Below are 461,373 nucleotides of genomic sequence, written 5' to 3'. Positions count from 1 at the left end.
CCGCCGCACGCTTTCGCACGACGAGACGGGGGCGCATCGCTGCGCCCCTTTCTTTTTGTCTCGACGACAAACGTCAGCATCGCTGTCGCAAGATTTTTCGGATCATCCAATCCAGCGCTTGACGATTGGCATTATGTATACCACACTTCTTCCAACATTCACCCAGGGAGGTTGCAATGCTGGTCGGAGACATTCTGCGCAAGAAGACACCGCGCGTTGTCACGGTGCGAATGAACGAAACGGTGGGCATCGCCGCCAAGCTGATGCGCGCCAACAACATCAGCGCTCTCGTGGTCAAGGACGTGGTCCGCTCCGAGGGTAACACCGCGGTCGGCATGTTCACCGAACGCGACGTGGTGCGCGCCGTCGCCGAGCACGGCGCGAACGCCGTCAACGTCAAGGTCTCGCAGCTCGTCTCGGTGCAGCAGCTGGTGTCCTGCACCTCGAGCGACACGATCGAGCACGTCCGCCATCTGATGAATCGTCATCACATCCGCCATTTGCCCGTGATCGACGATTACAGCCTCGTCTCCGTCATCAGCATGCGCGACATCGCAGCTGCCATGGACGAGGCCATCAACGGCAAGCCGCAAGCAGCCGCCTAAGCGATACACTTCCAGCCACGGAGAGGACGCGCCCCCTCTCCCGCTTGCGGGAGAGGGTTGGGGAGAGGGTGTCTCCGCTGGGGAGACTCCCCAAGAGGACAGAGCCCTCACCCGCCGCGCTCTCCGAGCGCGTCGACCTCTCCCGCAAGCGGGGGAGGTGCAGCGGCCCCGTGGCCCCATCGATCGAACCAACTGCCAATTCGGCTCCTTCGCGAGGACTTCATGAAGATCTGCATCTACGGCGCCGGCGCGATCGGCGGATATCTCGGGGTTCAGCTCGCGCGCGCAGGCGCCGATGTCAGCCTCATCGCACGCGGCGCCCACCTTGCCGCGATGCGCGAGCGCGGCCTGACGCTGCTCGTGGGCGAGGAGACGCACACCGTACATCCGCGCTGCACCGACGATCCCGCCGAGCTCGGCGTGCAGGACTACATCATTGTCACGCTGAAGGCGCATTCGATCACCGGCGTGATCGAGAAGATGCAGCCACTCCTGGGCCCGCACACCCGCATCGTCACTGCCGTCAACGGCATCCCCTATTGGTACTTCTACAAGCACGGCGGCCAATACGAGAACTCGACGCTGGAGAGCATCGATCCCGGCGGGCGGCAGTGGCGCGAGATCGGCGCCGAGCGCGCCATCGGCTGCATCGTCTATCCCGCCACCGAGATCGAGGCGCCCGGCGTGATCCGCCACGTCTACGGCAACAATTTCCCGCTCGGCGAGCCCTCGGGTGAGATTACCTCGGACGTCACGCGCCTCGCCGATCTCTTCGTCGCCGCCGGCCTGAAGGCCCCGGTGCTCGACCGCATCCGCGACGAGATCTGGCTGAAGCTCTGGGGCAATGTCTGCTTCAACCCGATCAGCGCGCTCACGCACGCGACGCTCGACGTGATCTGCACCGATCCGGCCACGCGCTCGCTGTCGCGCGCGATCATGGTGGAGACGCAAGGCATCGCCGAGACCTTCGGAGTCAAATTCCGCGTCGACGTCGAGCGCCGCATCGAGGGCGCCCGCAAGGTCGGCGCCCACAAGACCTCGATGCTGCAGGATCTCGAGCGCGGCCGCCCCATGGAGATCGACCCGCTCGTCACCGTCGTGCAGGAGATGGGCCGCCTCACCGGCATCGCCACGCCAGCGCTCGACTCGGTGCTGGCGATGGTGACCCAGCGCGCCCGCATCGCCGGCCTCTATGACGGCGTCTCGACGCTGTCAGATCCCCGCGCATTGGCGGTGGCGTGATGACAACCGAGGTGAAAAACTGGCTGCGCTTCCGCCATGCCGGCACGACCGGTTTCGGCACGCTGACGCCATCGGGGATCAGCGTGCATGAGGGCGAGATGTTCGGCCGCAACGCCCCGACCGGCAAGAGCCTGGTGCTGTCGGAGGTCGAACTGCTCGCCCCGTGCGCACCCAGCAAGATCGTCGCGCTCTGGAACAATTTTCACGCGCTGGCCGCCAAGCTGAACCAGCCCGAGCCGCCGGAGCCGCTCTATCTGCTCAAGGCCACCACCAGCATCACGACGCCGGGTGCGGTGATCCGCCGTCCCTCTTATTACGACGGCAAGACCACCTATGAGGGCGAGCTTGGCATCGTCATCGGCAAGACCTGCGCGCGTGTCTCCCCGGGCGAAGCCGACAGCTTCATCTTCGGCTACACCTGCGTCAACGACATCACCGCCAACGACATCCTCACCAGCGATCCCACCTTCCCGCAATGGGCTCGCGCCAAGGGCATCGACGATTACGGCCCGTTCGGCCCCGTCATCACAACCGGCCTCGACCCGGCCAAGCTCGTTGTCCGCACCATCCTCAACGGCGCCGAGCGGCAGAACTACCCGATCTCCGACATGATCTTTTCGGCGCAGGAGCTGGTCAGCAAAATCTCCCACGACATGACCCTGCTCCCCGGCGACCTCATCGCCGTCGGCACCTCGGTCGGCGTCGGCGTGATGAAGGAGCCGGTGAACACGGTGACCGTCGCGATCGATGGCATCGGGGAGCTGACCAACGAGTTTCGGCTGTAACTCGTCTTTCGCAGGCACGCCTCCATCGTTTCCCGAATGATGGCCGACCAAGCCGTTTTGCCGCAGCGCGGCAAAATTGATCCTGCGCAAATCGCACCTTCCCGGCCTCCGCTATCCTCTCCGGCGACAGATCGATTTCTGATGCAAGGGAGGACGCCATGACGACTGCCGGTAATGCACTTTTGTGGACGGCTCTGTACTTTGCCCTCGCGTTCGCTGCGATCTTCGTCGTCTGGCTCGCCGACAAGATGCGCTCGAACTTCCTCGGGAAGTGATCGCGAGCACGACGCGGTAGTCCGGAAAGCGGAGCGACATCCGGGACGGGCCTTGACGTGGTCCGCATATCGCTGCGCTCATGCGGGCTACAGGCCTCGCGTCTTCGGGAAAACCCGGCAACCCACGCCGCTCTCCACTGATCGGCTGCTCGGCCAACGCCGGGCCCAGCTCGAACGCTCGCTCGCTGATGTCGAGACGGACGCCGACGGCAAAACCCTCACTGAGCGCCAGAACGCGCTGAACGATTTCGTCCTCCAGTCGCGCCAGCGCCTCGGCGCGCTACAGGAGACGCTGGCGACACTGAACGCTTTCAAAGCTGAGCTATCGAAGTCGCAGGCCGACCTCGTCCCGCTCAAGGCGCCGGTGTTCGGCATCGAGGCCATGATCGCGGACGTCGGCACCACCCGCGACCTCCTCGCGAAAACCATCGGCGAGATCGAGGCGAACGGCGACGTCACCCTCGCCTCACGCGTCGAGACGCCAAGAGCAAGCGCGAAGTCGAAGACCGCCTCGCCCGCATCTTCGACAATTTCAACGCGCTCGATGCCCTGCGCAAGGACATCGGCGGCATCTTCGCGACGATCAGGAACAGTTTGGACCGGATCGGATCAATTGCTGCGTAGGATGGGTAGAGCGCAGCGAAACCCATCATCTCTCCTCGCGCAAACAGCCGACGGGTTTCGCTGCGCTCCATCCTACAGACCCGCATCACACACCCCTCCGAAACAGCCGTACATCACATCTTCGCGCGCCAATGCCGCCGACATGCCCCGCGCACGCCGCAACTTGGTCGCATTCGGACGCCCTTCTGTGAGGCGTGTCTGGGGGCACGGCATGGCCGTGTTTGGACCAAACCTTCTAGGGGTATCGCTGTGAAGAAGATTGTAATTGCTCTGGGTGCCACGCTTGCTCTGGTGACGGCCGCGAACGCCGCGGATCTGCCGCGCCGTCAGCCCGTGCCGGCCTATCCGGCCGAGCAGGCGCCGATCGGCAAGATGCCGATTGGCAAGAGCCCGGTTGGAAAGGCCCCGATCGGCAAGGCGCCGGGCCCGGTCGCAGCGCGCTACTGACGCGCTAGCGCAAGGCGCGCAAGACCAGCGTAAGCGGCCGACAGTCGAGGGGCACAGCGTGACGAACAGACCTGATCGATCGGGATCCTGCATCCTTGCAGGGCTCGCGCTCGCGGCGATGATCGCGTGCCTGATGCCCTCGGCTTCGGCGCACGAAGCGAACAAGCGCGTTGCCGACGCCAATGCGCTTGCCACGACCGGCTCCACATCACGGCCGGCGCCGCAATCGACGCGGCGCTCCCTGGCGCGCGTGGAGAAAGGCCCGTATTACGTCGACTTCCGCGCCCGCACGGCCGCAAGCTGGGGCCATGCTTTCGTCTGGTACGGCAAGACCAGCGAGAAGGCGGTCGAGGTCGCAGGCCTCACGCCGGCGGGCGACACGCTCGCCTACGTGCTCGGTCACATCACCTTCGTGCCGTCCGAGACCGGCGCGAGCTACGGCGATCTCGATCCAGACTATCTGACCGCGAGCTATCGCGTCTATCTGAACGAGGCCGACGCCAAACGCGTGTTCGCCTATATCAAGAAACTGCAGGCGAGCTCGCCGGTCTGGAACGCCGAGACCGCCAACTGCACCGGCTTCATCGGCGACATCGCCGAGTTCATGGGCTTGCAAGTCCCCAACCGCTGGCAGCGCCCGGAAAACTTCGTCAACCGCCTCAAGGAAATGAATGGCGGCCGCCAGATGGTGCGGCTGTCGGCGGAGTAGACGCCCGTTCCAAACTCGGTGTCATTGCCCGCGAAATGTTTAGTCCGGAGACATGGCTGACACCTGTTCGGACACATCACTGACAGGTTGGCCATTGGTCAAGTCGATCGATGCGACCTGCCAGCTGGCGAAGAAGATGCCGTAATGGCCATCGCGGTCCAGCGGCCGGATGGCGAGGCGCTCGCGGGCGAAGGCCTGGGGAACCTTCCAGAAGCGCCCCTTGAAGGAGATGTAGGGTCTTGTCGATGAGACTCTGCGCACGATCTCACCGCTGTCGTATTCGACGATCGGAACGCGAGCCGGCATGGCACGGGTGCTCGGCCGGAAGCGATCGGCGGGGACGTGCATATCGAGGCCCTGGTGGGGACGTTCCAGATTGTAGACTGGCCGCCAGGCGTCGAAGGCGCGCTGGACCTCCGGCAGAGTGCGGAAGCGACGCATGGCAAGAACCTCGGCCTTCAGGGTGCAATGGAAGCGTTCGTTCTTGCCGCGCGCCTGCGGGTGACAGGGCCTGGCATGCACCACCCTGACACCGAGCTTGAGCAGCCACACCTTCAGCCCGGTCCAACGAACACCTGACGTATCGCCCCACGGTGAGCCGTTGTCGGTGTAGAAAGCCTCCGGCAGGCCGTAGCAGCGGAACGTCGTCGTCAGATGATCCTGCACGGTAAGACGCTGCTCGTCGGCGCAGGCCTTCAGGCACAGGACATAGCGCGAGTGATCGTCGACAATTGTCAGCGGATGGCATCGCGTCCCGTTGGCGAGCGGCAGGTGTCCCTTGAAGTCCATCTGCCACAGCAGGTTAGGAGCTTCCTTCTCGAAGCGATGCCCCGGATTGGGCGGTGCATTCTCGCTTGGCTTGACCCGACCGTGCCGACACAGGATCTGGTGCACCGTTGACGGCACGGGCACCGTCTGCCCGCGCCGCTTCAGGCAGTGAGCGATCTTCCGCGCTCCCCAAGCCGGATGCTTGTCCCGCACGGCCAGAACCTGTGCCTCGACCGCAGCCTCACTGCGCTTGGGCATCGCATGCGGGCAACGGCAGCGGTCGGCCAGCTCTCGATCGCCAGCCTGCCAGCGCCGCAGCCATTTGTAGCCCACGTCAGGGCTGATGTTGAACCGTCGGCACAACTCGCGCCGATTGGCGCCCTCCTGCAAAGCCAGCCGCACGAACTCGTGACGCTGATCCATTGCTGACACCTCACTCCAGGGCATGGACGGCCTCCCGAATCGGACCAATCCAGCCAATGTTGATGTGTCAGCTATGTCTCCGAACACCCGTCAGTGATCTGTCCGGGCTAAACAGAAAGCGGGCAATCCAGTATTCCAGAGACAGCAAGGCTGAAACCGACAAGCCGCGGCGTACTGGATGCCCCGGTCAAGCCGGGGCATGACAGTGTTTGGGGTGGCAACATTTTGCTCACCCGTCGGGCAAAACACCCCGCCAAAGCCCCGCCGGCGCAAATATTCCACTTTACCGAAATTCGGATTTGTCGTACAAGCGAAACACCCTGGCCCGAGACAAGGGGCGGATCGCGATCGTCACGAACCGCGGGCTGGGCAGCGATGGACGCGACGGCGTCGGGCGCGAGGCGCTTTGCAGGGCGGGAAACCGTGAGCAAAAGGGCTTTCCGCGCATACGACCCGGCGCCGACAGCGTCTTCGCATGGCTTCGGGCGTGAGCACGCGCCAGCACTCGAAGCGACATGCGAGGACGTGCGCGGACGGCCAAGTCGTGTGGTCCTGACGCCCGGGGTCTGTGCGTCAAGTCCTGCGGTGATGCGGCGACCAACCGGCGCGCGCATCGATCATCTGCATGGCGACGGGGGCAATAGTGCATCGCTCCCCGGGGAGAGCACGAAGTACGCCGTAAACCATCGCGCAGGGAAGGCCGGGCGTTCGGCCAACCTGTGGTCCACCCCGTGTGCATCTTTTCGCGCACGGACTTACGGGTGCCGCCGGCGCCCGGCCTTCCCTGCCCCCTTGTCTCGATAAGGGCGATGCAATCAAGCAAGACTCGGGCGAGATGAGCCGCGAGAGGGCGAAGGTGTGTCTGCTATTTGAAGCGTGAATTGGAGAGCGATGGCCTTGCCCCGTGCTCCGTCATTGCGAGGAGCCCTTGCGACGAAGCAATCCAGCATCCCTCCGCGGAAGGATCCTGGATTGCTTCCGCCTTGCCGAGGCTTCGGCGGACAATGCCGCGCTCGCAATGACGATGTTGAAGCAGCAACTCCGATCCATGACCGTCACCCTGAGGCGCGCGCTCGGGGGCGCATCGCGCCACTGAGCAAGCCTCGAAGGGCGACAGCCGGCTCTCGCAGCGTGGCCGCTCATCCTTCGAGGCTCCCGGCGCGATGCTAAGCATCGCGCCACTCGCACCTCAGGATGACGGAACACAGATCCCAATTATCCGCCCCGCGGAATCCCCCTCACCCCCGCATGATCGCCCTGCTCTCACCGCAAGCCGATCCAATAGACATTTTCCGACCCCGGCGGCATCCTGCCGCCATCAACCGATAACAAAGCGCCACGAGAGGCGGGGGAAACACATCATGTTGCAGACACGGTTCACCAAGCTCGTCGGCGTCGAGCACCCGATCGTCCAGGGCGGCATGCAATGGGTCGGCCGCGCCGAGCTGGTCGCCGCGGTCGCCAATGCCGGCGCGCTCGGCTTCATCACGGCGCTGACCCAGCCGACGCCGGAGGACCTCAGGAAGGAAATCGCGCGCTGCCGCGACCTCACCGACAAGCCGTTCGGCGTCAACCTCACCATCCTGCCCGCGATCAAGCCGCCGCCTTACGCCGAGTATCGCGCCGCCATCATCGAGAGCGGCATCACGGTGGTCGAGACCGCCGGCAACAAGCCGCAGGAGCATGTCGACGAGTTCAGGAAGCACGGCGTCAAGGTCGTGCACAAATGCACCAGCGTCCGCCACGCGCTCTCGGCCGAGCGGATGGGCGTCGACGCCATCTCGATCGACGGCTTCGAGTGCGCCGGCCACCCCGGCGAGGACGACACCCCCGGCCTGATCCTGATCCCGGCCGCCGCCAACAAGATCAAGATCCCGATGATCGCTTCGGGCGGCTTTGCAGATGCCCGCGGCCTCGTCGCGGCGCTGGCGCTGGGGGCCGACGGCATCAACATGGGCACGCGCTTCATGGCCACGAAGGAAAGCCCGATCCATCAGCTCATCAAGGAGAAGATCGTCGCCAATGACGAGCGCGAGACCGAGCTGATCTTCCGCACCATGCGCAACACCTCGCGCGTCGCCAGGAACGAAATCTCGACCAAGGTGGTCGCGATGGAGAAGGAAGGCGCCAAGTTCGAGGACATCCGCGAGCTCGTTGCGGGGGCCCGCGGCAAGATGGTCTACGCGACAGGCAATTCCGACGAGGGCATCTGGTCGGCCGGCCAGGTCCAGGGCCTGATCCAGGACATCCCGACCTGCGCCGAGCTCATCTCGCGCATCGTGCGCGAGGCGGAGGCGATCATTCGCGGCCGGCTGGAGGGCATGATCGTTCAGCCGCAGCGCGAAGCAGCGGAATAGTCACTTTAAGAAGCGAGAGCAATCCATGAAGGCTTACGTCTACGGCCCTGAAGGCGCTCGGATTTCCGACGTCGCTCAACCAAAGCCGAAAGGCACGCAGGTGCTGGTCAAGGTCCGCGCCTGCGGGCTCAACCGGGCTGACACCGGCATGCGCAAAGGCCACGCCCATGGCGCGGCCGGGGGCGCCGGCACCGTGCTGGGGATGGAATGGGCCGGCGAGGTCGCCGAGCTCGGGCCGGATGCCAAGGGCGTCAAGATCGGCGACCGCATCATGGGCTCGGGCGGCGCGGCATTTGCCGAATACACACTCGCCGATCACGGCCGGCTGTTCCGCGCGCCGTCGAACATGAATTTCGAGGAGGCGGCCACCCTGCCCGTCGCGCTCGCGACCATGCACAACGCCGTCGTCACCGTCGGCGGCGTGCAGCCGGGGCAGAGCGTGCTGATCCAGGGCGCCAGCTCCGGCGTCGGGCTGATGGCGATGCAGATCGCCAAGCTCAAGGGCGCGAAGTTGGTGATCGGCTCGTCGACCGATGCCGCGCGCCGTGGCCGGTTGCAGGAGTACGGCGCCGACCTCGCGGTCGACTCCTCCGACCCCAAATGGGTCGACGACGTCCTGAAGGCGACCGGCGGCGAGGGCGTCGACCTCATCGTCGACCAGGTCTCGGGCAAGGTTGCGAGCCAGAACCTTGCGGCGACCAGGGTCAAGGGCCGCATCGTCAATGTTGGCCGGCTCGGCGGCACCCATGCCGACTTCAACTTCGACCTGCACGCGGCGCGCCGCATCGACTATGTCGGCGTCACCTTCCGCACCCGCACCATCGAGGAGATCCGCGAGATCTTCGAGCAGGTCCGCAAGGACATCTGGGGCGCGGTGGAGTCGCGAAAACTGCAGCTGCCGATCGACAAGGTGTTCGCGTTCGACGACATCGACCAGGCGTTCGAGCACATGGAGGCGAACAGGCATCTGGGGAAGATCGTGGTGACGGTATGAGGCGCAGACTCGGCCAAAGCGGCGGTGCCGTAGGGTGGGCAAAGGCGCGTTAGCGCCGTGCCCACGTCCTTCTTCATGAAGGACGAGACCGTGGGCACGCTGCGCTTTGCCCACCCTACGGGACTGACGATCGACAAGGTCGTTCGCGTTCCACGACATCGACAAGGCGTTCGCGCACATGGAGGCGAACAGGCATCTGGGGAAGATCGTGGTGACGGTATGAGGCGCAGACTCGGCCAAAGCGGCGGTCCCGTAGGGTGGGCAAAGGCGCGTTAGCGCCGTGCCCACCTTTCGTCAGTGATGGATACAGATCGTGGGCACGCTGCGCTTTGCCCACCCTACGAGACTGGCGCACGCGGCCGCTCAATTCGGAAGCATTCGCAATTGCTTCGCTCCTGCAACTCACTAGCGACTACTTCTGTGGATCATCGCTTGATGTTCACCCACGCCCTGCTAAATCCCCCGCCATGACCTCCCAGCACGACAAAACCTCGGTCGCCGCGATCTCGATCTTCGCCAGCGGCGGCATGGCGGCGGCCAAGTTCGTGGTCGGGATCGCGATCGGCTCGCTCGCGCTGATCTCCGAGGCCCTGCACTCCTCGATCGACCTGATCGCGACCATCATCACCTGGGCGGTGGTGCGGGTGTCCGACAAGCCGGCGGACGAGGAGCACCATTACGGCCACGGCAAGCTGGAGAGCGTCTCGGCGCTGGGCGTCACCGCCCTGCTCTACGTGCTCGCCGGTGGCATCCTGGTCGAAGCCTATAGCCGGCTGCGCGAGGGAACCCCGCCGCCAACCATCTCGGCCGTGCCCTTCGTGGTGCTGGTGATCGACATCATCGTCAATCTTTGGCGCGCCCGCGCCCTGCACCGCGCCGCGCGCGAGACACGGAGCCAGGCGCTCGCGGCGGACGCGCTGCATTTCGCCTCCGACGTGATGGGCTCGTTCGCTGTGATCATCGGCCTGATCCTCGCCGGCCTCGGTTTCTGGTGGGGCGACGCCGCCGCGGCCGCCGCGGTCGCCGTGATGATCGCCCTGCTCGGGCTGCGCATGGCCGGCTCGACGGTGCAGACGCTGGTCGACCGCGCCCCGGAGGGCGCGCAGGAAAAGGCCACGGCCGCGATCCGGAGCGTGCCCGGCGTGATCGACGTCGAGCGGCTGCGGGTGCGCATGGTCGGCGCGACCACGTTCATCGACACCATCGCAAAGGTGCCGCGGACCTATCCGATCGACCGGGTCGAGGACATCAAGCGCAACGCGCAGACCGCCGTCGCCAAGGCGTTCGGCGATGCCGACCTCACTTTCGCTGCGGTGCCTGTCGCGCGCGACAACGAGACCGTGCGCGACCGCATCATGGTGATCGCGCGCAATTCCGGGCTCGCCATCCACCACGTCACGGTGCACGATCTCGGCGCCAAGCTGATCGTCAGCATCGACCTCGAGGTCGACGGCGGAATGCAGCTCGATGCCGCCCATGACGTCGCCAACACCCTGGAGCGTAACATCCAGGTGGAGTTCGGCGAGGACGTCGAGGTCGACGTCCACATCGAGCCATTGGAACCGGAACTGCCGTTCGGGGTCGATGCCACGCCGGAACGGGTGCGGACGATCGCCGCCGCGCTGACGGAATATGCCGCCGGCGGCGACATCCACGACATCCATAACGTCCGTGTCCGCAACACCGATGCCGGCGAGATCGTCAATTTCCACTGCCGCGCCACGCCGTCGATGAGCGTGATCAAGGTGCACGAGCATGTCGACGCGATCGAGCGCGCGTTGCGCCGCGCGTTCCCGAGCGTGAAGCGCGTCATCAGTCACGCCGAACCGCCGCGCGCGTGATGCGGCGCACGAGACGAGGAACGTGCGAGGAGTCACACGTTCTCGTTTCGGACTCCTCGCGCCCGTGACTTTGCGGACGCATGATGCGCAAACTGCGCGTGGGATAAGAATAATTTCGCGTTAACGATTCGTTGACTCTCGACAGCCCGCGAAAACTGGATTCAAATCGCTGTGATTCGGAAGCGATGTGGGGCTGCTTCCGGACTTCAGTTGCAAGCTGGTTTTCAGGGGGCCGAAGGCATGTCGCGTGCAGACGCCGCGAACGCGTGCGTCCAATCCGATTCGATCAAGGGATTGGCGCAATCGATCGCGAAACCTGCCTATCATCGGCTCTTGATCGCAGAGCCGGCGCTTCGTCGCGCCGTGCCGACGCTCATCATCGCGTTCCTGATCACGATCTGCCTCGGCGCGTTCGTGCAGGTCGTCGATCAGACGCGCCAGAAGCGCATGGTGATCCGCCACGACATCTCGGCGCTCGCCGATCTGCTCGCCGAACGCATCGACCGCCTCACCTCCGTGCGGCAGGAGCGGCTCAAGAACATCGAGAGCCTGCCGGCACTGCTGCCCGATCTGATCCCGACCTGGGGCACGGCCACGGGCCGCCACGTCATCGTCACCTCGGCCGGCATCGACCGCCGCGTTCTCGCCCGCATCCCGATCGACAGCGATCCTTCAGGCAACGACCGCCTGCTCGATGCCATTACCACGGCGCAACTGCTCGCGGCGCCGACGCGCGACGGCAACATCTCCGACATGACGCTGCCGAGCGGCAACGCCGCGATGGCGACCTCGCGGCAGATCAAGTCGATGCCCGGCTTCGTCACCGTGATCCAGGAGCGCAACGAGCCGATCTGGGGTTCGGACGCCGCGCTCTCGGTGACGCTGTCGGCGACCACCGGATTCGTCGTCCTGATCCTCGGCTTCGCCTTCCACTGGCAGTCCACCCGCGCCCGCGAGGGCGACCTCATCAACGACGCCGTGCGCGGCCGGATCGACACCGCGCTCAACCGCGGCCGCTGCGGCCTGTGGGACTGGGACCTGTCGCGCGGCCGGATCTTCTGGTCGCAGTCGATGTTCTCGATGCTCGGCCTCGACGGCCGCCACGAGCTCCTCACCTTCGGCGAGGTCAACGCGCTGGTGAAGTCCGACGACATCGACCTGTTCGCGATCGCCGACCAGCTCATCTCCGAGAAGATCGACCACATCGACCAAACCTTCCGCATGCAGCATGTCGACGGCCATTGGATCTGGCTCCGCGTCCGCTGCGAAAAGACGCGCGGGGCGACCGATTCCAGCGTGCACCTGATCGGGATTGCCGTCGACATCACTGAGCAGAAGAGCCTCGCCGAGCGCACCGTCGAAGCCGACCTCCGCCTGCGCGACGCCATCGAGACCATTCCGGAAGCCTTCGTGCTGTGGGATGCGAGCGACCGCCTGGTGCTCTGCAACTCGCACTTCCAGCGCCTGCACAAGCTGCCTGACAGCGCCGTCATTCCCGGCACCTCCTACGAGACCGTGCTCGAGGTCGGCCGCATGCCGGAGGTGCGCACCCGCCACAACGAGACAGCGAGCCAAGGCCCGGGCGCGCGCACCTTCGAAGCCCAGCTCGACGACGGCAGCTGGCTGCACATCAGCGAGCGCCGCACCAAGGACGGCGGCTACGTCTCAGTCGGCACCGACATCACCCGCATCAAGGAGCACGAGCAGAAGCTGGTCGACAACGATCTGCGCCTGCGCGCCACCGTCATCGACCTGAAACGTTCGCAAGCCGCGCTGGAGCGCCAGGCGGTCGAGCTCGCTGATCTCGCCGAGAAATACCAGCGCGAGAAGACCCGCGCCGAGGAGGCCAACCAGACCAAGTCGAAGTTCCTCGCCAACATGAGCCACGAGCTGCGCACGCCGCTCAACGCCATCATCGGCTTCTCCGAGATCATGGGCTCGGGCATGTTCGGCGAACTCGGCAGCGAAAAGTATCAGGAATACTGCCAGGACATCCTGACCAGCGGCCACTATCTGCTCGAGGTCATCAACGACATCCTCGACATGTCCAAGATCGAGGCCGGCCGCATGAAGCTCGACCTGGAAGAGCTCGACCTGGCGCAGACGCTGGCGGAATCCCTGCGCGTCGTCACCGGCCGGGCCCAGGACAAGCACCTGACACTCGATGCCGACATCGCAAAATCCATCTCCGTCGTCGCCGACCGCCGCGCCACCAAGCAGATCATCGTCAATCTGCTCTCCAACGCCGTGAAGTTCACGCCCGACGGCGGACGCATCGTGGTGCGCAGCCGGCAGCTCGACGACAGGATCGTGCTGATGATCGCCGACACCGGCATCGGCATCGCGCCGCATTCGCTGACACGGCTCGGCCGCCCGTTCGAACAGGTGGAGAGCCAGCTCACCAAGACCTATCACGGCTCGGGCCTGGGCCTCGCGATCGCCCGCTCGCTGGCGCAGCTCCATGGCGGCTCGATGCGGCTGCGCTCCAAGCTGGAGGTCGGCACCGTCGTGCGCGTGACCCTGCCGCGCGACGCCGTCAAGGCTGTGTCGGGCATATCGGCCGCAGCTTGATCCGCTACAATTGCAGCGTCGGCGCCACTTCGCGCGCGACATTGACCAGGGCTGCGATCAGCGGCGTCATCGGATCGCGCTGCGGGATCACCAGGCCGATGCTGTAATTGACCTCGGGATCGGTGATCGGGATCGAGCGCACCGTGTCGGAAAGACCGAGCGTCTCGGCGAGCTTGGCCGGCATCACGCTCGCCCAGCGCCCGGTCTTGACATGCGTGAACAGCACCAGCAGCGAGTTCGAGGTCAGCGTCGGCGTCGCCTCGGCGCCGACCGAGCGTAGCGCGCGGTCGATGATGCGGCGGTTCTGCATGTCGGGCGTCAGCAGGCATAGTGGCACCTGCCCGACCTCCGTCCATGTCACCGTCTCGCGGTCACCGAACATCGCATCCGGCGCGGTCAGGAGACGATAGCTCTCATTGTAGAGCGGAATGGTCCGCACCTTGCCGATCGGCTCGTTCTCGATATAGGTCAGCCCCGCATCGACCTCGAGATTTTCGAGCAGCCCCAGCACCTCGGACGAGGTGGTGGACTGGATGCGGAAGCGCACCTCCGGATGCCGGGCGCGGAACGGCGTCGTCAGCGCGGCGACCATGCCGAGCACGGTCGGGATCGCAGCGATGCGGATCTCGCCGGAGAGCTGATGCTTCAGCCCGTTGATCTCGTCGCGCATCGCGCGGGCATCGCCCACGATCCGCCGCGCCCAATCCAGCGCTCGCTCGCCTTCCGGCGTAAAGCCTTGGAAGCGGGACCCGCGCTGGACCAGCATCACCCCGAGGATCTCCTCGAGCTGTTTGAGTCCGGTCGACATCGTCGGTTGCGTCACGCCGCAGACCTCCGCCGCGCGTCCAAAATGACGCTCCTTCGCCAGCGCCAGCAGCAGTTCAAGCTTGTCGATCAACCGGGCGTCCCCTCGAATTCCATCGTGGCATGCAAGCTAGCACGCCGGGCCTGCGCCAACACGCAAAAACCGGCAGACCGATACAACTTTCATTGCCATTTCGCATCGATCGATTGCGGTTGCAAATCGATCCGAATTCGCAATCGCAGCACGGGACAGCTTTATTGATCTTCGAATGATTCCAACTAGTTTGCGCCAAAGGAAACGCTCAGGTTGAGAACGAAGAATGACAGCGGTTTTTGAGCCTTGGAACGAGACGCGCGGCGCCGAAATCATCGGCGAACATGCCAACCAAGAGGGTGCGACGCTGGTCATCTTGCATGCGCTACAGGAGGCATTCGGCTACGTGCCGGAGGCCGCCATTCCCATGGTGGCGCAGGCGCTCAATCTGTCGCGCGCCGAAGTGCATGGCGTATTCACGTTCTACCATGATTTCCGCCACAAGCCGGCCGGCCGTCATGTGCTCAAGCTCTGCCGCGCGGAGGCCTGCCAGGCCGCGGGCGGCGATGTGCTGGCTGCGCGCGCAGAAGCCAAGCTCGGCGTGTCGCTCGGCAACACCACGGCCGATGATCGCGTCACGCTGGAGCCGATCTACTGCCTCGGCCTGTGCGCGACGGCGCCGTCCGCGATGCTCGACGGCCGCCTGATCGGCCGCCTCGATCAGAAGCGCCTTGATGCGCTGGTCGCGGAGGCGCAACGATGAGCATGCGTCTCTACGTCTCACGTGATGCCGGTGCGTTGGCCGTCGGCGCCGACGAGGTCGCGCTGGCATTGGAGCAGGCTGCCGCGAAGCGCGGCGTGGCCATCGAGATCGTCAGGACCGGCTCGCGCGGCATGTACTGGCTGGAGCCGCTGGTCGAGGTGGCGACGCCGCAGGGCCGCATCGCCTTCGGCCCTGTCACCGAGGCCGATGTGCCTTCCCTGCTCGATGCGCTCGCCAGCAACACGCCGCATCTGCTGCGGCTGGGGGCGACCGACGAGATCCCCTGGCTGAAGCGCCAGACCCGTCTTACCTTCGCCCGCTGCGGCGTGATCGATCCGCGCTCGCTCGACGACTACCGCGCGCACGACGGTTACAAGGGACTTGAGCGCGCCCTGTCGCTCGGCACGGATGCGATCCTCACCGAAGTCACGGCATCGGGCCTGCGCGGCCGCGGCGGCGCGGGCTTTCCGACCGGCATCAAGTGGAAGACGGTCGCGCAGGCCAAGGCCGACCGCAAATTCATCGTCTGCAACGCCGACGAAGGCGACAGCGGCACCTTCGCTGACCGCATGATCATGGAGGGCGATCCCTTCCTGGTGATCGAGGGTATGACCATCGCCGGCATCACCGTCGGCGCGACCAAGGGCTACATCTATATCCGCAGCGAATATCCGCACGCGGTGGAGGCGATGAATGCCGCCATTGTAGCCGCCAAGCGCGGCGGCTATCTCGGCGACAGGATCGGCGGTTCCACGTACAGCTTCGATCTCGAAGTCCGCGTCGGTGCCGGCGCTTACGTTTGCGGCGAGGAGACCTCGCTGCTGGAAAGCCTCGAAGGCCGCCGCGGCATCGTGCGCGCCAAGCCGCCGCTGCCCGCCCATCACGGCCTGTTCGGCAAGCCGACCGTCATCAATAACGTGCTGTCGTTCGCCGCCGTCCCCTTCATCCTCGCCGAAGGCGCCAAGGCCTATGCCGATTTCGGCATGGGCCGCTCCCGCGGCACGATGCCGATCCAGCTCGCCGGCAACATCCGCCATGGCGGCCTGTTCGAGACCGCGTTCGGCGTGACGCTCGGCGAGCTCGTCGATGACATCGGCGGCGGCACGTTCACGGGCCGACCGGTCCGCGCCGTGCAGGTCGGCGGGCCCCTCGGCGCCTATTTCCCGCGCGCACTGTTCGACACGCCGTTCGACTACGAGGCCTTCGCCGCGCGTGACGGCCTGATCGGCCATGGCGGCATCGTCGTGTTCGACGACAGCGTCGACATGCGCAGGCAGGCGCGCTTCGCCATGGAGTTCTGCGCCGTCGAATCCTGCGGCAAGTGCACGCCCTGCCGGATCGGCTCGACCCGTGGCGTCGAGACCATCGAGAAGATCATCAACGGCGAGCGCGTGCACGAAAATCTCGCGCTCGTCGAGGACCTCTGCAACACCATGAAATTCGGCTCGCTCTGCGCACTCGGCGGCTTCACGCCCTACCCCGTGCTCAGCGCATTGAAGCACTTCCGAGAGGATTTCGCACCCGTGCCGACCACGCTTCAAGCCGCGGAATAGGAGAACGACAATGTCTCTGATCGAGGAAATCGACTTCGGCACGCCGGCTTCCAAATCGGAAACGATGGTGACGCTGACCATCGACGGCAATGAGGTCACAGTGCCCGAGGGCACCTCCATCATGCGGGCCGCGATGGACACCGGCCACCAGATTCCAAAGCTCTGCGCCACCGACATGGTCGACGCGTTCGGCTCCTGCCGTCTTTGCCTCGTCGAGATCGAGGGTCGCGCCGGCACGCCGGCGTCCTGCACCACGCCGGTGATGTCCGGCCTCGTCGTGCACACCCAGACCGAGCGGCTCAAGAAACTCCGCAAGGGCGTGATGGAGCTCTACATCTCCGACCATCCGCTCGACTGCCTCACCTGCGGCGCCAATGGCGACTGCGAATTGCAGGACATGGCCGGTGCAGTCGGCCTGCGCGATGTGCGCTACGGCTATGAGGGCGAGAACCACGTCTTCGCCAAGTCGGACGGTTGCAGCAACGACCACTGGATGCCGAAGGACGAGTCCAATCCCTACTTCACGTACGATCCGTCCAAGTGCATCGTCTGCTCGCGCTGCGTCCGCGCCTGCGAGGAGGTGCAAGGCACCTTCGCGCTGACCATCTCCGGCCGCGGCTTCGACAGCCGTGTCTCGCCGGGCATGAGCGAGAGCTTCCTCGGCTCCGAATGCGTCTCGTGCGGCGCCTGCGTGCAGGCCTGCCCGACCGCAACGCTGACCGAAAAGTCCGTGATCGAGATCGGCCAGCCCGAGCACTCCGTCGTCACCACCTGCGCTTATTGCGGCGTCGGCTGCACCTTCAAGGCCGAGATGCGCGGCGAGGAAGTCGTGCGCATGGTGCCCTACAAGGACGGCAAGGCCAATCGCGGCCATTCCTGCGTCAAGGGCCGCTTCGCCTGGGGCTACACCAACCACAAGGAACGCATCCTCAACCCGATGATCCGCGAAAGAATCGAGGATCCCTGGCGCGAAGTGTCCTGGGACGAAGCGTTCTCGTTTGCCGCCGCCAGGATGCGCGGGATCCAGAAGACATTCGGCCGCGACGCTATCGGTGGCATCACATCGTCCCGCTGCACCAACGAAGAAACCTATCTGGTGCAGAAGCTGATCCGTGCCGGCTTCGGCAACAATAATGTCGACACCTGCGCCCGCGTCTGCCACTCCCCGACCGGCTATGGCCTCTCGACCACGTTCGGCACCTCGGCCGGCACGCAGGATTTCGACTCGGTCGAAGACACCGACGTCGTCGTCATCATCGGTGCCAACCCGGCGTCCGCTCACCCGGTGTTCGCCTCGCGGCTGAAGAAGCGGCTGCGCCAGGGCGCCAAGCTGATCGTGATCGATCCGCGTCGCACCGAGATGGTGGAATCGCCGCACGTGAAGGCGCTGCACCTGCCCCTGATGCCCGGCACCAACGTCGCCGTCATGACCGCGCTGGCGCATGTGATCGTGACCGAAGGCCTCGCCAACGAGGCTTTCGTGCGTGAACGCTGCGACTGGAGCGAGTTCGAGGAATGGGCGGCGTTCGTCGCCCAGCCGAACAACAGCCCGGAAGCCACCGCCATCCTCACCGGCGTCAATCCGAAGGACCTGCGCGAAGCAGCCCGCACCTACGCGACCGGCGGCAATGGCGCGATCTATTACGGCCTCGGTGTCACCGAGCATAGCCAGGGCTCGACCACGGTGATCGCAATCGCCAACCTCGCGATGGTCACAGGCAATATCGGCCGTCCCGGCGTCGGCGTGAACCCGCTGCGCGGCCAGAACAACGTGCAGGGTTCCTGCGACATGGGCTCGTTCCCGCACGAGTTGCCCGGCTACCGCCACATCTCCGGCGATGCCGTACGCGACCAGTTCGAGGCGCTGTGGAACGTCAAGCTCAATCCTGAGCCGGGTCTGCGCATTCCCAACATGTTCGATGCCGCGGTCGAAGGCACGTTCATGGGGATCTACGTGCAGGGCGAGGACATCCTCCAGTCCGATCCCAACACCAGCCACGTGGTGGCGGCGCTGTCGGCGATGGAATGCGTCATCGTCCACGACCTCTTCCTCAACGAGACCGCGAACTACGCCCATGTCTTCCTGCCCGGCTCGAGCTTCCTCGAGAAGGACGGCACCTTCACCAATGCCGAGCGGCGTATCCAGCGCGTGCGCAAGGTGATGACACCGAAGAACGGCATGGCCGACTGGGAGGTCACCATCGGCCTTGCCAAGGCGATGGGCTTCGAGATGAACTACAGCCACCCGTCCGAGATCATGGACGAGATCGCAGCCCTCACTCCGACCTTTGCCGGCGTCTCCTACGCCAAGCTCGACGAGCTCGGCTCCGTGCAGTGGCCCTGCAACGACAAGGCGCCCGAGGGCACGCCGGTGATGCATATCGACGGCTTCGTCCGCGGCAAGGGCAAGTTCGTCGTGACCGAATATGTCGCAACCGATGAGCGCACCGGCCCGCGCTATCCCCTGCTGCTCACCACCGGCCGCATCCTCAGCCAGTACAATGTCGGCGCGCAGACCCGACGCACCGAGAACGTGGTGTGGCATGCCGAGGATCGCCTCGAGATCCATCCCCACGATGCCGAGCAGCGCGGCGTGCGCGAGGGCGACTGGGTGCGGCTGAAGAGCCGTGCCGGCGAGACCACGTTGCGTGCGGAAATCACCGACCGTGTCGCGCCCGGGGTCGTCTACACCACCTTCCACCATCCGGACACGCAGGCCAACGTCATCACGACGGAATATTCGGACTGGGCGACCAATTGTCCCGAATACAAGGTCACGGCGGTGCAGGTATCGCCCTCGAACGGCCCGTCCGACTGGCAGAAGGCCTATGATGCGCAGGCGCGCCAATCGCGTCGCATCGCGCCGGCCGAAGCCGCGGAGTAAGCGCATGCACGTAGCGGTCCAGGCGATCGATCGCGGAATCTGGCGCAACGGTGTGGCGTCAGAAGGAACGCGATTCATTCCGGAGGAGACACCGCTGGCGCTGACCTATAATGGCGGCACCTACGCCGTCATGATGGGAACGCCGCAGAACCTGGAGGATTTTGCCGTCGGCTTCAGCCTGAGCGAAGGCATCATCAAGTCAGTCGACGACATCAAGTCGCTCGAGATTGTTCGTCTCGATGACGGCATCGAGCTCAGGATGTGGCTGGCGCCGGAAGACGCGGCGCTCATCAGCGAGCGCCGTCGCCATGTCGCGGGACCCACCGGCTGCGGCATCTGCGGTATCGAGTCCATCGCCGAAGCCGTGCGGCCTGCGGCGGGGGTGCCGCAAGGGCAGAGCTTCACGCCGGAAGAGATCATGGCGGCGATGCAGGCGATCGCGCCGCTGCAATCGATCAATCTGCAAACCCGCGCGGTGCACGCCGCGGCGTTCTGGTCCCCCGCCGGCAACATCGTCGCGTTGCGCGAAGACGTCGGCCGCCACAACGCGCTGGACAAGCTCGCGGGCTCGCTAGCACGCAGCCGCACGGATGCGCGCGGCGGCATGGTGTTACTGACGAGCCGCGTCTCGGTCGAGATGGTGCAGAAGGCGGCCGCGATCGGCGCACCGGTGATGATCGCGGTGTCCGCGCCGACCGCGCTCGCGGTGCGCACCGCGGAAGCCGCCGGCATCACGCTGATCGCGATCGCCCGACAGGACGGATTCGAGATATTTACGCACGGCAGCCGGATCGCGGCTCGCCATGCCACGGAGGTTGCCGATGTCGCCTGACCGCCTGATCTACATGGCCAACCAGATCGGCACCTTCTTCCGCAGCCAGGGCCACGACAAGGCCGTGCCGGGAATTGCCGAGCACATCAAGAAATTCTGGGATCCCCGGATGAAGCGCGCGATCTTCGCCCATCTCGATGCCGGCGGCGCGGGCCTGGAGCCGAACGTACGCGAGGCGCTCACCTCGCTGAAGCAGGCGACGTCCCTTCCAGCAGCGCCGTAAATACGCGCCTCACCTCGCCCTGCGTTTCCTTCACGCGCGCTTCCAGCGACGAAAAGTCGGGCGCATCGCCGGCCCGCGCCATCACGCGCAGGAGGTCGGTGCCCGCGGTTTCCGGCTTGAAACGGTCGCTGACGCAGAGCCGCAGGATCTGCGTCAGGTCGTGATAGAGCCGTGCGGCGGCACGCAAGATTTCGGTCTCCGACTGCGGGAGCACGCCGAGCCTGCAGGCATTTTCCAGCACCTGCAGCGTACTGACGTCGAGAATCTCCGGCTTGTCGTGAGCGTGCACGAGCTGGAGATATTGCGCGATGAAGTCGATATCGACCATGCCGCCGGCGGCGTATTTGAGATCCCAGCAATCGCCCTCGCCCTTCTCCTGAGCGATCGCGCGCCGCATGTCGGCGACGTCGTTGGCGGTGATGGCGAGGTCGCGGCGGCGGGTCAGGACGCCGCGAATGACCCGCTCGATCCGTTCCCGGAATTCGGGCGAGGCCGACACCACGCGCGCGCGGGTCAGCGCCATATGCTCCCAGGTCCAGGCCTCGTTGGCCTGATAGTCGGCGAACGAGACGAGGCTCGAGGCAACGGGGCCGGCGCGTCCCGACGGCCGTAACCGCATGTCGATCTCGTAGAGCACGCCATAGTTGGTGCGCGTCGTGAATGCGCTGATCAGGCGCTGGGTCAAGCGGGCGAAGTAATGCGCGCCCTGAAGCGATTTCTGCCCATCGGAGTCCGGATTGTCGCTGTCGAAATCGTAGAGCAGGATCAGGTCGAGATCGGACGAGGCCGTCATCTCGCGGCTGCCGAGCCGGCCCATCGCGATGATCGCGGTCTCGTGGCCCTTGATGCGGCCGTGCTGGGCGGCAAAGCGCTCCTCAACGAGGCCATGCACGGTGTGCACGATGCCTTCGGCGACATCGGCAAAGGCCGTGCTCGCCTGCTGCGCCGAGACGGTGCCGGAGAGGATCCGCGTGCCGATCAGGAACAGGCTCTCCTGCCCGAACAGGCGCAGGCGATCGAGGAACTCTTCGTATGAGCCGGCATCCTGCACGGTCGCAGCTAGCCGTCCCGACAATTCCTGCCGGTCCGGCATGGCGCCGAAGAAGCGCGGATCGATCAGGCCGTCCATCAGCTGCGGCTGCCTTGCCAGCATCTCGCCGAGCCGCGGCGCTGCGCCCAGCACCAACGCCACCAGCGCGACGAGGTCGCGGTTCTGACCGAGCAGCGTGATCAGCCGGCCGCCGCGCTGGAGCGCACCGAGGAAATGATCGAACGCCACGACGGCGCGATCCGGTTCCTCGGCATGGGCAAGCCCGTCGATCAGGGCCGGCACGAATTCGACGAAGGCGTTCCGCGTCGCCTCATTGCGGAACACGCGATAGTCGCCCGTGACCCAGTCGCGCACCGTCTGCGCGACGGCGGCAGGCTTCTTGAAGCCGAGCGCCACGAGGTGCTGGAGCAGGCGCGGATCGTCGGGACCTGCGCTGTAGTCGAGCGCCGGCAGCTTGGCCGTGCCGGTCGGATCGTCGCCCTCGAATAGTTTTTCGTAGTGCCCCTGCACGATCTTGAGCTGCCGCAGCAAGTCGCTCGCAAAGGCTTCGCGATCCGCATAGCCGAAGAAGCGCGCGAAACGTTCGACCGCGTCCTTGTCTTCGGGCAGCGTATGGGTCTGCTCGTCGGCAATCATCTGGATGCGATGCTCGACCCGGCGCAGGAATTCGTACGCAATGGTCAGCTCGTCGCGCGCAGCGGAGGTGATCCAGTTGCTGGAGGCGAGAATGTCGAGCGCTCTCAGCGTCGGCCGCACCCGCAATTCCGGATGACGGCCGCCGGCGATCAATTGCTGGGTCTGGGCAAAAAACTCGATCTCGCGGATGCCGCCGCGGCCGACCTTGACGTTGTGCCCCTCCACCGCGACCTCGCTCTGGCCGCGATAGGTCTGCATCTGCCGCTTCATGTCGTGGACGTCGGCGAGCGCCGCGAAGTCGAGATGCTTGCGCCAGACGAAGGGCGCGATCTCGGCGAGCAACGCCTCGCCCGCCCGGGGATCGCCGGCGCAGGCACGCGCCTTGATCATCGCGGCGCGCTCCCAGGTGCGCCCTTCCCGCTCATAATAGTTCAGCGCGGCGTCCCGTGAGATAGCCACCTGGGTCGAGGACGGATCGGGCCGCAGGCGCAGATCGACGCGGAAGACGTAGCCGTCGTAGGTGCGCTGCTGCAGGATACGCGCCATGCCTTGCGTGACCCGGACGAAGAACGGCTGCGGCTCGATGTCCGCCGCCAGCGTCGTCGCATCAGGATCGAAGAACACGATGAGATCGATGTCGCTGGAATAGTTCAGCTCGCCCGCGCCCATCTTGCCCATGGCGAGCACGATCAGCCCGCAGCCCTCTTCGGGCGCCTCGGGATTGGGCGGCGAGAGCTTGCCGCGTGCGGCTTCCTGCCGCAGCAGATATTGCAGCGCCGCCTGCACCGAGGACACAGCGACCTCGGTCAGCGCCGCCGTCACCCGCATCACCGGCCATACGCCGCCGATGTCGCACAAGGCCGTCAGCAGCGCGGCCTCCGCTTTCATGCGACGAAGCAGCCGCATCACCTCGGCCTCATCCGCCGCCGCGAGCACCGCGCCCCTGGCATCCGCGATCAGCGCCGTCAGATGCGAATCCGGATCGCATTCGAGCAGCCGGATCAGGCGCAAGGCATCAGCGCGCACCAGATCGAACAGATAGGGCGAGAATTCCGCAATACCGGCCAGGATATCCCGCGCGAAGGGATGAGCCAGCAGCGCTTCGAGACGGGCCGATTGGGCCGGCTCGAGCTCGCTCAGCCAGCTTTCGAAACGTCGTTCGTCGGTTGTGGAAGCGGCAATATGGGGAGCTTCCGCAAAGCGCGCGGCCAGCCTCTCACCATGCTTGTCCGCGTTTCCCGGCGCGGAGTGGTTCATGCCACCTTCTGTGGCACATCCGGTATTGGCGGAGCAACCCTGTCGCCGGCGCCCGCGCGCGCCGGCAGCACCAGCGTGGCGACGAGACCGGGCTGGGCGTCGCCCAGCCGCAATTCGCCGCCGTGCAATGTCGCAACCGCGGAGGCGAGGCTGAGGCCGAGGCCGGAGCCCGGCAGCGTGCGGCTCGCTTCCAGCCGCACGAATCGCTCGACCGCATGCTTGCGGTCGGCCTCGGGGATGCCGGGGCCGCGATCGGTGACGCTGAGCAGCACTTGGTCGCCGTCGCGCCTCGCCTCGATCGTGATCGGCCTTGTGTCCATGCTGACCACGGTTCCGCCGGTCTGCGCCGCCGGCTTGCCGTATTTGATCGCATTCTCGACCAGATTGGCGAGCGCCTGGCTGATCAATTCGCGGTTGGCGTGAACCGGCGTCGGCTCGGCCCTGACCTTCAAGGTCATGCCGTCGTCCTCGGCGAGCGGCTCGTAGAGCTCATGGATGCCACCCGCGACCTCGGCGGCGTCGAAATCGTCCATGTTGCCGCGCGCCTGTCCGGACTCGGCGCGCGCGATCATCAGGAGCGCGTTGAAGGTGCGGATGAGACCGTCGGATTCCTCGATGGTCCGCTCCAGTGCCGCCCGGTAATCGGCCTCGCAGCCCGATTTCGCCAGCGCCTCCTCGGCGCGGTTGCGCAGGCGCGTCAGCGGCGTCTTGAGATCATGGGCGATGTTGTCGGAGACCTCCTTCAGCCCCGCCATCAGCGCCTCGATCCGCTCCAGCATGGCGTTGAGATTTTCGGCGAGGCGATCGAGCTCGTCGCCGCTGCGTCCCACCGGCAGGCGCTCGCTGAGGTCGCCGGTCATGATGCGCTGCGCGGTCCCCGTCATGGCGTCGATGCGTCGGAGCACGCGGCGCGCGACGAAGACGCCGCCGCCGAGGCCGAGCACCACGACGATCAGGACTGACCATTGCGCGGCCTTGGCCACGATGCCGAACAGCCGCCGCCGCTCGGCAAGGTCGCGGCCGATCAGGAGGCGGAATCCGTTTTCCAGTTCGGTGACGCGCACCAGCGCGCGATGGTCGCGGTCATCGGCGTCCTCGATGCGGCGGTAGGCGGTCTCCGACCAGCCGCGCGTCGCCATCACGCCGGGCGCCAGCGAGCCGACATTGCCGGCAATCGCCTGCCCGGTCGGCGTGGTCACGAGGTAGAGGTTGGCGCCCGGCCGCAGCGCCCGATACTCGATCGCCAGCACCAGGCCGCGCAGGCCGCGGCGGCCGTAGATCTCGGAGATCTCCGAGGTCTCGGCATTGACCGTCTGCGTGATCTCTTCAGTGATCAGCCGCCGCGTATTCCAGGCAAAATAGGCCAGCAGCGAGGCCGCGAACATCGCGAACAGCAGCAGATAGACCAGCGTGAGCCGGAACGCCGTGGTGCGGACGAGTTTACCGAATGCCGTCACGGATCATGTACCCGGCGCCGCGGATCGTGTGCAGCAGCGGCCGCTCGAAGCCCTTGTCGATCTTGGAGCGCAGCCGCGAAATGTGCACGTCGATCACGTTGGTCTGCGGATCGAAATGGTAGTCCCAGACGTTCTCCAGCAGCATGGTACGCGTCACCACCTGTCCCGCATGCTTCATGAGATATTCGAGCAGGCGGAATTCGCGTGGCTGGAGCGTCAGCTCGTCCTTGCCGCGGGCAACGCGATGGGAGAGCCGGTCGAGTTCGAGGTCGCCGACGCGGTAGAGCGTGTCCTCGGCGGGACCACCGCGGCGGCGCGACAGCACCTCGACCCGGGCGAGGAGCTCGGCGAAAGAATAGGGTTTTGGCAGATAGTCGTCGCCGCCGGCACGCAGGCCCTTGATGCGGTCGTCGACCTGTCCGAGCGCGGAGAGAATCAGCACCGGCGCCGTGTTGCCCTTGTCGCGCAGCGCGCCGATCAGCGACAGGCCGTCGCGCTTGGGCAGCATGCGATCGACCACCAGCACGTCATAATCGCCGCTCTCGGCCATGGCGAGGCCTTCCTCGCCGTCGGCGGCGTGATCGGCAATGTGTCCGACTTCGCGAAACGCCTTCACGAGGTAGTCGGCGGATTCACGGTCGTCTTCGATAATGAGCAGGCGCATCGTGCGTTCGGCGGCGGTCAAGGAGGTCAACCTTCTCTAAACATGGCGCGAGCGGCAATCGCATGCAAGCCGAGGGGGAGACTCTGGCATCGAGAAAAAGGCGGGCGGTGAAGCTGGGGGGACTCCACCGCCCTAGGCCTTCCGACGGAGGGGGGCGTAATTCCACCGGAAGGTAGATAGGGGAAGCGAAAATTACGCTGCTTCCCCGAAGGGCGCCGACGGCGGGGGCGACTGATGCCGGCGACACCCTTCATCTCAAAAACCTCCTGAGGCTTACCCCTTGGCGATGGGCACGGCGACGAAGCGCGACTGGCCGCCGCTCTTCACGCGCATCAGGACGCTGTTCTTGTTGTCGGTCCGCGCCGTACTGATGGCATCGCGGACTTCGCCGGCGGTAGCGACGCTCTTGCCGCCGACTTCGAGAATCACGTCGCCTTCCTTGAAGCCGCGTTCGGCCGCGGCGCTCTTCGGATCGACCTGGGTGACCACAACGCCTTCCTTGCCGGCACCGGCCACGGAATTGGCGGGCGCGACGGTCATCCCGAGCTTCGGCACGTCGGTGCCCTTGTTGGCACCCTTGCCGCTGTCAGTGTCGGTGTCGGCCTTGGCTTCGACCGTGTTCGGCAACTGGCCGAGTGTGAGGTTGATGACCTTGTCCTGGCCCTTGTGCAGCACGTTGAGCTTCACGGTCGCGCCGGGCGCCATGCCGCCGATGGTGCGGGCAAGCTCTCGGGCGTCCTTGACGGATTCGCCGTTCACCGAGGTGATGACGTCGCCGGACTCGATGCCCGCCTTCGCGGCCGGACCGTTGGCCTGCGGCTCCGCCACCAGCGCGCCTTCGGCCTTCTTCATGCCGAGGCTGTCGGCGATGTCGGACGTGACGGGCTGAATCTGCACGCCGATCCAGCCGCGGCTGACCGAGCCCTTGTCCTTGAGCTGGGCGACCACGCTCTTCACGGTGCTCGCCGGAATCGAGAACGCGATGCCGACGCTGCCGCCGGAGGGCGAGTAGATCGCGGTGTTGACGCCCATCACCTCGCCATTGGTGTCGAAGGCCGGACCGCCGGAATTGCCCTTGTTCACGGGCGCGTCGATCTGGATGAAATCGTCATAGGGACCGTTGCCGATGTCGCGGCCGCTCGCCGAAACGATGCCTGCGGTCACGGTGCCGCCGAGGCCGAAGGGATTGCCGACCGCGAGCACCCAGTCGCCGATCCGCGGTTTGCTGTCGGCGAGCTTGGCGAAGGGGAAGGTCGAGCTGCCCTCGACCTTGATCAAAGCAAGGTCGGTGCGCTGGTCGGTACCGATCACCTTGGCGGTGTAGGTCTTGCCGTCGTCGGTGGTGACCTCGACCTTGTCGGCGCCGTCGACCACATGGTTGTTGGTCACGGCGAAACCGTCGGCCGAGATGAAGAAGCCGGAGCCCTGACCCTGCACGACGCGGCCGCGGCCGCCACCCTTCAGACCGGGGATGCCGTCCGGACCGCCGAAGCGGCGGAAGAAGCGCTCCATCGGCGAGCCCGGCTGGAACGGCGACTGGGCGTCATCACCATCGTCATTGCTCGCGGTCTTCTCCTTGATGTTGACCTTCACCGAGATCACCGAGGGCTTCACGCGCTCGACGATGTCGGCGAAGCCGATGGGACGTTCGACCTTCCGGACCTCGTTGTTGACCTGCGCATGCGCCGGGCTCGAGAACAGGTCGGCCGGCGAGGTCGACGGGCTGAAGCCATAGACGGCCGCGCCGAGGCCGGCGACGACCGAGGCCATCAGCGCGAACTTGCGCGCAGAGAAGACCGAGCGGGTCTGCCGGTAGGACGGAAGGTTCGAAAGGTCGGGACGGTCGGTCATGCAGAGATCTCCAGGGCCTTGAAATCCATTTGGTGCCTGAGGGCGGCGCCTTACGGACCTGAAGATGGGGGCTCCCGCCTTACCGCGCGCTGGCGAGCGGGTTAAACTTTTGTAATGAAGGGACTGAGCGGATGCGGCAGTTCAGCGCAGGCGGAAAATCGTGGCCTTACAGGAACTTAATCGAGTTCCTGTGACGAGCGCGAAGGCAGCTTTTTTGGGGCTCTCAGCTCGCCCTGACGGTGACGATGAACACGTCGACTTCGCGCTTCAAGGTCGCCGCCTGCTGCGACAGGTCGACCGCAGAATCACGCGCCTCGGCGGCCATTCGGCCCGTCTCGGCGGAGGTCGAGGTGATCTGGACGATGTGATTGGAGACGTCGAGCGTGCCGCGCGCGGCGTCCTGGGCGCTGCGCGTGATCTCCTGCGTGGCGTCAATGAATCAATCCACTTCAAAAGCCGCAATGGGTAGCGAGTTTGAGCCTAGCCGAGCGTGGTCCGAAAGTGCGCTGCGACCCGATCGGCAGCCTTATGCACCGAATCAGCTTGGTCGTAAAAGTCGAAGTGCGCTCCCTCCGTCCAGTGCAATTCTTTTGGCCCGGCTAGACGTTCATGTACCTTGCGTGCTTGGTTCGGAAATGCAGCTCCATCCGAGTGAATGACAAGGGTCGGCGCGACCACGCGCGAAGCCTGCGACACAGGATCGAAGTCGAGCCAGGACTCCCATGCCATGACCGCGAAGGCGTTACGCCAGGCACGCACACCACCACCACGAGTCTGATCCATATAGTATTGGCTCGGGGTCGTGCTCACCGCGGTCTGGTCGTTGGGATCGTAGGCGGAAATGAGGTCGATGACGCCGGTCTCGTCGAAACGCTTTCGTGCCGCGCGACCTTCGGCACGGCGGCGCTCAACGCCGTCCGCTCCCTTAAAGATCATCTGCACTATTGCGGGGTCGGAGAAGAAGCCTGCCACGGTCGCCACAGCGCGCACATTTCGGTCTTCGGCCGCCGCGTAAAGGGCGGTTCCACCCGAAGTGCATATCCCTAAGAGCCCTGTACGAGATACATCGGGACGCTTCGTCAGAAAACGCAGCGCAGCCGACAAATCCACGACTTTGGAAGCCTGGTCCTCGCACTGGCGCATCGCACCGCTGCTTTCCCCGTAATTGCGGTAGTCAATAGCTAGAGCCATCACGCCGCGCAGGGCCATCTCGCCTGCGTAGATGCCGCCCATTTGCTCCTTCACGGACGTCAGGGAGCCTCCGACGGCCACCGCTGGGTAACGCCCGCTAGGTTCATAGCCCTCAGGCAGATAGAGGTGGCCAACGACGAAGCCGTCGCCGCTTGGAAAACTGACTGTCAGCGGCTTGGGTCCACTGCGTGCCTGAAGGCTCTGCGCCACGCTGGCTCCTGTCGGAAAAGAAACGGCAAGTGGGGCTGATGCCGCAGCCCCAAGGATCGCTCGACGGCTTAGGGGCATTAGCGGTCCCTTCTCTCATGCGTGGGAATATGGGCACAAGCACCGGATTTACAATGCGGAGACCGTGTCATGCCCAAGCTACGCGCTTTTCTAGCCTTCTGAGGGGCGTGTGCGGCGGCGCATCGAATTGATAGGTCCTGAGCCTAGGTCAGACGGCTACGAAGACTTCGCTTCGTCCGACATCAATGCGGCGAGACGCGCTTCTTCCTCGGGCGTGAGCGGCGGAGCTGGCACGTCCGCACCGCTTCGCGCGCGCCGGCGGATTTGCAGCCACAGCGCCAGCCCGCCGCCGATCAGCAGCAGCGGCCCGAGCAGCCACAGCAGCAGGTTCTGACGCGCGAAGCGTGGTTTCAGCAGCACGAATTCGCCGTAGCGCGCGACCAGGAAGTCGAGCACCTGCGAGTTGCTGTCGCCTGCGCCGATGCGCTCGCGCACCAAGAGCCGCAGATCGCGCGCCAGCGGTGCATCGGAATCGTCGATCGACTGGTTCTGGCAGACCATGCAGCGAAGCTCGCGCGACAATTCTCGTGCACGGGCTTCCTTGGCGGGATCCGACATGATCTCGTCGGGCTGCACCGCGTGCGCCGCAGGCAAGGCCAGCAGCATCAGCAGGGCGAACGCGGCCATCATCCGGCGCATCGGATCACTCCGCCGGCTGAAGGCGCTGCTTGGCCCGCGCCGGTTTCGGCGCGCCGACCCGCAGGCGTCGATCGGACAGCGACAGCACGCCGCCGAACGCCATCAGCACCGGCCCCCACCAGATCAGGAGCACCAGCGGCTTGTGATAGATGCGCACGGCGATGGCGCCCTCGGCGGTGGCATCGCCAAGCGAAATGTAGAGCTGGCTCGCGCCGCGCGTCAGCAGCGCGGCCTCGGTGGTCGACGAGCCGCGGGTGGTGAAGCTGCGCTTGGAGGGCGTCATGACGCTGAGGGTCTCGCCATCACGGCTGACGTTGAACTCGGCGATCATCTCGCGGTAGTTCGGGCCCTGACGCTGCAGCAACCCGTCGAGCTTCACGTCGAAGCCGGCGATGTGGGCGACGTCGTTCTGCTTCATCGTCGCGATATGTTCGCTGTTCCAGGTGGTCTCGCAGACGATTCCGATCAGCGCCACGCCGAGGCCGGCATGCGCAAACGCCGTGCCCCAGGCCGAACGCGGCAGGCCACGCGCCCGGTGCAGCACCGTTGCGAACGGCAGCCGCACGAGGCCGGTCCGCTCGACGATGTCGGTGACGGCGCCGGCGATGACGAAGATGCCAAGGCCGATCGCCAGCGGCGCCAGCGCACTGCCGCCGCGCGCCCAGCCCCAGGCAATGGCGACGGCGACGAGCCCGGCAACGCCGGCCGCGAGCAGGCGCTGCGTCACGCCGAGCAGATCGCCGCGCTTCCACGCCAGCATCGGGCCGAACGGCACGGCAAGCAGCAACAGGGTGAAAAGCGGCGCGAAGGTGAGGTTGTAGAAGGGCGCTCCGACCGACATCTTGAAGTCGGCGAGCATCTCCATCGCCAGCGGATAGAGCGTGCCGAACAGCACGACCGCGCAGGCGACCGTGAGCAGCAGATTGTTCAGGACCAGCGCGCCCTCGCGCGAGATCGGCGCGAACAGGCCGCCCTGCTTCAACGAGGTGGCGCGGCCCGCGAACAGCGCCAGGCTGCCGCCGATGAACAGGCAGAGGATCAGCAGAATGAACACGCCGCGGGTGGGATCGGTGGCGAAGGCGTGCACCGATGTGATGACGCCCGAGCGCACCAGGAAGGTGCCGAGCAGCGACAGCGAGAAGGTCAGGATCGACAACAGGATGGTCCAGACCTTCAGCGCGTTGCGCTTTTCCATCACCAGGGCGGAATGCAACAGCGCGGTGCCGGAGAGCCACGGCATCAGCGAGGCGTTCTCAACCGGATCCCAGAACCACCAGCCGCCCCAACCGAGCTCGTAATAGGCCCAGTACGAACCCATGGCGATGCCGAGCGTCAGGAAGATCCAGGCGACCAGCGTCCACGGCCGCACCCAGCGCGCCCAGGCCGCGTCGATCCGTCCCTCCATCAGCGCCGCGATCGCGAAGGAGAAGGAGATCGAGAAACCGACATAGCCGAGATAGAGCATCGGCGGATGCACGGCGAGCCCGATGTCCTGGAGCACCGGATTGAGATCGCGTCCCTCGATCGGCGGATTGGCGATGCGCAGGAACGGATTCGATGTCACGAGGATGAAGAGGTAGAAGGCGCTGGCGACCCAGGCCTGCACCGCGAGCACATGCGCGCGCAGCGACAGCGGCAGATTGTTGCCGAAAGCCGCGACCAGCCCGCCGAACAAGGCGAGGATCGCCACCCACAGCAGCATCGAGCCTTCATGGTTTCCCCACACGCCGGTGATCTTGTAGAGCAGCGGCTTCATCGAGTGGGAATTCTCGTAGACGTTGGCGACGGAGAAGTCCGAGTTCACGTGCAGCATGACGAGAGCTACGAACGAGGCACCGACGAACAGGAGCTGCGCCAGCGCCGTGGAGCGCGCCACGTTCATCAGCGCGGCATCGTGCAGGCGCGCACCGATCAACGGCACGATCGACTGGATCAGTGCGAGCCCAAGCGCCAGCACCAGCGCGTAATGTCCTGATTCCGCGATCACCGCACCGCTCCCTGCGGATTGCCCTGCGCCGTCGTGGCTTGAGTCTTGCTACCGCCCGAAGCTTTGCCGTCGTAATCGTCCTTCCAGTGCCCCTGCTTCTTCAGGGCGTCGGCGACGTCCTTGGGCATGTAGGTCTCGTCATGCTTAGCGAGCACGGTGTCGGCCTTGAACACGCCATCGGCGTCGAGCGCGCCTTCGGCGACGACGCCCTGACCCTCGCGGAACAGGTCGGGCAGGATGCCCTTGTAAGCCACCGGAAGCTTGGCGCCACCGTCGGCGACCTCGAAGGTCACCGCGAGATTGTCGCCGCGATGGAGCGAACCGGGCTGCACCAGCCCACCGAGGCGAAACCGCTTGCCGGGCTCGACATGCTTCTCGGCGACCATGGTCGGGGTCGAGAAGAACACGATGGAATCGCGCAGTGCGTTGAGCACCAGCGCGGCCGCGAGCGCGAGCACGGCGAGCGAGCCGCCGATGATGGTCATACGTCGCTGCTTGCGCGTCATGGCGTATCAATTCTCCGCTCGTCTCGTCCCGACATCGTCATCCGCCGAGCCCGAGAGTCCTGAGGCCTTCGTTGAGCTGGCGAAGCCGCTCGGCGTCGCTGGCAACCGCCTGCCGGGCGTCGGCCGATGCCCCCATGGCCTTGTCCCGTTCGCCCATCACGAGATAGGCGCGCACCAGGCGCAGCCAACTCTCGACGTCGTCGCCGTTCTGCTTCAGCCGGGTGGCCAGACGTTCGACCATGCCGCGCACCATCGCGTTGCGATCGCCTTCGGCCATTTCCTTGGAAGCAGCAATCGTTTCATCCGACAGCGCCGGCATCGTGCCGCCGCCGCCGACGCGCACCAGCGAGGACTGCACCAGGGCACGCCACGGCGCATCCGCCGGCGCCTTCGCAAGCAGCGCGCGCCAGATATTGGCAGCATCGTCCTTGCGGCCGTCCTGCTCGGCGGCGAGGCCGAGGAAATAGTTCGCCTTGGGATCGTCAAGGTTCAGGGCGCGTGCACGCTCGAATTCAGTCTTGGCCTCGGCGGTCACCACACCGCCGGCGGCGGCCGAGAGCGCTTCGCCGAGATCGGACCGGCGCTCCGCGCTCTCGCCATTGTAGGTGAGCGAGTTGCGATAGGCGCGCACCGCGTCGTCGAAACGGCCGAGCCGCTCCAGCACCGGCGCGAGCACGTTCCAACCGCGCCCGTCGGTCGGATTCTTCTCCAGATGGTCCTGGACCTGCGCCACGAGATTCTCGAGCGACTGCGCCATGCCGGACCCGGATCCGCGCTCCCGCTCCGCCAAGGGAAAGTCCTGAAGCTGGGGCGAACCGAGTGGCATGTAGACGCCGATCGCAATGAGCGGCAGGCCGGCGAGCGCCAGCACCGCCGCCGCGCGACGCCATTTGAGATTCGACGTCGGCGCCACAGCGGATTCGCTCGCGGCCGCGGCGAGCAGCCTGCGGCTGATTTCGACGCGCGCCGCCTCGGCGTCTGGCGCGGGGATCAAGCCTGCGGCGAGATCACGCTCGATCTCGGCCAACTGGTCCTTGTAAACCGCGACCTCGCTGCCCTGGTCTTGCGCGCGTCCGTTGCGGCCAAGCGGCAAGAGCACGGCGAAAATCGCCGCGACCGTCATCAGCGCGAACACGAACCATAGCGTCATCTGGCAAGCTTCCGGCAGCGCACGAACCGCGCCCATAGCTGGCTTTACACCACGGCCGGACGATGCGGCAATTGACAATTGTCAATTCGACGCGACCGCACACAGTCCCGAAACGGTGAAAATCCAACGGCTTAGCCGATTTCGAACTCCGCGCTTTGCGCGGCGTCCTCGCCGTGCCCGTTGAAGGCCTTCAGGAAGTATGTTCCCGGCTGGACTGCATCCGGCAATTTGATGCGCACCGCACCGACCGGAACCGGAGACGCAACCCTTGTGATCGTCTCGGACAGTTGCCGACCGCTCGCCTTCTCGACCACCACCACCTTGGCGCCGACCATCAGTCTTTGATACTTGGCAACAATGACGCGGTTCTCAATTTCGATGGAGCTGATAACGGGTTTCATGCGCCCACAAATAGAAGTTCCCCGGACTTGCACGGGGACCGTACGGCGCGCCACCGGCACCGTCAACCACAAATTGTGATCACGAAAATATGCGCTTGGGTCAGCTTGCGCGCGACGATTTGCGCTCGCCGGTCGCCGCGTTCTCCGCGGCCCGGCTCATCAGCGAGGCGTAATCGTCGCCGAACAGCACCTGGCAAAAGCGGATCGCGGCCTGCACCTGCTGTTGCCGATAGGTGCGGACCTTGTGATCGGCGGCGCGCAGCGACTGCACCAATTGCTCGGTCGAGCGTTCGACATACTGCTGAAGGTCGGAATAGGTGCGCAGCGTCACTTCGTTGATCGCAAGCTCGCTCGCATAGTTGCGGCAGGTCGCGACGAAATCGATCAGCGCCGCGGTTTCCTCCACCTCGGTGCCGTCGATCCGCGCCCCCGGCGGAATATCTTTCTCGGGTCGCTGGCGCAGGATGCGGCGAACGCGGCCGGGAACGCTGTCGATCTCGGATTGCAATGCATTGGAGATGTCGGCCCGGATCGAGGTCAACTGCTTGCCCCAGGCGGAATCGTTGCGCAGGTCGAGCTCGGTGCGCAGGCCGCGCACGCCGTCGTGCAACGCCTTGAGATTGCCGGCAACGTTGTCGAAATGGCCGCGCTTGATGTCCATGCGCAGGGTTGCGGCAACACAGGACAAGTCGTGCAGCGCGATCGTGACGGCGACGCCATAGGGCGTCGCCGCGACGCGGATCTCGTCGTCGGACGCAGCAATCTTGATGGCGAGGCGAATGATCTGCCACGGGGCGGTCATCCGCTGCACCACGGTCGACAGCGCGAAGGGCAGCATCTGCGGGGTCTGAAGCACCGGAATGTTGAGCGCCGACGTCACCGAGGCGATCTGGGAATCGCCGAAAGCGCGCAGGGTGCGCGGCAGCTTCTCGTTCAGGCTGGCGATGGCCTCCCGGACCTGAAGCAACGCTCCGATCGAATAGAGGTCCTCGATCACGTTGGGCGGGCCGACCCGAGCCAGCGCGCGCGACTTGTCGCCGCCGCCGGGACCCGTCAGCTCGAAAATGGCGTCCGCAGCCACCGCTTGGAGCCTCGAGGCCAGCGCCTCGACCTGCCCTGCACTGTCTGCCGGCATGCGCGCCAGCGCCGCCTCGAATTCCTTCACCTTGTCCGGGGCGCCGTCGCGGCCGAGCCATTGCCAGATCGGATGCAGCGAGGAGCGGCGAATCTGCCCGACCCGGGTCGGGGGGCCCGCCTCGACCAGGAACGGTTCCAACACCTGGAACAGCAGCCGCGACAGATCATCCGTCCGCGGCGGCGCAGCCTCGTCGGCTTCGGTCTTGCGGACGATCTTGCGCAACTGATCGAGTACGAGGGTCGCGACAGCCGTGTCCTGGCCGCGCTCCAGCGCGCGCTCGAACTCCCGCATCAGCAGGGCCTGCGCCTGCGGCGGGAGCTGCGCGAGATATTCCCTCAGCCGCTCGATCGATGTCTGGCTCATGCGCCCGGGTAATGCACGGTAAAATGGCGGACATGGGATGCGTCCGGGCGCGATCATAGGAGGGCCCACTTAAGAAGCCGTTTAGGAAGTCGGACGGAATCCCTCCGGTTGGCTTTGGCCGGGACTTGGCGAAGACGAAAAAGCGCGACGGAACAAGGGATTATACTCCCGGAAGGACCAGGTCGGCGCGCAGGCCGCCGGTCGGCGCGCCGCCGAGCGAGAGGCTGCCGCCATAGAGCGCGGCGAGGTCGGTCACGATCGAGAGCCCCAGGCCCGAGCCGGGCTTGGATTCGTCGAGCCGCTGGCCGCGCCGGGAGACCTGGGCGCGCTCGGCCTCCGACAGACCGCGGCCGTCGTCGTCGACGATGATGCGCAGACGCGGGCCGGCCCCCGCCTTGTGCGGCGTCTCCACCAGGACCTCGATGAAGACGCGCGAGGCCGCCCATTTGCATGCATTGTCGACGAGATTGCCGACCATCTCCTCCAGATCCTGGCGCTCGCCGCGAAATTTTGCCGACGGATCGGCCTTGGCTTCGACCACGATGTCGCGATCGCGATGGATCTTCTCCATGGTCCGCCGCAGCGCCTCGATGGCAGGCGCCACCTCCGTCACGGTCGCGACCACCGAGACCCGCGCGGCGATGCGCGCACGCTCCAGATGGTGGGCGACCTGGTCGCGCATCACATCCGCCTGCTCCATCACCTTGGTCGCGAAGGGATCGGCGAGGTGGGCGCCGGCCTCGTTGACGATGACCGAGAGCGGCGTCTTGATCGCATGGGCGAGATTGCCGACATGGGTGCGCGCGCGCTCCACGATCTCGCGATTGGCATCGATCAGGGCGTTGGTCTCGCGCGCCAATGGCGCGATCTCGACCGGGAATTCGCCCTCGAGCCGCTCCGCCCGCCCGGAGCGGATGTCGGCGATCGATTCGGAGATGCGTTTCAGCGGCGCCAGGCCGAAACGGACCTGGAATACGGTCGTCAGCAGCAGCACGATGCCGAGCGCGGTGAAGGTGCCGCCGAGATAATAGTCGAAGCTGCGCGTCTCGTCGAAGATCTCGGTGTCGTCGCCGGCGACGCTGACCAGAAACTTGCCGTCGGCGCCGAGATCGACGGGACGTTCGACCATGCGCAGGTTCTGCCCCTCGGGCCCGTCGACATAAGCCAGCCGAATGCCGGCGGCGGTGAGTTCGGCGCCCTGCTCTTCAAGCTTCGGCAGCTTCTTGTCCCAGAGCGAGCGCGAGGAGCGCACTTCCGGCTTTTCGGTGTCGGTCCGCGTGATCTGCCAATACCAGCCCGACAGCGGCAGCTCGAACAGGGGTTCACCAAGCGACTGGAACTGACGGTCCGGCGGCTCGTCGGGGGTCGCGACCTCGGCGATGAGGGTGCGGAGATAGAGATTGAGCCGGCGGTCGAAGGCGCGCTCGGTGGCGCTCTTGTAGACCGACGACAGCACCACGCCGGTGATGGCCAGGATCACCACGAGCCAAGCGGTCGCCGACAGGAACAGGCGGTTTGCAAGCGAACTAGCGCGCATCGGAATGATCCCGGGAGGCGCAGGATGGCGGGGCGTCAGAGCTCATGTCCGGACCAAGGCCCCTGTCGGGCTGCCCGTCAAGCCCGAACGCGTCAGGCGGTCGGCGGGGTCAGGAGATAGCCGAGGCCGCGGACGGTCTGGATGATGTCGACGTCGAGCTTCTTGCGGATGCGGCCGACGAAGACTTCGATGGTGTTGGAGTCGCGGTCGAAATCCTGGTCGTAGAGGTGCTCGACCAGCTCGGTGCGCGAGACCACGCGCCCGGAATGGTGCATCAGGTAGGCCAGAAGCCGATATTCGTGCGAGGTCATCTTGATCGGATTGCCGGAGACGCTGACCCGGCCGGTCCGGGTGTCGAGGGTAACAGGACCGCAGCTGAGTTCGCTCTGGGCATGGCCGGTCGAGCGGCGCAGCAGCGCGCGGATGCGCGCGAGCACCTCCTCGAGGTGGAACGGTTTGGGGACATAGTCGTCGGCGCCGGCGTCGAAGCCCTGCACCTTGTCGCTCCAGCGGTCGCGTGCGGTGAGGATCAGGACCGGCATGGTGCGGCCGTTGCGGCGCCAGGCCTCCAGCACCGAGATGCCGTCCTTCTTCGGCAGGCCGATGTCGAGCACGACGGCATCATACGGCTCGTTGTCGCCGAGATAATGCCCCTCCTCGCCGTCGAAGGCGCGATCGACGACATAGCCGGCGTCGGTCAGCGCCTTGGTGAGCTGGCGATTGAGATCGGGGTCGTCCTCAACAACGAGCAGGCGCACGCTTCTCTCCAGACATAGGCCGCATCAACACGGCACCAGATGAGCAATTCCGGCGTGAACCCAATATGAACGCCGGGAACCGGCCGCGTTACTTTTTGGTCATATACGATGAGTTTGCAGCCAACGCGACTGCGCCCGCCCTGCGACCGGACGAGCCGGCAGCATGGCGGGCGCAATGTGCCGCATACCGCGGCGCGCCGGAAGGTCCGCCCTTCCCGTGAATTCGGCCGTCAGGTCCGGAAGAACACGAACCAGACGACGGCGAGGATCAGGATCGCAAGTCCGGTCGAGATGGCGAGCAGCGCCGCCACCGAAGGCCCAGGCTCGCCCTGACGCGCCTCGGTCGGAGTTTCCACGATCTGATGCTGCTCTCGCGTGGTTGCCATGATGACCTCAATCTCTGGATGTCGCTTTCGATAGCCGCGACCTCCTCGCAGCCGATGTCCGAAGCCAACGCGTGATTGGATATGATGTTCCGGCTTTTGCGCTCGGATCGGGCAGCGGCAGCAGGCCCGGCGGCCGGTTAACGCAGTTGCAAGATTCAGCAACCGACCTTGCTTTGATTCGTTGTTCCCCGATGGTATCCTAGTCGTCTGTCCCTGTTGCGTTTGGAGTAGCCCATGGCCCCCCGCGCCAATTGGAAGGGTTTTCTGCGTCTGTCGCTCGTGACCTGTCCGGTTGCGCTCTATCCGGCCACTTCGGATACTGAGAAGGTCTCCTTCAACCAGATCAACCGCAAGACCGGCCACCGTATCAAGTACCTCAAGGTCGACGCCGAGACCGGTGACGAGGTGACCTCCGAGGACATCGTCAAGGGCTACAAGGTCGACACCGACACCTATATCGAGGTCACCAAGGACGAGCTCGACGACATCGCGCTCGATTCCACCCACACGATCGACATCGACGAGTTCGTGCCGAAGGCCGACATCGACAATCGCTATCTGATCCGCCCCTATTATCTCGTGCCGGACGGCAAGGTCGGCCACGACGCCTATGCCGTGATCCGCGAGACCATCCGCAGCATGGACAAGGTCGCGATCGGCCGCGTGGTGCTGACCAACCGCGAGCACATCATCGCGCTCGAGCCGCTCGAGAGCGGGCTGATGGGCACGCTGCTGCGCTATCCCTACGAGGTTCGCAGCGAGCAGGAATATTTCGACGACATTCAGGACGTGAAGCTCACCAGGGACATGCTCGACCTCGCAAAACACATCGTCGAGAAGAGGTCCGGCGCGTTCGAGCCCGAGCTGTTCGAGGACCATTACGAGTCCGCCCTGATCGATCTGATCAACAAGAAGCGCTCGGGCATGCCGATCGCAGCCAAGGCCACGCCGAAGAGCGGCGGCAACGTCATCAATTTGATGGACGCGCTGAAAAAGAGCATCGCGAACGAAAAGGACACAGCGCCCGCGGCGAAGGTCGCCAAGGAGACTGCGAAGGAGACCGCCAAGGCCAAGAAGCCAAAGAAGCGCGTCGAGGGCCAGCGCGAGATGCTGCTGCCGATATCAGGCAAGGGCGGCAAGGACGCTGCGGCGAAGACGGCGAAGGAAGCCCCGAGAAAGGCCGCCGACAAGCCGGTGCGCGCGCCGGCGCGGGCGAAGAAGGCGGGCTGACAGCATCGCATCTGCAATCACGCCGTGATGTCACCCCTCGCGGATCAGGCGGCCTGACATGCCCTGGTCGACGGCGTTCGACGATCCCGTTCGCGTGGACAACAAACGCGAGCTGCTCACGCTTCAACAGGCGGCGGACTACATCATGCACCTGCCCGAGGACGCCCAGCACGAGGCGCACTGGCAGACCGCCATCGAGACCTTGATCAAGGCAGCCGAAACCGGCGGCGGCTGGGTGATGTTCGCCCGCATTGCCATGTTGCGGGCGCTGAATGCGGGTGGCCGGCGCGGATGAGCGATGGCCGACAAACAGCCTCAACAAACCGTTAAGCGGCACTCCCTTCCCGGTGCGGCGAGCGGCCCCGCCGCGCTTCGCCGCCCCTGCCGGCGAGGGTCCGCCGATTTGAATCCATTTGGACGCACCGATGGAACCTTAATTTAATGGATGCCGTCGTATGAGCGGAGGCGCGCTCGCCCGGGCTTAATTCTTTTGGCGCGCATAAAGACTTATTCGATCTATTTACGAGTCCGATGACGACGCGACCATACGTTGGATCGGATGAACAGGAGTTGGCAATGCGTTTGCTTAGGTCGTTCCTTGCCGATGAGAATGCTGCAACCGCGATCGAGTACGGCCTGATTGCCGCGGGGATCGCGCTCGCGATCGTCACTATCGTGAACAGCACGGGCGGCGCACTGCTCAACAACAAGTTCAATTCGATCGACGCCGCGGTGAAGTAACCGGCCGGATGCGGCCATCCTGAGAGACGCCGAGCTCTCACGGTTCGCATGTTCATCTGCGGACAAACCTTCACCTTCTCGCGGCGTGTTTTGCCCGAGCTTTGCTGTCTTCTTCCGCCCTCTTCGAAAGCAAGGGCGCAGGGAAGGCCGGGCGCCGGCTGGCACCCGAAGTCCCGCGTGTGCGAGTAAACGCGCACGGGGTGGACGACAGGTGACGCCGGAACGTTCCCGGCCTTCCCTGCGCGATGGTTTTCACGGTGTCCTTCGTGCTCTCCTCGGGGAGCGATGCACTATTGCCCCCGTCGCCTTGCGGATGATCGATGCGCGCACCGGTTGGCCGCCACATCTCCGCGAGGCTTGACGCACAGACCCCGGGCGTCAGGACCACACGACTTCTCCGTCCGCGCACATCCCCATCCGCATTCCCGACGGCTGGCGTGCGCTCGCCGTCGGAGCCGAACGAAGGACGCTGTCAGCGCCGTGTCGTATCGCGCCTGTCGCTGCTCACGGGTTTCCCCGCCCTGCAGCCACATCGCGCGCCGACGCCGTCGCGGCCACCGCATCCCGGCCCGCGTCCCGTGACGATCGCGAAACGCCCCTTGTGGCGGGCGGGATGTCTCGGCTTGTACGGCAAAACCGAACTTCTGTAAATTCGAATATTTTTGCGACGGGCTATCGACCCAGCGCTGGCGTGTTTTGCCCGTCGGGCAACACAACGCTTAGTAGGCAGCAGGCCGAGCCGCAGCGAAACACGGCTGCGTGAACTGCCGTTTCGCCCTGCCCGTCCCGAAAATCAAGCGGCTCTCAAGAAAAACAGGAGCCCGTCCGAAGACTTCAGCCAAGCTGGAACTGCCATCCGGGCCTACAGACGAGATCGTCTGCCGTTCGCCCCGGCATCGCGAAAAGCGTCACGATCCCGCCGCACGGCCTATTTCGATCACGTCAAGCGAGAAGCACACATGGCTGTCACAGCGAATTTTTCCGCCGGAATCCTTACCGTCCTTGGCAACGGCAACAACAACGCGGTCACGTTGGGCCGCAATGCAGCCGGGACGATCGTCGTCAACGGCGGCGCGGTCGCGGTCAAAGGCGGCCCCGCCACGATCGTCAACACCAAGTTGATCCAGACCTTCGGCCAGGACGGCAACGACATCATCACGATCGACGAGAGCAACGGCGCGATGCCTGCGGCGAACCTGTTCGGCGGCGCCGGCAACGATAGGCTGACCGGAGGATCCGGCGGCGACATGCTGTTCGGCCAGTCCGGCAACGACACGCTGCTCGGCAAGGGCGGCAACGACCTGCTGTTCGGTGGCTCCGGCAACGACGTGCTCACAGGCGGCGACGGCAACGACCAGATGTTCGGCGAGGCCGGCAACGACCGCATGATCTGGAATCCCGGCGACGACAGCGACCTGATGGAAGGCGGCGAAGGCATCGACACCGCCGAGGTGAACGGCGGCAATGGCGGCGAGACCTTCGCCATCACGGCCAATGGCTCGCGCGTGCGCTTCGACCGCGCCGATCCGGCACCGTTCTTCCTGGACATCGGCACCACCGAAAACCTCGTGGTCAATGCCGGGGGCGGCGACGACGTCATCACCGCCGCCGGCAATCTCGCCGCGCTGATCACGCTGACGATCGACGGTGGCGCCGGCAACGACACGATCCTCGGCGGCAATGGCGCGGACCGCCTGCTGGGCGGCGAGGGCAACGATTTCATCGACGGCAACCAGGGCAACGACACCGCCCTGCTGGGCGCCGGCAACGATACCTTTCAGTGGGACCCGGGCGACGGCAGCGACAAGGTGGACGGACAGGCCGGAACCGACACATTGCTGTTCAACGGCTCGAACATCGGCGAGGACATCACCCTTTCCGCCGCCAATGGCGGACGGACGCAGCTCGCCCGCAACGTCGGCGCCATCACGATGGACCTCGACAGCATCGAGACCATCACCATCAACGCGCATGGCGGCAGCGACAACATCGTCGTCAACAACCTGGCCGGAACCGATGTCAGGCAGGTCAATATAGATCTCGGATCAGCCGGCGCCGGTGACGGTGCGGCCGACACGGTGACGCTGGTGGGCACGAACGGTGCCAACGCGATTGAGGTGTCCGGCTCGGGCACCTCGGTTGCGGTCGCAGGGTTACCGGCCGCCGTAACCGTCATCAATGCGGAAGGCGCGAACGATGCGCTCCTCATCGAAGGCCTCGGCGGCAACGACACCATCTCGGCGGCCGCGCTTGCGGCCGGACTCGTGCACCTGACGATCGACGGCGGCGCCGGCAACGATACGATCCTCGGCAGCGCCGGCAGCGACACGCTGATCGGCGGCCACGGCAATGATTTCATCGACGGCAACCAGGGCAACGACACCGCCCTGCTGGGTGCCGGCACGGATGTCTTCCAATGGAATCCCGGCGACGGTAGCGACACCGTCGAGGGCGGCGCCGGCGTCGACACGCTGCGGTTTTTCGGCGCCAGCATTGCCGAGACCACCGCCGTTGTGGCGAACGGCGATCGCGCCCTGCTGACGCGCGACGTCGGCAACATCACCATGGACCTGCACGGCGTCGAGCATGTCGATGTCCACGCCTTGGGCGGCGCCGACCATATCACCGTGGGCGACCTGACCGGGACGGACGTGACGCGGGTGAACATCGACCTCGGCGGTTCGACCGGAACGCCTGACGGCGCCGTCGATACCGTCGCAACCGATGCCACCCAGGGCGCCGACGCCTTCGGCGTCAGCGGCAATGCCGGCGGCGTGACGGTATTCGGCCTGCATGCGGCCACCCACCTGACCTCCATGGACGGGGCCGATCAGCTGACGCTCAATGGCCTCGGCGGCGACGACGTCATCGACGCGAGCGGGCTCGCTGCCGGCGTGCTGCAACTGACGATCAACGGCGGAATCGGCAACGACACCGTCCGCGGCAGTCAGGGTGACGACCTGATCACCGGCGGCGACGGCAACGACGTCGCGCTGATGGGCGCGGGGAACGACACCTTCGTCTGGAATCCGGGCGACGACAACGACACGGTCGAGGGCCAGGCCGGCAGCGACACCCTGCTGTTCAACGGCGCCAATATCGCCGAAACCATCAATATCTTCGCGAACGGCGCGCGCGCCGAGCTGACGCGCGACGTCGCCGCCATCACGATGGACACGCACGGTGTCGAGACGATTGCGTTCAATGCCCGCGGCGGCGCCGACAAGATCATCATCGGTGACATGAGCGGCACCGACGTGACGCAGGTGAAGATCGATCTCGGCGCCGTCCCCGGCACCGCGGGCGGCGACGGCGCGGTCGACAACATCACAATCAACGGCACCGGGGGCGACGACGTCATCACGCTGTCGCTCAACAGCAACGGCGCGCTGGTGATCGACGGCCTGGCCAGCCAGGTCGTGATCGAGAACTTCGACTTCAACGACACCATCACCATCAACGGCCTCGGCGGCGACGACGTGATCGAGGCGTCGGGCGTCGGCCCGGGCGGGCCGCACCTTCTCTTCGACGGCGGCGCCGGTGACGACGTGCTCATCGGCAGCGCGGGCAACGACACGCTGCTCGGCGGGCTCGGCGACGACGTGCTGATCGGCGGCGGCGGCGTCGACGTGCTGGACGGAGGGCCCGGCGACAACGTCGTGATCCAGTCGTTGCTCGCTCATGCGAGCTTGCACGCGGGCACGCTTGTCTGAGCCGGCGGTCGCGAGTGTCTGAAGCGCGGCGTGACGGCGGAAAAGCGCTCCTTTCGCGCGACGGCCCTCCCATTTGCGCGGGCTTTGACGTCGATGCGAGTCCTGATATCCTTCAACACAGCGCCGCATCGACGAGCGATGCGGTCAATCGATGAACAAGAGCAGCTTGAAGGATGCGGATGAGAAGCGTGACGCTCTTGGCTCTCGGCCTCATGTTGATCGGCGTCTGGTCGCAGGACAGCGCGAGCGGGCAGACTTCGGTCGCGCCGCCGGTTTCGCTGGTTCCGCAAACTGCCTCGCCGCCGCGCGCGAACACCAAGAACTCCAGGATTCCGCCGGCGGCCTCCGGCAGAGAGGCGTCACCATCGGTCGTCGGTCAGCCGGCACCGAATTCGGCGGCCGATTACGATGGCTTCAGCGCCGCGGACGACACTGACACCCCAAGTCAGGTGACACCGCCTGTGAGATCCCGCGCCAAAAGGGACTCCAGCTCCTATCCAGAAGCAGGCAGCCTCGACCAGGAGGACGAGGCGTTGAAGCGCAAACTGACGATCTGCCGAAATTGCAAATAGCAGGCTCTTCGCCCGGATGGCGCGAGGCGAAATCCGGGGAGCAACTCCAGCGGATGCGGTTATCCCGGACTACGCCGCGCTCGATCCGAGCTATAGCAATCCGCTGCATAGCTGACTGTCGCCTGCCCACGCTTTACCCACCCGGCATTTCCTGATCCTCTCTCCCCAATCGCCGGACCAACCGGCCAAGCCTCGAGGAGAGAGACGCCATGAAGCTCGGCACCGCCATTGCGGAAATCATGAGGCGCGAGGGAATCGAGATCCTCTGCGGCTATCCGGTCAACCACCTGATCGAGCATGCGGCCAAGGCCGAGATCCGGCCCGTGATGGTGCGGCAGGAGCGCGTCGGCATCCACATGGCGGATGCGATTTCGCGGGTGACGTCGGGCCGCAGCATCGGCGCGTTCTGCATGCAGCATGGGCCGGGCGCCGAGAATGCGATGGGCGGCGTTGCGCAGTGCTTTGGCGAATCCGTGCCGGTGCTGGTGCTGCCGATGGGCTATCAGCGCCGGCTTGCGCATATCGAGCCGAACTTCAATTCCAGCGAGGCGATGAAGCCGTTCGCGAAATCGTCGGAGCCGATCATCCTCGCCGCGGAAGTCGCCAACATCTTCCGCCGCGCCTTCACGAAATTGAAGAACGGCCGCGGTGGTCCCGTGATCGTCGAAATCCCCTCCGACATGTGGAACGAGGAGGTGCCGGAGCCGCTCGACTACACGCCGGTGCTGCGCACCCGCTACGGCGCCGACCCGGTTCACGTGAAGGAAGCAGCTAATCTGCTCGTGAACGCGAAACGACCTGTGATCTATGCCGGCCAGGGCGTGCATTACGCGCAGGCCTGGCCGCAACTGAAGCGGCTCGCGGAGCGGCTGGCGATCCCTGTCACCACCAGCTTAGGGGGCAAATCGTCGTTCCCGGAAACGCATCCGCTCTCGCTCGGCTCGGGCGGCCTTGCAGTGCCGCGCGCGGTGCCGAAGTTTCTGAGCGAAGCCGACGTCATCTTCGGCATCGGCTGCTCGTTCACTGAAACAAACTTCGGCATCGCGATGCCGAAGGGCAAGACCATCATCCATTCCACGCTCGATCCCAATCATCTCAACAAGGACGTGGAGGCCAAGATCGGCCTCGTCGGTGACGCCGGCCTCGTGCTCGACGCGCTGCTGGAGGAGATCGGCAAGACCGTCACCGCGGATCGCGATGCTTCCGCCGTCGCCGCCGAGATCGCGGCCTCGCACAAGGAATGGCTGGCGAAATGGATGCCAAAACTCACCAGCAACGATGCGCCGCTCAGCCCCTATCGCGTGCTCTGGGATTTGCAGCACACCGTCGACATCGAGAACACCATCATCACGCATGATGCCGGCAGTCCGCGCGACCAGCTTTCGCCGTTCTGGAAGTCGGTCAAACCCCTCACCTATCTCGGCTGGGGCAAGACGACGCAGCTCGGCTACGGCCTCGGCCTTGCGATGGGCGCCAAGCTCGCAAAGCCCGACAAGCTCTGCATCAATGTCTGGGGCGATGCGGCGATCGGCTTTACGGGCATGGATTTCGAGACCGCGGTGCGCGAGCGCATCCCGATCATGTCGATCCTGCTGAACAATTTCTCGATGGCGATCGAGCTGAAGGTGATGCCGGTCTCGACCGAAAAATATCGCTCGACCGACATTTCCGGCGACTATGCCGCAATGGCGCGCGCCTTCGGCGGCTATGGCGAGCGGGTGTTGAGGCCGGAGGACATTGTCCCCGCGATCAAACGCGGCATCCAGAAGACGAAAGAAGGCGTCCCGGTGCTGCTGGAGTTCATCACCAGCAAGGAGACCGAGGTGTCGCGGCCGGGGACGTGAGACGGGCCGGGCCTCAGCGACACGGCCGCGGACGGCTGGCTCCGGCCGCAGAAGATGTGATAATCCGGCCCGGTGCCGCGCCTGTCGCGGCATCAAGCCGGATCAGGAATGACGCCCCCTTCCAACGAAATCGAGGAACTCGAGCGCCGATTGCAGTCGGCTGCAGCCGAGACTGCGCAGCTGCGCAGCGAGCTGGCGATTGCGCGGGATCGCCAGAGCGCGAGCGCCGAGATCCTGCGCAATATCGCGGCATCGCCCTCCGATGCCCGGCCGGTCTTCGCGGCGATTGCATCCAGCTCCAAGCGCCTGCTCGACGGCTTCTCCGCCACCGTGCTTCAATTCATCCGCGACGAGCTGCACCTCGTGGCGTTCACGCCGACCAGCCCGGAGGCGGACCAAGGGCTCGAGGCCTCGTTCCCGCGCAAGATTGCGGATTTCCCGACCTTTGCCCTGGTGCGGGGCGGCGAGACCATCCAGTTTCCCGACAGCGAAGCCGATGACGTCCCACAGCTGAACCGCGAGCTGGCGCGCCTGCGCGGCTTCCGCAGCGTGCTGTTCATGCCGCTGATGAACCGGGGCACGCCGGTCGGCATGATCAGCGTCACGCGCGCCGAGCCGGGCGCATTCGCGCCCGACCTCGTGCAGCTGCTCCAGACCTTTGCCGACCAGGCCGTGATCGCGATCGAGAATGCACGCCTGTTCAACGAGACGCGCGAAGCTCTCGAGCGCCAGACCGCCACCGCCGATATCCTGAAGGTGATGGCGGCCTCGCCCTCGGACGTGCAGCCGGTGTTCGACGCCATCGCCGCCAACGCCAACCGGCTGATCGGCGGCTTTTCCACGGCGGTGCTGCGTTATGTCGACGGCGCCGCGCACCTCGCCGCATTCACGCCGACCGATCCGGCCGGCGATCGCGTGCTCCAGGCCTCCTTTCCGGTGCCGTTCGCGCAATTCCCGCCCTACCCGCTGGTGGCCGATGGCGCGGCGGCGCAATTGCCAGACACCGAGCTCGAGCCGGCGGCGCGCGATATCGCGCGTGCGCGCGGCTATCGCAGCATGCTGTTCACGCCGCTGATGAGCGAGGGCGAGGCCCTCGGCATCATCATCGCGACGCGACGCGCGACCGGCGCGTTCGGCGATCATCACGTGCGGCTGCTGCAGACCTTCGCCGACCAGGCGGTGATCGCGATCAAGAATGTCAGCCTGTTCAACGCCACCAGGGAAGCGCTGGAACGCCAGACTGCGACCGCCGACATCCTCAAGGTGATCGCGGCCTCGCCCGCGGATGTGACGCCGGTGTTCCAGGCGATCTCCGACAGCGCCAAGGCCTTGGTCGGCGGACACTCCTCCGCCGTCACGCGCGTCATCGATGGCATGCTGCATCTGGCGGCCTTCACCACCGACAATGAGGCCGGCAACGCCGATCTGCTTAGCTCATTCCCGGCGCCGTTGTCGTCGTCAGGCATCCACAGCCGGGTGGCGACGAGCGGGGAATATGCCTTCCGCAGCGACATGCAGAACGAGCCAGACCTCACGGACGCCATGAAGGAGCTGGCGCGGACGCGAGGCTATCGCAGCATCCTCGTGGTGCCGATGCTGCGTGACGGCGTTGCGATCGGCACCATCGGCGTGACGCGGCCGGAGCCCGGTCGCTTCCCGGACAAGGCGATCAACCTGCTCAAGACCTTCGCCGACCAGGCCGTGATCGCGGTCGAGAACACGCGCCTGTTCAACGAGGTCCAGGACCGCACGCGGGAGCTTACCGAGTCACTGGAGCAGCAGACCGCGACATCGGAGGTGCTCAGCGTCATCAGCCGATCGGCCGGCGATCTCAAGCCGGTGTTCGAGGCGATGCTCAGCAAGGCAATGCAGCTCTGCGGTGCCAGTTTCGGCGTGCTCAACACCTACGATGGCACGCAGTTCCACACAGCCGCCACTTACGGTCTGCCCCCCGCCTACGATGAATTCCGGCGCAGGGCGCCCCTCAACTATGGTCCGGCCACCGCGCCCGCGCGCCTGTTGAGGGGCGAACCGTTCGTCGAAATGGTCGACCTTCTGGAGTCGGACGCCTATCGCAGCGGAGAGCCGAACCGTCGGGCGCTGGTCGATCTCGGCGGCGCGCGCTGTCTGCTCGCTGTGCCGTTGCTCCAGGACGAGCGCATGGTCGGCAACGTCATGATCTTCAGGCAGGAGAACCGACCCTTCTCGAAGAAGCAGATCACCTTGCTGAACCAGTTCGCGGCGCAAGCCGTGATCGCCATCGAGAACGCGCGGCTGCTCAGCGAATTGCGTCAGCGCACCGAGAATTTGACCGAGTCACTGCAGCAGCAGACGGCGACTGCCGACGTGCTCAAGGTTATCAGCCGCTCGGCGTTCGACTTGCAGGCTGTGCTCGATACGCTGGTCGAATCGGCGGCGCGACTATGCGAAGCCGATATGGCGGCGATTACCCGCAAGACCGGCAGCACCTATTTCCGGGCGGGCTCCTACGGCTTCCCGACCAAATTCGTCGAATATATAAGAGATCTCCCGGTCCGGCCGGACAGGCGCACGATCACGGGCCGGACTTTGCTCGGGGACAAGGTGGTCCATGTCACCGACGTGCTCGAAGACCCCGATTACTTCTTTGAAGGCCAGGAATTGAGCGGCAATCCGCGTAGCTTCCTCGGTGTGCCCTTACTGCGCGAGGGCAGCACGGTTGGCGCTATTGTTCTCGCACGTCGCGCAATCCGGCCGTTCAGCGAAAAGCAGATCGAACTCGTGACCAGCTTCGCCGACCAAGCCGTCATCGCGATCGAGAATGTGCGCCTCTTCGACGAGGTGCAGGCCCGCACGCGTGAGCTCGCCGCCTCGCTCGAGAACTTGCGCGCAGCGCAGGACCGGCTGGTCCAGACCGAAAAGCTGGCCTCGCTCGGCCAGCTCACCGCCGGCATCGCGCATGAGATCAAGAACCCGCTCAACTTCGTCAACAATTTTGCGTCGCTCTCCGCCGAATTGACCGACGAGCTGAACGAGGTGCTCGCACCCGCCGTCCTTGCGGACGATATCCGCGGCGAAGTCGACGAGCTCACGGGACTTCTGAAGGACAATCTCGAAAAAATCGTGCAGCACGGACGGCGCGCCGATTCCATCGTCAAGAACATGCTGTTGCATTCGCGCGAGGGCGGCGGCGAGCATCGCCTGAGCGACATCAACGCGCTGGTCGAGGAGAGCCTCAACCTCGCCTATCACGGCGCGCGCGCCGAGAAGCCGCAGTTCGACGTGACGCTCGAACGCGACCTCGATCCGGCTGCAGGCTCGGCCGATGTGTTCCCTCAAGAGATCACCCGGGTGTTGCTGAACCTGATCTCGAACGGATTCCATGCCGTGGCCAAGCGCAAGGCAGAGAACGAGGCGGCCGGTTACGCGCCGGTCGTGACCGCCGCGACCCGCGACCGCGGCGATCACATCGAGATCCGCATTCGCGACAACGGCACGGGCATCCCGGACGAGGTGAAGGAGAAGATGTTCAATCCGTTCTTCACCACCAAGCCGGCCGGCGAAGGCACCGGGCTCGGACTGTCGATGAGCCACGACATCGTGGTGAAGCAGCATGGCGGCACGATCGACGTCGCGACCGAGCCCGGCAAGTTTACCGAATTCAGAATCGTGCTGCCGCGCAAGAGTGGTCTGTCAGACAACGGCTGAGGATAGTTCGCCCAGTGGGTGCTTTCGGCAAACTGGCGTGGCTCATTCGGCGGCAATTGCTGTCGTTGTCCGGCGTCGGCCTCATGCTGGGTGCTCTGTTCTTCGCGGCCGCGCTGACGCCGACGCTGATCCCGCGGAGCTATCTCACGCAAGGCGCCATCGCCGGCGCCTGCTTCGGGATCGGCTATCTCGCCGGCAATGTCTGGCGCTGGCTGTGGCACTATCTCGAATTGCCCGAGCCGTCGGCGCGCCTGAGATCGACCGCAAACGCGCTGGTCGCGGCCGCCTGCCTGCTCGTCGTCATCCTTTTCCTGTGGCGGGCGGCCGGATGGCAGAACTCGATCCGCACTGTGATGAAGATGGCGCCGGTCGAGACCGCCCATCCGCTCAAGGTCTGCGTCATCGCCCTGATCACGTTCGTCGTGCTGCTGGTGCTGGCGCGGCTGTTCGCGCTTGCCGCCGGCTTCATCGCCGCGCGTACCAGGCGCGTCGTTCCGCGGAGAATCGCGAACGTCATCGGCGTGCTCGCCGCGGGTCTGTTGTTCTGGTCGATCGCCAGCAATGTCCTGATCCGCACGGCCTTCAACGCGCTCGATTCGTCATTTCGCGAAGTCGACGCCCTGCTCGAGCCCGAGCGGCCGCAGCCGACCGCGCCGGAACGGACAGGAAGTCCCGCCTCGCTGGTGAAGTGGAAGCAGCTTGGACGCATGGGGCGCAGGTTCATCGCCTCGGGGCCGACCGCAACTGAGATCAGCGCCGTTGCGCGAAGGCCCGCGAAGGAGCCCGTGCGGGTCTATGTGGGCCTTGGCGGCGCCGCGACGGCGCAAGCGCGCGCCAAGCTTGCGCTCGACGAACTCAAGCGGCAGCACGGTTTTGAACGCAAGACACTCATCGTCGTCACGCCGACCGGAACCGGCTGGATCGACCCTGCCGCGATGGACACCGTCGAATATCTCCACCATGGCGACGTCGCCAGTGTCGCGATGCAGTATTCCTATCTCAACAGTCCGCTGTCGCTGCTGTTTCAGCCCGAATTCGGTGCCGAAGCGGCGCGCGCCCTGTTCTCCGAAATTTACGGCTACTGGACGACGCTGCCGAAGGACCGACGGCCGAAGCTGTACCTGCATGGACTGAGCCTCGGCGCGATGAACTCGGAGAAATCCGCAGAGCTGTTCGAGACGATTGGCGATCCGATTGCGGGCGCACTTTGGAGCGGCGCGCCGTTCGAAAGTCGCATCTGGCGCTCGATCACCGCGAACCGCAATCCGGGCACGCCGGCCTGGCTGCCGGAATTCCGCGACGGCCGCTTCGTGCGGTTCATGAACCAGAATGGACCGACGGTACCGGCAGATGCGCCCTGGGGTCCGATGCGCGTCGTCTATCTGCAATATGCGAGCGACGCGATCACCTTCTTCGCCTATCGCGACGCCTATCGATCCCCTGACTGGATGACGGCGCCGCGCGGGCCGGATGTGTCACCGGAGCTGCGATGGTATCCGGTCGTGACCATGCTGCAGCTCGCCCTCGACATGGCAGTCGCGACCAATACGCCGATGGGCTTTGGCCACGTCTACGCGCCCGAACACTACGTCGATGCCTGGGTCGCCGTCACCGATGTCCATGATTGGTCCGCCGAGGCGCTGTCGCAGCTCAAGGCGCATCTTGCAGCGGCGGCGCGAAAGGCGGCCGAGAGCAACGTCGCAGAGGAGCCTTACGCCGATCGGGGCGGCTAGCCTACTCCGCCATCTCGACATGCTTGGTGACGGAAGGGCCAGCCAGCGGCCGCTCCTCCATCATGATCAGGCAGAGTGCGGCACTGGTCATCAGCGCGGTGGCGGCGCCGAAGACGTAACGAAACGCGTGCCGCATGTCGTCGGCGGGAATCGCGACGGCGCCTGCGGCGTGATGCTCGCCGGCCAGCGGAACGTCGATGCCGAGCGCGATCAGCAGGATGGCTGCGAAAGCGGCGACCGTGAAGGACGACATCAGCGAGCGGAAGAAGTTCAAGGCGCCGGTGATGGTGCCGACCTGCGGCCGCGCGACCGAGTTCTGTACTGAGACCACGCAGACCGGAAAGGTGGTGCCGAGGCCGAGTGCAAACGCCGCCATCAGCGTCAGCAGGCCCCATAGCGGGAGCGTTGTCAGCGTGAGGCCGAGGCCACACAGCGCGGCCCAGGACGTGCCGATGATGGCGACGCGCTTGTAGTGCTTGGCCCGCGCCATCGTACGGCCGGCGATGGCCGCACCGCAGGTCGAGACCGCCGCGAGCGGAATGAGCGCAAGGCCCGCCTCGCTGGCGCTGAGGTGATAGACGGATTCGTAATAGAGCGGGAGCTGGACCGTGAGGCCCGTGATGGCGCCGAGAGCGCAACCGCCGGCCGTCAGCCCGAACGGCACGACACGTCCGCCGAGCAGCGGCAGCGGCAGGAACGGCTCGTCGGCGCGACGGGCATGCCACACGAAGCTGACCGCGAGCGCGACGGCGCCGCCCACCATCGCCAGCACCGTCGCCGACAGCCAGGGAAACCGCGTGCCGCCCCAGGTCAGCACCAGCATGAAGACCACGGCGGAGGCCATCAGCAGGACGCCGCCGAGCCAGTCGACCTTGCGCTTGCGGTGGAATACCGGGATTTTCTTCATCTTCGGCAGCAGCAGCGCGAGCGCCGCGGCCGTCAGCGGCAGATTGATCCAGAAGATCATCGACCAGTGCAGATGCTCGGCGAACACACCCCCGATGACCGGGCCCAAGATGCCGCCGACCATCCACACGCTGGAGAAATAGGCCTGATACTGGCCGCGCTCGCGCGGGCTCACGACGTCCGAGATCACGGTCTGCACGACAGGCATGATGCCGCCGCCGCCGAGCCCCTGAAGGCCGCGGGCCAGGATCAGCATCGGCATGTTCGGCGCAATCGCGCACAGCACGGAGCCCGCGACGAACAGGCTGAGCGAGATGATGATCATGGCGCGCCGGCCGTAGATGTCGCTCAAGGTGCCGAACACCGGCGCGACCGCGGTCGAGGCGAGCAGATAGGCGGTGATGACCCAGGAGAGATTGGACACGTCCTGGAATTGGCGTCCGATGGTCGGCAGCGCGGTCGCCACAATGGTCTGGTCGAGGGCGGCCAGGAACATCGTCAGCATCAGGCTGATGACGATGGTGCGGACCTCATCCTGTGACAGCGGCGCGGGCGGCGCGATCGACGGGGCGTCATCGACGCTGATGACTTCACTCGGAAGCCGGGACAGCTCTTCGGCGATATCGTCGGGCAAAGTCTGGATATCGGCAGAACTGCTCTGCCGTTCGAACTTGTTCATCTCGATCGGACGTCGTGGGGCGGCGCAACGCCGCGAAGGATTCGTTCTACCGGAACAACATAGACGGCAAAGTCCTTCTCCGGCAGGCACCGCCGCGCATGGGTGCATCCCACCGACGCACCATCGCGTTTGCGTGAGTGACGTTCCTGGCCTCCCAGGTCCGGGCGGCTCGAGATGGCTTTAGACAGCCGCCCCCGTAAAGTCCCGGACCCTACAGGTCCAGCGGCTCGAGCAGATCGATCAGATGCGGCTTGTCGGGATTGACGATCACTACTTTCCCGGCGAGCTTGGGATTGTTCTTGAAGAGAGCGCCAAGGCTGTGTTTTGCCGGCGACCAATTCTCCCTGATCGGCTTCTTTGACGCCGGATTTTTCTTCTTTCGGGCCTTTTCCTTGGCTTGCTCCTTTTCCCAGTCTGCTTGTCGCGCGATATCGATTTCCTCGACCGGATACGTAAGGTGGATCGTGTAGTCAGCGTCGGCGCCCCGAGCCTGCAGCAGCATCTCGAGCGTGGCACGTTCGGGATTGCCATGCTCGCCATCCCCGGAGAAAACGTAGTGATCGGCCGGCACGCGGTTGAAGAAGATCGTCTCCATGTTGTTGTCGCTGCCGTGGTGCGGAACCTTCAAGAGATCAACATGCTTTTTGCCGCCCGCTTTCAATAGCCCGGCCTGCTCCATTCCCTCCAGAATCTTGTCGCCTCGGGCGTCGCCCGTCAGCAGCATCGTCTTGCCCCCGAGTTCGGCGAGGACGACGATGCTGGACAGGTTCGGAATGGATTCGTCGACGAAAGCCGCCAGCGCGGCTTCGGGCGATTTCTTTTTCTTCTCCTTTTGCGCGCGCAGCCATTTGTCATGCTCTGCCTGCAAGGCAAGCAGTTCCGGCTGCATCGGCCCAACCACCGTTATCGTCAGATCGCCGAGCGTCACTGGCTTCGCGGTTTCGGCCGCAAGGATCAGCTTGCCCTTGAATTTGTGGTTGGGCTTCCAGCCGAGGGCCCTGGCATCGTCCCGCAAGGTGCGCCCCTGCGGAATGCTGGACAGCACTTCGACCGTTTGATGCATACCCTCCTCTTCGATGTCGGCGTCGTCCCTGAGCATGCTCTTTCCGAAGCTCGCCAGCACGCTCCCGGAATCGATGCCCGCCTCACCTGCCGCAACCGTCGTCTCAACCGACGCGGTGCCGAAACCCGCCACCAGTTCATGGGGCTTGGTCTTGAGCAGATCGTCGAAACTGTTGTGCCACAGGCTGGTCACGGCGAGACGCACGTCGGGGCTGTTGGTGCGCTGCTCCCTGGTGAGGTCGAGAATTCCCTTGATGTGGTCGTCGTCGACATGGCTTACCATGACGACGTCGACCGGTAGCGCCTCCTCGCCCAGATCCCGTGTTTCGTGGATCTCTTGCAACCGCGGCTTGAGAAAGGGCTCGTACACATTCGAAGGACCGCCATCGATCAAGATCAGATGTGGATCCTGCTCCGATCCGAAATGAAGCATCAGACAATCGCCCTTGCGCGCGCGTAATACATCCAGACTGAAGAACATGTGCCGTCTCCCTAGATGGATTGAAATGCGCGCAGCACGTCGAGCATGCCGTGGCCCTGAAAACTTCGTTCGCGACCGAGATCAGTCGCGCTTTCGCACAGGATGCGCTTCACCCGCCGAGGCTGGCCGATCAGTTCCTCGTAGCGCGCGAGCAGCATCGCCGCGGCGCCACTGACGTGTGGCGCGGCCATGCTGGTACCGGATTCAGGGCCCCACTCCTGGTGATTGCCGCCGATGATACATGATTGCACCCGCTCCCCCGGCGCCACCAGATCAGGCTTGAGGCGACCATCGCCCGTCGGGCCACGGCTCGAGAAGAAGCTCACGCCATAGGTGTGCGGCCAGTTGCCGTGCGTGGACCCGACCGTGATGACGCTCTCGCTATTTCCGGGATCCGTGATGCTGAACGCGGCATAGCTTTCGAAAACGCCGCCGTCGGTTGTCGTGAGCTTCTGGAAGCCGCGATTGCCCGCCGCGGCCACGACAACGACCCCGCTCTCCACGAGCCTCTCGCATTCGTTGCACACCGGCGTGCGCCCACAGGCGTAATTGCGAACGTTGTGCGGGATCGACAGGCTGAGATTGGCGCCGTGAATCGTGATGTAGTTGTGCCGCTCGTTCACGTAGCGAATGTATTGTAGCGCGGCGATGACCGCGAATTCAGTATCATCGATGGTCTTGCCCAGAACACGGAAATCGTAGATGCGGATGTCGGGGCACATGCCGTCGGGATGGTTGGTCCTGCTTCCATCGGCGCCGATGATGCCCGCGACGTGGGTGCCATGCAGGCTGACCGGCTGCGGTGGGTTCTTGAGCGTGATCAGCTTTTCGACGACTCCCCAGTTGATGGGACGTTTTGCCCTTGCGTTCGCGGCAATCTCCTTCAGATAGTTCGACGCCGCGGCGGGTTCGATGCCGGCGGCATTCGCAATGTCCTCGAGTTCGGCCGCGGCGATGTCGTCCTCGTCGTTGCTGACGATCTCGCGAATCCTCGTGAAGTCGAACGTCTTCCTGACGCGCGATCTGTCGGGGTTGTCGTGCTCGGCGAAGGCCTCGTGGTCGGCGTCGATGCCGGAATCGAGCACCGCCCAAATGATGTTCTTGCAGTTCACGTTGAACAGGGAGTGCGCGGCATCGGCCTTCACGGCCGGCACGGAGCGGTCGAGCGCCGCCGCCGCGACGCGGTTGAGCGAGACCTGGAAGATGTAGCCTTCGCTCCCGGCTTCGTCGTCGTCGGGATCGCCCGATGCAAGCGCTTTGGGATTGGCCTGAATCACTCCGTAAAGCTCGAACATGCCCGCGATGATTTCGGGGACATGGGGCAGATAGGCGCGGAATGCCTCATCGATCTGCAGCCGCGGCAGATGCGGCACCGGCTCAGGCGGGGCGCTGCCCGGAATGGTCGGACGCTCGAGCTTGCCGATCCAATAAATCAAGCCCGCGAGCGCGATGTACCTTTCGAGTGACGTAAAGTTCTTCTGATCGTCGCCGCGCTGATCAGGCTCTCGTTGGAGCAAAGCGTGCAGGTTTGCCTGGTCGATCTTCAGTATTCTTTCCTGAAGCTTCGACTGGCTCCACCATTGCGTCAGAGGCACGAGGATGCGGAGCACTTCGTCGAAATACAGCCTCGCTCCCACGAGGCCCTGCAGATAGGCAACCTTCGCCCTCACCTTCGGCCGCTTCGATGGCGGTGGATCTTCGGCCTGGCGCTCCTGCTGGCGCAGATCTATCCCCCGCGGGATGATCTGGGCAACGGCCGCGGCGGTGACGTTCTTGTGCGGCGTTATCAGCACGTCCTGAACGAGGCCCGGATCAAGCGCATAAGCGGCCCAGACGTCACCCAACAAGGGGGAATCCTGGAGCACGCGGCGGTCGTCGACCGGACCTAACAGGATATGCTCGACGAGTTCTGCCGGAACCGAGAACTGCAGGGGCCTGTCCGCCTTGGTGGCAGCATCGCCCGGCGGAGGCTGCGTCGTGCCGGACTGCGGCTTTGCAGTCGCTGCATTTGCAGGTGCGCTCGAACCGGATGTGGCACTCTCCGTCGCGGTCGATAGGGGCGCATCTGCCGATTTCGGCGTGCCCCGGCGCGATCCACGTCCTTGCTTGCGTTGCTTTGCCACGTTCGGACCTCTGCGTCAGACCCCAGACTGCGGATAGGGAAAGGCCGGCGGCGGCCCGACCGCCGCGACATGCTTGCGCACAGCCGCATCGCAAACCGCGTAACCCCAGTTGATCAACTGTTCCTGGGTCTTCGGATCGAGCTTCTTCAGCCGCGTCGGCAACTCGGCAAGCCGCATCGTGCGATCCGGTGGACAGTTGAGTGCATCAGACAGCTGGTAATCGGCAATGTCGGTGCGGATGCCCCAATAAGCGCCCTTGCGCGTTCCCGACTTGAAGGAGTCGACGACCTGTCGCTTGCGCAGCGAACGCACCTGGTTGTCGATCAGGTTGAGAACCCTGTAGGAATGCCGCGGCCAGTCCGTCTCCGGCCGTTCCTCTTCCTGGGTCTTGCCGCCGGCATCACTGACCAGAACGGTCTGGTGCCGCTTCCATGCTGTTTCCAACCCGAGATTGTCATAGATCCCACCGTCGCTGAGAACGACGCGCGTCGTGAATGGCGGGCGTTGGAGATCGAGCCCGGTGCCCGGCACGAAGTCCGCGTCCTTGAGGCGCAGTTCGAACGGGGACAGGACCGGTGGAAACGCGGACGACGCAGCGACCGCCTGCGCCAGGGAAATCTTCGGATTCTTCACCTCGCCAACTCGGTAGTCGCGCATATAGGGCTTCATGAAACGCCAGAGAACGCCCGATTGCACATTGGTTGCGTTGATCACGAAGCGCGGCTCGTCAGGCATGTCCTGCAGCGTCTTGCCGTGAAAGAGGTGATCGTCATACGCCTCGGCGATACGGTCGCCGATGCTGCCCGGTAACAGCGCGCCCAGGATGACCGACTCGGCGTCGATTGTGACGCCGGCGAAGGCGCGCAACGGCGCGACGAATTTCGGAATGAAATCGCTGTTGACGCTGCCAGGTTTGAAACTGAGGCCGCGCCACGCCAGCGCCAACATGCCGGCAGTGATCGACCCGCCTGAAACGCTCGATATGCGCTTGACGTTCTCCAGCAGCCCCGTCTCATAGAGGCGCCAAAGGACGCCGATATGAAACACCATTGCGCGATATCCTCCGCCGGAAAGGCAAAGCGCGGTGGTCGGTTCTGGTGGCTTGCTCTCGTCGTCGGTCGGTATCGGGTGAACCGGATCAATATTCATCGGACCCCTCAAAAATTTAGGGTACCTCAATAACTTTGCAACAACCTGAATAATTACCGTCTTAAAACTACAACCAGCTTAGCGTCTCAACCCTTGAATGTGAAGTGCCTCTGCATGCGACCGCTGCGCACAGCGGCTCAGGGCCGCTTCTTCAGGCGAGCCCGCTTCGGCAGCAAGGCCGGCCATTGCACGATGTGGTCCTCGAGCTCCTCATCCGGGATCTCCTCCTCGCTGCCTTCGACCCGGCCGCGCACGGAGACGCCGGCTTCGTGCACGGTGTTGGGATCGCCTGATACCAGCGGATGCCACCAATAGAGGTCGCGGCCCTCGGCAACGAGCTTGTAGCCGCAGCTCGGCGGCAGCCAGTTCAGGGTGCGGACATTGGCCGGCGTCAGGCGGACGCAATCCGGAACCTTGTCGGAGCGATTCGGATAGTCCTTGCAGCCGCAGCTGGCACCATCGAGCAGCTTGCAGCCGATATGGGTGAAATAGATCTCGCCGGTGTCCTCGTCCTCGAGCTTGTTCAGGCAGCAGCGCCCGCAGCCGTCGCACAGGCTTTCCCATTCGGGCCCCGACATCTCTTCCAACGTCTTGGTTTTCCAGAAGAATCCTTCCTGGCCTGAAGGTCGTTTGGGAACTGCGGTCATGCGCCTCAACAAAAGTTCAATAGAGCTACGGCAACGCCATCTAGGGCGTACGGCCGGGGTGGTGCAAGCAACGCGCCTGTGAGGCCCGTAATGACCCGGGGGCAATTAGGCCTGTTGTTCAAAATCGCGAGCGTGACCATTGGTTTATGGGCTCCGCTCGGCTAGAAGGAACAGCAAGTCCCTCGGATGCTGGCCGGGCGCCTTGGGTTTGCCGCAACATTCCCCCAAGACGTCTCGATGCCGCCCCCGCCGGGTGCTTGAACGCTTTCGAAGCGAGCCTCAAGGGTTCTAGGTGCGCCAGATCATACCACCGCATTGGAAGCAGAAGGTCCGGAACTTCTTCCTGGACCTCGATGCGCGCATCGACTCCTCGCTGTTCTCCTCGGCCAAGGGCATCCGCGAGCTCTACGAACGCTACTCGACCTTCATGGACCGCTTCTATGTCGGGCGGTGGAAGCGCTGGGTGTTCATCGAGCCGCTGTCGGAAGCCGCGACCCTCGGCCTCGGCGGCCTGGTCGTGATGCTCACCCTCGCCATCCCCGCCTTCCGCGAGACCGCGGACGAGGACTGGCTGAAGAAGTCCGATCTCGCGGTGAGCTTCCTCGACCGCTACGGCAACCCGATCGGCAGCCGCGGCATCAAGCACAACGACTCGATCCCGCTGGAAGATTTTCCGGACGTGCTGATCAAGGCGACGCTGGCGACCGAAGACCGCCGCTTCTATGAGCATTTCGGCATCGACATCGCCGGCACCGCGCGCGCGCTCGTCACCAACGCCCAGGCCGGCGGCGTCCGCCAGGGCGGCTCATCGATCACCCAGCAGCTCGCCAAGAACCTGTTCCTGAGCAACGAGCGCACCATCGAGCGCAAGGTCAACGAGGCCTTCCTCGCGGTCTGGCTGGAATGGCGCCTGACCAAGAACGAGATCCTCAAGCTGTATCTCGACCGCGCCTATATGGGCGGCGGCACCTTCGGCGTCGACGGCGCGGCGCATTTCTACTTCAACAAATCGGCGCGCGACGTGACGCTGGCGGAAGCTGCGATGCTGGCCGGCCTGTTCAAGGCCCCGACCAAATACGCGCCCCACATCAACCTGCCCGCCGCCCGCGCTCGCGCCAACGTCGTGCTCGACAACCTCGTCGATGCCGGCTTCATGACCGAGGGCCAGGTGTTCGGTGCCCGCCGCAACCCCGCCTTCGCGGTCGATCGCCGCGACGAGGCTTCGCCGAACTACTATCTCGACTACGCCTTCGACGAGATGCGCAAGCTGGTCGACACGTTCCCGAAATCGTACACCGAGCGCGTCTTCGTGGTTCGTCTTGCCATGGACGCCAACGTGCAGAAGGCCGCCGAAGACGCGGTCGAGAACCAGCTGCGCCAGTTCGGCCGCGACTATCACGCGACGCAGGCCGCGACTGTCGTGTCCGATCTCGACGGCGGTATCCGCGCCATGGTCGGCGGCCGCGACTACGGCGCCAGCCAGTTCAACCGCGCCACCGATGCCTACCGCCAGCCTGGCTCCTCGTTCAAGCCCTACGTCTACACCACCGCGCTCCTGAACGGCTTCACGCCGAACTCGATCGTGGTCGACGGCCCGGTCTGCATCGGCAATTGGTGCCCGCAGAACTATGGCCATTCCTATTCCGGCTCGGTGACGCTGACGCAGGCGATCACGCGCTCGATCAACGTCGTGCCGGTGAAGCTCTCGATCGCGATCGGGCAGAAGGAACAGCCGAAGGCGCCGAACCCGGCCAAGATCGGCCGCGCCAAGATCGTCGAGGTCGCACGGCGCTTCGGCCTCAAGGCGCCGCTGCCCGACACGCCGTCGCTGCCGATCGGTTCGGACGAAGTCACCGTGCTCGAGCACGCGGTCGCCTACGCGACCTTCCCCAACCGCGGCAAGGCGGTGACGCCGCATTCGGTGCTCGAAGTGCGCACCGGCGCGGGCGACCTCGTCTGGCGCTGGGACCGCGACGGCCCGAAGCCGCGCCAGGCGATCCCCGCTTCCGTTGCCGCCGACATGGCCGGCATGATGAGCCACGTCGTCAGCGAAGGCACCGCGCGCCGCGCAGCCCTCGACGGCATTCCGACCGCGGGCAAGACCGGCACCACCAACGCGTATCGCGACGCCTGGTTCGTCGGCTACACCGGCAATTTCACCTGCGCGGTGTGGTACGGCAACGACGACTATTCGCCGACCAACCGCATGACCGGCGGCTCGCTGCCGGCACAGACCTGGCACGACATCATGCTCGCGGCGCATCAGGGCGTCGAGGTTCGGGAGATCCCCGGCATCGGCATGGGCCAGAAGCTGCCGCCGCAGCATGTCAGCAACGCGCAGGCCAATGCGGCGCCGAAGATCCTGGAGACCAAGCCGGGTCCGCCGCCGGTGCTGACCAAGCGCGGCGCCGACATCCTGGTGCGCGTCGAGAAGCTGCTGGATGACGCCGCCAAGACGGCAAAGAAATCGGCCGATGCCGACACTAAGCCGGCCGGACCGTCCTCGGCGACGAGCGCGCTCGCCTTCCCGCAGAACTATGCGGAAGAGAATGCCAACGCCTCCGTCCCGCGCAAGAACTGATCGAAACCCGTGCGGCTGATCCTGATCACATTGACGGCCCTTCTGCTCGCGACCGTGGTCGGCGTCGGCGCCACCTGGATGACGACGACGCGCGGCACCGAGATCGGCGCGCTGACCATCGGCGCCTGGACCGCGCGCCCGCGCACCGGCACCGCCGACGTCGATCCCTATTCGCGCGCGACCATCGTGCGCAACGGCGAGCTGCCGATCGGCACCGGCGACGGCGTCGCCTTCACCGCCACCACTGACGACAAGAAGAAGGCGCTCGACGGCCGCTGCGACGTCGTCGTCTCCGGCGTGACGCCGCCGGCGCGGTTCTGGACCCTGACGCTCTACGACCGCAAGGGCCACCTCGTCGCCAACTCGCTCCAGCGCTACGGCTTCACCAGCCAGGAGATCGTGCGGCAGTCCGACGGCTCGTTCGAGATCCGCATCGCCTCGCGCTCACGCGCCGGCAACTGGTTGCCGACCGGTGGCATCGAGCGCTACGCACTTATGCTGCGGCTCTACGACACCCCGGTTGGCGTGGCGACGCGCACCCAGCGCGATGCGCCGATGCCCACCATCACGACGGCGGGCTGCTCATGATCCGGCTGCTGTTCACCATCGTCGCCGGCATCGTTCTGGGCCTCGTGGTCCATCTCGTCAGCGTGCTGGCGCTGCCGCGGATCGCGACGCAGGATGCCTATTCGCGGCTGACGCCGATGACGAAACTCAACGGCGTCAGCCAGCTTCCCCTCGCCGATCCGCAGACGTCACCGATGCCGTTCATGGACCCGGCCTTTGCGCTGGCGATCTGCCGCTACGACCTCACAAGCGGGCCGATCAAGCTCACGGTGCCGGTAAGCCAGGCCTACACCTCGGTGTCGTTCTACACCCGCAACGAGATCGCCTATTACGCCATCAACGACCGCTCCGCGGGCCGCAAGGTGATCGAGCTCGACCTGATGACGGAAGCGCAGCACAACGACCTGCCGGAGGACGAAGAGGTCACCGCGGCCGACCGCCTGATCATCGATTCCCCCTCTGCCACCGGCCTGATCGTGATGAAGGCGCTCGCCCCCGAGCCCGGCCTGATGCCGCAGGCGCAGGCAACGCTTGCGGCCGCGAGCTGCGGCCCGCAGACCGAGCAGCCCGCCAAGGCCGAGGCACCGCGCGGCCGGCGGTGACGCGCGGCTGTTCGGCAGCTTCAAGACGAAAAGCGCGAAAACAACCCCATCCACAGTAGCGTGGGTATTGAAATCATTGGGCTTGTGCCGCGGAGTAGCGGCGCGAAAGCGACCGCCGCTGAACTGCGCCTTTGGACCGGATTAGCGGCAAATCGGGCTTCAACCTGACCCGCCGTCGGCGATCCTGTCGAGGTCTCTTGACCCAGATCAAACATCCCAGTGCGGCCCAAAATAGCGTTTTTGGCGCACCGCCTTGCTTGACCGAAATCGCTCCCGGACACCGATGCCCCTTCCAGCGCGCCCGATGCGCTCGCGAATGCGAGAACCAGCCTCATGGCCGCTTGCTCGCGCACTGTTCCGGATCGCCGGAATTGTGCTGCTCTGGATTGCTCCCGGGCAGGCGCATGCGCTTGAAAAAGTGTCCCTGCAGCTCAAATGGCTGCATCAGTTTCAGTTCGCCGGGTACTACGTTGCGCTCGAGAAGGGCTTTTATCGGGACGCCGGGCTTGATGTCGAGATAAGGCCCGGCGGTCCCGGCATCGATGCGACGATCGACGTTGGCTCGGGCAAGGCCGATTTTGGCGTATGCATGACGGGCGTGCTTTTGCCCCAACCCGGCCTTGCGAAGATGACCGTGCTGGGCGTGATCTTTCAGCACTCCGCGGCGAACATCCTCGTCCCCAGCCGCGCCCGCATCAACGCCCCTTCGGAACTAACCGGCCACCGCCTGATGGACGCATCAGGCAGCGACGATCTCGCCGCCATGCTCAAGCAGCAAGGCGTGGATTACGCGGCCCTGCCGCGCGTCGAGCACACGGGCAACCCGCTCGACCTGGTCGCAGGCAAGGCGGACGCGATGGTGTCGTATGTTACCAACGAGCCCTTTGTGCTCGAGCAGAACGGCATTCCCTATCGGTCGTTCACGCCGAGGACTTTTGGCTTCGACTTCTATGGCGACAATCTCTGCACCACGGAAGAATTGTCGCGTCGCAAGCCGGAGATGGTGCAGGCGTTTCTCGCCGCGAGCCTGAAGGGCTGGGAGCGGGCGCTGGCCGACAAGCAGGACACGGTCGAGCTCATCGTGCGCAAATATCCCGTGATCAAGTCGCGCGAAGCCCTGATGTTCGAGGCTGTGCGAACCGAGGCCCTGATCCAGCCCGGATTGATCAAGCTCGGCAGCCAGACGGCCGAGCGCTGGAGGGCCATCGCAAAGATTTATCAGGATCTCGGCCTGCTGCCCAAAGGCAGGTTGCCGCCTCCGCCTTTTCACGAAGCCTTTTCAGACAGGCTCGATCGCTGGATGCAGCTCGCCTCGATCGGTGCGATCCCGATACTGGCAATCGCCGGGGCCATCGGCGTATATCGCCGGTTCGGCCGGTCTACTTCCAGGCAGGTGCGATTGAGCCTCGTGATGGCCGGCCTGTTCGTATGCCTCAGCATCCCGATCCTCATCTTCATTCTCGGCTTCAATCACCAGAAGAACAGCGAAGCGATCGTATCGCTGCTGAAGGAGCAGATCGAGAAATCGCGCTTCGCCACCATCGAGAGCATCGAAAACCTGATGCGTGGCGTCAACGGCATGCTCGGACTACTCTCCGAAGCAGTGGCGGCGCAACCTTCCTTCTTCAGGACCGAGGATAGTCGCGACGCGCTCTACCGCGTTCTCACCTCGTCGAGCCAGATCGATGCCGCCTATGTCAGCTTCGAAGACGGCTATCACCGCGTCGTGACGCGCGTCGACGCGGACCGAAAACGATCCGACAGGCAAATTCCGGCGGACGCCAACTGGCATTCGAGCTATGTCGACGCATTCTCCCTGGAAAGCGATCGCAAGCGCTACCGCACGTTCTACGACACTTGGCCGCACGCAATCGCCGCTTATGACGCGCCATCCTCGCTCGACGTGCGGACGCTTCCGGGCTACGGCGCAGCGCGAGACTCCCGAGCGCTCTACGTCACCACCCCCTCGATCAACCCTGATACCGGCTATCCCATCATCTCGGCGCGCTATCCGATCTACCGCGGCGACGGCCAGTTCCTCGGCTGCGCATCCGTCAACATCACCTTCGACGTCCTCTCGCGCTATCTCGCCAAGCAGCGGCCAAGCGTGAACAGCATGACAATCATCGCCGATCCCAACGACGGCAAGGTGGTTGCCTCGTCGGAACGCGAGAAGGTCATCAGCCTTGCGACGGGCTCGCTGCAGATCGCGACGCTGGCGAACATCGACGATCCCGACGTCCGCGAGGCCTACCGGCTGCACATCGAAACCAACCGGGATGATTTCGTGTTCGACTCGCCGCGGGACGGCCGCGAGATCAGCGCGTCGTTCGCGCGCTTTCCCGAAAGCTTCGGCAGCCCGTGGCAGTCGGTCATCCTGACACCGACGAATGATTTCGTGGGGCAATTGCGCGAGACGAACCAGAAAATTGTCCTGACCATCGTCCTTTTGACGATGATCGAATTGATGCTCATCTTCCTGCTGGCCCGGCGTTTGACTCGTCCACTGGAGAAGGTCACGCGCGAACTGGAGGCCATCGAGGATCTCTCCTTCGAAAAGCGGGCCGCAACCTCCTCGAGGATCAAGGAGATTGCCCAGCTGCAGAGCGCGGCAACGCTGCTGCGGAGTTCCCTGCAGTCCTTCTCATCCTTTGTTCCGGTCGAGGTCGTGAAGGGATTGGTCAAATCAGGCATTCCCCTCGAGCTCGGCGTAGAACGACGCTGCCTGACGATTTTCTTCTCCGACATCGAGAACTTCTCGACTCTGGCCGAGCAGAAGGATTCCGATGTCTTGCTGCAGCAGATGTCCGCCTATTTCGACGTCGTGTCACGTGCAATCGGCGAGGAAGAAGGTACCGTCGACAAGTTCATCGGCGACGGTGTGATGGCATTCTGGGGCGCGCCTGCCGTTATGCCCGAGCCGGCCCTGAGTGCATGCCGTGGCGCCCTTCGGTCCCAGCACCGGATCGAAGGACTCAACGCCGGCTGGGTCGCGCAGGGGCTCCCGCCCTTCCGCGTGCGAATTGGCTTGAACACCGGCGACGTGCTGGTTGGGAATGTAGGCTCGACCGAACGTTTCAGCTATACCGCGATGGGCGATTGCGTGAATGTCGCGTCACGGCTGGAAGGGCTCAACAAACAGTTTGGTACCGCCATCTGTGTGAGCGCAAGCGTCGTGAGTGCAGCGGGCGACGCCATCCTGGTGCGGCCGCTTCGCCGCGTGACGGTCAAGGGACGCGAGCAGCGGTTCATGATCTACGAGCTGCTCGGCATTGCCGGAACCGACGATCCCGAACTGAGTCCTCCGCCCGACGTCGCCCAGCGAATACGATTGACTTCGAAGGCCTCTGCCCTCTTCGAGGCCGGCAAGTTCTTCGAAGCAACCATCGCTTACCGAACGCTGCTCAGGCGATTTCCTGAGGACCCCGTCGCAAATGCGATGCTTTTGGAGCCCGAATTGCTTGTCAACGCGCAAAGCGCCGTGGAATTGCCGGAGAGGTAGGATGACATCGTCGATGCTGATGACGCGCCTGCAAGCGTCGCAAGGGGTGCCCGCCAACGCAGTCTAAACGCTAGCCGTTACTCCAGCAATTATCGGGCCGCCGCCCTATCGAAGAGGAGCTTAGTGACGCTGACAGTCCACTTCCCGAAGTCGCTTGCGGTCAAGAATGGTGATCTGGCGCTGCGTATTCCCGACAAAGTCAAGCAAACCCCCGCGACGGAGGCGCGACAGCGCACGAGAAACAGTCTCGAGTGTCAGCCCTAGATAGTCCGCAATGTCGCGCCGCGTCATCGGCAGCGCCATCACCTGTGAAGTCCGAATACGTTCATCCATTTCGACCAGGAACGTTGCGACCCTTTCAACGGAGTCCTTGCGGCCCAAAAGCAGCATATGGTCCTCCGCGTGTTTCAGATTCAAGGTCGTCATCCCGAGGAGAGTGCGTGTCACTACGGGATCTGTCTCGGCCACCCTATCGAGCGCCTCTCGCTTGATCAGACGCAGAGTCGTGTCCACAATTGCTTCGGCCGTGAAGCGGTGGGCACTTCCGTTCGCGAGCCCGAAAATGTCGCCTGCGAGGTGAAACGCGCCGATCTGGCGGCGTCCATCAGAAAGCAGCTTGTAGCTTCTCACCGCGCCGATCTTGACCTGGTAGACGTACTCGGATGGCTCCTTTTCTCCGTATATTTCGATCCCTTTCTTATAGAATATCTCGTTGAGACTAATGATCGCATCGGAGCCGCTCGTCATTCCAAAGTCGTCGAGTGTTGTATTGCGGTTCTTGCAGTCCGTGGTGATGCGCACGAACATTATATGCCTCCAAACACAACCAGCTTTGCAGCCGGTCTAACGCGATCAGGCTACCGAGGCATTCACTCAGGCGACATTGTCCCAGAGGACAATGCCCCAAAGGACAGGTTCAAAGCGCCCTCGAAACTCAGTGCAAGCGCCCTCTGAGCTTCTTGAGGATCTCTCGCAGCTCGCTCGCGTATTCCGCAATGACCTGGAAAGCCTCGTCGACCCGGCTCGGTTTCGGGACCGGCTTATCCTCACGCTCGCTTTCGAACCGCGGTGATTTCATGGGCACAAGTGAGAAGCAGCCATTCCGCAGACTGTTGAGATAGATCAACGTCTAGTCGGAGGTCGAAGATTGGTTCTGCCCGCCTGTTCGATTGCTCGCTCGATCTCGTCTGCAAGGCGCGTGAAATGATGATTTTGTCTGTCGACGAGTGGTGTCAATTGGCGGTCATTGAGGCCGCCCGCGACCCTTTGATCTGCGTCAAGACCACGTATCTGCGTTGGTCAATACAACGAGCGGAGACCTATCGATCATTTTGACGTCTCTAGCGCAGCCACTCCTTGATCTGCCGCGTCACTTCCGCGGTTGAGATGCCGTAACGGTCGTGCAACGTCGGCAGCGCGCCGGCGGCCAGGAATTCGTCGGGAAGCCCGATCTGGCGGAATGCCGGATGGACGCCCGCGCGCATCAGCAGCGCGGCCACGGCTTCGCCGAGGCCGCCGATCACGGTGTGGTTCTCGGCGACGACAACGAGGCGGCCGGGCTTGCCGGCTTCGCGCAGGATCGCCTCGGTGTCGAGCGGCTTGATCGTGGGCACGTGCAGGACAGCCGCATGGACGCGATCGTCCGACAGCGCCTTGGCCGCCTCCAGCGCACGCATGGTCATGATGCCCGAGGAGACGATCAGAACGTCGGCACCATCGCGCAGCAGCGCGGCCTTGCCGAGCTCGAAACGGTAATTGTACTCGTCGAGCACCAGCGGCACCTGGCCGCGTAACAGGCGCATGTAGACAGGCCCGCGATGCGCAGCGATAACGGGTACGATCTGCTCGATCTCGTGCGCGTCGCAGGGGTCGATCACGGTCATGTTGGGCATCGCGCGGAACAGCGCGAGGTCTTCAGCAGCCTGATGGCTCGGCCCATAGCCCGAGGTCAGGCCCGGCAGCGCGCAGGCGATCTTCACGTTGCGGTCTTCCTCCGCGATGGTCTGATGGATGAAGTCATAGGCGCGGCGCGAGGCGAACACCGCATAGGTGGTGGCGAACGGCATGAAGCCTTCGGCGGCGAGACCCGAGGCAGCGCCGAACAGAAGCTGCTCGGCCATGCCCATCTGATAGTAACGATCGGGAAAGACCTGCGCGAAGATGTGCAGATCGGTGTATTTGCCGAGATCGGCGGTCATGCCGAGGACGTCTTCGCGGCTGCGCGCGAGCTCGACCAGCGCGTGGCCGAACGGCGCCGGCCTGGTGCGCTGCCCTTCCGCCGCGATCGAGGCGATCATGGCCGACGTCGTCAGCCGCGGCTTTGCCGAAGTGGTTGGTGCGGCGGACTTCATGGCTGCTCTCCAGCGTCCAGTGCCGACAGCGCGAGCTGCCATTCATGCGGCTCGACGCGAATGAAGTGGTTCTTCTCGCGCTGCTCCAGGAACGGAACGCCCTTGCCCATCAACGTGTCGGCGACGATCATGCGGGGCTTCGGCTCGGAATGAGCCATCGCGGCATCGAAGGCGCCGACCACCGCGTCGAGATCATTGCCGTCGACCCGTTGCACGAACCAACCGAACGCCGCGAGCTTGTCCACCAGCGGCTCGAAGCCGAGCATCTGCTTGGAGGGACCATCGGCCTGCTGATTGTTGACGTCGACGATCGCGATCAGATTGTCGAGCTGGTGGTGGGCCGCCGACATGATGGCCTCCCATTTGGAGCCCTCGTCCAGCTCGCCGTCGGAGAACAGCGTGAAGATGCGCGAGGCCGACCGTTTCCGCTTCAGCCCGAGCGCCATGCCGACGGCGATGCCGAGGCCAAGGCCGAGCGAGCCGCCTGACATCTCCATGCCCGGCGTATAGGAGGCCATGCCGGACATCGGCAGGCGGCTGTCGTCGAAGCCGTAGCTTTCCATCTCCGTCTCGGGGATAAACCCGGCCTCGATCAGGGCTGCATAGAGCGCGATCGCATAATGTCCGTTCGACAGCAGGAAGCGATCGCGGCCTTCCCAGGCGGGATCTTCGGCGCGAAAACGCATGGCGTGAAAATAGGCCACCGCCAGAACGTCGGCGATGTCGAGCGCCTGGGCGATATAGCCCTGGCCCTGGACCTCGCCCATCAGCAGCGCGTTGCGGCGGATGTTGCGGGCGCGCTGGGCGAGCGTCGGCGCGTTTGCGAGCGTTGGTGTTGCCATCATCGTCTGCCCTGCTCCGCTCAGTGGATCAGCATGCCGCCGTTGACGTCGATCACGGCGCCGGTGACGTAGGCCGAGAGGTCGGAGGCGAGGAAGGTGTAGATGCCGGCGACGTCGGCGGCCTCGCCGAGCCGGCCGAGCGGAATGCCCTCGAGGATCTTCGCCCGCATCTCGTCGGTGAGCTTGCCGGCGGTGATGTCGGTGCCGATCAGGCCCGGCGTCACGCAGTTGACGCGGATGCCGTCGGGCCCGAATTCGCGCGCCATCGCCTTGGCGAGACCGAGCACGCCGGCTTTCGCCGCCGAATAATGAGGCCCGCCAAAGATGCCGCCGCCGCGCTGGGCGGAGACCGAGGACATGCAGGCGATCGAACCGCCCCTGCGCTTCTGCATGTGCGGGATCACGGCTTGCGACAGGAACAGGATGCCCTTGAGATTGACGTCCTGGATGCGGTCCCAATCTTCCGGCTTGATGTCGAGCAGCTTGACGGGCTGGGTCACGCCGGCGTTGTTGATGAGGATGTCGATCTGGCCGAATTTGGCGATGACCGCGTCGACCGCGCTGATGCAGGCCTGCTTGTTCGCGACGTCCAGGGCAAGGCCGAGATGCGGCTCGCCCACGGCCAGTTCGAGGCCGCGCGCGGCAGCTTCCGCCGCCGGGCCGTCGATGTCGAGAATGGCGACGCGGGCCCCCTCGGCCGCAAAGCGGCGGGCGGTTGCAAGCCCGATGCCGCGAGGAGACGCAGCTCCGGTGATGATGGCTGTCTTGCCGCGCAGCAGCATGATGATCCTCCCACAATGGCCTTGCCGGGCACCTGACGGTGCCGCCGTTCTTGCCGTGATTATGCGGGCGTCGGCTCATCCGACAAACGCGCCGTTGTCTTGCATGGGTGAATTTGGTTCACTTGTCGGATGTTGCTATCCAGCATTCCGATATCCGCCATCCGCGCCTTCGAGGCCGCCGCACGCACCGGCTCGTTCCGGGATGCGGCGAACGAGCTTCACCTCACGCCGAGCGCGGTTAGCCACGCCATTCGCAAGCTCGAAAGCGCGATGGGCACCGTCCTGTTCGAGCGCAGCGCCCGCGCGGTCCGGCTGACGCCGGCGGGCGAGAACCTGATGCGCCATGCCGGTGCCGCGTTCGACAATCTGCGGCGCGGCATCGAGGAGGTCGCAGGCCGCGGCCCGCAATTGCTGCGGGTGCACTGCGCCCCGAGCTTTGCCGCGCAGTGGCTCGCCCCGCGCCTCGCCCGCTTCATGGCCGCCGAACCCAGGCTCGAGGTGCGGCTCGCCGCCAACACCGAATATGCCCGGTTCAGCAACGACGATTTCGACATCGACATCGTCTATGGCCAGCCGCGGGCGGAGGGTGTCGAGGTGATTTCTCTGGGCGAAGAAACCGTGACGCCGCTGTGCGCGCCCGAGCTCGCGAAGAAAATTCGCAAGCCGAAGGATCTGCTCGACCAGGTGCTGATCCGCTCGGACGTCAAGCAGGTGCAGTGGCATCAATGGTTCACGGCCAACGGCCTCGAAGCGCCGGCCATCCACGGCATGCGCTTCGATCGCAGCTTCCTGGCGATCGCGATGGCCTCGAGCGGACTTGGCGTGACGCTGGAATCGACGCGGCTCGCCGAACGCGAGATCGCGACCAAGCTGCTGGTGGCGCCGCTTGCCGGACGTTCCACCGACATTCGCTATGTCGGCCATCATCTGGTCTTCCCCCGCGCAGGCCAGCAGCGTCGGGCCATCCGCGCCTTTACCGAGTGGATCACCCGCGAGCTTGCGGCCGGTCGCTCGGCTTGAGCAGCAGCCGCTCGCGATGGCAGCAGCTGTCAGGCGACAGTAGGACGCAATCGCAAACCGATTGTGCCATTGATGCTGCACGCCTCGGGAGCTATCGATCTGCAAAACTTGCTCTCAAACGGGAGAAACGCATGAGCACCATCACCGGCGGCTGTCACTGCGGCGCAATCCGTTACCAGATCGAAGGCGAACTGATCGTGCACGCGCTGTGCCACTGCAGGGATTGCCGGCTGCACGCCGGCGCCCCGGTCGTCGGCTGGACGATGTACGCGGAGGATGCCGTCAAGGTCACCAAGGGCGAGCCCAAAGTGTACCGGTCTTCGGAACACGTGCGGCGGCAGTTCTGCGCCGACTGCGGAACCGGCCTGTTCTACGCCAACGCCAGCATGCCTGGGATTATCGACGTGCAGAGCGCCACCAACGACGATCCCGATGCGATCCCGGCGACGATGCAGATCCAGGTTGCCGAGCGCCTGCGCTGGATGGAGCATGCGCACGAGCTGCCAACGTTCGACCGTTTTCCTCCGCAGCCGTAGCGGCGCGCCAAGCGGCTCGGCAAGCCCTTGCCTCACTCAGTTTCATTCTTGACGACGCGTTTCGGACCCGCTCCCCGCGCCCAGAGCAGCGCCAGCGGGCCCAGCGCAATTCCGCCTGCGAGAACGATGAACGCCAGGAGCCAGCCGTTTGCGTTCTGCGGTCCGCCGGCGATGTCGAGCGCAACGCCCGTCCCCCAGGCGCCCACCGCTGACAGGCCGAAGCCGACTGTCGAGTGCAAGGCCAGCGTTGCACCACGATGCTCGGTGAGGGCCGCAGCGGACATGCCGGCGGTCAACGCGCCGGAATCCGCCGGCACCGTCAGGCCGTAGATCATCAGCAGCAGCGCCAGCACCCAAGCCGGCGCCGTCGCGTTGAGCCCGATGACAAGCGCAACGCAGGCCGACGCGATCATCACGATGGTGATCGCCCGATGCCGGCCGAATTTCAGCGCGGCCTCGTTGCCAAGGATGCTGGCCGGCATCGAGATCACCGCGAAACAGAAGCTCAGCACAACGGGGCTCAACCAGGACGGTGCGCCTTGATGCGAGATGACGAAGGTCCAGAATCCGACCAGCCAGGTGCGGATACCGTAGAGCTCGAAGCAATGGGCGCCGTAGCCGAAGATGTAACCGAGCGCCTCGCGATTGGCGAAGACGGGCGCAAAATTCAGGAGGCGACCCGCTTTCGGAGCGGGCCGACGCTGCGCGATCAGAAGGCACGCGATGACCATTGCGATCGGTCCGATGCCCGTCACGAGGAAAGCGATGCGCCATCCCCAGGCATCCGCGACGAGTTGCGCAATGAGGAACGAAATGCCGACGCCGAGCGAGAAGCTCGACGTGTAGAGCGTGATCGCGCGCGAGCTGTCGCCGGCCGGCAGCCGGTCCGTGAGCGCCTTCAGTCCGGGCATGTAAGCGCCCGCGAAACCGAGGCCGGCAAGCGACCAGATCACTGTGCCCGACCAGAATCCTTGCGCGAAGATGCCGAACGCCATGGTCGCAACCCCGCTGACGATCGAGCCGCATAGAAGTACGAGCCGGGCGTCGATGCGATCGGTCAACGTCGTCAGCACGGGCACCGCGAGCATGTAGCCGAACGCATAGCCGCTCGCCATCAGGCCACCTTCGGCAGCGGACAGCCCCCAGGCCGGCATCAACTGCTGTGCTAGATTCGCCGAGAGCGTCACGTGCGGCAGCAGATTGCCGATCTGGCCGATGCACATCACCGCAATCAGTGGCCACCCGCTCAGCTTACGAATTTTCATCTCCCGTCTGGAGCGGCTCCGATGTCGTCCGATCCGCACGAAGGAGCAGAAGGGCGACGAACGCGGAGACGGAGGCTAGCGCGCTGATCCACAGCGCGCCACGGCCGATATGCTCCACCATCAGGCCGAGCAGCAGCGGCGCGAAGGCACCTGTTGCGCGCGACGGGAGTGAGATCATGCCGACACGCTTGCCGAATCCGACCGGCCCGAACAGGGTCAACGGCAGCGTGCCGCGCGCGATCGTGATGATCCCGTTGCCCGCGCCGTACAGCACCGCATAGACCGGCGCAAACAGAGCGCCTCCCGCGACCAGCGCTATCACACCGATCGGGTTCGTGAGTGTCGCCAGCCTCGCCGAGAACAGCGGGTGAAAGCGGCCGAGCCATCCTGCTTCGAGGAGACGGGCCCCGACCTGGGCAGGTCCGACCAACGCTCCCGCAAGCAAGGCCTCCCCCGGCGTTGCGCCGAACGCGACCAGCATGGTCGGCAGGATTGCCGAGACTCCCGAGCTGACGAAGCTTGCGGCTGCGAACACGTAGGCCAGCAGCACCATCGCGAACGTCTCGCTCTGGCGTCCGGCGCGTTGCCCCGATGCCGGTCCCGGTCGCGCCTCCTGATCCTGCGGCACGGCGCGCGGCAGCAAGAGGTTGAGCGGCAGCGCCACGAGGATGTGTATCAGCGCCCAAACCTCGCACGCCACGCGCCAGCCGTACTCGGAATGCAGCCAGGTCGTGAGCGGCCAACCGAGCGTGCTGGCAAAGCCGGCGATCAGGGTGATGCCCGTGATCGATTTTCGCGCGCCGGCGCCATAGATGCGGGCCAGTGTCGCAAAGGCAGCCTCATAAAGGCCCATGCCCATGCCGATCCCGAGCAGCATCCAGGCGGCGATCAGCACCACCACCCCTTGCGCAAAGGACAGCATGAGCAAGCCCGCCGCGAAGACGAGGTTCGAGATTGCAAGCAGACCGCGCCCGCCGAACGTATCGATGGCATGACCGACACGGGGACCGAGAAGGCCAGAGATGACGAGCGCGCCTGACAGCGCTCCGAACACGTAAGTCGGCGCAAGGCCAAGGTCGCGCGCGATCGGCGCAGCAAGGATGGCGGGAAGATAATAGCTCGACGCCCACGCAATGGTTTGCGTGGTGCCGAGTGCGATGATCAGGGCAAGCGGACCTGTCGCCGGGCCGCCGACAATTTGCCTCATGAGCAGCCGCAGCCGGAAGCGCCTGCCTTCTTCGCGGTCTCGTCGGCGGCGCACCACGCCGAGACATCTTCCTTGGCCGGACCGCCGCAACATCCCGCCGCAGCCCCTGACTCAACGCCGCCGCGGGTGCAGACGCCGGTCTCCGGCAACACCAGCTCGACCCGTGCCGCGGCCTTCTTGTCGCCGGCAATGTCGGCGGCGATCGAGCGGACCTGCTCGTAGCCGGTCACCATCAGAAAGGTCGGCGCCCGGCCATAGGATTTCATGCCGGCGATGTAGAAGCCCGGCTCGTCATGCGCAAGCTCGCGCGCGCCGTGGGGACGGACCGTGCCGCAGCTATGTTCGTTGGGATCGATCAGCGGCGCCAGCGCGACCGGCGCCTCGATGGCCGGGTCGAGCCGAAGCCGCAGCTCGGACAGAAATGAAAAGTCCGGACGAAAGCCCGTCGAGACGATCAACTCATCCGCAATCACGCTGCGCGCGCCGCAGCAGGCGCCGGCCGAAATCCTGAGGCGGCCTTCGGGGTTCGACAGATGCGTGACGCCGAATCCGGTCTCGACCTCGATCTTGCCGGCCGCGACGAGCGCGGCGAAGGTCGAGCCAAGCTCGCCGCGTGCGGCAAGCTGGTCGTTGCTGCCGCCGCCAAAGGCCTTTGCCGGCTCAGTGCCGCGCAAGAGCCAGACGGCCTTGGTACCGGGCACTTCGTCGGCGAGTTGCACGAGATCGATCAGCGTGCCCACGGCGGAATGGCCGGCACCGAGCACGGCGACAGTCTTCCCGGCATATCTGGCGCGATGTGTGCCCCGCACGTCCGGCATGCCGTGGGCGATGCGGTCCGCGCGCTCGCGTTCGCCGATCGCGGGCAGACCGTTGCTGCCGGCAGGGTTGGGCGAGAACCACGTGCCTGACACGTCGATGACGGCATCGGCGCGCAGCACCTCGGGACCCTTGCCGTTCTGATAGCGGATCTCGAACGGCGCCTGCTCCCTGCCCTTCGTCTTCGCCTTGTCGAAGCCGGCGCGGCTGATCGCGGTGACACGGCTCGAGGTCCGGATCGCCTCGCGCAGCGGCGTTCGCGTCGCGAGCGGCTCGAGGTAGCGCTCGATCAGCTCGCCGCCGGTCGGATAGGATTGCGGGTCCGGCGAATTCCATCCCGTCGGCGCGAGCAGGCGCGCCGCCGCCTTGTCGACATTGTATTCCCACGGCGAGAACAGCTGCACGTGCTGCCACTGACGGACGGCGTGGGCGGCCTCACCTCCGGCCTCGAGCACGATGGGAGACATGCCGCGTTCGAGCACGTGCGCGGCCGCCGCGAGACCGACGGGCCCTGCCCCGATGATCGCAACCGTCTTCTCGTTCATTCGGCTTCTCCCATTTTTCTAGAATCATGGAATAAATCGGCAAAAAAATCAGGCCGCCGTTTGCGTGCCCTTGCATTCGGCCTCGTCGGCACAACACTCCGCCGCCATGAAATCCAGCAGGCCTCGCATCGTCTCGTAGTTCGCATGACAGACCAGGCTGGTGGACTCGCGAACCTGGCTGACGAGCCCGACCGAAACCAGACTCTTGATGTGGTGCGACAGGGTCGAGGCCGGGATCTTCAGTTTTTCCTGCAAGCGGCCGACGGGCATGCCTGCGTGCCCGGCCCGGACGAGGGCCCGATAGATCTGGAGCCGGGTCCGGTTACCCAAGGCTTCCAGCCGTGCTGCTGCGTCATCGATCTTCATGGCAGTGAACATGCCCCTGGCACTCCTCCCTGTCAACGATATTTCTAGAATATTCGAAATAGTGCGCCACTGATTTCGGATTGACGCCAGGCTAATGATTCCATAAGTCTGGATATATGGAAACCGAAGAAGCCGTCCTGGCGCTCGCAGCGCTGTCCCAAGCGACCCGGCTGGAAGCTTTCCGGACCCTGGTCCGTCACGAGCCTGACGGACTTGCGGCAGGCGATCTCGCCCGCCTGCTGGAAGTCCCCCAGAACACGCTTTCGGCGCACCTGGCGATCCTGAGCCGCGCGCGCCTCGTGTCCTCCGAGCGGCACAGCCGCTCGATCATCTACCGCGCCAACCTCGGCGAATTTCGCGACATCGCGGTTTTCCTGCTGCGCGATTGCTGCGGCGGGCGCCCTGAAGTTTGCGAACCCGTCGTTCAAACCCTGCAATCCTGCTGCTCGCCGAAGCGAAAGGAGCGAAGCCGTGGCTGACCAGATCTACAACGTGCTGTTCCTGTGTACCGGCAATTCGGCCCGGTCGATCCTGGCCGAGTCGATTCTTCGCAAGGACGGCGCCGGCCGCTTTCAGGCATTCTCCGCCGGCAGCACGCCGAAAGGCGCAGTGCATCCGCTGGCCCTGCACACGCTCCAGACGATGGAGTACCCGACCGACGGAATGCGCTCGAAGAGCTGGCTCGAGTTCGCCGCGCCCGATGCGCCGGTGATGGATTTCGTCTTCACCGTCTGCGACAACGCCGCGGGTGAAGCCTGTCCGATCTGGCCGGGTCAGCCGATGACGGCACACTGGGGCATCGAAGATCCTGCCGCCGCGGAAGGCACAGACCTCGACAAGCAGGCCGCGTTCATCACGGCGTTCCGCTATCTGAAGAACCGGATCGATACGTTCGTAAGCCTTCCGCTGAGGAGCATCGACAGCCTCTCGCTCGGCACCAGGCTGCGTGAGATCGGCCGCTCTGAGGGCGCGACACATCCAACGCCGAAGGCCGGCTGATGGACAAGTTCGACCTTTCGCGCCGCCTCGCGGCCGAGGCGCTCGGCACCGGCATTCTGGTCGCCACCGTGGTCGGGTCCGGCATCACGGCGGAAACCCTGACCAAGGATGTGGCGCTTGCACTGCTCTGCAACACCTTGCCGACCGGGGCCATTCTGGTTGTCCTGATCACGGTGCTCGGTCCGATCTCCGGCGCGCACTTCAATCCGGCCGTCACCCTCGTCTTCACCGGCAAGCGCGAATTGCCTGTGAACGAGGCCGTGCTCTACGTGATCGCGCAGATCGCCGGCGGCATCGCCGGAACGCTGGCGGCGCATCTGATGTTCGGACTGCCGCTGCTCGACCTCTCGACCAAGGTCCGAACCGGAGGGCCGCAATGGTTCGCCGAAGCCGTCGCCGCGTTCGGATTGGTCGCGACGATCCTGGCCGGCATCCGCTTTCAACGGACGGCGGTGCCCTGGCTGGTGGGCCTTTACATCACGGCGGCCTATTGGTTCACGGCTTCCACGTCGTTTGCCAACCCGGCGGTCGCGATCGCAAGGTCGCTGACCAACACCTTCGCCGGCATTCGCCCCCTTGACCTGCCCGGGTTCATTCTTGCAGAGCTCTGCGGCGCGTTCGCTGGCATGCTGCTGATGAACTGGTTGCTCGGCGCCTCGCAAGCCCGAGGCTCTGTTGCAATTGCGGAGACACCTCGATGAGCGTCACGATCTATCACAACCCCGCCTGCGGCACCTCGCGCAACACGCTGGCGATGATCCGGCAGAGCGGCACTGAGCCCGTCGTCATCGAATATCTGAAGACGCCGCCCTCGCGGGACAAGCTCAAGGAACTGATCGCGGGGCTGGGCATTCCGGTCCGCGCGCTGCTGCGTGAGAAGGGAACGCCGTACAAGGAGCTCGGCCTCGACGATCCCAAATGGACCGACGAGCAACTGCTCGACGCCATGATCGCACATCCCCTCCTGATCAACCGTCCGATCGTGGTGACGGCAAAGGGCGTGCGCTTGTGCCGGCCCTTGGAGGCCGTGATCGATCTCTTGGATGATCCCGTCGGCCGCTTCGTGAAGGAAGACGGCGAAGTGGTGGAAGCGCGATAGGCTGGCTTCGCGGGAGGGCGACTACAGACGCCTCAAATGCCGGCTCGACCGAAGCGGGCTTCGTTGAGGCTCTAAAAGCCGCTGGCGGGATTCCGGCGGCATGTTAGCATCACGTTCTTGCAGGTTCGTGAGCAAACGTCATGCATCGCACAATCTCTCGTCGCGTGGTGCTTATCGGCTGCTTGGGTTTGGCAATGCAGAAGGCGGCTGCGCAGCGATCCCGGATCTGGCGCGTGGCCTACCTGGTGTCCGGGAGGGGCTCGGCCACGGCTCCCGTCATAAAGGATACACTCCGCTCCCTCGGCTACGAGGAAGGCAAGAATCTCGTTTTCGATGTTCGCGAAGCGAATGGCCGATATTCGGAACTTCCGGAATTGATGCAGCAGCTTCTCCAGTTGAAGCCCGACGTCATCATCGCCGAGGCCACTCCGGCGATCGCCGTTGCGCAGAAGGCCACATCGACCATTCCGATCGTCATGTCACCATCGACCGATCCGATCGGCTCCGGCTTCGTGAGGAGTTTCGCCAAACCCGGCGGCAACATCACCGGGGTCGCCAACATGTTCGGCGACCTCACCGCCAAGACGCTCGACATCGTTCGGCTCGTCTTCCCCGGCGTGGGGAAACTGGGAGTCCTGACGTCCAATAACCCGACCCACCCCGCGCTCTTCGAGGTTGCCCGCGAGGCTGCGGCGAAAATCGGGATTTCGGCGGATCGTTATATCGCACCAGACCCGGAGGACGTGAAGAAGGCCTATCAGGACATGAAGGCTGCCGGCTGCGACGTCGTGTATGTGCTCGCCGATCCGGTCAGACCTTCGCTTCCTTCCATCGCGCTGGAGCACCACCTGCCTTCAGTTTTTCAGGTCAACAGCTACACGGAATTGGGCGGGCTCATGAGTTACGGTCCTGACATCCTGCCGTTGTTCGTCAAGGCCGCGCACTATGTCGATCGCATATTGAAGGGTGGAAATCCTGCCGACATACCCGTCGAACAGCCAACCCAATTCCTGTTCACGATCAATCTGCGAACCGCAAAAGCGCTCGGCCTTTCAATTCCGGAAAACGTCTTGATCATGGCCGACAAGGTGATCGAGTAGCATGGCGTCCGACATTGCGAGGCCGGCTCAGATCTTCGGGATCTTCGCCCGCTCGACCACGTCGGTCCATTTGGCGATCTCGGTCTCGATCAGCTTCTTCATCTCCTCCGGCGAGCTGCCGCGGACCTCGCCGCCGACGGCGGTCTCCAGGCGCTGCTTGAGCTCGGGGTCTGCCAGCGCCGTCAGTGTCGCGGCGTTGAGTGCAGCGACGATGGCGGGCGGCGTTCCCTTCGGGGCCAACAGGCCTGCCCAGGTGCGCACGTCGTAGGCCTTGATGCCGGCTTCCTGCACCGTCGGGACATCGGGGAGCAAGGCGGTGCGTGCCGGCGAAGTCACCGCGAGGCCACGGATCGCGCCGCTCTGGATTTGCGGGGCCAGCAAAACGGGCGTGCCGACGATGACAGGAATTTCTCCACCGAGCAGCGCGGTGATGGATTGTGAATCGCCGCGATACGGCACGTGCACGATCTCGACGCCGGCGGTGGCGTTGAGCAATTCTCCTGCGAGGTGATGGGTGCTGCCGAAACCAACCGATCCGAAACTGAGCGAGCCGGGCTTTGCCTTGGCGATCGTGATGAGCTCGCCCAGTGATTTTGCCGGATAGTCGTTACGCACCGCGATGACGAGCGCGTAGTACACCAGCGTCGAGATCATCTCGAAGCTGTCGGCCGGCTGGTAGGCCAGGCTCTTGTAGGTCGCCGCGGAAATCGCATGCGCGCCGGTGACGAGGCCGAGCGTGTAACCGTCGGGCGCCGCCTTTGCGATCGCATCCGCCGCGATGTTGCCGCCGGCGCCCGGCTTGGCCTCGACGATGATCGGCTGCCCGAGCTTCTTCGACAGTCCGTCGGCGATGATGCGCGACAGCGTGTCGGCCGCGCCGCCGGCGGCAAAGCCGTGCAGCAGGCGGATCGGGCGCGACGGATAAGTGTCCGCCGACGCCGGCCCGGTTGCGAGAAAACCGCCCAGCAGAAAAATGGCCGCAGCAAGCCGCTTCATCCGACGCATGGATGCATCCTCCCTTTGATCGTTATGTCTTTGGCCGCAGCGCGTGCGGCGTTCTTCAACTCGTAGTCCGCTCGCCTAACGAGCGAACTCCGTGCATTCAGGCGATGGCGGCATGCCCCAGACGTCGCGCGGCAGCCCAACCCAGACCTTCGGCCGCTGCGGACGATCGCGATGCCACGGGCGCGGCTCGAAATAGCCGAGTTCCTCGTCCACCATCTGGTCGAGGTCGTGAAACAGCTCGACCAGGTGCCCGTCGGGATTGCGGTGATAGATCGCGGTGTTGTGGCCGGGACCATGACGCACCGGCCCCCAGAGCACGGGCAGCTTTTGCCGGGCGAGATGGTCGCAGGCCCGATGCATGTGCTCTGGGCCGCGCAGCTCGAAGGCAAGGTGATGAAGACCACGCACCGGCGCGCGCGCGAAGTTGAGCGTGTGGTGCTCGAAGCCGCTGCGCATGAAGACGAAGCGGTCCTCGATCCAGTCGGAGACCCGCAGGCCCATGACGTTCGCATAAAACTCCGCGGTCGCGCGTGGATCGGGCGTGCGAAGGGCGACATGGCCAAGCTTGCTGACGGCGAGCCCGCCGATCCGCTCCTGCGCGGGCGTCGGCGTCCAGCCCTGGATCAGCTCGAAGCGTGTCCCTTCGGGATCGATGAAGGACAGCAGCCTGGAGACGCCAGGCAGGGAATCGCTCCGAAACTCAGGCCGCAGATCAGCCCGCTTCAGTGCGGCGCCCAGCGCTTCGATCTCAACATCAGGCGATATCTCGAAGGCAATGCTGTTCAGCACCGCGTCGCCGGGCTCTATCACCAGCGAGAGCTGCTCGGAATCGCTGGCGAGGAAGATGCGGTTTCCATCGCGGCCGGCCAGGCCAAGTCCGATCACGCCGCGATAATAGTCGAGCAGCCGCTCCGGATCGGGCGAGGCGAAGGTCGCGTGCCGCAGTCGGGTGAAGCGTGCAATGGGTGCTTGTGTGCTCATCGTGCGGTCCATCCCCTCATGGAATCATGATGATCTTGCCGAGCGCGGAGCCCTGCTCCAGCAGCGTGTGGGCCTTCCTGACCTCGTCGAGCTTCAGGACCGCCGAGATCGCCGGCTTGATCGCGTTGCGGCTCAGCGCCTCAATCACGCTGCGCATCAGGGCGCGGCGGCCGTCGCGATCATGGTCGTAGATGTGGAAGGAGAAGCAGCGCACGGCCGGGCAGATGTCGAGATGGTTGCGCATCGCCGCCATCAGATTCTCTTCCGGCAATCCGGCGAAGGCGTTGTACGACAGTAGCGTGCCCCATTTGCCGAGCGCGCCGAGATAGCCGGTAAACTCGGGTCCGCAGACGTGATCGAGCACGAGGCCGACGCCCTCGCCGCCCGTCAGCTCGCGGGTGCGCGCCACCACATCTTCGCTCCGGTAGAAGATGACATGATCGGCGCCGTTCGCCTTGGCGAACGCGGCCTTCTCCTCGGTCGAGACCGTGCCGATGACGGTCATGCCGGCAAGCTTGGCCAGTTGCACCAGCGCGGTGCCGACGCCGCCGGCGGCGCCAATCACCAGCACGCTTGCGGGCGCGCGCGGATGGCGGCACTCGTGCAGCAGCGCGTAGGCGACCTGATAGTTCGACAGGCACACGGCGGCTTGCAGATCGACATTGTCCGGCAGCGCGTGAACGGCATCCGCGGGCGCGACCACGTAATCGGCGTAGCAGCCGCCGCGCTGGGCGAGGTCGCGGGCGCTGAGCAACACCTTCTGGCCGATCGCAAAGCCCTCGACGCCGGGCCCCAGCGCGGAAATGCGCCCCGCAACGTCGTTGCCGGGATTGGCCGGCAGCGGCGGCATCCATTTGTAGACGCCGCGCCGGATCAGCACGTCGGGCTGCCCGACCCCGAAGGCCTCGGCCCGGATTTGCACCTGGCCTGCGCCCGGCACAGGCACCGGCAGCTCGACCACCTCAAGTGCATCCGGCCCACCCGGCTGACGCACCAGCACTGCCCTCATGTTTTCACACTCCCCAGACCATATTTTCGAAAATCATACCGTTTACGAAAATTATTGCAAGATGGTCGTTGGCGCGGCATGTTGAGGCAACGATTCATTGGCAGAGCCATGCCCGAGAGCGCCATCCGCCCCCGCAAGGAATTCGGCAAGACCATCGCCGCCGATATCACCCATCGGCTGCGCGAGGAGATTATTGCCTGCGCGCTTCCGCCGGGCGAGCCTTTGCGCTTCGACGTGCTGCGTGAACGGTTCGGCGCAAGTTTTACGACGCTGCGCGAAGCGCTGACCGCGCTCGCCGCCGAATGCCTGGTCGACGCCCAGGAGCAGCGCGGCTTTCGCGTGGCGCCGGTCAGCCGCCAGGATCTGGTGGAGGTCACGGACGCGCGGGTGCTGGTCGAAGTGGAATTGATCCGCCGCTCGATCGAGCGGGGTGATGACGATTGGGAAATCGCCGTAATCTCGACTTTGCACAGATTAAAGCGGATCGAGCAGCGTGATCCCGAACATCCCTTGCGCGATCCCGAGTGGAAGATCGCGCACCGCCAGTTCCACCAGGCGCTGGTCTCCGCCTGCGGCTCGGCGACGCTGCTCGCCATCCGCGCCGAGCTGTTCGACCGTGCCGAACGCTACCGGCACCTGTCGGCCAATTTCCGGCCGCGCCCGCGCGACAAGGCCGGCGAGCACCAGGCGATCATGCAGGCCGCCATCTCGCGCAATGCGGATCTCGCCGTGCAGCTGATCGAGACCCATATCCGCTCGACCGCCGACAACGTCGCGACATACGCCGCTCATCTGCTCGACACCGAGTAGGCACCGGCATTTTCACGCGGGGGCTTGCGCCGCGCCAGATTTTCGAAAATAATGCGATAGATCGAAAATCGGAACCTTTGGGGCGAAACCATGAAGCTGCTGTCGTTCTTGGACGGAAATCGGGAAAGCTGGGGGGCCGTTACCGAAAACGGCGTGGTGGATCTCGGCCGCGCCCTGCCCCAATATCCTGTTCTCGCGGATTTTCTCGGCAGCGATGACTACGCGAAGCGCGACGCGATCGTCGCCGGGCACAAGCCCACGCTGGCGCTGAGCGACGTCAAATATCTGCCGGTGATCCCGCGCCCCGAGAAGATCGTCTGCGCCGTGCGCAACTATCTTGACCACCACAACGAGGCGGTGGCGTTCGGCATGAAGCGCGAGATCACCGAGTTTCCACCGATCTTCCTGCGGGTCTGGCGCTCCCAGGTTGCGCACAACGCGCCGGTGATCCGGCCAAAAGTCTCCGACAATTTCGACTGGGAGGGCGAGCTCGCGGTTGTCATCGGCAAGGGCGGCCGTCACATCAGCGAGGCCAATGCCTGGAATCACGTCGCTGGCTACTCGATCTACAACGACGTCAGCGTGCGCGACTGGCAGCGTCATGCCCAGCAGATCGCCTCCGGCAAGAACTTCGTCGGCACCGGCCCGTTCGGTCCGTGGCTGGTCACGCCGGACGAGATCGGCGATCCCACGAAATTGAAACTGGAGACGCGCGTCAACGGCGCGGTGGTGCAGTCGTCCGACACCTCGATGCTGATCTTCTCGATCCCGCGGCTGATCGAATATTGCTCCACCATTTTCGACCTCGTTCCCGGCGACGTCATCGCCACCGGCACGCCGGCCGGCGTCGGCTTCACCCGCAAGCCGCCGGTCTTCCTCAAGCCCGGCGACGTGGTGGAGGTCGAGATCGAAAATATCGGCGTGCTCAGCAATCCCGTCGTGGACGAGGCCTAGCTTCAGCATGTCGTCCTATGACATTCGCAAGACCGCGCTCGGCGTCGAGACCATCTGGCACGAGCGCGGCCCGCGGCTGGAGAAGCCGCTCCTGGTCGGCACCGCCATTGCCGTGATCCGCAATCCCTTCGCCGGACGCTATGAGCCCGACCTGATGCCGTTTCAGGCATCCTTGCGCGAGCTCGGGCACGAGCTCGCGAGCGGGCTGATCGCGCAGCTCGGCGGCGCAGACCGCATCGAAGCCTATGGCAAGGGCATCATCGTCGGCGAGGACGGCGAGCTCGAGCATGGCGCCGTCTGGCACGAAGCCGGCGGCCAAGGCATGCGCGAGGTGCTTGGCCGGCCCAAGGGTCAGCAGCCAAAGGCGATCGTCCCGGCCGCCAAGACCATCGGCGGTCCCGGCACGCGCCTGATGGTACCGCTCGGCCACATCCACGCCGCCTATGTCCGCAGCCATTTCGGCACGGCGGAGATGACGCTGTGGGATGCGCCAAGGCGTGACGAGATCGCCCTCGGGCTCGTGATGGCAACCGGCGGCCGCCCCCACGCGCGCATCGGTGGCCTTAAGGCATCCGAGATTTCCGAGCATGACGGGCAGCGCTGAGGCGCGCGCCGCGCGCTCAGTGCTCTCCGCAGCGGCAGCGCTCGTAATCGGCGGGGTCGTGGCTATTGACGATCCTCACGCGGTCGCCGTGGTTTTGCTTCAGCGCACGCAGCCGTGCCTGGTTGGCGATCCGCATGTTGCGGTCCATGTCGCCCTTGCGCTGGAACAAGCCGAGCATCAGCGGCACGCGTGGTGAAGCGTCGAGCTGGGCGTGGTGAAAATAGCTGTCGCCGGCATGCAGCAGCCATGTCCCGCCCGCGCGCACCGCGATGCCGCAATGACCGAGCGTGTGGCCGGCGAGCGGGATCATCAGGATGTCCGCCTCCTTGTCGCCGAGCGCGCGCACGCCCTGGAAGCCGAACCAGTCCTCGCCGGCTTCGCCATAGAATGTCCAGCGCGGTCCATGGCTCCATTGCCCCGTGACATAGCGCCCTTCGGGCGGCGCCGGCTTGCGCAGCACCGCCATGTCGTACTCGGCGCGATGGACGTGAATCGCGGCGTGGGGAAAGTCGGGCACGCCGCCGGCATGATCGCGGTCGAGATGCGTCAGGAGCACGTGACGCACGTCCCTGGGTGAATAGCCGAGCGCCCTCACCTGCTCAGCCGCCGTCTCGGCGGGATCGAGTTTTGGCGCGGTCTGCCGCACCCAGCGCCGCCCCAGCCGCTCGGGCGCTGCGATATCGCCGAGGCCGATACCAGTGTCGACCAGAGCGAGCCCGTCATTCGTCTCCAGCAGCAGACAGTGGCAGACCAGGCGGGCGCGCTGGAACAGACTGCCTCGACCGTTCACCAGGCGGCGGCCGATCGGGCACATCGTGCCGGTGTTCAGGTGGTGGATCTTCATCGTGTGTCCCTGCCGGAATATGAGCAGGACGTTCTTGTCATCGCATGATCCATAGGTACAATATCGAATATTAATACTATCTCTAGGCTGTTCCTATGGATATTCGCGAGCTTCGCTACTTCTCCGCCGTCTACCGCGAACGCAATCTGACCGCAGCGGCGCGCGCCTGCTTCGTATCGCAGCCTTCGATCTCGACCGCCATCACCAACCTGGAAGCTGAGCTGGGTACCACCCTGTTCATCCGGCACAGGAAGGGCGTCGCGCCCACGGCCTCGGCCGAACAGTTTCACATCCTGGCCCGCCGCATCATCGACGACACCGATGCGGCGCGCGGCCTGTTCAGGAAGCCGCGCACGAAGACCAATGTCACGCTCGGCCTGATGCGTACGCTCGACATGCCCCGAACCATCGCGCTCCTGAAGCCGCTGACGGCGCGTAGCGACGTCGCGCTCCGGCTCGTCGGCAGCGACGATCACGCCGATGCGCGCATCATCTCCAAGAGCATGCTGCGAAAGGACGAGCATTTCGTCGCACTGTGGAGCGAGCGCTACGTCGCAGCGCTGCCCCCGTCGCATCCGCTTACCCTGAAGGAGAAGCTGCGCGCGGCCGACCTCGCCGGCGTGGCCCTGATCGACCGCTGCCATTGCGAGCAGAGCGCATCTTTGGCCGCAATACGCAGCGGCGCCAGACAGTGGCGATCGCGCAGTCGGAAGACTGGGCCATCGCACTGGTCGCCGCAGGTGTCGGCATCGCCATCGTCCCGGAAGGCGTGGCGCGCGGCAATCCCGACATCGCCGTGCGCGAGATCGAGGTCAAGGTTAAGCGGGAGGTCGGCCTCGCCTACCGGGCATCAGCGCCGCTGGTGGATGCGCTGAAGGAGTTTGTCGGCAAGCTGCAGAAGCAGCGTCCGGCCCGGACGTCGCGCCGGAGTTAGCGGCCGGCTATCCGAGCAAGCCCTTCAATCCCGCGTAGATCGAGCCGACCGCGGTCGCGGCGACGCCGGCCAGCGGCCCAATGGTCTGCATGAGGTCCTGGATCAAGCGGGCGCGGCGGCGCAGCTGTTCCTCGCCGACATGTTGTCCCAGCAGGCGCGCCACGCGGAAGGCGAACGCATTCGGCTTGCCGCCCTGGGTCAGCACGCGCGGCAGCACCTGGAAGATCACGACGCTCAAGATGTTTCCGGAGACGAAGGCGAGCAGGATGCTGGCGCCGTATTCGAACACTTCCCGCCATTCGATCCAGGCTTGCGGCAGGATCGGGACATGATCGTGAATCCCCGTGACCGTCAGCATCGACAGGACGCTGACGGCCGCCGCCAAGAATGCCAGCACGAAGGCCGCCAAGGCCGAAACCCGGTGCAGCGGGTAGGCCACGAATCCGAACAGCAGCGGTACGGCGATGGACGCAATCCGAAGCGGAATCGGAGACACGTTGAAAGTGATGGTCACGAGCACGTGCGCGATCACCAGAAGAAGGGACGGTATCGCGACGTAGAGAACCGCATGCGTCGTGAAATAGCGCAGCGGATTCTTGTACCGTTCGAGCCGGACGTTGACCCGGTCGAGATCGCGCCTGAGCCTGTCCAGATCGGCGACGATCTCCTCGATCTCGAGCAAGGTCGGCCGCACCGCGCGCAGGTCGCGCGAGCAGTGCTTGCACGCGATGGCTTCGTCCTTGATCGTCTCGGCGCAGAACGGACATTCCATCGCTAACGCGAATGCCTCCGCCTCATGAAGGCCTCGGCCTCGTCCCTGGCCCGTTTCAGCTCGTCGCGCAGCTCCTCGCGCTTGCGCAGGAGATCGTCACGCTCCGCAACCAGCGTCGCGGGAACGGCGATGTCGCGCCCGCAGGACGCGCAGACAAGCGCGCCCTCCCCGGTCCCCGCCCGGCAGTAGGGACACGTCACTTGGGTGCGACCTTCAGCGTGAAGATGGTCGTGCCCGAACGGCCATCACTGTCCCTGATATCGACACGCACCACGTATTCGCCCGGGGGCAGCTCCGCATCCTGCATGTTGATGCCATCGGCCTTCACGAACGGCTTGACCCGCGAGGTCAAGTCGACATTCGGCGTCCGGAGGAAGATGATCTTGACCGATTCCGGATCGATCTTTGCCCCGCCATAGGACTGAAATTTCAATACCAGCGGTAGAGGTGAGCTCGCCGAGTCGCCCGGCGAGACGAACTCGACCTTGGGGCCGCGCATGATGCCGCGCTGATCGACGGCAACCGCGCCTTTCGGCGGCGGCAGCTTGGCTTCCTCCTCCGTGATCAATGGCGTGGCACGCGAGGGTCCCGAGAACAACAAACCTGCAGCCACGAGGCCGAGCAAGACATTCCGCTTCATTTCCCTGCACCCCTTCCCCAGTTCGTCAACGCAAGCCGCCATCGCCGATAATGGTGTAAGGCGCCCAGAACAGCGGATGCGCATAGGCAAACTCGGTCTTGCCCTCGCTGCTGAGATAGCCCGGACCATCGACGAGGGCCATCGTCGCCTGGCGCAGCGCCTCGCTGCGCGACAGCTTGGGATCATCGGCCTGCCGCTTGAACAGGTCCGTCACCAATTGCCGCGCCGACTGTGAATGCACCGACCAGTTCGTCACGAGCAGGGCGCGCGTGCCGGCGTAGAAGAACGCACGGCCGAGCCCGGAGGCCGCCTCGGCCCCTGCGCCTGCGCCGGCACCGGTGTTGCAGGCCGACAGGACGACCCAGTCCGCGTCCAGCTTGAGACCGAGGATCTCCTCCATGGTCAAGAGCCCGTCGCCGCCCTCGCCCGTCACCACCGGCGACGACAAAGCGAGTGCCGGCTGCGTCAGTCCGTTCAGCTCGCCCGGGACCAGACCGTGGGTGGCAAAGGCGAGGATCTTGAAGCCGGAGAGGTTCATGGTCTTCACCGCGCTCTCCGTCGCGCTCTTGCCGAGGAACAACACCTTCGCGGGGTCCGCCTGCAACGCCAGCGCGATCGATTTCAACTCGTCGGCCGTGTCGGGAAGTCGGGGCAAGAGACCGAGCTCGGCGCTGTCGACGCCGTCGAGCTTCGGACTATTGCGCCGCTTCAGCGGCCCGCCGCGCGTGATGTTGCCGCTGGCGTCGGCGACCTGAATCTTCTGCCCGCCGCCCTCCGCCTCGGCCTGCTGGTCGCTGTTGAAATAGGGATCGCCGAAGGCGATGAGGTCGCCGCGGCCGGACTTGCCGGCCGGCAATTGCCGCAATGTCCGCAATGCCGCCGCCGACGGCACCGTCGACACCGCATGGGTTCGCGCCAGCCACGGCACGTTGCGATAGCCGATGAAGAGCGGATCCTCGTCCGCGGCCACCTCCGCTGGTGCCGTCGGCAACAGGGACAACGGCAGCAGTCCCAGCGCGCCGTTGGTCACGACGATCAGCTTCTTGGCCGGCTTCCAGCCGCTCTCGACCGGCTTGAGCAGCAGCGCGTAGAGCTCATGGCCGAGCTTGAGGTCGAAGGGCGGAATGTCCGAGATCATCGCAGCCTGCGGCTCGAGCGCTTCGCGCAGCTTGCGGATCTTGCTCTCGATGTCGCCGATCTTGGCCTGGACGGCGGCGAACGCCACCGGCCCCGACTTCGGCACGGCCCAGACGAAGCTGCCGTTCTGGCCGAAATAGAACGACAGCATGGCCTCATCGTCGGCGAGCGTCGCGCGGATCTCGGCGACGCTCGGCGGCTTGGGCGAGACGAGATCGGCGTAGATCGGAAACTTCTGCTTGATCTCCTGGCGCGCCTTGTCGCGCTGGCCGCGCAACGCCGCGATCGAGGCCTGAATTTGTGCAACGCCCTTCTCGTCGCGCTCCGCCGCCGGAAGCGCGAGCACGTTGTTGAGGGTGCCGAGCTGAGCGTTGACCTGCTTGGTCAGGTCCTGCTCCTTGCGCACGAGCTCGGCGAGCGCAGGATCCTTTGCCGCCGCGCGCGCACTCGAGGCCGCCAGCGCCTGCTGCACCGAGCGGCCGCGGACTGCATCGGCGAGACTGAACGTCTCTTCGCCGATGTCCTTGCCGGCTCCTTCCGCCCTGCCGAGCAGCAGCAGATAGCTCTCGACGATTGTCTGCAGCCGCTGGCTGCGCGCGGCCACCACGCTCGTGTTTTCGTCATCGGCGTTTTCGTTGGCGCTCGCCATCATGACCGGAATGGCGGCCTTGAACTCCCTGATCGCATCGGCATCGCGCCGAGCGCGCATCAATCCGACCGCCAGCGTGCCGCGCGCCGAAGCGGCATCGAAATGATTTTCCCCGACACGGGCGATCTGCTTCTTCACGAGCTGCTCGGCGGCGGCAATGCCTGCGTCCAGCTGACCGGAACCATAGAGCGACAGGATCCGGGACGGATTGAGCTCGAACACCTGGCGACGCTGCGCATCCCAGCCGGCCACGGCCTTGTCGATCCGCGCGAACATCGCGTTCGCTTCGGCGTTCTGACGCCGCAGCGTCAGGATGCCGGCGAGCTGCGAGAGCAGTTGCACGGTGGTCTGCGACTCCTCGGGCACACCCACGGTCTTATTGATCTCAAGGGCGACGCGGCCGAGCTTCTCGGCCTCTTCATAACGGCCCTGGTCGACCAAAATCCCCGCCAAACCCATGACGTAGCGAGGCGTAACCGAATTGTACTTGCCGGTGTCCTTCAGGCGCGAGAGCAGCGCGCGGCGCGCGTCCACCTCGGCCTCGGCGAGCCGGCCCTGCTTCGCCTTCATGCGCGCCTGGCTCAAGACGGTGCCGTCGATCGCCTGCAGCAGAAGCGTCTCGGCCGGCGCATTCTCCGACGCCATGATCGCCTTCGTGCTTGCGCGCTTGCGCAGCTCCCCGTTGCGATAGGCGGCTTCGGCGTCGGCGAACTGACCGCGCGCCTCGAAGATCACGGCGCGAGTGAGCTCCAGCTCGCCTTCCCAGCTCTGTCCGAACTTCGCATAGGTCACTCGCCAATTGGGATGGCCGCTGGTGCGCGCCTCCTGGATCGCGGTCTGGCTGCGGCGGAGATAGGCTTCGGCTTGTGCGAGATCGCCCATCTGGATGAGCACGGCCGCAATCGCGCGGTTCGTAGTGAATTGGAAGCCCTTGGCGCCCGGCATGCTGGCCGATTCGCGCAAGAGCCTTTGCATGATCTCGAGCGCGCGCTTCGGATCGCCCGCGATAGAGTGCTGAAGCGACTGAAGCTGCAACATCCGCCCGAGCAGTAGCGGGCCGACAGCCCCGCGCCCGACCTCCACGGCCTTGTCGGCATCGGTCATCGCCTCGCCAAGCCGGCCGAGCTGCGCGCGCGCATTGGCGCGGTCGAAATAGAGCTGCGCGAGATCCTGGCGAGACTCCTTCCCACCCGGTGCCTTGTCGGCATCCGACTTCAATTCCGCGATCATTTTCTCGTCGGGCTTGTTGCCGTCGAGGATCGCCGTGATGTCCGCAATGCTGCGCGGCGGCGCGACGAACTCCTTCGGCAGCGCCGTACCTGCCTCGAGCTTGGGCGCCGCTTCCTTGGGAATCTCGACCGCGACATTGGCACGCCCATTGGCGGCATTCAGCGCGGCCAACACACAAGCCCTGACCTGAGGCTTTGCCTTGGCGCGGCAGGCTTCGAGATTGGCGCCGCCGGCGGGCCCTCCGCCGGCGCGCATGCAAGCCTGCACGATCGGCCGGCCGACCGTCATCCGGCAATTCTCGATCGCCGCTTCCTGGCTCAGCGCGGCTGCGGAGCCGGTGGACCCGAGCAGAGCTGCAAGTGCCAGCAGATGGCGGGTGGAAACGTCCAGACGGCTCTTGAACGGACGCGGGGCGTCTAAGCTCATCTCGAAGGACCTTTGAGTAAAATGACTTTGAAGAAACGAGACGATCCTATCCCGCCGGCCCGGAAGGACAAGGGCATTCAATCGGGTTCCCGAAGACCTCAAGGGTTGGGGCGGCTGCCAGACGGTTCAGGTTGATTGGCCGCGGGCCAGGGAGCCCAGCTCGACCAGGGGCCCGGACCCCGCGCTCAGCCTTTCGAGACGACCGCGCGGCCGTACGGCGGCTGCGCCGCAACCGGGGGATTGGCGGTCTGGGCGGCGAGCTCGCCGATCAGGCGGTCGGCGTCGGCGGCCATGCCGTCGGGCGCCTGGATCACCAGACGCTCCAGCGCCCAGCGGTAGGACGAGACGCGTTGCTCCAGGCATTGCTGCACCCACTGCACGATCAGCGAGTTCTCCTGCATGCGCGCGACCGCATCGTCCTTCTCCCTCGGCGAGAGCGCGGAGACGCGCGCCATGCTGGCATCACGCTTCCTGTCGAGATCGATGACGCGGATCGCGCTGGCGAAGAACGGCTCGAAGCGGGTGATGTCGTTGCGCACGTCCTCGATCAGCTGCGCATAACGCGAGGAATGCGAGCGGTGCGGCTCGTCGATCAGCGTGCGTCCGTACATGGTGCGATCGAATACGATCTTCTGACGCCAGGGCGACGGCAGCGCCTTGTAGTCGCCGAACACGCTCTTCCATGCGGGGCGCGACAGCGGCGGCTCGATCATGGGATAGGCGAGGTCGCGCAGCTGGCGCTCTTCGTCGGTGAGCTGGAACTGCGAAGGCTTCAGGCCGACGCTGGAGGTGACCTCCGCCCCCAGCCAGCGATGCATGTCGTCGCTGCGCATGCTCTCGCGGGTGCGGCCGAAATCGCCGCCGCTACAGGCCGCGAGCATCGCAGCCAGCAGCGCGAGCAGGAGCGCCGATAGGACAGACCGGATCTGGCGGATGGTGTCCGGCATTACATAAGCCTGAAATCAGCGACGGCGACGACGGCGCCCCGGCGCTGTGCCCTGCTCAGGGCCGCGATCGCCGCTGGTTTCATCTGCCTCGCGCTCGATACGGATGACAGGAAGGATCAGGATCGTTCCCATGTCCGCGCGCGGAGCGACATCCCCCGACGAGCCCACCCGGCGACCGGCCGGAAATTCAATGATGGTCCCCATGTCAGCTCTCTTCAATTGCCGCGCGACCGAACGCGCCCCTGCAACATGCAATTCATTAAGATCAGTTCATGGTTAACGGGGTGTAAACGCGGCGTTCGGACCGTAGCCGCACGGGCCGGCCGCGACGTCCCGTTGCGGCACGAGACCGCGACAAGTCGAGCGTTCGGCTTCACGCCTCGTTTTCCTTAACGAGCCTTTAAAGGAGCCTGCGATAGGCTGGCGGCGAGTATCCTTCCCAGGTCGCGTATCTCTCCATGACCAAGTCGCTGTTTCCCGGATTCGACGGGCTGATGTCCCTCTCCCGTCGCGAAGGCGTCGATGTTCGGCCGACGCTGCTGCGCGTGCTGACCGACCTTTACGTCCAGACGCGCATCCACAGCGACGACGAGCAGCGTCAGTTCACCGAGCTTGCGACACGGCTGATCGACCAGGTCGACGATGCGACGCGCGCGGCCATCAAGGCCAAGCTCGCGATCTATCCACAGACGCCCGTCCCGGTGCTGCAGAAGCTCGGACTGGTCGCCGCGCAGGAAGGTCGCAGGGTTCCACTGGCGCGCGAGATACCCACTCCCGCACCCGCGCCCGCGCCGGTCCGCACGCCCTCGGACGCCGAGCTCCGCATGGCCTCGAACATGGCGATGCAGCCGAAGGACGCCGCCGAGATCCACGACATGTTCTTCCGCGCCGGCGCATCCGAGCGCGCGCTGATCCTGCACAATCTGGCGCAGACCCCGCTGAAGGCCGCACCTCGTATTCCGACCGTGCGCACCAAGCGCGCAATCCAGATCCTGGAGATGGCAGCCATCGCGGGCGACGCCGAGAACTTCACCTTGGAGCTCGGCGACAGCCTCATCCTGCCCTCGCGCGTCGCAGCCCAGATCGTCGATGATGCCGGTGGCGAGGCGCTCGCGGTCGCGGCGCGCGCGATCGACATGCCGAGCCCGAACTTCCAGCGCATTTTGCTGTTCTTCAAGCCAGCGATCGGCACGTCCGTGAACGAGGTGTACCGGCTGTCGCGACTCTACGACCGCCTCAGCGACCGCTCGGCGCTGGTGATGCTGGCGGCCTGGCGCGGCTCGACGCTCGCGGTGACGCGGGCCAAGTATCAGCCCTCGCTGCACGACGGCGAACGCCAGCGCGCCCGCGCCGGCGCGAGCCAGACGCGGCCGGGCGTGCAGCCCGGTGCGATGCCGCCGCGCCGCACCGGCACCGACGGATCATCGGAGCGGTAGCGCAGACGGTTTAGTCCGTAGCCCGGATGGAACGCAACGAACTGCAAGCTCGTCATTGCGAGGAGCCCTTGCGACGAAGCAATCCAGAGTCCCTCCGCGGGAGCATTCTGGATTGCTTCGCTCCGCTCGCAATGACGACGGTGCAGCAGCTACGTCTTCGCCAGTTCCAGAAAATGCCGCCCGGCGCGATCCTCGGTCTCGACGATCCAGGCGTCCGGATCGAAGCGGATTTCCCTGGTCAGCCGTTCCTCGATGGTATGCTCCGGCAAGGACTGCGGCGCGACCGGCACGAAGAAGCGATCGACGGGGCGGCCATCGTCATAGACGGTCTGCGGCGCCGGCACGTAGAGCATCGCATGGCCGTCGAGCAGCGACACCTTCACGAACACCGCGCCCGCCTCCTCGGCACCGCGACGGCGGACCGCGCCGAACACGCCCTCGGTCTGGCATCGGCGCAGGTAGGCCGCGACCCATATATTTGATTTCAAACGCATGAGTCGAACGATAGGCCAGCCGCGCAGTCAGCGCCAGCCGTCGCACGCGCGTGGAAATTATTCGACGGGATGGCCGATCGCCGCACCGAGCTCGCGCAGCAGGCGGTCGGAGAGCTGGCCGGTGACCTGCATCTTGTGCTCGCGCTCGAACTTCTGGATCGCGGACTGGGTCTCGCCGCTCATCGTGCCCGTGATCTTCAAATTGCCGTAGCCAAATTCGGACAGCGCGCGCTGCACGCCGGCGATACGCCGTGCGGCCGGGCTCTGCGGCACGGGAATCGGGGCCGGCGGACGCATGGCGGACGGCGGCGTCGACGTCGTTTGCTTGACCAGATTGGTCATCGGATCGTTCGAGCGCGTCGAGGCGGTCGCTTCGACGGGTTTTTCGGGCGCCTTCTCGGCGGCGCGCTCGGCGGGTTTGGGCTCGGCGCGGAACTCCGTTGCGCGCGGTTCGAGCGGCGATGTGTCGGCGCCGACGGGGCGCGGACGCGGCAAGGGATTCGACAGGGGCACGGAGGACGGCGCGGGAAGATTGATCACCGTGCCGAACATCGGCGCGGGATGCCGGCCGGTCTGGAGGAACAGCGCATTGGCAACGATCGCACCGATCGCAGCGACGGCGACGAGGCCAGCCAGCGTGTCCTTGGGGCTGTGCAGCAGCACGCGCATGACGGGATTGCGCTCGGTCTCGACATCGACCACCGCGGCTTTGGCGCCACGGCGGCGGGGTGCGGCTTCGTCCTTGGCAGACTTCTTAGGCACTTTTCTTCACCAGAGCGGGTTGGTCCTGAGTTTGGTCATGCGACTCTTGGCGCAGCACCGGCGTCAGCGTCGCGATGTTGCTCTCGGCCGGCTTGACTTGCGGCGGCGTGTAGACGAGCGGCAGCTTGACGGTGACGGCAGTGCCCTCCCCGAGCTTGCTTTGTACCGTCAATTCGCCGAGATGCAACGCCACGAGACTCTTCACGATCGACAATCCGAGGCCGGTGCCTTCGTGACGGCGCTGATAGGTCTTGCCCGCCTGGAAGAACGGCGCGCCGATGCGCTTGAGATCATCAGGCGCGATGCCGACGCCGGTGTCGCTGACGCGCAGCGTCAGCTGCGATCCGGTCACCGCAGCGGAAACGGAAACCTGGCCGCCGCGCTCGGTGAACTTGATGGCGTTGGCGACGAGATTGAGCACGATCTGCTTGAAGGAGCGCGGATCGCCGGTCATGACGGGCAGGTCCTGCGGCGCGTCGGTGACGAGGTCGATGCCGTTCTCCCGCGCCTTCAGCGCCAGCAGATTGCAGCAATGCATCAGCGAGGCGCGCGGCGCGAACGGCTCGGACGCGATCTCGAAATTGCCCGATTCCATCTTCGACATGTCCAGGATGCCGTTGACGACCGACAGCAGATGCTGGCCGGAATCGTTGATGAGCTGGGCATATTCCTTGCGCTGGGCTGCACCTAGCATCAAGGTCTGCTCCTGCGCGATCATCTCGGAGAAGCCGATGATGGCGTTGAGCGGCGTCCGCAGCTCGTGGCTCATGGTGGCGAGGAAGCGCGTCTTGGCGGCATCGGCCGCTTCAGCGGCACTGCGCGCCTGATCCAGCGCCTGCTCGGACAGCTTGTGACCGGTGACGTCGCGCATCACGGCGACGACTTCGGCCTCGCGCGTGACGTCGCTGTGAAGATTCTGGCCCATATCCTGGTCGACCGGGCGGCAGCGCATCTCGACCCAGAGAAAATCGATCTGACCGCGCTCGGAACCATCCAACTCACGCCGCAGCCGGAACTCGACGCTGCGCACCTCACCACGCGCGGCATCGGCCAGCGCGGTGAGATAGGCCGGGCGATCGGCGACATGGACGCGGTCGAACAGGCCGTGACCGAGCAGTTGCGCTACTGATATGCCGAGCATCGCCTCCGCGGCCGGCGAGATGAACTGCACCGCGCCGTTGCGCTGATGCCGCGAGACGACGTCGCTCATGTTGCGCGCGAGCAGGCGATAACGCTCCTCCTCGCGCGACAGCAGCGCGACGCCGGTGCGCGCGAGCGATTCCGCGCCCAAGGAGAGACCCGCGGCATAGAGTGTCGCCGAAGCGACGCCGAACGCCATCAGCACGCCGCGTTCTGCGGCGCTGGTGTCTGCTGACGGCAGCCAGCCGAGCTGGCCGATGAGGATCAGGATTCCCGCACAGGACAGCGCGAGCAATGAGGCGAAGGCGGTGACGCGGCGCGAGGCCGACAGCGCCGTTTCGAGGGGAACCACGACCAGCCAGACCGCGGCGAATGATTCGATGCCGCCCGTGGTGCCCGCGACCGCCATGATCAGGCCGGCGAGCGCCAGCGACGACAGCACATGCGCGCCTTCATAGCGGCCGGTGCGCGACAGGAACCAGGATAGCAGGATCGGCGCGATCAGCCATGCGAAAGCGGCGACCTCGATCGCGCTCGGCGCGCCGCGCATCGCGAGATAGACCGGAAATGCGGCAAAAGCCGCCAGGCTGCCGAGCAGCCGCGGCGCCATGAAGGCACGATGGCGCGCTCGCATCAGCGCATCGTAACGCGCGGAGGGATGCAGCAGCGCATCGAGACAATCGCGGATGATACTCAAAACTGTCACGGGTCTCGCGCTTCGGCTCATTCGTCGGAAGACGCGCCGGAACGCCTCCTTGTCGTTGAGCCACCGTGTCAGAGCGACCTTAAACGAGTGCTAAGGCGGCGCTGCGTGCGGCCGGACGCCGGGACATCGCAGGGCTTTTTAGACGATTTGCCGACGTCTTCAGTGAGGATGGTGAACACAGGGTTTCACCCTTCCCGCTCATGGTTTCGAATTGGTGGATGCGCATGCCGGCAGAATCGCGGGCGCCGGCGTCAATTGAAAATTTACGACACCGTCGATCCCAAAGAATTTTGCGTAAATTTTCCGCGAATTAAGCTCAAGGCAATCACTTGCGATTTATCGAGAGTTGCTAGGTCCGACTTCCGCGGAGATCGCCGCGGGCGGGATCGAACGTACAGGTCGCAAGATGCGCTTTCTGCTTCGCATCACATTCTGGCTCGGGCTGGTGCTGGTGCTCCTGCCCAGGGACAAGACACCCGAATCGGACAAGCTGCCGCAGATCGGCGCCGCCGACGCGGTGCAGGCTGCGACCGCGGCCGTCTCGGACATGACCCAATTCTGCAAGCGCCAGCCGGCGGCCTGCGAGGTCGGTGGACAGGCCGCGACCATCATCGGCCAGCGCGCCCAGGACGGCGCGCGCAAGATCTACCAGATCATCAACGACAAGAAAGAGCAGATCTCCAACGACAAGAACGACAAGAACGAGAAGAACGACAAGAAGGCGCCCGACCATACCGGCTCGATCGCGATGGCCGGCGAAGGCGATGCCGTCTCGAGCGACGCGCCGCACGACACGCTGAGCCAGGACGACCTCGCACTGGAATGGCGCGGTCCGCAGCCGGCGAATTAGCGCCCAAACCCTATCGATTTCGGTCCCTCGCATCCCTATATTGGCGGGAAGCGGGAACACGGGCTAGCATGACCAACATCGACGAAATCAGGGACAATTTCGAGCTTCTGGACGAGTGGGACGACCGCTACCGGTACGTCATCGAGCTTGGCCGCACCCTGGAACCGATGCCGGAGGCGGAACATTCTGCCGAGAACAAGGTCAATGGCTGCGTCAGTCAGGTCTGGCTTCAAAAGCTGGTCGATCGCGGCAATGGCGCACCGATCCTGAAATATCGCGGCGACAGCGACGCGCATATCGTGCGCGGGCTGGTCGCGATCGTGCTGTCGCTCTATTCGGGCCGCACGCCGCAGGAGATCCTCGATACCGATGCGATCGCCGTGTTCAACGAGTTCGGCTTTCGCGATCATCTGACGCCGCAGCGCTCCAACGGCCTGCGCTCGATGGTCGAGCGCATCAAGACCGATGCGAAAGAGGCGCTGGCGGAAGCGTCGTAAAGAAGCTTCGTAGGGAGCTCCCGTAGGGTGGGCAAAGCGAAGCGTGCCCACCTTCTGAGTGTGATCGGAGGAAGCTCGTGGGCACGGCGCTTCGCGCCTTTGCCCACCCTACGAGGCCTCCCGAGCGGCGGCCATTCGCACGACCCGCACTACTTCCCCTTCTTCCGCTGCTGCTGCCCGAGGCCCATTTGCTTCGCCAGTTGCGAACGCGCCACCGCATAGTTCGGCGCGACCATGGGATAGTCGGCCGGCAGGCCCCATTTCTCGCGGTATTGCTCCGGCGTCATGTTGTACTGCGTGCGCAGATGGCGCTTCAGCGACTTGAACCGCTTGCCGTCTTCCAGGCAGACCAGATAATCGGGCGCGATCGACTTCTTCAGCGAGACCGCAGGCTTCGCCGGCTCGAGCGGCGCGGTCTCGGTGCGGCCCGACGACACCCGCACCAGGGCGCCATGCACCTGGCTGATCAGGTTCGGAATCTCCGCGGCCGGCGTCGGATTGTTGCTGAGATAGGCCGACACGATGCTCGCGGTCAGCTCGATGAAATTCTTAGCCCCGGCATCCGACATGGGCCCGCCCCCTCTCCACCTTGCGCCTTCCGGGATAGACGACGCCGAACTCTTGCCTGTCAACAATACGTTCGGCCGAAATACGACAACTGACGAGGATGAGCTGATTGCAAGTGAGGGGTGGTGCTTTCCTTGGCCGCAGCTGCCTCAGCTGCGCTGGTCGAGATGGGCGCGCAGCTCGTCGATCGAGGCAAAGCGCATCATGCCCTCCGGCATCTGCGCTTCGATCGAGCCGTCGGAATAGAGCGAATAGGCCATGCCGTCGACGATTCCGGATTTGAGCACGGTCACGGGCGGCTGCTCGACAATTGCCGGCGTCGGCTCGGGTGCAGGCGGCGGAGCGGCCTCCGCGAAGGTCGATGGCGAGCGCGCCGGCGGGCGGCGCAAGGCGGCCGGCGGCTCCGGCGGACGCATGCGGTCCGGCTTCGGCCAGGCATCGTCGAAGCTTGCTGGCGGACTATCCAGGGCCTCAGTGGGCTCCGCAGGCAGCTGCGGCGGCGCCCCCTCGGCGCCCTTCGCCTCCGCGCGCTCGCGCTCCTTGCGCGAGGTCGAGGCGAACAGGAGGTTGCGCCGGCGCGGCGCTTCCGGACTTGCCGGCGGCGTCGGGGCTTCCGGCTCCGGCGGCACCTCGACACGCGGACGCTCGCGCGCGGCGGCTTCGCTCTGCCACGGCGGCGGGCCTGCGGTGGGTGGTGGCGGTGGCGGCTCGGTCCTTGGGGCCGAGGCGGTCATCAGCTCGGGCGCAGCGGCGGCAGGCACGGCGAGGCCCGGCAGCACGGGCCTGACCCGAACCTCGGACGGAGCTCCAGCCAGCCGGCGCGCGATGCCTTTCAGCTCCATGACCACGACATGGAGACCGACCAGTAACATCCCGGTGCAGACGCCGATCGTGCCCGAGATTATGACGGGGCTGCCGAGGCTGAACTCCCTGACGGAGAAGCCAAATAGGATCGAAAGGAGGCCCGCCACGACGGCGAAAATCCCCGCGATCAACAATGCCAAGGTCATCGAACTCACCCCCGGCCGCACATCCACACGCGACCCGTCACGCCACGATACCGTCATACGGTGTTCCAGGCCAACCGGGAATTGCAACCCACGTTCCTAATGAAAAGGAAATCAGGGACTTATTCACATTCCCTTCAGCTACGGCCCATTACTGCTAGGCTGCTGTCAATGATCCGGAATTGCTGCATCGCATCAGGAATTTAGCCATAATGCCCAATTACTTGCTAATGGAACTGCGCTATAGGGAGTCCGGGGTTGAGGCCCGCGCGCGCCAGCAGGGCCAACAGGGGATTCCGGGGCACCGATAGCCATGACATCCATCACGACTTCGGCGATCGACACGCCTCAGCGGCGCTCGGTCGAACGGACTTGCGACGATCTGGCCATGCTGGTGCTGGCTGCGGTCGCCGTCATTGCCGGCTTGACCTTCCGCGACTACGGCCTCGGCTGGGACGATTATACCCACGCCGAATATGCCGACCTGTTGCTGCGCATGTTCGGTTCCGGCTTCAAGGACACCGCGGCGCTCTCCTTCGCGAATCTCTACATGTATGGCGGCGGCTTCGACATGGTCGCGGCCCTCCTGCACAAGATCATTCCGCTCGAATTGTTCGAGACGCGCCGTCTGGTCGGCGCCATCGTCGGCGTGATCGGACTTGCGGTGACGTGGCGGCTCGGCCGCCGCATCGGCGGCCCCCTTGCCGGTCTTGCCTCACTCCTGCTGCTCGCGCTGTGCCCGATCTTCTACGGCCACATGTTCATGAATCCGAAGGACGCGCCCTTCGCGGTGGCCATGATCATCCTGATGCTCGGCCTCGTCCGCCTCGCCGAGGAATATCCGCAGCCGTCGCCGCGCACGATCCTGATCGTCGGGCTCGGCGCGGGCCTCTCGCTCGGCTGCCGCGTTCTCGGCGGGCTCGCGCTGGTCTACGCCGTGCTCGGCTTCCTGCCCCTGTTCCTGGAGGAACTGCGGAGCGAGGGCCTGCGCGAATCGGTCCGCCGCTTCGCCCATGTCGTCTACGTGCTGCTGCCCGGCCTCGCGTTCGGCTATCTCGTGATGGGGCTGATCTGGCCGTGGTCGATCATGGAGCCCGGCAATCCCTTCGAGGCGCTGACCTACTTCTCGCATTTCTTCGAGAAGCCCTGGAAAGAGATGTTCGACGGCGCGATCGTGTCGGTGCCGGACATGCCCTGGTCCTACCTGCCGACGCTGTTCGCGCTGCAGCTGCCCGAGGTGATGCTGGTGCTGATGGGCGGCGCGGTGGTCAGCACCTTCGCCATGCTGCCGCGACGCGAGGTTCCGGCGCGGCGCAAGACCATCCTGCTGATGCTGACGTTAGCTGCGACCCTGCCGCTGGCGATCGCGATGGTGAAGCGGCCGGCGCTGTACAACGGCATCCGCCATTTCGTATTCGTGATTCCGCCGATGGCGGTGCTCGGCGGCGTCGCGTTCGGCTGGGCCATGGAGCGCCTGCGCGCCAATCACCGCACCTGGCAGCCCGTCGTGCTCGCCACCTTCTGCTTCGGCCTTGCGCTGTCGCTCGCCGAGATGATCCGGCTGCATCCCTATCAATACACCCACTTCAACCACATCGCCGGTACGGTGCGCGGCGCCGACGACCGCTTCATGCTGGACTATTGGGGTCTCGCGCTGAAGCAGGCCTCGGACGAATTGCGCGAGCAGATCGTCGAGCGCCAGGAGGTGCCGCCGACCAATCGCAAATGGAAGGTCGCCGTCTGCGGTCCGCAGCGCCCGGCCCAGGTCGCGCTCGGGCCCGACTTCACCATCGGCTGGGATTCCAACGCGGCCGATTTCGCGATGACGCTCGGCGAGTTCTACTGCAAGGGCCTTACCGCGCCCGTGATGGTCGAGATCAAGCGCGACGACGTGGTGTTCGCCCGCGTCTACGACATCCGCGGCCGCAGCATTTCCAGCCTGCTGTCGATCCCGGCGCCGTAGAATTTTCTCTGGAGTCGTAGCCTCGTAGCCGGATGGAGCGCAGCGAAATCCGGGTCCCCTCTCAGAGCGGCCCCGCATCTCGCTTCGCTCATGCGGGCTACGCTTGACTGCCGCGCTTCCCGCGCCTTGCTGCCAGCCCCGCCCAAGACTAGGCTCCCTCCCGCAACAACGATGTTCGGAGAGATCAGCCATGTCGCCAGCGGAAGCGCGCCTGAAGGAAGTGCCGTCTGATATGACGGAGGCTGAGTGGCAGCAACGGGTCAATCTCGCCGCCTGCTATCGCCTGGTCGCGCTGTACGGCTGGGACGATCTGGTCGACACCCATATCTCCGCGCGCGTGCCGGGCCCCGAGCATCACTTTCTCATCAACCCTTATGGGCTGATGTTCGACGAGATCACCGCGTCGAGCCTCGTCAAGGTCGATTTGCACGGCAATCAGCTGTCCGAGAGCGAATACACCATCAACCCGGCCGGCTTCACCATCCATTCGGCGATCCACGAGGTGCGCGAGGACGCGATCTGCGTGCTGCATCTCCACACCCTCGACGGCACCGCGGTGTCGAGCAGCGCGGAAGGCCTGTTGCCGCTGAACCAGACCGCCCAGCTCGTCACCCACGACCTTGCCTATCACGACTACGAAGGCATCGCGCTCGACCACGACGAGCGGCCGCGGCTGCAGAAGGATCTCGGCGACCACAACCACATGCTCTTGCGCAACCACGGCACGCTGACCGTCGGCCGCTCGGTCGCCTCCGCCTTCGAGCGCATGTATCACCTCGAGCGCGCCTGCTCGATGCAGGTGCGCACGCGCGCACTCGGCACGCCGGTCTATCCGGTCGAGGAGATTGCGATCGAGAAGAACACCGAGCTGCTCGCCAACCGCGATCGCGCCGAGCTGCGCGCCACCAACCTCGTGTGGCCGCCGCTGCTGCGCAAGCTCGACCGCGAGTTGCCGGGTTACCGGTCTTGAGATTTTGCCGATTTGGTGTAGGGTAGTGTCCAACTAACCTCTACGCCTTTTGGAATGAAACGCCGCCCAATTCCGGGCGGCGTTTTTATTTTGGGGCTTCGTAGGGTGGATTAGCCCGCGGCTGCGCGAAGCGCAGTCCGCTGGCGTAATCCACCATGTATCCGCGAATGCAGGACAAAGTTGGTGGATTACGCCTTCGGCTAATCCACCCTACGGCACCGCGGATAAAGGTCTCGTAGGGTGGGCAAAGCGCAGCGTGCCCACGTTCTTTCACGATCACTGAGAGATGGTGGGCACGGCGCGTTGCGCCTTTGCCCACCCTACGAAGTCACTTCACCTCCGCCAGCGCCGCGAGGATCCTTGCCCAGGAGCGGATCCCCTTCTGGAAGCTGCGGAGGTCGTACTTCTCGTTCGGCGAGTGGATGTTGTCGTCGTCGAGGCCGAAGCCGACCAGCAGCGAGTCGAGGCCGAGCGTGCGCTTGAAGTCGGCGACAATCGGGATCGAGGCACCGGAGCCCATCAGCACGGTCTCCTTGCCCCATTCGTCGGTGAGCGCCTTGCTGGCGGCGGCAAGCGGCTTCATGTTCCAGTCGAGTGCGACCGCGGGCGCGGCGGAATGGTCGCCGAACTCGACCTTGCAGTCGCCGGGAATGCGCGCCGTCACGTAATCGCGAAAAGCCTTGCGGATCTTTTGCGGGTCCTGCCCTTCGACCAGGCGGAACGAGACCTTTGCCGAGGCATGCGAGGGGATCACCGTCTTGGAGCCCTCGCCGATATAGCCGCCCCAGATGCCGTTGACGTCGCAGGTCGGGCGCGAGGAGGCCTGCTCGATCAGGAGGCGCCCCTTCTCGCCGGCCGGGATCGACAGGCCGATCGGCTTCAAAAACATCTCCGGCGTCAGGTTGAGCTTCTTCCATTGCTCGAGGATGTCGGGCGGCAGATCCTTTATCCCGTCATAGAAGCCGGGAATGGTGATGCGGTTGTCGTCGTCGAACAGACCGCCCAGAATTTTCGTGAGCAGCCGGATCGGATTCATCGCGCTGCCGCCGAACACGCCGGAATGCAGGTCGCGATTGGCGGCGGTGATCTTCAGCTCTTCATAGAGCAGGCCCCGCAGCGAGGTCGTGATCGCCGGCGTGTTGCGGTCCCACATGCCGGTGTCGCAAACCAGCACGTAATCGGCTTTGAACTCGTCTTTGTTGGCCTCGATGAACGGCACGAAGTTCTTCGAGCCGACCTCCTCCTCGCCTTCGATCAGGAAGGTGATGTCGATCGGCAGCGAGCCCGTCACCTTCTTCCAGGCGCGACAGGCTTCGACGAAGGTCATCACCTGGCCCTTGTCGTCCTCGGCGCCGCGCGCGACGATGATCTTGCGGCCGTCGGCATGATCGGTGACGACGGGCTCGAACGGCGGGCGGTGCCAGAGATCGAGCGGATCGACCGGCTGCACGTCATAATGGCCGTAGAAGATCACGTGCGGCCGTCCGCCCGCCCCGGTCTTGCCGACGATGGCGGGATGGCCGGCGGTCGGTCTCACCTCGGTGGCAACGCCGAGGCTCGCGATGTCCTTCGCGAGATGCTCAGCCGCCGCCTTGCAGTCCCCGGCAAAGGCCGGATCCGCGGAGATCGACTTGATCCGGAGCAGCGCGAACAGGCGCTCCAGGCTGTTGTCGAAATCCTTGTCGATGTGGTCGAGCACGGATTGAAGCTGCGCATTGGCCATGGTCGGATTCCTGAATTTGAGTCTCAAGGCGACATTTCGAGATGCTTGGGTTTTAGCGCCGTCGCAGGCTGGGAGCCAGCCGCAACCGGCGGATGGCGGATGTGCCATGCGAGCGTACCCGCAAGAACGGCGGTCGCAGCGAGGTTGTTGCCCCAGGCCTGGAGCGCAGTTGGAAACCACGGCAGCGCCAGCAGCATGAGAATGCCGGCAGCGCCGAGGGCCAGCCAGGTTCCGAGGCGCACCTCCGCCCGCTCGTCGAAGGCGGCGCGATGCATCAACACCGTCATCGGGAAGAACAGCCACATGAAGTAGTATTGCCGCGCCAGGGGCGAGGCCACCGTGATCAGGCAGAACAGGATGCCGAGCTCCTCGGCATCCGAGCGCGCCGTTCGCTGCGCTTGCCGCGGCATGATCGCGACGAAGCTGAGCCCTAGCAATGCGGACAACGCCAGCACGATCCAGTTTGCCGTCCTGTAGTCGACGTCGATGATATTCATCGTGCGCGCCGGCTTGTTGGGACTGTCCTGATTGTAGTTGATCGGGCGGACCAGGCGGTGCGTGACGGCGATCAGCGACTGGTTGACCCCCGACCAGTTCTGCTCGTCACGCTGGCCAAAGCCCTTTTCCGAGCTCGTTCCGACCATGCCCTGGTACCAGAGCGCAAGCTCGGCCGCGTTGCGCTCGAAGCCGCGGATCGGCGCCGGCACGACATAGAGAAGGATGCCGGTGAAGGCGACCGTAGCGACGACGGCCTCCCACTTGCGCCGCCAGATCAGATAAGGCAGCACCGCAATTGGAAACACCTTGATGGCGGCGGCGAGCGCGAACATGAAGCCGGCGAGCAATGACCGCTGATACCGCAAGCTCCAGAAACCGTAGAGCATCATCGCCAGCAGGACGAGGTTGGGCTGGCCGAGGTCGAACATATCGAACACGAAGGGCACGGTGACGACAGCAGGCAGCGCTTCCAGCCAGGGACCTGGCTTGCGGTCCGAGCCGGTCATGACGTGGGAGTACGTTCCGGCGTACCACCACGCCAAAGCATTCAGGATCGACAGGACGAGATAGAGCGGGATCTTGCCGAACCAACTCGGGATCGCCAGCAGGATCGCCGGGAGCGGTGGATAGATGAAGTCGAAATACTCGATGGCCGTGGCGGGATAGAATGGCTCACCCTGCAAGACCTGCTGCCCGGCCCAGTACCACAGCGGGTAATCCTTGGTCTTGCCGCTGCCGAAGATCTCGGGGACGAGCACGTCGGCGGTTAGCAGGACGCAGCAGAGCAGAAATAGCAGGTCCAGCGGGGCGCGCAGCGATAGGCGTCTGGGCGCGTCAGGCTTGGCTAACGGGGCGGGCGAGGTCACGGAGTGGTCCTGTGCGGCGGCGAACAGGACGTAGCAGACCGGCGCAGGCTTGGAGAGCCCCTCACCTGAAATTGTTGCGGTGGTGACCTCGGGCGACGGCACATGAGGTGACGAGCAAAGTGCTTGAGCTTCCACAGCGTCATGGCCGGGCTTGTCCCGGCCATCCACGACCTTTATCGCAGCACGAAGAACGTGGATGCCCGGGCCTTCGCCTCGCCGAAGCGGCTTCGGCCGCGCAGGCGGGACAAGCCCGGGCATGACGACCTTTTGGGGTCAAGCGGAATTGCCCAAAACACGGCGTTCTGCCTAGCGCCGCAGCAATCCGCCGAGCGCGCCGCGGACCAGCGTGCGACCGATCGAGCCGCCGAGCTGGCCGCCCACCGACTTGCCGATATTGGCGGCCATCCCGCCGATCACCTGGTTGGTGACCGATCGCGTCACGTCCCGCGCAATGACCTGGCCGGCCGACAGGCGGCCCCGCTTGACGTTGGTGCCGAAGATGGTGCCGACGATCGAGCCGATCTGGCCGAGGATACCGCCGCCGCTTGCGCCGGCCGGGCCGTCCACCGTTACCGCCGTGCCGGCGATGCGCTTCTGAAGGATCTCATAGGCGGACTCGGCATCGACGGCGGTGTCGTATTTGCCCTTGACGGGGCTTGCAGCCATGATCGCCTTGCGCTCATCCGGCGTGATCGGCCCGATGCGGGCCGAGGGCGGCCGGATCATCACCCGCTCCACCATCGCAGGCGTGCCGTTACCCTCGAGGAAGGACACCAGCGCCTCGCCCTTGCCAAGCTCCATGATCACCTTGGCAGTGTCGAGCTTCGGGTTGGGCCGGAAGGTCTGGGCCGCAGCGGCGACCGCCTTCTGGTCGCGCGGGGTGAAGGCGCGCAGCGCGTGCTGCACCCGGTTGCCCAATTGTCCGAGCACGCGGTCGGGCACGTCGATCGGGTTCTGAGTCACGAAGTAGACGCCGACGCCCTTAGAGCGGATCAGGCGGACCACCTGCTCGATCTTGTCCATCAGCGCCTTGGGCGCGTCGTTGAACAACAGATGCGCCTCGTCGAAGAAGAACACGAGCTTTGGCTTCGGCAGATCGCCGGCCTCGGGCAGCTCCTCGAACAGCTCCGACAACATCCACAACAGGAATGTCGCGTAAAGCCTGGGGTTCTGGAGCAGCTTGTCGGCGACCAGGATGTTGACCATGCCGCGGCCATCGCGGTCGGTCTTCATGAAGTCTTTCAGTGTCAGCGCCGGCTCGCCAAAGAATTTGGTGCCGCCCTGGTTCTCCAACACCAGGAGCTGGCGCTGGATGGTGCCGACGGTGGCCTTGGTGACGTTGCCGAACCCCTGCGCGGCCTTCTTGACGTCGGCCAGCGGGCTCTCTTCGGCATCCGCACCCTTCTTGCCGGTATCCGGCACGATGGCATCGAGCAGCGCGCGCAGATCCTTCATATCGATGAGGGTGAGTCCGGCGTCATCGGCGACGCGGAAGGCGACGTTGAGCACGCCTTCCTGCACGTCGTTCAGGTCAAGCATGCGCGCGAGCAGAAGCGGCCCCATTTCCGTGACGGTCGCCCGCACCGGATGGCCCTGCTCGCCGAACACATCCCAGAACACCGTCGAGAAGTGGTCGGGCTGGAATGTCAGCCCCATCTCGGTGGCGCGCTTGAGGATGAAGTCCGCGGGCACACCGATCTCGGAGATGCCGGAGAGATCGCCCTTGATGTCGGCCGCGAAGACCGGAACACCGGCACGCGCAAATCCTTCCGCCATCACCTGCAGCGTCACCGTCTTGCCGGTTCCGGTTGCTCCCGTGACGAGGCCGTGGCGATTGGCGAGCGCCAGCGTCAGCCAGGCCTGCTCGTCTCCCTTGCCGACGAAGATCTTGTCGTCGGTATCGCCGAGCTTGCTGTCCTGTGCGGTCATTATTCTCTCTGATCTCTCTGCCGGTTTCGCGTATTGAAACTCAAAGGCGGCAGTTCCGTAGTTTAATGCATGTCCCACGTCCATTGAAACCATTCAAAGCGCCCGACCTGCGACATTGTCGGATAGGTGCACGACATCAGCCGAAAGTAGGAACGCGGCGTTCGCAACGCGGCAATTTTTCGCCGATTCCATCTCCGCTCTTGCACCGCTGCAACACTTCTCGCGCGTTCGAAGGTGAATCGCGACGACGGCTGCGTTCATCGCTTGTATTTCACATCACACCGGCTCAAGATCGTTTTCGAAAGCAATATTCCGGCAAGCAAACCGGCTGAGGGGCGGGCCTTATGGACGAGCTGATCGGGCGGCTGGCGACAAACGCCAGCATAGATGGTGCTGTCGCTGAAAAGACCGTCGGCATCATCCTGGGCTTCCTCCGCAGTGAGGGTCCTTCCGACAGCGTGCAGGCCCTGATCGATCAGATCCCCGGAGCGGAAGCCGCGATCGAGGCGTCCAGGAGCGGCGGCGGACTGTCGCGGCTGATGGGCGGCGGCCTGATGGCGGTCGGCACGCGCCTGATGGGCCTGGGACTTGGCATGTCCGAGATTCAAAACGTCGCGCGTGAACTTTTCCGCTTCGGCCGAGACAAAATCGGAGCAGATCAGATGGGCAGGATCGTTGCGGGGACGCCGGGCCTCAGCCAGTTCGCCTGAGGCCTTGGCATTTCATATCGAGTATCATGACATATCCGATCTCCGAGATTGAGGGCCTGTCGGTCTTTGCCGCCAACAAGTTGAAGGCGCAGGGCATCCGCACCACCGATGCGCTGCTCGAGGCGGCCGGCACGGTGAAGGGCCGCAAGGCGCTTTCCGCCAAGACCGGCATCAGCGAGCAGCTGCTGCTGGAATGGGCCAACGTCTCCGACTACATGCGTATCCCCGGCATGGGCCGCGCCAAGGTCGGCCTGGTCCGCGCCGCCGGCGTCACCACCGTGCGTGAGCTCGCCTATCGGAATCCGGCAAGGCTCGCCCAGAGCATGCGTGACGCCAACGAGAAGAAGAAGCTGCTCCGCATCCTGCCTTCCGAGAAGTCGGTCGGCGACATCATCGCCCAGGCGAAGAAGCTGCAGCCGAAGATCACGTACTAGCCCACTTCCCTCTCCGTCATCCTGAGGTGCTCGCCTCTTCGGCGAGCCTAGAAGGATGCACGGCCACAGCCACATCGGCATGGAGAGAGCCGGGCCGTCGCCCTTCGAGGGCCGCTGAAGAAGCGGCCACCTCAGGGTGACGGTGCTAGAGGGCTGCTCATCCACCCCCTCCCCGCTTGACTCCCTCTCCCTGACCGCGCAAAGCCACGCGCATGAATGCCTCGCCCTCCCCATCCGTCCCGCCGGCCGGCTCGGCCGGGCTAGATGCGCTGCGGACGCTGCTGGAACGGCCCATTCCGGCGGTGATGGGCGTGCTCAACATCACCCCGGACTCCTTTTCCGATGGCGGCGAGTTCATCGCGCCCGAGCAGGCGCTCGCGCGGGCGCGGGCAATGATTGCGGACGGCGTCGACATCATCGATATCGGCGCCGAGTCCACCCGGCCCTACAAGGGCGCCAAGGCAGTCACGGCGGATGACGAGCTTGCCCGGTTGAAGCCGGTGCTGGCGGGCGTGGTTGCACTCGGCGTGCCGGTCTCGATCGACAGCATGAAGGCCGAGGTGGTGGCCTTCGCGCTCGACCAGGGCGCGGCGATCCCCAACGACGTCTGGGGCCTGCAGCGCGACGCCGCGATGGCTCCACTGGTGGCCGCGAAAGGCGTCCCCGTCATCGTCATGCACAACCGCGACGACGCCGATCCCGCCATCGACATCATCACGGACATGAAGACGTTCTTCCTGCGTTCGCTGGACATCGCCGCAAAGGCCGGCATCGCGCGCGACAGGATCGTGCTCGATCCCGGCATCGGCTTCGGCAAGACTGCCGAGCAGAGCATGACCGCGCTGGCGCGCTTACGCGAATTCGAGATGTTCGGCCTGCCGATCCTGGTCGGTGCCTCGCGCAAGCGCTTCATCGCCTCGGTGTCGCCGTCGGAGCCGAAAGAACGGCTCGCCGGCTCGATCGCCGCGCATCTGATCGCCGCGCAGCGCGGCGCAAAAATCATCCGGACCCATGACGTCGCCGAGACCTTGCAGGCCCTGCGGGTCGCGAACGCAATCGAGGGCAAGCCAGAGAACACGTAATGACCGATACGATCTTCGTCACCGGCCTGTCGATCCACGCCCGCCACGGCGTGATGGACCACGAGACCGAAGTCGGCCAGCGCTTCGTCATCGATCTCGAACTCTATACCGACCTGTCGGAGCCTTCGCGCAGCGATCGGCTCGCGGATACGGTGTCCTATGCCGACGTCGTCGCGACCACGACGGCGGCATTCAAGAACACCAATTACAAACTCTTGGAGCGCGCCGCAGGCGCAGTGGCCGACGCCATCCTGTCCAACTTCCCGCGCATCCGCGCCGTGAAGATCACCGTGCACAAGCCGCATGCGCCGATCGCCGCGATCTTCGACGATGTCGGCATCATGCTGACGCGCTCACGGCATCCCTGATGGCGAGCGTCCTGATCGCACTCGGTGGCAATGTCGGCGATGTCCGCGCGACGTTCGGCAAGGCGATCGCCCATATCTGCGGCATGGCGCAAGCCGCGCTGATCGCGCGCTCCTCGGACTATGCGACGCCGCCCTGGGGCGACGAGGATCAGGCCCCCTTCATCAACGCCTGCGTCGAGATCGAGACCGACCTCGATCCGCATGCGCTGCTGTTCGTGCTGCAGAAAGTCGAGCAGAAATTCGGTCGCACGCGTGACAAGGAACGGCGCTGGGGACCGCGCACGCTCGATCTCGACATGATCGCCTATGACGATGTCTCGTTGCAGAAGCCGGACCTGACCTTGCCGCATCCGCGCCTGTTCGAGCGCGCCTTCGTGCTGGTGCCGCTGGCCGAAATCGCGCCGGACCGCGTGATCTCGGGTATTCGTGTGCGTGACGGGCTCGCCAGCGTCTCGACGCAAGGCATTGAGCGGCTTCCGGATACCGGTTAACCAAAAACGACCGTTTGCAGGGACGGTCCGCCGTGGCAAATTCGCCTGCGAATAACGAGACGTTTGGGAGCCCCTCGCCGCATGACCTCCGTGACTGACGACCTGCCGCTGGCGGCGGATTTTCCCCAAGCAACCGTCGAAGACTGGCGCAAGCTGGTCGATGGCGTGCTGAAGGGCGCGCCGTTCGAAAAGCTAGTCGGCAAGACCTATGACGGCCTGAAGATCGAGCCGCTCTATCCGCGCACCAAGGGCATTGCGCCGGTGTTGGGGCGGCCGTTAGCTGCGCCCTGGCAAATCGTCCAGCGGATCGACCATCCCGATGCGACGGCCGCAAATGCGCAGGCATTGCAGGATCTGGAGAACGGCGCGACCGGGCTCGCTCTGGTGTTCGCCGGCGGCAGCGGCGCTCATGGGTTCGGCCTGGAACCTTCGGCCGATGCGGTCGCAAAAGTCTTGAAGGACATCCATCTCGATGCCGGCATCGGCGTCGAGCTCCAGATCGGACCGCAATCGCGGATGGCGGCGATCCATGTCGCGGAATATGTGAAGAGCAAGGGCCTGGATCCCGCCGCCTGCGACATTCGCTTCGGGCTCGATCCGCTCGCGGCCGGCGCGGTGTGGGGCCACAGTCCTTATACCTGGGAGGAGATTGCTCCGGCCGTCACCGGCGCCATCAAGGGGCTCGCCGGGCTCGGCTTTAGGGGACCGTTCGCGTCTGCCGACGGACGCGTGATCCACGACGCCGGGGGCTCGGAGGTGCAGGAGCTTGCCTTCGTGCTCGCCTGCGGCGTTGCTTACCTGCGCGCGATCGAAGGCGCCGGCATTCCCCTGGAACAGGCGCAGGGCATGGTCTATGCGCGGCTTGCCGCCGATGCCGACCAGTTCCTGACCATGGCCAAATTCCGCGCGCTGCGGCTGTTGTGGGCACGCATCGAGACGGCCTGCGGGCTGACGCCAAAACCGCTGTTCATTGCCGCCGATACGGCCTGGCGCATGCTGACGCAGCGCGACCCCTACGTGAACATGCTGCGCGCGACCATCGCGACGTTTGCGGCGGGACTCGCCGGTGCCAACGCGATCACCGTGCTGCCGCACACGCTGGCACTCGGCCTGCCCGATCCGTTCGCGCGGCGCGTGGCGCGCAACACGCAAGCCCTGCTGCTGGAGGAAAGCAACCTCGGCAAGGTCAGCGATCCCGCGGCGGGCGCGGGCGGCATCGAGACGCTGACCGCGCAGCTTTGCGATGCCGCGTGGGCGCTGTTCCGGGAGAGCGAGACAGCCGGCGGCGCCTTCGCCGCGCTTCAGCAAGGCCTGTTTCAGAGCAAGGTCGCAGCCGCGCGAAAGGCGCGTGACGCCAACATCGCCAAACGCCGAGACGTGCTGACCGGCGCCAGCGAGTTTCCCAACCTGCACGAGAGTGAAACGAGGGTGCTCAAGGCGACGCCGGTTGCGCTGACACCGTACGGTGAGCAGAAATACAAGTTCGATGCGCTGCCGCCGATCCGGCTTGCGCAACCGTTCGAGGCGCTGCGTGACAAGTCCGATGCGGCGCTCAAGTCGCGCGGCACGCGGCCAAAAGTATTTCTGGCCAATCTCGGCACGCCCGCCGATTTCACCGCGCGCGCGACCTTCGCCAAGAGCTTCTTCGAGGCCGGCGGTATCGAGGCCACGGGCAGCGAGGGCTTTGCCGATCCGGCCAAGCTGGCTGCCGCCTTCAAGGCGTCCGGCGCGGCGCTTGCCTGCCTTTGTTCCAGCGACAAGGTCTATGCGGAACACGCGGAAGCTGCGGCGAAGGCCCTGCAAAGGGCGGGCGCGCGACATATCTATTTGGCAGGCCGTCCGGCTGAGGCCGAGGCGGCACAGCGGGCCGCCGGCGTCACGGGTTTTGTTTTCGCCGGGGGCGATGCGCTTGCGACGCTGCAGGGCGCCTACCTTCGGATGGAGCAGCCATGACGGAAGCAGGTAAACCCGTTCTCACCGGCGGCTGCCAATGCGGCACGGTCCGCTTTGCGCTGACGGCTACACCGAACAAGGTGTCGATCTGCCACTGCCGGATGTGCCAGAAGGCCAGCGGCGCGCCGTTCGCCTCCTTTGCCGACATCAACAAGACGGACTTTGCCTGGACCAAGGGAAAGCCGTCGTTCTTCCGCTCCTCCACGATCGCCGAGCGCGGCTATTGCGCCGCCTGCGGCACGCCGCTGAGTTTTGGCCGCATCGACGGCGAGCGGATCGAGATCATGACCGGCGCGTTCGACCGCCCCGACCACGTGGTGCCAACGCGGCAATACGGAACTGAATCCCGGCTCGGTTGGGTCGTCGGAATCGCCAACCTGCCGAGCCAGACCACGCAGCAGAATTACGGGCCGGAGAAGATGGCGACGATCGTCAGCCATCAGCATCCGGATCATGATTAGCATAATCTGGAGCATGAAACCGGGATTAGGCCGCGATGCAGTTGGTGTTAGCCTTCTTGGCGTTCTTTCTGCTCGATTTGTTAGTCCTGCTGTTCCACGCAGTGATGTGGCTTATCACTAGAATGGTGAGGCTCATGATCAGGCCCCTCCGCCATCCGGTTCAGGAACTGATCGAACGAAACCGTAAGTTTGAGGAATCCAAGGAATGAGCCGCATTCCCAATTTCGCCGACGTCGCCTTCGAGCGCACTGCCGCCGCCCCGCCGTCAGGCAGCGCCGAGCCATGGCTGACGCCGGAGGGCATTCTGGTGAAGCCCGCTTATGGCGAGGCTGATCTTGCCGGGCTCGACTTCCTCGAGACCTATCCTGGCATCGCGCCTTACCTGCGCGGCCCCTACCCGACCATGTATGTCAACCAGCCCTGGACCGTCAGGCAATATGCCGGCTTCTCCACAGCGGAGGATTCCAACGCGTTCTACCGCCGCAACCTGGCGGCAGGACAGAAGGGCCTCTCGGTCGCCTTCGATCTCGCCACCCATCGCGGCTATGACAGCGACCATCCACGCGTCGGCGGCGACGTCGGCATGGCCGGCGTCGCCATCGATTCCATCTACGACATGCGCACGCTGTTTGCGGGCATTCCGCTCGACCAGATGAGCGTGTCCATGACCATGAACGGCGCGGTGCTGCCGATCCTCGCGCTCTATGTCGCCGCCGCGGGCGAACAGGGTGTGCCGCCGGAGAAGCTGTCGGGCACCATTCAGAACGACATTCTGAAAGAGTTCATGGTGCGAAACACCTACATCTATCCGCCGGCGCCTTCGATGCGGATCATCTCGGACATCTTCGCCTACACCTCCACGAAGATGCCGAAGTACAACTCTATTTCCATCTCCGGCTATCACATGCAGGAGGCCGGCGCGACGCAGGACCTCGAGCTCGCCTATACGCTCGCCGACGGCGTCGAATATTTGCGCGCCGGTCTTGCCGCCGGTCTCGATGTCGACCGCTTCGCGCCGCGCCTGTCGTTCTTCTGGGCGATCGGCATGAACTTCTTCATGGAAGTCGCCAAGCTGCGCGCCGCGCGCCTGCTCTGGGCCAAGCTCTTGAAGCCGTTCAACCCTAGGGATCCGCGCTCGCTCTCGCTACGCACGCACAGCCAGACCTCGGGCTGGTCGCTGACCGCGCAGGACGTCTTCAACAACGTGATGCGCACGACGGTGGAAGCGATGGCGGCCACCCAAGGCCACACCCAATCGCTGCACACCAACGCGCTCGACGAAGCGCTGGCGCTGCCGACCGATTTCTCGGCGCGCATCGCCCGCAACACCCAGCTGTTCCTGCAGCAGGAGAGCGGCACCACCCGCATCATCGATCCCTGGGGCGGCTCGTATTACGTCGAGCGGCTGACGCGTGACCTCGCCGCCAAGGCGTGGGGCCACATCCAGGAGGTCGAGGAGCTCGGCGGCATGGCCAAGGCGATCGAGGCCGGCCTGCCGAAGCTGCGCATCGAGGAAGCTTCCGCCAAGACCCAGGCCCGCATCGATGCCGGCAAGCAGGCGGTGATCGGCGTCAACAAGTACAAGCCGACCGACGAGGTGCCGATCGATATTTTGAAGGTCGACAACACCAATGTCCGGCGCTTGCAGATCGACAAGCTGACGCGGCTGAAGAGCGAGCGCAACCAGAAGGACGTCGATGCCGCGCTCGCGGCCATCACGCGTTCGGCCGGCGAAGGCAATGGCAATCTGCTCGCGCTCGCCATCGACGCGGCACGGGCGAAAGCAACCGTCGGCGAAATTTCGGACGCGATGGAGAAGGTGTTCGGCCGGCACCGCGCCGAGATCAAATCCATCACCGGCGTCTACAAGCGGGAGGCGTCCAGCATGGGCAACCAGGTCGAGAAGGTTCAGGCGCTGATCGACGCCTTCGAGGAGGCCGAAGGCCGCCGCCCGCGCATCCTGGTCGCCAAGATCGGCCAGGACGGCCACGACCGCGGCCAGAAGGTGATTGCGTCCGCCTTCGCCGACATCGGCTTCGACGTCGACATCGGGCCGCTGTTTGCGACCGCGGATGAAGCGGCACGGCAGGCGGTCGAGAACGACGTGCACATCCTCGGCGTCTCCTCGCTCGCGGCAGCGCACCTTACCGCAGTGCCCGAGTTGAAGGCCGCGCTGAAGAAGCAGGGCCGCGACGACATCATGATCATCGTCGGCGGCGTGGTGCCGCCGCAGGATTACGATGCGCTCTATGCCGCCGGCGCCGAGGCGATATTCCCGCCGGGCACCGTGATCGCGGAGGCCGCGGAGGAGCTGATCCGCAAGCTGAATGCGCGGCTTGGGCATAGCGAGGCGGCGGAGTAGCCGTCGCCGTCGATCTTCCGACAAGAAGGATTTTGCGTGATGTGTCTCGCGCCAACGTTCATGCGCGCGCTCGCTGTCGCAACGGTTTGCAGTGCGCTGTTTGGCTCCGCCCACGCAGCCGACCCCAAGCCCGACGCCGTCATCAAGACCAAGAGCATCGACGCCCGCGTCTTCCTCGACGACAGGATCAAGGCGGATGCGGCGCTCGCGGCGGACTGCCTTGCCGAAGGCAAGAAATGGCTCGACAAGAACGCGGCCGAAGCTGCCGCCTCGCGCAAAGCCGATCCGCAATTCTTTAAAGAAGGCGGCTGGGACTTCGAGCGCAAATATGAGATCCGCTCGGTGGTCGCTGACCGCTACGTCAGCGTCCTCCGCAACGACTACATGAACACCCGCGGCGCGCATCCCAACTCGGACGTGAACACGATCCTGTGGGACAAGGCCGACAACAAGCGCATCTCGATCCGGCCGTTCTTCACCGAGACCGCCGACAACGGCGCGACCATGAAGGCGATGGTGAAGGCCATCATCGTCTCGCTGACGGCCGAGAAGAAGAAGCGCGGCGCCGGCGAAACCGTGACTGACGAATGGTTCAAGGAGCTGAAGCCGAGCCTGATGAAGGTCGGCGCGGTGACGCTCGTGCCCTCGACCGAAGCGGGCAAGAGCTCCGGCCTCACCTTCCACTACCCGCCCTACGCCGTCGGTCCCTACGCCGAGGGCGAGTATGTGGCATTCGTGCCGTGGGAGATGCTGAAGCCTTACCTCACCGCGGAAGGCACGCGCATCTTCGGCGGCGCGCGGCCGAAGGGCGACGCGGAAGAGCAGTGAGCGATGGCTAACTGGCCCGAGCCAGCGTCCGCGCAAGCGAATCCGCCCAACCGGGAATCCAGGACGCAAACAGAGCTTGCCAGCGATCGGCGTCCGCAGGTTCGGTATCGAGCGCGACCGACCATTCGATCAGGGTACGGTCACCCTCGGTGATCGGACGCAGATGCATGGTGCCTTGATAGCGTGCTGGCGCCGTCCTCTGGCTTCCGTCATCCTGCGGATACGGCAGCGCTTCGAGACCGGCATAGGTCAAGGTGTGCTGCCGGTCCGAGTGATCGACCAGGCGCTGGCGGATCCAGTTTCCGAGATAGCAGAAGCGTCTGATGGCGCCGACTTCATCGCCGCGCTTGTCGTCTTCGATCACACTCTCGCTCACGCCGTCGATATAAGCGGGATAATTGTTGAAATCGCGGATCAGCGACCAGACTTCGTGGAGCGGGCGGTCCAGCACGGCGCTGTAATAGGCTTGGGTCATCGATGGCTTGCCTTTGCTTTCGTTACGCGCTCAGATTGACGGCGCGTGCGGGCAAAACCCACCCGATTTCCGACTGCCCATCCGAATGGGCATGCAGTATTCACACAACATGTCGATCTCGTTGGTAGCGCTACCTTGCGGCGGCGCTGCAAAGCCGACTAGAATGTCGCCATTGACAAGAGCGCCACGTCACGGGCGCCGCTGGGAGGCATTCAATGTCCAAGATTTCGCGCCGCACTTTTGCGGCTTCAACGGCCGCAGTCGCGGCATCCGCCGCATTCGGGTTCAAGCCCGCGCTCGCGCAAGCCTATCCGGCCCGTCCGGTCACCGTGATCGTTCCCTGGGGCGCTGGCGGCGGAACCGATGCGACCGCGCGCATTGTCGCTGCGCTGCTGGAAAAGGACCTCGGCCAGCCCTTCAACGTGGTCAACCGCACCGGCGGCTCCGGCGTGGTCGGCCATAGCGCGATCGCGACCGCACAGCCCGACGGCTACACCATCGGCATGCTCACCGTCGAAATCTCGATGATGCACTGGCAGGGCCTCACCGAGCTGACGCCGAAGAGCTACACGCCGCTGGCCCTGATGAACGAGGACCCCCCGGGCATCCAGGTCTCCTCATCCTCGCCCTACAAGACGGTCAAGGAGCTCGCCGAGGCGATCAAGGCCGCCCCTCCCGGCAAGTTCAAGGCTTCGGGCACCGGCCAGGGCGGCATCTGGCATCTGGCGCTGGTCGGCTGGATGCAGGCGATGGGCCTGCCCGCCAACCAGGTCGCCTGGGTGCCGTCGAACGGCGCAGCGCCAGCGATGCAGGATCTCGCCGCCGGCGGCCTCGACCTCACCACGTGCTCGGTGCCGGAGGCGCGTGCCATCATCGAGGCGGGCAAGGCGAAGAGCCTCGCCATCATGGCCCCCGCGCGCAATCCGGTGTTCAAGGACGTGCCGACGCTGAAGGAGGCGATGGGCATCGACTACGCAACCGGCGCCTGGCGCGGCATCGGCGCACCGAAGAACCTGCCGCCGGAGATCGCAACCAAGCTCACGGCGGCGCTGAAGAAGGTTTACGAATCCGCCGAGTTCAAGGACTTCATGAGCAATCGCGGCTTCGGCACTGTCTGGGGCGATGCCACCCAGTTCGCAGGCTTCATGGACAAGGGCGACGCCCAGATGGGCGAAGCGATGAAAGCGGCGGGCCTGAGCAAGGCGTGATTGTTCACCCCTCCTCGCGTGCGGCGGGCTATCGCTTATGAAGAAGAAGGTGGCGAGTAGCTCGCTTGCAGCCCATCCTTCGAGACGCCCGCCTCCGGCGGGCCCTCAGGATGAGGTCGCTTCTTGCGGCGAGATATCAGACCCTCATGGTGAGAAGCCCGCGAGAGCGGGCGTCTCGAACCATGCAGGCCAAGCACTTTCGGCACATGCGCTAACCCGACCCACGCGGGGAGAGGGAGCGCTTCCCCCGGAATTCTGACAGGACTTTTCTCCATGCGTCTTCCCGACTCCGTCACGGGATCGTTTCTCGTCGCGCTCGGCGCGGCGGCTGCCTATGGCGGCTGGATCTTGCCGCCGGTGCCGGGCCAGCCGGTCGGCCCCAACGTGTTTCCGCTGGTGATCGGCACGGGGCTAGCGCTGTGCGGGCTCGCGATCGTGTTCGGCATCGGCCATTCCTTCGAGGAGGAGGAAGAACTGATTCCGCTGGAGGACGGCCAGGCAGCCGCGCCGCCGCCGCAGGGCAAACTCTACGGCTTGCGCGCCCTGCTGCCGCCGGCGCTGCTGCTGTTTTACGTGGCCGCCGCCGACCGGCTCGGCTTCATCATCACCGCGGCGATCATGGTCTACATCACCTCGACCGCGTTAGGGGCCAAGTGGAAGCTGGCGCTGCCGATCGCCGCGCTCTCGCCGTTCGCCATTCACCTCATCTTCGGCAAGCTGCTCCGCGTGCCGCTGCCCGCCGGCCTGTTGCCGACGCCCTGGTAATCCCATGCTGAAAACCCTGCTTGACGCGTTCGCGCTGATCTCCACCTGGGAGGTCATCATCGCGATGTTCGCAGCCTCCGTGTACGGCCTCGTGATCGGCTCGCTGCCGGGCCTGTCGGCAACGATGGCGACCGCCCTGCTCGTCCCCGTGACCTTCTATCTGTCGCCGATCGCGGCCATCGCGACCATCGTCGCGGCGTCCTCGATGGCGATCTTCTCCGGTGACATTCCGGGCGCATTGCTGCGCATTCCCGGCACGCCCGCCTCCGCCGCCTATGCCGACGAGGCCTATGCCATGACCCGCAAGGGCCAGGCCGAGCTCGCGCTCGGCGCCGGCGTGTGGTTCTCCGCCGTCGGCGGCATCGCCGGGGTGCTGTCGCTGATGATTTTGGCGCCGCCCCTTGCCGAGATCGCGCTGTCGTTCTCGACCTACGAGTATTTCTGGCTGGCGCTGCTCGGCCTGATGTGTGCCACTCTGGTCGCGCGCTCCTCGCCGGTGAAGGCGATCGCCGGCATGTTCCTCGGCCTCTTGGTTTCCTGCGTCGGCATCGAAAACCCCGGCGGCATCCCGCGCTTCACCTTCGGCCTCACCGATCTGTTCGGCGGCATCGAGCCAATCCCGGCGCTGGTCGGCGTGTTCGCGGTGGCGCAGGTGATGCGCGCAATGCTGACGCCCGAGCCGCCGCCGCTGCCGCGGCGAAAATTCGGAAGCATCATGGCCGGCCAGTGGAGGCTGACCAAGCTGTATCACTGGCAGATGACGCGCGGGAACATCGTCGGCATCATCATCGGCGTGCTGCCGGGCGCCGGTGCCGACATGGCCGCCTGGGTCTCCTACGCGATGTCGAAACGCTTCTCCAAGGAGCCCGAAAAGTTCGGCACCGGCCATGTCGAGGGCCTGGTCGAGGCCGGCGCTAGCAACAACGCCAGCATTGCCTCGGGCTGGGTGCCCTCGTTGCTGTTCGGCATCCCCGGCGACACCATCGCCGCGATCGCGATCGGCGTGCTCTACATGAAGGGTCTCAATCCGGGCCCGACGCTGTTCACCGAGAAGGCGTCGAGCATGTACGCGATCTATTTGATGTTCATCATCGCGAACATCATGATGATCCCGCTCGGCATCGCCATGATCCGCGTCGCAGCCTATATCCTGCTGGCGCCGCGCTCGACCGTGATGCCGATCATCATGCTGTGCTGCGCGGTCGGCTCGTTCGCGATCGGCAACAACATGTTCGGCGTCGTCACCGTCGCCGCCTTCGGCGTGATCGGCTACGTCATGGAGGCGAACGGCTATCCCGTCGCCGCCATGGTGCTCGGCATCGTCATGGGCACCATGGTCGAGCAGGCCTTTGTCACCTCTCTGATCAAGTCGGACGGAAGCATCCTGCCGTTCTTCGAACGTCCGGTCGCAGCCATCCTCGCCGCCATGGCGATCGGCGCCCTGCTCTGGCCGGTGATGGTGTGGGTGTGGCGCAAGGTGAAACAGCCGCAGACGGCGGCGGCAGCATCCCGGTGATATCGGGCGGGCGGGTCTCGCCTGCCTCGCCTCGGCGTTGTAAAGCAGGGCATGACTGAGAAGAAGGCCTCGCTGGACATCAAGACCCTCGCCAAGGAGCTTCGCGCCGGCAGTCGCGCGGCTCTCGCCCGGGCCATCACGCTGGTGGAGAGCCGGCGCGGCGACCATCAGGCGCTGGCGCGCGAGCTGGTGCAGTTGCTGCTGCCCGACACCGGCAAGGCGTTTCGCGTCGGTATCACGGGATCGCCGGGCGTCGGCAAATCCACCACCATCGATGCGCTCGGCACTTACCTCATCGAACAGGGAAACAAGGTCGCCGTGCTCGCGGTCGACCCGTCCTCGGCGCGCAGCGGCGGCTCGATCCTGGGCGACAAGACGCGGATGGCGCGGCTGTCCGCCTCCAATGATGCGTTCATCCGTCCCTCACCGTCCTCGGGCACGCTCGGCGGCGTTGCGGCCAAGACGCGCGAGGCGATGCTCTTGTGCGAAGCCGCCGGCTTCGGCGTCGTGCTGGTGGAGACCGTCGGCATCGGCCAGTCCGAGACGGCCGTTTGCGACATGACCGATTTCTTCCTCGCACTTATGCTGCCCGGCGGCGGCGATGAACTGCAAGGCATCAAGAAGGGCCTGGTCGAGCTCGCCGACATGATCGCGATCAACAAGGCCGACGGCGACAACCTCAAGCGCGCCAAGATCACCGCCGCGGATTATCGAAGCGCGCTGCACATCCTCAGCCCGCGGTCCGAGCATTGGCATCCGCCGGTCGAGACCTATTCGGCGCTCACCGGCGATGGCATCGCGAAAATCTGGCAGAAGGTTTTGGATCACCGCAAGGCGATGAACGCCTCCGGCGATTTCGCCGCGCGCCGGCGCGAGCAGCAGGTGAAGTGGATGTGGTCGATGCTGGAGCAGCGGACGCTGGCACGATTGCGCAGCGAGGCGTCGGTGCGGACGAAAGTCCGGAAGATCGAGGCTGAGGTCGCCGACGGCCATCTCACGCCGGCCCTTGCCGCCGAGCAGATGTTGGAGTTGCTGCAATGAGCGAAAGACTCCGCATTCTCCTCACCGGCTTCGGGCCGTTTCCCGGCGCGCCCTATAATCCGACCCAGCCGCTGGTCGCGCGGCTTGCGCAACTGCGCCGTCCGGCGCTCGACGATGTCGCGATCTCCAGCCACATCTTCCCGGTCACCTACGCCGCGGTCGACCGGCAATTGCCGGAGGTGCTCGCGAAAGTGAGGCCGGATGCGGTTCTGATGTTCGGCCTCGCTGCGCGCACGCCTCACCTGCGGATCGAGACCCGCGCGCGCAACGCCGTCACCATGCTCTGGCCCGATGCCGCCAACACCCGCTCCAGCAAGCGCGGTATTGCCGGCCATGCGGACGCAATGACGTTCGGCCCGCACACGGCAAGACTGCTGCGCGCCGCGCGCCTGACCGGCATCGATGCACGACCCTCGCGCGATGCCGGCGCCTATCTCTGCAACTACCTAAGCTGGCGCGCGATCGAGAACGTGAAGGCGGGTGGTCCGCAGCTTGCGGCGTTCATCCATATTCCCCTGCTCGCACGCAGCGGCGCCGTGCGCCGCAAGGGGGCGCCGCGCATCACGCTGGAGGAGCTGGTGGATGCGGGCGAGGCCATGCTGATGGAGATGGTGCAGTTGGCACGGAAGCGGCGGAATGCGCAGGTTTCGTAGGGTGGGCAAAGGCGCCCTTGCGCCGTGCCCACCATCTCGTTCCATCTGCCTTCAAATCGTGGGCACGCTTCGCTTTGCCCACCCTACGGCACCTCTGTCTGCGTAAACATTTAACCCTACCGCGAACAATCCTCACGACCCCGGCCGCGCTACGCTACCTAATCCGCGCGGACGCCCGCGTCCGCCGGAGGACGCGTCATGGACCTCAATCGCCGCCATCTCATCGGAGCTTCCACCGCCGGCATCGCCGGCGCGCTCGCCATGCCGGCCGACGCCGCGCGCGCCGCGCCGCTGACGTCCCTGCTCGGCCGCGATGCCACGCAATACGGCGTCAGGCCCGGCAGCAGCGAAGATCAGACTCGCGCGCTCCAACGTGCAATCGATGAGGCCGCGCGGGCGCAGATGCCGCTGGCGTTGCCGCCCGGCGTTTATCGCAGCGGGCTGCTGCGGCTGCCGAACGGCGCACAACTGATCGGTGTGCGCGGAGCGACGAAGATTCTCTTCACCGGCGGCGCCTCGGCGATCCAGAGCGACGGCTCTGGCTCCATCGGCCTCACCGGCATCACCTTCGACGGCGGCAGCATTCCGCTGCCGACGCGGCGCGGACTGATTCACGTTCTCGGCGGACGCGACGTCCGCATCGCCGATTGCGAGATCATGAGCGCGGGCGGCAGCGGGATCTGGCTTGAGCAGGTATCCGGCGAGATCTCCGGCAATATCTTCACTGACATCGCGGTGACGGCGGTGGTGTCGTTCGATGCCAAAGGCCTCAACGTCTCCCGCAACACCATCATCGGTACCAACGACAACGGCATCGAGATCCTGCGCACCGCGATCGGCGACGACGGCACGCTGGTCACTGACAACCGCATCGAGAACATCAAGGCCGGGCCCGGCGGCTCCGGTCAGTACGGCAACGCCATCAACGCCTTCCGTGCCGGCAACGTGATCGTGCGCGGCAACCGCATCAGGAACTGTGATTACTCGGCGGTGCGCGGCAACTCCGCCTCGAACATCCACATAACAGGCAACAGCGTCAGCGACGTGCGCGAGGTCGCGCTGTATTCAGAGTTCGCCTTCGCGGCGGCAGTGATCGCCAACAACACCGTGGATGGCGCCGCCGTCGGCGTCTCCGTCTGCAATTTCAACGAAGGCGGCCGCATCGCGGTGGTTCAGGGCAATATCATCCGCAATCTGATCCCGAAGCGCCCGATCGGCACCGCGCCGGACGACGACGCCGGCGTCGGCATCTACATCGAGGCCGATTCATCGGTGACCGGCAACGTGATCGAGAACGCGCCATCCTACGGCATCGTCGCCGGCTGGGGTAAATATCTGCGCGACGTCGCGATCACGGGCAACGTGATCCGCAAGGCCCTGGCGGGTGTCGGCGTCTCCGTCGTTCCGGGCGCCGGCATCGCGCTGGTCAACAACAACATGATCTCGGAGACCCCGCGCGGCGCCGTGGTCGGCCTCGATCACGCCCGTGCAGTGACCTCGGATCTGTCAGCAGACGGCGCGCAACGGTTTGCGCAGGTGGTGCTCGGCGGGAATGCCGTGCGGCGGTAGGCGCGGCTAACAGCCGGGCCGTGCATCCTTCGAGGCTCGCTCCGCGGTGCTCTGCACCGCGAAACTCGCACCTCAGGATGACGGGATACCCTGAGGTTGTCGCATCAAAACTTGACAGCCCAAACACTGCCGTCATCCTGAGGTGCGAGACACGTGGCGCAACGCGCCACGTGGGGAGCCTCGAAGGATGATGTCGTGGGCATCTATATCTACATGCTGCGATGCGCGGATGGCTCGTTCTACATTGGAAGCGCGACCGGCGAGGACACGTCAAAGCGCGTCGATGAGCACAACGCCGGAGCTCATCCCGGATATACTTATTCGAGGCGGCCAGTCGTCCTGGTGTGGTCCGAATATTTCGATCGCATCACCGATGGCATTGCCGCCGAGCGGCAGCTCAAGGGATGGAGCCGCGCCAAGAAGGAAGCGCTGATCCGTTCCGATTGGAAGGCGGTGAGCCAGTTTGCGCGGCGTCGGGCGGGGGCGCCTCGGCGGGAGAAGTGAGCGTTGATGCGGCAGCAGACGGGCCGTGCATCACTTCGAGGCTCCCGATGGGGCGCGATGCGCCCCATCACTCGCGCCTCAGGATGACGGAACGAGAGGGGTGGCGGCCTCTGCCCTCGCCGACTTAGAACGCGTTCCTGAGCAGCGGGTACTTGGCTTCCAGCCCGTCCAGGCTGAGGGTGAATTCGACGACGCGGTCGGGGGCTGCGACGATTTCGGCCGCGGGCGGGGCGAACTGGGGCAGGAGCGCTGCCATTGCACCGGGCGCGGCGACCGGCGGCCTCACAACAGGCGCGGTGAGTGGCGCCATTGTCGCGGGCGGGGCGAGCGGTGACCTCACGGCGGGTGCGGTGAACGGTGCCCTCGCCGCGGGGGCCCTCAGCGGCGGAATCTCGGCAGGCGCAGTGAACGAGGCCATCGCGGCAGGCGCCGCGAGCGGTGCAGGCGTGGCGAACGGCACGATCGGGGCTTCGGTGATCTCCGCCAGAACGTCCGGCTTCGGATCGAACCTGACCGGCACGGCGGTCTCGGGGGCGATGTGGACGGCCTTTGGCTGCAGGGTCTTGGGCTGCACGGTCTGCGCCTGCTGCTCGCGCGGAAACACGCGGGGCATCGTCGCCGGCGACCAACCGAATGCGGGCGTCACGCTCGCAGCCGCCTCGGCGACGTCCCCGCCGGTTGCAAGGGCGCGCCAGGTCTGGACGGCCCGCTTGGCTTCCTGGATGTTTTCGAGGAATGCGATCTCGGAATGATAACGGCGCCAGCGGCCGGTCTCGAACATTTCGGAGAGATGGTGCAGGCGCTGCTCGGCGAGAGCGCACCAGCGTGCCGCGACGTCGCGGCCAACAGCCACGGCACGGACCGACGCGAAATCAGACTCTTGGCGATGTGTCATGGACCAGCCCGTCAGGGGAAAACACGGACGCGGGGGGACGCAACGCACACGAATCAATTTAGACGCGACATGAATATTTTGTGGAAAAGTTTTGTCCTGTCCAGCAACGACACGGCTTTCGTCATCAATCACCGTAGTCGTGCGGATATTTGCTGTGTTTTCGAGTCAAGCTTCGCACAAGCATAACGGGCTTGCGGCGTGCCGGGCGAGCGGTCACGACGAACGCAGCTGCGATCCCTCAACCGCAAGCTGAACGAGCGCGAAGCCTCAAAAAGCGGATGCCAAATCGGATGGCCCCAAAAAGAAAAGACCCGTCCGGGGGGACAACCGGACGGGTCGAGCCATATGGGCGCTTGGGGTGGATGGGCGCTCGCGCCTAATATGACTGATGGGGAGGGATGACCGCTCCCACATAATTTGGTCGTGGCAGCTGGCTGAACGTTCAAAGCGGCGTTTGCTTTTTTGACCTTCGGACCGCGCGCATCTTTGTCGCAGCCGTTATCGCGCCGCCGGCCTATCCGCCTGAGAAATCGTGGATTTATCCTCGGCACTCGACAGCGAGGGCTGTTCGATCGCGCGGCTGCCGGGCGCGTCGCGACGCGTTCCGGCATCTTCACGTTTTGTTGTACCGGACGCAGCCGCCACCGGCGTCGCGCTGTCGGCGGGAATAGCCATGACCGCGGCGAACGCATCGGTCTGGCCGTCGCCGAAAAGCTCGTCACGCCCGGGGGAGCCGAGATCGCGCGCGGTCTTCGCCAGGGTCATGCGCAGCGCCTCCGGCTTCAAGGCGTGATTGCGCTCGAGCAGCAACGCCGCGACGCCGGAGACATAGGCGGCCGAGAACGAGGTTCCCGACGTCATCTGATATTTGCCGTCCGGCGCCGGCAGGAAGATGTCGACCCCGGGCGCTGCGACGGCGATGTAGTTGCCACGGTTGGACGCGGTGAACAGCCTGTCCTGCTGGTCGGTCGCGCTGACCGCGATCACGTTGGGATTGGCGGCCGGATAGAGCGGCGGCGATTTGGCGCCGGCATTGCCGGCGGCCGCAATCAGCACGAGGCCGCGCGCGGCGGTCGCCGCGATGGCGCGCTCGATCACCGCGTCCTTTGGGCCGGCAAAGCTCATATTGACGATCTGCGCGCCGTGCTCGGCGGCGTAATTCAGCGAGCGCAGGATGATGTAGGACGAACTCTCGGCGCCGCCGTTGGTGCCGCCGAAGGCACGGATCGCGATGATGCGCGCCTCGGGCGCGCTGCCCATCAGCCGGTCATGCGCCACGATCGCACCGGCGATGCCGGTGCCGTGGATGTGCGGCCCCTCGGCGCTGCCGAGCGCATCGAAATTGTCGGCGACGGAATTGGCAAGCTCGGGATGCTTGGCGTCTATGCCGGAGTCGATCACGGCAACCGTGACGTTGGCACCGTGCGCCAGCGTATGGGCCTGCGGCAGGCGGAGCTTGACCAGTGCATATTGCGCGGGATCGCCCTCGCTCGGGGTCGCCGATTTCTGGTCCTGGAGGGCATAACGGAAGTTCGGCTGGACCGAGCGCACGCTGCCGTCGGCCGCGAATTCGCGCCGCACCGTCTCGTAGGGCCGGCCGTCGGTGATGCGGAACAGACCGAACGTGGCCCCGATCAGCGGGAAGCTCTCCGAAGAGACGCGCGCCAGGCCGTGCCGGCGGGCCAGCTCGTCGGCATCGCCGGGCGACAGCGCACCATCGATCTCGGCGACGAATTCGTTGGCAAAGCTGCGCGAGGTGACCGCAACCGGGGTGTTGTTACCACGCCCCTTGCCGGCGCTTTTCTTGCCAGATTTTCCAGTGCCTTGGCCGCCTGCGATCGGCTGCCCCGTGCACTCGCCGTCAGCATCACGATAGGGTGCGCTGCAGGCCGGGTAGAGGTTCGGCGAATAGCGCGCATAGGGCAGCACCGGCGTCGTCGGCCGTATGCGCGACGTCGTGGTGTGGGGGATGGCCGCCATCGTCCGCGGGCCACGGTCGACACTGACCGCACGGGCGGCAATACTGGGGGTGATACGCGGGGCGATGCTCGGAGAGATGGTCGGCGTACGCGAGGGCACGCTGATCGTGGGCGTGCGCATAATCGCCTGCGCCTGCGCAACCTCGACGCCGAGACCGGCGGCGATCAGAAGCACAGCGCCGACCGATGAAGCGTAGGCCCTGGCACGCACCCTGCTCTCGGACTTGCCTGTCATCGGCTTAGCGGCGCGCCTAGGGCGCCGCGACGGCGAGGTTGACGAACTTCTCGCGCTGCATCTTGCCGAGCAGCGAAGCGAGCTCGTCCTGGCTCATGGCCTTGTCGAACTGGAGGCGGAACATGCCGCCCTTGGCCCCATCGACGATCGAGGCGTGGTAGCTGTCGAGCAGCCCGGTGATGTCGGCGATGCGCGCCTCGGGCGTGAAGCGCACCAGCGCGCGCGCCGGCGCAGCCGTGCTGCCAAGCTCGCGCGTGATCGGCGCGCTGGTCGAGAGCGAAGCGGTCTGGAAGGTCGCCGGCTGGTTCTTCATCAGCACGGCGCCGATGATTCCGGCCTGCAGCATGAGCACGACGGCGCCAAGGCTCGCCGACCAGGCCAGCGTGCGCGGCGACAGGCTCGCGAAGAAGGTCGCGATGCGCGCCGACAGCGGCAGCGAGCCGCTCGCCCGCGCCGGCTCGGCGTCGATCTCGGCGAACAGCTTCTGCATCGCACGCGTCGACGGAGCACCCAGGCTCTCGTTCAGATGGATGGTCTCTTCGTACTCGCCGCGGATCGCAGCATATTGCTTGGCAAGCGCGGGATCGCGCGCCAGCGCTTCCTCGACACGGCGCGCGTCACGCGCATTCAGCGTGCCGGCGGCGTGCCACGGCAGCAGCAGTTCAATTTCACTGGGCTCTTGCTCCAGCATCTTCTTGCTCAAAGCCATCATGGCCAGCCTCGCTCAATGCCGGCTGCCTTCAGCAGTTCGGCCAGTTTCTTGCGCGCATAGAACAAGCGCGTCTTCACGGTGTTCTCCGGTATCCCGACGATTTCGGCCACCTCTTCCACGGACTTCTCGTGGTAGTAGACGAGATCGACGATTTCCCGATGGTCGGGCGAGAGGCCCGTCAGACACTCCCGCAACGCCTCACTGGTATCCTTTTTCTGCACCACCGTTTCCGGATCGTCGGACGTATCCTCGATCGCGTTGGCGGCCTCTTCGTCCAGCTCGAAATCCTTCCTGCGCCGGAGCGCAGACAGGGCCTTGAATCGGGTGATTGCCAGCAGCCAGGTGGAAACGGCGGATCGGCCCTCGAACTTCCCGGCTTGACGCCAGACGTCTAGAAATACCTCGCTGATGAGGTCTTCCGCCGCCTGCTCGTCCCGCACGAGCCTGAGACCGAACCTGTAAACCCTGACATGGTGCCGCCCGTACAGCACCTGCATGGCGAGCCGGTCACCTTGGGCGATCCTGGCGATGAGGACCTCGTCCGAAGCCGCCTGTGTCACGCTCAAAGGCCGTCTCGCAAAATTGGTCGGGTCGATACGGCGGACGGTTCGACGCGGGGGGCAAAATTGTTCAGGCTACCGCAGTCGTACAGGCGCGTGTGTGATCCACCCCACATAGGCGCATTTTTCTTGTCCCACCCGCAGCCATCGGCCGCCACGATCCAGATCGGTAACATAATACTGAGATACTTCCCTGCGGAGTGCCTGTCCGGCACAGGCGGCCAGCCTCACCCGGTTCCATAGCAGCCCTGCACGACATATGTCTCGCCAAGCCGGCCTTTGGCTCGATCGCATCGCAACGGATGCCTGATCACCGGTAAAAATTCCTTCGCCGGCCTATGACCTTGTTCCGTGCTGCACGGTTCGGATTCGGTTTCCAAGGATACCAAACCTAAAGGCTTGCCACGTAGATTTTTACGCTGAGATCCACCACTGGCGGGACCATGAGCACGGCTGCGACGTCCCTTCCCGAGAGGAATGCCGCTGAGGTCGCGGATCTCGTCCTCACGCCCGAGGCAGCGACCCCCGACGTTCTGGCGCGGCGGGTCCGCCAGCGCCGCCAGATGTATATCGGCCAAGTGGCGAGCTACTCGCTGGGCGCCTCGGTCCTGCTGCTCTACGCCTATGGCGGGGCGGTCTCGATGGCCGTCCCATCGCTGTTCTGGCTCGGCGGCCTCCTGATCATCGGCACCTTCACCGTGCTGTCGGAAGCCGGCTTCGGGGACCGGTTCCAGGATCATTATCTCACCGTCTTCCAGATCTCGGCGCATATGGCGCTGCAGCTGGTGTTTCTGCTCGCAGTGCCGACGGTCGGGGTCGCGTTCCTCGCCGTGCTGTTTCTGATCTTCGCGTTTGGCACGCTGCGGATGACTTCGAGCCAGGCGATGGTCACCTGGGGCCTTGCCACCTGCGGGCTTGGCTTGGTCTTCCTGGGCTCGGACCTGCCGATCGGACTGCCGGTTACGACCCGCCTGGAGCGAACCGCCTCGATGCTTTGCTTCGTGCTGGTGATCGGCCAGTGCGCCTTCCTCGGCCTGTTCGGCGCCACCCTGCGCAAGATTCTGTACCGGCGCAGCATCGAACTGAAGGCCGCCTATCAACGCATCGAGGAACTGGCCGAGCTCGACGAACTCACCGGCTCCTACAACCGCCGCTGCATCATGCGCCTTCTCGACGTCGAGATCGAAAAGTCGCGGCAAACATCGACGCCGTGCGCGATCGCGCTGATCGATCTCGACTGGTTCAAGCGCATCAACGACGCCCACGGCCATCCCGTCGGCGACGAGGTGCTGCGCACCTTCGCGATCACCATGTTCGCCAACATCCGGCCGGCCGACAGCTTCGGCCGCTATGGCGGCGAGGAATTCCTGCTGCTGCTGCCGGACACGTCGGGCGATGCCGCGCAGCGCATGCTCGAGCGCTTGCGCAGCATCGTCGCCGATCTCGACTGGAGCGCATTCTCCCCGGGCATGCACGTAACCATTTCTGCGGGCGTCGTGACGCTGCGCGACGTCGATACTGCCGACACGTTTCTCGCGCGCGCCGACTGCGCGCTCTATTCCGCCAAGGCGCAAGGGCGCAACCGTATTGCAACGAGCTGACCAATCCATTTTCTCCCGGCAGGGCAGAAGCTGCCTCCGGACCGAACGCTCCAGGACAGGGCTATGAGATCCAAATCCGCGAAATCATCCGAGAATCTGCTCGAGGAATTGCAGGCTGCGCTTTCGCACGGCACCGTCGCGCGCCGGGTCGAGACGCTGCGCCGCGTGACCGATCTCTTCGTGGGCAACGCGGTGGATTATTCCGATGACCACATTCGCGTGTTCGACGACGTGTTCCAGTGCCTGATCGAGCAGATCGAGACGTCAGCCAGGGCGCTGCTCGCCGACCGCCTCGCACCGATCGCGGCCGCCCCGCCGAACATCATCCGCACGCTCGCGCTCGACGAGGTCGTCGAGGTCTCCGGCCCGGTGCTGTCGAAATCGGAACGGCTGGACGAGACGACTTTGATCGAAATCGCGCGCACGAGGGGCCAGGCGCATCTCAAGGCGATCTCGCTGCGACGGATGCTGTCGGAGGCGCTGACCGACGTGCTGGTGACGCGGGGCAACGAGGACGTGGTGCAGTCGACCGTCAGCAATCCCGGTGCGCGGCTCTCCGAGGGAAGCCTCACCGATCTCGTCACACGTGCCGAACGCGACGACGACCTCGCCACCTGCATCGGCCTGCGGCCGGACCTGCCGCGTCATCACTATTTGAGGCTGGTCGCCAAGGCATCCTCCAGCGTGCGCAAAAAGCTTGAGGCCGCCCATCCGGAGCTTGTGGACGAGGTGTCGAGCGTGGTCCAGGAAGCGGCCCAGCGGGTCCGCGCCGCCGCCATGACGAGGCAAACCGAGATGGCCCGTGCGCTGGTGAAGTCGCTGCACGAGGACGGCCGTCTCAACGAATTCCAGGTCACCGCGTTCGCCGAGCAGGGCAAGTTCGACGAAACCAATGCGGGGCTCGCGGCGCTCGCGGGCGTCGCGGTCGAGGCCGCCGAGACCATGATGATCGAAAGCCGCACCGAGGGCGTGATGATCCTCGCCAAGGCTGCGGGCATGTCCTGGCCGAGCGTGCGGGCCATCATCGCCATGCGCGAGAAGCTTTCAGGCGGTTCGCAGACCGACATGCTGACGCTGCGCGACGCTTACGAGGCGCTCCGCAGCTCGACCGCACAGCAGGTGCTGCGCTTCCACCGTATGCAACAGAGCACGATTCCGGCGGCCTGATGCCGGCTCGCTAGTAGCGCAGGACTTTGGATCCCACCACTGCGCCGATCGCCGTCACCAGCGCGGTCGCGATCGTGTACCAGGTCGCGACGAACAGCGGGGAATCGTCGGTGCAGTGCGAGGCATAGAGCGTCGCGGCGAGGCCGGCCGACACCAGGCCGGCGAGCGCGCCGGCGAGCGCGGGGCGCGAGGGCGCGCCATGGCGCAGGCCGAACAGCGCGCCCGCGAGCAACGGCAGCGACATAGCGGGAATCGCGAACAGGCACACCCTCGAATTCTTGCCCATCAGCCGCATCGTCATCGGCATGGCCGGCGCCATCATCGCCTCGCTGCCGATCGCAACCGCAAGCAGTCCGACCGGAAGCAGCAACAGCCAGCCCCAGCCGCGCAACAAGGCTTCCGGACGCGACAGATGCAGGCTGACGATGATCGCGGGGATCGCAAGCGATAGCGTGACCGCGAACTTCATGTCGAAGAACGGGTTGCGCATCGCGCTCATCACGTCGTGACGCACGCCGAGGAACGTCGCGAAGATCAGGATCGACAAGGGCGCGGCCACCAGCAGCGCCATGGTCAGCACGGCGCCGACGCGCGGCACGCGATGGGCGTTGTCGGCAGCGAGCGAGCGAATGAGTTGATCGGTATCCATGACTAGTGGTCCCGCAGTTTGGCAGTCAGTGCCGCAAGTCCGCGATGCAGTGCGACCCGCACCGCGCCTTCGCTCATCGAAAACTTCGCCGCCGTGTCCTTGATCGAGGCGCTCTCGACCGCGATCGACTGCAGCACGTCGCGCTGGCGCTGCGGCAGCGTGCCGAGCTGGGTTGCGACCTCGCTCGCAGAGGCCGTCTCCTGCGGCGCCTCGCCCGGGAGCGTCTCGGCGAAATCGTCAATGTTGACGAAGATGCGTTTGCCGCGTCGCCTGAGCGCATCGATCAGCTTGTTGCGGCCGATCGCGAACAGCCAGGGCGCAAAGCGGGCCTCGCTGTCCCATGTGTGCCGCTTCAGGTGCACCGCCAACAGTATCTCCTGCACGATATCCTCGGCCTGGTCCGGAGGTTGCCCGGCCCGCGCCAAGCCACGCCTCGCCGCGGCGCGCAGCACCGGCGTGACCGCCCTCAACAGGCGATGATACGCCGCATCATCGCCTGCCATGGCCGACCGCATCAGGCCGGTCCATTCGTCCTCACGTCCGCGCACGCGCGCCCCTCACCATGCAATTCGGCCGTTCGTTCAATTTGTTACGCGGGCGCCTCAAGATCACGAATTCGTGATCAACGCCGGAACTCGCAACCGATACGGCCGGAAACGTCTGCGACGGCTCATAACACCGTTCGGCTCGCCCCGCACCCGGCGGCCGGGTGCGTCGCCCCGCTTTGCCCCGTTTTCGCCCGGTGTAGCGCGAAGATTCCCCTTTTCTGCCCCGCTGTCGTCACGCCCCAGGGTCTCTGTTCGTTCCCGGGACGGGCGGAATTGGGGAGATCGTCAACATGATGAAAGCCAGCGGGCGCTCGGCGTTGATCCTTCTTGCCGGCCTTTTCGTGCTGTTCGGAGGCGTTGCACAGGCAGCGCCCGACCAAGCCACAAGCGGCAATTCGGACAGCGCGGGCAAACAGGCTGACGCGGCCAAGCCGAGCAAGCACCGGCGCCATGAATCGCGCCGCACCAATAGCAGCAAGACGGCACAGAAATCCGACAACAAGAACGACGCCCCGGCCAAGGCCGAGGAGCCGAAGGCCGACAACAAGGCCGTCAACGACATGCCGGCCTCGAGCCAGATGCCGCCGGCGGTCGCCAATGCCAATGCGCAGCTCGCCGCAGCCGATACGCCGACTGCGGCTGCCGCCTCTGCGATGACGGACCGCGCCAACGGCAATGTCCAGGCAGCGGCCGACAACACCAACGCCGCGGCTGCCGAGGGCCAAGTTGTCGCGCCCGATCAGCTCAACGACATCGACCGCGCCGTGCAACAGGACAACCCGCCGGCGCAGAAGGCGGTGATTGCCGCAACCGAGGCGCAGCCCCGGCCGGCACCGGTGATGGCGAGCAGCCAGCAGAGTTCGGCCTGGGACCAGAGCTCCCTGATCGGCAAGATCTTCATCGGCGTCGGGACGCTGCTGACCCTGGCCTCGGCCGCACGCATGTTCATGGCCTGATTGCCGGTTCCGGCAGGATGCGCGGCCCGCGCGTCCTGCGTCCCCGGCCCCCTTGAAGCCCACCGCGTCAACGGGCACATTGCACGCCCAATCAAAAGCGTGGGTGGAGCATGAGCACGTTCGAACACATCATCGTCGAAAGCATCGGTGCGGTCGGCATCATCAAGCTGAACCGGCCGAAGCTGCTCAACGCGCTCTCCTTCGGAGTCTTCCGCGAGATCGCAGCTGCCGTCGACGATCTCGAGGCCGATGAGACCATCGGCTGCATCGTAGTGACCGGCAGCGAGAAGGCCTTTGCCGCCGGCGCCGACATCAAGGAGATGCAGCCGAAGGGCTTCATCGACATGTTCTCCGAAGATTTTGCCGCGATCGGCGGCGACCGCGTCGCGCGCTGCCGCAAGCCGACGATTGCGGCGGTTGCCGGTTATGCGCTCGGCGGCGGCTGCGAGCTCGCCATGATGTGCGATTTCATCATCGCCGCCGACACCGCAAAGTTCGGCCAGCCCGAGATCACGCTCGGCACGATTCCCGGCATCGGCGGCACCCAGCGCCTGACGCGCGCGATCGGCAAGTCCAAGGCCATGGACCTGTGCCTCACCGGTCGCATGATGGATGCGGCGGAAGCCGAGCGCTCAGGCCTCGTCAGCCGCATTGTTCCCGCTGACAAGTTGATGGACGAAGTGATGGCGGCAGCCGAGAAGATCGCGTCGATGTCGCGCCCCGCAACCGCGATGGCCAAGGAAGCGGTGAACCGCGCCTTCGAGACCACGCTCGCCGAGGGCATGAGCGTCGAGCGCAACCTGTTCCACTCGACCTTCGCGCTGGAGGACCGCTCCGAGGGCATGGCAGCGTTCATCGAGAAGCGCAAGCCGGTGAACAAGAACCGGTAACGTTCGGCGAACGGTCAGGCTGGTGTAAGGCTCTGCCGCGTTCCCGCATCCCCCTGTGACGAAGCTGCAACAAGCACGGATTACATGGGGGTTTTCCCCGCGGCAGTTTGCCTGCGGGACCTCGGCTGGTTAAACAGTTAAGAGGCCACCGTCGGCGGGGGCGGACAGTCGGGTTAAGCGGGATTACATGATTGGACGTACCGCCAGAGCTGGTCGCGTGATGACGCGGCATCGATCGGGCGTAGGTCCTGTGCTTGCGACGTGGACCACGCTGGCGCTCTGTTGCGCGCTGCCCTCCGCCGCCTGGGCCGAAGCCCTGCCGGAGGCGCTGGCCAAAGCCTACCAGACCAATCCGCAGCTCAATGCCGAACGCGCGCGCCAACGCGCCACGGATGAGAACGTGCCGCAGGCCCTTGCCGGTTACCGGCCGCAGATCGTCGCGAGCCTCAGCGCCGGCCTGCAATCGGTGCGCAATCTGCTGCCCGACAACACGATCCAGACCGGCAACCTGAAGCCGTGGATCATCGGCGTCACCGTGACGCAGACCCTGTTCAACGGCTTCCGCACCGCCAACAACGTGCGGGCGGCCGAACTGCAGGTGCAGTCGGGCCGTGAGGCGTTGCGCAATGTCGGCCAGGGCGTCCTGCTCGACGCGGTGACCGCCTACACCAACGTGCTCGCCAACCAGTCGCTGGTCGAGGCGCAGCGTTCCAACGTCGCCTTCCTGCGCGAGACGCTCTCGGTCACCCAGCGCCGTCTCAACGCCGGCGATGTCACGCCGACCGACAGCGCGCAGGCCGAGGCGCGCCTCAACCGCGGCCTTGCCGATCTCAACGCCGCCGAAGTCGCGCTTGCCGTCAGCCAGGCGATCTATGCGCAAGTGATCGGCAATTCACCGTCGCAGCTTCGGCCCGCCGAGGTCGTCGACCGTTATCTGCCGAAGAGCCGCGAAGACGCCATGACGATGGCGATCCGCCAGCATCCGGCGGTGATGGCCGCCAGCTTCGACGTCGATGTCGCCTCCACCAACATCCGCATCGCCGAAGGTGCGCTGCTGCCGAGCGCCACCATCCAGGGCAGCGCCAGCAAGAGCCGCAACAACGACCCGACGCTCGGCACCTTCGCCGAGGATCAGGCCTCGATCGTCGCCAACGTCACCGCGCCGATCTACGACGGCGGCCAGGCCGCGGCGCAGACCCGGCAGGCCAAGGAGATCACGGCGCAGAGCCGGCTCGTACTCGACCAAGTGCGCAACCAGGCGCGCACGGCGGCGGTCAGCGCCTGGGTTGCCAATGAGGGCGCCAAGATCACGGTCTCGGCTTCGGAGTCCGAGGTGAAAGCCGCGACCGTCGCCCTCCAGGGCGTGCAGCGCGAGGCCGCCGGCGGTCAGCGCACGACGGTGGACGTGCTGAACTCGCAGGCCGATTTGATCCAGGCCAAGGCCCGCCTGATCGGCGCGCTGCGCGACCGCGTCATCGCCTCCTACACGCTGCTCAGCGCCACCGGCCATCTCGATGTCAAGACACTGAGCCTGAACACGCCGGATTACCTGCCCGAGGTGCACTACCACCAGGTCCGCGATGCCTGGCACGGCCTGCGCACGCCGTCGGGGCAGTAGTTTTCAATCCTCTGGCCGATGAAAAGCCGCCGCATCCACCTGATGGGCGCCTCCGGCTCCGGCGTGACGACGCTCGGCCGCGCGCTGGCGGGCCGGCTTGCGCTGCCGCATCACGACAGCGACGATTATTTCTGGCTGCCGACCGTGCCGCCCTACCAGACGACGCGCCCGGCCGCCGACCGCCTGCGCCTGATGCGCGAGATGTTCCTGCCGCGTCTCGACTGGGTGCTGAGTGGAACCGTCACCGGCTGGGGCGACGAGCTCGTCCCGTTATTTGATCTTGTTGTCTTCGTGACGACACCGCGCGAACTTCGCATGCAGCGCCTGCGTGCTCGCGAAGCTGCACATTTCGGGGCAGATGCCGTAGCGCCGGGCGGCTGGCGCCATGAGGAGACCGAAGCCTTTGTCGGATGGGCTTCACACTACGAAGCCGGCGATCGAGAGGGCCGCAGTCTCTCAAAAGATGAAGCGTGGCTCGCGGGCCTGCCCTGCCCGGTCGTGCGCGTTGACGGCTCACGCCTGCTTGCCGACCTTGTCGAGCAGCTATGCAACGAGGCACAGCGGCTGCCTGGCTGATGTGATACTTTCCGGCTCCACTGCCAAACAACAAAAGCAGGGAGAGAAATCGTGCTCAACCGACGCAGCGTCCTGCTTGCCTCCCTCGCCGCCGGAGTAGCCATGACCAACAGAGCCCACGCCCGGGCCGTGCAGCCTGCGACACCGGTCAATTTCGACGTCCCGCCGCACGCCTGCGACTGCCACACCCATATCCACGGCGATCCCGAAAAGTTTCCGTTCTTCGCTGGACGCGTCTACACGCCCGAGCCGGCCTCTCCGGAGGAGATGGCCGCACTGCACAAGGCGCTGCATGTCGAACGCGTGGTCATCGTTACCCCCAGCGTTTACGGCACCGACAATTCATCGACCCTGTTCGGCATGAAAGCCCGCGGCGCGACTGCACGCGGCGTCGCCGTGATCGACGACAAGACGCCGGAGAGCGCGCTCGACACGATGCATCAGGACGGTTTCCGCGGCACCCGCCTCAATCTCGCGACCGGCGGCGTCAACGACCCCAATGTCGGACGACCGCGCTTCACCGCCGCAGTCGAGCGCATGAAGGCGCGCGGCTGGCACGTGCAGCTCTACACCACGCTTGCCATGATCTCGGCGATCAAGGACCTCGTCGAGACCGCGCCGGTGCCCGTCGTGTTCGACCATTTCGGCGGCCTCGAAGCATCGCACGGCGTGGAGCAGCCGGGCTTCTCCGATCTCGTCGCGCTGGTGAAGTCCGGCAAGGCCTATGTCAAGATTTCGGGCGCCTACCGTTCGTCGAAGCTCGCGCCAGATTATCAGGACATGGTGCCGTACGCGCAGGCCCTGATCGCGGCCAACCCGGATCGCATCGTCTGGGGCACCGACTGGCCGCATCCGGATTCGAGCCGCGTCGAGGGACGCAAGGCAACCGACATCGCGCCGCTCTACCAGATCGACGACGGGCGCCTGCTCAATCAGCTTCCGGTATGGGCGCCGGACGCGAGCGTGCGCAAGAAGATCCTGGTCGACAACCCGGCGCGGCTCTACGGGTTCTAATAGTCAGCGCGCGCGGCGCGAGAAGAACGAGATCAGCACCGGCAAGGTCACGAGGATCACGACCGGCGCCAGCATCATGCCGGTGACGACGACGACAGCAAGCGGCTTCTGGACCTGCGAGCCGATGCCCTCCGACAGCGCCGCCGGCAGAAGGCCGACGCCGGCGACGACGCAGGTCATCAGCACCGGCCGGAGCTGAAGCTCGCCGGTGCGGATCACCGCGCTCATGCGGTCCATGCCCTCTTCGATGAGCTGGTTGAACTGCGACAGGATGATGATGCCGTCCATCACGGCGATGCCGAACAGCGCGATGAAGCCGATCGCCGCGGAGACGCTGAACGCGGTGCCTGTGATCAACAGACCGAGCACGCCGCCGAAGATCGCCATCGGGATCACGCTCATGGCCAGCAGCGTGTCGGTCATCGAGCCGAAATTGAACCAGAGCAGCACGCCGATCAGCGCCAGTGAGATCGGCACAACGAGCGACAGCCGCCGGATCGCGTCCTGGAGATTGCCGAACTCGCCGACCCAGTCCATGTGCGAGCCGGGCGGCAGCTGCACCTGGTCGGCGATCTTCTGCTGCGCCTCGCGGATCGCGCTGCCGAGGTCGCGCTCGCGCACCGAGAACTTGATCGGCAAATAGCGTTCCTGCTGCTCGCGATAGATGTAGGCGGCGCCGGAGACGAGGCTGATGTTGGCGACTTCGCTCAGGGGGATTTGCGTGACGGTGCCGTTCGGCCCCGGCGCGCCGATCCGCAAGTTCTGGATCGCCTCCGCGCTCCTGCGGTATTCCGGCGCGAGGCGGACGATGATCGGGAAGTGACGGTCGCTGCCCGGCTCATAGAGATCGCCGGCGGTGTCACCACCGATCGCGACCTTGATCGTGGCGTTGATGTCGCCCGGCGCAAGGCCATAGCGCGCCGCCTTGGCGCGGTCGATGTCGATCTGGACGGTCGGCTGCCCGAGTGAGGTGAACACTGCAAGGTCGGTGACGCCCTGCACAGTCGAGAGCACCTGCTTGATCTTGTTGGCGGTGTCGGTCAGTGCCTGCAGGTCGCTGCCGAACAGCTTGATCGAGTTCTCGCCCTTCACGCCGGAGACAGCCTCGGAGACGTTGTCCTGGAGATATTGCGAGAAGTTGAACTCGACGCCGGGAAAGCGGTCGTCGAGCTGCTTCAGCAGCTCCGCGGTCAGCTCTTCCTTGTCGCGCGTGCCGGGCCATTGGCTCACGGGCTTCAGCGGCGCGAAGAACTCGGCGTTGAAGAAGCCGGCGGCGTCGGTGCCGTCGTCGGGACGGCCGTGCTGCGACACGACGGACTCCACCTCCGGCCGGGCGCGGATCACCTTGCGCATCTCGTTGACGTAGCTGTTGCCTTCCTGGAGCGAGATGGTCGGCGGCAGCGTGGCGCGGATCCAGAGATTGCCCTCTTCCAGCTTCGGCAGGAATTCGAGGCCGAGCAGCCGGCCGAGCGCGACCGTCATCAGCACGAGGCCGACCGCACCGCCGAGCACGATGTTGCGATTGGCGACCGCCCAATTCAGCACCGGCATGTAGAGCCGGTGCAGGATCAGCATCACCTTGGTCTCAGTCTCATGGACATGCGCCGGCAGGATGATCGCGGACAGCGCCGGGGTCACGGTGAACGTCGCAAGGAGCCCGCCTGCCAGCGCGTAGGCATAGGTGCGGGCCATCGGCCCGAAGATGTTGCCCTCGACACCCGACAGCGTGAACAGCGGCAGGAAGGCCGCGATGATGATCGCCGCGGCAAAGAAGATCGAGCGCGAGACGTCGGCAGCCGCGCTGAGGATGGCGTGGCTCTTCATGCCGAACATCGTCTCGGGCGACATATGTTCGGATTCCGACATCGGCGTCGTCTGCGTCAAACGGCGGAAGATCGCCTCCACCATGATGACGGTGGCATCGACGATCAGGCCGAAATCGATCGCGCCGACCGACAGCAAATTGGCCGATTCCCCACGCAGCACCAGGATGATGACGGCAAAGAACAGCGCGAACGGGATGGTGGCGCCGACGATCAGCGCACTGCGCAGGTCGCCGAGGAAGATCCACTGCAGCAGCACGATCAGCAGAATGCCGACCACCATGTTGTGCAGCACCGTGTGGGTGGTGAGCTCGATCAGGTCGCCGCGGTCGTAGATGCGCTCGATGCGCACGCCCGGCGGCAGGATGCTGGAATTGTTGATGGTTTGAACCAGCTGGTGGACCCGCTTGATGGTCGGCGAACTCTGCTCGCCGCGGCGCATCAGGACGATGCCCTGCACGATGTCGTCGGCCTCGTCGAGGCCGGCAATGCCGAGGCGCGGCTTCTGGCCCACGGTGACGGTGGCGACGTCCTTGACCAGCACCGGATTGCCGCCTGTCTGCGCCACCATGGTATTGGCGAGATCGTCGATCGACCGGATCAGGCCGACGCCGCGCACGACGGCCGATTGCTGGCCGATATTGACGGTGTTGCCGCCGACATTGACGTTGGAATTGCCGACCGCCTGGAGCAATTGCGGCAGCGTCAGACCGTTGGCGACCAGCTTGTTGAAGTCGACCTGGAGCTCATAGGTCTTGCTCTTGCCACCCCAACCGGTGACGTCAATGACCCCCGGCACGGCGCGAAAGCGGCGCTGAAGGATCCAGTCCTGAATGGTCTTGAGATCGAGCACGCTGTAGTTCGGCGGACCGACGAGACGGTAGCGGAAAATCTCGCCGATCGGGCTGAGCGGCGAGATCTGCGGCTGCACGTTGCCCGGCAACGGCGCAAGCTGCGCCAGGCGGTTCAACACCTGCTGCAACGCCTCGTCATAGGTGTAGGCGAAGGAGAACTGGAGCTTGATGTCGGAGAGGCCGTAGAGCGAGATGGTGCGAATCGTCGTCAGATTCTTCAGGCCTGCGACCTGGGTCTCGATCGGGATCGTGATGTAGCGCTCGATCTCCTCTGCCGACAGCCCCGGGCTCTGCGTCACGATGTCGACCATCGGCGGGGTCGGATCGGGATAGGCCTCGATGTTGAGCTGGTTGAACGCGATCAGGCCGCCGATCAGCACGGCGACGAACATCCCGACCATCAGGAAGCGCCGGTTGACGGCAAGGGCGACGAGACGATCCATTCAGGTCTTCAATTTTCTTGGGTCGTCGATCAGCTGCCGGACGCCGCGCGGTCGATGAACAGGCTGCCTTTGGTGACGATCTGCTCGCCGGGTTTCAGATTGCTGGTGACCTCGACGAGATTGCCGTTGATGAGGCCGATCTTGATCTGACGCAGCTCGACCGATTTGTCCTCGCGCGCGACCCAGATACGGACCTTGTCGGCTTCATAGATCAACGCCTGCTTCGGCACCGCCGGCGCGGCGCGGTCGCCGGCCGAGTAGATCGTGACGTTGGCGAACATCTCCGGCTTGAGCAGGCCATCCTTGTTGTCGATGGTGGCGCGGACCAGCAGGCGGCGGGTGCTGGGGTCGATCGCGGCGGCGACGTAGTTGATCCTGGCGGTCAGCGGCCGGCCCGGCAGTGCCATCACGTTGACGGTGATGTCCTGGCCGATGCACACCGCGGCCGCATCGCTCTCGCGCACGAAGGCGGTGAGCCAGACGGTGGAGAGGTCGCCGATCACGAAGACCGGATCGCTGGCGCCGGAATTGACGTACTGGCCGGGGCCGATCTTGCGCTGCACGACCGTGCCCGCGATCGGCGAATAGATCGTGATCTCCCGATCGATGACGCCCTTGTCCTGGAATGCTTTGATGGTCTCGTCGGTGAAGCCAAGGATGCGCAGCTTGTTGCGCGCGGCTTCGAGCGCGGTCCCCGAGGAGCGCATGTCGTTGCGCGCCTGAACCTGGGTCGCTTCCGCCTGCTGATAATCCTTCAGCGGAATGGCATGGCCCTCATAGAGGTCCTTGGCGCGCTTGAACTGGATGTCGGAAAGCTCGAGCGCCGACTTCGCCTTGTTCTGCGAGGTCATCGCCGCGATGAAATCATTCTGGGCCTGCACCGTGTCGGCGGCCTCGATCGTGAACAGCGGTTGACCCTGCGTCAGCGTCTCGCCCGGCTTGGCCAGCAGCTTGGTGACGCGGCCCGCATAGGGCGAGAACACCGGCGTCGAACGGTCCTCGTCGACGGCGACCTTGCCCTCGGTGACATACTCGGCCCGGAAGCTCTTGGCCTTGACCGGCTCGATCGTCAGCGTCGCCCATTCGGACGGTGTCGGCGTGAAGTTCTGCGCATTTCTGCGCGACTGGCTGGAGATCTCGGAATGTTTCTTTTCCTTGCCCCCCGAAGAGAGGGAGCCGTAGGCACCGGCGCCGACAAGAGCTAGTAAAACTACGGATGTGATCACCCGTTGTTTTGTAAACACCTGCAATCGCTTGGTATTTTCAACTACCATGGAGCCCGGTCGTGTCTGCGACGATCTTGGCAGACGCCTGCCTTATCGGTCGCGCTAATAGTGCCGAATTGCGATTTCAAACAACCTAAAAAACGCTGGGCGCCTTTCGGTTTGCATTAAAATTTTGCGACGTGTCAGCTTCATGTCAGCTTCGCGCCGGCCATTGTGCCAGATGACTGCCGAGCGGCATCGCCGGACGACTCCATTGCGCCGGCGTGTTCGACAGCAGCGCCGAATGGCGCACCGCCTTCAACATGCCGAAGCCAGATGGCATGCTCTCGATGAATGCAGCATGTACGGCCTCCCCCGTAAGATCCGGGGTATTCAATCCGCCGTCGAGCCGGCCGAGATTCCAAAGCCAACGCCCGGTCTGCGCCAGCGACACGCGCACGTGCCAGCTGCCGCCGTCGCGGGCCTGACGCGCCCTGGCCATCATCGCGCCGAACGCCATCAGATAGCCGGTGGCGTGGTCGAGCATTTGCGCCGGCAATTCCTTGGGACCATCGAGGCCGGCAGCGCGCCCCTCGGCGTGATTGAATCCGGTCGTGGTCTGCACCAGGGAATCGAAGCCGCGTCGCTCGGCCCAGGGGCCGGTGTGGCCATAGGCCGACAGCGTCACATAGACAATGCCGGGATTGATCTTCGCTGCATCCTCCGGCGCGAAGCCGAGGGCGGCAAGCGCGCGCGGGCGATAGCCTTGCGAGAAGATGTCGGCATCCTCTAGCAGTTCGCGCAATCGTGCCCTGCCCGTCTCGCTCTTCAGCTCGATGAAGGTGGTGAGCTTGCCGCGGCCGGTGTCGATGGTGAGCCAGTCAATGGCGGGCAGCTCCGGCCCTGACACCAGCAGCACATCCGCGCCATGCGCGGCAAGCGTGCGGCCCGCGACAGGTCCTGCGATGACGCGGGAGAGATCGAGCACGCGAAGTCCCGAGAGCGGACGATCGTTGTTCGATGATCTCTGCGGCCACGGCTTTGGCGGGGCTTCGCCGATCTTCTCGATGGAGATCAGCGGCAATTGCGCCAGCGCACGCGCCTGTGGCGATGCGGACCATTCGTCGTAGCTCCGCATCAGGGCAACGACGCCGCCAGCCGCGTAAGCCGCAGTCTCGAAATCTTCTCCCTTCCATTGCATCAGCGCCGCCTGCACCTTGTCGCGCTCGGCCTCGCAGCCGAGCACGCTGCAGACGGCGTCGCGGTGATGCGGAAAGTTGGTGTGGCAGCGAACGAAGCGGTTGTCGCCGGTCCTGTAGACGCCGGCGATGGCGTCCCATGCCGGCGGCGGCGGTTTGTCATCGAGACGCAAATAGCGCTCGGAGCGGCATTCGGCGACGGCGTGGCAAATGTCGACGGAAACTTGCTGCGTCTCGCCACTGCGCAGTCGCCAGATTTCAGCGGCGGCGAGACCCGCCGCGGCGATGGTCGTCTGCCCGGTGACCGCGACACGAAACGAGGACGGGATTTGAGGCTCCTCGCCCGTCAACCGCACGCGGTCGAGGGCGGCGGTGTCACCGCCTGCAGAGGTCCAGATGCCCTTGAGAATGTCGGCGGGGCTTTGCATGGCCGCTTCTCTCCCTTTAGTTTTCCTGACCATCCCACGATCACAGAAAGGATTGCAATGGCCGCCATCGATCCCCTCACCGCAGGCGCCGTGTTCGTTGCAACGGCGGCCACCGACGCGGTCTATGTGATGTTCACCTCGGCCGTGATCGCGCGCAAGCGCATGTCAGCCGCGAACTGGAGCGCGGTCTGGTACATGCTCTCCTCCTACGCCGTGATCAGCTACACCGAAAACGCCTTCTATGTCGCCTTCGCCGCGATCGGCTCCTGGGCCGGCGCCTACGTCTCGCTGACCTTCCTGCACCGCCCGCCCGGCGGCCCACCGGTGGGGGCGGCGCCGGAGTGAGGACTCCCTCCACGTCATTGCGAGGAGCCCTTGCGACGAAGCAATCCAGACCGTTGCCGCAGATGCATTTCTGGATTGCTTCGCTATGCTCGCAATGACGAATTGTATAGTTCAGCATTCCTGCCGAAACAGCTACATTCTCTGCATCACAAAAAGGAGCCAAACAATGGATCTCGGTCTCAAAGGAAAGAACGCCATCGTGCTCGGCGGCACGCGCGGCATCGGGCGGGCGATTGCGGCGACGCTGGCCGGTGAAGGCACCAATGTTGCGGTGTGCGCGCGCAATGCCGATCAGGTTGCGGCAACGGTCGCGGAGCTGAAGGCGAGCGGCGTTCGCGCCACCGGCAGCCCGGTCGACGTCACGGAGGGCGCGGCGCTGAAAGCCTGGATCGAGAATGCTGCAAAGGAGCTCGGCGGCATCGACATGCTGTTCTCCAATGCCGGCGCGATGGCGCAAGGCCACGACGCCGCATCCTGGCAGCAGAATTTCCAGCTCGACGTGCTCGGCGCCGTGCATGCGTTCGATGCCGCCCGTCCGTTCCTCGAGGCCAGCGGCGAGAGCAGCGGCGATGCCGCCTTTGTGATCATCTCGTCGATCTCCGCGGCGCAAGCGGACACGGCCAGTTCCTACGGTCCGATCAAGGCCGCGCTGATCCACATGGCCAAGGGCCTCGCGCGACAACATGCAAAGAAGAAGATCCGCATCAACGTGGTCTCGCCCGGCACCGTCTATTTCAAGGGCGGCGTCTGGGAGATGATCGAGAAGAACATGCCCGAGCGCTACAACGACGCGATGAAGCGCAATCCGACCGGACGCATGGCAACGCCGCAGGACATCGCGAACGCGGCGGTGTTTTTGGCGAGCCCGGTGTCAGGGTTCACCACGGGATCGAATCTCGTCGTGGACGGCGCGATCTCGAACCGGGTGAATTTTTGAGGGGGCCGCAATCGCATCTCACCCCGTCATCCTGAGGTGCGAGGCATGGGACGCGCAGCGTCTCATGAGGAGCCTCGAAGGATGAGCGGCCCGGATGCAGCGGGGCCGTCGCCCTTCGAGGGCCGCTGAAGAAGCGGCCACCTCAGGGTGACGGTGAGAGATTGTCGGCGGGAATCCACTCAATGAAAATCCCGCGACGGCGGCAGGATGCGGACGTTGCGGGGGTGGCGGAGTTTCTGCGCTGGCATGTCCGCGAGCGCGCGAGGGTCTTCGTTGAAGGGCTCGACCAATGTGGCGCCTGCCGGCACCGGATGCTTGCGGCCCAGGGCATCGTTGGCCAATCCGACCAGATCGTGTGAGCGGTCGACCATGCGCTGGGCGATGAGATGTGTCACCTTCTCGGGGCTGCTCTGGATATAGCCCTCGACCAGGATGAGGCGCGCGCCCATCACCTCCTTACGGTACTGCTCCATGATCTTGGGCCACACCACGACATTGGCGATGCCGGTTTCGTCCTCCAGCGTCATGAATACGACGCCGCTGGCGCTGCCCGGTCGTTGCCGCACCAGCACCACGCCGGCGCAGCGGACGCGGCGCCGCTCGTTCTCATGGCTGATGGCCTTGCAGGCCACCACCCGCTCGCGCGAAAACATCTCGCGTAAAAATTCCATCGGATGGCCCTTGAGCGAGAGCCGGATGGTCTGGTAGTCCGCGACCACCTGCTCGGCGGGCGGCATCAGCGGCAGCGGCTTTGCATGCTCATCCGGCTGCTCGCGGGCGGTCGCCGTCTCGAACAGCGGCAGCGGCACGTCGTCGGGCAGCCGCCGCACCTGCCACAGTGCTTCGCGGCGGTCGAGACTGAGCGAGCGAAACGCGTCGGCATCCGCCAGCAGGATCAGCGCGCGCTTGGGCAGGCCGGTATCGCGAGCGAAATCCTCGAGCGAGGTGAAGGGTCGGCGGTTGCGGGCAGCGACGATGCGGTCGGCCCAGTCTTGTGATTTCTCCGCATTGTCATTCCGGGGCCACGCGTCAGCGTCGAACCCGGAATCCATTCCGCCAAGCGCATGCGGCCCGATGGATTCCGGGCTCGCGCTACGCGCGCCCCGGAATGACGGCTGGGAGCGCTTCAGCCGCTCCTCATCTTCATCCAGCCAATGGAAACCGTCGATCTGGCGGAAACCCAGGCGGACGGCGCAGCATTTTCCTTCAGTACTCTCCAGCGTGTTCTGCGCAAAGCTGTAGGACACGTCGATGTCGCGAATCTCGACGCCGTTCTTACGGGCATCGCCGACGATCTGCGCCGGCGCGTAAAAGCCCATGGGCTGCGAGTTGAGGAGCCCGCAGCAGAAGGCATCGGGGTGATGATACTTCAGCCATGACGAGATGTAGACGAGCTGCGCGAAGCTTGCGGCATGGCTCTCCGGAAAGCCGTAGGAGCCAAACCCCTTGATCTGGTCGAAGCAGCTCCTGGCGAAGTTGGCATCGTAGCCGCGCGCTACCATGTTGCCGATCAGCTTCTCCTCGTATTGGCCGATAGTGCCGACATTGCGGAAGGTCGCCATCGAGCGGCGCAGGCCGTTGGCTTCCTCGGAGGTGAATTTTGCTGCCTCGATGGCAATTCGCATCGCCTGCTCCTGGAACAGGGGTACGCCTTTCGTCTTGTGCAGCACCTTGTAGAGTTCGTCTGCAGGGCCATGCTCGGGCGATGGCGAGGGATAACGAACCTCCTCCAGACCATTCCGCCGCCGCAAATACGGATGCACCATGTCGCCCTGGATCGGCCCCGGCCGCACGATCGCGACTTCGATGACGAGATCGTAGAAGGTCCGCGGTTTCAGCCGCGGCAGCATGTTCATTTGGGCGCGGCTCTCGACCTGGAAGACACCGAGCGACTCCCCGGCACACAGCATGTCGTAAACCTCGGGATCGTCCTGAGGAACGCTCGCCAGCACGAAACGCTCGCCCTTGTGGTCCGCGATCAGATCAAAACATTTCCGGATGCAGGTCAGCATGCCCAGCGCGAGCACGTCGACCTTCATCATATGAAGCGCGTCGACGTCGTCCTTGTCCCATTCGATGAAGGTGCGGTCGTCCATCGCGGCGTTGCCAATGGGAACATAGGTGTCGAGCCGGTCCTGCGTCAGCACATAGCCGCCGACATGCTGGGAGAGATGGCGGGGGAATTCGATCAACTCGGTCGCAAGCTCGACAGCGAGGTTGATCATGGGATTGTTGGGATCGAGGCCGGCCTGCCTGACCTGCATGTCGTTGAGGCCCTTGCCCCAGCTTCCCCAGACGGTGTCGGCGAGCGCGGCGGTGACGTCCTCGGTCAGGCCCAGCGCCTTGCCGACGTCGCGGATGGCGCTGCGCGGGCGATAATGGATGACGGTGGCGATGATCGCGGCGCGGTGACGGCCGTAGCGGCGATAGACATATTGCATCACCTCCTCGCGCCGCGAATGCTCGAAATCGACGTCGATATCGGGCGGCTCCAGCCGCTCCTTGGAGATGAAGCGCTCGAACAACAGATCGACCTTGGTCGGATCGACCGAGGTGATGCCGAGCACGTAGCACACGGCCGAATTCGCCGCCGATCCCCGCCCCTGGCACAAAATGTTCTGGCTGCGCGCATAGTGCACGATGTCATGCACGGTGAGGAAATAGTGCGCGTATTTCAGCTCGGCGATCAGCGCGAGCTCCTTCTTGAGCGTCGCGCGCAGCTTGTCGTCGATCTCGCCGCCGAAATACTTGTCGACGCCCGCCCAGGTCAAATCCTCCAGATGCCCTTGGGCGGTCTTTCCCGGCGGCACCGGCTCGTCCGGATATTGGTATTTGAGCTGGTCGAGCGAGAAGTCGATCTTGCCCGCAAAGCGCATGGTCTCCGCGATCGCTTCAGGGAAATCGCGGAACAGCCGGGCCATCTCCCGCGGCGTCTTCAAGAACCGTTCGGCATTGGATACCAGCTTCCGTCCGACCGCCTCGATCGTGGTCTTTTCCCGGATACAGGTCAGCACGTCCTGAAGCGGACGGCGCGCGGGATGATGATAAAGCACCTCGTTGGTCGCGAGCAGCGGCACTTTTGCCTTTGCCGCGAGATCATCGAGCCCCGCCAGGCGGCGCCGGTCATCACCGCGATAGATCAGGCTCGCCGCCAGCCACACGCCCTCGGCGCGGCTCGCCTTCAGCTTGGCAAGGACATCCAGGGCCTGCGCCGGCTCGAAGCGATGCGGCAGCGTCAGGACCAGGAGCTGGCCTTCGGAAAACTCCAGAAGATCGGCGAAGGTGAGACGGCACTCACCCTTCTCGATGCGCGTGATGTCGTCGCCGCGCTTGCCCCGGGTGAGGAGCTGACAGAGCCGGCCATAGGCCGCACGGTCGCGCGGATAGACGAAAATGTCGGGGGTGCCGTCGACGAAGACGATGCGTGCGCCGATCAGGAGCTTCGGCTTGTGCACCACCTCGTCATTGTCGAGCTCATTCCAGGCCCGCACCACGCCGGCCAGCGTGTTGTGATCGGCGATGCCGATCGCGGGAAGGCCGAGCTTGCTCGCCTGATGCACATAGGCGCGTGGATCCGAACCGCCGCGCAGGAAAGAGAAGTTGGTGGTGATGCCGATCTCGGCATAAGCTGATGTGTTCATGCGAAGAGACCGTGCACATACCAGCCCGGAGGGGTGGGCTTGCCCTCGGCATCGAAGCACTCCCCCTCGTAAAGACCGTCGCGAAAAATCCAGAAGCGCAGGCCTTCGGCATCCTCGATGCGGAAATAATCCCTGGTCAGCTGCTTGCCGTCCTGCCGCCACCATTCCATTGCGATGCGCTCGGGCCCTTCCACCCGCACCACCGCATGCAACGCGCGGCGCCAGGTGAATTGATGCGGCGGCCCGTCGGGCACGCTCGCGAACGGCACCTTGATCGGCTCCGGCTTGTCGAACAGCCGCAAGGGACGCAGCGGCGGCTCGCTCTCGACACGTGCGGGCCATTCGGCCTGCATGGCGGCAGCGAGATGATGCTGCGCCGGCGCGGCCATCGCCGCACATTCGGGGATATGGGTATCCTGCGGCAGGTGCACGACGACGCGCTTTCCGCCGATACGGGCGGCGATGCGATCGATCAACGCGGCAAGCTCGTCATTGTCGTGGACATGGGCGTCGAGATCGCGCTGCTCCTGCACCACGATCTCGGTGCGGCTCGCCGACAGCCGCACCATATCGAAGCCGAAGCCGGGATCGAGGGGATCTGCGAGCGCATCGAGGCGCTCGCGGAACAGGCGGTCGATCACCGCGCTTCGCGTCACCGGACGACCGGTCTCGACCATGATCGTGCGCACCACGCCGTCGGTACGGAAGAACGCCGCCTCGAGCCGGCGCGCGCCCTTGCCTTGTTTCTCCATGGAGGCGATCAACGTGTCGGCGAGCCGCGACAGCGTCATCGCGATCGTGGTGTCGGTTGCGATCGGCTCGGCAAAGCGCTTCTCCACAATGTAATCGGGCAGCGGCTTGCGCGGATTGATCGGGGCATCGCCCTGCCCCAGCGCATGGGCGAGCAGTGTGGAGAACCGCGCGCCGAACCGCGCCGTGATTTCGCCCGGCGAGCGCGCGGCGACGTCCCCGATGGTCTTCAGGCCGGCGCGGCGCAGGCCGGTGGTGATGGCCTCGCCCGCGCCGAGCGCAGACACCGGAAACCGGTCGATCGCCGCCGCCTCTCCGCCATCGGGGACGATGCTGCTAGATGCCTGCCGCGTCAGCGTACGCGCACAGACCGACGTGCCGGCGATCGCCGCGCCGACGGCAAAGCCCTGGCGGGCAAGCGCACGAACCAGCGTCGTTAGCAGCGCAGCCTCGCCGCCGAACAGATGTGCGCAGCCGGTGATATCGAGGAACAACCCGTGCGGCGGATCGAGCGCCACCAGCGGCGTGAAGCGGTCGCACCAATCGGCGATATCGCTGAGCGTCTTCGCATCGGCGACGGTATCGGCATCGAACACTTTTAGATCCGGACACATCGCCCGCGCATTGGCCAGAGGCTGGCCGATGTACAGGCCGAGGCGCTCGGCGGCCTCGTCCAACGCATGGATCACCAGCGCATTGTTGTCCTTGATGACGACGATGCTCGGATGAGTGGATTTACCCAGTCCGGCGCTGCCAAGGAACCGCTGGATCCGGTCGATAGGCAGGCGCGGCAGCCACAGGCTGAGAATACGTCGACGGCTCACTGAACTGGCACTCATCACATTTCCATTCCATGATCCACCGGCCGCACGGGCCATGACGATTGCGCAACAGCTCGGCATCGAAGCGCGGCGCGCCCCAGATGCTCCACCCCGGGCTTGGCGGCGAATGCGCCGCGCGCAGCATCCATCGCGTCTCCGCGGTCGACGGCAAAGGCTGCGCGGCCATGCGCAGCATCAGGCCGGTGACGCCGGAGCCTTGCGCGGCCAGCGTCAGCTTGCGGCTCGCCACGAGATCGAACTGCCTGGTCTCGCCCCAGAGCTCGAGGACGACGGCGCCCAATGCATCGCAAGCAAGCGCGTCGGCCGAGGTGCGCAGCGCGCTCTCCACGTCGGCCGCGCGCACCATCACCACGCGGCGCGGATCGAGGCCGAGCTCGGCGAGCCCGCTCATCGACAGCGCGCCCGTCTCCACTTCCGAGAAATCCTGCCGCACCCACAGCAGCGGCTTGCGTGCCGTCACGCGGCTCGCAAGCCCCATGACAAACCCCGTTGCGGCCGTCCCCTGCCGCCCCTCGCAAAACACCTCGTGGATCGCCGCGCGCGCGAGCCCGCCCTTCAGGGCGGTGTCGACCTCGCCGTGGCCGAGTGCGACGCGATCATACTGATGCACGACCTCCGCCGTCTCGATGCGCTCGATCTGGCCGCGCAGGATCGCAAGCGCGCTGCTACGTGCGCCGCTCATGCTCGCCGCTCCTCAGAAATTGGGGCCGTGGTCTTCAAAAGAAGAACCAGCGGCTGGCTCATTTGTTCATGATATGTTCTAATATAAAGCTAACGGCGCCAGAAGAGTCAATCAAATTGGCGCGCCTAGGGATTCATGAGTTGAATCAAAGGGATTCCAACATGGACGTACAACGCAAGCTGGAAATTCTCGCGGACGCCGCCAAGTACGACGCGTCCTGCGCCTCCAGCGGCACGGAAAAGCGGGATTCCAGCGACGGCAAGGGCATGGGCTCGACCGCGCCCGGCATGGGAATTTGTCATTCCTACGCGCCCGACGGACGCTGCATCTCCCTGCTCAAGGTGCTGCTGACCAACGCCTGCAATTACGATTGCCTCTATTGCGTCAACCGCGCCTCCTCGAACGTGGCGCGCGCCCGCTTCACCATCGACGAACTGGTCAAGCTGACGCTCGACTTCTACCGTCGCAATTACATCGAAGGGCTGTTCCTCTCCTCCGGCATCATCCGCAGCCCCGACTACACCATGGAGCAGGTGGTCAGCGTCGCGCGCAAATTGCGCGAGGAGCATCACTTCCGCGGCTACATTCATCTGAAGACCATTCCCGAGGCTGACGACACACTGATCGCGGAAGCCGGCAAATATGCCGATCGTCTCTCCATCAACATCGAGATGCCCGAGGAAACCAGCCTGCAGCAATTCGCGCCGGAAAAGGACGTGCGTGCGATCCGCCGCACCATGGGCCGGTTGCGGCTGAAGCTCGACGAAGCCGAGGAAGACCGCAACGCGAAAACGAAAGTAAAGCGGCAACGCTTCGCACCCGCCGGACAAAGCACACAGATGATCGTCGGCGCCGACGCGGCCTCCGACCATACCATTCTCCACACCAGCGCCAATCTCTACGGCGCCTACCGGCTCCGGCGCGTCTACTATTCCGCCTTCAGCCCGATCCCTGACGCGAGCCGCGCTTTGCCTCTGGTACAGCCGCCCTTGCTGCGCGAGCATCGGCTCTACCAGGCCGACTGGCTGATGCGGTTCTACGGCTTCGACGTTGCGGAGATCGTCGACGACAGCGCCATGCTGCCGCTCGACATCGATCCCAAGCTGGCCTGGGCGCTGCGTCATCGCGACCGCTTCCCGCTCGACGTCAACCGCGCCAGCCGCGAGGAGCTTCTGCGCGTGCCGGGCTTCGGCACCAGGACGGTTGAACGCATCATCGCGACACGCCGCACCACCACGATCCGCCTCACCGATCTCGCACGGCTGCACGTCCCCCGCAACAAGGCGCTGCCGTTCATCGTCCTCAGCGATCACCGCCCCTCACCGCATCGTCTCGACGAAGCGCGGCTGGTCGAGCGGTTCAAGCCGAAGGCAACGCAACTGGGGTTTGGCTTCTGATGCAGTACGTCACCCTCGACACCGAAACCGATTTCGACGGCTGGCGCAATGCCGCGCGGACACTCGTGCTTCATCATGTGAAGCCCACCGATGTCATCTGGGCCGTGCAGGGTGGCGAAGCCGAGTTGTTCGCGCCGCCCGCGCCGTCTCCGATCCTCGAGGTGAACGACGGCACCTTCAGCGTATCCGCAAAATTCGTCGAACTCGCCCAGGCCGCAATCCTGCACCGCGACCGCCAGCGCTTTGCGATCCTCTATCGCCTGCTCTGGCGGCTGAAGGACAATCACGATCTCATCGAGGTCGCGACCGACCCTGATGTCGCGCAGGTCACGGCCATGGCGAAAGCGGTCTATCGCGACGAGCACAAGATGCATGCCTTCGTGCGCTTCCGCGAGATCGGCCGGGAACGCGAGGCGCATTACGTCGCCTGGTTCGAGCCGGAGCATCACATCGTCGAGCTCGCCGCGCCGTTCTTCGCCAGGCGCTTTGCCGACATGCCCTGGTCGATCCTGACGCCCGATTTGTGCGCGCATTGGGACGGCCATGCGCTCACGTTCACCTCAGGTGTCAGCAAAAGCGAAGCGCCGGGCGAAGATCGGCTCGAGGAAACCTGGCGGCGTTACTACGCCAGCATCTTCAATCCGGCCCGGCTCAAGGTGAAGGCGATGCAGGCCGAGATGCCAAAGAAATACTGGAGGAACCTGCCCGAGGCTTCGATCATTAAGCCTCTGATCGAGGACGCCGAGCGCATGACCGGCGCCATGATCGCCAATGCCGCAACCGATCCGCACAAGCCTCAGAGGCGGCCGGAGGCTCCAATGAAACGCAAGCTTACTGCCGACAATCTCGAAACGCTTCGCGAGGAAGCTGCGCATTGCCGCGCCTGCCATCTCTACAAGGACGCGACCCAGACCGTGTTCGGCGAAGGCCCGAAATCGGCCAACATCATGCTGGTCGGCGAGCAGCCCGGCGACAAGGAGGACCTTGCCGGCCATCCCTTCGTCGGCCCGGCCGGCCAGATGCTCGACCGTGCGCTGGAGGAGGCAGGTGTCGACCGCAAGAAGGTCTATGTCACCAACGCGGTCAAACACTTCAAATTCGTGCCGCGCGGAAAAATTCGCCTGCACCAGAAGCCGAATACGCCGGAGATCCGGGCCTGCCGGCAATGGTATGAGCGGGAAGTTTCGGCAATTCAGCCCGATCTGATCGTGGCGATGGGTGCCACCGCGGCGCAAAGCGTGTTCGGCAAGATCACCCCGATCGGCAAGACCCGCGGCCGCCTCATAGAGCTTCCCGACGGGCGCAAGGCTTTGGTGACGGTGCACCCCTCCTACTTGCTGCGGCTGCCCGATCCGGAGGCGAAGGTGCTGGAATATCAGCGCTTTGTCGAAGATTTGAAGATCGCTGCGTCATTGCAGAAGAAGTCCGCACGCGCCGCCTGAATACTGGCGGGAAAACGGTTTTCACGCGGCGGTTGTCATCCGGCCTTCAAATCCATCGCGGACAATACCCTTACTTTAAAGTTAAGGGGCGTCCAGACATGACCGATGTTGCATTCGACCGCGCGGTAGCCGATCCCGCGCCCGTCCAGCCGGCCTCGCGGCCAAATCTCGACAAGGGCTTCAATCCGCTGACGATGATCCTGTTCTTCGGCATCCTCGCCGCGGGCCTGCTGTTCGTCGCCTACAGCATCCATGCCGACATCGACGCGACCGGCACGCGGGTCACGAGCTACCTGCCCTACATCCTGCTGTTCGTCGCGCTGCTGATCGCGCTCGGCTTCGAATTCGTCAACGGCTTCCACGACACCGCCAACGCGGTGGCGACCGTGATCTACACCCACTCGTTGCCGGCCGAATTCGCGGTGATGTGGTCGGGCTTCTTCAACTTCCTCGGCGTGCTGCTCTCCTCCGGCGCGGTGGCCTTCGGCATCGTCTCGCTGCTGCCGGTCGAGCTGATCCTCCAGGTCGGCTCCAGCGCCGGTTTCGCCATGGTGTTCGCGCTGCTGATCGCCGCGATCCTGTGGAATCTCGGCACTTGGTATTTCGGCCTGCCCGCCTCCTCGTCGCACACGCTGATCGGCTCGATCATCGGCGTCGGCGTCGCCAACGCCGTGATGCGCGGCCGCGACGGCACCTCCGGCGTAGACTGGACCAAGGCGACCGAGATCGGCTACGCGCTGCTGCTGTCGCCGCTGTTCGGCTTCATCTGCGCCGCCACGCTGCTGCTGCTGCTCAAGTTCGTCGTGCGCAACCCGGCACTCTATGCTGCGCCCGAAGGCAACAAGGCACCGCCGCTCTGGATCCGCGGCCTGCTGATCGCAACCTGCACCGGCGTCAGCTTCGCGCACGGTTCGAACGACGGCCAGAAGGGCATGGGCCTGATCATGCTGATCCTGATCGGCACCGTTCCGACGGCTTACGCCCTCAACCGCGCGCTACCGGAGTCCCAGGTCGCCCAGTTCCAGAAGACCTCCGAGGCCGCCTCCAAGGTGATCTCGACGAAAGGCGCCGGCCACAGCATCATCGGCGATCCCCGTCCGGCCGTGACGCAGTACATCACGCTGCGCCACATCAACGAGGGCACCTATCCCTCGCTCGCCGTGCTGGTGAAGGACGTCGGCGATCAGGTCGCCAAATACGGCTCGCTGAACAAGGTGCCGGCGGAAGTCGTCGGCAACACCCGCAACGACATGTACATGACGTCGGAAGCCATCCGCTTCCTGATGAAAGACAAGGAGAACGATCTCAGCAAGGACGAGGTCGCGGTGCTCAACACCTACAAGGGCTCGCTCGACTCTGCCACGAAGTTCATCCCGACCTGGGTGAAGATCGCGGTCGCCATCGCGCTCGGCCTCGGCACCATGATCGGCTGGAAGCGCATCGTCATCACCGTCGGTGAGAAGATCGGCAAGTCCCATCTCACCTACGCGCAGGGCGCCTCGGCCGAGCTCGTGGCCGCCGCCACGATCGGCGCCGCCGACGTGTTCGGCCTGCCGGTCTCGACCACTCACGTGCTGTCGTCCGGCGTCGCCGGCACCATGGCCGCGAACGGCTCGGGCCTGCAATGGTCGACCATCCGCAATTTGCTGATGGCCTGGGTTTTGACGCTGCCCTGCGCCATCGCGCTATCGGCCACGCTCTACGTGATCTTCTCGCGGATCTTCTGAGCGATCGCATTACTCTAAGACAAAGGGCCCGTGCGATGCACGGGCCCTTTTTGGTATCTGCTTCGGCTTCGGCCTTACGACGCCGCGAGCGATTCCTCGACCAGCTTGACCCAATAGGACGTGCCGTAAACGATCGCCTCGTCGTTGAAATTGTAGGCGGGGTGATGCAGGCCGGCGCTGTCGCCGTTGCCGCAGAAGATGAAGGCGCCGGGCCGCGCTTCCAGCATGTAGGCGAAATCCTCGCCGCCCATCAGCGGCGGCATCTCGTGCACATTGGCCTCGCCCGCGACTTGCCTGGCGATACGCCGCGCCACCTCGGTCTCCGCAGCGTGGTTGTTCACCACGGGATAATTGCGCTTGTAGTGCAAATCGATCTTGGCGCCGGTGATCTGCGCCACGCCCGCGACCACCTCGTGCACGCGCTTTTCGATCAGCTTGCGTACCTCCGGCGATAGGGTGCGGATGGTGCCCCTCAGCGTCGCCGTTTGCGGAATGACGTTGCGGGCATTGCCGGCGTGGAATTCGCAGATCGAGATCACGGCCGATTCCAAGGGATCGACGCTGCGCGCGACGATCGATTGCAAGGCGGTGATCACCTGCGCGCCGACCAATACGGAGTCCACGCATTTGTGCGGACGCGCGGCATGGCCGCCGAGACCTTCGATCATGATGTCGACCTCGTCGGTCGCCGCCATGATCGGACCCGGCCGGATCGCGAACGAGCCGATCGGGATGCCGGGTCCGTTGTGCATGCCGTAGACCTGCTCGATGCCGAAGCGCTCCATCAGGCCGTCCTTGACCATGGCCGCGCCGCCGGCGCCACCTTCTTCGGCCGGCTGGAAGATCACCACGGCATCGCCGGCGAAGTTGCGGGTCTCGGCGAGGTAGCGGGCGGCACCAAGCAGCATCGCGGTGTGGCCGTCATGGCCGCAGGCGTGCATCTTGCCCGGCGTCTTGGAGGCGTAAGGCAGGTTGGTCTGCTCCTCGACGGGCAGCGCGTCCATGTCCGCGCGCAGTCCGATGGACTTGAGCCCTTCGCCGGCCGGCTTGTTGCCCTTGATCACGCCGACCACCCCGGTCTGTCCGAGCCCGGTCACGACCTCGTCGCAGCCGAACTCGCGCAGGCGGTCCGCCACGAATGCTGCAGTGCGATGAACGTCGTACAGCAGCTCGGGATGCTCGTGGATGTCCCGGCGCCAGGCCTGAATATCGGGTTGAAGGTCGGCGACGCGGTTCACGATGGGCATGGAGGGTCTCAAGCTTTGTTGAAAATGCAGCCCTGTCTACCATGCAAGGGCGAGTCCACCCAACTGCCTGAGGGTCCGGGGGAGCTCTGTCCTCTCGTCATGGCCGGGCTTGTCCCGGCCATCCACGTCTGCCTATTAGGACAGAAAGCGTGTGGATGCCCGGGACAAGCCCGGGCATGACGCCTGTTTGGGTGGAAGCAGAATGCCAAGACGGCTCGAAGGTGAGTTTGACTACATTGTCGTCGGAGCCGGTACGGCGGGCTGCATCGTCGCGAACCGACTATCGGCCGATCGCAACAACCGCGTCCTCATCCTCGAAGCCGGCGGTGACGACAACTGGATCTGGTTCCATATCCCGGTCGGCTATCTCTTCGCCATCGGCAATCCGCGCTCGGACTGGATGTTCAAGACCGAGGCCGAGCCGGGCCTGAACGGCCGTTCGCTGGCCTACCCTCGCGGCAAGGTGATCGGCGGCTGCTCGGCGATCAACGCCATGATCTCGATGCGCGGACAGGCCGCCGACTACGATCACTGGCGCCAGCTCGGCATGACCGGCTGGGGCTATGACGACGTGCTGCCGCTATTCAAGCGGCTGGAAGATCACTTCCTGGGCGCGAGCGAGCATCACGGCACCGGGGGCGGCTGGCGCATCGAAGCGCCGCGGCTGTCGTGGGACGTTCTCGATGCCGTCGGCGACGCCGCCGAGGAGATGGGCATCAAGCGCATCCCGGATTTCAATATCGGCGACAACGAAGGCACCAGCTATTTCCACGTCAACCAGAAGCGTGGCCGGCGCTGGTCGTCGGCGCGCGGCTTCCTCAAGCCTGCACTGAACCGTCCGAACCTGCGGCTCGAAAAGCACGTTCTGGTCGACCGCCTCATCATCGAGCAAGGCCGCGCCGTCGGCGTGCGCTTCATTCAGAACGGCGAGATCATCGAGGCGCGGGCGAAGCGCGAGGTGATCCTCTCGGCGGGCTCGATCGGCTCGGTGCAGGTGCTGCATCGCTCCGGCATCGGACCCGCCGACTGGCTGTCGCCGCTCGGCATCGACATCGTCATGGACAAGCCCGGCGTGGGACGCAATCTGCAGGACCATCTCCAGCAGCGAGCGATCTACAAGGTCGAGGGCGTGCGCACGCTGAACGAGACCTATTACAACCTGTTCCGCCGCGGCCTGATGGGGCTCGACTACGCCTTCCGCCGCCGCGGCCCGCTGACCATGGCGCCGTCGCAGCTCGGCATCTTCACCCGCTCCGATGCGACACGTGCACGCGCCAACCTCCAGTTCCACGTGCAGCCGCTGTCGCTCGACAAGTTCGGCGATCCCCTGCACCGCTTCCCCGCCATCACGGTGAGCGCCTGCAATCTCCAGCCGACCTCGCGCGGCACCGTGCGGCTACGTTCGGCAACGCCGGACGAAAAGCCGATCATCGCGCCGAATTATCTGTCGACCGACGGCGACCGCCAGGTCGGCGCCGACGCCATCCGCACCACGCGCCGCCTGATGCAGCAGAAGGCGCTCGCCAAATATCGCCCGAGCGAATATCTGCCAGGCCCGACCGTCGGCGACGACGATGCCTCGCTGGCGAAGGCCGCCGGCGACATCGGCACCACCATCTTCCATCCCGTGGGCACTGCGAAGATGGGCGCGGTCAGCGATCCCATGGCGGTGGTGGACGAGCGCCTGCGCTTCTACGGCCTCGACGGCCTGCGCGTCGTCGATGCCTCGATCATGCCGACGATCACTTCAGGCAATACAAATACGCCGACCGCGATGATTGCCGAGAAGGGCGCGACGATGATCTTGGAGGATGCGAAGTAGCATCGCATCCCCATGATCAACCCGCACCGTTTTTCCATCGGCCCTGCCGACGCAGAGATCGCCATGTCGCAATGGGGCGAGAGCGGCAAGCCGCCTGCCCTGCTCGTGCACGGCACCGGCTTCGTCGCTGACGTCTGGGACGAGGTGGCGCGCGAGCTTGCCTCGACCTACACCGTCTATGCGCTCGACCGCCGTGGCCACGGCGCCAGCCACAAGCCTGGTGCCTATCATTTCCTGGATTATGCCGATGACATCTGCCGCGTGGTCGATGCGCTCCAGTTGAACGGCATCTACGGGATTGGCCACAGCGCGGGCGCGACCGACCTGCTGCTCGCGACGAAACGCCTGCCCGGACGTTTCACCCGCCTGTTCGTGATGGAGCCAACGGTGATGGACCCGCGCGCGGCGCGCTCCGGAGGATTGAACGACGAATCCCTTGCCCGCGTGGAAGGCACGCTGCGCCGGCGCGCCGAGTTCGACAGCGCGGATGCCGTCTTCGAGCGCTACCGCACGGCGCCGGCGTTTGCGGATTGGACCGAGACCTCGCTCCGCGCCTATGTGCGTCACGGCTTCGTGCCGCTCGACGATGGGCGAGTGCGGCTCTACTGCACGCCCGACATCGAGTCCGCGATCCTGCATCCGATCTACGAGGCGATGGAGCAGGTCTATGTCGGCGATGCCCGCGGCAATCCGTTTGGGCTTCTCGCCGAGATCGACTGCCCGGTGCGCGTCACGACCGCTGCGAAGTCGGGGCCGATCTATTGGGAGATGGCGCGACGCGCGGTGTCTCTGATTCCGCGCGTCAGCACGATGGTGTTCGAGGGTGCCGGGCATTGCGTGGCACAGGAAGTGCCAGCGGCCGTGGTGGCGGCTGTGCGGGAATTCGCAGAATAAGTCTCGTGCCCCGGACGCGGCGCAGCACGCAAGTGATGCGCCGCTGAGCCGGGGCCCATCTCACCGCGCGCGCCCGCCGCCTTCTGGGTCCCGGCTCTGCGCAGCAACGCTTGCGCGTTGCAGCGCGTCCGGGACACGAGACCCACGCCTCACGAAAACGTCATCGCAGCGGGGAATAACTCCCCCGCTCCCCCAATCATCTCCCCGAAGCCCACTTCCGGGCCAAAGGAGATGCGCGATGAGCGGACACGAACACGGCGACGACGGCGTCAGCCGCCGCAAGGTGCTGGAATGCATGACCTGGGCCGGCACCGGTGTGCTCTGGACCATCACCGGCGGCGTACCGCGCTCGCTCGGCATCATCGATTCCGCGCAAGCCGCGACCACGGCCGCGCCGGGCATGAGCTTCCTCCAGATCAGCGACAGCCATGTCGGCTTCGACAAGCCGGCCAATCCCAACGCGCTCGGCACGCTGGAGGAGGCCGTGGGCAAGATCAACGCGATGCCGGCCAAGCCGTCGTTCATGATCCACACCGGCGACATCACGCATCTGTCGAAGGCCGCCGAGTTCGACAATGCCGAGCGCATCATCGCGCAGACCAAGCTCGACGTGCATTACGTCCCCGGCGAGCACGACTTCATCGACGAGGAAGTGAAGCTCTATCGCGAGCGCTACGGCCGCGGCACCAAGGGCCACGGCTGGTATTCGTTCGATGCCGGCGGCGTGCACTTCATCGGCCTCGTCAACGTCGTCGACCTGAAGGCCGGTGGGCTCGGCAATCTCGGCGCCGAGCAGCTCGCCTGGCTCGATGACGATCTGCGCGGCAAGTCGAAATCAACACCCATCGTGCTGTTCGCACACATCCCGCTTTGGACCGTCTATCCGGAATGGGGCTGGGGCACCGAGGACGGCGGCCGTGCGCTGGAACAGGTGAAAGGCTTCGGCTCGGTCACCGTCCTGAACGGCCACATCCACCAGGTGATGCAGAAGGTCGAGGGCAACGTCACCTTCCACACCGCGCGCTCGACCGCCTTCCCGCAGCCGGCGCCGGGCTCTGCCCCCTCGCCCGGACCGATGAAGGTCGAGGACGCAAAGCTCCGCAGCATGCTCGGCGTTGCCAGCGTCAACTTCAAGCAGAACGAGCAGCGGCTCGCGATCATCGACACGCCGCTCCAGGGTTGATGCAGGAAGCCGACAATGAAGACACTCAATCGCCGCGGCTTCGGCCTCGACCTCGGTCTCGCTTTGGCCGCGGCCGTCCTGTTACCCGCAACGAAAGCCCGAGCCGACGACTTGGACGTGCATATCGACAATTTCGTGTTCCAGCCGGCCGAGCTCAAGCTCAAGGTCGGCACCACCGTGACCTGGACCAACCGGGACGACATCCCGCACACCGTGGTGTCGGCCGGCAAGTTCAGGTCCAAGACCCTGGACACCGACGACAAGTTCCCGTTCACCTTCACCGATGCGGGCGACTACAAGTATTTTTGTTCGCTGCACCCGCACATGACGGGGATGATCAAGGTTGAGTAACATCTCGAACCAAGGCATCAACGTCTTGTCCGGCCGGTGGTCCCACGCCGGCCGGGCTCGTGTGCCTTCCACCACGCATAGGGACGAAACGAAGCCGCAAGCACAACAAGAGGCAGAGCGAGGAGCGATGCCCGGCACCGACGATTTGCAGAAGGCGCAACGCTTCCGCGAAGCGGCGCTGCCCCATCTCGACGACGTCTATACGCTCGCGCGCTATCTGCTGCGCGACGCTTCCGACGCGGAAGACGCGGTGCAGGAGTGCTATCTGCGCGCGCTGAAGCATTTCGACAGCTATCGTGGTGGCCCGGCCATGAAGCCCTGGCTGTTCGCGATCCTGCGCAACGTCTGCAACGCCGAATATGCAAGACGCGCGCATCGGCCGCGCGCGATCGAGGACACGCCTGGCGCTGCCGAACAGACGCCGATCTGGCAGGAGAGCGAGGCGAACCCGGAAACCGAGGTGCTGCGCAGCCGCGATGCCGGTGCAATCCGCAAGCTGATCGAGACGCTCGCCGAGCCGTTCAAGGAAACCTTCGTGCTGCGCGAGATCAACAACCTGTCCTATCGTGAAATCGCCGAGGCCATCGGCGCCCCCGTCGGCACCGTGATGTCCCGCCTCGCCCGCGCCCGCGCCATGCTGCGCGCGGCCTGGACGGCGGAAGAGGAGCAAGCGAAATGACCTGCGACGAAGCAAGGATCCTGCTTCACGCGCTGCTCGACAACGAGCTCGATGCCGGCCATGCGCGCGAGGTCGAGGCCCATATCGCCGGCTGCCCGGACTGCGCCGCCGAATTCGCCGCACAGCGCGAGATGAAGCGCGTGCTCACTGATACCAATCTGCGCTACACCGCGCCGGCAAGCCTGCGCAGCCGGATCGAGGGGTCGCTGCCGCAAGAGCAGCGCCAGCAACCGAGCCGCCGCTCCGTGCTGCGCGGCTTTGCGATGGGCTCGGCGGTCTCCGGACTGGCCGCAACAGGCATCGTCGCATTGGTGCTGCGCCAGGACGACCAGCAGCGCATCCTGTCGGAGGTCGTCTCCGCGCATCTGCGGTCGCTTCAGGCCGGTCATCTCACCGATGTGGTCTCGACCGATCAACATACGGTCAAGCCGTGGTTCAACGGCAAGCTCGACGTCGCCCCACCCGTGATCGATCTCACCGCGCAAGGTTTCACGCTGGTCGGCGGCCGGCTTGACTATATCGACGCCCGCGCCATCGGCGCGGTCGTCTACAAGCGACGGCAACACGTCGTCAATCTGTTCGTGTCGCAAACATCGAACGCGGAACGCCGCACGCCCAAGACCGAGACCATGCAGGGTTTCAACTGCCGCCGCTGGGGCGAGCGCGGCCTGAACTTCTGGGCCGTCAGCGACATCGGCGCCGACGAGCTCGCCGAATTCGTCGACAAGTTCGAGGCGGCGATGAAGGCGAATGTGGAGGGGTAAAAAGCTTCGCCGTCATTGCGAGGAGCTCTTGCGACGAAGCAATCCAGGCTGCCTCTGCGGAGACAGTCTGGATTGCTTCGCTTCGCTCGCAATGACGATTGCCGAGATGCCTCGACGGAAAATCAGGCCGACCGCCGCACCGCGTTGTCCACCAGCGTCTTGCCGAGCGACCAGATCGCGCCGGGGACCTTGTGGCTGCCGGCGATGACGTCGTCGAAGGCGCGCTCGATCCAGCCGCAGTCTTCCTCGGTGATGGTGAGCGGCGGCAGCAGCTTGATGGTGTGGCTGCCGTGGCCGGCGACTTGCGTGAGGATCTTGTGGTCCTTGAACAGCGGCACGGTGATGAGCTGGCAGAACAAGCCCTTGTTGGCCGCCTCCAGCACGTTCCAGGAGGCGCGCAGCCGCAGCGACTTCGGCGGACCGAACTCGACGCCGATCATCAGGCCCTTGCCGCGCACTTCCTTCATCAGCTCATAGCCCGGCACCATGCGCGTCAGCGCGAGGCGCAGCTCGGCGCCTCGCTTGGCGGCGGACTCGATCAGCTTCTCGGACTCCATGACGTCGAGCGTGGCGATGCCCGCAGCCATGGCAAGATCGTTCTTGGAGAAGGTGGAGCCGTGCACGACCGCACGGTCCATCTGATTGAAGATCTTGTCGAAGATGGCCTTGCGCGTCAGCACCGCACCAACAGGCACGTGGCCGCCGGACAGTGACTTCGACAGCAGCACCATGTCGGGCTCGACGTTCCAGTGCTCGACCGCGAGGAAGCGGCCGGTGCGGCCCATGCCGGTCTGGATCTCGTCGGCGACGAACAGCGTGCCGTATTTCTTGCAGAGCGCGGCCGCGCCGGGCAGGAACTCGTCGGTGGGCATGTTCACGCCCTTGCCCTGAATCGGCTCGACGACGAAGGCCGCGACCTCGCGCGAGGCCAGCGCCTTTTCCAGCGCGGCCAGATCGTTGAACGGGATCGACGTGCAACCCGGCAGCAGCGGCTCGAAGCCGGTGCGGAAGTTCGAATCACCCGTCAGCGACAGCGCGCCATAGGTCAGGCCGTGATAGCCATGGGCGCAATAGACGATGCCGGGGCGCCCCGTCGCGCCGCGGGCGAATTTGATCGCGGCTTCGACGCATTCGGCGCCGGAATTGGCGAAGAACGCCTTGTCGAGATAGGGAACGTATTTCAGAAGCCGCTCGGCGAGCACGCCGGCGAGCACCGAGACGTCGAACTGGACGAGATTGGGCAGGTCGGCGTCGAGCACGCTCTTGAGCGCCTCGCGCATGACGGGATGATTGCGCCCGATCGCAAACACGCCAAAGCCGGACAACAGGTCGAGATAGCGCGCGCCCTCGCGGTCGTAAAGATACTGCCCCTGCCCCTTCTGGAAGCCGACATCGTAGCCGATGGTCTTGAGGACCCGAACGAACTGCTCGTTCAGATACCGATTATGCAGGGCGCTACGCTGGGCCTGACGGTCCGCGAAAAGCTCAGACATATCTGGATTTGGACTGTGCATCCGCTACATACTTCGGTTGAGGGCCGTTTCGTCAACTGAAAACGGACCGTTACTGAAAACGGTTTGTGCGGCCTTTTGCCCTTTTTCGGACCATCTTCGCAAGCACAGCTTTAGACCATGTTGCACTGCCGAGGAACTATCATGCGTTTGGCCCTTTACACCGGAATAATACTGGCCGGTGGTTACACCTGCCTGACCCCCGCGCTCGCCGCCGATCCCACGGGCGATTGGCGGGTTGCCGATGGCGTCGCCAACATTCGTGTCGCCCAATGCAATGGCAGCATGTGGGGCGCGGTTTCCTGGGAAAAACAGCCCGGCGGCCGCGACGAGAACAACCCGGATGCCTCGAAAAAGACCAGACCGACATTGGGCATGGCGACGCTGATCGACATGAAGAAGAAGCCCGGCGCCGAACAGTGGGAAGGGCAGGTCTACAACGCCAAGGACGGCCAGCTCTACAGCGCGACCATCACGCCTGTCGGCGCCGACCAGCTGGAGATCAAAGGTTGCGTGATGGGCTTCCTCTGCGGCGGCGAGACCTGGACCCGGGTTGGCCCGCCGATCCCCTCGAGCACCGCCAATGCCATGGCCAAGGGCGCGCCCAAGTCCACTGGCGCGGCGCCGAAAACCACAGGAGCGACGGTCGCAGCTGCACCTGCTCCTGCGCCCGCGGTCCCGAAGCCGGCCGGCGCAGCCAAGCCCGGTCAGAAGGGCGCCGCCGACCCGGTCGGCGACATCTGCCTACTCCCTGAGATTGCGGGGTTTGCCCATTAGGGCCGGCTGGAACAGCAGTACGGCCGCGAGCGTCGTCACCAGCGAGAGCGCCAGCAGCTTGCCCATGCTGGACGTGCCGGGATGGCTCGACAGCCACAGGCTGCCGAACGCGGTCGCCGTCGTCAGCGCGCTGAAAAAGATCGCGCGTGTCAGGCTGGTCTGGAGCAGGTTTGTCCTGCCCGAGCGCCAGGCCACGACATAATAGATCTTGAAGGCGACGCCGACGCCGAGCAGCAGCGGGAACGCGACGATGTTGGCGAAGTTGAGCGGCAGGCCGATCAACACGCAGATCTCGAGCGTCACCGCACCGGCAACCAGCAGCGGCACCAACGTCATCAGCACGTCGACGAACCGGCGGAGCGTGATCCACAGCAAGAGGCCGATCACCAGCAGCGCATAGATGCCGGCGTGGATGAACGCTTTCACCACGGTATCGCCGGATTTCAGGATCGAGACCGGCCCGCCGATCGCAGTCGGCTCGGCAACGAGCACCGCCGCCGCAAATTTTCGCAGCGTGTCGTTGTCGTTGGGATCGCCCTTGGGCAGCGCCTCGACGCGGATGATGCCGTCCTTGCTCTTCCAGGCGCTGACGAGATCGGGCGGCAGTGACTTCAGGGTGACAGGCTCGGCCTGCATCGCGGTTCTGAGCTGCTCGAACACGATCTTCATCGGCGTGACGAACACGTCCTGCGCCTTGTTGCGCGTGGCCTCGTCGCCATTGGCGAGCTTTTCGAGCGCGTCTGCCAGACGGCGCGAGGCGATCGCACCCGGGCCCTTCGCCTCACCCGCGGTCCGGCGCAGATTGTCGACCGAGGACTTCAGCGCCTCGACATTTTCCTGATCCGACGGCGCCGCGTCGATCTGGTCGGGATTGAGTGCGGGGTTCAGCACCTTGGCGCCCTGCGCGAGCAGCTTCAGCTTCGGCGGCTGGTCCTGCGGCACGAAGCTGTTGAGCGACATCACCCTGAGCACCTCAGGCACCTTCTCCAGCCTCGCCTCGACCGCCCTCGCCTGCTCTTCCGACGTGGTCATCACGTTGATCGCATTGGCGCCGGTGTTGGGATCCTTGCGCAGGTCAAGGAAGGTGGCGATGGACTCCGCATGCGGGTTGCGCAGGTTCATCGGGTTGAAGTCGAACTTCATGAAATAGAGCAGCGGCAGGCCGGCGAGCGCGAGCAGCAGCGTGCCGCCCACGACGAGCACGCGGTGCTTCTCCAGGAAGTGATCAAGCGGCGCCAGGAAGGCGTAGCCGACCGGCTCCTTCTCGCCGGGCGGGTTCAGCAGCTTCAGCATGGCCGGCAGAACGGTGATCGAAGAGAGGAACGCCACCAGCATGCCGACGCCGGCGATCTGGCCGAGCTCGGCGATGCCCTTGTAGTCGGTCGGCATGAAGCAGAGGAAGCCGGCGGCGGTCGCCATCGCCGCGAGCGACAGCGGCACCGCCGAGCGCTTGGCTGCCAGCACCAGCGCGCCCGGGAGATCGTTGTGCTTGTAGCGCTCCGAGCGATAGCGGACGCTGTACTGGATGCCGAAATCGACTCCGAGGCCGACGAACAGCACCGCGAACGCGATCGACAGCAGATTGAACGATCCGACCATCATCAGGCCGGCCGCGGTCGTCAGCGCGAGGCCGACGAACAGATTGACGAACACGGCGAAGATGATCTTCGCCGAATGCAGCGCGAGCCACAGGATGAGCAGCACGACGAGAACCGTGCCGATGCCGTTGATGACGGCCCCCTCCTGAACGGTGGCGTATTCCTCGTTGGCGATCGGGACCGGGCCGGTCAGCCGCACCCGCGCCTGGAATTTGGTCGGAAAATCCAGATCCGCGGCGGCCTTGCGGATCGCGTCGGTGGCGCCCTTGCCGGGCTCCAGCGCGTTGTAATCGAGGATCGGCTTGAACTCGATGAAGGCGCGCTTGTCGCTATCCGACAGCGGCTCGTCGCTGACGAGTTCGCGCCATGAGAAGCTCGCATGACCCTTGTTGAGCACGGTCTCGACGGTCTGCGCGATCAGGTTGAAAGGCCGCGCGGTGTTGTCGAGCTTGACCTGGCCGCGCTTGACGCCGGCAAGGCCCGTCTCCAGCGCGCCGGTCAGGCCGCGGATCGAGGGATCGCCGGCCATGATCTCGATCAGAGGCGCTGCGGATTCGAACTGGCCGGTGATCTTGCCGACCTCCTCGGTCGGCAGGAACAACAGGCCGTTCTTCTCGAAAAACTCGCCGCTGCCGAGCTGCTGCATCGACTGGAAGTTGGTCTTGTCGTCCTTCAGCTTGGCGTAGAGCGCGTCCGACGCCGCGCTGGCCATTTCGGGAGTCTTGGCCTCGACGACCGCCGTGATCGTCGCGTCGCGGTCGAAGGCCCGGTCGAACTGCTGGTCGCGCTGGCGCCAGTCCAGATTCTGGGCAATCAGCGAATTGATGTCGGTGTTGATGGCGAAGTGCTGGGACGCGTAATAGCCCGCGGCCACTGCCAGCAGGAGCCCGAGAACGACGACGAGGGAGGCAAACCGGGTGCAGGCCCTGACGATGGCAACGACGACGCTTTGCAGCACTTCTTTTCTTTCTGCGGTTAACAGCTTGCCGGAAACGCCCGCTGTTTATCGGAGTTCCCGGGCGAAACCTATTGCTGTTTTGGGCGGTGCTCGCCGCCCGGAGGTTTGAGGTAAACGGCGGAGGACCGGGGCAAAATCATGCGGGGTCGTCGGTATAGCCGGGGAGTTGAGGCGGGAAAGTGACGAAGGGCCAGGCACGAATGTCGCTGGCCGCGCACGCCTGATACCGCACTATAATACCGCAAACTTGAGCCGCGTGGGAACCCGTGGTTCATTCGACCTTTCCTTGCTGCCGATTTTTTGCCACAAAGCCTTGCGCCTCCATGCGCCGGAGCCCGATGAGGGTGGGTGGCTACCGCGTGCGCGAACCAATGGTGCGGATATTGCAACTCATTGGTCAGTTTCGGAGTGCCATCGGGGACTTACGGGAAGCGGATTGGTGCAACTTGCGTGATGGGCGTCCAATGGAAGTTTATCTGGCGCAACCGCGCGGCTTCTGCGCGGGTGTGGTGCGTGCAATCGAGATCGTGGAACGGGCGCTGGAGAAGTACGGCCCGCCCGTCTACGTGCGCCACGAGATCGTGCACAACAAATACGTGGTCGAAAGCCTGAAGGCCAAGGGCGCCATCTTCGTCGAGGAGCTGTCCGAGGTCCCGCCGAAGGCGGTCACAGTCTTCAGCGCCCATGGCGTCGCCCGCAGCGTCGAGGAAGAGGCCGCCGCGCGCGACCTTCCGGTGCTCAATGCCACCTGCCCGCTGGTCACGAAAGTTCACAATCAGGGGAAGCGCTACATCAGCAAGGGCCGCACGCTGATTCTGATCGGCCATGCCGGGCACCCCGAGGTTGAAGGCACGATGGGCCAGGTTCCCGGCCCCGTGCTGCTTGTCCAAAGTGTTCAAGAGGTTAACGCGCTGACGCTGCCGGCAGATACGCCAGTGGCCTACATCACCCAGACCACCCTGTCGGTCGACGACACAAGGGACATCATCACGGCTCTTCAGGCCCGCTTTACAGATATTCAAGGTCCGGATATCCGGGATATCTGCTATGCGACACAGAACCGCCAATCTGCGGTAAGGGACTTGAGCAAGCTGGTCGACGTGATCTTGGTGGTGGGCGCTGCCAACAGTTCGAACTCGAACCGGCTTCGCGAAATCGGCACCGAGGCCGGCGTCGCGAGTTATCTGATTGCCGACGGCAGCGAGCTCAATCCGGAGTGGTTGAAGAATGCCAGGACTGTCGGCATCACGGCCGGCGCTTCGGCGCCTGAGGTACTCGTGGATGACGTGATCGAAGCGATGCGGCGGATCGGACCGGTCAAGGTCCAGGTACTGCCGGGCCGCGAGGAAAACATCGAATTCCGGCTTCCGGCCCAACTGGCTGCGAGCTGACCCACCCGAATTGAAAAGCCCAGAAAGAAACTTGTAATGGCCATCCCCTTCTTCAAGGAAATGCGTATCGGCGGCTATTTGCTCAAGCAGAAACTGCTTGGCCGCAAACGCTATCCGCTCGTGCTGATGCTGGAGCCGCTGTTTCGCTGCAACCTCGCCTGCGTCGGCTGCGGCAAGATCGATTATCCGGACGCGATCCTCAACCGCCGCATGACCGCGCAGGAGTGCTGGGACGCGGCCGACGAGTGCGGCGCGCCGATGGTCGCCATTCCCGGCGGCGAGCCGCTGATCCACAAGGAGATCGGCGAGATCGTGCGCGGCCTCGTCGAACGCAAGAAGTTCGTCTCGCTCTGCACCAACGCGCTGCTGCTCGAGAAGAAGCTCGATTTGTTCGAGCCCTCCCCGTATCTGTTCTTCTCGGTGCATCTCGACGGCCTGAAGGACCATCACGACAAGGCGGTGTCGCAGAAGGGCGTGTTCGACCGCGCCGTCTCCGCGATCAAGGCGGCCAAGGCACGCGGCTTCACCGTCAACGTCAACGCCACCATCTTCGACGGCCATCCGGCCGAGGAGATCGCCAAGTTCCTCGACCTCACCGTCGAGCTCGGTGTCGGCGTCTCGATGTCGCCGGGCTACGCCTATGAGCGCGCGCCCGACCAGGAGCACTTCCTCAATCGCACCAAGACCAAGAAGCTGTTCCGCGACGTCTTCGCGATGGGCAAGGGCAAGAAGTGGAATTTCATGCATTCCGGCCTGTTCCTGGACTTCCTCGCCGGCAATCAGGAATACGAGTGCACGCCCTGGGGCATGCCCGCGCGCAACATCTTCGGCTGGCAGAAGCCCTGCTATTTGCTCGGTGAAGGCTACGCAAAAACCTTCAAGGAGCTGATGGACACCACCGACTGGGAGACCTACGGCACCGGCAAGTACGAGAAGTGCGCCGACTGTATGGCCCATTGCGGCTACGAGCCGACGGCTGCGACCGCCGCCCTCAACAACCCGCTGAAGGCGATGTGGGTGTCGCTGCGCGGCATCAGGACCTCTGGCCCGATGGCGCCGGAGATCGACATGAGCAAGCAGCGCCCGGCGCAGTACATCTTCTCGGCGGAAGTGCAGAAGCGCCTGTCGGAGATCCGCAAGGACGAAGCCGCCGCCGCCGCGGAGAAGGCTGCGCAGAAGGCTTCGACCGCAGCGTAAGCGGACGCAATCGACTCGCACGACGAAGGCCCGGCCGCGATCGCGACCGGGCTTTTTGATGGTGATTGAGCCACGCTATCCGCCCCGTCGTCATTGCGAGCGCAGCGAAGCAATCCAGAAGCCGCCGCCGCCGCGGAGAAGGCTGCGCAGAAGGCTTCGACCGCAGCGTAAGCGGACGCAATCAACTCTCACGACGAAGGCCCGGCCGCGATCGCGACCGGGCTTTTTGATGGTGATTGAGCCACGCTATCCGCCCCGTCGTCATTGCGAGCGCAGCGGAGCAATCCAGAATCGTTCCGCGGAGACACTCTGGATTGCTTCGCTGCGCTCGCAATGACGGAGTATGCGGCACCAGCTTGCTCTTGCCATGCGCTCTCTCCCTCGCAGACACACATCCGCGTTCTCGCGGCTTCTTTCGCCCGAGCTTTGCTGTTCGTTTCGCCCCTTGAAAGACCAGAGGGCGCAGGGAAGACCGGGCGCCGGCGGCACCCGCAAGTCCGTGCGCAACAGAAATGCACACGGGGTGGATCACAGGTGATGCCGGTCGCCCGGCCTTCCCTGCGCGGATGGTTTTAACGGTGTCCTTCGTGCTCTCCTCGGGGAGCGTTGCACTATTGCCCCCGTCGCCTCGCCGTTGATCGATGCGCGTGCCGTTTGGCTGCCACATCACCGCGAGGTTTGACGCCAGAACCCCGGGCGTCGGGACCACACGACTTCTCCGTCCGCGGACGGTTTCGGCCTGCTCGCGGGGGGCTCGCGTGTGCTCACCTCCGACGACGACCGAAACCGCTGTGACCACGCCGGGTCGTATCGCGTCGCGCCTGACTCACGGTTGCCCGCCCTGTCTTCGCCTTCCGCGCCGGCGCTACCGCGTCCACCGCACCCCAACCCGCATCTCGTGACGATCGCGAAGCGCCCCTCTGGCAGGGCCGGGATGAGCGCTCTATGCCACAAATCCGAAATTCGGTAAAGTGGAATATTTTTGCGGGAAGGGGTTGACGGGTCTTTTGGTGTTTTGCCCGACGCCTCTCGCTGGCAACTGCAAACCCTTCCGTATAAAAAGATGCAGCATCTACGCATCGCGCAAGCTAGCGAGCCCTATGCCGCCGTTCACGATCTCGCGCGCCGAGCTCGACCAGTCCCTCGATATCCTCGAAGCGGCGATGTCCCCCTTGTGAGCAGAACGCAACGCGCATGCTTCGCGACAGCGCGATCCATCCGGACCCCGAACGAAAAAGGCCCGGTCGCGCGACCGAGCCTTTTCCCTATTCTAGGGTTCGAAGACCCCGCTCAGGCCGCCTTCGATACCAGCACTTCGCTGTCGATCAGCTCCGTCCCGATCAGATAATCCCGGCAGCCGCGCAGGCTCCGCAGCGCGCGGTTGAAGTCGATGCCGGTCGAGACCAGCGCATGCAGCGTTGCCGGATTGCGCACGATGCCGCGCAGCACGGCGGCGAGATCGATCTGGCCGTTCGGCTTGATCGCGGCGCGGGCGAGCGCCGGCAGCGCACGATGGGCGGGATCGCTGATGACGCGAACCGCGGCAAAGGGCAGCCCGGCTTCAGTGGCGTAGGCAGCCGCGATGTGGCTTTCCATGTCGACGGCGGCGGCGCCGGTCTCCGAATGCAGCGCGGCCTTGCAGGAGCTCTTAGTGACCACTTCCTCGGCACCCGCAAGGCTGCCGCGCACCACGCGGCGGCGGCCCGAGGTCAGGCGGTCGATCAGGTCGTCTCCGAGCGAGAGCCCTGCGGCCCAGCGGGTGTCGCCGGACAGCACTTCGGTCGCCAGCACGACATCGCCGGAGCGCAGCGTCGGGTCGAGCCCGCCGGCCACGCCGAAGGAGATCACGCCGCGAATCGTATCAGGGTCCACCACGGTCAGAAGCGCCCGCAACTGAGCCGGGCTGCTGGATGAACAGATGACCGCCATTCCCGGCCCGGCCGCGATTCGGGCCTCCTGAACCAATCCAGTCACGATCAGTATCGGCCGCGGGTCGATGGTATTACCCACGGTAAAATAGTCCCCCGTCCCCAAAGTCACATTCCGACCCCTACCACCCTGCTGTTGGTGCTCCGCAAGTTCCGATACCGCGCCAGCGCCCACAGCGGAAAGAACTTCGGGTAACCATGATACCGTAGATAGAACACGCGGGGGAAGCCTGTGGCGGTGTACCGCTGCTCGTCCCACAGTCCTTTTTCGTTCTGTGTTGCAATCAGGTACTCCACCCCGCGGGCGACGGCCGGGTGATCAACCTCGCCTGCCGCCATGAGAGCAAGCAAGGCCCATGCCGTTTGCGAGGCGGTCGAGGGGGCAGCCTCCCATCCCCGGTAGTCAAGGCGATAGCTGACGGCGTCCTCGCCCCAGCCGCCGTCCTCGTTCTGGATCGAGGCCAGCCAGTCGGCGGCCTTCCGAATCATGGGATCGTCATGGCGGACGCCGGCCATGTTCAGGGCACAGAGCACCGACCAGGTTCCATAGATGAAGTTCATGCCCCAGCGGCCATACCAGGACCCCTCCGGGTGCTGGGTCTTCCGGAGGTAGGCAACCCCGTCAGCCACATGCTTGCTGGTCTTCTCGGTCTCGCCGAGCTGGGTCAGCATGGAAATGCAGCGCGCTGTGACGTCCTCGGTCGGCGGATCGAGCAGCGCGCCGTGGTCGGAGAACGGAATGTTGTTCAGGTAATATTCGAGATTGTTGACGTCGAAGGCGGCCCAGCCGCCGTCGTCGCTCTGCATGCCCTCAATCCACTCCCGGGCGCGGGCGATCGCGGCATCGTAGCCGGTGGCGCCGTGCTCCCGGCGCATGCGGTCCATCGACATCACCACCACGGCGGTGTCGTCGAGGTCGGGGTAATGCGCGTTGTTGTACTGGAAGGCCCAGCCGCCCGGACGCACGTCAGGCCGCTTCACCGCCCAGTCGCCCTTCACCTCGAGCTCTTGCCTCGGGATCAGCCAGTCGAGACCCTGCTTGGCCGCCGGCACAGCCTTGTCGCCGCCGGCTTCCAGCAACGCGTGGGCGGTCAGCGTCGTGTCCCAGACCGGCGAGACGCAGGGCTGGCAATAGGCCTCGTCGCCTTTGATGACGAGGAGCTTGTCGATGCCGCGGCGGGTGATCGCACGCGGCGGGAAGTTCTCGTCCTTGCCGAGCGCGTCGTACATCATGACGATGTTGGCCATCGGCGGATAGATCGCGCCCATGCCGTCCTCGCCGTTAAGCCGCTCCTCGGTGAAGGCGAGCGCCGCATCGATGGCGCGCTTGCGCAGGCTCTTGGGAAACATCGGCTCGACCATGCGCAAGATGCCGTCGAGCGCGCGGAACAGCACGAACCAGGCCATGCTCTGGTGCGGCGCCTTCGCGGTCATGCCGATCGAGCGCGGATCCTGCAGGAACAGCTCGTCGATGCCGACACCCAGCGGATTCTTCGCGCGCGGCTTCAGCGCCGCGAGCACCATCAACGGCACCATGGTGGTGCGCGCCCAATAGGAGATCTTGTTGAGGTGGAACGGCGACCAGAACGGCAGCAGCACGATCTCGATCGGCAGCACCGGCACCGCGCGCCAGGTCACCACGCCGTACATCGCAAGCAGGAAGCGCGTGAAGACGTTGCTGTTGATGGCGCCGCCGCGGGCATGGATCGCCTCGCGCGCACGCACCATGTGCGGGCTGTCTGTGGAATCGCCGATCATCTTCAGCGCGAAGTAGGCCTTCACGCTGGCGCTCATGTCGAACTCGCCGTCATGCACCAGCGGCCAGCCGCCGTGAGCGCCCTGAACGCGGCGCAGATAGTTGCCGATCTTGGCCTCGAGCACGGTGTCGACCGGCTCGGCGAGATAATGGCGCAGCAGGACGTATTCGGCCGGGATCGTGCAGTCGGCTTCGAGCTCGAACACCCAATGGCCGTCGGGTTGCTGGAAGCGGATGACGCCTTGCGTCGCCGACGCAATGCTCGATTCCAAGGCGCTTGAATCCAAGGCCTCGCGGCTGGTCGCGTTCACGGAATCCATGTCGCTCGATTGCTCCGATAGTCGATTGAAAGTTGACCGGGACATTGCCCGTCAGGGCCGCTTTGCGGCCAGAACCAGATCGGCAGCGCGATCACCGGACCGGACCGATCCCTCGATGGTTGCAGGCAACCCCGTAGCAGTCCAATCACCGGCGAGAAACAGGTTTTTCAGCGCAGTGACCGGCCCCGGACGCAGGGCATTCTGGGCCGGTGTTGCCGCAAATGTGGCACGGCGCTCACGCACGATCTGCCACGGAGGCAACTCGCCGGAAACGCCGCCGGCCTTGCAGACGTCGTTCCAGATCGCCTGCGCGAGTTCCTCGCGTGGCATGTCGACCAGACGGTCGCTATTGCTGATGGTGACGGAAAGCCGGTTCGGGAACGCAAACAGCCACTCCACGACCCCGCCGATCACGCCGAGGATCGGCGCCGAACCCGGCGGTGGGGCGATGCGGAAATGCGCATTCACGATGGCGCGGAATTCGCTCGGCGTCTTCAGCCCCGGCAGCAGGCCCGCTGCAGCGCGCGGCGGCACCGCCATCACGACGACATCGCCCTCACTGAGCTCGATCAAATCCTCGCCGCCGAAATTCAGTGCACTGGCCTTGCCGTCACTGGTCGCAAACGAGCGCAGCTCATGGCCGAGCTGAACGGTGTGGCCACGTTCCTGCAAAAACTTCACCGCCGGCTCGATCAGCACGGCGCTGAGGCCGTCGCGCGCGATCAGGGGACGGCAGGCCTGCCCGCCGGCAAGCAGCGTCTCGCGCACGATCGCACCGGCAAGCCCGGCCGAGCCCTCGGGTGGATCGACGTTGAGCGCGGCCAGCAGCAGCGGCTGCACCAGGCGCTGATAGAGCACGCCTTCGGTGGGAATGGCCTTGCCGACCAATGTCTCTTCCGACGCCCAGATCAGCGGCGCCAGCTTGAGATAATCGGTCAGCCCGGTGTCGGGCACGCGGCGGCTCTCGTCGAGCACCCAGGTCGGCAGCCGGCCGGTGCCGAGATCGATCTGCCAGCGCTGCCCGGTCTTGAGGTCGACGAAGGGAAACTGCGCGCTTTCAGGACCGACCAGCCCAGCCTCGGTGCCGATCGCGCGCGCATAGGCACGCGCATGGCTGTTGCCCGACAGCAGCAGGTGATTGCCGTTGTCGATGGTGAGATTGGTGGCGCCGTCGAAATAGGAGCGGCAACGGCCGCCGATCTGCTGCGTCGCCTCGTGCACGGCGACCTTGAAGCCGGCATTGGCGAGCCGAACGGCGGCGGAAAGGCCGGAAATTCCAGCACCGATGATGTGAGCTGTGTTTTGCATCAGATGAAAGCGTAGCGGAGCAGGATCAGGATACGTGTGACCTTTGACACACGCACCGGCTGGCGCGGCGCATTGAAACCGCGCGCAATCAGCAGATCCAGAATGGAATGATAGTATTTCGACATGATCCGCGGCGCGCGCACCGCGCGGCGCTTGTTGCGGTTCATGATCTCGTCCGACTTCTCGAAATGCATCTTCGCACGCTGTGTCAGCGGCAGGCAGACCTTCGGCAGCGCGCGCTCGGCGATCACGCGGTTCGGATCGTTGGAGGTGATGCCGGCATGCAGCAGCGCCTCGCGCGGCAGATAGAGCCGGCCGAGGCCGGCGTCCTCGTCGATGTCGCGCAGGATGTTGGTGAGCTGAAGCGCGCGGCCCAAATGATAGGCGAGCTGGATCCCGTCTTCTTCCGGCAGGCCAAATACCCGCACCGACAGCCGTCCCACGGCGCTGGCGACGCGATCGCAGTAGAGATCCAGCGTCGCCATGTCGGGCGCGCGGATGTCCTGCGGCACGTCCATCTCCATGCCGTCCACGATCGCCAGGAAATCCTCGCGCTTGAGGCCGAAGGTCTTCACCGAGGCAACGTAGTCCTTCAGCCGCGGCGGCGGATGACCCTGATAGAGCGCATCGATATCGTTGCGCCATTCCTGAAGCGCGGCGAGCCGCTCCTCGCGCGGGCCGTCGGAATCGGCGATGTCGTCGACCTGGCGGCAGAAGCTGTAGATCTGGAACATCGCTTCGCGCTGGTCATGCGGCAGGATGCGCATCGCGGCATAGAACGAGCTGCCGGATGCGGTCGAGCCATAATTGGCGCCGGGCGAGGCCGCCTCAAGCGTCATGTGCAGTCCCCGGTCTAGAAATGGCCTTGCGTCCGATCGCGCGACGGCCGACTTCGCCGATCATTCCGGCGAGGCTGAAAGTGAGCAGCTCGAACTTGTTCAGGTGCACGCGCTCGCGCAGGGGATCGCGCACCTTCAAGAGGCGCACGATGCGGTCGGCGTAGGCCTGGATCACCGAGACGTCGACGCCGAGGCGGAAATCCCGGATCTCGGCGCACAGCGACCTGCCCTCGTCGAGCAGCGCTTCGTTGCGGACGGCGAGCGCCTGCAGGCAGGCCAGCATCGCCGGCGGCGACTCTGAAAGCCCGAGCTGCTCGACGGAGGCGCCGTGTGCTGCCAGCGCATCGCGCGGCAGATAGACGCGGTTGAGCTCGCGGAAATCCTTGCCGCAATCCTGCAGATGGTTGTTGATCTGGAGGCCCGCGCAGAGCGCATCCGATGCGGCCCAGGTCGAGGTGCTCTCGCCGTGGACGTCGAGCATGAAACGGCCGACCGGCATCGCCGAATAGCGGCAATAGTGAATGACCTCGTCCCAATTCTCGTAGCGCAGCTTGGTCACGTCCATGCGGAAGGCGATGAGCACGTCGAGCGCATGGCGCGGCGCCATGCCGCGTTCGGCGAGCGCGCGGCGCAGAGTCACGGCTTCGGCCTGGGTGTCGCCGTTGCCGAGCAGCTCCGCCTCGAGCAGGTCGAGATAAGCGAGCTTCTGGTCGGGCGGCAGCGTCGCGTGATCGGCGATGTCGTCGGCGGTGCGGACGAAATTGTAGTACGCCAGGATCAGGGCGCGATGACGCGGATGAATGATCCAGGACGCGACGGGAAAATTCTCGTCGCGGTCACCCTTGCCGGATCGCAATTCGCTCGCAGAGGTCATCGAGGGCTGGTTTACAATCGTTTGGATAGAAAGGGCTTCTTCGCTCGCGGGCTCATGCCGGCGATCCGCCGCGGCCCCCATATAGGGGAATACGGCCGCAAAACCAATCCTGTCTCTCGATGGCTGCCCTTTGCGGATTGCACCCGAAAAGGCGGCCCTGGGGCCGCCTGTTCTGGGCCAGTGGCCGAGCTTACTGGTTGTGGGTCTTCAGGACCTGGTCGCAGGCCTGCGAGATCTTGGCCCGGTTCTCCTTGAGGCAGGCCAGGATGGTGAAATCGCCCTGGTCGATGACCGGACGGCAGAACTTCTGCACGTCGCGCGTGCAGGCCTTCTGCTCGGCGTCCGTGCCACGCCCTTGCTGGGCGAACGCCGCCGTCGAAACAGATGCCGACAGCAGGGTGAGAACGACGAGAAGCTTACGCATTGTATTCCTTCATTCTGACGGCAGAATCGCACCGGACCCGGACTGCACAGGGCGGATGACCGGAGCGGATTGTTCTGATGGCAAGTCGCCGCGGGAGGTGCGGCCTCAGAGAAGGCACAAGCACTGGCAAATGCGGCCAAATTGGCGCCGCGCCCACCAAATCAGGTCTTCCCTGAACCCTCATTGGCAAATGTAAGAGATTGATACTACGACATAATTCAGGGACGCTGCGTTTTACTGCATACCTGTTGCAGGGCTGCATCTCTCCGCCCCGCTTTTCCTGCCAGAAACATGCGGAAACAGCGCAAATCGGCGGATCCAGGCTTGGTGCGAGACGTTGTGAACCGCCATCTCTGGCAGCCAGGCTTTGAACCTGACACCGGCTGGGAGCACTAAACTTTCGATGTGGCGAGACGTCCTCAAGCGTAAGCGGGCGTCGTTCCAAAACGGGATATTTGAGATGACATTCTTTGGGCGATCTGGACTGGCAATCAAGGCAGCGGGCATTGGGGCGGCGCTGCTTTTCTCGGCTTCGATAGGCCACGCTCAGTCGTCCGGACCGTTTGCCGGTTTCGACGGCGCGTGGACCGGCACCGGCACGGTGTCGCTGTCCGACGGCTCCACCGAGCGCATTCGCTGCAAGGCCGACTACAAGGTCGCCGGCAGCGGCCTCAACCTGAAGCAGGCTCTGCACTGCGCCTCCGACAGCTACAAGTTCGACCTCACCAGCGACGTGACGAGCCAGGGCGAGCGCATCTCCGGCAATTGGAGCGAGTCCAGCCGCAACATCTTCGGCAATCTCCAGGGCACCGCCGGCGGCGGCCAGATCGACGTGTTCGTCGAGGCCAACGGTTTTGCCGCCAACCTCTCGCTGCGCACCAACGGCACCAAGCAGACGGTGCAGATCAGTTCCAAGGGCGAGATCCGCGGCGTCAACATCACCATGACGAAGAGCTGATCCTCTCTCTTCTCAGCCAAGAGAAATACGGCCCCCGGTTCTCGCGAGCCGGGGGCTTTTTGCTGGCACGAACTCACCAAGGCGGACTTGCCGAGATGGACCCAATTCGCAGACATCTGCTCAAGGCCGCCGGGCTCTTCGTGGCCACCCGGGCCTTCGCCAATGATCAGCAGGGAGCGAACATGCAGCCTTCACCGGTGAAGCCGCGCCATGTGCTCTGCTTCCTCGGCAGGGACGATAAACTGCTGCAGCCGCCGAAAGCGATCGCCAAGACCATCGCCGATTTCAACTTCGAGATCGACCGCACCTATTCGCAAGCCAAGTCCGATCCGCGCATGGAGCGGTCATTCGGCGTGTGCTGGGACCGCGTCTTCCCGAAAGCCTGGTCCGCGGCGGACGAGGCCGCGGTGGCCAACCACAAATCGGTCCTCTACGTGCAAAGCCCGCCGATCGATCAACAGAAGTCGGCCGCCTATGCGGCCGCCGCCTTGCTGATCGTGGACGAGATGTTCGACGCAGGCGCCATTGCGGCGAAAGGCGAAAGCGCCGGCGTCGCCCATGGCGTCGCGCGGTGGCGCAGTCTCGCCGTTCAGGCTCGCAAGGGCTCGAAGACCAGCCAGGGCCTGAAGATGACCCCCGCCGTCACGAAGGCGTGTCGTCTCGCGTTCGCCAAGCGCCCGCTAGCCGGCGATCGCTATTACGAGTCCGTCGGCTATCACCTCGTCGGCTTGCCGGAGGTTTATGTCGCGACATCGCGCGGCAGCGATCGGGACGCGGTCAAACTGATGGACGAGATCGCTGACGCCATGACCGAGCACGGCATCGAGGCCACGCTGCGCGACCGAAAGCTAACGCTGTCGCGGGAGCAGGACTACGCCGAGAGCGATTTCAAGTTCAATCCGTACGGGATCGTCCGGATCGACGCGTGAGCGGGAAAGCCGCAACCACAAGCCCGAGCAGTCCGTAGGCGCCGGCCAGGACCAGGATCAGGCCGCTGTCGCCGGCTTTGTCGATGGCAGCGCCGGTGAGCGGCCCACCCAGCATGCCGCCGACGCCGCTGCTGAGCGTGAAGGCCGCGCTGCCCGCCAGCAGCGCCGGACCGCCGAAACGATCGCCGAGCTCGGCGAGCGCAACGGTCGTCACGCCGCATGCGCATGCGCCCCAGACGAACAGAAATGCAAACAGCGCGAACGGTTCGTGGCGGACGGCAAGGGTGAGCAAGACGGCGCCGCCCGCAGCCGCAACCGAACACCCCGCCAGCACGAGCCGTCGCGGAAACCGGTCCGCAAGCCAGCCGATCGGGACCTGCAGGACCACGTTGCCGGCATTGAGCAGGGCAAGGCCGACGGCCATGGTTTGCTCGGAAAATCCGTTCCTCACCCCGAATGCCGGGAGAAAAGCGAGCGTGGCTTGATCGAACAAGCCGAAGACCCCGACCGCGACGAGAAGAACCGGCGCGCGCGGCAGGAAACTCGCGACAGAAGCGCGCTGTTCGACTGCGAAGCCGGGAAGCCGGCGCGCGAAGATTGCCGTGATTAGCGCAGCGGTCAGCAGCGCCGAAATCCCCACTGCGAAAGGTAGCCATCCTGAAGAGCCGGTAAGCGCGAGCGCGAACGGGCCTAGCGAAAAACCCGCGGCCAGGACGGCAGCATAAATTCCGACGATGCGACCGCGATAGGCTGGCGCGGCGATCTCGTTCAGCCACGCCTTGTTGACGATGTAGAAGCCTCCGATGGCGAGACCGAGCACAAACCGCGCTGGAAACCAGACCCACAGCATGGGAAAGATCGCCATCAGGACAAGCGCTGCGGCTGCGGTCAGCGCAAAACCGACGGCGGCCCTACTGCCGCCGACGCGCTGTGCAAACCGCGGCACGCAGAGCGCCGAGGTCAACAGCCCAATTGGCGTCATCGCGGCATTGGCCCCGATCAGAAGATCGCTGAATAGTTCCTTCTTGAGGACCAACGCGAGCAGCGGCGAAGACAGTCCGGTGGCAACTGCGAACACGCCGACGGTCGCGGTCACGAGCACGACCTTCTCCCAGTCCACGACAGGTTCACCGGCCCCGGTGACTGGAGCTGAACCGGCAAAGACAGGATCGCGCGAGTCGATGCGATCACCGGCGGGGTTTGGCGCAAACTGATGCTCAGGCTTGACGCGCATGCAACCCTCCCGGAGCTGCGGCTGTCACCCAAGGCGTTTCACAATCCCTCACTCGCCGCCTGTCCGCTGACAGGGACATCCCAAACGACAATCTCGCAGCCTTGGTTGAACAAGGTCGCGCAGCAAAGGTTCGTCAGCCGTGAAAAAGATCGGTCCCAAGCGCGTCTCTTGCGCTTGAGAGCCCGAAGGACGCTCCATGTGAGAGCGCGATGGCGACTAGATCGCCGGCTTGTCGGTTCCCTGCAGCTTGGCGTGCAGGTTGATCAGCCACATCGCCGTCGGCCGGAGGATGAAGAGGTCGGCGACCAGGGCCATCACCATCGAGAAGGCACTGAGCCAGCCGAACAGCCGCAGCGACGGCAGATCGGAGAACACGGTGACGACGAGGCCGCAGGCCAGCACCACCGTGGTCAGAATCAGCGCCGGTCCGACCAGCACGGTCGCCCGCTCCACCGCGAGCGCCGAGCCAACGCCCGGCTTGCTCTCGAGCCTGAGGCGATTGAGGAAGTGGATGGTGGCACTTAAGCCCAGCCCGAACGAGACGGTAAGCGCGACAACGCTGGCGAATTGCAGGCCCTCGCCCATCGCCCACAGCACCGTTCCCGACATCACGACGGGGAAGATGCCCGGCAGGATGCAGGCGAACATCACCACCCAGGAGCGGAAGGCAAGGCCGATGAAAATCGCGACCAGCGCGAATTCGACAGTGAGCCCGCGATTCAGCTTCTCGATCATGCTGGCCGAGTTGCGCGCGGCGATCGCGGCAAGACCGGTTACCGCGACCTCATAGCCGGGATGCTTCTTGCGGACGGCGTCGAGCTCGGAATCGAGCTTGTCGACGATCGGCAGAAGCTGGCTGGAATCCTTGTCCGGCACGCGGCCGGCCACCACGACCGCGTCCTGCTCGGCGTCGATGAAGCGCCGCACCAGATGCTCGGGGATGACGCTGACATATTCCTTCAGCGTCGCGACGTCGGCGCTGCCGGCCTTTTCCGCGAGCCAGCGGCGCAGGGTCTCAACCGACCAGACATTGCCGACACCGGCCGCCTTCTCCACGGTCGCATGCACGTCCGCGATGGTCTGGAGCGTCTCCGGCGAATAGAGCGATTCACCCTTCGGGAACTGGATCAGCACGTTGACTGGATTGGCGCCGGTGAGCTTGGCATCCAGCCGATCGCTGGCGGCGACCGCCTGACGCTTGTCCGGCACCTGGTCGGCGAGCCGGTAGCGCGGCTCCAGATTGGCGTAGATGACGCCGAGGCCGCCGACGAACAGCACCGCGATCAGGCTGAACAGGCCGGGCCGGCCCACCATGCGCACCGCGATCCAGTAGCAGAAATTGCGCAGCGCCTGGACGCCGGCATCCGCGCTCTGGAACTTGACCGCGAACGTCTTCTCGTTGCGCACGAGCAGCACGCCGAACACCGGCACCAGCGACAGCACCGCGACCAGCGCGATGATGGTGGCGGCGAGGCCCGCCTCGCCGAACTTGCGGATCAGGTCGGAGTTGGAGAACTGGAGCGCGATGAAGGAAATGCCGGCGGTGCCGTGCGTCAGCACGCAGGCCGGTCCCACCACCAGCACTGCGTTCTTGAACGCGGTGTACTTGTCCTGGCCCGCGATCAGCCGGTCGCGCGCGGCGAAGGTGAGCTGCATCGAGTCTGAGAAACTGATGACCATGATGAGCGGCGTCATCACGTTCAGGAACATGTTGAGATTGAAATTGGCCCAGCCGAGCGCGCCGAGCGCCAGCAGGATCGCGATCATCGGCGGGAATGCCGCGGCGACCATGAACGAGATCTTGCGGAAGAAGATGATGGCGATGACGCAGCCGGCGAGGATGCCGAGGATGTTGTAGGTCAGCCCGTCGCGCTCGACCGCGTTGCGGATCTCGAGCTGCATCACCGGCACGCCGGAAAGCTGCACGTTGAGCCCGGTCTCGCTGAGATCCTCCTTCATCAGCGCGCGGATGTCGGCGACGGTCTTGGTCAGCTTGCTGGAGGCGACCACCTCCGGATCGAGCGACAGCACGATCAGCGCCAGCGTGCCGTCTTCCGACAACAGCTTGCCGCGGATGATTTCGTTGTTTTTGACGGTCTCGATGAACTTGTCGTAGTCGGCGCCCTGGGGCAGCTCGGCCGGGAACAGTGCCGCCGGCAGCTTGCCCGGCGCCGGCGCCTGGCGCGCGGAGAACAGCGAGACCAGGCCGCGCGTGCCCTCGACCAGCTGCATGTCGGTGACGAAGTCGCGCAGCTTCTCGAGATTATTCCGCGCCAGGAGGTTCTTGCCTTCGACCACGACGAGGACGTCGAATTCCTCGGCCGGGAACTTCTTTGTCACCTCTTCATATTGGTGGAATTCGCGGCTGTCGGAGCGGAAGAGCTGCGACAGCGAATCGTCGATCTTGATCCGGTGGATGCCGAACACGGCGCCGACGATCAAGACGAGCAGGACAATGCAGGAAACGATCGGCGCCCGGACTGCGATCAGCCCCAGACGCTCCAGCCCGAAGGCGATCGAGGACGTAGGTCCCTGCTCGACCTTGTCGACATGAACCTCATTCTCGCTGTGCTTTTCGAGCATGCCTTATCCAGTTCCTAAATCGACTCGGTCTTGAGAGCTTATCGCGCCCCGCGAACGGCTTGAAAACGCCATACCAATGGGAGGCTTGCCCTTTGAAAATGCGCGGGAAAATCGCCGTGGGGGGTTTAGCAGGTCAACTGGTCTTTTCGCAAGCAGGCGAAGTATGGCCGAATCGATCAAGAAGCGGCGATCTGGACCCTCGATGCCGGTCATCCGGGCGGGAATGTGCCAATTCGACGCGGCGCGCGGTCCGCGCTCTCGTCCTTCAGCGCCACGCCACTGACCTGCCGCGCCAGCCCCTCGCGGACCAGCCAGGCGATCTTGGAGGCGGCCTCGTCATAGCTGAGCCCGGCGTGGTGGATGTTGGACACGCAATTTCGCTCGGCATCGGTGCGGCCGGGCTTCGGCTCGAAAGTCAGATAGGCGCCGAGACTGTCGGGCGCCGACAGACCCGGCCGCTCGCCGATCAGCGTCGCCACCATGCGCGCGCCGAGAATCGCGCCGATCTCGTCGCCGAGCGCAACGCGCGCGCCTGAGGCGACGACGACATGGCCGACCGCGACATGGTCCCCTTCCGCGAGCAGCGGCAGCAGGCGCCTCACCAGGGCGACCGCATGGGCATGGACCGCGGCCGCGGACAGGCCGTCGCCGATCACGAGCGCGAACTGGCGAGGCGCCGCGGCCGCCTGCGCCAGAGCCTCGGCCGAGCCGGGTTCAAGCCGTCGTCCCAGATCCGGCCGCCGCAGATAGTCCCCGCGGTCGACTGCCTGGCTCCTGACCTCGGTAACAGGAAGTCCAAGCGCACCGAGATCGGCGAGCAGACGCGGCGCGTCGAAGGCGGCGTGCACGGCATCGCGGGCGCGGGCATGATCAAGCGTGAAATCGAGCAGCGCCTTGGTCGGCACGCTTGCGCCACTGCGCCCGAGCGCGACGCGCGCGGGCGTGAACGACCGCAGGTCGATGGGGGGGTGAGCCGGAACGGACTTGTCACTCATTCGGCGGGAACGGCGGCCTCGCGCAGCCGGATCGAGTAGTTCGAGGCGTTCTGCCTGCCGCTGGAGGCCGCGCGTGCAAAGGTGATGAGATGGTGCGCGATCAGGGTGCAGCCGATCAGGCCTTCGAGATCGCCGCGCTTGATGCGCCCCAGCGCGAACTTCCAGAACACGCGCTTGTAATCGCCGAGCACACCGACCTTCCAGAAGATGTTGCGCAGCATGACGAGGCCACGCCGGATGTTGCGCCAAGTCCTCATCTCGTCTGGCACCGGCATCTTGAGGCGGTGCACATAGACGTGGTCGCATTGATACTGGAAGCGCGCGTAGACCTTCTCGGGCTCGTAGGCGACGCCCATGGCGTGCTTCCAGGATGCGACGACCTCGTCATAGGGCAACAGGAAGTCGACGTTGGAATCGCGGCCGTCGTCGTCGACCAGCCGCCCCTCGCGTTCGAGCCTATCCCACAACGGGGTCTTCGGCAGCGCCTGAAGCAAATTGATCGTGAGCAGCGGAATCCGGGACTCCTCGACGAAGGCGAGCAGCGCCTCCGACGTATTCGGCTTGTCGGTGTCGAGCCCCATGATGATGCCCGAGACGACCTCCATGCCGTAGGAGTTGATGGTGCGCACGCCCTCCAGGATCGGGACCATCATGTTGTGGTCCTTCTGCATCGCCTTCAGCGCGTCGGGATCCGGCGTCTCGATGCCGCAGAAGATGGTGATGAAATAGGCCTCGCGCATCTTCTCGAGGATCTCGGGCCTCTTGGCGATGTTGAGCGTCGCCTCGCAGGCGAGCCGCACCACATAGCCGGTCCGCTTCTGCCATTCGATCAGGTGCGGCAACAGGTCCATCGCCGCCTTGCGGTTGCCGATGAAATTGTCGTCGACGAAATAGACCGTGTCAGTCATGCCGCATTCGCGCAGCCGGTCGAGCTCGGCGATGATCTGCTGCGGCGACTTGATGCGCGGGTTGCGGCCGTAGAGGCCGGGGATGTCGCAGAACTCGCACTGATAGGGACAGCCGCTCGAATACTGGATGCTGCCGAGGAAATATTTCTTCACGTCGGCAAGTTCGTAGGCCGGGATCGGAAACTCCGTCATCGGCACGCGATCCTTGGTCGTCAGCACCACTTGGCCCTCGGGGCGGGAGGTGTCGCGCGACAGGATTTCAATCAGCTGGTTGGTGGCATCGCCGAGCTCGCCGACATGGAGATAGTCGAACGACGGATAATAGTCCGGGCAGGCGCTGACCGAGGGACCGCCGAGCGCGACGGGCAGATCGAATTCATGGGCGCGGCGGCAGATGTCGTTCATCTGCTGGCGCTGGATGTGCATGCCGCTGACGAACACCGCTTCCGCCCACGCGAACTCCTCGTTCGTCGTGCGGCGAAGATTCTCGTCGACGAATTTGACCTGCCAGCCCTGCGGCAGATAGGCGGAGATCAGCAGCAGCCCCTGGGGCGGCATGAAGGCACGGACGCCGTCGGTCAGGGGATAGGAATGCTCGAACGTCCCGAACGACGAGGTGTATCGCGGAAACACGCAGAGAATCCGCCGGGCCGTCCCGTTACTTTCAGCTCGCATCTAAGCTCCCCCGCCACGCTCGACCGAATGGTGCGGAAATTGCCAGCCAGACATATAGCGTAACGCTGTCGCCGGAATTTCTCAATATTGTGGCACAAGCATAATTCCGGCAGGCGCCGATGGTTTCCTGAAGGGGAGAGTTTGACGCCTCGTACTGCCTCACGCAATCAGCCGCGAGGCAAAATCGGGCAGCAGGCCTGCATCGCGGGCAAGTCGGAAATCGGCGCCTGTAATGCCCGACCGTGCCAGCCAGTCGTCAAATTCCGGCGCGCGGCGCAAACCGAAGACGTCACGGACATAGAGCGCGTCGTGAAAAGACGTCGACTGGTAGTTCAGCATGACGTCGTCCGCACCGGGGACGCCCATGATGAAGGTGACGCCGGCGGCCGCGAGCAGCGTCAGCAGATTATCCATGTCGTCCTGGTCCGCCTCGGCATGGTTGGTGTAGCAGATGTCGATCCCGAGCGGCAGGCCGAGCAGCTTGCCGCAGAAATGATCCTCCAGTCCCGCCCGGATGATTTCCTTGCCGTCATAGAGATATTCCGGGCCGATGAAGCCGACCACGCTGTTGACCAATAGCGGGGCAAAGGCGCGGGCAACCGCATAGGCGCGCGCCTCGCAGGTCTGCTGGTCGACGCCGTGATGGGCGCCCGCCGACAGCGCGGAGCCCTGCCCGGTCTCGAAATACATCACGTTTTGCCCGACGGTGCCGCGCTTCTGCGACAGGCCGGCCTCCTGCGCCTCCTTCAGAAGCGCAAGGTCGATGCCGAAGCTGCGGTTGGCGGCCTCGGTGCCGGCGACCGACTGAAAGACGAGATCAACCGGCACGCCCTGCCCGATCAGCGACAGCGTCGTCGTGACATGGGTCAGCACGCAAGCTTGCGTCGGAATCTTCAGCCGCGCGATGATCTCGTCGAGCAGCCGCAGCAATTGCGCGATAACGGCCGGATCGTCGCTCGCGGGATTGATGCCGATGCAGGCATCGCCGGCCCCGAGCAGGATGCCGTCCAGGATCGAGGCGGTGATGCCCCTGGCATCGTCGAACGGATGGTTGGGCTGCAGCCGCGTGCTCATCCGCCCCTTCAGGCCGATGGTGTTGCGGAAGGCGGTGGTGACCTCGCATTTGCGCGCCGCCAGGATCAGGTCCTGGTTGCGCATCAGTTTTGAGACCGCAGCCGCCATCTCCGGGGCAATGCCGGGCCCGAGCGTCTTCAGGACCTCCGGCGTGGCGGCATCCGACAGCAGCCAGTCGCGGAAGCCGCCGACCGTCAGGGATGCCACCGGCGCGAAGGCCTTGGCGTCATGGCTGTCGATGACCAGGCGGGTGACCTCGTCGGCCTCATAGGGGATAACGGCTTCCTGCAGGAATTGGGCGAGCGAAACGTCGGCGAGCGCCATCCGCGCCGCGATCATCTGCTCTGCCGTGTCGGCGGCGATCCCGGCCAGCCGGTCGCCGGAGCGCGGCGGCGTCGCCTTGGCGAGCAGGTCGCGCAAATCAGGGAAAGTGTAGGTCGTGGCGTCGATGGTGTGGCGGTAGACCAAGGGCCTCTCCGGGGTTCGTCGGCCAGTGACCGACTCCAGCGCGATCTCAAGACTATACCTTCGGATCAAGACGCTGAAATATCTTACTTTCTTTCGACTAAGGGCGAAGGGGGCCAGCCCCTGCGTTAACGCCGCGTCTATCTTCGTTCTGCATAGATTTGCATCAAATTCAGACGACCGTGCTCACCGGCCGCTTCAGGCCATTCCGGGGCCCTGAACACCATGACCACTGACCAACCTGCCGCCGGCCTAGCCGGCCGCTTCACGCTCGCCACCAAGCTCTACGCGATCTTCGCGCTGTTCGCGCTGCTCACGGCGGCGATCGCGATGCTGTCCGACTACAACAGCCGCCGCGGTGCCGAGCTGACCAGCGCGATCGAGACGGCGAACGCTGCCGGGCTGAACGTCGAGCGGGTCAACTCGCTGGTCTATGCGGTCGTGATGGAGTCGCGTGGCGTCTACATGTCGACCGAGCCCGCCGTCGTGAAGAAATACGGCGAAGGCCTGCTCAAGTTCAACGCGCAGATCCTCGACGTCGTGAAGCGCTGGGAGACCATCGTCAAAGCCGACGATGCCGAGCAGTTTGCGACCTTCAAGAAGCGCATCGAGCAGTTCGTCGAGTTCCGCAAGGAGCTGGTGCGCCGCGGCGTCGAGATCAATGCGGCCGCCGGACGCGAATGGGGCGACAACGACGCCAACCGCACCGTGCGCTCCGCACTGAACAAGGACCTCGAGGCGCTGTCCAAGGTCTACGCCGAGCGCGCCAGGCAAATCGCGCGCGAGACCGAGACCAACCGCACGCTCTCCTTCGTGCTGACCTGCCTCGGCGGCGTGGCGCTGGCCCTCGTCGTGATCGGCATCGTCATCATCGCCCGCTCGATCGCCCGTCCCCTCGCTTCCATCACCGCGACCATCAAGCAGGTCGCCGACGGCGCCGAAAACATCGTGGTGCCGCACACCGGCCGCGCCGACGAGATCGGCGCGCTGGCCCGCGCCATCCAGATCTTCCAGGACGCGATGGGCCGCAACCGCAACCTCGCCTCGCAGGTCTCGCAGGACTCCGCCGCGCGCGAAGAGCGCGCCCGCCACATCGAGCAATCCGTCGAGGCGTTTGGCGAGGCGATCGGCGCGATCATGCGCGGCCTCAGCGACAACGCCTCCGTCATGCGCGAGACCGCGCAGACCATCACCCGCGTCACCGCGGATGCCAGCAGCCGCGCCGGCACGGCGGCGAATGCCACCGAGCAGGCCTCGCACAACGTCACGGCGGTGGCGGGCGCGGCCGAGGAGCTGTCGGCCTCCGTGGTCGAGATCGGCCGCCAGGTACGCCAGAGCGCCGGCGCGGTCGAGCAGACCGGCCAGCGCACCGAGAAGTCGATCTCCGAGATCGAGAGCCTTGCCGCGGCGACGCAACGCATCGACGGCGTGCTCAGCCTGATCCAGGCGATTGCCGAGCAGACCAATCTGCTCGCGCTCAACGCCACCATCGAGGCCGCGCGTGCCGGCGATGCCGGCCGCGGCTTTGCCGTCGTCGCCCATGAAGTGAAGGCGCTGGCAGGACAGACCGCGAAGGCGACCGCCGACATCAGCGAGAACGTCGCGATGATCCAGGCCTCGACCCGCAACGCGGTCGACGCCGTCCGCGAGATCGGCGGCGCGGTGCGCGAGATCAACGAGGTCACCTCGGCGATCGCCGGCGCTGTCAGTCAGCAGGACGCCGCCACCCGCGAGATCTCGTCCAACGCGCAATCGGCCGCGCAGGGCAACGAGACGCTGGTGGCTAACATCACCTCGCTCCGCGACGCCATCGGCGAGACCGACACCGCGGCCTCCTCCGTGCTGACGGCAGCAAGCAGCCTGACGGAGACCGCGGACACGCTGTCGCGCGAGGTGGAGAAGTTCTTCCAGAACCTGCGCGCAGGGTCGGCGGACGGCCGCGTCGCCAAGGCGGGATGAACCTGTGCATCCGCCGCCCGCGAGCCGGCGGTGGGCCTGTCAAAACACAAAGCTGAAAACAACCCCATGCACAGTAGCTGCGGCTAGCGATATCAATGGCTTGATCGCCGGCGTCGATTGACTGGTGATTTTACATGATATTGAGTATCTCGATCCCCCGCCGGCGCTTGGCAAGATCGACGAGCTGATCGCACTGCTGATCACGAGCCTGCAAATCCATCCGCGATAATCGCGATCCGGTGAGCCGAGGATGTCACGGCCAAGTGAACAGCCGCGATCTGCAATGGCCATCCGATGACGTTGATCTATGTCAACGAGCCTGGCGGCTTCATCCCGCGAGAATGCACAGCGCAGCAGCGACGATAGCGCTGCGCTGACATCGGCTGCGCCCGGCAAGGCCATACCGCTCAGGGTAAATCAGCAAGGGAGGACTTGAAATGCATCGTGTCGTCCTAAAACAGACTCTGTCACTTTGCGCCGCCACCCTGATTGCATCCGGCGCGCTCGCGCAAAGCGCTGCGCCGACAATGACCGAGCAGGAGGCCCACGCGATCGCAGTCGATGCCTATGTCTATTTCTACCCCGTCCTGTCGATGGACATCACGCGCAAGCAATCGACCAACGCCACGAACGAGTTCAAGGGCCCGGCGAATACTTTCGTCAATATTCCCGAGTATCCTCCGGCGAATTTCAAGGGCGTCGTGCGCCCCAACTTCGACACCCTCTATTCCGTTTCCTGGCTGGATGTGACCAGGGAGCCGGTGGTCGTTTCGGTGCCGGATACCGATGGACGTTTCTACCTGCTGCCGATGCTCGACATGTGGACCGACGTGTTCGCGTCGCCGGGCTGGCGCACGACGGGCACACGGGCCGGAACGTTCCTGGTGACACCTCAGGGCTGGCGGCCGGACCTGCGCGACAAGTTCGCTGAGGAATTCAAGCTGCCCAAGGACACCCAGCGCATCGACGCACCGACGCCCTATGTCTGGGTGATCGGCCGCACCAAGACGGACGGTCCGGACGACTACGCGGCGGTCCACAAGATCCAGTCCGGCTACCAGGTCACGATGCTGTCCGAATATGGCAAGACGCCGAAGCCGGCCGAATTCAAGCCGGATCCCAACATCGACATGAAGACGCCGCCAAAAGTGCAGGTCGATACCATGGCCGCCGGCGCGTATTTCGCCTATGCAGCCGAATTGCTCAAGCTGCACCCTCCGCACATGACCGACGAGCCGATCATCGCGCAAATGAAACGGATCGGCATCGAACCCGGAAAGAGCTTTGACATCGCCAAGCTCGATCCGGCCGTGCAGCGGGGCCTGCAAGGTGCACCGGAAGCCGCCCAGAAGCTGATGGCATGGAAGATCCCGACGCTGGCGCGTGTCGCCAACGGCTGGTCGATGAACACCGACAGCATGGGCGTCTATGGCAATTACTATCTGAAGCGCGCCATCGTCGCGCAAGTCGGGCTCGGCGCCAATCTGCCGGAGGACGCCATCTACCCGCTCAACGTCGGCGACGACTCCGGCAGGCCGCTCGATGGCGCGAACAAATACACGATCACGTTCGAGAAGGGCGCGGCTCCGCCGGTCAATGCCTTCTGGTCGATCACACTCTACGATCCGGAAGGTTTTCAGGTCGGCAACACGCTGAACCGGTTTGCGGTCAGCAGCTGGATGCCGTTCAAGTACAACGCCGACGGTTCGCTCGACCTCTATTTCCAGAATGAGAGCCCGGGAAAGGACAAGGAGGCCAATTGGCTGCCGGCACCGAAGGGACCGTTCAATCTGACCATGCGTCTCTACGGCCCGAAGTCGGAGGCACTGACCGGAAAATGGAACCCGCCGCCGGTCGCAAGGGCGGCGACAACCGTGGGCCTGTCCACCCAATGACATCGCTCCAAGCGCCGGCACTTGTCCGGCGCTCCTTCCCGGCCCAGGCGTGGCGGGGCACAGCTTACGCCGTCACCCCGCCCCGCCTGATCAGCTCCTTGCCCACCGCCGCCAGATGCACCTGGTCCGGCCCGTCGCCGATACGGATGAAGCGGGCGTAGACGTAGGCACGCGCGAGGAAGGTGTCCTGGGAGACGCCGGCGGCGCCGTGAATCTGGATGGCGCGGTCGATGACGCGCGCGGCCATGCTGGGCACCACGATCTTGGCGGCGGCGATCAAGTCGCGCGCCGCCTTGTTGCCGTTGCGGTCCATCTTGTCGGCGGCCTGCAGCGTGAGCAGACGCGCCTGCGCGATCTCGCAGAAGGAATGTGCGATGTCCTCGCGCACCGAGCCCTGCTCGGCCAGCGGCTTGCCGAAGGCCGTGCGGGAGACCGCGCGCTGGCACATCAATTCAAGTGCGCGCTGGGCGCAGCCGATCAGCCGCATGCAATGATGGATGCGGCCGGGGCCGAGCCGCCCCTGCGCGATCTCGAAGCCGCGGCCTTCGCCGAGCAGGATGTTCTCGGCGGGCACGCGGACGTTGTCGTAGACGATCTCGGGGTGGCCGCTAGGGGCGTCATCATAGCCATAGGTGAGCATGTCGCGCACGATGCGAACGCCGGGCGTGTTTTTCGGCACCAGGATCATGGATTGCTGGCGATGGCGATCGGGATCGTCGGGCGCGGTCTTGCCCATCACGATCAGGATCTCGCAATCCTCGTTCATGGCGCCTGAGGTGAACCATTTGCGGCCGTTGATGACGTAGTCGCTTCCATCGCGCTTGATGGCGCACTGGATGTTGGTTGCGTCGCTGGAGGCGACCTGCGGCTCCGTCATCGAGAATCCCGAGCGGATGCGCCCCTCCAATAGCGGCTTCAGCCAGAGCTCCTGCTGCGCCTTGGTGCCGTAATTCGCCAGCACCTCCATGTTGCCGACATCGGGCGCCGAGCAGTTGAAAACCTCGGGCGCCCAGAGAATGCGGCCCATGATCTCCTTCACGGGCGCATAGTCGAGATTGGAGAGGCCTGGTCCGTGCTCACCTGACAGAAACAGGTTCCAGAGCCCCTGCTCGCGCGCCATCTTCTTCAGGTCTTGCAGCACGGGCGGCGTCCTGTAGCGCGAAGCTTCCGGCTTCACCTGCTCGTAATAGAGCTCCTCGACCGGCTCGACATATGTCCGCATGAACTGACGGACGCGCTCCTGCAGCTCCAGCGAACGGGTGGAGTGTTGAAAGTCCATGGGGGTCTCCTGTTCGCTGGTCGCGCGTCAGTGTCGTAGTATCGTAGGGTGGGCAAAGCGAAGCGTGCCCACGCATTTTTTGCGACCGAGAGAGATGGTGGGCACGGCGCAAGGGCGCCTTTGCCCACCCTACGATTTCGAGTTCGCGGAGAGAGCTCCCGCCCTCACGTCCCGCGCAACAGCTCGCTCGCCACGATCCAGTCGTTGCCGTCGAACTGCAGCATATAGCCGTCCTTGATCGGACGGAAATCCTGCGGCGTGGTGTTGAGGGTGATGCCAGGCATCAGCAGCGACAGCGGCACGTTCTTCAGATTGGAGGCCTGCGCCATGATGTTCTCTCGCGTCAGATTGTCCTTGCACTGCCTAAGCAGCACCACCAGCGCTTCGGCAACCGTGTAGCCGTAGAGGCCGGCGACATTATTGACGTCGGCATTGGGTAGGCGCTTCTTCATGAAGTCGATATAGGCCGTCATCGCCGGATCGTCCTTGGGCGTCTCGACGAATGGCTTGAGCGCTCCGAGCGACAGCACGCCCTTGCCGGCATCGAGGCCCGCCGGCACCATCACGGTTGCCTTGTTGGCGCAGCCGCTTGCGAGGAAGCGCGTGGCCTGCCAGCCGACCTCATGCGCTTTCCGGATCGCCTGCGCGCAGGCGCGCGGCGTCACCGAATAGATCATGAAGACGTCCGCCTTGGTGTTGGCCAGCGTCAGCACCTGGGAATCGACGGTGGGATCGGTGACCTCGAAGCTCGTGGCCATCGCGATCGCCTTGTCCGCGTCGGCACCGAGCGCCTCCTTGACGCCACGAAAATATTCCTTGCCGGCGTCGTCGTTCTGATAGAGCACCGCAAACCGCGCATTCGGGTTCTTGGCGCGGGCATAGGCGACGTCGATCGCGGCTTCGCTGGTGTAGTTCGGCGCCCAGGGCAGCGCCATCGACCACGGCATGTTGGCGGGATCGTTCCACTTCGAGGCCGAGCTGATCAGGAACAGCTGCGGCACCTTGTTGCTGTTGAGATATTTTGCGATCGCCGAGCTCGGCGCCGTGCCCATGGTCGCGAAGATGAAGGCGACGCCGTCGCCCTCGACCAGCCGGCGCGCCGCCTCCATGGTCTTGGGCGGCGAGAACGCGTCGTCGAGCGAGATCAGATTGAGCTTGCGGCCATTGACCCCGCCCTTCTCGTTGACCTCGTCGAAATAGGCGGAGATCACCCTGCCCGTGATGCTGAGCGGCGAAGCCGGGCCGCTATAGGGCATGGTGTTGCCGATCTTGATCTCGGTGTCGCTGACGCCGGGACCGTAGGATTTTTGCGCGGACACGGGCGTGGACAGGCAGGCGGCAGCCAACGCTGCGGCCAGGGCCAAAGCGGCTTTCATGGTTTCTCCCCGATGATGATCGCCGCACGATCCGGTCGCGCGGCGTGCTGCTTTTGTGTCAGCACGTCAGATCAGCGGAGTTCCGCAAGGCGGTCTTGCGTCGAGTTGCTGGTAGCTAGCGACGCTGCTTCAGGCTGAAGCCCAAGGAGATCCAACCCGCGCCCGCCATGATCAGGTCGATGCCGAGGAACAGGCCGAGGATATAGACGCTGTTCACCGGCCAGCGCGCGACGATCAAGAGGCCGAGCAGCAGCGTGATGGCGCCCGAGAGCGCGACCCACACCCACGGGCTTTCGCGCTTCATGCTGAAGGCGAGAAACAGCCTGACGGCGCCCGAGGCGATCAGCGACGCGCCGAGGAAGAGCGTCAGGAGCACTGCCGCGAACAGCGGATTCTCGAAAGTCAAGAAGCCCGCGATGACATAGAGCACGCCGAGCAAGGCCCAGACGAGAAACTTGCCCCAGCTCTTCACCTGGAACGCGCCGATGATCTCGGCCGCACCGGCGACGATCATCATGGCGCCGACCACGATCACGCTCGCCACCGTCGCCATCACCACGCTGCCGAGTGCAACGAAGCCCGCGATGAGGTAGACGACGCCGAGCGCGACGATCCAGCCCCATTTGGCGTGCAGCGCCGCGATGCCCGAGCCCAGACTTGAAGGATGGGAGATATCCGAGGCACTTGTCATGACGGCCACTCCTGCATGGGAAGCCCCGCGAGCGCACGCCAGGATAGCACGGGCCACACCGGGGCGACAGCCAGCTGAGCAGTCGCCGCGGGCAGCAACATTGACGCAAATCAAGGTCGAGTGCGGCGTTTCAGGCGCGCGACCGCTCCATCTCCAGCTCGGCCTTGAGGTTGTCGAGATCGCGATAAATTGAAGCAATCGCGAGGACGCGGCCGCCCTTGCGGTACTTCAGCAGGCAGTCCTTTCCGGAAATGCTGCCATCGATCGCGATGTCGTCCAAGCTCTCGGCGTGGCCGACATAGTTGATCGGCACGTCGTAGTGCTGCGACCAGAAGAAAGGCACCGCATCGAAGCGTTCGCGCCTGCCGAGCATGTTGCGCGCCGCGGCCTGACCCTGCCGCTCCGCCACCACCCAATGCTCGACGCGGATGGTCTGCCGGGCATGCGGATCGGGCCAGCGCGCGATGTCGCCGGCCGCGAAGATACCGGACACGCTGGTCTCCAGATATTCGCTCACGCTGACGCCACGATCGGCCGCCAGCCCCGCCTGCTCGGCGAGTGCGAGGCGCGGCTTGACGCCGATGCCGACGACGACCAGGTCAGCTTCGATGACGGCGCCGCTCTTCAGCGTCGCGCGCATGCCGTCGAGGTTTTCCACCGTATCCTTCAAGTGGAAGATAACACCGTTCTCCTCATGCAGGGACCGGACGAAATCGCCCATCTCAGCGCCGAGCACTTTCTGCATCGGCCGCTCTTCCGGCGCGACCACGTGCACCTCGATCTTGCGCGCGCGCAAGGAGGCCGCAACTTCGAGGCCGATGAAGCTGGCGCCGATCACCAGCGCGCGCCTCGCACTCCCCGCGGCCTTGATGATGGCGCGGCTGTCGGCGACGGAGCGCAAGGTGTGGACATGCGGCTGGTCCGCGCCCGGAATCTGCAGTTTGACCGGCTCGGCGCCGGTCGCGAGCAGCAGCCGATCGAATGGGAGCTTGTCGCCATTGCCAAGCGTGACACTGCGCGTCTTCGCATCAATGGCGGAGACGTCGGTGTTGAGCCTGAGATCGATGCCTGCGTTCCGGTAATAGTCCTCGTCGCGCAGCGGCAACCAGTCCTCCGGCGCGTTGCCCGCGAGATAATCCTTGGAGAGGTTTGGCCGGTCGACCGGCATCGCGCCGTCGTTGCTGAGCATGGTGATGGTGCCGGCAAAGCCCTCGCGCCGGAGCGTCTCGGCGGCGGAGAAGCCAGCGGCGCCGCCGCCGACAATGACGAATTTGTCCGGCGTCGGCGCGCTGCGATGTGCGGCCGGCGGCGTCAGTGCCTCTCGCTTGCGCCGAGCGATGATGTTGTCCCGGTCGCGCGTGACCTCCCATACCGCCAGCGCGTTCAACGCTGGCGGGCGGGTGGCTTCGCCCGTGCGCAAGGAGAAGCAGGCATGATGCCAGGGACAGCGGATGGTGTCGCCCACCACCAGTCCCTCGGCGAGCGGGCCGTGATAATGGCTGCAGGCCGGCTCGATCGCAAAAATTTCGCTGCCGGCCTGCACCAGCAGGACGTCTTCCTCCCCGACGTGACCGAGCAATTTGCCGTCCTTGAACGCGGTCAGCGATACGCCTTTGGTCAGGTCCGGTCCGTGCGGCTTGTTGTTCTCGGTCATGGCGCCGTCTCCTCGAGCTAGCGCGGGTCAATCGTCCGAATTGGCGAGCCCCAATAATTCCTGGCGCGTCAGCGCATTGTCGCGGAATACACCCAGCATGCGGCTGGTGACGAGATCGGTCCCGGGCTTGTGCGCACCGCGCGTGGTCATGCAGTGATGGGTCGCCTTGATGATGACGCCGACGCCTTCGGGCTTGAGCACGTCGTTGATGGTATTGGCGATCTGTGCGGTCATCTTCTCCTGGATCTGCAGCCGTTTGGCGTAGACGTCCACCACGCGCGCAAGCTTGCTGATGCCGACGACGCGACCTTGCGGAATATAGGCGACCCAGGCGCGGCCGACGATCGGCGCCATATGGTGCTCGCAATGGCTCTCGAAGCGAACGCCGCGCAGGACGATCATCTCGTCATAGCCTTCGATCTCCTCAAAGGTCTTTTGCAGGATTTCGGTCGGATCCTGCGCGTATCCGGAAAAATACTCCTCGAAGGCGCGTGCGACCCGGTCCGGCGTCTCGCGCAGACCGTCGCGCGCGGGATCATCGCCGGCCCAGCGGATCATAGTCCGGATCGCCCGCTCGACCTCTGCCTTGTCAGGCCGTTCAGCAGGCACCTGGGCCACCGCGACACGCTCCAGCTTGCGCACTTGTGACTTCATCGAGATCCTCCCTGCAACGAGCCCGCATACAGACGCGGCCCCACAGCTTGGACGGCTGCAATCGGAAAAGGTTCCCAGGATCAGGAAAAATCGGAAGGACGACAGACAAGTCGGCCGCAAGACGAGAAACGGGCTCTATGAGGCCACTTTCCGGACGTCGATCACGGCCTGCGCCCATTCGGCCGGCCGCTCCTGCGGCAGGTTATGACCGGCATCGGTGAAGACGCGGCGCTCGAACGAGCCCTCGAACTTGCGTGCGTGATGAGCGGTGCCGGGATTGACGCCGTCGCTGTCGCCGTCGATCGCGATGGTCGGGACGCGGATCGGCGGCTGCGCGGCGAGCCTTGCCTCGATCGCTGCGTAAGCAGGATCGCCCGCGACCAGCGCATAACGGTGGCGGTAGGAATGGATCACGACATCGACGAAGTCGGTGTTGTCGAAGGACACCGCACTCCGCTCGAACGTTGTGTCGTCGAACGCCCATTTCGGCGACCACATCGACCAGAGCTGTCGCGCGAAGCCGCGCCGATCGCGCTCCAGCGCGCGGCGGCCGCGCTCGTTGTGGAAGAGATATTGATACCAGAGCGCGGCCTCCTCCGGCGGCGAGGCCGGCTCCATGGCGCGAGCGATGTTCTGGATGTTGTAGGAATTGCCGGAGACGAGACCGATCACGCGCTCCGGATAGAGCGCCGAGACCACGCAAGCGGCACGTCCGCCCCAGTCATAACCTCCCACCACTGCACGCGTGATGCCGAGCGCGTCCATGAAGGCCAGGAGATCGGCGCCGAGCGCCGCCTGCTCGCCGGAGCGCAGCGTCCCGGGAAAGCGAAACTGCGTCGGCCCATAGCCGCGCAGCCAGGGCACGAGCACGCGTGCGCCGGCTTGTGCAATGAGGGGCGCGGCCTCGGCATAGGCGTTCACGTCGTAGGGAAAGCCGTGGCCCATGATGCAGGGCCAGCCATCCGGCGCGCCGTATTCGCGATAGGCGATGTCGAGGATGTCCGTGGCGATCGTTTTTTGTTGCATGATTGCTCACGGCGTTGGGACTTCGTAGCCCGGATGAAGCGCAGCGAAATCCGGGGAACGCCCGCATCCGCGAATCCCGGATTTCGCTACGCTGCATCCGGGCTACAAGGGCGCAGATTATCTCTGCGGGCCGGACAGCGAGATGTCGCGCTCGGCGCGGAACACGTTGCTGTAGAGGTTGGCGATCCATTGCCGGCCGATCTCGGTCTTGTTGAGATAGCCGATCTCGGTCTGGATGTGGGGAGCGACGCTGTTCCAGTAGAATTGTGGATATCGGTTCACAATGTCGGCGGGCGAATCGTAGCCGAGCTGGCGATTCATGCCGACCTCTTCGAACTCGTAATACAGCGCGTTGGCCTTGCGCAGATAGTTGGGATCGCCGAGCTGGCCGATGAAGTCAGCCGCGCGCAGGATCGAGGCTTCGTCGTCATATTCCTGGCCTTCGCGGGCCGGAAAGCGCGTGCCCTCGATGGCGCGGGCAACGCGCTCGGGGTCGACTCCGGGAATATGCCGCAGCCGCCGCGTCACATAAAGCTTCGAGCGATCGACGTGATACATCATCAGGCTCGCATCCGATGCACCACGCGGCAACGAGATCTTGGTGTCGGCCGCGTCAATGACGAAGCCGTCGGAATCGTCCTCCTCGAACAGCCCGCGCACATAGCCGATGTCGTGGGCGAGGCAGGCGATCAGGACATGGACGTAGTCCTCAGCCGACAGGTGGGTATGAAGACTCCGGCCGCCGAGGATGGCCTGAGCTGCCAGCGTCACCAGCATCGTATGCTCGATATTGTGATAGAGCGCATCGCTGTTGCCGATGCATTCCATCGCGGTGCGGGTCGCGCTCTCGATGATGTTGGCGGAAGTCTCATCGTACCGGCGACGCATGAACTTACCGAGGAAGCCCTCGAGGGATTCAGCCGCCAGTCTCGGTAAGGTTATCATGGATGCAGCCCCGTCCGCCGCTGGTGTCCCACGCTCTCTCCCGACGCCTCTCTGTTCTCGACGCAAGCCAGCATAGCCCATCTTGGGCCGGCTGACCAAACCCTTGGCAACGCGATTATGGAAATATGTTACCGTTGTGCTATGCGACATCGCGGTTGCGGCAGCGGCCCGATACACCCTCGCGGCCGGCGACGGCGCGGCCAGCCCGCTTCTATTCCACCAGCAGCACGTCGACGGCGACGCCAAGCTTCTGCTTGGGCGAGCCGACGATGATGCCGTCGACGGGCGAGACGTCGGAGAAATCGCGCCCGACCGCAAGCACGATATGGTCGTTGCCAATCAGCAGATCGTTGGTCGGGTCGAAATCGACCCAGCCAAGCTCGGCCCCGCACCACAGCGACACCCAGGCATGGGTGGCATCGGCGCCTTGCAGGCGCGCCTGGCCCGGCGGCGGAATGGTGCGCAGATATCCGCTGACATAGGCCGCTGGCAGACCGAGCCCGCGCAGCCCTGCGATCATCACATGGGCAAAATCCTGGCAGACGCCGTGACGCTTGTCGAAGACCTCGCCGAGCGGCGTCGAGATCACCGTCGCCTTGGGATCGTAGCGAAACTCGGTGCGAATGCGACACATGAGATCGACCGCGCCCTCGAGGACGCCCGCGCCGGGCGCAAAGCTCAAAGCCGCGTAGGCGCTGACGGGACGCAGCACCGGCACCAGCGGGCTGGCAAAGACATACCCGACCGGCGAGGCCGGACCGAGGCTGGTCGCCTCGAAGGCGATATCGCGAACGCTCTCCCAGGACGGGCTCGAGGCATCGCGCGCCGGCGGCTGGCGCGACACCGACACGCGCGAGCGCGAGTCGATCCGCAGATTGCGATGCGCGGCCTCGATCACCACGCTCTCGGTGAGCGCGCCGAAGAAATCGCGGCGGACATTGCGCTCGGACGGGCGCGGACGGATCTCGACATGATGCGAGATCAGCTCCTGGCCGCCGCCGCTTCTGGGCTCCAGCCGCAAGGTGCAGCGGGCGAAGCTGACCGGATTCTCGTATTCGTAGGTGGTGACGTGACGGATGTCGTAGATCACGCCAGCCCCGTCAGCTTTTCCGGCCGGCTGGCATTGGGGCCATGCGGGAAGTAGTGCTGCCCGATCGCCTCGGCGAGGCTGAGCAGATCCTGTTCCAGCGCGAACAGCGTCTTGACCTCGAGCCTCTCGGCCTCAGCCGTCGCAAGCATCGCCTGCATCGCCACCGCGAGCCGTTGCGGCTTCTCGATCAGGCCGTGCTCCTTCAGGCTCGGTAGCGCGGCAATGTGCTCGTTCAGCGTCGTCACCTGGAACGCCACCGAACGCGGATTGTAGGGATCGAGCACGGCAAGGTCGCGCACCGGCGCGAGGATCGGCGCCAGCAGATAGCGCGAGCGGTAGGTGATCTGGCAATCCACCAGCGTCAGCAGGATGTCGAGATCCTCGTCGCCGGCCTCGTCATAGGCGAACTGGCGTGTGAAGCGCGTGGTGTTGATGGCGCGCTCGGTGCGGCGGCCGATGTCGAGAAAACGCCAGCCGGCGGCGCGGTTCATGTTCTCCTGTGCAAGTCCCGCAAAGCTTGCAAGCTCCTGCAAGGTCAGCTCGGCCGCGCTCAGCACGCTGTCGTCGCCCTCGACCTCATAAGCGAGGCGCTCGGCCATCTCGGTGATGACCTGCCAGGCATCGGGCGACAGCCGCTCGCGCAAGGAGGTCGCGGTGCGCTGCGCCGCGCGCACCAGCGACAGCGCCGAGCCGAAACGCGCCTCGCTCTGCAAGGCTTCGGCCACGATGCGCCCGGCGGCCTTGCGCGAGGTTTGCGAGATCGCGCCCCAGGCCACCAGCAGGCGCTGGATCCGTTCGGCCGATTGCAGCGAGGCCGCGGTGCCCTTGTTGGGCCCGCTCGGCGAGCCCAAAGCGCGCACCAGTCGCAGCGTCGCCTCGGCGCGTTCCAGATAGCGGCCGAGCCAGAACAGATTATCGGCAGCGCGACTCGGCAGCACGCCGGCGATACGGCGGATACGCACCTTGTCCGTCGCCGGCAGCAGCGTCGCGGCGGTCGCGACCTGCTTGTCGGAGACCACCCAGACGTCGGCGGCACGGGCGCCGTCGCCCATCGACACCGCGCGGGCATCCGGCTGATCGGCGATGCGGCAGAAGCCGCCGGGCATGATGGCCCAGCCGTCGGGCGTCGCCGCGGCGAACACGCGCAGCACGAAGGGGCGCGACGTGATCTGGCCCCGCTCCCACACCGGCATGGTCGAAAGCCGCACCACTTCCTGGCCGACATAATCCATGCCACGCGTGGTGATGGCGTCGACCAGGCGTTGGCGGTCGGTCGCATCCAGCTCGCTCGCGAGCACCGGGCCGTTGCTGTCGAAGCCGGGCACGCCGCGCCGGTAGGCGCCTTCGATCGCGACCTCATCGAGCCGCGACAGCACCTCCTCACGCGCGACGCGCTGGCCGCACCACCAGGTCGCGATATGCGGCATCTTCAGCTCCTCGCCGAGCAGGCGGCGGCTGAGCGCCGGCAGGAAGCCGAGCAGCGCCCGCGCCTCCAGCACGCCCGAGCCCGGCATGTTGGCGACGACGACGCCATCCTTGCGCAGCACGTCGATCAGGCCGGGGACACCGAGATGCGAGGAGGCATCGAGCTCGAGCGGATCGAGCGAATTGGAATCGACGCGGCGCAAGAGCACGTCGAGGCGCTTCAACCCGGCGACCGTGCGGATGTGGATACGGTTGTCACTGACCGCGAGATCGTCGCCCTCGACGAGGAGGAAACCGAGATAGCGCGCCAGCGTCGCGTGCTCGAAATAGGTCTCGCTGAAGCTGCCGGGTGTCAGCACGCCGATCCTGGGCTCGTCGCGGTCGGCGCGCGCACGCAGGCTGTCGCGAAAGGCCTCGAAGAACGGCGCGACGCGCGGCACGTTCATCGACTTGTAGAGATCGGAGAAGGCGCGCGAGAGCACCAGACGGTTCTCCAGCGCATAGCCCGCGCCCGAGGGCGCCTGGGTGCGGTCGCCGAGCACCCACCAGCGGCCGTCAGGCCCGCGGCCGACATCGGCGGCATAGAGCGAGAGATAGCGGCCACCCGGCGGCGGCACGCCGCAGACGGGGCGGAGATATTCGGGGCTGCCGGCGATCGCAGCCGCCGGCAGCGCGCCTTCCGCAACCAGCCGGCCTTCACCATAGATGTCGCGCAGCACGCGCTCGAGCAGCTCAGCGCGCTGGGTGATGCCGGCGCAAAGCTGCTGCCAGTCGGCCTCGTCGATCAAGAGCGGCAGATGGCTGATCGACCATGGCCGGTCGGCGCTGTCGCCGGGCGCACGGTAGGTGACGCCGGCCTCGCGAAGGTGGCGGTCGGCCATGCCGAATCGCCGCTCGATCTCGTCGGGCGCCAGCGCGCCGAAGGCATCGAAGAAGCGGCTCCAGACCGCGCGCGGGGCGCCGTCGGGGCCTAAGAACTCGTCGGGAATGCCGGGCAGGCGGCTATATTCGCGGACCCATTGCGCGAGGCGGCGCTGGCCTTCACGCTGATCTTGCGCCCTGCCCGCCTTGTCGTCCTGTTCCGCTGCGCCCTCGCCCATGCGCCTCTCCCTGCCCCACCATCATACTCATTGCAGGAGCGGGGTCCGCAAGTCGAGGGTCAGCGGAAACTCATTTGTGCGTTCCTCGGGCGGTGGCTGGACCGGTCCCGGCGTATGGCCGTGGTCCTGGAAGCGCGCCAGCCGCCGTGCCTCGGCCTCGTAGGTGTTGACCGGCTTGGTGTCGTAGCTTCGGCCGCCCGGATGGGCGACGTGATAGACGCAGCCGCCGAGCGAGCGGCCGTTCCAGCTGTCGATCAGGTCGAAGGTCAGCGGCGCGTGGACGGGAATGGTCGGGTGCAGGCCGGAGGCTGGCTGCCAGGCCTTGAAACGGACGCCGGCCACGGCCTCGGCCGACCGGCCGGTCGACGTCATCGGCAGGCGGCGACCGTTGCAGGTGACGATATGGCGGCCCTCGATAAAACCTTCCGCCTTCACCTGAAGCCGTTCAACCGAACTATCAACATAGCGCACGGTGCCGCCGGCCGAGCCCTCCTCGCCCAGCACGTGCCAGGGCTCCAGCGCCTGGCGCAATTCCAGCGTCACGCCGCCATGATGGACGCGGCCGAAGGCGGGGAAGCGGAATTCGAGCTGGGCCAGATACCATTCCGGCTCAAAGGGATAGCCCGACTGCTTCAACTCAGAAAGCACGTCAACAAAATCCTGCCAGATGAAATGCGGCAGCATGAAGCGATCGTGCAGCGCCGTGCCCCAGCGCACGAACTTGCCTTGTTGCGGCTCGCGCCAGAACCTTGCGATCAGCGCGCGGATCAGGAGTTGCTGCGCCAGCGACATACGCGGATCGGGCGGCATTTCGAGCGCGCGGAATTCGACGAGGCCGAGCCGCCCCGTGGGCCCCTCAGGCGAGTAGAGCTTGTCGATGCAGATCTCGGCGCGGTGGGTGTTGCCGGTGATGTCGACGAGCAGATGCCGGAACAGCCGGTCCACCAGCCACAGCGGCGTCTGGTAGCCCGGCGGCGGCACGTGCGAGAGCGCGATCTCGAGCTCGTAGATGCTGTCGTGGCGGGCTTCGTCGATGCGCGGCGCCTGGCTGGTCGGGCCGATGAACAGGCCGGAGAAGAAATAGGACAGCGACGGGTGCCGCTGCCAGTACAGCACCAGGCTCTTGAGCAGATCCGGCCGGCGCAAAAACGGCGAGTCCTGTGGGCTCGAACCGCCGATCACGACATGATTGCCGCCGCCGGTGCCGGTGTGGCGGCCGTCGACCAGGAAGCGGTTGGCGCCGAGACGAACTTTGCCGGCGTCCTCATAGAGGCCGGAGGTGATCTCGACGGCCTCGCGCCAGTTCCTGGCCGGCTGGATGTTGATCTCGATCACGCCGGGATCAGGTGTCACCTTGATGACTTCGATGCGTGGATCGAACGGCGGCGGATAGCCCTCGACATGAACCTGAATCTGCATCTCCTCGGCGGTGGCTTCGAGCGCGGCGACCAGTTCGAGATAATCCTCGATGCGCTCGACCGGCGGCATGAAGGCGCAGAGCACGCCGTTGCGGACTTCGACCGACATCGCGGTGCGCACCGGGACGGACGTGTTGAGATGCTCGCGCTCGACCCGCGGTGGCGCTTCCGGACGCGCCGGCAACGTGAACACCGGCAGCTTGCCCCGCGCCTCCATCGGGTCCTGCTCGACGATGTAGGGATATTGGTTGGGCGGGACATAGCCAAGCGAGCCGATCGGCAAGCGCAAGCCCAGTGGTGAATCGCCCGGCATCAGGAATAGATGATTGCGCCGGAGTTGCCAGCGCTCGCTGCGCCAGCGCGGCGGCGCGTTCCAGCGTTGCACCGGCAGCACGAAACCCCGTGGCGCGTTGAGGCCTTCGTCGAACACACGCGCCATCCGCGCGCGGGCTTCCGGATCGGACAATTTGGAGTCGGAGGGATCGACGTTGACGGGAAGCTCTGCTTCCTTCTGGAGCCAGTACGCGGTGTCCTCAAAGGCCGGCATGATGTAGCCGGGATCCAGCCCGAGCCGCAACGCCGCGCCCTCCACGAACGCCTGGGCGTCCTTGACCTCGGCGCGCCGCGGATTCTCGATCTTCGCGATCAGATCGGCATTCTTCCAGATCGGCACGCCGTCCTTGCGCCAATACAGGCCAAATGCCCAGCGCGGCAGGCTTTCGCCCGGATACCATTTGCCCTCGCCATAATGCAGCAGCCCGCCCGGCGCGAAGCGCGTGTGCAGGCGGCGGATCAGATCATCGCCAAGCGCACGCTTGGTCGGGCCGACCGCCTCGGTGTTCCATTCCGCCGCTTCGAGATCGTCGACCGAGACGAAGGTCGGTTCGCCGCCCATGGTGAGCCGCACGTCTTGGGCTGCGAGATCACCGTCGACTTGCTCGCCGAGATCGTTGAGCCGTGCCCAGGACTCGTCGGAAAACGGCTTGGTGATGCGCGGCGCCTCGCGGATGCGTTTCACGCTCATGTCGAATTCGAACTCGACCTCGGCGAAGCCGGCGCCGCCGGAGATCGGCGCGGCCGAACGATAATGCGGAGTCGCCGCGACCGGGATGTGACCCTCGCCTGCGAGCATGCCGGAGGTGGCGTCAAAGCCGATCCAGCCCGCACCCGGCAGATAGACCTCGGCCCAGGCGTGCAGGTCGGTGAAGTCGTTCTCGACTTCCGGCGGCCCCTCGATCGGATCGATGTCGGGACGGATCTGGATGAGATAGCCGGAGACGAAACGGGCGGCGAGACCGAGATGACGGAAGGTCTGGATCAAAAGCCAGGCGGAGTCGCGGCACGATCCGGCACCGGAGGAGAGCGTCTCCTCCGGCGTCTGCACGCCGGGCTCCATCCGGATGATGTAACGGACGTGCTTCTGAAGCTCGCGATTGAGATCGACCAGGAAGTTGACGGTGTTCGGGGCCTCAGGCGGGATGGTATCGAGAAATTTCGCGAACAGGCGATCGGGCTTGATGGTCTCGAGATACGGCGCGAGCTCGGTCTTCAAATCCTTAGAATACTCGAACGGAAAGCTGTCGGCATAGGGCTCGACGAAGAAGTCGAACGGGTTGACCACCGTCATCTGCGCCGTGAAGTCGACCTCGATCTTCAATTCGGTCGTCTTCTCCGGAAAGACATAACGCGCCAGCCAGTTGCCTTGCGGATCCTGCTGCCAGTTTACGAAATGGTTGGATGGCGTGACCTTGAGCGAATAGCTCAGGATCGGCGTGCGCGTATGCGGCGCCGGCCGCAGGCGGATGGTCTGCGGTCCAAGGTCGATCGGACGGTCGTATTTGTAGTGCGTGACATGATGCAATGCGACGTAGATCGACACGGGGTGCGGTGCTCCAGCAGCTTTTTTGAGCAGAACACCGGAGGTGGGTGCGATCAAGCACTAACAACGGGCAGAGGGTGCCTACGGCACGGGCGAATGGTGAGTGGCGAATGGCGAATGGCCTTTGGAGCGGCCCTATTCGCTACTCCCCACTCGCTATTCGCCCTCTCACATCGTCGCCCCTAACACCCACGGCGCGAACTCGGCGCCGCCGAAATCGAAGCTCTCGCTCTTGGTCGGCTGACCCGAGGCGGTCTTGAGGATGAGTTCGAAGATGCGCTGGCCGCATTGCTCGACGCTTTCCTCGCCTTCGAGAATGGTGCCGCAATTGACGTCCATGTCCTCTTCCATGCGCTTGTACATGGGCGTGTTGGTTGCGAGCTTGATCGAGGGCGCCGGCTTGCAGCCGAACACGCTGCCGCGGCCCGTGGTGAAGCAGACGAGATTGGCGCCGCCTGCCACCTGCCCGGTTGCTGCGACCGGGTCGTAGCCGGGCGTGTCCATGAAGACGAAACCCTTCTTGGTGATGGGCTCGGCGTAGCGCAGCACCTCGACAAGGTTGGTGGTGCCGGCCTTCGCCATCGCGCCGAGCGACTTCTCCAGAATGGTGGTGAGACCGCCGGCCTTGTTGCCGGGGCTCGGATTGGCGTTCATCTCGGCGCCTTCGCGCGCGGTGTATTCGTCCCACCAGCGCATGAGATCGACCAGCTTCTCGCCGACCTCGCGGCTGACGGCGCGACGCGTCAGCAGATGTTCGGCGCCGTAGGTCTCCGGCGTCTCCGACAGGATCACGGTGCCGCCGTGGCGCACGATGAGATCGCTGGCAGCACCGAGTGCCGGATTGGCCGACACGCCGGAATAGCCGTCCGAGCCGCCGCATTGCAGAGCGACCGTCAGCTCGCTTGCCGGCACCGTCTCGCGCTTCACCTTGTTGGCGTCGGCCAGCGCCTCGCGCACGAAGGCGATGCCTGCTTCGACCGTCTTGCGGGTGCCGCCGACCTCCTGGATGTCCATCGCGCGCAGGCGGCCGGCGAGCTTCTGCTCTTCCATCAGGCCGCCGATCTGGTTCACCTCACAGCCGAGGCCAAGCACGATGACGTGGGAGAAATTGACGTGGCGTGCGTAGCCGCCGAGCGTGCGGCGGAGCAGCGCCAGCGGCTCGTTCTGCGTCATGCCGCAGCCGGTCTTGTGGGTCAGCGCGACCACGCCGTCGACATTGGGAAAATCGGCCAGCGCATTATCGCCGGTGAATGGATTTTTCTTGAAGACGTCGGCGACGAGGCTCGCGACATGCGCGCTGCAATTCACCGAGGTGAGGATGCCGATATAGTTGCGCGTCGCGACGCGGCCGTCCGGGCGGCGGATGCCCTCGAAGGTCGCCGGCAGGTCGAAGTTCGGCGTCGGCTTGACGTCGGCGCAATAGGCATAGTCCTTGGAGAAGTCGCCCATGCCGATGTTCTGCACGTGCACGTGCTGGCCCGGCGCGATCGGGATCGTCGCAAAGCCGATGATTTGCCCGTAGCGGATCACCGGCTCGCCCACCGCGATCGGCTTGATCGCGACCTTGTGGCCGGAGGGAATGCGCTCGAGCGTGGTTACGCCGTCGGCGACCACCGTCCCCGGCGGCAGGCTGGCGCGCGCGATCAGCACGCCATCATCGGGATGCAGGCGGATGACAGGGCTGATGGTCATGGGAGATCTCCTTGGGCGAATAGTGAGTAGCGAGTGGCGAATGGAAAAAGGGAGTAGCCCTATTCGCTACTCCCCATTCGCCATTCGCGAGAGTTTTCAGGCCTTCCCGCCCGAATCCTTGCGGGTCGCATTGACCTGCATCTTGGCATAGGTGGTCATCAGGCCGACCTCGTTCGAGAGCGTCACCAGCTTGAAGCCCATGTTGATGGCACGCGTTGCGCCTTCGGCGCCGCTGCAATGGATGCCGGGGTTGAGGCCGCGCTTGCCGCACTCCTTGATGATCTTCTCGTAGATCGCGAGGATCTCGGGCTCGCTGCGGTCGAGCTTGGGTTCGAGGCCGTAGGAGAAGCCGAGATCGGACGGACCGATATAGACGCCGTCGATGCCCTCGACGTCGAGGATCGCTTCCATGTTCTCGACCGCGGTCTTGGTCTCCATCATCGGCAGCAGGATGGTGTCGGCATTCGCGGTCTTCTGATAGGAGCCCGCGGTGCCGTACATGCCGGCGCGGATCGGACCGTTGGAGCGCACGCCCTGCGGCGGATATTTGGAATAGGAGACCAGGTTCCTGGCCTCCTGCGGCGTGTTGACCATCGGGCAGATCACGCCATAGGCACCGCCGTCGAGCACCTTGCCGATGATGCCGGGCTCGTTCCAGGGCACGCGGACCATCGGAGTGACCGGATGCTTGTCCATGGCCTGGAAGCACTGCACCATCGACAGATAGTCCTGCACGCCATGCTGCATGTCGACGGTGACGCTGTCGAAGCCGCATTGCGCGATCATCTCGGCCGAGAAGCCGGAGGGAATTGCGAGCCACGCGTTGACCACGGCCTTGCCCGACTTCCAGATTTCCTTGACCTTGTTCGCCACGTTGCCTTCCTTCTTTGTTGTTTGGACCGTGTTATTTGGACCATCGTCACCATGACGAGCGCCGCGACAGCACAATCCCGCTGTTACCGCGAACCGGGTCGCCGCGCTACGCTCGCAATGGCGTAAGACCTATGCGGTCGCCCTCTGGATGCTGATCTCGCTGACGCCGACCTCGCGGGCCGCGTTCACTATCGCCGCCCGGGTGTCATCCGGCAAGGGGATGCCGTTCTGGGCGCGCTCAGCGCGGGTTTTCCGCTCGGGATCACCGGGAATCAGCACCTGATCGACCACCAACGTGGCAGCAATTTGGGCGAAAAACCCCGCTTATGTCCATGGCTCGCGGCACCCGGACGCGCATATCAGCTTTCACTCCTCGGCACTTGCCTCCTCGGCGCCGCCGAGTTCTGCAAGACTCTGTTCGAGCGCACCTAGCATGTCCTGCAATTCGGCGAGTTTGCGTGCGCCAAAGCGTCGCGTGATCTCGGCATAGATCGCCTCCGAATTCGGCGCCACCGAGGCCATCAGCTTCACCCCCTCTTTCGAGATCGAGACCATGCTGCGGCGCTGATCGGTCTTGGCGGTCTTGCGCTCGATCAGCTTGCGGGCCTCGAGATCGCGCAGGATACGTGACAGGCTCGGTCCGAGCAGGAAGGCGGTGCGCGCCAGTTCCGTGACCTCGACCGCTTCGATCGCCGCCAGCGCGCGCAGGATACGCCATTGCTGCTCGGTCAAGCCGTGCTCGCGCAGCGAGGGACGGAACTGCCGCATCACCGCTTCGCGGGCCCGCAGCAGCGACATCGGCAGCGAACGCGAGAAATCGCGCATCGGCACCTGGCGCGCGGCGGGCGCGCTTCCGTTCGCTGGATCAGCCGGTCTCTTCACCATGATGCCCTTTCAAACCGCAATACGTTTGCAGTGCAGCAAGCCGAAATTGTGTTTGACGCATTCACTTAACATGTTAAGTATCTCCCGCCACCCCAATTTGTAAGATCACAAATGGCGCTTTCCAACGACGATATCCAAGCTTGCGCGAAGCGTCTGCACCAGGCGGAGAAGACCCGCACGCAGATCCGCCAGCTCTCGCAGGACTTCCCTGACATCACCATCGCCGATGCCTACGCGATTCAGAAGGCCTGGGTCGACGTCAAGATCGCGGAGGGCCGCATCGTCAAAGGCCACAAGATCGGCCTGACCTCGAAGGCGATGCAGAGCGCACTTGATATCAACGAGCCGGATTCCGGCGTGCTGCTCGACGACATGTTCTTCGCCGATGGCGGGATCATTCCGACCGAGCGCTTCATTGCGACGCGCGTGGAAGCCGAGCTCGCCTTCGTCATGAGCAAGCGGCTCTCGGGGCCCAATTGCACGCTATTCGACGTACTCAACGCCACCGACTTCGTCGTGCCGGCGCTGGAAATTCTGGATACGCGGATCGAGCGTGTCGATCCCAAGACGAAGGCGACGCGGAAGATCTTCGACACCATCGCCGACAATGCGGCCAATGCCGGCATCGTGCTCGGCGGACGGCCGATCCGCCCGCTGGACGCCGATCTGCGCTGGATCGGCGCGCTCTGCTTCAAGAGCGGTCAGTTGGAAGAGACGGGCCTTGCCGCCGGCGTGCTCAATCATCCCGCGACCGCCGTTGCCTGGCTTGCCAACAAGATCGCGCCGCTTGGGCTGGCGCTGGAGCCTGGGCAAGTCGTGCTTGCGGGCTCCTTCATCCGTCCGATCGAGACCCGCAAGGGCGACACAATTCAGGCCGATTATGGCGCCTACGGCTCGGTCAGCTGCTACTTCGCGTAAAGCAATAAGACGACAGGGAGTGAAACCGCGATGCCGCATTTCACGATCGAATATTCGGCCAATCTCGACAGCCAGCTCGACATGAAGCTGGTGTGCGAAGTCGTGCGCAAGGCAGCGGTCGAGACCGGCATCTTCCCGCTCGGCGGCATCCGCGTTCGCGCCATCCGCTGCGAGCATTATGCGATTGCGGATGCGCGGCAGGACTACGGCTTCCTCGACATGGTGCTGCGCATCGGCGAGGGCCGCGATCTCAAGACGCGCCAGCAAGCCGGCGAGCACGTCTTCCAGGCGCTCTCCCGACTTCTCGATCCCGTCTTCGCCGCCAGAAAATTCGCCTTGTCGTTCGACATGCAGATCAACGACAAGGACACCAGCTGGAAGCGCAACAACATTCACGACGTCCTGAAAGCGGAAGCTGCAAATGGATAAGCCCAGCCCGAAAGCCGATGTATTCCAGGCCAACCGCGACCGCGTCGCGCCGCTCTTGAAGAAGCTGCGTGCCGACGGCATCGGTCACATGATCGACGGCAAGACCGTTCCCTCGACCTCGGGCGAGACGTTCGAAACCAAGTCGCCGGTCGATGGCACGACGCTCGCGAGCGTCGCGCGCGGCACCGCCGAGGACATCGACCGCGCCGCAACGGCCGCCGCGCTTGCCTTCAAGTCCTGGCGCGACATGGGCCCGGCAATGCGGAAGAAACTGCTGCATCGCGTGGCCGACGCCATCGAGGACAATGCCGAGGACATCGCGGTGCTCGAATGTATCGACACCGGGCAGGCCTATCGCTTCATGGCCAAGGCCGCGATTCGCGCCGCCGAGAATTTCCGCTTCTTCGCCGACAAATGCGCGGAGGCGCGCGACGGCCTCAACACGCCGAGCGACGAGCACTGGAATATCTCGACTCGCGTGCCGATCGGCCCCGTCGGCGTGATCACGCCGTGGAACACGCCGTTCATGCTCTCGACCTGGAAGATCGCTCCGGCGCTGGCCGCCGGCTGCACCGTCGTGCACAAGCCGGCCGAATGGTCGCCAGTCACCGCTGACATGTTGTCGAAGCTGGCCAAGCAGGCCGGCATTCCCGACGGCGTGCTCAACACCGTCCACGGCTTCGGCGAGGAAGCCGGCAAGGCGCTGACCGAGCATCCCGCCATCAAGGCGATCGGCTTCGTAGGCGAGAGCGCAACGGGATCGGCGATCATGGTGCAGGGCGCGCCGACCCTGAAGCGCGTGCATTTCGAACTCGGTGGCAAGAACCCGGTGATCGTGTTCGACGATGCCGATCTCGACCGAGCCCTCGATGCCGTCGTGTTCATGATCTACTCGCTCAATGGCGAGCGCTGCACGTCGTCGAGCCGGCTGCTGGTTCAGGCCAGCATTGCCGAGGAGTTCACGGCGAAGCTGATCGCGCGCGTGAAGGCTCTGAAGGTCGGCCATCCCCTCGATCCCGCGACCGAGATCGGGCCGCTGATCCACGAGCGGCATCTGGCGAAGGTCTGCTCCTATTTCGACGTCGCGCGGCAGGACGGCGCGACGATCGCGGTCGGCGGCAAGGCCCATGACGGCCCGGGCGGCGGCCACTATGTCGAGCCCACCCTGGTGACCGGCGCGCACGGCAAGATGCGCGTGGCGCAGGAGGAGGTGTTCGGCCCCTTCCTCACGGTGCTGCCGTTCAAGGACGAGCGGGATGCGATCGAGATCGCCAACGACATCCGCTATGGCCTCACCGGCTATGTCTGGACCAACGATGTCGGCCGCGCGCTGCGCGTTGCAGACGCGCTGGAGGCCGGCATGATCTGGCTGAATTCGGAGAATGTCCGCCACCTGCCGACGCCGTTCGGCGGCATGAAGGCGAGCGGCATCGGCCGCGACGGCGGCGACTATTCGTTCGACTTCTACATGGAAACCAAGCACGTCTCGCTGGCGCGGGGCACGCACAAGATTCAGAAGCTGGGAATTTAACGCTGGTCGTTCCGGAGCGGTGCGCAGCACCGAATCCGGAACCTCGAGATTCCGGGTCTGCGCCTTGCGGCGCATCCCGGAATGACGGGGCCTAACGAGGGGAAACGCACATGCCCGTACCGCAACACATCTTCGAGCCGCCGTTCAACATCATCCGCTCCAGCCACGTCGTGCTCGACGTGACCGATCTGAAGCTGAGCCGCGAGTTCTACGAGACCACCGTCGGCCTGCATGTCGAGGATGCCGATGACAAGGTCGTCTACCTGCGTGCCGCCGAGGAGCACCAGCATCACTCGCTGGTGCTGCGCAAGGCCGCGGTGCCCGCTTGTAACAGGCTCGGCTTCAAGGTCGGCAACGACGGGGATCTCGACAAGGCCGCCGCGTTCCTCTCCGAGAACGGTCTTAGCTACGCCTTCGTCGATCAGCCCTTCCAGGGCCGCACCCTGCAATTCACCGATCCCTTTGGCTTCCAGATCGAGCTCTATGCATCGATGGACCGGCGGCCGCATCTCTTGCGTCGTTACGACCTCTATCGGGGCTGCCACCCGCAGCGGCTCGATCATTTCAACGTCTTCGCCGCCGAGGTGCAGGACACCGTCGAGTTCTACGCACGGCTCGGCTTCCGCCTCACTGAATACGCCGAGGAGGATGGTCCGAACGGGCGCATCGCCGCCGCCTGGATGCATCGCAAGGGCAACGTCCACGACTTCGCGATCACCAATGGCAAGGGCCCTCGCCTGCACCATTTCGCCTATTGGACGCCGACGGCGATGAACATCATCCATCTCTGCGACGTCATGGCCTCCCAAGGCTTCGTCAAGAACATCGAGCGCGGCCCGGGACGCCACGGCATCTCGAACGCGTTCTTCCTCTATGTCCGCGATCCCGACGGACACCGACTCGAGCTCTACACCAGTGACTACTTCACTGGGGATCACGACCACGAGCCGCTGCGCTGGTCGCTGCGCGATCCGCGCCGCCAGACGCTGTGGGGCGCGCCTGCCCCGCGCTCATGGTTCGAGCAGGGCTCGCCATTTAGCGGTCAAGCCGTGCGTGAGCCGAAATTCGTGGCCGACGTGCTGGTGGCGGATTGATGCTCGCGACAAACTCTCTCCCTGTCGTCCCTGCGAAAGCAGGGACCCATAACCGCCGAGTGCAGTTTGGCGGAGTCTGGTCGTTCGGTACGCCTGCCGACCACATCGATAGATCACGCGGTATGGGTCCCTGCTCCGTGCGCAATTGCGCACTAGGCCGGGACGACAAGAGAGATTGCCTATGAGACTCCCTCGCCTCGCCACCTATTCCGTCAACGGTGATGTCAGCTACGGCGCCGTCCTGGAGGGCGGCATCGTCGATCTCTCCAAGCGCCATGCCAAGGATTATCCAACGCTGCGGGAAGTGATCGCGGCCGGCAAGCTAGTGAGCTTCGCGGAAGAAGCCGCCGGCCGCAAGCCCGATCACGCGCTCGGCGACATCACCTGGCTGCCGCCGGTGCCGGCACCGGAGAAGGTCATCTGCATCGGCGTCAACTATCCTGATCGTAACGCCGAGTACAAGGACGGCCAGGACGCGCCGAAATATCCGAGCATGTTCATGCGCTCGCCGCGTTCGTTCGTCGGCCACGACACGCCGCTGGTGCGCCCGCGCGCGTCCGCGCAGCTCGACTATGAGGGCGAGATCGTGCTGGTGATCGGCAAGCAAGGCCGGCATATCCCCGAGAGCACTGCGCTCGATCACATCGCGGCATTGACCCTTTGCAACGAAGGCTCGGTGCGCGACTGGCTGCGCCACGCCAAGTTCAATGTGACGCAGGGCAAGAACTTTGATTCCAGCGGCAGCCTCGGCCCATGGCTGGTGCCCTACACGACGGAAGCGCAGATCGCGGACATCAGGCTCACCACACATGTCAACGGCGAGCTCAGGCAGGACGATCGCACCAGCCGATTGATGTTCTCCTTCCGCTATCTCATCAACTATATCTCCACCTTCGCAACGCTCGTCCCCGGCGATATCATCGTCACGGGCACGCCGACCGGCGCCGGCGCCCGGTTCGATCCGCCGCGTTACCTGAAGCCGGGCGACGTCGTCGAGATCGAGGCCGAGGGCATCGGCTTGTTGCGCAACGGTGTCGTCGACGAAGCCTGATCAATAATCGAAGTGGAATAGCCAAATGACCACCCTCACCGGCGGCGAAGCGATCGTAAGCGGCCTGGTCGCCCACGGCGTCGACACCGTGTTCGGCCTGCCCGGTGCGCAGGTCTACGGCCTGTTCGACGCCTTCCATCAGGCCCAGCTCAAGGTGATCGGGGCACGGCACGAGCAGGCCTGCGGGTACATGGCGTTCGGCTATGCGCGCTCCAGCGGCAGGCCCGGCGTGTTCAGCGTGGTGCCCGGCCCCGGCGTGCTCAATGCCAGCGCGGCGCTGCTCACCGCGTTCGGCTGCAACGAGCCGGTGCTCTGCGTCACCGGTCAGGTGCCGACGCAGTTCCTCGGAAAGGGCCGCGGCCATCTGCACGAGATGCCGGACCAGCTTGCGACCTTGCGCAGCTATGTGAAATGGGCTGATAGAATCGAATATCCCGGCAACGCACCGACGGTCGTCGCGCGTGCGTTCCTGGAGATGACGTCCGGCCGCCGTGGGCCCGCTTCGGTCGAGATGCCCTGGGATATCTTCACCCAGCGCGCGGACACCGCCGCCGCACAGGTGCTGGAGCCGCTGCCTGCGCCGCAGCCCGACCCCGATATGATCAAGCAGGCGGCCGCGCTGATCAAGACCAGCAAGGCACCGATGATCTTCGTCGGCAGCGGCGCGATCGAGGCGGGCGAAGAGATCCTGGAACTCGCTGAGATGATCGATGCGCCCGTGGTCGCCTTCCGCAGCGGCCGCGGCATCGTCTCCAACGCGCATGAACTCGGCCTCACCATGGCGGCTGCCTATAAGCTGTGGCCGACAACCGACCTCATGATCGGCATCGGCACGCGGCTGGAGTTGCCGACCATGTCGCGCTGGCCGTATCGGCCTGAGGGCCTGAAGAGCATCCGCATCGACATCGATCCCGTCGAGATGCGGCGCTTCATCTCCGACACCGCCATCGTCGCCGACGCCAGGACCGCGACCGCCGATCTCACTGCTGCCGTCCGCAAGGCCGGCTACAGCAAGACCGCCGGCCGCCGCGGTGCGATCCGCGAGGCGACCACGACCGCGCAAGGGGAGATCCAGCGCATCCAGCCGCAGATGGCCTATCTCAACATCCTGCGCGAGGTGCTGCCGGCGAACGCGATCGTCACAGATGAATTGTCGCAGTTCGGCTTCGCCTCCTGGTATGGCTTCCCGATCTACGAGCCGCGCACCTTCATCACCTCGGGCTATCAGGGCACGCTCGGCTCGGGCTTCCCGACCGCGCTTGGGGCCAAGGTCGCCAATCCCGACAAGCCGGTGGTGGCGATCACCGGCGACGGCGGCTTCATGTTCGGCGTGCAGGAGCTTGCCACCGCCGTGCAGTTCAACATTGGCGTGGTGACGCTGGTGTTCAACAACAACGCTTACGGCAACGTCCGCCGCGACCAGCGCGAACGTTTTGACGGCCGCGTGGTGGCGTCGGACCTCGTCAATCCAGACTTCGTCAAGCTCGCGGAGTCCTTTGGCGTTGCGGCGGCGCGTGTCACCGCGCCGGATCAGTTCAAGGCAGCGATGGAGAAGGCGCTCGCGCATGGCGGGCCGAATCTGATTTCGATCGAAGTGACGCGGGATTCGGAAGTCAGCCCTTGGGCGTTCATTCACCCGCCGAAGCCGTAATCGAAATATCGTCGTTCCGAGACTCTTCCCTTCTCCCCTTGTGGGAGAAGGTGCCTTCCTGAAGGGAAGGCGGATGAGGGGTCTCTATCCGCGGAGACAGACCCCTCATCCGTCTCGCTGCCGCTTCGCGTCAGCGATCCACCTTCTCCCACAAGGGGAGAAGGAAGATCAGCGCGTCCTGCGGAACGTCAGGTTGATCCGCTTCCGCCCGAGCAGCGCGTGCTCGCCCTCAGTGAGCGGCGCGACGCCGTGATAGGCGAGCCTGGACGGCCCGCCCCAGACCACGACATCGCCATGCACCAGCCGGAAACGGCGCGGTTTGTCGCTGCGCGCCAGGCCGCCGAACAGGAAGGTCGCGGGCAAGCCGAGCGAGACCGAGACGATCGGCGCCGAATAGTCCAGCTCGTCCTTGTCCTGATGCAGCGACAGCCGCGTGCCGGGCTCGTAGCGGTTGACGAGGCAGGCATCGGGCGCGAAGTCTTGGAAGCCGCCCTGCTCGGCTGCGCGGCGGGCGAGATCGCGCAATACTGGCGGCATTTCGGGCCATGGCGCGCCAATTCGCGGATCGATCGGGTCATAGCGATAGCCGGTGTGATCGGTGATCCAGCCGCGCTCGCCGCAATTGGTCATCGCCACCGACATCAGGTGGCCGCCTGGCGTGGTCATCCGCCGGAACGGCGATTGCGCGACGATCGCGCGCACCGCTGAGATCAGCTCGTTCTCGATCGGCTTGACGAATCCGCGCAGCAGTACCGCGCCGTCGGCGATCTCCTCACGCGACGACTGCGCCTCGGCGACGTTGTCGAACAGGTCAGCCGTCAAGGCCTGCGCTCATTTGGCATCATGGAAGATCACACCCAGCGTGTGGCGCTGGCCGGACCTGATCCGGCTGACGCCATGGCGCATGTTAACGCGATAGCTGCCGCGTGTCCCCTGCACCGGGCGGTGATGCACGGCGAACGCGACCGCGTCGCCCTGCGCCAGCGGCACGACCTCGGCGCGGGACTGCATGCGCGGGCGCTGCTCGGTCAGCACGAACTCGCCGCCGGTGAAATCGCGCCCGGGCTCGGAGAGGAGGATCGCGACCTGGAGCGGGAACACGTGCTCGCCATAGAGGTCCTGGTGCAGGCAGTTGAAGTCGCCGGCTTCATACTGCAACAGCAGCGGCGTCGGCCGCGCCTGCCCCGCCTCGTGGCAGCGCTTGAGGAAGGCGGCGTGCGCGGTGGGATAGCTGATGTCGATGCCCATCGTCTCGTTCCAGCGGTTGGCGACGCCCTGCAGGTGCGCATAGAGCGCCGGCCGCAGCTGCGCGATCAGATCAGGCAGCGGATACGAGAAGTATTTGTATTCGCCGCGGCCGAAGCCGTGACGGCCCATGACGATGCGGCTGCGGAAGTGCGTGTCGTCAGGATAGAGCGCGGCGACGGCGCGGCATTGGTCCGGCGTCAGCAGGCCCTTCAGGATGGCGCAGCCCTGGGTGTCGAGTTCGGCGGTGACTTGGGGCCAGTCGAGGGTGTCGACATGGGCGGCGAGATCGGGGGATGGCGTTTGAGGCGATTTGCGTGCGGTCATTGTCATGGCAATTACCCTTGCAGCCCGGAGTTCACGCCGCCACCCGATTTCCGATGACTATCTCCCCGTCATTGCGAGCGCAGCGAAGCAATCTTCTCCGCGGAACCAGCCTGGATTGCTTCGTCGCGAGGGCTCATCGCAATGACGTGGAGAGATCAACCCCCACCGGCAGAGAGATCTCGTAGGGTGGGCAAAGGCGCGAAGCGACGTGCCCACGTTCTGCCGATTGCGTAGAGAGATCTTGGGCACGGCGCAAGGGCGCCTTTGCCCACCCTACGGGACCGTCGCTTTGGGCCAGCTATCCCACCACCGCTCCTGGTGTGGAGGCAGTTAGCCCCGCACCGGCAGCGTCACCACGTCGTAGCCGTGCCTGATCGTGCGTTTCAGCACGGGGTCCTCAAGCTCGAAGTCGAAGCGCTCCGCGGGGCGGATGCCGCCCTTGGCGGCGAAGGTGCCGCCGAACATGGCGCAGCCGTCGGGCAGCTTCCCGCCCGGAAAGCTGCGTGCAACGAGGTCAGCAACCGGCAGCATCGCGTCCAGCGTGCCCTCCTGGTAGAGCACGCGCTCGCCCTTGATCGTGGCCCAGGAGCGCAGGATCATCTTGTCCCAGTGGCCGATGACGTCTTCCAGCTCCCACAGCGTCGAGGCGATCGGCTTGTCGCACATCTGCTTCGAGACCGTGACGCTGTAGGCCTCGACCTTGCGGTCGGTGTGGTCGGATCCGCAGCCGACGAAAACGCGGCCCTGCCAGCCGATCAGCACGAACTCGACCTCTCCGGAGGAATCGCCGCCGGTGCATTCGATGCTGCCTTCCTGGGTCAGCCGCCGCGCCGAAGCGCGGTAATAGATCGGCGTCGAGGCCGGCGGGGCGATGCCCATCTCCTGCAGCTCTTTGATGTGCTTGTCGCGCGCGACGGGATCGCGGCCGGTCCAGCCGGCGATGACCATCTGATCGATCGCCAAGGTCAGCGGCGTGGTGGTGTCCTGGGCGTCGACGGTGAAAGTGAGGTCAAACACGAATGACGGCCTCCATGCCGGCAGCAAGTTCGAAAATGCGGTGGTCCGATCCGCCGGCGCCCGCCAGCATCAGGCCGACGGGAACATCGCCCTGGCGATGCGCAGGGATCGAGATGGCGCAACCGTCGATCATGTTGATCAGGGTGCAGTTGCGCAGCGCCCGCAGGTTCTCTTTGGTGAATGCCTTGTCGTTGGCGAGGTCGGCGATCTTCGGCGGCGTGTTGGCGGTGGTCGGCAGCACCAGCGCATCATAGGGCGCGATGTGCGCATTGACGCGGGCGATCAGCGAGCGGCGCTCGTTGAGGAGATCGATGTAATCGGCCGCGCTCTGCGCCTCGCCGCGCATGATCCGCACGGAGACTCTGGGATCGTAGACGTCGCCCTTCGCGGTGAGGAGATAGCGATGCCAGGCGTAGCTCTCGGACGCGGCAAAGCCGCCTTTGGCGTTCATCGGACCGATGTCGTGGAACTCCGCCATCTCGATGCGCTCGATGATGGCGCCATGATCGGACAGCGTCTTCAGGGCGCGTTCGAACGTCTCGGCCACCTCTGCGTCGAGCTCGTCCAGCGCGATCGTGGTCGGCACCGCGAGCCGCATGCCCTGGATCGGCCGCGGCTTCAGCGGGGCGATCGGCTCGTTCGCGAGCACCGCGTCGAGAATGGCACAGCAGCTGACCGATCGCGCCAGCGGCCCGATGCTGTCGAGCGAGAACGACAGCGGCACGGAGCCATCGAGCGGCACGCGCCGCTGCGTCGGCTTGTAGCCGACGATGCCGTTATAAGCGGCAGGAATCCGGCAGGAGCCGCCGGTGTCGGTGCCGAGCGCGCCGTGCGCCATACCATCGAGCACGGAGACCGCAGCACCCGAGGAGGAGCCGCCCGGCACATGGCCCGCGGCCCGGTTCCAGACACCCTTCGGCGTGCCGTAATGCGGATTGATGCCGATGCCGGAATAGGCGAACTCGGTCATGTTGGTGCGCCCGATCACGACGAACCCGGCCTTGCGCAAGCGCGCTACCGTCGCGGCATCCTGCTCGGCCGGTGGGGAATCGTCGAGCGCGCGCGAGCCGGCGCGCGTCACCTGGCCCTTGATGTCGAACAGATCCTTGATCGAGATCGGGATGCCGGCGTAGCGCGACGGCGCCGCCTTGGCCTTCCGTAGGCCGTCCATCGCGTCGGCGGCCGCAAGCGCTGCGTCCTTGTCGACATGGATGAAGGTACGCTGGCCTTCGCCGGCGGGATCGGCGATCCTGGCGATGCAGGCCTCGACCAGCTTGCGGGCGGTGGTGCGGCCGCTTTCGAGGTCCTCGGCGAGCCTCGCCAGTGTCGGAAAATCGGGCATGTCTGTCTCACGGAATATTGTCGCGCGCAATCTATAGCGCTGCCTCAGTTCGACACAAGCATTGTGCGCATGATGGCATGCATGCGTATTGCTGGACCGTTGACGCACCATGGTCGATTGTCGCATCAAGATCGAAACAGGCAGGCGTGAAGCCTGTCTCCTGGAGGAGCCGCCGAGATGGCCGAACCGCAGCGCGCGCGACCGAAACCGACGCCGGAGACCCAGCATTTCTGGGACGGCACGAAGGCGGGCGAATTGCGCCTGCAACGCTGCGACGCCTGCGCGCATGTCTACTTCCCGCCGCGCCCGTTCTGCCCGTCCTGCGCCTCGCGCAAGGTTTCGGTCTTCAAGGCGAGCGGCAAGGGCTTCCTCTACAGCTACGTGATCAACCATCGTCCCGCCGCGCCCGGCTTCACGCCGCCTTATGCGATCGCGGTGGTCGAGCTCGACGAGGGCCCGCGGATGATGAGCAACGTCATCGATTGCCCACAGACGCCGGAAGCGCTCGAGCTCGACATGAAGCTCGAGGTCGCTTTCCAGGCGCTCGACGACAAGATCACCCTCCCCGTCTTCCGTCCGGCGAAAGCGTAGGTCATGCGTAGCAACCAGGTTGCCGTTGTCGGCGCGGCCGAGACCACCGAGCTTGGAATCATCCCCAACGCCTCGCAGCTCCAGCTTCACGCGGACGCGGCGCTCAATGCCATTGCAGACGCCGGGCTGAAACTCTCCGACATCGACGGCTTTGCCACCGCGGTCGAAACGCCGCAGCAGGTCTGCCATTATCTCGGCGTCAAGCCGACCTGGGTGGACGGCACCTCGGTCGGCGGCTGCTCGTTCATGCTGCACGTCCGCCATGCGGCCGCAGCGATCGAGGCCGGCCTGTGCAAGACCGTGCTGATCACGCATGCCGAGAGCGGCAAGTCGATGATCGGCAAGCTGCCGCGCGCGACGCCGGCGGACAGCCTCAACGGCCAGTTCGAGGCGCCCTACGGCGTCAATGGTCCGCCAAGCATGTTTCCGATTCCCGTGCTGCGCTTCATGAAGACCTACGGCATCACGCACGAGCAGCTGGCCTCGGTCGCCGTGGTGCAGCGGGAATGGGCGGCGAAGAATCCGCGCGCGATGATGAAGGACCCGATCACCGTCGCCGACGTGCTCAACTCGCGCATGATCGCCTATCCGTTTCGTCTGTTGCAGTGCTGCCTCGTCACCGACGGCGGCGGTGCGCTGATCCTGACCTCGGCCGACCGCGCCAGGGATTTTCCGCGCAAGCCCGTCTACATCATGGGCACCGGCGAGAGCGTGGAGACGCCGATGGTCAGCCAGATGGAGACCTTCAATTCGTCGCGCGCGTTCAAGACCGCCGGGCCGCTCGCGTTCAAGGAGGCCGGCATCGCGCACGGGGATGTCGACCATCTCATGATCTACGACGCGTTCGCGCATCTGCCGCTGTTCGGCCTCGGCGATCTCGGTTTCATGCCATATGAGGAGACCGGCAAGTTCATCGCGGATGGCAACACGCGCCCCGGCGCCAAGCTGCCGCTCAACACCAATGGCGGCGGATTGAGCTACATGCATTCCGGCATGTACGGCATGTACGCGCTGCAGGAGAGCGTGCGCCAGATGCGCGGCATCGCGCCGGCACAGGTGCCGAATGCGAAGATTTCGGTGTGTCACGGCGTCGGCGGCATGTTCGCCGCGAGTGGCACGATCGTGTTTACGAACGAGAGGTAATCCACATGAGCAAATCACTGCAAGACAAGGTCATCATCGTCACCGGCGCAGGCCGCGGCATCGGGCGCGAGATCGCGCTGCTCTGTGCGGCGGAAGGCGCCAAGGTCGTGGTCAACGATCCCGGTGGCGCCTCCGACGGCGCCGGCTCGAATGCTGCACCGGCCGAGGAAGTCGTCGAGGAGATCAAGAAGCGCGGCGGCACCGCGGTCGCCAATTTCGAAAGCGTCGCAGAGGCGATTCCGGCGAGCAAGATCGTGAAGACCGCGACCGATCATTTCGGCCGGCTCGACGGTGTCGTCAACAATGCCGGCATCTTGCGCGACATGATCTTCCACAAGATGAGCGTGGAGGCGTTCGAGGCCGTCATCAAGGTCCATCTGATGGGCTCGTTCTACGTCAGCCACGCCGCCGCGCGCATCTTCCGCGAGCAGGAGAGCGGCTCCTTCGTGCACTTCACCTCGACCTCGGGCCTGATCGGCAACTTTGGCCAGGCCAATTACGCTGCCGCCAAGCTCGGCATCATCGGGCTCTCCAAATCGATCGCGCTCGACATGGGCCGCTTCAACGTCCGCTCCAACTGCGTCTCGCCGTTCGCCTGGACGCGCATGATCGGCACCATCCCGACCGAGACCGAAGCCGAGAAGGCGCGCGTCGAAAAGATCAAGCAGATGGGACCGGAGAAGATCGCGCCGATCTGCGCCTATCTGCTCTCCGACGCCGCCAAGGACGTCTCGGGCCAGATTTTTGGCGCGCGCATGAACGAACTGTTCCTGTTCAGCCAGAATCGTCCGCTGCGCTCCGTGCACCGAAGCGAAGGCTGGACACCGCAATCGATCGCGGAACACGGTATGCCGGCGCTGAAGGGCTCGTTCTACAAGCTCGACCGCTCCGCCGATATCTTTCCCTGGGATCCCGTGTAAGGACCCATCCAGCCGCATTTCAGGCATTCCTGCCCTGCGATCTCCGGTTGTCTATGTCCGGAGATCGCCCCGGTTTGCGCCTGATTGCACGCGAATGGTGGCCTCCCAATCTTGGGAGGAAACCATGACAAGAATACTGACCAACTCCGACGACACGACTGCAAGCGAGCGTGGCGGTCTCGGCCGCCGTACGCTCCTCAAGGGCGCGGCGACCGTCGCGGCATCGGCCATGCTCGCCTCGCGAGCCGACGCCCGCGACTTCGGCGCCAATGCCGAGCCGCAGCGCTATCCCGACCCCGACATCGTCGCCATCGATCCCAAGCGCTTCAAGGCCAAGGTCGGCAACACCGCGATCAAGCGGCTCTACACCGGCTGCCTCTGGGCGGAGGGGCCGGCATGGAATGCGCAGGGACAATATCTCGTCTGGAGCGACATCCCGGCCAACCGGCAGCTTCGCTATCTCGACGACGACGGCCACATCTCCGAGCAGTTCCACAAGCCGTCGAACGAGGCCAACGGCAATTCGTTCGACACCGAGGGACGCCAGCTCACCGCCGAGCGCACGCGCCTTGTCCGCTACGAGCATGACGGCTCGATCACGACGCTGGCCGAGCAGGCCAATGGCAAGCCGCTGAACGGGCCGAATGACATGGTGATGCATCCCAACGACAAGGCGATCTGGTTCACCGATCCCGGCTATGGCGCGATCAGCATCTACGAGGGCAAGCTTGCCAATACCGGCTCGCTGCAGCCCCACCAGAAGGAGGCGGTCTATCGCCTGGACACCCAGACCGGGCAGGTCGCGAAGGTCGCAGACGAGCCGTTCAAGCCGAACGGCATCGCCTTCAGCCACGACTACAAGAAGCTCTATGTCTGCGACACCGGCATCACGCATTATCCGCAAGCCGAGAACGTGGTGTGGTCCTACGACATCGACGGAGCAAAACTGTCGAACCCGAAGAAGCTGATCGACATGAAGCTCGAGGGCAAGTCGGGCTTCCCCGATGGCCTGCGCGTCGACACCGACGGCAACATCTGGGTCGGCGCCGGCTGGGTCGGACCCGGCTATGACGGCGTGCAGGTGTTCGCGCCAAACGACGGCGCGCGCATCGGGCAGATCCTCTTGCCCGAGACCTGCGCCAATGTCTGCTTCGGCGGCAAGAAGCGCAACCGCCTGTTCATGACCGCGAGCCAGTCGCTCTATGCGGTCTATGTGGAGACGCAGGGCGCGCATTTCTGTTGAGGGTCTACACCGTCATTCCGGGGCGGCTCGTAGAGCCGAACCCGGAATCTCGAGGTTCCGGGTTCGATGCTTCGCATCGCCCCGGAACGACGGTGTGAGATTACCCCGTATTCCGCAACCCCGCCGAGATCCCGTTGATCGTCAGCTGAATCCCGCGCAGCACCTGCTCGTCCGGGTTCTGGGCGCGGTGCTCCCTCAGCAGTTCGACCTGCACGTGGTTGAGCGGATCGAGATAGGGGAAGCGGTGACGGACCGATCGCTCCAGCAGCGGATTGCCCTGCAGCAGCCGGTCCTGGCCCATGATGTCGAGCAGCGTCTCGATGCAGGAATGCCATTCGCGGCGGATGCGGCCGAAGATCTTTTCGCGCAGGGCTTCGTCCGGCACCAGCTCGGCATAGCGCGAGGCGATTGCGATCGAGCTTTTCGCCAGCACCATGTCCATGTTCGACAAGAGCATGCGGAAGAACGGCCATTCCTTGTACAGCTCTTTCAGGAACGGCATGCCCTTGTCGGGATGATCCGCGATCCACTGCTCGACCGCGCTGCCGAAACCGTACCAGCCCGGCAGCATCAGGCGGCATTGTGCCCACGAGAACACCCAGGGAATCGCACGCAGATCCTCGATCGCACGGGTCTTCTTGCGCGAGGCCGGACGGCTGCCGATGTTGAGCGTTGCGATCTCGTTGATCACGGTCGATGACCAGAAATAATCGACGAAGCCGTCAGTCTCGTAGACGAGGCCGCGATAGGCTTTGAAGGCGAGGTTCGACAATTCATCCATCGCGGTCAGATATTCGCGGCGCGGCGCGCTCTGGCGCGGATTGAGCAGGCTCGCTTCCAGCGTCGCAGCGGCGAGGATTTCCAGATTGTTGCGGCCGACCTCGGCGTTGGAATATTTCGACGAGATGATCTCGCCCTGCTCGGTGATCCGGATTTGGCCGTTCACCGCACCGCCGGGCTGGGCGATGATGGCATCATAGCTCGGACCGCCGCCGCGGCCGACCGAACCGCCGCGGCCGTGGAACAGGCGCAGCCGCACGTGGTGGCGCTCGAACACCTCGACGAGACCGATCTCGGCCTTGTAGAGCTCCCAGCCCGAGGTGACGAAGCCGCCATCCTTGTTGCTGTCGGAATAGCCGAGCATGACCTCCTGCACGCTGCCGCGGCTGTCGACGAGGCGGCGGTAATCGTGCAGCGACAGCATGCGGTCCATGATGCCGGATGATGCCTGCAGATCCTCGATGGTCTCGAACAGCGGCACGATGTTGATGGCGCTGCGGCCGGAGGGATGGACGAGGCCGACCTCCTTCAAGAGCACCGCGACCTCGAGCATGTCGGACATACCCTTGCACATCGAGATGATGCATTGGGGAATGGCGTCCGAGCCGAACTTGGCATGCGCCTCCGCGGCCGCATGGAACACGTTGAGCTCGCCCATGGTCTCGTCGCTGTACTTCACGAATGGCGAGACCAGCGCGCGCGTCGAGCGCAATTCATTGGTGAGCAGCGAGATGCGCGCGTCTTCGCCGAGCGCGAGATAGGACATGCCGGGATTGGCGGCATCCATCAGCTCGGCGATGGTGCGTTCGTGCACCGCCGAGTTCTGGCGGATGTCGAGCCGTGCGAGATGGAAACCGAAGCAATCCACCGCGCGCCGGAGCAGCCGCAGCCGGCCGCGCGCGATGACTCGCGCATTGTTGGAGATCAGCGAGCGGTGCAGCACGTCGAGATCGGCCTGCAGCTCCCTGACGCTCCCGTAAGGCGCGCCCTTGCCGACCGGCCGGCGCGTGATCTCGACCTCGAGCATTTCCGCCGTCGCGGTCAGGCGCGCATAGATGCCTGACACCGCGAGGCGATAAGGCTCGCCGCTCCGGTGCGGTGAGGTATCCGGCGAGCGCTCCGCCAGGTTACGCAGCTCCTCGGAGACGTCGGCCAGATGCGCCGCGATCGACAATTCCGAGCCGAGCACGTGCAGCTCGTTGAGATAAAACTGCATCACCCGGCTCGACTGCAGCCGCAGCGTGCCGCGCATGACGTCGGCGGTGACGAAGGGATTGCCGTCGCGGTCGCCGCCGATCCAGCTGCCCATGCGCAGGAACGAGGCGAGCTCGCCCGCCGCTTGCTCGCCGCCCTCCTCGAGCCGGTCCTCCAGCGCGTTGACCAGGCGCGGCACCTCGCGCAAAAAAGTGTAATCGTAGAACGACAGGCCGTTGGAGACCTCGTCGAGCACCGTGAGCTTAGTCCGGCGGAGCAGATTGGTCTGCCACAGCGTCAGCACCTCGCGGCGAAGCTGCTCGTCGCTGGCATCTGCCTCCTCCGCGGTCAGCGCGACGCGCTCGCGACGGTCGAGCAGGCTGGCGACCTCCATCTCGCGGTCCATGGTGCTCTTGCGGCGGACCTCGGTCGGGTGCGCCGTCAGCACCGGGCTGACGAGAGCGTCCTTGAAGAACTTCCGCAGTTCCGACGCGCTCACGCCCGCACTCTTGGCATTCGCCAGCGTGCCCGCGAGCACCCCTGCCCCGCCGCTCCTTGAGGCGCCGCGTGCGCGCATCTGGCGGATGTTGTTGTGGTCCTCAGCGATGTTGGCAAGGTGCGAGAAATAGCTGAAGGCTCGCACGATCCGCAGGGTGTCCGGGATCGACATGCCGTCCAGGATCTGCTCGAGCTCGCGGCGGGCAAGCCGGTCCTCGTCGCGGTGGAACCGGATCGAGGTTTGCCGGATGCGCTCGACCAGGTCGAACACATCGGCGCCCTCCTGGTCGCGCACGGTGTCGCCGAGGATGCGCCCGAGCAAGCGGATATCGTCCCGCAGCCGCGTCTCCGCTTCCGTTGCCTGAACGTCCTCGGGACGGTTGGGGCGCTGCTCCGCGCTATCGGATGGAATGGTCTGGAGGGACATGGCTCGCTCCTCTTCAAGAGCACCTTTGGGCCCCGGTCCGAAGGAGTGTGCGATATTTTTCTACCGCAGCGCAAGATGAAGTTGGGAGCGGTGCACACTGCCGCCTAGGTGTCCCGAACGCGCTCTCTCGCTTGTCTTTGCAAACATGCCTTCGCAGCCCCGCGGCGCGTTCCGCCCGAGCTTTGCTGTCCGTTTCGCCCTCATCAAGAAGAAAGGGCGCAGGGAAGGCCGGGCGCCGGCTGGCACCCAGGGTCCGCACGCGGAAGACGCACGCGGGGTGACCACAGGTGACGCCGGGCCATCCCGGCCTTCCCTGCGCAATGGTTTTACGGCTTATGGCGGGCTCTCCCCGGGGAGCGATGCACTATTGCCCCCGTCGCCTTGCGGATGATCGATGCGCGTGCCCGGTCGGGTCGCCACATCACCGCTGAGACTTGACGCACAGACCCCGGGCGTCAGGACCACACGCTTTTGCCGTCCGCGGACGTCACTCCCCAGGCAATCGGAAGCTCGCGCGTGCTCGCCCCCAATGCCGAAAAGAAACGCTGTAACCGCGCCGTGTCGTGCCGCGGATCGTGATGGCTCACGAGCCTCGCCCGCCCTGCCATCCCGTCACGCGCCGGCGCTGCCGCGTCCATCGCATCCCGGCCTACGTATCGTGACGATCGCGAAACGCCCCTTTGACGGGCCGGATGTCTTGCGGTTTACCCGAAACAACGAATTCGGTCAATCAGAATATTTTGTGGTGGCAGTCCTTGACCTGCATGTGGCGTGTTTTGCCCGTCGGCAGCGCGAGACATGGCGTGCGTAGTTGCGTCAACAAGCTCCAGCAACAATAATCCCATCTTAGGTCGCAGGCTTATTTATATCCGGAGAGACCTTCGAGATCATGGCTGCCACACGTTGCTGTCCTCTCTAATGCGCTCGTAAGAAGCCTGAATTCCCGACCACTGCATGCCAGCCACTACTCGCCAGCCCTACATCCTTGCAGCAACCCATCTGTATGCAATTGCGAACAGGATGCCCGCGCATCCGAACGCCAAGAAGTCCTCGAAGGAATGGAAGCTGAGAGCGATCCCGAAAAGAACGTAGAGCCCGATAAGCAGTGGGTTGAGCTCATCCAAGAAAGCGGTGTCTTGTCTCTTTTCGTTCATGTCAGAATTACCTATTGAGGATACTCCTGAATTCAAGCCAGGACGTCGGGGGCAGCACCCGTTCTCCAAAGGGCGGGCAGAGTGGCAACGAGGGCTTGGTGACCTTCGAGACCATCGCTGGCTTAACTTTGCTTGATATAGGTTGGCGTAAGGTATGCGTGATACGCTCTGATGGCGCAAGTAAGAGCGCTACTTGCTTGGGAAGACGTGAAAAGACTACTAAAGCCGATATGTCTCCTTACCTGTCCTGGCGGACTAGGTACGGGGCACTGCAACTGCGTGATGCATTAGCAAGATATGGATTCGGATGGCCCTCGGCTTCTGCCTTGTCGGCCGTGATGCTTGGTGCGATAGCTGAAGCAAACGCTTGAAATCACTCAGCGCCGGGATGATGCCTTGTATTTGAAACATTGGCTCAGCCACGTTGGTGCACAGCGCTCGCTTCCGAGGTTCTGTCGCAAGGTCACGAACCGGTGCCGCTCCGCGGCATCTGCAGGTAGCTAAGCCTGTGAGGATTTCTTCGTGAAAGACGTGACTTTAGGGCTCAAGGCTGATCTAGCGAAAGGTCCTGTGTCGATTCGATCGCAGGGCTTCTTTGCATTTGCCTTCAGATTTGTTGTTCTTCTCGGTCTCACGTGTGTCCTCGGCTTCGCCGCTGCTTCAAACTCACATAGCATCGGCCTGCGCGCTATTTACATGTTTAGCGCTGCTGCAGGCGTGTTCGTGCTCCTCCTAACCTCGCTCGCAGCTCGCTCTTACGCAAAAGGGCTTCCAGAGCTAACGCTGACCTCCGAGGGCTTTATCTATCATCCGGTCTCGCCAACGCTGGTACGGTGGACAGACGTGATATCTTGCTTTGTGACAGATGTAGGATCAGCGTCGTCCGCGAAGACTTTAGTGGTCATCCTGAAGCCCGGCACGATTGAGCATCTCGAAATGTCTCGTCTTATGCGTTTGATGTATCTTCGCCAAAGCAGGTTTATGATTGGCGACGTTGACGCGCCGATCCATGAGTTAGCTGAGGTGTTCGAACGCCAGCGTAAAATTGTGCAGCAGGCCGCAAACACGAAAGTATAAAATGCATTTGTCGGCTCGCCTCCTGAAAGCCGACTTCGCAGCCCTCCGAGCGAAGGTCCGCCAAGAGGCGTCAGGCGATCATGAAGATGCCGAGTACCACGCTCACAAAGAAACCGAGTAACATGCCCGCCAAGCTCAGGAACTGATAGCCGATAATCGTATTTGCCTCTGTCTCGCTATAGCCTCCCACCCGTCGCCACATCGCGACCTGCCTGTCTCCAAAGTTTCCAACGGACATCATAAATCGAGCCGTTGAATTGGAATCCCATCGTCCAACCCTCGCTCTTGCCAACTTGATGTTCACCCAAAGAGAAATAATCGCGAAGATCACCGTCAAAAGGAACATGGGAAAGACGACGAAATCACCTCGCACTTTCATCCTCCTTCCTTACTTCCTGAGCTGAATGATAGATTATCCGCGGCACGCAGGAACTTTCGTTGCGGCTCAAAAGCGGTTGATTGACCGGAGGCAACGCAATGTTCGCTCGGGTCACCAAGCGGCAGGCGACGTGAGCACGGCAGAGCTTCGGTCTGCCACTCACTTTGGCATCAGAGCGTATCACTCATACCTTACGCCAGCCTGTATTGAGGAAAGTTAAGCCGGCAACGTACGTTCTAGCCTTGAATGCAGTCCCTTCAACGGGACAGCATCGGGCCAGGAGTCCGCGTCTACTCAATGATTCGATCAGCCCGCGCCAAGACGCTGTCCGGAATTGTAATGCCAAGCGCCGCGGCCGTCTTCAGATTGACGCCAAGCTCAAAAACCACCGGCTGTTCGACTGGGTAATCGGCCGGGTTGGCTCCTTTGATGATCCGGTCGACGTACTGCGCCACCTTCACATAGATCGCCTCGATCTTTGGATGATAACTCGCCAGCGCGCCCAGAGCCAGGAATGGGCTCGATTGGTAGACTGCCGGCAGTTTTGACTTCGCAGCCAAGCCGGAAATGGTTGGTCGCGTGACATCCCCGAGCACAAAGACGGCATCGCAGCTTTCCTGCTTCATCCTCTCAAAAGCCGCCTCAAGATCCTCGAGCGTCGGAGCAACCACCTGAACCGCCGATAATCCTAGAGTATTTGCGGCTGTTTTGGCCAATTGGTACTGTTCAGGATGCGTTGGATTGTTGGAGGTCAATACGGCAATGCGCTTCGCCGACGGGACGATTGTATGGAGGAGTTCGACGGCCTTGCCGACGGAATCGCCCACCATGTTGGCCATGCCGGTAATATTGGCGCCCGGATGGGAGAAGCTCTTGATGAAGCCCGATCCAATGGGGTCCGTCGCTGGGGCCATGATGATCGGGATGGTCGACGTTGCGCGTTGAGCTGCGGCAATGGCCGGAGTCGTGACGGCAACGATGACGTCGGGATTTAGACCAATCAACTCGGTCAAGAACGCAGGCAGACGTTCAAGCTTTCCCTCGGCGCTCCGGTCGTCGATGATGAGAGTCTGACCTTCGACATAGCCAAGACGCTTCATCTCCGCGCGAAAAACATCAAAGACCGCATGATCAGCCGGGTTCGCGAGAGAGCCCGGATAGAGATATGCGACACGCCAAACTTTTTTCCTGGTCTGGCCCGTTGCCAGAGCGGGCCAAACCAAAACTGTACTGCCCAACATTCGAATGAAGTTGCGCCGCAGCATACCTGCTCCCGAAGTTGACGAAAAATCACGCAAGCTCCTCAATCTTTGTCGCAAGAGGTGGCCTTGTACAGGGGGTGTCTTGGCGGGGTTCGGACGATGGGGCGGTGGCATCTGCACTTCCAAGGTCACCATTTAAGCCCTTGCGAAACCCATCATGTTTCGTCAGCGGCAGGCGAATTGATGGGTTTCGCTGGCGCCCTACCCATCCTACGAGCTCAATCTGTTCGCCGTCTCAATGCGCTTGGTACAGCCAGAATTTGCAATCTTGGTACTGGTTTCATGACCAGGCGCAACGCATCTACCTGCGAGTACCACGACCGAAGCGATCCCGATCGGCATTCTCAGTGGGAGCCCCGGTCAATGCAGACAGCGCAGATTGCAGACACTTCCACACCATCAGGCATTTTGTGGATAGCCGGTGCGTTCACGCTGCTCGCAACAGTTGCACCAGGAGACAATGACCGAGGAGATAAGCCCATGAAGGCGATCGTTGTAACGGAACAGGCCGCGGGAACGGCGGGGATGAAACTGGTGGACCGGCCCGAGCCGCAAGCATCGATAAACGACGTCGTTGTTCGGGTTCATGCGTCGGGGTTTGTTCCGACCGAGCTGACGTGGCCCTCGACCTGGACCGATCGCCTCGAGCGTGACCGAACACCGTCGATCCCTGGGCACGAGTTGGCTGGAGTGGTCACCGCTCTCGGATATGGCACTACGGGGTTGTCGGTAGGACAGCGGGTGTTTGGCCTCGCGGACTGGTATCGCGACGGCACGCTCGCCGAGTATGTGGCGATCGAGGCACGCAACCTGGCGCCACTCCCGGGTGACGTCGACTTCACGGTGGGCGCAAGCCTGCCGGTCTCGGGCCTAACCGCGTGGCAAGGGCTGTTCCAGCACGGTCGTCTTCAGGCGGGGCAGAGCGTCCTCGCACACGGCGCGGCCGGCGCAGTCGGTTCCATGGTGACGCAACTCGCGCGAGAGGCCGGCGCCCACGTCATCGGCTCCGGACGCGCCGCCGACCGTCAGACAGTGCTGGGCTTCGGCGCGAATGAGTTCATCGACCTCGACAACGACGCCCTGGAAGACATCGGCAAAGTCGACCTGGTGTTCGATGTCATCGGCGGCGACGTTCAGAAGCGGTCCGCAGAACTGGTTCGGGCCGGAGGAACACTGGTCACCATCGTCGGGCCCGCAGAGGCGCGCCCCTCCGACGGCCTGGCGATTGACTTTGTCGTCGAGGCCGATCGTGCCCAACTGCGTGAGATCGTCCAGCGGGTGCGGGACGGACGACTGCGGACGAACATCGGCAACGTCTCGATCTTCGACGATGCGGTCGCCGCCTTAAACCCGACCGGGCGACGCAAGGGGAATACGATCATTCGCGTTCGTCCCTGAGGGAGCATGCCCGTTGATGCACGCAGCGCGTAGGATAGGTCGAGCCCTTGCGAAACCCATCCTGTTTCGTCAGTGGCGGAGAAGTTGATGGGTTTCGCTGGCGCTCCACCCATCCTACGAGCTGTCAGGCTCGAACAGGCTGCCCGATTCCAAGAAGGTTGCCTTCGCTGTCGCGGAACCATGCGCCTCTCTCACCGACGCCCTTGCTTGTGTAATTCCCGGCTATCTCGGCGATCCCGTTCACGGTCTTCAGCCCGGGCAGGTCGTATTCCTCGAACTTGACTCCGCGCGCGCGAAGCTCCTGCACCGTTGCCTCGATGTCCTCGACTTCCCAGCCCATCTGCGTGTGCGTGCCGGATTGCGTGCCGGCCGAGATGAATATTGCAAACTCGCCGCTTGCACAGACGTAGCGCAGTCCGCCGTCGCGCTGTTCGACCGGGTCGAGCCCGAGTTTCTCGGAATAGAACGCCCGCGCCCGGTCCAGATCCTTGGCTGGAAGACGGGTGGCTACCTTCGCTTTCCCTAGCATCCTTCGCTCCTTTTGAAGTCGATAGGAGTTGAGGGCATCGTGTCCTTCAGCCAACCTCGGGCCAAAAGCGGCGCTCGCGCGGTCCGCCCGCACTTCAAGCCGGCACGATCACCTTGCCGATCGGCCAGAGCGCGATGCCGGCGAGCTTCAAATGCGCCCAGGCGAAGGGAAGGCCGATGATCGTGACCGCGAGGACTAGTGCCGTCACGAGATGGCCGAGCGCCAGCCACCAGCCGGCGAGCACGAACCAGATGATGTTGCCGATCAGCCCGAGCGGGCCGGTGCCGATATCGCTCATGCCGGTGACATCGTAGCGGCTGACCGCTCGCGAGCCGAACGGCAGCAGCGTGTAGACGGCGATGTTGAACGCCGCCCGCGCCCAGGGCAGGCCGATGATGGTGACGGCCATGATGATCGCAGCGATCAGCCAGCCGAACGCCATCCAGGCGCCGCCGATCAGGATCCAGAGGATGTTGAGAATGATGGAAACGGGAGCCATGGGATGATCCGCGAGGTCAATGGTTCCGCTTATATAGGGTCGAAATCTGTCGCTGCTAAGACGGCGGCGATGCCCCGTAGCCCGGATGAGCGAAGCGACATCCGGTCTCAACCGCTGGCACCGTCCCGGATTGCGCTGCGCTCCATCCGGGCTACAGACTCGTAGGGTGGGCAAAGGCGCGTTTGCGCCGTGCCCACGATCTGTCTCCGTAAGCGACATCTGGTGGGCACGCTTCCGCTTTGCCCACCCTTACGGCATCACCTCAGAGGCATCACCTCAGATCTTCCGTCCCGCCTGCTCCCAATAGGGATCGCGCAGGCGGCGCTTGAAGATCTTTCCCGAGTCTTCGCGCGGCAGGCCGGTGCGGATCTCGATGTGCTTGGGCACTTTGTAATCGGCCAGATGCGCCTTGAGCGCGGCGCGGACGTCTCCGGCCTCGAGCGTGATGCCCGCCTGCAGCTCCACCACCGCCATCAGCGCCTCGCCGAACTCGGCGTCGGGAATGCCGAACACGGCGCAATCCTGCACACCGGGCACGGCGTGCAGCACCGATTCGATCTCCGCCGGATAGATGTTGACGCCGCCCGAGATCACCATGTCGCGCTTGCGGTCGCAGATGAAGACGTAGCCGTCCTCGTCGATGTAGCCGACGTCGCCGGAGGTGATGAAGCCGTCGCGGTCGATCTCGGCGCGCTTCTCCGGCTTGTTGTGGTAGGTGAAATCGGCGAGCTCCGCCATGCGGGAATAGATCTCGCCGATCTCGCCGACGCCAAGCACGCGGCCGTCCTCGCCGAGGAAGCGCAGCTCGGCGCCGGGCGAGATCTTGCCGACGGTGCCGGGCTTCTTCAACGCATCCTCTGACGTCGCAAAGGTGACGGCGCTGGATTCGGTCGAGCCGTAGAATTCATAGATCACCGGTCCCCACCATTCGATCATGGCGCGCTTGACGTCCGCGGGACACGGCGCCGCGGCATGGATGACGTGGCGCAGCGAGGAGACGTCGTATTTCCTGCGCACCTCCTCCGGCAGCTTCATCAGGCGGATGAACATGGTCGGCACCATGAAGATGGTGTCGATCCTGTAACGTTCGATCAGCTCCAGGAATTCCTGCGGCTCGAACCGCGGCATCAGCACCAGCGCGCCGCCGAGCTTGCCGGCGCGGATGCCGAACGAATTCGGCGCGGAATGATAGAGCGGTCCCGGCAGGATCGCGCGGGCGCCGGGCTTCAGCCCATAGATCATCGCGCGCATGCGCTCGCCGGCCGCCTGCTGATCCGGCGTCGGCGCGTGGCGGCGGACACCCTTGGGATGGCCCGTGGTCCCCGAGGTGTAGATCATGTTCATCGGCTGCGGCACGACCGGGCCGTCATAGGGCTGATGCTGTGCGAGCCAGTATTCGAAATCGATCGCGAAGCTAGGCGTCTTTAGATGATCCGGATCGATCCTGTAGTTGGACAGGATCTCCGGCGGCGTCGGCACGCTCAGCACGGTGACGCCCTTCGGAATGGCGTCGCGCAGGGCGTGCAGCATGTCCGCATGCCCGATCAGCACCGAAGTGCCGGTGTCGTTCAGGATGTAGTCGATCTCTTCGGGCTTGAAGTGCCAGTTGATCGGCACGCCATAGGCCCCGAGCCGCATCGCGGCATAGGCGGCTTCCAGAAAAGCGATGTCGTTGCGCATCAGCATGCAGACGCAATCGCCTGGACGGACGCCGATCTTGGCGAGGCCGGCGGCGATGCGGTCGGCGCGGGCTGCGATTTCAGTGTGGGTGCGTCGGCGCTCGCCGGAGACGATGCCGAGGAAGTCGGACGTTTCGCTCATTTTTGTTTTCCGATCTTTCGTCGGGTTCGAGAATGCGGCCAAGCCTACGGTCGTCATTCCGGGATGCACCGAAGGCGCAGGCCCGGAATCCATACTCCCGATCGTAGTTATGGATTCCGGGCTCGATGCTTCGCATCGCCCCGGAATGACGGGGAGTTGCTAGTCTGCATACTTCGCCGCGCGCTTCTCCAGATTTGAGCGCACCGCTTCGGTCTGGTTCGCGCTGCCGATCAGCTTCTGCTGCTCGACCGACTCGGCGAGCAGTGCAGGACCCGGGTCCACCGAGAGATTGTTCAGCAGGCGCTTCGCCGCGCGGATCGCATCCGGGCTCTTGCCGGCGATCTCGCGCGCGACTTCGAGGGCGCTGGCGCGCGGGTCGTCGCAGATGCGCGTGGCGAGGCCGTACGTCATCGCCTCCTGCGCGGAGAAGATGCGGCCGGTGTAGGTGAGATCGCGCAAAATATCGTCGCGCACGAGCGAGGCCAGGATTGGCGTGCCAGCCATGTCAGGGATGAGGCCCCATTTGATCTCCATCACCGACATCCGCGCGTCCGCTGAGAGGAACCGCATGTCGGCGCCGAGCGAGAGCTGGAAGCCGCCGCCGAAGGCGACGCCGTGCACGGCCGCGATGACAGGCACCGGCAGCTGGCGCCAGCCCCACACCGCCTGTTGCGCGAAGTTGGCCTGGCCATGCGTCCGCTTGGTGAGATCGCGATTTTCGCCACCCGGAATTCCGTTACCGCCCTTCTCCTTCATGGCGGCAAAACGCCCCATGTCGAGCCCGGCGCAGAAGGCCCGGCCTTCGCCCGACAGCACGACCACGCGCACGCCTTTTTCCTTCGAAAGGCGGTCGGTTGCGGCGACAAGGGCCTCGAACATCGCCTGATCCAGCGCGTTCATCTTGTCCGCGCGCACCAGGCGCACGTCGGCGACGCCTTCCGAGATCGAGATCGAGACGCGCTCTTCCATGGACGAATTCTCCCCTGTTCTTGTTCAGTGCCGCTTTACAGGACGCCGGTAGCCAGATTTAGTCAATCGACCAATTAACTGACAATCCCTACGGGGGAAACAGCCATGTTCAAGGAAAATCTTCTGGCCGGCCGGCGCATTCTCGTGACCGGCGGCGGCACAGGTCTCGGCAAGTCGATGGCGGCGCGCTTCCTCCAGCTCGGCGCCGAGGTGCACATCTGCGGCCGGCGCAAGATCGTGTGCGACGAAACCGCGACCGAGCTGATGGCCGAGTATGGCGGCCGCGTCACCAGCCACGGCGTCGACATCCGCAATGCGCTCGCGGTCGAGGAGATGGTGGAGACCATCTTCCGCGACGCGCCGCTGACCGATCTCATCAACAATGCCGCCGGCAATTTCATCTCGCGCAGCGAGGAGCTGTCGCCGCGCGGCTTCGACGCCGTCGCCAACATCGTCATGCATGGCACGTTCTACGTGACGCAAGCGATCGGCAAGCGCTGGATCGCGTTGAAGCAACCCGGCAACGTGGTGTCGATCACCACGACGTGGGTGCGCAACGGCTCGCCTTACGTGGTGCCGTCGGCGATGAGCAAGTCGGCGATCCATGCCATGACGATGTCGCTCGCAGCCGAATGGGGCCGATACGGCATCCGCCTCAACACCATCGCGCCCGGCGAAATCCCGACCGAGGGCATGAGCAAGCGCATCAAGCCCGGCGACGAAGCCGGCGCGCGCACCAAGGCGATGAACCCGATGGGCCGCGTCGGCACCATGGAGGAATTACAGAACCTCGCGGTGTTCCTGATCTCCGGCGGCTGCGACTGGATCAGCGGCGAGACCATCGCGATGGACGGCGCGCAGGCGCTCGCGATGGGCGGCAATTTCTACCAGCTCCGCGACTGGAGCGACGACGACTGGAAGACCGCGCGCGAGAGCATCATGGCGCAGAACGAAAAGGACCGGGCGAAGCGGGGGTAGTCGTGTTGCGAGTACGCGACTACGTCAGGGGCTGACGCTATCACCCCGCCCTCACCTGTCGTCCCCGCCTAGTGCGCAATTGCGCACGGGCGCGGGGACCCATAACCACAGGGAGCAGTGTGGTGCGAGACAGCAACTCCGAGTCATCGCAAAACCTCTCCCTGTGGCTATGGGTCCCGGATCTGCGCGCGCTTGAGGCGCGCTTGTCCGGGACGACAGTGTGCTCTGTGCTGTATTGCCTTCACCCGCAATTGACTCCACACTCCCAGGCATAAAAACAAGACGCCACGGGAGAAACATGTCCATACAGCCATTGGCTGACCTCGCCGAGATGGTGCGCGAGCGCGCCAAGAGCCGCGGCGATGCCATCGCCTACGAATTCGAGGGCCGCCTCACCAGCTTTGCCGAATTCGACGCCAGGACCAACAAGGTCGCCAACGCGCTTCTCGCAATGGGCGTGAGGAAGGGCGATCGCATCGCCTATCTCGGCAAGAACAGCGATCTCTATTTCGAGCTCCTGATGGGCGCCATGAAGGCTGGCGTCGTGATGGCGCCGGTGAACTGGCGGCTGGCGGGGCCCGAGGTTGCCTTCATCGTCGAAGACTGCAAGGCGCCGGTGCTGTTCGTCGGGCCGGAGTTCATCACACAGGTCCGCCAGATCAAGGACCAGCTGCCGGGCGTGCGCACGATCATCACCACCGAGGGCGGTGCGGCGGAGTGGCAGGATTTTGCGGCGTGGCGCGATGCGCAGAGCGGCAACGACCCGAAGGTTCCGATCGACAGCAGGGACATCGCGATCCAGCTCTACACGTCCGGCACCACGGGCAAGCCGAAGGGCGCGATGCTGTCGCATGCCAACTTCCTCAACCTCGTGCAATCAGGCAATGCCGAGGACAAGCCGGAGTGGAACCGGTGGTCGACCGACGACGTGTCGTTGGTCGCCATGCCGGTCTTCCATATCGGCGGCTCCGGCTGGGGCGTGATGGGCCTCTATCACGGCGCCCGCGGCGTGATCGCCCGCGAATTCGATCCAACCAAGGTGCTGGATTTCTTCGAGCAGTCGGGCATCACAAAACTGTTCATGGTGCCGGCGGCGATGCAGTTCGTGGTGCGGCAGCCGCGCGCCAGGACGGTCGATTTCTCGCGGCTGAAATACATGCTCTATGGCGCCTCGCCTATTCCGGCCGCGCTGCTGAAGGAGTGCATCGAGGTCTTCAAATGCGGCTTCGTGCAATTGTACGGCATGACCGAGACCACCGGCACCATCGTGGCGCTGCCGCCGGAGGATCACGTCGAAGGGCTGGAGCGGATGCGCTCGGCTGGCAAGGCGCTACCGGGCGTCGAGATCGCGATCCTGGATGTGGACGGCAAACCGCTGCCGCCGCGCGAGGTCGGCGAGATCGCGACGCGATCGGGCTCGAACATGGCCGGCTACTGGAATCTGCCGGAGGCGACCGCATCGACGCTGCGCAGTGACGGCTGGCTGCGCACCGGCGATGCCGGCTACATGGACGAGGACGGCTATCTCTACATCCACGACCGCATCAAGGACATGATCATCTCCGGCGGCGAGAACATCTACCCCGCCGAGGTCGAGAGCGCGTTGTGCGACCACCCCGACGTCGCTGAGGCCGCGGTGATCGGCGTGCCCGACGACAAATGGGGCGAGGCAGTGAAAGCCGTCGTGGTGATGAAGCCGGGCAAGGAGGCGAGCGCCACCGACATCATCAACTTCACCCGCGAGCGCATCGCCGGCTACAAGACGCCGAAGAGCGTGGAGTTCTTGCCGGCGCTGCCGCGGAATCCGTCGGGCAAGATTTTGCGACGGCAATTGAGGGAGCCGTACTGGGCGGGGAAGGACAGAAGAGTGAATTGATACGCGGTGCCGTAGGGTGGGCAAAGGCGCAAAGCGCCGTGCCCACCATTCTTTGATGACGAGAGAGGTGGTGGGCACGCTTCGCTTTGCCCACCCTACGATAGCGGCGCAATCAATGCTTCCCCGGCCCCATATAGCCGAACAGGAATCCCGCCACCTTGCGCATCTGGATTTCCTCGCTGCCTTCGGTGATGCGGTAGCGGCGGTGGTGGCGGTAGATGTGCTCGAACGGCTTATGGCGTGAATAGCCCATGCCGCCGTGGACCTGCATGGCGCGATCGGCGGATTCGCAGCAGAGGCGGTTTGCCCAGTAGTTGCACATGGAGACGCGGTCGGAGAGCGTGCGCTCGATCTGCTCCTCGTTGAGCTGGTCCATCTCCCAGGCGGTCTTGCGGATCAGCAGGCGCAGCATCTCGGCTTGCGTCGCAAGCTCCACCAGCGGGAACTGGATCGCCTGGTTTTCCGCCAACGCCTTGCCGAACGGCTTTCGCTCACGCGCGTATTTGACGCTCTCATTGATGCAGTAAACGGCTGCGCCGAGCGAGCTTGCCGCCTGGCGGATGCGGTTCTGATGCACGAAGCATTGCGCCAGCGACAGCCCGCGGCCGACCTCGCCGAACAGCGCATCCTCCGGCACGAACACGTCGGTAAAACTGACGCGGGGATGGTCAGTCGGCATGTTGAAGGTCCACATGTATTCTTCGACCTTCACCCCATGGCTTTTCGCCGGAACCAGGAAGCAGGTGATGCCGCGGGCATCGCCGTCATTGCCTGATGTGCGCGCGAACAGCGCGCAATGCGTGGCGACGTGCATGCCTGTCGTCCACATCTTCTCGCCGTTGATGATCCAGCCCTTGACGTTGTCGCGGGTCGCGGGCACCGCGCGCGTTTCCATGTGGGTGGCATCCGAGCCGTGATGCGGCTCCGTCAGTCCAAAGGTGATGCGGTACTTGCCCTTGATCGAGCCGTCGATCATCGCTTTCTGGTCGTCGCGGCCGTAGCGGTCGAGCATGGTGACGACGGGGAAATTGCCGACGATCGAATGCTCGTTCTGGAGGTCGTTGTGCAGGCCGAGACCCTTCGCGGCAAAATGCTCGCGGATCACGGCCATCCAGAGGTTCGAGCCGTCCTTACCGCCATATTGCTTCGGCACCGGGAAGCGCAGATGACCCGCGGCGTCGGCGAGATCCTTGGCTTTCCGCAGCAGCGCTTCCCATTCGTGCCGGGGCAGGCCGCCGTTCTCGAAATCGGTGCGCGCCCATTCGCGGCGGTGATCGAAGAAGCGGATGTTGTCGTCGGCTTCTTCCAGCGGCTTGATCTCGCGTTCGATGAAACGATCGAGCTCTCCGAGATAGGCGACGAGATCGGCAGGCAATGAGAAATCCAAGGTTCTCTCCCGGAATGATCTTGTTGTTTTGCGTTAAGACGCTAGACGCGGTCTTGCTTCGCGTGATTAAGCGGAGAAGAGCGCATCCAAGTCAAGCAAGGCGAGGCGTGCCAGACGCGCAAGGCGCACCAGCGCAATTCGATGGTGCTCAAGCGCCGCCGCGCGCTACTATGCCGGCAATATTCCTTCACAAGAAAATGCGGGAGCGCGCGATGGAGTTGAAATTCTCGACGGTGGAACGCAGGGGGCCGATCGCGATCGTCACGCTGTCGCGCCCCGAGGTCTACAACGCGCTGCACACCGATGCGCATTTCGAGCTGCAAAAGGTGTTCGACGATTTCGCTGCCGACCCGGAGCAATGGATTGCGGTCGTCACAGGCAGCGGCGACAAGGCGTTCTGCGCCGGCAACGATCTGAAGTGGCAGGCGGCGGGAGGAAAGCGCGGCTGGGACAAGGGCGGCTTTGCCGGCCTCACCTCGCGCTTCGACTGCGACAAGCCGATCATCGCCGCGGTGAACGGCGTCGCCATGGGCGGCGGCTTCGAGATCGCGCTCGCCTGCGACCTGATCATCGCCGCGGAGAATGCGACCTTCGCCCTGCCCGAGCCGCGTGTTGGCCTCGCCGCGCTCGCCGGCGGCCTGCACCGGCTGCCGCGCCAGATCGGGCTGAAGCGCGCCATGGGCATGATCCTGACCGCGCGCCATGTCAGCGCCAAGGAAGGCCAGGAGCTCGGCTTCGTCAACGAGGTGGTGCCGCAGGGCGAAGCACTCAACGCCGCGCTGCGCTGGGCCGAGACGATCGCCAAGAATTCGCCGATGTCGATCCGCGCTTCAAAGCAGGCGATCCAGAAGGGGCTCGGCGTGTCGCTGGAACAGGCGATCGAGGAGCAGCGAGAGTATCCGGCGGTGAAGGCAATGGCGGCATCGCAGGATTACATCGAGGGACCGAAGGCGTTTTCGGAGAAGCGGCCGCCGAAATGGGTGGGGAAGTAGACGGTCTTTCGCCGCCACAACGAGACGGCCCCACATCAGCGGTGTCATGCCCCGGCTTGACCGGGGCATCCAGTACGCCGCAGCCTCTCCGCATCTCACTGCCGCCTCTGGAATACTGGATCGCCCGCTTTCGCGGGCGATGACAGCAGAGAGTGTGGCGTCCGCCTACCCGTTCCGCCCCAGCTCCCGCTTGTACGACGCGTAGTTCGGCTGATCGACCGCGAGCTTGTCCATCGTGGTTGCCCACAGATGCTCGGCAAGGCCCGGTGTTGCGAGGTCGATCTCGCCTTTGGCGATGCGCTCGGCCAGCGCACGGTTGAGATCCGTCACCGAGCCGTCCTCCCCAAGCAGCAGGCGCAGACGCTCCACCTCCTTCGCATCACTCCCCTCCTCCTGCGTCAGCTGCCGCGTGACGAGGTCGAGGATGTTGATGGCGACGCGCAGCTTGAAGGCCTGGTGGCCGGAGATCAGCGGCGTGATGTCGCTGCGGAGGAAGTCGGCGACTGACTTCGTCAGCTCGAGGGGTGTCGGTTCGTCCTGCATGGTCAGCTCCCGCGCGGCGCCAGCAGCCGCAACAGATCGATTTCGGTCTCGGACGCACGGCGGCCAATCATCGCGCGTTCCATGGAATGATCCGGGCCCTCGCGAAAACGCTGCATCATGCCGCCGCACATGATGCCCCAGCGCAGCGTGCCCATCACTTCCCAGAATTTCACGCGCGCCGGATCGGCCTTGCTGCCGGCGGCCTCATACCCTGCAAACAGCTCTTCACGCGAGCCAAAGCCGCCGACCGGCTTGTCGATCTCGCCGAAACGCCAGGAGTTGACGCAGACCCAGCCGAGATCCTCCATGGGATCGCCGAGATGGGCGAGCTCCCAGTCGAGCACCGCGCGGACACCGTCGGCGCCGATGATGAGATTGCCGTTGCGGAAATCGCCGTGCACCAGCGTGGTCTCGGCCGACGGGCCGGGATCGTGGTCCCGCAGCCAGCGCAGCGCCAGCTCGAACACCGGCTTCGGCCAGTTCAGGCTGCGATAGTCGCGCTCGAACTCGGCGATCTCCTGGGTGGCGCCACGGCTGCGTAGCTCCGGCAGCTTGTCCTTTGGCAGTCGATGCAGGCCAGCGAGAATGCCGCCGATCTGCCGCGCGAGATGCGGCCGCGCCGGGGCGAACTCGTCGTCGCGCAAGATTTTGCGCGCAATGGTCTCGCCTTCGACCCGTTGCATGATGAAGCCGGTGCCGAGATCGTCCTCCGGCACCAGCACATGCATCACGCGCGGCGACGGCACGCCGGCCTCGAACGCGGTCTGCATCAGCTGCGCTTCAGCGGCAAGACCTGCCGCGCGCGTTGGCGCCGCGCCATATCCTTTCGGCGAGCGGCGCAGGATCGCGCCGATCGGCCCATCGGGATGCACGATATCGAAGCGCCAGGTTTCCTGGCTGGCGCCGCCGGACAGTTTTGCTGCTCCGGTGACGCCGGTCGCCCCCGGACACCAGCGCCGGACGCTGCGTGAAAGCTCCGCCTCGATCATTTGCCTTTGAACTGCGCGGGTCGCTTCTCCAGGAACGCGCCGACGCCCTCGCGGAAATCCTGGGTGTCGCCGGCGCGGAGCTGGCACTGGAATTCGAGGTTGAGCTGGTCCTCGAAGGAATTTTCCGGGCTGTCCCAGTAGAGCTTGCGGATCATCGACAGCGCGACCGTCGGGCCGCTGGCAAGGTCGCGCGCGAGCTTCATCGCCTCCTCCATCAGCATGCCGTCATCGTAGACGCGGTTGACGAGGCCCCATTCCAGCGCTTTTTCCGCCGGCAGCCGCTCGCCCATCAGCGACAATTCGATCGAGCGCGCCCGACCGATGAGGCGCGGCAACAGCCAGGTCGAGCCGCAATCCGGCACAAGGCCGATGCGGCGGAAGGCCTGAAGGAAGTAAGAGGAACGCGCGCACAGGATCATGTCGCCGAGCAGCGCGAAGCTCATGCCGGCGCCCGCCGCCGGACCGTTGACCGCGGTCACAATCGGGCAATGTAGATTTCGGATGCGCCGCAGAAAGGGATGAAAGCCGGTCTCGAGCGTCAACCCGGCCTTGGTCTTCTTCGACTGGTCGTTGCGGCCCTGAAGGTTCGCGCCGGTGCAGAACGCCCGCCCCGCGCCGGTCAAGACGATGCAGCGGACCTCGTCCTTTTTCTCCTCGATCGTATCGAGCGCTTCGGCGAGACCGCCCAGCATGTCCACCGAGACCGCGTTCATCACCTCCTGATGGTCGAGCTTGAGGATCGCGACCGAGCCATCGAAATCGAGCGTGACGTGTTTGAACTGCATGGTTTCCTCGTGAGTTGCGGCCCGCGTCAGTTTCGCAGGCCGGAATTCGTTTTGCCTGGGCGCATATTTGATTTTTGGCGCGGTCTTGTCCATGGTGATCAGAGCATAGCAAGCAATCTTGCGCGCAGCGGCTGATGCGCCGCACATCAAGAAGACTTGCCAAAAACAGGAAACGCGCCATGAACATCTTCGACCTCTCCGGCCGCGTGGCCGTCATCACCGGGGGCAATGGCGGCATCGGCCTCGGCATCGCGCAGGCGCTCGCGGCCCAAGGCTGCAACGTCTCGATCTGGGGGCGCAATGCTGACAAGAACAAGGCTGCTGCCGCGAGCATGGCGGGGCTATCAGGCAAGGTCGACACCCGCGTCTGCGACGTCACCGACCCAGCCTCGGTCGACGCGGCGATGAAGGCGACGCTCGACATATTCGGCCGGGTCGACGGCTGCTTCGCCAATGCCGGCATCGGCGGCGGCGGCCGGCGCTCCTTCATCGAGCGCACCGAGGAGGAATGGCGCACAATGTTTGCGACCAATCTCGACGGCGTATTCCACGCGTTCCAGGCCGCCGCGCGCCACATGACCGATCGCGCCAATGCCGGCGATTCCTTCGGCCGGCTGGTGGCGACCTCGAGTCTTGCTTCGATCTTCGGCACCGCGCGCAACGAGCATTACGCGGCAACCAAGGCCGCGATCAACGCACTGGTGCGCGCGCTGGGCGTCGAGCTCGCCCGCCACGGCGTCACCGCCAATGCGATCCTGCCCGGCTGGATCAAGAGCGACATGACCGCGGGCATCATGGCGAACGAGAAGTTCGTCGCCAACGTGATGCCGCGGATTCCGGTTCGCCGCTTCGGCGAGCCGAGCGATTTCGGCGGCATCGCCGTCTATCTGATGAGCAAGGCGTCGTCGTATCACACGGCCGATACGTTCGTGATCGACGGCGGCTATACCGCGTTTTGATTTCGATCTCGTAGCCCGGATGGAGCGAAGCGCAATCCGGGACTGAGAAAAGCAAGCAAGACCCGGATTTCGCTTCGCTCCATCCGGGCTACAACACTGAGGGGAAGCAAATGTTCTCGCACGTGATGGTCGGCACCAACGATCTCGACAAGGCCAAATCATTCTACGACAGCCTGCTGAGCACGCTCGAGGTGCGGCCGGCCAGGGTCGACGGCCACCGCATCTTCTACATCACCAAGACCGGTGTGTTCTCGGTGTCGAAGCCGATCAACGGCGAACCGGCGACCTGCGCGAACGGCGGCACGATCGGTTTTGCGTGCAGCTCGCCCGAGCAAGTCGAAGCCTGGCACGCGGCCGGTCTCGCGGCCGGCGGCAAGACCTGTGAGAATCCACCGGGCATCCGCGATGGCGGCGCGGCCGGCAAGATGTATCTCGCCTATTTGCGCGACCTCGACGGCAACAAGATCTGTGCGATGCATCGGATGCCGAACTAACCCACACGGTTGGTGTCATTCCCCGCGAAAGCGGGGAATCCAGTACGCCGCGGCTTCTCGGCCCACTCACGACGGTCTCTGGAATACTGGATCGCCCGGTCTTCGCCGGGCGATGACAGCGGAGAGTGAGGCGCGCTTGTCCGGGACGACACCTGGAGGGAGTTCTCCCCATCCCGTTCAAACAACATTTCAAACGCCTCTGCCAAATTCCATCGCATGGCATGGCTCCGCGTGAAAAATGCGCGCTCGCACTTTGGCCGCGCTGCGACTATTCTTGCGCCCAGAATGATCTCAAGCGTCCCGGGAGGAACAATGACAAAACACACCTACATTCCCCGCACCACCAACTACACCCTCAATCCCGGCGACGAGCTCAACGACCTCCGCATGTCGAACCAGGTCCGGCCGCTCTATGATCACGTCAAGAAATTTATCCGCGACACCGTCGAGCCGATGTCGATCGAGTTCGCCAAGGCCGGCGAAGGCAAGGAAGACCGCTGGAGCTTCACGCCGAAGCAGCTCGAGGTGCTGGAGAAGGCCAAGAACAAGGCCAAGCAGGAAGGTCTCTGGAACTTCTTCCTGCCGGACGACGAGACCGGCCAGGGCCTGAAGAATCTCGACTACGCCTATATCGCATCCGAGCTCGGCAAGAGCCCGCTCGCTTCGGAGAGCATGAACTGCTCGGCGCCGGACACCGGCAACATGGAGGTGCTGGAGCGCGTCGGCACCAAGGAGCAGAAGGAGAAGTGGCTGAAGCCGCTGCTCAACGGCGAGATCCGTTCGGCCTATGTCATGACCGAGCCGAACGTCGCCTCTTCCGACGCCAAGAACATCTCGACGACGGCAAAGCTCGTCGGCGACGATTGGGTCATCAACGGCGAGAAATATTACATCTCCGGCGTCGGCGATCCCCGCTGCAAGATCCTCATCGTGATGGTCAAGACCAATCCGGATGCGGCGCCGAGCAAGCAGCAGTCGCAGATCCTGGTGCCGCGCGACACGCCCGGCGTCGAGGTGCTCGGCCCCATGTACGTATTCGGCCAGGACCACGCCCCGCGCGGCCACATGCACATGCGATTCAACAATGTCCGTGTGCCCAAGGAGAACATCCTGCTCGGCGAAGGCCGCGGCTTCGAGATCTCGCAGCTCCGCCTCGGCCCCGGCCGCATCCATCACTGCATGCGCACCATCGGCAAGGCCGAGAAAGCGCTCGATCTGATGGTGCAGCGGGGCCTCACCCGCGAAGCCTTCGGCAAGAAGATCGCCCATCTCGGCGGCAACATGCAGATCATCGCCCAGGCCCGCTGCGAGATCGAAGCGATGCGGCTGATGGTGCTGAAGGCCGCCAAGGCGATGGACGTGCTCGGCAACAAAGAGGCCCGCGTCTGGGTCTCCATGGTCAAGGCCATGGTGCCCGAGCGCGCCTGCAAGATCATCGACCAGGCCATCCAGATGCACGGCGCCACCGGCATCTCGCACTGGACCCCGCTGGCCGAGATGTACCAGGACGTCCGCCATCTGCGCTTCGCCGACGGTCCGGACGAGGTGCACTGGATGGTGGTCGGCCGCCACGAGCTGAGCATGGCGTGATCGAGATGTCGTAGGGCGGATTAGCGAAGCGTGATCCGCCGAACGCCTATGGCATGAAAAGTGGCGGATTACGCCGGCGGACTGCGCTTCGCGCAGCCGCGGGCTAATCCGCCCTACGAAGGTCGTTCGACGGAAGTGCCGTAGGGTGGACAAAGGCGCGCTCTTCGCGCCGTGCCCACCATCAAGAAGTGGTGGGCACGCTTCGCTTTGCCCACCCTACGAGACCTCCCCTTGCAGGAGCGCCCATGGACTACGCCGCCAGCGACCTCACGCCACGCGAGCGCTACAAGGTGCTGACGTCCTTCATCCTGCCGCGGCCGATCGCGTGGGTGACCACGCTCGGGCCGACCGGCGTGGTCAACGCCGCCCCGTTCAGCTTCTTCAACGCGTTCTGCGAGGACCCGCCACTCTGCATGTTCGCGGCGAACCGGAAGCCTGATGGTGAGGACAAGGACACCTTCCTCAATATCCAGCGCACCGGCGAGTTCGTGGTCAACCTGGCGGACGAGCCGCTGGCCCGGGCGATGCACGAGAGCAGCGGCGATTTTCCACCTGACATCGGCGAGCCCGACTATCTCGGCCTCGAGCTTGCGCCTTCGACGAAGATCGCGGTGCCGCGACTCGCCGACACGCCCTGGGCGATGGAGTGCAAGCTCTGGAAGCTGATCGACGTCAACGACGATCGCCGCCTGATCATGGGCGAAGGCATCCACTTCCACATACGCGACGAGCTGTGGGACGACAAGGCGATGCGGGTGCATATGGATCGCTATCACCCGATCGGCCGCATGTTCGCCGACCGCTACTGCCGCACCGACGACCGCGTCGTGTTTCCGGCGGCGGAAGGCGCAAAGACCAAATAGCCGAAGCCAGGAGCGAGACGATGCCGGAATTCTTTCGCGACAACGAAGAACGCAGCCGGTTCGAGCTTGAGGTCGACGGGCCGATCGCCTTCGTGACTTACCGCAAGACCGATGGCGCGATCACGCTCGTGCACACCGAGGTGCCGCCGGAGCTCGGCGGCCGCGGCATCGGCTCGAAGCTTGGCCGCGCCACGCTGGATGCAGTGCGGGCACAGGGGCGCAAGCTCTCCGTCGAGTGCGATTTCATCCGCAATTTCATGCGCAAGGATCCCAGCTACAACGACCTCTTGGTCGATGCCGGGGATGCGCAGGCCGAGCCGCAGGCGAGCTCTCGCGCCGGCTGCTTCTGCGGAGCCGTCGAGGTCGAGGTGACCGGCAAGCCGATGTTTGCAGGCTATTGCCATTGCGCCGACTGCCAGGCGTGGTCAGCGGCGCCGATCAACGCTTTCAGCCTGTGGAAGTCGGACAGTGTGCGCATCACCAAGGGCGAGGCGGAGCTCGGGACGTTCAACAAGACCGAGCATTCCTACCGAAAATTCTGCAAACGCTGCGGCGGCCACGTCATGACCGAGCATCCGCGGATGCGGCTGATCGACGTCTACGCCAATCTGCTGAAGGGATACCGACACCAGCCAACCCTGCATGCGAACTACGCAAGCAAGATGGTGTCGGTCCGAGATAGCCTGCCGAAATATGCCGACCTGCCGGCGGAACTCGGCGGCTCCGGGGAAATGTTGCCGGATTGATCGTAGGGCGGATTAGCGAAGCGTAATCCGCCGAATCGCCAAGGGATGGCGGATTACGCCTTCGGCTAATCCGCCCTACGCACCTAGGTCGCCGGTGCGATCTTGTCCTGCGTCCTGGTCTCGAAATCGCTGGCGTCGTGCCGCTCGTGGAGCTGGCTGGCGGGATCGCCGGAGACGCGGTTGACCATGCGGCCGCGCTTCACGGCGGGGCGCTGCGCAATCCGGTCGGTCCAACGCTGCACGTTCTTGTAGTCCTGCACCGAGAGGAATTCGCCGGCGCCATAGACCAGACCCTTGGCGAGCGCGCCGTACCACGGCCATACCGCCATGTCGGCGATCGTATACTCCTTGCCCGCAAGGTATTCGTTGTCGGCAAGGCGCCGGTCGAGCACGTCGAGCTGGCGCTTGGTCTCCATCGCGAAGCGATCGATGGCGTATTCGATCTTGGTCGGCGCGTAGGCGTAGAAATGGCCAAAGCCGCCGCCGAGATAGGGTGCGCTGCCCATCTGCCAGAACAGCCAGGACATCGCTTCGGTGCGGGTCTTGATATCCTTCGGCAGGAACGCGCCGAACTTCTCGGCGAGGTAGAACAGAATCGAGCCGGATTCGAACACCCGGATTGGCTCTGGACCGGAGCGATCCACCAGCGCAGGAATCTTCGAGTTCGGGTTGATGTCGACAAAGCCGCTGCCGAACTGATCACCATTGCCGATCTTGATCAGCCAGGCGTCGTATTCGGCACCCTTGTGGCCGAGCGCCAGAAGCTCCTCCAGCATCACCGTGACCTTCACCCCGTTCGGCGTCGCCAGCGAATAGAGCTGGAAGGGATGCTTGCCGACCGGCAGCTCCTTGTCGTGGGTCGGGCCGGCGATCGGGCGGTTGATGCTGGCGAACTGCCCGCCATTCTCCTTGTTCCAGGTCCAGACTTTGGGCGGCACGTAGGCGGGGGTGTCGGTCATACGAGGGGCTCCGGCGGAAAGATGCGCCTGCATTAATTAGCCCGGGAATAGCCAATGGCAAGGGCACCGCAACGCATTGCCGGGCGGGGCAACTTCACGTTTTGTCATGGCAAGCCCCCTTCCCCGTCATTCCGGGGCGCCCGCAGGGTGACCCCGGAATCCATCGGGCCGCAGGGCTATCTGGAGAGATGGATTCCGGGTTCTCGCTGGCGCGAGCCCCGGAATGACGAGCTCACCATGGACGCCGCGGCCTGCGGATGACGCGACGCCTACACACAAGATGCCTCGCCGAATCCGGCATGTCATCGATCGGGTCGCGTCACCTTGCTTCGCCAGCGAAAGCAACGAGAACGCCAAGGCCGCCGGGAGAGAGCCATGAAATCGCCGATCTGCGACATGCTGGGCATCGAGTTCCCATTGCTGGCCTTCAGCCATTGCCGCGACGTCGTCGCCGCCGTCAGCCGCGCCGGCGGCTTCGGTGTGCTGGGTGCCACGGTGCACACGCCGGATACGCTCGAACGCGAGTTGAAATGGATCGACGATCACGTCGACGGCAAACCGTACGGCATCGACGTGCTGATTCCCGAGAACATCTCGACCTCGGGCGAGAAGGATGTCACCTGGAAGAGCCTGGAAGCGCGCGTGCCGCAGGAGCACCGCGCCTACACGCGCGACCTCCTGAAGAAATACGACATCGAGCTGACCACGACTGATGTGGACGCCAACCAGCCGCAGCCGTTCGATGGGAAGACGGCGCTGGAGCTGCTCGAGGTCTCCTTCAATCATCCGATCCGCCTGATCGCCAACGCGCTCGGCGTGCCGCCGAAGGCGATGATCGAGATGGGCAAGAAACACGGCGTGCCGGTCGCAGCGCTCGTCGGCGCCAAGGAGCACGCGCTGCGCCAGGTCGCGGCCGGTGTCGACATCCTCGTGGTGCAGGGCACCGAGGCCGGCGGCCATTGCGGCGAGGTCTCGACCATGGTGCTGGTGCCCGAGGTGATCAAGGCGATCAAAGAGATCCGCGACGTGCCGGTGCTGGCGGCCGGCGGCATCATGACCGGGCGGCAGATGGCGGCCTGCATGGCGATGGGCGCCGCCGGCGCCTGGACCGGTTCGGTGTGGCTGGCCACCGTCGAGGCCGAGACCACCGAGATTTTCCGCGAGAAGATGATCGCGGCGTCTTCGCGCGACGCGGTGCGCTCCAGGGGCCGCACCGGAAAGCCGGCGCGGCAGCTCCGCTCGGTCTGGACCGATGCCTGGGACCGCGCGCCGGACAGTCCGGGCGCGCTGCCGATGCCGCTGCAGAGCATCATCAGCCGCGATGCCTTCAACTCGATCGACCGGGCCGCGGCGAGCGGCAACGCCAAGGCGCGCGATCTCGTCAGCTATTTCGTCGGCCAGGGCGTCGGCCTGATCGACAGCGTGAAGTCGGCTGGCGCCGTGGTGCAGGAGTTCAAGGAAGATTTTGCCGAAGCCGTCGAGCACATGAATGCGCTGGTGGCGGAGTGACTCGCGGCCCATCCTTCGAGGCTCCCCAAGCGCCGCAGGCGTCGCTTGGCTCGCACCTCAGGATGACGCTTCCTCCGTAGCCGTCATCCTGAGGTGCCGTAGCGTAGCGAAGGCCTCGAAGGGCGACGGCGTGCCCGAAATCTGAAAACGTGAAGCAAGAAGAAATGACCAAGACCAACATCCCCGAAGACCGCATCCCCGTCATCGTCGGCGTCGGCGAGATCGTCGACCGCCCCAAGGAGATCAGCGACGGCCTCGAGCCGCTCGATCTGCTCGAGCAGGCGCTACGCCGTGCCGAGGCTGACGCCGGCGCCAAGCTGCTCGGCGAGGTGCAATCGCTCGACGTCGTCAACTTCCTGAGCTGGCGCTATCGCGATCCGGAGAGGCTGTTGGCGCAGCGGCTCGGCATCACGCCTGCGCATTGCTATTACGGCCCTGTCGGCGGCGAGAGCCCGATCCGCTACATCCACGAAGCCGCCAAGCGCATCGCGCGCGGCGAATGCACCGTGGCGGCCGTCTGCGGCGCCGAGGCGCAGTCGACCGCGACCAAAGCCGAGCGCGCGGGCGCGAAGCTGCCATGGACGCCGTTCGCCCATGATGTCGAGGAGCCCAAGCGCGGCGCGGCGTTCCAGAAGCCGCTGGCGGTGGAGCTCGGCGTGTTCCGTCCCGTCACCGTCTATCCGTTCTACGAGGCCGCCTCCTCCGCGCATTGGGGCCAGACGCCGCGCGAGGCGATGGCGGAATCCGGCACGCTGTGGTCCCGCTATTCGGAAGCCGCCACACAGAATCCCAATGCCTGGCTGAAGCGGCGCTATGCGCCTGAAGAGATCACGACGCCCACCGCCGACAATCGCCTGATCGCCTGGCCCTACAGCAAGCTCATGGTCGCCAACCCGAGCGTTAACATGGGCGGCGCGCTGCTGCTCACCAGCCTCGCCAAGGCGCGCGCGGCGGGGATTGCGGAAGACAAGCTGGTCTATCCGCTCGGCGGCGCCTCGGCTGAAGAGCCGCGCGACTATCTCTTGCGCGACCAGTTTTTCGAGAGTCATCCGCAGAACGCGGTGCTCAAGGCCGTGATGGATCTCGCCGGCGGCGACGGCAAGAGGTTCGACGCGATCGAGCTCTACAGCTGCTTCCCATGCGTGCCCAAGATGGCGCGGCGGACGCTCGGTCTTGGCGCCGACGTGCAGCCGACCGTGACCGGCGGCCTCACCTTTTTCGGCGCGCCGCTCAACACCTACATGACGCATGCCGCCTGCGCGATGGTGCGGCGTGTGCGCGACGGCGCCAAGCTTGGCCTGCTCTATGGCCAGGGCGGCTTCGTCACCAAGCATCATGCGCTGGTGGTGTCGAAGACGGCGCCGCGCGAGGCGCTGGCGCAGGAGACCAGTGTGCAGGCAGAGGCCGACCGTAACAAGCGCGCGGTGCCGGAGTTCGTGACGGAGGCAAACGGCAAGGGCAAGGTGGAGAGCTTCACGGTGCTCTACGGCCGTGGCGGCGATGTCGAGCACGGCGTGGTCATGCTGCGGACTAACGATGACCGGCGCACGCTGGCGCGGATCCCGGCGAGCGATAGCGCGACGCTGGCGCATCTGCTGAATATGGAGAGGACGCCGGTCGGTTCGCTCGGCGAGATCGCGATGGCCGCGGACGGCGTGCCGGAGTGGAGAGTCGCGTGATCTCGTAGGGTGGGCAAAGCGACTTGTCCGCCGTAGCTCGAAGAGCGAAGGCGGAAGCGTGCCCACGATCTCGATGCGATGGAGAAATTTCGTGGGCACGGCGCAAGAGCGCCTTTGCCCACCCTACGAGAGCTGCGTCTGGAGAGCGAGACCGCCCTAACCCTTCGGCGCCTGCTTTTCGGAGGCCGTGGCCGGCTTAGCCTTGGCGCCGACCACACGCACCACATCGCCATCGGAGAGGCCGTCCGGCGGCGCGGTGATGACGCGGTCATCCGCTGCAATGCCTGAGGCGAGCTCGATCTCGCGGCCGAGGTCGCGGGCGATGGTCACGGGCTTGAACAACACCTTGTCGTCGGGCCCGACGGTGGCAACGCGCAGGCCGATGCTGTTGAAGATTAACGCGCTGGCGGGGATGCTGAGCGGTGCGGAGTCACGCTGGAGATTCAGCTTCACGCTGGCATAGCCGCCGGGCATCAGCTCTCCGCTCGAATTGTCGAGCCCGAGCTGCATGCGCGTGGTACCGGAGGCGACGTCGACTGCCTGCGAGGAAGCTTCCACGGTCGCCTGGAAAGTCCGGTTCGGGTATTCCGGCAGCGTGATCGTCGCCTTGGCGCCGATCTTGATGGCCGGCACGTAATTCTGGGGCACGTTGACGTAGACGCGCAGCTTGGTGATGTCGGAGACCACGAACATCGCCGGGCCCGAGCCACCGCCGGCATTGATCAGCGCACCGACGTCGGTGTCGCGCGCGGTGACGACGCCGTCGAACGGCGCGGTGATCTTCTTGTAGCCGGCCAGCGCTTCCAGACGCTCGACGTTGGCCTTGCCTGAATTTACGGCGGCGTTCTTGTTGGAGAGATCGGCCGTGCGCTCGTCGATCTCCTGCGCGGAAACGAAGTTGGACGCGACCAGCGTCTTGCGCCGGTTCAGCGTGGCCTCCGACAGCCGCGCGCTGGCCTGCTGGCTGGCGAGATCGGCTCGGGCTTGCAGCAATTGCTGGTCCAGGTCCGGCGCCTCGATCTCGGCGATCACCTGCCCTGCCTTGACGCGGGCGCCGATGTCGGCGCTCCAGCTCTTGAGATAACCCGAGACGCGCGAGAAGATCGGCGCGCGGTAATAGGCCTCCAGCCGGCCCGGCAGGTCGATGGCGGCGCTGAGCGCCTTCGCGCTCGGCTGGGTCACCGCGACGCTGGGAACGGCCTGGTCGTCGGTCCACTCCTTCAGCCTGGAGCCCTGCTCTTCGCGGGCGCGGATGCCGGTGCCCACGACGAGGCCAGCCGCAATCAGCGCCACCACGCCGAAGATGCCCAGTTTCCGGCGCGAGACCGGGGAGCGGGGTTCAGTGGGCGACATGCGAGGTCTCCAATGGGGCGGCGGCTTTGGCGCCTTGCTTTTTGTGTACCATGCTGAACACCACGGGGACAAACATCAGCGTGGCGAAGGTTGCAAAGACCAGGCCGCCGATCACGGCGCGGCCGAGCGGCGCATTCTGTTCGCCGCCCTCACCCAGCCCCAGCGCCATCGGCGCCATGCCGATGATCATGGCGAGCGCAGTCATCAGCACCGGGCGGAACCGGACGAAGCCGGCTTCCAGCGCGGCGGCGACGGGATCGCCGAGCGCCTCGTAGCGCTCGCGCGCGAAGGAGATCACGAGCACGCTGTTGGCGGTGGCAACGCCCATGCACATGATGGCGCCGGTCAGCGCGGGCACCGAGAGCGTGGTCCCGGTCGTGAACAGCATCCAGACGATGCCGGCGAGCGCGGCCGGCAGGGCGGTGATGATCACGAACGGATCGGACCAGGACTGGAAGTTCACGACGATCAGGAAGTAGATCAGCACGACCGCACCCAACAAGCCGAACAAGAGGCCGGTGAAGGCGCTGTTCATGGTCTGCACCTGCCCGAGCAGCACGACGGAGGAGCCCTTCGGCACCTCCTTTGCGGTGTCGGCGATCACCTGGCGGATGTCGGCGGCAACCGCGCCGAGATCGCGGCCCGAGGTGGTCGCAAAGATCTGCACCATCGACTGGATGTCGTATTGCGAGACCACCGCGCTCGAGGCCGATCGCTTGATGTCGGCAATGCCGCCGAGGATCGGCGACTGCGCATTGCCGGCCGCCGTGATCGGCAGGGTCTGCAGCGCGCTGAGCGAGTCCATCTGGTACTGCGGCGTCTGCATCACGATCGAGTAGGACACGCCGTTGTCGGGGTTGAGGTAATAGGTCGGCGCCACCTGTGAGGAGCCGGCGAGATTGACCACAAGGCTGTTGGTGACATCGCGCTCGGTCAGCCCAACATATTGCGCGCGGGTGCGGTCGACATCGATGTTGAAGGTCGGAGCGTTCGGCGATTGCTGGATGCGCGCATCGGCAACGCCGGGGATCCTGCGGACCTTGGCGAGCAAATTGTTGGCGTAAGCGAAGTTGGCCGCAAGGTTGGCGCCGCGGATCTGCAGGTCGATCGGCGCCGGCGCGCCGAAGTTCAGGATCTGGCTGACGATGTCGGCCGGCAGGAACGCGAAGCTGACGCCGGGGAATAGCCGCGGCAGCTGCTCGCGGAGCACCTTCACGTGCTCTTCCGTCGGCTTGTGGCCTTCCCTGAGCTTGATCTGGATGTCGCCGTCCTGCGGGCCGATCACGCCGGTGTTGTTGTAGGTCATGTTGATGCCGGAGATCGGCATGCCGATATTGTCGGTCATGGTCTCGATCTCGCCCGGGATCAGCTTGCGGACCGCCTTCTGCACGTCGGCGAGCTGGTTCGCGGTCTCCTCGACGCGGGTGCCGACTTGGGTGCGGACGTGCATCAGGATGTTGCCGGCATCGACCGCGGGAAAGAAGTTGCGCCCCAAGAACGGCACCAGCGCGAAGGACACGCCGACGACGCAGATGAAGCCGATCACGAACACCGCACGGTGCGCCAGCGCGAGCCCGAGGAAGTCATGGTAGCCACCACGGATGCGCTCGAACCGCGCCTCGAAGCCGCGCTGGAACCAGACCAAGGGATTGCGCGATTTCGGCGGCCCACCCTGGTGATGGACATGCGCCTTCAACAAATAGTTCGCCATGGTCGGCACCAGCGTGCGCGACAGGATGAACGACCAGATCATCGCGAACATCACGGCTTCCGCCATCGGCACGAACAGGAAGCGCGCAACGCCGCTGAGGAAGAACATCGGCACGAACACGATGCAGATGCAGAGCAGCGACACGAAAGCCGGCGTCACGATCTGGTTGGCGCCGTCGAGGATCGACTGCTCGACCGGCTTGCCCTGCTCCAGATGGTAGTTGATGTTCTCGATGGTCACGGTGGCGTCGTCGACGAGGATGCCGACCGCGAGTGCGAGGCCGCCGAGCGTCATGATGTTGAGCGTCTCGCCGATCGCCGACAGCATGATGATGGCGCCGAGCACTGACAGCGGGATCGAGACCGCGATGATGATCGTGGAACGCCAGCTGCCGAGGAACAACAGGATCATGACGCTGGTGAGCAGCGCCGCGATCACGCCCTCGACCGCGACGCCTTGGATGGCGCCACGAACGAACACCGACTGGTCACCGATGAAGCCGATCTTGAGCGCGTCGGGGAGCTGGTCCTTGACGTCGATGACCTTCTGCTTGACGCCGGCGATGATATCGAGCGTCGAGGTCGCGCCCGCCTTCAGCACCATCATCAGCACGGAGCGGTTGCCGTCGACATGGACGATGTTCGTTTGCGGCGGATTGCCGTCGCGGACGGTGGCGACGTCGCGCACATAGACCATCGCGCCATTGACGGTCTTGATCGGCAGATTGCCGAGCTCCTCGATCCGCAGCGGCGAATTGTTGAGCTGGATGTTGTATTCGAACTGGCCGATCTTCTGGGTGCCGACCGGCGTGATCAGGTTCTGGGCCGCGAGCGCATTGGCGACGTCCTGCCCGGACAGGCCGCGGGCCTGGAGCGCGGTGGGATCGAGGTCGATCTGGACCTGACGCTGCTTGCCGCCGAACGGATAAGGGATCGCGGCGCCGGGCACGGTGACCAGCGGCGTGCGGAGCTGGTTGATGCCGATATCGGCGAGGTTCTGCTCGGTCAGGCCGTCGCCCGACAGCGCCACCTGGATGATCGGCACGGTGGACGCCGAGTAGTTCAGGATCAAGGGCGGCGTCGCGCCCGGCGGCATCTGCTTGAGCAGCGTCTGCGAGATCGCGGTGACCTGCGCGTTGGCGGTGCGGATGTCGACGTTGGGCTGGAAGAAGATCTTGATGATGCCAAAGCCGTTGTAGGAATTGGCCGTGATGTGCTCGATGTCGTTGACCGTCGTCGTCAACGCGCGCTGGAATGGCGTCGTGATGCGGCCGGACATCTGGTCCGGCGGCAGGCCGGTGTACTGCCAGACCACGCCGATCACGGGAATGCGGATGTCCGGGAAGATGTCGGTCGGGGTCCGCAGCGCCGCGAGCGGTCCGATGATCAGCAGCAGAAGCGCGAGCACGACGAACGTGTAGGGCCGGCTCAGGGCAATACGGACCAGAGCAATCATGCGCCAGGCAAATCCAGGTCAAGCGAGAACACGGAAGCCGCCCCCACGGCGATCCCCGTCCCCCTTTAACCGAGCACCGCCGGAAACGCTAATAACCAGAACTATCCTGCATTCACTTCCCTGCTACCGCACTGCGAAATCTACATCGCAGCTATGCGACCGGGCGCAGGCGACCTAAACAAGACGAGCGGCGCTTTTGGCGCCGCTCGTGGTTTGGTCGGCAGGTCGCGCGAAGGATTACGCCGCGCGCACGTTGGTCAGGAACTTGCTGACTTCGGTCTTCAGCCGGCCCGAGTCGTTCGACAGCATTTGCGCCGCCGACAGCACCTGCGAAGAGGCCGTGCCGGTCTCGGTCGCGCCGCGTTGCACGTCGGTGATGTTGGAGGAGACCTGCTGCGTGCCCTGCGCGGCCTGCTGCACGTTGCGGGCGATCTCTTGCGTCGCCGCGCCCTGCTCTTCCACCGCCGCTGCGATCGCCGACGATATCTCCGACAGACGCTCGATGGTCGAGGAGATCTCCTTGATGGCGCCGACCGAATCGTTGGTCGCCGCCTGGATGCCGGAGATCTGCTGGCCGATCTCGCCGGTCGCCTTCGCGGTCTGCTCGGCGAGCGCCTTGACCTCGGAGGCCACCACCGCGAAGCCGCGGCCGGCTTCACCGGCACGTGCGGCTTCGATGGTTGCGTTCAACGCCAGCAGATTGGTCTGGCCGGCGATGGTGTTGATCAGCTCGACGACGTCGCCGATGCGGGACGCGGCCTTGGACAGCTCGCTGACGCGTTCGGTGGTGGCGCGCGCCTGGCCGACGGCGTCGCCCGCCATCCGCGCCGATTCTTGCACCTGACGGCTGATCTCGCCGACCGACGAGGCCATCTCTTCGGTCGCCGAGGCCACCGACTGCACGTTGGTCGAGGCTTCCTCCGAAGCTCCGGCAACGGTGGTCGCCAGCCTCTGCGAGCGGTCGGCCGTCGACGTCAGCGTCGAGGCGGAGGCCTCCAGCTGGGTCGAAGCCGACGACACGGTCTGGACGATCTCGCCGATCATGGTTTCGAATTCGCGGGTGATGTTGTCGACGCGGCGGCCGCGCTCGATCTTGGCTTCGGCATCCGCGGCCGCGGCCTCGTCCGCGGCCTTCTTGGCGATGAGCGCCTCCTTGAAGATCTGGAGTACGTCGGCCATGGCGCCGATCTCCGTCTTCTCGCCGCGATGCGGGACCTCGGCGGAAAGGTCGCCCCTGCCCAGCGCCTGCATCGGCTCGACGATCGAGTTGATGCCGCTCGAGACGTCGCGAACGAGATAGAAGCTGATGCCGATACCGACGATGATGGCGGAGCCCAGGATGATCGAGACCAGCATGAAGGCGAAGGAATAGCTGTCCGCCGCGTCCTGCGCGGCTTGGTCACCGCCCTTGGTGTTGAGCTCGATGTCCTTGGTCAGAACCTCATCCGATGCGAGGCCGATCTTGTTGACGGTCTTGGTGTTCAGCTCCTGCGCCTCGTGCGGGACCTTGCCGGCCTCCTTGCGCGACAGCGCCATGACCTCGTCGGTGCCCTTCTTGTAGTCGTCCCAGAGCTTGGCCCAGTCGTTGTAGAGCTTCCGCTCCTCGGGGGAGGTGATCATCGGCTCGTACTTTGCGCGGGCCTTGACGAGTGCCTCGATCACGGTGCCGGCGGTCTTCTCGTTTGCCAGCTTGTCTTCGAGGGTCTCGGACAGCATGTGCTGGCGCACCACGTTGCGATAGGTGATCACGCTGGCGCGAAGATCGCCCAGCACCCGGACGCTCGGCATCCAGCTCGTGGTGATGTCGACGGTGTTGGCATTCATCGATCGCATTTTCATGACGGCGAGCAGACCCATGCCGGCCATCGCGACCAGCAGGAACGCCACGACACTGATAATCTTGGCGCGGATGGAAATGGTGGCAAGCATATTGGGTCTCTTTATACTGGAGCCGGCGGGCGTCCGGGAATTACGAATCAACCAAAGGGAGCAGCGCCGACATCCAACACCAGAGCACCTGAGCAGATGTTAACTACGACTCCGTACGAGTACGGAAGCCAGAAAGAAATGAATGGGCAGCTAAGAATGCCCTGCGCTCAGCGCATGAGGCCAAGCGCCTCCGTGAAAAACTCCGCGCCGCCGAAATTGCCCGATTTGAGGGCAAGCAACATCTCGCCCGCGTCCGCACCGACCGCGCGCAGGACCGGGACCCCCGGGGCGATCTCTACTCCGACGAGAAATCCAGGAATCTTCAACCGGTCGACCACGGCACCAGACGTCTCGCCGCCGGCAACGATCAGGCGCCGGACGCCGGCCTGCACCAGGCCGTCGGCGATGTCGGCCATGGCCTGCTCGATGGCATGCCCGGCCGCATCGCGGCCGTGTCGTGCCTGAACGGCGGCAACGGCTTCCGGTGTCGCGCTCGAAGCGATCAAGACCGGACCATCCGCCAGAAGCGGCCGAGCCCAGCCGAGCGCGCGCTGCGCTTCGCCCCGGCCTGAGACAATCTGCTCCGGATCGAGATGTAACACCGGCATGACGCGTTCGGCATTGGCGATCTGCTGAAGCGTCGCCTGCGAGCAGCTTCCGGCAAGGCAGGCCGCCGGTCCGCCGACCGCCGCGCCTGCCTCGCTGCTCGCAGCAGCCGATTTGACCTTGCCTGTCGACACCAGCGCGCGCGCAAGCCCGAGACCGATGCCGGAGGCACCGACCGACAAGCGATGTTCGCCGGCCACGAGGCCGATAGTCTCGAGGTCGCGGTCGAACACGGCGTCGATGATGGCGGCGCCGATGCCCTTGCCCGCGAGCTCGGCCAGCCGCGTCCGCACGGCATCCGCGCCGCGTGCCACGGTGGCGAGGTCGACGAGACCGATCTGCGTCCTGCTCTGGCGCGCCAGCACGCGCACCAGGTTGGAATCATGCATCGGGTTCAGCGGATGGTCCTTCAACGGGCTCTCGTTCAACGGCACGGCGCCGACGAAGAGGTTACCCTGGTAGACGGTGCGCCCGGTCTCCGGGAACGCCGGCGTCACCAGAACGGCAGCTTCGCCGCAGTCGGCGCGCAGCGCATCCATCACCGGGCCGATATTGCCGGCATCGGTGGAATCGAAGGTCGAACAGATCTTGAACAGCACGTGACCAGCGCCGCGGCCGCGCAGCCATGTCTCCGCCGCGCGCGAGCGCGACACGGCAAGGCCAGCCTCGATCGAGCGGCTCTTCAGCGACACCACGACGGCGTCGACCTCGGGCAGCGCCAGATCGTCCGCGGGCACGCCGATGGTCTGCACGGTGCGCAGGCCCGCGCGCGTCAGCGTGTTGGCGAGATCGGACGCGCCGGTGTAATCGTCGGCTATGCAGCCCAACGCAAGTGTCACGGCTTCACTCCAGCGTAAGGCTTGAACCAGGCGAGGCCGTCGATTGTCTTGCCCCGCGGGTTGTATTCGCAGCCGACGAAGCCGGCATAGCCGAGGCGGTCAAGCTCTTCGAACAGGAACGGATAGTTCAGCTCCTCGCCGTCGGGCTCGTTGCGCGAGGGGATGCTGGCGATCTGGATGTGGCCGATGATCGGCATCATCTCGCGCAGGCGCATGGTGACGTCGCCATGGATGATCCCGCAATGATAGATGTCGAACTGGAGCTTCAGGTTTGCAAGCCTCAGCTCCTGGATCAGGTCGCGGGCGAAGCCGAAATCGTTGAGGAAGTAGCCGGGCACGTTGCGGGCATTGATCGGCTCGATCACGATGTCGATGCCGTGGGGTGCGAAGAATTCCGCGGCCCATGCCACCGACTTGTAGAATGCTTCGATCGCCACGCGCTCGCCGCGGTTGGCAATGCCGGCCATCAAATGCAGGCGCTTGACGCCGGTCGCCTTGGCGTAGGGCAACGCCGTCTCCAGGCTCGCCTTGAGATCGGAAAAGCGCGAGGGGAGCGCCGCAAAACCCTTCTCGCCGGCATTCCAGTCGCCCGGCGGCAGGTTGAACAGTGCCTGGGTCAGGCCGTTGCGCTTGAGCCGCTCGCCAACCGCCTCCGCCGGATGATCATAGGGAAAGAGAAACTCGACCGCGGTGAAGCCGGCCTGAGCTGCGGCATCGAAGCGATCGAGGAAAGGCACCTCGGTGAACATCATCGAGAGGTTGGCGGCAAAACGCGGCATCGGAGTCCCTTTTTACTTGTCGCCGGGCAACTTGACGCCGGTGACCTGCGCATACATCCGCGCCACCGATGCGTCGTCGTCGCGGCCCATGCCGGCGGCGGCTGTCATCAAGAACATCTGGAGCGCGGCAGCGGAGACCGGCACCGGAAATCTGGCACTGCGCGCCATGTCCTGGATGATGCCGAGATCCTTGACGAAAATCTCGACGGCGCTGCGCGGCGTGTAATCGCCGTCGAGCACATGCGGCATCCGGTTCTCGAACATCCAGGAATTGCCGGCGGAGGCCGTAATCACCTCGTAGACCTTGCGGATGTCGAGGCCCTGCTTGGCCGCGAATGCCATGGCTTCGCTGGCGGCGGCGATGTGCACGCCGGCGAGCAATTGGTTGATCATCTTGAAGGCGGCACCCTGGCCCGCGGCATCACCGAGCTCGTAGAGCTTTGCCGCCATGGCATCGAGCGCGGGCCGTGCTTTGGCAAACGCGGCGGGACTGCCGGAGGCCAGGATCGTCAGCTCGCCTTGTGCAGCGCGCTGCGCCCCACCGGAGATCGGCGCATCCAGATAGTGCCGGCCCGTCGCCTCGAGCTGCTTGGCGAGGCGCCGCGCCACGTCGGGATCCATAGTGGCAGAGGATATGAAGACGCCGCCTGCGGGCATGGTCTCGGCGGCGCCGTCCTTGCCGAACAGGATCGTCTCGGTCTGCGCCGCATTGACGACGACGCTGACGACGGTATCGGCCTCCTTGGCCGCTTCGGCCGGGGTCTTCGCACCCGCGCCGCCATCCTTCACGAAGCGCGCGACGGCATCCGCCGAAACGTCGCAGCCGGTCACGGCATGGCCGGCGCGCTTCAGCGAGGTCGCCATGCCGAATCCCATCGAGCCGAGCCCGATGACGGCGATGCGCTGATTTTGTGAGGTGGAGGCGGACATATGCAACTGACCCTTGCGAACGTTTCCCGGACGGCCGGCCTTTGCGGCGGCTCGGCGAACCGATAACACGGCTTGGCCGCGCTGCCAAAGCGTGAGACAAGCGGACATGACGGCCATGAGGACTGAGAACAGCAACGAGACCAGGCTGCGCGAGGACATCTGCCGCTTCGGACGGTCGCTGTTCGAGCGCGGGCTGACGCCGGGGTTCTCCGGCAACATTAGCATCAGGCTGGACGGTGGCGGCTGGCTGGTGACGCCGACCAATGCCTCGCTCGGCTTCCTCGATCCCGCAAAGCTGTCGCGGCTCGACGATCAGGGCCGGCTGGTTTCGGGCGATGCGCCGACCAAGGAAGTTCCGCTGCACAATGCGCTCTACGACACGCGCGGGAGCGCGAGGGCGATCGTGCATCTGCACTCCACGCATTCGGTCGCGCTGTCGATGCTGCCCGAGATCGACCCGCGCGCCGCGCTGCCGCCGATGACGGCCTATTACCTGATGAAATGCGGCGCCACCGCGCTCGTGCCCTATTACCGCCCCGGCGATCCCGCGGTCGCGGACGCGATCAAGGGCTTGGCGGGGAAATATTCATCCGTGCTGCTCGCCAATCACGGCCCGGTCGTCGCCGGCGACACGCTGGAAGCCGCGGTGTTCGCGACCGAGGAGCTGGAGGAGACGGCGAAGCTGTATCTGCTGCTCCGCGGGATGAACCCGCGGTATCTGTCGCCGGAGCAGGTGACGGATCTGGTGAAGGTGTTCGGGGTGACGTTGCCGGAGCACGGGCACGGGCATTGAGCCACGTACACCGCCGTTGCGAGGATGCTGTAGGGTGGGCAAAGGCGCGCCAGCGCCGTGCCCACGTCTTTGGAAGGCGTGGGCACGCTTCGCTTTGCCCACCCTACGAAATCTTCCCTGCCGTTACAGTCCCAGATACGCCTTGCGCACGTCCGGATTGCCCCTGATCTCGGCTGCCGGCCCCTGCATCAGCACGCGGCCGGTTTGCAGGATGTAGGCGCGGTCGGCGATCTCCAGGCACTCGGCCATGCGCTGCTCGACGATCAGGACGGTCATGCCGGCGTCGCGGATGCGCTTCACGGCCTGGAAGATCTCGTCGACCAGCTTCGGCATGATGCCCTGCGACGGCTCGTCCAGCATCAACAGCCGCGGGCGCGTCATCAGCGCACGGCCAATCGCGAGCATCTGCTGCTCGCCGCCGGAGAGTGTTTCGGCGCGCTGCTCCAAACGTTCGGACAGGCGCGGAAACAGCTGGAACACGAGATCGAGCGGCCCCTCGCGGTTCGCCTCGCTTCGGTAGAGATAGCTGCCGAGGCGGAGATTGTCGCGCACCGACAGGCGCGGAAACAGGCGGCGGTTCTCCGGCACATAGGCGATGCCGGTGGCGGTGATGTGGTGCTGCGCCATGCCATCGAGGCGCTTGCCGTCGAATGTCACGGTGCCCGAGCGCGGGCGCTCGGCACCGGCGATGGATTTGAGCAGCGTCGACTTGCCCGCGCCGTTGGCGCCGGCCACGCAGACGATCTCGCCCTTCTGGACTTCGATCGAGACCGCGGAGATCGCAACCAGGCCCTGATAGGCGGTCGTGACTTCACGCACGCTGAGCATGACGATCTCCCAGATATGCGCTGATCACCTTGGGATCGCGGACGACATCGGCGGGTTTGCCCTCGACCAGCACCTTGCCGAGGTCGAGCACGATGGCGCGGTCGACCAGCGGCATCACGATCTCCATGACATGCTCGACCATCAACACGGTGATGCCGGCATCGCGCACCTTGCGCACCAGCGCGACGCCGGTCTGCGCCTCGGTCGGAGTCAGGCCGGTGAGGACTTCGTCGAGCAGCAGCAGCTTCGGTTCGGTCGCGAGCGCACGGGCGACTTCGAGGCGGCGCTTTTCGGCCGGCACGAGGTCGCTCGCCAGCACGTCGGCGCGCCCGGCAAGGCCGGTGAATTCCAGCACCTCATGGGCCTTGCGGCGGGCCTCGCGCATCACGGTGTTGCGCACGAGCGCGCCGACGATGACGTTGTCGATCACCGTCATGGTCTCGAAGCTCTTGACCACCTGGAAGGTGCGCCCGACGCCGCGCTGGCAGCGCTCGGCCGCCGGCATGCGGGTGACGTCCTCGCCGTCGAACCAGATCGATCCCTGGGTGGGCGGCAGCACGCCGGCGATGAGATTGAACAGCGTCGACTTGCCGGCGCCGTTGGGGCCGATCAGGCCGACGATCTCGCCGCGCCCGACCGAGATCGAGACATCGCTGTTGGCGACGAGGCCGCCGAAGCGCTGCCAGACGCCGCGGGTTTCGAGGAGCGGGGTCATCTTGCGGCTCCCGTCTTCTTCGGTCGCGAAAACAGGCTCAGCAGTCCCCGCGGCAAGGCCAGCGAGATCAGGACGATCAGCGTGCCGTAGACAATGAGATCGACACCGCGCCCCGAGCCGCCGAACTTGAAGCGCGTCAGCTCGGTCAGCGGGATCAGAATGGCGGCTCCTAACACCGGCCCCCACAGGGTGCCGATGCCGCCGAGCACGGCGGGCAGCGCCATCAGCAGCGAAAACTGGAAGCCCATGACGCTCTCAGGGTCGATGTAGGAGACGAACTGGGCATAGAAGCTGCCCCCCACCGCGACAAGGAAGGCGGAGACGGCGGCCGCACCCATCTTGGAATTGAACACGTCGACGCCGAGACTCTCGGCCGCATCCGGATTGTCCTTCACCGCGCGCCACCAGAATCCCCATTTGGAGTTTTCCAGCCACCAGGTGACGAACCAGGCGAGGCAGCACAGCGCCAGCGCGAAATAGAAATACGGCAGCTTGGTGCGCAGGAATTGGAATTTCAGCCAGCTGTCGCCGCGGATCGGAATGGTGATGCCCATCGCCGCACCGGCCCATTCCCAGTTGTGGAACAGCAGCAATCCGATCTCGGCGATGACGATGGTGGCGATCACGAAGTAATGGCCACGCAGGCGGAAGAAGGGATAACCGAGGCCCATCGCGATCAGCGCCGACACCACGCCGCCCGCCAGCATGCCGAACCAGGGCAGCACGCCGAACTTGGTGAACAGCAGCTCGGTGGTGTAGGCACCCAGGCCGAAATACAGCGCGTGCCCGAGCGAGATCTGCCCGCAATAGCCGGACAGGATGTTCCAGCTCTGCGACAGTCCCGCATACATCAGCGTCAGGATCAGGATGTTCTGGACGACGACGTCCTTCACGAACAACGGCGTGAGCGCGGCGATCGCGGCAAGCACCGCGGCGATGATGAGGTCGCGGCGGCGCCGCGCTGCAAAATCCTTGTCCATCAGATCGATCCGAACAGGCCGCGCGGCCGGATGAAGACGACCAGCAGATAGACCGCGTAGATGCCGACCGATTTCAACGACGGCGGGAGCACCAGGGCGGTGGTGGCTTCGACGAGGCCGACGATGATACCACCGGCAAAGGCGCCGAACACGCTGCCGAAGCCGCCGAGCGCCACGGTGACATAGGCGATCAGGGCAAAGGACGCGCCGACGTCGGGATAAATGTAGAAGAAGCTCGCCATGATCGCGCCGGCGAGGCCGACCAGCGCGGCGCCAAGGCCCCAGCCGAACGCGAACACGCGGTTCTTGTCGATGCCAACCAGTGCGACCGCACCGGGATCTTCGCGGGTGGCTTCGATCGCGCGGCCGAAATCGGTGCGGTGGATGAAGAAGTAGAGACCGGCAAAGGCCGCGATCGACACCAGCGCACCGACCAGCTGCGGCTCCGGCAGGAAGATCCCGCCAATCGAGATGGTTTTGCCGCCGAGCCAGGACTGCGGAATGCTGCGATAGTCCGGCGTGAAGAAGAACTGCGCCAGGCCGCGCATGACGATGGCAAGGCCAAAGGTCGTGAAGATCTGCACCATGCCGGCATTGGCCTTGGCCCGCATGGCGAAGCGTACAATCAAGAGATAGATCACCGCCCCGAAGATGAAGAGCCCCGCGGCGACCAATGGCGCCGACAGCAAGGGGTCGATGGCGAAGAACGCGAACAGGAAGAAGGACAGGTACATCGCGATCATCAGGAACTCGCCATGGGCGAAGTTCGTGACGTCCATCAGGCCGAAGATCAGCGCGAGGCCGACGGCGATCAGTCCGTACAGCAGGCCCATGAGCAGGCCGCTTGCGAGACTCTGGATAATGGCTTGGGCTGTCAAAAGTCGTCCCCCGTTCGAAGCGTCATCATTTGCTCCGTCATTGCGAGCGAAGCGAAGCAATCCAGAAAATGTCGCCAAGGAAGCAGTCCGGATTGCTTCGTCGCCCGCGCAAATTGCTGCGCAATTTGTCGCGGGCTCCTCGCAATGACGGTGTGGGAGCAGCCTGCTTCCTACAACGCCGGCCCCTGCCCTCCCCGAAACGTTTACTTCATCGGCCAGATCGCCTCGGCGATCGCGGCCTGCGGCGGGAAGATGGTGACGAACTTGCCGCCGACATATTGCAGCAGCACCGGGTCGGCGTCGTTGTTCTGGCCCATCTCGTCGAACTTGACGCGCTTCCAGGGCATGATGGTCTGCTCGCCCGGGATGTCGGTCGCCGCCAGCGCATCGCGGATCTTCTCGCCGTCGGTCGACTTGGCGCGGCTGATGGCGTCGGCGAGGATGATCAGGCCCATGAACTGGCGCGAGGTGAGGTCGTTGAAATCCTTGCCCGACCGCGCCTTGAACATGTCGTTGATCTTGCCGACCATCGGGCGCTTCTGCGCGAGGTCGAGCGAGAAGGTGCCGCGCGAGATCACGCCCTCGAGCTTGTCGCCGACCGCATCATAGAGCGCCTTCTCGGAGAAGCCCGCGTCCTGCGCCACGATCGCGTTCGGCTTGTAGCCGAGCTCGGCCATGGTCTTGACCAGCAGGATGCCGTCGGTGGTGTAGCTCGAGGGCATCAGCACGTCGGCATTCGCAGACTTGAGCTGCTGCACCTCGGCCGAGAGCGAGGGCGAGTTGGCGCGATACTTGATGTCGGTGACGATCTTGTAGCCGCGCTCGCCGGCGATCTTGGCCTGGGCGTTGCCGGAATCGGTTCCGAAGATGGTGTCCTCGTGGAACAGGGACAGCGTCTCGATCTTGGTGCCCTTCTTCTTCATGGCATCGAAGAAGTCGAACATCGCGGCCGAGTACATCTCGTCATGCGGCGCGGCGCGGAAGTAATATTTGAGGCCGCGGCGATGCAGGCTCGGCGAGGAATTGTCGGCGGAGACGAACGGGACCTGGTAGCGTTCGCAGATCTGGCTGACGGTCACGGCGACCGCGCTCTGATAGGTGCCGATGATGGCGCTGACCTTCTCCTGCGTGATCAGGCGCTCGGCCTCGGCGCGGCCCTTCTGCGGATCGGCCTGGTGATCGGCGAATACGAGGCGGACCTTGGCGCCGCCGAGGCCCGGCAGGCCCTCGCCCTTGCCCAGCGGCAAGTCGAAATCGGTGTCCTTGTTGATGACCTCGAGCGCGGTCTCATAGGCCTTCTGCGCATCGACGCCCTGCTGCGCGCTGCCGCCGGAGAACGGATAGATCACGCCGATCACGACTTCCGAAGTCTGTGCGCGTGCAGCGAGCGGCACCAGCGCAGCGGTGGCGGTGGCACCTAACAATACGTCGCGGCGAGTGATCGTCATGGCAGAGTCCCCTGTGACTGAATTTCGGCTGATCGAATGAAGCGATTGATGAATGCGGTAAAGCTCGAAGAAGCAGCAAACGCTGCCCACTAAATCACGGCCATGGTCCTGTTCTTGAGATCCGTCACCAGCATCAGGCCGGGCGAATGCGTAATGGCGAACGGGAGTTTCGCGGCGTTGATCACGGATTGCGGCGTCACGCCGCAGGCCCAGAACACCGGAATCTCGTCGTCGGCGACGGGCACCGGATCGCCGTAGTCGGGCTTGGCGATATCCTTGATGCCGATCAGATGCGGATGGCCGAGATGCACGGGCGCGCCGTGCACGGCCGGGTAGCGCGAGGTGATCTGCACCGCACGGATCGCGTCCGCCGGCTTGAACGGGCGCATCGACACCACCATGGGACCGGCGAACGGCCCCGCCTCGCCGCAGGCGATGTTGGTGCGATACATCGGCACGCGCACGTTCTTCTCGATGTGGCGGATCGGCATGCCCTCGTCGAGCAGCGCCTCTTCGAACGAGAAGGAGCAACCGAGCACGAAGGTGACGAGATCGTCGCGCCAATGCTTCGTCACGTCGGTCGGCTCATCCACGACCTCGCCGTCGCGCCAGACGCGGTAGCGCGGCACGTCGGTGCGAATGTCGAGGTCGGCGCCGAGCGAGGGGATGAATGGACTGCCGGCATCGGACATGCCGATGATCGGGCACGGCTTCGGGTTGAGCTGGCAGAAGCGGTGAAAGGCGCTGGCATATTCCGCCGGCAGGATCGCCAGATTGCCCTGGACGAAGCCAGGGGCGACGCCGGCGGTGGAGGCCACCAGCCCCTCGCGATAGGCGAGCCGGGCCTTGCGGCTCGGAAGGGCGTCGGGCGTTTCAGTTTGCTGCGCTGCCACCAAAACAGTCATGTAATCGACCTGCCTATAAACTCGACAAGGACAAGCCAACACCAAGCGTGCTATAAAGTCTAATCGTCGTTTCTAATCAATATCGATAAATCCAATTTATCGATTGGGAAAATCCTTCCAATGCTGGACTTCAGGTCGATCGAGACGTTCCTCTGGGTTGTGAAGCTCGGCAGCTTCCGCGGTGCCGCCCAACGGCTCAACACGACCCAGCCGGCGATCTCCCAGCGCATCGCCCAGCTGGAGCGCGAGATGGGCGTGAAGCTCCTCAACCGCGATCATCGCGTGGCCTCACCGACCCCGAGCGGCCGGCAGATGATGGTCTATGCGGAGAAGCTGATCGGCCTGCGTGCTCAGATGATGGCGGAGATCGGCGACCGCTCGGCGATGCGCGGCGTGATGCGGCTCGGCGTTGCCGAGACCATCGTGCACACCTGGCTGCCGCGCCTCGTGAAGAGCGTGAACCAGGTCTATCCGAACCTCTCGCTGGAGATCGAAGTCGACATCACGCCGAACCTCACTGCGCGCCTGCTCGCACAGGAGATCGAGCTTGCCTTCGTCGTCGGCCCTCTGTCCGCTTCCGGCGTGCACAATCGCGTGCTTGCCGATTATCCAATCGGCTTCCTCGCAAGCCCCTCGCTCGGCCTTGGCAATGGCCCGGTGACGCCGGCGGAGCTTGCGCGGTTTCCGATCATCACCTTCCCGCGCAAGACCAAGCCTTACGAGGTCGTGCGCGAGGTATTCGACCGCCCCGAGCTGCCGCCGATCCGGCTGCACGCCTCCGCCTCGCTTGCGACCGTGATCCACATGGCGGTGGAAGGGCTCGGCGTCGCCGTGATCCCCGACGCCATTGTGGAGAACGAGCTCGCCGACGGGCGGCTGCAACTGCTCGATACCGATCTTGCGATCGCACCTCTGACCTTCACCGCGAGCTGGCTCGCCTCGCCCGACGTCGTCGCCGTGGAGCGCGTCGCCGAGCTGGCTCGGCAGATTGCGCAGAGCAGCCTCGCGGTTGACGCGCCCGCGCTGGCGCGTCATTGAAACAGGCGCCGGACAAAAGAGAGAACGACCGCATGAGCCGAGCCGCCACCAATCTGCAAATCGATTCCGCCCGCCTCTGGGGCTCGATCCACGAGACCGCACAATTCGGTGCGACAGCCAAAGGCGGCGTGCGGCGGCTGACACTGAGCAACGAAGACAAGCAGGTGCGCGACTGGTTCCGCAACGCCTGCGAAGACGCCGGACTGGAAGTCCACGTCGACGCGCTCGGATCGCAGTTCGGCCTGCGCAAGGGCCGCGACATGTCGAAGCCGCCTGTCGGCATCGGCTCGCATCTCGACACGCAGCCGACCGGCGGCAAGTATGACGGCATCCTGGGAACGCTCGGCGCGCTGGAGGTGATCCGCACGCTGAACGACGCCGGTATCGAAACTGAAGCGCCGATCTGCGTGGTCAACTGGACCAACGAGGAAGGCTCGCGCTTCGCACCTGCGATGATGGCCTCCGCGGCCTACGTCGGCGACTTCACCACCGACGACATTTTGTCGCGCAAGGACGCCGAGGGCACGACCGTCGGGCAGGCGCTCGACAGCATCGGCTATCGCGGCGACAAGCCGGTCGGCTTCCAGAAGCTCGGCTGCTTCGTCGAGCTGCACATCGAGCAGGGCCCGATCCTGGAGGCCGAAGGAAAGACCATCGGCGTGGTCGATTCCGGCCAGGGCGTGCTGTGGTATGACGGCAAGATCTCCGGCTTCGAGAGCCATGCGGGCTCGACCCCCATGCCGCTGCGGCGCGATGCGCTGGCGACACTGTCGGAGATCGTGCTGGCGATGGAGGCCATTGCCAGGAAGCACGGGCCGAACGCCGTCGGCACCATCGGCGAGGCTGTGATCGCAAATCCATCGCGCAACGTCATTCCCGGCGAGATCGCCTTCACCATGGATTGCCGCAGCGCGGACGGCGCCATCATGGACGCGCTCGATCGCGATCTGCGCGCCGCGATCGCCGAGATCTCCGCGCGCCGCAAGGTCGAGGTCAAGGTTGATCTGGTCTGGCGCAAGCCGCCGACGCATTTCGATCCCAAGCTCATTTCGGCAGTCGAGAACGCGGCGAAGACGCTCGGCTATTCCTCTCGCCGCATCACCTCCGGCGCCGGCCACGATGCCTGCAACCTCAACACCGTCATGCCTGCCGCGATGGTGTTCGTGCCCTGCAAGGACGGCATCAGCCACAACGAGCTGGAGGACGCAACGCAGCCGGATTGCGCCGCAGGCACCAACGTCCTCATGCATACCGTGCTGGCGATCGCCGGCGTCGCGTCCTGACCGGAGAGAGCCATGCGCGGAGTATTCGTCGACGCCAACGAAACCTTGGCCGTGATCATGGAGCGGCTGGAGCAGCCTGATGATCCCAAGGTGCGGATCCACAGGAATCCCGATATCAAGCCCGAGCAATATCCCGAGATCCTCGATGGGGCCGAGATCGCGATCGTCGACCACACCGCCCTGCCGACCGACGTGGCAAAGAAGTGCACCGGGCTGAAGCACGTCGTATTCCTCGGCACCGGCGCGCGCAGCTACATGAATCCGGAGGAGCTCAGCGAACTCGGCATCTCCGTGCATCTGATCAAGGGTTACGGCGACACTGCGGTCGCCGAATCCGCGATCGCGTTGATGTGGGCCTCGGCTCGTGTCATCGCGATGATGGATCGCGAGATGCGCGGCGGCAACTGGCTGCGTGAGGACGGCATGCAGCTCACCGGCAAGACGCTCGGCCTGATCGGGTTCGGCGGCATCGCCGCCGAGGTTGCGCGCATCGCATCGGGCAGCGGCATGAAGGTGATCGCCTGGAACCGCTCGCCGAAGAGCCACGCGAGCGTGGAGTTCACCGATCTCGATACGGTGCTGGCCAGAAGCGACGTCGTTTCGCTGCATCTGCTGCTCAACGACGAGACGCGCGGCATGATCACGCGCGAGAAGATATTTGCGATGAAGCGCGGTGTCATCCTCGTCAACACCGCCCGTGCCGCGATCGTCGACGAAGCGGCGATGATCGATGCGCTGAAGTCGGGCCATATCCGCCATGCCGGTCTCGACGTGTTCAACACCGAGCCCTTGCCCGGCGATCATCCGCTGACGAAGATCCCGAACGTGACTCTGTCGGCGCATTCGGCGTTCCGCACGCCGGAAGCGAGCGAGAACCTGATCGAAGCGGCATGGGTTCACTGCCGCCGGATCGTGAAATCGTAGAGTGGGTTACGGCTTCGCCTAACCCACCCTACGCTTCCCGCCAAATCGTGAAGGGACAAGAGCAACAACAATGGCCGACTATCGCACCATCAAGGCAGAGCCGCTCACCAACGCCATCCGCGCCATCGTCAAGGCCGGCGGCTCCTCGGACCGCGAGGCCGAGCTCGTGTCCACCAATCTCGTCGAGGCCAATCTCAAAGGCCACGACTCCCACGGCGTCGGCATGATCCCGCGCTATGTCCAGAGCGTCACCAACGGCGGCCTCGCCGTAAACCAGCACGTCAAGATCGTGCTCGACACCGGGCCGCTTCTCACCCTCGACGGCCTCACCGGCTACGGCCAGGTGATCGGCCATGAAGCGATGGAGCTCGCGGCCGAGCGCGCCAAGCAAAACGGCGTGTGCCTCGTCGGTCTTTCCAACTCGCACCATATCGGCCGCATCGGCCATTGGGCCGAGCAGTGCATCGACCACGGCCTCGTCTCGATCCACTTCGTCAACGTGATCTCACGGCCGATCGTGGCGCCCTGGGGCGGCAGCGATGCGCGCCACGGCACCAACCCGTTCTGCGTCGGCATTCCGCGCAGGGGCAAGGACCCGATCGTGCTCGACTTCGCCACCAGCAAGATCGCGCAGGGCAAGACCCGCGTTGCCCACAACAAGGGCGTCGAGCTTGAGGGCGGCACCATCATCGACGATGAAGGCAGGCCCACGGTCAATCCGCGCTATACCGTGATCCCGCCGTACGGCGCCATCCTGCCGTTCGGCGAGCACAAGGGTTCGGGGCTCGCGCTGGTGTGCGAAATCCTCGGCGGCGCGCTCTCCGGCGGGCAGGTGGTCAAGGGCCCGTCCGACGGCAAGTACAACGTCCTCAACGGTATGCTCTCGATTGTCATCGACCCGAGCAAGCTCGGCACCGGCGAAAACCTCGCGCGCGAGGCCGAGAGCTTCGTCGCCTGGCACACCGGCTCGCCGCCCGCAGCCGGCATCGACAAGGTCAAGATCGCGGGCGACCCCGAACGCGAAACCAGGAAGAAGCGCCTCGCCGAAGGCATTCCGGTCGATCCGACCACGTGGCAGGAGATCCTGGAGGCCGGGAAGAAGTTCGGGCTGGATCAGGCAGCAATCGAGAAGATCGCGGGCTGAACGGCGCGGGAGCACGTTCCCTTCCCTTCTCCCCTTGTGGGAGAAGGTGGCGCGAAGCGCCGGATGAGGGGTTCTATCCGCGAGCAATCGTGCAACTGATAGACGCCTGTCTCCGCGGAGACAGACCCCTCACCCGTCTCGCCGCTACGCGGCGAGCCACCCTCTCCCACAAGGGGAGAGGGAAAGTAGCACCTCAATCCACCATATCCGCGACCGCCTTGCCGCACGCTGTCGTATCCGCGTTGCCGCCGAGGTCCTTGGTGCGCAGCGTGCGTTCGGCGAGCGTGCGCTCGATCGCATCGACAATCGACTTGCCGGCTTCCTTCTCGCCGAGATGCTCGAGCATCATCGCCCCTGACCAGATCGCGCCGATCGGGTTAGCGATACCCTGGCCTGCGATATCGGGCGCCGAGCCGTGCACCGGCTCGAACACCGAGGGGAAATCGCCCTCGGGGTTGATATTGCCAGACGGCGCGATGCCGATGGTGCCGGTGCAGGCCGGGCCGAGATCGGAGAGGATGTCGCCGAACAGATTCGAGCCGACCACGACGTCGAACCAGTCCGGATGCAGCACGAAGTTCGCCGTCAAAATATCGATGTGGTACTTGTCCCACTTCACGCCCGGAAACTTCTTGGCCATCGCCTCCACGCGCTCGTCCCAATAGGGCATGGTGATGGAGATGCCGTTCGACTTGGTCGCTGAAGTCAGGTGCTTTTTCGGCCGCGACTGCGCGAGCTCGAAGGCGAACTTCAGGATGCGATCGACGCCGGTGCGGGTCATCACGGTCTGCTGCGTCACGAACTCGCGGTCGGTGTCCGGGAACATGCGGCCGCCGACGGAGGAATATTCGCCTTCCGTGTTCTCGCGCACCACCCAGAAATCGATATCGCCAGGCTTGCGGCCCGCCAGCGGCGACGGCACGCCGGGCATCAGTCGCACCGGGCGCAGGTTCACATATTGGTCGAACTCGCGGCGAAACTTGATCAGCGAGCCCCACAGCGAGACGTGGTCCGGAATCTTGGCCGGCCAGCCGACCGCGCCGAAATAGATCGCATCGTGCTTGCCGATTTTGTCCTTCCAATCGTCCGGCATCATCTGGCCGTGCTTCTCGTAATAGTCCCAGGACGAGAAGTCGAAATGGTCGAAATGCACGGCGACCCCGTGCTTCTTCGCCGCAGCCTCCAGAACGCGCAGGCCTTCGGGCATCACTTCCTTGCCGATGCCGTCGCCGGGAATGACTGCGATCCGGTATTGTTTCTTGCTCATCGAGAACGTCCTTGGTTGGTCCGGCAGCCGCCGCCTTTTGACCGCACTGCAATGGACCAAACGCGTCGGCAGTGCAACGCTGCACTGCAATGTTGACCATGGCGCGGCCAAGCGCCTACTGATTTTATCCTGTTCCTATCCTGCGAGTACCCCTCATGGATTTGCATCTGAGTGGCAAGCGTGTCCTGATCACGGGCGCGTCAAAGGGCATTGGCGCTGCCGCCGCCGAGGCGTTTGCCGAGGAAGGCGCGCACCTCCTGCTCGCCGCCCGCAGCGGCGACCAGCTCAAGGCGCTGGCCGACCGATTGCGTTCCGCACACCAGATCGACGCCGCAACGAGCATCGTCGACCTGCGCAAGGCGGAGGACGTGGCGCGGCTCGCCAGCGAAGCCGCCGACATCGACGTGCTCGTCAACAATGCCGGCGACATCCCCGGCGGTTCGATCGACAAGATCGACGAGACGACCTGGCGCCACGCCTGGGAATTGAAAGTATTCGGCTACATCAACCTCACACGGCAGATCTACGCGCAGATGAAAGCTAGAGGCGGCGGCGTCATCGTCAACGACATCGGGGCTGCCGGCGAAAAGTTCGACGCCAACTACATCTGCGGCAGTGCCGGCAATGCCGCGCTGATGGCCTTTACCCGCGCGCTCGGCGGCAAGAGTCTTGCCGACAACATCCGCGTGGTCGGCATCAATCCCGGTCCTGTCGGCACGGACCGCCACGTCACACTGCTGAAGACGAGGGCCAAGCACCAGTTCGGCGACGAGAGCCGCTACAAGGAATTCCAGAAGAGCCTGCCGCTCGGCCGCCCTGCGCATGCGCGTGAGATCGGGGATCTCATGGCGTTCCTGGCGTCGGATCGCGCCGGGTATACGTCGGGCGTGATCTATACGGTGGACGGCGGCATCAGCGCCGGGTGGGGTTAGTTTATCCGTCATTGCGAGCGCAGTGAAGCAGTCCAGGAATGTATCAGCGGGCAATAGTCCGGATTGCTTCGCTGCGCTCGCAATGACGACACAGTAAGCACAGGAGAAAAATCGTTGTCTCAAGAGCTGATCCGCGAAACCGCATGCGCCGTCGTCGACAAGCTGCGCTCCGGCGACGTCTCGCCGCTCGAACTGCTGGATACGGTAGAGCAGCGCATCAGTGAGGTCGACGGCAAGGTCAATGCACTGCCGATACTGTGCTTCGATCGCGCGCGGGACAGCGCCAAGGCGCTGATGCGGAAACCCGCCGGCGCGAGGGGGCTGCTCGCGGGCCTGCCGGTGCCGATCAAGGATCTGACCGACGTTGCGGGCGTGCTGAACACCCAGGGCTCGCCGATCTTCAAGGACAATATCCCTGCCAAGTCCGACCTCATGGTCGAGAATCTCGAAGCCAATGGCGCGGTGGTCTACGCGAAATCCAACACGCCGGAATTCGGCGCCGGCGCCAACACCTTCAACGAGGTGTTCGGCGCGACGCTCAACCCCTGGGATATTTCGAAATCCGCGGCAGGCTCCTCCGGCGGCGCGGCAGTGGCGCTCGCCACCGGCATGGCCTGGCTCGCGCAGGGCTCCGACATGGGCGGCAGCTTGCGCAGCCCGGCGGCTTTCTGCGGCATCGTCGGCATGCGGCCGAGCATCGGCCGCGTTGCGCATACGCCGAAAGCGGGCATAGATCGCAATCTCGGCGTACAGGGCCCGATGGCGCGCAATGTCGAGGATCTCGCGCTGCTGCTCGATGCCATGAGCGGCGACTATGCCGCCGATCCACTGTCGCTGCCGGCGCCCGTGATCTCGTTCCTGTCGGCGGCACAGTCGGGCAGGAAGCCGAAGCGCATCGCCTATTCGCCCGATCTCGGCATTACGCCTGTCGATCCCGAGGTGAAGGCGATCACCCGCAAGGCAGCTGAACGCTTTGCCGAGGCGGGCGCCATCGTCGAGGAGGCGCATCCGGACTGGCGCGAGGCGCATGAATGCTTCCACGTGCTGCGTGCCTTCGACTTCGCGATCAGCAAAGCGCAACTTCTCCGGACCAAACGCGACCTGCTCAAGCCCGAGGTGATCTGGAACATCGAGGAAGGCCTCAAGCTCACGGTGGAGCGGCTCGAGCGCGCCGAGGCCCAGCGCGTCGGCATGACCGCGCGGGCCGTCGAGTTCTTCAAGACCTACGATCTCTTGCTGACCCCCACCACGATCGTGCCGCCCTTCCCGATCGAGCACCGCTATGTCGCCGAATGCGCCGGCAAGAGGTTCGACAATTACGTCGAATGGCTCGGCATCGTCTACGCCATCACGCTGGCCTGCTGCCCCTCGCTGTCGCTGCCGTGCGGCTTCACGGCGTCGGGTCTGCCGGTCGGCGTGCAGGTGGTCGGAGCGCCGCGAAGCGACGCCGACGTACTCGCGGGCGCGAAGGTGCTGGAGGATATTTTGGGCCTGCGCGGCACGACGCCGATCGATCCGAAGGCGAAGAAGTAGCGGGATCCATAATGCTAGCGCGGTACCCCTCTCCCCTTGTGGGAGAGGGTGGCTCGCCGCATAGCGGCGAGACGGGTGAGAGGTATCTCTCCGCGCTGAAATCTCATCGTGGGAGTTCGCTGAAGCAACCCCTCATCCGGCGCTTCGCGCCACCTTCTCCCACAAGGGGAGAAGGAAGATCACCTTCCGCTCGTCGCTTCCAGGCTGCGGCTATAGCGCGACATCGCGAAGCAGAATACGAAATAGATCGCGGCGACGAAAATGTAGACCTCGACCGAGAACTGTTGCCACGCGGGATCAATGATCGCGGTCTTCGCCGTCGTCAGCAGGTTGAAGATGCCGATGATCAACACAAGGCTGGTGTCCTTGAAGAAGGCGATGAAGGTATTGACCAGCGGCGGGATGACATGGCGGATCGCCTGCGGCAGCACGATCAGCCGGTGCTTGCGCCAATAGGACAGCCCGAGCGCATCGGCCGCCTCGTACTGCCCGCGGGGCACGGCCTGAAGGCCACCGCGGATGACTTCGGCAAGGTAGGCGCCCGCGAACAGGATGATCGCGATCTGCGCACGCAAGAGCTTGTCGATGTTGAATCCAGCCGGCATGAACAGTGGGAACATCACGCTCGCCATGAACAACAGGCTCACCAGCGGCACGCCGCGGATCAGCTCGACATAGAGCACGCTGAGCGAGCGGATCGCCGGCAGCTTCGAGCGTCGGCCGAGCGCGACGAGGATGCCGAGCGGAAAACCGAACGCCAGCCCGAACGTCGCCAGGATCAGCGTCACCGGTAGGCCACCCCAGCGGTCCTGCGAGACGAAGGAGAGCCCGAGCACCCCGCCCCACATCAGCACGCTGATCAGCGCGAGCGCACCGATCCAGACAAGGACCAGCTCGCGCCGCCACAGCGCGCGGCGGGTAGAGAGATAGAACAGCGCGATGAACAGCAGCACCGACAGAGCCGGCCGCCACTGCTCGTCGAACGGATAGGTGCCGAACAGGATGAAACGGTATTTTTCCGGGATGATCGCCCAGCAGGCCCCGACGCCTCGCACTGCGCGGCAGGCGGCTGAGTCGTTCGCCGGCGTCAGCCAGACGGCATTGGCGATGCCCCACTGAACGAAGCTGAAGATACCCTTGGCGACCACTGCCAGCAGCACGATCGTGAGGATGCCGTTCGGGATCGACGAGAACAAATTGGCGCGGAGCCAGCGCAGCGCCGGATTGCCGGCTTGCGGTCGGCGGGCTGCGCGGGGTGCATCGGGGATGTCGGCGATCACAGTCATGATCAGCGCTCCACCAGCGCGATGCGCGCATTGTACCAGTTCATAAAGAAGCTGATGGAAAGACTGATGGTCAGGAACACGGCCATGATCAGCGCGATGGCTTCGATCGCCTGGCCGGTCTGGTTCAGCGTGGTGTTGGCGATCGAGACAACGTCCTGGTAGCCGATTGCCACCGCGAGCGAGGAATTCTTGGTCAGGTTGAGATACTGGCTCGTCATCGGCGGCACGATGACGCGCAGCGCCTGCGGCAGGATGATCTGCCGCAGCATGAAGCTGCGGCGGAGACCAAGCGCATTGGCGGCGTCCCACTGCCCGCGCGGTACGGACTGGATGCCGCTGCGCACGATCTCGGCGATGAACGCCGAGGTGTAAGTCACGAGCGCAATCAGCAGCGCGAAATATTCCGGAGCGAGCGTCAGCCCGCCAACGAAATTGAAGCCGCGCAGCTCCGGCCATTCAACCTTCCAGGACACGCCGAGCACCAACGAGAGGGCTGCGGGCAGCACAATGACAAGGCCGAGTGCAAACGGCCAGGCTGGTCGCGGCTTGCCGTCGCGCATCTGCTGCACGATGAGCTGCCTCCGGACGAGATAGAACACGGCGAACCCGAGCAGCGCGGTGCCGAGCACCCAAAGCTGCAGCGGGCCAAGCGGAATGGCCGGAAGGATCAGCCCGCGATTGGAGAGGAACACGCCCTCGATCGGCCGCCATGCCGCGCGCGCGGCCGGCAGCGCCTGCATCAGCACGTACCAGAACAGGAGTTGAAGCAGCAGCGGGATGTCGCGGAGGGTTTCGACATAGACGGCGGCGAGCCGCGACAACAGCCAGTTGGCAGACAATCGCGAGATGCCGATCAGCGTGCCCAGGATGGTCGCGAGCACGATCCCGATCACGGCGACGCGCAGGGTGTTGCCGACCCCGACGACGAAGGCCCAGAGATAGGTATCTCTCGGATTGTAGGCGAGCAAGCTGTCGGCGATGGGCATGCCGGCCTCGCGGCCAAGGAAGGCAAAGCCTGTCGTGATGCGGCGCGCCGAGAGGTTGGTGACGGTGTTGGACCAGAGGAAGGCGATCACTCCAACCGCGGTCCCGACCACCAGGACCTGCCAGAACAGGCCCATCAACTCGTTGCGCCCGAGTGCGAACAAGCGGCGGCGCGGCGGCGGTCTGGGATGATCGGCGGTCACAGCACAAAAATCCTTCTCGAATGCAGCGATTTCCGGCAGCGCACGTCAACTGTTGCACCAAACCTAGTTTCGTGCAACAAATGTTTCATGGCCGAGCCTGCGAAATCCTCGCCCCTGAGCGAACTGCGCATTGCATTGCCGTCGCTCCCGATGCGGCTGCAGGAAGTCGGTCGCTTCGTCGCCGCCAACGATTACGACGCCACCACCCGTTCGATGCGCGACCTCGCGGCGGAAGCCGGCGCCGATCCCGCCGCGTTCACGCGCCTCGCCAAGGCGATCGGCTATTCCGGCTGGGACGAGTTGCGGGCCGCGTTGACGGAAGCGCGACGGCCCTCGCAGACTTCGCCCTTCTCCGGCAGGGCGAAGCGCCGGCGTCATGGCCCCAATGCCGACGTCGCGCTCGTCATCGACAAGCTCGAGGCCGAGGCTGCCGGCCTTCCGCGCATTCCGGCCCAGCCGATTGCGGACGCCGCCCGCGCGCTGCATGACGCAAAGCGGATCTGGATCGCGGGATATCGCAGCTGCCGCAGCGTCGCGGAACTTCTGAACTACGAGCTGCGGCTGTTTCGTCCCGAGCAGGTGCAGATCGTCGGCACATCCGGCCCCGACGATCTCGATCTCGGCGCGTTCCGTCCTGGCGAAGCCGTCATTGTCGTCGGCTTCCTGCCTTACACACATGCAAGCGTCCGCGTCGCGCAGGCCGCTCATCGCAGCGGCGCAACCCTGATCGCGATTGCGGACAGCCTCTCTGCGCCAATGGCCGAGGGCGCCGATCACGTGCTGCTGTTCGAAGCCGCCTCCTCGCCCGGGTTCTTTCCGAGCCTCACCGGCGCCATCGCGATCGCGCAGTCGCTCGCCGCGGTGACGTTCTCGCTCGGCGGCGTCGCCGCGAAGAAGCGGCTAGAAAATACCGAGGCGCGGCTCAATGCCGCCTCCACCTATGTCTCGGAGAAAGGTTGACCCATGAGCGCTCGCACCAGCCGCGTGCTGCACCGTTCGTTGCGTGACACACCGCCCAAGGCGATCGGCGGCGAAGGCGTCTATCTGTTTGCCGAGGACGGGCGCCGCATCATCGATGCCTCCGGCGGGGCGGCCGTCTCCTGCCTTGGCCACCAGCATCCGCGCGTGATCGCGGCGATGGCGAAGCAGGCTTCAACGCTGGCCTATGCCCACACCGCCTTCTTCTCATCCGAGCCGGCGGAGGCCCTCGCCGAGACGCTGGTCGGGCATGAGCCGGGCGGCCTCGCCTACGCCTATTTCGTCAGCGGCGGATCGGAGGCGATCGAGGCCAGCATCAAGCTCGCACGGCAATATTTCATCGAGCGCGGCGAGCCGCAGCGGCAGCATTTCATCGCGCGGCGACAGAGCTATCACGGCAACACACTTGGTGCGCTCGCCGCCGGCGGCAACGCCTGGCGACGCGCGCCCTATGCCCCCCTGCTCTCGGCCGCCTTCAGCCACGTGACTCCGGCCTTTGCCTATCACGAGAAGCACGACGTTGAATCCGACGCGCAGTTCGTGGCGCGCCTGGCGGCGGAGCTCGAAGCTGAGTTTCAGCGGCTCGGCCCCGACACGGTCGCTGCGTTCCTCGCCGAGCCCGTCGTCGGCGCCACCGCTGGCGCCGTGACCGCGCCCGACGGCTACTTCAAGGCCATGCGCGAGATCTGCGACCGGCACGGCGCGCTGCTCATCCTCGACGAGGTCATGTGTGGCATGGGCCGCACCGGCACCACGCACGCCTGGGAGCAGGAAGGCATCGCGCCTGACATCCAGGCCATCGCGAAGGGGCTCGGCGGCGGCTACCAGCCGATCGGCGCGATGCTCGCCAGCGGCAAGATCATCGACACGATCCGCGCCGGCTCAGGCGCCTTTCAGCACGGTCATACTTATCTGGCACATCCCCTCGCCTGCGCGGCCGCACTCGCGGTGCAGGAGGTGATCCGCGAGGACCGCCTGCTCGACCGCATCAAGGAACGCGGCAAGCAGCTCGAACAGCGGCTGACCGAGCGCTTCGGCAATCACCGCCATGTCGGCGACATCAGGGGTCGTGGCCTGTTCTGGGCGATCGAGCTGGTCGAAGATCGGGCCAGCCGCACCTCGTTCGATCCCGCGCTCAAGCTCAATCATAAGATCAAGGCGGAGGCTCTCGCCAATGGGCTCGGCTGCTATCCGGGCGGCGGCACCGTGGACGGCGTGCGCGGCGACCATGTGCTGCTGGCGCCGCCTTATATCGCCTCCGCGGACGAGATCGACTTGATCGTCGACAAGCTCGGCACGGCCGTCGACAACGTGTTGCGTAGTGTCAATCACTGAGGGGAGAGTAGCATGATGAGGAAAGTGGCTATCGCAGCGGGCATGCTCGCGGCATCGACGGTTGTCGCGACGGCGGCGGCAACGCTCGACACGGTGAAGAGCCGCGGCACGCTGGTATGTGGCGTCAGCGCCGGCTTTGCCGGCTTCTCGGCGCCGGACTCGCAAGGCAACTACCGGGGTCTCGACGTCGACTATTGCCGTGCGCTCGCCGCCGGCGTGCTGGGTGATGCCAGCAAGGTGCGCTACGTCTCGCTGACCGCGCAGAACCGCTTCACCGCCCTGCAATCGGGCGAGATCGACGTGCTCTACCGCAACTCGACGCAGACATACTTGCGCGGTGTGACGCTGGGCTTGCGGCAAGGCCCGATCAACTTCTACGACGGTCAGGGCTTCGTCGTGAAGAAGGATCTGGGCGTAAAAGAGATCAAGGACCTCAAAGGCGCCACCGTCTGCGTGGCTCAGGGCACCACGCACGAAGTCACGCTCGGCGATTACGGCCGCGCCAACGGCATCGACTGGAAGCCGCTGGTGTTCGACCGCGTCGACACCATGTATCAGACCTTCTTCGGCGGCCGCTGCGATGCGATGACCCAGGACGCCTCCGCGCTCGCCGGCGCCGTGACGACCGCCGCGCCGAACCCGGCCGACTACGTCGTGCTGCCGCAGACCATCAGCAAGGAGCCGCTTGGCCCCTTCACCCGCAACGGCGACGAGGTCTGGAGCGACATCATCACCTGGCTGCATTACGGCCTGATCGAGGCCGAAGAGCTCGGCGTCACCCAGGCCAACGTCGACGAGATGGCGAAATCGCAGACACCGGCGATCCAGCGCCTTTTAGGCGCCTCCGGCGATCTCGGCTCCCGGCTCGGGCTCGACAACAAATGGCTGGTGACCGCGATCAAGGCCACCGGCAATTACGGCGAGATCTACGAGCGCAACGTCGGCAAGGCGAGCCCGCTCAAGCTCGATCGCGGCCTCAACGGCCTCTGGAGCAAGGGCGGCTTGATGTACGCGGTGCCGTTCAAGTAACATCTCGCGTCCCGGACGCGCTGCAGCTCCCGGCGATGCGACGCATCGTCCGGTCCGCTGCTGCAGAGCCGGGACCCAGCGGCCACAATGGGCCCGGCCCTGCAGCGCAATACTTCGCATTGCGCTGCGTCCGGGGCACGAAACCGAAATAGTCACGCTCAATGACGACGTCCATGCGCATTGCCCTGATCCACGCCCTCAAGCACTCCAGCGCGCCGATCGAAGCGGCGTTTGCGAAGGCGTGGCCAGAGGCGCGGCTGATGAATCTGCTCGACGACAGCCTGTCGGCGGATCTGGCGCGCGACGGAAAACTCAATGATGCGATGACCGAGCGCTTCCTGGCGCTCGGCGATTACGCAGCAGCGACCGGAGCGAACGGGATCCTGTTCACCTGCTCGGCCTTCGGCCCCTGCATCGAGGCGGTCGCGCGCGCGCATGCGCCGATGCCGGTGCTGAAGCCGAACGAAGCGATGATCGAGCGCGCGGTGACGATGGGCAGGCGCATCGGCCTGCTCTCGACCTTCCCCCCGACGCTGGTCTCGATGCCGCCGGAGTTCCCGGCCTCGGTCCAGGTGGTGCCGAAGCTTGCCGAGGGCGCGCTGGCGGCGCTCGATCGCGGCGACCGCGCCACGCATGACCGGCTGATCGTCGAAGCGTCCAGGGAGCTGCGCGATTGCGACGTCATCGCGCTGGCGCAGTTCAGCATCGCAGCGACGGCACAGCTGGTCGCGGAAGCCACTGGCCGTCCCGTCGTGACCACGCCTGACAGCGCGGTCGACAAGCTGATGAAGCTGTTGAAAGCAAAGGGCTAGGAGCCGGCCTTCTTCCGCCGCCGAGCACCCTTGATCGCAGCCGCAAGCGCGGCTTTCGTTTCGCGGACGAAATCCTCGACCAGCTCCTCGCGCGTGGCATGGGCAGCCTCGCCGGTGAACAGGCCCTGCTCTGCCAGCATCACCACGCCGTGCAACGCCGCCCAGATCTTGAGCGCCTGCCGTTCGCGCAAATAGCCGACCGCAGGCGCTTCCAGGGCTTCGATCACGAGCGAAAACGTCTCGCGCGTGGCTTCGTGCAGCTCGCTGTCCTTGGCCGCGCATGAGACGGTGCGCGACGCGAACATCAGGCGGTAGATGCCGTTGCGGCGCAGGCCGAAATCAAGAGTGACCTGCGCCAGCCGCGACAGCTTTGATTGCTTCGACGTCCCAGCCATCGCCTCGCGCATGATCGCGCTGAGTTGCCGGAATGCTTCCGCCGTCACCGCTGCAAGCAGCGCGTCGCGATCGGCAAAGTGCCGATACGGCGCAGGCTGAGAGACGCCGAGCTGCTTGGCCAGCGCCTTGATACTGATCGCCTCGGCGCCGCCCTGCTCCGCCTCGCGCAACGCGGCCTTGATCAGGGCGCCGCGGAGATCGCCATGGTGGTAGGTGTTCTCGGGCTTACGGGCGAGTTGAGAGCGCATGTTGAAGGCAAGCCTATAAGTTTGCGCTTGACAGGGAAAGCCTCTCGCGAATGTAATAGCATATAACTTAGAAGAAGCGGCGAATGCCGCCGACAATATTGACAAGAGGAACGCGCCGCCTTCGAGCCGCGTGCATACGACCGAGGAAGCCGCCATGACGGAGCGATTGAAGGTTCACGTCGATCCTGACAAATGCCAGGGCCACGCGCGCTGTAAGGCACTCGCGCCGGAACTTTTCGAGCTGGACGAATACGGCAACGCCCACGAAGCCGGTGACGGCATTGTCCCGCCGGGCCTTGAAGACAAGGCTTGGCTTGCCAAATCCAATTGCCCGGAAATCGCAATCGACGTGATCGAGGAGTAGCGCGGGCTTCCTTGTGCCCACGTGCGCGCTTCGATCACCATCCCGAGGATTCCCCCTGATATGTCCGACGTCAGCCAGCCTGTCGCCCATCCGCCGGTCACCGACTGGGTCAACGATTTCGACCACACCGACCCGCAGTGGACGGAGGATCCCTTCCCGATCTGGGACGAGCTGCGCGCCGCAAGTCCGGTCGTGCACACCGAGCGCTTCCTCGGCTGCTATATGCCGACGACCTATGAAGCCGTGCGCGAGATCGCCAACGACACCGAGCATTTCTCCTCACGCCGCATCATCGTGCGCGACGTTCGTCCAGAGGTCGCGAGGAACGCCGCTCCGCCGATCACCTCGGACCCGCCCGTGCACAAGCCGGCCAAGCAGCTCCTGCTGCCGCCGTTCACGCCGGACGCAATGAAGAAGCTGGAACCGCGGATGCGCGCGATCTGCAACGAGCTGATCGACGGGTTCATTGCCGACGGCAAGGTCGACGCCGCCGCGCGCTACAGCAAGTACATTCCGGTTCGAGCCATCGCGCACATGCTGGGCATCCCCGAGAGCGACAGCGATCTCTTCATCAACTGGATCCACATGATCCTCGAGCTCGGCATCAAGGACGAGAGCAAGCTGCTCCAGGCCGCGCAGGAGATGAGCGCCTATTTCAGCGCGCATATCGAGGAGCGCAAGACCAAGCCGACCGACGATCTCATCTCCTACCTGATGAACGCCAGGGACAAGGAGGGCAACCCGCTCGAAGACTCGCACGTCCTCGGCTCGCTGCGCCTGCTTCTGATCGCCGGCATCGACACCACCTGGAGCGCGATCGGCTCCTCGCTCTGGCATCTTGCGAAGACGCCGGCCGACCGCGAGCGGCTGCTCGCCGAGCCCGCACTGATTCCGACCGCGGTGGAGGAGTTGCTGCGCGCCTATTCGCCGGTGACGATGGCCCGCGAGGTGGTCAAGGAGACGACGATCTCGGGCTGCCCGGTCAAGGCGGGCAACATGGTGCTGCTGTCATTCCCCGCCGCAAACCGCGATCCCAAGATGTTTCCGGATGCTGACAAAGTCGTGATCGACCGCCGCGAAAATCGCCACGCTGCGTTCGGCCTCGGCATTCACCGCTGCGTCGGTTCCAACCTGGCGCGCATGGAGATGCAAGTTGCGCTGGAGGAATGGCTGAAGCGCATTCCAGATTTCGCCCTCGATCCGGCAGGCACCGTGACCTGGTCGCAGGGCACGGTGCGAGGCCCGCGCCAGTTGCCATTTTTGCTGGGAAAGGCGATGTAGGTCTTTCCAACACGGGTACGGAGAGGCTGGACGGCCATGGCTGACGACAACGAGCCGCCCGACAGCAAACTGACGCGAACCAAGGAAAAATGGGCGCGCGAGGGCCGCTTCCTCACCGGCAAGATTTCGCGTCCGGAAGATCAGCGACTGCCGCCCGGCCAGCACCTCACCAAGGACTGGCCTGTGCTCGATCTCGGGGTTGTGCCACCGGTGTCGCGCGAGCGCTGGCGGCTCGACGTTTACGGTGCGATCGAGACTCCCGTTTTCTGGACCTTTGCGGAGTTCGCTGCGCAGAAGCAGGCCCGGTTCACCTCCGACATCCATTGCGTCACCACCTGGTCGCGCTACGACAACGAGTGGGAAGGTCTCGCGACGCGCGAGCTGCTCGCGGTCTGCCAGCCCCGCGAGGATGCCCGCTTCGTAACGCTGCATTCCCATGACGGCTACACCACCAACCTCGCGCTGGAAGATTTTGCCGCCGAGGATGCGCTGCTTGCCCATAGCTGGTCCGGCCAGCCGCTGACGGAGGAGCACGGCGGCCCGGTGCGGCTGGTCGTGCCGCATCTGTATTTCTGGAAGAGCGCGAAATGGCTCCAGGCCATCGAATTCCTGACCGAGGACGCGCCAGGCTTTTGGGAGGTCCGCGGCTATCATAACCGCGGCGATCCCTGGGCCGAACAGCGCTATTCAGACGATTAGAACTCAAGCAAGAACGGGGGAAAGCCCATGCCGACGGAACGCTTTCAATTCACCGGCGAAGGCGGCCACCAGCTTGCAGCCGCGCTGGAATTGCCGGACGGCGAGCCCGCGGCTTACGCGCTGTTTGCGCACTGCTTCACCTGCGGCAAGGATACGCTGGCGGCCAAGCGCATCGCGGTCGCACTCGCAGCCAAGGGCATCGCGGCTCTGCGCTTCGACTTCACCGGGCTCGGCTCGAGCGAAGGCGATTTCGCCAATGCGACCTTTTCGTCCAACGTCGCCGATCTCGTCCGCGCCGCCGATCATCTGCGCAGCGTCCGCAAGGCGCCGTCGATCCTGATCGGCCACAGCCTCGGCGGCGCCGCCATCCTCGCGGCAGCGGGACAGATCCCGGAAGCCAGAGCGGTCGTGACCATCGCGGCTCCATCCGACCCGGCACACGTGACCGGCCTGTTCAAGGAGCATGTCGAAAACATACGCGCGCAGGGCGAGGTCGAGGTCTCGCTCGCGGGACGCCCGTTCCGCATCAAGCGCGAATTCCTCGACGACATCGTCGAGCACGAGTTGATGAAAGACATCACCGGTCTGCACAAGGCGCTCCTGGTGATGCACTCGCCGGTCGATGACACCGTCGGCATCGACAATGCGACCAGGATCTTCGTGGCAGCCAAGCACTCGAAGAGCTTCGTCTCGCTCGACCATGCCGATCATCTGCTCACCAAGCCCGCCGATGCGCTTTATGCGGCCGATGTGATCGCGGCCTGGGCCAGCCGCTACGTCGACACCGCAAAGCCCGCGAAGGCGATGGATTTGCCCGAAGCGCCGCGCCAGGTGGTGGTGCAGGAGACCCGGAAAAGCAAGTTCAACCAGACGATCACCGTCGGCCCGCACCGACTCGTTGCGGATGAGCCCGTTGCTGCCGGTGGCGAGGACGCCGGCCCCGGGCCGTACGATTTCCTGCTTGCCGGCTTAGGGGCCTGCACCTCCATGACCATGCGCCTCTATGCCGACCGCAAGTCGCTGCCGCTCGACCGCGTCACCGTCACGCTGAAGCACTCCAAGATCTACGCCAAGGACTGCGCGGAGTGCGACACACGCGAGGGCATGCTCGACCAGATTGAGCGCGACATCGCGATGGACGGCGCGCTCGATGCCGAGCAGCGCAAAAAGCTGATGGAGATCGCCGACAAGTGCCCGGTGCACCGGACGCTGACGTCGGAGATCCGCATCGTGACGAAGCCGGTGGATTAGCTCAAGCGGCCGGTGAGCGGGCTTCGGCAGCCTTAAGCGGCTGAACCCGCAGCGCGCCGCGCAGGCCTGCCGTCGTGCCGAGCAGGATGCCCGCGACTGCGACGAACGAGCCCAGTGCGAGTGTCGACATGCCGGTGAGCCCCTGCCCGATCGAACAGCCGAACGCCATCACGCCGCCAATCCCCATCAGCGCGGCGCCGCTGCCCGAGCGCAGCATATGGGGCGGAGACGAATAGCCTTCAAGCTTGAAGCGGCCCGTGGCCAGCGCCGTCGCAAGGCTGCCGGCGAAGACGCCGGCCACGGTCGCAATACCGAAGTTCAGCGCCAGGCCGGTCGAGAGCATCGCGTATTGCAGGCTGTCGGCGATCGGTGCGATGAAGGTGAGCGAGGTCACCGCGACGGGATTGAAGTCGTCGGCACCAAGATGGCCGGTGACGAACCAGCCGGCGGCAACGAGGAGACCGACGATAAGGCCCGCTGCGATCTGGCCCGGCGAGCGGCGGAACCCGGGATGCGTCAGGGCAAACAAGACCAGCGCACCGACGATGACAGCCGCAGCCAGCGCGCGAGAGAGAGGTTCGGCGAGACCGAGCGTCGCCAGCAATGACGGCAGCGAATTGGCGCCGACGGTGGTTTGCGAGGCCTGAACCAGGGCGATGCGCGCCGGCGCGATCAGGCCCTTGAGCGTCATCTGCGCAGCGATGGCGAGTACGATCACGACGACGAAGGAGCGGAGATTGCCGCGGCCGAGCAGCACCAGCGCACGCGAGCCGCAGCCGTTCGACAGCACCATGCCGTAACCGAACAGCAGGCCGCCGAGGAACAGCACCGGCACCGAAAAAGTCTGTTGCAGGTAGATCGTCTTGCCGAGATCGACCATGCCACGGCCGGCGAGGAATTGGCTTGCGGCGATCGCAACCGCGATCGCCAACGCATAGGTCCGCACCAGCCGCCCGTCCCCCTCGGCCAGCCAGCCGCGCATGCTGCTCATCAGGCAGAAACCGCTGAGCAGGCCGACGGCGCCGTAGATGAGACCGATGGCGAGGCCAGCGAGGATGACGAGAAGGGCAGATTCCATCGCTTGTTCTCAGATCTCTCGACGTTCTCCGTCATTGCGAGCGCAGCGCAGCAATCCAGTCTGTTTCCGCGGATGCATTTCTGGATTGCTTCGCCACGCTCCAATGACGGTGTGTTACGGCTTCAGGATCACCCGGTCGCGCGAGGAGCCGGCGACGGCGACGTACGCCTCCTTGGCGCGCTCCAGCGGATAGACGGCGCTCGCCTTGATCGGGAACGGTTTCAGCTGGCCGCTTGCAAAGCCAGGGCCGAGATCACGAAGCACCGCGCCAGTTGCAGCCGAGGACAAGCCCAGCGTGTCGATGCCGACATAGGTGTGCTGGCCGCGGTAGAATTCGAGAATGTTGAACTGCACGATGCGGTCGATCGCGGCGATCAGGATCTGGCGACCACGCAATGCGAGCGACTTGTGCGCCGCCTGGAAATAGGGATCGCCGACCGTGTTGAAGACAATGTCGGCGCCCTTGCCCCCGGTCAATTCGCGCACGCGCGCGGCAACCTCCGTCGCGGAGGCGTCGATCACCTCGATCGGCGCGTTGGCGTGGCCTTCGTAAGCCTCCGCCTTGCGCACCACGCCGATGACACGTGCGCCTTGCCACGTCGCGATCTGCACGGCGGCCTGGCCGACCTTGCCGTTGACACCGAACACCAACACGGTCTCGCCACTCTTCGGTACGCCGGCGCGGCGAAAGCCCTCCATCGCAGTGACGAAGGGAACGCCGATGCCGGCCGCCTCCTCCCACGACACCGCCTTCGGCTTCTCCACCACGGCGTCGGCCTCGACCACGAGGTGGCTGGCGTGGGTGCCGTCGCGGCGGATGCCGAGATCGCCGGAGGAGCCGAACACCTCGCGGCCGACCATGCCGGCCGGCCCGTCGATGACCACGCCGGAATAGTCACGGCCGGGGGTACGCGGGAATACGGCATAGGGCATCAATCCGGTCGCGGCCTTGACGTCGGACGGGTTGACCGCGGCAGCCTTCACTTCGATCAGGAGATCGTCCGGACCGCGCGTGAGCGTCTCAGGCTCAATCACCGGCGAGAGCGCAGCGGCGTTTTCGACCTTGGTGTGCAGGCGCACGCAGCGCGCTTCGACGGTTTTGGTATCGGCTGCCGACATAAAAAGACCCGGGATTTCTCGCGGCCTTGTCGCCTTTGGCGGGAGGCAAGTCAATCCGTGTCAGTCCTTGGGCCGCTTGTCGTAGAGGCGTTTGGCCTTGCCCAGCGAGCGTTCCAGCGTGGCTGGCGCGACAACCTGCACCCTGGAGCTGATGCCGATGGTGTTCTTGATGTGGGTTGAGATTCGATCGGCGTGATCGATGAGCCCTCGGCCGTCCCAGCTCTCCGGCCTCGCTTCGGCGATGATGGTCAACTCGTCCATGCGGCCTTCGCGGGTCAGCTCCAGAATGAAGTGGCCGCCGCACCAATCGGTCGCGAGCAGCACCTCCTCGATCTGGGTCGGGAACAGGTTGACGCCGCGCAGGATGATCATGTCATCCGAGCGGCCCGTCACCTTCTCCATGCGCCGCATGCCGGGGCGTGCCGTACCGGGGAGGAGCCGCGTCAGGTCGCGGGTGCGATAGCGGATCACCGGGAAAGCTTCCTTGGTGAGCGAGGTGAAGACCAGCTCGCCCTTCTCGCCGTCCGGCAGCACCGCGCCGGTCTCGGGATCAATCACTTCGGGGTAGAAATGATCCTCCCAGATATGGAGTCCGTCCTTGGTCTCGATGCACTCCTGCGCGACCCCGGGGCCGATCACCTCGGAGAGGCCGTAGATGTCGGTCGCATCCATGTCGAAGGCGTCCTCGATCTCGCCGCGCATCGCATTGGTCCAGGGCTCGGCACCGAAGATGCCGACCTTGAGCGAGCACTGGCGCGGATCGAGCCTCTGGCGCTTGAACTCGTCGAGGATCGGCAGCATGTAGCTGGGCGTCACCGTGATGATATCAGGCCGGAAGTCGTTGATGAGCTGCACCTGCCGTTCGGTCATGCCACCGGAGATCGGCACCACGGTGCAGCCGAGTTTTTCGGCGCCATAGTGGACACCGAGCCCACCGGTGAAGAGACCGTAGCCATAGGCATTGTGGATGATCATGCCGGTGCGGCCGCCGGCGGCGCGGATCGAGCGCGCCATGACTTCCGACCATGTGTCGATATCGGCTTGCGTATACCCCACGACGATCGGCTTGCCGGTCGTGCCGGAAGAGGCATGCACGCGCACCAGCTTTTCGCGTGGCACCGCGAACATGTTGAAGGGATAATTGTCGCGAAGGTCCGTCTTCACCGTGAACGGAAACTTTGAAAGATCGGAGAGCTCGCGAAAGTCGGACGGATGCACGCCGGCCCCGTCGAAGGCCTTGCGATAATGCGCGACGTTGTCATAGGCGTGCTTCAACGACCAGGCCAGCCGCTGCTTCTGCAGCGCCATGATCTCGTCGCGCGAGGCGCGCTCATGCGCGTCCATCTCGGGGCTATAGGAGCTGCCGCCTTGCTTGAGCTTCGTCAAAGCCATCCTCGCTTCCCCACAACATCGATTTGTTCTTTTCTTGATTGGTCTCTTATTGGTCCTGCGTCGGCAGCCACGTGCCGGGAATCACACGCGAGTGCCCGCGGAATTCCGCGATGACGGTATCGCCCGCGGTGACACGCACGTCGTAGATCCCGGAACGGCCCCCGCGTGTGATCTCGCGTGCCTTCGCAACGAGGCGATCGCCAAGCTTGCCCGGCTTGATGAAGGTGATCTGTCCCTGCGCCGCGACCACGCGCTCATTGTGCGAGTTGCAGGCGAACGCGAAGGCGGAATCGGCGAGCGTGAAGATGAAGCCGCCATGAGCGATGCGCTGGCCGTTGACCATGTCAGGCCGCACCGTCATCGCCAGCGTCGCAAAGCCCGGGCCGATCTCGACGATCTCCATGCCGAGACCCTTGGAGGCGTCATCCTCGGCCCACATCGCATCGGCGCAGGCGCGGGCGATATCCTCAGGCGACAGGGCGGCTTTGACGTTCACGCGCTTCTCCCGGCCAGACTTTTGCTCATGATGTTCTGCTGGTTGGCCAAAACTGTCAAACGTGGTCGTAGTCGACCACCACGCGCCCGGTCGTGGGCTTGGCCTGGCAGGTCAGGACGAAGCCTGCCTTCAGCTCCCACGGTTCCAGCGAATAATTGATGTCCATCGGCGCCTCACCCTCGACCAGTTTTGCGCGGCAGGTCGAGCACATGCCACCCTTGCAGGCGAACGGCAGATCGACGCCGGCGCGCAACGCGGCATCGAGGATCGCCTCGTCCTCGGCAACCGGAACGTCACGACGCTTCCCGTCGATGATCAGCGAGGCAATCGCCTTCGGCGGCGCGTCGGGAGCCACCACCTTCTTCGGCCGCGGCTTGCCGCCGAATTCGGAGACGAAGCGCTCGACGTGAATACGATCCTGCACGATGCCGAGCTCGCGGCAGGTCGCCTCGATATCCTCGCTCATGCCGAGGGGCCCGCAAATGTAGACATGATCGACGCTTCCCGCCGGCACCAGCGAGCGCAGCAGCACCCTCACCTTGTCGCCGTCGAGCCGGCCATGCAGGATCGGGATGTCTTGCTCCTCGCCGGAGATGACGTGGAAGATCGAGAGGCGATCGATGAAACGGTCTTTCAGTTCCTCGAGCGCCTCGAGGAACATGATGTTGTCGGTGGTGCGGTTGCCGTAGAACAGGAAGAAGCGGCTCTCAGGTTCACGCGCGAGCGTCCCCTTGACGATCGACAGGATCGGCGTGATGCCGGAACCCGCGGCAAAGCCGACATGGATGCGCGCGACGTCCGCTTGAGGGATCGCACCGAAGCGACCCGTCGGCGTCATCACGTCGAGCTCGTCGCCGCATTTCAGCTCATCCGCCGCCCAGTTCGAAAACGCGCCGCCGTCAATCTTCTTCACGGCGATGCGGATCTCGCCGTCGTCGGGGCCGGAGCAGATCGAATAGGAACGGCGCACCTCTTCTCCATCCAGCGTGGTGCGGAGCGTGAGGTATTGGCCGGGCGTGAAGACGTAATCGCGCGCGAGCTCGCCGGGGATGGCGAACGTCATCGACACGGCGTCGGCCGCCTCGCGGCGGAGATCGCTGACGGCCAGGCGGTGGAAACGCGGTGTGGCGGCTGACATCAAGGATGACCTCGTTCAGTCTTTTCCTCGTCATTGCGAGCGAAGCGAAGCAATCCAGAGTCTTTCGGCGGGGGCAGTCTGGATTGCTTCGTCGCAAGAGCTCCTCGCAATGACGATGGGGTTGGCATCGTGCGTCCTTCAATGACACTTGAAGTAATCGAAGGGTTCGCGGCAGGCCTTGCAGCGCCATAGGGCCTTGCAGGAGGTCGAGCCGAATTCGGAGAGCAGCTCGGTGTTTTCCGAGCCGCATTGCGGGCACGCCACGGCCTGCACGCCGAACAACGCGCGGCGCGAGTGTGAGGCCTGCGGCGGCGCAATGCCGTAAGTGCGCAGCTTTTGGCGGCCCTCCTCGCTCATCCAGTCGGTGGTCCAGGCCGGCGACAGCACGGTGCGGACTGTTGGACGGCTGAAACCGGCGCGCTCCAGCGCCAGCTCGATCTCCAGCGCGATCATGTTCATCGCCGGACAGCCGGAATAGGTCGGCGTGATCGCAACCTCGACACGGTCGCCGTCGAGCGCAACCTCGCGCAGCACGCCGAGATCGGCGATGGTCAAGACCGGAATCTCCGGGTCGACCACGCTCGCCGCGGCATCCCAGGCACGCTGGCGCAGCTCGCTGTCGCGGTCGAGCACCGTCACCATGTCAGCCCCGGAAAGGTGCGCTGCATCGATTGCAGCTCGGACAGGAGATGACCGAGATGCTCGCTGTGCCGGCCCACGCGGCCGCCCTGCTGCATCCAGTCGTTCTGCGGCAGCTCGAGTGTCGCCTCGCGGGCGATATCAGACACCGTCGTCAACCAACGACCCCGCAAGCTCGCGGGATCGATGGCGACACCGGCATGGATCAAGGCGCGCTCGCCCTCGTCGACGGCAAACATCTCGCCGGTGAAGGCCCAGAGATGATCGATCGCGGCTTGCGCGCGGGCGTGGCTCTCATCGGTGCCGTCGCCGAGCCGGATGATCCACTCCGAGGCGTGACGCAGGTGGTAGGCACTCTCCTTCTCCGACTTGGCGGCAATCGCGGCAAGCGTCGTGTCGCGCGATGTCATCATCGCGCGCCAATAGAGGTCGGCGAAGGCGGAATAGAAGAACTGCCGCACCAAGGTCTGGGCGAAATCGCCATTGGGCTGCTCGACCAGCAGCAAATTGCGGTACTGCCTGACGTCGCGCAGATAAGCGAGCTTGTCCTCGTCGTTATCCCCGCCTTCTGCCTTCGCTGCGTAGCTGTAGAGCTCGCGCGCCTGACCGATCAGGTCGAGCGCAATGTTGGACAGTGCCATGTCCTCTTCCAGCATCGGTGCATGTCCGCACCATTCCGACAATCTGTGACCGAGGATCAGCGCATCGTCGGCACGACGCAGCGCGCAGAGCACCAGCGGCGTTTCGGAGACCTGGATGTTGGCGATGGGCATCACATGTGCCCCACTTCCTCGGGCACCTCGTAGAATGTGGGGTGGCGATAGATCTTCGATTCCGCCGGCTCGAACATCATGCCCTTCTCGGCGGGATCGCTCGCGGTGATCGCGGTCGACGGCACGACCCAGATTGACAGCCCCTCGCCGCGGCGGGTGTAGATGTCGCGCGCGGCCTGCAGGGCCATGGTGGCGTCGCTGGCGTGCAGCGAGCCGACGTGCTTGTGCGCAAGTCCGTTGCGGCTGCGAATGAAGACTTCCCACAGCGGTGTGTTCGGCGTCGTCATCCTGATCCCCCTATTCCGCGGCTTGCGCGGTCTGGCGCTGCGCACGCTTTGCCGCGTATGCGGCTGCCGCCTCGCGCACCCAGGCGCCCTCTTCATGTGCCTTGCGCCGCGCGACCATGCGGTCGCGATTGCAGGGCCCATTGCCCGCGAGCACCTGCTTGAATTCGGTCCAGTCGATCTCGCTGTAACGCCAGTGCCCGTCCGCATCCTGAATCATGCCGGGATCTGGAATGATGAGGCCGAGATAGTGCGCCTGCGGCACCGTGGCATCGACGAATTTCTGGCGCAGCTCATCATTGGAGAACCGCTTGATCTTCCACTTCGTGGAGGTGTCGCTGTGCTGGCTGGTGGCATCAGGCGGGCCGAACATCATCAGCACCGGCCACCACCACCTGTCGAGCGCGTCCTGTGCCATCGCCTTCTGCTCGTCCGAGCCGCGGCACAGCGTCAGCATTATCTCGTAGCCCTGGCGCTGATGGAACGACTCCTCCTTGCAGACCCTGATCATCGCGCGCGCATAAGGGCCGTAAGAGCAGCGGCACAGCGGGATCTGATTCATGATCGCGGCACCATCGACCAACCAGCCGATGGTGCCGATGTCGGCCCAGGTCAGCGTCGGATAGTTGAAGATCGAGGAATATTTGGCCTTGCCCGCGAGCATGGCATCGACCAGTTCCTCGCGCGAGGTGCCGAGCGTTTCCGCGGCGGCATAGAGATAAAGTCCGTGGCCACACTCGTCCTGCGCCTTGGCGAGCAGCGCGGCCTTGCGGCGCAGGGTCGGCGCGCGCGTAATCCAGTTGCCTTCGGGCAGCATGCCGACGATTTCAGAATGGGCGTGCTGGGAGATCTGGCGGGTCAGCGTCTTGCGATAGGCCGCCGGCATCCAGTCGTTCGGCTCGATGCGCTCCTCGGCATCGATGCGGGCCTGGAACTGCGCGGCCCTGGCCGCGTCCTCAAGACCGCGATCGTCGGCCTCGGCCGTGTTCAGCGCCTGGGTATACATGCGCATCCTCCCGTTTTATTGGGAGGCAATATATAACAAGAATCACTCTATGCAAGATATTTCTGTAACATAAAATCAGATACCGAACCGCCGTTCCAGAAGCTTTCGCGCCGGCGGCAATGCCCCCCTCTCGCTGGTTCCATGGCCATCAAGCCATTGTTCGGAGGGGACAAGCAACGCGCGATAGATTTCGCCGCAGAGCTCCCGTGCCGCCCTGCCCGGCCAGTCCCCTGGCAGCAGGCTTTCCGGCAGCAGCGGATCGCGCAGCACGACGCGGCGGTAATAGTGGATCAGCAGGATACGCGCGGTGAAGGCGTCGGCCTCGGACAGATCCGTGCCACGCGCGATCGCGGCGTGAAGCGGCTCGAACGTCTTCATGAATTTCAGATAAGCGTCCGCGGTGCGGTCCAGCGGCCAGCTCGCACTAAGCAGACGGCGGCCGCTGTCATCCTCCGCCGAGACTTCGAGACGGATCGCGCCCGAGGCCTCGTCCGGCACCGGCACGCCTGACGGTGCGACCCACACGCCGGGCAGCGGACTGCCGAACCCCGCATTGCGCAGCGCTTCGCGCGAGGCGTCACGGTCCTCCCCATTGCCGATCAGGATCAGCTCGAAGCGCCCGGTCCAGTCGGACGGCGGCGGATCATAGATATGGCGCGTCGCAGCCTCGAATGTCTGTCGGCCCTTGTCGGCCAAGCGATAAAAACTGTTGCGACCGACCTTCGCGCGCGTCAGCCAGCCGTCGGCGGCAAGACGAGACATCGCGGTGCGGACGACGCCGCTGTCGATATCCAGGCCTTCAAAGAATTCCAGCAGCGTACCCAGCCACACGGAGCCGCCGCGCGGCACGATGGCATCGCCGAACACGGTGATGACGATGGAGCCGGTGCGCGACGGTTCACGCTTGAGCTGGTCGATGATGCGGGAGAGAGGATGCGCCATGCGCGAGGCATAGCGCGTTTGGTGCCGGCGCGACAATGGATGGGAGCGACTAGAGCCGGGCTCGATCCTTCGAGACGGCGCGTCGCGCCTCCTCAGGATGAGGTCTGATCGCTTCCGTGCGGCATCGCTGAGTTTCAACCCTCACGGTGAGGAGCGCGGCTAAGCCGCGCGTCTCCGGACGATGCTTCGCATCGCCGGGAGAACCACGCAGGCCCGACTATCGATGCGGATCGGGATAGACCACGCTGCGCCAGCCGCTACGGTCGAAGGGGCGCCATTGGCCTTCCTTCTGCGCGAGCCGGTCGGCCACGGCATAGACCACGGCGGGATGATGGCCCATGCCGCAATGGCTGCTTTCGACCTCGATGCTCTCGGTCTGTGCGCTCGTCCTCTCCATGCAGCCCTGCCAGGCGCAGACGCCGTCGGTGCGGCTGAAGATGGCGGTGGTCGGCACCGGCGGCGCGACGGCGAGATCGCCGCCGAACTGCGGATCGACCTCGTCGGACTTCCGCCCGCTCGCCCATTCATAGACACGCCAGGCATTGGTCGAACGGGGGTCGCCCGCAAACGGGCTGCCGAGCGTGATGACCTGGCGCACGCGCTCGGGCATCATCTTGGCGAGCTGACGCGCATAGAGGCCGCCGAGGCTCCAGCCAACCACGCTGATCTTGCGGCCATGCTTGTCGCTGAGCTCCTCGATCAGATCGACCATGGCATTCTGCACGCCCTCGCGCAGGCCGTAGTTGCGGCCCTGGCGCCAGCCGCTCACTGCATAGCCCTTGCTGGTCAGAAACGCCCGCAGCGCGCGCGTGGACGCGTCGGAGGCGACGAGGCCCGGCAGCACCAGCACCGGATGCCCATCGCCGCGCGGCGCGAGGCTCAACAGCGGCAGCGCGCCGAGGAATGCGCCGAATTCGTGGATCGCGCGGCCTTCCAGAAACATCAGAGTTCTGGACGGCGGACGCAGCGTCTGGGCAGTAGCGGTCATCAATGTTTCCCCTGGGAAGAATTCCTGAAAGGCCGCCCGCCGCGATGCCGGCAAATGGGCATGAATTCCAATGCACCGGCTTCTTGATCGTTCCGCAGCGCAACATGAATCAGCTAGGCGGCCGGTTCCCGACATTCAAGCGGGAGAGACGCGAGGCGACAATAGGCCCGTGCGTTAATGCCAGCGGCCGTCACCCAAAAGTCACAGCAATCGGAGCAGGAATTCTACGGAGTACAGCGCGAGCCCGGCGAGGCCGCCGATCAGCGAACCGTTGAAGCGGATGTATTGCAGGTCGCGCCCGATGTTGATTTCGATCAGGGAAATCAGCTGCGCCATGTCCCACGCCTTGACCTGGTCGGAGATGAAGATCGAGACGCCGCTCTTCTGGTCGGCGACGAAGCTGCGCAGCACTGCGACAAGGCCCTTGTTGATCTCGCCGCGCAGCTCGGCATCGCCGGCCAGCGCTTCGCCTGCCGCGACGAACATGCCGGCGAGATGATGTTGCAGCACCTGCGTCTCACCACTCGCACTGCGCTCGATGAAAGAACGCGTATTGGCCCATACCGTGCGGGCGAGATCGGCAAGCTCGGGCCGCGCCAACAGATCGCGCTTCAATCCATCGATGCGGTCGATATAGGCCCGATCGCTGCCGAGCCGGTCGACGAAGCTCAGCACCATGCGATCGAACTCGCCGCGGAACGGATGCTTGGGATCGCTGCGCACCTCATTGAAGAACGCCGTGGCGGACGCCACGATCTTGTTCACCAGAAATTTGTCGGCGCGATAAAGCCTGAGCAAGGTCGGCAACTCCGCACGCACCTTCTCGCGGATCATCCCCATCGTCTCTTGCTGGTTCAGCGTCTCGTGCATCACGCGCAGGAGATCGTCGAACAGGATCTGGTGCCGTCCCTCCGCTACGAAGCCGCGCAGCGTACCGGCGGCGAGCGGCGCAAGGTCGATCGCCTGGAGCTGCGAGGACATGCGGCGGATGATGAAGGTCATCAGGCCGGAGGTCTCGGTTGCGGAGACAGCCTCCGGCAGCAGGCGCAGCGCGAAGCGCGCAAGATCGTCGCTGCGCTTGCGATCGCGCAACCAGTCGGCAACGAAGGAGCCGAAGTCGATCTCCCTCAGCTTGGCCTCGACCGGGCCGGCCTCGAGGAAGTGCACCTGGATGAACTCGCCGAGCTTGTCGGCGATGCGGGCTTGGTTGCTCTGGATGATCGCGGTGTGCGGGATCGGCAGGCCGAGCGGCCGCTTGAACAGGGCAACCACGGCATACCAATCGGCGAGGCCGCCGATGGTCGCGGCTTCCGCGAAGGCGGCGATGAAGCCGAACACCGGGTGCACGTGCAGAAGAATCTTCGCGGCGATGAAGACCGCAAGCGTCGACGCCAGCACCAGCGCCGCCAGCACTTTGACGCGGCGCAGCTCCGCCGCGCGTTCGGTGTCGCCGGGGCTGACGGGGGAGAAGGTGGCCGGTGGGGTCATCACTGCATCACCCTACTCGTCATTGCGAGCGAAGCGAAGCAATCCGGAATCTTTCCGCAGGAGGACTTTGGATTGCGTCGTCACCAGCGCGAAATTGACGGCAATGCAAGAAACAAAAGGCCCGCCGAAGCGGGCCTCAAATTTCAGTTTCTACTCAGGGCGCCAGATCAGGCGGTCTTGGTGTAGACCTTGGCGAAATTGTCCTGAGCGGACTTCGCGCCGTTGGCGGCGAGCTTGCCGAAATAATCGGCGGTCGCCTTGGCACGCGAGACGAACACTTCGCCGCGGGCGCGGAGCAGACCCGACTGGATCTCGACGGCTTCGCTGACCGACTTGGCGGAGGCAAGCTTGTCGATACCGGCGAAGAACGCCTGGGCGTCGTCATAGATCGCCTGCTGGATGTTGCGGCTAATCTTGCCGGCTTCAGTGACGGACTCGGTCACCGCGTTCTCGACGGCGGCGGTCACGCGCTCGGAGCCAGCGAACACCTCGGCAGCACGGTCCTTGGCGGTGTTGGCGGACTTCTTGACGAACTCGCGGGCGGCCTCGGGAACTTCCAGGTTCTGGATGTTCTTGAATGCGTCCTTGAAGCCTTCGAAAGCGGTGTTGGTTTCGGTGGTCATTGGGGTTCTCTCCATCCTCGTTGCTCTGAGCTATGGGCTCACCCCGTCCGCATTGGCCCGGGGCCCGATCTATATGGCATAGTTAATTGTGCGATGCAATATTCTTGTTGCGGTGCGATATCACGAAATCGTGAACAGCCTTAACTGGGGCCTTCCTGGCCAGACGGGTTCCCGGGGACGTAGCCGGCCCTAGTGCTGGACCGCGCCCGGCAGCCCGTAGGCCTCCATCTGGGCCTGGACCTGCGCGATGTTGTGCCCGAGCACCACGATGTCGTGGGTTTTGCCATCGACGTCCCGGACGTGGTCCCGCAGCAGCGCCTCAGCCTTGAAGCCGAGGCTCTCGAACAGTGCGATCGCGGCCTGCTGGTCGACGGTCATCTGGACCGAGAGTTTTTCCAGGCCGGCGCCAAGCGCCAGGGCAAAGGTCTCCTGCGACAGCGCCCGCCCCACCCCCTTCCCGCGCACGTCGAGCGAAACCACCATGCGGATCTCGCCGACATGGGGCGACCAGGAGTGCGGGTCGCGCACCAGCGTGCCGCAGCCGACGACCTTGCCGTCCCTGACCGCAAGCAGGCTTGTGATCGCGCCGCGCTCGATCTCCTTGACCCAGGCCGACAGCACCTTCGGCTCGCTGATGTTGCGCGGAAGGAACAACAAGTCATGGGTCGGCAGGCCCTTGCCGAAGGCGAGCACCGCGGCCTCATCCGCGGGCGACATCAGGCGGATCTCGATATCGCCGGCGTCGGTCTTGACCTGACGCGGATAGGAACGCTGTTCGCTCATATCGATCTCTTTCCCAGCCAGGAATCCAGTTTTGGCCATAGCCGCTTCACGGCGTTGGCGCCCGCGACGAGCGAGACGTGACCGCCTTTCAGCATCACCTCTTCCTTGTCCGCAGATCCAATCTTCGCAATCAGGTGCTTTGCGGCGTCATACGGCACGATGTGATCGTGCTCGGCGACCGCATGCAGGATCGGCACCTTGATGTCTTCAAGCCTGGCGGCGCGGCCGCCGACCGACATGGTGTCGTTGAACAGCTTGTTATCCCACATCAGGTCCTTGGTGATGGTGCGGAAATATTCGCCGGCCAATGGCAGCGTGTCGGTCGCCCAGCGGTCGAACATGCGGTACGACTTGACGAACTCGTCGTTCCAGATGTTTTCCCAGAGCTGGATCTGGCTCACCGTGCGCGAGGCCGGGCGCAGCATCTCGAACGAGGACAGGATCATCTCAGGCGGCACATTGCCGATGCTGTCGACGAGACGGTCGACATCGAAATAGCGGCGGTCGGAGAAATTCGAGAACAGCTTCATCTCGCGGAAGTCGATCGGCGTGGTGAAGCAGATCAAATTCTTCATCGGCCCGTCCTTGTGGATCGAGCCGTACAGCAGCGACAGCACGCCGCCGAAGCAATAGCCGATGACGGAGACGTCCTGCTCACCGGAATCCTGCTGCACCCTGCGGATGCAGTCTGGAATGAAGTCGAGGACGTAGTCCTCCATCCGCAGGCTCTTCTCCTCCGGCCGCGGCGCGCTCCAGTCGAGCATGTAGACGTCGTAACCGCGCTTGAGCAGGAATTCGATGAAACTCTGCCCGGGAACGAGGTCGAGAATGTAGCCGCGGTTGGTGGTGGCCATCACGATCAGCACCGGCACGCGGTAGATCTCGTCCGACATCGGCCGGTAGTGATAGAGGCTCATTGTGCCGCGCGAATGCAGCACCTCTTTCGGAGTCGAGCCGAGCGTAGGGCCCGAGGTCGAGAAATATTCAACGCCCTTGATGCTTCGCTGGATCGCGCGCTGCACCTCGCTCTGGATGCGCTCCGGGATGGATGCGAAATCAAGTCCCGTCGGCGCGTTCATGTCTGCCCTCCGCCTTCGGAGGGCGGACGTTTCGTCCGTGGCGGCCGCGGCGCGCTGTCGAAGCCTTGCGAGATCCCCGAACTTGCCGCCATCTGGCTCAGCATCGACTTCATCTCGCCGATCTGGGCTTCGATCGACTGGAGCCGTTCCGCAAGGCCCGTGACCTGCTCCCGGCTGGGCAGGTTCATGGTGACGAGGTATTTCTCCATGAGCTCGCCGACCTGCTTCTGAGCACCTGCAGCAACTCCGCCCGCACGGTTCATCGCCTGTGAAAATTCCGGCGACGACATGGCCTGGTTGGCGAAAGAGTTGAACCCCTTCTCCATCTCGCCAACCATCTTCTGCCACACGGCGACGGGGTCATTGATCTTGTCGGTCATCGGCGTCCTCCTGAAATCGAGAGCTGCGATGCCCTTCTTTTCTCGCCATACCACACCGTTGCGCGGTGCCGGTCAACCGGCAAGCACACCTGCTGCTCGGCACGCCGCTTCTTTGTGGCCGGAAACCGTGCGATACAGCATCGATCAGCAGGAGGGACCGCGCCCGTGACCACCCATCAGCCGCCCCAGACCGTCCGCGCCAATGGCATCGACATCTGCTACGAGATCTTCGGCAACGACAATGCCGAGCCGCTGCTGCTGATCATGGGTCTCGGGGCGCAGATGATCCACTGGGACGATGCGTTCTGCGAGCAGCTTGCCGCGCGCGGCTTCCGCGTGATCCGCTTCGACAACCGCGACATCGGCAAGTCGAGCCATCTGACGGGCGGCAAGCGGTTGACGCCGCTCGAGCTGCTGAAGCTGCGCTTCCTCAGAATTCCCGTCGCCGCGACCTACAAACTAATCGACATGGCCAAGGACACGGTCGGGCTGATGGACGCGCTCGGCATCAAGTCGGCGCATCTGGTCGGGGCGTCCATGGGCGGCATGATCGCGCAGGAGGTGACGCTGTCGTTTCCCGAGCGCGTGCGCTCGCTGACATCGATCATGTCGACGACAGGCAATCCGCGCGTGCCGCCGCCGACGCGCGAGGCCGCCGCAATGCTGATGGCGCCGCCGCCGCGCAGCAAGGAGGAGTTCATCGTCCGCTACGGCCAGACCTGGAATATCTTGCGCGCCGGGTCCTTTCCCGAAGAAGAAGCGCTCGATCCCAGCCGGGCCGAACGGGTGTTCGCGCGCGGGCTCAATCCGGCCGGCGTCGGCCGCCAGCTCCGCGCTGTGCTTGCGTCGGGCAGCCGCAAGGAACGGCTGCATCGTGTCAAGACGCCGACGCTGGTGATCCATGGAACCGTCGATCCCCTGGTCCGTCCCGAGGGTGGCAAGGACACAGCGGAGTCAATTCCGGGCGCCAAGCTCCTGATGATCGAAGGCATGGGCCACGCGCTGCCGATGCGGTTCTGGCCAGAGATCATCGGCGCCATCGACAAGCACGCACATGGTGCTGCGGCGCAGGCGGCCTAGCTCTTCCGCGCGATCCAGATCACGTGCCGCGCGCCGCCGCCTCTTCCGGTGGCGCGGACGTTGACCTCTTTGACGTCGAAACCGGCGCGGCCGAGACGTTTGGTGAATGCCGCATTGGGCCCAGACGACCAGACAGCGAGCACGCCGCTCGGCCGCAGCGCCGTCTTCGCCGCCGCGAGCCCGCTCACATCGTAGAGCGCATCATTGCCCTTCCGGGTCAACCCTTCCGGCCCGTTGTCGACGTCAAGCAGAATGGCGTCGAAGGCCGAGCGCTGCGCGCGGATGATCTCTCCGACGTCGGTCTCTCGGATGCTCACTCGGGCATCATCGAGACTGCCGCCGAAGACCTCTGCCATCGGGCCTCGCGCCCAAGCGACGACAGATGGGACGAGCTCGGAGACCACGATCTTCGCCTTGCTTCCGAGCACGGCCAATGCCGCACGCAACGTAAAACCCATGCCGAGGCCACCGATCAGGACGACGGGTTTTGCGACCGTTTCGATCTGCTTCGCCGCGAGCGTTGCGAGCGCGGCTTCCGAGCCCGACAGGCGGTTGTTCATCAACTCGTTGGTGCCGAGCTTGATGGAAAACTCCTTGCCCCGCCGCATCAGGCGGAGCTCTTCGTCGGAGCCGGGGATTTTGGCGGTGTCGAGTTTTTCCCAGGGAATCATGGGAGTGCTTTAGCACGATCCGATTCCGTAGGGTGGGTTAGCCGAAGGCGTAACCCACCATCTTCGTTCCATATGCGCTAAAGCATGGTGGGTTACGCTTCGCTAACCCACCCTACAATCTCGCCTTATCCACCCGCCCAGACGTCCAGCACGTACCGGTTCTTCGTCCCCATCTCCTCGATCCAGAGCGCGCTTGCGGCCGCATCGCTGCCGCTCCTCTCGCGGTGGATCGCGACCAGCGCCGCCTTCACGTCGGGCTCCATCTTGCTGCCGTCGCCGCAGACATAGATGATCGCGCCCTGCTCGATCAGCGGCCAGACCTTGTCCTTCTGCGCGGCGAGCACGTGCTGCACATAGGTCTTCGGTCCGTCCGCGCGCGAGAACGCCGTGAACAGCTCGGTGATGCCGCTTGCCGCCAGCGCCTTCAGCTCCTCCGCATAGAGAAAATCCTGATCGGGGTGGCGGCAGCCGAAGAACAGCATGGATGGCCCGAGCGCCGCGCCCTTGGCCTTGCGCGCAGCGCGTTCCTGGAGGAAGCCGCGGAACGGCGCGAGGCCCGTGCCGGGGCCGATCATGATGATCGGCACTGAGGGATCGTCCGGGAGCCGGAAGCCGGCTTTGGTCTCGCGCACGGTGGCGTAGATCGCATCACCGGTGCGCCGATTGGCGAGATAGTTCGAGCAGATGCCCTTGTAGGTGCCGCGCCCGGACGCAGCCGGCCCTTCGACTACGCCGACCGTGATGCTGCAATGAGCCGCGTCGACGGACGGCGAAGACGAGATCGAGTAATAGCGTGGCGCAAGCAGCGAGAGCATTTCCAGATAGACATGGAACGGCAATTCGCAGGCCGGATATTCAAGCAGCAGATCGAACACCGATTTGCGCCTGGCCAGGATCTCGCTGCGATAACGCTCGAGTGGCTCGCCCTCCTCGCCGACGAAGGCCAGCAGCTTCGGCTTGGTGACGGGACAGCGGGTATGCTCGGCCATGATCTGGATCTGCTTGCGTGTCGCGACCTGCTGCAGCTCGACGAACTCGCTGAGCAGGCGGCCGACCGACACGGCGTCCCCGACCGGCAATTGCGCGCGGCGCCCTTCGGCGACCTGAAGCCTGATCTGGTCGGCGGGCAGGAACCCAAAGCGGCGGGCCACCGAATCCACCAGCGTCGGATCGTTGCGCGGGACGACGCTGAGGTGATCGCCGACGCGGTAGCTGACGTTGGACGGCAGCTGCACCTCGATATGACGCGTCGAGCGCTCCGACGGATTCGAGCCGTTCCTGTTCTGAAGCTCGTCATTGACCAGCACCTTCATCGCCACCGCGCCGCCTTGGGCCACGATGGTGTTGACGGCGGTCACCGCCACCGGCTCGATCGCGTAGAGCGGATCGTCCTCCGCGGTGCGGGTGAAATTCCAGTCGATGCCGAATTCCTTGGTCGCGACCTGGGCGGCAGCCGGGAACCATTTCTGGAACTGGCCGTCGAGATCGCTACGCGCATCGCCCTCGCCGCGCGGATAGATTGCGCGCGCACCGTGCGCCGACAAATGTTCGTCGATCAAGCGCGGCACCGATTGATAGGTGGCGGCCCAGTCGCTGTTGCCGCAACCGAACACGGCGTAGCGCACACCGGCAAAGGCATCCTTCGGCAGATCGCCGCCGAGCCATTTGACGAACTGCGTGGCATTGTCCGGCGGCGCACCGTTATAGGAGGCGCAGATGATCAGTACGCCGCCCTCCTGCGGCAGCTTGCCGACGTAATCGTCGAGCGGGCCGAGATGCACCGCAAAGCCGTTGATTTCGGCAAGATCGGCCATGCGCGTCGCGAGTTCCTCGGCGGTGCCGAGATTGGAGCCGTAAAGCACTAGCATCGGCGTGTTGTGGCCCGGCCGGGCCGTCGGCTGGCGCGGCGCCTTCGGCGCCGAGGACGCGGCCGCCACAGGCCCACCGTAGGCGCCCCGCTCGCGATCGGCGCGCGGACGCACCTTGATCTTGAAGCCTTCCGGCTTCATCGTCAGGGTTTCCTTCAGGTGCATCTGGTAGCGCTGGTGGTCGATCAGCTTGAAGCGCTGCAGGACCATGCCGAGCGCGAGCGCGGCCTCGTGCATGGCAAAGCCGCGGCCGATGCAGGCGCGCTGGCCGTTGCCGAATGGCTTCCAGGCATTGATTGGCCGTTTGGCCTCCGCCTCACGACTGAAGTTCTCGGGATCGAACGCATCGGGGTTCGGCCCCCAGACGCTGGGATCGCGATGCAGCGCGGTCACCAGGATCGTGGTGAAGGTGCCTTTCCTGAGCTTGTATTTGCCGCCGCCGATGGTCTCGTCGCTCAGCGGCGAGATGCCATAGGCCGGCGCGGGCGGCCACAGCCGCAGCGCCTCTTTCAGGATCTGCGTGATGTAGGTGAGCTGCGTCACCTGCTGATAGGTCGGCTTGGCGTTGACATCGGGGCCGAAGACGCGGTCGACCTCGTCGTAGGCCTTCTTGAGAATGTCCGGGTGCTTGAGCAGCGCATAGAGCGTGTAGGACAAGAGGCCACTGGTGGTCTCGTGGCCCGCGATCAGGAACGTGTTGATCTGGTAGCGGATGTTGACGTCGTCGAGCTGCTCGCCGGTCGACCGGTCGACGCCCGTCATCATCGCGGCCAGCATGTCCTTCTTGTCGTCGATCCCCTCTGCGCTCTTGCGCCGCTCGGCGATGATCTCGTCGACCATCTTGTTCATGAAGGCGACGTCCTCCGCGAGCGTCTTGCGGCGCTTCTGCATCCAGATCTGCTCGAGCGGTAGGCCACGCGTCATCATGATGGTTTCGAGCGAGCGCACCAGCGACTCGACGAAGGGATGGTAGTCGCGCCGGTAGAACGAATTGAAGCGGTACTCGAAGCCGCATAGCCCGATCGTGTCCAGCGTCAGCGCGGTCATGTCGTGGACGACATCGATCTCCTCGTCGGCGTTCAGCCGCTCCCATTTCTGGACGAGCTGCTCGGCGATATCGACCATGCTCGGGTGGTAGGACTGCATGGCGCGGTTGCCGAAGGGTTGGAGCAGGATGTTGTGCGCCTTGCTCCAGTTCGGCTCCTTGGTATCGGCCGTGAACAGCCCATCGCCGCCGACCGCGCGCACGCGCCGCAACGCGCCGCGCACCGTCTTATCGAAGCGCTTCTCGTCGGAGAGCTCGTCGACGAGATCGTGGCCGGAGACGACGACGATCGGCGAGCCCATCATGTCGAGCCAGAAGATCGGACCTAGCTCCTTGGCGAGCCGCGTCAGGTGCTGCACGGGGGCGGCCGAGTCCAGCGACAGCATATTGCCGACCACCGGCTTGGTCGGCGGATGCGGGATCGGATCCAGACGGTTCTTGGTTGACATTAAATGCGCTTCCCCTGCCTCGGTATTCAACGTCGTCATTGCGAGCGAGGCGAGGCAATCCAGAAGTGCTTCCGCGCCGGCTGGTCTGGATTGCTTCGTCGCTTCGCTGCGCCCGCAATGACGAATTAGCCAAACCGCCTTCTACGCCATTCGATCAGCTTGGCGCTGACCTCCTCCGGCTTCTCCTGCTGCGTCCAATGGCCGCTGTCGCGGACCAGATACTTTTCGAGATCGGGAATCAGCTTGTCCATGCCGTCGGCGGAGGATGGCGGCAACACCGCATCGTTCTCGGCCATGATCATCAGCGACGGCACGCGTACCGTATGATCGAGCCCTTCGGCGCGCGTCCAGTTGCGCGACATGTTGCGGTACCAGTTGATGCCGCCGGTGAAGCCGGTCCGGGTGAAGTTGTCGACGAACACCTTCTTCTCTTCCGGCGACAGGATCGGCGTACGCGGATCGTGCTTCGCGTCATAGGCTGCGATCATCTGCGGAAACGCCAGATTGACCCGCGGCGAAGCGCCGACGCCGGCAACCACTTCCTCTGCCGGCGCGTCGGGCGGACGCGGCGCCGGCTTGCGCATGAACGCATCAAAAGTCTGTTCGACGCGACTGCCGAAAATCCTGTCGGGCTCACGCGCCGGGTCCTGGAACTGCACGATGTACATCTTGTCACCGAAGCGCGCGCGCAGGAGCTCGATCGGATCGGCCCAGGCGCGGTTGGTGTGAGGCGTGTTGATGCCGACCACGCCCGCAACCCGCTCGATGTGCCGCAACGGCATCTGCCAGACGATGAAGCCGCCCCAGTCGTGACCGACGAAGATCGCCTTGTCGATATTCAGATGGTCGAGGAGCCCGACGAGGTCGCCGGTCAGGTGCTCAATGTCGTAGGCCTCGACCGGCTCGGGCCGGTCGGTTGCACCATAGCCGCGCTGGTCGGGCGCGATCACCCGAATGCCGGCTTCGCTCAATGCCTTGATCTGGTGGCGCCAGGAGAAGGCGAGCTCGGGCCAGCCGTGGCATAGCACGATCGGCGGCTTGTCGCTGACCGGGCCCGCCTCGTAATAGCCCATGCGGATTCCGTTGGTCTGCGCGAACTGGAGCGGCGGCATCTCAATCATTGACACGTTCCTACTCTGCTGCGCCCTTGATGTCAGCGGCCGGCGGCGCGTAGGCCGCCTCCAGCGCGGCGAACTCCTCCGGAAGCATGTCGCACATCACCTGCACGTGCGGAATGATGTTGGCGCCGACGATGAAGCCGAAATCGAGCTGGTCGCGATAGCTCTGCACGGTGATGTTGAGCGCCTGCCCGTGCGTCGAGATCGACACAGGAAAGATGTGCAGAAGCTCGGCGCCCGCGGCATAGAGCGTCTGTCGCGGCCCCGGCACGTTGGACACGGTGATGTTCGCGGCCGGCGGCAGCACGTCGGACAGGTTGGAGCGGCTGTAGAGCAGCGCGAGGATCTGCACCATGATCGGCGCGCCCAGCATCGAGATGTTGGAGACCTGCGGCATCAGTGCACGCAGCGGATGCGACATTTCCTTGGACTTGGTTGATTGCGCGATGATCGCCTCGAGGCGCGCCTTGGGATCGTCGATGTTGGTCGCGATCGCGCAGATCATGCCGAACACCTGGTTGTTGGCTTCGGTGTTGCCCTCCTCGCGCAGGGAGATCGGCACCGCCGCGGTCAGCGATTTTGCCGGCAGCGTGCTATATTGTTGGAGGTAACGTCGGACCACTCCGGAGGCGAGCGCCAGCACGACGTCGTTGAGCTTGCCACCAGCACGCTTCGCCAGCGCCTTGGAGCGCGACAACGAGATCGACACGCCGGCAAAACTGCGCTCCGACGAGATCGTCTTGTTCAGCATGGTCGGCGGCGACACCATGCTGGCGAGGCTCTCGCGCGACTTGGGATCGGCGACCTTGCCGAGCACCTCGGAGACGCTCTTGACCATGGTCGGGATATTACCCGCAAAGCGCACCGCGCTCTCGATCTGGTACATTGCGTTGTCGAACAGGATCGAGCCAATGTCGCTCTTTCCGGTGCGCGGCAATTGCAGGTTCTGGGCGGCCTTACCGGCGTCGAGCGGCTGATTGAACAGCTGCTGGTAGGAATCGAGCAGGTTCGCGGCGATGTCGCGCGGCTCCTGTCCAGCCTTGCTCCCCGCCGTCGGCGGATCGACCTTCCGCGGGATCGGGGAGATATCGTAGATCATGTTGGTCAGCGCCGCACCGGCGCCGCCGTCGATGGCGGCATGGTGCATCTTGGAATAGAGCCCGACCTCGTTGTCCTTCATGCCCTCGAACACGTAGAACTCCCAGAGCGGGCGGGCCCGGTTCAACAGCTTGGCGTGCATCCAGCCGACGATGCGCTCGAGCGTGGCCCGGTCGCGCGGCTGCGGCAGGCTGGCGCGGAAGATGTGGCGGTCGATGTCGAACTGATCGTCCTCCACCCAGGAGGGATGGTCGATGTCGAGCGGCGCCTTCTCCAGCCGCGCCTTCAGGATCGGCGCGATGTGCAGGCGCGAGACGATCATCGCCTTGAAGTCTTCGAAGAAGTCGCCCTTGTAGTCGTCGGGCAGGCGAAAGATCGCCATGCTCCCGACATGCATCGGCATTTCCGGCGTCTCCAGATAGAGAAACGACGCGTCCAGCGACGACAGCTTCTTCCCGTCAGCCATAGTTCCCTCCCAAGATTTGACGGGCGCCTTAGCCGGCGCTTCTCGTCAGGCGGATACTGCCTGTTCCGGCGGGGCATATGCAATGGCAAACGGCCCTGCCCGGTCAAATGGCGAGAATTCCCCCTCCGGTTGGGCCAGGCGGTCGGCCACGGCCCACAGCGCCGCGGGGTTCACCCCGAGCCCGATATGGCTCGCCAGGTGCACCTCGATGTTCTCGGCACGGTCGGAGGGACGGAGCAAGCAGGTCCGCCAGTTCACGACACCGTCGGCGCGCGAATAGATCGAGGTTGCCGGCACCGGCAGATCGCCGGCGATCGCCTCGCGCGCTACCGCAAAATCCTCGACCCGCTCGCCGGACAGCGCCTCGTAGAGCCGCGTGGCGTTGGTCGCCCGCACGTCGTTGGCAAAAGGGCTGCCGAGCGTGATGACATAGCGAACCTTGTCGGGCGCCCACAGCGCGAGATCGCGGGCATAGACGCCGCCGAGACTCCACCCGACCAGGCTGACCTTGCGCCCCGTGGCGGCATGGATTTCGACGAGACGGCTGCGCAGCGAATCCCGCATCCGCCCCAGCCCACCAAGGTTGCGGCCCATTCGCCATGCATGCGCCTCATAGCCGAGCTCGCTGAGATAGCGCCGCATCGGCATCATCGAGAGATCGCTGGCGAGAAAGCCCGGCAACGCCAGCACCGGATGGCCGTCGCCCCTGGGCGCGCGCATCAGAAGCGGCGACAGCAGCAGGCTGGCGTTGAATTCGAACAGGCCGCGAGCCTCGGCAAGCAGCAGGCCGAGGCCCGGCGGACGAAGCCGGCCTCTCTCCAGCGCCCCATCCGGCCCGGGCGACACTATTTCTTCTTGTCGCCGCTGCGCGGGCTGCCGAGACCGGCCATGGTGACGAACATGTCCTGAAACCGCTCCGCGATCTTCGGATCGAAGGTGAACCAGCTCTGGATCAGCGATTCCGGGGAGACCTTGTCGATGTTGGACATCATCTGTTGCTGCAGCTTGTCCATGACAGCGGTCTGCATCGGCATCACGTCAGGCAAACCGAAGAACTGGCGGGCCTCGAGGGGGGTGCAGTCGATTTCGATGTTAACTTTCATGTCCCCTCCGGAATGAGATTCGAGCGGCTCGGCGGAGTATCGCCGCGAGTTGTGGTGCGACGCAAGCTACCTGATGCAGGCGCGACATGCCCCGTCCCGCAATTGGCCAGTATGGTCAACCAAAGTCGAAAGACGCGGTCCTCCATGCCAGACGCCACGGTCAGCATTGCTGCACAGCGGCGCAACTTGGCGCGTTCCTTGCTGGAATGGCGCTTGCACCGGTCGAGAACTCTGGGCAACATGGATTAATCGGCCGGCCGAACAATCAAAAACCACCGGCACGGCGGTGTGGAGAGGGTCAAGAATGTCAGTATGTCGGAGTCTGTTTGCGGCGACGCTCGCCGGTACGTTTGCGTTGACGGTCTCGCCTGCGACCAGCCAGACGCTGCGCTATGCCAACCAAGGTGACCTGAAGTCCCTCGATCCCTATACGCTCAATGAGAGCACCACCCACGCCCATCTCGGTCACGTCTATCAAGGCCTCACCGCGCGCGACAAGGACCTCAAGATCATTCCGGCGCTGGCGGAGAGCTGGGAAACTCCGGAGCCGACCCGCTGGCGCTTCCATTTGCGCAAAGGCGTGAAATTCCACAACGGCGATCCCTTCACCGCCGACGACGTGGTGTTCTCGGCCGACCGCGTCCGCAAGAAGGGGTCCAACATGCAGACCCGCCTTGCGCCCGACGTCAAGGTCGTCAAGGTCGATGATTACACCGTCGACTTCGTTCTGCCTTCGCCCAATCCCATCCTGCATAACTCGTGGGATGTCTGGTACATCATGGACAAGAAATGGGCCGAGGCGAACAACGTCGTCGATCCGACGCCGGTGGCGGCGACCACGCCGAGCTACGCCTCGCTGCACGAGAACGGCACCGGTCCCTTCACCATCGAAAGCCATCAGCCTGGCGTCAAGACCGTATTCAAGGCCAATCCCAATTACTGGGGCAAGATGGAAGGTAACCTGAAGGAGATCGTCTTCACCCCGATCGCCTCGGACGCCACCCGCGTCGCTGCGCTGCTCTCGGGCGAAGTCGACGTCATCGAGCCGGTGCCGATCCAGGACATCTCCCGCGTCGATTCCAGCCCGAACGCCCAGGTGCTGAAGGGGGCGGAGCTGCGCACCATCTTCATCGGCTTCGATCAGATGCGCGATGAGCTGCTCTACTCCAACATCAAGGGCAAGAATCCGTTCAAGGACGTCCGCGTCCGCGAAGCCTTCTACAAGGCGATCGACATCGAGCTGATCAAGACGCGCGTGATGCGCGGGCTGTCGACACCGTCGGCCCTGATGATCGCACCGGAATTGTTCGTGCTGTCCAAGGAGTTCACACGGCCGAAATTCGACCCTGACGGCGCCAAGAAGCTCCTGACAGAGGCCGGCTATCCCGACGGCTTCGAGGTCACGATGGATTGTCCGAACGACCGTTACGTCAACGACGCTGCCATCTGCCAGGCCGTGGTCGGCATGCTTGCCCGCATCGGCGTCAAGATCAATCTTCTGGCGCAGCCGAAGGCGCAATACTTCGCCAAGGTGCTGAAGCAGGGCGGCTACCAGACCTCGTTCTACCTGCTGGGTTGGACGCCGAGCACGATGGACTCGCACAACGTGCTCTACGACATCATGGGCTGCCGCGACGATGCGAAGTCTTCGCGGGGCGAGGCCAATCTCGGCGGCTATTGCAACAAGGAGTTCGACGCCATCACCGACAAGGTGCTGGTCGAAACCGACACTGCCAAGCGCAACCAGCTGATCAAGCAGGCCTACGAAATCGGCAACAAGGACTGGTCCTACGTCCCGCTGCACCAGCAGGCGCTGGCCTGGGGCGTATCGAAAAAAGTCAACCTGCCGCAGCGCGCCGACAACCTGGTCATGTTCCATTGGGCAACCAAGAAGGAATAGCGTCAGTTGAACACGAGGTCCCGGCGGCGTCAGGCTTCCGGGACCTTTCCTTTTCCGGCTGACAGAGGCGTCAGCCGCACGCACACCCAAGGACAGTGGAAGGCATGCTCGCTTTCACTCTTCGCCGCGCCGTTCAGGCCATCGGCGTCATGTTCGCCGTCGGCATCATCGCCTTCTCGATGTTCCGTTTCGCCGGCGACCCCGTCAACCAGATCGTCTCGATCGACACGTCGGCGGCCGAACGCGAGGTCGTGCGCAAGTCGCTCGGCCTCGATGATCCCGTGCCGGTGCAGTTCGTGCGCTATTTCGCCGACGCCGCGCAATTCAAGTTCGGCGTCTCCTACCAGTTCCGCCAGCCGGTCTCGACGTTGTTGATGGAGCGTATGCCGGCCACGCTGGAACTTGCGGTCAGCGCGACCGTGTTTGCCATGGTGTTCGGCATTCTGATGGGTGTCTATTCGGCGCTCAAGCGCGACACCGTGCTCGCCAAATTGTTTCAGGCGGTTTCGCTGATTGGCATCTCGTTGCCGACTTTCCTGATCGGCATTCTGCTGATCTATCTGTTCGCGGTGACATTGGGTTGGCTGCCCTCGTTCGGTCGCGGCGAGGTGGTCAAGCTCGGCTGGTGGAGCACGGGTCTGCTCACGCTGTCGGGACTGAAGGCGCTGATCATGCCCTCGATCACGCTCGGCCTGTTCCAGATGACCCTGATCATGCGGCTGGTGCGCGCGGAGATGCTGGAAGTGCTGCGGACCGACTACATCCGCTTCGCCCGCGCTAGAGGCCTGACCACCCGCGCCATCCATTTCGGCCACGCGCTGAAGAACACGCTCATTCCCGTGATCACGGTGGCCGGACTTCAGTTTGGCTCGGTTATTGCATTTTCGATCATCACCGAAACCGTGTTCCAATGGCCGGGTATGGGACTTCTGTTCGTGCAGGCCGTGCAGAACGTCGACATCCCGATCATGGCCGCCTATCTGCTGATGGTTTCGCTGATCTTCGTCACCATCAATCTGGTGGTCGACATCCTCTACACCGTGGTCGATCCGCGCCTGCGCGCGACCGTCGGCCGCGCCACATAAGGCAGCCCTGCATGTCCGACGCAGTCGCCTCCAATTCCGACAAGCAGAGCGCGCCGCCCGCGCATGCCGGCCGCAACTGGCTCAGCCGCGCCCTCGACAGCGACATCTTCTATTCGTTCCGCCGCTCCAAGCTGACCATGGTGGCGGCGGCCATTACCGTGCTGTTCTTCCTGCTTGCGATCTTTGCATCCGCGCTCGCCGTGCAGAACCCGTTCGATCCGGCGCAGCTCCAGTTGATGAACTCACGGATCTCGCCGCTCTGGACCGCCGACGGCCAAAGCCCGTTCCTGCTCGGCACCGACGAGCAGGGCCGCGACGTGTTCTCCGCAATTCTCTACGGCATGCGCATCTCGCTGGCCGTGGGCGTCGCCGGCGTGATCTTCGCCGGCGCGCTCGGCATCGCGCTCGGCCTGATCGCCGGCTATTTCGGCGGCGCGGTCGACGGCGTGATCATGCGAATCGCCGATGTGCAACTCACCTTCCCCGCCATTCTGATCGCGCTGCTGGTCAACGGCATCGCGAAATCGATCTTTGGCAACCGACTGGACGCCAACAGCATGCTGGTGGTGCTGGTGATCTCGATCGGCCTGAGCTTCTGGGTCGGCTATGCCCGGACGGTGCGCGGCTCCGTGATGGTCGAGAAGAACAAGGACTACGTCGCCGCCGCGCAGTTGATCGGCCTGCCCGCGCCGAAGATCATGCTGCGACACGTGCTGCCCAACACGATGGGGCCGATCCTGGTCATCGCCACCATCAACCTTGCGCTGGCCATCATCACCGAGGCGACGCTATCCTTCCTCGGCGTCGGCCTGCCCGACACCATGCCCTCGCTTGGCACGCTGATCCGCATCGGCAACAATTATCTGTTCGCCGGCGAATGGTGGATCGTCGCCTTTCCCGGACTCGCGCTGGCCGGGCTGATCCTGTCGATCAACCTGCTCGGCGACTGGCTGCGCGACGCGCTCAACCCCAAACTTCGATGAGCAAAACTTTGACAAGAGCGCCTCGCCCATGACCGAGCCCGTTCTCTCCGTGCGCAACCTTCAGGTGGAGTTCGCCTCCCGCCGCGGCACGCTGCGCGCCATCGACGGCGTCTCCTTCGACATCGCCAAGGGCGAAGTGCTGGGCGTGGTCGGCGAATCCGGAGCCGGCAAATCCGTCACCGGTCTCGCCGTGATCGGCCTGATCGATCCCCCCGGCCGCATCGCCGGCGGCGAGATTCATCTGGCCGGTCAGCGCATCGACAATCTGCCGCCGGAGGAGATGCGCCGCATCCGTGGCAAGCGGATCGGCATGATCTTCCAGGATCCCCTCACCTCGCTCAATCCGCTCTACCGGGTCGGCGACCAGATCATCGAGACGATCCGAACCCACCTGAACCTGTCCGAATCCGCCGCCCGCCGCCGCGCCATCGACCTGCTCGCCGAGGTCGGCATTCCCGCGCCGGAAAAGCGCATCGACGGCTATCCGCACGAATTCTCGGGCGGCATGCGCCAGCGCGTCGTGATTGCGCTGGCGATCTGCGCCGAGCCCGAGCTGATCATCGCCGACGAGCCGACCACCGCGCTCGACGTCTCCGTGCAGGCGCAGATCATCTCGCTGATCAAGCGGCTCGGCCGCGACCACGGCACCGCCGTGATGCTGGTGACGCACGACATGGGCGTGATCGCGGAGACCTCCGACCGCGTCGCGGTGATGTATGCCGGCCGTGTCGCCGAGATCGGTCCGGTCCAGGATGTCGTCAGAAATCCGCTGCACCCTTACGCCAAGGGCCTGATGGGCGCGATCCCGACGCTGGCTGGCGACGACAAGCGCCTCATGCAGATTCCCGGCTCCATGCCGCGCCTCTCCGCGATCCCGCGCGGGTGCTCGTTCAATCCGCGCTGCGCCTTCGCATTCGACCGCTGTCGTGTTGACCGGCCGGAGCCGCTGCCACGAGGCGCGCAATCGGTCGCCTGCCATCTCTATGACAATGTGCCGGCGGAGAGCGCGGCATGAGCGCGCCCTTCGTTCAGGCCAGGGGCCTGCGTCGCGTCTTCGACGTCTCAAAACCATGGCTCAACCGCGTGCTCGAAGGCGGGCACCTCGAATATCTCAAGGCTGTCGATCACGTCGCATTCGATATCAGGAAGGGCGAGACGTTTGCGCTGGTCGGCGAATCCGGCTCGGGCAAGACCACGGTGGCGCGGATGGTCGTGGGCCTGCTGCCGCCCAGCTCCGGCGACGTCCTGATCGACGGCGTCTCGATGACGGATCCGCGGCAAGCGCCGGCACGCCGAAAGCTGCGCCGCCGCATCCAGATGATCTTCCAGGACCCCTATGCGAGCCTCAACCCGCGCTTCCGAGTGGATGCCATCATCTCCGAGCCGATCCGCGCCTTCAACCTGATCCAGGGCGAGCGCGACATCCAGGCCCGCGTCGGCGAGTTGCTCAGCCTTGTCGGCCTGCATCCCGACGACCGGCTGAAGTTTCCGCACGAATTCTCCGGCGGCCAGCGCCAGCGTATCGCGATCGCGCGGGCGCTCGCCTCCGATGCCGAGTTCATCGTCTGCGACGAGCCGACCTCGGCGCTCGACGTCTCCGTGCAGGCGCAGATTCTCAATCTGATGCGCGACCTCCAGGACAAGTTCGGCCTGACCTACATGTTCATCAGCCACAACCTCGCCGTGGTCCGCCACATGGCGAGCCGCGTCGGCGTGATGTATCTCGGCCGCATCGTCGAGATCGCGGAGGGACGCGAGCTGTTCGCCAATCCGCGCATGCCCTACACCAAGATGCTGCTCGGCGCCGTGCCTGATCTTGCCATGAGCGGCCGCCAGCGCATCCCCGTGAAGGGCGAGATCCCGAACCCGATCAATCCGCCACCCGGCTGCGCCTTCAATCCGCGCTGTCCGCTTGCGTTCGACCTCTGCCGCAAGGAGACCCCGGAACTGATCGACGGGGTCGCCTGCCACGCGGTCAACACCGCGCCGGCCCCGGCGTGACGCGCGCGTGCCATGCTGGCAGCGCATTGGCGGCGCGGCATCGCCTGTGATCAATTGCGCGTGCCGCAAATGAGGTAATCCATGGCCAGCAACGTCAATCCCGATCCGTTCACGACACGCCCCGAGATCGAGGGCACGTTCGGGGTCGTTGCTACCACGCACTGGATCGCGACCGCCGTCGGCATGGCTATTCTGGAGAAGGGCGGCAATGCCTTCGACGCCGGCGTTGCCACGGCCTTCACGCTCCAGGTGGTCGAGCCGCATCTGAACGGCCCCGGTGGCGACGTACCTGTCATCGTGCACGACGTAAAGCGTGGGCGCACCGAGGTGATCTGCGGCCAGGGCCCGGCGCCGGCGCGCGCCACCATTGCGCATTACAGGAGCGAGGGCCTCGACCTGGTGCCAGGCACCGGCCTGCTCGCGGCCTGCGTCCCCGGCACCTTCGAATCCTGGATGATGCTGCTGCGCGACTACGGAACGATGCGCGTGCGCGATGTGCTGGAGCCCGCAATCTCCTATGCCCGCGACGGCTATCCCCTGGTCGAGCGCGCATGCGCCACGATCCAGACCGTCGAGCAATTGTTCCGCAAGCACTGGCCGACCTCGGCCGCCGTGTATCTGCCGAATGGCGAAGTGCCGAAGCCCGGCACGCTGTTCACCAACAAGACGCTGGCGGCGACCTACACCCGCATTCTCAACGAAGCCGAGAGCGGCGGCGGTGGCCGCAACGCGGAGATCGAACGCGCGCGCAAGTCGTGGTCGCAAGGTTTCGTCGCCGAAGCCATCGACAGGTTCTGCCGGACGCAGGAAGTGATGGACGTCAGCGGCTCGCCACATCGCGGGGTTCTCTCGGCCGACGACATGGCGCGCTGGCAGCCGACCATCGAGGCGCCGCTGACCTACGATTATGGCCGCTACACCGTCTGCAAGGCCGGCGTCTGGAGCCAGGGTCCGGTCACCCTGCAGCAGCTCGCGCTATTGAAGGGCTTTACGCTCGACGGGCTCGATCCAACCGGGCCGGAGTTCATCCACCTCCAGATCGAATGCGCAAAGCTCGCCTTCGCCGACCGCGAAAAGTTCTACGGCGATCCGAAATTCAGCGAGATCCCGATCGGGACGCTGCTGTCGGATGCCTATAACGACGAGCGCCGCAAGCTGGTGACCGAGAAGGCTTCGCTCGATCTCCGGCCCGGCGCGGTCGAGGGCTTCGGCGGCGTGGTCAAGCTGCGCCGCGCTGAAGGCCAACGCGAAGCCGTCGGCGCGCTCGGTGCCGGTGAACCAACCGTGGGGCGCTTCGGCGAGGTGCGCGGCGACACCGTTCATTTCGACATCATCGACAAAGCCGGCAACATGGTGTCTTCGACGCCGTCGGGAGGCTGGCTGCAATCCTCCCCGATCATTCCCGAGCTGGGTTTCTGCCTCGGCAGCCGTGCGCAGATGTTCGACTTGGAAGAGAACCAACCGAGCTCGCTCGCGCCGGGCAAGCGGCCGCGCACCACGCTGTCGCCGACCATGGCGCTGCGCGACGGCGAGCCCTACCTCGCCTGGGGCTCGCCTGGCGGCGACCAGCAGGACCAGTGGATCACGCAGTTCTTCCTGCGCCACGTCCATTGCAATCTCAATCTCCAGGAAGCGATCGACGCGCCGGCCTGGCACTCCGAGCATTTCCCGATCTCGTTCTGGCCGCGCACCGCGCGCCCCGGCGTGCTCGTGGTCGAGAACCGCGTGCCCAAGGCGACCATCGAAAATCTTCGCGAGCGCGGACACATCGTGGAGGTCGGCCCCGACTGGTCGGAAGGCCGCCTCACCGCGGCCTCGCGCGTGGGTCGGCGCCGCCGCGCCGCCGCCAATCCGCGCGGCATGCAGGGTTACGCCGCGGGGCGCTGATAGGGCCGATCAGATCACCACTTCCCGCATCACGCGGCGGCAATCCATCTCGTATTCGAGATCGACCACAGGCGGCCGAGCGAAATGCCAGGTCAGGCCGGAGCGCAGCGCGCCGCGGCGCACCAGCTCGTCGGCGAGCGCGTGGTGGAAGTCGTGCACGGAATAGGCCTGCACCGCGGTCGTGTCGTTCCAGCCGAAGCCGAAGGCTGCCATCCGGTTTTCCATCTGCGAGGTCGTCGTGAAGCGCACCTTCTCCCTCAACCCCTCCGGGCTGAGATCGCGGAAGCGCACGGTGCGCTCGACATAGGTGCCGCTGCCCTCGCGCGCCTCGGCGCCACCCGCGATTACGAAGCTCGGCGTTGTCGCGCGGCTCGGGCGCGTGAAGGAGAACGCGTAGAACGACGGCTCGGACGGCGGGTCGATCTCGGGACAGACATTGCTGCGCGCCACCGGATTGGTGGTGCCGTCGAAGATGCCCCATTCGGACAGGGTCTTCACATAGTGCAGGTTGAACGCGCGAAAGCCCTCTTCGCTGAAGGCCGCGGGCGAACGCAGCTCGCAGGCACAGAACGCCGTCAGCGGACGACCTGCCTCCTGGATGAATTTTGCAGCCAGCGCGAACCCCTCCGCGAGCGGCACCAGGCGGTCGAAGCGGACGCGCTCGATCTCGTAGCCGTCGTCTGCCGCCGCGCCAGCCGAATACTGAAACACGGACGGAATGAAGCGGTAATTGCCGGCAGAGAACTCACGAACCATGGTGAACTCCTATTCAAGCTGCATGCGAATGCCTTTGGCGCCGTTGAGCAGGCGCTTCAGGTGAAAGCCGGCCAGAGAATCGTCGGCGTGCATGCCGACCAGCGCGGCAAAGGCCGGCATAGCCGCGGCATCGCCGGCCTCCATCTTGGCGAAAGCCTCCGAATACAGCGCCGTTTCCGGGGCTTCGAATTTGGCTTGTGGCAGCGGCTCGAACGCGCGCAGCGGCTCGCTGCGTCCGCGTAGCATCAGCTCCCCGACGGGGCGGCCTTGAAAATGCTCAGCCGCCTGGGCGACGCTGCCGCTGACGCAAATGCGGGTGCCCAGATGCTTGTTGGCGGCCTCCAGCCGCGCCGCGATGTTGATGGAATCCCCATACGCGGTGTAGTCGAAGAAGCGGTCGCCGCCGAAATTGCCGACCAGCGCCGGGCCGGCGTGAATGCCGATGCGGGTGGCACCGAAGGTGACGCCCACGGCGCTCTGGCGCGCGCGAAAGTCCTGCGCCCAGGCATCGAGCTCATGGGCGCAGGCGACGGCACGCGTGGCATAATCCGGCTGATCGCCGGGCGCATTGAAGAGCACCTGGATTGCATCGCCGATGACCTTTGCAACCGTGCCCTCATGTAGGAAGACGATCTCGGTCATGCCGCCGACATACTCGTTGAGCAGCTTGCCCAGCGTCTCGGGCGGCGCGCTTTCCACCAACGAGGTGAAGCCGGTAATATCGGTGAAGATGGTGGCGACATCGCGCCACTGCACTTCGATCCCCTCGCCGTCGCCGCTGGCGGCCAGACGCTTGGCAAGCTCGGGCGAGAAATGACGCGACAACGCGGCATGGGCGCGCTCGGCTTCCATCTGGCGCCGCCGCACGTCGCGCAGCATCTCCACATGGCGAATGGTCTTCTCGATCGTGGCCTCCAGATCGGCGAAATCGATCGGCTTGGTCAGGAAGTCGAAAGCGCCGCGATTCATGGCGGTGCGGATATTGCTCATGTCGCCATAGGCGGAGACGATGATGGTCGACTTCTTGTCCTCGGCCTCCTGGAGTTTCGCGAGCAGCGACAGGCCGTCCATCCTGGGCATGTTGATATCGGAGACCACCATGTCGACGTGCGGATTCTGCTCGAGCGAGGCCAGCGCATCGAGGCCGTCGCGGGCGAACATGATATCGATCTGTCCGTCGCGAATCTGCCTGCGGAACTTTTGCAGGATCAGCGCCTCGAGATCCGGCTCGTCGTCGACGAAGAGGATGGTCGCAGTCATGCGGCTTGCTCGAGCCTCGTATCGATCTCCTGCCGCAGCAGCGCAAAGTCGATCGGCTTGGTGAGGAGCCCGACGGCGCCGCGCTCGATCGCCTTGCGCCGCGTCTCGGCGTCGCCATAGGCCGTGATCATGATGACGGGAACGTCCGGATGCGCGGCACGCACCTTCGGCAGCATGTCGAGCCCGCTCATGCCGGGCATGTTGATGTCGGACAGGATCAGGATCAACGAGGGATCGCGAACCTCCGCGGCGCGCTTGAGTGCATCGGGCGCAGAGGAGGCGAACTCCATCTGGAAGCGGCCGGCGCGCAACTCGCGCCGGAACTGCTGCCGGAAAAGCGCCTCGACGTCGGGCTCGTCGTCGACAACCAGGATGTAAACGTTCACGACTTGCCTCCGGAAGTGCCGCCCGCCGCCATCGTGCGCGGCAGGGTGATGATGAATTCGGTAAATACACCTTGTGCGGTGTTCACGTCGATGGTGCCGCCGTGCTGCTTCACGACGATATCATGGCTCATGGACAAGCCGAGCCCGGTGCCCTCGCCGACCGGCTTGGTGGTGAAGAAGGGGTTGAACATCCTCTCCTTCACCTCGGGTGGAATCCCCGTGCCATTGTCGCGGATCCGGATTTCGACCCTGCCGCCGAGATCCTTGGTTGCCGCGCTCAAGGTGGGCTCGAAGGCCTCACCCGCGCTCTCCCGACGCTTGGCAGTGGCATAGAATCCGTTGGAGATCAGGTTGAGCAAGACGCGCGTGATCTCCTGCGGATAGATGTCGACCATGCCGGCAGCGGGATCCAACTCGCGCTGGAGCGTGACGTTGAAGGACGGCCGTTCCGCGCGCGCGCCGTGATAGGCGAGATTAAGGCTCTCCTCCACGACCGCATTGATGTCGACGGCGCGATGCTCGCCGGAGCCCTCGCGCGAATGCAGCAGCATGTTCCTGACGATGGAATCGGCGCGCTTGCCATGCTGCACCACCTTCTCGAGATTGCTTCTGAGCATGCCGGTCAGTTCGTCGACCTCCTGCCTGGACTTGTCGTCGAGCGCGGCCGATTGCAGGGTCTCGTTGAGCTCGTCGATCAGCTCGGTCGAGACCGCCGAGAAATTGTTCACGAAGTTAAGTGGGTTCTTGATCTCGTGGGCGATGCCGGCGGTGAGTTGGCCGAGCGAAGCCAGCTTCTCGGTCTGGACCAGGCGATCCTGGGCGGTGCGCAACTCGTCGAGCGATTGCGACAGCTCTCTGGTGCGCTCCTGGACCTCCTCAAACAACCGGACATTCTCGATCGCGATCAGGGCCTGATCGGCAAAAGTGGTGGCGAGTTCGATTTGCTTTGCACTGAACGGCCGCACCTCGTGACGCGTCAGGACGAACACCCCGATCGGTGCTCCCTCTCGCAACAGGGGCACGCCCAGCATCGTACGTACGTTGGAGCGCCTTCGAGCGGACGAGGGCGCAAATTCCGGGTCGGCCTGCACATCCGGGACATGAACGGTCTTGGCATCGAGCAGTGTACGGCCGACCACGCTTCCCCGTTCCGGCATAGACGCGAATGTCCGAAGCTTGTTTTCCTGCTCCGCGTCGAGCCCGCAGCTCGCCGCCAAATAGAAAACGCCATCGCTGGGCCGAAAGATCGTCCCCTCATCCGCGTCGCACAACCGGGCTGCCGAGCCAACAAGCGTGTTCAGCACGGTTTGCAGGTCGAACGCCGAACGGCTGATGACTTTCAGCACATCGGCGGTCGCCGTCTGCTGCTGCAAGGATTCGCTCAATTCCGCCGTCCGCTGCTCGACCTTCTTTTCCAGGTCCGCATAGGATTCCTGCAAGCGCGCGCCCATGTCGTTGAACTGGTCGGCAAGCCCTTCGAGTTCGTCGCCGGTCCGGATCGAAATGCGCTGCGAAAAGTCGCCACCGCCGATCCTTTCGGCGCCGCTGCGCAGCGCCTGAATTGGCCCGACCATGCGGCGCGCAAGGAATATCCCCGCAAGTACCGCGAAGATCGACGCCGCGAGCAGCACGATCGCGAGCCGCTGCAGCGAGGCGTAGAGCGATGCATAGGCCTCCTCGACCGGCAACTCGACGAACATGGTCCAGTGCAGCGGCTCGATTGGAGCCGATGCCGTCAAGACCTTCTGTCCCTGGATGTTGTGCGCTTCCTCGAGCGCATCGGCCATCCTGCCGCCGCCAGCATGCGCGGCGCGCACCTGTGCGAGGCCTGACATATCGGTATTGCGCAGGACCAGACTGATGTCGGGATGCGCGATCAGGCGCCCCTCCGGACCCACCACATAGGCATGTCCATGCTCGCCGACCTTGATCTGGGAGACGACGTCCCAGATCAGCTTGAGATTGACCTCGGCGATACTGACCCCTGCGTCCTTGCGCGCGCCGGCCAGTGCCAGCGTCATGTAAGGCTCGGATTCCCGGCGGAAATAGACAGATCCGTAATAGACCTTGTGCGCGACAGCCTCGGTGAACTTCGGATCACTGGACAGGTCGATCCCGCTCTCGATCGAATCCATCGCCAGCCGCGATACCCGCAGCCGTTCCTTGCCGGTTGAATCGACCTGGGCAAGCTCGGTGATGGCGGGCACCTGCCGCAGAAGCCGCAGCGCGTCGAACCGACGCTGCTCGATCGAGCCCGCCGACCACGGCAGTTGCGTGGTCCAGCCGAGCTGGCTCTCGATCTCCTTGACGAACTGACCGATCTTGGCCGCAGCCGCCTCGGCCTGCTCATGCTGGACCCGGATCAGCGAAGCCTTGTGCTCGCGATAATAGAAGAAAACCTCGAACAGGCCGTTGGCCAGCAGCGCGATGGCGACGACGGCGACGAACAGCGCAACATATTTGGTGAACAGCCGGGTCCTGAACCCCCGTCCCGCCGCCGCGCCAGTGGCAGCGCCATCCGGGGCCGCACTCGGCAGCGTCCTGGCTTGCGGGGTGTCGGGATGGAGAGAAAGGCTCATCCCGCGGAACCTAGCAAGAAGACCGGGCCTTGTCTCTCGCAAGCGCGGCAAGGCCCCCCGCCCGATGGCCGGGGCGTCGGATTGCCGATGCGGTGGCCCAACGAAAAAGGGCGGCAACGGTTTGGCCGCTGCCGCCCTGTGGTCTCGCCCGCGTGCGGCCTCAGGTCGGCCGCAGGGCCTTGGCGTCGAGGTCGAGCTCGGCAACCTGCTTGTTCCGCTCGGAATCGGCCGCCGCGCGGTGGTCGGTCGCCAGCACCACATACACCGCCGGCAGCACGAACAGCGTGAACAGGGTACCGATCGACATGCCGGCGACGACGACCAGACCAATCGAGAAGCGGCTGGCCGCGCCCGCGCCGGTCGCAGTCAAGAGCGGGATCAGGCCGGTCACCATGGCGGCCGTCGTCATCAGGATCGGCCGCAGGCGGATGCGAGCCGACATCTCGATGGCCGAGCGGCGGTCGAGCCGCTCATTGACCTGGAGCTCGTTGGCGAACTCCACCATCAGGATGCCGTGCTTGGTGATCAGGCCGACCAGGGTCAGCAGACCGACCTGGGTGTAGATGTTCATGGTAGCGACACCGAAGAACAGCGGGATCAGCGCGCCGACGATCGCCATCGGCACCGAGATCATGATCACCAGCGGGTCACGCAAGCTCTCGAACTGCGCCGCCAGCACCAGGAAGATGATGATCAGCGCGAAGCCGAAGGTGATCGCGAGCTGGTTGCCTTCCTGCACGTACTGCCGGGAGTCCGCGAGATAGTCATGGCTGAACCCTTGCGGCAGCTTCTTGGCCTCGCCTTCGAGGAAGTCGACCGCCGCTCCGACGGTCACGCCGGGCATCGGCACGGCCGAGAACGTCGCCGAATTGAGCTGATTGTAGTGCGTCAGCGAGTTCGGATCGGTCTTGGTTTGGATCGACACCACCGTCGACAGCGGAAGCTGCTGGCCGGTGTTGGTCGTCACATAGAAGCCGCCGAGCGATTCCGGCGAGAGCCGCTTGGTGCGCGGCACCTGAGGGATCACCTGGTAGGACCGGCCCTCCAGATTGAAGCGATTGACGTAGTTGCCGCCGAGCAGCACCGCGAGCGTCGCGCCGAGGTTCTGCATGTTGACGCCAAGGTCCTGCGCCTTGCTACGGTCGATCGTCACCTTCACGTTGGGCTGGTTGTAGGCAAGATCGCTGTCGGAAACGATGAACATGCCGCTCTTGCGCGCAGCGTCCTTCAGCTTCTCCATCTGCTCATAGACCGTCTGGAAGCCGGCGGTGGAGTTGATCACCATCTGCACCGGCAGGCCGCCCGGCCCGCCCGGGAGCGGCGGCAGGTTGAACGCGAAGGCCTGCACGCCCTCGATCTTGGAGAGCTCGGCCTGCACCAGCGGCTTCAGCTGGATCGACGAGCGCTTGCGCTCGTCCCAGGGCTTGAGCAGCATGCCGGCGATGCCGCCCTGCGGGCCGTTGATGCCGTTCAGCACGAAGCGCAGATCGGTCTCGGGGAACTGCTGGAATTTCTCGTCCAGTTTCTCACCGTAGAAATCGACATAATCGATGTTGGCGTATTTCGGCGCCTTGGTCACCGCGAACACGATGCCCTGGTCTTCCTCCGGCGCCAGCTCCTTTGACGTGTGCACGTAGAGGAAGCCGACCAGCCCGAGGATGGTTATCGCGAACAGGCCCGTGATGGCCTTGTAGTCGAGCGAGCGGTCGAGCCTGCGGCCATACCAGCGCGTCAGTGCGCCGAACACCTTATTGATGAACTTGGCGAAGCGGCCCTCTTCGGTGTTCTTCAGCAGCACCGAGCACATCATCGGCGACAGCGTCAGCGCGATCACGCCCGACACGATCACCGAACCGGCGAGCGTGAAGGCGAATTCGCGGAACAGCGAACCGGTGAGGCCGCCAAGGAAGCCGATCGGCGCGTACACAGCGGCGAGCGTGATGGTCATCGAGATGACGGGGCCGACGATTTCACGCGCACCTTGCAGCGACGCCTGGACCGGCGTCTTGCCCTCCTCCAGATGGCGATGGATGTTCTCCACCACGACGATGGCGTCGTCGACCACGAGGCCGATCGCCAGCACCATCGCGAGCAGAGTCAAAAGGTTGAAGCTGAATCCCAGTGCCAGCATCAGCGTGCAGACGCCGATCATCGACAGCGGGATGGTCACGACCGGGATGATGACCGAACGCAGCGAGGCCAGGAACAGGAAGATGACCACAATCACGATGATCACCGCTTCGCCCAGCGTCTTCTCGACCTCGTCGATCGAGGACTGGATGAACTTGGTCGAGTCGTAGGCGACCTTCATCTTCATCGACGGCGGCAGATTGCGCTCGAGCTCCGGGAACAGTGCGCGCACGCCCTTGACCAGCGTCAGCGGGTTGCCCTGTGGGGTCGCCTGCACACCGATGAAGATCGCGTGCTCGCCGTTAAAGGCAACGCTCGCATCCGTGCTTTGGGCTGCAAGTTCGACGGTGGCGATGTCCTCCATCCGCACGAAGCCGCCGTCCTTGGCCTTGACGATCATCTTCTTGAACTGGTTGACGTCGGTCAGGCCCGTGTTCGTCGAGACGTTCGAGACAATCAGATAGCCCTTGGTCTGGCCCGCCGCGGACTGGAAGTTGTTGGCGGTGATCGCCGCAGCGACGTCGCCCGGCGACACGTTGCGGCCGGCCATCTTCTCGGGATCGAGCCACAGACGCATTGCGAAAGTCTGGCCGCCCAAAATGTCGGCGGAAGCCACGCCATCGACGGTCGACAGCACCGGCTGCACCACACGCGTCAGATAATCCGAGATCGCCGAGCCCGAGAGCTCCTCGGACGAGAAGCCGAGATACATCACGGCCGTGGTCTGGCCCGTGGTCTTGGTGACGATGGGGTCGTTGGATTCCTTCGGGATCAGGTACTTGACCGAATTCGTCTTCGCCAGCACCTCAGTGAGCGCCTGGTTCGGATCGAAGTTCAACTTGATGTAGACCTGGATCGTCGAGGTGCCGAGCACCGAGGACGAAGTGATGTAGTCGACGCCCTCGGCGGACGCGACCGCCTGCTCGATCGGCGTCGTGATGAATCCCTGGATCAGGTCCGCGGACGCGCCCGGATAGACGGTCGTGATGTTGATGACCGTGTTCGACAGCTTGGGATATTGCCGGATCGGCAGCACCATCGCCGCGCGCAGGCCGATCAGCAGGATCAGCAGGCTGACGACGACCGACAGAACCGGGCGCTTGATGAAAATATCGGTAAGGGCCATCGCGGCGATCTCGATTTCTTTGTCACAAGAGAAGTGATCCGGCCGGGCCGGATCACTCGAATGTCATGGATCAGTAGCGCGGCGGCTGCGCCGGGATCTGCGGAACCGGGTCGGTCGAAATCGACACCGCCGCGCCCGATTGCAGCTTGAGCTGGCCGACGGCGACGACCTTGTCGCCCGCCTTCAGTCCCTTGATGATTTCGACGCGACCTTCGACCCGGCTGCCGGTCTGCACGAAGGTGCGCACCGCGGAAAGGCTGGTCTTGCCGTCCTCTTCCTTCTTCTCGGTGATCACGAATACCGAGTCGCCGTACAGCGTGTAGTCGACAGCCGTCTCTGGAACGGTGATCACGGCCGGCTTGTCCGGCAGCACCACCGTGGTGGTCACGAACATGCCGGGCTTCAGGATCTTCTCCGGATTGGCGACCGTTGCCTGCACGCGGATATTCCGGGTGTCGCTCGCGATCTGCGGCTCGATCGTGGTGATCTTGCCCTCGAAGGTGCGGCCCGGATAGGCGTCGACCTTGAGCCGGACAGTCTGCCCGACCTTGAGGCTGCCGGAATCCTTTTCGGTCACGGTGAAGTTGGCCCACAGCTCGGAAAGGTCGGTCAGCGACACGATCGCCGTACCTGCCGTCAGATATTGGCCGACCTCGACCTTGCGGACGCCGAGATCGCCGGCGAAAGGTGCGCGCACCAGTTTTTGCGAGATTAGCGCCTCGGTCTTGGCGATGCCGGCCTGCGCCTGGTCATAGGCGGCCTGCGCATTATCGACGGTGGCCTGCGGACCGAACTGGCGCGCGGCGAGCTGCTTGGCGCGATCGAGCGACAACTGCGCCACGGTCGCCTGGGCCTTGTAGTTGGCAAGGTCGCCCTGCTCCGGCGCGTCGAACAGCTGCACCAGCGGCGTGCCGGCTTCGACCCGCGTGCCCGGCTCGAACTTGATCTCGGTGACGCGGCCGTTGACGTCGGCGCTGACGTCGACCTGGTGCACGGCGACGAGGCCGCCGACTGCGGTTAGCAGGTTCGGCACCACCTCGGACTTCGCCTCCGCGGCGCTGACAGCGGTCGGCGGCGGCTTGTTGTTGGCGAAGAACTGCTTGATCATCTGGCCGCGGAAATTGTTGAACCAGACGAGGCCGCCAACAAGCACCGCGAGCAGCGTGCCGACGATGACGAACCAGAGCACCGGCCTGACCGGGCGCTTGGGAGCCTTGTTGTCGATCGGTTCGCCCGAAATCTTGTGTTCGGTTACGATGTTCATGTCATGCACTTTCTGCAATCGCCGTCCTGCCGGCATCCGCGGCCTGATTGTGGCCCAGATGCGAAGCAATTGCGGCGTCGTTAAGTCCGATACCTCTTAGGAGAAACTCATACAGCTGCCGCTCGAGGTCTTCAGCCTTGCCGTAGACGAGGCAAGGCGAAGCCGGCAGCCTGGTCAGCGCTGCGGTCATCACCGTGTGATGCGCAAACCAGAACAAGTTGAGCGGTTCGCCACTGCATAGCCGCGCGTCACCGCTAGCAACGGCACGTTCGAGCGAGGCGACGAAGACCGCCCCGATCAGCGTCTCGATCTTGGCATACAGCAAACGGGCAAATTCGCCATCATCCAAATGGCTGGTGGCCATCAGTCGCAGGCGCTGCGCCTCTTCCTGATCGGGACCATCAGCGATGTGCAGGAAATGCTGGACCATGCCGCGGATCAGCTCGACCAGGGTGGCTGTCGAAGGCTCGCGCTCGAGCAGCTCCATGAAGGCCGGATCGGCCTCGCATTCGTCGCTGAGGATTTCGGCGTAGAGCGCGGCCTTGGACGGGAAATGCTTGAACAGCAGCGCCTCGGAAATGGCTGCGGCGGCCGCCACGCTCTTCGTCGTGGTGCCGGTATAGCCATGTCGGGAAAAGCAGCGCTTCGCGGCTCCGAGGATCAATTGACGCCTCAGGTCGCTCGTCATACGCAATGAGCTCATGCTGGTGAGTAAGCACTCACCCACGCAAAAAGTCAAGCACTATGTTGCACCGCAACCTAAGTGCATTGTAAATTCAGTAGAAATTGGCCCCGCCCGCACGGGTCGCGTGCAGGACGTGAGCGCCACAGGAATCGACAGGCCCGGCCTAGATGGGCTGGAAGCCGAGCTCGCCGCGGATCCGGTTGAGGATGTAAGTCCCATCCCGGCTTGGCAAAATACGCTCCAGGCTGGCGCTGTCGATCTTCACATTGGCAAAGCGTGGCCCGGCCGAGACGTCGTGGGCGGCTTTGGCAAAGGCCTCGACCTCGGCCATGGTCGTGACAGCCTTGCTGTCTTTAATGCCGCACGCCCTGGCGACGCCGACGAGATCGGCGGCGGCCGAGGTGTGGCTGGTCTGGCCGCCAGTCTCACCATAAGCCTCATTGTCCAGCACGGCGATCGAGAGGTTGGCCGGCTTCTGCAGGCCGATAGTGGCAAGGCTGCCCATGCCCATCAGCATTTCGCCGTCGCCGGTGATGACCAATACCGGCAGCTTCGGCTGCGCCAGCGCAAGGCCGAGCCCGATCATCGCCGCGCCGCCCATGCCGCCCCAGAGATAGAAGTTGCGGGCGTGGTCGCCGGCCGCGCACATGTCGTTGGTCGAGGCACCAAGGCCGCCGATCGCAACGACGTCCTTGCGGTTCGCGAGCAGCGTGGACACCACCTGCCGGCGGTCGAGAAGATTGGCCTTGCTCATTTGATGAAAACCTTGGCGCCGATCAGGCGCTGCGACAGAAGGACGGCGGTGGGGGTGAGCGCGTTGTAGGCCTGCGAGGCGGCGGCCTCCAGCACCGCCGGCACCTCGGCCGCGTGCGAGGCGCGCAGCACCTTGACGCCGGAGAGCTCGAGCACGCCCTGCGTGGTCGATCCCATCGGCACCTGCCACGGATTGAACTCGCCCCACTCGCCGCGCATGGTCACGAGGGTGAGGAATGGAAAGCGCAGGATCGGGATCAGCGACAGCATGTTGATGCAATTGCCGACGCCGCTGGACTGCATCAGCAGCACGCCGCGCTGCCCGCCGGTCCAGGCGCCGGCGAGGAGCGCCACGCCCTCCTCCTCGGTCGTCAGAGGAATGCCCCGCATGGTTGAAGAATCCAACACGTGCTGGATCAGCTTCGAATGGCCGGCATCGGGCACATAAGGCACCTGGCGGACGTCGAAGCGCTGCAATGTTGCGAAAATTTCGTCGGGCCAATTCGGGGCCGTGTCGGGAGCGTCAGCGCGCGCGTGCATTTTCCTGTCCGGTCGGCTAGCAGTGTTCGAAGACTGTAGACGCATGCACGCGTCGATCAGAACAACAAAAACGGCATATCGGCTTTAACCGGCGAGTATAGCGGGATGAACGCAGATGCGAAGGAGTTGGCGGCAAGCTTCGACCTCGAGAAGCTGACGCCGGAGTTTTACGACAACCCTTACCCAACCTATCGTGCACTGCGGGAGAACGAGCCGGTCAAGCGCCTGCGCAGCGGCACCGTGTTCCTGACGCGCTATGACGATCTCGTCACGACCTACAAGAACACAAAATCATTCAGCTCGGACAAGAAGCGCGAGTTCGCGCCGAAATACGGCGACACGCCGCTCTACGAGCACCACACCACCAGCCTCGTCTTCAACGACCCGCCGTCGCACACCCGCGTGCGGCGCCTGATCATGGGCGCGCTGTCGCCGCGGGCGATCGCGGGGATGGAGAGCGATCTCATCAAGCTGGTCGACGGCTTGCTCGACGCCATCGCCGCCAAGGGCGCTTGCGAGCTGATCGAGGATTTCGCCGCGTCCATTCCCATCGAGGTGATCGGCAACCTGCTCGATGTTCCCCATGACGAGCGCGGGCCGCTGCGCGACTGGTCGCTCGCGATTCTCGGCGCGCTCGAACCCGTGGTGTCACCTGGCGTGGCCGCGCGCGGCAACACGGCGGTGACGGACTTCCTCGCCTATCTCGAAACGCTGGTCGCGCGCCGGCGCCAAAAGCCCGGCAATCCTGAGCGCGACGTGCTGACACGCCTGATCCAAGGTGAGGAGAATGGCGAGCGGCTGACCGAGAAAGAGCTGCTGCACAATTGCATCTTCCTGCTCAATGCCGGGCATGAGACCACCACTAATCTGATCGGCAACGGCCTCGTCGCGCTGCACAGGAATCCGGAGCAGAAGCAGCGCCTGATCGGCAGCCCCGACCTGATCAAGACCGCCGTCGAGGAGATGCTGCGCTACGAGAGCTCCAACCAGCTCGGCAATCGCATGACCACGGAGAAGGTCGAGCTCGGCGGCGTCACCCTCGATGCCGGCACGTCGGTTACGCTGTGCATTGGCGCGGCCAACCGCGACCCCGCGCAGTTTCCCGATCCTGAAAGCTTCGACATCGCGCGCACGCCGAACCGCCATCTCGCCTTCGCCACCGGCGCGCATCAATGCGCCGGCATGGCGCTGGCGCGGCTGGAGGGCGCGATCGCGATCTCGCGCTTCCTGGCGCGCTTCCCGAACTATGCCGTGAGCGGAAAGCCGGTGCGGGGCGGACGGGTCCGGTTCCGCGGCTTTTTGAGCGTGCCCTGCTTGATCGGGTGAGGCCTTCCAAAACAAAAACTGCGAACAACCCCATGCACAGTAGAGACCTGGTCGGCGAATGATGCCATGTGGTTCCGCAGAACCATCTGACATTGCGGGGCAAATCAGGCCTCGCCCGCAATCGAGCGCCTGAAGGCTTCCAAGGCGGCAGACCGATACCCAAATCAGGTTGAGAGCCCGGTGCCTGCAGCAATGGAGCGGCGACAGATGAACTCATCCGTCATTGATCTGGTCGCAACAGAAGCACGCTTTGGCGCCCAAAATTACGAGCCGATCGGGGTCGTCCTGTCCCGTGGCGAAGGTGTCTGGGTCTGGGATACCGACGGTAACCGTTATCTCGATTGCCTCTCGGCCTATTCGGCGGTCAGCCAGGGCCACTGCCACCCCAAGATCCTGGCGGCAATGGTCGAACAGGCACAAAGGCTGACGCTGACCTCAAGGGCGTTTCACAACGACCAACTCGCCTTGTTCTACGAGGAGATCGCGGCGCTCACCGGTTCCCACAAGGTGCTGCCGATGAACAGCGGCGCCGAGGCGGTGGAAAGCGCGATCAAGTCGGTCCGCAAATGGGGCTATGAGGTGAAGGGCGTGCCGGACGGCCAGGCCGAGATCATCGTCTGCGCCAACAATTTCCACGGGCGCACGCTGGGCATCGTCGGCTTTTCGACCGACCCCGAGACACGCACGCACTTCGGGCCGTTCGCGCCGGGCTTCAAGATCATCCCATTCGGCGACGCCGCGGCGCTGGAAAACGCAATCACCTCGAACACGGTTGCCTTTCTGGTCGAGCCGATCCAGGGCGAAGCCGGCGTCATCATTCCTCCAGCCGGCTATTTCACTGAGGTGCGGGAGCTCTGCACCGCCAACAACGTGATGCTGGTGCTCGACGAGATCCAGACCGGGCTCGGCCGCACCGGCAAGCTGCTCGCCGAACAGCACGAGGGCATAGAGGCGGACGTGACGCTGCTCGGCAAGGCCCTGTCCGGTGGCTTCTATCCGGTGTCGGCCGTGCTCTCGAACAACGAAGTGCTCGGGACATTGAGGCCCGGGCAGCACGGTTCGACCTTCGGCGGCAACCCGCTTGCCTGCGCGGTGGCGCGGGCGGCGATCCGCGTGCTGGTCGAGGAAGGCATGATCGAGAACGCGGCCAGGCAGGGCGCGCGCTTTCTGGAAGGTCTGAAGGACATTCGTGCCAACACGATCCGCGAAGTGCGCGGGCGCGGCTTGATGCTGGCGGTCGAGCTGCATCCCGAGGCCGGGCGCGCCCGCCGCTACTGCGAGGCGCTTCAGGGCAAGGGCATCCTTGCCAAGGATACCCATGAGCACACGATCCGTATCGCTCCGCCACTGGTGATCACGAGCGACCAGGTCGATTGGGCGCTGGAGCGGCTCGCCACCACCCTGACGCAGGATTTGTCTTGAGGCGGCCTGCGTCGGAAGATCGCAACCCCGGCCGGGGCCGACAACGAACGATTCCGCCGTCTGTGCGTTGAAATTCGTGGGCGATTACGAGCTGGGAGCCGAGATCATGCTTCCGCGTGGCGTTTGCCTGACGGCTGGTTTGGTTGGTGTCTCGATGCTGGCGGCGAGCATCGGCGCGTTCGCCCAAGGGCCCGGCCATGGACATGGAAGGGGCGGACCACCAGGCCCAGCCGCAGCACCGGCAGCGCGGCCAGCAGCACCACCGGCCATGGCCCGCCCGGCAGCACCGCCAGCCATGGCCCGTCCGGCGGCGCCGCCAGCCATGGCGCGTCCCGCCGCGCCGGCCTTCCATCCACCTTCCATGCCGCAGCGACCGGCCATGGCGCCACGTCCGGCGCCGCACATCGCTTCGCCGCCACCGCGTCCGAGCCCGCATTTCAGCGCCCCGCGAGCCGCCCCGCAGGTGGCGGCGCCCCGGCGCGAATTCCATCGGGCGCCGGTAGCGCCGCAACGTCCGGCCATGGCGCCGCGGCCGACACCGCATATCGCCGCCCCTTCTCGCCCAAGTGCACCCCCGGCCGTGAGCGAGCGATCGGGACCGCCGCGCGAGATGCTTTCGCGCCAATCCGCGGAACGCCAAGACCGAATCGACCGCTTGCAGCGACGGGTGCAGCAATTGCAATCGCAGAAGCCGGAAGGCGCAAGGGCGCAACACCAGCAGCAACGGTTGCTGCAGTCGCAGAGCCGCCTTCTTGAGCGCGAGCAACGCGTCCAACAGCGCTCGCAGCACGTCGAGCAGCGGCAGCGCGAGATGCTGTCGCGCCAGACGACGGAGCGCCAGACCCGAATCGATCGCCTGCAGCAGCGCGTTCAGCAATTGCAGTCGCAAAAGGTGGAAGGCGCACGAGCGCAACGCGAGCAGCAGCGGATGCTCCAGACCCAGAACCGCTTGCTTGATCGTGAGCAGCGCGCCCAGCAAGGTGACCTGGCGCGCCAGCAGCGGCTCGGACTGCAGGCTCCGGCCGCGCGCGCTTCGGCTCTTGCGGCCGCCACGCAGGCCGCCGAGCGCGGACGATTTGCCGAGCGCTTCCGCGCGCAGACTACTCCGCAGACCCAAGCGGCCCTGCTCGCCCGTCAGAGCGGTTGGGCGCCGCGGCAGGCCTGGCGTCACCGCCATCCCGCGGTGTTCGTGGCGTGGCTCGGTCCCGTGTTCTGGCCTTACGCCTATTCCGACATTTTTGACTACACGTTCTGGTCTTACGCTTACGAGCCCGGCTATTGGGCGTATGCCTATGACGACTTCGTCGACACCGTGTTCTGGGGTGGTGACGGCCCCTATTCCGCCTATGCCAGCATCAACCCCAATGACGATGCGCAAGCCGGCGGCGGCCGCGCACGTCCGCGCGCCAGCGTGAGCCCGCAGACGCTACGGCAATTGTGCGGCACACCGGACAAGGGCGTGACCGCCTGGCCGCTCGACGATATCGCGCGGGCGGTGCGGCCGGCGCCGGAACAACGCGCACTGCTCGACGAGTTGAAGACCGCGGCGGCCAACGCTGCCGATGTGTTCAAGGACTCCTGCGCTGAGACCTATGCGCTAACCCCGCCTGGCCGCCTGCGCGCCATGATGAACCGCATCAGCGCGACGCTGGAAGCCGTCAAGATCGTGCGGCCAGCCCTGGAGAAGTTCTACAACTCGCTCAGTGACGAACAGCAGGCCCGCTTCAACGCGCTTGGCCCCAATGTCGGCGAGCGCTCGTCACAGCCACAGGAAGCCAGCACCGAAGCCTGCGGCGATCCCAAGTCCGGGCTGACCCAGCTGCCGATCCAGAAGATCGAGGCCGTGCTCCACCCGGCAGGCAAGCAAAAGGAGGCGCTCGACCGCCTCGGCGAAGCCACGGCGAAGGGCGTTGAGGGCCTACAAGCGGCCTGTCCGAACGATGTGCCTCTGACGCCGGTCGGACGGCTGGAGGCGATGCAGCACCGGCTCGAGGCCATGCTGACGGCCGCCAAGCTGGTCGAACCTGGGCTGGACGAATTCTATACCACGCTGAGCAGCGAGCAGAAGGCGCGCTTCAACACGCTGCAGCAGGTCGCAAGCCCGTAAGGGCAGCGCGCCCGTGACTTACACCACCGTCTTATGGCGCGTGATGCAGGTGCGGAGCACCTCGTCCATCGACTTGCCCCACCACTCGTTGGAGAATATCTCGATCTCGGAATAACCGGCAAAGCCCTGCGCTTCGACCGCTTGACGCACCGATTTTATGTCGATGACACCGTCGCCCATCATGCCGCGGTCGTTGAGGATGTCCTTGGTCGGCACCAGCCAGTCGCAGACATGGAAGGCGAGCAGGCGGTCCTTGCCGGCGCGCGCGATCTGGCCCATCAGCTCCGGATCCCACCAGATGTGATAGACGTCGAGCGCAACGCCGAGCATGCCACTGCGGGCAGGATCGAGCCGGTCACAGATGTCGAGCGCCTGCTTCGTCGTGTTCACGCAGGCGCGGTCGGCCGCATAGGCCGGATGCAGCGGCTCGATCGCCAGCGGCAGGTTTGCCTGTTTGGCGTAGTCGAGCATGTCGGCAAGCGCTTCCTCGACCTGCCCACGCGCCGCCACGATGTCCTTCGAGGCCTCGCTGCCCGGCCGCGAATATTGCGGCAGGCCGCCGACGACGAGGACGATGCAGGGTGCGCCCAGCGCCTTGGCTTCATCGACGCAGCGCTTGTTGTCGTCGCGCACCTCGCTCCGGCGCGAGGCGTCCGAGGTGAACATGCCGCCGCGGCAATAGCCCGACAGATCGAGGCCGGCATCGCGCACCGCACGCGCGGCACGCTCGAGACCGACGGATGCGACCTGATCGCGCCAGGGATCGATGGCGCGGATGCCATGCTTCGCACAGGCATCGATGATCTCGACGAGGTCACCCTGCTTGCGGACGGTCGCCGTGTTCAGCGACAGCCAGCGGTGGTCGGACGAAAAATCGCGCATCAGGATTCGATACCGTGGGTGGCGAGCACGGTCTTCATCCGCTGCGTCGCGAGTTCAGGATTGGCGAGCAGGCCGGCTTTGTCGGCCAGACGGAACAGTTCAGCCAGATGCAGCGTCGAGCGCGTGCTCTCCTGTCCCCCGACCATGGTGAAATGGTCCTGATGGCCGTTGAGATACGCCATGAACACGACGCCCGTCTTGTAGAAGCGCGTCGGCGCCTTGAAGATGTGGCGCGACAGCGGCACGGTCGGCCCCAGCACGTCGTGGAAGCCGGCTTCGTCGCCGGCCGCAAGCCGCGACAGCGCGTAAGACGCCGCCGGCGCGATCGCGTCGAAGATGCCAAGCAGCGCATGCGAAAAGCCTTCGCTGTCGCCGGCGATCAGCTCGGCATAGTTGAAGTCGTCGCCGGTGTACATCTTGATGCGCCTATCCAGGCGCCGGCGCATGTCGATCTCGCGCTGCTTGTCCAGGAGCGAAACTTTGACGCCGTCGACCTTGGCGGCGTTGCCGTTGATGATCGCGACGGCCGTGTCCATGGCCTTGTCGAGATCCTTGGTGCCCCAATAGCCCGACAGCGCCGGATCGAACATGTCGCCGAGCCAATGGATGATCACGGGCTCGCGAACTTGCGACAGCACCCGATCATAAACCTTCGCATAGTCGTCGGCGTTGCGGCCAAGCTTCGCCAGCGCGCGCGACGCCATCAGAATGATACGACCGCCGACCTTCTCGACCGCCGAGACCTGCTCCTCATAGGCGCGGATCACGTCGTCGAGGCTCCTGGCATCCTCCACCGCGAGATGATCGGTGCCGGCACCGGAGAACACCAGCGCGTTGCGCCGCTTGGCGGCGGCGACCGAACGTGTGATCAGCTCCAGCGAAGTCGGCCAGTCCAGGCCCATGCCACGCTGCGCGGTATCCATGGCTTCGGCAACGCCGAGGCCGAGGTCCCAGACGTGCTCGCGAAAGGCGATGGTCTTGTCCCAGTCGACGGCGACCGACAGCCAAGGATCGTTGTCGGCGAAGGGATCGGCGACCGTGTGCACGGCGGAGAAGGCGATGCGGTTCAGCGGCCCTTCGAGCTTTGCGGGGAACGTGCGCGAGGCCGCAAGCCGGTAGGTCTCGATCGAGCGATCGGCTTTCGGCAGCTTGAGCGACAATGACGACATTGAAGAAGCAGGCTTGGGCTGGACGGGCTTGTTCATGATTTTCAGACCTCTCCGTCATTGCGAGGAGCGAAGCGACGAAGCAATCCAGAGTCTTTCCACAGAGGCAGACTGGATTGCTTCGCTTCGCTCGCAATGACGACATCATAAGCATCGAAATTGTCAGACCTTGATCGGGGCGACGTCGATCCAGCGCCGCTCCTTCCAGCTCTTCAGCGCGCATTCGGCGAGCTGCACGCCCTTGACGCCTTCGAGCAGCGTGAATTTGTAGGGCGCATCCTCGTAGACGTGGCGGATGAACATCTCCCACTGCTCCTTGAAGCCGTTGTCGTAGGTGACGTTGTCGGGCAACTTCTGCCAGTCGCCGTAGAAATCATGCAGCCGCTTCTCGTCGGGATTCCAGACCGGACGGGGCGTCGCCTGGCGGGCCTGGATCATGCAATCGGTGAGGCCCGCGACCGCCGAGCCATGGGTGCCGTCGACCTGGAAGGTGACGAGGTCGTCGCGATAGACACGGGTCACCCAGGACATGTTGATGTGCGCGATGACGCCACCATCGAGCTGGAAGGTGGCGTAGGCGGAATCGTCCGCGGTCGCCTTGTACTTCTTGCCCTGCTCGTCGAAGCGCTCGGGGATGTCGGTGTTGCCGATGCAGACCACGCTCTGGACGTTGCCGAACAGGTTGTCGAGCACGTAGCGCCAGTGGCAGACCATGTCGAGAATGATGCCGCCGCCGTCCTCGTCGCGATAGTTCCAGGACGGGCGCTGCGCCTCCTGCCAGCCGCCCTCGAACACCCAATAGCCGAACTCGCCGCGCACCGAGAGGATGCGGCCGAAGAAGCCGGAATCGCGCAGGAACGCAATCTTCTTCAGGCCGGGTAGGAACAGCTTGTCCTGCACGGTGCCGTGCTTGACGCCCTTGGCGTTGGCTAGCTTCACGACCTCGAGCGCCTCCTCGAAGTTCGTCGCGATCGGCTTCTCGCAATAGACGTGCTTGCCGGCGTTGATGGCCTGGGTCAGCAGACCAGGGCGCGCCTGCGTAGTCGCGGCATCGAAGAACATGGTGTCGTTCTTGTCAGCGAGCGCGGCATCGAGGTCGGTGCTCCAACGCGTGATGTTGTAGCGCTTGGCGAGCGCCTCGACCTTCTCGGCGCTGCGGCCGATCAGGATCGGGTCGGGCATGACGCGATCGCCGTTCTTCAAGCGGACACCGCCCTGGTCGCGGATCGCGACGATCGAGCGGATCAGATGCTGGTTGAGCCCCATGCGGCCGGTGACGCCGTTCATGATGAGGCCGAGGCGTTGGGTGGTCATGCCGTTTGCTCCTGAAGTGATTTCGGCTGTTCGAGCGGGCGCAGCGCCGACCAGTCCGGATGAACCGAGGTCGCGAAGCCCGTTGTGTGAAGCGATCCCGTCAGGAGATCGCCGTTGTGAATGGCGAGGCGGATGCCCTGCCCGGCGTCGGCATAGAGATCGGGATGCGCGGCCGCGAAGGCTTGCGCTTCGGCGAGAGGCGTCTCGCCAAAACCGTCGACATAGTGGTGGCCGTTGCGCTCGGCGTGGGTGACGCCGATGAAGGCACCGAGCGCGAAATCCTGCTGCACGGCAAGGCCCGCCTGACAGGTGAGGTCCTCGCCGGTCACGAAGAACCTTTCGCCGCCCGCGCTCCACTTCGCCGCGCGCGTCGCGTTGACGATGGACTTGTACAGCCCCTTGCAGGACTTCGAGGAAATGCCGCAATAGCCCAGCGCCCGCGCCGCCGGGAACGCATCGTAGGAATCGTCAGCTTCATCGATGATGAAGCCATGCGAAGCCAGCGAGCCGAGCGGCGATTGCCGCGTGATGTCGCGCGGCATCGGCTGCTCGACATAGAGCAAGCGCGAGGCGATCGGCCGCAATGCGAGATCATGATCGAGCCGGTCCATCAGCGCGCCCAGCACGGCAAGATCGGCGTACTGCTCGTTGGCGTCGAGCGTCACCTTGGTGTCGCGCCCGAGCGTATCCAGCTCCTTGCCGATCCGCACCAGCCGCGCCGCATCGGCCACAGGATCGCCCGACAGCTTCAGCTTGAAGTAATTTGCCCCGGCGTTTTCATGGGCATCGGCAACACCGCCCTCGCCGTCGACGGTATCATCGAGGCCGACGGTATGCCTGATGGCAACACGGGGCAGCGGCTTGCGGCCGGAGAGTAACGTGTTGATATCCCTCTCGCTCAGGTCAGGAGACAGCCGCGCGTCGATGCCGGCAATGTTGGCGGCCATCCCGTCGAAGAAGCTGGTCTCGACGCCGCGCAGCAGCGCATCGAGGATCGCCTTGTCGATCTCCGCCGGACCATAGGCCGCCGCAAGCGCCGGAATGTTCTTTTTTGCACAGGTCGCGACCTGGGCACCAATGCACGAGGCATGAAGGTCAAACGCCGTCAGAAATCCCGTCCGCGCCAGATAAAGCCCGCGCGCGATGTCCAGCGACTGCCGCAGGCCGTCGACCGTCTGCGCCGGCAACAGCTCCGGCCGCTTGTCGAACCATTTTGGCACCAGCAACTCGGCGCTGGCGCCGACGGCGACGCCCCTTCCCTCGACCTCGATCTCGACCCGCACGAACAGCTGCGGCGTCGCGTTGATGGTGACAGCGCCGAAGCGGAACGGCCGCGCGAACTGCACGGGACGTTCGAAAAAGGAGATGTCTCGCAGCTTCAGGCGGGGTGACATGGTCTAACAACAAAGCGAGGGGAATTTGTTTCGAGCAGTGGTGCCGCGGGCAACGCGCCTATCCCGCTCGCGGGAGAGGTCGGCACGAAGTGCCGGGTGAGGGTTCTATCCTCTTGGGGAGTCTTGCCAGCGGAGACACCCTCTCCCCAACCCTCCCCCGCAGGCGGGGGAGGGAGCGCACCGTTCGTGCGGCTGATCACAGCGAATCCCATCGCCCTTAATCCAATGCACCTTGCGAGAAAAAGTGCTTGCGGATGCGTTGCACGAGCTCGGTGAAAACAGGGTCGGCCATCACGTCGAGCGAGCGCGGGCGCGGCAGCGGCACGTCGTAGATCGCGGCGATCGCGCCGGGGCGCTCGGTCATGACCAGCACGCGGTCGGCCAGGAACACGGCCTCGGGGATCGAGTGCGTGATCAGCAGCACCGTCTTCCTCGTCTCGCGCTGGATCCGCATCAATTCGACATTCATGCGCTCGCGCGTCAGCGCATCGAGCGCGCCGAACGGCTCGTCCATCAGCATGATCTTCGGGTCGTGCACCAGCGCGCGGCAGATCGAGGCGCGCTGCTGCATGCCGCCGGAGAGCTGCCAGGGCAGCTTCTTCTCGAACCCTTCCAGCCCGACCAGCTTCAGCAGCGCCTTCGCGCGATCGAGGTATTTTTGCCGCGGCAGCCGCTTCATGTCGATCGGCAGCATCACGTTGCCGAGGATGTTGCGCCACGGCAGCAGCAGCGCATTCTGGAACACGATGCCGACATTGCCGTGCGGCGTCGTCACCTTCTCACCCTCGACCAGGATCTCGCCCGTGGTCGGCGGCAGCAGGCCCGAGATCAGCTTGAGCAGCGTGGACTTGCCGCAGCCCGAGGGGCCGACCACGACGAAGAACTCGCCGTCATTGATGTGGAAGTCGAGCGGCCGCAGCGAGGGCACGTCGCCATCGCGCGTCCGGTAGGTCTTGGACACGCCTGACAGCTTGATGCCCGACGCATCGCCGGCAGCCCGGTCGCTCACCAGTCTCAGATGTGCGGCCGGCTGCGCGGTTTCACTCATGACTGTCGCAGGTTTCACGAGCCACTCTTCGGCAGATAGTCGTTGGTGTAGAAGGCCTTCGGGTTCTCCTTGGCCTTGGCGTCGAGACCGCCATATTCGACCATCAGATTGACCGAGTCCGTCATGTTCTGGTCGGTGACCTGGAACGGCCGCTTGCTCTTGGTTTCCGCAGTCCGGTAGAGCGGAATGGTCAGCTCAAAGCCCTGCGTCAGCGTGTCGATCTTGCCGCCCTTGGGATTGGCATCGAGGATCGACTGTGCCGCGGCCTTCGGCTCCTTCTCGGCGGCTTCGACCGCCTTGGTCGTCGCCGACATGAAGCGGCGGACGAGATCGGCATTGGCCTTCACATAGTCGGCGTTGGCGATGATGCCTGACGACACCATGTTGATGCCGTAGTCCGCGAACTTGATTGGGTAAACGTCCTTGCCGGTGGCGTCCTTGATCTTCATCGACTGGTCCATGACGTAGCCGAGCAGCAGATCGGCCTGGCCGTTGATGACGGCGTTGAGCTTGGTCTGGCCGTCGCCGGCAACGGTTTTGAAGTCGCTTTCCTTCAGGCCGGTCTTCTTCAGGAACAGCGGCCAGATCTGGGTCATGGAATCGGCCGGCGTGATCGCGACCGTCTTGCCCTTGATGTCCTCGGGCTTTTTGATGTTCTTGTCGGCGAAGCCCATGGCGGACATCGGTGAGGTCTGGAGCAGCACGCCGGTCGCAACCACGGGCGCCCCCTTGATTGCGGCGCGCATCATGGTGGGCACGTCGACATAGCCGAAGTCGGCGGTCTTGGCGGCGACGGCCTGCGTGGTCGCGGCCGAGCCGCGGCCTTCCTGGATCTCGAGGTCGATGCCTTCGGCGGCGTAAATGCCCTTGGCCTTGCCGTAATAGAACGGCGCGTGCTCGCCATAGACATACCAGTTCAGCATCAGCACGACCTTGTCGGCCGCCTGCGCCGGCATGGCCGCGAAGGTCATCAGCACCGCCGAGACAGCCCCTATCCACCGCTTCATCGTTACTCTCCCTTTGCCGTTGTTGCGTCGGCCGTTGATGGCCGTTCGTTGATTCACTTCAGAGCCGAAGTACTTAAGAGGCGAAAATCACGTCCTCACGCTGGCTGACATGCCAGGGAATGATCAGCTTCTCGATCCGGTCGACGACCCAGAACAGGACGACACCGAGCAGCGCGAGAATGACGAGGGCCGCGAACATCGTCGGCAGGTCGAACGTGCCGATCGAACGCTGCATCACGTAGCCGATGCCGGAATTGGAGCCGACGAATTCGCCGACGACGGCGCCGACCACGGCGAGCGTCACCGACACTTTGAGGCCGGAGAAGATCGCAGGCAGCGCATGCGGCAGATTCACCGCACAAAACACCTGGAAGCGGCTGCCCTGCATCGCACGGGCGAGATCGACCATGTCGGGGTCGACCGACTTGAAGCCCTGAACGGCGGAGACGACCACCGGGAAGAAGCCGAGCAGGAATGCCGAGATGACTTTGGGAATGATGCCGAAGCCGAACCAGACCACGAACAGCGGCGCGATCGCGATCTTCGGCACGGATTGCGAGAACACCAGCAGCGGATAGACGTAGCTCTCCACCGTCTTGGACCCCGCGATCAACATCGCGACGGGAATGCCGAACAGAGCGGACAGCGCGAAACCGCAGACGGTCGCATAGGTCGTCGGCCAGGACTGGCGCAGCAGTTCCGGCCATTCCGTGCGCAGCACCGCGACGACATCGAGGGGCGCCGGGATCTGGTAGGCGGGAATCCTGAACAGCCGGATCGAAAGATCCCAGGCGACCACGATGAAGACCAGGAACAAAAACGGCCGAATCCAGGCCGCATTCAGCATCCTGGACACTGCACCTTGCTGCTTCAGCTCGGCCAATTTTCACTCCCGGCATTCTTGTCGTTGGCGGAGAAATTAACCCGTTGGATAAATACTGTCCAGAGCTTTCCCTGTGACGTTTTGCGGCGGGTTCCTGGCTGTGGAGGATGGCCGCACTGTTGCTTCCGTGTCCCGGACGCGCTGCAACGCGAAGCGTTGCTGCGCAGAGCCGGGACCCAGGGGCCGCGTGTTCCACAGCGACAGGGGCCCCGGCTCTGCAGCGCACCACTTCGTGCTGCGCCGCGTCCGGGGCACGAGATCGCCCGGCCTCGGTGTCATTCCCTGCGAAAGCGGGGAATCCAGTACGCCGGGCTTCTCGTATTGACGATAAGCGCCTCTGGAATACTGGATTGCCCGCTTTCGCGGGCAATGACGGCGGAGATTGTGGAAACAGCGGACAGTTCCGTCCACCGGCGTGCAGCAGACCGCTACACCGTCTGCGCCACCGCGCTCCGCGCCTTCGGCGCTTTCGCGATCTCGAACAGCGCGACCGACTGTCCCGTCAGCGCCGCCAGCACGAGGCCCACCATGTGTGCCAACCGCTCGTCCTTGGCCTTCCTATCCAGGAGATCGCGGCCGAAGATCACGCTGAGGGTCGCCGAGTTCGAGAGATAGAAGAAGCACAGCCCTGCGATGGAGATGTAGAGCTGCACCGGATCGACCGAGACCTGGAAGTCGCCGCTGTCGACGCCGCGGCGCACCACGGTGCGGATCATCTCGACGAAGGGCGAGTGCATCGACTTGACCTTGGTCGACTTCTTCAAGTGCTTTGCCCGCGCGAGGTTCTCGGTCTGGAGCAGCGACAGGAATTCGGGATTGCGCAGGAAGTAATTCCAGGTGAACTCGATCAGGCGCCTGATGGCCTCCGGCGGCTCGAGATGTTCGAGATCGAGCCCGCGCTCCTCGCTGCGGATCTTGTCATAGGCGCCTTCCAGCACCGCCAGATAAAGCTCGTCCTTGTTGCCGACGTGATAATAGAGCATGCGCTTGTTGGCGCCGGCCTTGGCCGCGATGCGGTCGACGCGCGCGCCGGCAAGGCCATGGGCGGAAAATTCCTGCTTGGCGGCTTCGAGAATGCGCAGCCGCATCCCCTCGGGATCACGCTGCCATTTCAGAGTTCGCTTTGCTGTCGCCAAACCGGGGTGCTCGCTGGGTGCTCTAGTGACGCATGTAACACGCGCACGGGCGTTTGAGAACGATCTCGTGCCCGGACGCAAGCCTCGTAGGGTGGGCAAAGGCGCACTTGCGCCGTGCCCACGTCTTCTATCAAGCCACCAGCACGTGGGCACGCTACGCTTTGCCCACCCTACAGGGGTCTTCGAGAGGAGAGAGCGCCCCTCAATCCGCCGGCTTCGGCGAGCGCTCCAGCAGCACCGTCTGAATCCCGCAGGTGCCGTTCCGCACGGTCATGATCCGCGTGCCGGGCTTGCGGCCGTTGCGGACCTCGGTGACGTCGAGGCCTGCAGCGATCAGGCGGGCGCGCGTTGCGTCGATGTCGGCGACGCGCCAGCTCAGGCCCCACAGACGGTCATGCGTGAGGTCACCGCCGGCGACGGGCCGGCGCACCACCTCGACGATGAGGTCGCCGCAGCGGAAGAACATCAACTGGCCCCAATCCTGGTGCGAGCGGTCGAGCGCCAGGTCGAGGCCGAGCCGCGCGCCGTAGAGCGCGGCGGCGCGTTCGGAATCCTCGGTGGTGATCACGACATGGTCGAGCGCCTCGATCGGCGCGATGTCGGTCGCCGGGGAGAGCGGGCGCTCATCGGCCAATTCGAGGAAGAACATGCGCACGCCGCGCGTGAGCTCCGTGGCGGCACGCGTGCGCTTCCAGTGCAAGACGTTGCCGGATTCAGCGTCGCTGCTTTCGACCTCGGCGACCGGATCGGGGCTCAACGCCACCCGTTCCAGCCGCCGGTGCATCCTGCCGATGTCTGCGACACGAAAGCACAGGCTGGCGAGCACGCCTTCCTGGTCGCCGAGCAGTGCCCGCATGCGATCCGCGGTCACGCTGAAGCCGCTCGGCGCCATCAGTTCGATCGTCATGTTGCCGAGGGTGAACAGCACCCGGTCGGCGCCCTCCCCCGAATTCTGCCAGGCCGGCGCGCGGGCGAGCAGCGTCTGGTAGGCCGCCTTGGCCGCACCGATGTCGCTCACCAGAACGACGATGTGATCAAGCCCGGTGATCATCCTGCACCCATTTGATCGACTTGGAACCCACGGACCGAAAGACGGCGTTTGTCCGGGCTTGGCATTGGCCTGACATGGTCGTATTCCGGCAACATGCTGACCTCAAGCGCTCCGGGCGGCAGTTTTGCGAATAATTTCAGCGTCCCTCCGGAGCGGAACCGGTGCTAGAGTAATCCCGCCGGCCGGGACCACAAGCGCATCACGGACAAGCAATGCAGGCTCTCTTCATCGGACAGACCTATATCGACGTCGTCTTCATCACCGACCACATGCCGACCGGCGACGAGAAACACGTGGCATCGGACTACGCGGTCTCTTTCGGCGGCAACGCGGTGACAGCGGCTTTCTGCTGCGCCAAGCTCGGCATCGTGCCCGATCTGATCGCCACCGCGGCCAATGACTGGCTGGGGCGCATGTTCCAGGACATGTGCGCGAAATACGCGATCTCGCTGCACGGGCGGAAGGTGAACCAGTCCTCGCTCTCCTTCATCATGCCCAAGGACGGCAAGCGCGCCATCGTCCGCTGCCGCGACGACGAGCACATCCATCCGTTCCCGATGCTCAATCTCGGCGGCTGCCGCGCGCTGCATGTCGACGGCCACCAGCCGGATGCTGCGATCCACTACGCCAAAGTGTGCCGCGAGGCCGGTATTTTGACCTCGCTCGACGGCGGCGGCCTGCGCACCAACACGCATGAGCTGCTGGAATTCATCGACGTCGCCATCGTCGCCGAGCGCCTGTGCGAGCAGATGGACCTGACGCCGGAGAAGATGCTCGACTATCTCAAGAGCCGCGGCTGCAAGATCGGCGGCATCACCATGGGCGAGAAGGGCCTGCTCTGGTACGACGAAACCGGGACGGTCCAGGTGATGCCCGCGATGCCGATCCCGCGCGAGCGCGTGATCGACACCAACGGCGCCGGCGACGTCTTCCATGGCGCCTATGTCTATTCCTACCTCGCCCATCCCGGCAAAAGCTGGCGCGAGCATTTTGACTTTGCCCGCGCGGCCTCGACCTACAAGATCCAGCGCCTCGGCAACGAGGCCGGCCTGCCGACGCTGGTCGACATCGCCAAGGTCAGGCACGAGTTCGAGGTCAGGGTCTAGATTCAATGGGGCGCGTCTTCGTCGCCGGCAGCATCAACATGGATGTGGTGGCGACCGCCGATCGCCATCCCAAGGTCGGCGAGACCGTCGCCGGCCGGCAGGTGCTGTATTTTCCGGGCGGCAAGGGTGCGAACCAGGCGGTGGCGGCGTCACGGCTCGGTGCGCAGACCATGCTGATCGGCCGGCTGGGCAGGGATTCGTTCGGGGCCGAGTTGAGGACCTTCCTCGGCGATCAGGGGATCGATCTTGGCTCCGTCCGCGACGCGGACACGCACACCGGCACCGCGATCATCACGGTCGCCGAGGCCGACAACACCATCGTCGTCATTCCCGGCAGCAATGCCCTGGTCAGCGCGGATGATGTCGCGGATGTGCCGCTGGCGAAGGGCGATGTCGCAGTCAGCCAGTTCGAGATCCCGCTGCCGACCATCGCCGCCTTCTTCGGGCGCGCGCGCGAGGCTGGCGTCATGACGGTGCTCAACCCGGCGCCGGCGCTAGAGATGTCAGGCGAGTTGCTCGCGCTGGTCGACATCCTCGTGCTGAACGAGACCGAGCTCGGCTTCCTCGCCGGCGTGGAACTGTCCGAGCGTGACGAGGCCGCACGGATCTTCGACGTGGCGCGGCAGCTTCAGGCGCGGCAGGATCAGACCATCTGCGTCACGCTCGGCAGGCGCGGCGTGCTCGCGCTCGCCGGGCGCGAAGAGGTCGCGGTGCCCGGGCGCGCCGTGAAGGCGGTCGATACCACCGGCGCCGGCGACTGCTTCGTCGGCGCATTAGCGGCGCAACTCGCTGACGGTGTACCCTTGCGCGCCGCCTTCACCTTCGCCAACGCCGCCGCCTCGATCAGCGTGCAACGGATGGGCGCGGGACCGTCGATGCCGACGGCCACAGAGGTCGCCGCAGCGATCACCGCAAGCTGATCACGCCAACGCGCTCTTCAGATCAAAACTTTCGTCGGCGGCCTGCTCCGCCGTGATCGAGCGGTCCATGCCCTGCAGCCTGCGGCCGAACATGTGGTCGCCGGCGCGGTTGATGGACTCGATGCCGAGCAGCTTGTCGCCCTTGTAGCAGAACGCGGAAAACGCCTTCTTGGCGGGATCGCCGCGTAGCACGACGCGGTCGTAGCCCGTGGTCAGCCCTGCAATCTGGAGCTTGTCATCGCCCTGGTCGCTCCAGAACCAGGGATGGCCGTCATAGGGCTTCCGGTCGCCGGTCAGCCGCGCCGCGAGGCAGCGGGCGTGGTCGGTGGCGTTCTGCACCGATTCCAGCCGCAGCGATCCGCCGAAGCGCGGGCTGGCGAACAGCGCGCAATCGCCGATCGCGGAGATGTTTGGGTCGGCTGTCGAGAGATATTCGTCGACGATGATGCCGGCCGCGACCGGCAATCCGGCCTCGGCCGCCAGCTCCATGTTCGGCAGCACACCGACGCCGACCACGACGAGGTCAGCGGGCAGATGCCGTCCGTCGCTCAAGGAGACGCCGGTGACCTTGCCGTTCTCGGCTTCGATCGAGGTGGCCTGCACGCCGAGATGGATGCGGATGCCGGCCTCGCGATGGCGTTGTTGAAAATGCTCCGAAACCTCCGCCGTCACCGCCCGCGCCATCACGCGCGGGGCAAGCTCGAGCACGTCGACCTCGAGGCCCTTGATCCGGGCCGTCGCAGCGAATTCCAGGCCGATGAAGCCGGCGCCGATGACCACGACCCGTGACTTCGAGGGCATGACCGCACGCAGCGCCTCGCTCTCGTCGAGAATGCGCAAATATTTCACGTCAGGCAGATTGGCATTCGGCAGATCAAGAAGCCGGTTACGCGCGCCCGTCGCCAGCACGAGGTGACCATAGGCAAACGTCTCGCCCGAGGCGAGCAGGACCTTGCGGCCCGCACGGTCGATCGACACCGCGCGGCCCGCGATCAGCTCGATGTTCTGGTCGTGGTAGAACTTCTCCGGTCGGAACATCAGGCTCTCAGGCCCGGCGGAGCCCTTGATATAGGCCTTCGACAGCGGCGGCCGCTGATAGGGCAGATGCGCCTCGTCATTGATGAGGCAGATGCGCTGCGAAAAGCCCGCCTGGCGCAGGGACGCCGCGGCCTGGTAGCCGCCATGGCCGGCACCGACGATGATCACCGAACCGTCGGTCATTGGAGCAGCCCACTTCCGGAGACACGAGCGTGACCCATGTCGTCTCCTCTTTTTCTGATTTTGATTTGCTGGCCTTACGAGGAGCCGGCGCTCGTGTCCGTTCCTTGGCAAAGGCAGACCCATTTGAGCCTATCGGTCCGCCCAGCGCAAGAGCCGCCGGGGCACTGGCGGCCCGGGGATTGTCACCTCTCGCCTTCTGCGATTTAGTTGCAGCAATGACCTCCTGCCGGGGATTTCCAAATGACCGCGCCCGCCTCCCAACCCGATGATCCCGCCCTGCTCCGGATCGACGGCCCGATCGCGACCATCACGCTCAACCGTCCCGCCGCGTTCAACTCCGTCAACCTTGCGATCGCCCAGAAGCTCGAGCAGCTCGCGGCCTCCATCGAAGGCGACGACAACATCCGCGTCGTGGTGCTCGAAGGCGAAGGCCGCGCCTTCTCGGCCGGCGGCGATCTGCAGACGATCGGGGCGGCCGCCGAAGCGGGTACGGTGACGCCGGTCGTAGGCGAGCTCCTGAAGCACTATCACGCCTTCATCGAGATCGTCAGGCGCATGCCGAAGATCTCGCTGTCGAGCGTGCACGGCTCGGCGGCCGGCGCCGGCATGGGCCTCGCCTTCGTCACTGACCTCTGCATCGCCGCTGATGATGCCAAGTTCACGCCGGCCTATGCCAAGATCGGGGTATCGCCCGACGGCGGCTCGACGGTCGGCATCGTCGGCACGGTCGGCCCCCGTCGCGCGCTGCAGATTTTTCTTGCCGAGGACAATTTCACCGCACAGCAGGCCCATGAATGGGGCCTCGTTGCCAAGGTCGTTCCCGCCGCGGAATTGAAGGCGGCGACGCGAAAGCTCGCCGAGCGTCTCGCGCAGAACCCGCCGGCCGCAATCGCCGGCACAAGGCAGCTGGTCTACCAGGCCGCCACCACCCCGGTGAAACAGCAGTTAGACGCCGAGGAGCACAAGATCATCATGGCGATGAACACGGAAGCGTTTCGCACTGCCGTGAAGAAATTCACGAGCAAGTCAAAGTGACGAGGCCCACGCGCAGCTTCTACGGCCTTCGTCACGGCGCGACCGACTGGAATCGCGAGGGCCGATTCCAGGGGCGGACCGACAATCCGCTGAACGAGGACGGCCTGCGGCAGGCGCAAGAAGCCGTGGACATGCTGCGTGGCGTCGGCATCAGCCGCATCATTGCAAGCCCCCTGGTGCGCGCGGCGCGAACGGCAGAGATCATCGCGGACGCGATCTCGGTCCCGCTTGCGATCGACGAAGGCATCATCGAGTTCGATTTCGGCAGCTTTGAGGGCCTGCCCGTCCGCGATCTGATGATCAAGCACGGTGTCAAATCAGCGACGGGCCTCGTGTCGATCCTTCCGACCGACGGCGAGAACTGGGACGCCATGGCCGAGCGTTCGCTGCGTTGCGTCTCGACCTGGCTCGAGCGTCATCCTGACGACAACCTGCTGTTCGTCTGCCACGACGCGGTGATGCAGGGCATGGCAAACGCGCTGTGCGGCAGCTACTTCAGGAATAGCCACGGCACGCCGTTCTGCTACGTGCACGAAAACACGCGATGGAGCATCGAGCAAATCGCTACTGCGGACAGATATAGCCCGTCCCCGCCGGTGACTTGAAGCAGCCGACCGATTCAGGGAGCACGTGCCGCGGCAGCCATAGCACCACGCTCGGGAAATAGATCGCAAAGGCAATCGTCGCCAGGAACACCAGGTAGATCGGTAGCGCCGCGCGTAATGCCTTGGCGAAGCTGACGCCGACGAATTTCGCCCCCATCAGCAGCACCAGCCCATAAGGCGGCGTGATCAGGCCGAAGGCGAGCGTCGCGATCAGCACCACGCCCATGTGCACGGCATTGATGTCGCCGGCTTCCGTCAGCGCGTTGACCAGGGGCATGAAGATGATGATGGTCGGCACCGGCTCGATGAAATCGCCGACGATGGTGAAGAGCAGCACCATCAACAGCATGATCAGGTGTGGATCATTGCCGGCGATCGAGGTGATCCACTCGGCTATGTAAGTCGCACCGCGCAAATAAGCCAGCATCCAGCCGAAGGCGTTGGCGGCGCCGATGGTGATCAGCGGCAGCGAGAAGATCAGGCCCGCGAGACAGAAATCGTAAGGAATCTTCTTGATATGCCCGCGGTTGAGCGCGGGGATCACGACCAGAACGATCCAGACCACCGCGACCACGCCCGCCTCCGTCGGCGTGAACCAGCCGGTCAAGATGCCCCCGAGCAGGATCACCGGGATCATCAGCGGCAGAGCGGCATCGCCGGCCGCGAACACCACCTGCTTGAGCGGCGCACGTGGCTTGCGCAGTCCGGACGGGCCGAAGAAATAGCAATAGATCATCAACCCGAAACCGATCATCATGCCCGGCACCACGCCTGCCATGAACAGGCCGGCGATCGAGACGTTGCCGACCGCGCCGTAGACCACGGCGGTGATGCTGGGCGGCACCAGCGCGGCGATGGTCGATGCGGACGCGATGATCGCCGCGATGAAGGCGGGCTCATAACCCTCGCGCTTCATCGGGCCGCCGAGCGCGCGGCTCATCACGGCGACGTCGGCGGTGGTGGAGCCCGACATCTCCGAGAAGAACATGCTGAAAACGACCACGACCTGCGACAGCCCGCCCCTGATATGCCCGACCAGCGACACCGAAAGATTGGCTATTCGCACCACGACGTTGGCCGAGCTCATGAGCTCGCCGACCAGCAGGAAGAACGGGATCGCCAGCAGCGCTTCGGAATCGACGCCATCAAAGATCTTCTGAATGATGGCGGCGAGCGAAACATCCGACAGCAGCGCGCCGATGAAGACGCCGGCCATCAGTGAGAACGGCACGGGCACGCCGAGATAGCCGAACGACAGGAAGCAGACCGTCATCAACGCCAGGACGATGGGTGCGCTCATGGTTGCACCCCCATCTGTGCGGCAGCAACGACCGGCTCCGCATCCTCGTCCGGTGGCTCGAGATGGTCGAAGCCATTGCGCAGGCCGTTGACAAGCTGCTCGATGGTGAACAGGCCGATCAGCACGCCCGACAGCGGGATGATCGCGTAAAGCGAGGCGATCGGCGTGCCCGACGGCAGACGAAAACTGCCGAAGCCGCGCAGATAATTCTGGTAGCCGTACCAGATCAGGCAGAAGGCGACGCCGAGCACGACGAGACGGATGATCACCTCGACGATCAGCCGCGAGGTGCCGTGCATCGCCTCGGAGATGGCGGTGAGATAGAGGTGGTCGTTGCGCCGCGTCGCGGCCGCCGTGCCGATAAAGATCGCGTAGATGAACAGCGTCGACGTGACCTCCTGCAGCCACAGCCAGGGATGGCCGATGGTCCGGGTCACGATGTCGGCGGTCACCGACAGCGAAAATCCGAAGCAGAGCACGCCGCAGAGGATCATCAGCGCGAGCTCGAGCCAGTCGAGCCAGCGCCATTTCAGGTGGCGTTGGCGTTGCACGAGCAGTTTGTCGGCGATGGGCATTGTTGTCCCCGGCTGCAGGTTGGCTGCACCTCTCCCGCTTGCGGGAGAGGCATAGGCCGCCTTCGGCGGCCGTTCCTTAAAGACACGCCGTGGCGAAGCCTCGGCTATGGCGGAGCGCCGGGTGAGGGCTCTCTCCTCATTGGGAATCTCTCCGCGGAGACACCCTCTCCCCACCCCTCTCCCGCAGGCGGGAGAGGGAGCGCACCGTCTTCCAGTGCGCGCTCTAATTAATCGACCGGATCAAATCCTTGATCTTCTCGGCGTGCGGGCCGAGATCCTTGGCGAGCTTGTCGAGATAGGGATCGGCGACCGCCGCGAAGCTCTTCTTGTCGACGTCCTGCACGACCTTGACGCCCATCTTCTTCAGCTTCTCGGCGGCCGTGCGCTCCAGCTCGAACGCCTTCGCGGGCTCCTTGGTGCTGATCTCGTTGGCCGCAGTCTGCACCCATTGCTTCTGTTCGGCCGAGAGGCTCTGCCAGAGCTTGTCGGAGATGAACACCAGCGCGTTGTTGGCCTCGTGCTCGGTGATGTTGAGGACCGGGGCGACCTCGTAATGCTTGTTGACGAGGTAGACGTTGATGCTGTTCTCGGCGACGTCGACGACACCGGTTTGCAAGCTGGTGTAGACGCTGCCGAACGGCATATGCACGGTCTGGGCGCCATAGGCCGGAAACATGGTGTCCTCGGTCGCGGTCGCCTGCACGCGGATCTTCGCGCCCTTGATATCGCCGACGTTATGGATCTCCTTTCTGGAGTACATGTGGCGCACGCCCTGCGAGCCGGTCGCGATCACGTGCAGGCCCTGCGTGGTCTCGTCGATCATGGCCTTGAGCGCTTCGAACACGCGGGGATCCGCCAGACCCTTGACGACGTGGTTCTCGTCGCGGAACAGATAGTGCAGAGACATCACACCGGCCTGCGGCGAGATCGTCGCGGTGTTGGCGGAGGAAATGATCGAGAATTCGACGTCGCCGGCCTTCACGAGCTGGAGCACCTGCGGCTCCTGCCCGAGCTGCGCGCCCGGATACTGGTCGATGATCATGGTGCCCTTGCTCAATTCCTTGAGCTTGTCGGCAAAGAGGTCGCCCGCGATGGAATAGCCGGTGTTGCGCGGCTGGTCATAGGCGAAGCGATAATGCTTCACCTCCTGCGCTCCGGCCCCGGTGACGAAAAGCATAGCAGCCGCAGCCGCCAACCCACGCATGGATCGTGCAATCATCGTTTCCCCCTGTGTTATCGCCCGCCGCTTGTGCGGTCTGAGCGCTCGTTCGAGTGTCGATCAGCCCTTTTCGGTCTTCTTCCCAGTCCTCTGCATGAAATCGAAGTCGCAGCCCTCGTCGGCCTGCATGATGGTCTCGTTGAACAGCCAAGCGTAACCGCGCCGGGCTTCCTCCGGCGCTGCGGCCGGCTTCAACGCGGCACGACGCCGCTCCAACTCGGCCGCATCGACCAGCAGCTCGATGCTGCGCTTGGCCACATCCAGGCTGATCAGGTCGCCGTTCTTCACCAGCGCCAGCGGCCCGCCGACAGCGGATTCCGGGGTGATGTGCAGCACGATGGTGCCGAACGCGGTACCGCTCATGCGCGCATCCGAAATGCGCACCATGTCCTTGATGCCGCCGCGCGCCAGCTTCTTCGGGATCGGCAGATAGCCCGCCTCGGGCATGCCCGGCGCTCCTTTCGGGCCGGCATTGCGCAGCACCAGCACGTCGTCGGCGGTCACGTCGAGATCTGGATCGTCGACCCGCAAGGTCATGTCCTCGACGGATTCGAACACCACGGCGCGCCCGGTGTGTTGCAACAGCTTGGGGCTCGCGGCCGATTGCTTGATCACCGCGCCGCGCGGCGCGAGATTGCCGTGCAGGACGGCAAGGCCGCCCTCCTTCTTGATCGGATTGTCGCGCGGACGGATCGCATCCTGGCCCGGCACATCCTCCGCATTGGCGACGACGTCGCGCAGCGTCTGGCCACTGATGGTCTTCGCTTCGAGATCGACGAGGTCACCGAGCTGCGCCAGCAGTTTCGGCACGCCGCCAGCGTGATGGAAATGCTCCATGTAATGTTCGCCGGACGGCTTGAGATCGACCAGCACCGGCACCTCGCGGCCAATCTGGTCGAATATCTCGAGATCGAGCCGATGCGGCGAGCGATGCGCCATCGCCGTCAGATGGATCAGGCCGTTGGTCGAGCCGCCGATCGCCTGAAGCACGACCTGCGCATTTTTGAAAGACGCCGGCGTCAGCAGCTCACTCGGCTTCGGCCCCTTCGCCTTCGCCATCTCGGCCGCCACCTTGCCGCTCGCCTCCGCCAGACGAAAACGCTCGGCGTGTGGCGCGGGAATCGTCGCGCTCATCGGCAGTGACAGGCCCATGGCTTCGATCATGCAGGCCATGGTCGAGGCCGTACCCATCACCATGCAGGTGCCGACCGATGGCGCCAAGCGCCCGTTCACCGCCTCGATCTCGGCATCGTCCATCTCGCCGGCGCGGTATTTCGCCCAGAGCCGGCGGCAGTCGGTGCAGGCGCCCAGTACCTCGCCCTTGTGATGGCCGACCACCATGGGGCCGACCGGAATAACTACGGTCGGCAGATCCGCGCTGATCGCGGCCATGACCTGCGCGGGCAACGTCTTGTCACAGCCGCCGATCACGATCACCGAATCCATCGGCTGGGCCCGGATCATCTCCTCGGTATCCATCGCCATCAAATTGCGCAGATACATCGAGGTCGGATGCGCAAAGCTCTCGGCGATCGAGATGGTGGGGAACACGAACGGCATCGCGCCCGACAGCATCACGCCGCGCTTGGCGGCTTCGATGATTTGCGGGACGTTGCCGTGGCAGGGATTGTAATCGCTATAGGTGTTGGTGATGCCGACGATCGGGCGCTCCAGCGCGTCGTCGGAATAACCCATGGCCTTGATGAACGCCTTGCGCAGGAACAACGAGAAGCCGGCGTCGCCATAGCTCGTCAGACCCTTGCGCAAGCCACTCGTCATCATGCCACTCCTCAAGTTGCCATTGTGGTACAGCCTGTCCCTAGATTGTCAATAAGATTGGTCCATATTGTCGCATTTTCTGGTTCCTGGCGTCGTTAGTAACACGAATTATTGACAATCCATCCCTTCCCTGCTCCACAGGACGGACCGGCCAGGCGCCGGAGGCTGAGGGCATGTCCGAGATTCGCACCGCAGACGCCATGCCAGTCCGGCGCGACGACCCGGACGACGTTGTCGCGCGGCTGGAAGAGGACATCATCTTCGGCCGCCTGCCGCCGGGCGCGCGCCTGACCGAAGATGCGCTGATGTCGCGCTACGGCACCTCCCGCCACTTCGTGCGCCAGGCGCTGGTTGACGCCGAGCGGCGCGGCATCGTCCGCCGCGAGAAGAACGTCGGCGCCACCGTGCGGTACTACTCGTCCGAGGAGGTCCGGCAGATCTACGAGGTCAGGGAGATGCTGACGCGGCAGGCGGCGCTGATGATCCCCCTGCCCGCACCGCAAGCCCTGATCGACGAGCTCTCCGCGCTGCAACGGCAATATTGCAGCAAGGCCGACGCGCAGGACCTGCGCGGCATCCACGAAGCCAACGACGCCTTCCACCTCGCGCTGTTCTCTGCTTGCGGCAATCCCTACCTGGTGCGCTCGCTCCAGGACTACATGAACCTGACGCTGCCGATGCGCGCGAAGAATCTCGCCGACCGCGAGGGCCTCGCGCAATCGCGGCGCCAGCACGAGATGATGGTCGAGTTGCTGAGGGGGCGCGACAGCTGGGCATTGGCACAGCTGTGTGTGGATCACATGCAGTTCAGCAAGAAGGATTATCTCAAACGCATCGCTGAGGATGAGGCGGGGCGCTAGGTGGCCAGGTTCCTGCCACGATACGAGCCGTATACGTCCGAGACGGAACGTCGCCAGCCCAGCCGCGTTGGAAGGCTTGAGCGAGATTCATTCGCCCGTCGTGCTTCGGACGGGGCAGAGTGACGATGGTCAGCCCATGGAGGACTGGCTAGCGCACGGTTTGAGCAATGAGGGTCTGCGGAGCAATGCGGGCCGGTTTGTTCATCGCATTGATTGCAGCGGCCTGGCTCGGCGGACAGGTCCAGGAGTCCCTCGCACAAACGCGACCTTCCGCTTCTCCAAGTGAACCCGGGAAAGCGTCTCCGCGAAAAGAAAGCGTCCCCAGGAAAGAAACCCGACGTTCCGCGGACCCATTTACGGTGGGTTTCGTAACCGGTACGCCGCAATGCACTGAATTCGCCATGGCTCAGGATATTGCGTCCACACTGGCCAGTGGTCAGGAGACGGGCCCTCGTGGCGAAGTCGCTTTGCGGGTTGTGCCAATCGTTGGAAACGGCGGCACCCGCAGCGTCCTGGACGTGCTCACCTTGGCAGGTGCCGACGTGGCGATCGCACCTGTTATCCTGGTCGACCGGCTCCGGGAAGCAAAGACGTTCGGAGACATCTCTGACAAGCTAACCTATATTGCCCCGCTCCATATCGAAGAGTTCCATCTCCTCGCGCGACCGGAGATCGCAAGCCTGACGGATCTTGCGGGAAAGAAGGTCAATCTCGGCGAGGACGGCAGTGCCGGTGCCGTGCTTGGCCGCGAGGTGCTGAATCGTTTGGGCGTCAAGATCAGGGAGTCGAACTTGGGACCTGAGGCCGCGCTGCACGGTCTGAGGAAGGGAGATCTCTCCGCCGCTCTGTTGGTCTCAGGAAAGCCGGTCAGCTTCCTGACGCAGGTCTCGCAACTCGATGGTATTCGCCTCCTGCCTATCCCCTACTCCAAAGAGCTGCTGCAAGAAGATTATCTGCCATCGACGCTTCGCCATCAGGACTACCCGAATATCATTGCGGCCGAAGCAAGCGTCGACACGATCGCGATCAAATCCGCTCTGTTCGCCTACAACTGGCCGAGCGGCAATGAGCGATATCGGTTGCTGGAATTCTTCGTCCAGAACTTGTTCACGCGCTTTCCTGAGTTTCTTGGCGACGCACATCACCCCAAATGGCGCGAGGTGAACCTGGCCGCGCTGCTCCCCGGATGGCGACGATTCCGACCGGCAGAGCGCTGGCTCCAGCAGCAATCCGGAGGCGAGGCCGCGCTTCGCAAGGCGTTCGGCCGGTTCCTCGAGGGAAAGCCAACCGCGAAACCGCCAGACCGCGAAGAATTGTTCCAGGATTTCCTGCGCTGGCGAGAACGCAATCCAGGCAAGTGAGCAAGCCAAACAACGGCAAACAAACCTCGGGAGGTGTCGATGCGCAAAGCGCTTGTGAGCACAGCCTTGGTCGCGTTGCTCGCCCTGATCGCCGATGTGAGGCGCCCAGCCGCCCAATTTGCCCCCTTCTGGCCATCAGCGCCGCAGACCCTTGCACCGGCCATCGCGCCACCGTCTGACCAGGTCGAACAAGCCAGGACAGCCCGCCATCGAAGCAGCAAGCCGCGCAGGAAGCACGAAGTCGTTCGTCCGCCGCCAAATCAGCGGAAGGTCGCGGAAAGAAACGGATACAAGCGGGTCAGCGATCTCGTGAACTTCCCGAAGTTCTTTCCGGGCCTTGGCATCATCTTCGTCAAGCCCGACACTTTGCCGCTGGGGCCATTCCTATGTTTCGATCGCAGGGATCGTCTGGTGGCGACCGTGTACATGGTCCCGAACAAGGACATCGACGATCACAAGTCGTTGGAGGGGGCGGGGCCAGCGCGGTCAGTTGACCACGTCAGCATCTACTTCAACCCGGGTCACCCCGGCGTGGATGTGCCGCATTACCATGTGGTGCTGTGGCATGTGACCAAAAAACAGGAAGCGCGCGTTGAAAAATGACGTCGGGCCTTTCTTGCAAGATCCGACTGCAGGGAAGAAGTGCGATGGGGTTCGCTTCGCATTGCCCATCCTACGACGGGCGTTTAGTACCGTCGCAGCAGGCCGCGATCCACGCTGGCATCGCCATAGTCGGCGCAGCCCCCTTTCGGGTCCTTGATCAAGGCCGCCCGGACGCGCCTGAACGTCCTGCCGGCCGCGTCGGACACTTCGGGGCGGAACTTGCCGGGATCGTAGCTCTCGCCATCTCGGGCCTTGATGGCCGCGGCATAGGCGTCGATCATGGCCATTGCGGCTTCGGGACTGCCGAGCAGTCGCGCGCCGAACTGAACGCTGCCGCTGCCATCGACTTCGTAGCCGTCGCATCGCTGTTCAAGCACCACGGATGCGGTGACGAGCTGGTCGAGGAAGGCCGCCTCGGCGTCGCTGAGCGATACGGCGCGCGCCGATACCGGCATGATCGCGACGAGCATTGCGACGACGGGCAGCGCGTTTTTCAAGCGCGTCCCTGACGACCGACGAAGAGTCCGTACAGGAAGAGAAGGATGATCGCGCCCACGACGCTCCCGATGAATCCGGCGCCTTCCCCGAACCGATACCATCCCACGGCCTGACCGAGATAGGTCGCAACAAACGCACCGACGATTCCCAGAACCGTCGTCAGGATGAACCCCTTGGGCTCGGATTTGTCGCCGGGCATGATGAACTTCGCGAGCAGTCCAACGATGAATCCGATGATGATCGTCCAAAGGATGCCCATGTCCATCGCTCCATTCGGTCAATTCGCGCATCAACATCCGACGGTACGCGTCATCGTTCGAAGAGCCTGACGATCCCCGAGGCAGCCTTGATCTAGATCAATGGGCAGACGCGGCCAGACCGAAAGCTGGAGCCTTTAAAGACGCTCCTCTGCGGCAAAGCATTCGAGCTCCGCGGCGCGAAGCGGATCAATGCATGGCGATCATTGGCGAGATCACGCACACCACGACCTACCGATATGCAAAGCCGGTGAGGTTCGGCACGCACCGCGCCATGTTCCTGCCGCGGCGCGGCGCCTCGACCCGGCTGCTTCGCTGGTCGGCCCGCACCAGCCTGCCGTCGAAGGTGCATTGGGTCACCGACTCCCGCTCCAATGCCGTCACGGTGATGGACTTCAGCGAGCCAGGCAGCGAATTGACTTTCACGTTCAAGGTTCGCGGCATCTATTTCGGCATCAAGGGCCTGGAGGCGTTTCCGCTGGAGGCCCGGGCCGAGGAAGTCCCCATGCAGTATACGCCGGACGAATGGACCGACCTGGCCGGGTACCTGCGTCCACATGCCGACGATATCGACGGTAGCCATGCGGCGTGGACCAAGAGCTTCGTTGCCGGCGATCAGGATCGGACCGCCGACGTGCTGCGCCGAATGCTGGCCATGTTTCGCAGCGAGTTCAGCTATCGCGGGAGAGATGCCGAAGGCACCCAGTCCCCTAGCGAAACGTTACGCACGAAATCCGGCACCTGCCGGGACTTCGCCTGGCTGATGATCGAGACGCTGCGCCGGCTCGGCTTCGCCTCACGCTTCGTCAGCGGCTATCTCTACGACGCAGCGCTCGACGGCGGTGCCGTGGGCATGACCGGCTCCGGCGCGACCCACGCATGGGTGCAGGTGTTCCTGCCCGGCGCCGGCTGGCTGGATTACGATCCGACCAACAGCTTGAGTGCCGGTTTCGACCTCATCCCGGTGGCCATAGCGCGGCATCCGGGCCAGGCCGTGCCGCTGGCCGGCTCGTGGTTCGGCGATCCCGGCGACTATCTCGGCATGTCAATCAATGTCGCCGTCAACAAGATCGGCGAGATGCTTGATCCTTCGGAGGGTTAGGCTGCCGGGAGACGCGGCGATCGCTGGCCATGGTATTCTATCGCAACAGCACAAAGGGACACGGGCTGGTCGACGCCGTCACCGTCCCATTCGAGATCATGAAGGGCAGGCTCCGGCAACTCTATGAGGGTGACACGTTCGGCTGCATCCGATTCCGCTACGCCCTGCTCGTGCTCGACATCGTCACGGTCCTGTTCATCATCGCGACGTCGTTCCTGCCGCGCAACAGGGCCGTCGAGACGCTCGATGTCCTGTTCGGTATCCTGATCCTTGCGGATTTCTCGGCGCGAATGATCATTAGCCGCCAGCCGCTGCACGACCTCGCGCGGCTGTCGACCTGGACCGACATCGTCGTCATCATCTCGTTCCTCGCGCCGCTCGCCGGGGAAGCTGGCGGCTTCCTGCGCGCATTTCGAACGTTGCGGCTGCTGCGCGACTACCAGATGGTGGCGCGCCTGCGGATCGACAGCCCGTTCTTCCGGCGCAACGAGGAAGTCGTCTTTGCCGTCGCAAATCTCGGCGTGTTCATCTTCGTGATGACAGGGATCGTCTACGAGACCCAGAAGTCCCACAACCACCAGATCGCCAACTATGCCGACGCGCTCTACTTCACGGTCACCGCACTGACCACGACCGGCTTCGGCGACGTCACCCTGCCCGGCACCGTCGGACGCCTGATCACCGTCGTCATCATGATCTTCGGCGTGACCCTTTTCCTGAATCTCGCCAAGACCCTGCTCGCGCCCTCCAAGGTGCGGTTCCCCTGCCCGGTCTGCGGTCTGCAGCGCCATGATGTCGACGCGGTGCATTGCAAGGCCTGCGGGACCGTATTGAACATTCCCGACGAAGGCCTCGACTAGGCTCCCGGCGCCAGTGCCGTCGAGCCCTCCTCACCCCGCACGCGGGGCGAGGAGCGCATGGCGGTCTACCGCTTATTCCAATCAATGATCCGGCTCACATCGCCGTCGAACTCCGCGCTGCAGAAGGCGCCGCCCTGATAGTGGTCACCGATCGGATCCGGCTTCAGCTTGGCCTGCTCGGCCATCGCGTGCGCGACGTGATCCTCAGAGCGGCCGGTGGGGCGATAGCCGAACTCGTAGGCGCGGCTGTTGTCCCACCAGGCGCGCTCGTTCAGCGAGACGCCGTAGAAGACCTCGAAATGGATGCCGGGATGCTCGAGCCCGATATGACAGAGCTGCACCAGGTCTTCCGGCTTCAGCCAGATCGAGATGCGGCGATGGTCGAGCGGCCTGTCGCCGAAATTTCCGATGCGCAGGCACGTCACCTTCAGCCCGTGCTTGTCGGCATAGAGCGCGCCGACAGCTTCGCCGAACACCTTGCTGACGCCGTAGCGGCCGTCGGGGCGCGGGGTGACGTCGGTGCCGATCTTGTGGTGGCGCGGGTAGAAGCCAACGGCGTGATTGGACGAGGCGAACACCACGCGTTTGACGCCCTTGCGGTAGGCGGCCTCGAACAGGTTATAGCAGCCGATGATGTTGGCCTGGAGAATGTCGTCCCAGGGGCCTTCGACCGAATAGCCGCCGAAATGGATGATGCCGTCGACGCCCTCGCAGATCGCCTCGCACTGAGCGAGATCGGCGAGGTCCGCCGCCTTGAATTTTTCGCTCGCTCCGAGATCGGCCGGCGGCTTGATGTCGGAGAGCAGGAGATCCGGATAGATCGGCGGCAGCAGTTTTCGCAGGCTCGTGCCGATCCCGCCCGAAGCTCCCGTCATCAAGATGCGCGGCATGTCTTTCCTCGTATGTAGCAACCGATTTGCGGCCGTAGATATCTGATGCTAGCAGACTTGGACAGAGGGAACGCAACAACGAGAATTGCACATGAACGATGCATCGTCCCATCCTCAAGGCTGGCAGCCGGCGACCTATTACCCCGATCCCGCGATAAAAGCACTGGACCCCCGCTTCGAAAAATACTGGCTGAAATTGTCGGCGGTGGAGCGGCTGACGACGGGCCTGCGCTGGGCCGAGGGACCGGTGTGGTTCGGTGATGGGCGCTATCTGCTCTGCAGCGACATTCCGAACCAGCGCATCATCAAATGGGAGGAAGAGACGGGCGCCGTCTCGGTGTTCCGCAAGCCCTCGAATTTCGCCAACGGCAACACACGCGACCGGCAGGGCCGGCTCGTCACCTGCGAGCACGGCGGGCGGCGCGTGGTGCGCACCGAATATGACGGCAGCATCACCGTACTGATGGATCAATTCAACGGCAAGCGGTTGAACTCGCCGAACGATGTCATTGTTAAATCGGACGGCTCGATCTGGTTCACCGATCCGACCTTCGGCCTGCTCGGCAATTACGAGGGCTACAAGGCCGAGCCCGAGATCGATCCGAATGTCTACCGGCTCGATCCCACGACCGGCAAAGCGACCATCGTCGCCGAGGGCGTGCTCGGTCCGAACGGGCTGTGCTTCTCGCCGGACGAGAAGATCCTCTATGTCGTGGAATCCCGCGGCGTGCCGAACCGGAAAATCCTCGCCTATGACGTCGCGGCGGACGGCACCTCGATTTCCAACAAGCGCGTCCACATCGATGCAGGTCCCGGCACGCCGGACGGCATGCGCTGCGACGTCGACGGCAATCTCTGGTGCGGCTGGGGCATGGGCGATCCCGAGCTCGACGGCGTCGTGGTGTTCGCGCCCGACGGCGTCATGATCGGCCGCATTGCGCTGCCCGAGCGCTGCGCGAACGTCTGCTTCGGCGGCGCCAAGCGCAACCGCCTGTTCATGGCGGCGAGCCAGTCGATCTACGCGCTGTATGTGAACACGCAGGGTGCGACGGGAGGATAGGCGCTTCCGCAATGACGGTCTCGTAGGGTGGGCAAAGCGAAGCGTGCCCACCACTTCTTGATGGTGGGCACGTCGCGCGAAGAGCGCGCCTTTGCCCACCCTACGAGATCTCTCCTCCGTCATTGCGAGCGAAGCGAAGCAATCCAGAATGTTTCCGCGGAGACAGTCTGGATTGCTTCGTCGCAAGAGCTCCTCGCAATGACGAAACAAAACGCCGGAGCGGTTTCCCGCTCCGGCGCCTTGTTTGTCCAACCGCTAAAGCTTACGCCGCGTTGAAGCCGGCAACCGCCTTCACTTCGAGGAAGTCCTCGAGACCGTACTTGCCCCACTCGCGGCCGTTGCCGGACTGCTTGTAGCCGCCGAACGGCGCGGTGCGGTCGTTGGGGGCGCCCTGGAGGTTGACGTTGCCCGCGCGGATCTGCCGGCCGACGCGCTTGGCGTCCTCGACCGAAGCGCCCGTGACGTAGCCGGCGAGCCCATAGGGCGTGTCGTTGGCGATGTGCACGGCTTCGGCTTCGTCCTTGGCGCCGATGATTGTCAGCACCGGTCCGAAGATCTCTTCACGGGCGATCGTCATGTCGGGGGTGACGTCGGCGAAGATGGTCGGACGGACATAGAAGCCCTTGTTGACGCCTTCGGGCAGGCCCGGGCCGCCGGCGACGAGGGTGGCGCCCTCGTCGATGCCCTTCTTGATCAGGCCCTGGATCTTGTCCCACTGGCCGCGGTTGACGACCGGGCCGATGGTGGTGCCTTCGGCGCGCGGATCACCGGCCTTGGTCTTGTCGGCGACGGCCTTCGCGATCGCGGCGACTTCCTTCATCTTGGACAGCGGCACGATCATGCGCGAGGGCGCGTTGCAGGATTGGCCGGAGTTGTTGAACATGTGCATCACACCGCCGGTCACTGCCTTCGTGAGGTCGGCGCCTTCGAGGATGACGTTCGGCGACTTGCCGCCGAGCTCCTGGCTGACGCGCTTCACGGTCGGAGCCGCGCGCTTCGCCACGTCGATGCCGGCGCGGGTCGAGCCGGTGAAGGAGATCATGTCGATGTCGGGATGCTCGCTCATGGCGGCGCCGACCTCGGGGCCGAGGCCGTTGACGAGATTGAACACGCCCTTCGGCACGCCGGCTTCATGGAGGATTTGCGCGAAGATCAGCGCCGAGGTCGGGGTGAACTCGCTGGGCTTCAGGATCATGGTGCAGCCGGCAGCGAGCGCGGGCGCGACCTTGCAGGCGATCTGGTTGAGCGGCCAGTTCCAGGGCGTGATCATGCCGACCACGCCGACCGGCTCGCGCAGCACCATGGCGGTGCCGACCGGCTCCTCGAAATGGTAGTTCTTGAGCACGTCGAGCGTGGTCATGAGATGGCCGAGGCCGGCGCCGGCCTGGAGCTTCTCCGCCATCGGCAGCGGCGCGCCCATCTCGTCGGAGACGGCAGCGCCGATCTCCTTGAGGCGGCCCTTGTAGACCTCGATCACTTTGGTGAGCAGCGCGACGCGCTCGTCACGGCTGGTCTGGGAGAAGGTCGCGAAGGCGCGCTTGGCGGCGGCGACAGCCTTGTCCACGTCGGCCTTGGAGCCCAGCGCAACCTCGTACATCGCCTCTTCCGTCGCCGGATTGACCACGGCGGTGGACTTCTTGACGGCGGGATCGACCCAGGCGCCGTCGATGTAGAATTGCATGCGATTGACCATCGTTAACCTCTTCTTGGGGGCATGTGGGGGCGTTTCGGCAGGCATCCTTGCACGAAAGCGCCGGCAATTGAACCCGCCATATGCGGGGCCAGCGTTGCGGCGGACGGAGGTTATATGAGCCGATGGCGGGAAGGTGGCAAGGTGGCCACGGCGTCATTCCGGGGCGCGGCAAAGGCGCGAGCCCGGAATCCATTTCACCACCGTCTCTGCCGGCCAATGGATTCCGGGCTCGCGCTTCGCGCGCCCCGGAATGACAGTGGGTTACCCCAACTACACCGCCATCTTCCGATGCAGCACCGGCGCGCCGGTGGTGAGGCTTTCGGCCGCATCGATGATCGCATTCGCATCGATGCCGTAGTGCCGATAGAGGTCGGCGATCGTGCCGGTCTGGCCGAACTGCTCGACGCCAAGCGCCTCGACGCGATGGCCGCGGACGCTGCCGAGCCAGCCGAGCGCGGAGGGATGCCCATCGATCACGGTCACGATGCCGCAGTCGCGCGGCAACGGCGCCAGCAACCTCTCGATGTGGCTGAGATGCTGCGCGCCGCGACGATCCCGCCGCAATCTTCGCGCGGCGGTCCAGCCTGAATGGAGACGATCAGCCGAGGTGATCGCGAGCAGGCCGATGTCGCGGCGGCTCTCGCCGATGAAGCCGGTGGCCTCGATCGCCTCCGGTGCGACCGCGCCAGTATAGGCAATCACGACTTCGGCATTCGGGCCTGGCTTGCGCAGCCAATAGGCGCCGTCGGTGACGCCCTGCGCGAGCTCAGGTGTCATGATCCGCTGCGCCTGCTCGATGCTGCGCGTCGACAGCCGCAAATAGACCGAGCCGCCTTCGCCCGGCTCGCGCTGCATGTGGTCAAATCCCCAGCCCATGATCACTGCGAGCTCGTCGACGAAGGCCGGCTCGAACGAGGCGAGGCCATCCTGCGCCATGCCGATCAGGGGCGTTGCGATCGACTGATGCGCGCCGCCTTCCGGCGCGAGCGTGATGCCCGACGGCGTCGCCGCCACCATGAAGCGCGCATCCTGGTAGCAGGCGTAGTTCAGGGCATCGAGGCCGCGCTCGATGAAGGGATCATAGAGCGTGCCGACCGGCAGCAGCCGCTCGCCGTTGATCTGGTGCGACAGGCCGAGCGCCGAGAGCATGATGAACAGGTTCATCTCGGCGATGCCGAGCTCGAGATGCTGGCCCTTTGGCGAGGCATCCCAGTTGAAGGTGGACGGAATTTTCTCGCTGCGGAATAAGTCGGCTTTTTCGGCGCTGGCGAACAGGCCGCGCCGGTTCACCCAGGGGCCGAGATTGGTCGAGACGGTGACGTCGGGCGACGTCGTGACGATGCGCTTGGCCAAGTCGCTGTCGCCACGGGCGATCTCGTTCAGCACGAGACCAAAGCCTTGCTGGGTCGACATCTGGGGCGTCGGCTTGAAGGCCAGTTGCGGGGGCACCTCGATTACAGGCGCGCTCAGGCGGCGGCCGTCCTGGTTGAACGGCACGCCCGCGAGGAACGCGTCGAGCTCGGCGGCGGATTGCGTGAGGCCTTCGTACTTGTCCCATTCACGCCCGGGCCGGATGTTCTGGCTGTCGCGATACTTTTCCATCTGGGCGACCGTCATCAGACCGGCATGGTTGTCCTTGTGGCCCTGGAACGGCAGGCCGACGCCCTTGATGGTGTAGGCGATGAAGCAGACCGGGCGATCGTGATCGATGGACTCGAACGCTTCCAGCATGCTCGCCATGTCATGGCCGCCAAGGTTCGACATCAGCGCCAGCAGCTCCTCGTCGCTGCGCTTGTCGATCAGCTCAGTGATCGCGCCCTGATCGCCGATCTCGTCATGCAGATGCTTGCGGAAGGCGGCGCCGCCCTGGAAGCACAGCGCGGCGTAGAGTGCGTTCGGGCAATTGTCGATCCAGCGCTTCAGCGCCTCGCCGCCGGGCTCGTCGAAAGCCTCACGCATCAGGCGGCCGTATTTGACGATGACCACGTCCCAGCCGAAATTGCGGAACATGGTCTCGAACTTTTCCCACAGCCCTTCGCGCACGACGGCGTCGAGCGACTGGCGGTTATAGTCGACCACCCACCAGGTGTTGCGCAGGCCGTGCTTCCACCCCTCGGCAAGCGCCTCGAAAATGTTACCCTCGTCCATCTCGGCGTCGCCGACGAGGGCAATCATCCGCCCCTCGCGGCGGTCCTTCATCCAGCCATGCGCCTTGACGTAGTCCTGCACCAGCGATGCGAACAGCGTCTGCGCGACGCCGAGGCCGACCGAGCCGGTCGAGAAATCGACGTCGTCGATATCCTTGGTGCGCGAAGGATAGGATTGCGCGCCCTTGAAGCCGCGAAAGTTCTCCAGCTTCTCGCGGCTCTGCCGGCCGAACAGATACTGGATGGCGTGGAACACCGGGCTCGCATGCGGCTTCACCGCGACGCGATCCTCAGGTTTCAGCACGTGGAAATACAGCGCCGACATGATGGTGGCCAGCGAGGCGGAGGAGGCCTGGTGACCGCCGACCTTGAGACCGTCCGCGCTGGGACGGATGTGGTTGGCATGGTGGATGGTCCACGACGACAACCACAGCGCCTTGCGGGCCAGCGCGTTCAGAGTGTCGAGGCGAGTGGTATCAACGGGCATGGCAATGCTCCCGGCAAACAGGTCCCACCGATGATACGCCCGCGGGCGGGGCCAAACTTCTCAATTTTTTGCGCCATACCCGGTGGTATTGGGATATTTTACCAACATATCGCCCAAAGGACAGGTTTCATCCCAATGTCAGAGCTCGACGCCATCGACCGAAAAATCCTCGCTTTGCTCCAGAGCGACAGCCGGCTGACCATGCAGGAGCTCGCCGACAAGGTCGGGCTGTCGGTCTCGCCCTGCCATCGCCGGGTCAAGCTGCTGGAGGAGCGCGGCGTCATCTCGCGCTATGTCGCGACCGTGGACCAGAAGGCGCTCGGCCTGCATGTCAGCGTGTTCATCTCGATCAAGCTGGCGCGGCAGAAGGAGGAGGACCTCAACCGCTTCGCGCGCGCGATCTCAAAATGGGACGAGGTGCTCGAGTGCTATCTGATGACCGGCAACCGCGACTACCTGCTCCGCGTCGTCGCTGCCGACCTCGCCTCCTACGAGACATTTCTGAAGACCAAGCTGACCCGGCTCGACGGCATCGCCTCGATCGAGTCGAGCTTTGCGCTGAGCCAGGTGAAATATTCGATCGCGCTGCCGGTGTGACCTGCTTCAGCGGGATCGGAGGGCTGTCACATGGGCGCAACAAACCCCGTCGATGGTCGTTGGTAGCACTGGCACCCTAGCCGAGAGAAAAAGCCCATGACCGCATCCGATCGCACCTCCCAAACCGCCAAGCGCGAGCGCATCATCCAGGAAATGGCCGACGACCTCGACGAAGAGCTGGAGATGGAGCTCGATGACACGCGGCTCGACGAGCTCCTGGACGAGACCGACCTGCTGGGCCCCACGGTCGACCGCAGGCTCTATTTCCGGGAGTTGCTCCGGCTCCAGGGCGAGTTGGTCAAGCTCCAGGACTGGGTCCAGAGCGAGCGCAAGAAGGTCGTGGTGCTGTTCGAGGGCCGCGACTCCGCCGGCAAGGGCGGCGTGATCAAGCGCATCACCCAGCGCCTCAATCCCCGCATCTGCCGCGTCGCGGCGCTGCCGGCGCCGAGCGAGCGCGAGCGCACGCAATGGTACTTCCAGCGCTACGTGTCGCACCTGCCGGCCGGCGGCGAGATCGTGCTGTTCGACCGCAGCTGGTACAACCGCGCCGGAGTCGAGCGCGTGATGGGCTTCTGCTCGGAGGAGGAGTACCAGGAGTTCTTCAAGTCGGTGCCTGAGTTCGAGCGGATGCTGATCCGCTCCGGCATCATCCTGGTCAAATACTGGTTCTCGATCACCGACGACGAGCAGCAGTTCCGCTTCACCATGCGCATCAAGGATCCCCTAAAGCAGTGGAAGCTGAGCCCGATGGACGTCGAGGCCCGCAGCCGCTGGGAGGCGTACACCAAGGCCAAGGAGACGATGCTGGAGTACACTCACCTGCCGGATTCGCCTTGGTGGATCGTCGATGCCGTCGACAAGAAGCGCGCCCGGCTCAACTGCATCGCGCATCTGCTCAGCCAGATCCCCTACCAGGAGGTGTCGCGCGCGCCCGTGGTGCTGCCGCCGCGCGTCCGCAACCCCGACTATCAGCGTGGTCCGGTTCCGCCGGAGATGTACGTGCCGGCGAAGTACTGAGGGAGGTCTCGTAGTTTTGTAGGGTGGGCAAAGCGCAGCGTGCCCACCCTACCAGACCGTCATCTCCACGGCTGCACGATGATCTTGGTGTGCGCTTCTGGGTTGGCAAGATCGGCAAAGGCCTTGGCGACGCCGTCGATACCGACCTCCGCGGTGACCATCGCAGCCGCATCCACCTGCCCTTCCGCGATCAGCCGTAGCGACGCCGCGAACTCCTCCGGCGTATAGCCGAGCACGTATTGGACGTTGAGCTCTTTCATGATGCCGAGCATGGGCTCGTTTCTGTCGCTCTCCATGCAGACGCCGACCACCACGATCCTCGCATCGCGCGGGGCGCCCTCGAACACCTGCTGCAGCAGGCCGGGCACGCCGACGCATTCGAAGATGATGGCGGGCTTGAGCGCCGGCAGCATGGCTTGGAACGGCGGCCGCGCCGCTTTCTCCGCGTCCGACATCTGTGCGTGCTCGGCCCAGGTCGCATAGGGCTGCGAAACCTTGGGATCGACGACGATGTCGGCGCCGAGCTTGGCCGCGAGCGCGCGCCGTGCCGGCGAATAGTCAGCAGCGACGATCGGATGCAGACCCCTAAGCTTCAGCGCCGCAATCACCGCAAGCCCGACCGGACCGCAGCCGATCACGAGCGGCACCTCGCCACCGCGAATGTTGGCCTTGGCTACAGCGTGAACACCGACCGCGAGCGGCTCAGTCAACGCGGCATGTTCGGGCGCGAGACCGTTAGGCACTTCGAGCAGCAGCGCTTCGCTGAGCAGCATCGCCTCGGCATAGCCGCCGATATTGTCGTTGGAATAGCCGATGCCCTCGATACCCCCAGGCGTCACCAGCGCCGGCAGCGAGCAGACGCGCGTGCCCGGCTTGAGCTTGCGGGTGGTACCGGCTCCGTAGTCGACGATCTCGCAGCAGAACTCGTGGCCGAACACGACGTCGCGGCTGAGATCCATCGGCTTGCGCCCGGTCTTCCGCGCCATCTCCACCATCCGTCGAGCATGCTGGCGCGCATGCAGATCGGAGCCGCAGATGCCGCAGGCGAGCGTCCTGACCAGCACCTGGCCGGGACCCGGCGTCGGCTCGGCCATCTGTCCAACGACAATCTCACCGTTCCTGAAAATCGCAGCGCGCATCCGGCTCCTCCCCTATCGTTGGAACCGTTGATAGCACAAAGCGGAACGCGCGGACTTGCGTCAGGGGTTCGGAGAACGCTCTTCCAGCACCAGCAACTGGGCCCTACGGACCCGCTCGCGATGGGCGATGTAGAGGCCGCTGGCGACGATGAAGGCGGCGCCGACGATGGTCCAGAGATCAGGCACCTCACCGAAGATGAAGAAACCCAAAATGCTGACCCAGAGCAGTTGCGTGTAGGAGAACGGCGCCAGTACCGAGGCATCGCCGTAGCGATAGGCCAGCACGATGATCCACTGGCCGACGGTGGAAGCGACGCCGATCACGATGCCGAGCCCGATCGCGGTCCAGCTCGGTGTGACCCAGACGAACGGCACCATCAGCGAGAGGATCGCAACGCCCGTCAGCGCGGAATAGGCCATGGTGGTGAGCACGGCCTCACGACCGCTCATCATGCGCGTCAGGATCAGCGCGGCAGCCCAGCAGAACGCCGAGATGATCGGGAAGAACGCGGCGGCATGAAACGCGCTCGAGCCCGGCCGCAGGATGATCAGCACGCCCGTCAGGCCGATCGCCGTCGCGATCCAGCGGCGCATGCCCACCTTCTCGCTCAGGAAGATGATCGACAGCGCGGTGACGAACAGCGGCGAGACGAAGCCGGTGGCCGAGGCTTCCGCAATGGGGAGGAAACGCAGGCCGGTGATGAAGAACAACGAGGAGCCGAGCAGCGCGGCGCCGCGCATCAATTGCAGGCCGAGACGCTCGGTGCGCATCGCATGCAGCGGCGAGCCCGGCAGCATCACCGGCGTGAACATCAGCGCGAAGGTGACGAAGCGGATCCAGGTGATCTCGATCGACGGCAGGCTGGTCGAGAGATATTTTGCGGTGACGTCTGAGGTTCCGAGAAACACCGTCGACAACAGCACAAGCGCGATGCCCTTGAAGGGATGATCGACGCGCGCAGGCGCACGGCGAACTTCCTGCTTCTTCTCCGGCACAGGCATGGGAATACTGTCGAGCCTTGCGGCTGCAGCGGGGGGCGGTGTCACGGCTGGAACCCGGGAAATTGCGAATCGAGAACACTTGTAAAAAACGACAAATGCGCCGCGTTCACAACTTCCGAAAACAGGATGCCGATATGCGCGAGCCGCCGCGCGCGTCAATGCTCCATTAATAATAGGCGTTTGTGCATTACAGCATGGGCAGGCTGCGCGGCTTCGGCCCGCGCGGAAACGCCTCATCTAGCGCAGAAATCTCCTCTTTCGTCAGCACGAGATCGCCGGCCGCCGCGTTCTCGGCGGCATGTTCCGCCGACGACGCTTTCGGGATCGCGAACACCGTAGTCGCACGGGTGAGGAAGCTCAGCGCGACCTGGCGCGGCGTCGCACGACGCGCCTCCGCAATCTTCGCCAGCACGGCGCCGCCTTTGCTGCGCGCATCCGGGAAATCGTCATGACCAAACGGCGAATAGGCGACCACGGCGACGCCATGCTTCTCGCACCAAGGGATCACCGCGTGCTCGATCGCGCGCTCCTTCAGATGATAGAGCACCTGATTACAGGCGATGCGGCCCTCACCCGCGACCTCGAAAATCTCGTCGAGATCGTCGGCGTCGAAATTGGAAACGCCCCAGGATTTGATCTTGCCTGATGTCATCAGGTCTTCGAACGCAGCGACCGTGTCTTCCAGCGGATAGGAACCGCGCCAGTGCAGGAGATAGCAATCGAGACGGTCGGTCTTCAGCCGCTTCAGCGAGCGCTCGCAGGCGGTGATGGTTCCGCGGCGCGAGGCATTGCTCGGCAACACCTTGGAGACGAGGAACACCTCTTCGCGTCGGCCAGCGATGGCATCGGCAATGACGAGCTCCGCATCGCCATACATCTCGGCGGTATCGATGTGCGTCATGCCGAGATCGAGCCCCCGCTGAAGCGCGGCCATCGCGCGCTTGCGGTCGCCGTGGTCGAGATACCAAGTGCCCTGCCCGATAACGGAGACGTTGGCACCGGCCTTGCCGAAGGGATTTGTGTTCATGTTGGAGCTCACAGTCCGCTGATATCCGCGACCAGCACGCTGCCGGTCGACGACTCCGTGATATAGAGGCGATCCTTGCTCGCGCCACCGATCGCGACATTGGTGCAGTTCGGCCCTGCGCATGACCTGATCCGCGCGATCAGTTCACCGTTTGGGGCGAACACGAAGACGTGGCCGAGCGAGGCGTGGCCGACGAACAGGCGGCCTTTGGCATCCATGGTCATGCCATCAGGGCCGCTGGTGCCGAACAGCGAGCAGAAGCGCCCGACCTTCGACACGCTGCCATCCTTCATGAACGGTAGCCGCCACACCGCATTGTCGCGCGTCATGGCGACGAACAGGACGGTCTCGGTCGGGTCGAGCACGAGGCCGTTCGGACTGATACCGGTGTCGATGAGGCAGTCGAGCCGGCCATTCGATGCCAGCCGATAGACCCGGCCACTCGGATCGTGCAACCCGGTCTGGCCTTGATCGGTGAAATAGATGTCGCCGTTGGAGGCGAGATGCAGATCGTTGCAGCCGCGAAACGATTCCGAATTGCGCGCGGTCAGGACCGGCTTGACGCGGCTGGCCTTGGCATCGAGCTCCATGATGCCATGCATGTAGTCGGCGACCAGAACGCGGCCGTCGGATGCGATCTTCAGCCCGTTCGGCCAGCCCTCGTATTCGAGTACGAGCGACCACTCGCCATCGGGCGCGATGCGGAAGATGCGGCCGAAGGGAATATCGACGATGTAGAGATGGCTGTCCTTGTCGAAGGACGGCCCCTCGATGAAGCTGTCTGTGGCGATGCCCGGCCGGTTGGCCTCGGCCCAATCCGTCCGCACGCCCTTGCGGCGGAACTTGTCGGGCATCGCGGAGAAGAGCCTGGTCTCAATCAGGCGCGGCGGCGTTTCCAGGTACATCATTGTTGTTGTGGTTGTTGGCTGGCGGGATGCGCGGCAGCATAGGGCACAATCGAGGGCGCGTCGATTGGCGGCGGGCATGGCGCCTGACACTCACTGTCATTCCCCGCGAAGGCGGGGAATCCAGTACGCCGCGGCCTCTCGGTTCAATCACAGCCGTCTCGGCGTACTGGATCGCCCGGTCGAGCCGGGCGATGACGGCGGAGTATACGGCGGCGACCGAGAACGTCGCGCCTACCCCACCGCGCTCGCGACTTTCGCCTGCTTCACCGGTACTTCCGTCGTCGCAATCAGCCGCTTCAGCTCGGGGATGCAGGAGCCGCAATTGGTGCCGGCCTTGAGCTTGGCGCCGATCTCGGCCGCCGTGCGCGCGCCAGCGGCGATGCTGTCGCAGATGGTGCCGCGGCCGACGCCGAAGCAGGCGCAGACGATCGGCCCGGTCGAGGCTGTCCCCTCGGTCGACTTGCCCGACAGCAGCAAGCGGCGCTGATCGTCGGTGACGTGATCGGCCGCAAAGGCACTTCTGACCACCTCCCAATCGCCGGCGTCGTGCCCGGGGCCGACGAACAGGCAGGCCTCGATGCGATCGCCGGCAAACGAAGCCGCGCGATAGATGCCGCCGCCGAAATCGCGATATTCGGCGACGTCCTCGCCGGCGACGCCGCCGAGCCAGGCCGGCCAGCGCGACAGATCGGCGTTGTCGGCGAACAGATAACCGAAGCCCCCCGCCACCGTGACGCGAGCCCACAATAGGTTCGGCGGCAGATCGAGCTGCCTGCGCGACAGTGCGAAACCGCGGAAGACGTATTCGTAAGGTGCAATCGCAGCCGGCGTCGCCTTGGACTCGGGCTGGCCCGAGAACGGATCAGTGAACGACTGCACCAGCGACCCGACGCGGCCATGAGAGCTATTCATCGCGCTCCAGTGGATCGGGACGAAAAGCGCGCCGCGCTGCTGGCGGTCGCTGACCAGGGCCTTCAGGATGCAATGGCCGTAATCGGTCGTGATGCGGGCGTAGCCGTCGTGGACGATGCCGTATTTGCTGGCGTCATCGGGGTGAATCTCGACGAAGGGCTCGGGCAGGTGCGCGCCCAGCCGCTGGCTGAGGCCGGTGCGCGTCATGGTGTGCCACTGGTCGCGGATGCGTCCGGTGTTGAGTCTGAGTGGACGCGAGGCACCGGTCTCGCTGCGCAGCGACGGCACCTCCGGGGCGACGAAGCGTCCCTTGCCGTCATTGGTGAAGAAGCCGCCCTTCGCAAAGAAACGCTCGCCGGGCGCCTCGCCTTCGCGCACCGGCCACTGCACTGGCTTCAAGGCATCGAAGCCTTCGTCCGACAACTCGGTCAGCGCGCCGATGTCGAAATCGCGACTGCCCTCGTTCTCGAAGGCCGAGAGCGCGGCGTGCTCACGAAAGATATCGGCGGCGGATTTGTAATTGAAGCTGTCGCCGAAGCCGAGACGTTTGGCGGTCTCGCTCAGGATCCACCAATCGGGGCGGGCCTCGCCCGGCGCCGGCAGGAACGAACGCTGGCGCGAGATGCGGCGCTCAGAATTGGTCACCGTGCCCGACTTCTCGCCCCAGGCGAGAGCCGGCAGCAGCACATGCGGTCCGGCCTCGACCGTGTCGTTGGAGAGCACGTTCTCGGAGACCACGAACAGTTCGAGTTTCTTCAGCGCTTCGCGCACGAAATCGGCATCGGGCAGCGACACCGCCGGGTTGGTGCCCATCACCCAGAGCGCCTTGACCTCGCCGCGGTTGATGGCCTCGAACAGCTGCACCGCCTTCAACCCTTCATGGGTGGCGATGTGCGGCGCCTTCCAGAACCGCCTGACGCGATCGATGTCGGGCGGCGTGAAGCCCATGTGGGCTGCCAGCATATTGGCGAGGCCGCCGACCTCGCGCCCGCCCATCGCGTTGGGCTGACCGGTGAGCGAGAACGGCGAGGCGCCCGGCTTGCCGATGCGCCCGGTGGCGAGATGGCAATTCAGGATCGCGTTGACCTTGTCGGTGCCCTGAGCCGACTGGTTGACGCCCTGCGAGTAGAGGGTGACGACGCGCTCAGTGTCCCGGAACATCTTGAAGAAGGTGGCGACATCCTGCTCGGAGAGGCCCGTGGCGAGCGCGGTCGCGGTGACGCTGCCGGCGATGTTGCGCGCGCGCGCCAGCGCGTCATCAAAACCGGACGTGTTGTTCGCGATATAATCCCGGTCCAACGCACCATCGTCGGCGAGATGGACGAACAGGCCGGAAAACAGCGCGGTATCCGTGCCGGGCTTGAGCCCCAGGAACAGATCGACGTCATCAGCGGTGTCCGTGCGGCGCGGATCGATCACGATCATGCGCGCGCCGCGCTCCCCACGGTTCTTCAGCATGCGCTGGAACAGCACCGGATGGCACCAAGCCGCGTTCGAGCCGACGAAGACGAGCAAATCGGCCTGATCGAGATCCTCGTAGCAGCCGGGCACCGTGTCGGCGCCGAAGGCGCGGCGATGGCCGGCGACCGATGACGACATGCAGAGCCGCGAATTGGTATCGACATTCGCCGTGCCGACAAAGCCCTTCATCAGCTTGTTGGCGACGTAATAGTCCTCGGTCAGCAGCTGGCCGGAGAGATAGAACGCGACCGCGTCGGCGCCGTCGCGGGCCACGATGTGCTGCATGCGATGGGCGACGTGGTCGAGCGCATCGCTCCAGGCCACGCGCTCCAGCACGCCCTTGCAACGGATCATCGGGTAGAGCAGACGGCCTTCCAGCCCGACGGTCTCACCGAGCGCGGAGCCCTTGGAGCACAGCCGGCCGAAATTGGCGGGATGATCAGGGTCACCGGCGATCGCCGCGCCACCCTTGCCGTCGGGCGTCGCCAACACACCGCAGCCGACGCCGCAATAGGGACAGGTCGTCTTGGTGGCACGAAGCGTGGGGTCGATCGCCGTCATATCAGGCTGCTTTCGAAGGAAGCGCGAGCGCGCGGCCGAACATCATGTCGGTGCGGATGGCCGCCACCTTGTCGCGATTGCGGATCAGCTCGAGGTACCAGAGCGCATCGGCGGTATCGCCGATCAGCACGGCGCCGGTGAGCCGTCCGTCGGCGATCACGAGCTTCTTGTAGGTGCCGCGCCTGCGATCGGTCAGCACGAGGCTCTCGCTGCCCTCCCCGCCCATGAAGTCGCCCGCCGAGAACACGCTGACGCCGGAGACCTTCAGATTGGTCGAGACCACGCTGCCCTGATAGGAAGCAGGACGTCCGGCGAGATGCCGCGCCAGCATCCGCGCCTGCTCATAGGCGGGCTCGACCAGGCCATAGCAGGTGCCGCGATGCTCGGCGCATTCGCCGAGTGCGAAGATGTCGGGCGAGGACGTCTGCATGACGTCGTTGACGACGATGCCGCGATTGACCGCGATCCCCGCCTCTTTCGCCAGCGCCGCGCTCGGCTTGATGCCCGCCGCGAAGATCACGGCGTCGGCCTCGATGCGGCTGCCGTCGGCAAGCTCGACGGCTTCGACATGACCATCGCCATGGATGCGTGCGGTCGAGGCGTTGAGCAGGATGCGGATGCCTTTGCGCTCGACCAGCGTCTTGAGCAGATCGGCGGCCGACCCATCGAGCTGACGCTCCATCAGCCGGTCCATGAGGTGCAGCAGCGTCACCGGCGCGCCGGCCTTGGCGAGGCCGTAGGCTGCTTCAAGTCCGAGCAGCCCGCCGCCGACGACGACGACGCGCTTCTTCGCTGCAGCCAGCGTCAGCAACAGGTCGACATCGCGGGTGTCGCGAAAGGTGTGCACGCCGACGAGATCGGCGCCGGGCACGTTCAGCCGCAGCGGCGTCGACCCCGTGGCGAGCACGAGCTTGGAATATTCCATGCTCTCTTCGCCTTCGATCTTCAGCTCGCGGCGGCCGACATCGATTTCGGTGACGCGATAGCCGTAGCGCACCGTGACGCCGCGATGGCGCCACCAATCGGCCGGCCGGAGCTCGATCTCGTGCGAGCCGGTCTCGCCGGCCAGCACGGATGAGAGCAGCACGCGGTTGTAAGCGAGCCGCGGTTCCTCACCGATCACGGCGACCGCGTAGCGGCCGAGTGCGGTCTTGGCGAGCTCGTCGACCAGACGCGCGGCCGCCATACCGTTACCGACGATGACCAGCGGTTCACTCACGAGGCATCTCCTATTCAGCGGCCTGCGCTTGCGCGCCGTAGGCCTCGGACATCATGTAGCCGGACAGCACGCCATAGACGTCTGTCCACGCCCTCGCGAGTTCAGGCGTCCAGTCTTCACCGAGCCCCTTCTCCAGCGTCCAAAGCAGGGCCGCGCCGACCACGGGATAGTGCTCGGCCTTGGCACCATAGGCGACGTGGCGCTTGGCGAGCGTAGAGGCCGCCGGAAGAATCGAGTCGAGGTTCGACAGGCCACCGACGACGGCGGCGAGCATGCCCATCAGCTTCTTCCGCTGCTCGGTCATGTCCTCGGGAAACATTGCGCGCACGGACGGCGCCAACTCGAACAGACGATTGTAGAACAGCACCGCGGCCTGCTCCGATATCGGTGCGACCTTGGCAAAGCTCTGCTGGACGAGGGTGATCTGTTCGGACGTCATGATGTTATCCTGTCTGTTTCGGTTTGCCTTGGTGCGCGCCGTTGCGAACAAGGTTCATGGGTCAAACGTCATCAGAGAGTCTTCTCCCCGCGTACGGGGAGAAGCGAGATTCATACCAAGTATCAGACTCGCGCTCCGGCAAGGCTTGAGGCGCCTTCGCCCTGCGGGCTGCGACGCAGATAGAACCACCAGGTCAGTGCGAGGCAGGTGGCGTAGAAGGCGAGATAGATCACGAGCGCGAGCTGCGGCCCGCCGGTCAGGGCAATCGACTTGCCGAAACCGGTCGGGATCAGATAGCCACCGACGGCGCCGATAGCTCCGATGAAGCCGACCGCTGCACCGCTCTCGATGCTCGCCGTCTTGAGCGCCACCGCGCGCGCCGCATCGCCCTTGCCGCGCACCTTGAACAGGTTCTCCTCGCGGAAGATCGAGGGGATCATGCGATAGGTCGAGCCGTTGCCGATGCCCGTCGTCACGAACAGGATCAGGAACATCGACAGGAAGCCGATGAAATCCTTCTGCCCGACGAAGTAGAGCACGCCGACCGTCGCGCCCGCCATCACGATGAAATTCCAGAAGGTAATGATCGAGCCGCCGATCCTGTCGGCGAGCCAGCCGCCGAGCGGACGCGACAGCGAGCCGACCAGCGGCCCCAGGAACGCGATCGCAATCGTGACTTGCGGGAACTGCGTCTTGATCAGCAGCGGGAACGCGGCGGAGTAGCCGATGAAGGATCCGAACGTGCCGATATAGAGATACGCCATGATCCAGGTGTGCTTGCGCTTGACGATCGCGAGCTGATTCTTCACCGACGATTTCGCCGTGGTGAGATTGTTCATGAAGAACACCGCACCGAACACCGCGATCGCGATCGGCAGCACCCACATCAGGCCGGCATTCTGCAGGAAGATACCGTCGACGGGCGTTGCCTGGAACAGGTTGAACACGGCGAGCGTCATCAGGATCGGGGTCAGGAGCTGCACGCTGGAGACACCGATATTGCCGCCGGCGGCGTTCAGGCCGAGCGCCCATCCCTTCATCCGGTCAGGGAAGAAGAAGGAGATGTTGGTCATGCTGGAGGCGAAGTTGCCGCCGCCCAGACCCGCGGTCGAAGCGATCAGCAGCATCAGCCAGAACGGCGTGTCGGGCTGGCTCACGAAATAGGCAAGCGACAACGTCGGAATGAACAGGATCGCCGCACTGAAGATGGTCCAGTTGCGGCCGCCGAACGTCGTCACGGCGAACGTATAGGGAAAGCGCATCAACGCGCCGATCAGCCCGGGCACCGCGACGAGCTGGAACAGCTGGTCGGTGGTGTAGTGGAAGCCCGCCTGCGGCAGCTTGGTGGTGACGATGCTCCAGATCAGCCAGACCGAGAAGCCGATATGCTCGGCCACGATCGACCAGATCAGGTTGCGTCGCGCGATAGTCTTGCCAGTCGCATTCCAGAACGCCTCATCTTCGGGGCGCCAGTCTGAAATCCAAGTAGGATTCTTCGTCATTGAGTATCCCTTCTAGGCTCACCGCTGCGTCGTTGCAGGCTTTGCCTCCGGCTACGGAGGCACGCTCCGAGGCCAAGCCCCAGTGGCGAGTTCACGATGCTGATTGATGATTTGAGGGACGTCGTCGTTGGCGTCGCGCAAGGCATTTCAATTTCCGTGCCAATTGCGCGCACGCTGGAAATACAGGGATTTCAGGATGTTATTCGCATTGCCCGAATTGTTCGCAGGGCTTTTTCGCACGCTAAATTTGCGATTCGCTCAATCCTTGTGCGCCGCACAAGGATTGAGCTTGATGTTGATTATTTAGGCGCGGATGTTTCGCGCATTGACCTTTGGTTTACGCGGCCTCAACGAAGCGATGACGCTCGTAGAGGAATTCGAGCACGCGCTGTCGGCACTTGAGATAGGTGGCGCTGGTCGCGAGATCGAGCCGCTTGCGCGGCCGCGCCAGCGGCACCTCCAGCACCTCGCCGATGCGCGCGCTCGGTCCGTTCGTCATCATCACGATGCGGTCGGACAACAGCACGGCCTCGTCGACATCGTGGGTAATCATCAAAATGGTGTTGCCGAGCTTCTGATGCAGCGCCATCACCGAATCCTGCAGATGCGCGCGGGTCAGCGCGTCGAGCGCACCGAATGGCTCGTCGAGCAGCAGCACCTTCGGCTCCATGGCCAGCGCCCGGGCAATGCCGACGCGCTGCTTCATGCCGCCGGAGATCTCCGAGGGCCGCTTGTCCCTGGCATGGGCCATCTGCACGAGGTTGAGATTGTGCATCACCCAGGCGTCCCGCTCGGCGCGGGACTTGGTCTTGGCAAAGACCTTGTCGACGCCGAGCCTGACGTTCTCGTAGACGGTGAGCCACGGCAACAGGCTGTGGTTCTGGAACACCACGGCGCGGTCGGGCCCCGGCGAGTTGACCTCGCGGTTTTCCAGCAGCACGCCGCCGGTGGTGGCGTTTGTCAGGCCTGCGATGATGTTGAGCAGGGTCGACTTGCCGCAACCGGAATGGCCGATGATCGAGACGTATTCGCCCTTCTCGATCGTCAGGTTGATCTCCTTGAGCACCTCGGTGGTCGCGGCGCCGCGGGTAAAGACCTTGTCGATATGGTCGAGCTTCAGATAGGCGGTCATGTGCCCCTCTCCTTCAATTCTGCGCGGTGCCGCGGGTGACGACCTTGCCGAGACCCGCGATCAGGCGGTCCAGCACGAAGCCGACGATGCCGACATAGAACAGCGCCAGGATGATCTCGCTGATATGCGAGGAGTTCCAGGCGTCCCAGATGAAGAAGCCGATGCCGACGCCGCCGATCAGCATTTCAGCCGCGATGATGGCGAGCCATGACAGCCCGATGCCGATGCGCAGGCCCGTGAAGATGTAAGGCGCGGCCGCCGGGATCATGATCTTGGCGAAGAACTCGAGCGGGTTGAGCTGCACCACCGCAGCGACGTTGCGATAGTCCTGCGGGATGTTGCGGATGCCGACCGCGGTGTTGATGATGATCGGCCAGATCGAGGTGATGAAGATGACGAAGATCGCCGAAGGTTGGCCGTCACGGAACGCCGCGAGCGACAGCGGCAGCCAGGCCAGCGGCGGGATGGTGCGCAGCACCTGGAACAGCGGATCGAGCCCGCGCATCGCCCAGACTGACTGTCCGACCAGCACGCCGAGCGCGATGCCGGCGATCGCCGAGAGCGAATAGCCGAAGGCGACGCGCTGCAGGCTGGCGGAGAGATGCCAGAACAGGCCCTTGTCGATGCCGCCATGGTCGAAGAACGGATCGAGGATCAGCTCCTTGGTGTCCTTGAACACTTTTGACGGAGGCGGCAGTGCCGAGCCGGCACGGCGGCAGATCAGCTCCCAGACCAGCGTAAGCAGCGCGATCACGACCAGGGGCGGGATCACGCGCACGGCGGTCTCCCTCGCCATGCGTGCGTAGGCTTCCGTGCGCGGGGGACGCTTTGGCGTCATCGCAACGACCGGCGCGGCGCTGGCCGCAGGCGTCGCGGTCTCAATCTCAATTTTGGCGGCAGGCATATTCATCGCAATATCTCTCCGGCTGCAAAAGACGATGCGGCCGCCCAAGGGCGGCCGCTGGCTCCCTCAGACTTCGACGCGCTTGATCGCGAGCGATTTCAGATAGGCAGCCGGATTTTCCGGATCGAACAACTTGCCGTCGAAGAAAGTCTCCTTGCCGCGCGAGGTGGAGGTTGGAATGTCGGAGGCCGCGACACCGAGCGTCTTGGCCGCATCGCGCCACATGTCCTCGCGGTTGACCTTGGCGATCAGCGCCTTGCTGTCGAAGCCGGCTTCGTATTTGCCCCAGCGGATGTCCTCGGTCATGAACCAGAGGTCGTGGCTCTGGAATGGATAGGAGGCATGGTCGCGCCAGTACTTCATGATGTGCGGCGAGTTCTCGATCACCTTGCCGGGGATGCCGTAGTCGAACTTGCCCTTGGCGCGATCGGCGATGTCCTCGACCGGGCAGTTGATCCACTGCCGCTTGGCCATGATGGTGGCGAGCTCTTCCTTGTTCTCCATCTTGTCGGCCCATTGCTGCGCCTCCATCACGGCCATCAGGATCGCTTTTGCCGCCTTCGGGTTTTTGTCGACCCAGGCCGCGCGCATGCCGAGCGACTTTTCGGGATGCTTGCTCCAGATCTCGCCGGTGTTGACAGCGGTGTAGCCGATGTCCTGATGCACCAGCTGCCCGGGCCACGGCTCGCCGACGCAGAAGGCATCCATGGTGCCAACCTTCATGTTCGCCACCATCTGCGGCGGCGGCACGGTGATGGTCTCGACGTCCTTGTCGGGATCGATGCCGCCGGCGGCGAGCCAATAGCGGACCCAGAGATCATGGGTACCGCCAGGGAAGGTCATCGCCACCTTCACCGATTTGCCCTCGGCCTTCTTCTTGTCGAAGGCCACCTTGAGCGGCGCCGCATCGGCGCCGATCTTGAGGGCGGCGTATTCCTTGGCGACCGAGATGCACTGTGCATCGAGGTTGAGCCGCGCCAAAATGTACATCGGCGTCGGCTGGTTGTTCTGCGTCACCTTGCCGGCCGAGATAAGGTACGGCATCGGGGTGAGGATATGCGCGCCGTCGATGCCGTTGCCTTCCGAGCCAAGCACGAGGTTGTCGCGCGTGGTGCCCCAGGAGGCCTGCTTCTGCACGTCGGTGTCGGGCACCCCGTATTTGGCGAACAGGCCCTTGTCCTTGGCGACGAAGAGCGGGCCGGCATCGGAGAGCGCGATGAAGCCAAGCTTGGCGCCCTTGACTTCGGGGCCTGCGTCCTGCGCGAACGCGCCGGCGGGGAAATTCAGTTTTGCTGCGGCGAGAAGTGCGGCGGTCGAGCCGGTGGCTTTCAACAATTGACGGCGGCTGAGGCCCGTCTCCGAGGGCCGGCGGGTGCGCTTGGTCATAGGCAGTGTCGTCCTTTGCGTCGTTGCAGAAGTGATTGGCGTCAGTGCACACGAGCAGCCCGTCCGTCCGGCGGCGCCGTCTTTGGCGCATGCCAACGCACGACGGGGAGACCCCCGCTTGGTGGCGTCGGCAAGTCGGATGAGAAGTCTCGCGGGACGGCTTCAATGGCGTCGGCATGGAACCATTCAAGCTTTATGCCAAGCCCGTGAGCTCAGAAACTCCATAATAATCAACGCGTTATCTGCGCTGCGGCAGGCCGCCGCATGTCCGCCGCGCATGGGAAACTTGCGGTCTGCTCAATTCTTGTGCGACGCACAAAACTTGTGCAGGAGATCAAGCAAGAAGCCGACCAGCGCTGCACCGGCGGACCGCGCCGAGATCCATGCTATTGATCCCGCTAGGTTTTTCTTATCGCGGGCACGCGGCACGCAACTTGCTTCTCCTTGGACGTCAACGAAGACTGCGGCTTGCCGCATTGTTGCAGCCTCTGGCGGCTGCATTCGGAAGCTCAACTGCTTCGCGGCCCTCTCCGGCTCAGTCCTCGTGACGCGATTCCCAAGGCTTCCAAACTTTCAATAGCCCTCGTGCGCGGCAGGCCGGCCCGCACGGCCAAAGATGTTCAGTCGCGCTCTCGCCAGGGGCGTGTCGATCTCACTTACGAAGCAAAAGGAACCATTGATGTCGTATCTCGCGCCTTCGGAATTCGTCACCAAGATGGTGGATGCGGGCGAGTCCAAGATCTTCATGTCCACCCGGGATACCATCATCCGCGCCTACATGGCCGGCGCCATCCTCACGCTCGCGGCATGGTTCGCCGTCACGATCAACGTCAACACCGGCCAGCCGCTGATCGGCGCGCTCCTGTTTCCGGTCGGCTTCGTCATGCTGTACCTGCTGGGTTTCGATCTTCTGACCGGCGTGTTCGTGCTCTCGCCGCTCGCCCTGATCGACAAGCGTCCTGGCGTCACGATCGGTGGCGTGCTGCGCAACTGGGGCCTCGTCTTCGTCGGCAATTTCGCCGGCGCCTTCACCGTCGCCTTCATGATGGCCTTCGTCACCACCTTCGGCTTCTCGCAGCCGCCGGACAAGGTCGGCACGGCGATCGGAATCATCGGCGAAAGCCGGACGCTCGGCTACGCCGCCCACGGTGCGGCCGGCATGGCGACGCTGTTCCTGCGCGGCATGCTCTGCAACTGGATGGTCTCGACCGGAGTCGTCGGCGCCATGATCTCGACCTCGGTCTCCGGCAAGGTCATCGCCATGTGGATGCCGATCCTGGTGTTCTTCTACATGGTGTTCGAGCATTCCGTCGTGAACATGTTCCTGTTCCCGTCCGGCCTGCTGCTCGGCGCAAAGTTCTCCATCTTGGATTACCTGATCTGGAACGAGATCCCGACCGTGCTCGGCAACCTCGTCGGCGGCCTCGCCTTCACCGGCATGACGCTCTACACGACGCATGTCATGACCTTGCCGAAGCGCCAGGCCGACAAGGCTGCGAAGCCCCGCGTCGCGGCCTGATCGAATACGTCTCGACAAGGGAGCCTCGCCCAAGCAGGGTCAGGCTCCCTTCCCCTGGTGATGACGATGTCCCGCGGACTCCTGATCTCGGTTGGCCAGCATTCCGACAAGGGTCGCAAGCCCGTCAACCAGGACTTTCACGGCGTCCTCATTCCGGAGGAGCCGCTGCTCAGCCTGAAGGGCATCTCGGCCGTCCTCGCCGACGGCATCTCCTCTAGCACGGTGAGCCAGATCGCCAGCGAGTCGGCGGTCAAGAGCTTCCTGATGGACTATTATTGCACGTCGGAATCCTGGACGGTGAAGACGTCCGCCCGTCGTGTGCTGGATGCCACCAATTCCTGGCTGCACGCGCAGACGCGCAAGAGCCAATACGCCTATGACCGCGACAAGGGCTATGTCTGCACCCTCAGCGCCATGGTCATCAAGGCGACCACCGCGTACATCTTCCATGTCGGCGATTGCCGCATCTACCGCGTCGCCGGCAAGGCGCTCGAGCAGCTGACCGACGATCACCGCATCATCGTGTCCTCGGAGCAGACCTATCTCGGCCGCGCGCTCGGCATCAATCCGCAGCTCGAGATCGACTATCAGGCGTTCGAGGTCGAGGCCGGCGACATTTTCCTGCTGGCGACTGACGGTGCCTATGAATTCGTCGACGCGCGCTTTGTCACCAACGCGCTGAACGAGCATGCAGCCGAGCTCGACGGAGCGGCCAAGGCCATCGTCGAGGAAGCCTACCGGCGAGGCAGCGACGACAACATCACCGTCCAGATCCTGCGGATCGACGCAGTGCCTCAACGCGAGCCGGCCGGCATCTTCAGTCAGACGTCACAATTGCCGCTGCCACCGCTGCCGGAACCGCGGGCGATCTTCGATGGCTATCGGATCGTCCGGGAAATCCACGGCAGCAGCCGCAGCCATATCTACCTCGCGGTCGATCCGGAAACCGAGGAACCGGTCGCGCTCAAGCTGCCGTCGATCGACCTGCGCGACAATGCCGCCTATCTCAAGCGCTTCCTCATGGAGGAGTGGATCGCGCGCCGGATCGACAGCCCGCACGTGCTGAAGCCGCTGTCGCAGTCGAAACGGCGAGGTTATCTCTACGTTGCGACCGAATTCGTCGAAGGCCAGACCTTGAAGCAGTGGATGACCGACAATCCACGTCCCGATCTCGAAACAGTCCGTGGCCTCATCGAGCAGATCGCCGCCGGCCTGCGCGCCTTCCACCGCATGGAGATGCTGCATCAGGACCTCAGGCCCGACAACATACTGATCGACAAGACCGGCACCGCGAAGATCATCGACTTCGGATCGGTCAGGGTGGCCGGCGTCGCGGAAGCGGCACCGCCGGAGGAGGCCGACGAAATCCTGGGCACCGTCCAGTATACGGCGCCGGAGTATTTTCTTGGGCAGGGCGGCACGCCGCGCTCCGACATGTTTTCGCTGGCGGTGATCTGCTACCAGATGCTGACAGGAAAGCTTCCCTACGGCACCCAGGCTGCCAGGATCCGGCGCAAGGCGGACGTGCGCAAGCTCCGGTATCGGCCGGCCGACGATGACCGCAACGTGCCGGCCTGGGTCGACGGCGCGCTCAGGCGCGCGCTGCATCCCGATCCCTACAAGCGGCACGAGGATCTGTCCGAATTCGTCTTCGAGCTTCGCACGCCCAATCCGGCGTATCTCGACACGCGGATCACGCCGCTCCTTGAGCGCAGTCCGCTGATGTTTTGGAAGCTGACCTCGGCGGCGCTCGCCTGCGCTGTGGTCGTGCTGCTGGCGCTGCTGCACGCACGTTAGGGCCTACGGGCGGAAGCGTCAGCTTCCGCCGCCAAGCGCGGCGCAGTGATCGCCCGGGGCAATGTCGAAGATGTTGACTGACTGTGAAGTAGTTTACATCCCGGTGCTCCGGGCCTAGGCTAATATCGCGGAGGCTTCTTGCTTTGAAGGAGGCATCCAATGCTCGCGGCAATCAAATGGCACTCCCGATATAGCGCTCGCGAATGGGTGATGATGGCTGGGGCGCTTATCGGTCAACTCCGCGCACCGAATGCAAACCGACAGAACGGTGAAAGCAAGCCCCGGCGACCGCTCTGGAAACACTTCGACGACACCCATCATTGGGACTCAACCGCGGAGGAATGGGTCCCCAATCATGATCGGTGATCGTGCAACGCTTCGTACGTCGCACAGGCCGAATTCCGAGACTTCAAGATCCTCTCGCTGAGGGGCCTGTCGAGTGGTGCGATCTCGGTTCTTGGCTTTCGGTTGCTCGGACGTCTGTATCACTGACTGGCGCGATCGCCTTTAGCTCGTGCCCTACTGGGCTTGATCGTAAGCCTGCAGTATCCGGACAAAATCAGCCATGCTGGATCGATCTCGGTTTTCAGTCATGACCTCAACCTGAGCATTGGACGCGGGTTGGCGTCCCTGCCAGAACCGCGTCAAGAGATCGGCGATGTTTCTCATGGCGTACTCTCTGCACCAACCGTGGCAATAAGCATCAGTTGAGCGGCGAAGCGCCGCTAGATCGGGAGAAGCGCCGGCGGGCGTTACGCCGCCGGCCTTGTCCCGCAACTGCCGGCTCGCAGGGCCGGTTCCGCTGCTTTCACTCTGGATGTATCGGTAGCACCGAGCACCGGGTCGACGCCACCGCGCGCAGGTATCAAGCGACCATACTTAGGTAGGCCTGGGCTAGAGCATGATCCGGAAAAGTGCGTAGCGATTTTCCGGAAAGATCATGCTTCAACAACAACCTGAAGCGCGATGACGATTCTCCTCATTTCATCGCGTTTAGTGAAGGCCGTCAGGCCGGCTCCTCGGCCTTCAACCCCAGCGGTTTCGGCGCCATGCCGCCACCGGGCTTGAGGTGGAATTCGTAGGTCATCAGGTGCCACTGCCCGCTGGTCTTGGTGCCGTCGGGCATCGCGGGATCGTTGCGCGGCTCGACCTTGGCAATGAGGTCGTCCTTGACCCCGAACACGACGTCGGAATCCAGGTATTTGTCACCGTCCATGAAGACGTGGGTGATCAGCGGCTCATAGCCCTTCGCATTGACCAGGAAGTGCACATGCGCGGGGCGCATCGGATGGCGGCCGGTCTGCACGATCATCTCGCCGACCGGGCCGTCGGTCGGGATCGGATAGCTGCACGGCAAAATGGTACGGAAGAAAAAGCGGCCGTCGTCATCGGTGATGAAGCGCGCCCGCGCCGAGGCGCCGACCTCGTCATAGTTCGGCTTCTGGGAATCGTAGAAGCCGTCGTCATCGGCATGCCAGACGTCGACGGGGACATTGGCAAGCGGCTTGCCCTTGAGGTCGGTGACCCGGCTCTGCACGAACATCCGCTCGCCGGTTTGATTGTTCGGCGAGATGTCGGTGCCATGCGCTGTCACCTTGTGCTCGCCGACATAGAATGGGCCGAGCACGGTGGTCTGGGTCGCGCCGTCGCGGTCGCGATGGTTGACCGCGTCGACCAGCATGGAGACACCGAGCACGTCGGACAAGAGGATGAACTCCTGGCGGGTGTCGGTGCATTTCTGCCCGGTGCGGGTCAGGAAATCGATGGCGTAGTCCCATTCCTCGAAGGTAAGGCCGGTCTTGCTCACGTAATCGTGCAGCGACTTCACCAATTCCTGGAGCAGGAATTTCGCGCGCGGATTGGGCGTGCTGTCGAAGCTCCTAACGACGGCTTCGGTGAGATCAGTCTCGTTGAACTGCGTCATGATGGCTTGCCCTGTGTTTTTCTCGTTCGCCCCGGGGGCTCCTTGGCGGCGTTCCAGGGGCAGCCTACACCAGCCGGCCCCCCTGCGTTAAGCGCGAGCGGCTTGGAATGGGGCCGTCATTTGGCTATCAACGGACCGACAAAACTGCCCGGAGGAACTGATGCTTGCCCCTACCCCCGCCTCGCCCGAATCCGTCGGCATGTCCAAGGCCGCACTCGACCGCATCGATGCGCATCTGAAGAGCCGCTACATCGATGCCGGCCGCTTCCCGGGCACGCATCTTCTGGTCTACCGGCGCGGCAAGGTCGCGCACAGCTCGGTTCAGGGCCTTGCCGATGTCGAGCGCAAGCTGCCGGTCAAGGACGACACGATTTACCGCATCTATTCCATGACCAAGCCGCTCACCAGCGTCGCCTTCATGATGCTGGTCGAGCAGGGCCTCGTCGCCATCGACGAGCCCGTCGCCAAATACATTCCGGAATGGAAGGATCTCGGCGTATTCGTCGCCGGCACCTATCCCGGCTTCCTGACCCGGCCGCCGTCGCGGCCCATGCTGATCGTCGATCTCCTGCGCCATACTTCAGGCCTCACCTACGGCTTCCAGCAGCGCTCCAATGTCGACGCCGCCTATCGGGCCGAGAAGATCGGCGAGGTCGAGAAATCAGGCACGCTTCAAACCATGATCGAAGCTCTTGCCAAGATCCCGCTGGAATTCTCGCCGGGCGAGGCCTGGAACTACTCGGTCGCAACCGACGTGCTCGGCTATCTCGTCGGCAAGATCTCCGGCATGCCCTTCGAGCAGTTCCTTAAGTCACGCATTCTCGATCCGCTCGGGATGACCGACACCGACTTCCACGTGCCGGCCTCGAAAGCGCATCGGTTCGCGGCCTGCTATTCCGCCGATCCCGGTGGCGGCATGACCTTCCATGCCGGCCAGCGTCGCGAGGGCCTGACGCTCCAGGACGATCCGACAACGAGCTCCTTCCTGGCGCCTCCCTCTTTCATTTCCGGCGGCGGCGGCCTCTGCTCGACGGTCGCGGATTATCTCACCTTCTGCCGCGCGCTGCTCAACGGCGGCGAGCTTGGCGGTATCAGGCTGATCGGGCCGAAGACGCTGGCCCTGATGACCAGCAATCACATTCCGGGCGGACGCGCCCTGCCCGAGGTGTCACGTTCGCTGTTCTCGGAAGCAACCTACAACGGCATCGGCTTCGGCCTCGGCTTTGCCGTGACGATGCGCCCGGCCGAGACGCTGATCGCGGGCAGCCCCGGCGAATACAATTGGGGCGGCGCGGCCACGACCTCGTTCTGGATTGATCCGGCCGAAGAGCTGATCGCGATCTTCATGACGCAGGTGCTGCCGTCGAGCGCCTACCCGCTCCGCCGCGAGCTGCGCAGCATGGTCTACGCCGCGATCACCGAAAGCAACCTGTAACCAAACGAACCGATCCCGCGGCCCACGGCCGCGGGATCGCGCCATCAGACGCTCATTTGAGCATTTCCGGCACGATCAGACGCGGCAAGAACAGCGACACGCTCGGCCAGACGATGACGGCCGCGAGCACGAGCAGCATCGGGATCAGCATGATCACCGTGTCCTTCAGAGCATAGCGCAGCCGCACGCCGGCAATCGAACAGGCGATCATCAGACACAATCCGTACGGCGGCGTCACCAGCCCGAACGCCAGCGATACGATGGAAATGATCGCGAACTGGACCGGATGGAGATCGACGGACCTGGCCAGCGGCTCCAGCACCGTGCCGACGATGACGATCGCCGGGATGGCGTCGAGAAAGCAGCCCACCACCAGAAAGCAGAAGGCGATGAAGAATCCGGCTGTGACGGAGCCCATGCCCCATGTCGAGACGTTGGCCAGCAGCTCTTGCGGAATCTTGTAGTAGGCAAGCAGCCAGCCGAACGCACTTGCAGTGCCGACGCAGAACAGCGCCACGCCGGCAAGCCGCCCGGTGTCGAGCAAGGACTTGTACAATTCCCGTATGCCTGTCTCGCGATAGAAGAACGCCGACAGCCCGACGGAATACAACACCGCGACGCAGGCGGACTCGGTTGCGGTGAACCAGCCGAGCAGAATGCCCCCAACGATGATGAAGGGTGTCATCAGCGCCGGAATTGACTTCCAAATGGCGCATCGCATCTCGACCCAGCTTGTCTTCGGATAGGTCGGGTAGCCGCGGCGCACTGCATAGACGTGCACCGTCGCCATCTGCGCACCTGCGATCAGCAGGCCCGGCACGATGCCGGCCAGATACATCGCCGCAATCGAGGTCGAGATCAGCCCGCCCCACACGATCATGAGGATCGACGGCGGGATGATTACCGCCAGAACCGCCGACACCGCCGTGATGGCGATCGAGAACGAGAGATCGTAACCCTCCTTGGTCTGCGCATCGATGAAGATCTTGGACTGGCTCGCCGCATCAGCGGTGGAAGAGCCCGAGATACCGGCAAAGAACACCGACAACACGACATTGATCTGCGCCAACGATCCCGGCCAGTGCCCGACCATCGAGCGCGACAGCGCCACCAGGCGATCGGTGATGCCGCCAATGCTCATCAGGTTGGCCGTCAGCAGGAAGAACGGCACCGCGAGCAGGATGAATGAATTGTAGGCGTTGAATGTTTCCTGCGCGAGCATCATCATCGAGAGATGAGGCTCGATCAGCAGGATCGGCACGCAGGCAAGGCCGAGTGCGAAAGCAACCGGCACCCGCACGATGAGCAGGCCGATGAAGACCCCGAACAGCACCATCGCGGCCTGTCCGGCAGAAAGTACATTGCCGTTCATCGCTCTGCCCCAACCAGAATGCGCATCTCATCGATGATCTGTTCACCCGCAAAGACGATCCACGTCACGCCGGTCACGGGCCAAGCGACGTGAATCAGCCAAAGCGGCAGATCGGCCAGTTCAGAGGTCCTGTTCCAGGCGAAGCGGGTGAACTCCAGGCCGGCCATCACGAACACCAGCGCCAGTGCCAGCACGCCAAGGCGCGCCAGGATCCGCACGGCAGCCTCCGGCCGCCGCGCCAGGTCCGGCCACACATCGACCTCGAAATGCTGCGCTTCGCGCACGCCGACCATGGCTCCGATCATGATCGTCCAGACGAACAGGAAGCGCGCCATTTCCTCCGTCCAGATGTAGGACGGAATGAGGGGCGTGTAGCGTGAGATGATCTGCAGCGTGACGGGAAGGACGAGAATGCCGACGCATGTGGCCAGCAGGAATTCCAGGAATTTCGCATAGGCCGCCGTGACGCGACGCCACAGCGACGGTGTGGACGGGACGGGCATTTCAGACATTGGGACTCCGTGCGGCAGTCATCCGCCATGTCCGGGCAGGAAGCGGGGCCTGCCCGAAAATGCGTCGGCGGACAGAGCGACCTCAGACGACGTTGATCTTCTCGAAAATGCCCTCCGCACCGATTTCCTTGGCGTAGGTGGCCATCACGGGATCGGCGAGCTTCTTCATGGCGTCCCGCTCCTCGAAGGGGACGCGCTTGAGCTTGCCGGCCTTCTCGAGCGTGTCGAGCTTGACGACCTCTTCGCTGGATTCGAGCTGACGGCCGTAGTCGCCGGCCTCCTTGCCGGCCTTCATGATCGCGTCCTGTAAATCCTTCGGCAAGGTCTTCAGCGTCTTCACCGAGAAGCAGATCGGCCGGATCGACACGGCGTGCTGGGTCAGGTTGAGGTGCGGAGCCACTTCGTAGAACTTCATCGCCTCGACGCCCGCCGCCTCGTTTTCGCCGGCCGATATCACGCCGTTCTGGATCGCATTGTAGATTTCGTTATAGGCGATCACGGTCGGGCTCATGCCGACGGCCGCAAAGGTCTTCGACCAGATCGGCGCGCCCTGCACGCGGACCTTGAGCCCCTTGAGATCGGCAAGATTCTTGAGCGGCTTGTTGGCGAAGATGTTGCGGATGCCGCCGCCGGAATAACCGATCAGGACCACCTCGGCTTTCGCCGCGACTTCGTCGGCGATCGGCGCCAGGATATTGGCTTCGACGACCTTGTTCATGTGTTCGATGCCCTTGAACACGAAGGGCGCATCGATGAACGGGGCCGCCTTGGCGAAGGTCGACATGTGGGCCGGCGAGACGATGCCGTAGTCGACGGCCTTGCCCTGTGACATGTACTCGAAATATTGCTTCTCGAGACCGAGCGAGGAGTTCCTGTGCAGGGTGAAGTTGACGGGCTTGCCGTAGTACTTCTTCACCAGCTCCTCGAACCGGAGCAGCGCCCGGTTGAAGGCGTGGTCGTCGTTGAACTGGACTGCGCCGTTCAGGGTGATCGGCGCCTGCGCCCTGAGGATCGACGGCATGCCGATCGTAGCCGCCGCAGTGGTCGCACCGATACCAGCGAGAAATGACCTTCGCTTCATCGTCTCCCCTCCCTTTGATGCTCCGCCCCTGTCGCCGGGGCGTGAGCGCAGCCGGTATGCGGCTTGCGAGAGGAAGCGTATGAAAAACCTCGGCGGGACGGAAGTCATTTCGACTGCGCTGGGGGGACTCCTTCGTCGCAGGGCTCCCCCTGCACGACCTGTTGCACTGCAACTCGCGCTCGGGCTGGCGCGGGGTCCACGCTTTCAAAGATCCGAAGACTTGCGAGGTCCGAAGACTTACCGGGCCTGTGCGCTGCGCGCACAGGCCCGTTCGCCTGCTGATGCAGGCCTAGTGCATATGGCCAATCAGATAAATGCCGCCGCCGATCACAAGAACGGCCGGCACGGCCCACAAAATAAGGACTGGCATTTGTCATCCTCCTCAATTTGACGTGCAGACCTTGACGGTCTTCATGCCGCTTTCGGCTTCGGTCCGCGACTTGTAGATCATGCCCGACGGGCTCACCACGGTCATGGACGTGTCCGTCGGCTTCTTGTCGACGATGGTGCACTTCTTGGTCTTGACGTCCTGGACGACATAGAACTCGTCGGCCGCGAACGCCGGCAGGGACAATGCAGCAAGCATCAGCGCTGCGGTCGCTATTCTCAGCTTCATTTTCTCCTCCTCCAATCGCCGGGCTTCCGGCCCGGTCCGATCTAACAAACGGGAAAAAATGGCAGTTTGTTCCTATGCCAGGGAACGCTGTGCACGTATGCTGGTTGAGGAAATCGATTGATCGAGGTGTGGGTGGCCAGTTCAAAGCTGGTCGCCCTCGCCGGCGGCATGACATCGCATCGAGAGGCCCGGGTTTGCAGCTCAGCCTGGTGGCTGTCTACAGCATGTGTCTACTTCTGACCGCAATGAGCCTGAGCTGATGCGCGGGCATCCCGAACTGCGCTGCAAAATCGCAGCTCTCGGCGGCTTGCAGAATGCGAAAACCGTGGCGTCGCGCAGGTCCCGCCCGTATGGTCTTCCCAAAATCATAATCCGGCGACGCTGCGCCGGAACCGGGACGCCTGCGTTTGTCAAAGCTCACCCTGCCGGTCCGGCTCGCTCTTCTCGTCACGGGAACGATGTTGCCGCTGATCGTCTTTGCGGTTGGCATTGTCTTCTACAATTACAAGCAGGACCGAAGCGACGCGACCCGCCGCGTGCTGGAGAACGTGCGCAGCATGCGCCTCGTGCTCGATTCCGAGGTGCAGCGGATGACCGGCGGCCTGCAGGTCCTGGCGTTGACGAATTCACTGCGCAACGACGACTTCCAAAACTTTCGCCGCATCGCGCTCGGCTTCGTCGAGCAATATGGCAAGGGCGGCCTGGTGCTGATCTCCGACCGGAAAGGCCGGCTGTTGTTCTCCTCCGCAACGGAAGACACCGCAAGCCTGCCGCCACGCGGCCATCTGGAGATCATCGAAAGGGTGTTCGCGACCAGGTCGCCGCAATATTCCGACCTGTTCACAGGCGCGATCAATGGGCGGCAGGTGCTCACCGTCGAGGTTCCGGTGTTCCGCAACGGCGAGGTGATCTACGACCTCTGCTTCAGTCCACCGATCAGCATCTTTCAAGAACTGGTGGAGAAGCAGCGGCCCGACCAGCTCTGGACCGTGTCTCTGCTCGACACCAAGGGAATCATATTTGCGCGCGCGCCGAACCCCAATGAATCGTTCGGAAAGCGTGCTTCGCCCTCGCTCTATGCCGAGATGTTCGGCCGTAGCGAGGCAGCGCTCCCAACGGTGTCGCTCGACGGCGTCGCCTTGGCTGCTGCCTACACACGATCGCAACTGACGGGCTGGACGATCGCCGCCGGCGTCGACGAAGGCTCGCTGATCGCACCGCTCTGGCGCAACATCGCGATCACCAGCCTGATCGGCGGCATCCTGCTGCTGACCGGCCTGACCTTCGCGGTCAGGATGGCGACCACGATCGCGCGCGGCGAGATGCTACACAATCTCCTGATCGAGGAGCTCAACCATCGCGTCAAGAACACGCTGGCTTTGATGCAGGCGATCGCGGTGCAGACCTTCCGCAGCGCCAGCCGGGACGAGCGGACCAAGTTCGAGGGCCGGCTCGGTGCACTGGCCGAAGCGCATAACCTTCTGAGCCAGGAGAAATGGGCGGGCTCCGAACTCCGGGACGTGATCGCCCGCGCCCTTCAGCCTTTCCTTCTCAATGGTCCCGACCGCATCCGCATGGCCGGTCCCGCGGTGCCGCTGTCGCCGCGGCTCGCCGTGGTGCTGTCGATGATCGTTCACGAGATCGCCACCAACGCCGCGAAATACGGCGCGCTATCCAACGAGACCGGCCGGGTGACACTGGACTGGGAGGTCATCGCCGAAGCGCCGAAGCCGCGGCTGCGGCTGATCTGGACCGAGATCGGTGGACCGCCGGTCACGGCGCCGGTGCAGCGCGGCTTCGGCTCGCGCCTGATCGAGCGCAGCGCGCGCGATCAGCTCGGCGGCGAGGCAACCGTCGACTTCCTGCCGCGCGGCGTCGTCTGCACGGTGATCTGCACGCTTGACGAGGCGCGGTGAACGGGGAACGCCCTACCCGATCGTCTGCAGCGCCGGAAACGTCTCGAGCAGCCAGATGCTCACATTCGAGACCCCACCGGTGAGAAAGCCGATGCCGGTGATCACCATCAGCACGCCCATAGCGCGCTCGACCGTGACGAGGTGGCCCTTCATGCGCGCGAACAGCGCGGAGAACTGTTCGATCATCAGCGCGGCAATCAAGAAGGGAATGCCGAGGCCGGCGGAATAGACCGCGAGCAGGCCGGCGCCCTTCGTCACCGTGGCTTCAGCCGCGGCGATCGAGAGGATCGCGGCGAGGATCGGGCCGATGCAGGGCGTCCAGCCGAAGGCGAAGGCGAGGCCCATGATATAGGCCCCCCAGAGGCCAACAGGCTTGGGGATCGGCAGCCGGCCCTCGCGCATCAACAGGCCGATGCGCGTCAAGCCGAGGAAGTGCAGGCCCATGACGATGATGACGAGGCCGGCGAGGATCGACAGTTCGGCCGACCAGGCACGGATCAGGCCGCCGATCAGCGAGGCGCTGGCGCCGAGCGCGACGAACACCGTGGAGAAGCCAAGCACGAACAGGAGCGCCGACATCATGATCGCGCGCTTGGAGGTCGAGCCCGGCTCGTCGCTCTCGACATGCTCGATCGTGGCGCCCGTGAGATAGATCAGATACGGCGGAACCAGCGGCAGGACGCAAGGCGAGAGGAAGCTGACGAGGCCGGCAATCAGCGCCGCCGGGATCGAAACATTTTGCATGATGCCGTCTGAGCCATCTCAGGTGCCGGTAGGGCGCACGGGGGAATGCGTCCGGCCCGGAGCCGAACCGGCTCTGGTGTAGCCGATGCCGGGGAATGCGCAACAGAGGCGCACGAAACCAGAGCTCCTCCCGATGCCGTCTGCGATCACAGGTGCGGCATCGGGACGGGCACAAATCTCGCCAAAAAGCGAAACTCGGCGGCGCGGCTACTTCACCACGCGGAGCAGCGGACGCCGGGGCTGGTCCTGCGTCTGCTTGGAAGGGGACGGCGGTTCGCTCGCGGCGCTCCGCAGCATTTCGTCGCACAGCGCCTTGAGATCGGCACTGTCAATTCCTTTGAGTTTCATCCTGACGTCGAGGATGGCGATGGACAGCAGCTCGGCCGACTCACGGCTGTCGCACGCGTTGAGAACCCTGCGGCACTGCTCGAGCGTTTCCAGCACCGACTGCAACTGTTCGTCTGAATGCGACACCGGCGTTCTTTCCGTTATTTCGGCCTGCGAGACGTGGTTGTAACGACCCCTTCGGCCCCCATGGAATACCGAGGATAGCATGAGGCCGCTGCGCCTCCGAACCTGATTTCAAATGGTTTCAGCCCTGGAACCGCGATTCCGGCCAACATCGCCGCGCTGCGCAGTTGGTCATTGCCGAAGCAGTTCGGGAGAAAACGCCTGACGCGCTGTGATTGATCCGTCGAGGGAGTCGGCGCCCGCTCTCGCGCATAGTCATTCAATGCGAACAGGGCCTGCAATCCCGCAGCCATTTGACGGCTCGCAACGGAACTCACGCTACACCCCTCATCCGGGCAAATAGTCCGCCCGATTCCCCAGCCATTGGCAGCACTCCGATACCACCCCCGAGGTAGTAAGGATGACGTTCAAAACTTTACGTCCCCCAACCCGCAGTGGTTGTGGTTTGCGCCAGATTCTGCCAGTTTAGTCGCCCGAAGGAAATTGTATGCACTCCTTAGCGGAAAGGGGCGTTCATCTGGCGGAACGCCCAAAGACAAATCTCAGCGGCCTCTCTGATTGGGATACGGCCCGCATATTTCTCGAAGTCGTCCGATGCGGAAGTTTCCGCTCGGCGGCCGAGCGCTTGTCGTTGTCGATCAACGCCGTGCGCCGGCGGATCGACGATTTCGAACGCCAGACCGGCACGACGCTGTTCACCCGCGACGTCCACGGCACCCATCTGACCGATGAAGGCGCGCTGGTGGTCTCCGCCGTCGAGCGCATGGAGGCCGCCACCTTCGACGTGCTGCGCGCCAGCGATTCGATGGCCAATGCCTTGTCCGGCGAGGTTCGGGTCGCCGTTACCGAGGGGCTCGGCACATTCTGGCTCGCTCCGCGCCTGGTTGAATTCCAGCAGGCCTATCCGAAGATTCTGGTCGACCTGCATTGCGCGATGCGTTCGGCCGACGTCTCGCGTCACGAGGCCGACGTCGCCATCCATCTGTCGCGTCCCTCGGCGCTCGACATCAAGCTGGTACGGCTCGGCCGCATGCACCTGATGTTCTGGGCCTCGGAGAAATACATCGAAAAGCATGGCGCGCCGCGTTCGGCGGCGGAATTAATCAAGCATCGCCTGGTGCTGCAATTCGCCGATCAGCTCGCCGCCAAGGAATCCTTCGAGAGCTTCTTCCCGGGCGTTTCGGAACGTGACCTCCTGGTCATGAAGACCAACGTCTCGAGCGCCAACTATTGGGCCGTCGCGAATGGCGCCGGCATCGGCGTCTTCCCCAGCTATGCCATTGCGCTTGGCGGGAAGTTGATTCCACTGGAGGTCGAGCTGAACCGACCGCTGGATATCTGGTTGTCCTACCATCCCGGTAGCGGCCGTATTCCGCGCGTGCGGCACATGATTGACTGGCTGATCGAAGCTTTCAGTCCGGCTCGCTTCCCGTGGTTTAAGGAAGAGTTCGTGCACCCGCATGAATTCAAGGACTCGTATATGGGCGAACCCCTGACCCAGCTCTTCGGGGGATTTTCAACCGAAGAACAAAGGTGAGAACAGAGATGAAAGCAGCGGCGAAAAGAATGAAGCAGCGCAGTGCCGGCAAGCCCGACATTGAGCTTGGCAAGCGGATCCGTCTGCGGCGCGTCGAGATGAAGATCTCGCAGGCGGAGCTCGGCGAGAAGCTTGGCGTCAGCTTCCAGCAGGTCCAGAAATACGAGAAGGGCGTCAATCGCGTCGGCGCGGCTCGACTTCAGCAGATCGCCTCCGCCCTCGATGTGCCCGTGACCTTCTTCTACGACGGCGACAACAAGGCCCGCGAAGTCGAGAGCCTGCTGTTCCTCGACAGCGCATTCAGCCTCCGCCTCTTGCGCGCCTATAGCAAGATCAAGGACCAGACGGTGCAACGTCAGCTCGTCTCGTTGATGGAATCGATCGCAGCGAACGAAAGCTGAGATCGATCGACGGTCGGTTAGGGCCGATCTTCAATCCGCCGCGTCACGGGGCGCGGCCGGATTGAACGAGGCCGGATGAGCATATTCCGGCTCGCGCGCTTGCGCGCGGTCTTTCCGGGGCGGTTCGACCGCCCCTTTTTCTTTCGGCACGATGCTTAGGACGAAGCGCCATGCAATCGCGGAACAGGCGGATGCAGACTCGCGCGCCCCGCCCCGGTTGACCTCGCAAGCGCCCGCGCAGCACATTGCCTCTTGCACATGACAAGCGAGCGCGCGATGCCCGACATTTCCAGCACGACCGAAACACCTTACGCCGATGGCAAGATCCTCAAGCACGCAGCCAGTGGCGTCGGCGTGATCACCTTCAACAATCCCGGCAAGCGCAACGCGATGTCGCTGGAGATGTGGGAGGGATTTGGAGAGGCGCTGACGGCCTTGCGCGACGACGAGACGGTGCGCGTCGTGATCCTGCGCGGAGCCGGCGGCAAGGCGTTCGTATCGGGGGCCGATATCAGCCAGTTCGAGAAGACGCGCCATAACGCAGCCGCGTCCGAGGAATACGCCAGGCGCAGCGCCGCCCAGCGCGCGCTGCTAGCCGACTATCCCAAACCGACGATTGCCTGCATCGAGGGCTTCTGCCTCGGCGGCGGCATGCAGGTCGCGATGCTCGCCGACATTCGCATCGCCGCACACGGCAGTCAGTTCGGCATTCCCGCGGCCAGGCTCGGCATCGCCTATGGTTATGACGGGTTGAAGCATCTGGTGTCGCTGGTCGGCCCGTCCTGGGCGCGCCTGTTGATGTACACGGGCATGCGGATCGATTCCGCCGAGGCGCTGCGCATCGGTCTCGTCGAGCGCGTGTTGCCGGTCGACGAGCTCTGGGGCGAGACCATGACCATCGCGCAGACCATTTCCGAGAACGCCCCGCTCGCAATCAAGGCCGCCAAGATCACCATCGCGCAGGTGCTGAAGGACGAAAGCCAGCGCGACATGGAGGCGATCCAGGCGGTCGGCCATGCCTGCATGGACAGCGCGGATTTCCGCGAGGGCCGGCAAGCCTTCATGGAGAAACGCCGGCCCAAGTTCCAGGGGCACTGAATCTGAACCTTCATTCAGGAAGATTAAATCCGCGCGCAGCCGCACCTCGATAGCAACCAGTTGATCTGTCGCAGGTTCTCTCGCCACCAACGAGGGAGATTGCGATGAAATTCAAATTTGCTGTTCTTGGTCTCGCTGCCCTGGGCGGTGCGGCGCTCGCCTCGGGCTCGGCGTTCGCGGCAATGCCGAACGGCATTCCCCAGGCGGATCGAATCGCGAGCGGCCCGGCCGCTGACATCGATCAGGTGCGCTGGGTCTGCAACCCCTGGGGCCGTTGCTTCTGGCGTCCGAACTATTACGGCGCCTACGGCTATTACGGTGGCCCGCGCCGGTACTATGGCGGCCCGCGCTGGGGCTATGGTCACCGCCACTGGCGTCGCTGGTGAACGAAATAAAGGGGCCGCGAGGCCCCTTTTGCTTGTGGCGTTCGACTACAGCGTCGCGAGCACCGCTTTCGTGATGTCGGCCGTGCCGTTGCTGCCGCCGAACTCCATCGGCTTGATGCCGCCGGCATAGACCTGGTCCACCGCCCGCTCGATCGTCTCGCCGGCTTCCGCCGCGCTCTCGATGCCGTGCTTGTCGGCGAGCCAGTCCAGCATCATCGCCGCCGACAAGATCATGCCGGTGGGATTGGCCTTCCCCTGCCCCATGATATCGGGCGCGGTGCCGTGGCAGGGTTGGAACACGGCGTATTTGTCACCGATGTCGGCCGACGGCGCCATGCCGAGGCCGCCGATCAGGCTCGCGGTGATGTCGGAGACGATGTCGCCGAACATGTTCTCCATCACCATCACGTCGAAATCCCAGGGCCGCTTAACCAGCATCGCCGAGCAGGCATCGACATAGAGCCGGTCGGTCTTCACATCAGGATGCTTCTTCTCAATCTCGTCGAAGATGCCGCGGAAGAACGCAAACGCCTTGAACACATTCGTCTTGTCGACGCAGGTGAGCGCACCGGGCTTGCCGCGCGCCTTGCGCCGCTCCGCCAGGCGAAACGAGAACTCGAATAGGCGTTCGGAGGTTTTGCGCGTGATCACCATGGTCTCGCGCGCGTCCTCATGGGTGACGACGCCCTTGCCCATCGAGGCGAACAGGCCCTCAGTGGATTCGCGGATCACGACGAGATCGATGCCGCGCTGGTCAGCACCGACGATCGGGCTCGGCACGCCGGGAATGAGGCGCGCGGGCCGCACGCCGGCGTAGAGGTCGAAGATGAAACGCAGCTCGATCTGCGGCGCGATCTCGGTATTGTCGGGGTAGCGCACCGATGGCAGACCGCAGGCTCCGAGCAGAATCGCGTCCGCCTCCTCGCACAGCTTGATGGTGGTGTCAGGCATCGACTTGCCGGTGGCGAGATAGTTATTGGCACCAGCCGGAGCCTCGGTAAAGCGGAACCGCAAATCCGATTTCTGCTCGATCTTGCGCAGCACCTCGAGGGCCGGCGCCATGACTTCGGGACCGATGCCGTCACCGGCGAGCACGGCAATATGGAAGGCGTTGTTTGCGGACATGGGTGTTCCTGCGTGAAGGATGGTGTGGCCTCGTCATTGCGAGGAGCGCTTGCGACGAAGCAATCCAGACTATTTCCGCGGAGGGATTCTGGATTGCTTCGCTTCGCTCGCAATGACGGATGAGAGAGTCGTACTACGGCGTCAGCACCGTACGCCCGACCACCGCGCCCTGCTGCAATTGCACAAGCGCGTCGTTGGCCTTGGCGAGCGGTGCTGTCGTCACCGGGATCGGCGGCACCTTCTTGGTGCGCACGAGGTCGAGCAATTCCTGCGTCTCGCGCAAGTTTCCGACATAGCTGCCCTGGATCGTCACGGCCTTGATCGGAATCAGCGGCAGCGCCCAGGTCGCGCCGCCGCCGAACAGGCCGACGATGACGAGCTTGCCGCCCTTGGTCAGGCAGTCGAATCCGAGCTGCGTCGTCGCGGCGTTGCCGACGAGGTCAATCACTGCGCGGATCGGGCCGCCCGCCTTCTTCGCAAGCTGCTCGAGCGCATCCGGCGCCTTGGGATCGACGGTGGCGAGCGCGCCGGCCTTCTCCGCCGCCTCGCGCTTTCTGGCGTCGATATCGACCATGATCGCGCCCTTGCCGCCCATCGCCTTCAAGAGCGACAGGGCCATCAGGCCGAGGCCGCCGGCACCGAACATCACGATCGGCGTGTCGAAATGCTGCTCGACTTTCTTCAGCGCGCTGTAGGTGGTGACGCCCGAGCAGGCATAGGGCGCGGTCGTCGCTGGGTCGAGGCCCTTCAGATTGAGCAGATAGCGCGGATGCGGCACCAGCATGTGATCGGAATAGCCGCCGTCGCAATAGACGCCGAGCGAGCGCGGCGTCAGGCACATGTTCTCGTCACCCGCCAGGCACGTGGCGCATTTACCGCACCCGATCCAGGGATAGACAAGACTGACGTCGCCGAGCTTGAGGTCGCCCTGGTCGGTCGGCTTCACGTCGGGGCCGAAGGCGAGGACTTCGCCGACCGTCTCGTGCCCCATGGTCAGCGGCAGATTGATGCCGCGGTCCTTCAGCGACAGGGGCTTGCGGCCATGACCGAGATCGTAGCCGCCTTCCCAGATGTGGAGATCGCTGTGGCAGACGCCGGCCGCCTTCACCTTGATCAGCACCTGCGTGCCCGACGGCTGCGGCGTCGCCTCGTCGAACTCCTGCAGCGGCGCCTTGAAATCGGCAACCTTGAAACTCTTCATCGGCGTCCTCCCGGCATGCTTGTCGTTATCGCCCACCATGCCATGGGTGGCGTGGCGAGACAAACCGGGGTCTGTCTAGTTGACGCTGGCCGAGGATGACAAGCCGACGGAACGCAAGGCCGCATTGCTTGTTGCACGATACTCAGCTTCAGCGTGTCGCGGCCGTTTTGCCCGTCGGAATTGGCGCATCATCGGCGAGGCCGATTTCGTCGCGCAGCGCATCCGTATGCTCGCCGAGCACGGCCATCGTCCTGTCGGGCTTGGTGTCGGCGCCCGACATCCGGAACGGCAGGTTGAGCACCTGAAAGGAGCCGCCCTCGTCGCGCACCTCGGAGAAGGCCTGCCGGTGCGCGAGCTGCGGATCGGTCAGTGCCTCGGACACGGTGCGATAGGCCGAAGCCGGCACGCCGGCCGAGCCCAGCGCGGCGAGGCACGCATCGGTCGTGAGCTGCCGTGACCAGGCTTCGACACCGTCCATCATCTCGACCCAGTTCTCGCGGCGCGCGGCGTAGGTCGAGAAGCGCGGATCGGAGATCCAGGCGGGGCGGCCGATCACGCCCATCAAGCCCTGAAACGTCTTCTCGCTGGCGACAGTGATCATGACATACCCGTTTGCCGTCTCGGTTGGCCCGAACATCGGGCGCGCGGTCGGCTTCACCGTGAATTGCGAGGTCTGCAATTCGGTCAGCGTCAGCGACAGCATCGTTTCCATCATGGAGACGTCGATGTGCTGGCCAACCCCTGTCACGGTGCGCTGATAGAGCGCGGACGCGATTGCGCCGAAGCCGTAAGTGCCGGAGACGACGTCGGCATGATAGATGCCGCAAGAATCGGGGCGGCTGCGGCCGGGCTGATAGGAGAGATGCGCCATGTCGTAGCCGGAGGCCGCATGGATCACCGGCGCATAGGCCGGCAGCTCGGCCGAGGGGCCGGTCTGGCCGTAGCCCGAGATCGAGCAGTAGATCAGCTTCGGGTTGAGCGGACGCAGACTGTCGTAGTCGAGTCGCAGCCGGTGCATCACGCCGGGGCGAAAGTTCTCGACCAGGATGTCCGCGCTCGCGGCCAGCCGGCGCACCGTCTCCTTGCCGTCTTCGGACTTGAGGTCGAGCACCACGCTCTTCTTGCCGACATTGAGCTGGCCGAACGCGGTGCTGCACCCCTGGCGCAGCGGGGGTCGGGTCCGCATCGTCTCGCCTCCGTCAGTCTCGATCTTGATGACCTCGGCGCCCATGTCGGCGAGCATCCGCGTGCAATGGGGACCGGCGATCGTGGTCGAAAAATCCAGGACCCGCAGCCCCGCGAAGGCCTTTGTCGTCGTCCCCTCATGCTTATCTGCTAGCTGCATGCCTGCTTACGTCCTTGGGTCTCTTAGGAACTATCGAAGTTCTCTGTTGTTGATGCGGCGACCCTAGAGGGCGGCGGCTGAGTAGGAAAGTGTTTACCGAACGGACGCGCCGCGTGGGCGGGCTTTAAGAATTCCAGGACAACTGGACCCGTTCTTGCATAGCAGCGAACGGGATCGGAAGAGGGCAGCTGTTCTTGAGGGTCTTGTTCGTCACCACAGAGATGGACGACTTCGTCCGCGTTGGCGGACTCGGAGCCGTTTCGGCCGCCCTCCCCCGCGCCCTTCGCTCCTTTGCCGATATCCGGATCATGCTGCCCGGTTATCGCGACATCATCGAGCAACTCACGCATATTCAGATCGTTGGCCGCTGCCCCGCATTCGCGGAAATGCCGGCCTGCTCGCTCGGCCGGGCCGCGACGAAGGACGGAATGCCGGTCTACGTGCTGCTGTGCTCACAACTCTACGACCGCCCCGGCAACCCCTATGGCGACGAATCCGGGCGCGACTGGCCGGACAACGACATCCGCTTCGCGCGCCTTGCCTCGGCAGCCGCTGAGCTCGCCATGGGCAAGCTGGACAAGAATTGGGCAGCTGACCTTATCCATGCCAATGACTGGCAGGCCTCGCTTGTGCCGGCCTATCTTGCCTGGCGCGGCGCCAAGCTGCCGTCGATCCTGACCATTCACAACCTCGCCTATCAGGGCCTCTTCCCGAAGGCCTCGCTGCGGCGGATCGGCGCACCGGAAAGCTCCTTCCACATCGACGGCGTCGAATTCTACGATCAGGTCTCCTTCCTCAAGGCCGGCCTCGTCTACGCCTCGCACCTCACCACCGTCAGTGGCACTTATGCGCGGGAGATCACGACGGAGGAATTCGGCTGCGGCCTCGAGGGACTGCTTCGCGTCCGCTCCGACGCCGCCGAGCTCACCGGCATCCTCAACGGCATCGACGAGAGCTGGGACCCGCGCTCCTGCGCCCAGCTCGCCCAGCAATTCGGCGCCGGTGATTGGATCGGCAAGAAGGCCAACGCGGATTACGTCCGCAAGCAGTTCGGGCTTGCGGTCTCGCGCGGCCCGATGTTCGGCATCGTCGCCCGTCTCGTGCACCAGAAGGGCATCGACCTCGTGCTGTCGGCGGCCGACGAGATCGTCGATGCCGGCGGGCAGATCGTGGTCACCGGCTCCGGCGAGCCGGCGCTCGAGCAGGCCTTGATCGACGCGCATCGCCGCCGCCCCGACGCCATCGGCGTGGTGATCGGCTTCAACGACGCCCAGGCGCGCCGCATCTTCGCCGGCAGCGACTTCACCTTGATGCCGTCGCGCTTCGAGCCGTGCGGGCTCAGCCAGATGTACGCCCAGCGCTTCGGCTCGCTGCCGATCGGGCACCAGACCGGCGGCCTTGCCGAGACCATCACCGACGGCGAGACCGGTTTCCTGTTCTCGAAACCATCGCGCGATTCCTTCCTCGGCGGCGTGCGCCGGGCCTTCTCGGCTTTCGTTGCGCACGACCAGCTCGACACCATGCGCCGCAGCGCCATGGGACGCTCGTTCTCCTGGAGCATCTCGGCCGGCAGCTACAGCGCGCTGTACCGGAAGCTGGCGTCGGTGTGAGGCTGAACGGCGCTTCCTCACCCTCCGTCATTGCGAGGAGCGAAGCGACGAAGCAATCCAGACTGCCTCCGCGGTGACAGTCTGGATTGCTTCGCTGCGCTCGCAATGACGATGTGGAGGCGCCGCCGCTCCATCACCGTCACCCTGAGGTGGCCGCTTCTTCAGCGGCCCTCGAAGGGCGACGGCCAGGCTGCAGCAGCGGGGCCGTGCATCCTTCGAGGCTCCTGGCGTGATGCTCCGCATCGCGCCAGGAGCACCTCAGGAAGACGGGACCAAAAGCAGCGGAGGCCTTCACCCCTTCCCGCGCACATCCATCTGCGGCCGGCCGATCCACGCCCTGTTCAGACAGCGGACCATCCAATCGGGCTGCGGCTCGCCCCGCAAGCGCGCCTGCGCTTCCTGGTAGGGGCCGACATAGCGCAACCTATCAGGCAATCTTGGATAGACGCGCCTGATCCATCTCAGCGCACATTCAGCGGATCTGGTGTCGCGCTCATCGAGCTCAAACCCGAAGCCCGCGCGCAAGCGCTCCGGCAACATCCTCGCCGTGAGCGCGCGATACCAACGCGGCGGCCGCAACCACGGACGCGCGCCGCCAAAGATCTGCGCGGCGATCTCGCGTGCCGCCGGGCTGACGGTCAGCGTCTCCGATTGAGCCATCGCCGCAGTGTAGGCCGTAAAGCCCGACCAATCCACCGGCAGGTGGTCCGCCGTTAGTCCGAACAAGGCCCCGAACAGCCGGCTCTCGGTCCAGTAACGCTCGCGCTCCTCCGCCGAGAGAGGCGGCAGGACCAGATCGTGCGCCATGAGCGCGGACTCCACCAGCGTCGCATGGACCCAGCGCAGCGACGGGATGTCGTTCGCACAATAGCGAGAACCTGCAGCAAAGGGGCCGACTGTCTCGGGCATCTCGCCGGCGATCATGCCGTGGCGCCGATGCAGTTGCCGGGACGATAGCAATGCCCGGTCGAGCGAGCCGAACACCATGGCAAAGACGATGTCGAAGGTGCGGTGGAAGCGACCGATCGGATCGGCAAAGGTGTTGGAATGCTCGGCGATGGCGGCGGCGACCCAGGGATGGGCCAGTTGCAGGAGCAGCGCGCGACCGGCGCCGAGAAAGATGACCGCCTCGCGGTCCATCCGCCATGTCACCGTGTCGGGGCCGAATATGCCTGCGATCGGGTCCACCGCGTCAGCGCGGACCTGATCGAGTGCTGTTTCCAGATCCTTTTCAACGACCATTTGCGAGCCTCGCGACGAAGCCGCCGCGACGATAGCCCAGTCCGCGCGCTCGCGACATCGCCGCCGCCCATGACAAATGACGGGCGAGGCCTTCACTCCGCCGCAATCGGCATCTCGTCCGTATGCTCGTGCAGCACCACGCCGGCAAGCGGATCGAACTCGCCGATCCAGGGTTTGCGCGCCAGCACCGACCGCGTGTGAGCGTAGCCGGCATGCCAGCGCCGCGTGATCCCCGACGGACTGAAATCGATATCCTTGGTATGGGTCTCGTGCTCGAGCTGCGGCGCCAGCAGCCGCACCACATGCATGCGGGTCGGGCAGCCATAGCTCATCAGCTCCATGACCGCGGGATCGCTGCGCTCGCTCTCGGAAAGCCGCGCCGCGAGCTCGTTGATGACATGGCGCAGGCGATGGGCCTGCTGCTGTCGCACGATCTGGCTGGCGATGCGGCTGGAATATTGCACGTCCTTGTGCCGGTTCAGCACCTCCGCCATGGTGGTCGGCTCCGGTCCGATCGGATTCCACAGATGCACGGAGAAGATCAGCGAATCCCTGCGTGGATTGTCGTCGAACACCGCTTCCGTGGGCGTGTTCGACAGGATGCCTCCGTCCCAATAGAGCTCGCCGTCGATGCGCACCGCCGGGAAAGCCGGCGGCAGCGCGCCCGAAGCCATCACATGCTTCACCGACAGCTCACCGTCACGGCTGTCGAAATAGCGCATTTCGCTGGTGCCGACATGAGCCGCACCGACCGTGAGGCGCGGCGCGCAGCGATTGGCCAGATCGAAATCGACCAACTCGCTCAGCGTCCTCTCCAGCGGCGTCGTCGAATAGAAGCCGGCGTGATCGGCGCCCAGCGGATAGGAATCGCCGGCATGCGCCAGCGGGTTGGGCCGGAAGAAACCTGGGATGCCGTGGGTGACCGTCGACCAATAGGCCAGCTTCTCGTTGAAGCCGGGGAACGCGGCGCGCCAGTCCCAGACCGGCTGCTGCTCCATGCGCTTCCAGAACTCTCTCAAATGCGCGAGCCGGTTCTCCGGCGCGTTGCCCGCAATGAGGCTCGCATTGATGGCGCCGATCGAGGTGCCGATGATCCAGTCCGGCTCGATGCCGGCCTCGTGCAGCGCCTGGTAGACGCCGGCCTGGTAGGAGCCGAGCGCGCCGCCGCCCTGGAGCACGAGCACGACCTGACCCGGCAGGTCGTTGCGCTGGATGATATTCTGCGTGCCGTTCATGGTTTGCTCCTGATCAGCCTGCACTGCCTGGATAGTCACTACCGCTGCGATTTGTTACCGCGGCCCATGTTAATGCGCGGTCCAGCCGCCGTCGACCGGAAGCGCGACGCCGGTGATCGAAGTGGCCGCGTCCGTCGATAGGAACACCGCGAGCGCGCCGAGCTCCTCGACCGTGGCAAAGCGCTTGTTGGGCTTGCTGCGCCAGCAGCACGTCGCGGATGACCTGGTCGCGGGAAATGCCGTGCGCTTTGGCCTGACCGTGCGCTTCCACCAGCGGCGTATAGACGTACTGATCCCGTGACGAGCGCCACCTTGCCGGCCAGCACGCGCGGCGAAGCGGACGCCTGCGTCTTGATCGGGATATTCATGATCCAGACCTCTTCTGGGCGCGACACCGCGCCATGGGTGCAGCGAAATCTGCGGGATCACCGTGCCTTGCGGAAATGCCGGTTGGCTTCCGAGTTGATACGTCCGCGCTATCGCAGGCGGGATGTCATTTCCCGTCCCGATCGGCTAGAGTTTCCGACTGATCTTGCTGGGAGCCGATCCATGGAAATGCACCAGGTCCGCTATTTCCTTGCGGTAGCGCAGCTCTTGAACTTCACGCGCGCGGCGGAGGAGTGCAACGTGACGCAGCCCTCGCTGACGCGCGCGATCAAGCAGCTCGAGGGCGAGCTCGGCGGCGACCTGTTTCGCCGCGAGCGGCCGGCGGCGCAACTGACCGAGCTCGGCCAGCGCATGCATCCGCTGCTGAAGCAGTGCTATGACGCCGCGGCCGGCGCGCGCTCGCTCGCCTCCTCATTCAAGAGCGGAGAGGTCGGCGCGCTCCGTATCGCGTTGACGCATTCGATCGATCTGGCCTTGCTGATTCCCCACCTCAACGAGATCAGGCGGCAGTTCAACCGGCTCGAACTGCGCTTCCTGCGCGGGACGGCCCGCGAGGTCGGCGATTTTCTCAAGAAGGGAGAAGCCGAGCTCGGCATTGCCGCCGACATCGACGAAGCCTGGGACCGGCTCGACGTCTGGCCGCTGTTCACCGAGAGCTTCGAGCTCGTCGTTGGCGACCGACATCGGCTGGCCGGCCGCCGCAGCATCGAACTGGAGGATCTGCGCTCCGAGCAGTTGCTGAGCCGCACTTTCTGCGAGCACGCGCGCCGCATCTCCGCCAGCCTGCGGGAGCACGGGATCGAGCATGGCCACGAAATCTCGAGCGAACGCGATCTGATCGAGCTGGTTGAAGCCGACATCGGCGTCGCTATGGTGCCGCACACCTCGCCCCTGCCGGAAACGCTGACGCGCGCCACCGTCGCGGGGCTGGACGCCCGTCGCACCGTCAACCTTTACGGCGTGGCCGGCCGGCAGCGCACGGCGGTCGCCAACGCCGTCATGCGCATGCTGCGCGGCGCCGACTGGCGGGAGATTGCGGGGTAGCAGAGCGTTGCACTAGGCGAGACGCGCATTGCTGTGCCCTCGCCCCTTGTGGGAGAGGGTAGCGACGCTGGTAGACGCAGACACGCTTGGGTAAGGGGTATGTCTCGGCGAGCATCAGTGCATGCGGATAGATACCCCTCATCCGGCGCTTCGCGCCACCTTCAAAGTCGAGCCTCAGTTCTCCCTACCCCCGCTCTCCAGCGCCGCGAGCAGATCATCGATCTCCATGCGCTTACGGAAATCTGGGTCGACGAAGCGCGCTTTCACGATGCTGTCGCGGCCGACCACGAACACCGCCGGGATCGGCAGCATCCAGCCGTCATTGCCGTGGAATTTCGCCATCTCCTGGTAGGACAACAGGCTCTGGATCTCGGCGCCGAGCCAGATCGCGAGGTTAAGCGACAGCGCATAGCCGTTGTCGAGATCGGTCAGGATCGGAAACGGCGCGCCGAATTCAGCCTTGAGTCGCCCCGTGTATTCCTGCGTCTCCGGCATGATTGCGACGACCTGCGCCCCCATGGCCTTGATGCGGTCGAGCGCCTGGACCACGGCGCGGACATTGAGCCGGCAATAGGGACACCAATGGCCGCGGAAGAACATCACGGCAAGCGGACCGCGCTCCAGCAGCGAAGGCAGCGTGACGAGGCGCCCCTCCTCGTCCGGCAGCATGAACGGCGGCATCGCATCGCCCGGGCGCGGAGCCGACTCGCCACCGCCGTTCCCGCCCAATCTCGCCACCAGGCGATCGACTGCCTCGCCATAGGCCGGAAAGACCGCGCGGCTGGCATCGGCATAGGCGCGGAGCTGTTCGTTCAGCGTGCCGTCCATATCGCGGCAGCGCTGGAAGGCAATCCTGAGCTGTTCGGCATCGGTTGGCGAGAGAGATGTCATCTTCTGCTCCGGCATTGCATTCGGTGAATATTTGTTTCCGGGTTCGGCCGCCCGCAAGGGGCGGCCGCGATACCTGGTCCCGTTCAGTTCACGTAGAAATTGCCGGTAGGATCGAGCCGTCCCGAGGTGGAGTACAGCGATCCGTTGCTCATGAAGAAGACGGTGTTGTCTGGGACCTTCTTGGCGTTCTTCATCATTGCCTCGTGGTTCTTCTCGGCCGGCGCCATGGCCATCGCCGACATCTTGCCGGGGCCACCATAGACATAGGCCATGCCGGCCTTGAAGTCCCAGGCAGCCTCCGAGAAGGCCGAGGTGGCGATAACCGCAAACGCAGCGGTGGCGATCAAGGTCTTGGACAATTTCGGCATGGGGGGCTCCTCCGGATTGACGTGAACGCCCGCCAATCGGGCGCCCTGTCATCGGACGCCAAATGCCTCGAAAGCGGAAATGCCGTTGCCCAATCGGATCGATAGCCGCCGCACATCAACATAGCGCAGCGCTATCGCATCGAGAGCAAGCCGGCATTTCAGCATGGACGCAATCTCGATGAAGCTCCCGTCATAGCCGGCGACCAGCGGGGTTGCGGCCAACACAGGAGACCTCCCATGTCTAGGAGCCACGCCTTGTCGCGTCTGATCTGGCCGAGCCTCGCCATCGCCGGCGCGCTCACGCTCTCGGCGCAGCCGGTCGCTGCCGGCGAGTGTCCGGCCGGCAAGATCAAGCCGAACGCCCAGCAGATGGTCGACTACAAGCCGGTCGGCGTCACCGACGTGACGCTGGGCGCGATCGACCTTGGCAAGCAGCCGGCCCATATCGAGGGCCGCGAACTGCGCTTCCGCAAGCTGACCATCGAGCCCGGCGGCATCGTGCCCTGGCACAGCCACGACGATCGGCCCGCATTGATCTTCGTGCAGCAGGGCGAGATCGTCGAATACGCCTCCAACTGCGTCGATCCGATCATGCACAAGGCCGGCGATATCCGTCCCGAGGTCTACGGCACCTCGCATTGGTGGAAGAACCTCGGCAAGGAGACCGTCATTCTCTATGTCGGCGACGTCCGCAAGGATCCCAACGACCACCACATGTGACGAGCGCACCCAGCCCCAGCGCACGTTGAGGGATGTGGCCCCGGGATCCCATGCCAGGCGCCACATCCTCACAGGACAATCACGCCATGACCGATCTTTCCGCCCCGATCAAACCGGCCGCGATGACGATGGAGGCGCACTCGCCGGGTTTGGCAATGCGATCGCTCGTGATCGGCCTCACCGCATTCCTGACCGTCGTCGATCTCTTCGCGACGCAGGCGATCCTTCCTTCGCTGACGCGGCACTACAGCGTGCCGCCCGCGGCGATGGGCTTTGCCGTCAACGCCAGCACCTTCGGCATGGCCACAGCCAGTCTCGTCGTCGGCTTTTTCAGCCCGCACATCAACCGGCGGACCGGCATCCTGCTCAGCCTGGCACTGCTGGCGATCCCCACCAGCCTGCTGGCCTCGGCGCCCAATCTTGCCGTCTTCACCAGCTTGCGGGTCGCGCAGGGCCTGTGCATGGCGTCCGCCTTCGCGCTCACCCTCGCCTATCTCGGCGAGCAATGCAGCGCCATGGACGCGGGCGGCGCGTTTGCCGCCTACATCACCGGAAACGTCGCCAGCAATCTCGTCGGCCGGCTGATCTCGGCGGCGGTCGCCGACGGCTTTGGCCTCGCGTGGAATTTCTACCTGTTCGCAGCCCTGAATCTCGCCGGCGCGGCGCTGGTCTATTTCACCATCGCGCGCGTCAAACCGATGCATGCGATGACTGCGACGGAATCGCCGCTCGTCGCGATGGTTATGCATTGGCGCGATCCGCAGCTGCGCGCGGCCTACGGCATCGGCTTCTGCATCCTGTTCGCCTTCATCGGCACCTTCACCTTCGTCAATTTCGTTCTGGTCCAGCCGCCGCTATCGCTTGGCATGATGGGTCTTGGCTTCGTCTATTTCGTCTTCCTGCCCTCGGTGGCCACGACGTTGCTGGCCGGAAGGGTCGCATCGCGCCTCGGACCACGGCCGGCGATCTGGGGCTCGCTCGCCGTCGCCGGTACCGGCTTGCCATTGATGCTGTCGCCACATCTGAGCGCGGTACTCACCGGCATGGTTCTGGTCGGCGTCGGCACCTTCTTCGCCCAAGCGGCCGCCACCGGCTTCGTCGGACGGACAGCCACCGACAACCGCGGCATCGCCAGCGGCTCTTATCTGGCGTGCTATTTCTGTGGTGGCCTCGTCGGCACGGCCGTGCTCGGACGGCTGTTCGACACCTTCGGCTGGTCCGCATGCGTGGCCGGAGCAGGTTTGGCCCTCGCGGCCGCAGCTCTGCTCACGACTGGCTTGAAGCGCTAACGTTTCGCCGGGGCTTCCTGCGGCGGCTCATCGTCGGCGATGGCGCGCCAGGCGGCACCGTCGAGATCGTCGTATTGGCCGCTCCTGAGCGACCATAGGAAGGCGACGAGACCGGCACCTCCGAGCATCAGCGCCAATGGGACCAGGATGACGAGGATTTCCATCACACGATCTCCCGCGAGGCGCTGCGGGCGCGCAGCGAATTCAGCATGACCAGGATCGAGGATCCGCTCATGGCCGCAGCCGCGATCAGGGGCGTCACGACCCCGCTGATTGCAACCGGCACCGCCAGAACATTGTATCCGATCGCGAGCCAGAGGTTCTGCCGCATCAGATGCAGCGCCTTGCGCGAGGCGTCGATGGCGGCAACCACCGGAAACAGCGGCCGGCCGAGGAAGACGAGATCGGCGGTGGCCTGGCTCAGATGCGCGGCCGAAATCGGCGACATCGAGACATGGGCTGCCGCGAGCGAGGGCGCGTCGTTCATGCCGTCGCCGACCATCAGCACTTTTGCGCCGCGCCGCTTCAATTCCTCGATCCGCGCGATCTTGTCGGCCGGCGTGACGCCGGCGCGCCATTCGGGAATGTCGAGCGCGTGGGCCGCCGCCTTCACCGCCGGCTCGCGGTCGCCGGAGAGAATCTCGATGCCAATGTTGCGCGCCTTCAGCGACGCGATCACAGCCTGCGCATCCGGACGCAGGCCTTGGCGGACCGAGAGGATGAACCTGTCGCTGCCCTTGCTGAAAGCGACGATGGAGGCTTCGGGATCGACCATGGCGCTGCCGACCAGTGCCTCCGCGCGGCAGAAAGAAAGGCGGCCAAGGCGGAGCTCGACGCCGTCCAATGTCGCACGGACGCCCTGCCCGGCCTCTTCGACCGCACCGACAACAGGCGATCTGGCGCCAGCCGCTTGCGCGACGGCGGCGGCAACCGGATGATGGCTCGACAGCGCAAGGCGGCCGGCGAGCTCGAAGACATCGGCGGGAATGTCGGCGGCATTCATCACTTCGAGATCGGGCAGCGTCAGCGTGCCGGTCTTGTCGAAGATGACATGGTCGGTCTCGGCCAACCGCTCGATCGCGTCGCCGGAATTCAGCAGCACTCCGGACTTGAACATCGCACCGGAGGCGATCGTCTGCACGGTCGGAATGGCAAGCCCCAGCGCGCAGGGACAAGTGATGATCAGCACGGCAACGCCGGTCACGATCGCATCATGCCAGGACGCGCCGGCAATGACCCAGCCGAGAATGGTCAGAAATGCAGTCGCATGCACCACTGGCGCGTAGAGCCGCGAGGCGCGGTCGGCGAGACGCATGTAGCGCGAGCGGGCCTGGAGCGCGTTGTCGAGCAGCCGCGTGATCTCGGCGAGCAGCGTCGCCTCGGACGCGGCCGAGACCCGCACCCGCAGCGTGCCGGAGATGTTCATCGATCCCGCATAGACCGGCGTGCCCTGCTCGGCCGTGACATAGAGCGTCTCGCCGGTGATCAGGCTCTGGTCGATCTCCGAACGGCCCTCGATCACGGTGCCGTCGACCGCGCAGCGCTCGCCGGGCCGCAACAGCACGATGTCGCCGGGATGGATCGCGGCCACCGGCACCTGCGAGATTTCATCAGGGCCGACGAACTTCGCGGCCGTTTCCGCCTTCAGCGCCGCGAGATTGCCGGCGACGGCGCGGGTCCGCCGGCGCATATTCTGGTCGAGGAAGCGGCCGACCAGCAGGAAGGTCAGCAGCATGATCGCCGCGTCGAAATAGGCGTGCTCGGCGTGGTGGATGGTCTCGACCACGGACATGCCGAGCGCCAGGATCACGCCGATCGAGATCGGCACGTCCATGTTGGTCGTCTTTGCCGACAACGCGTGCCAGGCCGAGCGGAAGAACGGTTGGCCGGCATAGGCCGCCGCCGGCAATGCGATCAGCGCCGACAGCCAATGGAAGAAGTCGCGCTGCTCGGGTAGCATGTCCGAGACGTTGCCCGACCACACCGGGATCGACAGCATCATCACGTTCATGGTGGCGAACGCCGCGACGCCGAGGCAGCGCAGCAGGAAGCGCGATTCGGCGACCTCCGCCACCTCCGCGCTCTCTGTCTCGAACGGATAGGCCTTGTAACCGAGCTCCTCGAGGCGATCGATGAACCGGCTCGGGTCGAGCGTGCCCGCCTTCCATTCCAGCGCGACGCGGCGGTCGGTGAGATTGACGCGCGCCAGCGTGACGTCGGGAATGGCGGACAGGCCGCGTTCGATCTTCGCCATGCAGCCGGCGCAGTGAACGCCTTCGACCGCGAGATCGATGTGCTGGACACCCTCGCCCGCGGTCCGGACGTAGTGCGAGAAATCCCACGTGACGTGCATGTCGAAGTCCCTCAGTTCAGGATCACGCGATTGCGCGACAGGAACACGCGCGTCCCCCGCGCCTCGCCCTCGATCACCAGATCCCATTGCCCGGGCGCGACGGACTCGGCATTGCCGCGATAGAGGCCGATGCCGGCCTCGGTGAGCTCGACGGCGAGATCGGCGCGCTTGTCGGTCGGCCGCTCCAGCCGTCCGCCGAATTTCAGTCCGGCGATCGGCTGACCGCCGGCATCGCGGGCTTCGACCTGGACCACGGCGCCGCCGTCGTTGCGCCGCTCGATATGGGCGTTGACCTTCCATTTGCGCAGCGCCTGGTCATGCGCCGCCGAGATCTCGCGGTCGTAGGTCAGGCCGGCGGCATAGGGGCTGTCCACATCGGTGCCGGGCAGCGTCGCGATCGCAAGCTTCATCATGGTGACGTTGACGCCGATCACGAGGCCGAAGAAAGCGACCAGCATCAGGAAGACTTTCGTTCCGGTCAACGGCTTCGGGGCGGATGCCATGGCTCACTCCAGACTCAAGGCGAGACGAAATTGTCGGTGGCGGAAGCGACCTCGCCGAGCCCGATATCGGTGACGTGGAAGCGAACGGGGACCGACTTCTCCGTGTTGTTCTCGGCCGGCGCCGTGACAAGCAGCCGCAGCTCGCTGGTGGAGTCGCGCGGTATCACGATCATCGGCCGGTCCGGCGTCACTGAATCGACGCCGATCACGTGAATGGTCGCGTTGGCCGGACCGTTCGCGTCGATCGCGATGACACGGTCGTAGCCGCTCTTGTTCAGCAGGCGCACCGTGTAGGCGTTGCGGATCGAGCCGTCGCTGAGCTTGACCGCGACCGGATTGCGATCGTGCAGGACGTTGACGTCGAGCAGGCTGCGCGTCGCCAGCGTGTAGATCATGAAGCCGCCGATGGCCGCGATAATGGCGCTGTAGACGATGGTGCGGGGCCGGACGATGCGGTAGATCGGCGCCTTGCCTTCCTGGCGGCGCTGAATGTTGATGTCGTTGTCGTAGCCGATCAGGCGCTTCGGTCGGCCGATTTTCGTCATCACGTTGTCGCAGGCGTCGATGCAGAGACCGCACTGAATGCATTCCATCTGCGGTCCGTTTCGGATGTCGATGCCGGTGGGGCAAACCGCGACGCACTGGTAGCAATCGACGCAATCGCCAACCTGCTCGCCGAGCGCGCGCAGCTCGGCAGCCTTCTTGACCGAGGTACGCTTCTCGCCTCGGTCGTAGCGATAGGTGACGTTGAGCGCCCATTCGTCGGTGAGCGCGGCCTGAATCCGCGGCCACGGGCACATATAGGTGCAGACCTGCTCGCGCATGAAGCCGGCGAGCACGTAGGTCGTCGCGGTCAGGATGCCGATCCAGATATAGGCGATCATCGGCGCCTGGAAGGTGACGAGCTCCTTTACCAGCGTCGGCGCGTCGTTGAAATAGAGCACCCAGGCGCCGCCGGTCCACCAGGCGATCAGGAGCCAGATCGAATGCTTGAGCACGATCTCGGAGATGCGCTCGAGCTTCATCGGATCGGACGATTTGTCCTTCTTCATCCGCTCGCGCCGGTCGCCCTCGATCAGACGCTCGACGGCGTAGAACAGGTCGGTCCACACCGTCTGCGGGCAGAGATAGCCGCACCAGATGCGGCCGCCGAGCGAGTTCATCAGGAACAGCGCCACCGCGGCGACGATCAACAGGCCCGTGAAGTAGTAGACCTCCTGCGGCCACAGCTCGATGAAGAAGAAATAGAAGCGGCTGTTGGGAAGGTCGATCAGCACCGCCTGGCTGGGCGCGCCGAGGCCGCGGTTCCAACGCACGAAGGGCAGGAAATAATAGACACCGAGGCAGAACGCCATCAGGCCCCATTTGATCCGGCGGAACGTGCCGGAGACGCTCTGGGGATAGACCTTCTTCCGGGCCGCGTAGAGCGGCCCGTTGTCGTCGTCCAATGTGAGGTCTTTCGGGTTCACGGTCTTGTTCATCACCTAGAGCTTTTCGAGAGGTGCGATTAAACCTAGACCCGACGCCGCCGCGTCAGTTGATCCAGCTCAAACGGGGGCATTTTTGTTCACCCCCGCCTGTTACCGGCAGGCTATTTTCCGCCGCCCAGCGAGTGGACGTAGACCGCCATCGCCTTGATGGTGGCAGGATCGAGCCGCCCTTCCCACGCTGGCATGACGCCGGCACGACCCTGGCTGATGGTCTCGATCAAAGCCGCTTCGTCGGAGCCGTACAGCCAGATCTTGTCGGTCAGGTTTGGTGCGCCCATCGACGGGTTGCCCTGGCCGCCGTCGCCGTGGCAGGCAACGCAATTCTCCGCGAAGATCTTCTCGCCCTTGGCGGCATCGAAGCCCTTGCGGGTCGGAAGGCCAGCCAGCGAGCGCACGTAGTTGGCGACCGTGACGATCTCGTCCGCCTTCAGCACGCCGTCCTTGCCGAAGGCGAGCATCTGGCCCTCATGGGCCTTGGCATGACCGGAACGCGCGCCGAACTGGATGGTCTGCATGATCTGGTCGAGCGTGCCGCCCCACAGCCAGTCGTCGTCGTTCAGGTTCGGATAGCCCTTGGCGCCGGCGCCACCAGAGCCGTGGCACGGCGCACAATTGTCGCCGAACACGGTCTTGCCCTTGGCGCGGGCGAGCGCCAGCAAGGCCGGGTCCTTCTCGATGTCGGCGAGGGAGGCCTTGCCCAGCGCCGCCATCTTGTCGCCCCGGATCTTCTCGAGGTTGGCGAGCTCGACCGCGACATCGGCGCGCGACGAATAGCCGAATAGGCCCGTGGTATTGCTGGAGATCAGCGGCCAGGCCGGATAGACGATCCAGTAGGCGACCGCCCAGACGATGGTGAGGTAGAAGCTGATCACCCACCAGCGCGGCAGCGGCGTGTTGAGCTCCTTGATCCCGTCCCATTCATGTCCGGTCGTGGACTTGCCGGTGACGGAATCGATGTCGCTATGATGATCGGTCATGATCTCTTACTCCTCCCGCAACGGCAGGTGTGCCGCTTCGTCGAACACAGCCTTGTTACGGGGCCAGAATGCGTAGGCGATGATCGCGAGAAAGATCGCGACGAACACCGGCGTCCAGATCGTGGTCACGAGGCCGGACGCGAGATTGTCGAGTGTCAGGATGGCTTTCATCGTTGATGCCTTCTCAGCGAAGATTGGCTTTCTCGTTGTAGATCTTGAAATCGACCAGCGTGCCGAGCATCTGCAAATAGGCGATCAGCGCGTCCATCTCGGTCGGCGTGCCGGCCTTGCCGTCGAAGTTGCGCACGGCCGCCTTGGCGTAGCGCTTGCTGAAGGCGTCGCTGCCGGCATTGTCGGGGTCGGCCTGCGCCTTCAGGTCGGCGCCCGCATTGGCGAGCTGGTCGTCGGTGTAGGGCGTGCCGACGGCCTTCAGCGTCTTCATGTGGTCGGCGATCGCATCGGGATCGACCTCGGTTTGGCTCAGGAACGGATAGCCCGGCATCACCGACTGCGGCACGATCGCGCGCGGGTTGGTCAGGTGGGTCACGTGCCAGTCGTCGGAATACTTTGCGCCGACGCGGGCAAGGTCGGGACCGGTGCGCTTCGAGCCCCACTGGAACGGGTGGTCGTACATGCTCTCGGCGGCGAGCGAGAAGTGGCCGTAGCGCTCGACCTCGTCGCGCAAGGGGCGGATCATCTGCGAATGGCAGAGATAGCAGCCTTCGCGGACATAGACGTTGCGCCCGGCGAGCTCCAGCGGCGTGTACGGCCTGACGCCGTCGACCGCCTCGATCGTGCTCTTGAGATAGAACAGCGGGGTGATCTCGACGAGGCCGCCGATCGCGATCACCAGCAAGATGCCGACGATCAGGACGATCGAGTTCTTTTCGAAGATTTGATGGCGTGTCCAGAACGACATGGAAGACTCCTCATTCCGCCGGCTGAAGAGCGACGGGCATCTGGGCTTCCTGTTCGCCGACGCGAACGGTCATCCAGAGATTGTAGGCCATGATCAGCGAGCCGATCAGGAACAGCCCGCCGCCGGCGGCGCGGATGATGTAGAAGGGATGCATCGCCTCGACGGTCTCGATGAAGGAATATTCGAGGAAGCCGAGCGAGGTGTAGGCGCGCCACATCAGGCCCTGGAGGATGCCGGACACCCACATCGCCGAGATGTAGAGGACGATGCCGAGGGTCGCGACCCAGAAGTGCCAGTTGACGAGCTTCAGGCTGTAGAGCCCCTTGCGATTCCAGACCCACGGCACCAGGCAGTAGAGCGCGCCGAAGGAGACGAAGCCGACCCAGCCGAGCGCGCCGGAATGCACGTGGCCGATGGTCCAGTCGGTATAGTGGCTGAGCGAGTTGACCACCTTGATCGACATCATCGGGCCTTCGAAGGTCGACATGCCGTAGAAGGCGACGGAGACCACCAGCATGCGCAGCACGGGGTCGGTGCGTAGCTTGTCCCAGGCACCCGACAGCGTCATCAGGCCGTTGATCATGCCGCCCCAGGAGGGCATCCACAGCATGATCGAGAAGGTCATGCCCAGCGTCTGCGTCCAGTCCGGCAGCGCCGTGTAGTGCAGATGGTGAGGGCCGGCCCAGATGTAGAGGAAGATCAGCGCCCAGAAGTGGATGATCGACAGCCGATAGGAATAGATCGGCCGCTCGGCGCGCTTGGGGATGAAGTAGTACATGATGGCGAGGAAGCCGGCGGTCAGGAAGAATCCGACCGCGTTATGGCCGTACCACCACTGGAACATGGCGTCCTGGATGCCGCCCCAGGCAATGTAGGACTTCGAGCCGAACACCGAGACCGGAAGCGCCGGATTGTTGCCGAGATGCAGGACGGCAATCGTCACGATGAAGGCCAGATAGAACCAGTTCGCGACGAAGATGTGCGGCTCCTTGCGCCTGATGATGGTGGCAAGGAAGACGAGGAGATAAGCGACCCAGACGATGGTCAGCCAAAGGTCGGCATACCATTCGGGCTCGGCATATTCCTTCGACTGGGTGACGCCGAGCAGATAGCCGGTGCCGGCGATCAGGATGAAGAAGTTGTAGCCGATCACGACGAACCAGGGCGCGAGGTCGCCGGCAAGGCGCACGCGGCAGGACTTCTGCACGACATAGAGCGACGTGCCGATCAGCACGTTGCCGCCGAAAGCGAAGATCACCGCGGAGGTGTGCAGCGGCCGCAGGCGGCCGAAGCTGGTCCATGGCAGATCGAAGTTCAGCGCCGGCCAGGCCAGCTGCGAGGCGATGATGAGGCCGACGAGGAAGCCCGCAATGCCCCAGAACATCGCCATCACGGCGGTGAACTTGATCGGGCCCATGTTGTAGTTGGGGCGGCCGTTGATCTCCGCCGGCGGCAGCGCCGCCGGACGATCGAAATAGCGGTTGATAATGACGAACACCGCGGCGAGGCTCGCCACCGCGCTGAGCGCGGCATGGAAGGCAAAGGGCGCATCGAGCGCCTTGGCCGAGGCGATCACGCAGAGGAAGGCGGTGACGGCGAACCCGACAGCCAGGCCGCTTTCACCTGATGTCATGGATTTGGAGATGGAGGGCTGGCTCATCGCGGATTCTCTCTCGAAAGAACACGAGGCCAGAAACCACATTCACCCTCGCGGGTAATTGATTGAAATCAAGATATGCGTTTGAGTTCGAAGTATCGCGCGGCACATTTGCGGGTCGGCACCGGTATTTTTACGGCGCAGTCCAGAACCGTAGGGTGGGCAAAGGCGCACTTGCGCCGTGCCCACCTTCTATCCAACACCGCGACAGAAATGGTGGGCACGCTTCGCTTTGCCCACCTACGGCACCGCCTCAGTCGAGCGCCGTCGCCTTGAGTGCCGCGATGACGTCCTCGCGGGCGATGATTCCGACCAGCTTCTGCACGCTATCGAGCACGATGATGCTCCTGATGCGGTGCTCGACCATGATCTGGAGCACGCGCGTGAGCCGCGTGTCGGGGCTGACATAGATGAACTCCGGCGTCATGACGTCGCCGATCTTGCGGCTCATCAGCTCGTGATAGCGCGGCAGCATCTGGCTCGGCGAGAACGCGAAGCACTTCAGGATGTCGAACTTGGTGACGATGCCGACGACCTGCCCGTCGTCCTCGACCGGATAGGAGTTGAAATCGTCGGTCTCGAACATCTCGCTCAGCGCGAGCAGATCGTGGTCGCGCCGCACCGCCTTGACGTTGCGCGTCATGTAGCCGTCGACGGTCTCTTCAAGAAATTTGTACACGGCGCGTCCTCCTCGAATGGCTTTCGGCCGGCCGTCAGTGCGACAGCAGCACGCTGCGCACCGATTGCGTGACCAGATATTCGGTGACGCCGCCGAGGATCAGCTCGCGAAACCGCGAATGACCATAGGCGCCCGCAACGATCAGGCCGACGCCAGTCTCGCCGGCGATTTTCTCCAGTTGCGCGGCGGCGGTTTCCCCTCGCACGGCTTCCGGGACGCGCGCGACCGCGGTGATGCCGTGACGGGCGAGCCAGGCGGCAACGTCGGTGACGCCGGCCATCACGGCCGAGCGATCGTCATCATGCTCCGGCACCTCGACGATGGTGACGTCCTGCGCCTTGCGCAGCATCGGCAGCGCTTCGGCCACCGCCCGCCGCGATTCCGGCGTGTCCTTCCACGCCACCAGCACGCTGCGCAGATCGAGCCATTCGGCCCGGTCGGGGACGACCAGAAGCGGGCGACCGGCCTGCATCACCAGATCCTTGGGGCTTGCGAGCGCGAACGCGTCGGAGAAGGCCGGGCTCTGTCCGCCGCTGACGACGATGTCGGCGCAGCGCGCCTGCGCCAGCACGAATCGCGCCGGAAAATCCATGGCACTGCGCCATTCCGCACGTCCGCCGCGCGTTCGCATTGCGGCGCGGAATTGCGCCTCCAGTCCGGCAAGGCGCCGCTTGACGGAGTCCTCACCCTCTTCGATCAGCGCCTGCGCCTCGGCGCCGTCGGTGAAATAGAGCGGCGGCGCGAACTGCCCGGCGGCAACCCCGACGATATCAGCCTCGAATCGCTCGGCGAGCTCGCCCGCGACCTGAAGACGCGCCTCGTTGGACTGGTCGAGCGCCAAGCTGACCATCACGGTCGCGTATGTCATCGGGATTCTCCGCACAGGCATGAACTGGCGCGAAATCTAGCCATCCCGGCGCGGGGCAGGATGAGATAGATCAAACCGCCGGGCGCCATCTCGCGGGAAATCCGCCAATGGAATCAGACATCCGAACTTGCCTCAGGCCCGGCCTTGAGGGAAAATTGCGGCCACATTCGCGGCGCCACGCCCGCAGCACGAAATTGGGAGTCTTCGCTTGTCGCCGACCCGTGTAACGCACCCGCCTGACGACGGTCGCGGCGAGCATTTCCGGGTTCGGATCGAAGGGTTCGGCGTCGGCACCTGGGATCTCGACCTCTCAACGCGGGAATTGGACTGGTCGGATACCGCCAGGAGCCTGCTCGGGATCGAACAGAATCAACCACCGGGCTACGAGCTCTTCCTGTCGCGTCTCGAGCCCAGGGATCGCGAGCGTGTGGAGGGTGCGATCAAGCGCGTCTCCAAACACGGCGGCGGCTTCGACGTGTCCTTTCGGGTCGCGAGCCCCTCCGGCAACGGGCAATGGATTCGCGCCCGGGCGGGAGTCATACGCGACGAATCCGGCGCCGCCCGTCATCTCAGCGGCATCTTTCTCGACATCGACGAGGAGAAGCAGGTCGAGGAGGCGCTGCGCACGCGCGAGAGTCACCTCCGCTCCATCCTCCACACCATTCCCGATGCCATGATCGTCATCGACGGCCACGGCATCATGCAGCTCTTCAGCACGGCGGCGGAACGCCTGTTCGGCTGGCCCGAGCACGAGGCGATCGGCCAGAACGTCAGCATCCTGATGCCGGAGCCCGACCGCACCCGCCACGACGGCTACATCGCCCGATACCGAACCACGAGCGATCCGCACATCATCGGTATCGGCCGCATCGTGACCGGCAAGCGCCGCGACGGCACGACTTTTCCGATGCACCTGTCGATCGGCGAGATGGAGTCCGGCGGCGAGCCCTATTTCACCGGCTTCGTCCGCGACCTCACCGAGCACCAGCAGACCCAGGCCCGACTCCAGGAATTGCAATCCGAGCTCGTTCACGTCTCGCGGCTGACCGCGATGGGTGAAATGGCCTCCGCGCTCGCCCACGAACTCAACCAGCCGCTGGCCGCGATCAGCAATTACATGAAGGGATCGCGGCGCCTCCTCGCCGGTAGCAGCGATCCCAACATGCCGAAGGTTGAAAGCGCGCTCGATCGCGCGGCAGAGCAGGCCTTGCGCGCCGGCCAGATCATCCGGCGCCTGCGCGACTTCGTCTCCCGCGGCGAATCGGAGAAGCGGGTCGAGAGCCTGTCCAAGCTGATCGAGGAGGCGGGCGCGCTCGGGCTCGCCGGCGCGCGCGAGCAGAACGTGCAGCTCCGCTTCAGCCTCGATCCTGACGCCGATCTCGTCCTTGCCGACCGCGTGCAGATCCAACAGGTGCTGGTCAATCTGTTTCGCAACGCGCTCGAAGCAATGGCGCAGTCACAGCGGCGCGAGCTCGTGGTCGCCAACACCCGTGTCGCTGACGACATGATCGAGGTGGAGGTCTCCGACACCGGCTCGGGCTTCCGGGACGACGTCATTCCAAACCTGTTCCAGACCTTCTTCACCACCAAAGACACCGGCATGGGCGTAGGGCTTTCCATCAGCCGCTCGATCATCGAGGCTCACGGCGGCCGCATGTGGGCCGAGAGCAACGCAGCGGGCGGAGCGACATTCCGCTTCACCTTGCCGGCAACCGACGAAAGCTGATTCATGACGACCAAGGGACATGTCTACGTCATCGACGACGACGCCGCGATGCGCGATTCGCTGAATTTCCTGCTGGATTCCGCCGGCTTCGGCGTCACGCTGTTCGACGACGCACTAGCCTTTCTCGATGCCTTGCCCGGCCTCGGCTTCGGCTGCGTCGTCTCGGACGTGCGTATGCCCGGCCTCGACGGGATCGAGCTGCTGAAGCGGATGAAGGCGCAGCAAAGCGCGTTCCCGATCCTGATCATGACTGGTCATGGCGACGTGCCGCTCGCGGTCGAGGCGATGAAGCTCGGGGCGGTCGATTTCCTGGAAAAGCCGTTTGACGACGACCGTCTCACCGCCATGATCGAGTCGGCGATCCGCCAGGCCGAGCCAGCCGCCAAGAGCGAGGCCGTCTCGCAGGACATCGCTGCCCGCGTCGCGTCCTTGAGCCCCAGGGAGCGCCAGGTCATGGAAGGGCTGATCGCGGGCCTGTCCAACAAGCTGATCGCCCGCGAATACGATATCAGCCCGCGCACCATCGAGGTCTACCGGGCCAATGTCATGACCAAGATGCAGGCGGGCAGCCTCTCGGAACTGGTCCGGCTGGCGATGCGTGCGGGCATGCTCAACGATTGAGGCAAGTCAATCTCGCGTCTCGGCGCTGTGCTAGCCTAAGCAGCATGATCGAGGTCGGTTCACATCATGAGCGGCCGTCGTCCTCAGCGCTCTGCACCGTCTATGTGGTCGATGATGACGCCGCCGTCCTGGGGTCTCTGCGGTTCCTGCTGGAGACCGACGGCTTCGTCGTGCGAACCTTCAGGAGCGGCACGGCGCTGCTCAATGTCAGCGGCGCGCCCGGACCGGACTGCTACGTCATCGACTACAAGATGCCAGACATCAACGGCATCGAGCTCGCCGGCCATTTACGCGAATCCGACCGCGACGCGCCTGTGATCCTTATCACGGGCTATCCCGACGAGAACATCTCGACCCGGGCAGCGATGGCGGGCATCAAAGACGTGGTTTTGAAGCCGCTTCTCGACGAAAACCTGGTTAGGTGCATCCGCCATGCCATCCAGGATCGTCCCCGCACCTGACCTACGGGATTCTACGTAGGTAATCGTCCTTAAGATATCGCTCGAAATTTCCGGATTGCACGATCCCGCGTAGCAATGCTCCATCACAACGGAGATGGCGCAGATGCTCACCCAGACGATCAACACCCAGGCGATCAACACCCAGATTGTTGGCAAGATTGCCCCTGCCCATCCCGTCAGCGACCAGTTCGGCGCCATAACCGGCCACGTCGGTCTGGTCGCCACGGAATTCTCCTACCGCAAGGACGAGGAGATCTATGGTGAGGACGAGCCGGCCGAATATGTCTACCAGGTCGTCACTGGTGCGGTCAGCAGCTACAAGCTCCTGTCCGACGGCCGCCGCCAGATCGGTGCCTTCCATCTTCCCGGCGACGTGTTCGGCCTCGAATCCGGCCCCACGCACCGCCTTGCTGCCGAAGCCATCATCGACACCACCGTGCGTCTCGTGAAGCGCGCGAGCCTCGAGAAGGCCGCAGGCACCGACGTTCAGGTCGCCCGCAAGCTCTGGGCGATGACCGCCTCCGAGCTGCGCCATGCCGAGGACCACATGCTGCTGCTGGGCCGCAAGACCGCGATGGAGCGCGTTGCCACCTTCCTGCTCGAAATGGACCGCCGCCTCGCCGTTGCCGGCATGATGGCGCTGCCGATGTGCCGCCGCGACATCGGCGACTATCTCGGTCTCACGCTCGAAACCGTATCGCGCGCACTGTCGCAGCTTCACGCCCAGGGCATTCTCGGTTTCTCCGGCGCCCGCCAGATCGTGCTGCGCAACCGTCAGCGCCTGCAGCATCTCGACGCCTGATCTTCCTCCTCCCTACCCACTTGGCCGGCCGAACTCGTTTCGGCCGGCCATTTTCTTTCGCCCGCGATCATGCCGTGCGCCGCGTCTCCGGCATCACGAAGAGAATCAGCAAAAGCCCCATTGCGGCCACGCCGGACAGCCCGATAAAGGCGGTCGCATTGCCGAACTTGTCGCTGACATAACCTCCGAGCACCGTGCTCAGTGACGCGCCGATGCCTGTGGCGGTGCCGACGATGCCCTGCGCCAGGTTGAAATGGCCGCTGCCGAAAGCGACGTCGGCCACGATCAGCGGAATCATCACCGCGAACACCGCCGCGGTAATACCGTCGAACACCTGCACCGCCACCAGCAGGTACGGGTCGCGCACGGTCGCAAACAGCAGACCGCGAATCATCAGCGCGCCGAATCCAATCAGAAGCAACGGCCGCCGGCCCCAGAGCTGCGCCTTGCGGCCCACCGTCGGCGACAGCAGCGCCACGATCGCTTGCGGAACGACGATGCAAAATGCAACGAGCACCGTTGCCCATTGGCTGGACCGCGCCGTCACAGCACTTGCCATCAGCGGCATCATCGCAGCGTTCGCGAGCTGCAACAGCAGCACGCTGAGGGCGAAGACAATGAGCGGACGCTGCCGGATCAGGTGCCAGATGTTGGTGTCAGCACGGTCGGCGGCTTCAGGCGGCATCTCGCCGTGACAACGCCTGATATCGACCTCCTGCTCGCGGATGCGCGAGAGTGCGATCAGGGTCGGAATTGCGAGCAGGAAGGTGACCAGGAACACCGAGCGGCTCGACAAGAGATAGCCAGCGGTGCCCATCACCGCCGCTGCGACGCCGTTGCCAAGCGAGGCAAAGCGCGCGTTGCGGCCGAGCCGCTCGCCGATCGCGAGCGGACCGACCAGGCCAAGGCTGATCGCCGCAATTGCCGGCCCCAGCACGCAGCTCGCCGCCGCGTGCAAGGTGGCCGCGGCCACCACGACGGGGAAGATCGGCATTGCCGCATAGGCCAGCGCGCAGGCGCCGATCGTCGCGATCGCCAGGCCGGCGACCAGCCGTTCCGATTTCGCGGCATCGATGATCGCCCCACCCGGCATCTGTCCGATCAACGCGACGATCCCGCCGATCGACAGGACGAGGCCGATCTCGACCTGGGTCCATTTCTGGGTGGTCAGATAGACCGCGATGAAGGGACCGAATCCGGTCTGGACGTCGGCGAGGAAGAAGATGAACCAGTCGAGGCCGCGCAGGCTCTGGCGCGACGGCGCCGGAATGCCAACGGCCGATGGCACCGCGACGTCGTCGTGTTCAACGCGGCGATCGCGATCTGCTTGGTTCGGCTTCCTCGACAACAGCACAGCCGGTCAGGCCTCCCCGCACCTCACTGGATCGCTTGCAGCGGTTGAAGGCTGCCGGACGCGCCAAGCACCACGATCGGCGTGTCTTCCTTGTATTCCGGCGCGGCCGCGACCTGCGCCTTGGTTAATTCCAGCGTGATGCTGTCCTTCTTGTTGACGATCTTGCCAAAGCGCAGTGCGTTCCAGTCCACCACGATCTTGCGACTGCCGACGCCGAGAAATCCGCCGAAATCGATGGCCGCGGCGCGGACATGGCCGCCGCGATCGACGATGACATCGACGATGCGGCCCATATCCTCACCGGCAGCACTGCGCACGTCGCGGCCGAGCACGCCGTGGGCCTCGCTCGCGCCGATGATGGTCACCGACGGCGGTGGGGCCGCGTCCTTCGGCGTAACGGGCACGGTCGAGGCCGGCGGCTGGGTCGCCGGCGCATTCGCCTCACTCGGGCCTGCGGGCGGCTCGTCTGCGGCACGCGAGGTGGCGACCGCCAGGTTCGCGGCGATGACTATGCCAACAATCAATGCTCCGATCGCACGCATGACGCTCTCCTGCGCGCCGCTAGCGCGCCAGCACGATCGAGACCTGGATCTGGCCGCGCGTGCGCAACACCTCCAGCGCCACGTCGTCGCCGTGGCGGCTGACGCGAAGATCGACGCTGGACTCGCCCAGGCGCAGATCCCGCAGGATCACCTCGTGGAGGAATGTCGGCAGATGCGGGTTGCGCAGACGAATTTCGCCGCGCGCCACGTCGAACTCGAGGCCGAGGGCCGCTTCCAGCAGTGTGAACGGCGTCGCGCTGGCCCAGGCCTGCGGCGCGCAGGCGACCGGATAGAGCGTCGGGCCGCGTCGCTTTTCGCGCCGGAAGCCGCAGAACAATTCGGGCAACCGGCGCAGGTCCATGTAGGTCGCCGCGTCGAACAGTCCCTTGAAGACATGCGCCACCGAGTGCTTGAGGCCGTAGCGCGCAAGCCCGAGCGCGATCAGCGCGTTGTCGTGCGGCCAGATCGACCCGTCGTGATAGGACATCGGGTTGTAGCGCACCTCGCCGCGCGCGACGGTGCGGATGCCCCAGCCCGAGAAGAAATGCGGCCGCATCAGATCGGCAGCGACGAGGCGGGCGCGGTCCTCGCGGATCATGCCGCTGAACAGGACCTGACCTGCGTTCGAGGTCCGCACCTTGCACGGCTGCTTCTTGCCGTCGAGGGCGAGCGCATAGGTGCCGAGCTCCTCGCACCAGAACGCCGTCTCGAAGCGCTCGGCCAGCGCCCTGGCCTCGGCCTCGAGCTTGCGCGCACGGTCCGGGTTGCCGAGCCGCAAGGCGCAACGCGCGGCGAGCTGCTTGGCGGCGTAGACGTAGCCCTGAACTTCGGCGAGTGCGATATTGCCTTCCGCGAGATGGCCGTCGGCGTGGAAGATCGCGTCATACGAATCCTTCCAACCCTGGTTGGCCAGCCCCTTTTCTGTCGCGCGCTGGTATTCGATGAAGCCGTCCTGGTCGGGATCGCCGGGACCGTCGATCCAGGCCAGTCCCGCCTCGATTGCCGGCCATAGCTCGATCAACGTGGCCTCGTCTCCGGTGCGTTCGAAATAGCTTCCGGCGAGCAGGATGAACAGCGCGGTCGAATCGACGCTGCCGTAATATTGTGAGAACGGGACCTCGCCCAACGCCGCCATCTCGCCGCCGCGCATCTCATGCAGGATCTTGCCGGGCGCGGCATCGGCGAGCGGATCAATCGCCTTGGCCTGAAAATGCGCGAGCCGGCGCAGCACGCCCTTGGCGACGCGCGGATCGACCCACAGCATCTGGAGCGCAGTGATCAGGCCGTCGCGGCCGAACGTCGTCGAGTACCAGGGAATGCCGGCATAGGGATAGCGCCCCTGAGGCGTCTCCGTCATCAGCATGTTGAGGTCGGCCATGGCCTGGCACAGCACCTCGTTGAAGATGTTGTTGGAGGTCTCGATGCTGGCGGCGCCTATCGTGGACTGGCGCATCTCGCGGCGATGGGCGAGCAAGCCCCTGAAGAAGCGCGCAGGCTTCTCCGCGATCGGCCGGTTGCAGGACACGGCGACAAACAGCGATTCCGATTCATGCGGATCCAGTTCGATCTGCCAGGTCGCGGCATTGACCGACAGCCGCGTCGGACGCGGGTCGAAATGCAGCGCCGTGGTGCGCTGGGTGTCATCGAGACCGCGATATTCGAACAGCACGTCGGTCGGCCCGAGCAATTTGCTCGTGCCGGTCCCGCGGCGCGGGCGGCGCTCGCCGCGAACCTCGAACAGATCGGCAAAATCGTTGTCGAACAGCAGCGTGAGCTCGAAGCTGGCGCGCGCGTCGCCGTGGTTCTGTACGCCGATGCGCTGATAGGCGGTGCCGCGCCACAGGAAGATCGTGCGCACGATGTGCAGCAGGTCCTTCTGAAACACCAGGCGGTCCTGACGGTAGATATCCGGATTGGTCAGATCGACGGTCAGCGCCGAATTGTCGTCGCGCAAATTGGAGCCGAGCAGCAGCGGCTGGAGATCGTCGAGTACGAGCTCCAGCCGCGCCAGATAGCGCGTGTCGTAGTGAAACAGTCCGTCCGGCCCGCCGGCGGAGGCGCCGATGTCGCCATGGCTGTCGAGCACGATGAACATGTCGTCGTGCTTGAGGGACCGCCGCGGTCGTGCTGCGGGCCCGGTCATCGGGATGTAGAACGTCTGCTCCGCGACGGCGTCCACCGTCTGCGATACGGAGATGATCTGGGTTACGGCTTCGGCTGCCATGAGCTGCTCCCCTGCGCCTTGTTTCGAAACGCAACCAACGCAAACGCGACCGTTGGATTTACGCGGCGAACTTCGCGAGCCGGCTCATCTCCTGCGTCACCAATTCTCGATAGGGGCCGTGGCCCTGCATCAGGCGGTCCGGCGCGCCGTCCTCGATGATCTTACCATTCTTCAGCACCAGCACACGGTCGAAATTGCGCAGCGTCGCGAGGCGATGCGCAATCGCGATCACCGTGCGGCCGCGCATCAGGCGCGACAGCGCCTCGCGGATGGCCTCCTCGGATTCGCTGTCGAGCGCCGCGGTGGCCTCGTCCAGCAGCAGGATCGGCGCGTCCTTCAGGAAGGCGCGCGCGATCGCGATGCGTTGACGCTGGCCGCCCGACATCTTGACGCCGCGGTCGCCGACCATGGTGTCGAGACCATCCGGCATGCTCTCGACGAAATCGCAGCGCGCGGCGATCGCGGCGCGCAGCACCTCGTCGTCGGTCGCGTTCGGGCGGCCGTAGCGAATGTTCTCGCGGATCGACCGGTGGAACAAGGAGATGTCCTGCGGCACGACGGAGATCGCCTCGCGCAGGCTCAGCTGCGTGACCTTCGAGATGTCCTGCCCGTCGATCGTGATGCTACCCTCGTCGGTATCGTAGAAGCGCTGCAGCAGCGTGAACAGCGTCGATTTGCCGCCGCCGGACTGGCCGACCAGGCCGACGCGCTGACCGGGTTGCAAGCGAAGGCTGAAGCGCTCGAAGATCTTCTCGCCGCCGGGATAGCCGAAGGTGACATTGTTGTACGCGATCGACGCGCCGCTCTTCACCAGCGGCTCCGCCTCGGGGTGATCGCGCAATTCGTGCGGCACCAGCAGCGTCGCGATCGCTTCGGTCAGACGTGCGACGTGCTGGGTGACGTCGACCAGCGCCACCGCGAGATCGCGCGTGGCGCTCAGGATGGAGATGCCAAGGGTACAGACCAGCACGACGTCGCCGGTGGTCGCTTCGCCCTTCTGCCAGAGCGTGACGGCCCAGGCCATCAGCGCGATCGTCAAAAGCACGGTCACAGCGGCATGCAACAACCGCAGCTTTTCCAGATAACGCAAGCTGCGGCTTCGTGCGGTCAGCTCCCGATTCACGGTCGCATCGAACCGCTCGTGCTCGTGGCCGATGCCGCAGAAGGCCCGCACCAGCGGCATGTTGCTGATGACGTCGATCATCTCGCCGTCGACCACGGCGGCCTTGTCGGCGAAGTCGTCATGCAGCGGCTTGCCCGCGGCGGCGAGATGGAACATCGCAACCACCATGCCGCCGGCAATCACGATCAGGCCAAGTGCCATGTAAGGGCTGACGGTTCCAATCAAGGCGATTGCCGCAATTGTGGCAATGCAGGGCGGTAGCACATTCCAGACGAACATGTTCTCGACCGTGAACACCGCGTTCGAGGTCGCCGTGATGCGGCTTGTCAGCATGCCCGGCATGCGATCAGAGAAGTAGCTCGGGGCGTGCCCCGTCAGATGACGAAATATGTCACGTCGTAAATCACCCGTGACGCGAACGAAGGTGAAGCTCGCCGTCCAGCTCGCGATCCGCCACAGGAAATTGTCGGCGGCGATCAGCGACATGAGTAAAATGAATGCCAGCCATACGCCTCCGCCCTGCGAAGGTCCCGCGGACAAGGCGTCCACAAGAGACTTGACCCCGTATTGAGTGCCTACGGAGCAGGCAACCGCTGCGACGACAGCGGCCAGGATCACCAGATGCGACGCCATTCGCATCCGAAGATAGCGCAAGACAAAGGCAAATGGCCTGCGCGCGTATCCAGAAAGGTGGTCCATATGGCTATCGCCCCGTTATGCTGGTTTTGTTTGTTACTGATCGACTGAACATCGACCTGTTCGCCTCGGTTCCGGGGCCGGGCGATCACGACATGCGGATACGGACGATCTGAGAAGATGTCGTGGCAGCATCGAGACGGTCCGCGGACGTGTCGAATATGTAACGTTCGCAGGAAGGAACTTCGCAACTGCGGGAACGTTCCCTTGTCTGGCATGCCGGTGCCGTACTGGCGGGGGTTCAACTTCATGATCGCAGAGGAGATGGTGAGATGCGCATCGCGCAGGTAGCTCCGTTGACGGAGGCTGTTCCACCCAAGCTGTATGGCGGCACCGAGCGGGTGGTGCATTGGTTGACGGAAGAGTTGGTGGCCCTTGGGCACGATGTGACTTTGTTCGCCAGCGGCGATTCGCAGACGTCAGGCAAGCTGGACGCGCTGTGGCCCCGGGCGCTCCGTCTCGACGGTTCCGTGCGCGACCCCAACGCGCTGCATATGGTGCTGCTGGAGCGGGTGCGGCAGAAATGTGACGACGAGGAGTTCGACTTCCTCCACTTCCATCTCGACTATTATCCCTGGTCCCTGTTCCACCGGCAGCCGACGCCGTTCCTGACCACGCTGCACGGCCGGCTCGACCTGCCGGAGCATCAGCCGGTCTTCAACACCTTCTCCAAGATGCCAGTGATCTCGATCTCCAATGCGCAGCGACGGCCGGTCCCGCAGGCGAATTGGGTGACGACGATTCATCACGGTCTTCCGGAGAACCTGCTGACGCCGAAGCCGGCGAAACAGGAATATCTCGCCGTGCTCGGCCGCATCGCGCCCGAGAAGGGCGTCGACCGCGCCATCAAGATCGCGACCCATTGCGGCATTCCGCTGAAGATCGCAGCCAAAGTCGATCGTGCCGATCAGGATTACTACGACGAGCTGATCCGGCCGATGATCGAGAACAATCCGCTGGTGGAGTTCATCGGCGAGATCAGCGATCACGAGAAGTCGGATTTCCTCAGCGGCGCACTCGGCCTGCTGCTGCCGATCGACTGGCCGGAGCCGTTCGGCCTCGTGATGATCGAAGCCATGGCGTGCGGAACGCCGGTCGTCGCCTTCAATCGCGGCTCGGTGCCCGAGATCATCGACGAGGGACTGACCGGCTTCGTCGTCGAGGACGTCATCAGTGCCGCGGGGGTGGTGAACCGCCTCCCGCAACTCGATCGCGCGGCGATCCGCAAGCAGTTCGAGACGCGCTTCACGGCGCGGCGCATGGCGCTGGACTATCTCGCGGCCTACCGCAGCCTCGCCGAGGAACAGGCGCCGCGGATCAAGCTGGTGAGCAGCGCGGAGTAAGGGTCGCTCTCACCTCAAGGCACACTGTCATGCCCCGGCTTGACCGGGGCATCTAGTACGCCGCGGCTTCTCGGCTCAATCAAACCGGCCTCTGGAATACTGGATCGCCCGGTCAAGCCGGGCGATGACAGCGAGGATGTGGGGCGAGTGTGCGGCGTAAAGCGCTATCCTACTTCACCGCCGCCCGCTTCGGCTCCACGATCTCAAACATCCGCGGAAATTCGTCCATCAGGCTCATCAGCTCGGCAAGCTTCATCAGGTTGCCTGACAGCTTGACCTTGCCGGCGGCCACGGCTTCCGGAAAGCTCGTCAGCTTGGCGATCACCTCATCGAGCGTCGAACGGGCGAGCGTGAAGCTGGCATCGGCGCCTTCCGCCCGCACCCCCTCGGTGTAAGTGAGCGCGCAGTTCTCCAGGTTGAGCACGAAGGTCTCGCCGGTGTCGGAGAAGCTCCAGTTCAATACGATGTGCTTGCCTTCCGCCTTCGGACCGTTGAGACGGATACCCAGCACATCCCAGAGCTGGGAGGTGCGTAGCGCGGCCAGGGTCTCGCGCGGCATTGGCGGGCGTGCCGGCACCTTCGGCATGCCCTGGCGCAATTCCTGGGCGCCGAACAGATAGGCGTTGCGCCAGGTCGCGCTTTCGGCCGCGTAGCCGAGTTGCTCCAGCGTGTCGGCAAGCAGACCGCGCGCCGCCGCATTGTCAGGCTCGGCAAAAACGAGATGGCCGAGCGCCTGCGCGACGAACCGAAACTCCCCCTTGTCGAAATCGCTGCGCGCCCGTGCGAGGATCGCATCCGCTCCGCCCATATACTCGACATATTTCTTGCCCGACTCCACCGGCGGCAGCGGATCGAGATTGACCGGATTGGCGTCGTACCAGCCGAGATATTTCTGATAGATCGCTTTCACATTATGCCGGATGTGGCCGTAATAGCCGCGGCCGTGCCAGGCGCCTTCCAGGCTCTTCGGCAGCTGGATCGTCACGGCGATCTCAGCCGCGGTGAGGCCGTGGTTCATCAGGCGGATGGTTTGGTCATGCGCGAATTTGTAGAGGTCGCGCTGCTGCCGGATCATCGTGCCGATGCGCTCAACTCCCCACACCGGCCAGTGATGCTGGCCGCACATCGCCTCGGCCTTTCCGTCCCAGAGCTGCAGGGCCTCGTTCAGGTATTTCGACCAGACCAGCGCGTCGCGCACGTCGGCGCCGCGGAACGGCAGCAGATTGTGGAAATTGTGCGTGCAGTTCTCGGCGAGGTTCAACAGCTTGTAGCGCGGGATGAAGAAGTGCATCTCCGCCGGCGCTTCGCTGTTCGGCGCCATCTGGAATTCGAATTCGACGCCGTCGATCACGCGCCTGTCGCCGGTCGCCATGATCAGGTCGGTCGGCCGCAGCAGCGCGACCGATCCCGCCGCCATCGACTTGCCGAGCCCGCAATCGACCTGCCCCCGTGCGCCCTTGGCGAGCAGCGGCCCGAACTGGTACTGCGCCCGGCGCAGCATCGCCGGTCCCGCGATGATGTTCTCGGAAACGGCGTGCTCCATGAAAAGGTTCGGTGCGATGATAGGCACTCGGCCGGTCGCCAGCGCATCCTCCAGCACGCCGCGCGCGCCACCCCAATGGTCGGTGTGCGTGTGCGTGAAGATGACGGCCGCAACGGGCTTCAGGCCCCGATGCCTGAAATAGAGATCGAGCGCGGCGCGAGCCCCTTCGATCGAGGTCAGGGTATCGACGACGATGACACCTCGGTCGCCCTCGATCAGCGTCATGTTAGCGATGTCGAGCCCGCGCACCTGGTAGACGCCGGGCACGACCTCGAACAGGCCATGCTGCATGTTGAGCCGCGACTGCCGCCACAGGCTCGGATTGACCGTGGGCGGCGCCTCTTCAGTGGACAGGAAGCCGTAAGGCGCGAGACTCCAGACCGTCCGCCCCTGCGGATTCGTGATCTCCGCATTCTCGATCGTGCCGAGAAAGCCGCGCGCGGCGTCGTCGAAATCCCGCGTGTCGGAAAACGGCAGCGCGTTCAGCATCGCCTGCTGCTGCGCGATGACGGAGGGTGTCGCGTCCTTCGGCTCGCTGCTGCGTTCTGTCACGTTAGCTCCTCCCGCCGTTTGCGCAGCATCTAACCGCATCTCGCGGGCGATTGCCATCGGCGACGGAGGATGCGTAGCCCGGATGGAGCGCAGCGCAATCCGGGAATCGCTCCGCTGGCACGGGGGCCCCGGATTACGCTGCGCTCCATCCGGGCTACGACGCTGGAGGAGGCAGCACAGGTATCCCTTCTCCCTTGTGGGAGACGGTACACCGCGTGCGCAGCTACATCCCCAGCAGTCGCGGCAGCCACAGCGACAGGCCCGGCCAATACGTGACGACCACGAGGAATCCCAGCATCGTCAACAGCCATGGCCACACCGCGACGGTGAGCTCGGTGATCCCCATCTTGGCGATGCCCGAGGCGACGTAGAGATTGAGGCCGACAGGCGGATGGCACAGGCCGACCTCCATGTTGACCGTCATCAGGATGCCGAAATGAATGGGATCGATGCCGAGCTTGATCGCGACCGGAAACAGGATCGGGGCCATGATCAGGATGATCGAGGACGGCTCCATCACGTTACCCGCCACCAGCAGCAACAGGTTGACGAGCAGCAGGAAGCCGATCCACCCCAAGCCCAGGTCGATCATCCATTGCGCGAGCGCTTGCGGCACGTTCTCGTAGGTCATCAGGAACGAGAACAGCACCGCGTTGGTGATGATGTAGAGCAGCATAGCCGAGAGGTTCGCCGATGACAGCAGAACCCGCGGCACGTCACGCAGCTTCAGATCCTTGTAGATGAACACCGCGACGATGAAGGCGTAGACCGCGCTGACGGCGGCAGCTTCGGTCGGCGTGAACAGGCCGCTGTAGATTCCGCCGATCACGATCACGATCAGCAGGATGCCCCAGATCGATTTGCGGAATGCGACGAGGCGCTCGAGGAACGTGGCCTTGCGCATCCGCGGATAATCGTTGCGCCAGGCCCGATAGAACGTCGTGGCGCCGAGCAGCGAGGCGAGCGCAAGCCCTGGCACGATACCGGCAATGAAGAGCTTGCCCACCGAGCTGTTGGTGGAGACGGCGTAGAGAACCATCGGGATCGACGGCGGGATGAGAATTCCGAGCGAGCCCGACGTCGTGATCACGCCTGCGCCGAACCGCTTCGGGAAGCCTTGCGCGACCATCGCGGGCAGGATCACCGAGCCGATCGCCACCACGGTTGCCGGCGAGGAGCCGGAGATCGCGGCAAACAACGCGCACGCGACCACTCCCGACAGCGCGAGACCGCCGTACCAATGGCCGACCAGCGAGGTCGCGAAGGTGATCATCCGCCGCGCCACCCCGCCATGGGTCAGGAAGTTGCCGGCGAGGATGAAGAACGGGATCGCCATGATCTCGAAATTCTCGATGCCGGTGAACAGCTTCAGCGCCACCGATTCCGTTCGCACGTCGGTGAGCGTGAACATGAAGCTCAGCACGGTGAGACCAAGCGCGATCGAGATCGGCATGCCCGTCAACATCAACGAGAGCAGAAGCGCGAAGACGATGAGGACGCGCAGGCCCTGCGGGAGCGTGATGATGTGGCCCGCATGTGCAAAGCACAGCGCGACGATCAGGACCGGCAGCAGCATCAGGATCCAGCCGAGCGGGCTGCGCTCGTCCCGGACGACCTGGCTGGCCGTGACCGGCGCGGGATGCACCGGATCGGCCTCGACACCCTCGACGCCAGCCACGTCGTGATGCGGCAGCTCGCCGGTGCGGTAGAACGACCAGGCCACCTGCAGGAAGCGGAAGCACATCAAGCCGGAGCCGAGCGGGATGGTGAGATACACCATCCACATCGGCGCTTCCAAATCGTTGGACTGCTGGCCGGTCTGCCACATCTGGCCGACGAAAGCGGCGCCGAAATAGGCGACGATGGCGGTGAAGAGCGCGCCGCACAGAAGCCCGAAAGTGATGACGCGGCGGCGCGATCCACCGGGAAGGATATTGACGAGCACGTCGACGCCGACATGGATGCCGGTCCGCACGCCGTAAGCGGCGCCGAACTTCGCCATCCAGATGAACATGTAGATGCAGAGCTCCTGCGCCCAGGACAGGTCGAGCGCGGCAAGCCAGACGAACGCCGCGCGCGCCGGGACGGCCAGGAAAGCCAGGTTGCGGGCTTCCGCCCATTTGGCGATGTCGATCGACAGCCCGGCGCCGTAACGGTGCAGCACGGCGACGAAGATGAGCGACGTCGCAGCCGCGATCATCGTTGCGATCAGCCATTCCTCGAGATGATCGAGAAAACGATTCAGCACACGCAGCAACTTGGTCTCCCCAGCATTGGCTCGTCTGTTCGGATGCGAAACGGCCGGGAGTGCGATCACCCCCGACCGTTGCTATTGTTCTTATCGGGCCCGGCCGTCAGTTCATCTTGACGTCGAGTTCCTTGGCGATGAGATCGAGCACTTCCTGCCCGACCCGGCCCTTCGCCCATTTGTAGGTCGGCTGCATCGCCTCCTGCCACGCCTTGCGATCGGCGTCGGTGAGGACATGCAGATTGGTCTTGCCGGTCTTCTTGATCTCGGCCAGCGCGTCCTCGTTCTCCTGGCGTGCGATCGAGTTGGTGTAGTCGGTCGCCTCCGCCATCGCCTTGTCGAGTTGGGTGCGAATATCGGGCGGCAGACCCGACCAGAACTTTGAATTGACGATGACGGCATATTGCAGATGCGCATGATAGGACACGGTGATGTCCTTCTGCACCTCGTAGAACTTCTGCGTCAAATAGTTCGACGCGGTGTTCTCGCAGCCGTCGACCACGCCGGTCTGCAGCGCCTGGTAGACTTCGGAGAACGCCATGATCTGCGGGATCGTGCCGACCAGGCGGAAATACTGGTCGGCGACCTTGGATCCCGAGATGCGGAACTTCAGGCCCTGGAAATCCGTCGGTTTTATCAACGGACGATTCGAGGAGACCATATGGAAGCCGTTGTCCCAGTAAGCAAGCCCGGTGATGCCCTTGGCCTCGAGCTTCTGGAACAGCCACTTGCCGATCGTGCCCTTGATCGCGTTGGCATAGGTCTGGTCGTCCTTGAACAGCCAGGGCAGGTCGAGCGCCTCGAATTCCTTGATGCCGAGCGGCGCGAATTTCGCGGTCGAGGGCGCAAGCATGTGCACCGAGCCGAGCTGGAGCGCCTCGATCTCCTCCTTGTCCTTGTACAGCGTGGAGTTCGGATAGACTTCGACCTTGACCTTGCCGTCGGTATACTTCTCGGCGAGCTCCTTGAACTTCAGCGCGCCCTTCCCCTTCGGGGTGTCGTTCGCGACGACGTGGCTGAACTTGATGACGATCGGAGTTTGGGCTTGCGCAACGACAGGGGCCAGAACGAGCGCGGCCGCCGCGACCGCGAGAAGCAGTTTGCGCATGAAGACCTCCCCAACAACCTCGAAAACCGGGTTCTTCTTGTTTTGCAGGTCAGTAGTGGCAGCAATCCGCAAGCCGAACAACTAGACCTAAGCCCAATTTGCCGCAGCCAAGCTAGCTTGACGAGTGCGGTCTACGCAACCCGGCCCCCGCGCCCGTTCAAGGGAAAGAGCGCTTATGTCGCATTGCGGCAGTGCATCAGCCCTTGCGCTGGGCCACCATGAAGAGACGGCGGAACGGGAATAGGGTCTGCCCCGCCGCATTCTTCGGATAGGCCTTCGCAATGCGCGCGCCATAGGCGGCTTCGAACGCGATCTTCTCGTCGCCTGCGAGCACGTCGAGGTAGCGCGTCAGCCAGGTCCCCTTGGTCCATTCCTTGACGGGATTCTCGCCTTCGAGCACTTGCAGATATTCGGTCTCCCAGATGTCGATGTTGACCGACATCGGCGCGAGAAGATCGTGATAGAAGGCCGGCCCCTCGACCGGCGGCGGCGTGACGAGATGCTCGACCTTGGGCCGCCACGGACCATCGAGCGCGGTCTCGCCGATCAGCACATGCGAGGGCGCGGTAAAATTGCGCGGCATCTGCACGGCAAGCGTGCCGCCAGGCGTCACCTTCTCCATCACCGGAAACAGTGCCGCATGATCGGGCAGCCAGTGCAGTGCGGCATTGGAATATATCAAGTCGTATGGCCTGGCGGGGCGCCAATGGCCGAGGTCTTCGTGCGACCATTCCACATCCGGCGCAGACTTGCGCCCGGCCTCGACCATCTCGGCCGAACCCTCGACGCCGGTCACGCTTGCATCCGCCCAGCGCTCTTTGATCAGTTTTGTCACGTTGCCGGCGCCCGCCCCGAGATCGGCGATCGCGCGCGGGCCAAAATCCGGAATCCGCATCAACAAGTCGACGGCGGGCCGCAGCCGGTGGCCGGAGAATTTCAGGTATTGTTGCGGATCCCAGACCATCGCCCGACGCCTTTTCTTTTTGATGTTTCCTTCGCCAAGGGTCTTGGTTACCACTGCTCGTCCCCGTCGAGCAAATCACTCCGACCGGGACAGGGCCGGAAACGAACAGCAACAAGCAAAAGCAAATAAGAGAGCGTGTGACCATGGACCTCGGGCTCAAATCGAAAACCGCTGTTGTCACCGGAGCGAGCATCGGCATCGGCCGCGCCATCGCCAAGGGCCTCGCCGCCGAAGGCGTGCGCGTCGTCGGCGTGGCACGGCGTACCGATCTGCTTGCAGAGCTGGTGCAGGAAGAAGGCTCCGGTCTGATCACGCCGTTCGAGCAGGACGTGATGGCCAAGGACGCGGCGGAAAGGATCGCGGCGTTTGCGCTCAAAGAGCTCGGCCATGTCGACATCCTCATCAACAATGCCGGCGGCAGCCGGCCGCTGCCGGTCGATGCGCCCGACAGCAAATGGGACGAGGCGATCGCGCTGAATTTCACCAGCTACCGCCGCATCGCGCATGCGCTGCTGCCGCAGATGATCGAACGCAAATGGGGCCGCATCGTCAACATCACCGGCAAGTCCGAGCCGGAAGGGCTGAATGCTGCGTTCGCCGCGAAGGCCGCCGTGCACGCCTGGGCCAAGGGCCTGTCGCGCGAGATCGGTGGGCACGGCATCACCATCAACTGCATCCCGCCCGGCCGCATCATGAGCGAGCAGATCCGCCGCAACTACGCGCCCGATTATCGCGAGCGCTTTGCCGAGGAAGAGATCCCGGTCGGCTATTGGGGCGAGCCGGAGGATCTGGCCGCACTCGCGGTGTTTCTGGCCTCGCCGGTGGCGCGCTACATCACGGGCACGGTGATCCCGGTGGATGGTGGGTTGAGGCGGTATCAGTTCTAGCAATTCACGGGATGCGTTCGGTATCACAAGGCGTGAGCGTTGCGGTCGGCCTTTCGACAGCATCCAATGAACCAAGATGGGTTTCGCAAGCGCTCTCCCCATCTTACAGGCTGCATTGCCAGAGCCCCCGATGGGCAAAGACCTAAATAGTATGATGTATGCAAGAGCCTGCCTTTGCGAGAACAGCGGCAAGCGGTTCTCCGCAGTTCTCCGCGCTTGATCTCGACTGATGCCTCTGTTTGGATAGTTTCGTTGGGGCAGTTCGTATTTCGGATAATCATGGTGGATGAAATAAATGGATATCGTCGTTCGTTGGGTGCGCGTTCACGAGAAAGCATCGTGACCGTTCACCGCACGGGAATCGGCAATCGGCTACTGGCGGCATTGCCGCCTGCGGATCTCGGCTTGCTCACGCCGTATTTCCAGAAAGTCTCGTTCGAAACCGATGCCGTCCTGGTGCGATCGGGCGATGAGCTCGACCCGGTTTATTTTCCTCATAGCGGCGCAATCGCATTCATGCTCGATATGCCGGACGGGCAATCGGTCGCAACCACCCTGATGGGACGGGAAGGCGCTTTGGCCTCGTTTTCCGTGCTCGGCCCGGCGCTTTCATCCGTAACCGCGATTGCTCGCATGGCCGGCACGGCGTCGATGATTTCCGCCGCCAAATTCAGGGCTGCCTATGCGCAAAGTACAGCCATCAGGAATGTCGTGCAGGTCCACGCCCGCGCCGTGTTATTGCAGCTCCAGCACGTAGCCGCTTGCAACGCGCTGCACCGGGTGGATGGCCGCATGGCGCGCTGGCTCCTGCAGCTTCACGACCGCGTTCCCAACGACCTCCTTCCGGTGACGCAGGAGGCGCTTGCGCAACTGCTTGGGGTGCGGCGAACGACAGTGACTCTGACGATGAGCAAGCTACGCAAGGCCGGCGCCGTCCCGTCCGACCGGCGGGGGTTTATAGAGATCGATCGGGCACGGCTCGAGAGGGTCGCATGCGATTGTTATGCGCTCATGCAGCACAACATCGACCGGATGTATTGCCAGGAATTGTCGGAACCGCAGCCTGCCGATCGGCCATTCCGGCAAAGCGTCATCGGCGCCTCCGAGGGAGCGGACGGTGAATCCAGATGTGCTTCGCGGGCCGGAAAATAGAGCAGAGGCTGCAATCGCGATGACGGTGCTCGACTGCACCCAGTCGACGAATGGTGGAGGTTCGCCCCGCCTCCAGTCGCGGCCGTCAACGAGGCGATCTGATTTAGGTCGTGGATTCCCATCCGCTGCTCCAATTGGGTAAGCGGGCCGTCATTTTCCCGAATCCGCACGGTGATCCCGGTGGATGGGGCTGGGCGGCCTCCTGAATCCACCGTCCGCGAGCGCACGCGATGTCCGGCCTCTCCGCCGGACCTCACGGCTTGACGTAGCTCCAGCCCTGCTCCTGCAGCTCCATGACGCGGACGACGCCGGATTTCACGACCGTCGCCTGTGGGATCAGGTTGATATCCTTGTTCTCCGCCTTACGCATGTTTTCCTGCGTGTTGCCGCAAGCTTTAAAGGAGATTTCGGGATGGCTCATCGCGAGCACCTCGATGCGCGGCTTTACCGGCGAGGTGTCTTCGCGCAGCATGTGAAGGCCGGGACCAAAGGTGACGACCTCGATCGACACTGGTTCACCGAGATCGCGATAGTATTGCGCGACGTTGCTCGCATTGTTGAGTGTGAGGTTCATCATCGCAGGCTCGTTGGAATTAACCTGCAGCACCAGCCGATGCGGCTTTTTCGCGCTCTCGGTTTTTGTAGCCTGAGCCATCTTCGTGTTGTTCGGAGGCTCCTGCTTGATCGCGTGATTCTGCCGCGGCTTGCTCACTTGCTTCTGTCCACCCGGATGCTTCGGGTTGCTCGCTTGACTCTTCTCGCGCGCCTGCGGGATCCACTGGTTGTCCTGCTGCGCCTGCGCGCCCGGTCCGACCAGAAACAGCATCGTCAAGCCGCTGATGACGGCCATCGCCCATTTTGGATTGATCATCTCGTGTCTCCAACTCCCTGACCATCACCTACCCGGTCTGGCGACGGCATGTGGCCATTTGCATGCAGCCGCCATTTTCTTGCGCACGTTTTCGAATCCGCTGAGCAGGAATTGCCCGTCTTGCACCGGGCCAGTGCGGGTGAAAAGGCTCACAACGATGTGACCGTCGTCGGGCAATGAGCTTAACAACTTTACGACGTCGCCCCCGAAAGCGACGCCGGAGCCGAATGACGGCGACGCTGCTGCGAATTGCATTGGCGTATCCGCATTCAGCCGAAAGGAGATGACGTATTCGTTGGCGCTGCGTGACAGCGCCGGTCCGGCGACTATGACTTCCGTGCGGCCTCTGCGGCAGTGGATTGCGAGTTGCATCGCGGCGCCATCCGAGCTGCCGACAGAAGTGGCGGTGGCGATGACGACCGGCAGATAATCCACGGGCGAAGTCGTCTCGCTCACGATCCAGCCAGCATCCTGGCTACCCCGACTGGACGGCGGAATCTTGCGCGATAAGTCTTGCAGACATTCCAGCCGGGCTTGTCCCTCCATCGCCGAACAGGCCCTAAATGTTTCCATGGGACCGCTCGTAGTTTGCGCGTAGGCGATACTGCAGGCGACGTTGAAGGCGACAGCGAGCGGAGGAGCGGCAGTCTTCATGGCCTCGCCTGTACGCTGCGCGCTTTGCGATCCAGCCATTCCTGCGCCGCTGGGAAGCGGGTGAGCCCCGGGACGGATGCCGCAAGATTGATCGACTGCCATTTCGGATCGAAGCCTGGTGCCTGCAGGCGGTCGATGCGCGAGAACAGGTAATCGACAAGGCGAGCCACGCGTTGGTAGCGATTGGAGCGTAACGGCCAGTTGAAAGCGACAAGCGCTGTCGGGACCGCGATGGTCGAGACCCGCTCACCCTGCTTGATCAGATTGGGATACTCATTGGCGTCCAAGGTCGCGGGCAGATAATAGTCCTCGAACTTCTTGTCGTAATGGATCGGGAGGAACTTGAATCCAGCCTCCCAGCGGCCTTTTACGAAGGCGTCGACGGGTTTCGACGTGATGAACACCACGGCCGACATTTCGCCTTTGCGCATCTGTTCCAGGGCAACCTGATGCGGAATGAACGTCTTATCGACATCGATCCCGAGACGGCTGAAGATCAGTGGGCCTGAATAGGCGGCCGCGGTGCCCAGGGTGTTGAAGTTCACCCTCTTGCCGACAAGATCCTGCAGGCTTGTGATTTCAGGCCGCACAAAAATGTGCAGCTCGGATGGGAAGAGATTGAGCAGATAGGTGATGCGGCTTCGGATCTGCGGTGCCTGAACCTTATACTCCTCGAGCGCGTCGGAATTGATGATGGCAGTATCGACGCCGCGCAAATAGAGCAGCGCGTTCAGATTGTCGGTGGCCCCCCGGGTGACGATCGGCAGAAGATGCAGGTCTGCTCCGTCGTCGACGACGCGAGCCATTTCTGCGGCGAGGCGGATCGGCGCGCCCTCGAGCAGGCCCCCGGCGAGCCCGACCGTCCAGGCGTTCATCCGGTCTTTTTCGTTCTCTTTCGGGAGCGGTCGGACGAGCTGTGCATCGGCCTTGGCATTTCTCCCCGTTTGCGCTTCCAGGCAGGCCGTTTGAAGCATCATCGCGACCGGCACCAAGAGCAGGAGCAACGAGCGTGACTTTGGCGCCTTGTTCATGTCGTTCCCTTCCGGCTCAGCCACCGCGAGCTTTCGTCCATCGGACTGCAAGAAGCCCATTCTCAGGGTCGCAACGCATCCAGCCGTTCCTTCGCTTCGCGAATACCGCCCCTGTGTGCCTTCGCGTAGAGTTCTCGCGCCTTGGCCGCTTCGCCGCGCGTTCCATAAGTACCCCAGGCGGATAGAACCGCCGGATCATAGGTCTCGGCGAGCATGAAACTTGCCTGCGCAATGTTTTTCTCAGCTGCGAGCTCGAGGACAATACGTGCTGCACCAATATTTCCCTGATCGAGCAGCGCCCTGGCACGCGGGATCAAACGGGCCTCCGCCTCGTTCTGAACCGCGGCGGTCGGTGGCTTCGCCACTTCCACGCTGCGCCTCGCCGGCAAAACTGGGGCGTCATTTGCTTGCTCGGCGAGGACCTGCTCACCGGTGGAGCGCCACCCCGGTGCAAGCTCTCTCTTCCCGGCCTCGGTCTTGCTCAGCTCCTGTTGCAGCGACTGCCGCAGTCCACCGATCTCTCGTTTCGCTGCCTGTCTCTGCTGCGAGGCCGCATTCTCGGCCTCGCGCAATTGCACGTTGCGGCTTTCGATCTCACGGCGCAGTTCGGCAAGTTTGCTCTCCAGCGCAGCGGCGTGCGCTTGAGCCTCTTCGAGAGCGCGGCGTTGTTGATCGGCATTGGCAGCTGCGGCCTGCGCTGCTTTGGCCTCCGTGACGAGAACGGCGTTCTTTTCCTGCTCTTGCTGCAGGGACTGCCGCAGTTCCGCAATCTCCAGCCCTGCCGCCTGGCTTTGCTCCGCGGTCGCAGCCTCCGCCATAAGCAAACGGCTAGGTATTCCGGCGAGTTCGCTCGCGAGCGCGGCGGCGCGCGACTGTGCCTCGTGGCGTTCCCGCTCCGCGCTCGCCGCTGCTGCCTGAGCGGCGTTCACCTGCCTCGCGCGGACGGCGCTATTTTCCCGCTCGCGCTGCAGAGACTGCTCTAGTTCTGCGATTTCCCGCTGCGCCGCCTCTCTCTGCTGCGCAGCCACATCCTCCGCCTTCCGCGATCCTGCGTCACGGGCATCGATCTCGCGGCGGAATTCGGCAACTTCGTTCGCAAGCGCAGCGCTGCGCGCTTGCTCCTGTTGCAGCGACTGCCGCAACTCGTCCGCCGCAGTTTTTGCCGCGTCCGCGTGCTGGACCGCCTCCTCAAGTTCCCTGCGCGCCCCGTCCAGTTCACTGGCGCGCGCATTATTGTGCAAAGCATCTCGATCGGGCCATGGCCCAGGCTGCACCATGCCTGCCGGCACCGCGTACACGGCTCCGCTCGCTTCGCGCTGAAGGAGCGCTTGCGACCCCGCCCCTATTTCCAGCCGTTGGTCGAAGCTGCCGGCGTTCTCGCCGCCGATTTGCGTCATTTCCGGAATTGCTCGTGCGCCGAAAGTGTCGAACACACCCAGTAAGGCCGCTCCAATCAGGATCGCGGGAAGCAGAATGACAGCCGCTGCGAACGGCTTGCCCAAGGGTTCTCCCTCTGCGTCAATGTCCTCAGTTTCGGGATACCAATGGGTCGGCTCGGCGTTGATTGGAGCGCCGTCTTTGGAGACCCATTTGCCCGCTTGAGGCGACCAGTGGGCGACGTCGACAGCCCCGGTCGCATCTTCCACCCAGATGTCTTCTCCGTCCCTGGGCGCAGTATCAATTGGTCGGCGCATCGATCACGCCTCTTTAGATAACGGCTAAAGCGGCGCGATTGCTCCGCCTGTTTCGCAGTTCGGCATTGAAGAAAATCCTTAGATCGAAATGACTTGGCAGGTACCGGCCTCAAAATTAAATAATTTAATAAATTATATAATTATATATTTTGGACTAAATGCGAAGTCAAATTAAGATCAGCCTGATACTGTATGCCGGTCGCCAAATCAGGCGCGTTTTGCTTCCTGTTGGCGTCGTCTTCATTGCGCAGTCGGGTCCGTTGCCGTCCGCGCCAAACCAAAGCTCGTACATCGTATGGAATATGGGCGGGGCTCGGCGAACATGCGAAGCTGACGGCGTTTTCGCAGCGTCTCGGAGTTGAGGAGTGACCGATGCGCCTTGCATTGCCCTATTTGGGAATTGGCGTCTGCTTGTCTCTTGCGACGTGGTTGGCGTTGGGGCTTGTATTCGAGTGACGGTTTTCCACCAGGAGCGTTGATCTCCACGTCGCCTATTCCGCCGGTTTCTTACCAGGCCGCATGCCGCGGCCTCGCGCAATTTATCATTCGGGACTACCCGATCTCCCGGCGCGATTTCCGCCTGCTCACGCTGCTATACCCGCCTGACGGTGTAGCCGAACGCCGATTTCGTCAGCCTGGGCTCGCCTGCTCAATCGAAGGCAATACGGTGCAGGAGGCGACCCATAGCTGGTGGAGCGCCGGCAACAATGTCGGCGACAGCGCATCCGGCATCTACCTTGCTTTCAAAGGCGGCCATTCTTGCTCGTGAGAGGCGCGCGTCCACTTCTTGCCGGGTGTCGTCAGCTTTGCCCGACCTGTCAACGTCGTCGCAACGGCGGATGTCGTCCCGTTGCAGATTGAAAAACCCTTATTGATCAAGCCCATCTCTACTGTGCATGGGGTTGTTTTCGCACTTTTTGCCGGAGCCCGCAGCCGCGGGCGGTGCGCATACACAGCATGCACGCGTGTGTCTGTGGCGGGCGGCGTGGGCGTAGTACATGCCGAAAGTCCCTTTCGGCCACGCCGCCGAAGCACCGCGCTGAGGCAATGACAACAACGCAATGACAATCACGTTACCTGCCGCAGCGCGCGAGCCCGACCACCCCATCGCCGATGGCCTCCCGGCCGCGCAGCGGCGCTGGGCGATCGCCGCGATCTTCACCGCGTTGGCGATGGCCTCGCTCGATACCGCGATCGCCAACATAGCCTTGCCTGCCATTGCCGCCGATCTGCATGTCAGTCCGGAGCAGTCGGTCTGGGTGGTCAACGTCTACCAGATCGCGCTGGTGGCGACGCTGCTGCCGCTCGGGGCGCTTGGCGAGATCGTTGGGCACCAGCGCATCTATCTCGGCGGCCTGATCCTGTTCACCATCGCCTCGCTGTTCTGCGCGGTGGCGTGGTCGCTGGACAGCCTGCTGGTCGCGCGCACCCTGCAAGGGTTGGGTGCCAGCGGCATCATGAGCGTCAACACAGCGCTGGTGCGCTTCGTCTATCCCGGAAGGATGCAGGGCCGCGGCTTCGGCCACAACGCGCTGGTGGTCGCGACCGCCTTCACCTTCGGACCCTCGATCGCCTCCGCCATCCTCGCGCTCGGCCCGTGGCCGTGGCTGTTCGCCGTCAACATTCCCTTCGGCCTGGTCGCGATCGGCATCGGCTTTGCAATGCTGCCGAAGACACCGCGCGCCGATCACGGTTTTGACTTCCTCGGCGCGATCCTGGCGTCGGCCTGCCTCGGCCTGTTCATCACCGGCATCGGCAGCGCCGCGCATAATCTGTCGCCGGTGGTTGTGGGCGTCGAGTTGGTCACGGCGCTCGCGCTCGGCTTCATCCTGACGCGCCGCCATGCCGAACATCCGGCGCCGATGCTGCCGATCGACCTGTTCAGCAGGCCGATGTTCGCGCTGTCGGCGGGGACCGCGGTGTGCTCGTTCGCGGTGCAGGGCCTCGCCTTCGTCTCGCTGCCGTTCTATTTCGAGGACGTGCTCGGCCGCTCGCAGGTCGAGACCGGCTTCTTCATGACGCCATGGCCGCTGGTGGTCGGCATCATGGCGCCGATCGCCGGGCGCCTGTCCGATCGCCATGCGGTCGGCCTGCTCGGCGGCATCGGGCTCGTGCTGCTCGGCCTCGGCATGGCGTTGCTCGCGACGCTGCCGGCCAATCCCGCCATCCTCGACATCATCTGGCGGATGGTAATCTGCGGCATGGGCTTCGGCTTCTTCCAGGCGCCGAACATGAAGGCGGTGATGTCGAGTGCTCCGCCGCATCGCAGCGGCAGCGCCTCCGGCATCGTTGCCACCGCGCGCCTGACCGGGCAGACCACGGGCGCCGCGCTCGCCGCTCTCTGCTTCGCGCTCGCCGGCCACGAGGGCGCGACATTGGCGCTGGCCCTCGGCGCGGGCTTTGCCGCGCTCGGCAGCGTGATGAGCTTTTTGCGACTGGCGGTGAAGTAAGCTCTCAAGCCAGGCGTCAAGCCGCCGTCACATCGACCGTCGCCGGCGTGGTTTCGTTGTCCAGCGCCGCCAGGCGCTCATCGATGGCAGCGATGACCTTGCGCGAGAACGGTCCGAGATGGGCATAGGCGGCGATCATCTGCACGGCAATGCGCGCGGATGTCGTGTCGCGCTTGGCGCAGTTCATGAAGGTCTGCCACAACGGTCCACGCGCCTCGGGAAGGGTGGTGACCACCTTGTGCACCGTCTCCATCGCACCGAGCTTGGCGCGGATATCGCCTTCGGCGAGCTCGTGGCGCTGCCTGGACCGGTCGAGCAGCGTCATCAGACGGTCGACGCGTCCTGCATAGGCAGCCGGGCTGTAGACGTGCTCCAGCACCCGCTTGTAGTCCGTCAGGATGTCGCGCAGCGGGCGCACCGGATCGAAATTGATCCCGGCCGTGCACTGATCCGCGCCGATGGTCGGCGCCACATCGTGGCCCGGATGCAGCCGGCCTTCGCGCTCCAGGCGGCGCGTCAGCTGCGTGTTCGGCAAAGCATAGAGCAGTCCGACCATGCTGACGGGGATCGCCGCCTCTTCGATGAAGTCGATCATGGCCTCCGCCATCGAGACTTTCTCATTGTCGAAGCCGACGATGAAGCCCGCGGTGACGAGCATGCCGGCGGCGTAGATCTTGTGGATGCTCTCGGCGATGTTGCGCCGGGTATTCTGCTTCTTGCGCATCGCGACCAGCGTCGCCGGATCCGGACTCTCGATGCCGACGAAGATGGCGAAGAAATTCGCCGCGCCCATCAACTCCAATAGCTCGGGATCATCGGCCAAATTGACCGAGGCTTCGGTCGATAATTCGAACGGATAGCCGTGGGTCCGCTGCCATTCGGCGAGCTTAGGCAGGAACTGCCGCAGCGACTTCTTGTTGCCGATGAAATTGTCGTCGACAAAGTCGAGATGACCGCGATAGCCCATCTTGTAGAGCGTCTCGAGCTCCACAAACATCTGCTCGACCGTCTTGGTCCGCGGCACGCGTCCGTAGAGCTCGATGATGTCGCAGAACTCGCAGGTGAACGGACATCCGCGGGAATATTGCACACCGAGATAGAGGTAGTCCTCGAACTTGAGCAGGTCGAAGCGCGGCACCGGCGTCTTGGTGACGTCGGCCTGGAATTTCGGCGCGGTGAAGACGCCGGACCGTTCGCCGCCCTCCCAGGCCGCGATGAATTCGTCGATGACGCTCTCGGCCTCGCCGAGCACCCGGAAGTCGGCCCGCTCATAGATGTGGGGGCTGGAGGTGGGATCGGGACCGCCGACGACCACCGGCTTGCCGGCCGCGCGGCAGAGCTCGATCAGACGCAGCGTATCGGCCTGCTGCGGCATCATTCCGCCGGTGAAGACGACGTCGGCCCAGGCGAGATCTTCGTCACCGAAGGAGGCCGTGTTGCAGTCGATCAGCCGGACCGTCCAGCTCTCGGGGAGCATGGCGGCAACGGTAATCAGGCCCAAAGGGGCGGCTGGGCGCTTCACGCCCAACACTTTGCAGGATTCGCCAAAGGTCCAGAAGGACTCTGCTGAGAACAGCGGATAGAGCATCAGCACGTTGCAGGGGGTCGGCACCTTCATGGAACTCCTTTTGGCATCGGCCTAGTGTACCAAAGCGCCCAAATCTTGCACCCCGGCAAAAGGGACAAACTGTCGCCTGGCGGAACCGTCGCGCCAAGCCACATTGTCGGCGTTCAGGGCCCCGCCAGCCGCAATTTCCGGTGGCTCACGACACCGCCCGATCCAAAAATCCTCCCGCGGCAGCGACAATCTTCGCCTGGCAACCCTCGGACTGTTGATTTGAATGGTTCCAGTTTGCCGGACACAGTGCGCCCCTGAGTTCAATCGGTGGATTGGGCCAATCAGGGGACTGCGATGGCAAACCTAACAATCAACGGAAAAACCTTCACCCTCGACGTCGAGCCGGATACGCCGCTGCTCTGGGCAATCCGCGAGAATGCCGGCCTGACCGGCACCAAATACGGTTGCGGCATTGCACAATGCGGCGCCTGCACCGTTCACATCGAAGGCATCGCCACCCGCTCCTGCGGCGTTTCGGTCAGCGAGGCCGAGGGCAAGAAGATCACCACGATCGAGGGGCTCGCCTCGGGCGATTCGCTGCACAAGGTGCAGGAAGCCTGGATCGCCCAGGACGTGCCGCAATGCGGCTATTGCCAGAGCGGCATGATCATGGCGGTGGCAGCGCTGCTGAGCGAGAAGCCGAAGCCGACCGACGCCGACATCGACGAGGCCATCACCAATATCTGCCGCTGCGGCACCTTCCAGCAGGTGCGCGAAGCGATCCACACGATCGCAAGCGCGTAAGGACCCCCCAACATGAACAAGCATATTTCGCCGCGGCTCAATCGCCGCGCCTTCGTCATTGGCACGGCCGCAGTCGGCGCCGGGCTCGCCATTGGCCTCGACATTCCCTTCGGCGGCCCCGCCGTGGTCCGCGCGGCCGATGGCTCGCCGGAGATCGGCGCCTGGGTCGTGGTCAGGCCCGATGACACCGTCGTGATTCGCATCGCTCGCTCCGAAATGGGCCAGGGCTCGCTGACCGGCCTCGCCCAGCTCGTCGCCGAGGAGCTCGAATGCGATTGGACCAAGGTCACGACCGAATATCCGACACCGGGCCAGAGCGTCGCACGCAAGCGCGTCTGGGGCGATTTCTCGACCGGCGGCAGCCGCGGCATCCGCTCCTCGCAGGACTATGTCCGCAAGGGCGGCGCCACCGCGCGCGTGATGCTGATCCAGGCCGCCGCCGACGCATGGAAAGTGCCGGCCTCCGAATGCGCAGCCGAGAACAGCGTCATCACCCATACGCCATCGGGCAAGACCACGACCTACGGCAAGGTCGCCGAGGCCGCGGCGAAGCTGACGCCGCCATCGGACGTCAAGCTGAAGGATCCGAAGGATTGGAAGCTGATCGGCAAGGGCGTGAAGCGGCTCGACACGGTCGACAAGACCACCGGCGCCATGATCTACGGCGCCGACGTCAAGCTGCCGGGCATGCTGAATGCCGCGATCAAGGACTGCCCGGTGTTCGGCGGCAAGTTGAAGAGTTTTGACCAATCCAAGATCGCCGGCATGAAAGGCGTCAAGAAGGTCGTCAAGGTCGGCGATACCGCGGTCGCGGTCGTTGCCGACACCTGGTGGCACGCCAAGACCGCGCTGGAGGCGCTGCCGATCGTCTGGGACGAAGGCGACAACGCCAAAGTTTCCAGCGAGTCGATTGCGAAGTGGCTGACCGAGGGCCTCGACGACAAGCAGCCGGCCTATGTCGGCAACAAGAATGGCGATGCCAAGGCGGCGATTGCCGGCGCGGCCAAGAAGGTCGAGGCCGTCTACTCCTATCCCTATCAGAACCACGCCACGATGGAGCCGATGAACGCCACCGCGCTCTACACCGCGGACAAATGCGAGGTCTGGTGCGGCACGCAGAATGGCGAGGCGGCGTTTGCAGCGGTGCTGGAGGCTTCCGGCTTGCCGGCCGAGAAGTGCGACGTGCACAAGGTGATGCTGGGGGGCGGTTTCGGCCGGCGCGGTCAGACCGACTATGTCCGTCAGGCGGTCCTGATCGCCAAAGAGATGCCGGGCACGCCGATCAAGCTGTTGTGGTCGCGCGAAGAGGACATGGCGCACGGCAGGTATCACCCCATCACCCAGTGCAAGTTGACCGGCGCGTTCGACGCCAACAACAATCTGGTCGCGTTGCACTACCGCCTGTCCGGGCAGTCGATCCTGTTCTCGCTTCGCCCCGAGGCGCTGCAGAACGGCATGGACCCGGCCGCATTCCAGGGCGTCGCCCAATCCGGCGAGGCCGCATTCGGCTATTCGGTGCCGAACCTGTTGGTCGAGCATGCGATGCGCAACCCGCACGTTCCGCCCGGCTTCTGGCGCGGCGTCAACGTCAATCACAACGCGATCTACATGGAATGCTTCATGGACGAGCTGGCCCAGGCCGCAGGCCAGGACCCGCTCGAATTCCGCCGCAAGCTGATGGGCAATCATCCCAAGCATCTGGCGGTGCTCAATGCGGTCGCCGAGAAGATCGGCTGGACCACGCCGGCGCCACAGGGCGTCTATCGCGGCATCGCCCAGGTCATGGGCTATGGCAGCTACGTCGCCGGCGCCGCCGAAATCTCGGTGACCGACGGCAGCAAGATCAAGGTGCATCGTATCGTCGCCTCCACCGATCCCGGCTACGTCGTCAATCCGGCGCAGGTGGAACGGCAGATCGCGGGCTCCTTCGTCTATGGCCTCTCCGCGCTGTTCTACGGCGGCTGCACCGTCAAGGACGGCAAGATCGAGCAAACCAACTTCGACACCTACAACTCGATGCGCATCAACGAGATGCCGAAGGTGGAATCGGTGATGGTGCCGAGCGGCGGGTTCTGGGGCGGTGTCGGTGAGCCGACCATCGGCGTCGCCGCGCCGGCCGTGCTGAATGCGTACTTCGCCGCGACCGGCAAGCGCATCCGCTCGGTGCCACTGCGCGACCAGAACATCACCTTTGCCTAAGAGAGCGCTGCGGCTGCCCCAACGGCAGCCGCAGCATTTTTCCGGACAAGACTCATGAATGTGCCGGTGACACGGCGGAATGCCGTCCTCGGCATCACCGTCGCGGCCACATCGCTCATCGCACCTTCGATCCTGCGCGCGCAATCGCCGGGCCGCATCGTCGTGGTCGGCGGCGGCTTTGGCGGCGCCGCCTGCGCGCGGGCGCTCAAACGCGCCGATGCCAGGTTGCAGGTCACGTTGATCGAGCCGAACAAGACCTTCATCTCCTGCCCGCTCAGCAACGCGGTGATCGCGGGCCTGCGCAAGATGGAGGCGCAACAGTTCGGCTATGACAAGCTCGCCGCCGAAGGCATCGCCGTCGTGGCACAGGCTGCAACGGCCATCGATACGCAAAAGCGTAGCGTGACGACGGCCGATGGCACGGCGTTTAGCTATGACCGCCTCGTGCTCTCGCCCGGCATCGACTTCCATCTCGAAGCCCTACCCGGCTACGACGCCGCAGCGTCGGAAAGGATGCCGCACGCCTGGAAGGCCGGTGCGCAGACGCTTTTGCTGCGCAGGCAATTAGAAGCGATGGCGGACGGCGGCACGGTCGCCATTGCAATCCCGGCCAATCCCTCGCGCTGCCCGCCTGCGCCTTATGAGCGCGCCAGCCTGATCGCGCATTACCTGAAGACGAACAAGCCACGCTCGAAAGTTCTGATCCTCGATGCCAAGGATAGTTTCTCCCAGCAGCGACTGTTCGAGACGGCCTGGAAGGAGCTCTATGGCGACATGATCGAGCGCGTCGCGCTGTCGCAAGGCGGCCGCGTGACTTCGGTTGATCCGGCGACCATGACCATCGTGACCGAGTTCGGCAACTACACGCCCGACGTCGCCAATGTGATCCCGCCGCAGCGTGCGGGACGCATCGCCGAGATCGCGGGCGCTACCGACGCCACCGGCTGGTGCCCGATCGATCCCGTGTCCTTCGAGTCGAAGCTCGTCAAGAACATTCACGTCATCGGCGATGCCTGCCTTGGCGGCGGCATTCCCAAATCGGCATCCGCTGCAAGCGCGCAAGGCAAGGCCTGCGCCGCTGCCATCGTCAGCCTGCTCACGGGCCGCGCGCCGGAACCGCCGCGGCTCATGGGCGTCTGCTACAACACTGTCGCCCCCGGTTACGGTTTTTCACTCACCGGCACCTACCAGCCAAAGGGCGACATCTTCGCCGAGGTCGAGGGCGGCGCGACCAGCCCGGTCGACGCGCCGCGCGAACTGCGGGCGCGCGAGGCCGCCGAGGCGGAGCGCTGGTTTGAAACCATCACGGCGGATACCTTTGGCTAGTAGGATGATAGGACCAAACTGCCGCCACGACCACGGTGCGCCCCCTCCCCCGCCTGCGGGGGAGGGTTGGGGAGAGGGTGTCTCGACAACGAAGACTCCCCCAGAGGAAAGAGCCCTCACCCGGCGCTGCGCTCCGACCTCTCCCGCAAGCGGGAGGGGTAAGTGGAGTTCGCGGCAGCGTCAGCCATCCCTCCTAGCATTTGCGATTGCCGCATTCATCGTCACGGGCCTCGCCTTCGCCAGCGCTGCGCGCGCGGACGAGTTCGTGCCTTACAAAATCGTCGGCGACGGCATTCCAGCCTCGCTCACGGGATCGTCCGGCGATGCCGCCCGCGGGCGCACACTGGTGCTGGCGCGCACGACGACCTGCATCCTCTGCCATTCCGGGCCCTTTCCGGAGACGCGATTCCAGGGAGACCTCGCGCCGGACCTCGCCGGCGCCGGGAACCGATGGACGGCGAGCCAGTTGCGGCTTCGACTGGTCGATGCATCGCGTTTCAACGCACAGACCATCATGCCGTCCTATTATCGCAACGACGGCTTCGTGCGCATCGGACGTAACTTCGCCGGCAAGCCGATATTGTCGGCTGCGGAGATCGAGGACATCGTGGCTTTTCTTGCAACGCTTCGCGACTAGGACTGCTCATGCCAACCACGCGACGACAATTCCTAAGCCTTGCCGGAGGCATCACTGCCGCCGGGACGATCCCGATCGTCACCCTGCGTCCACTTCAAGCCACGCCCGCGATGCTCAATACCGCGATCCGCAATGTCGTCGGCGAAGCACAATTGCGCACCGGCAGGGTGAAGCTCGACATTCCGCCACTGGTCGAGAACGGCAATACGGTGCCGATGACGGTGAGTGTCGCAAGCGCGATGACGGCCGATGACCACGTCAAGAGCATCCACGTCTTCAACGAGAAGAACCCGCAGCCGAACATCGCCAATTTCTATCTCGGCCCCTCCTCCGGCCGCCCCCAGGTCTCGACCCGGATCCGGCTCGCCGACACCCAAAAGGTGGTCGCGATCGCCCGCCTGTCCGACGACACGTTCTGGCAGGTTGCTGCCGAAATCGTCGTGACGCTGGCCGCCTGCACCGAGGAGATGAACTGATGTCAGCACTGATCAACGTTCCGGCAAGGGCCAGACGCGGCGACGTCATCGAGATCCGCACGCTGACCTCGCACATCATGGAAACCGGCTTTCGCCACACCGCGGACGGGAAGCTCGTGCCGCGCGACATCATCACCAGCTTCACCTGCCGCTACAACGGCGCCGATATCTTTCGCGCCGATCTGTTTCCGGCGATCGCGGCCAATCCATATTTGTCATTCTTCACGGTCGCCAAGGAGAGCGGCAAGTTCGAATTCGAATGGATCGGCGACAACGGCTATTCGTCCACCGCATCGGCATCGATCATTGTCGAATGAGCGTTTGGCGCGCGATAGCAGCGGCGGCATTGTTCGCCGCGGCCCCTGCCCTGCTCGCCGGTGAAATCCCGCCCGATGCGCGCCGGTCCGGCTATTCGTTCATGGGGCCCGACACGCGCGCGATGCAGGATGACGACACGGCGAATCCGGGCATGCTGTTCGTGCTGGACGGCGAGGCGCTATGGGGAAAGAAGACCGGCAATGCCGAAAAGGCCTGCGCGGATTGCCATGGCGATGCGCGCACCAGCATGAAGGGCGTCGCGGCGCGCTATCCCGCCATCGACAAGGCGCTGGCGCGCCCGGTCACGCTCGACCAGCGCATCAATCTCTGCCGCACCAATCATCAGCAGGCTACGCCTTTGCCTTACGAGAGCCGCGATCTCCTGGCGCTGTCCGCCTTCGTCGCCCACCAATCGCGCGGTGCGGCGATCGCGGCCGGCGACGATCCAGACCTCAAGCCGTTCGTGGAACACGGCCGCAACCTCTTCATGCAACGCGAGGGTCAGCTCAACCTCGCCTGCACCAATTGCCACGACGACAATTTCGACAAGCGCCTGGCGGGCGCGCCGGTCACGCAAGGACAGCCGACCGGCTATCCGCTCTACCGCCTGGAATGGCAAACGCTGGGATCGCTGGAACGGCGGCTGCGCAGCTGCATGAGCGGCGTCCGCGCACAGGTCTATGATTACGGCTCGCCCGAGCTGGTCGCACTCGAGCTCTATCTGATGTCGCGGGCGCGCGGCCTGCCGATGGAGACGCCAGCGATGCGGCCCTGATCGTCGATTAGGGCTAGGCAGGCGTGGAACGGCCGCTAGTATCCCTCCCAAAGAAAATTGAATTAGAGGGAGGGACTCAATTGGCCAACCACACCATCTCGCGCCGCACGCTGCTAGCGGGTACCGCCGCGGCCGGCGCACTCGGCCTGACCGGTTTGCCGGCCCGCGCCGAGGTCAACTGGAAGAAATACGCCGGGACCAAGCTGGAGGTGATCCTTGCCAAAGGCCCGCGCGGCGACAACCTGCAAAAGAACATCAAGGAGTTCACGGATCTCACCGGCATCCAGGTCGAATCCGAGCAGATTCCCGAACAGCAGCAGCGTCAGAAGGTCGTGATCGAGCTCACCTCGGGCCGGCCGAGCTTCGACGTCGTCCATCTCAGCTATCACGTGCAGAAGCGGCAGTTCGAGAAGGCCGGCTGGCTTGCCGACATGACGCCCTTCATGAAGGATCCGGCGCTGACCGCGCCCGATCTCGTCGAGAGCGATTTCTCGGCCGCAGGTCTGCAATACGCCAAGAACGACAAGGGCCAGATGCTGTCGCTGCCCTGGTCGGTCGATTATTTCATCCTCTACTATAACAAGGAGCTGTTCCAGAAGAAGGGCGTCGCTGTCCCCAAGACGCTGGACGAGATGGTCGCCGCGGCCGAAACGCTCACCGACGCCAAGGACGGCACCTACGGCTTCGTCGGGCGAGGCTTGCGCAACGCCAACATGACGTTGTGGACCAACTTCTTCCTCAACTATGGCGGGGAATTCCTGGACGCCAAGGGCAACATCCTCACCGACGGCCCGGAGGCGGTCGCGGCGACAAAGCTCTATCAGACGCTGCTGACGAAGGTGGCCCCGCCCGGCGTCGCCGGCTTCAACTGGATGGAGTCGATGGCTTCGTTCACGCAAGGACGCTCGGCGATGTGGATCGACGGCGTCGGCTGGGCGCCGCCGCTGGAGGATCCGGCCGCCTCGCGCGTTGTCGGCAAGGTCGGCTACACCGTCGTGCCGGCCGGACCGAAGGGCCAGTATTCGGCCACGTACGGCGACGGCATCGGCATCGCCGCGGCGAGCAAGAACAAGGAAGCCGCCTATCTGCTCTGCCAGTGGGTGGTCTCGAAGAAGCAGGGCGCGCGGCTGTTGCAGGCTGGCGGCGGCGTGCCGTTCCGCAACTCGATCCTGAACGACACCGAAGTCCAGAGCGGCGTGAAGATGCCCAAGGAGTGGCTGCAATCGGTGATCGATTCCGCCAAAATCAGCAAGCTGGGCCTTCCCGTTGTCATCCCAGTCGCCGAATTCCGCGATCTCGTCGGCGCCGCGCTGACCTCGACACTGTCGGGCGCCGATCCCGCGACCGAGCTGAAGAAGGCGCACGAACAGTACCGGCCGATCCTGGAGCGCAGCGAAAAGGCGTGAGCACGTTGACACAATCGACTCCGGCAGCGGCACGGTCCGATGCCGCGCCGGAGAAGGCCTTGCGGCCACCGTCCTACTGGCCGTTCGTGGTGCCGGCGCTGGTCGTCGTGCTCGCCATCATCATCTTCCCGTGGGTCTTCACCATCTGGATGAGCCTGAACGAGTGGAAGGTCGGCTCGGCGACTACCTTCGTTGGGTTCTCCAACTATCTGCGGCTGACGAGCGATCCCCGCTTCCTCGAGGCAGTCGGCCACACCATGGTCTACACCGTGCTGTCGGTGGTGCTGCCGCTGGCGCTCGGCACGCTCGCTGCCGTGGTGTTTCACCAGAGATTTCCCGGCCGCGGTTTTCTGCGCGGCATTTTCATCTTGCCGATGATGGCGACGCCGGTGGCGATCGCGCTGGTCTGGACCATGATGTTCCATCCGCAGCTCGGCGTGCTGAACTACCTGTTGTCACTGGTCGGGATCCCCGCGCAGCTCTGGGTCTTCCACCCCGCCACCGTCATCCCCTCGCTGGTGCTGGTCGAGACCTGGCAATGGACGCCGCTGGTGATGCTGATCGTGCTCGGGGGCCTCGCCGCGATCCCGACCGAGCCCTATGAGAGCGCGCAGATCGACGGCGCCAGCTTCTGGCAGGTGTTCCGTTTCATCACCCTGCCACTGATCATGCCGTTCCTGTTCATCGCCGGCATGATCCGCATGATCGACGCCGTGAAAAGCTTCGACATCATCTTCGCGATCACGCAAGGCGGACCGGGCTCGGCGTCGGAGACGATCAACATCTATCTCTACAGCGTCGCCTTCAGCTATTACGATCTCGGCTACGGCTCGGCGATCGCAGTGGTATTCTTCCTGCTGATCGTCCTGCTCTCGGCAGTGATGCTCTACGCCCGCCAGCGCATGCTGTGGACCGAGATCGCGAGCGGCGCATGACCTCAAGTCAAATCAACCTACGTCAGATCGTCGGCCAGATCGGCCTCTGGCTTTCGGTGTTCGTCATCGTGTCGCCGGCCATCCTGTTCTTCCTCTGGATGGCATCGCTGTCGCTCAAGTTCGAGGTCGACAACGCGGCCTATCCGCCGGTGTTCATCCCCGATCGTATCGCCTGGAAGAACTATGCCGACGTCCTCGCCTCCAACCGCTTCCTGACCTATTTCGTCAACAGCCTGATCGTGACAGGCAGCGCCACCGCGCTGGCGTTGATCGTCGGCGTCCCCGCCGGCTACGGCATCGCGCGCATGGCCGCGCATAAATCCGCGATCGTAATCCTGATCGCCCGCATCACGCCGGGCCTGTCCTACCTGATCCCACTGTTCCTGCTGTTTCAGTGGCTGGGATTGCTCGGCACGCTGGTACCGCAGATCATCATCCACCTCGTCGTGACGGTGCCGATCGTGATCTGGATCATGATCGGCTATTTCGAGACAACACCGATGGAACTGGAGGAAGCCGCCCTGATCGACGGCGCCGGCCGCTGGCAGGTGTTCCGCCATGTCGCGCTGCCGATCGCGCGGCCGGGCATCGCGGTCGCCTTCATCCTGGCCGTGATCTTCTCCTGGAACAACTTTGTGTTCGGCATCGTTCTGGCCGGGCGCGAGACCCGCACCCTGCCCGTCGCCGTCTACAACATGATCTCGTTCGACCAGTTGAGCTGGGGACCGCTCGCCGCCGCCGCGCTGATCGTCACCTTCCCGGTGCTGCTGCTGACGGTGCTGGCGCAGCGGCAGATCGTCGCCGGGCTGACGGCGGGAGCCGTCAAGGGCGGCTAAATTGCGCGACGGCAGTTGTCCGCCCGAAGAGCCTGTCCGGCACCGTCCTGATATGCTTTGATGCGTGTGGCAGGGACTGAGACGCATAGGTGCCCTGATGTACATGTTCGTTCGAAAGTACACCAAGGTTCGCTCGGTTGCGGACGCGGCTCGCCGTGCCAAGAGCGGCATCGGTCACATCCTGAGGGAATCGCCCGGCTTCAGATCCTATTACGTGCTGGACGGAGGCGACGGCGTCGGCGTCGCCGTGATGATATTCGAGGACCGCGAGAGCGCCAAAGCGGCGAACGACAAAGTGCTGGGTTTCGTTCAGGCAAGCCTGCCCGACCTCAATCTTGGAGACCCCGAGATCATCGCCGGGGACGTTCTGGTAAGTATGGAATCCAGTGCGTAAGTGTCGGTGGAGGTAGAATGTGCCGGACGACGCGATGCCGTCCGGCCGCAGATTCTTGTTGCCCCAGGTCTACTCCGCCGGCGCGGCGTGCATCTCCGGATGCGCGGCATAGGGTGCGCTGGCGCCGAGCTTACTCGCAGCAAACAGGCCAGCCGCCATCACGGCGTAAGTGAACGCCACCGCGGGCGTGACGCCAAATCCGCCGCCGATACCGACGGCCTCGCCGTGCATGAAGCCGAAATAGGTCAGGACCGCACCGACCAGCGCGAAGCCTGATGCCTTCTCGAAGTCGCGCTCGATAATGAAGACACCGATCGCCCCCAGGATGAGGCCACCAAGGATGGAGCCGCCGCCCATCACTTCCAGCCCGTGGTAGAACACGCCCTGCTGCGGCAGCGCGGCGATCGCGGCAGCCTTCACCGCGTCGGCCTTGTCGGCGGCCATGCCGCCGACGGTTGCCGCCGCATTCATGGTCGAGCCGAGCATCGTGTCGATCTGCAGCTTGGCCCAGGCGGCAAGATGCGGCGTCAGCGCCAGCACGATCGCGGGCGCGTGCTTGACCGGCGTGGTCTGGAACGCCTGCGCGCCGATGAGCATGCCGATGTAGAGCAAAATCGGCGAGATCGCGACCACGGGCACGAGCGCCAGCAGCACCGAGATGATGCCGAACCAGGACAGCACGACGACCATGACGCCGGTCGCGGCCGAATAGCCGATCCGGCCGCCCATCGCCTTCCAGCCGGGATGGCCGATATAGACCGCGTTGATGAAGGGATTGCCCATCAGGCAGCCGATCAGGCTGACGACGCCGTCGGCCGTGAGCACCCGCGTGGTCGGATATTCGTCGCCGGCGGCTTCCGCGCTCTCGACATTGTCCATGGCCTCCACGAGGTCATAGATGCCGAACGGAATGGCGGTAACGAGAATGATGCCGAGAAATTCGAAGCCGGAGAAGACGTAGCCCACTGCCGGAAGCGGCACCGAGAAGCCGAAGTTTGCGAAGGCATCACCAACGCCCTTGACGCTCAGCCCGCCGAGACCGAGGCCGAACAGGTTCGAGCCCCAGGCGATAACCATGCCGACGGCGATCGCAACGAGGCCGGCCGGAATGCCGCGCCAATACTTCACGCCGCCGAACCAGCTCACCAGGATGATGGCGAAACACACGAGACCGATCTGCGGCGTCATATACATCTCTAACGCCGGACGCATCGAGATGAAGGTGACGGAGACGCCGGCGAGCGTGCCGAGCAGAGCCGCACGCGGCGTGATCTTGCGGATGAACGGCGCGATGAAGCCACCGATCATGAGGATGAAACTCTGGAAGAACACCCAGACCAGACCCGCGGACCACCCCTTGAGCGGGTCACCGGTCTTCAGCGTGATCGGCAGCATGATGACGAAGGTGACGATGAACATGTGCGGCACGCTGACGCCCGAGGGCAGCGCGCAGACATCGTTGCGACCGGTCTTCTGGGCCAGCCGATAGGCGAGGTACGCATAGTAGAAGGTGGAGAGGCACATCATCAGCCCAAGCGCGGGCAGGATGCGGCCGAACACCAGACTGTCCGGCATCTTCAGAACGAAGCGCAGGAGGCCGGTGAGCACCAGCATGTTGACGAGGATGTTGGTGCCGAAGCCGAAAAACGCATTCCAGTCGCCCGATGTCCATAGTGCCGGCTTGAACTCGGACGTCGTGATCTCAGACTTGCCAGTCGTCCCCGTCAATGTGCTCATGACAATACCCCTATGTGGTCGAAACCTTCATTGCCTCCAGAACTGCGGCTGAATCCGTGACCCAGCCGAAGATGCCGCCCTGGGCCTTGATCATCTTCAGGCCCATCTCGTGAAACTCGGGGAAGTAGGACGCGCAGCCGTCGGAGATGACGACGCAGCGGTAGCCGCGGTCATTGGCCTCGCGCACCGTGGTGTTGACGCACACTTCGGTGGTGACGCCGCACACCAGCAGATTCTCGATGCCGTATTTCTCCAGCACGTCGGTAAGCTCGGTGGCGTAGAACGCGCCCTTGCCGGGCTTGTCGATCACGACCTCGCTGTCGAGCGGATAGAGCTCGGGAATGATGTCGTGGCCCGCCTCGCCGCGAATGAGAATGCGGCCCATCGGGCCGGGATCGCCGATGCGAAGGCTCGGCGCGCCGCGCTCGACTTTCGCCGCCGGCGCATCGGAGAGATCGGGCAGATGGCCCTCGCGGGTGTGGATCACCAGCATGCCGGTGTCGCGCGCCGCTTTCAGCACCACGCCGATCGGCTTCACCGCGCGCGCGAGCTGGCTGACGTCGTTGCCGAGCGTCTCGCCGAAGCCGCCGGGCTCCATGAAGTCGCGCTGCATGTCGATGATCACAAGCGCGGTGGCGGGCCAGTCGAGCTCGATCGGCTCAGGCTCGGCGCTGATGACGCCCAATGTCGGCTTGCTTGAACTCAGCATGACGCCCGCCCCTCGCGAGAACTGCGCCAGGAGTTCTGCAAGCGCCGTGCCATTGTGTACAATTGCGGTGGAGCGCGAGTGGCGTGGTAATTCGCTGCGTGCTCAGAAGGTTACGCCGGCGACCGACAGCTGCTTATTCCCTGTGCGACGGCTTTGCGACGTGCATTTGCTCAAAGGATGGGCGGACGTCGACACTCTCTCCGCCGTCATTCCGGGACGACGCGTAAGCGTCGAACCCGGAATCCATCGGGCCGCAGAACAGTGAGGTGAAATGGATTCCGGGCTCGCGCTACGCGCGCGCCGGAATGACGGCAGAGTGTGGTGCTACCGCCTTGTCCTATACAGCTGCCGATACTCTTCCTCATACGGCGCATAAGAGTCCTTCAGCGTCGCCATGTTCAGCAGCATGGTCGCCACCATCGTGCCCGCCTTGTCGAACACGCGCGTCTTGGCCCAGGCGCTTTCGGTGCGGCGGCTGCCGGAGAGCGCGACCACCTCGCGCTCGACCTCGTAGTCCTCGCCCTCGAAGAGCGGCCCCTGCACCAGCCTGATTTCCTGATCGGCGAACAGGCCGACCGCCGGTCCCTTTGCCGGCAGCGGATCATCCTTGGAGCGGTACTGGAACAGCACGCTCAGCATCTCCATCGGAATGATCGGTCTGCCCCAGGGATTGTCGGCGCCGGAATAGTATGGCGAGCCTTCGGTCATCACGGCGAGCTTCTGCCTGAGAGAGAACGAGTAGAGGTCGCCCATGATCTGGTCGAACGCCATTCGCACGGTCTGGCGCCTGCTGGTCTGCGCCACCTTCACGTCACGCAGGATCACGGGATCGGCGAGCGGCTTGAGCTCGGCAAGACGCGCTTCGAGCGCGGTCGCTGCGTGCGGCTCACCGACCGAGGCGGTGCCGCGCAGCACCTCCGTGCCGTCGCGCTTGACCATCTGGATCTGGCACTGGCGCGTAGCGGGCAACGGCTTTGACAGGATGGCCTGCACCTCCTCGCCTTCGTAGCAGACGCTGCGGTAATGCGCGGAGAGGCATCCCGTCTCGAGCCAGGCTCGTCCCCATAGCCGTTCACCGAGCGGTGCGAACTGGCTGAAATGGGTCGGCCCCTCGATGGTGCCGCCCTTGAAACCGAGCTTCTGTGCGGTGGCATCGTCATGGATCGAGGCGTGCGCGTCGTAAGTTTGCGCTTGCAGCATCTGGCGCGGCCGACGCCACGGCCCGATCAGCGCTTCGGCCGTTTCCGTGATCTCGGTGTCGAACGCGTTTGCAGTCATGGGTGCTCTCCACTGGAAGCCATGACTAGCAGGAGCGCCACGGATGCGGCCAGCGATATTGACTTCGACGGCCCATGCTCTTGACTGTCACAATTCGCGTCGCGCAGCCGCCAATTCCTCCCGCAGCGCAAACCCCACGCCGAATCGAGACGAGGACTTCCGAAATGACGCTGTTGCAGGTCGAGCTGGACGACAAATACCGGCTCGAATCAAAGCGGATCTTCCTATCCGGCACTCAGGCCCTGGTCCGCCTGCCCATGTTGCAGCGCGAACGAGACCGGCTTCAGGGGCTCAACACCGGCGGCTTCATTTCGGGCTATCGCGGTTCCCCGCTCGGCATGTACGATCATGCGCTGTGGCGCGCGAAGTCGCACCTTCAGCAGCAGGACATCGCCTTCGTCCCCGGACTGAACGAGGACCTTGCGGCGACCGCCGTATGGGGCAGCCAGCAGGTCGGCCTGTTTCCCGGAGCCAAGGTCGATGGCGTGTTCGGCATCTGGTACGGCAAGGGCCCCGGCGTCGACCGCTCTGTCGATGCGCTCAAGCACGCCAATGCGGCCGGCACCTCGCGGAATGGCGGCGTGCTGGCATTGGCCGGCGACGACCACGGCTGCCAGTCCTCGACGCTGGCGCATCAGAGCGAGCAGGTGTTCGCGGCGGCGCTGATCCCCGTGATCAATCCGGCGACGCTCCAGGATTATCTCGACCTCGGTCTTTACGGCTTCGCGCTATCGCGCTTCTCCGGCTGCTGGGTCGGCTTCAAGGCGATCAGCGAGACGGTCGAGAGCTCGGCCTCGATTGATAGCGACCCTGAACGTATCAAGATCGTGCTCCCAGACGATTTCGAGATGCCGCCGGGCGGCCTCAACATCCGCTGGCCGGATCCGCCGCTGGACGCCGAGAGGCGCCTGTTCGGCCCCAAGATGGAAGCGGTGCAGGCCTTCGCCCGCGCCAACCAGCTCGACCGCATCGTGCTCGATTCCAAACCGGCGCGCCTTGGCATCGTCGCGACCGGCAAGGCCTATCTCGATCTGCGCCAGGCATTGGCCGACTTGGGGATCACCGACAAGGACGCGCAGGATCTCGGCCTGCGCATCTACAAGGTCGCGCTGACCTGGCCGTTGGAGGAAAGCGGCGCGAAACGTTTCGCCGAAGGTCTCCAGGACGTGCTCGTGGTCGAGGA

Annotated in this window: 396 protein-coding genes and 7 pseudogenes (1 of these 403 cut by a window edge); 176 read left to right on the top strand and 227 right to left on the bottom strand. The window is 64.5% G+C overall.

Annotated elements, in window-relative coordinates:
* Positions 1-176 precede the first annotated feature (176 nt).
* From IVB26_RS14975 to IVB26_RS14955, 5 genes are all read left to right on the top strand, one after another.
* Positions 177-605, top strand: coding sequence for a CBS domain-containing protein (locus tag IVB26_RS14975; RefSeq protein ID WP_247557566.1), 429 nt, complete (start codon positions 177-179; stop codon positions 603-605).
* A gap of 222 nt (positions 606-827) precedes the next feature.
* Positions 828-1,847 (top strand): 2-dehydropantoate 2-reductase, encoded by a 1,020-nt coding sequence (locus IVB26_RS14970; protein WP_247972355.1) that lies wholly within the window; start codon positions 828-830, stop codon positions 1,845-1,847.
* The gene (locus tag IVB26_RS14965) at positions 1,847-2,632 is read left to right on the top strand and encodes a fumarylacetoacetate hydrolase family protein (RefSeq protein ID WP_247972354.1); all 786 of its coding nucleotides are present in this window, start codon (positions 1,847-1,849) and stop codon (positions 2,630-2,632) included. The genes IVB26_RS14970 and IVB26_RS14965 overlap by 1 nt, the downstream gene beginning before the upstream one ends.
* A 1,148-nt stretch (positions 2,633-3,780) precedes the next feature.
* Positions 3,781-3,978, top strand: coding sequence for a hypothetical protein (locus IVB26_RS14960; RefSeq protein ID WP_246926536.1), 198 nt, complete (start codon positions 3,781-3,783; stop codon positions 3,976-3,978).
* Positions 3,979-4,036: 58 nt separating this feature from the next.
* Positions 4,037-4,687: a hypothetical protein gene (locus IVB26_RS14955; RefSeq protein WP_247972353.1), complete on the top strand. Its 651-nt coding sequence runs from the start codon at positions 4,037-4,039 to the stop codon at positions 4,685-4,687.
* Positions 4,688-4,726: 39 nt separating this feature from the next.
* Here the strand turns inward: IVB26_RS14955 and IVB26_RS14950 are convergent, their stop codons facing one another.
* Complete coding sequence (locus IVB26_RS14950; protein WP_247968782.1) at positions 4,727-5,902, bottom strand: IS481 family transposase; 1,176 nt, start codon at positions 5,900-5,902, stop codon at positions 4,727-4,729.
* Between the two features lie 1,337 nt (positions 5,903-7,239).
* On the opposite strand from IVB26_RS14950, the gene IVB26_RS14945 reads away from it, so the two are divergent.
* The 5 genes and pseudogenes from IVB26_RS14945 to IVB26_RS14930 all read left to right on the top strand — a co-directional run bounded on the left by IVB26_RS14945 (position 7,240) and on the right by IVB26_RS14930 (position 13,641).
* Positions 7,240-8,235, top strand: a complete 996-nt coding sequence (locus IVB26_RS14945) for an NAD(P)H-dependent flavin oxidoreductase (RefSeq protein ID WP_247972352.1) — start codon at positions 7,240-7,242, stop codon at positions 8,233-8,235.
* 25 nt (positions 8,236-8,260) lie between these two features.
* A complete protein-coding gene (locus IVB26_RS14940; RefSeq protein ID WP_247972351.1) occupies positions 8,261-9,229 on the top strand; it encodes a quinone oxidoreductase family protein in 969 nt (322 codons plus the stop codon).
* A gap of 136 nt (positions 9,230-9,365) precedes the next feature.
* Positions 9,366-9,452 (top strand): annotated as a pseudogene (locus IVB26_RS43525) (hypothetical protein); the annotation flags it as partial.
* A 244-nt stretch (positions 9,453-9,696) separates the two neighbouring features.
* Positions 9,697-11,070: a cation-efflux pump gene (locus IVB26_RS14935; RefSeq protein WP_247972350.1), complete on the top strand. Its 1,374-nt coding sequence runs from the start codon at positions 9,697-9,699 to the stop codon at positions 11,068-11,070.
* 240 nt (positions 11,071-11,310) lie between these two features.
* On the top strand, positions 11,311-13,641 hold the full coding sequence (locus IVB26_RS14930; RefSeq protein WP_247972349.1) for a PAS domain-containing sensor histidine kinase: 2,331 nt from the start codon (positions 11,311-11,313) through the stop codon (positions 13,639-13,641).
* A 4-nt stretch (positions 13,642-13,645) separates the two neighbouring features.
* Here the strand turns inward: IVB26_RS14930 and IVB26_RS14925 are convergent, their stop codons facing one another.
* Positions 13,646-14,539 (bottom strand): LysR family transcriptional regulator, encoded by an 894-nt coding sequence (locus tag IVB26_RS14925; protein WP_247972348.1) that lies wholly within the window; start codon positions 14,537-14,539, stop codon positions 13,646-13,648.
* 226 nt (positions 14,540-14,765) lie between these two features.
* Here IVB26_RS14925 and IVB26_RS14920 point away from each other — a divergent pair, with 226 nt between their 5' ends.
* From IVB26_RS14920 to IVB26_RS14900, 5 genes are read left to right on the top strand one after another with little or no spacing between them, the layout of a single operon-like run.
* On the top strand, positions 14,766-15,242 hold the full coding sequence (locus IVB26_RS14920; RefSeq protein WP_247972347.1) for a formate dehydrogenase subunit gamma: 477 nt from the start codon (positions 14,766-14,768) through the stop codon (positions 15,240-15,242).
* A complete protein-coding gene (locus tag IVB26_RS14915; RefSeq protein ID WP_247972346.1) occupies positions 15,239-16,795 on the top strand; it encodes a formate dehydrogenase beta subunit in 1,557 nt (518 codons plus the stop codon). The genes IVB26_RS14920 and IVB26_RS14915 overlap by 4 nt, the downstream gene beginning before the upstream one ends.
* Positions 16,796-16,805: 10 nt before the next feature.
* Positions 16,806-19,679 (top strand): formate dehydrogenase subunit alpha, encoded by a 2,874-nt coding sequence (fdhF, locus tag IVB26_RS14910; RefSeq protein WP_247972345.1) that lies wholly within the window; start codon positions 16,806-16,808, stop codon positions 19,677-19,679.
* A gap of 4 nt (positions 19,680-19,683) precedes the next feature.
* Positions 19,684-20,511, top strand: a complete 828-nt coding sequence (fdhD, locus tag IVB26_RS14905; RefSeq protein WP_247972344.1) for a formate dehydrogenase accessory sulfurtransferase FdhD — start codon at positions 19,684-19,686, stop codon at positions 20,509-20,511.
* The gene (locus tag IVB26_RS14900) at positions 20,501-20,734 is read left to right on the top strand and encodes a formate dehydrogenase subunit delta (protein ID WP_247972343.1); all 234 of its coding nucleotides are present in this window, start codon (positions 20,501-20,503) and stop codon (positions 20,732-20,734) included. The genes fdhD and IVB26_RS14900 overlap by 11 nt, the downstream gene beginning before the upstream one ends.
* On the opposite strand, the gene IVB26_RS14895 is transcribed toward IVB26_RS14900, so the two are convergent.
* The 15 genes and pseudogenes from IVB26_RS14895 to IVB26_RS14830 all read right to left on the bottom strand — a co-directional run bounded on the left by IVB26_RS14895 (position 20,691) and on the right by IVB26_RS14830 (position 37,994).
* Positions 20,691-23,678 (bottom strand): bifunctional [glutamine synthetase] adenylyltransferase/[glutamine synthetase]-adenylyl-L-tyrosine phosphorylase, encoded by a 2,988-nt coding sequence (locus IVB26_RS14895; RefSeq protein ID WP_247972342.1) that lies wholly within the window; start codon positions 23,676-23,678, stop codon positions 20,691-20,693. The two genes, IVB26_RS14900 and IVB26_RS14895, sit on opposite strands and share 44 nt — an antisense overlap.
* Positions 23,675-25,135 carry a sensor histidine kinase gene (locus IVB26_RS14890; RefSeq protein ID WP_247972341.1) on the bottom strand — a complete coding sequence of 487 codons (1,461 nt, stop codon included), beginning with the start codon at positions 25,133-25,135 and terminating at the stop codon, positions 23,675-23,677. Before IVB26_RS14890 ends, IVB26_RS14895 begins: the two co-directional genes overlap by 4 nt.
* On the bottom strand, positions 25,119-25,799 hold the full coding sequence (locus IVB26_RS14885; RefSeq protein ID WP_035965648.1) for a response regulator transcription factor: 681 nt from the start codon (positions 25,797-25,799) through the stop codon (positions 25,119-25,121). Before IVB26_RS14885 ends, IVB26_RS14890 begins: the two co-directional genes overlap by 17 nt.
* Positions 25,800-26,072: 273 nt before the next feature.
* Positions 26,073-27,650 carry a Do family serine endopeptidase gene (locus IVB26_RS14880; RefSeq protein WP_247972340.1) on the bottom strand — a complete coding sequence of 526 codons (1,578 nt, stop codon included), beginning with the start codon at positions 27,648-27,650 and terminating at the stop codon, positions 26,073-26,075.
* A gap of 223 nt (positions 27,651-27,873) precedes the next feature.
* Positions 27,874-28,083: pseudogene (locus IVB26_RS43195) on the bottom strand (methyl-accepting chemotaxis protein); the annotation flags it as partial.
* Positions 28,084-28,130: 47 nt separating this feature from the next.
* On the bottom strand, positions 28,131-29,051 hold the full coding sequence (locus IVB26_RS14875) for an alpha/beta hydrolase (protein ID WP_247972339.1): 921 nt from the start codon (positions 29,049-29,051) through the stop codon (positions 28,131-28,133).
* Between the two features lie 234 nt (positions 29,052-29,285).
* Entirely contained in the window at positions 29,286-29,768 is a 483-nt protein-coding gene (locus tag IVB26_RS14870) for a cytochrome c-type biogenesis protein (RefSeq protein WP_247972338.1), read from the bottom strand.
* 4 nt (positions 29,769-29,772) lie between these two features.
* Positions 29,773-31,755 (bottom strand): heme lyase CcmF/NrfE family subunit, encoded by a 1,983-nt coding sequence (locus IVB26_RS14865; protein ID WP_247972337.1) that lies wholly within the window; start codon positions 31,753-31,755, stop codon positions 29,773-29,775.
* Positions 31,752-32,261, bottom strand: a complete 510-nt coding sequence (gene ccmE / locus IVB26_RS14860; protein ID WP_247972336.1) for a cytochrome c maturation protein CcmE — start codon at positions 32,259-32,261, stop codon at positions 31,752-31,754. Before ccmE ends, IVB26_RS14865 begins: the two co-directional genes overlap by 4 nt.
* Positions 32,262-32,298: 37 nt before the next feature.
* Positions 32,299-33,411: a c-type cytochrome biogenesis protein CcmI gene (gene ccmI / locus IVB26_RS14855; protein ID WP_247972335.1), complete on the bottom strand. Its 1,113-nt coding sequence runs from the start codon at positions 33,409-33,411 to the stop codon at positions 32,299-32,301.
* A gap of 131 nt (positions 33,412-33,542) precedes the next feature.
* Positions 33,543-33,812, bottom strand: a complete 270-nt coding sequence (locus tag IVB26_RS14850) for a hypothetical protein (RefSeq protein ID WP_247973167.1) — start codon at positions 33,810-33,812, stop codon at positions 33,543-33,545.
* A 100-nt stretch (positions 33,813-33,912) separates the two neighbouring features.
* A complete protein-coding gene (locus IVB26_RS14845; protein WP_247972334.1) occupies positions 33,913-35,313 on the bottom strand; it encodes a hypothetical protein in 1,401 nt (466 codons plus the stop codon).
* Positions 35,314-35,473: 160 nt separating this feature from the next.
* Entirely contained in the window at positions 35,474-36,850 is a 1,377-nt protein-coding gene (locus tag IVB26_RS14840; RefSeq protein WP_247972333.1) for a sensor histidine kinase, read from the bottom strand.
* Between the two features lie 92 nt (positions 36,851-36,942).
* A complete protein-coding gene (locus IVB26_RS14835) occupies positions 36,943-37,608 on the bottom strand; it encodes a response regulator transcription factor (RefSeq protein WP_247972332.1) in 666 nt (221 codons plus the stop codon).
* A gap of 230 nt (positions 37,609-37,838) precedes the next feature.
* Complete coding sequence (locus IVB26_RS14830; protein WP_167406553.1) at positions 37,839-37,994, bottom strand: hypothetical protein; 156 nt, start codon at positions 37,992-37,994, stop codon at positions 37,839-37,841.
* Between the two features lie 234 nt (positions 37,995-38,228).
* On the opposite strand from IVB26_RS14830, the gene ku reads away from it, so the two are divergent.
* The 4 genes from ku to IVB26_RS14810 all read left to right on the top strand — a co-directional run bounded on the left by ku (position 38,229) and on the right by IVB26_RS14810 (position 43,678).
* Positions 38,229-39,224, top strand: coding sequence for a non-homologous end joining protein Ku (ku, locus tag IVB26_RS14825; protein ID WP_247972331.1), 996 nt, complete (start codon positions 38,229-38,231; stop codon positions 39,222-39,224).
* A 58-nt stretch (positions 39,225-39,282) separates the two neighbouring features.
* A complete protein-coding gene (locus IVB26_RS14820) occupies positions 39,283-39,519 on the top strand; it encodes a hypothetical protein (RefSeq protein ID WP_247972330.1) in 237 nt (78 codons plus the stop codon).
* Positions 39,520-39,800: 281 nt separating this feature from the next.
* On the top strand, positions 39,801-39,965 hold the full coding sequence (locus IVB26_RS14815; protein ID WP_246928962.1) for a Flp family type IVb pilin: 165 nt from the start codon (positions 39,801-39,803) through the stop codon (positions 39,963-39,965).
* A gap of 959 nt (positions 39,966-40,924) precedes the next feature.
* On the top strand, positions 40,925-43,678 hold the full coding sequence (locus IVB26_RS14810) for a beta strand repeat-containing protein (protein WP_247972329.1): 2,754 nt from the start codon (positions 40,925-40,927) through the stop codon (positions 43,676-43,678).
* Positions 43,679-43,790: 112 nt separating this feature from the next.
* On the opposite strand, the gene IVB26_RS14805 is transcribed toward IVB26_RS14810, so the two are convergent.
* Positions 43,791-43,994, bottom strand: a complete 204-nt coding sequence (locus tag IVB26_RS14805) for a hypothetical protein (protein ID WP_247973415.1) — start codon at positions 43,992-43,994, stop codon at positions 43,791-43,793.
* Between the two features lie 465 nt (positions 43,995-44,459).
* On the opposite strand from IVB26_RS14805, the gene IVB26_RS14795 reads away from it, so the two are divergent.
* The 3 genes from IVB26_RS14795 (at position 44,460) to IVB26_RS14785 (ending at position 51,514) form a co-directional block, all read left to right on the top strand.
* Positions 44,460-46,094 (top strand): thiamine pyrophosphate-requiring protein, encoded by a 1,635-nt coding sequence (locus tag IVB26_RS14795; RefSeq protein ID WP_247972328.1) that lies wholly within the window; start codon positions 44,460-44,462, stop codon positions 46,092-46,094.
* A 108-nt stretch (positions 46,095-46,202) separates the two neighbouring features.
* Entirely contained in the window at positions 46,203-49,781 is a 3,579-nt protein-coding gene (locus tag IVB26_RS14790; protein ID WP_247972327.1) for a GAF domain-containing protein, read from the top strand.
* A gap of 83 nt (positions 49,782-49,864) precedes the next feature.
* On the top strand, positions 49,865-51,514 hold the full coding sequence (locus IVB26_RS14785) for an alpha/beta hydrolase (protein WP_247973165.1): 1,650 nt from the start codon (positions 49,865-49,867) through the stop codon (positions 51,512-51,514).
* A 1-nt stretch (position 51,515) separates the two neighbouring features.
* On the opposite strand, the gene IVB26_RS14780 is transcribed toward IVB26_RS14785, so the two are convergent.
* The 5 genes from IVB26_RS14780 to IVB26_RS14760 all read right to left on the bottom strand — a co-directional run bounded on the left by IVB26_RS14780 (position 51,516) and on the right by IVB26_RS14760 (position 58,561).
* Complete coding sequence (locus IVB26_RS14780; protein ID WP_247972326.1) at positions 51,516-53,099, bottom strand: MDR family MFS transporter; 1,584 nt, start codon at positions 53,097-53,099, stop codon at positions 51,516-51,518.
* 211 nt (positions 53,100-53,310) lie between these two features.
* On the bottom strand, positions 53,311-54,642 hold the full coding sequence (locus IVB26_RS14775; RefSeq protein ID WP_247972325.1) for an MBL fold metallo-hydrolase: 1,332 nt from the start codon (positions 54,640-54,642) through the stop codon (positions 53,311-53,313).
* Positions 54,643-54,653: 11 nt separating this feature from the next.
* Entirely contained in the window at positions 54,654-56,765 is a 2,112-nt protein-coding gene (locus tag IVB26_RS14770) for a S8 family peptidase (protein WP_247972324.1), read from the bottom strand.
* Positions 56,766-56,780: 15 nt separating this feature from the next.
* The gene (locus IVB26_RS14765) at positions 56,781-57,914 is read right to left on the bottom strand and encodes a patatin-like phospholipase family protein (RefSeq protein ID WP_247972323.1); all 1,134 of its coding nucleotides are present in this window, start codon (positions 57,912-57,914) and stop codon (positions 56,781-56,783) included.
* A 137-nt stretch (positions 57,915-58,051) separates the two neighbouring features.
* Positions 58,052-58,561 carry a YcgN family cysteine cluster protein gene (locus IVB26_RS14760; protein WP_247972322.1) on the bottom strand — a complete coding sequence of 170 codons (510 nt, stop codon included), beginning with the start codon at positions 58,559-58,561 and terminating at the stop codon, positions 58,052-58,054.
* A 292-nt stretch (positions 58,562-58,853) separates the two neighbouring features.
* Here IVB26_RS14760 and IVB26_RS14755 point away from each other — a divergent pair, with 292 nt between their 5' ends.
* The 4 genes from IVB26_RS14755 to IVB26_RS14740 all read left to right on the top strand — a co-directional run bounded on the left by IVB26_RS14755 (position 58,854) and on the right by IVB26_RS14740 (position 65,813).
* Positions 58,854-61,142 (top strand): transglycosylase domain-containing protein, encoded by a 2,289-nt coding sequence (locus IVB26_RS14755; protein ID WP_247972321.1) that lies wholly within the window; start codon positions 58,854-58,856, stop codon positions 61,140-61,142.
* 9 nt (positions 61,143-61,151) lie between these two features.
* On the top strand, positions 61,152-61,730 hold the full coding sequence (locus IVB26_RS14750; protein WP_247313849.1) for a DUF1214 domain-containing protein: 579 nt from the start codon (positions 61,152-61,154) through the stop codon (positions 61,728-61,730).
* Entirely contained in the window at positions 61,727-62,311 is a 585-nt protein-coding gene (locus tag IVB26_RS14745) for a DUF1254 domain-containing protein (protein WP_247972320.1), read from the top strand. Before IVB26_RS14750 ends, IVB26_RS14745 begins: the two co-directional genes overlap by 4 nt.
* Before the next feature lie 316 nt (positions 62,312-62,627).
* Positions 62,628-65,813, top strand: coding sequence for an ABC transporter substrate-binding protein (locus IVB26_RS14740; protein ID WP_247972319.1), 3,186 nt, complete (start codon positions 62,628-62,630; stop codon positions 65,811-65,813).
* Between the two features lie 120 nt (positions 65,814-65,933).
* Here the strand turns inward: IVB26_RS14740 and IVB26_RS14735 are convergent, their stop codons facing one another.
* From IVB26_RS14735 to IVB26_RS14720, 4 genes are all read right to left on the bottom strand, one after another.
* Entirely contained in the window at positions 65,934-66,620 is a 687-nt protein-coding gene (locus tag IVB26_RS14735; protein WP_247972318.1) for a helix-turn-helix domain-containing protein, read from the bottom strand.
* Between the two features lie 533 nt (positions 66,621-67,153).
* Positions 67,154-68,164, bottom strand: coding sequence for a transketolase family protein (locus tag IVB26_RS14730; RefSeq protein ID WP_247972317.1), 1,011 nt, complete (start codon positions 68,162-68,164; stop codon positions 67,154-67,156).
* A complete protein-coding gene (locus IVB26_RS14725) occupies positions 68,161-69,006 on the bottom strand; it encodes a transketolase (protein WP_247973164.1) in 846 nt (281 codons plus the stop codon). Before IVB26_RS14725 ends, IVB26_RS14730 begins: the two co-directional genes overlap by 4 nt.
* A gap of 20 nt (positions 69,007-69,026) precedes the next feature.
* A complete protein-coding gene (locus tag IVB26_RS14720; protein ID WP_247972316.1) occupies positions 69,027-69,788 on the bottom strand; it encodes an SDR family NAD(P)-dependent oxidoreductase in 762 nt (253 codons plus the stop codon).
* 132 nt (positions 69,789-69,920) lie between these two features.
* Between IVB26_RS14720 and IVB26_RS14715 the strand changes: the two genes are divergently transcribed.
* Complete coding sequence (locus tag IVB26_RS14715; RefSeq protein ID WP_247973163.1) at positions 69,921-70,808, top strand: LysR substrate-binding domain-containing protein; 888 nt, start codon at positions 69,921-69,923, stop codon at positions 70,806-70,808.
* A gap of 131 nt (positions 70,809-70,939) precedes the next feature.
* The gene (locus IVB26_RS14710; RefSeq protein ID WP_247972315.1) at positions 70,940-71,344 is read left to right on the top strand and encodes a GFA family protein; all 405 of its coding nucleotides are present in this window, start codon (positions 70,940-70,942) and stop codon (positions 71,342-71,344) included.
* 32 nt (positions 71,345-71,376) lie between these two features.
* On the opposite strand, the gene IVB26_RS14705 is transcribed toward IVB26_RS14710, so the two are convergent.
* From IVB26_RS14705 to IVB26_RS14690, 4 genes are read right to left on the bottom strand one after another with little or no spacing between them, the layout of a single operon-like run.
* Positions 71,377-72,567 (bottom strand): MFS transporter, encoded by a 1,191-nt coding sequence (locus IVB26_RS14705; RefSeq protein ID WP_247973162.1) that lies wholly within the window; start codon positions 72,565-72,567, stop codon positions 71,377-71,379.
* A 28-nt stretch (positions 72,568-72,595) separates the two neighbouring features.
* A complete protein-coding gene (locus IVB26_RS14700) occupies positions 72,596-73,816 on the bottom strand; it encodes an MFS transporter (protein WP_247972314.1) in 1,221 nt (406 codons plus the stop codon).
* Positions 73,813-75,177 carry an NAD(P)-binding domain-containing protein gene (locus IVB26_RS14695; RefSeq protein WP_247972313.1) on the bottom strand — a complete coding sequence of 455 codons (1,365 nt, stop codon included), beginning with the start codon at positions 75,175-75,177 and terminating at the stop codon, positions 73,813-73,815. Before IVB26_RS14695 ends, IVB26_RS14700 begins: the two co-directional genes overlap by 4 nt.
* A 48-nt stretch (positions 75,178-75,225) precedes the next feature.
* Complete coding sequence (locus IVB26_RS14690) at positions 75,226-75,543, bottom strand: ArsR/SmtB family transcription factor (protein ID WP_247972312.1); 318 nt, start codon at positions 75,541-75,543, stop codon at positions 75,226-75,228.
* 116 nt (positions 75,544-75,659) lie between these two features.
* Here IVB26_RS14690 and IVB26_RS14685 point away from each other — a divergent pair, with 116 nt between their 5' ends.
* The 5 genes from IVB26_RS14685 (at position 75,660) to IVB26_RS14665 (ending at position 78,741) form a co-directional block, all read left to right on the top strand.
* Positions 75,660-76,022: an ArsR/SmtB family transcription factor gene (locus tag IVB26_RS14685; RefSeq protein WP_247972311.1), complete on the top strand. Its 363-nt coding sequence runs from the start codon at positions 75,660-75,662 to the stop codon at positions 76,020-76,022.
* Positions 76,015-76,542 carry an arsenate reductase ArsC gene (locus tag IVB26_RS14680; protein ID WP_247972310.1) on the top strand — a complete coding sequence of 176 codons (528 nt, stop codon included), beginning with the start codon at positions 76,015-76,017 and terminating at the stop codon, positions 76,540-76,542. The genes IVB26_RS14685 and IVB26_RS14680 overlap by 8 nt, the downstream gene beginning before the upstream one ends.
* Entirely contained in the window at positions 76,542-77,243 is a 702-nt protein-coding gene (locus IVB26_RS14675) for an aquaporin (protein ID WP_247972309.1), read from the top strand. The genes IVB26_RS14680 and IVB26_RS14675 overlap by 1 nt, the downstream gene beginning before the upstream one ends.
* Positions 77,240-77,641 carry an arsenate reductase (glutaredoxin) gene (gene arsC / locus IVB26_RS14670; protein ID WP_247972308.1) on the top strand — a complete coding sequence of 134 codons (402 nt, stop codon included), beginning with the start codon at positions 77,240-77,242 and terminating at the stop codon, positions 77,639-77,641. The genes IVB26_RS14675 and arsC overlap by 4 nt, the downstream gene beginning before the upstream one ends.
* A 164-nt stretch (positions 77,642-77,805) precedes the next feature.
* Positions 77,806-78,741 (top strand): ABC transporter substrate-binding protein, encoded by a 936-nt coding sequence (locus IVB26_RS14665; RefSeq protein ID WP_247972307.1) that lies wholly within the window; start codon positions 77,806-77,808, stop codon positions 78,739-78,741.
* A 27-nt stretch (positions 78,742-78,768) separates the two neighbouring features.
* Here IVB26_RS14665 and IVB26_RS14660 read toward each other — a convergent pair whose 3' ends face one another.
* The 3 genes from IVB26_RS14660 to IVB26_RS14650 all read right to left on the bottom strand — a co-directional run bounded on the left by IVB26_RS14660 (position 78,769) and on the right by IVB26_RS14650 (position 81,736).
* Positions 78,769-79,746 carry a tripartite tricarboxylate transporter substrate binding protein gene (locus tag IVB26_RS14660; RefSeq protein WP_247972306.1) on the bottom strand — a complete coding sequence of 326 codons (978 nt, stop codon included), beginning with the start codon at positions 79,744-79,746 and terminating at the stop codon, positions 78,769-78,771.
* Between the two features lie 75 nt (positions 79,747-79,821).
* Positions 79,822-80,727, bottom strand: a complete 906-nt coding sequence (locus IVB26_RS14655; RefSeq protein ID WP_247972305.1) for a VOC family protein — start codon at positions 80,725-80,727, stop codon at positions 79,822-79,824.
* A gap of 16 nt (positions 80,728-80,743) precedes the next feature.
* The gene (locus tag IVB26_RS14650) at positions 80,744-81,736 is read right to left on the bottom strand and encodes a zinc-dependent alcohol dehydrogenase family protein (RefSeq protein ID WP_247972304.1); all 993 of its coding nucleotides are present in this window, start codon (positions 81,734-81,736) and stop codon (positions 80,744-80,746) included.
* 108 nt (positions 81,737-81,844) lie between these two features.
* On the opposite strand from IVB26_RS14650, the gene IVB26_RS14645 reads away from it, so the two are divergent.
* The 3 genes from IVB26_RS14645 to IVB26_RS14635 all read left to right on the top strand — a co-directional run bounded on the left by IVB26_RS14645 (position 81,845) and on the right by IVB26_RS14635 (position 84,104).
* On the top strand, positions 81,845-82,546 hold the full coding sequence (locus IVB26_RS14645; RefSeq protein WP_247972303.1) for an FCD domain-containing protein: 702 nt from the start codon (positions 81,845-81,847) through the stop codon (positions 82,544-82,546).
* 90 nt (positions 82,547-82,636) lie between these two features.
* A complete protein-coding gene (locus tag IVB26_RS14640) occupies positions 82,637-83,500 on the top strand; it encodes a fumarylacetoacetate hydrolase family protein (RefSeq protein ID WP_247972302.1) in 864 nt (287 codons plus the stop codon).
* Positions 83,501-83,507: 7 nt separating this feature from the next.
* On the top strand, positions 83,508-84,104 hold the full coding sequence (locus IVB26_RS14635) for an amino acid synthesis family protein (protein ID WP_247972301.1): 597 nt from the start codon (positions 83,508-83,510) through the stop codon (positions 84,102-84,104).
* Positions 84,105-84,120: 16 nt separating this feature from the next.
* Here the strand turns inward: IVB26_RS14635 and IVB26_RS14630 are convergent, their stop codons facing one another.
* On the bottom strand, positions 84,121-84,948 hold the full coding sequence (locus IVB26_RS14630; protein WP_247972300.1) for an MBL fold metallo-hydrolase: 828 nt from the start codon (positions 84,946-84,948) through the stop codon (positions 84,121-84,123).
* Positions 84,949-85,043: 95 nt separating this feature from the next.
* Here IVB26_RS14630 and IVB26_RS14625 point away from each other — a divergent pair.
* Positions 85,044-85,882 (top strand): annotated as a pseudogene (locus tag IVB26_RS14625) (LysR family transcriptional regulator).
* 7 nt (positions 85,883-85,889) lie between these two features.
* Here IVB26_RS14625 and IVB26_RS14620 read toward each other — a convergent pair.
* The 6 genes from IVB26_RS14620 to IVB26_RS14595 form a co-directional block, all read right to left on the bottom strand.
* Positions 85,890-86,654, bottom strand: a complete 765-nt coding sequence (locus IVB26_RS14620; RefSeq protein WP_247972299.1) for a hypothetical protein — start codon at positions 86,652-86,654, stop codon at positions 85,890-85,892.
* A gap of 2 nt (positions 86,655-86,656) precedes the next feature.
* On the bottom strand, positions 86,657-86,854 hold the full coding sequence (locus tag IVB26_RS14615) for a hypothetical protein (protein WP_247972298.1): 198 nt from the start codon (positions 86,852-86,854) through the stop codon (positions 86,657-86,659).
* Positions 86,851-87,294, bottom strand: a complete 444-nt coding sequence (locus tag IVB26_RS14610; protein ID WP_247972297.1) for a hypothetical protein — start codon at positions 87,292-87,294, stop codon at positions 86,851-86,853. Before IVB26_RS14610 ends, IVB26_RS14615 begins: the two co-directional genes overlap by 4 nt.
* 25 nt (positions 87,295-87,319) lie before the next feature.
* Positions 87,320-90,736 (bottom strand): CHAT domain-containing protein, encoded by a 3,417-nt coding sequence (locus tag IVB26_RS14605; protein WP_247972296.1) that lies wholly within the window; start codon positions 90,734-90,736, stop codon positions 87,320-87,322.
* A 185-nt stretch (positions 90,737-90,921) separates the two neighbouring features.
* Positions 90,922-91,683: a hypothetical protein gene (locus IVB26_RS14600; RefSeq protein ID WP_247972295.1), complete on the bottom strand. Its 762-nt coding sequence runs from the start codon at positions 91,681-91,683 to the stop codon at positions 90,922-90,924.
* A gap of 15 nt (positions 91,684-91,698) precedes the next feature.
* Positions 91,699-91,887 (bottom strand): hypothetical protein, encoded by a 189-nt coding sequence (locus tag IVB26_RS14595; RefSeq protein WP_212067156.1) that lies wholly within the window; start codon positions 91,885-91,887, stop codon positions 91,699-91,701.
* A 254-nt stretch (positions 91,888-92,141) separates the two neighbouring features.
* Between IVB26_RS14595 and IVB26_RS14590 the strand changes: the two genes are divergently transcribed.
* Entirely contained in the window at positions 92,142-93,119 is a 978-nt protein-coding gene (locus IVB26_RS14590) for a DUF2336 domain-containing protein (RefSeq protein ID WP_247972294.1), read from the top strand.
* Positions 93,120-93,268: 149 nt separating this feature from the next.
* Here the strand turns inward: IVB26_RS14590 and IVB26_RS14585 are convergent, their stop codons facing one another.
* The 3 genes from IVB26_RS14585 to IVB26_RS14575 are packed head-to-tail and all read right to left on the bottom strand — an operon-like array spanning position 93,269 to position 96,242.
* Positions 93,269-93,613 (bottom strand): DUF1491 family protein, encoded by a 345-nt coding sequence (locus IVB26_RS14585; protein ID WP_247313742.1) that lies wholly within the window; start codon positions 93,611-93,613, stop codon positions 93,269-93,271.
* Between the two features lie 57 nt (positions 93,614-93,670).
* Entirely contained in the window at positions 93,671-94,375 is a 705-nt protein-coding gene (locus IVB26_RS14580) for a peptidoglycan-binding domain-containing protein (RefSeq protein WP_247972293.1), read from the bottom strand.
* Entirely contained in the window at positions 94,368-96,242 is a 1,875-nt protein-coding gene (locus IVB26_RS14575) for an ATP-binding protein (RefSeq protein WP_247972292.1), read from the bottom strand. The genes IVB26_RS14580 and IVB26_RS14575 overlap by 8 nt, the downstream gene beginning before the upstream one ends.
* A 385-nt stretch (positions 96,243-96,627) precedes the next feature.
* On the opposite strand from IVB26_RS14575, the gene IVB26_RS14570 reads away from it, so the two are divergent.
* Positions 96,628-97,071: a DUF5330 domain-containing protein gene (locus IVB26_RS14570; protein WP_247972291.1), complete on the top strand. Its 444-nt coding sequence runs from the start codon at positions 96,628-96,630 to the stop codon at positions 97,069-97,071.
* A gap of 68 nt (positions 97,072-97,139) precedes the next feature.
* Positions 97,140-97,568 (top strand): SufE family protein, encoded by a 429-nt coding sequence (locus IVB26_RS14565; RefSeq protein WP_247972290.1) that lies wholly within the window; start codon positions 97,140-97,142, stop codon positions 97,566-97,568.
* A gap of 149 nt (positions 97,569-97,717) precedes the next feature.
* Here IVB26_RS14565 and IVB26_RS14560 read toward each other — a convergent pair whose 3' ends face one another.
* Both IVB26_RS14560 and IVB26_RS14555 read right to left on the bottom strand, forming a co-directional pair.
* Positions 97,718-98,137 carry a Ros/MucR family transcriptional regulator gene (locus IVB26_RS14560; protein ID WP_247972289.1) on the bottom strand — a complete coding sequence of 140 codons (420 nt, stop codon included), beginning with the start codon at positions 98,135-98,137 and terminating at the stop codon, positions 97,718-97,720.
* Positions 98,138-98,284: 147 nt separating this feature from the next.
* Positions 98,285-99,145, bottom strand: a complete 861-nt coding sequence (locus tag IVB26_RS14555; RefSeq protein WP_247972288.1) for a DUF308 domain-containing protein — start codon at positions 99,143-99,145, stop codon at positions 98,285-98,287.
* Between the two features lie 310 nt (positions 99,146-99,455).
* On the opposite strand from IVB26_RS14555, the gene IVB26_RS14550 reads away from it, so the two are divergent.
* Together IVB26_RS14550 and IVB26_RS14545 are read left to right on the top strand one after the other, a co-directional pair.
* Positions 99,456-101,105, top strand: coding sequence for an ArnT family glycosyltransferase (locus IVB26_RS14550; RefSeq protein ID WP_247972287.1), 1,650 nt, complete (start codon positions 99,456-99,458; stop codon positions 101,103-101,105).
* A gap of 190 nt (positions 101,106-101,295) precedes the next feature.
* Positions 101,296-102,075, top strand: coding sequence for a class II aldolase/adducin family protein (locus IVB26_RS14545; RefSeq protein ID WP_247972286.1), 780 nt, complete (start codon positions 101,296-101,298; stop codon positions 102,073-102,075).
* A gap of 328 nt (positions 102,076-102,403) precedes the next feature.
* Here the strand turns inward: IVB26_RS14545 and IVB26_RS14540 are convergent, their stop codons facing one another.
* The 3 genes from IVB26_RS14540 to IVB26_RS14530 all read right to left on the bottom strand — a co-directional run bounded on the left by IVB26_RS14540 (position 102,404) and on the right by IVB26_RS14530 (position 107,091).
* The gene (locus IVB26_RS14540; protein ID WP_247972285.1) at positions 102,404-103,798 is read right to left on the bottom strand and encodes a M20/M25/M40 family metallo-hydrolase; all 1,395 of its coding nucleotides are present in this window, start codon (positions 103,796-103,798) and stop codon (positions 102,404-102,406) included.
* A gap of 23 nt (positions 103,799-103,821) precedes the next feature.
* Positions 103,822-105,162, bottom strand: a complete 1,341-nt coding sequence (locus IVB26_RS14535; RefSeq protein ID WP_247973161.1) for a glycosyltransferase family 87 protein — start codon at positions 105,160-105,162, stop codon at positions 103,822-103,824.
* A gap of 306 nt (positions 105,163-105,468) precedes the next feature.
* A complete protein-coding gene (locus tag IVB26_RS14530) occupies positions 105,469-107,091 on the bottom strand; it encodes a helicase HerA-like domain-containing protein (RefSeq protein ID WP_247972284.1) in 1,623 nt (540 codons plus the stop codon).
* 344 nt (positions 107,092-107,435) lie between these two features.
* Between IVB26_RS14530 and IVB26_RS14525 the strand changes: the two genes are divergently transcribed.
* From IVB26_RS14525 to IVB26_RS14485, 9 genes are all read left to right on the top strand, one after another.
* Positions 107,436-107,801 carry a DUF2267 domain-containing protein gene (locus tag IVB26_RS14525; RefSeq protein WP_247972283.1) on the top strand — a complete coding sequence of 122 codons (366 nt, stop codon included), beginning with the start codon at positions 107,436-107,438 and terminating at the stop codon, positions 107,799-107,801.
* Positions 107,802-107,827: 26 nt separating this feature from the next.
* On the top strand, positions 107,828-108,235 hold the full coding sequence (locus tag IVB26_RS14520; RefSeq protein ID WP_246926101.1) for a DUF4332 domain-containing protein: 408 nt from the start codon (positions 107,828-107,830) through the stop codon (positions 108,233-108,235).
* Between the two features lie 212 nt (positions 108,236-108,447).
* Positions 108,448-109,317: a dihydropteroate synthase gene (gene folP, locus IVB26_RS14515; RefSeq protein WP_247972282.1), complete on the top strand. Its 870-nt coding sequence runs from the start codon at positions 108,448-108,450 to the stop codon at positions 109,315-109,317.
* The gene (gene folB, locus IVB26_RS14510) at positions 109,317-109,685 is read left to right on the top strand and encodes a dihydroneopterin aldolase (protein ID WP_247316710.1); all 369 of its coding nucleotides are present in this window, start codon (positions 109,317-109,319) and stop codon (positions 109,683-109,685) included. Before folP ends, folB begins: the two co-directional genes overlap by 1 nt.
* The gene (gene folK, locus IVB26_RS14505) at positions 109,685-110,176 is read left to right on the top strand and encodes a 2-amino-4-hydroxy-6-hydroxymethyldihydropteridine diphosphokinase (RefSeq protein WP_247972281.1); all 492 of its coding nucleotides are present in this window, start codon (positions 109,685-109,687) and stop codon (positions 110,174-110,176) included. Before folB ends, folK begins: the two co-directional genes overlap by 1 nt.
* 81 nt (positions 110,177-110,257) lie before the next feature.
* The gene (locus tag IVB26_RS14500) at positions 110,258-112,129 is read left to right on the top strand and encodes a methylmalonyl-CoA mutase subunit beta (protein ID WP_247972280.1); all 1,872 of its coding nucleotides are present in this window, start codon (positions 110,258-110,260) and stop codon (positions 112,127-112,129) included.
* Positions 112,126-112,590 carry a GFA family protein gene (locus IVB26_RS14495; RefSeq protein ID WP_246929949.1) on the top strand — a complete coding sequence of 155 codons (465 nt, stop codon included), beginning with the start codon at positions 112,126-112,128 and terminating at the stop codon, positions 112,588-112,590. Before IVB26_RS14500 ends, IVB26_RS14495 begins: the two co-directional genes overlap by 4 nt.
* 205 nt (positions 112,591-112,795) lie before the next feature.
* Positions 112,796-114,952 (top strand): methylmalonyl-CoA mutase, encoded by a 2,157-nt coding sequence (gene scpA / locus IVB26_RS14490; protein ID WP_247972279.1) that lies wholly within the window; start codon positions 112,796-112,798, stop codon positions 114,950-114,952.
* A gap of 39 nt (positions 114,953-114,991) precedes the next feature.
* Positions 114,992-115,780, top strand: a complete 789-nt coding sequence (locus tag IVB26_RS14485) for an RsiV family protein (RefSeq protein WP_458309350.1) — start codon at positions 114,992-114,994, stop codon at positions 115,778-115,780.
* Positions 115,781-115,787: 7 nt separating this feature from the next.
* Here the strand turns inward: IVB26_RS14485 and IVB26_RS14480 are convergent, their stop codons facing one another.
* A complete protein-coding gene (locus IVB26_RS14480; protein ID WP_247972278.1) occupies positions 115,788-116,255 on the bottom strand; it encodes an SRPBCC family protein in 468 nt (155 codons plus the stop codon).
* A 215-nt stretch (positions 116,256-116,470) separates the two neighbouring features.
* Here IVB26_RS14480 and IVB26_RS14475 point away from each other — a divergent pair, with 215 nt between their 5' ends.
* From IVB26_RS14475 to IVB26_RS14445, 7 genes are all read left to right on the top strand, one after another.
* Positions 116,471-117,463 (top strand): tripartite tricarboxylate transporter substrate binding protein, encoded by a 993-nt coding sequence (locus IVB26_RS14475; RefSeq protein ID WP_247316695.1) that lies wholly within the window; start codon positions 116,471-116,473, stop codon positions 117,461-117,463.
* Positions 117,464-117,736: 273 nt separating this feature from the next.
* Entirely contained in the window at positions 117,737-118,228 is a 492-nt protein-coding gene (locus IVB26_RS14470) for a tripartite tricarboxylate transporter TctB family protein (protein ID WP_247972277.1), read from the top strand.
* Positions 118,229-118,232: 4 nt separating this feature from the next.
* On the top strand, positions 118,233-119,744 hold the full coding sequence (locus tag IVB26_RS14465; protein ID WP_247972276.1) for a tripartite tricarboxylate transporter permease: 1,512 nt from the start codon (positions 118,233-118,235) through the stop codon (positions 119,742-119,744).
* A 51-nt stretch (positions 119,745-119,795) separates the two neighbouring features.
* The gene (meaB, locus tag IVB26_RS14460; protein ID WP_247972275.1) at positions 119,796-120,785 is read left to right on the top strand and encodes a methylmalonyl Co-A mutase-associated GTPase MeaB; all 990 of its coding nucleotides are present in this window, start codon (positions 119,796-119,798) and stop codon (positions 120,783-120,785) included.
* A complete protein-coding gene (locus tag IVB26_RS14455; protein WP_247972274.1) occupies positions 120,782-121,438 on the top strand; it encodes a pyroglutamyl-peptidase I in 657 nt (218 codons plus the stop codon). The genes meaB and IVB26_RS14455 overlap by 4 nt, the downstream gene beginning before the upstream one ends.
* 198 nt (positions 121,439-121,636) lie before the next feature.
* On the top strand, positions 121,637-123,007 hold the full coding sequence (locus IVB26_RS14450; protein ID WP_247972273.1) for a TIGR03808 family TAT-translocated repetitive protein: 1,371 nt from the start codon (positions 121,637-121,639) through the stop codon (positions 123,005-123,007).
* Positions 123,008-123,202: 195 nt separating this feature from the next.
* Complete coding sequence (locus IVB26_RS14445) at positions 123,203-123,511, top strand: GIY-YIG nuclease family protein (protein WP_247972272.1); 309 nt, start codon at positions 123,203-123,205, stop codon at positions 123,509-123,511.
* 124 nt (positions 123,512-123,635) lie between these two features.
* On the opposite strand, the gene IVB26_RS14440 is transcribed toward IVB26_RS14445, so the two are convergent.
* The 4 genes from IVB26_RS14440 to IVB26_RS14425 form a co-directional block, all read right to left on the bottom strand.
* Complete coding sequence (locus tag IVB26_RS14440; RefSeq protein ID WP_247973159.1) at positions 123,636-124,364, bottom strand: TIGR03809 family protein; 729 nt, start codon at positions 124,362-124,364, stop codon at positions 123,636-123,638.
* Between the two features lie 540 nt (positions 124,365-124,904).
* Positions 124,905-126,620, bottom strand: a complete 1,716-nt coding sequence (locus IVB26_RS14435; RefSeq protein WP_247972271.1) for a S8 family serine peptidase — start codon at positions 126,618-126,620, stop codon at positions 124,905-124,907.
* A gap of 16 nt (positions 126,621-126,636) precedes the next feature.
* The gene (locus IVB26_RS14430; RefSeq protein WP_247972270.1) at positions 126,637-127,332 is read right to left on the bottom strand and encodes a hypothetical protein; all 696 of its coding nucleotides are present in this window, start codon (positions 127,330-127,332) and stop codon (positions 126,637-126,639) included.
* On the bottom strand, positions 127,329-127,898 hold the full coding sequence (locus tag IVB26_RS14425; protein WP_247560066.1) for a sigma-70 family RNA polymerase sigma factor: 570 nt from the start codon (positions 127,896-127,898) through the stop codon (positions 127,329-127,331). The genes IVB26_RS14430 and IVB26_RS14425 overlap by 4 nt, the downstream gene beginning before the upstream one ends.
* A 437-nt stretch (positions 127,899-128,335) precedes the next feature.
* On the opposite strand from IVB26_RS14425, the gene IVB26_RS14420 reads away from it, so the two are divergent.
* Together IVB26_RS14420 and IVB26_RS14415 are read left to right on the top strand one after the other, a co-directional pair.
* Complete coding sequence (locus IVB26_RS14420; RefSeq protein ID WP_247972269.1) at positions 128,336-129,493, top strand: GGDEF domain-containing protein; 1,158 nt, start codon at positions 128,336-128,338, stop codon at positions 129,491-129,493.
* Between the two features lie 63 nt (positions 129,494-129,556).
* On the top strand, positions 129,557-130,660 hold the full coding sequence (locus IVB26_RS14415; protein WP_247972268.1) for a DUF2336 domain-containing protein: 1,104 nt from the start codon (positions 129,557-129,559) through the stop codon (positions 130,658-130,660).
* Positions 130,661-130,670: 10 nt separating this feature from the next.
* Here IVB26_RS14415 and IVB26_RS14410 read toward each other — a convergent pair whose 3' ends face one another.
* A complete protein-coding gene (locus tag IVB26_RS14410) occupies positions 130,671-131,309 on the bottom strand; it encodes an NrsF family protein (protein ID WP_247316653.1) in 639 nt (212 codons plus the stop codon).
* A 2-nt stretch (positions 131,310-131,311) separates the two neighbouring features.
* Complete coding sequence (locus IVB26_RS14405) at positions 131,312-131,857, bottom strand: sigma-70 family RNA polymerase sigma factor (RefSeq protein ID WP_247972267.1); 546 nt, start codon at positions 131,855-131,857, stop codon at positions 131,312-131,314.
* Positions 131,858-132,147: 290 nt separating this feature from the next.
* Between IVB26_RS14405 and IVB26_RS14400 the strand changes: the two genes are divergently transcribed.
* From IVB26_RS14400 to IVB26_RS14380, 5 genes are all read left to right on the top strand, one after another.
* Positions 132,148-132,813: a hypothetical protein gene (locus tag IVB26_RS14400; RefSeq protein WP_247972266.1), complete on the top strand. Its 666-nt coding sequence runs from the start codon at positions 132,148-132,150 to the stop codon at positions 132,811-132,813.
* 110 nt (positions 132,814-132,923) lie between these two features.
* On the top strand, positions 132,924-133,703 hold the full coding sequence (locus IVB26_RS14395; RefSeq protein WP_247972265.1) for an enoyl-CoA hydratase: 780 nt from the start codon (positions 132,924-132,926) through the stop codon (positions 133,701-133,703).
* Positions 133,704-133,923: 220 nt separating this feature from the next.
* Entirely contained in the window at positions 133,924-135,321 is a 1,398-nt protein-coding gene (locus tag IVB26_RS14390; protein ID WP_247972264.1) for a TolC family outer membrane protein, read from the top strand.
* An 18-nt stretch (positions 135,322-135,339) separates the two neighbouring features.
* Positions 135,340-135,897, top strand: a complete 558-nt coding sequence (locus tag IVB26_RS14385) for a P-loop NTPase family protein (RefSeq protein WP_247972263.1) — start codon at positions 135,340-135,342, stop codon at positions 135,895-135,897.
* Positions 135,898-135,948: 51 nt separating this feature from the next.
* Complete coding sequence (locus IVB26_RS14380) at positions 135,949-136,911, top strand: amidohydrolase family protein (RefSeq protein ID WP_247972262.1); 963 nt, start codon at positions 135,949-135,951, stop codon at positions 136,909-136,911.
* A gap of 3 nt (positions 136,912-136,914) precedes the next feature.
* On the opposite strand, the gene IVB26_RS14375 is transcribed toward IVB26_RS14380, so the two are convergent.
* From IVB26_RS14375 to IVB26_RS14365, 3 genes are all read right to left on the bottom strand, one after another.
* Positions 136,915-140,031, bottom strand: coding sequence for an efflux RND transporter permease subunit (locus tag IVB26_RS14375; RefSeq protein WP_247972261.1), 3,117 nt, complete (start codon positions 140,029-140,031; stop codon positions 136,915-136,917).
* A gap of 29 nt (positions 140,032-140,060) precedes the next feature.
* Entirely contained in the window at positions 140,061-141,305 is a 1,245-nt protein-coding gene (locus IVB26_RS14370; RefSeq protein ID WP_247972260.1) for an efflux RND transporter periplasmic adaptor subunit, read from the bottom strand.
* A gap of 145 nt (positions 141,306-141,450) precedes the next feature.
* The gene (locus IVB26_RS14365; RefSeq protein ID WP_247972259.1) at positions 141,451-142,863 is read right to left on the bottom strand and encodes a CoA transferase; all 1,413 of its coding nucleotides are present in this window, start codon (positions 142,861-142,863) and stop codon (positions 141,451-141,453) included.
* A gap of 57 nt (positions 142,864-142,920) precedes the next feature.
* Between IVB26_RS14365 and IVB26_RS14360 the strand changes: the two genes are divergently transcribed.
* Positions 142,921-143,208, top strand: a complete 288-nt coding sequence (locus tag IVB26_RS14360; protein ID WP_246925873.1) for a hypothetical protein — start codon at positions 142,921-142,923, stop codon at positions 143,206-143,208.
* 166 nt (positions 143,209-143,374) lie between these two features.
* Positions 143,375-144,145, top strand: a complete 771-nt coding sequence (locus IVB26_RS14355) for an SDR family NAD(P)-dependent oxidoreductase (RefSeq protein WP_247972258.1) — start codon at positions 143,375-143,377, stop codon at positions 144,143-144,145.
* Between the two features lie 179 nt (positions 144,146-144,324).
* Here IVB26_RS14355 and IVB26_RS14350 read toward each other — a convergent pair whose 3' ends face one another.
* Genes IVB26_RS14350 through IVB26_RS14340 form a run of 3 tightly spaced genes read right to left on the bottom strand, consistent with a single transcriptional unit; the run spans position 144,325 to position 150,060 of the window.
* The gene (locus IVB26_RS14350) at positions 144,325-147,786 is read right to left on the bottom strand and encodes an error-prone DNA polymerase (protein ID WP_247972257.1); all 3,462 of its coding nucleotides are present in this window, start codon (positions 147,784-147,786) and stop codon (positions 144,325-144,327) included.
* A complete protein-coding gene (locus IVB26_RS14345; protein WP_247972256.1) occupies positions 147,783-149,375 on the bottom strand; it encodes a Y-family DNA polymerase in 1,593 nt (530 codons plus the stop codon). Before IVB26_RS14345 ends, IVB26_RS14350 begins: the two co-directional genes overlap by 4 nt.
* On the bottom strand, positions 149,272-150,060 hold the full coding sequence (locus IVB26_RS14340; protein WP_247972255.1) for an ImuA family protein: 789 nt from the start codon (positions 150,058-150,060) through the stop codon (positions 149,272-149,274). Before IVB26_RS14340 ends, IVB26_RS14345 begins: the two co-directional genes overlap by 104 nt.
* Before the next feature lie 161 nt (positions 150,061-150,221).
* Between IVB26_RS14340 and IVB26_RS14335 the strand changes: the two genes are divergently transcribed.
* From IVB26_RS14335 to IVB26_RS14325, 3 genes are all read left to right on the top strand, one after another.
* Positions 150,222-151,457 carry a putative DNA modification/repair radical SAM protein gene (locus IVB26_RS14335; RefSeq protein WP_247972254.1) on the top strand — a complete coding sequence of 412 codons (1,236 nt, stop codon included), beginning with the start codon at positions 150,222-150,224 and terminating at the stop codon, positions 151,455-151,457.
* Entirely contained in the window at positions 151,457-152,899 is a 1,443-nt protein-coding gene (locus tag IVB26_RS14330) for a UdgX family uracil-DNA binding protein (protein ID WP_247972253.1), read from the top strand. The genes IVB26_RS14335 and IVB26_RS14330 overlap by 1 nt, the downstream gene beginning before the upstream one ends.
* A 98-nt stretch (positions 152,900-152,997) precedes the next feature.
* Complete coding sequence (locus tag IVB26_RS14325) at positions 152,998-154,626, top strand: inorganic phosphate transporter (protein WP_247972252.1); 1,629 nt, start codon at positions 152,998-153,000, stop codon at positions 154,624-154,626.
* Between the two features lie 74 nt (positions 154,627-154,700).
* Here IVB26_RS14325 and IVB26_RS14320 read toward each other — a convergent pair whose 3' ends face one another.
* Positions 154,701-155,873: a M20 aminoacylase family protein gene (locus IVB26_RS14320; protein ID WP_247972251.1), complete on the bottom strand. Its 1,173-nt coding sequence runs from the start codon at positions 155,871-155,873 to the stop codon at positions 154,701-154,703.
* Between the two features lie 202 nt (positions 155,874-156,075).
* Between IVB26_RS14320 and IVB26_RS14315 the strand changes: the two genes are divergently transcribed.
* The 6 genes from IVB26_RS14315 (at position 156,076) to IVB26_RS14290 (ending at position 161,566) form a co-directional block, all read left to right on the top strand.
* Positions 156,076-157,695 (top strand): GMC family oxidoreductase, encoded by a 1,620-nt coding sequence (locus IVB26_RS14315; protein WP_247972250.1) that lies wholly within the window; start codon positions 156,076-156,078, stop codon positions 157,693-157,695.
* Positions 157,696-157,707: 12 nt separating this feature from the next.
* Positions 157,708-158,589 (top strand): alpha/beta fold hydrolase, encoded by an 882-nt coding sequence (locus IVB26_RS14310; RefSeq protein ID WP_247972249.1) that lies wholly within the window; start codon positions 157,708-157,710, stop codon positions 158,587-158,589.
* A gap of 238 nt (positions 158,590-158,827) precedes the next feature.
* Positions 158,828-159,772, top strand: coding sequence for a metallophosphoesterase family protein (locus tag IVB26_RS14305; protein ID WP_247972248.1), 945 nt, complete (start codon positions 158,828-158,830; stop codon positions 159,770-159,772).
* Positions 159,773-159,787: 15 nt separating this feature from the next.
* A complete protein-coding gene (locus IVB26_RS14300) occupies positions 159,788-160,123 on the top strand; it encodes a cupredoxin domain-containing protein (RefSeq protein ID WP_247972247.1) in 336 nt (111 codons plus the stop codon).
* 127 nt (positions 160,124-160,250) lie between these two features.
* Positions 160,251-160,802, top strand: a complete 552-nt coding sequence (locus IVB26_RS14295; RefSeq protein WP_247972246.1) for a sigma-70 family RNA polymerase sigma factor — start codon at positions 160,251-160,253, stop codon at positions 160,800-160,802.
* The gene (locus tag IVB26_RS14290; protein WP_247972245.1) at positions 160,799-161,566 is read left to right on the top strand and encodes an anti-sigma factor family protein; all 768 of its coding nucleotides are present in this window, start codon (positions 160,799-160,801) and stop codon (positions 161,564-161,566) included. The genes IVB26_RS14295 and IVB26_RS14290 overlap by 4 nt, the downstream gene beginning before the upstream one ends.
* Positions 161,567-161,688: 122 nt before the next feature.
* Here the strand turns inward: IVB26_RS14290 and hpnO are convergent, their stop codons facing one another.
* Positions 161,689-163,080 (bottom strand): aspartate aminotransferase family protein, encoded by a 1,392-nt coding sequence (hpnO, locus tag IVB26_RS14285; protein WP_247972244.1) that lies wholly within the window; start codon positions 163,078-163,080, stop codon positions 161,689-161,691.
* 141 nt (positions 163,081-163,221) lie between these two features.
* On the opposite strand from hpnO, the gene IVB26_RS14280 reads away from it, so the two are divergent.
* Positions 163,222-163,854 carry a DUF2147 domain-containing protein gene (locus tag IVB26_RS14280; protein ID WP_247972243.1) on the top strand — a complete coding sequence of 211 codons (633 nt, stop codon included), beginning with the start codon at positions 163,222-163,224 and terminating at the stop codon, positions 163,852-163,854.
* Here the strand turns inward: IVB26_RS14280 and hpnN are convergent.
* Positions 163,822-166,410: a hopanoid transporter HpnN gene (gene hpnN / locus IVB26_RS14275; protein ID WP_247972242.1), complete on the bottom strand. Its 2,589-nt coding sequence runs from the start codon at positions 166,408-166,410 to the stop codon at positions 163,822-163,824. The genes IVB26_RS14280 and hpnN overlap by 33 nt on opposite strands.
* Positions 166,411-166,874: 464 nt before the next feature.
* Here hpnN and ispH point away from each other — a divergent pair, with 464 nt between their 5' ends.
* Both ispH and hpnH read left to right on the top strand, forming a co-directional pair.
* On the top strand, positions 166,875-167,801 hold the full coding sequence (ispH, locus tag IVB26_RS14270; protein WP_247972241.1) for a 4-hydroxy-3-methylbut-2-enyl diphosphate reductase: 927 nt from the start codon (positions 166,875-166,877) through the stop codon (positions 167,799-167,801).
* A 36-nt stretch (positions 167,802-167,837) separates the two neighbouring features.
* A complete protein-coding gene (gene hpnH / locus IVB26_RS14265; RefSeq protein ID WP_247972240.1) occupies positions 167,838-168,998 on the top strand; it encodes an adenosyl-hopene transferase HpnH in 1,161 nt (386 codons plus the stop codon).
* Positions 168,999-170,288: 1,290 nt separating this feature from the next.
* Here the strand turns inward: hpnH and IVB26_RS14260 are convergent.
* The 6 genes from IVB26_RS14260 to IVB26_RS14235 form a co-directional block, all read right to left on the bottom strand.
* Positions 170,289-171,101 carry a phosphorylase gene (locus tag IVB26_RS14260; RefSeq protein ID WP_346732875.1) on the bottom strand — a complete coding sequence of 271 codons (813 nt, stop codon included), beginning with the start codon at positions 171,099-171,101 and terminating at the stop codon, positions 170,289-170,291.
* The gene (gene shc / locus IVB26_RS14255; protein WP_247972238.1) at positions 171,035-173,002 is read right to left on the bottom strand and encodes a squalene--hopene cyclase; all 1,968 of its coding nucleotides are present in this window, start codon (positions 173,000-173,002) and stop codon (positions 171,035-171,037) included. Before shc ends, IVB26_RS14260 begins: the two co-directional genes overlap by 67 nt.
* Positions 173,003-173,053: 51 nt before the next feature.
* Entirely contained in the window at positions 173,054-174,310 is a 1,257-nt protein-coding gene (gene hpnE, locus IVB26_RS14250) for a hydroxysqualene dehydroxylase HpnE (RefSeq protein ID WP_247972237.1), read from the bottom strand.
* Positions 174,310-175,149, bottom strand: coding sequence for a presqualene diphosphate synthase HpnD (gene hpnD / locus IVB26_RS14245; protein WP_247972236.1), 840 nt, complete (start codon positions 175,147-175,149; stop codon positions 174,310-174,312). The genes hpnE and hpnD overlap by 1 nt, the downstream gene beginning before the upstream one ends.
* Positions 175,139-176,023: a squalene synthase HpnC gene (hpnC, locus tag IVB26_RS14240; protein WP_247972235.1), complete on the bottom strand. Its 885-nt coding sequence runs from the start codon at positions 176,021-176,023 to the stop codon at positions 175,139-175,141. Before hpnC ends, hpnD begins: the two co-directional genes overlap by 11 nt.
* 190 nt (positions 176,024-176,213) lie before the next feature.
* Positions 176,214-176,447, bottom strand: a complete 234-nt coding sequence (locus IVB26_RS14235; protein ID WP_247972234.1) for a hypothetical protein — start codon at positions 176,445-176,447, stop codon at positions 176,214-176,216.
* Positions 176,448-176,907: 460 nt separating this feature from the next.
* Here IVB26_RS14235 and IVB26_RS14230 point away from each other — a divergent pair, with 460 nt between their 5' ends.
* Together IVB26_RS14230 and IVB26_RS14225 are read left to right on the top strand one after the other, a co-directional pair.
* Entirely contained in the window at positions 176,908-177,405 is a 498-nt protein-coding gene (locus tag IVB26_RS14230; protein ID WP_247972233.1) for a hypothetical protein, read from the top strand.
* A 95-nt stretch (positions 177,406-177,500) separates the two neighbouring features.
* The gene (locus IVB26_RS14225) at positions 177,501-178,334 is read left to right on the top strand and encodes a hypothetical protein (protein WP_247972232.1); all 834 of its coding nucleotides are present in this window, start codon (positions 177,501-177,503) and stop codon (positions 178,332-178,334) included.
* On the opposite strand, the gene IVB26_RS14220 is transcribed toward IVB26_RS14225, so the two are convergent.
* The 5 genes from IVB26_RS14220 to IVB26_RS14200 all read right to left on the bottom strand — a co-directional run bounded on the left by IVB26_RS14220 (position 178,300) and on the right by IVB26_RS14200 (position 186,271).
* Positions 178,300-179,568, bottom strand: coding sequence for an MFS transporter (locus tag IVB26_RS14220; protein WP_247972231.1), 1,269 nt, complete (start codon positions 179,566-179,568; stop codon positions 178,300-178,302). The two genes, IVB26_RS14225 and IVB26_RS14220, sit on opposite strands and share 35 nt — an antisense overlap.
* A 216-nt stretch (positions 179,569-179,784) precedes the next feature.
* Positions 179,785-182,151 carry an efflux RND transporter permease subunit gene (locus IVB26_RS14215; protein WP_247972230.1) on the bottom strand — a complete coding sequence of 789 codons (2,367 nt, stop codon included), beginning with the start codon at positions 182,149-182,151 and terminating at the stop codon, positions 179,785-179,787.
* A 209-nt stretch (positions 182,152-182,360) separates the two neighbouring features.
* Entirely contained in the window at positions 182,361-183,146 is a 786-nt protein-coding gene (gene eutC, locus IVB26_RS14210) for an ethanolamine ammonia-lyase subunit EutC (protein ID WP_247972229.1), read from the bottom strand.
* The gene (locus IVB26_RS14205; RefSeq protein ID WP_247972228.1) at positions 183,143-184,729 is read right to left on the bottom strand and encodes a B12-binding domain-containing radical SAM protein; all 1,587 of its coding nucleotides are present in this window, start codon (positions 184,727-184,729) and stop codon (positions 183,143-183,145) included. Before IVB26_RS14205 ends, eutC begins: the two co-directional genes overlap by 4 nt.
* Before the next feature lie 159 nt (positions 184,730-184,888).
* Positions 184,889-186,271, bottom strand: a complete 1,383-nt coding sequence (locus IVB26_RS14200) for an ethanolamine ammonia-lyase subunit EutB (protein WP_247972227.1) — start codon at positions 186,269-186,271, stop codon at positions 184,889-184,891.
* Between the two features lie 222 nt (positions 186,272-186,493).
* Here IVB26_RS14200 and IVB26_RS14195 point away from each other — a divergent pair, with 222 nt between their 5' ends.
* Complete coding sequence (locus IVB26_RS14195) at positions 186,494-188,227, top strand: methyl-accepting chemotaxis protein (RefSeq protein ID WP_247972226.1); 1,734 nt, start codon at positions 186,494-186,496, stop codon at positions 188,225-188,227.
* Positions 188,228-188,664: 437 nt separating this feature from the next.
* On the top strand, positions 188,665-190,122 hold the full coding sequence (locus tag IVB26_RS14190) for a DUF1254 domain-containing protein (RefSeq protein ID WP_247972225.1): 1,458 nt from the start codon (positions 188,665-188,667) through the stop codon (positions 190,120-190,122).
* 64 nt (positions 190,123-190,186) lie between these two features.
* Here the strand turns inward: IVB26_RS14190 and IVB26_RS14185 are convergent, their stop codons facing one another.
* The 14 genes and pseudogenes from IVB26_RS14185 to hpaR all read right to left on the bottom strand — a co-directional run bounded on the left by IVB26_RS14185 (position 190,187) and on the right by hpaR (position 208,109).
* A complete protein-coding gene (locus tag IVB26_RS14185; protein ID WP_247972224.1) occupies positions 190,187-191,401 on the bottom strand; it encodes an acyl-CoA dehydrogenase family protein in 1,215 nt (404 codons plus the stop codon).
* 164 nt (positions 191,402-191,565) lie between these two features.
* The gene (locus IVB26_RS14180) at positions 191,566-192,777 is read right to left on the bottom strand and encodes an ABC transporter substrate-binding protein (protein WP_247972223.1); all 1,212 of its coding nucleotides are present in this window, start codon (positions 192,775-192,777) and stop codon (positions 191,566-191,568) included.
* A gap of 115 nt (positions 192,778-192,892) precedes the next feature.
* Entirely contained in the window at positions 192,893-193,468 is a 576-nt protein-coding gene (locus tag IVB26_RS14175) for an HdeD family acid-resistance protein (RefSeq protein WP_247972222.1), read from the bottom strand.
* A gap of 130 nt (positions 193,469-193,598) precedes the next feature.
* Entirely contained in the window at positions 193,599-195,122 is a 1,524-nt protein-coding gene (locus tag IVB26_RS14170) for an FAD-dependent oxidoreductase (protein ID WP_247972221.1), read from the bottom strand.
* A 27-nt stretch (positions 195,123-195,149) separates the two neighbouring features.
* Positions 195,150-195,776 carry a GTP cyclohydrolase I FolE gene (gene folE, locus IVB26_RS14165; RefSeq protein ID WP_247972220.1) on the bottom strand — a complete coding sequence of 209 codons (627 nt, stop codon included), beginning with the start codon at positions 195,774-195,776 and terminating at the stop codon, positions 195,150-195,152.
* A gap of 135 nt (positions 195,777-195,911) precedes the next feature.
* Positions 195,912-196,802, bottom strand: coding sequence for an alpha/beta fold hydrolase (locus IVB26_RS14160; protein ID WP_247972219.1), 891 nt, complete (start codon positions 196,800-196,802; stop codon positions 195,912-195,914).
* Between the two features lie 117 nt (positions 196,803-196,919).
* Positions 196,920-197,747, bottom strand: coding sequence for an HD domain-containing protein (locus tag IVB26_RS14155; RefSeq protein ID WP_247972218.1), 828 nt, complete (start codon positions 197,745-197,747; stop codon positions 196,920-196,922).
* A gap of 211 nt (positions 197,748-197,958) precedes the next feature.
* Positions 197,959-198,837, bottom strand: a complete 879-nt coding sequence (locus IVB26_RS14150; protein WP_247972217.1) for a transglutaminase family protein — start codon at positions 198,835-198,837, stop codon at positions 197,959-197,961.
* Entirely contained in the window at positions 198,834-201,362 is a 2,529-nt protein-coding gene (locus IVB26_RS14145) for a circularly permuted type 2 ATP-grasp protein (RefSeq protein ID WP_247972216.1), read from the bottom strand. The genes IVB26_RS14150 and IVB26_RS14145 overlap by 4 nt, the downstream gene beginning before the upstream one ends.
* A gap of 27 nt (positions 201,363-201,389) precedes the next feature.
* Complete coding sequence (locus tag IVB26_RS14140; RefSeq protein ID WP_247972215.1) at positions 201,390-204,659, bottom strand: transglutaminase family protein; 3,270 nt, start codon at positions 204,657-204,659, stop codon at positions 201,390-201,392.
* A 168-nt stretch (positions 204,660-204,827) separates the two neighbouring features.
* Complete coding sequence (locus IVB26_RS14135; protein WP_247972214.1) at positions 204,828-206,351, bottom strand: UxaA family hydrolase; 1,524 nt, start codon at positions 206,349-206,351, stop codon at positions 204,828-204,830.
* A 96-nt stretch (positions 206,352-206,447) separates the two neighbouring features.
* Entirely contained in the window at positions 206,448-207,224 is a 777-nt protein-coding gene (locus IVB26_RS14130; RefSeq protein ID WP_128967406.1) for an HpcH/HpaI aldolase family protein, read from the bottom strand.
* 129 nt (positions 207,225-207,353) lie between these two features.
* Positions 207,354-207,512: pseudogene (locus IVB26_RS14125) on the bottom strand (malate dehydrogenase); the annotation flags it as partial.
* A 78-nt stretch (positions 207,513-207,590) separates the two neighbouring features.
* Complete coding sequence (gene hpaR / locus IVB26_RS14120; protein WP_246929545.1) at positions 207,591-208,109, bottom strand: homoprotocatechuate degradation operon regulator HpaR; 519 nt, start codon at positions 208,107-208,109, stop codon at positions 207,591-207,593.
* Between the two features lie 111 nt (positions 208,110-208,220).
* On the opposite strand from hpaR, the gene hpaH reads away from it, so the two are divergent.
* From hpaH to IVB26_RS14090, 6 genes are all read left to right on the top strand, one after another.
* Positions 208,221-209,027 carry a 2-oxo-hept-4-ene-1,7-dioate hydratase gene (gene hpaH, locus IVB26_RS14115; protein ID WP_247972213.1) on the top strand — a complete coding sequence of 269 codons (807 nt, stop codon included), beginning with the start codon at positions 208,221-208,223 and terminating at the stop codon, positions 209,025-209,027.
* A 30-nt stretch (positions 209,028-209,057) separates the two neighbouring features.
* A complete protein-coding gene (locus tag IVB26_RS14110; RefSeq protein WP_247972212.1) occupies positions 209,058-209,456 on the top strand; it encodes a 5-carboxymethyl-2-hydroxymuconate Delta-isomerase in 399 nt (132 codons plus the stop codon).
* Entirely contained in the window at positions 209,449-210,987 is a 1,539-nt protein-coding gene (gene hpaE, locus IVB26_RS14105) for a 5-carboxymethyl-2-hydroxymuconate semialdehyde dehydrogenase (RefSeq protein ID WP_247972211.1), read from the top strand. Before IVB26_RS14110 ends, hpaE begins: the two co-directional genes overlap by 8 nt.
* A 110-nt stretch (positions 210,988-211,097) precedes the next feature.
* The gene (gene hpaD, locus IVB26_RS14100) at positions 211,098-212,081 is read left to right on the top strand and encodes a 3,4-dihydroxyphenylacetate 2,3-dioxygenase (protein WP_247972210.1); all 984 of its coding nucleotides are present in this window, start codon (positions 211,098-211,100) and stop codon (positions 212,079-212,081) included.
* A gap of 181 nt (positions 212,082-212,262) precedes the next feature.
* Positions 212,263-213,132 carry a fumarylacetoacetate hydrolase family protein gene (locus IVB26_RS14095; protein WP_247972209.1) on the top strand — a complete coding sequence of 290 codons (870 nt, stop codon included), beginning with the start codon at positions 212,263-212,265 and terminating at the stop codon, positions 213,130-213,132.
* 25 nt (positions 213,133-213,157) lie between these two features.
* Positions 213,158-214,783, top strand: coding sequence for a thiamine pyrophosphate-dependent enzyme (locus IVB26_RS14090; protein ID WP_247972208.1), 1,626 nt, complete (start codon positions 213,158-213,160; stop codon positions 214,781-214,783).
* A 168-nt stretch (positions 214,784-214,951) separates the two neighbouring features.
* Here the strand turns inward: IVB26_RS14090 and alkB are convergent, their stop codons facing one another.
* From alkB to IVB26_RS14070, 4 genes are all read right to left on the bottom strand, one after another.
* Complete coding sequence (alkB, locus tag IVB26_RS14085; protein ID WP_247972207.1) at positions 214,952-215,605, bottom strand: DNA oxidative demethylase AlkB; 654 nt, start codon at positions 215,603-215,605, stop codon at positions 214,952-214,954.
* Positions 215,606-215,614: 9 nt separating this feature from the next.
* The gene (locus IVB26_RS14080; RefSeq protein ID WP_247972206.1) at positions 215,615-216,361 is read right to left on the bottom strand and encodes a 2OG-Fe(II) oxygenase; all 747 of its coding nucleotides are present in this window, start codon (positions 216,359-216,361) and stop codon (positions 215,615-215,617) included.
* A gap of 324 nt (positions 216,362-216,685) precedes the next feature.
* Positions 216,686-217,372: a DUF2848 domain-containing protein gene (locus IVB26_RS14075; protein ID WP_247972205.1), complete on the bottom strand. Its 687-nt coding sequence runs from the start codon at positions 217,370-217,372 to the stop codon at positions 216,686-216,688.
* On the bottom strand, positions 217,365-218,714 hold the full coding sequence (locus IVB26_RS14070) for an amidase (RefSeq protein WP_247972204.1): 1,350 nt from the start codon (positions 218,712-218,714) through the stop codon (positions 217,365-217,367). The genes IVB26_RS14075 and IVB26_RS14070 overlap by 8 nt, the downstream gene beginning before the upstream one ends.
* Before the next feature lie 177 nt (positions 218,715-218,891).
* Here IVB26_RS14070 and IVB26_RS14065 point away from each other — a divergent pair, with 177 nt between their 5' ends.
* The 4 genes from IVB26_RS14065 to IVB26_RS14050 all read left to right on the top strand — a co-directional run bounded on the left by IVB26_RS14065 (position 218,892) and on the right by IVB26_RS14050 (position 222,611).
* A complete protein-coding gene (locus IVB26_RS14065; protein ID WP_247972203.1) occupies positions 218,892-219,305 on the top strand; it encodes a Zn-ribbon domain-containing OB-fold protein in 414 nt (137 codons plus the stop codon).
* Between the two features lie 3 nt (positions 219,306-219,308).
* Complete coding sequence (locus IVB26_RS14060; RefSeq protein WP_247972202.1) at positions 219,309-220,448, top strand: thiolase C-terminal domain-containing protein; 1,140 nt, start codon at positions 219,309-219,311, stop codon at positions 220,446-220,448.
* A gap of 5 nt (positions 220,449-220,453) precedes the next feature.
* A complete protein-coding gene (locus IVB26_RS14055) occupies positions 220,454-221,368 on the top strand; it encodes an SDR family oxidoreductase (protein WP_247972201.1) in 915 nt (304 codons plus the stop codon).
* Positions 221,369-221,492: 124 nt separating this feature from the next.
* Positions 221,493-222,611: an SMP-30/gluconolactonase/LRE family protein gene (locus tag IVB26_RS14050; RefSeq protein WP_247972200.1), complete on the top strand. Its 1,119-nt coding sequence runs from the start codon at positions 221,493-221,495 to the stop codon at positions 222,609-222,611.
* A 100-nt stretch (positions 222,612-222,711) separates the two neighbouring features.
* Here IVB26_RS14050 and ppc read toward each other — a convergent pair whose 3' ends face one another.
* Positions 222,712-225,510 (bottom strand): phosphoenolpyruvate carboxylase, encoded by a 2,799-nt coding sequence (gene ppc / locus IVB26_RS14045; protein ID WP_247972199.1) that lies wholly within the window; start codon positions 225,508-225,510, stop codon positions 222,712-222,714.
* 1,676 nt (positions 225,511-227,186) lie between these two features.
* Between ppc and IVB26_RS14040 the strand changes: the two genes are divergently transcribed.
* Positions 227,187-227,741 (top strand): hypothetical protein, encoded by a 555-nt coding sequence (locus tag IVB26_RS14040; protein ID WP_247972198.1) that lies wholly within the window; start codon positions 227,187-227,189, stop codon positions 227,739-227,741.
* A 70-nt stretch (positions 227,742-227,811) separates the two neighbouring features.
* On the opposite strand, the gene IVB26_RS14035 is transcribed toward IVB26_RS14040, so the two are convergent.
* Together IVB26_RS14035 and IVB26_RS14030 are read right to left on the bottom strand one after the other, a co-directional pair.
* Positions 227,812-228,120: a hypothetical protein gene (locus IVB26_RS14035; RefSeq protein ID WP_247972197.1), complete on the bottom strand. Its 309-nt coding sequence runs from the start codon at positions 228,118-228,120 to the stop codon at positions 227,812-227,814.
* A 290-nt stretch (positions 228,121-228,410) separates the two neighbouring features.
* On the bottom strand, positions 228,411-229,385 hold the full coding sequence (locus IVB26_RS14030; protein ID WP_247972196.1) for an ABC transporter substrate-binding protein: 975 nt from the start codon (positions 229,383-229,385) through the stop codon (positions 228,411-228,413).
* A 477-nt stretch (positions 229,386-229,862) separates the two neighbouring features.
* Here IVB26_RS14030 and IVB26_RS14025 point away from each other — a divergent pair, with 477 nt between their 5' ends.
* A complete protein-coding gene (locus tag IVB26_RS14025) occupies positions 229,863-230,780 on the top strand; it encodes an NADP-dependent oxidoreductase (RefSeq protein ID WP_247972195.1) in 918 nt (305 codons plus the stop codon).
* A gap of 124 nt (positions 230,781-230,904) precedes the next feature.
* Here IVB26_RS14025 and IVB26_RS14020 read toward each other — a convergent pair whose 3' ends face one another.
* The 4 genes from IVB26_RS14020 to IVB26_RS14005 all read right to left on the bottom strand — a co-directional run bounded on the left by IVB26_RS14020 (position 230,905) and on the right by IVB26_RS14005 (position 234,598).
* Positions 230,905-231,309, bottom strand: coding sequence for a VOC family protein (locus IVB26_RS14020; RefSeq protein WP_247972194.1), 405 nt, complete (start codon positions 231,307-231,309; stop codon positions 230,905-230,907).
* A gap of 94 nt (positions 231,310-231,403) precedes the next feature.
* Positions 231,404-231,808, bottom strand: a complete 405-nt coding sequence (locus IVB26_RS14015; protein WP_246925631.1) for a YccF domain-containing protein — start codon at positions 231,806-231,808, stop codon at positions 231,404-231,406.
* 276 nt (positions 231,809-232,084) lie between these two features.
* Entirely contained in the window at positions 232,085-233,629 is a 1,545-nt protein-coding gene (locus tag IVB26_RS14010; protein WP_247972193.1) for an acyl-CoA synthetase, read from the bottom strand.
* Positions 233,630-233,788: 159 nt separating this feature from the next.
* Positions 233,789-234,598 (bottom strand): crotonase/enoyl-CoA hydratase family protein, encoded by an 810-nt coding sequence (locus IVB26_RS14005; RefSeq protein ID WP_246925629.1) that lies wholly within the window; start codon positions 234,596-234,598, stop codon positions 233,789-233,791.
* A 105-nt stretch (positions 234,599-234,703) separates the two neighbouring features.
* On the opposite strand from IVB26_RS14005, the gene IVB26_RS14000 reads away from it, so the two are divergent.
* Together IVB26_RS14000 and IVB26_RS13995 are read left to right on the top strand one after the other, a co-directional pair.
* A complete protein-coding gene (locus IVB26_RS14000; RefSeq protein ID WP_247972192.1) occupies positions 234,704-235,576 on the top strand; it encodes an SDR family oxidoreductase in 873 nt (290 codons plus the stop codon).
* 298 nt (positions 235,577-235,874) lie between these two features.
* Positions 235,875-237,452: a fatty acid--CoA ligase gene (locus IVB26_RS13995; RefSeq protein ID WP_247972191.1), complete on the top strand. Its 1,578-nt coding sequence runs from the start codon at positions 235,875-235,877 to the stop codon at positions 237,450-237,452.
* Between the two features lie 112 nt (positions 237,453-237,564).
* Here the strand turns inward: IVB26_RS13995 and IVB26_RS13990 are convergent, their stop codons facing one another.
* Entirely contained in the window at positions 237,565-238,839 is a 1,275-nt protein-coding gene (locus tag IVB26_RS13990) for an acyl-CoA dehydrogenase family protein (RefSeq protein ID WP_247972190.1), read from the bottom strand.
* Between the two features lie 212 nt (positions 238,840-239,051).
* Here IVB26_RS13990 and IVB26_RS13985 point away from each other — a divergent pair, with 212 nt between their 5' ends.
* Positions 239,052-239,831, top strand: coding sequence for an enoyl-CoA hydratase-related protein (locus IVB26_RS13985; protein WP_247972189.1), 780 nt, complete (start codon positions 239,052-239,054; stop codon positions 239,829-239,831).
* A 165-nt stretch (positions 239,832-239,996) separates the two neighbouring features.
* Here the strand turns inward: IVB26_RS13985 and IVB26_RS13980 are convergent, their stop codons facing one another.
* The 3 genes from IVB26_RS13980 to IVB26_RS13970 are packed head-to-tail and all read right to left on the bottom strand — an operon-like array spanning position 239,997 to position 242,148.
* Positions 239,997-240,374, bottom strand: coding sequence for a DUF6285 domain-containing protein (locus IVB26_RS13980; RefSeq protein ID WP_247972188.1), 378 nt, complete (start codon positions 240,372-240,374; stop codon positions 239,997-239,999).
* Positions 240,375-240,376: 2 nt separating this feature from the next.
* Positions 240,377-241,363: a phosphotransferase family protein gene (locus tag IVB26_RS13975; protein ID WP_247972187.1), complete on the bottom strand. Its 987-nt coding sequence runs from the start codon at positions 241,361-241,363 to the stop codon at positions 240,377-240,379.
* Positions 241,360-242,148, bottom strand: coding sequence for an enoyl-CoA hydratase/isomerase (locus tag IVB26_RS13970; protein ID WP_247972186.1), 789 nt, complete (start codon positions 242,146-242,148; stop codon positions 241,360-241,362). The genes IVB26_RS13975 and IVB26_RS13970 overlap by 4 nt, the downstream gene beginning before the upstream one ends.
* Positions 242,149-242,327: 179 nt before the next feature.
* Here IVB26_RS13970 and IVB26_RS13965 point away from each other — a divergent pair, with 179 nt between their 5' ends.
* The 6 genes and pseudogenes from IVB26_RS13965 to IVB26_RS13940 all read left to right on the top strand — a co-directional run bounded on the left by IVB26_RS13965 (position 242,328) and on the right by IVB26_RS13940 (position 246,800).
* On the top strand, positions 242,328-243,107 hold the full coding sequence (locus IVB26_RS13965; protein ID WP_247972185.1) for an SDR family NAD(P)-dependent oxidoreductase: 780 nt from the start codon (positions 242,328-242,330) through the stop codon (positions 243,105-243,107).
* A 110-nt stretch (positions 243,108-243,217) separates the two neighbouring features.
* Entirely contained in the window at positions 243,218-243,601 is a 384-nt protein-coding gene (locus IVB26_RS13960; protein WP_247972184.1) for a VOC family protein, read from the top strand.
* 312 nt (positions 243,602-243,913) lie between these two features.
* Positions 243,914-245,191, top strand: a complete 1,278-nt coding sequence (locus IVB26_RS13955) for an acyl-CoA dehydrogenase family protein (protein ID WP_247972183.1) — start codon at positions 243,914-243,916, stop codon at positions 245,189-245,191.
* Positions 245,192-245,436: 245 nt separating this feature from the next.
* Positions 245,437-246,054: a flavin reductase family protein gene (locus tag IVB26_RS13950; RefSeq protein WP_247972182.1), complete on the top strand. Its 618-nt coding sequence runs from the start codon at positions 245,437-245,439 to the stop codon at positions 246,052-246,054.
* A 20-nt stretch (positions 246,055-246,074) separates the two neighbouring features.
* Positions 246,075-246,281: pseudogene (locus IVB26_RS13945) on the top strand (GNAT family N-acetyltransferase); the annotation flags it as partial.
* A 156-nt stretch (positions 246,282-246,437) separates the two neighbouring features.
* A complete protein-coding gene (locus IVB26_RS13940) occupies positions 246,438-246,800 on the top strand; it encodes a GFA family protein (RefSeq protein WP_247973158.1) in 363 nt (120 codons plus the stop codon).
* An 83-nt stretch (positions 246,801-246,883) separates the two neighbouring features.
* Here IVB26_RS13940 and yghU read toward each other — a convergent pair whose 3' ends face one another.
* Positions 246,884-247,759: a glutathione-dependent disulfide-bond oxidoreductase gene (gene yghU / locus IVB26_RS13935; RefSeq protein WP_247972181.1), complete on the bottom strand. Its 876-nt coding sequence runs from the start codon at positions 247,757-247,759 to the stop codon at positions 246,884-246,886.
* A gap of 375 nt (positions 247,760-248,134) precedes the next feature.
* Between yghU and IVB26_RS13930 the strand changes: the two genes are divergently transcribed.
* Positions 248,135-249,268, top strand: coding sequence for a nitronate monooxygenase (locus IVB26_RS13930; RefSeq protein WP_247972180.1), 1,134 nt, complete (start codon positions 248,135-248,137; stop codon positions 249,266-249,268).
* A gap of 164 nt (positions 249,269-249,432) precedes the next feature.
* Positions 249,433-250,947 carry an acetyl-CoA acetyltransferase gene (locus IVB26_RS13925; RefSeq protein WP_247972179.1) on the top strand — a complete coding sequence of 505 codons (1,515 nt, stop codon included), beginning with the start codon at positions 249,433-249,435 and terminating at the stop codon, positions 250,945-250,947.
* A 156-nt stretch (positions 250,948-251,103) separates the two neighbouring features.
* On the opposite strand, the gene IVB26_RS13920 is transcribed toward IVB26_RS13925, so the two are convergent.
* From IVB26_RS13920 to ltnD, 6 genes are all read right to left on the bottom strand, one after another.
* A complete protein-coding gene (locus tag IVB26_RS13920) occupies positions 251,104-252,300 on the bottom strand; it encodes an efflux RND transporter periplasmic adaptor subunit (RefSeq protein ID WP_247972178.1) in 1,197 nt (398 codons plus the stop codon).
* Positions 252,287-255,466: an efflux RND transporter permease subunit gene (locus tag IVB26_RS13915; protein WP_247972177.1), complete on the bottom strand. Its 3,180-nt coding sequence runs from the start codon at positions 255,464-255,466 to the stop codon at positions 252,287-252,289. Before IVB26_RS13915 ends, IVB26_RS13920 begins: the two co-directional genes overlap by 14 nt.
* A 237-nt stretch (positions 255,467-255,703) precedes the next feature.
* On the bottom strand, positions 255,704-257,395 hold the full coding sequence (locus IVB26_RS13910; protein ID WP_247972176.1) for a methyl-accepting chemotaxis protein: 1,692 nt from the start codon (positions 257,393-257,395) through the stop codon (positions 255,704-255,706).
* A 167-nt stretch (positions 257,396-257,562) separates the two neighbouring features.
* Positions 257,563-258,840 carry a 3-oxo-tetronate kinase gene (otnK, locus tag IVB26_RS13905; protein WP_247972175.1) on the bottom strand — a complete coding sequence of 426 codons (1,278 nt, stop codon included), beginning with the start codon at positions 258,838-258,840 and terminating at the stop codon, positions 257,563-257,565.
* The gene (gene otnI, locus IVB26_RS13900) at positions 258,837-259,619 is read right to left on the bottom strand and encodes a 2-oxo-tetronate isomerase (RefSeq protein ID WP_247972174.1); all 783 of its coding nucleotides are present in this window, start codon (positions 259,617-259,619) and stop codon (positions 258,837-258,839) included. Before otnI ends, otnK begins: the two co-directional genes overlap by 4 nt.
* A gap of 12 nt (positions 259,620-259,631) precedes the next feature.
* The gene (gene ltnD / locus IVB26_RS13895) at positions 259,632-260,549 is read right to left on the bottom strand and encodes an L-threonate dehydrogenase (RefSeq protein WP_247972173.1); all 918 of its coding nucleotides are present in this window, start codon (positions 260,547-260,549) and stop codon (positions 259,632-259,634) included.
* A gap of 106 nt (positions 260,550-260,655) precedes the next feature.
* Between ltnD and otnC the strand changes: the two genes are divergently transcribed.
* Complete coding sequence (otnC, locus tag IVB26_RS13890; protein ID WP_247972172.1) at positions 260,656-261,342, top strand: 3-oxo-tetronate 4-phosphate decarboxylase; 687 nt, start codon at positions 260,656-260,658, stop codon at positions 261,340-261,342.
* Between the two features lie 123 nt (positions 261,343-261,465).
* On the opposite strand, the gene IVB26_RS13885 is transcribed toward otnC, so the two are convergent.
* From IVB26_RS13885 to IVB26_RS13860, 6 genes are all read right to left on the bottom strand, one after another.
* Positions 261,466-262,170 (bottom strand): ABC transporter ATP-binding protein, encoded by a 705-nt coding sequence (locus tag IVB26_RS13885; RefSeq protein ID WP_247972171.1) that lies wholly within the window; start codon positions 262,168-262,170, stop codon positions 261,466-261,468.
* Complete coding sequence (locus IVB26_RS13880) at positions 262,154-262,885, bottom strand: ABC transporter ATP-binding protein (RefSeq protein WP_247972170.1); 732 nt, start codon at positions 262,883-262,885, stop codon at positions 262,154-262,156. The genes IVB26_RS13885 and IVB26_RS13880 overlap by 17 nt, the downstream gene beginning before the upstream one ends.
* The gene (locus IVB26_RS13875; RefSeq protein ID WP_247325285.1) at positions 262,882-263,865 is read right to left on the bottom strand and encodes a branched-chain amino acid ABC transporter permease; all 984 of its coding nucleotides are present in this window, start codon (positions 263,863-263,865) and stop codon (positions 262,882-262,884) included. The genes IVB26_RS13880 and IVB26_RS13875 overlap by 4 nt, the downstream gene beginning before the upstream one ends.
* Positions 263,865-264,698, bottom strand: a complete 834-nt coding sequence (locus IVB26_RS13870) for a branched-chain amino acid ABC transporter permease (protein ID WP_246922800.1) — start codon at positions 264,696-264,698, stop codon at positions 263,865-263,867. Before IVB26_RS13870 ends, IVB26_RS13875 begins: the two co-directional genes overlap by 1 nt.
* Before the next feature lie 248 nt (positions 264,699-264,946).
* Positions 264,947-266,191 carry an ABC transporter substrate-binding protein gene (locus IVB26_RS13865; RefSeq protein WP_247972169.1) on the bottom strand — a complete coding sequence of 415 codons (1,245 nt, stop codon included), beginning with the start codon at positions 266,189-266,191 and terminating at the stop codon, positions 264,947-264,949.
* 89 nt (positions 266,192-266,280) lie between these two features.
* Complete coding sequence (locus IVB26_RS13860; protein ID WP_247972168.1) at positions 266,281-267,096, bottom strand: putative hydro-lyase; 816 nt, start codon at positions 267,094-267,096, stop codon at positions 266,281-266,283.
* Positions 267,097-267,216: 120 nt separating this feature from the next.
* Here IVB26_RS13860 and IVB26_RS13855 point away from each other — a divergent pair, with 120 nt between their 5' ends.
* From IVB26_RS13855 to IVB26_RS13840, 4 genes are all read left to right on the top strand, one after another.
* The gene (locus tag IVB26_RS13855) at positions 267,217-268,134 is read left to right on the top strand and encodes a LysR family transcriptional regulator (protein WP_247972167.1); all 918 of its coding nucleotides are present in this window, start codon (positions 267,217-267,219) and stop codon (positions 268,132-268,134) included.
* Positions 268,135-268,166: 32 nt separating this feature from the next.
* Entirely contained in the window at positions 268,167-269,417 is a 1,251-nt protein-coding gene (locus tag IVB26_RS13850; RefSeq protein WP_247972166.1) for a Zn-dependent hydrolase, read from the top strand.
* A 12-nt stretch (positions 269,418-269,429) separates the two neighbouring features.
* Positions 269,430-270,341, top strand: coding sequence for an NAD(P)-dependent oxidoreductase (locus IVB26_RS13845; protein WP_247972165.1), 912 nt, complete (start codon positions 269,430-269,432; stop codon positions 270,339-270,341).
* A gap of 70 nt (positions 270,342-270,411) precedes the next feature.
* A complete protein-coding gene (locus IVB26_RS13840) occupies positions 270,412-271,485 on the top strand; it encodes a malate/lactate/ureidoglycolate dehydrogenase (RefSeq protein WP_247972164.1) in 1,074 nt (357 codons plus the stop codon).
* Positions 271,486-271,678: 193 nt separating this feature from the next.
* Here the strand turns inward: IVB26_RS13840 and IVB26_RS13835 are convergent, their stop codons facing one another.
* Positions 271,679-272,752, bottom strand: coding sequence for a tartrate dehydrogenase (locus IVB26_RS13835; RefSeq protein ID WP_247972163.1), 1,074 nt, complete (start codon positions 272,750-272,752; stop codon positions 271,679-271,681).
* 155 nt (positions 272,753-272,907) lie between these two features.
* Between IVB26_RS13835 and IVB26_RS13830 the strand changes: the two genes are divergently transcribed.
* Both IVB26_RS13830 and IVB26_RS13825 read left to right on the top strand, forming a co-directional pair.
* Complete coding sequence (locus tag IVB26_RS13830) at positions 272,908-273,684, top strand: SDR family oxidoreductase (protein WP_247972162.1); 777 nt, start codon at positions 272,908-272,910, stop codon at positions 273,682-273,684.
* 114 nt (positions 273,685-273,798) lie between these two features.
* A complete protein-coding gene (locus IVB26_RS13825) occupies positions 273,799-275,217 on the top strand; it encodes an amidase (protein WP_247972161.1) in 1,419 nt (472 codons plus the stop codon).
* Positions 275,218-275,396: 179 nt separating this feature from the next.
* On the opposite strand, the gene IVB26_RS13820 is transcribed toward IVB26_RS13825, so the two are convergent.
* The gene (locus IVB26_RS13820) at positions 275,397-276,503 is read right to left on the bottom strand and encodes an amino acid ABC transporter permease (protein WP_247972160.1); all 1,107 of its coding nucleotides are present in this window, start codon (positions 276,501-276,503) and stop codon (positions 275,397-275,399) included.
* 2 nt (positions 276,504-276,505) lie between these two features.
* Positions 276,506-277,690 (bottom strand): amino acid ABC transporter permease, encoded by a 1,185-nt coding sequence (locus IVB26_RS13815; protein WP_247972159.1) that lies wholly within the window; start codon positions 277,688-277,690, stop codon positions 276,506-276,508.
* An 87-nt stretch (positions 277,691-277,777) separates the two neighbouring features.
* On the opposite strand from IVB26_RS13815, the gene IVB26_RS13810 reads away from it, so the two are divergent.
* The 4 genes from IVB26_RS13810 (at position 277,778) to IVB26_RS13795 (ending at position 281,844) form a co-directional block, all read left to right on the top strand.
* Positions 277,778-278,650 carry a MurR/RpiR family transcriptional regulator gene (locus tag IVB26_RS13810; RefSeq protein ID WP_247972158.1) on the top strand — a complete coding sequence of 291 codons (873 nt, stop codon included), beginning with the start codon at positions 277,778-277,780 and terminating at the stop codon, positions 278,648-278,650.
* A 3-nt stretch (positions 278,651-278,653) separates the two neighbouring features.
* On the top strand, positions 278,654-280,003 hold the full coding sequence (locus tag IVB26_RS13805) for an aspartate aminotransferase family protein (protein ID WP_247972157.1): 1,350 nt from the start codon (positions 278,654-278,656) through the stop codon (positions 280,001-280,003).
* Positions 280,004-280,015: 12 nt separating this feature from the next.
* Complete coding sequence (locus IVB26_RS13800) at positions 280,016-281,032, top strand: amino acid ABC transporter substrate-binding protein (protein ID WP_247972156.1); 1,017 nt, start codon at positions 280,016-280,018, stop codon at positions 281,030-281,032.
* A gap of 161 nt (positions 281,033-281,193) precedes the next feature.
* Entirely contained in the window at positions 281,194-281,844 is a 651-nt protein-coding gene (locus tag IVB26_RS13795; protein WP_247972155.1) for an aspartate/glutamate racemase family protein, read from the top strand.
* Here the strand turns inward: IVB26_RS13795 and IVB26_RS13790 are convergent.
* A complete protein-coding gene (locus IVB26_RS13790; RefSeq protein ID WP_247972154.1) occupies positions 281,841-282,488 on the bottom strand; it encodes a TetR/AcrR family transcriptional regulator in 648 nt (215 codons plus the stop codon). The genes IVB26_RS13795 and IVB26_RS13790 overlap by 4 nt on opposite strands.
* A 154-nt stretch (positions 282,489-282,642) precedes the next feature.
* Here IVB26_RS13790 and IVB26_RS13785 point away from each other — a divergent pair, with 154 nt between their 5' ends.
* From IVB26_RS13785 to IVB26_RS13770, 4 genes are read left to right on the top strand one after another with little or no spacing between them, the layout of a single operon-like run.
* A complete protein-coding gene (locus tag IVB26_RS13785) occupies positions 282,643-282,852 on the top strand; it encodes a ferredoxin (protein WP_008550182.1) in 210 nt (69 codons plus the stop codon).
* 60 nt (positions 282,853-282,912) lie between these two features.
* Positions 282,913-284,133: a cytochrome P450 gene (locus IVB26_RS13780; RefSeq protein ID WP_247972153.1), complete on the top strand. Its 1,221-nt coding sequence runs from the start codon at positions 282,913-282,915 to the stop codon at positions 284,131-284,133.
* Between the two features lie 36 nt (positions 284,134-284,169).
* On the top strand, positions 284,170-284,832 hold the full coding sequence (locus IVB26_RS13775) for a sulfite oxidase-like oxidoreductase (protein ID WP_247972152.1): 663 nt from the start codon (positions 284,170-284,172) through the stop codon (positions 284,830-284,832).
* A gap of 27 nt (positions 284,833-284,859) precedes the next feature.
* The gene (locus IVB26_RS13770; RefSeq protein ID WP_247972151.1) at positions 284,860-286,083 is read left to right on the top strand and encodes a bifunctional alpha/beta hydrolase/OsmC family protein; all 1,224 of its coding nucleotides are present in this window, start codon (positions 284,860-284,862) and stop codon (positions 286,081-286,083) included.
* Position 286,084: 1 nt separating this feature from the next.
* Here the strand turns inward: IVB26_RS13770 and IVB26_RS13765 are convergent, their stop codons facing one another.
* The 16 genes from IVB26_RS13765 to IVB26_RS13690 form a co-directional block, all read right to left on the bottom strand.
* Positions 286,085-287,161, bottom strand: a complete 1,077-nt coding sequence (locus IVB26_RS13765) for a YeeE/YedE family protein (RefSeq protein ID WP_247972150.1) — start codon at positions 287,159-287,161, stop codon at positions 286,085-286,087.
* A gap of 114 nt (positions 287,162-287,275) precedes the next feature.
* Entirely contained in the window at positions 287,276-288,280 is a 1,005-nt protein-coding gene (locus IVB26_RS13760) for a quinone oxidoreductase family protein (RefSeq protein ID WP_247972149.1), read from the bottom strand.
* 60 nt (positions 288,281-288,340) lie between these two features.
* Positions 288,341-289,672 (bottom strand): phenylacetate--CoA ligase PaaK, encoded by a 1,332-nt coding sequence (gene paaK / locus IVB26_RS13755; protein WP_247972148.1) that lies wholly within the window; start codon positions 289,670-289,672, stop codon positions 288,341-288,343.
* Between the two features lie 46 nt (positions 289,673-289,718).
* Positions 289,719-290,168, bottom strand: a complete 450-nt coding sequence (gene paaI / locus IVB26_RS13750) for a hydroxyphenylacetyl-CoA thioesterase PaaI (protein ID WP_247972147.1) — start codon at positions 290,166-290,168, stop codon at positions 289,719-289,721.
* Between the two features lie 55 nt (positions 290,169-290,223).
* Positions 290,224-291,306 carry a 1,2-phenylacetyl-CoA epoxidase subunit PaaE gene (gene paaE / locus IVB26_RS13745; protein ID WP_247972146.1) on the bottom strand — a complete coding sequence of 361 codons (1,083 nt, stop codon included), beginning with the start codon at positions 291,304-291,306 and terminating at the stop codon, positions 290,224-290,226.
* Between the two features lie 138 nt (positions 291,307-291,444).
* Positions 291,445-291,948, bottom strand: coding sequence for a 1,2-phenylacetyl-CoA epoxidase subunit PaaD (paaD, locus tag IVB26_RS13740; protein WP_247972145.1), 504 nt, complete (start codon positions 291,946-291,948; stop codon positions 291,445-291,447).
* Entirely contained in the window at positions 291,942-292,718 is a 777-nt protein-coding gene (paaC, locus tag IVB26_RS13735) for a 1,2-phenylacetyl-CoA epoxidase subunit PaaC (RefSeq protein WP_247972144.1), read from the bottom strand. Before paaC ends, paaD begins: the two co-directional genes overlap by 7 nt.
* Positions 292,718-293,005 (bottom strand): 1,2-phenylacetyl-CoA epoxidase subunit PaaB, encoded by a 288-nt coding sequence (gene paaB / locus IVB26_RS13730; RefSeq protein WP_092186062.1) that lies wholly within the window; start codon positions 293,003-293,005, stop codon positions 292,718-292,720. The genes paaC and paaB overlap by 1 nt, the downstream gene beginning before the upstream one ends.
* Positions 293,006-293,015: 10 nt before the next feature.
* Positions 293,016-294,008, bottom strand: a complete 993-nt coding sequence (paaA, locus tag IVB26_RS13725) for a 1,2-phenylacetyl-CoA epoxidase subunit PaaA (protein WP_247972143.1) — start codon at positions 294,006-294,008, stop codon at positions 293,016-293,018.
* Between the two features lie 75 nt (positions 294,009-294,083).
* Positions 294,084-294,950, bottom strand: coding sequence for a phenylacetic acid degradation operon negative regulatory protein PaaX (gene paaX / locus IVB26_RS13720; RefSeq protein ID WP_247972142.1), 867 nt, complete (start codon positions 294,948-294,950; stop codon positions 294,084-294,086).
* A 217-nt stretch (positions 294,951-295,167) separates the two neighbouring features.
* Positions 295,168-295,938 (bottom strand): esterase/lipase family protein, encoded by a 771-nt coding sequence (locus IVB26_RS13715; RefSeq protein ID WP_247972141.1) that lies wholly within the window; start codon positions 295,936-295,938, stop codon positions 295,168-295,170.
* A gap of 201 nt (positions 295,939-296,139) precedes the next feature.
* The gene (locus IVB26_RS13710) at positions 296,140-297,426 is read right to left on the bottom strand and encodes a DUF445 domain-containing protein (RefSeq protein ID WP_247972140.1); all 1,287 of its coding nucleotides are present in this window, start codon (positions 297,424-297,426) and stop codon (positions 296,140-296,142) included.
* 167 nt (positions 297,427-297,593) lie between these two features.
* Positions 297,594-298,049: a phasin gene (locus IVB26_RS13705; protein WP_247972139.1), complete on the bottom strand. Its 456-nt coding sequence runs from the start codon at positions 298,047-298,049 to the stop codon at positions 297,594-297,596.
* A gap of 189 nt (positions 298,050-298,238) precedes the next feature.
* The gene (locus tag IVB26_RS13700) at positions 298,239-298,832 is read right to left on the bottom strand and encodes a GNAT family N-acetyltransferase (protein ID WP_247972138.1); all 594 of its coding nucleotides are present in this window, start codon (positions 298,830-298,832) and stop codon (positions 298,239-298,241) included.
* A complete protein-coding gene (locus tag IVB26_RS13695) occupies positions 298,829-299,911 on the bottom strand; it encodes a PHA/PHB synthase family protein (protein ID WP_247972137.1) in 1,083 nt (360 codons plus the stop codon). The genes IVB26_RS13700 and IVB26_RS13695 overlap by 4 nt, the downstream gene beginning before the upstream one ends.
* The gene (locus tag IVB26_RS13690) at positions 299,908-300,291 is read right to left on the bottom strand and encodes a hypothetical protein (RefSeq protein ID WP_247972136.1); all 384 of its coding nucleotides are present in this window, start codon (positions 300,289-300,291) and stop codon (positions 299,908-299,910) included. Before IVB26_RS13690 ends, IVB26_RS13695 begins: the two co-directional genes overlap by 4 nt.
* A gap of 165 nt (positions 300,292-300,456) precedes the next feature.
* On the opposite strand from IVB26_RS13690, the gene IVB26_RS13685 reads away from it, so the two are divergent.
* Positions 300,457-301,371, top strand: a complete 915-nt coding sequence (locus IVB26_RS13685) for an alpha/beta fold hydrolase (protein WP_247972135.1) — start codon at positions 300,457-300,459, stop codon at positions 301,369-301,371.
* On the opposite strand, the gene IVB26_RS13680 is transcribed toward IVB26_RS13685, so the two are convergent.
* The 6 genes from IVB26_RS13680 to IVB26_RS13655 form a co-directional block, all read right to left on the bottom strand.
* Positions 301,368-302,042 carry a spermine/spermidine synthase domain-containing protein gene (locus IVB26_RS13680; protein WP_247972134.1) on the bottom strand — a complete coding sequence of 225 codons (675 nt, stop codon included), beginning with the start codon at positions 302,040-302,042 and terminating at the stop codon, positions 301,368-301,370. The genes IVB26_RS13685 and IVB26_RS13680 overlap by 4 nt on opposite strands.
* A 125-nt stretch (positions 302,043-302,167) precedes the next feature.
* Positions 302,168-305,404, bottom strand: coding sequence for a bifunctional cytochrome P450/NADPH--P450 reductase (locus IVB26_RS13675; protein WP_247972133.1), 3,237 nt, complete (start codon positions 305,402-305,404; stop codon positions 302,168-302,170).
* Positions 305,405-305,529: 125 nt separating this feature from the next.
* Positions 305,530-306,525, bottom strand: coding sequence for an alpha/beta fold hydrolase (locus IVB26_RS13670; protein ID WP_247972132.1), 996 nt, complete (start codon positions 306,523-306,525; stop codon positions 305,530-305,532).
* Positions 306,526-306,535: 10 nt separating this feature from the next.
* Entirely contained in the window at positions 306,536-308,086 is a 1,551-nt protein-coding gene (locus IVB26_RS13665; RefSeq protein ID WP_247972131.1) for a wax ester/triacylglycerol synthase family O-acyltransferase, read from the bottom strand.
* 45 nt (positions 308,087-308,131) lie between these two features.
* Positions 308,132-308,932: an esterase/lipase family protein gene (locus IVB26_RS13660; RefSeq protein WP_247972130.1), complete on the bottom strand. Its 801-nt coding sequence runs from the start codon at positions 308,930-308,932 to the stop codon at positions 308,132-308,134.
* Positions 308,932-309,189 carry a DUF6489 family protein gene (locus tag IVB26_RS13655; protein WP_071915885.1) on the bottom strand — a complete coding sequence of 86 codons (258 nt, stop codon included), beginning with the start codon at positions 309,187-309,189 and terminating at the stop codon, positions 308,932-308,934. The genes IVB26_RS13660 and IVB26_RS13655 overlap by 1 nt, the downstream gene beginning before the upstream one ends.
* Before the next feature lie 304 nt (positions 309,190-309,493).
* On the opposite strand from IVB26_RS13655, the gene IVB26_RS13650 reads away from it, so the two are divergent.
* The 6 genes from IVB26_RS13650 (at position 309,494) to IVB26_RS13625 (ending at position 317,045) form a co-directional block, all read left to right on the top strand.
* Positions 309,494-311,089, top strand: a complete 1,596-nt coding sequence (locus tag IVB26_RS13650; protein ID WP_247972129.1) for an ABC transporter substrate-binding protein — start codon at positions 309,494-309,496, stop codon at positions 311,087-311,089.
* 104 nt (positions 311,090-311,193) lie between these two features.
* Positions 311,194-312,174 (top strand): ABC transporter permease, encoded by a 981-nt coding sequence (locus tag IVB26_RS13645; RefSeq protein ID WP_247972128.1) that lies wholly within the window; start codon positions 311,194-311,196, stop codon positions 312,172-312,174.
* A gap of 11 nt (positions 312,175-312,185) precedes the next feature.
* Complete coding sequence (locus IVB26_RS13640) at positions 312,186-313,157, top strand: ABC transporter permease (protein ID WP_247972127.1); 972 nt, start codon at positions 312,186-312,188, stop codon at positions 313,155-313,157.
* A gap of 28 nt (positions 313,158-313,185) precedes the next feature.
* A complete protein-coding gene (locus IVB26_RS13635) occupies positions 313,186-314,172 on the top strand; it encodes an ABC transporter ATP-binding protein (protein ID WP_247972126.1) in 987 nt (328 codons plus the stop codon).
* Positions 314,169-315,158 (top strand): ABC transporter ATP-binding protein, encoded by a 990-nt coding sequence (locus tag IVB26_RS13630; protein WP_247972125.1) that lies wholly within the window; start codon positions 314,169-314,171, stop codon positions 315,156-315,158. The genes IVB26_RS13635 and IVB26_RS13630 overlap by 4 nt, the downstream gene beginning before the upstream one ends.
* 81 nt (positions 315,159-315,239) lie before the next feature.
* Complete coding sequence (locus IVB26_RS13625) at positions 315,240-317,045, top strand: gamma-glutamyltransferase family protein (RefSeq protein ID WP_247972124.1); 1,806 nt, start codon at positions 315,240-315,242, stop codon at positions 317,043-317,045.
* A 9-nt stretch (positions 317,046-317,054) separates the two neighbouring features.
* Here IVB26_RS13625 and cnbZ read toward each other — a convergent pair whose 3' ends face one another.
* The 9 genes from cnbZ to IVB26_RS13580 form a co-directional block, all read right to left on the bottom strand.
* On the bottom strand, positions 317,055-317,801 hold the full coding sequence (gene cnbZ / locus IVB26_RS13620) for a 2-amino-5-chloromuconate deaminase CnbZ (RefSeq protein ID WP_247972123.1): 747 nt from the start codon (positions 317,799-317,801) through the stop codon (positions 317,055-317,057).
* A gap of 9 nt (positions 317,802-317,810) precedes the next feature.
* Entirely contained in the window at positions 317,811-319,061 is a 1,251-nt protein-coding gene (locus IVB26_RS13615) for an adenylate/guanylate cyclase domain-containing protein (protein WP_247972122.1), read from the bottom strand.
* Positions 319,058-319,447 carry a response regulator gene (locus tag IVB26_RS13610; RefSeq protein ID WP_018315558.1) on the bottom strand — a complete coding sequence of 130 codons (390 nt, stop codon included), beginning with the start codon at positions 319,445-319,447 and terminating at the stop codon, positions 319,058-319,060. The genes IVB26_RS13615 and IVB26_RS13610 overlap by 4 nt, the downstream gene beginning before the upstream one ends.
* The gene (locus IVB26_RS13605; RefSeq protein ID WP_247972121.1) at positions 319,444-322,026 is read right to left on the bottom strand and encodes a sensor histidine kinase; all 2,583 of its coding nucleotides are present in this window, start codon (positions 322,024-322,026) and stop codon (positions 319,444-319,446) included. The genes IVB26_RS13610 and IVB26_RS13605 overlap by 4 nt, the downstream gene beginning before the upstream one ends.
* Before the next feature lie 160 nt (positions 322,027-322,186).
* Positions 322,187-325,282, bottom strand: coding sequence for a MexW/MexI family multidrug efflux RND transporter permease subunit (locus IVB26_RS13600; protein WP_247972120.1), 3,096 nt, complete (start codon positions 325,280-325,282; stop codon positions 322,187-322,189).
* A gap of 70 nt (positions 325,283-325,352) precedes the next feature.
* Positions 325,353-326,546: an efflux RND transporter periplasmic adaptor subunit gene (locus IVB26_RS13595; protein WP_247972119.1), complete on the bottom strand. Its 1,194-nt coding sequence runs from the start codon at positions 326,544-326,546 to the stop codon at positions 325,353-325,355.
* A gap of 1 nt (position 326,547) precedes the next feature.
* Entirely contained in the window at positions 326,548-327,234 is a 687-nt protein-coding gene (locus tag IVB26_RS13590; RefSeq protein ID WP_247972118.1) for a TetR/AcrR family transcriptional regulator, read from the bottom strand.
* Positions 327,235-327,394: 160 nt separating this feature from the next.
* Entirely contained in the window at positions 327,395-327,985 is a 591-nt protein-coding gene (locus IVB26_RS13585) for a thiamine pyrophosphate-dependent enzyme (RefSeq protein ID WP_247972117.1), read from the bottom strand.
* The gene (locus tag IVB26_RS13580) at positions 327,982-328,524 is read right to left on the bottom strand and encodes a phosphonopyruvate decarboxylase (RefSeq protein WP_247972116.1); all 543 of its coding nucleotides are present in this window, start codon (positions 328,522-328,524) and stop codon (positions 327,982-327,984) included. Before IVB26_RS13580 ends, IVB26_RS13585 begins: the two co-directional genes overlap by 4 nt.
* 105 nt (positions 328,525-328,629) lie before the next feature.
* Between IVB26_RS13580 and IVB26_RS13575 the strand changes: the two genes are divergently transcribed.
* The 3 genes from IVB26_RS13575 to IVB26_RS13565 all read left to right on the top strand — a co-directional run bounded on the left by IVB26_RS13575 (position 328,630) and on the right by IVB26_RS13565 (position 333,379).
* Positions 328,630-329,850: a cytochrome P450 gene (locus IVB26_RS13575; RefSeq protein ID WP_247972115.1), complete on the top strand. Its 1,221-nt coding sequence runs from the start codon at positions 328,630-328,632 to the stop codon at positions 329,848-329,850.
* Between the two features lie 207 nt (positions 329,851-330,057).
* Entirely contained in the window at positions 330,058-331,272 is a 1,215-nt protein-coding gene (gene rocD, locus IVB26_RS13570; protein WP_247972114.1) for an ornithine--oxo-acid transaminase, read from the top strand.
* A gap of 655 nt (positions 331,273-331,927) precedes the next feature.
* Positions 331,928-333,379, top strand: a complete 1,452-nt coding sequence (locus IVB26_RS13565; protein ID WP_247973157.1) for a Spy/CpxP family protein refolding chaperone — start codon at positions 331,928-331,930, stop codon at positions 333,377-333,379.
* A gap of 18 nt (positions 333,380-333,397) precedes the next feature.
* Here IVB26_RS13565 and IVB26_RS13560 read toward each other — a convergent pair whose 3' ends face one another.
* From IVB26_RS13560 to IVB26_RS13520, 9 genes are all read right to left on the bottom strand, one after another.
* Positions 333,398-334,261: a sugar phosphate isomerase/epimerase family protein gene (locus IVB26_RS13560; RefSeq protein WP_247972113.1), complete on the bottom strand. Its 864-nt coding sequence runs from the start codon at positions 334,259-334,261 to the stop codon at positions 333,398-333,400.
* Complete coding sequence (locus IVB26_RS13555; RefSeq protein WP_247972112.1) at positions 334,261-335,466, bottom strand: dihydrodipicolinate synthase family protein; 1,206 nt, start codon at positions 335,464-335,466, stop codon at positions 334,261-334,263. The genes IVB26_RS13560 and IVB26_RS13555 overlap by 1 nt, the downstream gene beginning before the upstream one ends.
* A 123-nt stretch (positions 335,467-335,589) precedes the next feature.
* Positions 335,590-336,741, bottom strand: a complete 1,152-nt coding sequence (locus IVB26_RS13550) for a Gfo/Idh/MocA family protein (protein WP_247972111.1) — start codon at positions 336,739-336,741, stop codon at positions 335,590-335,592.
* Positions 336,738-338,135, bottom strand: a complete 1,398-nt coding sequence (locus tag IVB26_RS13545) for an enolase-like domain-containing protein (protein ID WP_247972110.1) — start codon at positions 338,133-338,135, stop codon at positions 336,738-336,740. Before IVB26_RS13545 ends, IVB26_RS13550 begins: the two co-directional genes overlap by 4 nt.
* Before the next feature lie 217 nt (positions 338,136-338,352).
* Positions 338,353-339,183: an ABC transporter ATP-binding protein gene (locus IVB26_RS13540; RefSeq protein WP_247973156.1), complete on the bottom strand. Its 831-nt coding sequence runs from the start codon at positions 339,181-339,183 to the stop codon at positions 338,353-338,355.
* A 14-nt stretch (positions 339,184-339,197) separates the two neighbouring features.
* Positions 339,198-340,190, bottom strand: coding sequence for an ABC transporter substrate-binding protein (locus IVB26_RS13535; protein WP_247972109.1), 993 nt, complete (start codon positions 340,188-340,190; stop codon positions 339,198-339,200).
* A gap of 73 nt (positions 340,191-340,263) precedes the next feature.
* Positions 340,264-341,073 (bottom strand): ABC transporter permease, encoded by an 810-nt coding sequence (locus IVB26_RS13530; RefSeq protein ID WP_247972108.1) that lies wholly within the window; start codon positions 341,071-341,073, stop codon positions 340,264-340,266.
* A gap of 428 nt (positions 341,074-341,501) precedes the next feature.
* Complete coding sequence (locus IVB26_RS13525; protein WP_247972107.1) at positions 341,502-342,209, bottom strand: TetR/AcrR family transcriptional regulator; 708 nt, start codon at positions 342,207-342,209, stop codon at positions 341,502-341,504.
* Positions 342,210-342,411: 202 nt separating this feature from the next.
* Complete coding sequence (locus IVB26_RS13520) at positions 342,412-343,260, bottom strand: VOC family protein (protein WP_247972106.1); 849 nt, start codon at positions 343,258-343,260, stop codon at positions 342,412-342,414.
* A 212-nt stretch (positions 343,261-343,472) separates the two neighbouring features.
* Here IVB26_RS13520 and IVB26_RS13515 point away from each other — a divergent pair, with 212 nt between their 5' ends.
* Together IVB26_RS13515 and IVB26_RS13510 are read left to right on the top strand one after the other, a co-directional pair.
* Positions 343,473-344,366, top strand: a complete 894-nt coding sequence (locus tag IVB26_RS13515; protein WP_246924573.1) for a sugar kinase — start codon at positions 343,473-343,475, stop codon at positions 344,364-344,366.
* A 5-nt stretch (positions 344,367-344,371) separates the two neighbouring features.
* Positions 344,372-345,286 carry a ribokinase gene (locus tag IVB26_RS13510; RefSeq protein WP_247972105.1) on the top strand — a complete coding sequence of 305 codons (915 nt, stop codon included), beginning with the start codon at positions 344,372-344,374 and terminating at the stop codon, positions 345,284-345,286.
* Here IVB26_RS13510 and IVB26_RS13505 read toward each other — a convergent pair whose 3' ends face one another.
* Positions 345,287-346,507, bottom strand: coding sequence for an NAD(P)/FAD-dependent oxidoreductase (locus IVB26_RS13505; protein ID WP_247972104.1), 1,221 nt, complete (start codon positions 346,505-346,507; stop codon positions 345,287-345,289).
* A gap of 240 nt (positions 346,508-346,747) precedes the next feature.
* Here IVB26_RS13505 and IVB26_RS13500 point away from each other — a divergent pair, with 240 nt between their 5' ends.
* Together IVB26_RS13500 and IVB26_RS13495 are read left to right on the top strand one after the other, a co-directional pair.
* Entirely contained in the window at positions 346,748-347,542 is a 795-nt protein-coding gene (locus IVB26_RS13500) for an enoyl-CoA hydratase/isomerase family protein (protein ID WP_247972103.1), read from the top strand.
* Complete coding sequence (locus IVB26_RS13495; protein WP_247972102.1) at positions 347,539-348,147, top strand: histidine phosphatase family protein; 609 nt, start codon at positions 347,539-347,541, stop codon at positions 348,145-348,147. Before IVB26_RS13500 ends, IVB26_RS13495 begins: the two co-directional genes overlap by 4 nt.
* On the opposite strand, the gene IVB26_RS13490 is transcribed toward IVB26_RS13495, so the two are convergent.
* The 4 genes from IVB26_RS13490 to IVB26_RS13475 all read right to left on the bottom strand — a co-directional run bounded on the left by IVB26_RS13490 (position 348,107) and on the right by IVB26_RS13475 (position 353,020).
* A complete protein-coding gene (locus tag IVB26_RS13490) occupies positions 348,107-349,447 on the bottom strand; it encodes a TRAP transporter large permease (protein ID WP_247972101.1) in 1,341 nt (446 codons plus the stop codon). The genes IVB26_RS13495 and IVB26_RS13490 overlap by 41 nt on opposite strands.
* Complete coding sequence (locus tag IVB26_RS13485) at positions 349,444-350,022, bottom strand: TRAP transporter small permease (protein WP_247972100.1); 579 nt, start codon at positions 350,020-350,022, stop codon at positions 349,444-349,446. Before IVB26_RS13485 ends, IVB26_RS13490 begins: the two co-directional genes overlap by 4 nt.
* Before the next feature lie 223 nt (positions 350,023-350,245).
* On the bottom strand, positions 350,246-351,241 hold the full coding sequence (locus IVB26_RS13480; RefSeq protein WP_247972099.1) for a TRAP transporter substrate-binding protein: 996 nt from the start codon (positions 351,239-351,241) through the stop codon (positions 350,246-350,248).
* A 60-nt stretch (positions 351,242-351,301) separates the two neighbouring features.
* Entirely contained in the window at positions 351,302-353,020 is a 1,719-nt protein-coding gene (locus IVB26_RS13475; RefSeq protein ID WP_247973155.1) for an IlvD/Edd family dehydratase, read from the bottom strand.
* Positions 353,021-353,193: 173 nt separating this feature from the next.
* On the opposite strand from IVB26_RS13475, the gene IVB26_RS13470 reads away from it, so the two are divergent.
* The 3 genes from IVB26_RS13470 (at position 353,194) to IVB26_RS13460 (ending at position 355,844) form a co-directional block, all read left to right on the top strand.
* Positions 353,194-353,880, top strand: a complete 687-nt coding sequence (locus IVB26_RS13470) for a GntR family transcriptional regulator (protein ID WP_247972098.1) — start codon at positions 353,194-353,196, stop codon at positions 353,878-353,880.
* A 401-nt stretch (positions 353,881-354,281) separates the two neighbouring features.
* A complete protein-coding gene (locus IVB26_RS13465; protein ID WP_247972097.1) occupies positions 354,282-355,241 on the top strand; it encodes a TAXI family TRAP transporter solute-binding subunit in 960 nt (319 codons plus the stop codon).
* 39 nt (positions 355,242-355,280) lie between these two features.
* Positions 355,281-355,844, top strand: coding sequence for a hypothetical protein (locus IVB26_RS13460; RefSeq protein WP_247972096.1), 564 nt, complete (start codon positions 355,281-355,283; stop codon positions 355,842-355,844).
* Between the two features lie 83 nt (positions 355,845-355,927).
* Here the strand turns inward: IVB26_RS13460 and IVB26_RS13455 are convergent, their stop codons facing one another.
* Together IVB26_RS13455 and IVB26_RS13450 are read right to left on the bottom strand one after the other, a co-directional pair.
* Positions 355,928-356,314 (bottom strand): hypothetical protein, encoded by a 387-nt coding sequence (locus IVB26_RS13455; protein ID WP_458309371.1) that lies wholly within the window; start codon positions 356,312-356,314, stop codon positions 355,928-355,930.
* Between the two features lie 23 nt (positions 356,315-356,337).
* Positions 356,338-356,601: a GlsB/YeaQ/YmgE family stress response membrane protein gene (locus tag IVB26_RS13450; protein WP_247973154.1), complete on the bottom strand. Its 264-nt coding sequence runs from the start codon at positions 356,599-356,601 to the stop codon at positions 356,338-356,340.
* A gap of 194 nt (positions 356,602-356,795) precedes the next feature.
* On the opposite strand from IVB26_RS13450, the gene IVB26_RS13445 reads away from it, so the two are divergent.
* Both IVB26_RS13445 and IVB26_RS13440 read left to right on the top strand, forming a co-directional pair.
* Complete coding sequence (locus IVB26_RS13445; RefSeq protein ID WP_247972094.1) at positions 356,796-357,701, top strand: transglutaminase family protein; 906 nt, start codon at positions 356,796-356,798, stop codon at positions 357,699-357,701.
* A 29-nt stretch (positions 357,702-357,730) separates the two neighbouring features.
* A complete protein-coding gene (locus tag IVB26_RS13440; RefSeq protein WP_247972093.1) occupies positions 357,731-358,561 on the top strand; it encodes a potassium channel family protein in 831 nt (276 codons plus the stop codon).
* 65 nt (positions 358,562-358,626) lie between these two features.
* On the opposite strand, the gene IVB26_RS13435 is transcribed toward IVB26_RS13440, so the two are convergent.
* A complete protein-coding gene (locus IVB26_RS13435) occupies positions 358,627-359,451 on the bottom strand; it encodes an NAD-dependent epimerase/dehydratase family protein (RefSeq protein WP_247972092.1) in 825 nt (274 codons plus the stop codon).
* A 91-nt stretch (positions 359,452-359,542) separates the two neighbouring features.
* Between IVB26_RS13435 and IVB26_RS13430 the strand changes: the two genes are divergently transcribed.
* Positions 359,543-360,511: an SMP-30/gluconolactonase/LRE family protein gene (locus IVB26_RS13430; protein ID WP_247972091.1), complete on the top strand. Its 969-nt coding sequence runs from the start codon at positions 359,543-359,545 to the stop codon at positions 360,509-360,511.
* A gap of 262 nt (positions 360,512-360,773) precedes the next feature.
* Here the strand turns inward: IVB26_RS13430 and IVB26_RS13425 are convergent, their stop codons facing one another.
* Together IVB26_RS13425 and IVB26_RS13420 are read right to left on the bottom strand one after the other, a co-directional pair.
* The gene (locus tag IVB26_RS13425) at positions 360,774-362,204 is read right to left on the bottom strand and encodes an aldehyde dehydrogenase family protein (RefSeq protein ID WP_247972090.1); all 1,431 of its coding nucleotides are present in this window, start codon (positions 362,202-362,204) and stop codon (positions 360,774-360,776) included.
* A 270-nt stretch (positions 362,205-362,474) separates the two neighbouring features.
* Positions 362,475-364,838, bottom strand: coding sequence for a transketolase (locus IVB26_RS13420; RefSeq protein WP_247972089.1), 2,364 nt, complete (start codon positions 364,836-364,838; stop codon positions 362,475-362,477).
* A 135-nt stretch (positions 364,839-364,973) separates the two neighbouring features.
* Here IVB26_RS13420 and IVB26_RS13415 point away from each other — a divergent pair, with 135 nt between their 5' ends.
* The gene (locus IVB26_RS13415; protein WP_247972088.1) at positions 364,974-365,435 is read left to right on the top strand and encodes an Lrp/AsnC family transcriptional regulator; all 462 of its coding nucleotides are present in this window, start codon (positions 364,974-364,976) and stop codon (positions 365,433-365,435) included.
* A gap of 96 nt (positions 365,436-365,531) precedes the next feature.
* Positions 365,532-366,452: a polyphosphate kinase 2 gene (ppk2, locus tag IVB26_RS13410; RefSeq protein ID WP_247972087.1), complete on the top strand. Its 921-nt coding sequence runs from the start codon at positions 365,532-365,534 to the stop codon at positions 366,450-366,452.
* A 59-nt stretch (positions 366,453-366,511) separates the two neighbouring features.
* Here the strand turns inward: ppk2 and IVB26_RS13405 are convergent, their stop codons facing one another.
* The 11 genes from IVB26_RS13405 to IVB26_RS13355 form a co-directional block, all read right to left on the bottom strand.
* A complete protein-coding gene (locus IVB26_RS13405) occupies positions 366,512-367,591 on the bottom strand; it encodes a zinc-binding dehydrogenase (RefSeq protein WP_247972086.1) in 1,080 nt (359 codons plus the stop codon).
* Between the two features lie 60 nt (positions 367,592-367,651).
* A complete protein-coding gene (locus IVB26_RS13400; RefSeq protein ID WP_247973153.1) occupies positions 367,652-368,593 on the bottom strand; it encodes a DMT family transporter in 942 nt (313 codons plus the stop codon).
* A gap of 187 nt (positions 368,594-368,780) precedes the next feature.
* Complete coding sequence (locus tag IVB26_RS13395; protein ID WP_247972085.1) at positions 368,781-369,620, bottom strand: aldo/keto reductase; 840 nt, start codon at positions 369,618-369,620, stop codon at positions 368,781-368,783.
* Between the two features lie 8 nt (positions 369,621-369,628).
* Positions 369,629-370,525 carry an SMP-30/gluconolactonase/LRE family protein gene (locus tag IVB26_RS13390; RefSeq protein ID WP_247973152.1) on the bottom strand — a complete coding sequence of 299 codons (897 nt, stop codon included), beginning with the start codon at positions 370,523-370,525 and terminating at the stop codon, positions 369,629-369,631.
* A gap of 234 nt (positions 370,526-370,759) precedes the next feature.
* Entirely contained in the window at positions 370,760-373,462 is a 2,703-nt protein-coding gene (locus IVB26_RS13385) for a nitrate reductase (protein WP_247972084.1), read from the bottom strand.
* Between the two features lies 1 nt (position 373,463).
* Positions 373,464-374,681, bottom strand: a complete 1,218-nt coding sequence (locus IVB26_RS13380) for an NAD(P)/FAD-dependent oxidoreductase (protein ID WP_247972083.1) — start codon at positions 374,679-374,681, stop codon at positions 373,464-373,466.
* 10 nt (positions 374,682-374,691) lie between these two features.
* On the bottom strand, positions 374,692-375,120 hold the full coding sequence (locus IVB26_RS13375; protein WP_247972082.1) for a globin family protein: 429 nt from the start codon (positions 375,118-375,120) through the stop codon (positions 374,692-374,694).
* A 122-nt stretch (positions 375,121-375,242) separates the two neighbouring features.
* On the bottom strand, positions 375,243-376,622 hold the full coding sequence (locus tag IVB26_RS13370; protein WP_247972081.1) for an MFS transporter: 1,380 nt from the start codon (positions 376,620-376,622) through the stop codon (positions 375,243-375,245).
* Between the two features lie 337 nt (positions 376,623-376,959).
* Complete coding sequence (locus IVB26_RS13365) at positions 376,960-377,754, bottom strand: ABC transporter ATP-binding protein (protein WP_247972080.1); 795 nt, start codon at positions 377,752-377,754, stop codon at positions 376,960-376,962.
* Positions 377,755-377,767: 13 nt separating this feature from the next.
* Positions 377,768-378,664, bottom strand: a complete 897-nt coding sequence (ntrB, locus tag IVB26_RS13360) for a nitrate ABC transporter permease (protein WP_246916752.1) — start codon at positions 378,662-378,664, stop codon at positions 377,768-377,770.
* A 60-nt stretch (positions 378,665-378,724) separates the two neighbouring features.
* Positions 378,725-380,044 carry a CmpA/NrtA family ABC transporter substrate-binding protein gene (locus tag IVB26_RS13355; protein WP_247972079.1) on the bottom strand — a complete coding sequence of 440 codons (1,320 nt, stop codon included), beginning with the start codon at positions 380,042-380,044 and terminating at the stop codon, positions 378,725-378,727.
* Positions 380,045-380,723: 679 nt separating this feature from the next.
* Between IVB26_RS13355 and IVB26_RS13350 the strand changes: the two genes are divergently transcribed.
* Entirely contained in the window at positions 380,724-381,563 is an 840-nt protein-coding gene (locus IVB26_RS13350; protein WP_246916762.1) for a formate/nitrite transporter family protein, read from the top strand.
* Positions 381,564-381,623: 60 nt separating this feature from the next.
* Positions 381,624-383,360: a bifunctional protein-serine/threonine kinase/phosphatase gene (locus tag IVB26_RS13345; protein WP_247973151.1), complete on the top strand. Its 1,737-nt coding sequence runs from the start codon at positions 381,624-381,626 to the stop codon at positions 383,358-383,360.
* Between the two features lie 519 nt (positions 383,361-383,879).
* Here IVB26_RS13345 and IVB26_RS13340 read toward each other — a convergent pair.
* A complete protein-coding gene (locus IVB26_RS13340; protein ID WP_247972078.1) occupies positions 383,880-384,029 on the bottom strand; it encodes a hypothetical protein in 150 nt (49 codons plus the stop codon).
* Between the two features lie 337 nt (positions 384,030-384,366).
* Complete coding sequence (locus tag IVB26_RS13335; RefSeq protein WP_247972077.1) at positions 384,367-385,284, bottom strand: intradiol ring-cleavage dioxygenase; 918 nt, start codon at positions 385,282-385,284, stop codon at positions 384,367-384,369.
* A gap of 160 nt (positions 385,285-385,444) precedes the next feature.
* Between IVB26_RS13335 and IVB26_RS13330 the strand changes: the two genes are divergently transcribed.
* Positions 385,445-386,719, top strand: coding sequence for a serine hydrolase domain-containing protein (locus IVB26_RS13330; protein ID WP_247972076.1), 1,275 nt, complete (start codon positions 385,445-385,447; stop codon positions 386,717-386,719).
* Positions 386,720-386,771: 52 nt separating this feature from the next.
* On the opposite strand, the gene IVB26_RS13325 is transcribed toward IVB26_RS13330, so the two are convergent.
* From IVB26_RS13325 to IVB26_RS13310, 4 genes are all read right to left on the bottom strand, one after another.
* Positions 386,772-388,091, bottom strand: coding sequence for a TRAP transporter large permease (locus IVB26_RS13325; RefSeq protein ID WP_247972075.1), 1,320 nt, complete (start codon positions 388,089-388,091; stop codon positions 386,772-386,774).
* On the bottom strand, positions 388,088-388,603 hold the full coding sequence (locus IVB26_RS13320; RefSeq protein ID WP_247972074.1) for a TRAP transporter small permease: 516 nt from the start codon (positions 388,601-388,603) through the stop codon (positions 388,088-388,090). Before IVB26_RS13320 ends, IVB26_RS13325 begins: the two co-directional genes overlap by 4 nt.
* A gap of 82 nt (positions 388,604-388,685) precedes the next feature.
* Positions 388,686-389,684: a TRAP transporter substrate-binding protein gene (locus IVB26_RS13315; RefSeq protein ID WP_247325468.1), complete on the bottom strand. Its 999-nt coding sequence runs from the start codon at positions 389,682-389,684 to the stop codon at positions 388,686-388,688.
* Positions 389,685-390,066: 382 nt separating this feature from the next.
* Positions 390,067-390,300 carry a hypothetical protein gene (locus tag IVB26_RS13310; RefSeq protein ID WP_247972073.1) on the bottom strand — a complete coding sequence of 78 codons (234 nt, stop codon included), beginning with the start codon at positions 390,298-390,300 and terminating at the stop codon, positions 390,067-390,069.
* Between the two features lie 458 nt (positions 390,301-390,758).
* Here IVB26_RS13310 and IVB26_RS13305 point away from each other — a divergent pair, with 458 nt between their 5' ends.
* Positions 390,759-392,216 (top strand): sensor histidine kinase, encoded by a 1,458-nt coding sequence (locus tag IVB26_RS13305; protein ID WP_247973150.1) that lies wholly within the window; start codon positions 390,759-390,761, stop codon positions 392,214-392,216.
* Between the two features lie 12 nt (positions 392,217-392,228).
* Here the strand turns inward: IVB26_RS13305 and IVB26_RS13300 are convergent, their stop codons facing one another.
* Together IVB26_RS13300 and IVB26_RS13295 are read right to left on the bottom strand one after the other, a co-directional pair.
* Positions 392,229-392,960: a cytochrome c biogenesis CcdA family protein gene (locus IVB26_RS13300; protein ID WP_247972072.1), complete on the bottom strand. Its 732-nt coding sequence runs from the start codon at positions 392,958-392,960 to the stop codon at positions 392,229-392,231.
* 207 nt (positions 392,961-393,167) lie between these two features.
* Complete coding sequence (locus IVB26_RS13295) at positions 393,168-393,434, bottom strand: hypothetical protein (RefSeq protein WP_247972071.1); 267 nt, start codon at positions 393,432-393,434, stop codon at positions 393,168-393,170.
* A 484-nt stretch (positions 393,435-393,918) separates the two neighbouring features.
* On the opposite strand from IVB26_RS13295, the gene IVB26_RS13290 reads away from it, so the two are divergent.
* From IVB26_RS13290 to IVB26_RS13275, 4 genes are all read left to right on the top strand, one after another.
* Complete coding sequence (locus IVB26_RS13290) at positions 393,919-394,968, top strand: LysR family transcriptional regulator (protein WP_247972070.1); 1,050 nt, start codon at positions 393,919-393,921, stop codon at positions 394,966-394,968.
* Positions 394,969-394,997: 29 nt separating this feature from the next.
* Positions 394,998-395,369 carry a helix-turn-helix domain-containing protein gene (locus IVB26_RS13285; protein ID WP_020608151.1) on the top strand — a complete coding sequence of 124 codons (372 nt, stop codon included), beginning with the start codon at positions 394,998-395,000 and terminating at the stop codon, positions 395,367-395,369.
* 276 nt (positions 395,370-395,645) lie between these two features.
* Positions 395,646-396,467, top strand: a complete 822-nt coding sequence (locus tag IVB26_RS13280; protein WP_247972069.1) for an enoyl-CoA hydratase — start codon at positions 395,646-395,648, stop codon at positions 396,465-396,467.
* Positions 396,468-396,571: 104 nt separating this feature from the next.
* The gene (locus tag IVB26_RS13275) at positions 396,572-396,853 is read left to right on the top strand and encodes a hypothetical protein (RefSeq protein ID WP_247972068.1); all 282 of its coding nucleotides are present in this window, start codon (positions 396,572-396,574) and stop codon (positions 396,851-396,853) included.
* A 45-nt stretch (positions 396,854-396,898) separates the two neighbouring features.
* On the opposite strand, the gene IVB26_RS13270 is transcribed toward IVB26_RS13275, so the two are convergent.
* From IVB26_RS13270 to IVB26_RS13260, 3 genes are all read right to left on the bottom strand, one after another.
* On the bottom strand, positions 396,899-397,978 hold the full coding sequence (locus IVB26_RS13270) for an isocitrate/isopropylmalate dehydrogenase family protein (RefSeq protein WP_247972067.1): 1,080 nt from the start codon (positions 397,976-397,978) through the stop codon (positions 396,899-396,901).
* A gap of 133 nt (positions 397,979-398,111) precedes the next feature.
* Positions 398,112-399,179, bottom strand: coding sequence for an alcohol dehydrogenase (locus IVB26_RS13265; RefSeq protein ID WP_247972066.1), 1,068 nt, complete (start codon positions 399,177-399,179; stop codon positions 398,112-398,114).
* A gap of 148 nt (positions 399,180-399,327) precedes the next feature.
* Entirely contained in the window at positions 399,328-400,524 is a 1,197-nt protein-coding gene (locus tag IVB26_RS13260) for a CaiB/BaiF CoA transferase family protein (protein WP_247972065.1), read from the bottom strand.
* A gap of 194 nt (positions 400,525-400,718) precedes the next feature.
* On the opposite strand from IVB26_RS13260, the gene glgA reads away from it, so the two are divergent.
* On the top strand, positions 400,719-402,134 hold the full coding sequence (gene glgA, locus IVB26_RS13255; protein ID WP_247972064.1) for a glycogen synthase GlgA: 1,416 nt from the start codon (positions 400,719-400,721) through the stop codon (positions 402,132-402,134).
* A 291-nt stretch (positions 402,135-402,425) separates the two neighbouring features.
* On the opposite strand, the gene IVB26_RS13250 is transcribed toward glgA, so the two are convergent.
* The 3 genes and pseudogenes from IVB26_RS13250 to IVB26_RS13240 all read right to left on the bottom strand — a co-directional run.
* Positions 402,426-403,376: an oxygenase MpaB family protein gene (locus IVB26_RS13250; RefSeq protein WP_247972063.1), complete on the bottom strand. Its 951-nt coding sequence runs from the start codon at positions 403,374-403,376 to the stop codon at positions 402,426-402,428.
* A gap of 92 nt (positions 403,377-403,468) precedes the next feature.
* Complete coding sequence (locus IVB26_RS13245) at positions 403,469-404,611, bottom strand: patatin-like phospholipase family protein (protein WP_247972062.1); 1,143 nt, start codon at positions 404,609-404,611, stop codon at positions 403,469-403,471.
* Between the two features lie 69 nt (positions 404,612-404,680).
* A pseudogene (locus IVB26_RS13240) lies at positions 404,681-404,900 on the bottom strand (SDR family oxidoreductase); the annotation flags it as partial.
* A gap of 260 nt (positions 404,901-405,160) precedes the next feature.
* Between IVB26_RS13240 and IVB26_RS13235 the strand changes: the two are divergent.
* Complete coding sequence (locus tag IVB26_RS13235) at positions 405,161-406,042, top strand: LysR family transcriptional regulator (protein WP_247972061.1); 882 nt, start codon at positions 405,161-405,163, stop codon at positions 406,040-406,042.
* Between the two features lie 174 nt (positions 406,043-406,216).
* Here the strand turns inward: IVB26_RS13235 and IVB26_RS13230 are convergent, their stop codons facing one another.
* The 3 genes from IVB26_RS13230 to IVB26_RS13220 form a co-directional block, all read right to left on the bottom strand.
* Positions 406,217-406,933, bottom strand: a complete 717-nt coding sequence (locus tag IVB26_RS13230; protein ID WP_247972060.1) for a peroxiredoxin-like family protein — start codon at positions 406,931-406,933, stop codon at positions 406,217-406,219.
* Positions 406,934-407,016: 83 nt separating this feature from the next.
* Positions 407,017-407,301 (bottom strand): hypothetical protein, encoded by a 285-nt coding sequence (locus IVB26_RS13225; protein WP_038946988.1) that lies wholly within the window; start codon positions 407,299-407,301, stop codon positions 407,017-407,019.
* Between the two features lie 48 nt (positions 407,302-407,349).
* Positions 407,350-407,526, bottom strand: a complete 177-nt coding sequence (locus IVB26_RS13220) for a hypothetical protein (RefSeq protein WP_247972059.1) — start codon at positions 407,524-407,526, stop codon at positions 407,350-407,352.
* Positions 407,527-407,538: 12 nt separating this feature from the next.
* Here IVB26_RS13220 and IVB26_RS13215 point away from each other — a divergent pair, with 12 nt between their 5' ends.
* Complete coding sequence (locus tag IVB26_RS13215; RefSeq protein WP_247972058.1) at positions 407,539-408,021, top strand: cupin domain-containing protein; 483 nt, start codon at positions 407,539-407,541, stop codon at positions 408,019-408,021.
* An 86-nt stretch (positions 408,022-408,107) separates the two neighbouring features.
* Positions 408,108-409,310, top strand: a complete 1,203-nt coding sequence (locus tag IVB26_RS13210) for an MFS transporter (protein ID WP_247972057.1) — start codon at positions 408,108-408,110, stop codon at positions 409,308-409,310.
* Here the strand turns inward: IVB26_RS13210 and ccoS are convergent.
* From ccoS to IVB26_RS13160, 10 genes are all read right to left on the bottom strand, one after another.
* Positions 409,307-409,474: a cbb3-type cytochrome oxidase assembly protein CcoS gene (ccoS, locus tag IVB26_RS13205; protein ID WP_008550618.1), complete on the bottom strand. Its 168-nt coding sequence runs from the start codon at positions 409,472-409,474 to the stop codon at positions 409,307-409,309. The two genes, IVB26_RS13210 and ccoS, sit on opposite strands and share 4 nt — an antisense overlap.
* Positions 409,474-411,663 (bottom strand): cation-translocating P-type ATPase, encoded by a 2,190-nt coding sequence (locus IVB26_RS13200; protein ID WP_247972056.1) that lies wholly within the window; start codon positions 411,661-411,663, stop codon positions 409,474-409,476. The genes ccoS and IVB26_RS13200 overlap by 1 nt, the downstream gene beginning before the upstream one ends.
* Positions 411,664-411,674: 11 nt before the next feature.
* Positions 411,675-412,166: a FixH family protein gene (locus IVB26_RS13195; RefSeq protein WP_246916818.1), complete on the bottom strand. Its 492-nt coding sequence runs from the start codon at positions 412,164-412,166 to the stop codon at positions 411,675-411,677.
* 14 nt (positions 412,167-412,180) lie between these two features.
* The gene (gene ccoG / locus IVB26_RS13190) at positions 412,181-413,647 is read right to left on the bottom strand and encodes a cytochrome c oxidase accessory protein CcoG (protein WP_247972055.1); all 1,467 of its coding nucleotides are present in this window, start codon (positions 413,645-413,647) and stop codon (positions 412,181-412,183) included.
* 110 nt (positions 413,648-413,757) lie between these two features.
* The gene (ccoP, locus tag IVB26_RS13185; protein WP_247972054.1) at positions 413,758-414,633 is read right to left on the bottom strand and encodes a cytochrome-c oxidase, cbb3-type subunit III; all 876 of its coding nucleotides are present in this window, start codon (positions 414,631-414,633) and stop codon (positions 413,758-413,760) included.
* Between the two features lie 6 nt (positions 414,634-414,639).
* Positions 414,640-414,804, bottom strand: a complete 165-nt coding sequence (locus tag IVB26_RS13180) for a cbb3-type cytochrome oxidase subunit 3 (RefSeq protein WP_247972053.1) — start codon at positions 414,802-414,804, stop codon at positions 414,640-414,642.
* A gap of 13 nt (positions 414,805-414,817) precedes the next feature.
* A complete protein-coding gene (gene ccoO / locus IVB26_RS13175) occupies positions 414,818-415,552 on the bottom strand; it encodes a cytochrome-c oxidase, cbb3-type subunit II (protein WP_247972052.1) in 735 nt (244 codons plus the stop codon).
* A 10-nt stretch (positions 415,553-415,562) separates the two neighbouring features.
* On the bottom strand, positions 415,563-417,212 hold the full coding sequence (gene ccoN, locus IVB26_RS13170; RefSeq protein WP_247972051.1) for a cytochrome-c oxidase, cbb3-type subunit I: 1,650 nt from the start codon (positions 417,210-417,212) through the stop codon (positions 415,563-415,565).
* A gap of 250 nt (positions 417,213-417,462) precedes the next feature.
* Positions 417,463-417,888 carry a CBS domain-containing protein gene (locus tag IVB26_RS13165; protein WP_247972050.1) on the bottom strand — a complete coding sequence of 142 codons (426 nt, stop codon included), beginning with the start codon at positions 417,886-417,888 and terminating at the stop codon, positions 417,463-417,465.
* Positions 417,889-417,922: 34 nt separating this feature from the next.
* Complete coding sequence (locus IVB26_RS13160) at positions 417,923-418,756, bottom strand: universal stress protein (RefSeq protein ID WP_247972049.1); 834 nt, start codon at positions 418,754-418,756, stop codon at positions 417,923-417,925.
* 208 nt (positions 418,757-418,964) lie between these two features.
* Between IVB26_RS13160 and fixL the strand changes: the two genes are divergently transcribed.
* The 4 genes from fixL (at position 418,965) to IVB26_RS13140 (ending at position 422,366) form a co-directional block, all read left to right on the top strand.
* Positions 418,965-420,482 (top strand): sensor protein FixL, encoded by a 1,518-nt coding sequence (fixL, locus tag IVB26_RS13155; protein WP_247972048.1) that lies wholly within the window; start codon positions 418,965-418,967, stop codon positions 420,480-420,482.
* Positions 420,483-420,485: 3 nt separating this feature from the next.
* The gene (gene fixJ, locus IVB26_RS13150) at positions 420,486-421,103 is read left to right on the top strand and encodes a response regulator FixJ (RefSeq protein WP_247972047.1); all 618 of its coding nucleotides are present in this window, start codon (positions 420,486-420,488) and stop codon (positions 421,101-421,103) included.
* A gap of 44 nt (positions 421,104-421,147) precedes the next feature.
* Positions 421,148-421,564 carry a response regulator transcription factor gene (locus tag IVB26_RS13145; protein WP_247972046.1) on the top strand — a complete coding sequence of 139 codons (417 nt, stop codon included), beginning with the start codon at positions 421,148-421,150 and terminating at the stop codon, positions 421,562-421,564.
* 103 nt (positions 421,565-421,667) lie between these two features.
* Positions 421,668-422,366 carry a helix-turn-helix domain-containing protein gene (locus tag IVB26_RS13140; RefSeq protein WP_247972045.1) on the top strand — a complete coding sequence of 233 codons (699 nt, stop codon included), beginning with the start codon at positions 421,668-421,670 and terminating at the stop codon, positions 422,364-422,366.
* A gap of 67 nt (positions 422,367-422,433) precedes the next feature.
* Here IVB26_RS13140 and IVB26_RS13135 read toward each other — a convergent pair whose 3' ends face one another.
* Genes IVB26_RS13135 through IVB26_RS13120 form a run of 4 tightly spaced genes read right to left on the bottom strand, consistent with a single transcriptional unit; the run spans position 422,434 to position 428,308 of the window.
* Positions 422,434-423,720 carry an MFS transporter gene (locus tag IVB26_RS13135; protein WP_247972044.1) on the bottom strand — a complete coding sequence of 429 codons (1,287 nt, stop codon included), beginning with the start codon at positions 423,718-423,720 and terminating at the stop codon, positions 422,434-422,436.
* A gap of 23 nt (positions 423,721-423,743) precedes the next feature.
* Entirely contained in the window at positions 423,744-424,262 is a 519-nt protein-coding gene (locus IVB26_RS13130; RefSeq protein ID WP_247972043.1) for a PRC-barrel domain-containing protein, read from the bottom strand.
* A 19-nt stretch (positions 424,263-424,281) separates the two neighbouring features.
* Positions 424,282-426,486 (bottom strand): amylo-alpha-1,6-glucosidase, encoded by a 2,205-nt coding sequence (locus IVB26_RS13125; RefSeq protein WP_247972042.1) that lies wholly within the window; start codon positions 426,484-426,486, stop codon positions 424,282-424,284.
* A gap of 58 nt (positions 426,487-426,544) precedes the next feature.
* Entirely contained in the window at positions 426,545-428,308 is a 1,764-nt protein-coding gene (locus tag IVB26_RS13120; RefSeq protein WP_247972041.1) for an ABC transporter ATP-binding protein, read from the bottom strand.
* A gap of 269 nt (positions 428,309-428,577) precedes the next feature.
* On the opposite strand from IVB26_RS13120, the gene IVB26_RS13115 reads away from it, so the two are divergent.
* A complete protein-coding gene (locus tag IVB26_RS13115; protein ID WP_247972040.1) occupies positions 428,578-429,648 on the top strand; it encodes a glycosyltransferase family 4 protein in 1,071 nt (356 codons plus the stop codon).
* 169 nt (positions 429,649-429,817) lie between these two features.
* Here IVB26_RS13115 and IVB26_RS13110 read toward each other — a convergent pair whose 3' ends face one another.
* From IVB26_RS13110 to IVB26_RS13090, 5 genes and pseudogenes are all read right to left on the bottom strand, one after another.
* Positions 429,818-431,743 (bottom strand): alkyl/aryl-sulfatase, encoded by a 1,926-nt coding sequence (locus IVB26_RS13110; protein WP_247972039.1) that lies wholly within the window; start codon positions 431,741-431,743, stop codon positions 429,818-429,820.
* 223 nt (positions 431,744-431,966) lie between these two features.
* The gene (locus tag IVB26_RS43190) at positions 431,967-433,208 is read right to left on the bottom strand and encodes a TRAP transporter large permease (RefSeq protein ID WP_458309369.1); all 1,242 of its coding nucleotides are present in this window, start codon (positions 433,206-433,208) and stop codon (positions 431,967-431,969) included.
* Positions 433,209-433,514: 306 nt separating this feature from the next.
* Positions 433,515-433,745: pseudogene (locus tag IVB26_RS43185) on the bottom strand (TRAP transporter small permease); the annotation flags it as partial.
* A 352-nt stretch (positions 433,746-434,097) separates the two neighbouring features.
* Positions 434,098-435,099 carry a DctP family TRAP transporter solute-binding subunit gene (locus IVB26_RS13095; protein WP_247972038.1) on the bottom strand — a complete coding sequence of 334 codons (1,002 nt, stop codon included), beginning with the start codon at positions 435,097-435,099 and terminating at the stop codon, positions 434,098-434,100.
* Positions 435,100-435,295: 196 nt separating this feature from the next.
* Positions 435,296-436,063, bottom strand: coding sequence for a methyltransferase domain-containing protein (locus IVB26_RS13090; protein ID WP_247972037.1), 768 nt, complete (start codon positions 436,061-436,063; stop codon positions 435,296-435,298).
* 143 nt (positions 436,064-436,206) lie between these two features.
* Between IVB26_RS13090 and IVB26_RS13085 the strand changes: the two genes are divergently transcribed.
* On the top strand, positions 436,207-436,950 hold the full coding sequence (locus tag IVB26_RS13085; protein ID WP_247973148.1) for an SDR family NAD(P)-dependent oxidoreductase: 744 nt from the start codon (positions 436,207-436,209) through the stop codon (positions 436,948-436,950).
* Positions 436,951-437,289: 339 nt separating this feature from the next.
* Positions 437,290-438,102 (top strand): Crp/Fnr family transcriptional regulator, encoded by an 813-nt coding sequence (locus tag IVB26_RS13080; RefSeq protein ID WP_247973147.1) that lies wholly within the window; start codon positions 437,290-437,292, stop codon positions 438,100-438,102.
* Positions 438,103-438,355: 253 nt separating this feature from the next.
* Here the strand turns inward: IVB26_RS13080 and IVB26_RS13075 are convergent, their stop codons facing one another.
* From IVB26_RS13075 to IVB26_RS13060, 4 genes are all read right to left on the bottom strand, one after another.
* On the bottom strand, positions 438,356-438,973 hold the full coding sequence (locus IVB26_RS13075; RefSeq protein WP_247972036.1) for a DsrE family protein: 618 nt from the start codon (positions 438,971-438,973) through the stop codon (positions 438,356-438,358).
* A 24-nt stretch (positions 438,974-438,997) separates the two neighbouring features.
* Complete coding sequence (locus IVB26_RS13070; protein WP_247972035.1) at positions 438,998-439,546, bottom strand: hypothetical protein; 549 nt, start codon at positions 439,544-439,546, stop codon at positions 438,998-439,000.
* 77 nt (positions 439,547-439,623) lie between these two features.
* Entirely contained in the window at positions 439,624-440,658 is a 1,035-nt protein-coding gene (locus tag IVB26_RS13065; protein WP_247973146.1) for a TAXI family TRAP transporter solute-binding subunit, read from the bottom strand.
* 62 nt (positions 440,659-440,720) lie between these two features.
* Positions 440,721-442,304 (bottom strand): coiled-coil domain-containing protein, encoded by a 1,584-nt coding sequence (locus IVB26_RS13060; protein ID WP_247972034.1) that lies wholly within the window; start codon positions 442,302-442,304, stop codon positions 440,721-440,723.
* Positions 442,305-442,794: 490 nt separating this feature from the next.
* Here IVB26_RS13060 and IVB26_RS13055 point away from each other — a divergent pair, with 490 nt between their 5' ends.
* Together IVB26_RS13055 and IVB26_RS13050 are read left to right on the top strand one after the other, a co-directional pair.
* Positions 442,795-443,121: a hypothetical protein gene (locus IVB26_RS13055; RefSeq protein WP_247972033.1), complete on the top strand. Its 327-nt coding sequence runs from the start codon at positions 442,795-442,797 to the stop codon at positions 443,119-443,121.
* A 292-nt stretch (positions 443,122-443,413) separates the two neighbouring features.
* Entirely contained in the window at positions 443,414-444,802 is a 1,389-nt protein-coding gene (locus IVB26_RS13050; protein WP_247972032.1) for an MFS transporter, read from the top strand.
* A gap of 16 nt (positions 444,803-444,818) precedes the next feature.
* Here the strand turns inward: IVB26_RS13050 and IVB26_RS13045 are convergent, their stop codons facing one another.
* Positions 444,819-446,420: a B12-binding domain-containing radical SAM protein gene (locus IVB26_RS13045; protein ID WP_247972031.1), complete on the bottom strand. Its 1,602-nt coding sequence runs from the start codon at positions 446,418-446,420 to the stop codon at positions 444,819-444,821.
* 294 nt (positions 446,421-446,714) lie between these two features.
* On the opposite strand from IVB26_RS13045, the gene IVB26_RS13040 reads away from it, so the two are divergent.
* The 11 genes from IVB26_RS13040 to IVB26_RS12990 all read left to right on the top strand — a co-directional run bounded on the left by IVB26_RS13040 (position 446,715) and on the right by IVB26_RS12990 (position 456,466).
* Positions 446,715-447,164, top strand: a complete 450-nt coding sequence (locus IVB26_RS13040) for a (2Fe-2S)-binding protein (protein ID WP_247972030.1) — start codon at positions 446,715-446,717, stop codon at positions 447,162-447,164.
* A gap of 12 nt (positions 447,165-447,176) precedes the next feature.
* Positions 447,177-449,363 carry a xanthine dehydrogenase family protein molybdopterin-binding subunit gene (locus tag IVB26_RS13035; RefSeq protein ID WP_247972029.1) on the top strand — a complete coding sequence of 729 codons (2,187 nt, stop codon included), beginning with the start codon at positions 447,177-447,179 and terminating at the stop codon, positions 449,361-449,363.
* A 54-nt stretch (positions 449,364-449,417) separates the two neighbouring features.
* Positions 449,418-450,689, top strand: a complete 1,272-nt coding sequence (locus tag IVB26_RS13030) for an NAD(P)/FAD-dependent oxidoreductase (protein ID WP_247972028.1) — start codon at positions 449,418-449,420, stop codon at positions 450,687-450,689.
* A gap of 265 nt (positions 450,690-450,954) precedes the next feature.
* A complete protein-coding gene (gene soxX, locus IVB26_RS13025) occupies positions 450,955-451,326 on the top strand; it encodes a sulfur oxidation c-type cytochrome SoxX (RefSeq protein ID WP_247972027.1) in 372 nt (123 codons plus the stop codon).
* Positions 451,327-451,334: 8 nt separating this feature from the next.
* Complete coding sequence (locus IVB26_RS13020; protein WP_247972026.1) at positions 451,335-451,802, top strand: SoxY-related AACIE arm protein; 468 nt, start codon at positions 451,335-451,337, stop codon at positions 451,800-451,802.
* Positions 451,802-452,119 carry a thiosulfate oxidation carrier complex protein SoxZ gene (gene soxZ / locus IVB26_RS13015; RefSeq protein WP_247972025.1) on the top strand — a complete coding sequence of 106 codons (318 nt, stop codon included), beginning with the start codon at positions 451,802-451,804 and terminating at the stop codon, positions 452,117-452,119. The genes IVB26_RS13020 and soxZ overlap by 1 nt, the downstream gene beginning before the upstream one ends.
* Complete coding sequence (soxA, locus tag IVB26_RS13010; RefSeq protein ID WP_247972024.1) at positions 452,116-452,895, top strand: sulfur oxidation c-type cytochrome SoxA; 780 nt, start codon at positions 452,116-452,118, stop codon at positions 452,893-452,895. Before soxZ ends, soxA begins: the two co-directional genes overlap by 4 nt.
* Positions 452,896-452,975: 80 nt before the next feature.
* Positions 452,976-454,301, top strand: a complete 1,326-nt coding sequence (locus IVB26_RS13005; RefSeq protein ID WP_247972023.1) for an ABC transporter substrate-binding protein — start codon at positions 452,976-452,978, stop codon at positions 454,299-454,301.
* A complete protein-coding gene (locus IVB26_RS13000) occupies positions 454,298-455,236 on the top strand; it encodes a carbohydrate ABC transporter permease (protein ID WP_247972022.1) in 939 nt (312 codons plus the stop codon). The genes IVB26_RS13005 and IVB26_RS13000 overlap by 4 nt, the downstream gene beginning before the upstream one ends.
* The gene (locus tag IVB26_RS12995; RefSeq protein WP_249796790.1) at positions 455,233-456,072 is read left to right on the top strand and encodes a carbohydrate ABC transporter permease; all 840 of its coding nucleotides are present in this window, start codon (positions 455,233-455,235) and stop codon (positions 456,070-456,072) included. Before IVB26_RS13000 ends, IVB26_RS12995 begins: the two co-directional genes overlap by 4 nt.
* Before the next feature lie 97 nt (positions 456,073-456,169).
* Positions 456,170-456,466, top strand: coding sequence for a hypothetical protein (locus IVB26_RS12990; RefSeq protein ID WP_247972021.1), 297 nt, complete (start codon positions 456,170-456,172; stop codon positions 456,464-456,466).
* 69 nt (positions 456,467-456,535) lie between these two features.
* On the opposite strand, the gene IVB26_RS12985 is transcribed toward IVB26_RS12990, so the two are convergent.
* The 3 genes from IVB26_RS12985 to IVB26_RS12975 all read right to left on the bottom strand — a co-directional run bounded on the left by IVB26_RS12985 (position 456,536) and on the right by IVB26_RS12975 (position 460,190).
* A complete protein-coding gene (locus tag IVB26_RS12985) occupies positions 456,536-458,203 on the bottom strand; it encodes a regulator (RefSeq protein ID WP_247972020.1) in 1,668 nt (555 codons plus the stop codon).
* Between the two features lie 10 nt (positions 458,204-458,213).
* A complete protein-coding gene (locus tag IVB26_RS12980; protein WP_247972019.1) occupies positions 458,214-458,912 on the bottom strand; it encodes a cysteine hydrolase family protein in 699 nt (232 codons plus the stop codon).
* Positions 458,913-459,236: 324 nt separating this feature from the next.
* The gene (locus IVB26_RS12975; RefSeq protein ID WP_247972018.1) at positions 459,237-460,190 is read right to left on the bottom strand and encodes a hypothetical protein; all 954 of its coding nucleotides are present in this window, start codon (positions 460,188-460,190) and stop codon (positions 459,237-459,239) included.
* A 164-nt stretch (positions 460,191-460,354) separates the two neighbouring features.
* Here IVB26_RS12975 and IVB26_RS12970 point away from each other — a divergent pair, with 164 nt between their 5' ends.
* Positions 460,355-461,373, top strand: the beginning of a protein-coding gene (locus tag IVB26_RS12970; RefSeq protein WP_247972017.1) for an indolepyruvate ferredoxin oxidoreductase family protein. Its footprint extends 2,458 nt past the window's final position; the window shows 1,019 of its 3,477 coding nt (coding positions 1-1,019); it begins with the start codon at positions 460,355-460,357; the stop codon falls past the right edge of the window.

The sequence above is a fragment of the Bradyrhizobium sp. 195 genome, assembly GCF_023101665.1.
Classification (GTDB): domain Bacteria; phylum Pseudomonadota; class Alphaproteobacteria; order Rhizobiales; family Xanthobacteraceae; genus Bradyrhizobium.
Note: the sequence above shows the minus strand (reverse complement) of the source record. Positions and strands in the feature narration are given on the sequence as shown.

Excerpts from the sequence above, each read along its gene's own strand:
- IVB26_RS14975 (WP_247557566.1), top strand. The coding sequence starts at position 177 with ATGCTGGTCGGAGACATTCTGCGCAAGAAGACACCGCGCGTTGTCACG.
- IVB26_RS14970 (WP_247972355.1), top strand. The coding sequence starts at position 828 with ATGAAGATCTGCATCTACGGCGCCGGCGCGATCGGCGGATATCTCGGG.
- IVB26_RS14965 (WP_247972354.1), top strand. The coding sequence starts at position 1,847 with ATGACAACCGAGGTGAAAAACTGGCTGCGCTTCCGCCATGCCGGCACG.
- IVB26_RS14950 (WP_247968782.1), bottom strand. The coding sequence starts at position 5,902 with ATGCCCTGGAGTGAGGTGTCAGCAATGGATCAGCGTCACGAGTTCGTG.
- IVB26_RS14945 (WP_247972352.1), top strand. The coding sequence starts at position 7,240 with ATGTTGCAGACACGGTTCACCAAGCTCGTCGGCGTCGAGCACCCGATC.
- IVB26_RS14940 (WP_247972351.1), top strand. The coding sequence starts at position 8,261 with ATGAAGGCTTACGTCTACGGCCCTGAAGGCGCTCGGATTTCCGACGTC.
- IVB26_RS14935 (WP_247972350.1), top strand. The coding sequence starts at position 9,697 with ATGACCTCCCAGCACGACAAAACCTCGGTCGCCGCGATCTCGATCTTC.
- IVB26_RS14930 (WP_247972349.1), top strand. The coding sequence starts at position 11,311 with ATGTCGCGTGCAGACGCCGCGAACGCGTGCGTCCAATCCGATTCGATC.
- IVB26_RS14920 (WP_247972347.1), top strand. The coding sequence starts at position 14,766 with ATGACAGCGGTTTTTGAGCCTTGGAACGAGACGCGCGGCGCCGAAATC.
- IVB26_RS14915 (WP_247972346.1), top strand. The coding sequence starts at position 15,239 with ATGAGCATGCGTCTCTACGTCTCACGTGATGCCGGTGCGTTGGCCGTC.
- fdhF (WP_247972345.1), top strand. The coding sequence starts at position 16,806 with ATGTCTCTGATCGAGGAAATCGACTTCGGCACGCCGGCTTCCAAATCG.
- fdhD (WP_247972344.1), top strand. The coding sequence starts at position 19,684 with ATGCACGTAGCGGTCCAGGCGATCGATCGCGGAATCTGGCGCAACGGT.
- IVB26_RS14900 (WP_247972343.1), top strand. The coding sequence starts at position 20,501 with ATGTCGCCTGACCGCCTGATCTACATGGCCAACCAGATCGGCACCTTC.
- IVB26_RS14895 (WP_247972342.1), bottom strand. The coding sequence starts at position 23,678 with ATGAACCACTCCGCGCCGGGAAACGCGGACAAGCATGGTGAGAGGCTG.
- IVB26_RS14885 (WP_035965648.1), bottom strand. The coding sequence starts at position 25,799 with ATGCGCCTGCTCATTATCGAAGACGACCGTGAATCCGCCGACTACCTC.
- IVB26_RS14880 (WP_247972340.1), bottom strand. The coding sequence starts at position 27,650 with ATGACCGACCGTCCCGACCTTTCGAACCTTCCGTCCTACCGGCAGACC.
- IVB26_RS14870 (WP_247972338.1), bottom strand. The coding sequence starts at position 29,768 with ATGCGCCGGATGATGGCCGCGTTCGCCCTGCTGATGCTGCTGGCCTTG.
- ccmE (WP_247972336.1), bottom strand. The coding sequence starts at position 32,261 with ATGACGCGCAAGCAGCGACGTATGACCATCATCGGCGGCTCGCTCGCC.
- ccmI (WP_247972335.1), bottom strand. The coding sequence starts at position 33,411 with ATGACGCTATGGTTCGTGTTCGCGCTGATGACGGTCGCGGCGATTTTC.
- IVB26_RS14850 (WP_247973167.1), bottom strand. The coding sequence starts at position 33,812 with ATGAAACCCGTTATCAGCTCCATCGAAATTGAGAACCGCGTCATTGTT.
- IVB26_RS14845 (WP_247972334.1), bottom strand. The coding sequence starts at position 35,313 with ATGAGCCAGACATCGATCGAGCGGCTGAGGGAATATCTCGCGCAGCTC.
- IVB26_RS14840 (WP_247972333.1), bottom strand. The coding sequence starts at position 36,850 with ATGCGCGCTAGTTCGCTTGCAAACCGCCTGTTCCTGTCGGCGACCGCT.
- IVB26_RS14830 (WP_167406553.1), bottom strand. The coding sequence starts at position 37,994 with ATGGCAACCACGCGAGAGCAGCATCAGATCGTGGAAACTCCGACCGAG.
- ku (WP_247972331.1), top strand. The coding sequence starts at position 38,229 with ATGGCCCCCCGCGCCAATTGGAAGGGTTTTCTGCGTCTGTCGCTCGTG.
- IVB26_RS14820 (WP_247972330.1), top strand. The coding sequence starts at position 39,283 with ATGCCCTGGTCGACGGCGTTCGACGATCCCGTTCGCGTGGACAACAAA.
- IVB26_RS14815 (WP_246928962.1), top strand. The coding sequence starts at position 39,801 with ATGCGTTTGCTTAGGTCGTTCCTTGCCGATGAGAATGCTGCAACCGCG.
- IVB26_RS14810 (WP_247972329.1), top strand. The coding sequence starts at position 40,925 with ATGGCTGTCACAGCGAATTTTTCCGCCGGAATCCTTACCGTCCTTGGC.
- IVB26_RS14795 (WP_247972328.1), top strand. The coding sequence starts at position 44,460 with ATGAAGCTCGGCACCGCCATTGCGGAAATCATGAGGCGCGAGGGAATC.
- IVB26_RS14790 (WP_247972327.1), top strand. The coding sequence starts at position 46,203 with ATGACGCCCCCTTCCAACGAAATCGAGGAACTCGAGCGCCGATTGCAG.
- IVB26_RS14785 (WP_247973165.1), top strand. The coding sequence starts at position 49,865 with ATGCTGGGTGCTCTGTTCTTCGCGGCCGCGCTGACGCCGACGCTGATC.
- IVB26_RS14780 (WP_247972326.1), bottom strand. The coding sequence starts at position 53,099 with ATGAACAAGTTCGAACGGCAGAGCAGTTCTGCCGATATCCAGACTTTG.
- IVB26_RS14775 (WP_247972325.1), bottom strand. The coding sequence starts at position 54,642 with ATGTTCTTCAGTCTGGATGTATTACGCGCGCGCAAGGGCGATTGTCTG.
- IVB26_RS14765 (WP_247972323.1), bottom strand. The coding sequence starts at position 57,914 with ATGAATATTGATCCGGTTCACCCGATACCGACCGACGACGAGAGCAAG.
- IVB26_RS14760 (WP_247972322.1), bottom strand. The coding sequence starts at position 58,561 with ATGACCGCAGTTCCCAAACGACCTTCAGGCCAGGAAGGATTCTTCTGG.
- IVB26_RS14745 (WP_247972320.1), top strand. The coding sequence starts at position 61,727 with ATGATCCGGCTGCTGTTCACCATCGTCGCCGGCATCGTTCTGGGCCTC.
- IVB26_RS14740 (WP_247972319.1), top strand. The coding sequence starts at position 62,628 with ATGCGAGAACCAGCCTCATGGCCGCTTGCTCGCGCACTGTTCCGGATC.
- IVB26_RS14735 (WP_247972318.1), bottom strand. The coding sequence starts at position 66,620 with ATGTTCGTGCGCATCACCACGGACTGCAAGAACCGCAATACAACACTC.
- IVB26_RS14730 (WP_247972317.1), bottom strand. The coding sequence starts at position 68,164 with ATGAAGTCCGCCGCACCAACCACTTCGGCAAAGCCGCGGCTGACGACG.
- IVB26_RS14725 (WP_247973164.1), bottom strand. The coding sequence starts at position 69,006 with ATGGCAACACCAACGCTCGCAAACGCGCCGACGCTCGCCCAGCGCGCC.
- IVB26_RS14720 (WP_247972316.1), bottom strand. The coding sequence starts at position 69,788 with ATGCTGCTGCGCGGCAAGACAGCCATCATCACCGGAGCTGCGTCTCCT.
- IVB26_RS14710 (WP_247972315.1), top strand. The coding sequence starts at position 70,940 with ATGAGCACCATCACCGGCGGCTGTCACTGCGGCGCAATCCGTTACCAG.
- IVB26_RS14705 (WP_247973162.1), bottom strand. The coding sequence starts at position 72,567 with ATGTGCATCGGCCAGATCGGCAATCTGCTGCCGCACGTGACGCTCTCG.
- IVB26_RS14700 (WP_247972314.1), bottom strand. The coding sequence starts at position 73,816 with ATGAGGCAAATTGTCGGCGGCCCGGCGACAGGTCCGCTTGCCCTGATC.
- IVB26_RS14695 (WP_247972313.1), bottom strand. The coding sequence starts at position 75,177 with ATGAACGAGAAGACGGTTGCGATCATCGGGGCAGGGCCCGTCGGTCTC.
- IVB26_RS14690 (WP_247972312.1), bottom strand. The coding sequence starts at position 75,543 with ATGAAGATCGATGACGCAGCAGCACGGCTGGAAGCCTTGGGTAACCGG.
- IVB26_RS14685 (WP_247972311.1), top strand. The coding sequence starts at position 75,660 with ATGGAAACCGAAGAAGCCGTCCTGGCGCTCGCAGCGCTGTCCCAAGCG.
- IVB26_RS14675 (WP_247972309.1), top strand. The coding sequence starts at position 76,542 with ATGGACAAGTTCGACCTTTCGCGCCGCCTCGCGGCCGAGGCGCTCGGC.
- arsC (WP_247972308.1), top strand. The coding sequence starts at position 77,240 with ATGAGCGTCACGATCTATCACAACCCCGCCTGCGGCACCTCGCGCAAC.
- IVB26_RS14660 (WP_247972306.1), bottom strand. The coding sequence starts at position 79,746 with ATGCGTCGGATGAAGCGGCTTGCTGCGGCCATTTTTCTGCTGGGCGGT.
- IVB26_RS14655 (WP_247972305.1), bottom strand. The coding sequence starts at position 80,727 with ATGAGCACACAAGCACCCATTGCACGCTTCACCCGACTGCGGCACGCG.
- IVB26_RS14650 (WP_247972304.1), bottom strand. The coding sequence starts at position 81,736 with ATGAGGGCAGTGCTGGTGCGTCAGCCGGGTGGGCCGGATGCACTTGAG.
- IVB26_RS14645 (WP_247972303.1), top strand. The coding sequence starts at position 81,845 with ATGCCCGAGAGCGCCATCCGCCCCCGCAAGGAATTCGGCAAGACCATC.
- IVB26_RS14640 (WP_247972302.1), top strand. The coding sequence starts at position 82,637 with ATGAAGCTGCTGTCGTTCTTGGACGGAAATCGGGAAAGCTGGGGGGCC.
- IVB26_RS14635 (WP_247972301.1), top strand. The coding sequence starts at position 83,508 with ATGTCGTCCTATGACATTCGCAAGACCGCGCTCGGCGTCGAGACCATC.
- IVB26_RS14630 (WP_247972300.1), bottom strand. The coding sequence starts at position 84,948 with ATGAAGATCCACCACCTGAACACCGGCACGATGTGCCCGATCGGCCGC.
- IVB26_RS14620 (WP_247972299.1), bottom strand. The coding sequence starts at position 86,654 with ATGGAATGTCCGTTCTGCGCCGAGACGATCAAGGACGAAGCCATCGCG.
- IVB26_RS14610 (WP_247972297.1), bottom strand. The coding sequence starts at position 87,294 with ATGAAGCGGAATGTCTTGCTCGGCCTCGTGGCTGCAGGTTTGTTGTTC.
- IVB26_RS14605 (WP_247972296.1), bottom strand. The coding sequence starts at position 90,736 with ATGAGCTTAGACGCCCCGCGTCCGTTCAAGAGCCGTCTGGACGTTTCC.
- IVB26_RS14600 (WP_247972295.1), bottom strand. The coding sequence starts at position 91,683 with ATGCCGGACACCATCCGCCAGATCCGGTCTGTCCTATCGGCGCTCCTG.
- IVB26_RS14595 (WP_212067156.1), bottom strand. The coding sequence starts at position 91,887 with ATGGGGACCATCATTGAATTTCCGGCCGGTCGCCGGGTGGGCTCGTCG.
- IVB26_RS14590 (WP_247972294.1), top strand. The coding sequence starts at position 92,142 with ATGACCAAGTCGCTGTTTCCCGGATTCGACGGGCTGATGTCCCTCTCC.
- IVB26_RS14585 (WP_247313742.1), bottom strand. The coding sequence starts at position 93,613 with ATGCGTTTGAAATCAAATATATGGGTCGCGGCCTACCTGCGCCGATGC.
- IVB26_RS14575 (WP_247972292.1), bottom strand. The coding sequence starts at position 96,242 with ATGAGCCGAAGCGCGAGACCCGTGACAGTTTTGAGTATCATCCGCGAT.
- IVB26_RS14570 (WP_247972291.1), top strand. The coding sequence starts at position 96,628 with ATGCGCTTTCTGCTTCGCATCACATTCTGGCTCGGGCTGGTGCTGGTG.
- IVB26_RS14565 (WP_247972290.1), top strand. The coding sequence starts at position 97,140 with ATGACCAACATCGACGAAATCAGGGACAATTTCGAGCTTCTGGACGAG.
- IVB26_RS14560 (WP_247972289.1), bottom strand. The coding sequence starts at position 98,137 with ATGTCGGATGCCGGGGCTAAGAATTTCATCGAGCTGACCGCGAGCATC.
- IVB26_RS14555 (WP_247972288.1), bottom strand. The coding sequence starts at position 99,145 with ATGACCTTGGCATTGTTGATCGCGGGGATTTTCGCCGTCGTGGCGGGC.
- IVB26_RS14550 (WP_247972287.1), top strand. The coding sequence starts at position 99,456 with ATGACATCCATCACGACTTCGGCGATCGACACGCCTCAGCGGCGCTCG.
- IVB26_RS14545 (WP_247972286.1), top strand. The coding sequence starts at position 101,296 with ATGTCGCCAGCGGAAGCGCGCCTGAAGGAAGTGCCGTCTGATATGACG.
- IVB26_RS14540 (WP_247972285.1), bottom strand. The coding sequence starts at position 103,798 with ATGGCCAATGCGCAGCTTCAATCCGTGCTCGACCACATCGACAAGGAT.
- IVB26_RS14530 (WP_247972284.1), bottom strand. The coding sequence starts at position 107,091 with ATGACCGCACAGGACAGCAAGCTCGGCGATACCGACGACAAGATCTTC.
- IVB26_RS14525 (WP_247972283.1), top strand. The coding sequence starts at position 107,436 with ATGGACGAGCTGATCGGGCGGCTGGCGACAAACGCCAGCATAGATGGT.
- IVB26_RS14520 (WP_246926101.1), top strand. The coding sequence starts at position 107,828 with ATGACATATCCGATCTCCGAGATTGAGGGCCTGTCGGTCTTTGCCGCC.
- folP (WP_247972282.1), top strand. The coding sequence starts at position 108,448 with ATGAATGCCTCGCCCTCCCCATCCGTCCCGCCGGCCGGCTCGGCCGGG.
- folB (WP_247316710.1), top strand. The coding sequence starts at position 109,317 with ATGACCGATACGATCTTCGTCACCGGCCTGTCGATCCACGCCCGCCAC.
- folK (WP_247972281.1), top strand. The coding sequence starts at position 109,685 with ATGGCGAGCGTCCTGATCGCACTCGGTGGCAATGTCGGCGATGTCCGC.
- IVB26_RS14500 (WP_247972280.1), top strand. The coding sequence starts at position 110,258 with ATGACCTCCGTGACTGACGACCTGCCGCTGGCGGCGGATTTTCCCCAA.
- IVB26_RS14495 (WP_246929949.1), top strand. The coding sequence starts at position 112,126 with ATGACGGAAGCAGGTAAACCCGTTCTCACCGGCGGCTGCCAATGCGGC.
- scpA (WP_247972279.1), top strand. The coding sequence starts at position 112,796 with ATGAGCCGCATTCCCAATTTCGCCGACGTCGCCTTCGAGCGCACTGCC.
- IVB26_RS14485 (WP_458309350.1), top strand. The coding sequence starts at position 114,992 with ATGTGTCTCGCGCCAACGTTCATGCGCGCGCTCGCTGTCGCAACGGTT.
- IVB26_RS14480 (WP_247972278.1), bottom strand. The coding sequence starts at position 116,255 with ATGACCCAAGCCTATTACAGCGCCGTGCTGGACCGCCCGCTCCACGAA.
- IVB26_RS14475 (WP_247316695.1), top strand. The coding sequence starts at position 116,471 with ATGTCCAAGATTTCGCGCCGCACTTTTGCGGCTTCAACGGCCGCAGTC.
- IVB26_RS14470 (WP_247972277.1), top strand. The coding sequence starts at position 117,737 with ATGCGTCTTCCCGACTCCGTCACGGGATCGTTTCTCGTCGCGCTCGGC.
- IVB26_RS14465 (WP_247972276.1), top strand. The coding sequence starts at position 118,233 with ATGCTGAAAACCCTGCTTGACGCGTTCGCGCTGATCTCCACCTGGGAG.
- meaB (WP_247972275.1), top strand. The coding sequence starts at position 119,796 with ATGACTGAGAAGAAGGCCTCGCTGGACATCAAGACCCTCGCCAAGGAG.
- IVB26_RS14455 (WP_247972274.1), top strand. The coding sequence starts at position 120,782 with ATGAGCGAAAGACTCCGCATTCTCCTCACCGGCTTCGGGCCGTTTCCC.
- IVB26_RS14450 (WP_247972273.1), top strand. The coding sequence starts at position 121,637 with ATGGACCTCAATCGCCGCCATCTCATCGGAGCTTCCACCGCCGGCATC.
- IVB26_RS14435 (WP_247972271.1), bottom strand. The coding sequence starts at position 126,620 with ATGACAGGCAAGTCCGAGAGCAGGGTGCGTGCCAGGGCCTACGCTTCA.
- IVB26_RS14430 (WP_247972270.1), bottom strand. The coding sequence starts at position 127,332 with ATGATGGCTTTGAGCAAGAAGATGCTGGAGCAAGAGCCCAGTGAAATT.
- IVB26_RS14420 (WP_247972269.1), top strand. The coding sequence starts at position 128,336 with ATGAGCACGGCTGCGACGTCCCTTCCCGAGAGGAATGCCGCTGAGGTC.
- IVB26_RS14415 (WP_247972268.1), top strand. The coding sequence starts at position 129,557 with ATGAGATCCAAATCCGCGAAATCATCCGAGAATCTGCTCGAGGAATTG.
- IVB26_RS14410 (WP_247316653.1), bottom strand. The coding sequence starts at position 131,309 with ATGGATACCGATCAACTCATTCGCTCGCTCGCTGCCGACAACGCCCAT.
- IVB26_RS14400 (WP_247972266.1), top strand. The coding sequence starts at position 132,148 with ATGATGAAAGCCAGCGGGCGCTCGGCGTTGATCCTTCTTGCCGGCCTT.
- IVB26_RS14395 (WP_247972265.1), top strand. The coding sequence starts at position 132,924 with ATGAGCACGTTCGAACACATCATCGTCGAAAGCATCGGTGCGGTCGGC.
- IVB26_RS14390 (WP_247972264.1), top strand. The coding sequence starts at position 133,924 with ATGACGCGGCATCGATCGGGCGTAGGTCCTGTGCTTGCGACGTGGACC.
- IVB26_RS14385 (WP_247972263.1), top strand. The coding sequence starts at position 135,340 with ATGAAAAGCCGCCGCATCCACCTGATGGGCGCCTCCGGCTCCGGCGTG.
- IVB26_RS14375 (WP_247972261.1), bottom strand. The coding sequence starts at position 140,031 with ATGGATCGTCTCGTCGCCCTTGCCGTCAACCGGCGCTTCCTGATGGTC.
- IVB26_RS14370 (WP_247972260.1), bottom strand. The coding sequence starts at position 141,305 with ATGGTAGTTGAAAATACCAAGCGATTGCAGGTGTTTACAAAACAACGG.
- IVB26_RS14365 (WP_247972259.1), bottom strand. The coding sequence starts at position 142,863 with ATGCAAAGCCCCGCCGACATTCTCAAGGGCATCTGGACCTCTGCAGGC.
- IVB26_RS14360 (WP_246925873.1), top strand. The coding sequence starts at position 142,921 with ATGGCCGCCATCGATCCCCTCACCGCAGGCGCCGTGTTCGTTGCAACG.
- IVB26_RS14355 (WP_247972258.1), top strand. The coding sequence starts at position 143,375 with ATGGATCTCGGTCTCAAAGGAAAGAACGCCATCGTGCTCGGCGGCACG.
- IVB26_RS14350 (WP_247972257.1), bottom strand. The coding sequence starts at position 147,786 with ATGAACACATCAGCTTATGCCGAGATCGGCATCACCACCAACTTCTCT.
- IVB26_RS14345 (WP_247972256.1), bottom strand. The coding sequence starts at position 149,375 with ATGAGTGCCAGTTCAGTGAGCCGTCGACGTATTCTCAGCCTGTGGCTG.
- IVB26_RS14340 (WP_247972255.1), bottom strand. The coding sequence starts at position 150,060 with ATGAGCGGCGCACGTAGCAGCGCGCTTGCGATCCTGCGCGGCCAGATC.
- IVB26_RS14335 (WP_247972254.1), top strand. The coding sequence starts at position 150,222 with ATGGACGTACAACGCAAGCTGGAAATTCTCGCGGACGCCGCCAAGTAC.
- IVB26_RS14330 (WP_247972253.1), top strand. The coding sequence starts at position 151,457 with ATGCAGTACGTCACCCTCGACACCGAAACCGATTTCGACGGCTGGCGC.
- IVB26_RS14325 (WP_247972252.1), top strand. The coding sequence starts at position 152,998 with ATGACCGATGTTGCATTCGACCGCGCGGTAGCCGATCCCGCGCCCGTC.
- IVB26_RS14320 (WP_247972251.1), bottom strand. The coding sequence starts at position 155,873 with ATGCCCATCGTGAACCGCGTCGCCGACCTTCAACCCGATATTCAGGCC.
- IVB26_RS14315 (WP_247972250.1), top strand. The coding sequence starts at position 156,076 with ATGCCAAGACGGCTCGAAGGTGAGTTTGACTACATTGTCGTCGGAGCC.
- IVB26_RS14310 (WP_247972249.1), top strand. The coding sequence starts at position 157,708 with ATGATCAACCCGCACCGTTTTTCCATCGGCCCTGCCGACGCAGAGATC.
- IVB26_RS14305 (WP_247972248.1), top strand. The coding sequence starts at position 158,828 with ATGAGCGGACACGAACACGGCGACGACGGCGTCAGCCGCCGCAAGGTG.
- IVB26_RS14300 (WP_247972247.1), top strand. The coding sequence starts at position 159,788 with ATGAAGACACTCAATCGCCGCGGCTTCGGCCTCGACCTCGGTCTCGCT.
- IVB26_RS14295 (WP_247972246.1), top strand. The coding sequence starts at position 160,251 with ATGCCCGGCACCGACGATTTGCAGAAGGCGCAACGCTTCCGCGAAGCG.
- IVB26_RS14290 (WP_247972245.1), top strand. The coding sequence starts at position 160,799 with ATGACCTGCGACGAAGCAAGGATCCTGCTTCACGCGCTGCTCGACAAC.
- hpnO (WP_247972244.1), bottom strand. The coding sequence starts at position 163,080 with ATGCACAGTCCAAATCCAGATATGTCTGAGCTTTTCGCGGACCGTCAG.
- IVB26_RS14280 (WP_247972243.1), top strand. The coding sequence starts at position 163,222 with ATGCGTTTGGCCCTTTACACCGGAATAATACTGGCCGGTGGTTACACC.
- ispH (WP_247972241.1), top strand. The coding sequence starts at position 166,875 with ATGGAAGTTTATCTGGCGCAACCGCGCGGCTTCTGCGCGGGTGTGGTG.
- hpnH (WP_247972240.1), top strand. The coding sequence starts at position 167,838 with ATGGCCATCCCCTTCTTCAAGGAAATGCGTATCGGCGGCTATTTGCTC.
- shc (WP_247972238.1), bottom strand. The coding sequence starts at position 173,002 with ATGGATTCCGTGAACGCGACCAGCCGCGAGGCCTTGGATTCAAGCGCC.
- hpnE (WP_247972237.1), bottom strand. The coding sequence starts at position 174,310 with ATGCAAAACACAGCTCACATCATCGGTGCTGGAATTTCCGGCCTTTCC.
- hpnD (WP_247972236.1), bottom strand. The coding sequence starts at position 175,149 with ATGACGCTTGAGGCGGCCTCGCCCGGCGCCAATTATGGCTCGACCGCA.
- hpnC (WP_247972235.1), bottom strand. The coding sequence starts at position 176,023 with ATGACCTCTGCGAGCGAATTGCGATCCGGCAAGGGTGACCGCGACGAG.
- IVB26_RS14235 (WP_247972234.1), bottom strand. The coding sequence starts at position 176,447 with ATGCGTAAGCTTCTCGTCGTTCTCACCCTGCTGTCGGCATCTGTTTCG.
- IVB26_RS14230 (WP_247972233.1), top strand. The coding sequence starts at position 176,908 with ATGACATTCTTTGGGCGATCTGGACTGGCAATCAAGGCAGCGGGCATT.
- IVB26_RS14225 (WP_247972232.1), top strand. The coding sequence starts at position 177,501 with ATGGACCCAATTCGCAGACATCTGCTCAAGGCCGCCGGGCTCTTCGTG.
- IVB26_RS14220 (WP_247972231.1), bottom strand. The coding sequence starts at position 179,568 with ATGCGCGTCAAGCCTGAGCATCAGTTTGCGCCAAACCCCGCCGGTGAT.
- IVB26_RS14215 (WP_247972230.1), bottom strand. The coding sequence starts at position 182,151 with ATGCTCGAAAAGCACAGCGAGAATGAGGTTCATGTCGACAAGGTCGAG.
- eutC (WP_247972229.1), bottom strand. The coding sequence starts at position 183,146 with ATGAGTGACAAGTCCGTTCCGGCTCACCCCCCCATCGACCTGCGGTCG.
- IVB26_RS14205 (WP_247972228.1), bottom strand. The coding sequence starts at position 184,729 with ATGCGAGCTGAAAGTAACGGGACGGCCCGGCGGATTCTCTGCGTGTTT.
- IVB26_RS14195 (WP_247972226.1), top strand. The coding sequence starts at position 186,494 with ATGACCACTGACCAACCTGCCGCCGGCCTAGCCGGCCGCTTCACGCTC.
- IVB26_RS14190 (WP_247972225.1), top strand. The coding sequence starts at position 188,665 with ATGCATCGTGTCGTCCTAAAACAGACTCTGTCACTTTGCGCCGCCACC.
- IVB26_RS14185 (WP_247972224.1), bottom strand. The coding sequence starts at position 191,401 with ATGGACTTTCAACACTCCACCCGTTCGCTGGAGCTGCAGGAGCGCGTC.
- IVB26_RS14180 (WP_247972223.1), bottom strand. The coding sequence starts at position 192,777 with ATGAAAGCCGCTTTGGCCCTGGCCGCAGCGTTGGCTGCCGCCTGCCTG.
- IVB26_RS14175 (WP_247972222.1), bottom strand. The coding sequence starts at position 193,468 with ATGACAAGTGCCTCGGATATCTCCCATCCTTCAAGTCTGGGCTCGGGC.
- IVB26_RS14170 (WP_247972221.1), bottom strand. The coding sequence starts at position 195,122 with ATGACCGAGAACAACAAGCCGCACGGACCGGACCTGACCAAAGGCGTA.
- folE (WP_247972220.1), bottom strand. The coding sequence starts at position 195,776 with ATGAAGTCACAAGTGCGCAAGCTGGAGCGTGTCGCGGTGGCCCAGGTG.
- IVB26_RS14160 (WP_247972219.1), bottom strand. The coding sequence starts at position 196,802 with ATGCAACAAAAAACGATCGCCACGGACATCCTCGACATCGCCTATCGC.
- IVB26_RS14155 (WP_247972218.1), bottom strand. The coding sequence starts at position 197,747 with ATGATAACCTTACCGAGACTGGCGGCTGAATCCCTCGAGGGCTTCCTC.
- IVB26_RS14145 (WP_247972216.1), bottom strand. The coding sequence starts at position 201,362 with ATGGGCGAGGGCGCAGCGGAACAGGACGACAAGGCGGGCAGGGCGCAA.
- IVB26_RS14135 (WP_247972214.1), bottom strand. The coding sequence starts at position 206,351 with ATGACCATCAGCCCTGTCATCCGCCTGCATCCCGATGATGGCGTGCTG.
- hpaR (WP_246929545.1), bottom strand. The coding sequence starts at position 208,109 with ATGGTGAAGAGACCGGCTGATCCAGCGAACGGAAGCGCGCCCGCCGCG.
- hpaH (WP_247972213.1), top strand. The coding sequence starts at position 208,221 with ATGGCGCTTTCCAACGACGATATCCAAGCTTGCGCGAAGCGTCTGCAC.
- IVB26_RS14110 (WP_247972212.1), top strand. The coding sequence starts at position 209,058 with ATGCCGCATTTCACGATCGAATATTCGGCCAATCTCGACAGCCAGCTC.
- hpaE (WP_247972211.1), top strand. The coding sequence starts at position 209,449 with ATGGATAAGCCCAGCCCGAAAGCCGATGTATTCCAGGCCAACCGCGAC.
- hpaD (WP_247972210.1), top strand. The coding sequence starts at position 211,098 with ATGCCCGTACCGCAACACATCTTCGAGCCGCCGTTCAACATCATCCGC.
- IVB26_RS14095 (WP_247972209.1), top strand. The coding sequence starts at position 212,263 with ATGAGACTCCCTCGCCTCGCCACCTATTCCGTCAACGGTGATGTCAGC.
- IVB26_RS14090 (WP_247972208.1), top strand. The coding sequence starts at position 213,158 with ATGACCACCCTCACCGGCGGCGAAGCGATCGTAAGCGGCCTGGTCGCC.
- IVB26_RS14080 (WP_247972206.1), bottom strand. The coding sequence starts at position 216,361 with ATGACAATGACCGCACGCAAATCGCCTCAAACGCCATCCCCCGATCTC.
- IVB26_RS14070 (WP_247972204.1), bottom strand. The coding sequence starts at position 218,714 with ATGCCCGATTTTCCGACACTGGCGAGGCTCGCCGAGGACCTCGAAAGC.
- IVB26_RS14065 (WP_247972203.1), top strand. The coding sequence starts at position 218,892 with ATGGCCGAACCGCAGCGCGCGCGACCGAAACCGACGCCGGAGACCCAG.
- IVB26_RS14060 (WP_247972202.1), top strand. The coding sequence starts at position 219,309 with ATGCGTAGCAACCAGGTTGCCGTTGTCGGCGCGGCCGAGACCACCGAG.
- IVB26_RS14055 (WP_247972201.1), top strand. The coding sequence starts at position 220,454 with ATGAGCAAATCACTGCAAGACAAGGTCATCATCGTCACCGGCGCAGGC.
- IVB26_RS14050 (WP_247972200.1), top strand. The coding sequence starts at position 221,493 with ATGACAAGAATACTGACCAACTCCGACGACACGACTGCAAGCGAGCGT.
- ppc (WP_247972199.1), bottom strand. The coding sequence starts at position 225,510 with ATGTCCCTCCAGACCATTCCATCCGATAGCGCGGAGCAGCGCCCCAAC.
- IVB26_RS14035 (WP_247972197.1), bottom strand. The coding sequence starts at position 228,120 with ATGAAAGTGCGAGGTGATTTCGTCGTCTTTCCCATGTTCCTTTTGACG.
- IVB26_RS14030 (WP_247972196.1), bottom strand. The coding sequence starts at position 229,385 with ATGCTGCGGCGCAACTTCATTCGAATGTTGGGCAGTACAGTTTTGGTT.
- IVB26_RS14025 (WP_247972195.1), top strand. The coding sequence starts at position 229,863 with ATGAAGGCGATCGTTGTAACGGAACAGGCCGCGGGAACGGCGGGGATG.
- IVB26_RS14020 (WP_247972194.1), bottom strand. The coding sequence starts at position 231,309 with ATGCTAGGGAAAGCGAAGGTAGCCACCCGTCTTCCAGCCAAGGATCTG.
- IVB26_RS14015 (WP_246925631.1), bottom strand. The coding sequence starts at position 231,808 with ATGGCTCCCGTTTCCATCATTCTCAACATCCTCTGGATCCTGATCGGC.
- IVB26_RS14010 (WP_247972193.1), bottom strand. The coding sequence starts at position 233,629 with ATGAGCGAAACGTCCGACTTCCTCGGCATCGTCTCCGGCGAGCGCCGA.
- IVB26_RS14005 (WP_246925629.1), bottom strand. The coding sequence starts at position 234,598 with ATGGAAGAGCGCGTCTCGATCTCGATCTCGGAAGGCGTCGCCGACGTG.
- IVB26_RS14000 (WP_247972192.1), top strand. The coding sequence starts at position 234,704 with ATGTTCAAGGAAAATCTTCTGGCCGGCCGGCGCATTCTCGTGACCGGC.
- IVB26_RS13995 (WP_247972191.1), top strand. The coding sequence starts at position 235,875 with ATGTCCATACAGCCATTGGCTGACCTCGCCGAGATGGTGCGCGAGCGC.
- IVB26_RS13985 (WP_247972189.1), top strand. The coding sequence starts at position 239,052 with ATGGAGTTGAAATTCTCGACGGTGGAACGCAGGGGGCCGATCGCGATC.
- IVB26_RS13980 (WP_247972188.1), bottom strand. The coding sequence starts at position 240,374 with ATGCAGGACGAACCGACACCCCTCGAGCTGACGAAGTCAGTCGCCGAC.
- IVB26_RS13975 (WP_247972187.1), bottom strand. The coding sequence starts at position 241,363 with ATGATCGAGGCGGAGCTTTCACGCAGCGTCCGGCGCTGGTGTCCGGGG.
- IVB26_RS13970 (WP_247972186.1), bottom strand. The coding sequence starts at position 242,148 with ATGCAGTTCAAACACGTCACGCTCGATTTCGATGGCTCGGTCGCGATC.
- IVB26_RS13965 (WP_247972185.1), top strand. The coding sequence starts at position 242,328 with ATGAACATCTTCGACCTCTCCGGCCGCGTGGCCGTCATCACCGGGGGC.
- IVB26_RS13960 (WP_247972184.1), top strand. The coding sequence starts at position 243,218 with ATGTTCTCGCACGTGATGGTCGGCACCAACGATCTCGACAAGGCCAAA.
- IVB26_RS13955 (WP_247972183.1), top strand. The coding sequence starts at position 243,914 with ATGACAAAACACACCTACATTCCCCGCACCACCAACTACACCCTCAAT.
- IVB26_RS13950 (WP_247972182.1), top strand. The coding sequence starts at position 245,437 with ATGGACTACGCCGCCAGCGACCTCACGCCACGCGAGCGCTACAAGGTG.
- IVB26_RS13940 (WP_247973158.1), top strand. The coding sequence starts at position 246,438 with ATGTTTGCAGGCTATTGCCATTGCGCCGACTGCCAGGCGTGGTCAGCG.
- yghU (WP_247972181.1), bottom strand. The coding sequence starts at position 247,759 with ATGACCGACACCCCCGCCTACGTGCCGCCCAAAGTCTGGACCTGGAAC.
- IVB26_RS13930 (WP_247972180.1), top strand. The coding sequence starts at position 248,135 with ATGAAATCGCCGATCTGCGACATGCTGGGCATCGAGTTCCCATTGCTG.
- IVB26_RS13925 (WP_247972179.1), top strand. The coding sequence starts at position 249,433 with ATGACCAAGACCAACATCCCCGAAGACCGCATCCCCGTCATCGTCGGC.
- IVB26_RS13920 (WP_247972178.1), bottom strand. The coding sequence starts at position 252,300 with ATGTCGCCCACTGAACCCCGCTCCCCGGTCTCGCGCCGGAAACTGGGC.
- IVB26_RS13915 (WP_247972177.1), bottom strand. The coding sequence starts at position 255,466 with ATGATTGCTCTGGTCCGTATTGCCCTGAGCCGGCCCTACACGTTCGTC.
- IVB26_RS13910 (WP_247972176.1), bottom strand. The coding sequence starts at position 257,395 with ATGCTTGCCACCATTTCCATCCGCGCCAAGATTATCAGTGTCGTGGCG.
- otnI (WP_247972174.1), bottom strand. The coding sequence starts at position 259,619 with ATGCCGCGTTTTGCCGCCAACCTCTCGATGATGTTCACCGAGGTGCCT.
- ltnD (WP_247972173.1), bottom strand. The coding sequence starts at position 260,549 with ATGTCCGCCTCCACCTCACAAAATCAGCGCATCGCCGTCATCGGGCTC.
- otnC (WP_247972172.1), top strand. The coding sequence starts at position 260,656 with ATGACGGCCATGAGGACTGAGAACAGCAACGAGACCAGGCTGCGCGAG.
- IVB26_RS13885 (WP_247972171.1), bottom strand. The coding sequence starts at position 262,170 with ATGCTCAGCGTGCGTGAAGTCACGACCGCCTATCAGGGCCTGGTTGCG.
- IVB26_RS13880 (WP_247972170.1), bottom strand. The coding sequence starts at position 262,885 with ATGACCCCGCTCCTCGAAACCCGCGGCGTCTGGCAGCGCTTCGGCGGC.
- IVB26_RS13875 (WP_247325285.1), bottom strand. The coding sequence starts at position 263,865 with ATGGACAAGGATTTTGCAGCGCGGCGCCGCCGCGACCTCATCATCGCC.
- IVB26_RS13870 (WP_246922800.1), bottom strand. The coding sequence starts at position 264,698 with ATGGGCCTGCTGTACGGACTGATCGCCGTCGGCCTCGCGCTGATCTTC.
- IVB26_RS13865 (WP_247972169.1), bottom strand. The coding sequence starts at position 266,191 with ATGACGATCACTCGCCGCGACGTATTGTTAGGTGCCACCGCCACCGCT.
- IVB26_RS13860 (WP_247972168.1), bottom strand. The coding sequence starts at position 267,096 with ATGACTGTTTTGGTGGCAGCGCAGCAAACTGAAACGCCCGACGCCCTT.
- IVB26_RS13855 (WP_247972167.1), top strand. The coding sequence starts at position 267,217 with ATGCTGGACTTCAGGTCGATCGAGACGTTCCTCTGGGTTGTGAAGCTC.
- IVB26_RS13850 (WP_247972166.1), top strand. The coding sequence starts at position 268,167 with ATGAGCCGAGCCGCCACCAATCTGCAAATCGATTCCGCCCGCCTCTGG.
- IVB26_RS13845 (WP_247972165.1), top strand. The coding sequence starts at position 269,430 with ATGCGCGGAGTATTCGTCGACGCCAACGAAACCTTGGCCGTGATCATG.
- IVB26_RS13840 (WP_247972164.1), top strand. The coding sequence starts at position 270,412 with ATGGCCGACTATCGCACCATCAAGGCAGAGCCGCTCACCAACGCCATC.
- IVB26_RS13835 (WP_247972163.1), bottom strand. The coding sequence starts at position 272,752 with ATGAGCAAGAAACAATACCGGATCGCAGTCATTCCCGGCGACGGCATC.
- IVB26_RS13830 (WP_247972162.1), top strand. The coding sequence starts at position 272,908 with ATGGATTTGCATCTGAGTGGCAAGCGTGTCCTGATCACGGGCGCGTCA.
- IVB26_RS13820 (WP_247972160.1), bottom strand. The coding sequence starts at position 276,503 with ATGACTGTGATCGCCGACATCCCCGATGCACCCCGCGCAGCCCGCCGA.
- IVB26_RS13810 (WP_247972158.1), top strand. The coding sequence starts at position 277,778 with ATGGCCGAGCCTGCGAAATCCTCGCCCCTGAGCGAACTGCGCATTGCA.
- IVB26_RS13805 (WP_247972157.1), top strand. The coding sequence starts at position 278,654 with ATGAGCGCTCGCACCAGCCGCGTGCTGCACCGTTCGTTGCGTGACACA.
- IVB26_RS13800 (WP_247972156.1), top strand. The coding sequence starts at position 280,016 with ATGATGAGGAAAGTGGCTATCGCAGCGGGCATGCTCGCGGCATCGACG.
- IVB26_RS13795 (WP_247972155.1), top strand. The coding sequence starts at position 281,194 with ATGACGACGTCCATGCGCATTGCCCTGATCCACGCCCTCAAGCACTCC.
- IVB26_RS13790 (WP_247972154.1), bottom strand. The coding sequence starts at position 282,488 with ATGCGCTCTCAACTCGCCCGTAAGCCCGAGAACACCTACCACCATGGC.
- IVB26_RS13785 (WP_008550182.1), top strand. The coding sequence starts at position 282,643 with ATGACGGAGCGATTGAAGGTTCACGTCGATCCTGACAAATGCCAGGGC.
- IVB26_RS13780 (WP_247972153.1), top strand. The coding sequence starts at position 282,913 with ATGTCCGACGTCAGCCAGCCTGTCGCCCATCCGCCGGTCACCGACTGG.
- IVB26_RS13775 (WP_247972152.1), top strand. The coding sequence starts at position 284,170 with ATGGCTGACGACAACGAGCCGCCCGACAGCAAACTGACGCGAACCAAG.
- IVB26_RS13770 (WP_247972151.1), top strand. The coding sequence starts at position 284,860 with ATGCCGACGGAACGCTTTCAATTCACCGGCGAAGGCGGCCACCAGCTT.
- IVB26_RS13765 (WP_247972150.1), bottom strand. The coding sequence starts at position 287,161 with ATGGAATCTGCCCTTCTCGTCATCCTCGCTGGCCTCGCCATCGGTCTC.
- IVB26_RS13760 (WP_247972149.1), bottom strand. The coding sequence starts at position 288,280 with ATGTCGGCAGCCGATACCAAAACCGTCGAAGCGCGCTGCGTGCGCCTG.
- paaK (WP_247972148.1), bottom strand. The coding sequence starts at position 289,672 with ATGGCTTTGACGAAGCTCAAGCAAGGCGGCAGCTCCTATAGCCCCGAG.
- paaE (WP_247972146.1), bottom strand. The coding sequence starts at position 291,306 with ATGTCAGCCGCCACACCGCGTTTCCACCGCCTGGCCGTCAGCGATCTC.
- paaD (WP_247972145.1), bottom strand. The coding sequence starts at position 291,948 with ATGGTGACGGTGCTCGACCGCGACAGCGAGCTGCGCCAGCGTGCCTGG.
- paaC (WP_247972144.1), bottom strand. The coding sequence starts at position 292,718 with ATGCCCATCGCCAACATCCAGGTCTCCGAAACGCCGCTGGTGCTCTGC.
- paaB (WP_092186062.1), bottom strand. The coding sequence starts at position 293,005 with ATGACGACGCCGAACACACCGCTGTGGGAAGTCTTCATTCGCAGCCGC.
- paaA (WP_247972143.1), bottom strand. The coding sequence starts at position 294,008 with ATGTATACCCAGGCGCTGAACACGGCCGAGGCCGACGATCGCGGTCTT.
- paaX (WP_247972142.1), bottom strand. The coding sequence starts at position 294,950 with ATGGCGCATCCTCTCTCCCGCATCATCGACCAGCTCAAGCGTGAACCG.
- IVB26_RS13715 (WP_247972141.1), bottom strand. The coding sequence starts at position 295,938 with ATGACCGCTACTGCCCAGACGCTGCGTCCGCCGTCCAGAACTCTGATG.
- IVB26_RS13710 (WP_247972140.1), bottom strand. The coding sequence starts at position 297,426 with ATGACCCCACCGGCCACCTTCTCCCCCGTCAGCCCCGGCGACACCGAA.
- IVB26_RS13705 (WP_247972139.1), bottom strand. The coding sequence starts at position 298,049 with ATGACCACCGAAACCAACACCGCTTTCGAAGGCTTCAAGGACGCATTC.
- IVB26_RS13700 (WP_247972138.1), bottom strand. The coding sequence starts at position 298,832 with ATGAGCGAACAGCGTTCCTATCCGCGTCAGGTCAAGACCGACGCCGGC.
- IVB26_RS13695 (WP_247972137.1), bottom strand. The coding sequence starts at position 299,911 with ATGAACGCGCCGACGGGACTTGATTTCGCATCCATCCCGGAGCGCATC.
- IVB26_RS13690 (WP_247972136.1), bottom strand. The coding sequence starts at position 300,291 with ATGACCGACAAGATCAATGACCCCGTCGCCGTGTGGCAGAAGATGGTT.
- IVB26_RS13680 (WP_247972134.1), bottom strand. The coding sequence starts at position 302,042 with ATGATTCCCTGGGAAAAACTCGACACCGCCAAAATCCCCGGCTCCGAC.
- IVB26_RS13675 (WP_247972133.1), bottom strand. The coding sequence starts at position 305,404 with ATGTCAACCAAGAACCGTCTGGATCCGATCCCGCATCCGCCGACCAAG.
- IVB26_RS13670 (WP_247972132.1), bottom strand. The coding sequence starts at position 306,525 with ATGATTGAGATGCCGCCGCTCCAGTTCGCGCAGACCAACGGAATCCGC.
- IVB26_RS13665 (WP_247972131.1), bottom strand. The coding sequence starts at position 308,086 with ATGGCTGACGGGAAGAAGCTGTCGTCGCTGGACGCGTCGTTTCTCTAT.
- IVB26_RS13655 (WP_071915885.1), bottom strand. The coding sequence starts at position 309,189 with ATGAAAGTTAACATCGAAATCGACTGCACCCCCCTCGAGGCCCGCCAG.
- IVB26_RS13650 (WP_247972129.1), top strand. The coding sequence starts at position 309,494 with ATGTCAGTATGTCGGAGTCTGTTTGCGGCGACGCTCGCCGGTACGTTT.
- IVB26_RS13645 (WP_247972128.1), top strand. The coding sequence starts at position 311,194 with ATGCTCGCTTTCACTCTTCGCCGCGCCGTTCAGGCCATCGGCGTCATG.
- IVB26_RS13640 (WP_247972127.1), top strand. The coding sequence starts at position 312,186 with ATGTCCGACGCAGTCGCCTCCAATTCCGACAAGCAGAGCGCGCCGCCC.
- IVB26_RS13635 (WP_247972126.1), top strand. The coding sequence starts at position 313,186 with ATGACCGAGCCCGTTCTCTCCGTGCGCAACCTTCAGGTGGAGTTCGCC.
- IVB26_RS13630 (WP_247972125.1), top strand. The coding sequence starts at position 314,169 with ATGAGCGCGCCCTTCGTTCAGGCCAGGGGCCTGCGTCGCGTCTTCGAC.
- IVB26_RS13625 (WP_247972124.1), top strand. The coding sequence starts at position 315,240 with ATGGCCAGCAACGTCAATCCCGATCCGTTCACGACACGCCCCGAGATC.
- cnbZ (WP_247972123.1), bottom strand. The coding sequence starts at position 317,801 with ATGGTTCGTGAGTTCTCTGCCGGCAATTACCGCTTCATTCCGTCCGTG.
- IVB26_RS13615 (WP_247972122.1), bottom strand. The coding sequence starts at position 319,061 with ATGACTGCGACCATCCTCTTCGTCGACGACGAGCCGGATCTCGAGGCG.
- IVB26_RS13605 (WP_247972121.1), bottom strand. The coding sequence starts at position 322,026 with ATGAGCCTTTCTCTCCATCCCGACACCCCGCAAGCCAGGACGCTGCCG.
- IVB26_RS13600 (WP_247972120.1), bottom strand. The coding sequence starts at position 325,282 with ATGGCCCTTACCGATATTTTCATCAAGCGCCCGGTTCTGTCGGTCGTC.
- IVB26_RS13595 (WP_247972119.1), bottom strand. The coding sequence starts at position 326,546 with ATGAACATCGTAACCGAACACAAGATTTCGGGCGAACCGATCGACAAC.
- IVB26_RS13590 (WP_247972118.1), bottom strand. The coding sequence starts at position 327,234 with ATGACGAGCGACCTGAGGCGTCAATTGATCCTCGGAGCCGCGAAGCGC.
- IVB26_RS13585 (WP_247972117.1), bottom strand. The coding sequence starts at position 327,985 with ATGAGCAAGGCCAATCTTCTCGACCGCCGGCAGGTGGTGTCCACGCTG.
- IVB26_RS13580 (WP_247972116.1), bottom strand. The coding sequence starts at position 328,524 with ATGCACGCGCGCGCTGACGCTCCCGACACGGCCCCGAATTGGCCCGAC.
- IVB26_RS13575 (WP_247972115.1), top strand. The coding sequence starts at position 328,630 with ATGAACGCAGATGCGAAGGAGTTGGCGGCAAGCTTCGACCTCGAGAAG.
- rocD (WP_247972114.1), top strand. The coding sequence starts at position 330,058 with ATGAACTCATCCGTCATTGATCTGGTCGCAACAGAAGCACGCTTTGGC.
- IVB26_RS13560 (WP_247972113.1), bottom strand. The coding sequence starts at position 334,261 with ATGCGCGATTTTTCGTCCGACCACCGCTGGCTGTCGCTGAACACGGCG.
- IVB26_RS13555 (WP_247972112.1), bottom strand. The coding sequence starts at position 335,466 with ATGAACAAGCCCGTCCAGCCCAAGCCTGCTTCTTCAATGTCGTCATTG.
- IVB26_RS13550 (WP_247972111.1), bottom strand. The coding sequence starts at position 336,741 with ATGACCACCCAACGCCTCGGCCTCATCATGAACGGCGTCACCGGCCGC.
- IVB26_RS13545 (WP_247972110.1), bottom strand. The coding sequence starts at position 338,135 with ATGTCACCCCGCCTGAAGCTGCGAGACATCTCCTTTTTCGAACGTCCC.
- IVB26_RS13540 (WP_247973156.1), bottom strand. The coding sequence starts at position 339,183 with ATGAGTGAAACCGCGCAGCCGGCCGCACATCTGAGACTGGTGAGCGAC.
- IVB26_RS13535 (WP_247972109.1), bottom strand. The coding sequence starts at position 340,190 with ATGAAGCGGTGGATAGGGGCTGTCTCGGCGGTGCTGATGACCTTCGCG.
- IVB26_RS13520 (WP_247972106.1), bottom strand. The coding sequence starts at position 343,260 with ATGATCACCGGGCTTGATCACATCGTCGTTCTGGTGAGCGACATCGGT.
- IVB26_RS13515 (WP_246924573.1), top strand. The coding sequence starts at position 343,473 with ATGCAGGCTCTCTTCATCGGACAGACCTATATCGACGTCGTCTTCATC.
- IVB26_RS13510 (WP_247972105.1), top strand. The coding sequence starts at position 344,372 with ATGGGGCGCGTCTTCGTCGCCGGCAGCATCAACATGGATGTGGTGGCG.
- IVB26_RS13505 (WP_247972104.1), bottom strand. The coding sequence starts at position 346,507 with ATGACCGACGGTTCGGTGATCATCGTCGGTGCCGGCCATGGCGGCTAC.
- IVB26_RS13500 (WP_247972103.1), top strand. The coding sequence starts at position 346,748 with ATGACCGCGCCCGCCTCCCAACCCGATGATCCCGCCCTGCTCCGGATC.
- IVB26_RS13490 (WP_247972101.1), bottom strand. The coding sequence starts at position 349,447 with ATGAGCGCACCCATCGTCCTGGCGTTGATGACGGTCTGCTTCCTGTCG.
- IVB26_RS13485 (WP_247972100.1), bottom strand. The coding sequence starts at position 350,022 with ATGCCCATCGCCGACAAACTGCTCGTGCAACGCCAACGCCACCTGAAA.
- IVB26_RS13480 (WP_247972099.1), bottom strand. The coding sequence starts at position 351,241 with ATGATTGCACGATCCATGCGTGGGTTGGCGGCTGCGGCTGCTATGCTT.
- IVB26_RS13475 (WP_247973155.1), bottom strand. The coding sequence starts at position 353,020 with ATGACGAGTGGCTTGCGCAAGGGTCTGACGAGCTATGGCGACGCCGGC.
- IVB26_RS13470 (WP_247972098.1), top strand. The coding sequence starts at position 353,194 with ATGTCCGAGATTCGCACCGCAGACGCCATGCCAGTCCGGCGCGACGAC.
- IVB26_RS13465 (WP_247972097.1), top strand. The coding sequence starts at position 354,282 with ATGGCTCAGGATATTGCGTCCACACTGGCCAGTGGTCAGGAGACGGGC.
- IVB26_RS13460 (WP_247972096.1), top strand. The coding sequence starts at position 355,281 with ATGCGCAAAGCGCTTGTGAGCACAGCCTTGGTCGCGTTGCTCGCCCTG.
- IVB26_RS13455 (WP_458309371.1), bottom strand. The coding sequence starts at position 356,314 with ATGCTCGTCGCGATCATGCCGGTATCGGCGCGCGCCGTATCGCTCAGC.
- IVB26_RS13450 (WP_247973154.1), bottom strand. The coding sequence starts at position 356,601 with ATGGGCATCCTTTGGACGATCATCATCGGATTCATCGTTGGACTGCTC.
- IVB26_RS13445 (WP_247972094.1), top strand. The coding sequence starts at position 356,796 with ATGGCGATCATTGGCGAGATCACGCACACCACGACCTACCGATATGCA.
- IVB26_RS13440 (WP_247972093.1), top strand. The coding sequence starts at position 357,731 with ATGGTATTCTATCGCAACAGCACAAAGGGACACGGGCTGGTCGACGCC.
- IVB26_RS13435 (WP_247972092.1), bottom strand. The coding sequence starts at position 359,451 with ATGCCGCGCATCTTGATGACGGGAGCTTCGGGCGGGATCGGCACGAGC.
- IVB26_RS13430 (WP_247972091.1), top strand. The coding sequence starts at position 359,543 with ATGAACGATGCATCGTCCCATCCTCAAGGCTGGCAGCCGGCGACCTAT.
- IVB26_RS13425 (WP_247972090.1), bottom strand. The coding sequence starts at position 362,204 with ATGGTCAATCGCATGCAATTCTACATCGACGGCGCCTGGGTCGATCCC.
- IVB26_RS13420 (WP_247972089.1), bottom strand. The coding sequence starts at position 364,838 with ATGCCCGTTGATACCACTCGCCTCGACACTCTGAACGCGCTGGCCCGC.
- IVB26_RS13415 (WP_247972088.1), top strand. The coding sequence starts at position 364,974 with ATGTCAGAGCTCGACGCCATCGACCGAAAAATCCTCGCTTTGCTCCAG.
- ppk2 (WP_247972087.1), top strand. The coding sequence starts at position 365,532 with ATGACCGCATCCGATCGCACCTCCCAAACCGCCAAGCGCGAGCGCATC.
- IVB26_RS13405 (WP_247972086.1), bottom strand. The coding sequence starts at position 367,591 with ATGCGCGCTGCGATTTTCAGGAACGGTGAGATTGTCGTTGGACAGATG.
- IVB26_RS13400 (WP_247973153.1), bottom strand. The coding sequence starts at position 368,593 with ATGCCTGTGCCGGAGAAGAAGCAGGAAGTTCGCCGTGCGCCTGCGCGC.
- IVB26_RS13395 (WP_247972085.1), bottom strand. The coding sequence starts at position 369,620 with ATGAACACAAATCCCTTCGGCAAGGCCGGTGCCAACGTCTCCGTTATC.
- IVB26_RS13390 (WP_247973152.1), bottom strand. The coding sequence starts at position 370,525 with ATGTACCTGGAAACGCCGCCGCGCCTGATTGAGACCAGGCTCTTCTCC.
- IVB26_RS13385 (WP_247972084.1), bottom strand. The coding sequence starts at position 373,462 with ATGACGGCGATCGACCCCACGCTTCGTGCCACCAAGACGACCTGTCCC.
- IVB26_RS13375 (WP_247972082.1), bottom strand. The coding sequence starts at position 375,120 with ATGACGTCCGAACAGATCACCCTCGTCCAGCAGAGCTTTGCCAAGGTC.
- IVB26_RS13370 (WP_247972081.1), bottom strand. The coding sequence starts at position 376,622 with ATGACGAAGAATCCTACTTGGATTTCAGACTGGCGCCCCGAAGATGAG.
- IVB26_RS13365 (WP_247972080.1), bottom strand. The coding sequence starts at position 377,754 with ATGACCGCCTATCTGAAGCTCGACCATATCGACAAGGTCTTTACCCGC.
- ntrB (WP_246916752.1), bottom strand. The coding sequence starts at position 378,664 with ATGAATATGCCTGCCGCCAAAATTGAGATTGAGACCGCGACGCCTGCG.
- IVB26_RS13355 (WP_247972079.1), bottom strand. The coding sequence starts at position 380,044 with ATGACCAAGCGCACCCGCCGGCCCTCGGAGACGGGCCTCAGCCGCCGT.
- IVB26_RS13350 (WP_246916762.1), top strand. The coding sequence starts at position 380,724 with ATGTCGTATCTCGCGCCTTCGGAATTCGTCACCAAGATGGTGGATGCG.
- IVB26_RS13345 (WP_247973151.1), top strand. The coding sequence starts at position 381,624 with ATGACGATGTCCCGCGGACTCCTGATCTCGGTTGGCCAGCATTCCGAC.
- IVB26_RS13340 (WP_247972078.1), bottom strand. The coding sequence starts at position 384,029 with ATGAGAAACATCGCCGATCTCTTGACGCGGTTCTGGCAGGGACGCCAA.
- IVB26_RS13335 (WP_247972077.1), bottom strand. The coding sequence starts at position 385,284 with ATGACGCAGTTCAACGAGACTGATCTCACCGAAGCCGTCGTTAGGAGC.
- IVB26_RS13330 (WP_247972076.1), top strand. The coding sequence starts at position 385,445 with ATGCTTGCCCCTACCCCCGCCTCGCCCGAATCCGTCGGCATGTCCAAG.
- IVB26_RS13325 (WP_247972075.1), bottom strand. The coding sequence starts at position 388,091 with ATGAACGGCAATGTACTTTCTGCCGGACAGGCCGCGATGGTGCTGTTC.
- IVB26_RS13320 (WP_247972074.1), bottom strand. The coding sequence starts at position 388,603 with ATGTCTGAAATGCCCGTCCCGTCCACACCGTCGCTGTGGCGTCGCGTC.
- IVB26_RS13315 (WP_247325468.1), bottom strand. The coding sequence starts at position 389,684 with ATGAAGCGAAGGTCATTTCTCGCTGGTATCGGTGCGACCACTGCGGCG.
- IVB26_RS13310 (WP_247972073.1), bottom strand. The coding sequence starts at position 390,300 with ATGAAGCTGAGAATAGCGACCGCAGCGCTGATGCTTGCTGCATTGTCC.
- IVB26_RS13305 (WP_247973150.1), top strand. The coding sequence starts at position 390,759 with ATGTTGCCGCTGATCGTCTTTGCGGTTGGCATTGTCTTCTACAATTAC.
- IVB26_RS13300 (WP_247972072.1), bottom strand. The coding sequence starts at position 392,960 with ATGCAAAATGTTTCGATCCCGGCGGCGCTGATTGCCGGCCTCGTCAGC.
- IVB26_RS13290 (WP_247972070.1), top strand. The coding sequence starts at position 393,919 with ATGCACTCCTTAGCGGAAAGGGGCGTTCATCTGGCGGAACGCCCAAAG.
- IVB26_RS13285 (WP_020608151.1), top strand. The coding sequence starts at position 394,998 with ATGAAGCAGCGCAGTGCCGGCAAGCCCGACATTGAGCTTGGCAAGCGG.
- IVB26_RS13280 (WP_247972069.1), top strand. The coding sequence starts at position 395,646 with ATGCCCGACATTTCCAGCACGACCGAAACACCTTACGCCGATGGCAAG.
- IVB26_RS13275 (WP_247972068.1), top strand. The coding sequence starts at position 396,572 with ATGAAATTCAAATTTGCTGTTCTTGGTCTCGCTGCCCTGGGCGGTGCG.
- IVB26_RS13270 (WP_247972067.1), bottom strand. The coding sequence starts at position 397,978 with ATGTCCGCAAACAACGCCTTCCATATTGCCGTGCTCGCCGGTGACGGC.
- IVB26_RS13265 (WP_247972066.1), bottom strand. The coding sequence starts at position 399,179 with ATGAAGAGTTTCAAGGTTGCCGATTTCAAGGCGCCGCTGCAGGAGTTC.
- IVB26_RS13260 (WP_247972065.1), bottom strand. The coding sequence starts at position 400,524 with ATGCAGCTAGCAGATAAGCATGAGGGGACGACGACAAAGGCCTTCGCG.
- IVB26_RS13250 (WP_247972063.1), bottom strand. The coding sequence starts at position 403,376 with ATGGTCGTTGAAAAGGATCTGGAAACAGCACTCGATCAGGTCCGCGCT.
- IVB26_RS13245 (WP_247972062.1), bottom strand. The coding sequence starts at position 404,611 with ATGAACGGCACGCAGAATATCATCCAGCGCAACGACCTGCCGGGTCAG.
- IVB26_RS13235 (WP_247972061.1), top strand. The coding sequence starts at position 405,161 with ATGGAAATGCACCAGGTCCGCTATTTCCTTGCGGTAGCGCAGCTCTTG.
- IVB26_RS13230 (WP_247972060.1), bottom strand. The coding sequence starts at position 406,933 with ATGACATCTCTCTCGCCAACCGATGCCGAACAGCTCAGGATTGCCTTC.
- IVB26_RS13225 (WP_038946988.1), bottom strand. The coding sequence starts at position 407,301 with ATGCCGAAATTGTCCAAGACCTTGATCGCCACCGCTGCGTTTGCGGTT.
- IVB26_RS13215 (WP_247972058.1), top strand. The coding sequence starts at position 407,539 with ATGTCTAGGAGCCACGCCTTGTCGCGTCTGATCTGGCCGAGCCTCGCC.
- IVB26_RS13210 (WP_247972057.1), top strand. The coding sequence starts at position 408,108 with ATGACCGATCTTTCCGCCCCGATCAAACCGGCCGCGATGACGATGGAG.
- ccoS (WP_008550618.1), bottom strand. The coding sequence starts at position 409,474 with ATGGAAATCCTCGTCATCCTGGTCCCATTGGCGCTGATGCTCGGAGGT.
- IVB26_RS13200 (WP_247972056.1), bottom strand. The coding sequence starts at position 411,663 with ATGCACGTCACGTGGGATTTCTCGCACTACGTCCGGACCGCGGGCGAG.
- IVB26_RS13195 (WP_246916818.1), bottom strand. The coding sequence starts at position 412,166 with ATGGCATCCGCCCCGAAGCCGTTGACCGGAACGAAAGTCTTCCTGATG.
- ccoG (WP_247972055.1), bottom strand. The coding sequence starts at position 413,647 with ATGAACAAGACCGTGAACCCGAAAGACCTCACATTGGACGACGACAAC.
- ccoP (WP_247972054.1), bottom strand. The coding sequence starts at position 414,633 with ATGACCGATCATCATAGCGACATCGATTCCGTCACCGGCAAGTCCACG.
- IVB26_RS13180 (WP_247972053.1), bottom strand. The coding sequence starts at position 414,804 with ATGAAAGCCATCCTGACACTCGACAATCTCGCGTCCGGCCTCGTGACC.
- ccoO (WP_247972052.1), bottom strand. The coding sequence starts at position 415,552 with ATGTCGTTCTGGACACGCCATCAAATCTTCGAAAAGAACTCGATCGTC.
- ccoN (WP_247972051.1), bottom strand. The coding sequence starts at position 417,212 with ATGAGCCAGCCCTCCATCTCCAAATCCATGACATCAGGTGAAAGCGGC.
- IVB26_RS13160 (WP_247972049.1), bottom strand. The coding sequence starts at position 418,756 with ATGACATACGCGACCGTGATGGTCAGCTTGGCGCTCGACCAGTCCAAC.
- fixJ (WP_247972047.1), top strand. The coding sequence starts at position 420,486 with ATGACGACCAAGGGACATGTCTACGTCATCGACGACGACGCCGCGATG.
- IVB26_RS13145 (WP_247972046.1), top strand. The coding sequence starts at position 421,148 with ATGATCGAGGTCGGTTCACATCATGAGCGGCCGTCGTCCTCAGCGCTC.
- IVB26_RS13140 (WP_247972045.1), top strand. The coding sequence starts at position 421,668 with ATGCTCACCCAGACGATCAACACCCAGGCGATCAACACCCAGATTGTT.
- IVB26_RS13130 (WP_247972043.1), bottom strand. The coding sequence starts at position 424,262 with ATGCGTGCGATCGGAGCATTGATTGTTGGCATAGTCATCGCCGCGAAC.
- IVB26_RS13125 (WP_247972042.1), bottom strand. The coding sequence starts at position 426,486 with ATGGCAGCCGAAGCCGTAACCCAGATCATCTCCGTATCGCAGACGGTG.
- IVB26_RS13120 (WP_247972041.1), bottom strand. The coding sequence starts at position 428,308 with ATGGACCACCTTTCTGGATACGCGCGCAGGCCATTTGCCTTTGTCTTG.
- IVB26_RS13115 (WP_247972040.1), top strand. The coding sequence starts at position 428,578 with ATGCGCATCGCGCAGGTAGCTCCGTTGACGGAGGCTGTTCCACCCAAG.
- IVB26_RS43190 (WP_458309369.1), bottom strand. The coding sequence starts at position 433,208 with ATGTTGACGGGCATGCCGATCTCGATCGCGCTTGGTCTCACCGTGCTG.
- IVB26_RS13095 (WP_247972038.1), bottom strand. The coding sequence starts at position 435,099 with ATGCGCAAACTGCTTCTCGCGGTCGCGGCGGCCGCGCTCGTTCTGGCC.
- IVB26_RS13090 (WP_247972037.1), bottom strand. The coding sequence starts at position 436,063 with ATGGTCTGGGATCCGCAACAATACCTGAAATTCTCCGGCCACCGGCTG.
- IVB26_RS13085 (WP_247973148.1), top strand. The coding sequence starts at position 436,207 with ATGGACCTCGGGCTCAAATCGAAAACCGCTGTTGTCACCGGAGCGAGC.
- IVB26_RS13075 (WP_247972036.1), bottom strand. The coding sequence starts at position 438,973 with ATGATCAATCCAAAATGGGCGATGGCCGTCATCAGCGGCTTGACGATG.
- IVB26_RS13070 (WP_247972035.1), bottom strand. The coding sequence starts at position 439,546 with ATGGAAACATTTAGGGCCTGTTCGGCGATGGAGGGACAAGCCCGGCTG.
- IVB26_RS13065 (WP_247973146.1), bottom strand. The coding sequence starts at position 440,658 with ATGAACAAGGCGCCAAAGTCACGCTCGTTGCTCCTGCTCTTGGTGCCG.
- IVB26_RS13050 (WP_247972032.1), top strand. The coding sequence starts at position 443,414 with ATGACAATCACGTTACCTGCCGCAGCGCGCGAGCCCGACCACCCCATC.
- IVB26_RS13045 (WP_247972031.1), bottom strand. The coding sequence starts at position 446,420 with ATGAAGGTGCCGACCCCCTGCAACGTGCTGATGCTCTATCCGCTGTTC.
- IVB26_RS13040 (WP_247972030.1), top strand. The coding sequence starts at position 446,715 with ATGGCAAACCTAACAATCAACGGAAAAACCTTCACCCTCGACGTCGAG.
- IVB26_RS13035 (WP_247972029.1), top strand. The coding sequence starts at position 447,177 with ATGAACAAGCATATTTCGCCGCGGCTCAATCGCCGCGCCTTCGTCATT.
- IVB26_RS13030 (WP_247972028.1), top strand. The coding sequence starts at position 449,418 with ATGAATGTGCCGGTGACACGGCGGAATGCCGTCCTCGGCATCACCGTC.
- IVB26_RS13020 (WP_247972026.1), top strand. The coding sequence starts at position 451,335 with ATGCCAACCACGCGACGACAATTCCTAAGCCTTGCCGGAGGCATCACT.
- soxZ (WP_247972025.1), top strand. The coding sequence starts at position 451,802 with ATGTCAGCACTGATCAACGTTCCGGCAAGGGCCAGACGCGGCGACGTC.
- soxA (WP_247972024.1), top strand. The coding sequence starts at position 452,116 with ATGAGCGTTTGGCGCGCGATAGCAGCGGCGGCATTGTTCGCCGCGGCC.
- IVB26_RS12995 (WP_249796790.1), top strand. The coding sequence starts at position 455,233 with ATGACCTCAAGTCAAATCAACCTACGTCAGATCGTCGGCCAGATCGGC.
- IVB26_RS12990 (WP_247972021.1), top strand. The coding sequence starts at position 456,170 with ATGTACATGTTCGTTCGAAAGTACACCAAGGTTCGCTCGGTTGCGGAC.
- IVB26_RS12985 (WP_247972020.1), bottom strand. The coding sequence starts at position 458,203 with ATGAGCACATTGACGGGGACGACTGGCAAGTCTGAGATCACGACGTCC.
- IVB26_RS12980 (WP_247972019.1), bottom strand. The coding sequence starts at position 458,912 with ATGCTGAGTTCAAGCAAGCCGACATTGGGCGTCATCAGCGCCGAGCCT.
- IVB26_RS12975 (WP_247972018.1), bottom strand. The coding sequence starts at position 460,190 with ATGACTGCAAACGCGTTCGACACCGAGATCACGGAAACGGCCGAAGCG.